Origin of the sequence: Aliiroseovarius sp. M344 (genome assembly GCF_025140835.1) — a bacterium.
Classification (GTDB): Bacteria; Pseudomonadota; Alphaproteobacteria; order Rhodobacterales; family Rhodobacteraceae; genus Aliiroseovarius.
Genome location: NZ_CP081153.1, coordinates 1,138,750 through 1,596,590 on the forward strand (window position 1 = coordinate 1,138,750; position 457,841 = coordinate 1,596,590).

Below are 457,841 nucleotides of genomic sequence, written 5' to 3' on the forward strand. Positions count from 1 at the left end.
AACCGCTCAGCATTTGCTTTGCCGACAGCGCTGTTGGCAAGTTGCAGGGCGCGAGGTCGGTCAAATTCGCGACCAGCCGAGAAAATCTCAACCAATGCTGCATAGGTTGCCAACCCGCCAAGATGTTGCAGCCTAAGGGCATCGCCCGCAGACCCAGCCGCCAGTTCGCCCAGCCGAAGTGTTTCCTCGGCTGTCGGCGTTTCATCGAGGCCTGCCAAGACCTGCGCCAGTTCGGCTGGTGCCAAGGGGCCAAGACGCAATTCACGGCAACGGGACCGGATCGTTGGCAAAAGGCGTGAGGGCTGGTGGCTAATTAGCAAAAGCACCGCACCAACTGGCGGTTCTTCGAGTAGTTTTAACAGCGCGTTGGCCGCTGAGACGTTCATTTCATCTGCCACATCGACGATCACAACACGCCGCCCGCCGCCGGCCGAGGACAGCGCGAAGAAGTGCTTCAGTTTGCGCACTTCATCCACGGTGATATCGCTTTTCAGGCGTTTGTTCTTCTCGTCCCACGGGCGACGCAGCAGAAACAGTCCGGGTTCTGACAAGGCGTGAATGCGGCGCGCGACAGGGTGGTCAGCGGGGATATCCAGGGTCGTTGGGGCAGGGGCTGCAAACATCCCGCCATCATCGGCAGGGGTGGCCAGCAAAAATCGCGCGATGCGCCAAGCGAGCGTGGCTTTGCCCACACCGCGTGGTCCGGTGATAAGCCAGCCATGATGCAACCGGTCCGAGGTGTAGGCGTCCAAAAAAGCAGCGTCTGCGGCGCCCTGACCAATCAGTTGGATTGCCTCGCGCGGGTGCGGTGCGCCGTCGATGCGGTCGGGTTCCGGTGTGGCCTCGTGGTCCGTGCTCATGGGGTCGGCTCTGATTTGGACAGAGCGCCGAGCGCAATTTGCAGGACGTCCGCAGCGACGGTCTCGACATCGCGCGTGCCGTCGATCACTCGGAACCGGCCAGGATACTGCTGGGCTAGGTCCAGAAATCCCGCCCGCATCTTGTGCTGCAAATCAGCGCCGAAATCTTCGAACCGTTCTTCGGTGCCGCCGCGCCCTTTGGCGCGGGCCAGACCAAGATCCGGGTCCATGTCGATCAGAAAGGTCAGATCGGGTTCGCGTCCGATTACTAGGTCATGCAACTGGTCGACCATGGCACGCAGATCACCCGACCGGGTGCCCTGATACATGCGGGTGCTGTCGGCAAATCGGTCGGTAATGACATTCTTGCCCGCTGCCAACGCCGGGTCAATCAGACGTTCCAGATGATCGCGTCGTGCTGCTGTGAACAATAACAGTTCGGTCTGCGCCGACCAGCGGTCCGGATCGCCTTCCAACACCAATGACCGGATTTCCTCGGCACCTGGGCTGCCGCCTGGTTCGCGCGTTAACACGACCTCGTGTCCAAGGTCCTCAAGCGCGCGCGCCAAAAGCTTGGCCTGGGTCGATTTCCCCGAGCCATCAATGCCTTCAAAACTGATAAAAAGTCCGGCCATCCAAACGCGTCAGTTGCTGGTGGCTGCGGCGTCGGGCTGGACTGCGGCAGGCGGTGCGTCGTTGCCCATCACCAGCGCTAGCACCCGTTCGGCCGCCACCGTCAGGCGCTTCCCAAAGCCCGCATTGCCGACACCCTCTTCTGCAAACAAGGGGACGACTGTGTCGCTCAACCCATCGCGGCTGATGACCATTTGCGCCAGTTCCTGCCCCTGTGCAATCGGGGCAGCAATTGGGCCGTCCCAGTTGATGGTCGCTGAAATGCCTTCTCGTTGTGCAGCGGGGATCAGCAAATTCACGTCTTGCGCAGGCACAAGCCCAACCGTGTCGGCGGCACCCAGCCATACATCCGCCGCGGCAACGCGTTCGCCCGCCTTTACTGTTGTTTTCATAGTGAATTGGCGAAACGCCCAGTTGACGATCGCTTCGGCTTCTTCCGCGCGTTCTTTTTCCGAGGCCATACCGGAAATCACAAAAACAATCCTGCGGTCGCCTTGTCGGGCGGACCCGACAAGCCCGTAACCTGCTTCTTGAGTGTGGCCAGTTTTCAAGCCGTCGGCCCCGATACCAAGGTCCAGCAAGGGGTTGCGGTTAAACCGGTTGTCGGGCGCGCGACCTTTGTAATGGTATTCGGACTGGCCGAAGTAATGATAGTAGTCCGGAAACTCGACAATCATGTGGCGCGACAGGATAGCAAGATCTTTCATCGACATGCGCTGCATCGGATGCGGCCACCCTGATGAATTTCCGAAGCTTGAATTTTCCATGCCCAGATCGCGGGCACGCTCGGTCATCATGCGGGCAAATGCGTCTTCTGTGCCAGCCAACCCTTCGGCGACTGCAACACAGGCGTCATTGCCCGATTGCACGACGATGCCTTGAATCAGGTCTTCTACAGTCGGTCGGTCTGAGCGTTCCAGAAACATCGTCGAGCCGCCGATGGCGGCCGCGCGTTCAGACACACCAAAAGGCGTGCTCATCGTGACGCGCCCGTCTGCCAAAGCCTCAAACAGCAAATTGACCGTCATCAATTTCGACATCGACGCCGGAGGCAGCGGCACCTCGGCGTTCTTTTCCATCAGAACAGTGCCTGTGTTGATGTCCAGCACATAAGCCGAGCTTGCGCGTGTGTCAAATGCACGGGCAGGCAGGCTGGCGACAACCTGCACGGCAATCAGGATCGGGATGAACACAGTCAGACGGAAACGCATTGCGGGTCAGTGGCCTCTTTGATTAGCCCGAAGGGGCATTAGTTTGAAACGGCATAGGCATCGGTGAAGCCCAGTCCGCTCACTTTTTTCAACATCGCAGTTTGTTCAGCCTTCGTGGCGGCCGGGCCCACCACAACCCGCCAAAAGGATTTGCCGTTCGACGAGCCAGGTTTGACAGTCGCGGTCAGACCAGCCTGCTGCAATTCTTTCGAAACCCGATTTGCATTGTCTTCGACCGAGAATATCCCAACCTGAAGATACGGCTTGGACAATGCGCTGGCCTTGGAAGCTTGCGCGGCTTTTGGTGCGGCAGGTTTGGGCGGAGGTGCTGCTTTTGCCGACGCGGCTTCGGTTTTGGCCAGTGCAGCCGATGCCGCCGCGATCGGATCATCAAGCGATTTTTGCTCAATATCTGATGGTGCCTCTAAGTCCTCGGTCACCTCTTCGGGCGCTTCGGTTATTTCTTCTTTTCTTAAGGCCGTGACGCTTAGCTCGGCAGGCGCACCTGCCAACATGCCAAGTTCCTCTGCCGCATCGGACGAAACCTGGAACCTTGGGCCGGGCACTTCGCGTTCGCGACGGAACAGAGCGCCGACAACCGATTTTCCATTGGCTTGATTGCGAATTAAAACCCGCTCTGGGTCTTTTGCGTCCGGGTGTGCAACCCAAACACCGCCAAGGCTGGGACGACCGTCCCAAAGTCCTTTTTCCGCAACTTGGAATATCTCGGGTGCTTCCACGTCCCGCTCGCCGGTACGTGTGGTTTTGCCCTGCCGTGCGGATGCGGATTTCGCGTCTTTGTTGCCGTTTTTCAAAAACGCGGGAAGTTTGGTGTCGTCGCAACCCGAAAGAAACAGTGCGCCGCCTAACACCATGGCCACTTTCAGAGTGGTCTTGCTTGACATGTCTAGCCCCTAATTATCATGCGGGCCTAAGGCCCGGACTGCTCTATCGCCGGGTATTGGTCCCGATTAAGCGGCAGTCTAACGATACAAGTCGCGCGTGAAAAGGCTCTCGCGCAACGCGATCTTGCGGTGGGCAGAAACCAGCCCGCGAAAACCTGCTTTTAGAATCGCAAAAGCGTTGTTATCCCTGCACCTTGTCGGAGGAGTGGCAGAGTGGTTGAATGCACCGGTCTTGAAAACCGACGTAGGTGAAAGTCTACCGTGGGTTCGAATCCCACCTCCTCCGCCATTCACCACCAGAATTCCCTGAATGCCCAGTTTCCGTGATTATTCTCTTTATCTTCCCGCGGCTTGCGGTCTGTTGGGGCAAGCAGAGACCTTTCTCCTGATGCAATTGCTGCCAAATTTCCACTTTGTCTCTTTGGCCAAATTTCAGCGGACCAGTTTTCCCTGTTTTGTGGGAAAGAACAGGGAAAAAAAGTAAAAAGGGCACGTGAAGCGTTGTTCACGGTGACACATCTTACTGAATTTATTGGAGAGTTTTCTCAATTTCCCTGCTTTGATTTGCAGGGAAATTTTTTCGCCAAACAGGGAAATAACAGGGAAAGAGAAAGACGTTACAGGGAATGCGGACGGTCTCCAAGGAGAAACGCTTCCTGAGCGGGCCATTCTAGCGGAAGCGCCATGCGCACGAACATCCCAATGGTCCAGTTCTCAGGGTGCTTGCCAGAGGTAATGGCCAGCTGGATCTTGGGCGACAGACTAGCGAGGCAAATGCGCTTGCGAATGTAGTTTTGATCGTCGCCCGTGTTGGTTGCAATTTCTGCCAGCGATTTCCCACATGGACGTCATGATGATCAGGCAGACGCGTTGTCGCAGATGTTGAATTGGGACAGGACACGGAGCCGGTATACATTGGACTTTTTATGACAGGGTCTGCTTGCTGCAATGTCGAATGTCACTCCGTTTCGCTGAGCAGGCATTAGTAGCGCCCTTGGCTTAAAGTCGGTATTGAGCCCAAAGATACACTTGCTCTACAATCCACTAATGTTTGATTGGTGGCTGATAGCGGATGTTCGCTGAGCACTGCGTCGCAGTCTGCTGTGCGGACAAAACGGGCTTTCGCTGCAGTCGCTCCAATAGCCGCATTAGAGAAGGTGAGCGAACTCTAAATTACTTTGAGACAGTAGCATGGTATGTCGCCAAACTACAAATCATGTCGACGTGGACATCCAGCCATTCGTGATCAAGCGGTCGCCCTGCGACAAGCTTTCTGAAGTATGGGACGGCAATCGCCATTTCGGCCAACTGCTTGATTGGTGCACCGTCTCTGACTTCGCCACGCGCTTTGGCCGCTTCAAAAACCGCTTCAACGTCGCCGCTTCGATCTTTTATCCATTTGCTCATGAGACCCCGCGTTTGCTCCTCGGTTGCAGCAATAGCTATCACCTGAGGAGCGATCTTACCCCAAGGGGTATCATTCAGTGCAGTCATCAAATGTCCGATGATCCACATGAGGTCAGTTTTTAGCGGGCCATTTGTGCGCGGTTGGTTATTCGGTCCGGTCGCGGCACGCGCAAAGGCAGCATTGCGAAGGTCTTCCAGTTTGGGCCAATGCCGATACAGCGTGCTGCGCGATATCCCAGTTTCTCGGTTGATCGCACCATGGGTTACCGCCAGCACTCCCTTTTCTTGAAGCAACATCAATGCTGCATCCAATGCTTGTGATCGCGTTGCGTTTAATCTGGGGTCGAGAGCTTTATTCATAGGGATATGTCTAACGCTAAACACAGGCGAAGGGAACAGTTTGTAGTGCAGTAGTACAAAATGTTGCAAAGAGGTACATATTGTACTAGACATGCAAAATGAGCTTTGTGATCCAGTGACCGGTTACCAACAGGAACACGACGCAGCGCTTGGATTGGACAACTGGAGGAAATCAAAATGAAGCTTACAAACCTGCGAAGTTTTGCGGCAACAGCGGTAGTAGCGTTTGGCGTAACCGGCCCGCTTCAGGCTGACATGCCGCTCTCATATACGAATGAAATTGCCCCCGGCGTTTACAGCTTCGGCGGCGGCAACGGGTATCACTCAATGTTTCTCGTCACCGACGAAGGCGTCGTGGCCTTTGAAACAGTCAACTCGACCCATAGCGAAAAGATGATCGAAGCCATTAGTGGCGTGACCGATCAACCGATTGAATTCGCAATGCATAGCCACAACCATTGGGATCACGCCAGCGGCGGCGGTGTTTTTCAGGCTGCAGGTGCTGAGACAGTAGCGCACACACTGGCAGCTCAGTATCTGGCAGCCGTACCGGGGCAAGATACATCTGTCCCCGACATCGTTTGGGATGGGAACCGTCACGATATTGAAATCGGCGGTGTGACCGTTCAATTGCATTACCTGGGCCTGAACCATGGCCTTGGCATGACGGTTTTTGTCATCCCGGAAAAGCGGGTCGCCTACATCGCGGACTTGGTTACGCCCAATCGGGTTGGTTTTAACATCATGCCCGATTTCAACATCGGCGAATGGGAGCGCACTCTGGGTGAAATACTCGAGCTTGATTTTGATGTTGCCGTTTGTTCGCATACAGAGTTGTCGGCGGAAGAAGCCCCCAATGGTTGCACCAAAACGCATGTTGAAGAAGAGCGTCAGTTCATTGTTGACCTGAGGGGCGCGATCTTTGCCGAGTTCCAAAAGGGCACGCCAGCGAATGAAATCCCAACCAGGGTTGCGTTGCCGCAATACGCTGAATGGGTCGGATATGACGAGTGGCTGCCAATGAACGCATGGCGCGTCATGCTTGATATCTGGATGGGTCCATATCCTTGGGTTCCTGAGGGCTGATCGGCATCCTCTGACACGGCCTCTTCCAGCAAACAGGACTGGAGGAGGCTTGGTTTTCTTGAACTTGAACAAATTCATTGAGGTTAAAATATGCGATCTCTACCGACTTTATTGTGTTGCGGCCTGCTTTCGTCGTTGGCTGCGGCGCCAACGATGACACATGCTGAAAGCCTACCGATCCGGATAACGCCAGTACCACAAACAACGGATGGTGTTCCGCATGTACAAATCGGCGTTAAGGCGGTCGCAGAGCTTGCCCAAGCACTTATGGATCACGTGTCCAAGTTTCCAGGCGTTAATCTTGGTCCAACGCGTGTTTCGATGCCGGGAGGCGTTGGGTTTCAGCTAGAAGATGATGTGCTTCTCGCACGTCCAGATGTCATTGTGGGCGGTCAAGAATTTGCCCACTTACACACAGATGGCAGTCTGCATGCCTCGCTGAGCCCTGACGTGGCCCTTGCCGCAATTGACGCTGGCTGGGCTGTTGCACATCCTTGGGCCAAGCAGCGAGAAGGATGGGATGGGTTCGTGATGGTTTTCACACCGACCACATTTGCGGAACTTGAAGTCGTCACCCAACTGGTTGAAAGTTCCTACGGCTTCGTAACAGGGCACGGTCTGCCAGAGTAGTAACCATCACTTCAAACTAAATTGTATTGGCTGGAGCGCGATCACAGCCTGCTAAATCAAAGCACCAAAAAGGACAAAGACATGACCCAATCCGTTCCGATTATCGCTGCCAAACATCCCGCCAAAGTCGATCTGGAAAAGGGCAAGGATTACTATTGGTGTCGGTGTGGATTGTCAAAAAGCCAACCGTTTTGCGATGGGTCGCATGCAGGCACCGACGTGACGCCACATAAGTTTACCGCTGATAGCACAGGCAGCGCAGCGCTATGTCAGTGCAAAGCGACAGCAAACGGTCCATTCTGCGATGGCACGCACGCCAGCCTTGGTGATCTGAAAGCAGGTGATCCGTCACCGAAACCGAAGTCTGACCTTCCGACCGCGACCCCCACGCCAGAAGAACCAACCGTCGCTCGCATCCATGCCTTGGCCAAAGACGGGCTGGCCAAGTTGGGCCACCATGGTGAAATGGGTGCAATGGGTGTGCCCCGCAAAGACTTGCCACATTGGGACGATATTCAGATTCTGCCTGCGCAAATGGCGCGCAAACCATTGTTGGATGACGTGCCAGTCGCGACATCCGTTACGATTGGGCCCCGCGCCGCCAAACCGTTGCAACTGGACATTCCACTATTCGTTTCGGACATGAGCTATGGCGCATTGTCCGAAGAGGCGAAGACGGCGTTGTCACGCGGTGCGCAGATGGCAGGAACCGGAATTTGCTCTGGTGAGGGCGGCATGCTGCCGGAGGAACAGGCTGAAAACTCACGTTACTTCTACGAATTGGCATCCGCGCGATTTGGCTGGGATCTTGATTTGGTCGCACGCGTGCAAGCCTTTCACTTCAAAGGCGGCCAAGGGGCAAAAACCGGCACGGGTGGGCATCTGCCTGGTGATAAAGTGCAAGGGAAGATCGCAGAGGTACGTGGCTTGGAGCCTGGGCAATCCGCGATATCCCCGTCAACGTTCCCTGACCTTGAAACACCAGCAGACTTCAAACGTATCGCTGATAAAGTCCGTGAGCGGTCTGGCGGTATCCCAATCGGGTTCAAACTCTCGGCGAACCATATCGAGGACGACATCGATTTCGCTCTGGAAGCCAGTTCTGACTACATCATTTTGGATGGTCGTGGCGGCGGAACGGGTGCTGCACCGTTGATTTTCCGCGATCATATCTCAGTGCCAACGATCCCTGCTTTGGCCCGTGCCCGTGCCCATCTCGATGCAAAGACGGGTCGTGAAGTGACATTGGTCATCACAGGTGGCCTGCGTGTGGCTGAGGATTTCGCCAAAGCCATGGCCTTGGGTGCGGACGCCGTCGCGGTTTCAAATTCTGCCATGCAAGCTGTCGGGTGTATCGCGGCGCGTATGTGTAATTCCAACAACTGCCCTGTTGGCGTCGCAACCCAAAAGCCCGAACTGCGCGCGCGACTGGATGTGCAGGTCGGCGCACAAAAGCTCGCCCGCTATTTCGGCGCATCTGTCGAACTGATGCAGGTCTTGGCGCGGGCGTGCGGACACAACAGCCTGTCAGACTTTGCCCATCGTGACATCACAACATGGAAAAGAGAGGTGGCCGATCTTAGCGGTGTGCGCTTTGGTGGTATCAAGCGTTAGGCACAGGCCATCATGCGAGGCGACGTGCCTGAATGTTGCTTCGCTACAACCACCAGAGTGCTAAAGCCGCCATTTGAGCACGTTGCAGCATTCGACCCTTTGGGCCGAAGGCAACATGCTCATTACAAATTGATACTAGCCTGCAACCAACGTCCTTTGCGCATTCGTTTCTTTACATGTGCTCGATGTTCCTGAGGTGATCGAACTTGCTTCCTTTTGTGGCGTGTTGTGTTGCAAAACCAGCAAGCTGCAACAATGTTTTCCGGCGTGTCCACCCCACCATCTGAGCGCGGGACAAGATGTTCCGCCGTACATTGCAGCGTTTTGGGTTTTTCATTCGTCCAAAGGTCTGGCCACCCTACCTTTTCTGCTTCATGTTCCCACATCGGCAGATCGCAATAATAGCAACGTCCACCTTGAGCTAGCATCTTGGCGCGGCGAATCTTGGATGTTTTTTTCATCACACATAGGTCTCCATTCATCTTCAAAAGAAGCGAATGCGCGATGCCCAAAAAAAGACATTCCCCGGATGGAAGCTTATGCTCGCGCGAGACCCGATTTTCGTGGCAACGCAGTCCGGCCCAATCGGCCTTTGGCCCGAAGGGAACGAAGTATATCGTATTAGAAAGCTAAGATAATAACGCTTAGACGTCAATGTCTGATTCGATGAATCTACATGAAACCACCCCGAAGTTCTGCAATGTCCGCAAAGGGCCGGGTCCGCACAGGTGCCTGCCGGGCAAGAAATACAGATGCTACACTGAATCCGATTTCAGGAATGAGCCAAAGGGGGCCACGCAAAAATGGACCTGACGGAAGTTAGTTTGTCAGGAACCTAATGCATGCGATCTTCATTGTCGGCTAACTATTTCTACATTTGGTTCACTGCTCAGCACACAGTCATTGCTTGTTCATATGAAGTGCAGCACCATTCATGAAAGTTTATGCATTTAGGGAATGGGCTAATGGACTGGAGCGCTCTTGCACAAGCTTGGATCGATCATGAGGAGCCTATTGAGAGGGCTCATAGCCCCATCAAGGATGAATTGCTCAAACGCGCCGCGTTGCAACCAGGAGAGAAGGTTCTCGACCTCGGGTGCGGCTCCGGTGCGCTGACGCTCGACGCAGCTGCGCGTGTTGGTCCACAGGGGAGCGTGATCGCATTGGACATCGCTGACAATTTTGTAGCTCGGGTCGAACATCGCGCAAGAAACGTGCCACACATATCGCCAGTCCAGGGTGATGCGCAGGATTTCAGTTTTTCTGACGTTAAGTGCGACGCCGTGATCTCATTATTCGGGACCATGTTTTTTTCAGATCCGCAGGTGGCTTTTACCAATATCGGAAACTCTCTCTACGAAGGCGGTCGCATAGCCTTCGTGACGTGGGCCGGTCCGCAGCACAATCCTTGGTTCTCGGTGCCTGGCAAGGCCTTGGCAGACGCACTTCCAGAGATGCCAAAGCCTGATCCATCGGCTCCTGGCCCAATGGCATTTGCCAATGTGGAAATGGTGACTGACTTGCTTTCCAAAACGGGCTTTGCAGATGTGGCCGCGGAAGAGATCGATACCCACCTCACGCCGATCGGTGCCGCCGCTGACATTACAGCCATGATGCTTGCCATAGGTCCCTTTCGCGGAGCCGTCTCCCAATTTGCCAAGCTCGGTGAAGAGGGATCCGCGATGGATAGCATCGCGAAAGGGATGACTGAAGGTTACGGGGCGTTCGCGGGTGAGCAAGATGTCAGGGTGCCTGCCCGTGTGATTTTCTACACAGCCACCCGCTAGCGGCGCGGGAACTGCATCGTCTGCGAGACGATCATTCCGGGGAGTCGCGTCGAACACCGGTTCCGAGATCCAAATGCGTCTTATTTCTGACCGTAGGGTCTGACGCGGATCGCTATTTCGCGACAGCAGAACCGAAGCACACTGGTCAATCTCAGAAAGCCACAATCAAATCTGTAGCCCGAAGAATACTACTGCGAGGGGCAGAGGGGAGACGGCGAGCGCCACGGTCGCAAGGGTCGCCAGAGGCGAGAAGATCCCGCTTAGCCCGGCCAGAAGCATGATGCCGCCACCGCCACCAATCACGGAGTTGCCTGGTGTGTTTACCGCGAGCGCTAGGGCGAAATAGCGGTAGCGCAACGCAAGGCTGAGCGCGCGTTTGGACTGACCGTCTAGCAGCATTTCAAGCCTTTCGTCCTGCGACAGCGGGGCGGCCCGAGAGACCAGTGCAGCCGCGCGGCGCATCCTCAGAATCGAGAGAAGACGCTCGAGTGCACTAATGGGCAGGAAACGACCGACCGCGAATGCCAGCATCATCGAGGCAACGGTGCAGACATAGATCAGCGGCGCGATGGACGCTCCGAAAGTGGCGAGCATCGCCAACCCGATCTCGGCACCCGGCACGAAGGGCAGAGCTAGAAGACCGATATAGGCCACTGCGCCGAGCATGAGGGCACGGTGCACTTGCTGCTCGTTGTCCGGTCTAATCTGCAGGTTCAATGCATCACGGATGAGGTGCGCGCCCCAGGTGGCAATCACAAGGATAGCAACGAGAACCACGACCCGGAGGGCGATGGTGCCATAAGACGCTCCGGCTGGTTTCAAGATGTGTACCTCAGCCCTCGGCTTTCGCGCCATTGGTGGGCACCGCTTCCCCGGTGGCCGTCATGACGATCTGGTTGGTCCAGTACCAACGCCGGGTTGTCCACGTCAGGTCGAGAGCAATGTCGTTGCCCTCGACCTGTCCGTAGAAGACCACCGTGTGCGGTGCGTCCGGGCAGACCGCGGTCGTGGTGAAATGGACCACGCCGTCGATCTCCTTGGTCTGATAGTCGGACCAGCCAAAATTGCAGTATTCCTGACAGTCGGCAGACTGGAATGTGCCGTTGCGGAAGGCCAAAAGGCCATCGAATACCGCGCCGCTGTTTGCGTCCCGACCGAGGATTTCGAAGGACCGGTTGTCAAGCGCGCCGCTCGCGGTCCACGGGCCTTGGGGCACCTCGAGGTCGGGTATGTCCTCATTCATGACCGACATCGTTATCGCTCCTGTGCCGAGCGTGGCGAGGGCGATGGCGGCGACTTGAACGATCTGCGGCATTGTGATTTCAGCCAATTAAATACGAGTAATGGTCAATTACTTAATGGGGACACTACCGCGCGAAGGCCCCAAAAACAAAAGGAAAGTGCGATACCCCATTTTGAAGCACGAACATTGTCGCTGAACGAGGGTCCACTTGGTCCGCGGTGCGTCGGCTTGACGTTTTCCAAATTTTTCGCTCGCTTCGAATGTCGGCAATGCAGGCTGCGACTGCAGCATCGGAGCTTGGTAGTGAATGTCTCTTATGGGCCGTTCGTAGCGTAGCGGTTAGTCAATTTCTTTTGTTACCCAATCGCTTTGAGCCGTAAACATACGGGCGGGCACAAGCAATACAGAGCTCTGTTGGATCCTAGTCTGGATCGCCTTTGCTAGAAGGCGAGGACCGGTGAGCAGTGTCCCTTTGGCGTCTAGGACCGGGTTGTGATCTGGAATGCTGTATTCGCCGCCACGCTCAACATTTTCGACACTTGCCGTCTGCCAATTGAACATTGCGAATAATATTCGTTTTTGCTCTAATAACGAAACGAACTGGAGGCGAAAGGAAAAGCGTTGAAATCTGGTCGAAAAGCAGTGGTCCGCCAAACGGCGATATTGAAGCATCTTCAAGCGAAGGGGCGTGCGCTGGTCGACGATCTGGCAGAGTTGTTCGAGGCCACACCTCAAACCATCCGCAAGGATCTCAATGCATTGGCTGAGGTCAATCAGATTGCTCGTTTCCACGGAGGCGCTGCATTGGTTGGCGGGACTGAGTATGCTGGTTTTGCGGTCCGGCAAGATGTCGCCCGGGAAGAGAAAGAACATATTGGTCGCGCAACAGCCGCTTTGATACCGAACGATTCTTCGCTCATCATCAATGCTGGGACAACCACAGCAGCCGTTGCAAGAAACCTGTCGCATCATGTAGGAATAAAAGCCGTCACCGATTCAGTCACTTTAGCCAGTGAAATAAGGGACTTTGCGGGCGTAGAGGTGATGGTTCCAGCCGGTGTCGTACGAAAATCGGACGGCGCTATTCTGGGTGAGGCTGCTGTGGACTTCATCCGCCAGTTCAGGGTCGATACGGCGGTGATTGGTGCCGCAGCGATTGCTGAAGACGGCTCGCTTCTCGACTATGATCTGCGTGAAGCCTCGTTGGTCAGGGCGATCATTGAAAATGCGCGCAATGTCATTCTGACCGCAGATGGAACTAAGTTTGGGCGCGCAGCACCGGTCTGTATCGGGAAATTGGAGCAGATCGATACACTTGTGATCGACAAATCCTGCCCACAGGCATTGGCCGAGATGTGTGTAGCGAAAAGCGTGCGATTAGTTTTGGCGGGTTAGGTTCGCAGGCTTGACACATAGGTTCGATATGCCGAGGATATGAAAATAACGAAAGTAAATACGCGCTATATGTGATTCAAATGGTGAAACCACCAAAGGGGGGGCAGTGCTGACGCTACTGCGACTGATTGCTGGGGTGAATACGCTGGTCCTTCGTATAGGACGCCAGATGGCCTGGGTGGCTTTGGCGTTGATGGTTGTCGTGATCCTTACGCAGGTTGTCTTTCGGTATGTATTGAATAATGCCCTTGCTTGGCCGGACGAAGCTGCCCGATTTCTTATGTTATGGATGGCTGGGCTGGTCGCGCCCTCTGCGATGCGATGGAACGGGTTCGTTGCCATTGACATGCTGCCGACTGCACTGCCACGCAAACTGGGTTTGGGTTTGACCCTAACCTTACTGGTTTTATCTCTGATTGTATTAGTTATCGCTATTGGCCATGGCTACAGTCATGCCTTCGGGTTTGGTGGGAAGTTTGACAGCTCATCTTTGAAGCTTCCGTTAGAGTGGCTGGGGCTTGAATCCGTTAAGGTTAAACTTCGCTATATGTATATGTCGCTATTTGCGTGCATCGTGCTGCTGATCTCGGTCACGATCGAGATGATACTGCGCACACTGGTGTCATTGATAGATCCAGACGCTGAACTGCCAAGCGATGACGCGCTTCCGTTTTCGATGGAGGCCGAGTGATGCTGGCCCTGTTTCTGCCGCTCTTTCTGATTTTCCTTATGATCGGGCTTCCGGTCTTTTTCGCTTTGCTGCTATCGCCAGGGTTGTTGCTATTCCTCAATGGGCAGGAGCGTGATGTCGCATTACTTTACCGTAATGTTTACAACGGGATGGATAGTTTCCCGCTAATGGCTCTTCCATTCTTTGTTTTGGCAGGTGAACTGATGAACAGGGGCGGGATCACAACACGACTTGTTGAGTTCAGCCAAGCGTTGATGGGCCATTTCCGCGGTGGGCTAGCGCATGTGAATATCCTTAGCTCAATCCTGTTTGCGGGGCTTTCCGGATCCGCCGTGGCCGACACGTCGGCACTTGGATCTACGTTGATCCCGGCAATGGAGCGCAACGGATATTCTCGCAAGTTTGCCGCTGCGGTGACAGCCGCGAGTTCGGTCATTGGCCCGATTATTCCACCGTCAGGCATAATGATCATCTATGCATATGTTATGGGCGAAAGCGTCGCGGCGCTTTTCTTAGCCGGTATCGTGCCGGGCATCTTGGTTGGCGTCGGCCTGATGGTTGTCGTACGATTGATGGCTGATCGATATGACCTTCCAAAGGCAGAACGAATTGTCACCCCAAACCAAACAATTTCACCCTTAGAAGGTAAGGTAAGCTTCGTTCTTTTGCGGATCAACTTTGCGGGCGTTCTGCTGGCTCTTTATTCCGGCGTTGCAGCGTTATTGCGCCTTAACGGCGTTGAGATCGGTGTCAATGGGTGGCTTGTCTTCTTGGTGTTCTTACCAATCGCGCATTTCCTTCTGTTGAGGTTGCGCAAAAAGGTTTCGCCCGACTTCCGCGTTATTTGCAAGAAAGCGGTTGCGCCTCTGCAAACCCCGATCATCATTTTGGGCGGTATACTTGTTGGAGTGTTCACCCCGACCGAGGCGAGTGCGGTGGCAGTCGCTTATGCATTGATAGTTGCCTTTTTCATCCTGCGCTCGATGAGCGTGTCAGATTTACCGGGCATTCTGATGCGAGCGGCGTTGTCGAGCTCGACCGTGTTGCTTCTTGTTGGCGCGGCGGTGGCCTTCAAAACGGTCGTCAGCTTGTCACACGCGCCAGAGACCATGGCGGGCTTCATTCTTGGATTGTCTGACAATCCGCTAATCCTTCTATTCTTGATCAACCTGCTTCTTTTCGTGGTAGGAATGTTTCTGGACGCTGGTCCGGCAATCATCATCCTTGGACCAATTCTGGGACCGATTTTCGTCGATTTGGGGGTCCACCCAGTTCACTTTGCCATCATCATGAGCGTCAACCTGACAGTGGGTCTGGCGACGCCACCGATGGGGCTGGTGTTGTTTGTTGCAAGTTCTGTTTCCGGCGAGAAAGTCGAAGCTATTTCGCGCGCCATTTTACCCTTTCTACTGGTCGAGGTTATCGTGATTTTCTTGATCACTTATGTCCCGGCAATCTGCATGACGATCCCGCGTTTGACGGGTTTTGTCCAATAAAACCAACGATATAACCATTCCAACGAGGAGGAACTTATGTTCAAATCAACTTTAAAGGCGCTGTCTGCCGCAGCTGTGTTGGCTGCCAGCGCCGTGGCGGTTCAAGCTGCTGACTATACCATTCGCGCGACTGCGAATTCCAACGAAAACGACGAAGACTATGATGGTCTTGTCGTGTTCAAAAACTTTGTCGAGAGCGCTTCAAACGGGGCGATTGAAGTCGAGCTGTTCATTGGGACGCAGCTTTGTTCAAAAGGTGCCGAGTGTCTGCAGGGTGTGGCCGATGGCTCCATCGATGTTTACATTTCGACATCGGGCGGTGCATCGGGTATTTTCCCATATGTACAGGTACTTGATTTGCCTTACTTGATGGCCAACGACCGCGTAGCTGAGGCTGTATTGTCCGGCGACTTCACGCGCACGATGCGCTCTATGGCATTAGCGGATTCAGGCGATGCAATTCGACTGATGACCATCGGTAACACTGGCGGCTGGCGCAACTTTGCCAACACAAAACGTCGCGTGCGGGCTCCTGCAGACATGGAAGGTTTGAAGATCCGCACCGTGGTCGCCGATCTGCCGCAGGAGCTTGTCAAGGCCCTTGGTGCATCGCCGACGCCGATCCCATGGCCTGAGCTGTTCACCAGCTTCCAAACGGGTGTTGTAGAGGGTTCCAAAAATGGCATCACCGACATCATGGGTATGAAGTTCCCGGATGCGGGTCTGCAATACGTCACGCTAGACGGTCACGCTTATATGGGTGCGCTGTGGTGGATGAATAACGCCAAATTCATGGGCATGCCGGAAGACATGCGTCGCGTCGTTGTGGACGGTTTCGCTGCCCTTCAGCAGGCGACTTTTGCCTCACCTAAACGCAAATCGATCCAGGCATACGAAGATTTCGTTGCCGGTGGTGGAGACCTCTATGTTCCTAGCCCAGCCGAGAAAGCCGCGTTCAAAGAAGCAGCGGCTCCGGTTTATGACTGGTTCAAGGGTAACATCAAAGGTGGTGAAGAGATCTTTACCGCGCTGACCGATGCTGTTGCCGCAGCAGAAGCAGATATCGACGCCGGTATGGCGCAGGACATCAACTGATCCTGAAGACAACCAACCTTGGGGCTGCGTGTTCTCCCGCGTGGCCCCCAGGACTTAGCGAAACGGGTAAAGCCAGACCCGGTAGTCATCCACCAGAATATGGGCTTTTTCGATTTGTTCGGACGTCATCTTCTTCACCACTTCCTCAACGGAAATGGCCGCATCGGGGTCGCCCCCGATCGTCGAAAGGGTGTACCACATGTAGGCCCTGACAAGGTCCGGTGCGGGCATGCCGCGACCGACCTCGTAATACCAACCAATTCCAGATTGTGCGCCAGCATGCCCCTTCATAGAGGCACGAAGATACCATTCAAACGCTCGCACGTCGTCACGCTCGACACCCAACCCAAGCGCATACATAACGCCTATCAATTCTTCCGCTTCGGCATTGCCGGATCGCGCGGCGGGCAACAGTTCGGTCATCGCGGCAGAGTAGTCTTTGGCATCCATCAGATCGCGAGCCGTTTCAATCTCGGCCAAAACGGGCGTGGCCAGAAGGCACAGGACAAGGCAGGGGGCAAAGCAAAGGCGTTTCATGTTTTCTCCGTCTTGGCGGCGCTCGCGGGCGCACCCGCGTATGGGACATCGCTTCCACAGCCCTTGCAAGAGGCTGATTTCATCTCGTTCGATCAGACGCAGGCGGCGTTAGGGCAACTTCTGTTTTATGATCCTATCCTGTCGGGCAATCGCAACATTGCCTGTGCAACGTGCCATCATCCCAAACACGGAAGCTCGGACGGGTTGAGCCTTGGTATTGGCGAAGGGGGCGAGGGGCTAGGTCCGATGCGTCATCCGGGGCAGGGGGCTAGCCGCATCATCAAACGTATCCCACGCAATGCGCCCGGTTTGTGGAACCTTGGCGCACGCGAGGTCGATGTTATGTTTCACGACGGTCGCCTGTCGGTCTCAGATATCTACAACACCGGGTTTGACAGTCCAGCGCAGGAATGGCTGCCCGATGGACTGAACTCGATCCTTGCGGCGCAAGCCTTGTTTCCAATGACGTCGCAATTCGAGATGGCCGGTGATCCGAAGGAAAACCAAGTTGCAGGCGCGGCCTATAATCGGATCGACGCGGTATGGCCGATCATTGCAAAAAGAGTGCGGACAATCCCGGATTATGCGGATCGGTTCAGTGAGGCTTTCGTTGACGTGTCGGGTCCGCTGGATGTCTCGATCACCCATATTGCCAATGCACTCGCTGCTTATCAAGCCACGGAATTTCGCAGTGATGACAGCCCGTTTGACGCCTTTCTTAAAGGCGATAGCGCGGCGATGACGGCAGACCAGCTGGCAGGGCTAGAGCTTTTTTACGGCAAAGCCGGGTGCAGCACCTGCCATTCCGGCCCGCTTCTGACCGACCACGAATTTCATGCGCTGATGCTGCCGCATTTCGGACCGGGCAAGACACGGCAATGGGATCCGATCGTGCGTGATGTTGGACGGATGGGGGCCTCGGACCGGTTAGAGGATGCCTATCGGTTCCGCACACCATCGTTGCGAAATGTCGCCCTGACCGCGCCATACGGGCACAACGGGGCATATCCGACGCTGGAAGGGATAGTGCGCCATCATCTGAATCCGCAAGCAGAGTTTTCTAAGTGGAAACCGGAACTTGCGGCACTCCCGAAAGCGCCGTGGCTCGCTGCAACTGACTTCTTGCCGTTCCAGGATAAGCGTGAACGGGCGCGTCTCGCTTCGCAGGTTGATGTGACTTCATTGGAAATGAGTGACGATGAAATCACCGAACTTGTCGCGTTTTTAAAAGCCCTGACGGGCACGGCTTCCAGTCGGGGGCGCCTAGGAACTCCGGTTAGCGTGCCCAGCGGATTGGAGGTGCCCCAATGACCCGCATTCTCTGTGTAGGTGCCGCCGTTGTGGATTTCGTCTTCCATCTGGATGAGCTGCCCGACCGGGCTGAGAAGTATGGCACGGATCGTGCCGTCGTGGTCGGCGGCGGTTGTGCTGCCAATGCCGCAGTTGCGGTGACGCGTCTGGGTGGCGACGCCATCTTGGGTGCGCGACTGGGTACAGACAGCGTTGGCGACATGGTGCTTGCAGAGCTTCGTGATGAAGGCGTGGACGTTGACAACGTGACCCGTACCAAAGGCGCGCGCAGTTCGTTTTCGTCGGTCTTGATTGATATGAATGGCGAGCGCCTAATTGTTAATTTTCGGGGTGAAGGGTTGGTCCTCAAGACTGCGTGGTTCGCGGGTATTGGCGAACTTGGTGCAGTCTTAACGGACACGCGCCGCGTTGATGCAGCCCGCGATGCACTGTCGCTTGCGAAGACACGGGGTATCCCGGGTGTTCTTGATGGTGAAGCACCAATTGATCCAACCCTGCTTGATGTTGCCAGCCATGCGGCTTTGTCGATGCAAGGACTTCGTGACCTACATCCGGATCTGACCACCGAGGAGGCGCTAAAACAAATCGCGTCAGATCACGGGTGCTGGGTCTGTGCCACAGATGGCGCAAACGATGTTTGGTTCACTGATGGTCAAAGGATCGAGCATGTTCCAGCATACCAGATAGAGCCGGTGGATACACTTGGGGCAGGCGACGTTTGGCACGGCGCATTCGCGCTGTCGCTTGCACAACAAGCACCGGAACGGGCAGCCATCGAATACGCAAATGCCGCAGCCGCGGTCAAATGCTTGAAACATGGGGGCCGGGCCGGAGCGCCCACACGCACCCAAATTGACGATTTTCTGAAGGAGAGACGTGATGACAACGCTTAGCCCGGGCAAGCTCTGGGGACTGCGCCGTATGGCCGATGAAAACGGTATCTTCAAGATGACCGCAGTTGACCAACGTCCTCCGATCAAGGGTCCGATTGCGGCGCATCTTGGGGTGGATACCGCCCCGTGGGACCAAGTCGCGCGTTTCAAAGGGTTGCTGGTGGAAACGCTGCAGGCACAAAGCACCGCGATGCTGCTCGATCCGCACTATGCAATTCCCTATGCGGTCGACATGTTGTCACCCACCAAGGGCTTGATCGTGACGCTCGAGGACAGCCTGTTTGAAGAAACGCCCGAGGGTCGCTTTAGCTCAGACATTGACGACTGGTCGGTTGCCAAGATCAAACGCATGGGGGGCGACGCCGTTAAAGTTTTGGCGTGGTATCGTCCGGATGCGGGCGACGCGGTGAATGCAGCCCAGAAAGACTATGTGAAACGGATCGGAGAGGAATGCGCCAAGCACGACATCCCGTTTCTGTTCGAACTGCTGGTTTACCCTTTGGCCACTGATGCGCATCAGACCAAAGAATATATCGAGATGCAGGGTAAGAAGGCCGACGATGTTCTGGCCTCGGTCGAAGAATTTGCGAAGCCTGACTATGGCGTTGACGTGTTTAAGTTGGAAAGCCCGGTGAATGCGTCCGATGCTGATGGATCGTCAGGAGTTCAAGCCGTCTTTGATGAGATGGGGAGGCTCGCTGGCCGCCCATGGGTGATGCTGTCAGCGGGTGCAGGAAAACCTGAATTTGCACGCGTGCTGGAACATGCTTTCGCTGCAGGTGCCTCAGGCTTTTTGGCAGGACGCGCTATTTGGCTGGATGCGTTTTCGGCGTATCCGGATTGGGAACGCATCAAGATAGAGCTCGAGGGCGGGGCGGCGGACTACATGGGACAGATTAGCCGATTGGCAGATGCAAAAGCCGCAAACTGGGCGCAGCACTTCTGCTACGGGGAAGGTGGGGCACGCTTTACGCCGGCTGATGCCAGTTTCCGGCACAGCTACGCCGAAGCTTAAGGGACGCGCAGATGAAACTAGGCATACTTCCTTTGGGACGTCCAACATTTGACGTGCCCTTTGCCGAGGAAAAGCTGGCCGCGATGCTGGATGCGCTTGAAGCGACCGGTCACGAGATAATCGGCCCCCGCGAGCTACTATTTGACGAGGACGCAACACGTGCCGGCATCTCAGGCCTTCAGGCAGCCAATGTCGGTCAGGTTCTGATCTTGCAAGTAACCTTCACCGACGCGTCTATGACGGTCGCGATAGGGGCGGCGTTTGATCAGCCCTTGTCGATTTGGGCCGTACCGGAACCCCGGCTGGGGGGACGCCTGCGCCTAAACGCGTTTTGCGGACTGAACTTGGCTGCACATGCTTTGGGCCTGAGTGATCGCGCATTCGGTTGGCTCTATGCGGACCCGTCAGCTGATGTCGTAGCCGAACTGAGCGTGTTGCTGGCAGGAAAGCGACCAGCGGGCAAGCTCACGCCACGGGATCCACCAGAAGCAACCGAACAGGGGCACCGGATTGCTCAAGCAGTCCACGGTCGCCGGATCGCCCGCATTGGTGAACATCCCGTCGGATTTGACACCTGCGCCTATGATAAGGATGCCATGCACTTGCTTGCAGGCGTCGAAGTCGATGAACTGTCGCTGGACGATCTGTTCAGTAAAGCGCGTGCGGTTCCTGATCAGGTGGCTGAAAAGTTGCACAAAGAGGCTTCCGCCCAGCTTGACGGGATAGACGAGGTCGACCCAACCGAACTTGATCGTTCATTGCGCCTGAAAGCGGGGTTGGACGAGCTCAAAGGGCGGGGAGGATATGACGCTTTCGCCATCCGGTGCTGGCCCGAGACGTTCACCGAATATGGTGGCGCGGTGTGTGGCCCCGCGTCGATGTTGGGCGAAGCGCGGGTCCCTTGCGCCTGCGAGGCGGATGTCTATGGCGCGCTGACCCAGCTGATCTTGATGGAGGCTGCCAATGCCCCCGTCTTTTTGACTGATCTGGTGGATATGGACGCAAGCGACAACACGGGTGTGGTTTGGCATTGCGGGCAGGCCCCCTTGTCTATGCACGATCCAGAAATTGCCGTCGAGGCGACCATACACACCAACCGCAAACAGCCGCTGCTCTATCAGTTTCCCCTAAAACCCGGAGAGGTCACGCTGATGCGGATCAGTCAGGCACATGGCCGCGCCCATATGGTGCTGTCGCACGGTGAGATGCTGAGGCGCCCCATGGCGTTCACCGGCACCTCCGGTGTTTTACGGTTTGATCGACCTGCAGGTGAGGTGTTGAATGACATCATTGCAAGCGGGTTAGAACATCACATGGCGCTGGCCTATGGCGACCACCGAGCTGCGCTTCGGGGGGCGGCCGGGGCGCTGGGTTTGCCGCTATTGGAGTTTTGAGATGACAATCAGATACGGCCTGATCGGGTCAGGCATGATGGGGCAGGAGCACATCCGAAACCTCAACCTTTTAGATGGGTGCGAGGTAGCGGCCATTGCGGACCCTGATGAAGGAATGCGTAACTTGTCGGTCGAGACCGCAAACGGTGCCGCGCAGGGTTTTGCCAATTACAAGGATATGCTGTCGGCCGGGCTTTGTGATGCGGTGGTGGTGGTGTCACCCAACGATACCCACCACGCGATCATGATGGATATCCTGGATACAAATCTGCCGATCCTGTGCGAAAAACCTCTATGCACAACAGCTGACCATTGCCGCGAGGTTCTGTCCAAATCGCAAACCCGCACCGCCCCGGTATGGGTCGCGATGGAATACCGTTACATGCCGCCGGTCCAACGCCTGTTGGCCGAGGTCGCGTCAGGCACAGCAGGCACGCCGCGCATGATGTCGATCCGCGAACACCGTTTTCCGTTTTTGGAAAAGGTTGGTGATTGGAACCGATTTAACGCCCGTACGGGCGGCACTCTGGTCGAAAAATGCTGCCATTTCTGGGACTTGATGCGCGTCGTGCTTGAAAGCGATCCAGTGCGTGTCTATGCCTCTGCAGCAGCAGACGTGAACCATCAGGATGAACAATATGATGGCCACACGCCCGACATCATCGACAACGCCTTTGTCACCGTCGATTTCGCAAATGGCGCACGTGGGCTGCTGGACCTGTGCATGTTTGCAGAAGGGTCGTATTGGCAAGAAGTGATCTCGGTCACCGGGGCCAAAGCACGCGTGGATGCCAAAGTGCCGGGTCCTGCGCGGTTTAGCGTGGACGGAAAGGAACGCGCCTCTGAGATCGAGATTAGCCACCGAGACAGCAAAGAGATCATCCGCGAAGAGGTTGAAGTCGACGAGACAGTTCTGGCCGCAGGGGATCACCACGGCTCAACCTTCTTCCAGCACAAGCGTTTTCGCGATCTGGTGGTGTCGGGGATTGGTAAGCCTGAGGTGTCGCTTGAGGATGGGCTTTGGTCTGTTCGCGTGGGTGAAGCTGCCGAGAAAAGCGCCAGAACGGGACAGGCGGTGACCCTATGATTGAGGAATTCGGCACACTTCCAACCGGTGAAACTGTCCATCGGCTGCGCCTTGAGGGCGGTGGACTGACGGGGCACATCTTAACATATGGCGCAATTCTGCAAGACCTTCGCTTAGAGGGCCACGACGCGCCGCTGGTGCTTGGGTTCCCCGAATTTGCGCCTTACCTGACCCATTCTCCTTATTTTGGGGCCATTGCAGGCCGCTGCGCCAACCGCATCCGCGATGGGCATCTGGAACTGGATGGGCAGACCTTCCAACTTGATCGCAACTTTATCGGTAAGCACAGCTTGCACGGTGGTGCGGTCAGCATGGGTAAGCAGCTTTGGGCGGTTGTGGACTACGGATCGGATCATGCAACGCTTGAGATCACGCTGCCCGATGGGCACATGGGTTATCCCGGCAATCTAACTGTAAAGGTCCATTTCACATTGCTTGAGGGCGGTGTGCTGGACATTCGGATGGAGGCGGAATCCGACGCGCCCACGCTCTGTAATCTGGCACATCATTCCTATTTCAAGCTGGATGATAGCGAGACGATTTCAGACCATCTGTTCAAGGTGAACGCAGATCGCTACTTACCTGTGAATGATGAGCTTATCCCGACTGGAGAGGAGCGGTCTGTCGCGGAAACACCTTTTGATTACAGTGCCTTGTCGCCGGTCTCTCAAGCGTCACCGGTGGATCACAACTTTTGCCTATCGCGCCAACGAACCGGGCTACGCTCTGTGGCGTGGTTGGTCAGTCCACTGTCAAACCTGACGATGGAGTGCCGGACCACCGAACCGGGGCTTCAAATCTATGACGGGGGCAAGATCAACATTGACCTGCCGGGCTTAAACGGACGTGAGATGATAGCGCATGCGGGCCTTGCAATGGAGCCGCAAATCTGGCCCGACGCCAACCACCACAGCGTGTTCCCCCAAGCCCTTCTGAGGCCGGGTGAAACCTACCGTCAACACACGCAATTTGCATTTTCGAAGGAATGAACATGAGCAACTTCAATGGCTTGATGGTGGAAGCTAATCTGATTGGTGGCCGGTGGGTCGGATCGGATGCAGGTGGCACAATTAACGTGATCAACCCCGCGACCGGCGAGGTTATCGGCACAGTCCCCAATGGTGGAACGGATGAAACCAATCGCGCAATCGCAGCGGCGAATGCGGCCTTTCCGGACTGGTCCAAATCGAACCTGATGACACGTGTCACGTTGCTGCACAGCCTGCATGACGCCCTGATGGACAATCAAGAGGACCTCGCCCAGCTTCTGACTGCAGAACAAGGCAAACCCATTTTCGAAGCGCGCGGCGAAATTGCCATCGGGGCGGCCTATATCCGTTGGTTTGCCGAAGAAATTCGCCGTGCAAAAGGCGAGATTGTACCAGCCCCAACCGCAGATCGCAGGCTTCTTGTAACGCACCACCCCGTGGGCGTGGTGGCCGCGATCACCCCATGGAACTTCCCGTCGTCAATGCTGGCACGCAAGCTTGGACCTGCGCTCGCAGCGGGCTGTACAGTTGTTGCAAAGCCAGCAACTGCCACGCCGTATTCCGGACTTGTCTGGGGAAAACTGTGCGAGGATGTGGGTTTCCCAGCGGGTGTGGTAAACATCGTCACGGGGTCTGCCCGTCAGGTCGGCGGCGCCATCATGGACAGCCCGGATGTGCGCAAGGTGACCTTCACAGGCTCCACCGAGGTGGGAAAAACGCTGATCCGCCAGTCTGCGGATACCGTCAAGAAAGTCTCGATGGAACTTGGTGGCAACGCACCCTTCATTGTCTTTGACGATGCGGATGTCGATGCCGCCATCGAGGGCGCAATGATCGCGAAGTTTCGCAATATGGGGCAGACCTGCGTTTGCACCAACCGTTTTTACGTGCAGGCAGGTATCCACGACGCTTTCGTTGCGAAATTGAAAGAGGCGGTTGCCGCTTTGGTGGTCGGAAACGGGGCCGAGGATGGAGTCCAGCAAGGCCCGCTGATCGACGATGGCGCGGTGACGAAGGTCGAAGAATTGATCTCGGACGCCAAATCCAAGGGCGGCAACGTTGTTCAGGGCGGCAAACGCCATGGCAATGGCGGCACGTTCTTTGAACCCACAATCATCACCGGCGCGACGGATGATATGCAATTTGCCACGGACGAGATATTTGGCCCCCTTGCCGCTGTGTTCAAGTTTGACGATGAAGCCGAAGCGATAGAGGCCGCGAATGCAACCGAATATGGTTTGGCTGCCTATGCCTATACACGTGACCTTGGCCGCACATTCCGTCTGAATGATGGTCTGGACTATGGTCTGATCGGCATCAATTCCGGGCTGATCACCACCGTCGAAGCGCCGTTCGGTGGGTTGAAGGAAAGTGGCATGGGTAAGGAAGGTGGCAGCCAGGGCTTGGACGACTATCTTGAAACGAAATACATGTGTGTCGCTGGGCTTAGCAGCTAAAGCGCACCAATAGGGGACAGCGCCATGTCTGACTTCTCACAACCCTCTGAGGCCACTCTTGATAAGCTGAAAAAGGTTGTCGGAGAAGGAGACTGGCGCCCGAGTTCAGAGGCCGCGCGCTACTTCGAAGACCCGCGCGGTCGGTTTACAGGACAGGCTTGCCTGATCGTAATGCCAGAAACAACAGAAGAGGTGTCCCGGATTGTCAGGATCTGCAATGAGGAGCGGCTGGGTCTAATCCCTTACGGCGGTGGTACAGGTGTTGTCGCGGGGCAATTGTCGCCCGATAGCGGCAATGCCATCATCCTGTCGCTTGAACGCATGAACCGAATTCGTCAAGTCATGCCCGAGGATTTCGCCTTGGTGGCCGAGGCCGGGTGTATCCTTGAGAATATCCATGCCGCCGCAAGTGAGCATGGGTTGGTTTATCCTCTCAGTATGGCATCGAAAGGCAGTTGTACCGTTGGGGGCAATCTGGCGACCAATGCCGGCGGTATTCAGGTGCTGCGCCACGGAAACGCGCGCGATCTGTGCCTTGGCGTTGAAGCGGTGCTTCCCTCGGGCGACGTGATCAGCGAGCTTCGTCCCCTGCGCAAGAACAACACTGGATACGATTTACGCCACTTGCTTGCGGGAAGCGAGGGCACACTTGGCATCATCACAGCGGCTACGCTTGTATTAAAACCCCAAGACCCAGAAACCGTCACAGCACTTTGTGCCTCACCCTCGTTGAATGGGGCGCTTCGACTGTTTCAGCAACTGCGTAAAGATCTGGGTGAAAGCTTGTCTGGGATTGAGTTGCTGAGCAATTTTGGAATTGACCTCGTCACCCAACATTTCCCCAACCTGAAAAACCCGATTGGTCAGGTTTGTGACTGGTATCTTCTGGTCGAGGTTGGCGGTCAGGCTGGCCTGACGGACCGGGTGCAAGCTTCGTTGGCAAGTTGTATGGAAAAAGGGTTATTACCCGATGCGGTCGTTGCCAGCTCTGAAGCGCAAAGAGCCGGATTGTGGGACTTGAGGGAGAACACGCCCGAAGCCAACCGAATGACAGGCGCAATCTGTAACAGCGATACCTCTGTGCCGCTTAGCCTGATTGACCGTTTCATCACGAAAACACATGAGGCAGTTATGGGCCTAAATCCGGGTTTGCGCATCAACAGTTACGGCCATGTCGGTGACGGCAATATTCACCACAATGTTTTCCCTCCAGAAGGCGTTGAGAAGGCCGATTTCGTCGCGGCAAACCCCGCGATAATAGAGTTGATCCGTGAAACGATTAATGAAGTGACCGAAGACTGCGGTGGGTCGATCAGCGCCGAGCACGGGATTGGGCGGCTGAAGATCAATGACCTCAATCGATATAGCGGCCGCGCGAAACTGGACGCGATCAGGACTATCAAGGATGCACTGGACCCAAACAACATCATGAATCCTGGTGCACTTGTCAGCTGACAAATGGTTCAGGGGCGCGGCTTCGACTTCAGTCACGAAACGGTGCGGTAATAGTGAAACCGTTTTGGCCGATGTTCGCCGCTGATTTCCGGAAAAACCGAGTCAACCGGATGCGTTCTTACTCAAACTGGCAGTGGCACCTGGATGAGGTGTTTGTGAAGGTTTAAGGAGAAACGCACTGCCTGTGGCGAGCTTTGGATCACGAGGTCGAATTGCTGGATAACTATGTCACCAAGCGTCGAGATCGCAGTGCAGCGTTGAAATTCCTCACAAAATCCATGAAGCGGCACGACCAACCGCCGCTCTCGCCGAGTGGCGCTGGTTTTGTTCCATCTAAGTTCCGGCATTTCGCACAACTGAGACTGGTTCGAATTCGTCTGACAGCACCGCCACCCACATCCTTGAGATATACTGGCTCGCGTCATTCTTCAGCTTGGCGGCAAGCAGACCGGTCCTCACAGATTTCGGAATCGCAACGTGGACTGAAGGCAGGCTAGGCCGAGCCTCTCACATCGCCTCCAACGTATGAACCAAACCATTGCGGATGTGCTCTTCCAGAAGGCGTTTCGCCTTTTCGGCATCTCTTGCCAGTGCCGCATCGAACATCGCCTTGTGTTCAACTGAGACCTCTTCGCCGCGAAAAGTCAGCACCAGCATCTGGTTGCGAAAGAATTTGTCAAAAAGTGTAGAGTGAAGCGCATTGCGCGCCGCTCACACTGTTCTGTTGTTGTGAGGTAACGGCAAAAGGGTCTGCTTAAGCATGACGCGTCGATCCCTGTCCATATGCGGGCCCGGACTGCGCTGGTGTGTGTGAATTTGTACCTCTTACCGGTCGCCCAAATTGATAAGCCTAGGGTCCGTCATCGGACTTTGGTCTATGTTTTGATATAGCGTCTGGTGTTAAACCGAAGTCATGAAAAGGATTGCTGACGCTTACCTATGGCGCGATCTAACACTGCCGGGCCAGTTTCTATTGGCAGGTGCTGTCGTGATGATTGGCGCAATGATTCTTGTCGGAAACTGGATATCACAACGGATCGAAGATGCGGTTGTTCAAAACTCAGCATCGTCCGCCGCCCTTTTTATGGAGAGCTTTGTATCGCCGTTGAGCCAGGAACTGGCCGAAACCGATACGCTGTCTGCACCGGCACGTCAGGCCCTGGCCGAGATGTTTGACGGGACGACGCTTGGCGAACGCGTGGTATCTTACAAAATTTGGCTTAAGGGCGGACGGGTTGTGCATGCGTCAGACCCGACGCTTATTGGTCGAGAATTTGAGCCATCGGATGAACTGAAGCGCGCATGGGCAGGCGAAGTCGCATCCTCCTTCGAGGACCTCAATGATCTGGAGAATGAAGCCGAAGCCGCGCTGGGCGTCGCGCTGCTGGAAGTTTACAGCCCAATTCGACAGGTCTGGACCGGCGAGGTGATTGCCGTGGCCGAATTCTATGAGACCGCAGCGCAACTGGATGCTGATCTCGAAAACGCACGCCAAACCAGTTGGCTGATTGTCGGCGGCGTGTTTTTGACCAGCGGCTTGCTGCTTTTCTGGATTGTGCAGGCCGGAGGGCGAACCATACGACATCAGCGACAGGCTTTGTCAGAACAGCTGGCCAAGACAGAACACATTTCCGCGCAGAACGCCAATTTGCGCCAAAGAGCGGTCGCCGCGTCTTCAAGGGCCACAGCCCAGACCGAGCAAGCCATTCGGCGCATAGGGTCCGATCTGCATGACGGGCCGGCGCAATACCTGTCACTCGCGTCTTTAAGGTTGGATGGGGCACTTGGTGCGAAAAAAGCCCAATCAAAAGACGCAGAACGGGTCCGCGAAGCGCTGGACAAGGCGCTTGATGAGCTGCGGATAATCTCTAGGGGCCTTGCATTGCCCGACCTCGATCAACTGGGTATCGCTGCCCTGATGGACCGCGCGATGCAGGACCATCATCGGCAAACCGGTTTGGAAATCACGGTCGATCGGACCTTTGAAACCGAACCTCCGCTGAATTATGCTCAGAAACTTTGTGTGTTCCGTTTTCTGCAGGAAACGCTCTCGAATGCCAGCCGTCACGCTGATGTTGCCAAGGTGCAGGTAATTGCAAATGCCGACCGTCATGCTTTCACGATTTCCGTCGCTGACAAGGGGCGAGGATTTGAGACCGCGCAGCCCCGCGAAGTTCGCCCGGACGGTGGGCAAGGCCTGTTTGGGCTCGCGGATCGGGCCGAAAGCATTGGTGGAAGCCTTGCTGTCACCTCAACTGTCGGCGAAGGCACGACGCTTTCCCTGACACTTCCATTTGAAGAGATTGGATCATGACCATTCGTATTATTCTGGCAGATGACCACCCCATTTTCCGTGACGGGCTTGTGCACAGTATTGAGGAGACGGGCGCGTTTACCGTCATGGGTGTTGGTGGGTCTGCCGATGACGCGGTCAATTTGGCCGAGCAACATCGCCCGGATATCGCGCTTCTGGATCTGTCGATGCCGGGCAGCGGTATCACAGCCGCTAGTCGGATATCGCAAGCTGGCACCGCCAAGGCTGTTGCGATGCTGACCGTGTCCGAAGACGGAGAGGACGTTACCGCCGCGATGCAGGCAGGGGCGACCGGTTACGTGCTGAAAGGTGTGTCTGCGGCAGAATTGCGAGACATTTTGACCAGGATCGCCGCCGGTGAAGCACATGTGTCTCCGGGGCTGGCGGCCCAAATGCTGCGCATCATGCAATCTGAAAAAACGGTAGAGCGACAACCCATTGATGATCTGACCAAGCGCGAGGAAGAGATATTGAAAGGGGTGGCAGCGGGCAAAAGCAACAAGGAAATCGGGCGTGACCTGAACATTCAGGAAAAAACGGTCAAACACTATATGACCATTGTCCTAAGCAAACTACAGGCCCGCAACCGTGTCGAAGCGGCGCTGATCGCGCAAAAGGCATGGGGAAAGAAGTAGTTACTGGGTCACGGCTGCGCGCATGCGCTCAAGGTCTTTGGCTGTTGCAGCTCGGCGCGTGACCGTTCTGCCCTCGGGGTCTACCAAGATATAACGTCCGTTCAAAATCCGTTCGTCCCAGCCATTTGAATAGCGCAGGTGCAAGTTGGCGATCACGCCGCTAGGTGATCGTTCTAGGCCGCCGCTTGCTGTGCCTTTAGACCGACTTGATTCCTCGTCGTCTCTGTCCCTGTCGCGATCATCATCTCGATCATCGTCATCATCATCGCGGTCGTCGTCCCGACCATCTCTCCTGCCGCTTCTGTCATCATCTCGGTCACTTCCCGAGCCACTGTGATCGTCGTCGTCATCGTCGTCATCTCCGCCTCGACCGCGACCCTTGTCGGCAAGCGCGTAGTCAGCACCCAGCACCAACTTTCCGTCCAATGTCTTTTTGACAGTGAACGGCATAGGCATAAAAAAGAGGGCCAAACATATGATCTTGAGAAACCTGGACATGGTGCTCCTGCAGCGTGTTTCGCCTGAACCCGTGCGTGGTCACGCACCCAATAGGATTACCCAAGGGTGCGTGATTTCGCATCAGACTATGGTCTGATATTTGCGTGAGTGGTGGCCGGAGTGGTTCAATTCAGACCCGGCATTCCGGATGTTCCGCAACATCGCCCGGATCATCACAACCCGACCCGCCGGGGATACGGGGGCGATCCCGGCCGCTCGATCCATCATCGTCGCGATCACGATCACGCCCACGGTCATCATGATGATCATCATCGTGATCATGGTCACGATCATGGTCACGATCGCGGTCCCGGTCGCCGCCTCTGCCCCGGCCGCGACCTCGACGGGCGACCTCATAAGTGCCGTCGCCTTCTGTGACCACCGGAGCGGTCTCTGTCGACTGAAAGATCAGTTCGGACAAGATGCCGGGTGATGCAATCGTCGTACTGGGCGCGATTAGGCCTGCTGCCGTACAAAAAGCGCCTGCAATAAGGTGAAGTGGTTTCATCGTCTTTCTCCTGATGTGTTCAATTGACACCCTCAGGTTTTCAGGTGTGGGCTGATCGCGATATCGACAAAAGGCCCTGCCTTTTCTGGCAAAGGTCGGGTGTTGTTTTGGACCTAGGTCTGAAACCAAGCCACCCGGGCGCGCAAGGCGCGTGAACGAACTAAATAGCCCGCGGCGAAACCAAACCGTATCGCCCATCAAAGCGACCACAGTGCCATGATGTGCTTGAATTCGAAACCTCAGAGCAAAAGTGGCATCATCAGGCTCGCCATGCTGAGGACGAGGAAAAAGCCTGCCATGTCGGTGATCGTGGTCAGAAGCGGTCCACTGGCCGCCGCCGGGTCTTGGTTCAACTTCTTCAGCAGAAGTGGCACAACGCCGCCGATTGAAACCGCGATCATGGTGTTAATGGCAAGCGCTGTGCCGATCACGACACCCAGCCACGGGTTGCCTTTCCAGATCCAGCAGACAATGCCAATCAGCACGCCCAAGGCTAAGCCGTTGATAACGCCAACTGAAATCTCTTTGACCCAAACCCGAAACGCGTCTTTGGGCTGCACGATGCCCAAAGACAGCTCACGCATGGTGACCCCGACGGCCTGATTGCCGGAACAGCCCGACATGTCCGATACCATCGGCAGGAACACCGCAATGGCGATGACAGCAGCCAGTGTTTCCTCATAGGCCGAAATGACGCTGGCGGCGATGATGTTGAGAACGATGTTGGCCGATAGCCAAGCGAGACGTCTGCGAGACCGCAACCAAAGCGGCATCGCGCGCACTTCGTCTCCAACAACACCCTGACGTTTCAAGCTTTCCGACTCGGACCGTTCCAGCGCGGCGGCATCGACCGCACTGCGTGAAACGACGCCGACCAGCGATCCATCTTCTTCGACAACCGGCAGGCCAAGGAAGTTGTGTTCGTCGAACAAATCCTGAAGTTCGTCCAGCGTCGTCGCGACACCGACAGTGAGCGGTGCCACCATGATCGAATTCAGTTTCTCGCTGCGCTTTGCGGTCAACAACCCGCGCAGGGAAACCACGCCAACCGGATGGTTGTCCGCATCGACCACATAGGGGTGTTGGCCTCTGTACCGTTCGAAATCGTCGTCATCGCTGACCATGCCGCGCAGAACGGACCCGACTGTTGCTGTGTCGGGGAATGAAAATGCCTCGGCGACCATCAGGCCACCGGCGGTTTCGTCATCATATTCCGCCAGACGTCGAACATCATCGGCGTCCTCGGGGTCGAATTTTGCAAGGATGGCCTCGGCGCCAGCCAGTTCAATACCGCCAATCAGGTCGGCTTGAAGGTCTGACGAAAGTTCATCCAGAATCTCGGCCGCGCGCCCCGCTTCCATACGCTCAACAAGGTCGGTGGCCGCTTCGTAGGGAGCTTCTTCAACCAGTTCCGCAGCAACCTCGACCGGCAGAATTCGGAGCAGTTGATCGCGATCATCTGCATCCAGTGCCAGCAATTGTCGAAGCGCGGCACTCCGTGGCAGAGGATCGAGCAGGTCGATCAGCGTCTGCTCATCGCCCGCGTCCAGCGCTGCCTTTACCTGTTCTCGCACGGTTTTCAGATCGCCGACATCCTCGTGAATGTCGTCTGACGTTTCGATAGGATCTTTCTGGTCAGTCATGCTGCTAATCCATTGAGATAGTAAGGAAATATTACGTCTTGCTGTCCTTCACCAACGTGTTTCGACGGGGTGGTTGCCAACCCTTCGCAAATGGTTCGGGCGTATGTAAGTCAGTCTTTGGTTTTGGTGCGGCACGAACCAAAACGCATTGCGATTGTGCCAGCGCTTTCTTTTGTTAACAGGACGAAGCGCCGGCCCAACAAAAAAACGCGCCATCCCGTGAATAGGATGGCGCGGGTGGTCTAAGCGAGGCTTACTCAGCCGCGAGTTTTTGTTCTGCAGCGATTGCATCCGCAAGGGCTGCTTCGAAAATGGCCAGGCCTTCTTCGATCAGGGCATCTGAGGCCGTGAGCGGCACCATGATACGGACGGCGTTGCCATGCATACCGCAACCCAACAGGATCAGGCCGCGCTTGAAGGCGTGGGCGATGACGGATTTGGTGAATGCAGCATCCGGTGCCGAGGTTTCGAAGTCGGTCACGAACTCAACCGCCAGCATCGCGCCGATGCCGCGAATGTCCCACATCCGATAGGGCGCGACCCGCGACCCCATATCCGCAAACCGTGTCCGCATGTGGTCGCCCAAGGCGGTCGAGCGGGCCAGAAGGCCTTCGCTTTCGATCGCCTCAATGGCGGCAAGGGCTGCTGCGCAAGCCACTGGGTTGCCGCCATATGTGCCACCCAGCCCACCCGGGGCCAGCGCGTCCATCACATCGGCGCGACCAATGACACCGGCAATGGGGTAACCACCGGCCATGGATTTTGCGACGGTGATCAGATCTGGCACCACACCGGAGTGCTCGATCGCAAACCAGGTGCCTGTGCGGCCGAAACCGGCCTGAATTTCGTCGGAAATCAACAAGATGCCGTGCTTGTCGCAAATCGCGCGCAGGGCCTGCCACATTTCGGTGGGAACCGGAATATATCCGCCTTCGCCCAGAACTGGCTCCAGAATGATTGCCGCCACACGGTCTGGATCGGCATCCGTCAGGAACAGTGTTTCCAGCGCATTCAGGGCGTCCTGAACGGTCACGCCATTACGGGCATCCGGGAACGGCGCTCGGAAAATATCTGACGGGAAGGGGCCAACATCTTTTTTGTAAGGTGATACTTTACCGGTCAGGCCCAAGGTCAACAATGTGCGGCCATGATAGCCACCAGAGAATGCGATGACACCGGGGCGGCCAGTATGCGCGCGTGCGATTTTGACTGCATTTTCGACGGCTTCAGCACCGGTTGTCACCAGAAGCGACTTTTTCGCGAAATCGCCGGGTGCAAGCGCGTTCAGCTTTTCAGCAAGGGCCACATAGGGTTCGTATGGCACGACCTGAAACGAGGTGTGCGTATAAAGGTCTTCCTGCGCCTTTGCTGCGGCAACGACCTTGGCATGCCGGTGCCCGGTGTTCAAAACCGCGATTCCGCCAGCGAAATCAATGAAGCGATTGCCTTCGACATCCCAAAGCTCGGCGTTTTCGGCCCGAGCGGCGAATATGGGCGCGGCAGACGCGACCCCACGCGGCACAGCGGCTTCGCGGCGGGTCAGCAGGTCAGCATTGGTTTTTACCTGAGCCTTCGTGCTGGGTGCGGCTGCCGTCTTGGCAGATGCCTTTTTGCGTGTGCTGGTGTTTGTTTTTACCGACTTAGCGCGCGGCTTGTTGGGTGTGCGAGTGGTCATGATGCGCTCCATCACAAGTATGAGAATTGATTAATATTCTCATACATTGCTTAATAATGTTGTCAACAGATTCGGCGTTCCGGGCGGCTGGTAAGGGATTAACGCAATTATTTTGATTGACTGACTTCTTCGTGGATGGTTAATATTCTTATCAAGCGATGAGAGGGTGATGTGAAGTTGGATATGGATGTCGGCAGTAAATTGAAGGCCGCGCGAAAAGCAAAAGGGCTTTCGCAGCGCGACCTAGCAGGGCGAGCTGGACTGACAAATGGTGCCATTTCCTTGATTGAGCAGAACAAAAGCAGCCCCTCGGTTGCGTCGTTGAAGCGGCTTCTCGACGCGGTTTCCATGACGATGTCCGAGTTTTTTTCGGAGATTGAAGATGAAAAGGCACCGAAGTACTTTTTTGGTGCCAGCGAGTTTACCGAGCTATCGCCGCAGGATGTTGGGCTGGGGGATGGTGCAGAGCGGGTGTCTTTGCGGCAACTTGGAAATGCGTCGCAGCATTCGCTTCAGGTGCTTCATGAAACATATCCTCCCGGTGCGGACACGGGCCCGGATATGCTGGCCCATGAAAGTGAGGAGGCCGGGATCGTGGTGTCTGGCGTCATCGAGGTGACGGTCGAGGATCAGGTGAGGGTGCTCAATCCAGGCGATGGATACCTTTTTGACAGCCGCTTGCCGCACCGCTTTCGCAATATCGGTGACGCACCTTGCGTTGTCGTGAGCGCTTGTACGCCACCGTCGTTTTGACGCCGGTATCGCTGTCACGCTCAGCACAGCGGCGCTTGAGTTTGTTGCCAAATGCAAACGGCGTGTTAACGTTTGGGAGTGATCACGTCGGCCAAAAGCAAGAAGAACAGGGATTTACGAACCAATCGGGAAGGAAAACGTGATTAATGCCCACAAGGCCGCTTATTCAATTTCAGCTGGGCGATCTGCCCAAACCGCGACTACCCGTCCAATGGTAGAGTTGCGCACGGCAGCCATCGAACGGCCCTTTACGCGTGGCGTCACGCATGACCTTGCTGCCGAGATATTTCCATCCTATTTGCCAGAAGGTTTCGGCCAAGCTTCAAAGGAAAACCTGACGACCCACTTTCCAAAATTCGCGCAACCTGAAAGATCTAATCTGAAGCTCGGTGTCGCCCATCGCAGTCCAGCCAGAACGTTTTTGCGATTAGAATCTGCCACGGCACGGACTGGTCAAGTCGCCCAAGACGTTGCCGATCTGGATGAGCGCCAACAGGTTTGAATGGAGCAGGTTATTCCGGAATTGATGGTGCAATGACCGTGCACTGAAAATGATAACTGTCGGCAAGATTGTCGACTTAGGAGACAAGAAAAGAATGACACCTTTTGCGATCGCAGGCATCCAGATGCATGTCGCGGCCCTCAACTCCAACGTTGAGGCCATGCGGCACCGGATTGACGTTGTTATGGCCCGCTTTCCGTGGACACAGATGGTCCTGTTTTCCGAGCTGGCGCCGTACGGCCCGCTGGATCAGTTTGCACAACCCTTTCCCAACGACGTTCTGACACAGTTCCAGGAAGACGCACGCCGGTACGGGATCTGGCTCATTCCCGGATCCATGTTCGAGAAAAGACCCGACGGAAAGATCTACAACACGGCCGTGGTCATCAACCCTCAGGGCGAGATTGTGACCAAATACTCCAAGATGTTCCCATTCCGGCCTTACGAAGCCGGGATCTCAGCCGGCACAGATTTCTGCATCTTTGATGTGCCGGATGTGGGTCGATTTGGTCTTTCGATCTGTTATGACATCTGGTTCCCCGAAACCACGCGTCAGCTGACCAGCCAGGGGGTCGAAGTTCTTTTGAACCCGGTTTTGACCGGAACCACCGACCGTGATGCCGAACTGGCTATTGCGCGCGCCACGGCGGCCCAGTTCCAGTGTTATGTCTTTGCCGTGAACGGTTTGGCCGCGGGCGGGGTCGGCAAATCAATCGTTGTCGATCCGTCGGCGATGGTGCTGCACCAATCGGGCGGCCAAGAAGACATGTTCCCGATCGAAATCGACCTCGATGTCGTTCGTCGGCAGCGCGAAACAGGCCTGAAGGGTCTTGGTCAAGTCTTGAAAAGCTTCCGGGATCGCGAAGCCGATTTCCCGATCTACGACCGCACCAGCGGGGCGGATGCGTATTTGCAGACGCTTGGCCCTCTGGCAACGCCGGGGCAGGGCTCTCGGGCCGGTGTCGAGGTGACAGATCCGCGGACTGCGCTTGGGGCAAATAAGTTGGCCGCAGCTGCGGTACCAATGTTCAAAGGAAAAACCGGAACAGATTAATACAAAATGGACGCATGCACTAAATGCGCCGATGCCAGCAACAAAGGGATGGAAGAATGAATGTTAAATCCGCAGAGGAAAAGCTGCCATCAATCGGCGATTATTACAGTGCAACGCAATTGCGGGCGGACAGGTGGAGCGCGCTGCGCGAAACGACGGAGTCCCTTAGGATTCATGGGATAACAGGAAGCCGGGGCAAGTCGCTTCTGGCCACTGCCGAATCCCTGTTCGAGGCCTTGGCGCCGATCGAAGTCTATTGGGCCTTTCCCGGCGCGCACGCGTTCGAGCATCTGAACCGCTTGCTTGAACAGCGGAATATCGACGATCTGTCACATGCCATCCGACGTGTCTCGCGCGCGCTCACGTCGGGCGCGTACCGGCGCCGGAGCATCCCCATTATTGGCGATGAGATAGACAACGAAGATTACGAGGATGAAAGCGCGCTGGCCCCTGAAGACCGGGCGCTTGGTCGGCCGTATTTCGAAGTCTTGATCGTCGACAGCGTCAACGAGCACCAGGAACGGTTCCTTCGCAACAACCTGCATAGGGTCAGGCGGACCGAAGACCCGTTCATATATGAACCCGTCATCGTGCCCAGTCTTGAAGACGCGCTTATGGGCATTTTGTTCAACCACAATGTGCAAGCAGTAATCGTTCGCCCGGGCCTTGTGCTGAAATCCCGCAACGAATTGCCGATTTTGAAGCAGTTTCTAAGCCGCATTGGCGACGAAGAAGATGTCGACGCTTTGCAACCCAGCGACTATGGCCCGGAAGCCTGCCGCCTGATCGAAAAGGTACGGCCCGAGCTGGATGCGTATTTGATCACAGACCGGTCTGCTGAAGATATCGCTGGGAAGGACCTTGGGCGGTGCCGCCGGGTTTTTTATAATCAGGAAGACTTCCTTGAGCTGCACCTGAACATTCTGCGCGGTGTAGGTCGCCGCTATAAGACGCCGTTCTTCACGGCGCTCAAAGAGTATTCAAAGCAGCCGACGGGCGTCTTTCACGCCATGCCGATCAGCCGTGGCAAGTCGATCAGCCGGTCCCACTGGATCCAAGACATGGGTGCGTTTTACGGCCCCAATATCTTCCTTGCAGAAACCTCGGCGACGTCCGGTGGACTGGATAGCCTGCTGGAGCCGCGCGGCCCCATTAAGGAAGCGCAAGATATGGCAGCTCGGGCTTTTGGGTCGAAGCAGACATTCTTTGCAACCAACGGCACATCGACCTGTAATAAGATTGTCGTGCAATCTCTGGTCAGGCCGGGTGACATCGTGCTTGTCGACCGGGACTGCCACAAGTCGCACCATTATGGGATGGTTCTGGCCGGTGCGAATGTCGTCTATATGGACAGCTATCCGCTGCATGAATATTCGATGTACGGGGCGGTGCCGCTTCGGGAGATCAAACACACACTGCTTAAGCTCAAAGCCGCTGGCAAACTGGATCGGGTGCGCATGGTGTTGCTGACCAATTGCACCTTTGACGGCTTGGTCTACAACGTTCAACGGGTGATGGAAGAGTGCCTCGCCATCAAGAAGGACCTTGTTTTCCTTTGGGATGAGGCTTGGTTTGCATTTGCACATTTCACGCCGACATATCGACAGCGCACCGCGATGGGTGTTGCGAACCTGCTGCGCGAGTCTTTGCGGACGGAAGAGGCGTCTGCAGCTTATGAAGCGCAACAAAAAAAGCTGGAAAATGCGGACGAGGAAACGTGGTTGAACACCCGGCTTCTGCCCCCTCCGGACGCTCGGGTGCGGGCCTATGCGACACAATCGACCCACAAGACGCTGACATCTTTGCGCCAGGGGTCGATGATCCATGTCAACGATCAGGATTTCAAAGGCGAGGTCGAACAAGCCTTCCAAGAAGCCTATATGACGCACACGTCAACATCGCCGAATTATCAGATCATCGCGTCCCTTGATGTTGGACGGCGACAAGTCGAGCTTGAAGGCTTTGAATTCGTTCAGCGCCAGATCGAAAGTGCCATGGCAATCCGCAAGGCCGTCATGACGCACCCGACGCTGCAGAAGTATTTCAAAGTGTTGACCGTTGGCGACATGATCCCCAGCGAATTCCGTGACAGCGGGACCAACAGCTATTTCGACGCCCAGCAAGGCTGGACGGATATCTGGGAGGTCTGGGCAACAGACGAATTCGTTCTCGACCCGACACGTGTCACCCTTGCCATCGGTGGAACGGGTTGGGACGGCGATACGTTCAAGACCAAGATCTTGATGGATAAATATGGCATCCAGATCAACAAGACGTCGCGCAACACCGTTCTTTTCATGACCAATATCGGGACAACCCGGTCTTCAATCGCATACCTGATCGAGGTCCTCGTCGAAATTGCGAATGATCTGGATGATCTGCTTGACGATGCCTCGAAGATGGAAAAACGTTCTTTTGAGAACCGCGTTACCGCGCTTGTCGAACATGTCCCACCCCTGCCGGATTTCAGCCGGTTCCACGATGCGTTTCGTGACAGCACGGAAACACCGGAAGGTGACATAAGAACCGCCTATTTCCTGTCATATGACGAAGACAATTGTGATTACCTGACCTTGGGTGCTGAATTGGTAGAGAGATTGCGAAACGGCGAAGAGCTCGTATCAGCATCCTTCATCATTCCGTATCCACCAGGCTTTCCAATTCTGGTGCCAGGCCAGGTGATCAGCCCCGAGATCATAGAGTTCATGGGCGCGCTGGATGTCAGCGAAATCCATGGGTATCGCCACGATCTTGGGCTCAGGATTTTCACGCCTGATGCATTGAAAAAGCTGAAAAAGAAGAAATAGGGATAGAAAAGGATACCGAACATGCCAAAGAAGACACTGAAGAATATCTCTGAAATCCGTCGTTACTTTCATACGAACAAGGATCCCATTTACTTCGTTTCCGCGACCAACTTCAACCTGCTCGGACTTGATGAATGGGTGAAAAACTTCAAATATATTTGCTATATGGACTGTTTTGACGGACGCCATCCGAACGTGTTGTGCCCGTCCGAATTGCCGCATGACGAGTTCCAGTCCATCGAAGACATCAACAACTATCTGCTGCAGCACAAAGAGGTTGTTGATTACATCAAGTCGCGCGGTGGCAAGCCGAAATTTGTGTTTCTGATGTTTGACGAAACAACCGAGAAACTTGTGAAAGAACTGGGCGGCGAAGTTTGGTTCCCGAAAGCCAAGCTGCGCACGTCCATGGACAACAAGATAGCGACCGTGCGGATCGGTAATAAGGCGGGTGTGCCATCGGTCCCCAACACGCTAAGCGAAGTGAAAAGCTATGAGCATCTGCGCGAAGTGACTGAGAAAGCCGGCATCGGGCACGATCTGGTGCTGCAATCTGCTTTTGGCGACAGCGGCCACACGACCTTCTTTATCAAGTCCGAGGCGGATTTCCGGAAGCATGAACATGAAATTGTCGGCGAAGGCGAAATCAAGATCATGAAGCGGATCGATTGCCGGGGCTCGGCGATCGAGGCCTGTGCAACAAACGAAGGCACGATCGTCGGGCCACTTATGACGGAACTGGTCGGCTTCAAAGAACTGACGCCATATCGCGGGGGGTGGTGTGGCAACGAGATATTCTCGACCGCATTTCCGCCCAAAACCCGCCAGAAGGCGCGCGAGCTGACGTTCAAATTCGGCGAACAGTTGCGGAAAGAAGGGTACCGCGGATATTTCGAGCTCGATTTCCTGATCGAGAAGAAGTCGGGTGAAATCTGGCTGGGCGAGTTGAACCCTCGGATCACCGGGGCGTCGTCGATGACCAACCATGCGGCCTTCGCTCATGCAGACGCGCCGCTGTTCCTGTTCCACCTTCTGGAATTCTCCAAAAAGCCATTCCATCTGGGTGTCGAGGAGCTGAACGCGCGTTGGGCTGATCCAGACATGATCGACAGTTGGTCACAAATGGTCATCAAACACACTGATGACAGCGTCGATATCATCACAGACTCGCCTCAGTCCGGCATCTACAAGATGTTGCCGGATGGAAGCGTCGTCTTTGATCGCTTCGACTATCACCGCCGCGCCGTGGAAACCGAGGACGAAGCTTTCTTCCTGCGCATTCTAAGCCCGGGCGACTATCGCTATGAAGGTGCTGATCTTGGCATCCTTGTTACACGAGGTCGGTCGATGACGCAGGGGTTCCAGTTGACTGATAAATCCAAGAAATGGATCGACGGGATCAAGAATGCGTTCTCATCGCGGCCACTTCCGTCCGCACAGGCCTTGCAAGATCCGGCATTCAAGATCATGTAAGCCGGTATGAGCCTCGTTATTCGCGCCATATCCGAAGATCAGCCCGGGCCTGTTTGGTCCGGGCTCTTTGCAGAGTATTGGCCGGCCTATGCAAAATGGTGGGCCCGCGATGGACTGTCGGGCAGGCCGACATACCTGGAATGCAAACGCGCGATATCGAAGCATATGCCAGAGATTGCAGAGCTTTACGACCAGCTTTGCAAGCTGGTCGGTGGTGGCGATATGGAAGCGCGGTTTCTCAGCTTCTATTGCCCGCCGCGCTATCTGGCCGCGTGCAGCCAGGCTGTCTGGCCCGGCGATGCACCACTGCTTGTCCGCAACTACGATTACGACCCTGCTGCCTTTGATGCGATTGTCCTGAAGACAAACTGGAACGGTCGCGGGGTGATCGGCACCAGTGATGGCTTGTTCGGTTTGGTGGATGGCATCAACGATGCCGGTCTGGCCCTGTCTCTGACATTCGGGGGACGGCGCGAAGTCGGGGATGGGTTCGGCGTTCCGCTGATCCTGCGATATATCTTGCAAACCTGCACCACGGTGCGCGAAGCAGAAGCCGTTCTGAAGCGGATCCCAAGCCACATGAGCTATAACGTTACGGTCCTTGATGCCGAGCGGCGGTTTTTGACGGCCTATCTGGCGCCGGACCGCCCTGCCGTCATTACCCATTCGGCGGTCGCAACGAACCATCAGGAACGAGTGGAGTGGTCAAGCCATGCCCGGTTCACAGCAACCGTGGAGCGTGAGCGTTTTCTTTTGCAACGTCTGACCCTGCACCCAGAGACGCAGGAGCGGTTCATTGGTGCGTTCCTCAAGCCACCATTGTACTCGACGGCTTTCTCTTCCGGTTTTGGAACGCTTTATACAGCCGCCTACCGACCAGACGAAAAGTCATTGGAGCTGCGTTGGCCCGGTCGCAGTTGGAAGAAGAGCTTTTCGAAGTTTGAGATCGACCACATCAAATTGGTGCTTCCCACCAGTGCTGCCCCGAGCGATCTTGCGATCTGAATGGTGAGCGATGCGCCGTTTGGGCGCTGGTGACCTATCCTCTTCCAGACAATCGCCCGGCGAAACTGTAGCGCGAAAGATAAGCCTATGTTCCCCACACTCGCGCTTGAAGCCAAGCGACCCGACAGGGTGGAGATATTTAAGCGGGCTTTCCCGGGCGCGCGCGGATAGTTTTTCGTTTACAAACCGCTGATATTGCTGGCGGTGTTCTACAAGATTATCGCCGGGATCATCACGCTGAAGTTTCGCCGGATCGACGGTCGGCCCCGCCGCCAAGCAGCGGACGAGGCCGTGTTTGTCAATCAAGATCGGTCAAGTCTTTGTATTCACCGTAAGCAGCCGCATAGGCGCGGTAGCTGTCGATCACGCGTTTGAACATCTCGTTCTCTGCCGATTTCTCAGCATAAACTTCGTCCGCCGCCGCGCTGAGCGCGTCGATCACGCTGTCTGGAAACCGCTGGACGTTTACGCCCTTGGTGCGGAACTCCTCCAGCACTGCGCTTTGCGCGCCAGCGGCTGCTCCCAAGGCAAAAAGGTTGGCATCCGAACACGAGACTTCGATCGCAGTGCGTTGGCTGTCGGACAGCGCATCCCATTTGTCTTTGTTCATGTAGAACTCGATGAAGCCCGCCGGTTGATGCCAGCCGGGGAAGTAATAATTCTTGGCAACCTTGTCGAAGCCCAGCAACTTGTCGACCAGTGGAAAGCTCAGCTCGGTCGCATCGAGGCGGCCAGTTTCAAGAGATGTCGAGATTTCGCCGGTCGGCAATGACATCGCGTTTGCTCCAAGTTTGGCAAGAATATCGCCGCCAAGACCGCCGATCCGGATATTCAGACCCTGCAAATCCTCAGGCGCGGTGATTTCCTTGGTATACCAACCGCCCGCTTCGGACAGGATCACGCCGCAAGCCATCGGCACAAGGTTGTAAGGGGCGTAGATCTCGCGCCACAGTTCAAGGCCACCGCCATGATGCAGCCAGCTGACATAGGATAGGGGATCGCCACCGAACGGCACGGATCCGAACAGAGCCGCCGCTGGCTCTTTGCCGCTGGCATAGGCAGCGAAGGACCAGCCCGCATCGATTGCGCCGACGCTGACATTGTCAAAAATCTCGAACGGCGGCGACATCTCTCCTGCCAACAGATAGTTGAAATTGACCTCGCCGCCAGTCAGGGCAGAAACGTTCGCCACAAAGCGCTTTGCGGTTGGGTCAAGCACCGGTAATCCACCGAATGCGCTTTGCAGGTTGTAGTCCTCTGCGGTCACACTCGTCGCCGAAAGCGCTGCAACAGCAGCAAGCATTAATGTCGTTTTCATGAGGTTCCTTCCTTCTATGACGTTAGTCCGGTGATCAAACCGGGGAACAGGATCAGCAGCACGAGCACCAGAAGTTGCAAGGCAATGAAGGGCAGGACGCCCTTGTAAATCTGCGGTGTGGTCAGCGCGTCGCCAGCAGCACCGCGCAGGTAAAACAGCGAAAACCCAAATGGCGGGGTCAGGAAAGAGGTTTGCAGGTTCACGGCCACCAGAATTCCAAACCAGACCAGAAGTTCATCGCCCGACAATCCATTACCAAAGTCCAGCCCAGCCACGATGGGCGCAAAGATTGGCAGGAGGATAAGCGTTATTTCCAGCCAGTCCAGCACGAAGCCCAACAGGAAGATTGCCACCATCACCACCGCCAAGACCGTCAGCGGTTCGGTGCCAAAGGCCATGATGCCTGCTTCGACCAGATCGTCGCCGCCGATGCCTTTGAAGACGGCCGAAAAGCACGTGGCCCCGATCATCACGAAAAGCACAACACATGTTGTTGTAACCGTTCTCGTTGCAGCTTCTTTCAACATGGCGAAGCTGTATTTTCGATAGAGGAGCGTGATCAGCACAGCACCGAACGCGCCAAGGCCGCTGGCTTCGGTCGGGGTGGCAATGCCTGCAACGATGGAGCCAAGGACAGATATGACCAGCACCAGCAAGGGTCCAAGATCAAAGATCAGTTGCGGAACTGAAATACGGGTTTCATTTTTCAATGGGGGCAGGTTGCGGGCGCGCCAGATGATAAACGCACCATAGATCAACACCAGCAACAAACCGGGCCCGATCGCACCGGCAAACATGTCTGGTACCGGGGTTTGCAACTGATCCCCCAAGACGATCAGCATCACAGATGGTGGGATCAGAATTGCCAATGTACCGGACGCTGCAACCAAGCCAGCCGAGGTTGGTTTGTCGTATCCTGCCTCTTCAAGCCGGGGCAGGGCCAAGAGCGCAAGCAATACAACCGAGGCGCCGACGATGCCAGAAGACGCCGCAAGCAACACGCCAATCACAAGGACTGAGACACCCATGCCCGCAGCACTGCCCCCCAGTGCGCGTTGTGAGGCCCGAAGCGACCGCTCCGCCACGCCCGAAATTTCAAGGATCAAACCCATCAAGATGAACATCGGGACGGCTACGAGCAGCCAGTTGGACAACACGTTCGCGTAAATCCGGCTGATCAACAGATTGAAGAAAGCGACCGGCAGGTCAGAGATCAGAATGAAAATCGCGGCGGAGCCAGCCAACACCATTCCCACACGGTAGCCTGCAAATATTGCAGCCAAGGTCAGGCCCGCCATTGCCAGAGGCAAGATGCTGTCGCTCATCGGCTGGCCCTGATCAAGCGCAGCGTTTCGATCAAAACGGCGATGGCCAGCAGCCCCAAGCCAAAGGGTAAGATTGCTTTGATCAGCCAAAGATCATTCAAACCGCCGTTGCGCGACCCTTCTCCAGACGACCAAGCGCGCCGTGCGAAGTCCCACGCCGCTGGCAGGCCCAAAGCGAAAAAGGGCACGGCAAAGATCAGGTTTCCCAACAGGTCGATGCGAGCCTGTGCGCGGGCACAGCGGGTCTGATACAGGAAATCCACCCGCACATGCTTGTTCATCGCCCAGACCAACCCGGCGGGGACCAGCCCGACAATCACCAACAAGTGCCATTGCAAATCAAGCAGTGAATTGAGCGTGACTGCCTTGCCCAAAACAGGCAATGCGGCGTCAAATGTCATGATTGGATTTATGTCCAGCGCGCTGAACAGCACCTGCACAACAATCCCGCACATCATCGCGATCAGCGCAACGGCCAATAGGTTGCGCGTGGCAGTTTGCAGGCCCTTCAACATAGCGTCCCCAAATAGAGTGTCGCATCGAACGACATTATTTTATTTCGCGCAATCCTCGCATCGGCCGCCGACGAAGGGAAATGCAAGATGGGTCCCTGTGCCGGTCTTGGACAATCCGCGCGGGTGAAGTCTTCGATCGATCCGATTGCCGGAAGACAGTGGCCGCATAAACGGGTTAAAGGGAGGCCGCCTCGGCCAGCGTCAGCTCGCGCAGTCCGACTGTACCGATCAATGTGTCATCTTCAACCACAAGAGCAACATCAAGGTTCAAGCGCGACAACAGCCGGATCGCGTAACGCGCCTGCATGTTGCCCGACAGGTTGATTGAAGGCTTTTCCATAACCTCATAGACGCTGACCCTTGCCGGAGCGCGGTTCAAGGCGAAGACCTGTCGCGCGATCATGCTGATCGTCAACACGCCAAATTCGTCATCTGATGAACGTTTCTCGATCACCAGTGTATCATGGCCGGTGGCCTCAAAGACCTCCAGGGCTTCCGCCACGGTTGCTAACCCATTGATGATATGAGGGTCCTGCTGCACGGCGTCGCGGACACGGGTATCTTCCGACTGGCTCATAGCTCGTCCTTCTCTAACGAGGTTTTCAGCGCTTTGACCTGTGTTTCAAGGCCAATGGCGTCTTCGATGTCAATTTGGAACACAACGCCGCGCCCGGGTTCTTTCAGGAATTCGCCGGCGGCGCAGATGGTTTCCAGAATGTCTGCAGCGCGGTGTTCTTCTACCAGAAACAAGGCCATGTCGCGCTGACCTGCCACGGTCAGGCCAAGGAAAGTTTTCTTCTTTTCCAACCCTTCCCCACGGACGCTGGTGATCACAGTGGCCCCGGTCGCACCTGCGCTGCGTGCCGCATCAACAATCACGTCGGTAAAAGCATCCTGCGCCAGCGAGATAATCAGTTTGAACTTCATTCTGTGTCCTCCGTTTCTGGGTTTGGCACGTGCAACTTGTGTCGTCGAGCCTCATTCCACTGCACCAGCTGCGCATAGCCCATGACCGTGATCATCGGGAACAGGCTTGCCAGCGCGATAAGCCCGAACCCGTCCAACGCCGGACTGCGGCCCGGAACAGTCGAGGCAAGGCCAAGACCAAGCGCTGCCACCAACGGCACGGTGACCGTTGAAGTAGTGACCCCGCCGCTGTCATAGGCGAGAGGCACAATAGTTTTTGGTGCAAACATTGTCTGAACAATTACAATGGCATAGCCCGCGATCATATAGACGTAAAGCGGCGTGCCTGTGACGATCCTGTAGGTGCCGAATACAAGGCTCAGGGCGACGCCAACCGCAACGGCGATACGCAGCCCCCATTCCTTGACCGTTCCGCCCGAAACTTCGCGCGCTTTGATGGCGACAGCGATCAAAGACGGCTCGGCAATGGTCGTGGAAAACCCGATGGCAAAGGCGAAAAGATAGGTCCAGCCATGGGCAGTCCAGTCGGTTGGGTTGCCCACAAAGGCCGGGTCGGTTAGTTGGCGGGCCATCGCCTCGCCCAGCGGGAAAAGGGCTTCCTTCAGGCCAAACAGAAAAAGGCCAAGCCCCAACACCACATAGAGCCCGCCGATCAGAACGCTTTTCAGGTGCGGGACGCGTTTGCGCAGCACCACCGCCTGAAAGAAAACCAGCACCACAGCGATAGGCAGCACGTCTTTGATGGTGGCCGCAAAGGTTGTGACAAGGTCCTGTATCATTGCCATGACCCCACAATCCCAAAGCCAAGCACGAATACGATGGGCAACAGGCTGGCAAATGCCACAAGCCCGAAGCCATCGATCATCGGATTGCGCCCTTTGATGACACTGGCCAGTCCGACGCCCAAGGCGGTGGTCAGCGGCACAGTGACCGTCGACGTGGTGACGCCGCCGCTGTCATAAGCGATGCCGATAATTTCAGGCGGCGCAAATGAGGTCATGATAACGACTATGACATAGCCGCCAATGATCAGGTAATGGATCGGCCAACCCAGAAGAATACGCAGCACGCCAATGACAAGGGATGTGCCCACCGCCGCCGCCACTGTATAGCGCAACGCATTGGCATAGCTGACTTGTTCCGTGTCGCTGGCACCAACAGCGCCGATGTCGGACATCACGCGCGCAGCTTCGCGGCTGACGGCGATCAGGGCCGGCTCGGCGACTGTGGTTCCAAAACCCAGCGCAAAGGCGAAGGTCAGAAGCCAGAACAGGCTGCCCTTGTTGGCAAAGGCGTCTGCAAGCGATTCACCTAGCGGAAACAGCGCCAGTTCGAGGCCACGAATGAAGATCGCCAGCCCGGCCATCACAAAAAGAAGGCCAATCAGTTTCTGACCAACATCATCCATTGGCTGACGGAGGATCAGGAACTGGAACACAGCCACAACGCCGACAATCGGCGCCAGATCGCGCGCCGTCCCGAGCGTCAAATGCGCAAGTGATTTGATCTCATCTAGCAACGGTTACCTGCCAATTGGATGGATCAGACGGGCGCGCCCTTTCAGGCGGCGCCCCCCATCACCGTGTCATGCTCGGCTTAACAGTAGAAGCAAGCCCACCGTCTTACAATTCGGTTCTCGACCTTTTTGCGGACGCTTGGCGGCAGCGCGCTTGCCGGTGCTGCTTTATGCCTTTTGTGAGAAGGGATCTTTGGCGGTGTGCAGTCTGAGGTGCCGCATGAACGCGCGCGTGACGCCGGAAATCGGCCGGTCATCCGAGGTAACGAAATAACTGCGATATTCGATCTGCGACGCGAAGGGGCGAAAAACCACGTCGTCAGATCGGTATTGTACGATTGGAAACGGGTTCACGATGGTCAGGCCCAACCCCTCTTTCGCCAGGTCAACAGCGGCAAACGATGTCGAAGCCTCGGCCACAATACGTGGGATGCTGCGGCTGCTGTGTAGTACTTTTTCAAGCTGTGCGCGGCGGGCATGGCGGTGCGTTAACGCGATCAGCGCCTGGCCGTGAATGTCTTCGGGGTGAATGATCGCCCTGTCCGCCAACGGATGGTCAGGCGGCATGGCGCAAACTGCGCTTGAGGTGCGATAAGGGATCAGTTTCACACCGTTTCGCGACAATTCAACTCCGCTGACCCCCAGATCGTAACGCCGCTCAAGAATGCCCCGGATCACATCTTCGGACGGGGCGACCTCAAGACTGACATAGAAATGAGGGTTTGTTTTCAGGAAGCTGGCGATGTGGTGCACCAAAAACCGGTGGGCATATGTCGGCGGCGCGATGAGGCGCAAAGTTTCCTGTGCTACCTCTGGGGGCCCATCAATCCGGTCCAGCGCTTCGAACAGCGGATCCAGACGCCGGTTCATCTGCACGGCCTCGCCGGTTGGGCGCAACCGGCCCGCCTCGCGTTCAAACAGGATCCGTCCTGTGCGTGCTTCAAGGCTGGAAATCGAACGGCTGATCGCGGATTGCGACAGGCCCAGCCGAATTGCAGCTTTCGCCGTGGTGCCGCTTTCCATCAAGGCTCGCAGGGCCTGATATTCGGGCAGGCTGTGCCAGGATTTGGTCACCATAGGCGCGGGCTTTCTGCGTAATTGTAATTGCTACATGAGAAAATATCATGCTTTTTTCTGTAGTCTATGAGAATTCGTGGCATAAGCTGATCCGGTGTTGCCTTGGGGGAAACCACACTTGACCGACCAGACCACGCCATTGGTGTTCGACGGGCATAATGATGTCTTGTTGAAACTTTACCGCGCAGGTGGAAGATCCGCTGCAGGCACGTTCCTGACCGGTCGTGACGGTGCAATTGACGCCAAGCGCGCGCAAGCGGGCGGTTTTGGCGGCGGCTTCTTTGCGGTCTATATCCCGTCGCCTGTCGATCTTGACTTCAAAATGCGGGAGATGACGAAGCCAAGCTATGACTTGCCTTTGCCGGACCCTATCGATTGGGAGGACGCCTTTCCGGTCGCCATGGCGCAGATCGCGATCCTGTATGACCTTCAGGAACGCGGGGCATTGATCATATGTAAAACCGCCGCGCAGATCCGTGACACGTTGAGCGCCGGCAAGATGGCGGCGATCCTTCATATTGAAGGTGCGGAAGCCATAGATGCAGAGTTGAATACACTTGATGTTCTGTATCAGGCAGGTTTGAGGTCCATCGGCCCTGTCTGGAGCCGCTCGACGATCTTTGGCCATGGCGTTCCGTTTCGCTATCCCAGTGACCCGGATATCGGGGCGGGCCTGACCGATCACGGGCTGCGGCTTATCCGACGGTGCAACGATTTGGGAATAATGATAGACTTGTCGCACTTGAATGAGGCAGGCTTCTGGGATGTGGCGCGCCATTCGACCAAACCCTTGGTGGCAACCCATTCTAACGTTCATGCGATCTGCCCCCACAGCCGCAATCTGACAGACAAGCAATTGGCTGCGATCCGCGAAAGCGATGGCATGGTAGGCTTGAACTTCGCCGTCGCGTTCCTGCGGGATGACGGTCGCATGCTGGCGGATGTGCCACTGAGCCAGATGCTACGCCATATCGATCATCTGATCGAGCATCTGGGCGAGGATCGTGTCGGGTTGGGATCAGACTATGACGGGGCCATTGTGCCCCAGGACTTGACGTCCTGTGCCGGTCTTCCAAAGCTAAGACAAGCCATGGCGCAACACGGGTACAACGAGGCGTTGATCGCCAAGCTGTGCCACGAGAATTGGCTGCGAGTGCTCGAAAAAACATGGGGGCAATAACCCCGAAACGCTCGTAGCAATAACTGAAACCGAACAGGAGAGGTTCAAAACAATGAATGCTATCAACAGATTACTAACAAGCTCTGCGATTGGTCTGGCCGTCGGGCTGTCGTCTTTCGCAGCCTATGCGGAAACGCCTGCCAACATGCTGGTCATCGCAAATCGCATCGACGATGTGACCACACTGGACCCGGCAGAAAGTTTCGAGTTCGCGGGTTCTGACATCAGCCGCAATGTCTATAACCGTCTGGTTAACCTCGATCCGATGGATCTGGGCGCAGGTTACAAACCCGATCTGGCCGAAAGCTGGGAGGTCAGCGAAGACGGCATGACAATCACCTTCACGATGCGTGAAGGCGTCAAATTTCATTCCGGCAACCCAGTCCGTGCCGAAGATGCGGCCTTTTCGCTGCAACGCGCGGTGATTTTAAACAAGACGCCAGCGTTCATCCTGTCCCAGTTTGGCTTCACACCTGAAAATGCGACCGAAACCATCAGGGCGGACGGCAACAAGCTGATCATCACGACCGACAAACGCTATGCGACATCGTTCATCCTGAACTGTTTGACCGCGACCATCGGCGGGATAGTCGACAAAGAAACCGTCATGGCAAATGAGGCCGATGGTGACATGGGTAACACCTGGCTGAAAACCAATTCAGCTGGATCTGGCCCCTACGTTTTGGAAAGTTGGAAGCCGAACGATAGCGTCACGCTGTCTTCGAACCCTGACTATTATGGCGGCGCGCCGACGATGGAACGTGTGATTGTACGCCACGTTCTGGAAAGCGCCTCGCAGCGTCTTTTGCTGGAAGGTGGTGACATTGACATCGCGCGCAACCTGAACCCAGAAGACATCGCCGGGGCAATGAGTGCCGATGGGATCAAAATTGAGGACGAGCTGAAAGGCCGTCTGATGTATATGTCGCTGAACCAGAAGCATCCCGAACTGTCTAAGCCCGAAGTGCGGCAGGCGTTTAAGTATCTGATCGATTACGAAGGTATGAAAAACAGCTTCCTGAAAGGTCAGTATACGATCCACCAGAACTTCTTGCCGGCGACGTATCTGGGTGCGTCGGATGAGAACCCATTCATGTACAATATTGAGAAGGCAAAAGAGCTTTTGGCTGCCGCTGGTGTTGAAGGTCTTGAAGTCGAGATCGGTGTGCGCGAAGCGCAGGAGCGGATTGAAATTGGTCAGTCCTTCCAGAACGCAGCGGCGCAGGCTGGGATCAAGGTGAACATCACTGTGGGCACCGCAAAGCAAATCCTCGCGCGCTATCGTGCGCGCGAACTGGATGTGTATCTGGGCGCGTGGGGACCGGATTACCCCGATCCGCAGACAAATGCCGGGACCTTTGCCTATAACCCCGACAACAGTGATGAAGCGCAAGCCACCGGCCTTCTGGCCTGGCGGAATTCATGGGACACTGGTGGTTTGACTGCCAAGGTCGAAGCCGCCGTAACTGAAGGTGACCGCGACAAGCGGGTGCAGATGTATCAGGATATTCAGGCCGAGTTCCGCGAGATCTCGCCTTTTGTCGTGATGTTCCAGCAGATCGAGCAATCGGCGCTGCGTGACAATGTCATGAACTGGTCAACAGGTCAGGCCGTGACGTCGGCAGCATACTGGCAGGTCACCAAGTAAATGGCTTTGTCCGAAGACAATCGTGAGAGGCGCCCAACACGGGCGCCTCTTTCTGACGCGTTAGTGCCGGGGTTGATCACTGCCCTCAAAACCTTGGGGTCGATTGCAGTGACCTTGCTGGGGCTGCTGTTCATCACCTTCATTATTGGCCGTGTTATGCCCATTGATCCCGTGTTGGCGATCGTCGGCGAACGGGCGTCACAGTCGACTTATGACGCTGTGTACCAGCAACTTGGGCTGGATAAGCCGTTGCTCGTGCAATTTCTTTATTATCTTTGGGACGTGCTGCATCTGGATTTCGGCACTTCGCTTCTGAACGCGCGCCCGGTGTCCGAAGACATCGCCCGCGTGTTCCCCGCAACCATGGAGCTTGCCACGCTGGGCATCTTGTTTGGGGTCCTTCTGGGCGTGCCACTGGGTGTTCTGGCGGCCGTGCGCCAGGGGTCGTGGATCGACCAGATTGCCCGCGTTGTCGCGCTTGTCGGCTACTCAATGCCAATTTTCTGGCTGGGCCTGATGGGGCTTTTGGTCTTTTACGGTATTCTGGGATGGGTCGGCGGGCCGGGACGGGTTGGCATCTTCTATGTCGATGTCGTCCCCAGTGTCACCGGCATGATCCTGATAGACGCCGCGCTTGATGGCAATTGGGACGTCTTCAAAGACGCGTTTTCACACATCATCCTGCCCGCCTCACTGCTTGGCTATTACTCGCTGGCCTATATCAGCCGGATGACGCGGTCGTTCATGCTGGAACAGCTCAGCGCCGAATACGTCACGACAGCCCGTGTCAAAGGCATGTCGGAATGGGATGTGATCTGGAAACACGCCTTCAAGAATATCCGAGTGCAACTGATCACTGTCATCGCGCTCAGCTATGCCAACCTGCTGGAAGGCTCGGTCCTGACCGAGATCATCTTCTCGTGGCCCGGCATTGGCAGCTATATCACGACCGCGCTTCTGAGTGCCGATATGAACGCCGTTCTCGGTGGCACCGTTGTGGTCGGACTGATCTTCATCCTGCTCAATATTTTCTCTGACCTTCTCTACAAGGTCTTTGATCCACGCGCGAAATAGGGCGGGCCAAAAACAATGACAGACCAAACGCTTAAACAATGGCTCTTGACCGACACCCCGACATCGCGTCGCCACGCGAAAATATCGTCCTTTTATCAGGGCTGGTTGTCGTTTCGCAGCAATACAATGGCAATGATCGGCTTGGGAATTTTGGTGCTTTTGGTGGTTATCGCCTTTGCCGCGCCGTTGCTTGCGCCGCATGATCCGTTCGCGCAAGATCTTGGAAACCGGCTGGCGCCCTTAGGCGCCGACGGCCATATTTTTGGTACTGACAGTTTGGGCCGGGATATCCTGTCTCGGCTGATTTATGGCGCGCGCATCACGCTTTATATCGTTGCACTTGTTGCGCTGATCGCACCGGTCGCAGGTCTGCTTGTTGGAACGATATCGGGCTATGTCGGCGGTTGGACCGATACGGTTCTGATGCGTATCACCGATATTTTTCTGGCGTTCCCCCGGTTGGTGCTGGCACTGGCCTTTGTGGCCGCGCTGGGTGCAGGGATCGAAAATGCGGTGCTGGCCATCTCGCTGACTGCTTGGCCGCCCTATGCGCGGATTGCGCGGGCCGAGACGCTGACCATCCGGTCGTCGGACTATATCAGCGCGATCAAGCTGCAAGGGGCAGGGGCGCTTAGGATTATCACCAAACACATTTGGCCGCTCTGTATTTCGTCGCTGATCGTGCGGGTGACACTGGATATGGCAGGGATCATTCTGGCGGCTGCCGGGCTTGGCTTCCTTGGCCTTGGCGCACAGCCGCCTAGCCCGGAATGGGGTGCGATGATCTCGGAAGGGCGTCGGTTCATTTTGGATCACTGGTGGGTTGCCACCATGCCCGGATTGGCGATCTTCACGGTCTCGTTGGGGTTTAACCTTCTGGGTGACGGCCTGCGGGACGTCCTTGATCCAAAGGCAGGTGAATGATGAGTGCGCTTCTTGATGTTGAAAACCTTTGGGTAAAGTTTCCATCCCGCCACGGAGTATTTGATGCGGTGCGCGGTGTCTCGTTCACGCTGGGGCGCGAGCGGCTGGGGATCGTGGGCGAAAGTGGCTCGGGCAAGTCGATGACGGGCCGCGCCATCCTGCGCTTGATCCGGCCGCCAGGCATTGTCGAGGCCGATCACATCAACCTCGAAGGCGTAAATCTGCTGGATAAAACGGAAAAAGAGATGCGCGACGTGCGCGGACAGCGCATCAGCATGGTGATGCAGGACCCAAAATTCTCGCTGAACCCGGTGATGACCATCGGTGATCAGATTATCGAGGCCTATCGGCTGCACAATGCTGTGTCCAAATCGGCAGCTTACAACAAGTCGCTTGAAATGCTGGAAGCGGTTTCGATCCGCGATTCCGAACGGGTCATGCGCGCCTATCCGCATGAAATGTCGGGCGGGATGGGCCAGCGGATCATGATCGCCATGATGTTGATCCCCAACCCAGAGATCCTGATCGCGGATGAGCCGACCTCGGCGCTTGATGTGTCCGTGCAACGCCAAGTGCTCGATATCATGGATAAACTGGTGAAAGAACGCGGCATGGGCCTGATCTTCATCAGTCACGACCTGAATCTTGTGGCCGATTTCTGTGACCGGGTGCTGATCATGTATGCGGGCCGGATTGTTGAAGTGTGTGATGCCGACAAACTGCACGATGCCAAGCATCCTTACACGCGCGGCTTGCTGAACTCTCTGCCGCGTCTGGATGCGCCGCGCGATCGGCTGGAGGTGTTGAAGCGTGATCCTGCATGGTCAGAAGCCCCGAGTGTGAGTGGACGCGTATGAAAATGTTGGAAGTACGAGATCTTAACGTCTGGTTCGGCACCCATCGTGACCGTGTGGACGCCGTTAAACATGCCACTTTTGACGTCGCGCAGGGCGAAAGCTTCGGGCTTGTCGGGGAAAGCGGTTCTGGAAAATCCACCATATTGCGGGCGATAACCGGATTGGCGCCTGACTGGTCAGGCACCATGACGGTCGAGGGTATGCCGATCGGGCACAAGCGGCCCAAGGCGTTCTTCAAGACCGTGCAGATGGTGTTTCAAGACCCCTATGCGTCGCTTCACCCGCGCCATTCGGTGGATCAGGTGCTGGGCGAAACCCTGTTCCTGCATGGGTTCAAGGATATTGACGCGCGGGTTGTGAAACTGTTGGATGATGTGGGTCTGGGCCAGAAATTCCGATTTCGCTATCCGCACCAATTGTCAGGCGGCCAGCGGCAGCGGGTTGCCATAGCCCGTGCATTGGCACCCGAACCTGATTTGCTGCTTTTGGACGAGCCGACATCGGCACTTGATGTTTCGGTTCAGGCGGAAATTCTAAACCTGCTGGCAGACCTGCGCGCGGAGCACAAACTGACCTATCTCATGGTGTCGCATGATTTGTCAGTGGTCGGTCATATGTGTGAACGGTTGGCTGTGATGAAGGATGGCGAGATCGTAGAAATCCTGGGTGTGGATGCGCTCAGGCATATGGACGCAGAACATCCCTATTCACAGCATTTGCTGAAAGCCTCGGTCTAGCGCTCGGTCACCACTTAAGGCCTGTCTTGCTGGTCGAATGATCACAGTTTGGTCATTCCACATCCTGTTGTTGTGACCTATGTTCGCTCGATTTCCGGTTCGGTGCCCCTTGGTTTTGGGCTATTGTGCGCCGACCGACGTGGGGGACAGGGAAGAAATATGGTTTTTGAAGCGCTTGATCGGCAGACGCTGGACGTCATTGCGAGCAAAGGACGGCTGCGCAAATACAAAAAGAACGCCCAGATTTTCTGCCACGGTGAACCGGGGGCATCCTTGTTGATTTTGGAATCCGGAAAGGCCGAGGTCAGCATCACCACGGCCTTGGGGCAAAAGTCGATTCTGGGTCTCGTCGGAGCAGGGGATGTGATCGGTGATATAGCCTGTCTGGACGGTGGACCGCGCAGTGCGGATGTGGTCGCGGTAGAACCGGTGGAAGCCTTGGAAGTGCCCCGCCACGAAGTCCTGACCATTCTAAGGGAAGACGGCGACAGCGCGGTCCTTGTCATCATCGCCCTGTGCCAGAAAGCGCGCAATGCGTCCGAGATGTTCGAACTGAAAGCTTTGGCCAGTGGCCAGTCGCGGTTGGCAAGCTGCATCCTGCGCCTTTTGAATGACAGGACTGGTGACACCGATGGCAACCGGATCCGTGTCAGCCAAAGTTGGCTGGGGGCCTATGCCGGCCTGACCCGAGAGAACGTCAACCGCCAGCTGAAAAGTTGGGCCAAGGATGGAATCGCGCGGTTCGAGAAAGGCGCCGTGGTGGTCAACAATCTGAGCGCGCTGGAAGAAATCGTCATGAATGACGGCGACTAAAACGGAAACTCAAGCCACTGTTTCCTGATAGTTCAAATTTTTCGCTAATCTTTCATTTGGGTGTGACTTGCGTCACAGCTTTCGCTTCTTTCTGCTCCTATACATATAGGTGGAAGCGCTGAAGGCCCTAACACAAAAGGCTTTTTTAGCACGATAACTTAGCAAGGTATCGCTTGGGTGGCCGCACGGCGGCGTTGGAGCGACATTACGTCCCGGCGAAAGTCGGACATTTCTGGGGTGCTTCCGCCCGTCAGATGACGGATGGGTAGGGCTACATCAATTATGGTGGCCGTGAGTGGTGAAGGCGCTACGTCAGCTCCGGGTTGTCCGACCCGGAGGCGCCGACCATTTCAGCTTCGTGTATTTCCGCGGAGATGGCATCAACCTGAGATATCCATTCGCGCTCGCCTCGGGTGTCGATCAAATCTGCGGATTCATCAATCAGTGTTTTGGCTCTTTCCAGGTCGCCGCGTGTGGCTGCGGCCTTTGCCAAGACAGCCTTATAGAACGGTAAGTTTAGCTGCGCGCCGATCGCCGCGGCATGGCCAACATAGGTTTCGAACTCGGCATGTGCATCGTCCGCATCGCTGTCAAAGATGGTAAACAGCGACTGCCAAAGGCGTCCGACCAAGGACCAGAAATCTGCGCGTTGTTCATCCGCGATATCAATGCCTGCCTGTACTTCACTTTTTGCAAGCGCCATGTGCCCGCCTTCGAAAAAGGCTTGTGCACCAAAAATGTGGATCCACGGCAATTGGGTGGTTGCCCCAATCGCGTTCAGGTGGGTTTTTGCAGCTTCAATCGCAGCCAAAGCCCCGTCTTTGTCGCCGTCGCGGATCAGGATATGAGCGTCTGCGGACAGCACAGACGCCAAAGGATCTGCGCCAATTTCGACAAACAGCATGCCATGATCCTCGACCCGGTACATGACTTTCAATGCGTCGCTGCTGGTCTTGGCGTCAGAAAAGTTTCCGGCATAAAGTCGTTGCGCGGTTTTATTGACCAGCCAAAGGACGGACAGTTCACTTGAGCCGTCCTTGGCCAATTCCCGCATCTGATCAACCAGTTCGGCACTTGCATTTACATCGCCGCTGATGATCCGATGAGCAAACAGCCCATAAAGCGCGATCATCCTTTGCCGGTCCGATCCCTTTTCAGTACTGACCGCTGTTTCAAGGTCTTTGTAACTTTCCAGAACTGAAGGATGCGAAAACCCGAGGCGCTGAACCTTGGCGCTGGCGAGCAGGGACAGAATCGGCAGGTGTTCTTCTCGGGTCACAGGCTTGCCACGCGCCTGACTTTCCATGTCGAGCCGCGCGAGGTCCAGGTACTTGATCGCCGGGTCGAAATTAGCCCCCATCAGCATGTGGATGCCCGCCGCGACACAGGCCGCCGGGATCTGGTCATGGGCTTTTGCGGCAAGAAGGTGATCGGCCATCAACTCGGGATACTTCGCGCAAAACGCCGGCTCGTGCTCGCGCAACTGGGTTGCAAAAAGAAGGTGGAGTGCGCGGCGCCTTTTGGCTGGAAGCATTTCATATGCTGCGTCACGTAGAAGAATGTGATCGAAGGTCAAACCGTCACGATGCTGGTGCAAAACACCATTGATGGTCAGGACGCGCAATTCGTCCTCGATGGTGCTGCGATTTGGCAGCACATACTTCGCATGGTTGGGGTCAATCACGCGCCCAAGGACAGAAAGGCATTGGACAACCTCCTTTAAAGGTCCCAGCCCGTTGATGATTGCCTGAAACGTCGCCTCGATCGTGGGAGGGAGCGGAAGTTCGTCTGCATGGCTGCCCATTTGGCGCGCGCGTTCGGCCAAAGCTAAAAGAAACAACGGGTTTCCTTCTGCACCGGCGATGATGCTTTGCCGCCTGGCATCCGTCAGGTCCGGATAGGCGCTCAGCGCTTCGTTGGCGGCGACGTCCGACAGGGGCCGAAGATCGATTTGCTGAATCGCAGTTTCGTCCACCAACGTGGCGATTTGCGGCGTGGGGCGGCTTGTTATGATCAGCCGGTTGGTAAACTCCGGGTCATCGATAAGGGTCCGCAAAACAGCGGTGCTTTCTTCATCCGCCCAGTGGAAATCGTCAAATGCCAGCGCGGCTTGGTTCTGCTCTGCAAGCTTGCGCAATGCATCGGTCATCAACTCGATCCGGCGGGCCTTTTGTTGCTCAGGCGTCAGCGGCACTGGGGTAACGCCGCTCAGACCCAGCACACCCGCCATCAGATTGAGGCTTACAGCGTCCAGGTTCATATTCACGCGCAGCAGGGCGCTGCCCAGGTCTTCGGGGTGCGAAGCATGCGTCAGCGACAGCTCGCTGCATACAGCTTCCGCCACCGGAAACAGCGCAGATTGTCGAAGATTTGCCCGTGCATCCAGCCGAATAACCGGTGTGGGATCAAGACAGCGCTCCCACTCTGCCAACAGGGCCGACTTCCCAATCCCGGCAGGGCCGATCAGGGCAAAAGTCGTTGCCCCGTCGCCCAACATAGCGGCCAGATCCTGCTCGCGTTCAAGCAAGGTGCCGCCCTTGTCCAACTGTTCCAGAAAGGTGAACCCTGAGACACCGATGACGTCGACCGGAGTATCGATGCCCTTCAAAAGCACGTTGTCGCGCGAGGTGATGCTCAACTCGGCCAGCCTGGACAAGAACGACTGCGTTTCGCCCGAAATGACCACACCGCCAGTTGGCGCTTGTTCCTGCAAGCGCGCGGCGCGGTTTACATGCAATCCGGCCAGTTGGGGGTAGAGCGTGCCGCTTTGCCCCACGCGGCACATCACCTGACCACTATCGACACCAACCCGGACGTTCTGCCCTTGCAGCCGCTCCGGAGCGGATTTGGTGATCGACAGGCTGGCCGCGATAGCCGAAATGGCGGAATCTTCCCCGTCCTGCCCCAGTCCGAAACAGGAAAGAACACCGTCTCCATACCGCTGCAAAACTGTGCCGCGATAGGTCTCGACCACGTCGCTGACCAATGTGTGAAATGCGGCGATGGTGTCGTCATAATCCTCAAGATCGGACTTACTCGCATAAGCTGTCGAACCGACCAAGTCGACAAACTGGATTGTAAGAACCCGCACTTCTGGATTCTGCGCATCCACAACAACCTCGGCCCCGCAGTTCGCGCAGAATTTTGCGCCCTGCGGTAGGGGCTCGGAACACGCCAAGCAATTCATAACCTGCATCAGTACCTCAATCGTTACGCCGCACCCAGGAACGAGCCACTGCCGCGTGCCTGACGCGGCGGCTGTCCAGCGGGTTTGTCATGGACCATGAACACCAGATTCGAAATGCGCCAGGAAGCCCCATGCTGCGATAATCTTGCAAAGGCGCCACGTCCATCTGTGTGGTTGGGAAACCGGCCGCGTTGGGATCAATGACCGAGACTTCGCCCGTCACCGGCGCCACATAGGATCGGTCAAGTTGCAGGTCAAATGCGTTATAGAACATCCGGCCATTTTTGTTACGTGTGACAAACGTCATATCCAGCAGATTCGAAATGGCGCCATGCGCGGGATGCCCAGACAAAGCGACCGGATCGCGATGCTGCTGGGCGCGGAAGTCTATCGACATCCCAACTGGGTCGGACGCGGTGAAGTGAGTATTCCCAACTTCAATCTCGGCCTTGGATTTCGGCATCGCATAGAAAAACTTGCCGGCGAAAATGGCCGCGCTGTTGTTGACATAGAGCCGGCGCGGAAACAGGAGCGGCGCGGATTTTCCCGCGTCTGTATGGGTATAGGGAATGGCGAAGGTCGCCTCGCCATAGGGGCTCATTGCCAGAAAGCCGGGGACGAACGAACCACGCACATTGTGATAGCTGCAGAAGGACATACCAACCGGGTGATAGCCGGGCCGCGTCATTGGGCAATGGCCCAGATCGATGCCATCGGGCAGCATGGCCTGAACCTCTGCCCGCGGCAATTCATAGAAAAAGAATACGCCAGTCATCTCGCCACGCGCAAAGAACGGGGTCAGCGGCCAAGCGGTGCCTGAAATCGAGTTGGTCTGGAACATCGCCTTTTCAGGCATGGTGTTTTCGCGATTGATGTCGTCAGCCCCGACATTCAGAAGTTCGACCCCGGTGATGGCTGATGCGCAGGCGATCCCTGACATAGTTGCGCCTTCAACGCAGCCCGCGTTCAGACCACAACGCGTCCAGTCGCCCGCAAGAAAGAGGTTCGAAAACCCGCTCTCGGATGGGGCGAGACGGTGATAAACGCTGTTCGTGACTGACAGGACATAGCGTTCTGACCCATACATGTTGACCCGTGAATAGGTTGCAGCCTGCGGGCTTTCATAAAACAAACCCTTATCGAACTTGCCGCGCTTCTTGGCTTTCGGCCAAATCTCCGGCAGGTCTTTGTCCATCCACTTGGCGACGCTGGTGTCGAACTCGTCGAGCGTTTCGCCATCCGGCGCTGGGGCGCAGAAATACGAGATCGAGGCAGGTCCCGGTTCGGGCCATGCTTCATGAGGGATCAGATGAGACATGTCGGCCCATGTGTCTAACGGTTCGGCAAACCCAGTGATCACCGTACGCATCGGCGTGGGCGGGATCGCCTTGGCGTTGTTGTGGGCTTTCACCCGGTCGCCCCAACCCATTTCGTCGGCGGATTTCTTCAGCCAAAGCTGCGCGGCATGGGTGCCAACCGTCTTGACCCGATCCAGCATCAACCGCCAGCGATCAGAAGCCGCAGATAGCTCGCGCGTCATATAGGGCAAAGACCCCAGCGATGCGCCCAACAGCACGATGTCAAAATCCTCGCCACGACGCAGTTCAAATGGGTCGCCCTTGGGGGGCGATTTCTCGCATTCGAAATCGATGCCCTCTTTTTTCATCTTTGTGCCGTCAACCAACTGGTTCCAGAGCGGTTCGGATGGCCAACAGGGCAGTCCCCCGACATCGACCAACGGGTCATAGCTGCCGGACTTCACTTCGGCTTGGCGGACCATAGACAGCCGATCAACGCGGTTGCCGACCTCGTTCAGATGCAGGTCGCGGGCGGCGCAGAAAAACTCGAATTTCACGCCCAATGCTTTCAACACCTGATAGTAAGGGCCAAAAATAGTATCGCCCATGCCGGCCTGCATCTTATGGAAGATCGCAGTGGAATAGGTGAAAATCAGGCGCGACATGGCTCGGATCGCCGTGCCCGCACCTGTGTCACCTTGCCGGTCGGTATTGCCACCGGGAAAGCCGAAAACAAAGTCGTAACAGCCACGGATTGCCACCCATTCCAGTGCCAGATCGCTGGCACCATTCATGCGCAACCAATCAGAGAACTCCCACTGGTCAAGGACGTCATATCCGCTGGTAAATGTGTCAGAGCCGACAACACCACGCATATAGGCCAATCCGATATCGACCAGATATAGTCCGCGCCGCTTCGCGTCATCCTGAATGTTTTCGGGTGTTTGCATTGCGTGGACGGCGTCCTGCGCCGCGATGATGAACTCGAGCAGCAGATTGGTGTCGCGGGCGGTGTGTTTGGCAGGGTCTTTCGGCATACGCATCGCATGTTCGCGAATGCTTTGGTGGTGGGACAGGGCGTCCTTTGGTATCGAGAGGCCAAGTTTTGCGTGCGGGCCATCTTCAAGTTCGCCTTTCTCGATAAACTCGATAATGATCTGCAGGATGCGCAACATCATCTCAAAAGGGCCGGGGACCTTGGTCTCGGATCCGGGTTGTTTGTCGTTGCCCGGAAGGTCGATCACCCAGGGATGCCAGGGATTTCCATCAGGTTCGATCGTGGGCACGCGTTCGGCAAGAAACAGATGCGACAGCGGTTTGAACGCCTTGTCCATCGTGCCAAGCGGATCAGACTTCTTGCGCAAGCCAAGTTCGACCAGTTGTTCGTAACAACGGCGCATATTGCGAAAGGCGTTATCATAAAAACCGGCCCAGACATGCAGCCCGTGTTCTTCGATCCGCTCGCCGAATTCGTGATTACGTCCGCTGGCCCCTTTGCCACCGTTGCGCCATCCCATCTGGTAGACGGTGATGTCGTATTTTTTGTCCCAATCCGGCAATTGCGTGATGGCATAAACAGCCGTAATCGCACCCACGCCCCCGCCGATTACGGCGATCTTCTGTTTGGCCATCCCCATGTCCCCAAATTGTTAATTAAAAATATGCACTTAGGCCATATTCTTCCTGTCGCGTCGTTTCTCTTAAAAATTAACTTACCTTAACACTTGGTTAATTTCTACGTTAACCGCATTGCTGTGTGCGGGGTGCCGTCCTGGCGTGCCCCAACGTCCGACACCCACAACTGGTTAGTGTTTTGCAAACGGGGCAAGGTTCGGGCAAAATCTAGTAAAAGTTGCGATGAAAGCATTCTAATATCGCGGTGCGAGAAGTTCTGCGCCCGTCGATGACGCCGCCACCGAAATCTTTCGCCCGCCACAAAAGTTAATGGTTGATCGAAGCTGGCGACACTCATTGTATGGCAGTGTGACGTTATCAAAGGAAATTTGATGTCCAATTCAACGAAAGGTGTGGCTGGGCGCAAGCTGCCGTCGACCCGCCGGTCTTTGCCGATCGCGCTGATGCGCGCCCGTGAAAAGGTCATGGGCCCGGTGCGAGAAATGCTCGCGCATACCGGAATAACCGAACAACAATGGCGGATACTCCGTGTGCTGTCAGAATATGGTCCGCAGGATGCCACTCATCTTGGGGAACGGACCAGCCTGCTTTTGCCCAGTCTGACCCGGATCATCCAGTCGATGGTTGCGAATGGGTTGGTCACGCGCACGCAGGACGAGAATGATCGGCGACGCCAAACGCTCGCGATCACCACCGCCGGGCAACAGATCATTGATGACAATCTGGAAGAAGCAAGACGCATCGCCGAGACCTTTGTGCGCCATCTTGGGGAAGAGCAGTACGAGACACTTTTGGACGCGTTAGAAGCGCTTGAAAGCCTCTAGGGCGCGCACGAATGCGGGGCGGACGGGCTGCAAACGTCGTCAAACGACATCGGCAGCCTGATGACAGCAGGCGCGCCGTCAGCGCCAGTAGTTATTTCGGCAGGCGCGGCGCCGATTTTTCAAGATCCAGCTCAGCGTCTGAAAACACCCACGGCCCCCGAACTCCCGGCACACCTTCTGGCGCAATCTGCATCCCGCGATGTTGCAACTGCGGGTTGGCGAAGGTTTGCTCCATCGAGTTGATCGGGCCCGCTGGAACTGTTGCATCTTCAAGCGCGGTCAGGATGTCGGCCATTGTCCAGCTTGCCAGACTTGTCTCGATCTCGGGGGTGAGAGCGGCGCGGTTCGCCACCCGATCCTGATTTGAGCTAAAGCGCGCATCATCGGCCAGATCGTCGCGTCCGATCACCTTGCAGAACCGTTGGAATTGCCCGTCATTCCCAACCGCCAGAATAATATGGCCGTCGCTGACCGGGCACACCTGATAGGGCGCAATGTTTGGATGTTCATTGCCCATGCGCGCAGGGCTGTTCCCGGTTGCAAGAAAGTTCATTGCCTGATTGGCCATCATGGCGGTCGCACAATCCAACAAGCTCATGTCCACATGCTGCCCGCGTCCGGTGCGGTGGCGTTGTTCCACAGCCGCCAGAATGCCAATCGTGCCGTAAAGCCCGGTAACAATGTCGGTAATCGCGACGCCCACTTTCTGCGGCTGCCCGGCAGGATCGCCGGTAACAGACATGAGGCCCGACAATCCTTGAAGCAGGAAATCATATCCGGCCCGCTTGGCCCAAGGTCCATCCTGTCCAAACCCGGTGACCGAGCAATAGATCAGCTGGGGATTGATCGCGGACAAGCTGCTGTAATCAAGCCCGTATTTCGCCAACCCACCGACCTTGAAGTTCTCGATCAAGATGTCCGCATCCTTGATCAGATCCCGCACCATTTGTTGACCTTCAGGGGTGCGAAAATCCGCAGTGATGCAGTCCTTTCCGCGATTGGCGCAATAGTAATAAGCGGCCGTCCTGTCGCCGACACGTTCGATGAAGGGCGGACCCCATTTGCGGGTATCATCACCATCATGGCTTTCGACTTTGATCACTTCAGCGCCCAGATCGGCCAGTGACTGCCCGATCCAGGGCCCGGCCAGAATGCGGGCGAGTTCGACGACTTTCAGTCCTTCAAGCGGATGCATGGCGGCTCCTAAAGATATGGGGGGGTGCAGGCGGACACCACGCGGGCGGGGCGGTCCGATATGTTGCGAAAGCGATGAGGTTCGCGTGAATTGAAAAGATAAGCATCCCCAGTTTTAAGCACACGGGAGGCATCGCCCACGGTGACCTCAAGCTCGCCTTCGATGACGATGCCGCCTTCATTGGCTTCATGTTCGATCATGGTTTCACCGGTGTCGGCGCCGGGCTCATACAACTCCTGCAGAACCTGAAGCCCATGCGCTTTGGCATCGCCCACTTGCTTGATTGTGATCATCCGGCGGGCCGCTTCGTTGTCCTGATACAGGGCCGATGTCAGGTCGCGCAGCTCGACTGGGGTGAAGAAAACCTGATGAGTCGCGGGCGCTTCGGGTTCAAAAAACTCTGACATGGACATGTTCAATCCGCCCAAAATCTTGCGCAACGACGCAACGGACGGTGAGCTATGGTTGCGTTCGATCATCGAGATCTGGCCATGCGGTACATTCGCGGCTTCGGCCAATTGCCTCTGAGACAAGCCAAATTGCTGTCTCAGCGATTTCAAGCGCGTGCCAACATCGAACTCCTCCTGCATGTGCTCTCCCTTGCTTTGCCGTCGCTGAGTGGACAGCGGACTCATCCGCTTTTGCAAATACTGCGCAAAATTTTGATAGCATTGCTCAGAATTTTGCGCAATATGGGGCGGAATCAAAATTCAAGATGGGGGATCGCATGTCGAACACCGAGCAATTGAAGGCACGACGCACGGATGCTGTCGCCAATGGCGTGGCGACGCGCGGCATCTACGCCGCCCGCGCTGAAAACGCAGAGCTTTGGGACGTTGACGGCAAACGCTACATCGACTTTGCCGTGGGCATTGCGGTGAACAACACGGGTCACCGCCACCCCAAGGTGATGGCGGCGGTCGCCGCGCAGGCCGAGGCGTTCACCCATACCTGTTTCCACGTCGCCCCCTATGAAGGTTATGTCGCGTTGGCAGAGCGTCTGAACGCCGCCACGCCGGGTGATTTCGACAAGAAAACCATGCTGGTCACAACCGGCGCGGAAGCTGTGGAAAACGCAGTGAAAATGGCGCGCGCGCATACCGGGCGCTCGGGCGTGATCGCCTTCACTGGGGCGTTCCACGGGCGCACCCTGTTGGGGATGGCGCTGTGCGGGAAAGTGACACCCTATAAAAAGGCCTTTGGCGCAATGCCGCCCGAAGTCGTCCACGTTCCATTCCCGAATGCGTTTCACGGTGTCACGGTCGAGATGTCGCTGTCCGTGCTCGACAACATGTTCAGAAGCTCGATCGACCCCGAGCGTGTGGCCGCTATGATCATCGAACCAGTGCAGGGCGAGGGGGGCTTTAACATCGCGCCGCCAGAGTTCCTGCGCGCGCTTCGTAAGATTTGCGACCAATATGGCATCGTGATGATCGCAGACGAGGTTCAGGCTGGTATCGCACGGACAGGTAAGATGTTCGCGTTTGATCATGCAGGTGTGGCCGCTGATCTGGTGACCATGGCAAAGGGTTTGGCGGGGGGCTTCCCCCTGTCCGCTGTCACCGGCCGTAAAGAGATCGTAGATGCTGCGCCCGTTGGCGGTATCGGCGGCACTTATGCGGGCAACCCGCTGGCTATTGCTGCGTCGCATGCCGTGCTGGACGTGATCGAAGAGGAACAGCTGTGTGACCGTGCCACCGACATCGGCAATCAAATCATGGCGCGTCTGACGGATATCGCAAGCCGTCAGGGGATGGAGGCGATTGGCGACGTGCGCGGTCTGGGCGCGATGGTTGCCTTCGAACTGGTCACGGATCGCGAAACCAACGACCCGGATGCGCCCCTGACCATGGCCATCGTGGCCGAGGCCGAGGCGCGCGGGCTGATCCTTCTGGCATGCGGCACCCGTGCCAATGCTGTGCGGCTTCTGCCCCCGCTGACGGTGCCGATGGACCAGTTGGCCGAAGCCCTTGATATCCTTGAAGCCTCGATCGAGGCTGCCATTAACGCGAAAGGAGCCTGAGATATGGCCGAACTTGCCCCGCAATCCCGTCCCGAGCTGTCGAGCTTCAATTGGGAAGACCCGTTCCTGATGGAAATGCTGCTTGAAGAGGACGAGCGCATGATCCGCGACAGTGCATTCGCCTATGCGCAGGAAAAACTGCTGCCGCGTGTTACTGATGCGTTCGCCAAGGAAGAAACCGACCCAGAGATTTTCGCCGAGATGGGTGAAATGGGTCTGCTTGGCACCACCATCCCCGAGGAATACGGCGGGCTTGGCGCGGGTTATGTGGCTTATGGTCTGGTCGCGCGCGAAGTGGAGCGCGTCGATTCCGGTTACCGCTCGATGATGTCTGTGCAGTCGTCGCTGGTCATGTATCCGATCTATGCCTACGGGACGGATGAACAACGCAAGAAATATCTGCCCAAGCTGGCATCTGGTCAGTGGATTGGCTGTTTTGGTTTGACCGAACCCGATGCAGGGTCCGATCCCGGCAGCATGAAGACCACGGCCAAGAAGGTCGATGGTGGTTATGTTCTGAACGGCGCCAAGATGTGGATTTCAAACGCGCCGATTGCGGATGTGTTTGTTGTCTGGGCCAAGTCCGAGGCCCATGGTGGCAAGATCAAAGGCTTCGTGCTGGAAAAAGGCGCGAAAGGGCTGAGTGCCCCGAAGATCGAAGGCAAACTTTCCCTGCGCGCGTCGATCACCGGCGAGATTGTCATGGAAAATGTTGAAGTTTCGGAAGACGCGCTTTTGCCGAATGTAGAAGGGCTGAAGGGTCCGTTTGGCTGTCTGAACCGCGCGCGCTATGGCATCGCGTGGGGCGCGATGGGGGCGGCAGAGGCTTGCTGGCACGCGGCGCGTCAATATGGGCTGGACCGCAAGCAATTTGGCAAGCCATTGGCGCAGACGCAGTTGTTCCAGTTGAAACTGGCCAATATGCAGACCGAAATCACTTTAGGTTTGCACGCGGCATTGCGTGTCGGGCGTTTGATGGACGAGGCGAAGGCCGCGCCTGAAATGGTGTCACTGATCAAGCGCAACAATTGCGGAAAAGCGCTGGAAATTGCGCGTCACGCGCGCGACATGCATGGCGGCAACGGGATCAGTCAGGAATTCCACGTGATCCGGCACATGGTGAACCTTGAAACGGTGAATACCTATGAAGGCACGCATGACGTTCACGCGCTGATCCTTGGTCGTGCGCAGACCGGGCTACAGGCGTTTTTCTAAACAGAAAATGGGGCGCATTGCAGCGCCCCATTCCGCACAAGGTGCTTAGCCATCTGTGCCGCTGAGGCAGGCGAAGATTTCATCGGCCTGCGCGCGCAACAGCTGCACATACAGGTCGGGTCCGGGGGTCAGGTTCGATCCACTCGGGTCCAGCACGCCGACGCCAACTTCTGTTCCGTTCACAATATCACGCATCATGTCTTGCCCCTCGGCGGCCTCGGCGAAGGCGCAGTGAACGCGACCGCTTGTCAAAAGTTCGGTGATCTCTGCCAGTTGGGCGGCAGAGGGTGGGGCGCTGTCGCCTTCTCGGACCGCGCCCAAAGATGACAAGCCATAGTGGTCTGTAAAATAGGCAAAGGCGTCGTGAAAGACGATGAAGCCACGATCGCGCACAGGTTCGAGCTGATCTTTGATCGCAGCATCAACGATAGCCAGATCATCACGCGCGGCAGCAGCATTGTTCAGATAGGTTTGCGCGTTGTCGGGGTCAGCGGCCGCCAAAGTCTCTGCTATCGCCGACAGCCAAGCCGCTCCGTTTTCAGGTGACAACCAGGCATGGGGGTCGTGTGCGTGATCGTCGTTATCGTCGTTATCGTCGTTATCGTCGTTATCGTCGTGATCGTCGTGATCGTCGTGATCATGCTCTTGCGCTTCATGATGGTGATCGCTTTCGAGAAGATGTGTTCCGGCTGCGTCCAGCAAGGCAACGGATTGTGCGTTGCTGGTGCCATCCAGCGCGCGTTCCAACCAGGGCGTCAGCTCAGGCCCGACCCAAAATACCATGTCAGCCTGCGTCAGGGCGCGCATTTGCGAAGGCTTCATCTGGAAGGCATGCGGGTCCGCCCCTTGTGGGAGGAGAAGCTGAGGCGATGCAAGATCGCCCATGACCTCGGAGACCAGCGCATGTACTGGGGCAAAATCAGTGACGACGCGCGGCGCGTCTGCAGCGGCTGGGGACGCAGAAAGGAGGAGCGCGGACAGGAGAAAACGCATTATTTGTAGCCTTGAGTAGGGATGGGTTATGTTATACTATTCCGTTGTGTAATAATATCACATAAAGACGGTGTCAAACCCAAATGACCAAACGTGATCCATCATGTGCTTTTCACTCTCATGACCACGCGGCCTGTGCGCAGGATGTTCTGGCTCGCGCGGAGGCCCTTTGCGGTGAAAGCGGCGCGCGCCTGACGCCCGTGCGGCGGCGCGTTTTAGAGATTTTGTTGGAAGAGCATCGCGCGATGGGGGCCTATGACGTCTTGGAACGCTTGGCCGCTGAGGGGTTTGGCAGCCAACCCCCGGTTGCGTATCGCGCGTTGGAATTTCTTGTGGATCAAGGGTTTGCACATCGTATCCGGCGCTTGAATGCGTTTGCGGCCTGTACGGCGCCGGGCGATAGCCACGCGCCGGTGTTCTTCATCTGCAAGACATGCAAAGCCGTTGCCGAATCCTGCGCACAGTCGGTTCGCAATGAGGTCGACCGCGTTGCACATGACCTTGGCTTTGCGGTTGAGCGCACAAATATCGAAGCGCTTGGCCTGTGCCCCACTTGTGCGGACGAGGCCGCGACATGAGCTTGATCTCTGCCCATGATATCTCCGTTTCGCATGGCCGACGGCTGGTGCTGGAGCATGTGGATTTCGCCATAGAGCCTGGCGAGATTGTCACCATTGTTGGGCCGAACGGGTCCGGGAAGTCCACGCTTCTGCGTGCCTTGTTGGGCATCTTGCCGGTATCCGGCTCTGTCGCCAGAAAACCCGGTCTTGTGGTGGGCTACGTTCCGCAAAAGCTTGCCTTGGACGGCAGTTTGCCGATGCCAGTGGGCAGTTTCCTGAACCTGCCAACGCCCCACAGCGCCGTTGAGAAGTCAGAAGTGTTGCAGCGGGTTGGCTTGCCAGATGTCGAGCAGCGCCAGATATCGGAATTGTCTGGCGGGCAGTTGCAACGCGTTCTGTTGGCCCGCGCTCTTTTGGCAAAGCCCGATATCCTTGTGCTGGATGAGCCGACGCAAGGGCTGGACCAGATGGGTGAGGCCGCGTTTTACCAATTGATCGAATCTGTGCGAACCGAAGAAGGGCTGGCGGTCCTGATGGTCTCGCATGACCTGCATGTGGTGATGAGCGCATCTGACAGGGTGATCTGTCTGAACGGCCATGTCTGTTGCGAAGGCACACCGAATGTGGTGCGCGATGCGCCAGAATACCGTGCACTGTTCGGCCATGGCACACATGGCGCACTCGCCTTGTATCAGCATCAGCACGACCATGATCACACCGACTGCGGACATGATCATGCCGTCGAAAAGGACGCGGCGAATGCTGGATGACTTTCTGGTGCGTGCGGCACTTGCCGGGATCGGGTTGTCCTTGGCGACGGGTCCGCTTGGATCGTTCGTCGTTTGGCGGCGCATGGCCTATTTCGGCGATGCAACGGCACATGCCGCCATTCTAGGTGTAGCCCTTTCACTTCTTATGTCGCTGCCAATCTGGCTTGGGACACTGGTCGTCGCCCTATCCATGGCGTTGGCCGTAAGTTGGATGTCCACGCGGGGACAATCCACGGATACCGGGCTTGGCGTCCTATCCTATTCTGCTTTGTCGGCTGGTCTGGTTGCGATTTCGTTCGCGCCCGGCGTGCGGGTGGATCTGGCGGCTTTTCTGTTTGGAGATATTCTGGCTGTGACGCGGGCCGATTTGATGTTGGTCTGGGCCGGCGCACTTGCAATCGCGGCGCTGATCATCTGGCGTTGGTCAAAGCTGCTATTGTCGACGCTCAGCCCTGATCTTGCCGCGGCCTCGGGGATCAATCCCACACGTGAAGGGCTGGTGCTGACGATCGCATTGGCTGTGGTCGTCGCGGTGTCATTGAAAGTGGTTGGGGCCTTGTTGATTTCGGCCATGCTGATCATTCCCGCCGCCGCCGCGCGTCTGGTCGCGCAAAGCCCCGTGGTGATGGCCATGACCGCCGTGGGTATTGGGTGGCTGGCCAGTTTGTGGGGCCTTTGGGGGTCGCTTCGGTATGACACGCCAGCAGGACCATCGATTATTGTAGCCGCGTCGCTGATCTATCTGGCCATGACGGTTATTAATGCACGCCGCCGCGCTTAATCCCCTTCTTAAAGGAACATCCATGTCCGCCCTCGACCGCGCAATCAAGATCGCTCGTGCCAAAAAGGCCCGTGTGATCCTGCCTGAGATGGAAGATCCGCGCATTGCCTTGGCGGCCAAGACATTGGCGGCAGAGGGATTGGCCGAGCCTGTGGAATTGTCTGATCTGGGCGCGCATCACATTTCGGCTCTGGTCAAAACGCGCCCGATGCGGGAAAATCTTGCCGTGCGAATGTTAGAGCGTCCCTTAATGCGGGCGGCTGCGATGTTGGCGGTTGGAGAAGCCGACGTAATGGTTGCAGGAGCCGCCGCCCCATCGCGGCGGGTGATCGAAGCAGCTTCCATTGTAATCGGGTTGGAGGGAGAAATTGCGACACCGTCCAGCTTCTTTTTGATGGTCCTGCCAGACGGGCGTGAATTGATCTTTGCCGATTGCGCCGTCAACGTAGACCCGGACGCTGGCCAACTGGCAGAGATCGCACAGGTGTCCCAAAATACCGCTCGCAAACTGCTGGGCGAGGCAAAGGTGGCTTTGTTGTCTTACTCGACAGGTCAATCTGGTGCGGGGCCATCGGTCGATAAAGTGGCGCACGCTGCTGCTTTGTCCGGGTTTGCCGGCCCTTTGCAAGGGGACGCAGCCCTGAACGGCGATGTGGCGTTACAAAAGGGAAGCGATTGGCAGGGTGATGCAAACGTGCTGGTCTTCCCCAATCTGGATGCTGGGAATATTGCCTATAAACTGATGGTTGGCCTAGCAGGCGCGCGCGCCTATGGGCCAATACTGCAAGGCTTCAAGCGACCGGTTTGTGATCTGTCACGCGGCGCGACAGTTGATGATATTGTGGCCAGTACGGTGCTGGCCATTGCAGGTGACGGAATTAGCCAACTGGGTTAGTCGGCAGCGCTGGCCTGTGCCGCAGTGACGGCTATCATGTGCAGGATATCTTCGGCCGAGCACCCGCGAGACAAGTCATTGGCGGGCTTTGCAAGCCCCTGCAATACGGGCCCAATCGCTGTCGCGCCGCCCATACGCTGGGCAATCTTGTAGGCGATGTTGCCACTTTCGAGATTTGGGAAAATGAACACGTTGGCAGCGCCCTCAAGCGGGCTGCCTTCGGCCTTTTTCGCTGCGACTTCGGGCACAAATGCTGCATCGAACTGCAATTCGCCGTCGATCAACAAGTCGGGCGCGAGGTCTTTGGCGATTTGCGTCGCTTTGACAACCTTTGAGACAGATTGATGCGCTGCACTGCCGCGTGTTGAGAATGACAGCATCGCCACACGCGGCACTTCACCCGTCAGGGTTTCGAATGACGCGGCTGATGACAAGGCGATCTGCGCCATTTCCTCGGCGTTTGGATCGACAACCAAGCCGCTATCGGCGAAAATCATCGCGCCTTTGCGGGCGTGATGAACCTCGCAAAACAGCATCAGGAAAAAACTTGAGACGAGTTTGCTGCCGGATTTGGGGCCAATGACCTGAATTGCGGTGCGCACTATTTCTGCGGTGGTGGCGACGGCGCCGCCGACAGTGCCATCTGCGTGTCCGGCTTTCACCATCAGCGCAGCAAAAACATGCGGGTTGAGTACGGCAGTCGCTGCGTCCGCGCGCGTAATGCCTTTGTGTTTCCGCAGATCATAGTAAAGCGAGGTCAAGGCTTCCAGATGCGACGAGGTTTCGGGCGTATGTGCCTCGATCCCGTCGATCATCTCCAACCCGAGTGCTGTGAATGTTGCCTGTATTTCGTCTGCATCACCGACCAGACCAACCCGCGCGATGCCTTGCTTTGCGGCGTCGAAGGCGGCCTGTATGGCGCGGGGATCACTGCCTTCTGAAAGCATGATCTTATGGTGAGACCGCGCAGCGTTCTGCAGGAGTGTCTCCAGCGGCTTCATAGGGTCTCGCCTCTTTGTTGGATGCGGCAGCCGGTTGGGCTGTCTAACGATCGTCCCGGCCCGTGCTTTGGCAGAATTGGAAGGTGCCGGCGCATCGAAAAGCGGGACGGTTGTCTGGGCGCCTTGGCGACGCCCAGACCGTGATTTTATACTTTTTGTGGGCGCATGTCGTCTTTGCTGATCCCAGCGACAACAACAGGCTTTTTCATCGCGTCGCGACGGAAAGGGTCGCCAAGTTCTTGGTTGATCATCGCTTCGATCAGCGTGGTCGTTCCGGCTTTCTGGTCCTTGATTGCTTGGTCCAGAGCAGCTGTTAGCTCTTCCATCGTCCGGGCGACAACGCCTTTCAGGCCGCATGCATTCGCGATGCCAGCATAGCTGACCTGCGTGTCCAGTTCGGTGCCGACGAAGTTGTCATCATACCACAGGGTCGAATTGCGCTTCTCCGCACCCCATTGGTAGTTGCGGAATACGACCTGTGTGATCGCAGGCCATTCTTCACGACCAATGGCGGTCAGCTCAGTTACCGCGATGCCGAACGCGCCATCACCAGAGAAGCCGACAACCGGCGTGTCCGGGCAACCGATCTTGGCACCAACCACGGCCGGAAGGCCATAGCCACAAGGACCAAACAGACCCGGCGCCAAATACTTGCGACCAGCTTCAAAACTCGGATAAGCGTTGCCGATGGCACAGTTGTTGCCGATGTCAGACGAGATGATCGCATCTTTAGGCAGGGCGGCTTGAATGGCACGCCACGCCATGCGGGGGCTCATCCAATCAGGCTTGGCGCCACGCGCACGTTGGTTCCAGGTTGTGCCGGGATCATCTTCTTCGTGGTCCATTGACGACAATTGCTGGGCCCAGACCGATTTGGTTTTGGCGATGGTCGACTTGCGCTCTTCACGTCCGGCGTCACCGGCCGAGGCTGACAGCTTCTCAAGCAACGACGTCGCAACTTTCTTCGCGTCACCAACGATGCCAACGCTGACTTTCTTGGTCAGGCCAATGCGATCAGGGTTGATGTCGACCTGAATGATCTTGGCATCTTTGGGCCAGTAATCCAGCCCATAACCGGGCAGGGTCGAGAACGGGTTGAGACGTGTGCCCAAAGCCAGAACCACATCCGCTTGGCTGATAAGCTCCATGCCCGCTTTGTTGCCGTTGTACCCCAGAGGACCAGCGAACAAGGGGTGGCTGCCGGGGAAGGCGTCATTGTGCTGATAGCCAACGCAAACGGGTGCATCCAGACGCTCGGCCAGGTTCATCGATTCCTGAATTGCGCCGCCAAGAACAACACCTGCACCGTTCAGGATGACCGGGAATTTGGCGCTGGACAGAAGGTCCGCAGCCTCGGTCAATGCTTGTTCGCCACCTGAAGGACGTTCGAATTCGACGATTTCAGGCAGATCAATGTCGATGACTTGGGTCCAGAAATCGCGCGGCATGTTGATTTGAGCTGGCGCGCTGGCACGTTTTGCATTGATGATGACGCGGTTCAGAACCTCAGCCACGCGCGACGCATCACGGACTTCCTCTTGGTAGGCTACACAATCAGCGAACATGTTCATCTGTTCGATTTCTTGAAATCCGCCCTGACCAATGGTCTTGTTGGCGGCCTGCGGGGTTACAAGCAAAAGTGGCGTGTGGTTCCAGTAGGCGGTTTTGACGGCGGTCACGAAGTTCGCAATGCCGGGGCCGTTCTGGGCAATCATCATGCTCATTTTGCCGGTGGCGCGCGTGTAACCATCGGCCATCATGCCGCCTGAACCCTCGTGCGCGCAGTCCCAGAACTGGATGCCCGCAGCGGGGAAATTGTCGGAAATGGGCATGAAGGCAGAACCGATAATGCCAAAAGCATGCTCAATTCCATGCAATTGAAGCGTCTTTACAAAGGCTTCTTCCGTGGTCATTTTCATCAGGTGCGCTCCCTTAGTGATTACAGGCGTCCCCGGCATTTCAGTGCCCGGACGTGTCAATTGTTGAAGCTATTCTTAGGCAGGCGAGGGGGTGTTCTATAGGGCCAGATGCTTGGGCTATTTGACGCCAGAAATGGGTGCGGCGGCGATGGCCTCGGAAATCAACGATATCCCTTTGGGAATGCGCGATGCCGGAATTGAGCTGTAAGCGAGCCGATAAAAGTTCGTTGGCGGGGCATCGTCTCCGAAGAACGGCGCGCCGGGTTCGATCATCACGTCTTTCTCTTGCAAGACAGCTGCCAGCGTGCGTGTGTCGACCCCGGCTGGCGCGCGCATCCAAAACGCTGATCCGCCGAAAACGCCGCGACCGGCAATGGTCAGCCCGGTTTCCTCGATCGCCTTGTTCATCACATCGCGCCGTTCGTGATAGGCTGATCCGATCCGTCGAATAAGGGCATCATAGTGACCCAGCGACAGGAAATAGGCGACAGTGCGTTGGATCAGCCCGGGTGGGTGGCGCAACACGGCGGAACGCAAGGCGCGCGCTTCGCGGATGAAGGGTTCCGAGCCGACAAGGAAGCCAAGTCGCAACCCCGGAAACAGCGATTTCGAGAAGCTGCCGACATAGATAACGCGCCCCTCGCGATCCAGAGATTTAAGGGCGGGCGAGGGCGGCTTGAGAAAGGACATCTCGAAGTCATAGTCGTCCTCGACCACCACGGCCTCCAATTCTCGGGCACGTTTGAGCAACGCTTTGCGTCGATCAAGCGGCATCGTGGCTGTCGTCGGACTTTGATGACTTGGCGTGGAATAGATGACGTCGATTCCATCGGGTAACGCTGCGGGTTGCAGCCCGTCGCGATCCACCGGGATCTTCAACAGGTGGCATCGGCTTTGCATCAGAATATCGCGAAGCGAATAATAACACGGGTCCTCAATGGCCGCAGTGCGCCGCTGTGTCAGCAACACTTGCGCCGACAACCACAAGGCATTCTGGGCCCCCAGCGTGATCAGGATTTCTTCAGGGCGTGCTTGAATACCACGGCGCGGCAAGATGTGGCGCGCGATGAATTCGGTCAGTTGTGGATCATCCTGATCATAGTAATCCCGCATCATGGCCGGGTGATCTTTTTGACCCAAGGCCCGCAACGCACACAGGCGCCAAGCGTTGTGGTCGAATAAGGTCGGGTCAGCCTGTCCATAAATGAACGGATACTTCATCCGCCGCCATTCCAGCGGTTTTGTTGGGGTGCTGCCTCCGGTGAAACTGGTGCCAATGGCGCGATGCCAATCGACCGTGTCTTCGCCACGTTTGTGCAGTTTGAAAGTCGGGGGTTCCGGCGCATTTTCAGACACATAGAACCCACTGCGCCCCTTGGACATCAGATAGTCATTGGCCTGAAGCTCGGTATAAGCCAGCGTCACTGTTATCCGGCTGACGCCCAGATGGGCGGACAGGCGGCGGGTGGAGGGTAGTTTTTCGCCGCGCGGCAATCGACCGGACAAGATTGCCTCGGCGATCATCTGCTGTATCTGGGCCTGCAGGGTGCCTTGCGCGTCCTGATCCAGAAAAAAGGTTTCTACGGGTGCTGCCATGTCGACAACCCTAACGTGGACTTAGATCCAGCGCAATCTGGACTTACGGCTAGCCTTAGCGGTTGGACGATATCCACGCAGACATCAGGCCGGCGTCCCGAAAGCATTCATCGGGAATTGCGCGTCGCTTTGCCCGCGCAATGCGTTCGGCAAATGCCACCTGACGCGATGTGGCCCGGCTGTCGCGGGAGCGTGTGGCGGTTGATTTCAAGCGGGTCTGATGTTCACCAATCCAGCCTGACAGGGCTGCACGGTCGCTTATCTTGTCCGCCGGTATGCTGGCGCCCAAACGGGCGGCAATCTGACGGGCATAATCGACCTGTTTCGGAGTCGGCGGCAATGTGCGGGCAGCGTGCATGTTCGGTCCTCCTGTTCATGGTTTGATCAATGTTCAGCACATGAGAACAAATATAGAACAAAAAGTCGAAAAGTCTAGTGTTTGTGCATCCAGGCAGGTGCACATTGGTGTGAACTGGCCGTTATGCGCGTGGTTGAGCCAGCTTCCAGGACAGGTTCGCGCGCACCGCCGGCCATTCCGATGCGATAATCGAATAGACGGCGGTGTCACGTATGGTGTCCTGCGGGCCAAGGGAGTGGCTGCGCAGAACTCCGTCAAGCTTCGCGCCCAGCCGTTCGATTGCCCGGCGACTTTGCTGGTTCATGAAATGGGTGCGAAACTCAACCGCGATACAGCCCAGCGTCTCAAAGGCATGCGACAACAAAAGGCGCTTGGCCTCGGTGTTCAGTGGTCCGCGTTGGGTGGAAATCCGATACCAAGTTGAACCGATTTCGAGCCGTTTATTGGCCGCGTCAATGTTCATATATGTGGTCATGCCAACCGGGGTGCCATCCGGTAACAACACGGTTAAGGGCAGCATTGACCCTTCGGCCTGAAGCCCAAGACGGCGGTCAATTTCTGCCTCCATCGCGTCTGGTGCTGGGATAGCAGTATACCAAAGACGGTGCAGATCACCCTCTGCACAAGCGTCTTTCAGAGCAGGCGCGTGATCTGCATGAAGCGGGACAAGTCGGACGTGTTGACCGGTCAGGTTTATCGGCTCTGGCCACATGATACTTCCTTTGGTTCTGTCCAGTCTTGGGCGTCATACGGCCAAAAAAAACGGGCCGTTGCACCGGCCCGTTCTTATCGTCTTTATGCGGCTTGGGCGAGAGGTTTAGCCGAAAACCTTGGTCAGGGCCTTGTCCACTGCTTCGGTGATGCGATCAATGTCATCAGCCGTCGCGATAAGCGCAGGGCTGAAGCACAGCGTGTTGTTTTTGCCGGGAATTGACCGGTTGGTCGCGCCGATTATGACACCTTGCGCACCACAGTCTCCGACGACCGCGCCGACTTCTTTCTCGCTGACCGGCTCTTTGGTGTCGCGATTTTTGACCAGTTCAACGCCGAGGAACAGACCTTTGCCACGCACATCGCCGATCACGCTGTGTTTTTCCATCAGCGCTTCCAGATTGCTCATCATGCGCGCACCCATGGCTATGGTGTTTTCCAGCAGCCCTTCGTCTTCGATGATCCGCATGTTTTCAAGTGCGGCAGCCGGTCCGGCGGTGCAGCCGCCGAAGGTTGAGATATCGCGGAAATAGTTCATCGGATCAGTGCTGTCGTCTTTGAACATCTCAAAGACCTTCTCGGTCGTGACGCAGCAGGCGATCGCGGCGTAGCCTGAGGCCACACCTTTCGCCATGGTGACGAAATCCGGCTGGATGCCGTAATGTTGATATCCAAACCAGGTTCCGGTGCGGCCCAGCCCACAGACGACTTCGTCAATATGCAGCAGGATGTCGTATTTCTTGCAGATTTCCTGAACGCGATCCCAGTAACCTTCCGGCGCTTCGATCACACCACCACCTGCGGTGATTGGCTCAAGGCACAGGGCGCCGACCGTGTCGGCTCCTTCGCGCAAAATGACCTCTTCGATCGCGTCAGCTGCCGCCCGGCCGAATTCGGCGCCGGACAAATGCCCAAGCCCAAGCTCTTCCTTGCGATATTCCATGCAGTGGGGAACGCGGATGAAGTCAGGTGCGAACGGGCCGTATTGCGCGTTGCGCTCATCCTGACCACCTGCCGACATCGTGGCCAGCGTCGAGCCATGATAGTCGCGTTCACGGTAGAGGATCTTGGTTTTCGTGCCGCCGTAACGCTTATGCGCAATCTGGCGGATCAGTTTGAAGGCTTTCTCGTTTGCCTCTGAGCCCGAGTTGGTCACATAGACGCGGCTCATGCCCGGCATTTTCGAAATCAGCTTTTCCGAGAACAGCGCGCCGGGGATCGACCCGGCCGAGCCTGCGAAGTAGTTCAGCTTGACCAGTTGGTCGCGCACTGCATCTGCGATGGTTTCGCGGCCATAGCCCACGTTAACCGTCCAGACACCGCCCGAGACCGCATCCAGAAATTCTTTGCCGTTCTGGTCCCATACGCGCATGCCTTTGCCTTCTACGATGATCCGCGGATCGCTCGTCTCGAATGGCTTATGCTGGGTCAGGTGATGCCAGACATGGGCCTTGTCAGCCTCGACCACATGCGAAATGTCGTTTTCTTTGAGTGCGCCGTCCATCGTTTCCTCCAACGCTGCGTGTTCCCAGAGCGCGAAGCCGGGGAACAAAGAATCTTTGATCAAAAATAGGATCGCATTTTTGAGCCTTGAAAATAGGGCCAGCGCGATCTTGTTTTATGTCCAGAATTGGCGATTTCGCGATCCTGTGCCGGATGATTGGACTGAATTCGTTGCAGGCTTGGCGCTTGTTAGGGGCAAGGGCTGGATTTTATTGCTGGATTTGCTTAACTCGCATCATGGCTGGACAGACTGATACAGTATTGAATGCGATCCTGATGGGGATTGACCGCGGCGAACTCAACCCCGGCGATCCGATCGACGAAAACGCGCTGATTGCCCGATATGGTGTGTCCCGCACGCCGCTGCGCGAGGCGTTGTTGCGGCTTGAGGCAATGGGCCTGATCATGCGCCAGCCACGCAAGGGGGCAGTTCTGTTCAAGCCCTCGCTCGAGGAATTCTTAGCGATACTTGAGGTTCATGCCCGGCTGGAGGGGCAGGCGGCTGGTTTGGCGGCACGACGCATGCCATCACAATTGGCAGGGCCTCTGAATGAGGTCGTCGCGGCCTGCGAAGCGCATGCGAAGAACAAGGGTGACGGCGACCTTGATGGGTACTATGCGCTTAATATCGAGTTCCACAAACTGGTGGGCGAGGCGTCCGGCAATCCGTTCCTTCTGGATATGATCAAGATGAATGCCCGCAAGTTGCTGGCGTATTATCGTGCGCGCTATGCCCATCCCGGCGCGATTGCGCAAAGTGCGCGTGAACACCGCGAGATTGCTGACCTGATACTGTCACATAAAGCGGACGAGGCCGAAGCCTTGATGGTCCGCCATGTTCACTTTGACCGGGTGACGGTAATGGATCTTCTGGCAGCGCTTGGATAAACCGCCCGTTACGTTGCACGCTCGTGTTCGAAAAACTGAATGATGCAGTCAGAGAACAGGCCATTATCCGCAGACAGGGGCAACGAGGCGCGGGCTTTTTCGATCACGTCAGCAGGTTTGCTGGTGGCCAGCTCCTCGATCAGGGCTGCGATGAAGTCGTGGGTCATTTCAGGGTGGTTTTGGGTGGTGAACACGTGGTCGCCGATCACAAATCCGCCGACAGGGCAGCCGTCATGGCGCAACACAATCTGGGCGTTTTGGGGCAGCTTGGTGACTTGTTCGATATGCGCGCCATATTGCCAGAACCGCCGCGCCTCCATCCAGGGTGGGCGGGCCGTCGCCTCGATCTCGACCGAGCCAAAGACCCAGCCGTCCGGGTTCTGTCCGATCTCACCACCAAGGGCAAGCGCGATGGCTTGATGCCCGAAGCAGGCGCCGAAGAGCGGCTTTTTTGACGCTTCAATGCGGGTGATAAGATCCAATAAGGGCGCGATCCACGGTGCATCATCGCGCACGGAGGCGGGGCTGCCGGTCACGATCCACCCGTCAAACGCCGACTCATCTTCCGGGAAATCACCGTCTTTCACAGAATACACCGTGAACTCCCAATCCGGGCGTTTCGGGCCAAGCAGATTGCTCCACTTCTTGCCATCCTTCGGATGTTGTTGGGCAAATTCGCTTTCATCCGTGTTGGTCATCAAGATCGCGATACGCATGATTTCCCCGCTTTACATATTTAACATGTTCTATAATATATTTTAAGACGCGCAACATACAACCGCATATCAGCCAAGGAGGCGCGCATGACGGTCTGGACCCCTAATGACGACGGATTTGCCGATCTGTCCAGCCACGACACTTTTGTGAACGGAGCGCCGCACAATACGTTTGCGCGCCTGAGACGGGACGAACCGGTCAGTTGGACGGATTGGGAGGGCGGCAAGGGCTTCTGGAATATCGTGCGCCACGCCGACATTACCGAGTTGAACCGGAATTATCAGGTGATGTCCTCGGCGCAAGGTATCCGAATGGAGGACCAGTCCTACGAGGAATACCTAGCGCGGCGCACCTTTCAGGAAACCGATCCGCCCGAACATATGAAAACCCGCGTCAAGGTAGGCAAGGCGTTTTCGCGCCCGGTCGTGGCAGGGTTCGAGCAACAAATCCGCGATCTGTGTCACCCCATTCTGGACGCCGCGCTTGAGAAGGGCACTTTTGATGCGACCAAGGTCATTGCGCGCCAGTTGCCGATGATGATGTTGGGCAGAATCCTCGGCACGCCGGATGAAGACCTGCCATGGCTGGTCGAAAAGGGTGATGCGCTGATTGCAAACACCGATCCGGATTTCACTGACCATGTCTTGGACAAGATGCAAACCGATGAATACCGCATGATGCCATTTAACAGCCCGGCCGGGGCCGAGCTGTTCGACTATGCCCGCGAACTTCTGGCAAGAAAGGAACGCGAAGGCGACACGGATGGCGTTCTGCATATGATTTTGCAACCTGACAAGGACGGCAACGTCATGCCAGAGCAAGAGTTTCGCAATTTCTTCTGCCTTCTGGTGGCGGCAGGCAATGACACCACGCGCTATTCGATCGCCGCCGGCATTCAGGCCATGTGCCACCAGCCGGAACTTCTGGGCCAGATGCAGGAAGGTGGCGACGTTTGGGGCACCGCGCCGGACGAAATCATCCGCTGGGCAACGCCGGCGCTGTATTTCCGACGCACCGCGACCTGTGACCACGAGATTCACGGCAAGACCATCCGCGAAGGCGACAAGGTGCTGTATTGGTGGATCTCGGCCAACCGGGATGAAAACGTATTTGATGATCCCAATCGCGTTGACCTTCACCGCAGTCCCAATCGGCACATGTCTTTTGGGCAGGGCGGCCCGCATGTGTGCCTAGGAATGCATTTGGCGCGTCTGGAAGTGCGGGTTTTGTTTGAAGAACTCGCAAAACGCGTCAAACTGGTCGAACCAGCAGGGGATCACAAATTCCTGCGGTCCAACTTTGTTGGTGGCATAAAAGAACTGCCTGTCACCATGCAGGCCAAATAGCCCCGTGAAATGCGGCGGTCCCGGCAGACGCCGGGTAGGGAGGTTAGATGAAAGATCGACTGCGCGCCCTTTGGTGCGATCACCTGAGCATTCTGCGTGGCAAATATCTGCCCAATCACAAGATCGAGGATGGCGAAACGCGCTTTTGTCGGTCGACCTTCGGGGTGCATTACGACAAAGACCTTCTGGATGCCCCCGGCGCTATGATGAAAGAGGGCTTACCCGATATGGAACTGCGTTGGCGCGAGGCCGACATCCGCGACAGTTGGGAAAGCTCTACTAAAATCGTGATTGGTGATCTTTACGATCAGAACGGCGCGCCGCTGGAGCTGTGCGGACGTCAGGCACTGAAACGCGCCATCGCTGCGTGGGACGCGCGGGGCCTGAAGCCGATGATCGGGATCGAGCTGGAATGCTATGCCCTGATGGCCAATGAGGTCGGGCGTCTTGTGCCCTATGATGCGCCCGGTGGCGTGGTCTATGGGACTGGCCCGTTCTCAGATCCGCTCAGGTTCACCGATGATCTGTGGGAGCGTGCGGACAATCTGGGCTTCAACGTCGATATGTTCACGGCCGAATATGACAGCCCGCAATTCGAGTTCACATTGACATTCGATGAAGCATTGAAGCAGCTCGACGACATCGTTCTGTTCCGCCAGATGGCGCGCGAGGTCGCCTTGGAACACGGGCTAGTCTTGACCTTCATGCCAAAACCGATTGCCGAGGCAGGCGGGTCTGGCATGCATATCAATTTCAGCTTTCAGGATGAACAGGGGCGCAACGCGCTGGAAAATGGTCCGGTGGGTGGACCTGAGAACATGAACGATTTGGCGCGGGGGTGTATCGCAGGCTTGATGCACCACCACAAAGGCCTGTCGGGCCTCGTTGCGCCGACCTCGAATTCCTATCAGCGCCTGCAACCCGGATCGCTGTCCGGCTACTGGCGAAACTGGGGCGGGGATCATCGCAACGTGACGACCCGGATATCGGGCGAAGGCGGGCCGAAGTCGCGGCTGGAACACCGGATGGCAGACGCCACGGCCAACCCTTACACGGCGGTCGCCGCTGTTCTGCAGGCGTCTCTTCTCGGAGTTGAGAACGGGTATGACCTAGGCCCGATGGAAGCCGGTGACGGGTTTGACAGCACAGATGCCCGTGAAGGAACCGCCGTCGATCTGAAGCGCGCGATGGATGATCTCGAAGCTGATCAGGTGCTGGGCGACAAGGTCGGCCGACTGCTGGTCGACAACCACATTTTCATGAAGCGTAAGGAAGTCATAAAAACCCGTGACCTTGAAGGGGACGGGCTTCGGGATTTCTACGTGCACTTCGTCTAACACACGGAAAGAACAAGGAGAGTTGAGATGAAAGTAACCTGGGTCTTGCCTGGGGGCGAGGAAGTTGTGGCTGACGTTAACGAAGGCGTCAACCTGATGGAAGCTGCCGTGGCCAACAATGTTTCAGGCATTCAGGGTGAATGCGGTGGGTCGCTGTCTTGCGCCACCTGCCATGTTCACGTCGACGCGGGCTGGCTTATTCGAACCGGCGAGATGGGAGATTTCGAAGAAGCCATGTTGGAGATGGCGGACGGCGAAGTGACCGCGGCGTCTCGGCTGTCCTGCCAGATTGACGCCTCAAATGATCTGGATGGGCTCAGGTTGATTGTGCCAGTGGCGCTCTGATTTTGCAGAAATGTGATACCCTCCAGCGATGTAATGGAGGATCACACTATGCAGCTTGGCGCATTTTCAATCAGTCTTGGGGTAAAAGACCTTGCCAAATCCCGCACTTTTTATGAGGCGCTTGGCTTCACCAAATACGCAGGCACCGAGGACCACAATTATCTAATTATGAAGAACGGTGACACGCTTGTCGGGCTGTTTCAGGGGATGTTTGATGGGACCATGCTGACCTTCAATCCCGGCTGGGATCAATCTGCTGGCAACGTCGACCCCTTTGAAGACGTGCGCGAGATCAAGGCGCGCCTGAAAGAGGCGGGGCTTGAGATCACGCAAGAGCAGGGGGGCGATGATGGACCAGCCAGTTTTGTCGTGATTGACCCGGACGGGACCCCTGTTTTGATCGATCAACATCGCTGAACGAAAAAGCCGCCCCACAGGGCGGCTTTTGACAAGGCGGCGCGACGGTCACACTGCCGCGAACCCTTTTTCCAAAGCGGTCAAAAGGGTTTGCACATCTTCGGATGTCATCACCAAAGGCGGCGACAGGATGATGTTGGGACCAGACACGCGGATCATCGCGCCGTTCTGATAAGTGGCCTCTTGGATGGTGTTGACCGTCTTTTTGTCGATGGGGTCTTTGGTTGAGGGATCCGAAACCAGCTCAAGCGCGCACATCAAACCGTGGCCGCCGCGAACATCCCCGACGATGTCATTTGACTCCCCTATTTTTTGGAGCCCAGCAAACAGCTCTGCCCCACGCGTAGCAGCGTTTTCGTTGACCTTCAGCCGCAGGGTTTCCTTCAAACAGGCAATGGCCGCCGCGGCGCCTACGGGATGGCCTGAATAGGTGTAGCCATGACCGATTGCGGCTTTGCCGGTCGTGTCCTTCTCGAACGTATCGACAAGATGGTCGGCGATCATCACCGCGCCAAACGGAAAATAGCCGTTGGTGATGGCTTTGGCGGTGCAGCTGAAATCAGGCTGGACGCCCCAATACCGGCTGCCGCTCCACCCGCCGGTGCGGCCGAATGCGGTGATCACCTCATCCGCGATCAGCAGGATACCGTGTTTCGAGCATATCTCGCGCACGCCAGGCATGAAGCTTTCATGGGGTGGGATAACGCCGCCCGCGCCCAGAATAGGCTCCATGATGAAGGCCGCGATTGTGCCAGCGCCCTGAAACGCGATTTCGTCCTCTAAAGCCTGCAGGCAAAGCTGTGACAGCTTTTCCGGGGCAGTCTCATTGAATGGATTGCGATAAGTGTAAGGCGCGGGGATGTGAAAACAACCCGGCAGAAGCGGTTCATACTGGGTGCGGAAATTGGCGTTTCCGTTGACCGACGCGCCACCCATATGGGTGCCGTGATACCCTTTTTTGAGGCTCAGAAACTTCGTGCGCCCCTGTTCGCCCCGGATTTTGTGATACTGCCGCGCCAGACGCAACGCGGTTTCAACGCTGTCCGATCCGCCCGAGGTGTAAAATGCTCGTGTTAACCCGTCGGGCGCGAAGAAGTCGCGCAGCATCTCGGACAGCTCAATCACCTTGTCATTCGAGGTGCCGCGAAAGGTCGAGTAATAAGGCAGCTGATTCAACTGCGCTGCGATCGCGTCTTTTACAGGTTGGCACGAGAAGCCGAGGTTCACGTTCCACAGCCCGCCGACGCCATCGACCACTTCGTGCCCGTCCACGTCGGTGATCCGGACCCCCTGCGCCCCAGTGACGATGGTCGGCGGATTGGCCAGACTATCTGCTGGGTGGGTCATCGGATGCCAGAGCGATCGCGCATTCTTTTCTTTCAGAAAGTTGGAATCTTTCATCTTAAGCCTCTATCTGCAGCGTCACCTGCTGTTCAAATGTTGGAAAAGTATCAGGCGGAAACCCACCTAAGATGCGTGTTGTTTGCCGGGCGCGGGCCATCAACTGGTTTTGGATCACTGCCTGAAGCGCCTCTGTCATGCGGGAAACCGGGGCGGCCACGGCCATTGCGCCGATGCAGGTCGAACGGGCGTCAAAAATCGGCGCAGCATGCGATATTACGTCCTCTTCAAACCCGCCGATTGATATTGCCATGCCAGCTTCGCGGATATTTGGCAGCAAGGCGCGGATCGAGTCCGGATCTGTCAGTGTTTGCGGCGTGCGCGCGACCAACGGTTGGGCCAGAACCTCGTCGATGAACGATTTGGGGGAATGGGCGAGAACCGCCAAGCCAGAGCCAGTCGAATGGAGTTCCAACACTTCGGCATCTTCCATCATCACCATGGTGCCATGACGCGAGGCATAGGCATAAGCGAGGTTCGAAAGGACGTCGCCATTCAACAGCGACATATGCGATGTTTCGCCGGTGGCATCACTGAGATCCGTTAGCTGGGTCATCGCCACATCGCGCATCGGAACGTTTTTTTCGCGCAACGCGGCGAGGCGCAGAAAGGCCGGGCCAAGGCGGTATTCGCGACCTGATCCCACTTGTTCAACGAATCCATGTGCTGCGAGTTCGCCCAGTAAACGATGAACTGTCGCCTTATTCATCGCAGACAAGCGCGCAAGATCGCTTAGCCCAACCTGTGGGGTCGCGCGACTGAAAAAATTCAGCAATGACAGGGCTTTGGATGTTGTTCCCATTCGTGGTTCCATCATCAGACCGGCAGAGGGCAATCGCCCGGCACGTAAAATTAGTTCGCATGTTCATTGTTTTGTTGACAGCAATGACCCCTGTCTGTCAATCTAATTTAAAACCGATGGTTCATATAATGAACCGATGCAATCGCGAACACGACGTAATAGGGAGATCGTCATGAATACCAAATCCATTCTTGTGGGGGCTGTAGCGCTGACAGCTTCGGTTCTTGCTGGCCCGGCGCTGGCGGAATACCCGGAAAAGCCCGTCAGCTTTATCGTTCCGTGGCCTCCGGGCGATCTGGAAGACGTGCTGACGCGCATGATTGCCGAAGACTTTCAGGCGGAATACGGCGTGTCGGCGGCCGTGGTGAACAAACCTGGTGGGGGCGGTGGTCCATTCCCCGGCGCGATCGACGTCGCAACGGCCCCGGCAGATGGCTACACGATCGGAAGCTTTGTGCCTGCCGTGTCGGTGATTGGGCATGAGATCGGCATTGACGAACTGACGCCGGCCAAGTTCGACCCGATCGGCATCTTCCTGACCTATCCTTTTGTCATCGCGACCAGCATGGATGCCCCCTACAGCTCGATGGAAGAACTTGCCGCCTATGCGCAAGAAAACGATGTTGCGCTGGGCCATTTCGGTGACGTTTTGACGCCCACGCAGGTTACGAAAGCCTATGCGATCAACGCAGGCTTTGGCTGGGGGTCGGATGCAGCGTTCGACGCGCTCGATTGCAACACGCTTGCATCAGGGGACGCGGATGTCATCAACACCACGTTGCAGTTGATCCTGCCCTGCCTTGATACCGTGAAGGTGCTGATGGCCGTGACGGATGAACGCATCAGCCTGATCCCGGATGTGCCCACCATTGGCGAACTGGACGAAAGCCTGAACATCGCGCTTTGGAACGGTCTGTTTGTAACCAAGGACACGCCCGCCGATGTGCGCGAGAAGATTGCTGCCGTCGCGCAGAAAACCGTGATGAGCGAACGCGCTCAGGCTGTTGCAAAGGAAACCGGCGCGCTGGTTTACTGGATGGATGCAGAGGCGTCCGCCGCACGTATCGCAACCGATCAGGAAACGGGTGGACGGATCGGCAAGATCCTCGAATAATTCTTTATGATCAGGGCCGGCATTGTCCGGCCCTGTTTTCTTGTCGGGGGCAGGCATGAGCGAAGAGATTTCCGAACATCCGGACAGGCCGCAACGGGGCCAAGTGCTGTTTGCGGCCTTGTTCCTGATCTGCGCGACGCTGTTGATCGCTTCGATAGGCAGTCAGACCAAATGGTTGCAGGGGAAAGACTTCTTTGCCCAGCCAAGGTTCTGGCCTGCAATTGGCGTTGGCGGCATGGTGATCTTCACGGCGCTGCATTTCTGGCATCTGCCGCGCAAACCGCGACGCCTGCCACGCTGGATGCGCGAGGCAGATTGGCTGCAATGGGCGGAAAGCCTGTTCTGGGCGGTCTTGGCCGTCGGCTTTTCCCTTTGGCTGGGTCCGGTGGCCGCAGCACCGATGGTGTTTTTGGTGGCGACCATCCGGGTGACGTGGCTTTACCAGCACTGGACCGACCGTCGCGAGGCAAAAGTCTGGGCGTCAGTGTTTGAATGGGCCGCGTGGTTTCTGGCCTATGTTTTTCTGGTTCCCTTTATCGGCTATCTGCCTGTGACACTGGCCTTCGCACCGATCTTGACTTGGCGGGTCGGCTATCGAGACAGGTTGATGCTTTGGACCGCGGTCATCTTCGCCTTCATCGTCGTTTTGGTCTTCAAAAGCTTCCTGCAGGTGAAAATTCCCGGCGCAGCGCTGTATGAGTACCTGCCGGGCGCGCTGCGTTCATTCTTCATCTTGCATTTCTGAGGGGCCCATGGACCTGATTTTTGAATTCCTTGCTCAGGTTCAGGCCAGCTCTTCTTATCTGGCGCGCTGGGATGTTGTGCTGGCGCTTTTGGTCGGGTCGGTTGGTGGCGTGATGATCGGGGCAATCCCCGGTGTCGGTCCCGCCGTGGCGATTGCGATCTTGCTGCCTGCAACCTTCTCAATGGATCCGATTGTTGGGCTGACCGTGCTGTTGGGCATCTATGGCAGCTCGATGTATGGCGGGTCGATCCCGGCAATCCTAATCAACACGCCCGGCACAGCGGTCAATGCGTTGACCACTTATGACGGCTTTCCGATGACCACACGAGGCGAGGCGCGGCGCGCTTTGTCGCTGGCTTACAGCTCGTCGTTTTTCGGCGGCATCTTTTCGGTGATGTGCCTGATCTTTTTCGCACCGGTGCTGGCCAAGGTCGCCCCGATGTTTGGCAGCCGAGAGATTTTTCTGGCAGCACTCCTTGGCATCATTCTGGTGGTGACGGCGCACCGCAAACATTCATTGATCGCGGCTGCGATGGCATGTTTTGGCATTTGGCTGAACACCATAGGACTGCATTCTGCCAGCTATTCAAAACGCTATACGTTCGACCAAAGCTGGCTGTCGGGCGGCGTCAACCTGATCGTAGTGGTGCTTGGGTTATTTGCCTTGTCGCAGGCCTTCACGCTGCTGCACGGAGACGACGAAAAGGTGCGCCTAACCAAACTGAAAGGCAGCTTCTTTCAAGGGTTTCGCGAGCTTGCCCGCCACCCGCGCATTGCTGGCGTGTCAGCGGGATTTGGCGTGATCATGGGGATGATACCTGGCGTGGGCGAGTTTACGGCGCAGTTCATGTCCTACACCTATGCGCAGAAATCCTCGAAACGGCCCGAAGATTTCGGGCATGGTTCGTCAGAAGGATTGATCGCTGCGGAAACCGCCAACAATGCTGTACCTGCCGCCGCGATGGTTCCATTGCTCGCGCTTGGCATTCCCGGCGAGGCGCTGACGGCGATGATGCTGTCGGTATTCTATGTCCATAACGTGATCCCCGGCCCGCAACTGTTCCAGAACGAGATGGATTTTGTGGTCGCGCTTTACCTGGCACTTCTGATCCTAAACGTTCTGGTGGTGATCTTCCTGCTCGTCGCGACCAACCAGTTAATCAAGGTTGTGAAAATCCCCAACCGGTTTCTTGGCGTTTGCATCCTGATCCTCAGCTTCGTCGGTGTCTACAGCCTTCGCAACTCGTTCACCGACTGCATTCTGGCGGCGGGCTTCGGCATCTTTGGGTTCATCATGAAGCGGATGCAGCTTCCCGTAGTTCCCATCGTGCTGGGCATGGTGCTGGGTGGCATCATGGAAGTGAAGCTGCGCAGCGCCATGGCGCGGGTGAAATCCCCGCTCGACTTCATTGATCGTCCGATCGCGGCGATCCTATTTGGAATGATCGTTCTGGTCCTGATCCTGCATTTCCGCCGGGTCTGGCTGGACTACAAAGCAAGAAAGACGGACGAATGGCAGATCAGTCACGCATCAACGAGCTTCGCAGCCATCCTGTCGCGCCGCAGAAACTATATATTGACGGAGCGTGGGAAGATGGTTCGGGGGAAACGCAAGATGTTCTCTCGCCGATCGACGGATCGACGCTGACGACACTTGTTCGTGCGTCTGCGCAGGATGTCGACCGCGCGGTGGCGGCTGCGCGCCGGGCCTTTGACGATGGACGGTGGAGCAGGGCAGCACCCGCACATCGCAAGAAAGTCCTGCACAAACTTGCGGATTTGATCGAGGAAAACGCGCTGGAGCTGGCAGTGCTGGGCGTGCGCGACAATGGCACCGAAATCGGTATGGCGTTGAAGGCAGAACCGGGGTCCGCCGCTGGCACTTTCCGCTATTACGCCGAAGCACTGGACAAGGTTTACGGCGAGATTGCCCCGACCGCAGGCAACGTTCTGGGCCTTGTCCACAAAGAGCCGGTGGGCGTTGTCGGTGCAATTGTTCCGTGGAACTTCCCGCTGATGATCGGAGCTTGGAAGCTCGCGCCCGCGCTGGCTGCGGGCAATTCGGTTGTTTTGAAACCAGCCGAAACGGCATCGCTGACCTTGTTGCGTCTTGCCCAACTGGCAAGTGAAGCCGGGTTGCCCGATGGTGTTTTGAACATCGTGACGGGCGCGGGCGCGGTGACGGGCGAGGCATTGGCCTTGTCGATGGATGTGGATGTCATGGTGTTTACCGGATCGGGCGGGGTCGGGCGCAGGCTTTTGGAGTACTCAGCACGCTCCAACCTGAAACGCTGCTATCTGGAACTGGGTGGCAAGTCCCCCAATGTGGTGTTTGCAGATGCGCCGGATTTAGATCTCGCGGCGAAGGTCTCGGCCGCTGGGATATTTCGCAATGCGGGGCAGGTCTGCGTTGCGGGGTCGCGTCTGTTGGTCGAAGAGGTTGTGCATGACGAGTTCGTCGAAGCGCTCTCGCGCTATGCGGCGGCCATGAAGGTCGGCAATCCGTTGGATCTGAGCACCGACATTGGGGCCGTGAACAACTTGCCCCAGCTTGAAGGCAATCTGGAGTTTGTTTCGCGCGCGATTGCAGAAGGGGCCGAGGTCGCGCTGGGCGGGTCGCGTATCATGGAGGACACCGGCGGATATTTCATGGAGCCAACCGTACTAAAAGGCGTGAAGCCGCAGGACAATGTGGCCCAGAACGAGGTGTTCGGACCGGTGCTGGCGGTGACACCCTTCACGTCAGATGCGGAGGCGGTGCAGATCGCCAATTCGACAAAATTCGGCTTGGCTGCAGGGGTTTGGACGTCGAACCTTAGCCGCGCACATAACATGGTGCGCGACATTCAGGCGGGTGTGGTGCATGTGAATACCTATGGCGGAGCTGACGGCACCGTGCCTTTGGGGGGGGTCAAGCAATCTGGCAATGGACACGACAAGTCGATGCATGCGTTTGACAAGTATTTCGACCTAAAGACAGCGTGGATGCAGCTATGAGCGACACAACAATACTGGTTGTCGGGACGTATGACACCAAAGATGACGAGTTGAATTACATCGCGGACGTGATCCGCGGGCAGGGTGGACGGGTTGCGACCATGGACATCTCGGTTCTGGGTGATCCCAGCGCGCCGTGCGACTATTCCAAGCATGACGTGGCCGAAGCTGGCGGGTCGTCCATCCAGGCCGCTATCGACAGCGGGGATGAGAACACCGCCATGCAGATCATGGCGCGGGCGTCGGCGGCCTTGGCGCTCGAACTCTATCGCGAAGGTGTGTTCGATGGCCTGATCGTGCTGGGCGGCACGATGGGCACTGATGCGGCGCTGGACCTGTGTCAGGCACTGCCGATCGGGGTGCCGAAATATGTGGTTTCGACCGTTAGCTTTTCGCCCCTCATCCCACCGGAACGCCTGCCAGCAGATGTGCAGATGATCCTGTGGGCCGGTGGGCTTTACGGTCTGAACTCGATCTGCAAAGCGTCGTTGTCGCAGGCTGCCGGGGCTGTGTTGGGTGCAGCCCGTGCCGTCCAGAAACCCACCTTTTCAAAACCCCTTATCGGGATGACCAGCTTTGGGAAAACCGTTTTAAGATATATGGTTAGCCTGAAACCAGCGTTGGAGGAACGCGGGTTTGAAGTTGCTGTGTTTCATGCCACCGGCATGGGCGGGCGAGCGTTTGAAAGCCTTGCGGGCGAGGGTGCCTTTGCCGCTGTTCTGGACTTCGCCCCGCAGGAACTTGGCAATCATATCATGGGCTCTACGATCTCGGCGGGCCCAGACCGGATGACCAATGCGGGGGCGTCCGGGACACCGCAGATGGTGTCCATCGGCTGCTATGATTTGGTGGATTTCATTGGTTGGCAGGACGTGCCGCCAAAACTTGCGGGGCAAGAGGTGCATGCCCATAACCGGCTCCTCTCGTCGGTGATGATGACACCGGAGCAGCGGCGCGAAATGGCGCGCGCGATGTGCAAGCAACTGTCCGGGGCCAAAGGGCCTGTTAACCTGATTTTACCGCTTGAAGGCGGGAATGAATGGGACCGTCCCGGAGGGCCGCTGCATGATGCCGACGGTTTGGCCGCCTTCATCGAAGAACTGCGTGCCCATTGTCCTGACAATGTGACGCTGATCGAGTTGGACAGCCATATCAACGACGATGGGTTTTCGAACCGCGTGCTCGCTGAGTTTGATTTGTGGCTGGCATCGGGCATTGTCGCGCCCTGAGGCAACTTGTTGCACCTGCAATGAATTGCGTTTTCCCCAAGCGCAGTGTTTACTGCCGGTGTTAAGGAGTGAACATGCCACACCTGTCTTTCGAATATAGCCGTGGGCTTGGTCAACAGGCGGATATGCCAACGCTTGCCCAGACCATGCGCGCCACGCTGGCCGCAACCGGGCATTGCCCGATCGGCGGCATCCGCGTCCGCGGGTTCGAGGCGGATGTTGATGCCATCGGCGACGGGGCAGGCGGGTATCACTTCCTCGACATGATCCTCAGGCTTGGGCAGGGTCGGGACGAGGCGACGCGCGACGCCATCGCCGACCAGCTTTATGCGGCAGTTGAGGCTGCCCTGCGCCCCCAGATGGGCGATACGCCTTTCATTCTCAGCCTAGAGGTTCAGGAAATCGAAACCCGTTTCAGCCGCAAAAGCTGGAGCACGATCCACGCGGCCCTCCGCGAAAAGGAACCGGAATGAGAAAACTTGAACGCGCCCTTCCAATCGCGCTGCTTCACGCGCGTGAAGCCACCCTGAAACCCTTTCGTCACGAGTTGGACCAGATCGACCTGACCGTTCAGCAATGGCGGGTCATTCGCGTGCTGGCCGAGGGCAAAGCCTGCTGCGCCACCGAATTGGCCGAACGCTGCGTGTTGATGCCCCCCAGCCTCAGCCGCATCCTGAAAAATCTGACGGAACGCAAGCTGATCGAACGTGTGGACGACAGCGATGGCCGCCGCCGCAAAGTGAAGATCGCCCCGGCGGGTTGTGCGAAATACACGCAGATGTCGGGCAAAGCGGCCACGATCTATGAAGATCTAGAAAACCGCTTCGGGGAGGAGAAGATGGAAACGCTACTGGACCTGCTGAACGAGCTTTATGCGGTCGCAGAAGCGTCCTGACGTTGCGGCCGTCTTGCACCCGGTCGGCGTGCGGCTTACCCATGGGAAAGACTATTCCTGAACGAGGTTCCCATGAGCGACACCCAGACCGCCCCAGAAGGCAACATCATCCTGCGCACGCTGGCCATGCCCAAAGATACCAACGTCGCGGGCGACATCTTTGGTGGTTGGGTTCTGTCACAGATGGACATCGCGGGCGGGGTGCTGGCCGCGGAATACGCAGGCGGGCGCGTGGCGACCGTGGCGGTGGATGCGATGAAATTCATCTCGCCCGTCAAAGTGGGCGACGTGCTGTGCCTGTATGGCGAGGTTACTCGGGTTGGCCGCACGTCCATGTCCATCACGCTTGAGGCATGGTCCGAACGCGATCGCGGTCGGTCAAAACACAAGGTCACCGAGGGTGTATTTGTGTTTGTGGCACTGGATGACGATGGCAACCCGGTGCCTGTGAAGCAGGACTAAGCCGAGCTGGCTGGGCCGTGATGGCGCCGGTCAATATGCAAGCCACCCAGCTTGTCGGTGGTTACAATATGAAGGTCGCCGTAATTGAGCGGCGGTTCGCCTCCCGCGCCCAACGCCTCCCAAATCTCGCGCAGGTTTCCCTTGTTGCCAACCCAAACCACGGTTTTGCCTGCGGATCGGGTGATCAACTGCGTGGCCATGCCATTGGCAGGCAGGCGGTCGATGGGCAGATTGCGGTTGGTGGCAAGCGGCTGCGCCGTATCAAGGTTACGCTGCACGCTGGGCGCATAGATCGCGTCGATTTCGACACCGTCCATCGCCCCGACCAAAGCGTCCGCCCGTGCGCGACCGGTGGCATTCAGGTCCGGCCCGGAGCGATCCCCATGCCGCAAGATAATCAGCGTGGTGCCGGGTGCCAGCTTCGCAACACCCGGACGCGCACATGCGGTTAGAATTCCAGCGCCCGTCAGCGCCAGAAAAATACGTCTTTTCATAGCCTTTTCCCCTCTTCTTAATGGGGAAAGCCTAATGGCGATAGGCGACGCGGGTCTAGTTGACTGAAAAGTCAGGTTATCGACCCGACGCGCGCGGGTCTGGTCAGGCGTGGCGGTGACCAAAGCCGGGATGTTTGATCCAATTCACGGCGGCGCGCAACCAGCGGCCAACGGCTTCAGCGCGCATTTGTTCGGCCTGACGGCGGATAGCTTCGATTTCGTCGTGTGTCGGGAAGGAGCGGTTCATGATCTTGCCTTTGGCGGTGTGTTTGTTTCACCCGCTAGGTAGGTGGGATCAACGCCGAGCGCATCGTGTGTTTTGGTATTGCCGGTATGCGGTGGGGGCATGGTGTGGTGGTGTTCACCTCGACCGTCAAAGCGGGCACCGCGCTGTTCCTTTATGTTGAGGTCATGCTGCTTGTCTTCAGTTCGATGCCTATCACGCCAGAGGCCTAGTCTACGCGGGTGTACGAAACACAAAGTAACCGAAGGGTTGTATGTGTTTTTTTCACTGGATGAGGATGAGATCCCGGTGGCGGTAGAGAATGGGTAGTACTTAGTCCAGTTGGCTCGCTTGCCATTCGGCATAGGTTTGGGTGGTTCCCTTGACCAGCCAATCAGTTCTACCGTTTCGCGCCGTGCCGAAAAGAAAAACCGATGCCCCGCTCGGGCTCGAAAAGGCTACGTCGTCAATCAGCCTAAAGCAGTTGTCTCCGATTTGTTCCGCTCTGCCTGAAGCTAGTACCTGTTTCCTTTTTTCGGCACTTGCGTTCTTGAATGATACTGATTCATTAAGGTCGCCTGTCGAACCAGCTTGCAAAACGAATTCGCCATCGATCTCAGATGCGACAGCATCGATCCCCTTTTTCTCATGCACTAGAACAAATACTGGTGAAGTTTTGGAGGTCCAAGTTTCGGTATCGCTTTTCTGAATTCCGGCCTTTCTAAAAAAATCTACGCCTATAACCGGTAGTACTAACTGAATCTCTTCCAAGAACGCTTCCATGTCTGAAATATCTGCCTCTGGTAAACGATCAAAGTCTGGGTCTGTTCGATTGGTTACCACACTTTTCTTTGCAGACTTGAGTAACGTGATAAGTCTTCCCTCAAGGTACTTCACATGTGCCTTCGTCAGGTTCATGTCTTTGTTCGTGATCGCAATAAATCGGTCCCAAAAGTCTTTTTCTTCGTCTTTCGAGTGTGAATAAAGCCGTTTGGAAATGTCGTCGCCTTCACCCACATAAACGTTGGGTAAACTGGAATCGATTGGTGAGCCAAATAGGATGTAGATTCCTGTTCGCCGTAGCTCTTCTCTTTTGAGAGCTACGTCTAGCTTTGTTCTGGGCGCAGCCAAAACATGCCCTGTCCAATTAATAATCTCGGCTGTTACCACTCCGGTTGGCGTGCCTTCGGCCAAAAATAGACGAACTGATCTTCCCAAAGCCATCCAGATCTCCGAATTTCACCCAAACATAAAGATAAGCCTATGCGCGAGCGCGGATTTGAAGTCAAATCCGGTGCCTCACGCCGAAGAAAACTGCCCCGAAATCGGGACCGCTCTCTTATCTCGTAAACTTCTTATGCTTCAAGCGCTTGGGCTCCAGCGCGTCCGGTCCCAGCCTGCGCTTCTTGTCCTCTTCGTAATCCTCGAAGTTGCCTTCGAACCACTCCACATGGGCGTCGCCTTCGAAGGCCAAGATGTGGGTACAGATACGGTCAAGGAAGAAGCGGTCGTGCGAGATGACGACGGCGCAGCCGGCGAAATCGACCAGAGCGTCTTCAAGGGCGCGGAGGGTTTCCACGTCCAAATCGTTGGTTGGTTCGTCAAGCAGCAGCACGTTGCCGCCCTCTTTGAGCAAGCGCGCCATGTGCACGCGGTTGCGCTCACCACCCGACAGCAGGTTCAGCTTTTTCTGCTGATCTCCGCCCTTGAAGTTGAAGGACGAGCAATAAGCCCTTGAATTAACTTGCGCGTCGCCCAGCTCGATCAGCTCGGCCCCACCGGAAATGGCTTCCCACACGGTTTCATTCGGGTTCAGGTCATCGCGCGACTGGTCGACGTAAGACAGTTTCACCGTATCGCCCAGCTCGATTGTGCCGTCGTCTGGTGTTTCCTGCCCGGTGAGCATCTTGAAAAGGGTCGATTTACCCGCGCCGTTGGGGCCGATCACGCCGACGATGCCGCCGGGGGGGATAGAGAATGACAGGTTTTCGATCAGAAGCTTGTCGCCCATGTGTTTTTTCAGGCCGTCGACCTCGATCACTTTGGACCCCAAACGCGGACCGTTCGGGATGACGATCTGGGCGCGGCCCACCTTGTCACGCTCTGACTGGCCAGCCATTTCGTTATAGGCGTTGATCCGGGCTTTGGACTTCGCCTGACGGGCTTTTGCGCCCTGACGCATCCATTCCAACTCGCGCTCCAGCGTTTTTTGCTTGGATTTATCCTCACGCGCTTCCTGCGACAGCCGTTTGGACTTCTGTTCCAGCCACGCGGAGTAGTTGCCCTCGTAAGGAATGCCCGACCCACGGTCGAGTTCCAGAATCCAGCCGGTGATGTCGTCAAGGAAGTAACGGTCGTGGGTGACGATCAGGATTGTGCCTTTATAGTCGATCAGATGCTGTTGCAGCCACGCGATGGTTTCCGCATCGAGGTGGTTGGTCGGTTCGTCCAAGAGCAACATGTCGGGCGCTTCCAGCAGCAGCTTGCACAGCGCCACGCGGCGTTTCTCACCACCCGACAGCTTGGTGACGTCGGCGTCATCTGGGGGGCAGCGCAGTGCCTCCATCGAGACATCAATCTGCGCGTCGAGGTCCCACAGGTTCTGGGCATCAATCTCGTCCTGCAGCTTGGCCATCTCCTCGGCGGTTTCGTCCGAGTAGTTCATGGCCAGTTCGTTATAACGCTCAAGGATCGCTTTTTTCTCGGCCACGCCCTGCATGACATTGCCGCGCACATCAAGGCTTTCGTCCAGCGTTGGTTCCTGCGGCAGATAGCCAACTTTGGCGCCTTCAGCCGCCCAAGCCTCGCCTTGGAAATCCTTGTCGATGCCCGCCATGATGCGCATCAGGGTCGATTTACCAGTGCCGTTCACGCCAACCACACCGATTTTTACGCCGGGCAGGAAGCTCAGCCGGATGTTCTCGAAGCATTTCTTGCCACCGGGGTAGGTCTTGGAAACACCGTCCATGTGGTAGACATATTGATAAGCGGCCATTTTGCGCGTCCTCGTGTTTGACTTCGGATTGTCTTAGCCAGACAAAGGAGGCAGGGCAATCCCGAAGGAGCACACATGACTTATCATCCGGTAGAAGATCGCTATGAAAAGATGGCTTATCGGCGCTGTGGGGCGTCGGGGCTGAAATTGCCCGCAATCAGCTTGGGGCTGTGGCACAATTTCGGGCATGACTTTCCACATGCGACCAAACAGGCGATATGCCGGGCTGCGTTTGACAACGGCATCACGCATTTCGATCTGGCAAACAACTATGGCCCGCCCCCGGGCAGCGCCGAGGAAGCGTTTGGCGAGATATTACAGACCGATTTTGCAGGTTTTCGCGACGAGTTGATCATCAGTTCCAAGGCGGGCTACGAGATGTGGCCGGGGCCGTATGGCGAATGGGGTAGCCGAAAATACCTGATTGCGTCTTGTGATCAGAGCCTCAAGCGGATGGGCGTGGATTATGTCGATATCTTTTACAGCCACCGGTTCGATCCAAATACGCCGCTTGAGGAAACCATGGGCGCCTTGGATCATATCGTGCGGTCGGGGCGGGCGCTCTATGCCGGGATTTCGAGCTATAACAGCCAGCGCACGCGCGAGGCTGTGGCGATCCTGAATGATCTGGGCACGCCCTGTCTGATCCATCAGCCCAGTTACAACATGCTGAACCGCTGGGTCGAGCGGGACGGGTTGAAGGACACGTTGGCGGAGCTCGGTGTCGGCTCGATTGCCTTTACACCGCTGGCGCAAGGGTTGCTGACGGGCAAGTATTTGAAGGGCATCCCGCAAGACAGCCGCGCCAGTCAAGGGAAGTCATTAGCGCCGGAATTGGTATCCGACAATGTGATCAAAAGTTTGCGCGCACTGGCAGATATAGCCGAGAGCCGCGGGCAGACATTGGCGCAAATGGCTATTGCATGGGTCTTGCGGGATGGCGGGATCACCACAGCGCTGATTGGCGCATCGCGTCCCGAGCAAGTGATTGATTGCGTCGGCGCGGTGGATCGGTTGAATTTCACCGATGAGGAAAGAGCGGCGATTGACGCCAGTATCAGCGAAGAGACCGCAAATCTGTGGGCCGCTTCCTCGGAGACGGATTAGGACTGGACAGGAGCAATCGCTGCGGGCACAGAAATCCAGATGCGCTATAACTTGCCATATGCTCGGTCAGGTCAGGTGATAGGTCTGTTGGGTGGGTCATTTGACCCGGCCCATCGCGGCCATGTTCACATCACCCGAGAGGCGCTTAAGCGGTTTGGGCTGGATAGGGTCTGGTGGCTGGTAACCCCCGGCAACCCCTTAAAAGCCAACGGTCCTGCGCCGATCGATCTGCGCGTGCAACATGCGCGTCAAATGATGCAACACCCGCGGGTCACGGTCACGGACATCGAGACAAAGACCGGCACGCGCTACACGGCTGAGACGTTGCAAGCCATTCAGGGGCTGTATCCAGGGGTGCAGTTCATTTGGCTGATGGGCGCAGATAACCTTGCCGATTTCCACCGCTGGGAGCGTTGGGAATGGATCATGGAAAACGTGCCGGTTGGCGTCATCGCGCGGCCCGGGGATCGGGTGGCGGCTCGAATGTCGCCTGCCGCAGAACGGTTTCAGCACGCAAAGATTCCGGGGCGTTCGGCGCGTCTTTTGGCGCGCGCGGTCGCGCCTGCTTGGTCGTTGATCAATGTTCCCATGGTGGATATTTCCTCGTCGCAAATACGAGCGCGCGGCGATTGGTAGCCCAGCGATTGGCCCAATGATTGTCTTGAACGACCGGCCGCGATCTCGACGATAAATCTGGTTGCCCTGACTTGGCGCGCAAGGTTTACTTGGCACATGGTTAAAGAGATTTCGAGGCGTGCAATACTTGGGGGGCTGGGCGCAAGTTTGGCCAGTCCGGCATTTGCAAATGCGCCAGAGCGCTCGGTCCGGCCCGCGCCTAAACTCCTTGATTTCAGCAAGCGATCGATCCCGACAGCAGATGCGCTGATTGCGGACGCCAATCTGGGCGGCAAGATTGGCTTTGTGGTGGCGGATGCCAAAACAGGTTTGATACTGGAGTCGCATAGCCCGGTGCTTCCGTTGCCACCTGCAAGCGTGGCAAAAGCAATAACCGCCGTCTATGGTATCTCGGCGCTTGGTCTAGAGCATAGTTTTGCAACCGAGATTATTGCAACCGGCCCGATCGAAGCCGGCGTTGTCCAAGGCGATTTGGTGCTGGTGGGTGGCGGAGATCCGACCCTTGATACGAATGCCCTGGCAGGACTTGCCAAAGCGCTGAAAGCCAAAGGCGTTTCCACTGTGAAGGGCGATTTTATCGTTTATGGCGGGCGGCTTCCCTATCAACGAATGATTGATGCGGGGCAACCGGATCATCTTGGCTATAACCCTGCGGTATCGGGACTGAACCTGAACTATAACCGGGTGCATTTTGAATGGAAGCGCGCAGGGCAAGGCTTCGATGTAGCGCTGGACGCCCGTTCAGATCAGTTCCGTCCGGCCGTCAAGATGGCCCAGATGCAAATTATCGATCGCAAGGGGCCGGTATACACCTATGACGACGCGATGGGTGTGGACAGCTGGACCGTTGCGCGGGGCGCGTTGGGCAAGGGCGGCTCACGCTGGCTTCCTGTCCGTCGTCCGGACCTGTATGCCGGGGAAGTCTTTCAGGTGCTTGCGCGTGGCGTAGGCATTCGACTGTCTGGCCCCGTGGTAAGCACGATCGCACCTAAGGGCACAGTTCTGGCCGCTCACCGATCGCGGGCCTTGTTGGATGTCGCACGGGGTATGTTGAAGTATTCGACCAACCTGACCGCAGAAGTCATAGGTTTGTCCGCCAGCACAGCCCGCGGCGAAACGCCATCCAGTCTGGAGGCATCAGGTGCAGCCATGAGCGACTGGATGAACACGGATCTGGGCGCACGGCGCGCTCAGTTTCGCGATCACAGCGGCCTAAGCGACCGATCACGTGTTTCGGCGCATGACATGGTGAAAGCTTTGGGTAGCGTTGGTCCCAATGGGTATCTGCGTGGATTGATGAAAGAGGTGCGGCCGCTTGATCGTAAAGGCCGGCCGATCAACGACGCCGCCTATTCGATCCGAGCCAAAACCGGCACGTTGAATTTTGTCAGTTCGCTGGCAGGGTATCTGACAGCACCTGATGGCACGCCGCTCACATTTGCCATTTTCACCGCCGATCTGGACCGCCGCGAGGCCATTCCAAAGGCAGATCGCGAACGGCCCAAAGGCGCAAAAGGGTGGAGCCGCCAGTCACGCTGGCTGCAACATCAGCTGTTGTCGCGCTGGGCATTGACCTACGGCACCTGAATGGCGTCGAGCACCTTTATTCAGGATGAGGGGCGGGGTGGGATATTCACAGCAACCTGCGATGCCGGTCGATCCGCACATTCCGTGTGCCAGCGCAAAACATTGGCATAGTTTTCCAGCGTCAGTGCATCAGCCGCCTTGTAGCCCGTGAACAGCGCGCGCACCCATGGCCAAATGGCGATATCGGCAATGGAATATTCGTCGCCCGCGACCACTGAGCGCCCATCAAGCCGTTGATCCAGAACCGACAACAAGCGCTTGGCCTCGGATTTGTATCGTTCCAGAGGGCGCGGGTCCGCGATCTCTTTCCCGGCATACGCATAAAAATACCCGAACTGGCCCAACATTGGTCCAAAGCCACCCATCTGCCACATCAGCCATTGAAGGACTTCGGCCCGTTTTGCAGGGTCAGTTGGCAGCAACATGCCCGACTTCTCAGCCAGATAGATCAGAATCGCTCCGCTTTCCCAGAGTGGTAAGGGCTTACCATCTGGCCCATTTGGATCGATAATCGCCGGAATTTTGTTGTTTGGATTTAGCGACAGAAACTCTGGCGTAAACTGATCTTCAGTCGAAAAACTCACCAGATGCGCTTCGTAAGGCAGCCCGGTTTCTTCCAGCATTGCGGACGCTTTGATGCCATTGGGTGTCGGCAGCGAATAAAGTTGGATGACACTGGCGTCTTTCGCCGGCCAGCGTTTCGTAATGTCGAACTGGTCGAGCATAATTGTCCTTTCGGGGAAGCCGTGCAGGGTCTGGGCGCCGCACGATAGCTGTTAGAGCGTCATATGGCGCGCGCGCGCACCACGTTCAATAGCAGCGGCGTGAAGGCGTTCGATATTCAGCTCGTAGCGTATTTCTTCCAGAATGCGAAGTTCCGGATCTTGCAATTCGCCATCTGCCGCCGCCACGTCACAGGCCAGCGCATAGGCTGTTTCCCACAATTGCTCTGGAAGGTTTTCGCGCACCAATCCAAACAAAGCGTCAAGGCCGTCTTCGACCCCAAACAGGTCAAAGACTGTTTGGGACACCGTTTTTATGCGGTCGGGATCGTATTTCGCAAAGACCGGCAGGTGGTTTACCATACTTTCGATCTTCACCAGTTCTGCAGACGTAATTTCTTCGTCAGAGGCCGAAACGGCGATCATGACAGCAATCAAGCTGTCCTCGGCGGTCATTGAGTGGGGAAGGTCTTGCACGTTGGATGCTCCTGTTTGTTGCGGTGCAGAATATTGACCCGGCGCAGACATCGCAATAGGGAGTGAGAAGAGCGACCAAGTGCGCGGCCGTAGATATCCGCGCCATACAAGGAAAAACCCAATGTCCGAGATGCGAGACGCCGCGATGAGTTCGAAAGCCTGGCCCTTTGAAGAGGCGCGCCGGGTTCTCAAACGCTATCAAAAGGCCCCGCCGAAAAAGGGCTTTGTACTGTTTGAAACCGGCTATGGCCCTTCGGGTCTGCCCCATATTGGCACTTTTGGCGAGGTTGCGCGCACGACGATGATCCAGCGCGCGTTTGAGTTGATTTCAGACATCCCGACCAAACTGATCTGCTTTTCCGACGATCTTGACGGCATGCGTAAGGTTCCGGGCAACGTCCCGAATGCCGAGAGCTTGCACGAGCATCTGCAAAAACCGCTTACGTCGGTGCCCGATCCTTTTGGCACCCATGACAGCTTTGGCGACCACAACAACGCCATGCTGCGCCGGTTCCTCGATACTTTTGGGTTTGAATACGACTTTTATTCAGCGACCGAGTTTTATGGCACAGGGCAGTTTGACGAGGTGCTGAAACGCGCTGTGGAAAAATATGACGCGATCATGGAGGTGATGTTGGCCAGCCTGCGCGATGAGCGTCGCCAGACCTATTCGATTTTCCTGCCGCTTCACCCCGAAACCGGGCGGGTTCTGTATGTGCCGATGAAAGAAGTGAACGCGGAAAACCACACCATCACCTTCGACGACGAAGATGGGCGCGAGTGGACGCTGCCAGTGACCGGTGGCAATGTGAAGCTGCAGTGGAAGCCTGATTTCGGCGCGCGCTGGGCCGCACTTGAGGTCGATTTCGAGATGTATGGCAAGGACCATTCCACCAACACGCCGATTTACGACAAGATCTGTCGGATCCTCGGCTGGCCAGCGCCTGAGCATTTCACCTATGAACTGTTTCTGGACGAGAATGGGCAAAAGATATCAAAGACCAGTGGAAATGGCGTGTCGATCGACGAATGGTTGACCTATGCCTCGACCGAAAGCCTAGCATATTTCATGTATCTCAAGCCGAAGACGGCCAAGCGGATGCATTTCGACGTGATCCCGAAAGCGATGGATGAGTATCATCAACAGTTGCGGGCCTATCCGACACAGGACTTGAAGACGCAGCTGAACAATCCGGTCTGGCACATCCACGGCGGCGACGTGCCGGAATCGAAAATGGTGGTGCCCTTCTCGATGCTGCTGAACCTGGCGTCTGTTGCGTCGGCTGATGACAAAGACCAATTGTGGGGCTTTATCAAACGCTATGCGCCAGATGCGTCGGCCGAAACCCATCCAGATCTGGACGCAGCGGCAGGTTATGCCGTGAAATACTTCCAAGACTTCGTGGCACCTGCGCGAACCTTCCGCGCACCGACAAATCAGGAACGTGCCGCAATGGAGGAATTGGCAGCCGCATTCCGCAATGGCGATACGGCGCTTGACGTGATTGCGCGTAAGAACGAACAGATGGGCAATGATGATCCGGCGCCCGAGGTGGATTATGCGTCGGAAGAGTTTCTTCAATCCATCGTCTTTGCTGTGGGAAAGTTGCATGGCTTTGAAAACCTGCGCGACTGGTTCAAAGCGCTTTACGAAGTGCTGTTGGGCGCAAGCCAAGGCCCGCGATTTGGCAGTTTCGCAGCGCTTTACGGTGTGAACGAAACCGCTGCCCTGATTGATCAGGGCTTGGCGGGCGACCTGATGAAATAGGGCGAAAGCCAAAACTGTCCAAAGATAACGGCGCACCATCGCGGTGCGCCGTTTTTTGTTGCGCGGCGCTGCCTGGCGTACGCCCCCGTTAATGCTCGTTAAACGCTTGTTGTTAGCTCTTTCGGTGTTTCCACCCCTCCGCACACAGCGTGACGGTGCGCGCGCAACTGTCGCGTGGCCTCAGGGGATTTGCATGTCTGGATCTGAAAGGGAAATCAATGAACAAGGCGCTTACCGATGGGGTGGTCTTCATGCCCCCCGAATTCGAAGATGGATTGGCGGTCTGGTCGAAAGAGGACGGGACACCGGGGTCGCAGACCTATGACGGTGCGGGAAACGCCGCTTTGGTGCCGGCGGATCAGGATTTTTCGGGCTGTCTGGAGCTGTTGAAGAACGAGACCACGCAGAAGCTGCGATACATGGGTCAGACGCCCTATGAGCAGGGGTGTTACTTGCGAGTTTCGGCGAAGGTTAAAGCGATCTCGGGCCCGCTGCCATCGGTGCGCGTGGCGACATGGCCGGCGCAAACCGGCGGTGGGCATGCGGTTGGCAACCTAGAGACCGGGCCGGTGACGGCGTTGACGGCCTATGGAGAGGTGGTAGAGGTGTCCGCCATAATCGGATCGGGCAGCCGAAACGGTGTCGACATGATCTGGGGCGCTGATGTGGCTTACGCCCATGTCGGGCTTGACCTGATCGGGTCAAATGGCGGCGTTGTTCGGATCGACGATCTGGTCGTCGAGGATGTGACCGGCGCCTATCTGCGCGACATGATGGATTGGGTCGATGTGCGCGATTTCGGCGCTGCGGGCGACGGTATCACCGATGACAAACCCGCGTTCGAAGCAGCCGACGCGGCGGCGAATGGGCGCACAGTCCTGGTGCCCGAAGGCAGCTACCTCATCGGATCGAACCTGACGTTGCACGCTGACATACGGTTTGAAGGCACGGTGACGATGGCCGACGATGTCTATCTGTCTTTGACCCGCAATTTCGATCTTCCGACCTATATTGATGGCTTTGGTGCCGAGGAGTTGGGCTTTCGCAAGGCATTTCAAGCGCTTTTGCATTATTCGGACCACGAGACTTTGGACATGTGCGGCCGGCGTATCGATGTGACCGCGCCGATCGACATGCAGGCTGCTTATGATGCGGCCGACACGTTTCTGATCCGCCGTGTGATCAAGAATGGGCAGTTTTATGTCATCGGTGGTTCGGCATGGGACAGCGAAACCGCGTCGTCGGCGGCGAAGTACAATCCGGCCAATCCATATAAACTGACCAATGTCGCCAATATCTCGGCAATCCAGGCTGGTTCCGTTGTTACAGGCGCTGGTGTGGGGCGCGAGGTCTATGTGAAAACAGTCAACGTTGGCGCGTCCGAGGTTGAGCTGAGCCAACCCTTGTGGGGTCCTGCCGCCAACCAGACCTATACGTTCACGCGGCACAAATATGTTCTGGACTTCGGGGGATTTGCGCAGGTCAACCGGATGAACCTGACCGAGGTCGAGTTTCAGTGCAACAGCCATGCGTCAGCCGTTCTGCTGCCACGCGACGGCGAGAATTTCGTGTTCCAGGACTGCTTCTTCATCAAGCCCAAGAACCGGGGTATCAGTTCGGTGGGGCGCGGGTGTCAGGATCTCCATCTGGATCGTTGTCAGTTCATTTCAGCCGAGCAGGGCTTGCCTGCCACATCGCGCCAGTCCGTCGCGTTTAATGTGAATGCCAATGACGCCAAGATCCGTGACAACAGGTTTCAGCGAATGGGCACCTCGATGGTGCTGCACGGGTCGGGTCACATCATACAGGGCAACCACTTGTTTCAGGGCGACGAGGTCACGGACGGCCCGCGTGTGGCGGGGATGGTGTTCACCTATGAGAACAACAAAACTGTGCTGAACGGCAACTACGTCGACAATTGTTTCATAGAGTGGAACAACGAACATGACGCCTTTCCGGATCATGGCGCGGAATACTCGTTTGGCGGCATGACAATTACCGGCAATATCTTCACGGCCAATGATGTGGCGTCTTGGTTCAAATGGATCCTGATCAAACCCTTTGGCACGGGTCACTATGTTTCGGGGTTACATGTGACCAATAACACGTTCCGCACGCTCGCTGGCGCGATCGACCGCGTGGAAGGGGTGTCGACCACCCATGCAGGTTTGGATTATTGGAGCATGAAAGACGTCACCTTTGAAAACAACGCATTCACTGGCGTGACCCAGAAAACGTTGTCTCCGGTGACGCTGGAGTTCAATCAAAACACAGTGGCCGCGACGTGGACGATGGATGGATCTGCCTATTTTCCGTTCGGTGGAAATGCTCGGACGGTTCCCAGCGTGACGATTGAAGGGGACTTGCGCGATGGGGCCAACAATCAAGTGTGGGACAACCCGCATGTGATGGTGAACCAGGGACCGACTTTCAAGCTGGCTCAGCTACGGTGGTCGCAGGCGGTTCGCGGCACAGCACATGTCACATTGCGCGTTGATCGCCCGGTCTAAGGCGCTAGTCATTATTAAAGAACTTGGCCCGCGATGTCGCGGGCCTTTTTCGGTGAGCAGACTGGATTTTCTTTGATTCGGATCAAAGCGCAGATCGGCCTTGGATGCTACGCAACTGCGAAACCCCATTTTAGGAGAAATGCGCATGACAGCGAAACAGGCCCGTACATCTGCAGCCCCGGCAAAACCCACCACTACCGCCGCCAAGGCACCTGCTGCCCAAAAGGTCGTATCGCCCAACGATTTGCCAGAGGGCGAAGGTGGTTTTCCGACAGTAACGGAAGACAAAATTCGTCAGACGTTTGAAAACGGCAAGTACCCTTATCGCGTCAAGCTGGGTCGTCGTGAATACGAAGCCACAAAGGCTCAGCTTCAGGCCGAGTTGTTGAAAGTGCAGCGCTGGGTCGGTGAGACCGGGCAGAAGTTTGTTTTGCTGTTTGAAGGTCGCGACGCCGCGGGTAAGGGCGGCACGATCAAAAGATTCATGGAGCACCTGAACCCCCGCGAAGCACGTGTTGTGGCGTTGAACAAGCCCACTGATGAAGAGCGTGGCCAATGGTTCTATCAGCGCTATATCTCGAACCTCCCAACTGCTGGCGAGATGGTTTTTTATGACCGCTCTTGGTACAACCGCGCGGGTGTTGAGCGGGTTATGGGATTTTGCAACGCGAATGAATATCTTGAATTCATGCGTCAAACTCCTGAATTTGAACGCATGCTGACGCGGTCGGGTATCCGGCTCTATAAATACTGGTTCTCTGTCACACGTACGGAACAGAAGCGCCGGTTTGACAGTCGCAAGGATGATCCATTGAAGCGGTGGAAGTTGAGCCCGGTTGATCTGGCGTCGCTGGCGAAATGGGACGACTACACGCAAGCGAAAGAGGCGATGTTCTTCTATACGCACACCGCGGACGCGCCTTGGACGATCATCAAATCGAACGACAAGAAGCGCGCGCGCCTTGAATGTATGCGACATTTCCTGTCAACGGTCGACTACCCGGATAAGGACCATGAACTGGTAGGAAGCCCTGACCCGCTGATCGTTGGTCATGCCAGCCAGGTGATCCACAAAGCAGATAACATCCTGAGCGCAAGTTTGCATCCAGAGCAACGTCGCGGCGCTTGATCGCTAAAAACCACAGCAAAGAAGGGGGCCAGTCAGGCTCCCTTTTTTTACGTTATTGCGCCGACGTCGCCGAACACGGAAAGCGGCTCTTGCCTTCGTCCGGCGGCCCTATAAGCTTGCCGGAAAACAAGAGCAGGTACAGTTTATGAACTATTCGCGACGTTTCATTTCTTTTGGTCTTGCCAGCCTAGCGCTGACAGCTTGCCAATCCGGCGCGGCAACGCAAATGGCATCGCGCCCCGCCGCAGGATCGGCCATGCGCGCAGCACCCAATGCGGCGTTTGACCAATGGGTCGTGGGGGCGAAAGCCCGTGCCACGGCGCGCGGGATCAGCGGGGCAACCGTGACACGCGCGTTTCGTGATGTGGGATACCTGCCCGGCGTGGTCGAACGTGACCGCAACCAAACTGAATTTGTTCGCTCGTTCGAGGATTATCTGGCCATCGCCGCGTCAGATGACCGGATTGCCAAGGGGCGGTCGATGCTGGGCAAACACGCGGGTCTGCTGTCCCAGCTAGAGCAGAAATACGGTGTCGAAAAAGAGGTTATCGTTGCCGTCTGGGGACTTGAGAGCCGATATGGTGAACGACGCGGCGATGTGCCCGTCATCTCGGCCCTGTCGACGCTGGCTTTTGACGGGCGGCGTGGCAAGTTTTTCGAAGGGCAGTTAATGGCCGCTCTCAAGATCCTTGAACGCGGCGATGTGTCACCAGAACGAATGACCGGCAGTTGGGCGGGCGCGATGGGACACACGCAGTTCATTCCCACATCATATCTGGCATATGCTGTGGATCACGGTGGCGATGGGCGGCGCGACATCTGGTCAGATGACCCCACCGATGCACTGGCGTCGACAGCGGCGTATCTCAGCCGGTCGGGCTGGAAGCGCGGCCAACGTTGGGGTGACGAGATCACCGGGCGGGCGCCGTCAGGACGGGGTCGGGTGGTGAAGCCGGCAGGTGATGGCGGCCCGGTGTTCGAGGTCTATCACAATTACGCCGTGCTAGGGCGCTACAACAACGCGCAGAAATACATCATCGGCGTGGGGCATTTGTCGGACCGTCTGGTCGGACGCCCGGCGCTTCGCGGTTCTTTCGGCCCGGATGAGAACGGGTTGACCTTGGCAGACCGCAAAGCGTTGCAACGCGGCCTGACCCGTGCCGGTTTTGACGTTGGCGAAGCCGATGGTGTGATCGGCAAGAAAACCCTGCAAGCCATCGAGGCCTTTCAACGCGCGCGTGGCTTTGCTGTCACTGGCCAACCCTCGATGACACTTCTTGGCCAGTTGCGTTAGCTAAGTTTCGGGCGCGGGCAGGTCGAACTCTGTGGCTTGCCCCGCCCAACCATCCGGCATAGGTCTGGGTGATGTTACAGACCCTCACCCTGTCCCAGCATATGCGCGCCGTCCTCGCTTTAGGTCTGCCACTTGTCGCCTCGCACCTCGCGCAGTTTGCGGTGCAAATCATTGATACCATTATGCTGGGTTGGTACGGGGTCGAGGAACTGGCCGCCGTTACATTGGCCGGAACCTTCTTTTTCATGTTCATGATCATGGGTTCGGGACCCGCCTGGGCCCTGATGCCTATGGTCGCCGAGGCCTCAGAAGCTGGCGATGATGTCAGGGTGCGTCGGTTGACCCGCATGTCGATGTGGTTTTCCGTCGGATTTGCGCTGGCTGTGTTGCCTTTGATGTGGATGTCCGCGCCGATCTTGCGCGCCATTGGCCAGGATCCCGACCTGAGCTTGTTGGCACAGGACTACCTGCGGATTGCGGGTGTTGGACTTGTTCCAGCGTTGGTGGTCATGGCGCTGAAAAGCTATCTTGCCGCGCTGGAACACACGCGGGTGGTGTTATGGGCCACCGTGTTGGCGGCGATGATGAATGGCGTCATCAACTATGCGCTGATCTTCGGCAATTGGGGGGCGCCCGAACTGGGTGTGAAGGGGGCGGCGATCGCGTCTGTGGTGATCCAGCTCGCGGCTGGTCTTGTCCTTGTGGTCTATGCCGCGCAACTGAATTCCAAGAACGGTCTGTTCCACCGGTTGTGGAAGCCGGATTGGGAAGCGCTGAGAAACCTTTTGAAGCTCGGTATTCCAATCGGTCTGACGACATTGGCCGAAGTGGGCATGTTTTCGGCCTCGACCGTTGTGGTCGGGCTGATCGGCACGTTGGAACTGGCCGCCCACGGGATTGCCCTGCAAATCACCGCTGCGTTTTTCATGGTGCATCTTGGTCTGTCCAATACAGCGACTGTGCGGGCCGGTCGTGCGCTGGGTCGAAAAGACGAACTTGGGCTGCGGCGCGGAGCACTGGCGGTCACGCTGGCGTCGCTTGTGTTCGGTGGGCTGACGGTGATCCTGTTCCTTGGAGCGCCTGAGCCGATGATCAAGCTGTTCCTGAACCCAAGCGAAGTGCGCCGCGATGAAATTGTAGCCCTTGGCGCACTGCTGCTGGTGGTCGCTGCTCTGTTCCAGCTGGCGGATGGGGCGCAAGCGATCGCCATGGGTCTTTTGCGCGGTGTGCAGGACACGCGCGTTCCGATGATCATCGCCTCGCTCAGCTATTGGGGCGTAGGGATGACGATGTCTTATGTTCTGGGGATCACAATGGGTTACGGGGCGCAGGGTGTTTGGGTCGGGCTACTTCTGGGCTTGCTCTGTGCTGGGATATTCATGTCTTGGCGGTTTTGGAAAAGTTCGTCACGGATCGGTGGTGCGCAGCGCGCCTAGCGCGGCAGATATCACCCCAAACGTTCCGCCTTCTTGCGCACGAGCACCGACCGCAAGTCATGCATCGCCAACAGCAAAGCGTCCGTCACTTCTTCCAAAGCCTCGGGGGTTGCGCGGGTTTGGGCCCAGTGTGCTGTCAAGTTCAGGTGATCCACGCTGCGCAAGATGTCGTCGATATCGCGCGCTTCAAGCGTGCCTTGCCGTTTCGCCATCCAGTCCGCAATGGCGGCCTGATCTGACTCTGTCAACTCATAGTCACCCTGCGGTTTGACTTCGCCGTTCTTGATATTGATTGCTGCGATTTGGTTCAGCTCCAGCGGGCGCTGGCGGTTTTCGGTGTTCACACGAAAGACGAAGGCGCCGTTTTCGCGCACGCGAAAATAATAGTCGGGCAGGGAGATGCTCATCTCAGATCCTTTGTCTTGGCCTGCATCATGCTTATCGAAGCTTGGCGCAGAAATCTTGAATGCGCGTGCAGGCTTCCTTGAGTGCCGTGTCCGATGTGGCATAGCTGACACGGAAGTTTGGCGACAAACCGAATGCCGCTCCAAAGACGACAGCCACGCCTTTTTCTTCCAGCAATGCTTTGGCAAACACTTCGTCATCGGTGATTTCGACACCAGCAGGGGTCGTCTTACCGATGCAGCCTTTGATCGAAGGATAGACATAGAACGCCCCGTCTGGCACCGGGCATTCCAGTCCCTCGGCGGTGTTCAGCATCTCGACCACCAAGTCGCGGCGGCGCACAAAGGCTGTGTTGTTTTCGGCGATGAAATCCTGTGGACCGTTCAAGGCTTCCACGGCGGCCCATTGGCTGATCGAACAGGGGTTCGACGTTGACTGCGACTGGATTTTGCGCATGGCCGAGATCAGGGCGACAGGACCGCCCGCATAACCGATCCGCCAGCCCGTCATCGCATAGGCCTTGGAGACGCCGTTACAGGTTAGCGTGCGATCATACAGGCCCGGCTCGACCTCGGCGGGGGTGCAGAATTCAAACCCGTCATAGGCAAGATGTTCATACATATCGTCGGTCATCACCCAGACCTGCGGGTGACGCATCAGCACATCGGTCAGTGCTTTCAGCTGGTCGCGGGTATATCCAGCGCCCGTCGGGTTGGAGGGCGAGTTGAAAATCAGCCATTTGGTCTTGGGTGTGATCGCGGCTTCAAGCTGTTCGGGAGTCATCCGAAACCCGGTTTCGATCGGGCATTCAACCACCACAGGTTCGCCGCCCGCCAGCAAGACCATATCAGGATAGCTGACCCAGTAAGGGGCAGGGATGATCACCTCGTCCCCGGGGTTCAGGGTCGCCATCAAGGCGTTGTACAAAATCTGTTTGCCACCTGTGCCGACCGAGATCTGGTTGGGTGCATAATCCAACCCGTTCTCGCGCTTGAACTTGTCGCAAATCGCCTGCTTCAATTCGGGCATCCCATCAGGCGCTGTGTATTTCGTCTTTCCCGCATCAATCGCAGCTTTCCCCGCGGCTTTGATATGCGCGGGCGTGTCGAAGTCAGGTTCACCAGCACCAAGGCCGATCACATCGCGTCCGGCTGCCTTCAACTCCGCCGCAAGCGTGGAAACGGCAATGGTGGGTGATGGTTTTACGCGATCAAGTGTCGCAGAAAGGAAAGACATGGCGGCCTCGGTTTGTAAGTTGGTCTTAGTTCTTCTAGGGTCAGCCGCGGCACCAATCAAGCGTCAACCCGCCGCTGGCCAACGTACTCGATCAGATAGGAAAAGCAGATGGACGACATATTGCAAGATGATGGCTGGTTCTCGGAAGAGACGGCGACATTCGGTGACCGGCTTGCAGGCGCACGCGAAGCTGAGGGATTGACCCAGACAGAGCTAGCCCGTCGCATCGGCGTGAAGATCAAAACCTTGCGTGGTTGGGAAGAAGACCTGAACGAACCGCGCGCCAACAAACTGCAGATGCTGTCCGGCCTGCTGAACGTGTCCCTGCGATGGTTACTGACGGGCGAAGGCGAAGGTATCAACGAACCCTCGCACGGCCCGGACGACTTGCCGGAAATGCGCGACCTGTTGCTTGAGATTCGTGATATCAAATCGCAAATGTCCCGCTCCGCGGACCAGCTGGGGCGGCTTGAAAAACGTCTGCGCAAACGCCTTGGGGGCGCTGTTACATGACAGGCATTCCGCTGGATCAGTTGAAGGAAACACCTGGTGCCCGCCCCGGCGAGACACGTGAGACGCGGATCAAACGCTTGGGCATGCGATCTATGCGCCGCGGTATCAAAGAGATGGACATCATCCTGAACCGCTATGCGACCGAGCAGCTGGACCAGATGGATGACGGCGAACTGGACCTGTACGAAGCCCTTCTGGGCGAAAATGATCAGGACCTTTATCAATGGGTGTCGGGACAGCAATCTGCGCCGCCGCACCTGTCCGATCTGGTCGCGCACATTGCCCGCCAAACCACGATCCGTTGACCGATCAGGTTTGTCGAAAATTTTCCGCAACTGCTGACTGCATTTAACTGAATGTTCTCTTTTTGGACCGAATAGTCACCTTGGTAACTAGGTCGGAGAGACGGATGAGCATGCATTCCCCTATTGGGCAGACAAGCAATCAGACATTTGTGTATCAGTATCTTGAAGCGTTGGCGTTGGTCGAACGGCTGCATCGACTGCTGCTGGATGTGATCAAGGACGAATTCGAACGGGTCGGCGTGTTGGAGGTGAACGCGGTTCAGGCGCTGCTGTTGTTCAATATCGGCGACAACGAAGTGACGGCGGGTGAATTGAAAACCCGCGGCTATTATCAGGGCTCGAACGTGTCCTATAACCTCAAGAAATTGGTGGATATGGGCTATATGCACCACCAGCGGTGCGAGATTGACCGCCGCAGCGTGCGGGTGCGCCTGACCGAAAAAGGTCGCGGCATTCGGGAAACAGTCGCTGGATTGTTCGAACGTCACGCAGATGGGCTACAATCTCGCGATGTGCTGTCATCGTCGGGGATCGAAGATATCAATAGCTCCCTGAAACGCGTTGAGCGATATTGGACCGATCAAATACGGTATATCTATTAAAGCGTTTCGAGAAAAACCTGACACACGGGTTTTTGGCGAAACGCTTTAGGGTCGAGATAACGTATTTGCGTCAGTCCAGACGCGCATCAGAGACGACGACACCCATCAACTCGCGCAAAAGCTTCCGGGCCATAGCGTCTTCGTAATTCTTGAAATCGTCTGCGCGTTCGACAAACCGCCCGATGCCGTGAATGACCAGTTCTTCATAATAAGCCACAAGGTCGGTATCTGCGTCACCCGTGCCGATCACCAGCCCGTTGATCGTGATGTCGTTAAACCCGGACAAAAACCGCACATCCTGCGGGCGCGGGCCGGAGTTCGCGGGGCCGTCGCCCGAAATATCCAGCGTCCGCGACCAGCAGTCGCGGTTTGCCAACAGGCGCTGGCCGAAAATCAACGCCGCCCCCAGTCCCGTCGACGGGTCGGCTTTGATCCGCCCCGTCGCGCGCAACCGGTTTGCGATCGAGGTGACCACGGCGCGATCTGTGATCTGGACCCAGTCTTGCAACACCCGTTGATGGCTGGGACCGCTCCATTCGTATATCGCAAGCTCAACCGGGCGATCAGGCAGCGCGAGCAGCGCGCGCATGACATCTGTTTGCTCCAACGCTGCCGCCAGACCATCAAGTTGCAGCCGATATTCGCCCTCGTCGACCGAGCCCGAGACATCCAGCCCCAAGGCCAAAGCCTGGCGGCATGTGTTGTCTGTCTGCGCAAGAAGGCAAGTGGACCAAAGACTGGCCACCACGCCCAACACCAAACATCCAACGCGCCGCAATTGCATCACCAGTGACCTGTGTTTTCCATGCTGACCCATGGTTCGGCCGGGGCCAGAGCCTCGCCCGCCTGCAACAGCTCGACCGAGATATTGTCAGGCGAACGCACGAAAGCCATTCGGCCATCGCGCGGCGGGCGATTGATCACCACGCCATTGTCCTGAAGATGCTGGCACATGTCATAGATATTCTCGACCTCATAGGCGAGATGCCCGAAATGGCGGCTGTCCGAGGGCAAGCCTTCGTCACCATCCCAGTTATGGGTCAGTTCCACCGGACAGTCCGGCTGGCCGGGCGGGGCCATGAAGATCACCGAAAACCGCCCCTGTTCTGAATCCCTCTGACGGGTTTTCTCAAGCCCCAGAAGCGCGTAAAACCGCATGCTGTCTTCAAGGTTTTTAACGCGCACCATCGTGTGCAGGTATCGGACTTTCATCGGCGATCTCTCCGTATGTCTGATGGATTTTGCCGTCAGCCTAGCAGGTCAGACGCCCAAGAAAAGCGCAAACGCCGCGTCCACGTCATCTAGGTGTTTTGCCAATGGCCTCGACTATATATAGTGGCCGGGCAACCATGAGACGAGAGATTCGACATGCCCCTGAGCCCCGAGCAAATCCGCGAAATTGAAGAACAACGCAGCGCGCCGCAATCCACCCTGCGGGCGGTCAGCCCGGGCATGGAAAAACACCTTTATACCGCCCATGAAGTGCTGGACCACGGGTTCGTGCGCGTCATCGACTATATGGGCGACGACGCCGCGATCTGTCAGGCCGCACGCGTCAGTTACGGCAAAGGCACAAAATCGGTGCAAAATGACGAAGGTCTTATCCGGTATCTGATGCGGCACTGGCACTCGACCCCGTTTGAGATGTGCGAAATCAAGCTGCATGTGAAGCTGCCCGTTTTCGTGGCCCGCCAGTGGATCCGCCACCGGACCGCGAATGTGAACGAATATTCGGCGCGCTATTCGATCCTCGACCGCGAGTTCTATATCCCTGCGCCCGAACATGTCGCTGCGCAATCGGTGGTGAACAATCAGGGCAGGGGCGCTGCGCTGGAAGGCGCGGAGGCCGCGAAGGTTCTGGAAATCCTGAAGGCCGACAGCAACCGCGCCTATGATCACTATGAACAGATGATCAGTGACGAGGGCCAATTGGGCCTCGCGCGCGAACTGGCGCGGATGAACCTGCCCGCCAACATCTATACCCAATGGTACTGGAAAGTAGACCTGCACAACCTGTTCCACTTCCTGCGCCTGCGCGCCGACCACCACGCCCAATACGAAATCCGCGTCTATGCCGACGCGATCTGCAACATCGTCGCCGACTGGGTCCCCGCCGCCTATGGCGCGTTCGAGGATTACCGTCTTGGCGGCGCCAACCTCTCCGGTCGCGCCATGGATTGCGTGCGCCGCATGCTGAAAGGCGAAGAGGTCACGCAGGAGAATTCCGGCATGTCGAAAGGTGAGTGGAGGGAGTTTGAGGCGGAGTTGAATGGGTGATCAAGCAGAAAGCAAGTTGTGCGTAGTTTGCGCTGATTCGATTCCATCTCAGGCAATAAAATGCACTAGGTGTCAAAGCTACCAAAATTGGCGAAGGCATTTGTCAGTCGGCAATAGTTCTTTGGCACTTTTAGTCGCTCTGCTGGCGGTCATTGGTCCTGCTACGGAAGGTTTGAAGGACTTACTTGAGTGGCGACGGGAGGTATTACAGAAAGAGGTCGAGCTAGCCATCGCCAACTTTACGCCTAACGAAGCCTCGGTTTTGGTTTCTAACAAAACCGATCGTTCGATTGTCGCTGGCGCATTCCAATGTGCGCTTAAGCTTCCCCTAGATGGAGAGTTTAGTCTTAGTACTTTTGTAGAATCTGGCTACTCCAAATTTGACTGGCCGAAAAGTCATCAGACGATCGATTTTCTGGTATCCTATTCATCGCCAAAGATTGAACTGATAGCGGCTAATAGCGAGGCATACGTAGAGTATGTTAGTGACTTTGTTTCGCCACCACTTAGGTTTTCTGGAAACCCAGAAGACGAAGCAATGAGCTATTGCTACTTGGAGGGAAAAAACAGTGCAAATAGCTTGGTGCCAAACGGGCTTCTACTTGAACCTTCTTACCTACTTTTTTTTGATGCATTAGAGTTGATTGAACGCGCTGACTTTCACGAAAGTCAGGCAGATGAAAAAGCGGATTGGATTTCTAAAATCGATAAGGCCAGAGGGAAATAGACCGTTTTCTTCGTTGAAAACTTGGTTGACTGGTTTTCTGACATGATCGCCCGTGCCACGCACGGGCAGCGCCCGACCCTCTCCGTCGTGCCGGAGGCACGCCTTCGGCGTGACAGGGCGCTTCGTACCCACCCAGGGTCAGGCGCTGCCCAACGCAATTTTTGCGCGCCCTAACCACTCCTCCAAACAAAAACCCCGCCGAGTTTTCACTCTGCGGGGCTTCTCATTTCCAGTGATCAAACCCGATCAGCTGACCAGTTCAAGGTCCACGGCGGATGAACGCCCGTCGCGGCCCTCTTGCAGGTCAAAGCGGACTTTTTGGTTGTCGGCAAGCCCTGTCAGGCCCGAGCGTTCGACCGCAGAGATGTGCACAAACACATCGTTGCCGCCACCATCGGGCGCGATGAAGCCGAAGCCTTTTGTGGTGTTGAACCATTTTACGGTGCCGGTTTGTTTGTCGGCCATGTCCGTCTCTCCTTACGTCATGTCCCTGCGGCGTGCAGGGTCTTCAAGTGCAGTCAGGTATCGTCCGACTGCTTGGAAAGAGGCGGTAGATAGGTCTGTCTTACAGGTTAAGATTTGGCCGTTATATAAGGAAATGCAAGAGATTCGTGAAAACGGGCGCGTTATTGACATCAATTTACGATCTTTCATCTTACCCCGGATCGGGTCATAACGGGCGCGGACTATCCGGTCGGATGGGCTGTCAGTTGGGGGATGAAATGCGCGTTTGGGGACTGAAAAACTGTGACACATGCCGCAAGGCCGTGAAGGCGCTAGAGGTGGCAGGCCTCGCGTTTGATTACGTCGATGTGCGGGCTGATGGGGTCGATCCGGGCGATCTGGCGCGGTTCCATGCGGCCTTTGGCGAGGCGCTGGTCAACAAACGCTCGACCACGTGGCGTGGGTTGTCCGAGGCGGATCGCGCTGGCGATCCTATTGATTTACTGTCGAAAAACCCAACCCTGATGAAGCGCCCGGTGATCGAAGACGGCACCAGGTTGACGTCGGGTTGGGACACAAAAACACGCGATAACTGGTTGGAGTGCGCGGACTAAGCGCCTATCTGTTCGGAAAGTAGGAGGTATCTGCATGCGCAACGCTGCATTGGTTTTAGGGATTATCGCCGGAATATGGGGCATGATCGTTGGGTTTTTCGGATATGGGTATACCGAAGTGATCGACCGGATTGGCGAATTGCCCGATCTGGCCGAACAGGTGGACCATCCGGGGCGTATCCGCGCCTTCGCTCTGGTCGCACCGGTTTTGGCGCTGGCCGGGGGCGCGATGGCACGCTCGGCGGCGCAGATCGGGGGCATTTTGCTGCTTTTATCCGCCGCGGGCATGTATTTCGCCTTCGGATATGGCGTGTTTACCATGTTTCCGATCGCGCTGGCTGGTCTGGGTGGATTGCTGGCGCTGTTCGCGGTCAAGCCCGACCCGCACTAGCGGGCACGCAGGCCCTAGCGGATTTTCAAGAGCCGGTCGATGGACAGCGGCCCCGCGCCTTTCAGCACCAAGGTCACCAGTACGACCATCCAGAACAGCCGCTGATCCAGGATCACGGCATCAGGGATGCGATCAAACCATGCGCCCAGCGTTTCGGGCTGTTCGATCCCGCCGTGGCCATAAAGGTCGGTCAGGCTTTGCACGATGACAAAGCCGATCATCCCCAGCGCGGCCAATCGTGTCAGCAACCCGATGGTGATTAGAAGCGGCAGGATGAACTCAGCCAAGGTGCCAGCGACGACCACGGCCCAGTGGAACATGCCCAGCTGGCCGACGTCATAAGATGCGGCCTCCATCGCCTTTGGGAAAATCTGTGCATAGGCGCCAAGGCTCGGCTGGAAAATGCCAAGCAGGCCGTCGCCGGTTTTGGTCAAGGCCGAAGCCCAGAAATATCCCAAAAGGGTTGCGGCAAAGGTGAAGCGGGCCAGTGTTGGCAGGGTGAACGGGGACATCCGCTCGGCCAAATTTACCAGCGGGTTGTACAAGTTAGCCAGGGCGCGCATGGCGGGTTCCTTCCAAAATTCTTAGTCTGGTTTGTCGATGCCGGTTATGGCTTGGGTCGAAATCATGACGCCCAAAGTGGTTGTCAGATCAAAGTCGGGGGCATCCGCAGTGGCCAGGCCAAGCGCGGTCCCAAAGCTGCGCCCTTTGATCAGCGAGCTGACGAAACGCGCGCCACCTTCCGGCAGACGCTCGGCGACAGGGTCGAACCCAACACGGCAAATCAGAATGTTCTCGCCGCCGCCTTTCGGTTGCGGGCCGTCTTTCATGTTGAAATCCCAAATGGCTTTCGCTGGCCATTTGGTCACCAAGACCTCGCAGGCTGGTGACATAATCAGCCGCGTTGCCATCAAGGCGCGGTGATCCAACTGGGTCAATTCATCAGGATTGATCGGCGTTCCATCGCCCGCGTGATAGGCGCGGCGCAGTGCCAGTTCCAGACGCGCCACATCGGGCAGGTATTTCAGATGAAGCGTGCCGGGGAAACTTTCCAAGAACCCCGGAAGGGCCGCGCCGTAATGCATCATCAACGGTGACGCAGGCGGATGGATGCGCAGGTAAACCTTTGCCATCTCGCGGAAAAAATCGTCACCCACGAGTTTTGCAAGAACCGGGAATCCCGTCAGCATCGCCTCTGACAGACCATGCGCCACATTGTTTCGATAGACAGAAAAGCGCTTGGTCGCTTGCTGCCCGTCGGGATTTGTCAGCCCCTCGGGCACGGCTTGCTGGGGATCAAGCAGGGCCTTGCGGAAATCAGTTTGCGTTACAGTCACGCCGCTTGCCCGGGAAAGAGTTTCGCTCTGGCTCATGCGGGCACCTTTGCGGCGATTGCCGGTTCCATGTGGCGTGTCGCGCGGGCGGCCTCGGCTTCTAAAATATCCCACTCCGGCACGTCATTGTCCCATTCAACAAGGGCAGGGCGTGCGCCTGCACGGGCGACTACGTGGTCAAACAAAGTCCAAACCGGTTCATCCACCGGTGTGCCGTGGCTGTCGATCAGAAGCTTGCGCCCCAACTCGTCCGCGTCCTCATCATGACCGGCAAGGTGAAATTCCTCAACTAATTCAAGTGGGTAGGCGTCGATATAGGCGCGCGGATCAAATTCGAGGTTCGTTGCAGAAACGAAGACGTTGTTCACGTCCAGCAACAATCCGCACCCCGTGCGCCGGGCAACTTCGCGTAGAAAATCCGGTTCGGACCACGTGCTTTCCGCGAAGGCCAGATAGGATGATGGGTTTTCAAGCAGCATCTTGCGCCCTAGATTTTCCTGCACCTCGTTGATATGCGCGGTGATCCGGGCAATCGTTTGTGTTGTGTATGGCAGCGGCAGAAGGTCGTTCAGAAACGCTCCGTCATGGGTCGACCACGCCAGGTGTTCGGAAAACTTCGCGGGGTTCAACCAATCGACAAGCTTGCGCAGCCGCGCCAGATGTTCGGGGTCCAGTCGGGTTTCGCCGCCAATCGACAGGCCAACACCGTGAACAGAAATCGGGAAACGTTCGGCAAGGTGGCGCAGTTGCGCCATCGGGCGCCCACCATCGCCCATGAAATTTTCGGCATGGATTTCGAGCCAGCGGACCGAGCCGGGATCGTCCATCAGGGCAGCGAAATGCTGGGGTTTGTAACCGACACCTGCGCCAATGGGCAGCGTATTGTCATGAGCAATATCAATCATCGAAAGCTCCATCAGAGTGTCGGATCAAAAGGTGTCTCTAGCATAAAAGGCACCCCTGTCGGGCGCGCAAAGGCTCTGGCCGGGCGGTCCGGCCAGAGCAATTTGTAACCGGACTTAGCTGGCAGGCAGGTTGGTTTCCAGCGCTTCCAGCGAACCTTTCAGCATCATGCCTTCAGCGTCGGTGACTTCCATGGTCTCGCACGAACCAGCGGGAACCAGCTTCCATGCGTTGCCTTGGTAATCGACGGTCGAGGTGCCGGCGCAAGTTGTGCCGGGTCCAGCAGCGCAATCATTCTGACCAGCCAGCGAAACACCAAAGCACTTTTCCTGCTCGCCATCAGCGAAAGCAGGGACAGCGCTTGCAGCGACAGCAGCAGAGACGGCACCAAGAACGGCTACGGTTTTCATGTTATTCGACATCGAGTTTCCTTTCGGGTTTTATTCGCACCGCTCTGAGGCGGTATGGAAAAGGTAATCGGTGTTGTGCTGATCGCTCCATTCACGAAAGCGTAATTCACGGCCCCGTTAGCACGTGTGAGTATTTGGGTCAGGGACATTTGCTTTGCCGATGTGCCATTTGACACCGTGAAAGCTTCTTTTTTAAAAGGGTTTTTAACCGTTACGCGGATTGCAGGCTGGAAATAAATGTTCCAACGCGCGAGAAATTGCCTTCGAAAATTTCAAAACAATCGCCAGATGCTTGGTTTTTGTTACAGGTTTCCGGGCTTTTCAGAGCGCGGGTCAGAGTGTTTGCACGCACTTGTAACATGAAATTAAACGAAAAACCCCCACACAAGGCGGGGGTTTCTGGGTCTGCAGCGGATTTAGATCAGGTCTGGCGGCGTGGATTCCTGAGCGAGCGTTGCGACAACCTCGTCCATCGTCAGCACTTTCGAATGCTTGTCGCCCAGACGACGCATCGAGACCGTGCCGTCTTCAACCTCTTTCATGCCGCAGGCCAGGATGACGGGCACTTTGCCAACCGAATGTTCGCGGACCTTATAGTTGATCTTCTCGTTTCGGATGTCGGCTTCGGCCCGAATGCCTTTCGCAACCAGTGCATCGACAACTTGGTGCACATAGTCATCAGCGTCGGACACGATGGACGCGACCACGACCTGACGCGGTGCGATCCAAAACGGAAGCTTGCCCGCGTGGCTTTCGATCAGAATGCCGATGAAACGTTCGAAGGAACCAAGCGTCGCACGGTGCAACATGACTGGGCGGTGTTTGGCGCCATCCTCGCCGACATAGTTTGCGTCCAGACGTTCAGGCAGCACGAAATCAACCTGGTGCGTGCCGCATTGCCAATCTCGGCCAATGGCGTCGGTCAGAACAAACTCAAGTTTGGGTCCATAGAACGCGCCTTCGCCGGGGTTCAGCTCTGGTTCGATTCCCGCGGCACGTGTTGCGGACAGAAGGGCCCTTTCGGCCTTGTCCCAAATCTCGTCCGAGCCAGCCCGCTTTTCGGGGCGGTCCGAGAACTTCACGCGGAACTCTGGAAACCCGAGGTCGCGATAGATGTTCGACAGAAACTCAATGTAGATCTTCGTTTCTTCCTCGATCTGGTCTTCGGTGCAGAAAATATGCGCGTCATCTTGCGTAAATCCGCGCACCCGCATGATCCCATGCAGCGCGCCCGAAGGTTCATAGCGGTTGCACGAGCCAAACTCGGCCATGCGCAGCGGCAGATCGCGATAGGATTTCAGGCCTTGGTTATAAACCTGCACGTGGCAGGGGCAGTTCATCGGTTTCAGTGCGTTGACGGATTTCTCGCGCGCGTGTTCTTCGTCCACTTCGACGATGAACATATGCTCTTGGTATTTTTCCCAATGGCCCGAGGCTTCCCACAATTTTCGGTCCACCACCTGCGGCGTGTTCACCTCAACATAGCCGCCGCGTTTTTGCTGGCGGCGCATGTAGTCCTGAAGCTCGGTGTAGATTGTCCAGCCGTTCGGATGCCAGAAAATCTGGCCGGGGGCCTCTTCTTGCATATGGAACAGGTCCATTTCGCGGCCCAGCTTGCGGTGGTCGCGCTTGGCAGCCTCTTCCAGCATATGCAGATGCTTTTTCAACCCTTCTTTGTTCTGGAAGGCGACACCATAGATGCGTTGAAGCATGGCGCGGTCTGAATCTCCGCGCCAATAGGCCCCGGCGATGCTCATCAGTTTGAACGAGTCGGCCGGTAACTGGCCGGTATGTTGTAGGTGCGGACCACGGCACAAATCTTGCCAATGGCCGTGCCAATACATGCGCAGTGGCTCATTGCCGGGAATGGCGTCGATCAGCTCGACCTTATAGGGCTCGTTATTGGCTTCATAGAACTTGACCGCGCGGTCGCGGTCCCAAATCTCTGTGGTGACCGGCTCGCGCTTGTTGATGATCTCTTTCATCTTCGCTTCGATCTGGCCGAGGTCTTCCGGTGTGAATGGTTGTTCGCGGTCGAAGTCGTAATACCAGCCGTTCTCGATCACTGGGCCGATGGTGACTTTCACGTCAGGCCAGATTTCCTGCACGGCGCGCGCCATCACATGGGCGAAGTCGTGGCGGATCAGTTCCAGCGCCTGCGCATCGTCCTTCATCGTGTGAAGCGAAATCGACGCATTGGCATTGATCGGCCACTGCATGTCCCAGTGGGCACCGTCTACAGTGGCGGAAATGGCTTTCTTGGCCAGCGAATTGGAAATGCTGGCCGCGACATCGGCAGGGGTCACACCTGCGTCGAAATCACGCGAATTGCCGTCAGGAAATGTAAGGGAAATCTGGCTCATGGCCTTCTCCTCGTCGTTTTGGCGCCCACGGAACGCCCGGTTGCGGGTTATGTGTGGCCGCGTTTTGAACCTTGTTCCGGCGGCTGTCAACGGCTTGCGGGCAAAGTTGGGGATTGCAGCGCGTTTCGCGCCCGGTATGGTTTGGCCGACACAGCAGACGGGAAAGACCATGTCCGACACACAATTTCTTGAGACCGCAAATGGCCGCCGCATCGCATATGTAAAAACCGAGGGGACCGGGCCGACCATCCTGTTTCTGTCCGGGCTGAAATCGGACATGGAGGGTACGAAGGCCGTTGCGCTTGAAGCCTGGGCAAAAGCCGAAGGCCGTGCGTTCCTGCGCTTTGACTATTCCGGTCACGGGCAAAGCTCAGGGCAGTTCACCGACGGCTCAATCGGCGACTGGCACGAAGACACTTTGGCAGTCGTCGACATGTTGATAGACGGCCCGGTGTTGGTGGTCGGCAGTTCGATGGGTGGATGGCAGTCACTGCTTCTTTCGCGCGCGCGTCCGGGGCGGGTGATCGGCCTCGTCACCATCGCGGCCGCGCCTGATTTTACCGAAGATGGCTATTGGGCCAGCTTTACGGATGACCAAAAAGCTGAGTTGGAGCGCGAAGGGAGCGTGTCGATCCCATCGGAATATGATGAAGACTACATCATCACCAAGCGCCTGATCGAAGACGGGCGCGACCATCTGGTGCTGCGCAGCCCGCTCACGCTCGATATGCCGGTGCGGTTCCTTCAGGGCACAGAAGATACTGCGGTCTCGACGGCGCAGGCGGTCAGGCTTCTTGAACATGTTGACGGCGATGACATCCGCCTGACCTTAGTGAAGGGTGCGGATCACAGGTTTTCGGACGAGGAATGCCTGCGCACCATTCAGAAAATGGTCAAAGTGGTGCTGGCGCGCGGTTGAATGCCATGATCCTGCGCCGCGGCGATACCGCTTGCGCAATTTTTCGCGGCGGGCCAAAGTCCTGCCCGAGGCAAGACAGACAAGACAGACAAGCGAGCGAATGATGCCAGATCCTGTGGTTTTAATCCCCGGAATGATGTGCGATGCGCGGGTCTTTGGCCCCCAGATCGACGACTTGTCGCGCGACCATATCGTTGTGGTTGCCCCACCTGTTGTTGGCGACACGATCCGCGACATGGCAGCCCATATGCTGGACAACCTCCCGCCGCGTTTCTCGCTGGCGGGGATTAGCATGGGCGGCATTGTCGCGATGGAGATCGCTCGCCGTGCACCCGAAAGGGTCATGCGATTGGCGCTCATTTCGACCTCACCATTGCCAGATACACCGGCGCAAGCTGCGTGGCGCGAACCGCAGATTGTACGGGCCAGTGCAGGGCGGTTGGACGAGGCCATGGCGGAATCATTGTCGCCAAACAATCTGGCCCCAGGTGCTGGTCGTGACACGGTCGCAGAGTTGGTGCTTAGCATGGCGCATGGTTTGGGCGGCGAGATGTTCGTGCGCCAATCGCGGGCCCTTCAGCGTCGCCCCGATGCACAACGCAGTTTGCAGCGATTGAAAGTGCCCACCATGGTCATGTGCGGTGCACATGATGGGCTGACCCCGCCAAAACGGCACGAGACGATGGCAGCCCTTATTCCGGGGGCAGAACTGGTGATCTTGCCCGAAGCGGGTCATCTGCCAACAGTCGAAGTGCCACAGCAGGTCAATATCGGCATGCGTGCCTGGCTTGAGATGCCGCTTGAGCTTCGGTAATTAAACGCATGTTTTAAAATAGAAAAGGCGCACCTAACGGTGCGCCTTTTTTCGTGCCGTTTGCGATCAGGACTACTTGCTGCCAGCCGCCACGACTTTCAGGTTCGAACCTTTTGCAGCCGCTTTCTTGGCCCGCTTCTTGGCGGCCTGGGCAGCGTGTCGCCCGGCGTTCTGATCAATGAAGTCCAGGACCAAGGGGCGAATGTTATTGCGCCAGCTTTTGCCCGCAAAGATGCCGTAGTGGCCGGCACCTTCCTCAACATGGCTGGCCTTTTTGTCGGCGGGCAAGCCGGTCAAAAGATCCAGTGCCGCGATACATTGGCCGGGGGCGGTGATGTCGTCTCGGGTCCCTTCAACCGTTTTTACAGCGACGTCGGTGATTGCGCCGATGTCGACCTTGTGGCCGTCAACGATGAATTCATTCTTCGCGATTTCACTGTTTTTGAAGACGCGTTCAACTGTCGTCAGGTAAAACTCGGCCGTCATATCCATAACCGCGAGGTATTCGTCATAGAACCGATTGTGCTTGTCGTGCTCGGACGCTTCGCCCTTTGCCACACGCATGATCTGGTCCGAGAACGCTTTCGAATGGCTTTCTGCGTTCATTGACATGAAGCCAGCCAGTTGCAGAAGGCCCGGATAAACCATCCGGCCTGCGCCTTTGTATTTAAACCCCACGCGCTGAATGGCGGTTTCTTCCAGCTGTCCCATGGTCACGCGACGACCAAAATCGGTCACGTCGGTGGTGGCCGCGTCCGGGTCAATTGGGCCGCCGATCAAGGTCAGCGTTTGGGGCTGTGCTTCTGGGTCGAGCTCGGCCAGATAGGCCGTCGCCGCCAATGTCAAAGGTGCCGGTTGGCAGACCGCGACGACGTTGATGTCGGGGCCAAGATGGCGCATGAAATCAACAAGATAGAGGGTGTAGTCCTCAATGTCGAATTTGCCTTCGCTTACCGGGATATCGCGCGCGTTGTGCCAGTCTGTGATGTAGACTTCGGCTTCGGGCAAAAGACTTGCCACAGTGGAATGCAAAAGCGTTGCGTAATGGCCGGACATGGGCGCCACCAGAAGGATGCGGCGCTTCTTCTCAGGACGCCCCACAACCTTAAACTGGATCAGATCGCCGAAGGGCCGTTCGACCAGCTTCTCGATCTGGACCACATGGTCGCGGCCATCTTCACCAACCACACTGACGATGCCCCAGTCAGGTTTCATCACCATGCGGTGGAAACTGCGTTCTGTAACTTCGCCCCAAGCCGCCATTATCTGGAAAAAGGGGTTCGGCACCAGGGCGGTTGCCGGGTACGAGCCCATGGCGGCTGCGGTTGCGCCAAGCCACTGATTCGTGTTGCGGATCGTTTCCATAAGGTCGTAGGTGGCCATATAACGCATTTTAATTAGCCTTTGATTTTTGCACGCTGCATTCGCATAGTTGCTATCATATGCAGACTTTACGATGCTGCACCTGCAGAAACCATAGGGGGGAAATTGTTTCATGACAACTGACCAAGTTAACAAAGGCCAGGAACTGAGTGAACTTAGCGACAATCTTTCCCGAATAGAGGCATTGTCCAAACGCCTTGCTAATATCATGGCGCATCGCAAGCCTGTTCGTCCAAATCTGCAGGGGCCGGGACAGGAATTCTATACCAAAACGGCTGGTACAATCTGGGCGGACATGATGGCGAATCCGTCAAAGTTGTTCGAACACCAAGTCGCTTTTTGGGGCAAAACGCTTGAGCACGCGATTGAAGCGCAAGCCGCGCTGGCCAGCGGTGAATTCAAAGCGCCCGAGGACACCGGGCCGAAAGATCGCCGCTTCTCGAACCCGCTTTGGGATTCCCACCCCTATTATAACTACCTCAAGCAGCAATATCAGATCACCTCGCAGACGATGGAAGAGGCGTTGAAAAGCGTCGATGGTCTGGACTCCGATGATACAAAACGCTTGGAGTTCTTCACTCACCAAATCATAGACATGATGAGCCCGACCAACTTTCTTGCCACCAATCCGGACGCGATGGAACTTGCGGTCGAGACAAATGGCCAGTCGCTCGTAAAGGGATTAGAGAACCTCATCGCGGATCTCGAGGCGAATGACGGCGAGCTTCTGGTGAAGCTGGTCGATGAAAGCGCGTTTGAGGTTGGCAAGAACATCGCCACCACGCCCGGGCAGGTGGTGTATCGCAACCGGATGATGGAATTGATCCAGTATGCGCCGACCACTGAAAAGGTCCATGCCACGCCGTTGATCATCTTCCCGCCTTGGATCAACAAGTTCTACATCATGGACCTGAAGGAGCAAAACAGCCTGATCAAATGGATCGTCGATCAGGGATATACGCTGTTTGTGGTCAGCTGGGTGAACCCGGATGCCTCCTATGCGGATGTCGGGATGGGCGACTATATTGAAGAGGGCTATTTGGCCGCGATACGCGAGGTGAAAGCGATCACCGGACAAAAGAAAGTCAACGCTATTGGCTACTGCATCGCGGGAACGACGCTGTCGCTCACGCTGTCGCTGATGAAGAAGCGCGGCGATAAATCCGTTAACTCCGCGACATTTTTCACCACCCTGACCGACTTTTCCGATCAGGGCGAAGTCGGCGTCTTTCTTGACGACGATTTTGTCGGCGGGATTGAAGAAGAGGTGAATGAACGGGGGTATCTGGACAGTTTCTTCATGTCGCGGACGTTCTCATACCTGCGGCCCAATGACCTGATCTATGGCCCGGCCATCAACAGTTACATGCTGGGCAAGACGCCCCCCGCTTTCGACCTTCTGTATTGGAACGGCGACAGCACCAACCTGCCAGCCAAGATGACGGTCGAGTATTTACGTGGGCTTTGTCAGGGCAACCGCTTTGCCCAAGGTGATTTTGAGCTGCTGGACGAGCACTTGTCGATCGCGGATGTTGATGTTCCGCTGTGTGCGATCGCCTGTGAAACCGACCATATCGCCGCGTGGAAGTCGTCTTACGACGGGATGCGCCAGATGGGGTCAAAGGATAAGACCTTTATCGTGTCTCAGAGTGGCCACATCGCCGGGATCATCAATCCCCCGTCAAAGAAGAAATATGGCCACTACACCAACGATGACTGGCCGGCCGCGTCGGATGACTGGATGGAAGGCGCGACCTTTAACGAAGGGTCTTGGTGGGGGCGGTGGGAAGCCTGGCTCAGCAAGCGATCCGGCAAGCAAATCGACGCGAGAGACATCGGTGATTCGTCGCAAAAACCTTTGGCGCCAGCGCCGGGAACATACGTTGTGGCAAAACCAAATACCTGATTTTCAACAACTTAAAAGTGTCACATGCTGCAGTGCAGAAAAAACTTGATTTTCTGCACTGCAGCATACATATTGTCGTCATAACAACTTGAGGCGCCGAACTCCTCCCCGGTGCCTAACCACGGAGAAACGACAATGACTAAGACACAAGACTTCACCAAAATGTTCCAAGAGATGCTGGGCAACTTCCCGGTTGACATGTCGGTCGCACAAGACGCTTTCAAAAACCAAGCTGCTCTGGGCGAAAAACTGTCGAAAGTTGCTCTGCAAGCTGCAGACAAATCGGCTGAAATCTCGACCAAATGGACCAAAGAAACTCTGGCCAAAATGGGCGACGTTTCTGCTGCCAAAGAAGAAGCTGCTGACTATGGCAAAGCCATGTCTGACTTCGCTTCGGCACAAGCTGAGCTGGCTGCTGAAAACATGGCCGCTTTCGCTGAAGTTGCGAAAAAAGTTCAAGCTGAAACCGTTGAGCTGATGATGGCTGCTGGCAAAGAGCTGGGCGACGACGCACAAGCTGCTGTCAAAAAAGCCACCGACGAAGTTCAGAAAGCTGCCAAAAAAGCGACAGCTAAATAAGAGGATTTCGCCGGATATCAACCTCCCGTCCGGCCAATTCGGAAAGGGCGAGCTTCAAGCTCGCCCTTTTTTTATGGGCACGCGCTGCTGCCCCTTACGTAAACTTTGGTCAAAAAGCTTGCCTTTGATAGTGGCGCTGTTAGGCTTTTGCAGTGCAGCAACACCAAACTGCTGCGGGGAGGTATCATGGCTCAGAAACAAGAACCGCTGCTGATCAAACGCTATGCGAGTCGGCGCTTATATAACACCGAGACGTCCGATTACGTGACGCTCGACGATATCGCAGGGTTCATCCGCGACGGTCGCGAGGTTCAGATCATCGACCTGAAATCTGGTGACGATCTTACCCGGCAATATCTGCTTCAAATCGTTGCTGAACACGAAAGCCGTGGTGAAAGTGTTCTGCCGGTTGATGTATTGACGGATCTGGTGCGGTCCTACACCACGCAGGCGCAAAGTATTGTGCCGCAGTTTTTGGCTGCCAGTTTCGAAATGCTGCGCAGTGGGCAGTCGAAAATGATGGAAAATCTGGGAACCATGGGCAATCCAATGGCGAAGATGCCTGGATTTGAAGCGATGCAAGCCCAGCAGGAGGCTTTCATGAAAGCCATGATGGGCAGTTTTTCCGGCTCGACGTCGTCATCTGATGACGACGATGACGGGTCTGAAAAAACCGAAGGCGGGTCCAATGAGGAATTGGATGCCATCAAGAAACAACTGGCTGAACTGCAAAAGAAACTTTCGGGTCTCGGCTGACACATAAACACCGCTGGAAAGCAGAAGGGACGCGGATAACACGCGTCCCTTTTTCATTTTAGACCGGCGCGTTGCGTCGGCTTAGTAAGTGCGGATCAGACCGACCAACTTGCCCTGAATACTGACCTGACCTTCTGGCAAAAGGCGGGTTTCATAAGCTGCGTTGGCCGCTTCAAGCGCGATCATGCCGTCCGTTTTGCGGAACCGTTTCAGCGTCGCCTCATACCCGTCAACTTGCGCCACGACGATATCGCCGTTTTGCGCCTGGTTGGTCTCGCGAATAACCACAACGTCGCCATTGTTGATCCCGGCGTCGATCATTGAATCGCCCTTGACCTCAAGCGCATAATGCCGCCCGCCGGTGGCCAGCATGGTTTCCGGCACCGAGACGTGCTGCGCCCCGTCAGTAATGGCCTCGATCGGTTCACCCGCTGCGATGCGGCCCATCAAAGGCAGATCACTGATGCCCAGACCTTCCAAAGGAATGGCGGTTGGTGGCGTGCGATCAGGGCGGTTGCCATCAATGACCCGAGGTTCAAACCCTGCGCGTCCGGCGTTTTCCAGCGGCTCTGGCAGTTTTACGATTTCAATGGCGCGGGCGCGATGGGCAAGGCGGCGAATGAAGCCACGTTCTTCCAGTGCGGTGATCAAACGATGAATCCCGGACTTGGATCGCAGATCAAGCGCTTCCTTCATTTCATCAAAAGACGGCGGCACGCCATCGCGTTGAATCCGTTTGTGAATAAATTCCAAAAGTTCCAACTGCTTGCGTGTTAACATGCTCTCGCACCTCCGTCTTTCCTTTATCCAAGTGAACCCATCGAAAGGCCGATTTGGACCGCCCTCGTTGCGGGGCGTTCAAGAAATGTTCTATCCCTGTTCCCTTTTTGTGTCAAGCATGCACGGTAGGGGTGAGAGGTGTGTGTTGCAGTCGCTTCAAATGGGAAGGTAGTCCAGCCTGTCTCCGACTTCCCGCGCCGGGTCTGAGGGCGGCCGGATCGCCAATGCGTTGGCCTGCGCCAGCACGCTCAGCAAGGCGCTGTCCTGACTGTTGAATATGGTGATCTCGTCGCCATCAACGCGCGCGCGCATGTAGTGTTCGCGCGGCCCGTTCTGTGCCACTGCTGCGGTCAGTGCGGCGGTTTTGCGCGGGGCAGGTGCCGCGCCCAAGCCCAGCATGGCGCGCAGGGCGGGTACCAGAAAGACATGCCCGCAGACCATGGATGAGACGGGATTGCCCGGCAGGCCAATCATCACAGTATCGCCAATACGTCCTGCCATCAAAGGTTTTCCGGGGCGCATCAAGACCTTATAGAAGCTTTGGTCCATACCCATGTCGGTGGCCACATCGCCGACCAGATCATGGTCACCCACCGACGCGCCGCCGATTGTCACGATCAGATCAGCGTCCGCGGCCAGTTCGAACGCAGTGCGCAGGCTGGCCGCATTGTCGCGCGCAATGGGCAATATGCGGGCATGGCCGCCATTGGTCTCGATCAGCGCCTTCAGGCCAAAGGAATTGGACGCGATGATCTGATCCGGGCCGGGAACCTCGCCCGGCATGACCAGCTCGTCGCCGGTGGCCAGAAGCGCCACGATGGGTTTGCAGGCCACGCACAAGCTGGGGACGTTCATCGCTGCCGCCAAGGCCAGATCGGCGGGCGACAACACACGCGGGGCAGGGAGCGTATCGCCGGGGGCAAAGTCGGCACCGGCGGGTCGCACGTGAGGACCTGCATCGAGTTTGCGCGCCAAAGTGATCAGGTCGCCTTTGCGGTCAACATCTTCCTGAATGATAACGCGATCCGCGCCGTCCGGCATTGGAGCGCCGGTGAAAATCCGCACGCATTCGCCGGGGCCAATACGGCCATCATATCCATGACCTGCCGCGCTTTCGCCAATGACACGGAACATCGCTTCGGGGTCTGCCTCGACACCATTCAGCGCATAGCCGTCCATCGCGGACGCGGCGAAAGGCGGTTGCAGGCGTGTCGCGGTGACAGGTGCGGCAAGGACACGGTTAACGGCGTCGGCCAGCGGCACGTCTTCGGTGCCCAGCGGCGCAACGAGCTTAAAGATCGCGTCCAGTGCCTCGGTCACCGTGATCATCAGCTTGCCTCAGCATCTCGCGCATAAGTGCCGGATTTCCCGCCTTCTTTGCGCAACAGGCGGATGTCTGTGATCTCCATGCCTTTTTCGGCCGCCTTAAGCATGTCATAGACCGTCAGACAGGCAACAGACACAGCGGTCAGCGCCTCCATCTCGACCCCGGTTTGGCCGCCGGTCTTGACGGTCGCGGTGATGCGGACGCCGGACAAATCAGGTTTGGGTTCGAGCTCCAAGGCGACTTTGGTGATCGGCAGGGGGTGGCATAGCGGGATCAGGTCAGCGGTGCGTTTCGCGCCCATAATCCCGGCCAGGCGCGCAACACCCAAAACGTCGCCTTTCTTGGCCGAACCAGAGGTCACAAGCGCCAGAGTTTCAGCCGTCATCTTGACGAAGCCTTCGGCCAGCGCGATGCGATCCGTCACGGCTTTGTCCGAGACATCGACCATATGGGCTTGCCCGTCCGCATCGAAATGGGTGAGGGGGGATTTGTCGCTCATGCGGGCACCGGATTGGCCAGAATGGCGCGGGTTGCGGCCTCGACATCGTCCTGACGCATCAGGCTTTCGCCGATCAGAAAGCTGCGCGCGCCATGTTCTGCCATATCAGCCAGATCTTTGGGTGTGAAAAGACCGCTTTCGCACACCAGATGACGACCAGCAGGGGCGAGTTTCGACAGGCGGCGGGTGGTATCGAGTGTGGTCTCAAATGTTTTCAGATTGCGGTTGTTGACACCCAGAAGTGGCGACTTCAACGCAACCGCGCGTTCCAGCTCGGCTTCATCATGCACCTCGATCAGAACGTCCATGCCCCATGAAAAGGCAGCGTCTTCAAGCTCTTGCGCCTGAGCATCTTCCACGGACGCCATGATGATCAGGATGCAGTCAGCCCCCAACGCGCGCGCCTCGGCCACCTGATAGGTGTCATACATGAAGTCCTTGCGCAGAGCGGGCAGGCTGACCGCTGCACGGGCGGCAACGAGGAACTCATCCGCACCCTGAAAGGATGGGGTGTCTGTCAGAACCGACAGGCAGGTCGCGCCGCCAGCCTCATAGGCTTTGGCGATGGCGGGCGGGTTGAAATCGGCCCGGATCAAACCTTTGGACGGGCTGGCCTTTTTGACCTCGGCAATCAGGCCATAACCTGTTTCGGCGGCGTTCATCAGCGATGTCGCGAAGCCGCGCGTCGGTGATGCGCCACGGGCGGCGGCCTCAACGTCAGCCAGAGGGCGGGCGGCTTTGCACGCGGCCACGTGGTCCAGTTTGTAGGCTTTGATTTTGTCTAAAACGGTGCTCATGGGCTTGGTCTATGCCTTCATGGTCGGGGTAGCAAGGCGAAGCCGCCGTGCCAAATGTCAGGCGCTCGACGTCAGGGCGGCCAGCGCCTCGATCTTCGCTTTGGCCGCGCCGTTGTCGATGCTTTCAGCGGCCATTTCGACGCCGGTTTTCAGGTCACTGGCCTTATCGGCAACAACCAAGGCGGCGGCGGCGTTCAACAGCACCGCATCGCGGAACGCTGATGCCTCGCCTGCCAGCAGCGCACGAAATGCGATTGCATTTTCAGCAGGTTCGCCGCCCAGAATCGACGCCAGTTTGTGCACCGGCAATCCTGCGTCCTCTGGGTGGATCTCACGCGCGTGAATTTTGTTATTTTCAAGGGCGGCCACCGATGTGGGGCCAGTGATCGAAATCTCGTCCATCCCATCGGCTCCATGCACCAGCCACGCCTTTTCAGACCCAAGCGCCTGAAGGGTCTCGGCCATCGGGAAGATCAGGTCGGCGGCGAACGCGCCGGTCAGTTGCCGTTTCACGCCTGCCGGGTTGGTCAGCGGGCCAAGGATGTTGAAGATGGTCTTGCAGCCCATTTCCTGTCGCACCGGCATGACATGTTTCATAGCCGGATGGTGCATCGGGGCCATCATGAAGCCGATGCCAACCTCGTTGATGGCGCGTTCAGCCACATCAGCGCCGACCATGACATTTACGCCCATTTCGGTCAGCGCATCCGCAGCACCCGATTTTGATGACAGATTGCGGTTGCCGTGCTTGGCCACGGTTACGCCCGCGCCAGCCACAACAAATGCAGTGGCGGTCGAGATGTTTAGCGTGCCCATCCCGTCGCCACCAGTGCCAACGATGTCCATCGCACCTTCGGGGGCAGAGACTTTGGCGCATTTTGCGCGCATAACAGCCGCCGCCGCGGAATACTCCGCAACGCTTTCCCCGCGCGCCCGCATGGCGGCCAGCAATGCACCGATCTGGGCAGGGGTCGCGCGCCCTTCGAACAGTTCTTCGAACGCGGCTTCAGCCTGTGCGCGTGACAACGGCCCTTCGGTGGCCGCATAGATCAGGGGTTTCATCGCGTCGGTCATGCCGGCACCTTTGTTCTTTTCAAGAAATTTTCAAGCATAGCATGGCCGTGTTCGGATCGGATGCTTTCGGGATGGAATTGCACGCCTTCGACCTCAAGCTCTTTGTGACGCAGGCCCATGATCAAGCCATTGTCCAGTTCGGCGGTGATTTCCAGACAATCTGGCAGGGTGTCCCGATCAACCACAAGCGAGTGATAGCGCGTTGCCAGCAACGGCGAGGGCAATCCCTCGAACACACCTTTCCCCTCATGCCGGATTTCACCCATCTTTCCATGTACGATCTCAGGGGCGCGGACGACGTGGCCGCCAAACGCCTCGCCAATGGCTTGGTGACCAAGACAAACGCCAAAAAGCGGCACTTTTGCTTCTGCCGCGGCTGCGGTCAGGGCAAGACAAATGCCAGCCTGCGCCGGATCACAAGGGCCGGGCGACAAGACGATTCCATCCGCCCCCATGCCCATTGCCTGTTGAACATCCAGCGCATCGTTACGTTTGACCACCACCTCAGCCCCAAGTTCGCCAAAATAGTGGACGAGGTTGTAGGTAAAGCTGTCATAGTTATCGATCAGCAGGATCATCTTGCGGCCTTTCGCCAAAGTTGTACCAGCAGGGGTTACGTCCTGCGTTTGTCGGGCTATACATGATCTACGCAAGCGCCAAGGGTCAAGTGCGGTGCGCGTGAAGTTGAGGTTTCGAGGAGAGAAAGCCATGGCAAAAGGCTTCCTGTCAGGTGTTTTGGCCGGGACTGTCGTTTCAGTCCTTGGTCTTGGTGTTGTGTCGTTGCAGCTTTCCCCGGTGGATCCGGGTCGTTTTGATCCACCGCCTGTTGACCAAGATCAGGCCCCTGTTGATGATGCAGCGCAAGCAACTGCAGATGCGCCGGCCGTGAGTGACACGCCACCTGATGCGATCAGTGCGCCAGATGCGCCGACTGATGTGGACACCGCCGAGGTCGTGCCCGAGGTCGAAGTGCAAGTGCCTGATGTTCCAGCGTCGCCATCTGAACCGGCAGCGCCTGACAATGTTGCTCAGGCCGAAACTGACGCTCCACCGGCAACGCCCGTTGCAGAGCCTGCTGATACCCAACCAGAAACGGTTCAGCCTGAAGTGGCTCAGCCTGAGTCCGCCGTCACAGACGATGTAACTGACGGCACGGACGAGGGCGCAGCCGCCGATTTGCCGCAATCCATCCCCGATCTGGCCAATACACCGCAAATCAAAAGCGATCCGGTCGCCCCAATTGGAGACATCGCTGAGGGTGTCACGACCAACCGTTTGCCGACGATCGACGGTCCGTCTGAGGGCGGTGACGCTGCGGCCTCAGATCCGGGTCCGATTTTGGCCGGCTTGCCGACGCTGGCAATCGATCAGAATGCGAGCCCGTTCACCAACCCTGAAGGACGTCCGTTGATGTCAATTGTGCTGGTTGACCAAGGGGCCGCGCGCCAAGCGCTTGGCGACCTTAAGAACCTGCCTTTTCCGATCAGCTTCGTTGTTGATGCGAACGCCGCCGACGCGGCCCAAGCTGTCGCCTATTATCGCGGCGCCGGGGCCGAAGTGATCGTCGCCCCTGTTTTGCCTGCCGAGGCGACCCCAACCGACGCCGAAGTGAACTTTCAGGTGCAGGCACCGTTGTTGGATCAAGCCGTTGCCGTTTTCATGGGTGAAAACAGCGGCTTCCAAGGTGACAGCCAGCTTGCCGCTCAGATATCGGAAATCCTGGTCGCCAGCGGCCATGGGCTGGTCTCGGCCCCGCAGGGTCTGAATACCGGCCATAAAACAGCGCTGAAAACCGGCGTCGCCTCTGGCCTTGTGTTCCGCGAGCTGGATGCAGATGGACAGGACGGCAAAGTCATCCGCCGCTTTCTGGACAACGCAGCCTTCAAGGCCGGTCAGGAAAATGGCGTGATCATGATGGGGCAGGCGCGGGTTGAAACCGTGCAGGCGTTGATCGAATGGAGCCTTGGAAATCGGGTGAAATCTGTGGCGATGGCCCCCATCTCGGCACTGCTGCTGGACGGCTGATCAGGATGAATTGGCGCGGTTAACGCCGCAGGTGACGTTGCTATCGTCCTGTCATACTTGCCTTAAGCTCGACGATTGACTTCCCCAATCGGAATGGGGCGGCAAAGCTGACCAGACAAAGCGCAAGAATTTGAAGCACCAGAATACTGGAATGCGATTGCAAGTATTCCCATTCGTCTTTCAGTTTGCCGACGTGTTCAATTAACTCATCATAGCTTTGCGCGATGACAAGGTAGTCAGCAGCTATGGACGGCTCAGAAATCTGGGTTTTCTCTACGGCCTCTTTGGTCTCGGAGTCGAGCGCTGTGAAGACCAGAAATCGTTCAATATCAAAGGATTCAAGACGTTCCACCATCTGACGCATGTCGCCATCCCCCTCTGTTTTCTCGGCATTGTGACTGCCAAACAGGAAGCTGAGATTTGCCAGAGGTGCCACCTCGTCAGTGACGGCAATAAATAGAGGCAGGTCAGTGTTTGCGGCGGTTGACGCAGAAAGAAACTCAACTTTTTCGCACAAAACCGCGGTACTGGTGGTGTTGGCCGTTTCGCAAAACCTCAGCCGAAACCGCGCCGCATCGCGATCAAATGCAGCTGTCGCGCTGTAAGCGAGGTCGATCTGCCGGTCCAGACGTGAACTGTCGGCGGTATAAAACCCTGCTACGATGGCGACCAACGCGCCAACACCCCCCAGCAACACCCAGACCAGATCGGCAAATTTCCAAGCGCTGTGGCCAGCAGGTTTGCGAAATAGAAAAGCAGTTCCTATCGCGCCGACGACAAAAAGAGAAAGCAGAAGTTCCAGTTGGTTGCTGACAGTAAACATCATGTGCAGAGTTTACGGCCAGTTGCCGCGCTTGCAACGCAGTTGGCACGAAACTTTCGAAAACACTGATGAACCCGCGAGGTTTTGATGAGCTTGATTGAAGGCGTAATCGGCCCGGTGTCTGTCATGGGTAACTCCTGCGGGTCAGACGATCAGAGATGACGTTTGAGCAAAATCATGCTATGCAGACGCCGTAAGTCTGCACAATGGGGCAGGTATCTTCGGCACGAAACTTCCAATCATAGAAGGAAGATCAGATGTCGTTTTATATGTTCAAAGGTCAATATAGTACGGATTCCCTGCGGTCTCTTGTCGAGAAACCGCAAGATCGCGAAGCCGCCGCCGGGAAGATGATCTCGGCGTTGGGTGGTAAGTTGCATCATTTGTTTTTTTGCTTTGGCGAAGATGATGTCATGGCGTTGATTGAAGCACCAAGTGACGAGGTCATGGCCGCCTGCGCGCTGGTTGTCGGTGCGTCCGGAACGATGGCTGGTGGATCGACCACCAAGCTCATGACCAGCAAAGAGGCCATGTCCGCGATGAAAAAGGCGCAGGAAGGCCAAAAATCCTATCAGGCCGTGGCAAGCTAATCCGATTGCCCGACACACAATGACTAAAGGCCGGAGCGTCGCCCCGGCCTTTACCATAACCTGCCGATGGGCACCTTATTTCAAGATCGACCGCCCGGCATATTCCGCCGTCACACCCAGCATTTCCTCGATGCGGATCAGCTGGTTGTATTTCGCCAACCGGTCTGACCGCGCCAGTGAGCCGGTTTTGATCTGGCCGCAATTGGTGGCGACAGCCAGGTCGGCGATGGTCGCGTCCTCGGTTTCGCCCGAGCGGTGCGACATCACATTGGTCATGCGTGCGCGATGGGCCATGTCGACGGCTTTCAGAGTTTCCGACAAGGTGCCGATCTGGTTGACCTTCACCAGCATCGAGTTGGCAGCCCCCTTGGCAATGCCCTCGGCCAGGCGTTCGGGGTTGGTGACGAACAGATCGTCGCCGACAAGCTGGATTTTGTCGCCCAGCAGCGCGGTCAAAGCGACCCAGCCGTCCCAGTCATCTTCCGACATACCATCTTCGATCGAGATGATCGGATAGTCATCGCAGAGCGCTTTCAGGTATTGTGCATTCTCTTCACTGGTCAGCGATTTGCCTTCGCCCGAAAAGACGTATTTGCCGCCTTTGTAATACTCGGTCGCAGCGCAATCGAGGGCCAGATAGATATCTTCGCCGGGTTTGTAGCCAGCTTTCTTGATCGAGCTCATGATGAAATCGAGCGCGTCGCGGGTGGACCCGATATTGGGGGCAAAGCCACCTTCGTCACCGATACCCGTGGACAGGCCCGCGGCGGACAGTTCTTTTTTTAGCGTGTGGAAGACTTCCGACCCCATGCGCACGGCTTCGCGGATATTTGCCGCAGCGACCGGCATGATCATGAATTCCTGAATGTCGATCGGGTTGTCGGCGTGTTCGCCACCATTGATGATGTTCATCATCGGCACAGGCAAGACGCGGGCCGAGGCCCCGCCAACATAGCGAAAGAGCGGCAGGGCAGAGGCATCAGCGGCCGCTTTGGCCACGGCCAGCGATACGCCCAGAATGGCGTTGGCCCCCAGACGGGCTTTGTTCGGCGTGCCGTCCAGCTCACACATCGCGGCGTCGATGGCTTCCTGCTCGGTGGCGTCAAAGCCGACCAGCGCATCTGCGATCTCGCCGTTCACCGCCTCGACCGCTTCCAGAACGCCTTTGCCCATATAACGCGACTTGTCACCATCACGTTTTTCAACCGCCTCATGTGCACCCGTTGACGCACCCGACGGGACGGCGGCGCGGCCCAGCGTGCCATCGTCCAGAATGACGTCCACCTCAACGGTGGGGTTGCCGCGACTGTCCAGAATCTCGCGGGCGAAAATATCAACGATGGTGCTCATGTTAGCGCTCCCAATAAGAAGAAAACTTCAGTTGAGGCTCTTTAGCCTGTTGAAGGCGTCACGACAACAGGATTGGAAATTATTCGCGTGCGCGCGCCCTCTGTTCGCGCAGGAATGTATAGATGCCAGTGCCAATCACGATGCTTGCCCCAAGATAGGTCAAATTGTCCGGGTCTTCCCCAAACACGAGGATACCCAGAATGATCGAGAAGATGAGCCGCGAATATCGGAACGGCATAATGATCGACGTTTCGGCCACGCGCAGGGCAATGACGATGGCATAATAGCCCGAGACGCCGAAAATCGTCGCACCCAACATCAACAGCCACCCCGTTTGGTCAGGAACGACGAAGGACCCGCTGACGGGGATGAGCATTGCGCCTGCGGGCGCGCAGACAAGAAACGCATAAAACGCTACGCTGGCTGACGGGATCGTCGGGTCAAGCTGGCGGGTCAGAAGGTCGCGCAACGCGATGCCAAACACCGCGGCGATGGGAAGAAGGGCAGCCATCTGGAAACCGTCCGCGCCGGGGCGAATAATCAAAAGCACCCCAATAAAGCCAATGCCGATGGCGCTCCATCGACGCCAGCCGACCTGTTCACCCAGAAAAAGCGCAGCACCTGCGGTGGTTGCCAGTGGCATAGCCTGAAACACCGCCAGCACCGTCGACAGCGGGACGAGGGACAGGGCGGTCACAAAGAACATCGCCGACACGGCTTCGGAGGCATTGCGCCATAGCATAGCCCGCGATCGCATGTCGCGGTGTACCAGCGGGGCAAGCGTGCCACGCTGCACAAAGGTGATGATCGCAAAGGCCACCGCACCGCCAACCCCCAGAAGAAACAGGGTTTGCGATGTGGGCATTTCCTGTGTCATCGACTTGATGAAAACGTCTTCCAACGCGAACGCAGCCATCGCGAAGATGATCAAAAGAATTCCACGGATGTTCTGCATGGCGCGACACTTCACAGGTTCAGGAAAGCAACCCGGCGACAAGACCCGGTTTTCGAAAGCAAGGCAAGTCGACATCAGTGATGAACAAGATCACCTGAAACGATGGGTGAGGGTCAGGTCTTGTCTTTCCTGCGCACGCCGTAAAGTTCCAGCCGGTGGCCCTTCAGCTCATAGCCCAGCTTCGCGGCGATCTTTTCTTGCAGGGCTTCTATCTCGGGGTCCAGAAACTCGATCACCTGCCCAGAGGTCAGGTCGATCAGGTGGTCGTGATGGTCGCGATCCGCGCTTTCATAGCGTGCGCGTCCATCGCCAAACTCGTTTTTGACAAGGATGCCCGCTTCCTCAAACAACTTCACTGTGCGATAGACCGTGGCCAGCGAAATGCGATTGTCTAAACCAGCCGCGCGCGCATGCAGTTCTTCGACATCGGGATGGTCGCGATGCGCTTTTTCTAGAATCCGGGCGATCACTCGGCGCTGCTCGGTCATGCGCAGGCCCAGATCCTCGCAACGTTTCAATATGGATGGCTCGGACATGTTGCCCCCGATACTCGATCTGCTTGCCCCCTTATGCCGCGAAATCTCCCGCGGGGAAATGGTCTGTCGAAATTGAAGTTCAATTGGTGTGACACCACGCGGTGTGATCGGCCTTGATTCGGCGAAACAGCGACAGTTGGCGCGGTTGCTTGGGGTCTGACAGCCTGGGCCCGCGGGACAAATAGGCCTGTTGCGCCGCGTTTGCGGCCAGCTGCGATGCCCGCTCTTGCCAATCAGGCGAAGAACATCCGATATTGGGGGCGCGCGCGGGCCACCCTGCCGCAGTCGGGGATATTGAAATTAATTGACGTCTACTCAAAGCAAAAGGGCCCGGTCCGAGGATCAGAAGGTTGAACGGCACGACGCGATTCTGTCAGCGGCGCGTGACCTGATTGGCGAATTGGGGTTTGATGGTGTGACGATGAGCGCATTGGCTCAGCGCGCCGGGCTCGCCAAAGGCACGTTGTATCTTTACGTGCGATCCAAGGAAGAACTGTTCCTGTTGCTGTTTGTTGACGCATTGGAAGACCTTGTCTCGCAATTCGAAAACGAACCGGGGTTAAGCACCGACCCGGCGGAATTGGCGACCTATCTGACGGCGCTGGCGCAAAACACGCCGCGGTTTCTGCCGTTGTTTGCCCGGCTGGTCGCGGTGATCGAAGCGAATGTGGCGGATGAGCCTCTGTTTTCAGCCAAGCGGAGCATGTTGTCGAAAATTGAGCGCTTCACAATTCATATGGCAAAACACCTGCAACTTGGTGCCGAGCGGGCCGAAGTGTTGGCGCGCACGTTGATGAACGTTTTGCAGGGCACCGCCCAATTCGACATAACAGCAGACCGCGATCCGGAAGGATTGCCGGACGATATGCGCGAGGCATTTGCCATGAATGCGTTCGCGTTGAATTTTCAACCCGCCGCCGAGCTGATCCTTTTTGCTGCAAAAGCAAAGCCCGACTGACTCAGTTAATGAGCAACTCAAGTCGACGCGGTTTTATCAGATATGCTGGTCTGCAAGGTCGGTTGCCGCACCGCGACGCATCACATCAATTCCGGTTCGCGGCCCAAACGTGACGCCAAAGGTGCCACGGTCAAGCCCTGCACGATGATCGAGAAGACCACGATAATATAGGTCGCAGTCAGGATCAGCGCCTTCCATTCATTGTCCGGCAGGCTCAGTGCCAGCGCAACAGATATCCCGCCTTTCAATCCGCCCCATGTCATGATTGGGATCACGCCGCGTGAAAAACTGCGGAAGGGTTTCAGGATGATGACAGGCACGGCCACGGCGGTCAGACGGGCGAACAACGCCAGGATGATGGACAGAATGCCAGCGGTCACGGCATCGGCAGTGAAAGCAACGGCAAAAACCTCGAACCCGATCATCAGGAACAGAACGGCGTTCAGGATTTCGTCGATCAGCTTCCAAAACGCGTCGACATAGCCGCGTGTCTCTTCGCTCATGCCGTGTTTGGTGCCCACATCGCCAATCAAAAGGCCCGCGCAGACGGCCATGATCGGCCCCGAGACTTGCAGGGCAACCGCCAGTTCATAGCCCCCAAAGGCCAGCCCCAGTGTCAGCAGCACTTCCAGGGAATAGTCGTCAATGCGGCGCATCACCCGGAAGGTGAGCCATCCCAACACGACGCCCAAAAGGGCACCGCCCAAGGCCTCTTGAAAGAACAAGGTGAAGGCGGCTTTGGCGCTTGGGTCGGTGGCATGCTCGCCGTGGCCTGACGGAAACGCCAACCCGACCAGAACCAGAAAAACCACATAGCCAACGCCGTCGTTGAACAGGCTTTCACCCGCAATCTTTGTTTCAAGGGTTTTTTGCAGGTTGGCCTCGCGCAGCACACCCAGCACGGCCACAGGGTCCGTAGGGGAAATGAGCGATCCGAAGACCAACGCGATCAGCAACGGCGCACCTGTCAGCCAGCTGAACCCAACCCCGACTACAAGCGTGGACAGGGCAATGCCCATGGTCGCCATCAGGAAGACAACGACCCACTGCGCGCGCAGATCCCCGATCTTCACATGCAGCGCACCGGCAAACAGCAGCAATCCAAGCATGCCCTCAAGCAACGTGTCGGAAAAGTCGAGGCTGGCAACCAGCAATCGCACCTGATGGGAGACATCCATCGCCGGAATAACGAAGTCCAGCGCCATCAGCGACAAAGATGCCATCAATGATACCAGCAAGATTCCAATCGTCGAAGGGAGCTTTAGGAACAGATAGTTTATCGCGCCAAAGGCGCCGGCCAAAACAATCAGAAGTGACGTGATTTGTAGGATGGTCATGCTGCGCCCTGATTGTGCTTTTGCGGCCCTTCTAGCACGCTGCCCGAGCATGGCAAACAACCATGGCAACTGCCTGCAGGGGACGCGCGGGCTGCTAGCCGGTCACGTGCACTTTCGCCCATACCGGTAAGTGATCTGACGCCACTTTGGCCAGCGGCGACTGGTCCACCCCCGCGTCGCGCAGCTCGATACCTTGGCTCAGCGCGATCCGGTCCAGCGCGGCAACTGGACGTGACGCGTGAAAAGATCGACCGGGCGAGATAATGTCGAAATGGTGCTCCAACGGCTCGAACCCGCGTTTTGGCGACCATTCGTTGAAATCCCCTAAAATCGCGGTGGGCAGAGGCGATATGGCGAGCTTTTGTGCCAGTTGCCGCATTTGTTGATGCCGATAAGGGCGCAGCAATCCAAGATGGGTGCCCACAAGCTTTAGCCGCCCGTCAATTTCAACCGCGACCGCGCCGCGGGGTTCCAACCCCGGCAATTCCAATTGCTCGGCGGCATGGAAGGTGAGCCCCTTACGCACAAGGATTGCGTTGCCATGGCTGCCAAGCGACACGCCGCTGCTGTCAAAGGGCACCACAACAAAATCGGTTTCGTCAGACAGAAGTCGCCGGGGCAGGGCGGTTGGGCGCGGTCCAAGCCGGCGATCCGCCTCTTGCAATACGACGACATCCGCATCGAGATGATTGATCACGTCCAGAATGCGGTGCGGGTCGCGGCGGCGATCAAGCCCGATGGCCTTGCGCATGTTATATGTGACTAGCTTCAGGTCCATGGCTACCGTCTTAATGTAGTCAGGATGCGGGCTTTGGAAAAGGGGGCGGTTGATGAAAGCCTATTCCAGATAGGCTTTTCCGCCAATGCCGATCTGCCCCCAAACCGGATACCGTTCGCCGTGTGGGTCATATTGCGGGTCTGCTTCCCATAGCGTCAGAATCTGGTCGGAAAACAAAACCTCGTTGGGATTGAAGGCCGGAGCAGGGGAGGCTTCATTTCCAGCCAATATCTGAAATACCTCGTCCGCAGGACGCGTCAGAATATCCTGTCCTTGGTATCGCAGCTCAACGCCCCGATGCGGCGCAAGGCCGATAAACGTGGCGCGGTGATTGCCGTCGAACTCCACCTGCAGGCAGTTTTCAATGAAATAAAGGCTGCCACCTGCGCTGCTTGCCGGAGGCTCGACACTCAGATTGCGCAAGTGCTCTGCGGTATCCTGAACCGCCGAAGGCACATGACCCAGCGCTTTCATCACTGCCATCACGTTGTCTCGTTTTGCGCCAAGTTGGATCGGCACCATCCCCGTGTGGGGGATCAGGTCAAAGACCATCGGTTTTCGCGGCTTGGAAAACGGCCAGATCATTAGGTGCCGCAAAAGGTTCTAAGTACACGCTCTTCCGCTTTCGGGGGTGTTGCCAGGTCGAGGTATTTGGGCGCCGGGTTGAACGGATCTTTCAGCGCATCAACAAGCCGGTGGAATGCCGCATAGTCGCCTTCTATCCCTGCCTGAATAGCCTCTTCGACCCGGTGGTTGCGCGCGATCAAAACGGGGTTGGCGGCCCGCATGGTGTCCTTGGGATCACCCGGTTCGCGTGACAGCCGGGTTTTCCAATCGGGCGCCCAGCTGTCCCAAGCACCGTCATCTGTAATGTGTTCGCTGGCGTCCCCTTCCGTCAGGGCCGTGAAAGTGGCGGTGAAATCGGCTTGCGAACTGGCCATGCGCGCCAATAGCCCGGTGATCAGCGCCTCGTCGCCCTCTTCTTGCGTGGTCAGGCCAAGTTTGGCGCGGAACAGCTGCAACCATTTCGGGCTGAATTGGGTGGCGAAGCCTTCCAGCACACGCGTCGCTTCGTCCGCCGCATGCTCCGGGTCTCCATCCATCAGGGGCAACAGCGATGTCGCCAATTGGGCAAGGTTCCAGACCGCCATGTTGGGTTGTTCCTGAAAGGCATAACGCCCTTGCTGGTCAATCGAGGAAAAAACCATCCGCGGATGATAGGCATCCATGAACGCGCAGGGACCATAATCAATGGTTTCGCCTGACACCGCCATATTGTCGGTGTTCATCACCCCGTGGATGAAGCCCACACTCATCCATTTCGCAACAAGGCGCGCCTGTGCGGCGACAACTTCGGCCAGGAAAGACAGGGGACCGTCCGCGGCAGGGTAATGGCGCGCGATGCAGTGATCCAGCAACAGACGCAGGCCCGCGCCATCTCCACGGGCTGCGAAATACTGGAACGTTCCGACGCGGATGTGGCTTGCGGCAACGCGGGTCAGGACCGCGCCCGGGTAACGCCGTTCGCGCTGCACGCCTTCGCCGGTCAGGGCAGCCCCCAACGCGCGCGTGGTCGGGATGCCAAGGGCGTGCATTGCTTCGGAGACGATGTATTCGCGCATGACCGGACCCAGCCATGCCCGCCCGTCGCCATTGCGACTGAACGGCGTGATCCCGGAGCCTTTGAGCTGAATATCGCGGCGTCCGAAACCGCCGGTAACTTCACCCAGCAAGATCGCCCGCCCATCACCCAGCCGCGGCACCCAGCCGCCAAACTGATGGCCCGCATAAGCCTGAGCCAACGGATCTGTGCCGGGCAACAGACTGTTACCCGTCAACACCTCGGCCGACAGATCAACGGGATCGAAACCCAGTTCGCGCGCGAGCGTTTCGTTGACGCGCAACATCTGGGGGGTAGCGACGGGTGTCGGGTTCAGCTTTGCATAAAACCTGTCTGGCAGGCGGGCATAGGAGTTATCGAAGTGTTCGCGCATTGCCTGAACCATAGCAGTTATTTCCAATCGCTACATCACCCGTGTCATCAGGTGAAAGCGGTTGCGGGACTGAAACCCGATCCGTTCATAAAGCAGACGCGCGCGATCGTTGTCTGCGTCGACTTCCAGATGCATGGCGTTGATACCTTGTTCAGCCAACGCGCGGACAAGCGACGCAAGCGCCTCGCTGCCCATTCCGCGCCCGCGCACCCGTTCGCGCACATAAATTTCGTCCAGAAAGGCTTCAAGACCGCCAAACTTGATCGACCAGCCGAAGCTGACGGCGATATAGCCAACCGGGGCCACGCGCGGTCCGATCATCCAGATCGCCCCATGCGGCGAGCCGTCCAGCAAAGGTTGCAATGCACCGCGCCGCGTGTCGTCATCCTGCTCAATCCCGTTCTGGGCGTGAAACCCTGCGACAAGAGGCAAAATGCGATCAAGGTCTTCCGAGGTGGCCAGACGCAGGCTGCTCATAGGCGGGCAATCCTTGTGGTCAAAAGATCAAAAAAGGCATCGCTGTCCAGATCGCCAATAAACAGCGCATTCGTCGGGCGGTCCGTGACGCCCCACCAGTCGGCAACGGTCATGCCCATGGTCAGCTCTGATTGGGTCTCGATCTGAACATTCACGTGGCGACCGCGAAACAGGTCGGGTTGGATTAGATAGGCAATCACCGTCGGATCGTGCAACGGCGCGCCGTCTGATCCGTATTTTTCGATGTCGAAGCGTTCGAAGAAATCGGTCATCTCGGCCACAGCGTGACCGACGTCGCCGGGCAGAGCGCGAAAAGTGTCGTTGCGCGCCTTGGTCACCAATGCCTTATGCGTAACATCCAACGGCATAACGACAAGGGAAACACCTGATCTGAACACAATATCAGCGGCTTGAGGATCAACATAGATGTTAAACTCGGCGGCGGGGGTCACATTCCCGACCTCGAAATACGCGCCGCCCATTAGGACGATTTCCTGCACCCGGTCGATAATATCGGGCGCACGCTCGAAGGCGGTGGCGATGTTGGTCAGGGGGCCAAGCGGGCACAGCGTCACCGTGCCGGGCGCTTCAGATCGGAGTGTGTCGATGATGAAATCAACCGCGTGCTGTTCCTGCAGCGGCATCGTTGGATCTGGCAGCACCGGGCCGTTCAAGCCCGTTTTGCCATGCACATATTCCGCCGTGACCAAATCGCGGCGCAACGGGCGGTCGCACCCTGCAAACACCTTGATCTCGCGCTTTCCAGCCAGTTCGCAAACGATCCGAGCATTCTTTGCGGTCAGTTCCAGCGGCACGTTTCCGGCAACGGTAGTGATGCCAAGAACCTCGATTTCATCCGGGCTCGCCAATGCCAGAAGAATGGCAACGGCATCATCCTGTCCGGGGTCAGTATCAATAATGATTTTGCTTTTCATGACAAATACTTAAGATGCCAATTTCACCCAGATCGGAACGTGATCCGAGGGCTTTTCACGCCCGCGTACCTCTTTATCGATCTGGCAATCGGTCAACAGGTCGGCGCATTCTGGTGACAACAGGAAATGGTCAATGCGAATGCCGTCATTGCGCTGCCATGCGCCGCGCTGGAAGTCCCAGAACGTATACTGCTCGGGGCCAGCATTGCGGGCGCGGAAGGCTTCGGTCAGGCCAAGGTTCAGAATTTTGCGCCAGGCCTCGCGGCTTTCGGGGCGATACAGCGCGTCTTCCACCCAATCCTGCGGCCGGGCGGCGTCTTCGGGTTGGGGAATGATGTTGTAATCACCCGCCATCAAAAAGGGCATTTCTTCGGCCAACAGCACTTTAGCGCGGTCGCGCAGACGATCCATCCACGCCAGTTTGTAATCGTATTTCGGCCCCGGCACCGGGTTGCCGTTGGGCAGGTAAAGCCCGCAGATGCGCACGGGGTGATCGCCGACCACGGTCGCCTCGATATACCGGGCCTGTTCGTCGGCGTCGTCACCGGGTAGGCCACGGGTCACATCCTCAAGCGGTAGCTTTGATAAAAGCGCCACCCCGTTGAAGCTTTTCTGGCCGTGCGTCTCGACGTTATACCCTTTGTCTTCAAAGACTTCGCGGGGGAAGTACTCGTCGATTGACTTGATTTCCTGCAAGATCGCCACATCGGGCTGGGACTCGTCCAGCCAGTCCATCAGCGCGGGCAAACGCGCCTTGATGCCATTGATATTGTAACTGGCGATTTTCATGAGACCCCTCCGGTGTTTGGCGGTCAATGTGGGCGCAAACGGACGGGGGTGCAAGCAAAGGCGGTCAGGCTTCGGCGATATGCCGCCCGGCGGCGTGTCCACTGGACCAAGCCCATTGGAAGTTGTATCCGCCAAGCCAGCCTGTCACGTCGACGCATTCACCTATGAAATAGAGGCCCGGCACGGTTTTCGACATCATCGATTTGCTGTCGATCCCATCGGTGGCGATGCCGCCCAATGTGACTTCGGCAGTGCGGTAACCTTCTGATCCCGACGGGGTCAGCGTCCAATCGGACAGTCGGTCAGTCAAGGCGCGCAAAGCGGTGTCGGACTGATCTGCCAGACGTGCTGTAAAATCGAACTGATCCGCCCAATCCTTTGTCAGAAACTCCACCAGACGTGCAGGCAGATAGCGCGCCAGCTCAGTCGAGATTTGCCGTCGCCCTTCGCTTTGCCGCTGGTCGCGCAGTGCTGTGAACAGGTCCTGTCCCGCGGTCAGGTCCACGTGGATAGCCTCTCCCTCGCGCCAGAAGGACGAGATTTGCAGGATCGCAGGGCCGGACAGCCCGCGATGGGTGAACAGCATCGCCTCGTCGAAACTGGCGCGGTCCGTCCACACGCGAACGGGCAAGGAGACACCAGCAAGGGCCGCAAAGCGCCCTTCGGGAAATGTCAGGGGCACAAGGGCGGGGCGCGGCTCTATGACCTCATGCCCGAATTGTTCGGCGATATCATAGGCAAAGCCGGTCGCGCCCATTTTGGGGATCGATTTGCCGCCCGTGGCAAGGACAAGGTTGCGACAGGTCAGATCACCGGCCGAGGACTTTAGCGTGAACACGCCATCTTGGTGGTCGATCGCGTCGACCGTTGTGGACAGCCAAATCTCAGCGTCCGCATCCTTCAATTTCGCCAAAAGCAGATTGATAATCTGCGTGGCTTTGCCGTCGCAGAAGAGCTGCCCCAGCGTTTTTTCATGCCATGCGATCCCGGCTTGGTCGATCAGGTCGATGAAATCCCATTGGGTGAAGCGGGCCAGCGCGGATTTGTGGAAATGCGAATTGTGGCCGGCGAAGTTTCCCGGTTCGGTATGCATGTTGGTGAAATTGCAGCGTCCGCCGCCGGAGATGCGGATCTTCTCGCCGGGTTTTACGGCGTGATCGATCACCAATGTGGGTTTGCCGCCCGCTGCCGCAAACGGGGCGCAAAACAAGCCCGCAGCGCCTGCGCCAATGATGATGGTGTCCCAATCGGTTTTCATGGGCTGCACCTAGCCAATTCAGCGGGCAAGCGGAAGGGGATTACATCGAGAAAGATGTGCCGCAGCCGCAGGACGCCGTGGCATTCGGGTTGTTGACGATAAACCGCGCGCCGATCAGTTCCTCGGTGAAATCAATCGTCGCGTTGGTCAGAAAGGGCAGGGACACCTCATCCACCACAACCTGTTCGCCAGCGCCTTTTAGGATCAGATCACCTTCGGCAGGATCGTCCAGCAAGATGTCATATTGAAAGCCCGAACAGCCGCCGCCTTCGACAGCCACGCGCAAGGCTTTGCCCTGGGCGCCCGCGCCGATCTCGGCCAGCCGCGCGAAGGCGCGTTCGGTGACGGTTGGGGGCAGGGTCAGGTCCATTGGAAATCCGTTTCAAGTTCGCGTCAAACAGAATATAGGGGGGACATGCGGGCGCGACAAGACGCCCGGACGGCGCGTGTTGGACGGGACATCCCTGCGCGCCTGCAGTGACAGGCGGAAGGGGGCTTGATGCTCGCCATTTATGCAACGCATCCTGATCAAAGCCGGGGGCGGCTTCATGACGAAGGCGAAAGCGCTTTTCGCGAACCGTTTCAGCGCGACCGGGACCGTATCATCCACAGCTCGGCTTTTCGCAGGTTGAAGCACAAGACACAGGTTTTTGTGGAGCATGAGGGGGATTATTTCAGGACCCGGCTGACCCACTCGATCGAAGTGGCGCAGGTGGCCCGCACCATTGCAGGCGCCTTGGGGTTGAACAGTCACCTGACCGAAGCCGTCGCGCTGGCCCATGATCTGGGGCATACGCCCTTTGGGCATACGGGCGAAGACGCGCTGAACGCGATGATGGTCCCGTTTGGCGGCTTTGATCACAACGCGCAAGCCTTGAAAATTGTCACCTCTCTGGAACGTCATTATGCCGAATGGGATGGGTTGAACCTGACTTGGGAAACCCTTGAAGGGATTGCGAAACATAACGGCCCGGTGGTGGGTGAACTGCCTTATGCGCTGGCCGACTACAATGCGCGCCATGATCTTGAGCTGCACACCCACGCAGGTGCCGAGGCACAGGCCGCCGCCCTGGCTGATGATATCGCTTACAACAATCACGACCTTCATGATGGGTTGCGCGCAGGGTTGTTCACTTTGGACGAGATTGCAGCTCTGCCCATTATCGGACCTGCCGTCGCAGAAGTGGACGCGACCTATCCCGATTTGGACGCGGGTCGTCGTCAACACGAAGCCCTGCGCCGCGTGTTCGGCGTGATGGTCGAGGACGTGCTGACAACGTCGCAGGCGCTTATAGCCGAGGCCGATCCGCGATCTGTCGAGGATGTCCGCGCGTTGGATCACGCGGTTATTCAGTTTTCGCCCGGCCTGTGGGCTGATCTGAAAGTAATCCGCGCCTTCCTGTTCACCCGTATGTACCGTGCGCCCAGTGTGGTCGCGATGCGTGAGCGGGTGACCCATGTTGTCGAAGAATTATTTGCTCATTTTCAGGCAGTGCCGTCAGACCTTCCCGCCGAATGGCGGGCCGAGATCGAAGCGGCGAACAGTGACACGCGGCTGGCGCGGCTGGTCGCTGACTATATCGCCGGGATGACGGATCGTTTTGCCTTGCAAGAGCACACCCGGTTGGGGTTGGGCGGTTAGGGGGCGCTGCCCCCTCGGGACTGTGTCCCTCACCCCCGGGATATTTTCTGCCAGCAGAAGCAGGGGCGGGCGCCTTCTGGCACCGCGTCGCTTGACCTTTGGGGCGGGGCTGCTAGGAGTGCGGCTGAGAAAAAAGGACCCAGACAATGAACCTGTTTGCCGATATCCGCAGCCTTGTGATCGACGCGCTCAATGCGATGACCTCTGACGGTGTGCTGCCCGAGGGGCTGAGCCTTGACAACGTGACGGTGGAGCCGCCGCGCGATCCGGGGCATGGCGACATGGCAACGAATGCCGCGATGGTATTGGCGAAGCCTGCAAAAATGAAGCCGCGCGACATTGCGGATGCGCTTGCGGCTAAGCTGGTTGCCGATGATCGGATTGACATCGCAGAGGTGGCTGGACCGGGGTTTTTGAACCTGCGGCTGGCGGCTGGCGTCTGGACCGGATTGGTTCAGGGCATTCTGGACGACGATCGCTATGGTCGGTCTGCCATGGGGGCCGGTCAGAAAGTAAACGTTGAATATGTGTCCGCCAACCCAACGGGGCCGCTTCATGTGGGTCACACACGCGGCGCGGTCTTTGGCGACGCTTTGGCGAGCTTGCTGGAATATGCCGGTCACGCCGTGACGCGCGAATATTATATCAACGATGGCGGCGCGCAGGTCGATGTGTTGGCGCGCTCGGTTTACCTTCGGTATCTGGAAGCGCACGGCAAGCAGGTTGCGTTCGAAGACGGCACGTATCCCGGCGATTATCTGGTGCCGGTGGGGCAGGCTTTGAAGGACAAGGTCGGCGACGCCTATGTTGACAAGGGCGAGCAGTTCTGGCTTGCCGACATTCGTGAATTTGCCACTGAAAAGATGCTTGATCTGATCCGCGAAGACCTTGCGATGCTGGGCGTGAAGATGGATGTCTTCTTTTCGGAAAAATCGTTGTATGGCACGGGCCGGATCGAGGGCGCGTTGAAAGCGTTGCAAGACCGTGGCCTGATCTATGAGGGTGTGCTGGAACCACCCAAAGGCAAGACGCCCGAAGATTGGGAGCCGCGCGAGCAGACGCTGTTCAGGTCAACAGAGCATGGCGATGACGTGGATCGCCCGGTCAAGAAATCGGATGGCAACTGGACCTATTTTGCACCAGATATCGCCTATCATTATGACAAGGTCGAACGGGGCTTTGATGCGCTGATTGATATTTTCGGCGCCGACCACGGTGGTTATGTGAAGCGGATGAAGGCGGCTGTATCGGCGCTGTCTGATGGGCGTGTGCCGCTGGACGTCAAGCTGACCCAACTTGTGAAGCTCTATAAGAACGGTGAGCCGTTCAAAATGTCCAAACGTTCGGGCAATTTCGTGACGCTGCGCGATGTGGTCGAGCAGGTGGGGTCCGACGTGACCCGGTTCGTGATGCTGACGCGCAAGAACGACGCGCCGCTCGATTTTGATTTCGACAAAGTGCTGGAGCAGAGCCGGGACAACCCGGTTTTTTATGTGCAATACGCCCATGCGCGGGTGCGCTCGGTGCTGCGAAAGGCCGAGGCGCAGGGCATAACGCTGACAAACACGCCCAAGATTGAGGATGAAGCCGAAGTGGCTGTTGCCAAGAAGCTGGCTGAATGGCCGCGTCTGGTTGAGATTGCCGCACGCACCCACGAACCGCACCGGATTGCGTTCTATCTGTACGAGCTGGCGTCCGATTTCCATGCCCTGTGGAACCGGGGCAATGACAGGCCTGAACTGCGCTTCCTGCAGGATGGCAATAATGACTCATCGGCGGCGAAAATCGCCCTCCCGCGTGCGGTAGCCGTTGTCATTTCGTCAGGGTTGGGTATTTTGGGCGTTACTCCTGCCGAGGAAATGCGCTGATCACAAGTGCTGCTTGGCCCGGAGAGAGGTTGACGCAGTAACCGGAACGGGACGCAAAAAGAGCCGCCAACGGCCCACGCGTTCGCATCCGGAGGTGAGGCAGAATGGCAGAAGCAAACTGGGGTCCCGGGACCCGGCAGGCGACGTATCAAAATCAGTATGATCAGGGCTATGACCCTGCACATCGGACCGAGCCGCCGCTGATGGCCACCGCGCCGCAACAGTCGGCGCAATATCTGCATCCGGCACATGGTGGACCGCAACCGCGTTTTGCGGCCAACGGTCACGATCCGCATGCGGGTTATGCCGCGCCGATGGCTGAAATGACCGACGAAGATCCTGCTTTGGCTTCTGGCCCGGCCGCGCCCGGTGGACTGGGCTCGGCATTGAATTATTTTGGAGCGGCCCTTTCGGTCGCGTTGATTGTCGGGTTAGGCGTTTGGGGCTACAAGCTGGCTGTGCGCGACGTAACTGGCATTCCCGTGGTGCGCGCCCTGGAAGGTCCGATGCGTGTGCAGCCCGAAAACCCTGGCGGCCAAACCGCAGATCACCAAGGCTTTGCAGTGAATGATGTGCAATCCGAAGGGCAGGCCGCTGCCCCCGCGGATCGATTGGTTCTGGCCCCCGCCCCGGATGAATTGGCGGACGAGGATATGACAACTGAGGTTTCAGCGCGTGCAGACACCGCACCGGGAGCTGCCTTGCCGTTACACGAGGCGTCGGCGATGGTGCCTGCACCCGAGCCGCTGCCGGTTGATCCAGTGGCCGCCGCGCTTGCCATTGCCGAGCAAATCGCCGCAGACGCCCAACAACTGTCCGGCGAGGCGTTGGACGAAACCGTTGTCGCCTCTGTCGCGCAACCACCTGCACCAGAGGCAGCATCAGATGCCAATGCTGTGAAAATCATACCCGCATCGGTGCCCGGCGTGCGCAAGTCGCCGCGCCCGTCAGGTCGCCCGGCCGATCTTGATACCCGCGTCGCAGCCGCGCCCGCGGCCACCAATACGATCGCGACAGTCACAGACGTCGCACCAGACAAGATCGCAGTTGGCACTCGGCTGGTTCAGCTTGGCGCATTCGATAGCGCCGATGTCGCCCGTGCCGAGTGGGACAAGCTGTTTGTTCGGTTCGAAGATTATCTTGCCGGGAAGTCGCGGGTCATTCAGCAGGCCAAATCAGGTGGCAAGACGTTCTATCGCCTGCGCGTTATGGGATTTGACGACCTTGCCGACGCGCGTCGGTTCTGCTCGGTCCTGATGGCGTCGAAAGCCGCCTGCATCCCGGTTGTGACGCGTTAGCATGCAACGGCAGGGTGCGTATATCTTCGGTTGCGAAGGGCTACGGCTCACCCCAGCTGAACGCGCTTTTTATGAACGCGCCCAACCGTGGGGCTTCATCTTATTTGCACGCAATGTGGAAAGCCCTGATCAGATCCGAGCGCTGACCGCTGAGTTGCGCGGGGCGGTCGGGCGTGATGTTCCGGTGTTTATAGATCAAGAAGGCGGGCGTGTGGCGCGCATGACCGGACCGCACTGGCGCGAATGGTTGCCCGCATTGGATCAGGTGATGCTGAACAAACGCGAGGCACAGCGCACCCTTTACCTTCGCTATCGATTGATTGCCGACGAATTGCTGGCGGTTGGGATCGACGGAAATTGCGCACCGGTTGCCGATATTGCCAATGCTGACACGCATCCGATCCTGCGCAATCGCTGCTATGGTGAAGATGTTGTGCGCGTGGCGGAACGGGCCGGTATGGTCGCCCAAGCGTTGCTAGAGGGCGGCGTCTTGCCCGTGGTCAAGCATATCCCTGGTCAGGGTCGGGCAAATCTGGACAGCCATGAAGAACTGCCACGCGTCAAGACCAAGACCAAGGAACTGGGCCGCACTGATTTTATGGCGTTCGAACCTTTGGCCGGGCTGCCTATCGGGATGACCGCCCATATCGTTTACGAAGATATCGACGCCGAACATCCTGCCACTCAAAGCCCCAAGGTGATCCAGCTGATCCGTGATCGGATCGGGTTTGGTGGCCTGTTGATGACCGATGATCTGTCGATGCAGGCGCTGTCGGGGCCGTTGTCATTACGCGCGCGCCGGTCGTTGCAGGCCGGTTGTGATATTGTTCTGCATTGCAATGGCGTGTTGGAACAAATGGAAGAGGTTGCCGATGCGACCGGACCGTTGGACGGCCTGGCTTTAGAACGGGCTGATGCAGCGCTTGAATGGCGTAGCCCCCCCGATCCCATTGACATTTCCGCGCTTGACGCCGAGTTTCAGAGCCTGATGACGGGTCAGGGATCTGAACGAGCGGCGGATGAACGAGACTGAGGAGTTTGAAAGCGACGCGATGTCGGTCTCGGAGCGCTTGGCGGCCGAGGCTCTGATCGTTGATGTCGAGGGGTTTGAAGGCCCTCTTGACCTGTTGCTGACCCTCAGTCGCACTCAGAAAGTCGACTTGCGCAAAGTCTCGGTGCTGGAACTGGCCGAGCAGTATCTGGGCTTCGTAGAAAAAGCGCGGCATCTGCGTATTGAACTGGCGGCCGACTATCTGGTGATGGCGGCTTGGTTGGCGTTTCTGAAATCCCGCCTGCTGTTGCCGCCCGACCCCTCCGAAGAGGGGCCGTCTGGTGAAGAACTGGCCGCGCATCTTGCGTTTCAACTGGAACGTTTGCAGGGGATGCGCGATGTGGCGGCAAAGCTGATGGCGCGCGACCAACTGGGCCGTGATTTCTTTGCCCGCGGCATTCCCGAAGATGTAACCCGTGTGCGGCGCGTGACCTATACCGCGACGCTTCTGGACCTGATGCAAGGCTATGCGCGTATCCGCACCAAGGACGAATTTCGCCCCTTTGTCATGGACCGTGATGCGGTCATGACGTTGGAGCAGGCGCTAGAGCGGATGCGGGGCCTGATTGGTTATGCCGGGGATTGGACAGACCTGACCTCGTACCTGCCGGACGGCTGGCAAACCGACCCCGCGCGCCGCCGTTCAGCCACAGCCGCCAACTTTGCCGCGTCGCTGGAACTTGCCAAACGCGGCGCGATAGAGCTTAGACAGGGGGAGGTTTTCACCCCCATTCAAATCCGCAGGAAGACACATGACGGATGATGTAACGCGTGACGAAGTGACCCCCGAAGATGGTGGAAGCGCCCCCAATGACAGCCTGTTTGAGGCCCCGCCGATAGGCGAACAGGAACGCATGGTGGAAGCCATCTTGTTTGCTTCGGCCGAGCCCGTGACTGTGAAAGAGCTGGAAGCTCGAATGCCACATGGATCAGATGCCGCCGAAGCTCTGGTGTACCTTCGCAAACGATACGAAGGGCGTGGCGTTGGGGTCGTGAAGGTGGGCGACGCCTGGGCAATCCGTACGGCGCCGGACCTTGGGTACCTGATGCAGAAAGAAACGGTCGAGACGCGCAAACTGTCGCGTGCCGCCATCGAAACGTTGGCGATCATCGCCTATCACCAGCCGGTCACCCGCGCCGAGATCGAAGAAATCCGCGGTGTCTCGGTCAGTCGTGGGACGATTGATCAGCTGATCGAGATGGAGTGGATCCGGTTTGGCCGTCGTCGCATGACACCCGGTCGCCCGGTGACTTTTGTCGTTACGCAGATTTTCATGGATCATTTCGGCCTGGAAAGCGCACGCGATCTGCCGGGGCTAAAAGAATTGCGCTCTGCCGGGCTTCTTGAAAGCCGCCCGCCGCCCGGTGCAATGCCCGGCCCGGATACGGAAGAAGAAGATGAAAGCCAAGAAGGGCAGTCAGAGTTGTTCGAGGATTGATCCGCATTCTTTGGCGCGTTTTTACAAAGCGCCGTGAAATTGCCCGAGTTTGCTGTTAATATCTGCGAAAAGGGCAGGAGAGCAACATGAACATCAATCAAATCATCAATATGGTCATTCGGCAGGTAACCCGCCGATTGGTCAATAAAGGTGTGGATGTCGGCATCGACATGGCATCGCGGCGCGGCAAATCCAAGGACGATATGACCGACGACGAACGCAGCCGCGCCCAGTCACAAGCCCGACAAGGCAAAGATATGGTGAAACGTGCAAAGCAAGCGCGGCGGGTTACGCGCAAGCTGTTCTAAAATCCCATAAAACGAAAGCAGCCGATTGTTGGGTTCGCTACGCACAGGCCGTCAGTCGCGGTTTTGTGCTGTCCGGCGTCCCCGGATCACTGCCCCAATTGTCTAGTCACTGCCAGGTGCCCAACGCGCATATGTGGAGTTATCGCGCTGAGCCCCAAGGGGCTATCCTTCAGTTGTCTTTGACTTGCGATATGTGCGGTGCGCCCAGACAAGGCAACTGATATAGGCAAAGGTCAGCAACGCGAGCGTCGCCCAGAGATAGGTCAACAGCGCCGCGGCCAAAATCGCGGTTCCCAAAAGGAAGTATTTGGCGTTGGCGCGATGGATGGTCATGTCCTTGAACGAATATGTCGGCATACGGCTGATCATCAGCAACCCGATCAGACAGGTGTAAAATGCAATGAATATCGGCGGGGTCGCCGGCAGGTCGGTCACCGCGAAAGAGATGACCATCGGCAACATCACCAGAATTGCGCCTGCAGGCGAGGGGACCCCGACAAAGAAATCAGAAGACGGCTTGTCGGTTTGCAAACGGCTGCTGACATTGAAGCGCGCAAGGCGCAAAACGCAGCAAATTGCATAAAACAATACGGCAATCCAACCTGCGCGTGACACTTCGTTCAGCGCCCAACTGTGTAAAATCAGGACCGGCGCGACCCCAAAGTTCAAAAAATCGGCCAGTGAATCAAGCTCGGCACCCACAGCGGTGGACCGGTTCATCAACCGCGCCAATCGGCCATCCAAACCATCAAGGATACTGGCTGCCAGAACGAGTTGAACAGCCATTTCGAAGTTGCCCTCATACCCAAATCGGACCGCGGTCAATCCGGCGCAAATCGCGGCCACGGTCAGCAGATTTGGCAGCAGATAAATCAGACGAATTTCGGTTTGTTTTGCTGGTTCTAACGGTTTGTTCATCGTCAATCCGCCAAGCCATCGCGCGCCGGCTCAGTTGCGACAAGATCGGCAAGGACGGTTTCGCCCGCGACCATGGTTTGCCCCAGATTGACCATCGGTTCCACACCATCGGGCAGATAGACATCCAACCGCGAGCCAAAGCGGATCAGGCCAAACCGTTGCCCAGTGCGCACCGTGTCGCCTTTGGCCGAGAAACACACGATCCGCCGCGCGACCAATCCGGCAATTTGCACGACGGCCAGCTGTCGGCCATCGGCCATGTTGATGCACAGGCTGTTGCGTTCGTTATCGGAACTGGCTTTGTCCAGAGAGGCATTGAAAAATTTACCGGGCCGATAGGCAATCGCCGCGATCTCTCCGGCGATCGGCGCACGGTTCACATGGCAGTTAAAGACGCTCATGAACACGCTGACGCGGGTCAGGGCCATATCGGACATGCCAAGTTCGGCAGGTGGGACGGCTTTTTCAATAAGCGAAACGATACCATCCGCGGGACTGACGATCAGGCCCTCACGGGTCGGGGTGACACGCACAGGATCTCGGAAAAAGTAATAACACCAAATCGTTAGACCAACCCCAATCCAGCCCAAAACAGTCCAAAGGAAGAAAAGTATGACCGTGATGGCGGCAAAAATGCCAACAAATTTGCGCCCCTCTGGATGCATTGGCTTCAGGAATGTGTCGCGCATTTTCATAGGGGGTCGCACTCTCGTTTGGAATAGACGCTACCTAGCCCGTTTGGCGCATTTCCCGCAAGAAAATTGACGTAGGCTGCGCTGAAACCGGAAGGAACAGTGGCTAACGGGTGAAAAAACGAAGGGGCGCGCAATATCAATGGGCCATCGCACGGACCACGCATGCCGCGCAGTGCCGTTTCATGTGCCGTGTCATTTGAAATGCTTGGACAGTTTCAGCCCTTGCCCCTGATAATTCGACTTGATGTCTTCGCCATAAAGCACCTCGGGCACTTCGCTCATGCGTTCATAGACCAACCGTCCGACGACTTGGCCATGCTCCAACACGAAAGGTGCTTCGTGACAGCGGACCTCCAAGACACCGCGCGAGCCGGAGCCACCGGCCGCGTCAAAGCCAAACCCGGGGTCGAAAAATCCGGCATAGTGCACACGGAATTCACCGACCATTGCAAGGTAAGGGGCCATTTCGGCGGCGCATTCGGGCGGGATCGCGATCGCCTCGCGACTGACAAGGATATAGAATGCGCCGGGGTCAAGGATGATCCGCCCATCTGTGGTGCGCACCTCTTCCCAGTACTCCGCAGGGGTGTAATGGGCGAGCTTTGACAGGTCGACAACGCCCGTGTGCCGTTTGGCACGATAGCCAACCAGATCACCCTTGGCGGGCTTCAGGTCGACCGAAAAACCCAACCCGTCCGAGATCACGGGATCGCCCGATACGATAGGGGAGCGCGCGTGAACGTCGCGCAATTCGTCATCCGTCAGGATGGTTTTGCCCTGCCGGAAAATAATCTGGTTCAAAAGCTGGCCGGGCTGGGCCACGACCGAAAAGCTTTGCGGGCAAAGCTCGGCGTAAAGCGGCCCGTCATAACCTTCGGGCACGCGGTCAAATTCGATCCCATGGTCGGTGATCACCCGGGTCATCAGATCGACGCGCCCGATCGAGCTTTTGGCGCTGGCGGCGGCCGTCATTCCCTTGGGCAAACGCAGGTTTTCCATCAACGGGACGACATAAACGCAGCCTTTTTCCAGAACTGCGCCCCCTGTCAGGGACACCTCATGCATGGTCAGTTCGTCCAGCCGCTGGGCCACGGTCGAGGACTTTCCAGGCAGAAACGAGGCGCGCACGCGATAGGCGGTGTCGCCCAGGCGTAAATCCAGAGATGCGGGCTGAATCTGTTCGTTCAGGATCGGGGACGAAGCAGAGATGCCACCATCCGTGACCATCTGCCGAATTTGCCGGTCAGCCAATACGCCGGTTTTCATCTGCATCCCCCCTTGGATCCGTCCCTCGGATACAAAAACACCCGCCCGATGATCGGGCGGGCGGTTTTGAAATTGGTCGGGCTAGCAGGACTCGAACCTGCGACCTTCCGTCCCCCAGACGGACGCGCTACCAGGCTGCGCCATAGCCCGACTGGAGACCTTACATAGTGATTTTCGCAGGTAGGGCAAGCGGGAAACGGCAGGAAATTCATCATTCCGCTTTCGTGCGCAGCAAGCCCGGGCATCCGCGCGCTTAAGAGGTTTGTCCGGGCTGGCTGCCCATCTGTGTGCCGAGTGACTCCAGCCGGTCGGCAAGCGCCTGCAGCGCAGCGATATGCGCGTCGGTGCCGGAATTGCGGGCGTGTCGCAACGCGATTGACAGCGGTGCGGCCGCGCGCCCGTCGTCGTCGCTGGGGTCGGCGGGAATATGCGAGATGTCAGCCAATGGCGCGGGCGCTGGCGTCGCATCGGGTGTCTGGTCAGGCGTCTGGTCTGGTTTGGCCTCTACGGACTCGGCGTCGCCCTGCATCCCGGGCAGTTCGGGGGCGGTGGGCGGTGGTGTGTCGGCCATACCTTCGGGCGATGTGGTCTCCGCCGCAGTTGCCACACGCTCAGACCCGAAAGACGGTTGCGTGGGGGGGGCATCCGGGGTGGTTGTTTCCTCGTGCACAGCCGCGTCTGGGGTTGCTTCAACCTCAACCTCGCCCTCAGCCTTTGGTTCAGGCGCAACTTCCGGTGCCGCCTCATCCTCCACCGTCTGCGCGTCTTGGATCGCAGCGCTTTCCGCGTCGGCTTGTGCGTCATCTTGCGCGGATTTGCTCGCCAAGGGCACAACGTTTGATGGCGTTATATCGCGCATCTCATCGCTGTCGAGCGGGGGGGACATGCCCGCCACATGTTTCACGCCTTCTTCGCGCAACAGCTTTTGCACGCCTCGAATGGTCATGCCGTCTTCGTGCAGAAGCTTCCTGATGCCGCCCAGAAGCTCCATATCATTCGGACGATAATACCGCCGCCCTCCAGCGCGTTTGACAGGTTTAACCTGACTGAAACGGCTTTCCCAGAACCGGAGCACATGGGTCGGCACGCCCAGCCATTCTGCCACCTCGCTGATGGTGCGGAAGGCGTCGGGAGACTTCTTATCCATGTCCAGACCTGTTTGTTCTGCTTCTTGTCATTTGATGGGACGCATGCGCCCAGTGTGGGTCACGCCAAAGGGTCAGCGCTTGTTTCCGTCGTCGACCCGGTCTTTCATAAGGTGCGAGGGTCGGAATGTCAGAACCCGGCGGGGCGGGATCGGCGCTTCTTCGCCTGTTTTCGGGTTTCGACCTACGCGGGCAGCTTTGTCGCGTATTGAAAATGTTCCGAATGACGAAATTTTCACGCTTTCACCATCCACCAGTGCATCGGAAATGTGACCCAATACGGTTTCAACCAACTGCGCGCTTTCGTTGCGTGACAGGCCGACCTCACGGAATACGGCCTCGCTTAGGTCCATCCGGGTCAAAGTCTTTTCACTCATGTCGTCCCCCTGATTATTTTCAAGAAGAATGGGTGGTTTAAATTTACGAGTCAATATCAACGGCTTGGGAAAAGCCGTTCGCGCATGGGTTTAAGCGATTTACCAGCGGATTACGACCGCGCCCCAAGCCAATCCGCCACCAATTGCCTCGGTGACAACAAGGTCACCTTTCTTGATCTTGCCTTCAGCACAGCCAACAGAAAGCGCCAACGGGATCGATGCAGCCGAGGTATTGCCGTGATCTTGTACTGTGACGATGACGCGATCCATCGGCACACCCAGTTTTTTGGCTGTGCCCTGAATGATGCGGATGTTGGCTTGGTGGGGGACAATCCAGTCCAGATCATCGTCCGTCAGGCCGACCCTCTGCAAGGCAGTCTCGGCAGTCTCGGTCAACTTGCCAACCGCTTGCCGGAACAGGGGGTTGCCCTGCATCCGCAGATGACCCGAGGTCTGTGTCGTCGATACGCCGCCGTCCACATACAGCATCTCGCGCATGCGTCCGTCTGAATTCAGATCCGCCGACAGGATGCCGCGATCGCCAGTGTCTCCGCGACCTTCCTGCGCCTCAAGCACCAAAGCGCCTGCGCCGTCACCAAACAGCACGCAGGTGGATCGGTCGGTCATGTCAAGAATGCGGGAAAACGTCTCGGCACCGATCACCAGAACGCGGTCGACCTGTCCGGAAAGAATCAGCGCGTTGGCGTTGGTCAGCGCGAAAACAAAGCCCGCACAGACCGCCTGGACGTCAAATCCAAAGCCGCGTGTCATACCCAGTTCATTTTGAACCATCGTGGCAACCGACGGGAAGGTCAGATCGGGGGTCGAGGTTGCAACAACGATCGCGTCGATATCATCAACCTTAAGTCCTGCATTTGCCAGCGCGGCGCGTGCCGCTTCGGCGGCCATTTGTGACGTGGTTTCATCTTCGGCAGCAAAATGGCGGCGCTCAATACCCGATCGCGTGCGAATCCACTCGTCCGTGGTGTCCACAATGTCTTCGAAATACGAGTTCGGGACAACATGCGCGGGCAAATAGTGCCCGACGCCCTTGACCACGGCGCGTCTTGTCATTCTTGCTGCTCACCTTGCCGGCTTTCCGTTGCGACATCTTGGCGTGATGCGTCGGCGGATGCAACCCGTGCAGCGAGCTTCTGATTAAAGCCACCTTTGGCCAGTTGAAACGCCAGCCTGACAGCGGCAGAAATACCTGTCGCATCGGCCGAGCCGTGGCTTTTGACAACGGTTCCGTTCAGCCCGAGAAACACGCCACCATTGTTGCGGCGGGGGTCCACACGGTGGCTGAGCCGCCGCAGCGGTCCCATCGCAAGCAGGGCTGCGAATTTCGACAGGATCGTTGCGCCGAACACTTCGCGCAGCAGGCCCGAGATCAAATTGGCGGTGCCTTCGCCGGTTTTCAGCGCAACATTGCCGGTAAATCCGTCGGTAACGATGACATCCACGCGGTCTGACGGCAGGTCAACGCCCTCAATAAAGCCGACAAAATCAATTTGCGCACCTTCGGCAGCATTGGCGATCAGCTCATGCGCAGCTTTTAATTCGTTGCGGCCTTTGTGTTCTTCTGTGCCGACATTCAGCAAGCCCACGCGCGGGCGGGTGATGCCCAGCCCATTGCGGGCATAAGAGGCGCCCATCATCGCATATTGCATCAGGTCTTCTTCGTCGGCCCGAATATCGGCACCGACATCGAGCATCACATTGAAACCGGCTGGGTTGCGCGATGGCCACAAGCAGGCAATTGCGGGGCGGTTGACGCCGGGCAATTTGCGCAGGCGCACCATCGACAACAGCATGAGAGCGCCGGTGTTGCCACAACTGACAACCACTTCGGCCTCGCCATCACGCACGGCGTCAATGGCCGACCACATCGAGGTCTTCTGGCCATTGCGCATCACCTGGCTGGGTTTGTCATCCATGGTGACGATTTCGTCCGCATGACGAATCTCGCACACTTCGGCCAAACCCTTGGTGCGGGCGACAAGTTTCTCAAGCTCTGGCTTGTTGCCATGCAGAATGAACCCGATCTCGGGGTTCTTATCTGCAGACAGCGCAAGACCGGCAACAACGGCTGCCGGTCCAAGATCTCCGCCCATGGCGTCGACCGATACGATTGTGCGTTTGGGGGCGTCCATTGTCATTCTTCATCCCATGCTCGGGGATTTTCTGACACGACCGCCCGCGTCGGGCAAGAGGCTTACGCCGCGTCTTCGTCGTCGAAATCGACTTCGTCGGCAATTGCAACGACTTCACGGTCGTCATAATGGCCGCACGAGGGGCAAACGTGGTGGGGGCGCTTCAGCTCGCCGCAGTTCGAACATTCGTTCGGGTTCGCGGCAACCAGGGCGTCATGCGCGCGGCGGTTGTTGCGGCGCGACTTCGATACTTTGTTCTGTTGGACAGCCATCGTCTCAACCTTTGGATTTCGGGGGCCAGATAGCCCGGTGTATTTCTGGGGCGATATCGCCCGGTGTTCTCAAGTCATTCCTGAGTCTCGGCGCCTCATACGCGGTTTGCGGTGCGCTGTCCAACCCATCTTGTGGAAGAAGGCGGGAAAATACTGTGATTCTTATTTCGTGCAAGGGGTGAAATGCGCTGATTTCAGATGAAAGTGCCGGTTTCCCTCGCAAATGCACGGGCATTGGAGGGCAGCCACGCGCACTCAGCTCTTTTTGCCGCCATCTGAAAGCTTGTCGCGCAAATCGGAAAGTCCCGCGAATGGCTTTGCATCATCGTCGGTCATTGGTTTGGTGCCGGGTTCAGCAAACACGTTTGTTTGCATGTCTGCCCCTTCGGCCCGCGGATACAAAGGCAGCGACAAAGCCAGCGCTTCGATCATCACTTGCCCCAAATCAATCACATCGGCCAGTGGCTCGACACTGTCATCCTCAGGCATCTCGACCTCGTCGTCGTCATTTGGTTCAGACAAGTGCTTCAGCCAGCGGCGGTCGATCTTGTCGTCGATCCGCGTCGTTACAGGGTCCAGCGTGACCACACATTCCTGGATAACGGTCGCTCCCAGATTGGCAGTCATCTGCCAATCATGCTTGCCCAACGGGCTCATCTCCCCGGAAAACCGCAACTTGCGCAGACCTAAAATGCCCAGATCCCGGGCGATAGAGTCGCAAACAGTTTGGCTGGGCACCAGTTCAAACGGCGTTGCCCGGCCCGTTGCCAGATCAGCGGGGCGAATGGGATGTGTGAAGGGCAGGGCGTCGCCTGAAGATGTTGCGTCGGTCATTTTGCGTCTCCGCTCTTTGTCTGATCTTGCGTAGCGAACCGAACAATCTCGGCCTTGTGCGAACATAGCCGGTGATCGTTTCTTGAACCATGCGCGATCCTAGGCTAAGCCGATACCCAAGACAGAGTGGCGAACGCAAGGGGGGCGGTATGTCTTATCTGCGCCAGACAGGCAAGATTATGGGTAAAATGATTGGCGCGGTGCTGCTTGTGGCACTGGTCGCGTCCTGTTCCGCCACCTATCGCAATCACGGTTACATGCCGCCTAAAGAAGATATCGACCTGATCGAGGTCGGCAAAGACACGCGCGAAACCGTTGCAAGTTCCATTGGCAAGCCGGGCACGTCTGGCCTGTTGGCGGGCAGCGGCTATTACTACGTTCGGTCGCGGTTCAAGCACTATCTGTATAACGCCCCGCAAGAGATCGACCGCGAAGTCATGGCCATAACATTCAATGACAAAGGTGTGGTCGAGAACATCGAACGCTTTGGTCTTCAAGACGGTCGTATCGTTGTGCTTGAGCGCCGCGTAACCGACAGCAATATTCAGGGCGTTGGATTCCTGAAGCAGCTGTTTGGTTCGTTCGGACGAATTGATGTGGCCGAGCAATTCCGCGGCAACTAAAAGGTTACCCGCAAAAATCGGAACAGCGCGGGGCCGCAGGGTCGCCGCGCTTTTTCTTTTTTGCCGGACCTCATATTTCTGTCACACCTTGTCGGCACGGTGTCCGAGGCGCATATGTTGCGATAAGCCGTGAAGCATCAGGGACGGAGGTCCGCTATGCCAACCTTCATAAAGGGCCGATACGAGGCTCGATTTGGCGAAAGCCAGGATGACATCAAAGCCGCACAAACCTTGCGACACCGGTGTTTTCGCGGCGGTGATGGGCTGGACGAGGATCACTACGATGCTGCCTGCCGTCATATCCTGATCGAGGATCGCGAGACGGGCGCATTGGTAGGGTGCTTTCGGCTGATGCCTTTGGAAAACGGCTCGCGCATCGGTGACAGCTATTCGGCCCAGTATTATGAACTGTCCGCACTTCGAACGTACAATGCCCCGATGATCGAGATGGGGCGGTTTTGCATCGCGCCCGATGCTCAGGATGGTGCCGATATCCTGCGTGTCGCTTGGGGCGCGATGACTCGCTATGTGGACCGTGAAGGGGTCGGAATGCTGTTTGGCTGTTCGTCCTTTCAAGGGACCGATGCGGCGCAGTATTTCGACGCTTTCGCAATGCTGCGGGACCGCCATCTTGCGCCAAAACGCTGGTTGCCGCGGGTCAAAGCTCCCAAAGTGTTTCGTTTTGCCCAACGGCTGCGGCGAAAGCCAGACGCCAAACAGGCCTTGCGCGCGATGCCGCCGCTGTTGCGCACCTATCTTTTGATGGGGGGCTGGGTGTCCGACCACGCGGTGGTGGATCATGATCTGAACACCTTGCATGTGTTCACGGGGCTTGAGATCAGCGCGGTTCCACAGACCCGCGCACGGCTGTTGCGGGCGTTCACCGGGTAAGGCTGAGGTTGACCTTGCAAGTGTGATTGCCTAACTCGGCGCTATGGCTCGTATACCCCTTCTTCAGATGTCCGATATCTCGCTGACCTTTGGCGGCGATCCCGTCTTTGACTGCCTCGATCTGGTGGTGCAGCCCAATGATCGCGTGGCGCTCGTGGGGCGCAACGGGTCGGGCAAATCAACCCTGATGAAGGTCATGGCTGGCTTGGTTGAACCTGATCATGGCACACGCGTTTTATCCCCCGGTGTCTCGGTCGGATATATGGAACAACATCCTGATTTGTCGCGGTTTACCACTTTGGGCGACTTTGCGGTTTCAGGACTGGAGCCGGGCCAGGATTATCTGGTCGAGCGGGTGGCAGAAGGCCTGAAATTCAAGCTCGACGCCCCGGTGAGTACGGCCTCGGGAGGCGAGCGTCGCCGGGCGGCTCTGGCCAAGTTGCTGGCCGAAGCACCTGATCTGATGTTGCTGGACGAGCCGACCAACCATTTGGACATTCATGCCATTGAGTGGCTGGAGGCTGAACTGTCGCAAACCCGCGCGGGTTTTGTGCTGATCAGCCACGACCGCGCGTTCCTGCGCGCCCTGACACGCGCCACGCTGTGGGTGGATCGCGGACAGGTGCGGCGGCAGGAAAAAGGGTTTGAGCATTTCGAAGCCTGGCGTGACAAGGTTTGGGATGAAGAAGACACAAGCCGTCACAAACTGAACCGCAAGATCAAGGCGGAAGCCCGTTGGGCGGTTGAAGGCATCAGCGCACGGCGCAAACGCAATCAGGGCCGGGTGCGCGCACTGGGCGATCTGAGGGCCGAGCGGGCCGCGCAGATCAACCGACAGGGTGCTGCGGAAATGGCACTGGAAGCCGGACCCAAATCGGGCCGCAAGGTGATCGAGGCGCGCGGCATCTCGAAATCCTATGATGACCGGGTGATCCTGAACGATTTTGACCTGCGGGTCATGCGCGGCGAAACCATCGCACTGGTTGGCCCCAACGGGGCAGGCAAGACAACGCTTTTGAAGATGCTCATCGGGCAGGAAACGCCCGACACCGGCAGCGTGCAACACGGCACCGGGCTTGAGGTTGCCGTGTTTGACCAGAACCGGACGGGTCTGGTCGAGGATGACAGCCTTTGGGAAAACCTTGTTGGCGATCCCGAAATGCGCGTGTCCGGCAAGGCCGATCAGGTGATGGTGCGTGGCGCTCCGAAACATGTTGTCGGCTATCTGAAAGAGTTCCTGTTTTCTGACGCACAAGCCCGCGCGCCCGTGCGGTCTTTGTCGGGCGGGGAAAAGGCGCGTTTGATTCTGGCCAAGATCATGGCGCGGCAGTCAAACCTTCTGGTGATGGATGAACCGACCAACGATCTGGACGTGGAAACGCTGGACCTGCTGCAAGAGCTGATCACAGCTTATGATGGCACGGTTCTTGTGGTCAGCCATGACCGGGATTTCCTTGATCGCGTGGCCGAACGCACCATCGCAATGGAAGGTGACGGGCGCGCGACGATCTATCCGGGTGGCTGGTCTGACTATCAGGCGCAGCGTGAAAATCACAACGATGATATTGAGAAAAAGAAAGAAAAAACAAAGCCTAAAGGTGCAAAGGTAAAACAAGATGTGAAGGTCGGTTCCGATGGCCTGTCCTTCACGGAGCGCCATCGGCTTGAGGCGCTGCCGGCGGAAATGGACCGCCTGACCGCCGAGATTGCCAAGCTGGAAGAGTTTCTGATGGACCCGGACCTGTTCACCAAAGAGCCGGTGAAATTCAAGAAAGCAACCGAAGGTCTGACCCAGCGGCAGCAAGGCTTGGCCGCTGCTGAAGAGGAATGGCTTTTGTTGGAAGAAAAGGCGGAAGCCGCGCAGGGTTAACGCGGGGCCAGTGGCCCCGCTGCCTGGCATTTACTTTGGAAGGTGGATGTTGAATCGCGCCCGGATCGCCGCGTCGACTTCGGGGTTGAACCGGGCACCGGAGCGTTGCGCCAGTATCCCCTCTTTGCGGGCTGTCGCGGCTGCAATCAGGTCGGGCTTACCGACTTCAGCCCATTCTTTCGGGGACGTCCTGTCGCCAAGGGTTGGATAGACAAAATCCGTCTGCATCCGGCTCAGCGTCTGATCCTCGCCCAGGTAATGGCCCGGTCCCTTAAGGCAGACCGATTTCATCATTTCGATGCTGACCGCATCTTCCGTTATTTCGATCCCGCGCACGCAACGCAACGCCTGCCCAACGATATCATCACCAAGGATCAGGCTTTCATGGCAGAACCCCAGAAGCGACGCGTGCATGCCAGCAGCTTCATAGACCATGTTCAGACCCGACAGACCGGCCAGCACGTTGGAACACATCTGCTCCCACCCGGCCTGCATGTCCGGCAGTTTCGAATCCGAGAACCCGGCCGCCGCCCCGCCGGGCAGGCCATAAAACTGATGCATCTGGGCACAACCTGCCGTCATCAGCGCTTGTTCCCCGGACCCACCAGACATGGCGCCTGATCTTAGATCGACCAAGAAGGGCCAGGTGCCGAAGATGGCCGGGTGCCCCGGCGCAATTGCATTGACATAGACAACGCCCGCCAAGCATTCGGCGACGGCCTGAACGATTGCGCCCGCCAGCGTGGGCGGCGCCGTGGCCGTGGCCATCCCGGCTGACAAAAGCAACACCGGCATTCCAGCCGCGATCGCTTTCTCCATCACCTGACAGCTTTCCGTGGCGAATTTCATGGGCGGCACGACAAAACAGTTGGAGTTGGACACAAAGGGGCGCGCGCGCCACGCGTCTTCACCACCTGCGATCATGTGCAGCAATTCAATCCCGTCTTCGACAAAATCAGGCTCTGAAAACGAGACACCGATGTGTTTCTTTGTCCCCGCGGTGCAGGCATAGATCGAATTCAGGTCCATCTCGCGGTTGTCAGGGATGTCACGGCAGACCATGGGCCGTTGAAGGAAGTGAATGTTGTCCAGCTGGTCGACGATGCGCGCGGCGTCATGCAGATCCTGAACGGTGCTTTCACGGTATTCCCGACCATGGGGGTCAACCATGTGAACAGCCGCGCCTGCGGTGCCGTAATGCACGCGCCTGCCGCTGAGGGTCATGTCGTGCTTTGGGTCGCGCCCGCACAGGGTGATGCTCTTGGCCGCCTTCGCCAGCATGTCTTCAACCAGCGCCCGCGGGAAACGCAAGCGCCCGTCGTCGCCTAAAACTGCGCCCGCACGGGTCATGATGTCGATGCCCGATGGTGGGGCATCTGCCAGACCGATCTGTTCCAAAGCGTCCAGCGCGGCGTGGTGAATGCGATTGATGCCGTCAGGGGTCAGCGGTTTGAATGTGCCTCCCTCCATCCCCGCGCGAACGGGGCGAACATCCTGGGCAAGCGGGGCTGCGCGAAGAGCTTGGCGGGCGGCGCGTCCGCCAGAGCGGCGGGCAGATGGTGTCGTCATTTGTGGGGTACCTGAGATTGTTGTGAAGCGTCGGCGAGGTCGTAATAACCTATCAGGGCCGCCCGCGCGCCGCGCGTCCGCGTTCCGCACCGATGGTGCGCACAACAATTGAAACGAGCCAGTCTAACCGATCCATTTCTGTCCTCCTGTTGCCCAAACCTAGTGGGTCAGGAAACGACAGGTCTGTCCTGTTCGCGTCATCCAGCAAGGTTTATTTCGACCTCAAGTGCCCACCACCATCACAACTGCAGCGTAATGGGCTGCCGCGCCCAGCAGGACATGAACGTGCCAGATTGCCCGGTTGAAAGGCAGATGCTCGCCCAGATGGAAAAAAATCCCCAAGGTGAACAGCAATCCGCCGCCGACCAGCAACACCAGAACAATCGGACTGAATGATGCCACCAGCGGGCCAACCATCAGAACCGCCATCCAACCCTGCATTAAGGTCAGCATCAGGCCAAACCGTTCAAACCGACCGAAGAAAAACAGCTTCATGGCAATGCCGACAATGGCCAGCGTCCAAGCTGCCGCAACCAGCGCGTAGCCATTTGTGCCACCAATTCCGATCAGCGCAATCGGTGTATAGGTCCCTGCGATCATCAGATAGATTGCCGCATGGTCGAACTTGCGCAAAGCCTGGCGCGCAGATCGGTGCAGTGTCATGTTGTAGGCTGCAGACAGTGTGAAGCTTGCGACCAACCCGGCCCCATAGGCCAACATTGGCGGCAAATGGCCCAACGGCGCGTCACCCATTGCCCAGTAGATCAGGGCGACAGACCCGCAAATGGCGGCAATCACGCCTAAGCCGTGCACGACGCCATCGGCGACGTACTCGTGATATGTAAAGTCCTTCCCGAACTCCATTGGATTCCCCTTTCGCCTATCAAATAGATAAGAACCAAAGCGGGTGCCGGCATGCCGTTATGCGGTAAATTTAATGTCCGCCGCACAGGGCACGACCCACATCCAGTTTATACATTTACACGGAAATGTAAAGATTTCCTGATCTTATAGATCGCGTGCGAGGTCTTGGAGCACTTGGGGGATCATCATCACATCTTCGCGGGTACAGGCAAACTGCCCGACCGAAACGCGGATTACGAACTGACCATCGTGACTGGTTTGGGTCAGATAAATGCGTCCATCGCGGTTCACCCGATCCAATAGCTGCGCGGTTGTCGCGTTGTCTTTGAAGCGGAAGGTGAACAGCGACAGGATCGGGTCCGTGGTGATTTCAAAACCGGGCAAAGCGGCAATGGCTTTGGCCGCATCAGATGCCCAGCTAACATGGTTCCGGATGCGGGTCCGAAGCCCGGTCAGACCCTCAGATCGCAACAGGAACCACAGTTTCAACGCCCGGAAGCGGCGACCGAGGGGCAGGGTCCATTCATTGTAATTCACCACCTCGTCTGCGCCTTGTGTCTTAAGGTATTCCGGACGCAGCCCCATGGCCCCAATTTGCGCAGCAGGGTCGCGCAGGAACTGGACCGCGCAGTCGAACTGAGCCCCCAACCACTTGTGCGGATTGAAGATAATGCTGTCGGCCTTCTCGACCCCAGCCCAGAGTGTGCGGAACTCTTCGCAGATCATGGCGGACCCGGCCCAGGCAGCGTCGACATGAACGGTTAGGCCGTGGCGATGCGCCACGTCGATACACGCGCCAATGTCATCGCAGGCCCCAATAGAGGTGCCACCGACGCACAGAACAACGCCCGCAGGTTTCAATCCGGCCTCAAGGTCGGCCCGGATCATCGCGTCCAGTGCCTCAGGGTCCATTGACCACGTCGGGTGGTTGGGAATGGTGGGAACCTTGACGAGATTGTCCTGCCCAATCCCCGACACGCGCACCGCCTTATCGACGCTGGAATGGGTCTGTGCGCTGGCATAAATGCGCAGCGTCGGTGCGCCGGATAACCCCTTGGTGATGCCTTCGTGACCCAAGGCCAATTCGCGCATTGTGGTAACGGCGGAAAAGGTCGCGGTGGTTGCGCTGTCGTGGATCGTGCCGGTGAAGTCACCCGGCAAACCCATCGCATCACGCAGCCAGCGAATGACAAGATCTTCCATTTCATTCGCGGCAGGGGCGGTTTGCCACAGCATCGCCTGCGCCGAAATTGCGTTGGCCAATTGTTCGGCCAGCATTGAGGCCGGTGCGGCATTTGCCGGAAAATAGGCAAAGAAGCGTGGGTGTTGCCAGTGGGTCATGGCGTCCGGCACCAGCCGGGTGAAATCGTCAAAGATCGCTTCGATCGGTTCCGGGGCCTCGGGCACAGGCGCTTCGATCCTGGCTAGAAACTCACCCGGGGCGATGTTGGGACGCACAGGGCGGTCGCGCAGCCCGGCGTGATAGTCGCGCGCCCAGTCCGCCGCTCGTTTTTGCCAATCTGCAAGCTCTGAATAATCCAACAAACACTCCGGCGTTATTTAGTTAACTTGTTAACAGAAATACGCATCGCGTCAAGTCGATGGTCGATCAGGCGCTCTCAAGTGCCGCGATAATCGGCGAGAAATCAGACGCTTTCAAACTTGCCCCGCCAACCAAAGCACCATCAACATTTGAGACGGCAAAAATCTCTGTCGCGTTCGAGGGTTTGACCGAGCCGCCGTAAAGAATGCGAGTCGAGCGACCAACCCCTACGCCAAATCGGCGTTCCAGCCGTGCGCGGATGAAATCATGCACATCGCCAATCTGGTCCAGTGTCGGAACCTTGCCGGTGCCAATCGCCCAAATCGGTTCATACGCGACGACAAGATTTTCGCCGGTCACAACATCCGGGATTGACCCGGCCATCTGGCCGCCGATGATATCGAGCGTGTTGTTGGCTTCGCGCTCAGTAAGGCTTTCGCCAACGCAAACGACAACTTTCAGCCCGGCGGCAAGCGCCGCAACCACTTTACTGCGCACATCCGCGTCGCTTTCTTCGTGATCTTCGCGCCGTTCGGAATGGCCCAGGATCACGTGGCTGGCACCAGCATCCAGCAGCATCTGAGCAGAGATATCACCCGTATGCGCCCCGGTTTCGTTTTGGTGGCAGTCCTGACCGCCAATGGCGATCTGATCAGGTACGGCCTGTGCCGCCCGCGCGATCAGGGTGGCTGGCGGGCAAATCAGGATGTCGCAACCCGGCGTCGGGTGCGCTTTGGCCAGCGCGTCCAGCTCTGCCAGATTTGCGCTGGTTCCGTTCATCTTCCAATTGCCTGCTGCCAGTTTGCGCCGGGTCATCTCATCTCTCCCTTTTGGTTTGTATGTTGTCCGACGCGGAACGGGGGTCGTCAAGCCCCGGTAGGGCTTGCACCGCGAACATGGTGCGCTACAAGACCACCACTTTCGCCACGCAGAAGGATGTTCGTGATGATCCCAAGACTGGATGCCGCCAAGATTGCGGCCCGCGATCCGCAGACGATGGCGGCGTTGAAATACGGCGTGGAACAGGTCGGGTTCCTCACCATTCACAACACGATTATTCCGCACGACCAAATGGTACGGGTGTTGGAAAGTTACAGGGCCTTCTTTCATCTGCCCGAGGCCGACAAGCGCGAGGTTGATATGGCCCTGACGGGGGCCAACCGGGGCTGGGGTGCGCCGGGGTCCGAACAGGTCGATCCTGACGCCAACCCCGACTACAAACAGGTGTTTGATTGCGGGTTCGAATTAGATCGCGACGATCCGCTGCGAGGCCAGAACCTGTCGGTCTATGGGGACAACCTGTGGCCGGATATGCCGGGGTTTCGCAAAACGATCCAAGACTACTACGCGCAAGCGCTTTTGGTCGCGCTGGACCTGCTGCGCGGCATTGCAGCAGCGATCGGTAAGGATGAGCATTATTTCGACGACGCGTTCACCCGCCCGATGGCGCTTCTGCGCGGCAACTATTATCCACCCCGGCCTGATTGGGCAGGGGATAAGGATTTCGGGATTGCGCCGCATACGGATTACGGTTGCCTGACCCTTCTGGCATCAGATGGCGTGGCTGGGCTGGAGGTGCTGTCCGCAGACGGGTCATGGCTGCCCGTGAACGCCCCAGTCGGCGAATTTGCGATCAATTTCGGCGAGATGCTGGAAATGTGGACCGGGCAGGCGGTCAAGGCGACGATGCACCGGGTGGTCGGGTCAGGGGATGAACGGATCTCGGTCCCGATGTTCTTCAACCCAAACCACGACATCAACGTTGCTCCGGATGGCGCGGATAAGCCTATCCTTGCGGGCGATCACATGAAGAAGCGGTTTGACGAGACCTATCTGCACCTCAAGGCGGCGGCCGCGTCTTAAAGCGTTTCGAGAAAAACCTGCGATACCGGTTTTTGGCGAAACGCGAGAAACGCTGAAATGTTAAGCAGCGTTTCGACTGATCCCTGTCGCAGGTTCAATTCGAAACGCTTTAAGCTAACGCATCCAACGCGCGACGCGCCCAACCGCAGGCCAGATCCGGGTCGTCCAAAGCCGCGTAGGGCAGGGTCCAGTATCCCATGGTTTTGCCGTCCATGCCGAAGATGCGGCTGCCCTCGGCTGCCATAGCGTCAGCAAAAGCCCCTTTGGCTTTCAAGAAAATCTCGCCACTGCTGGACAGGATCGCAAACACCTGACCATTTGCATAGAAGGTCGCACCGCCCATCATCTTGCGATGGGTCAGCGGGCCAAGCCCCTCAAGCAGTTCTTTGACAAAGGCGATATCTGTGTCAGTGACGGACATCGAACCTAGGGCAGGTCTGCGCTGAGCTTTTCATCGAACTTTATCGATTCGCCACACCCGCAAGCTTCACTGACATTTGGGTTCCGAAATTTGAACCCCGCCTCGAGCAGCGAGATTTCATAGTCGATTTCTGTTCCGAACAAGAACATCTGCGCCATTGGCGCGATGATGACGCGGGCGTCACCTTGGTCGACCACCTCGTCATGGCTGTCGACCTCATCAACATAGTCCATGGTGTATTCCATGCCCGCACAGCCACCTTTTTTGACTCCAATGCGCAAGCCCATATGTCCACCGGACGCCATGAGTTTGGCGATCTGGGCCTCGGCGGCCGGTGTCATGGTGATCGGCGATCTGCCGGGAATGCCAAACATCAACGTCTCCTTTGTCCCAAGGCTAAGCCGTCATTTCGGTTCGCTCAAGGGCAGGGTGCATCTGCGGTTACATAAAGCCCAGTTCAAGACGGGCTTCGTCCGACATCATTTCCATGCCCCAGGGCGGATCCCAGGTCATTTCGACATTCACCTGTTTCACGCCTGCAACGGGTTCGATCGCTTCGACCAGCCAGCCGGGCATTTCACCTGCGACTGGGCAGCCGGGCGCTGTCAGCGTCATAATCAGATCAACTTCGTTTTCGTCGTTGATCTCGACCGTATAAACCAGCCCCAAGTCAAAGATATTGACCGGAATTTCCGGGTCATAGACCGTCCGGCAGGCTTCAACCACGCTGTCATACAGCGGGTGGTCAACGGTTGAGGGCTTGATCAGCGGTTCACCTTCAAGCTTGTCGGATGTGTTCATTGTCATTGTGCCATCGTCCTAATCCTGACTGATCATATAAGGATTGCAAAGGGCAAGGTCCAGAGCCAGACCTGAAGAAGAAACATGCTGCGGTGCAACAAAGTCGCTACGTTGGCTCACTGGTTTGCAGGTCGCCGTCTAGCCTATTGGATATGTTGCCTGTTTCTAGATATCGTCCAATGTTGGATGTTGCGGGTGCATTGTGTTGGAAATCACAACCCCATGATGCGCAATGGTCTATAATTCGCCATAAAATGGACGTGTTCGCCTTGAATTTTCCGCTTGAGACCCTCTTTTGCAAGAGCTGGGGCAGCACGAGGAGCCAGAACGGTGATTTCGACGAAAAATGGTGACACAAAAACTTTGACTTGCACCGAGCAGCTGGATCAGGCGGCCCGGATGGTGCAGGACGTTGCCTATGCACTGGCAAATCGCGTGGACAACACAACTTTGACCGAACTGATGCTGACCAGCCGCAAGCTGGAGCGCTTGTCGGAACGCGTGAACGCAGCCAATCTGGGCGCAGTCAAAATCAACCGCGACGACGATGGCTGACACCAACGCGCGCGCTGGTCAGGTCACAGAACGCTAGAAAACCCTTGGCATTCGGCGCAGCATGCGCCAAATCAGCCGGATGCAAGACCAAATCCCAACCCGCGTCACATTTTCCCTGAATGCCACAGACGGCAAGGCCCGTATGGGTGTCATCGACACACCGCGCGGCAAGATTCGCACGCCAGCTTTCATGCCCGTCGGGACCGCGGCCACCGTAAAGGCGATGATGCCGGAAAGCGTGGCAGCGACAGGCGCGGATATTCTGCTTGGCAACACCTACCACTTGATGTTGCGCCCAACAGCCGAGCGGATCGACCGCTTGGGCGGGCTGCATAAGTTCATGAACTGGGACAAACCGATCCTGACGGACAGCGGCGGGTTTCAAGTGATGAGCTTGGCCGATCTGCGCAAACTGACCGAGAAGGGCGTGACGTTCAAATCCCACATCGACGGCTCGAAGCACGAGTTGACGCCCGAGCGCTCGATGGAGATCCAGAAGCTGCTGGGGTCCGACATCGTGATGTGCTTCGACGAATGCCCCGCCTTGCCGGCGGATCGGGATCGGATCGCCGAAAGCATGCGCCTGTCGATGCGCTGGGCGGCGCGGTCGAAAGAGGCGTTTGGCGATCGCCCCGGACATGCGCTTTTTGGAATCATGCAGGGCGGACTGGAGCGCGATTTCCGGGAAGAAAGCGCCGAGGCGTTGAAGGACATCGGCTTTGATGGCTATGCGGTTGGCGGTTTGGCTGTGGGCGAAGGGCAGGCCGCGATGTTTGACTGTCTGGATTTCGCCCCTGATCTTCTTCCCGAAGACAAACCCCGCTATCTTATGGGGGTTGGTAAGCCGGATGACATCGTCGGCGCGGTCAAGCGCGGCATCGACATGATGGATTGCGTGCTGCCGTCGCGTTCTGGCCGCACCGGGCAAGTGTTCACACGTCACGGAGTTTTGAACATCAAGAACGCGCGTCATCAGGACGACCCGCGCCCGTTGGACGAAAACTGTGGCTGTCCGGCCTGCCGCAACTATTCGCGCGCTTATCTGCATCATGTGTTCCGCGCACAGGAAATGATCTCGGGCATGCTTCTGACATGGCATAATCTGCATTACTTTCAGGAAATCATGCAGGGCATGCGCGACGCGATTGCAGCGCAGAGATTCGCCGAATGGGAAACGGATTTCCACTCTGGCCGCGCGCAAGGCGATATTGAGCCGCTTTAAGTGTTTCGAAACACTGCCTATGCCAATTTCCCGTCGGCTTTCCCCTTGTCGTCCGCAGGCGGCGGAGGCAGAGTGTTGGGGCAAAGTGGGTTGACGTTGGGCGGTACCACCCCCATCTGAATAACCCGAACAGGAGGCGCCCCAGCTGCCGAAACACAGGGGCAGGGCGCTTTGCCAAGAATAAGGAAAACCTATGAGTGAGCAACTGAGCCAATCCTTCCCGGTCCTGCCGCTGCGTGACATTGTGGTCTTCCCCCACATGATCGTGCCGCTGTTTGTTGGACGCGAAAAAAGCGTCAGGGCTTTGGAAGAAGTGATGGCGGATGACAAGCAGATCCTTCTGTCCAGCCAAATTGACCCGTCGGTCGATGAGCCGGACGTGGAAGGTATCTATGATGTCGGCGTGCTGGCCAATGTGCTGCAACTGCTGAAACTGCCCGACGGCACTGTTAAAGTGCTGGTCGAGGGACAGGCGCGGGTGCGCATCACAGACTATGTCGATAACGCCGACTATTTCGAAGCCTTTGCCGAGGTAATCGAAGAACGGCCCGGCGACCCGAACGAGATCGAAGCGCTTCTGCGTTCGGTCAGCGAAGAGTTCGAGCGCTATTCCAAGATTAAGAAAAACATCCCCGAAGAAGCGCTGGCGGCGGTCGCGGAAACGCGCGCGCCTGACAAGCTGGCCGATCTTGTGGCGGGGCATCTGGGCGTCGAAGTCGACCAAAAACAAGAGCTGCTTGAAACCTTCACGGTCTCTGAGCGGCTTGAGAAGGTCTATGGCCTGATGCAGGGCGAAATGTCGGTCCTGCGGGTTGAGAAAAAGATCAAAACCCGCGTCAAAAGCCAGATGGAGCGCACCCAGCGCGAATATTATCTGAATGAGCAGATGAAGGCCATTCAGAAGGAACTTGGCGACGGCGAAGAAGGCCAGAACGAGCTGACCGAGCTGGAAGAAAAGATCGAAGAAACCAAGCTGTCCAAGGAAGCGCGCGAAAAGGCGGATGCCGAGCTGAAGAAGCTCAAGAACATGTCGCCCATGTCGGCAGAAGCCACGGTTGTGCGCAACTATCTGGATTGGATGCTGGGTCTGCCATGGGGCAAGAAAAGCCGGGTGAAGAAAGACCTGAACAACGCTCAGAAAGTGCTGGATGCGGATCACTATGGCCTTGAGAAGGTCAAGGAGCGCATTGTCGAATATCTGGCTGTTCAGCAGCGCTCGAAAAAGCTGAAGGGCCCGATCATGTGCCTTGTTGGCCCTCCCGGCGTGGGTAAAACTTCGCTTGGGAAATCGGTTGCCATGGCCACGGGGCGCGAATTTATCCGCATCTCGTTGGGAGGCGTGCGTGACGAAAGCGAAATCCGCGGTCACCGCCGGACTTATATCGGTTCGATGCCCGGTAAGATCATTCAGGCGCTGAAAAAGGCGAAAACCACGAACCCGCTTATTTTGTTGGATGAGATCGACAAGATGGGGCAGGACTTCCGTGGTGATCCCGCATCCGCGATGCTGGAAGTGCTTGATCCGGAACAGAACTCGACCTTTGTCGATCACTATCTTGAGGTCGAATATGACCTGTCAGATGTGATGTTCCTGACCACTGCGAACTCCTACAACATGCCGGGACCGCTTTTGGACCGGATGGAGATCATCACGCTGGCCGGCTACACCGAAGATGAAAAGCGTGAAATCGCGTCGCGTCACCTGCTTCCGGAAGTGGTCAAGGATCACGGGCTGAAGAAGGATGAGTTTTCGGTCAGTGTAACCGCGCTGACGGATATGATCCGTTACTACACTCGCGAAGCCGGTGTGCGGAACCTGAAGCGCGAGCTTGCAAAACTGGCCCGCAAAGCGGTGACCAAACTGGTTAAGAAAGAGGTCGAGGCCGTCGAAGTCACGCCTGAATTGCTGGAAGACTATCTTGGTGTGCGCAAGCATCGCTTTGGATTGGCCGAACAGGAAGACCAGGTGGGCGTCGTGACAGGTTTGGCCTGGACCAGCGTGGGCGGTGATCTGCTGTCCATCGAAGCGCTGCGCCTGCCGGGCAAGGGCCGGATGAAAACCACAGGGAAACTGGGCGATGTGATGAAGGAATCAATCGACGCCGCCAATTCCTATGTGCGGTCGATTGCGCCCGAAATCGGCGTTAAGCCGCCCCAGTTCGAAAAGTCAGACATCCACGTGCATGTGCCCGAAGGCGCGACGCCCAAGGATGGCCCCTCGGCGGGTCTGGCGATGGTTACCTCTATCGTGTCTGTCCTGACCGGCATTCCCGTGAAGAAAGACATCGCCATGACCGGAGAAGTCACCCTTCGCGGCAACGCGCTGGCGATTGGCGGTTTGAAAGAAAAACTGCTGGCCGCGTTGCGTGGTGGTGTCAAAACCGTCCTGATCCCGGCAGAGAACGAAAAAGACCTGCGTGAGATTCCAGACAATGTGAAAGAAGGGCTGACGATCATCCCGGTAAGCCATGTGTCCGAAGTCCTGAAACACGCTTTGGTTCGTGAACCGGTTGCCGTGGAATGGGATGAAGCGGCGGAAGAAGCTGCGGCTGCTGCCTTGGCGAAAAAGCCAGCCAGCGTGCCGCCAATCGCGCACTGATCGCCAGTGCCTTCATTTGGGAAGGAGCGGGGAAAGGCTCGCTCCTTTCCCCTATTCAGACCGCGATAATGCGGATCTGTTCATGGAGCCAGCCCAAACTGGCACCACAATCAAACAGAGAGGCAATCCATGGCAGTCAGAGCAAAATCAACATCAAAAGCAAAACCGAGCGCAGCGACGAAAGCCAAGCAGAGTGCTTCGAAGGCACCTAATATGACGGCTTCCGTAAAGCAAACATCGGAAAAGACGATCACTTTTGCAGAGCCGGTCGTAAAAAAGAAAGAGATGTTAGCCCGCGTTGCTGCGCGTGCTGAAATGCGCCCCAATCAGGCAAAAGCGGTTTTTGACGCTGTGTTGGAAGAATTGGGAGCGGCCTTGGAACGTGGTGAAAAACTTCGCCTGCCACCGCTTGGCAACGTCAAAGTCAATCGCCAGAAAGAACTTCCAGACGCCAAAATTGTGATCTGCAAGATCCGTCGCAACAAGGCTGTCGACAAGGAAGACGCCCCTCTTGCGTCGCATACCGACTGACGCTAAAAACTGGCCCGTTGGGTGATTAGCTCAGTGGTAGAGCGCTTCGTTCACATCGAAGATGTCAGGAGTTCAAATCTCTTATCACCCACCACTTCGCATTGGCTGGGCCATCCATCGGGCGCTTTTGGGCGTCCGTTTTCGCATCAGCTTCTACCCCTGTCCGGTCGAAAATTTATGCGGAGACATCCCGAAAGCCTCACGAAACCGTTTCGAGAAATACGCAGCAGAGTCAAAGCCACACGCGACGGCGACATCGACCACAGGCAGATTGGTCTCTGCCAGCAGGATACGCGCGCGCTGAAGGCGAAGGTTTTGTAAATATTTCTTCGGCGTTGTGTTCAGGTAGTGGCGAAACAGTCGTTCCATCTGCCGCCGCGAAATCCCAAGCTCGTCGGTGATGACGTCCAGATTGATATGGTCGTCCAAATGCGCTTCGAAATGATTGATGATGCGCACCAGTTTGTCATTACGCACCCCGATAGACGCGGATGTGGAGCTTTGCTGGCGGTCTGTTTCCGACCGTTGAACGGTGTGCAGGCACATGTTCAGAACGGCCTGCGCCAGCACCGGACCGTGGGTGTCATAGATCAGCTTGAAGAACAGGTCGGTCGCCGCCGAGCCACCACCGCAGGTCAGGACGCGGTTGTCCATCGTATACAACTGCTCGACCGGGTTGAGGCCGGGGAAATGCTCGCGAAACGGCGCGATGTTTTCCCAATGCAACGTGAATTTGTGGCCGGCCAAAATGCCCGCGCGCGCCAAAGTATAGGTGCCAGTGCACAAAGCCCCAACCGTGCGGCCCAAACGCCATTGTTTGCGGGTCCAGTCTGCGACTTTCGCGCTGGTGGATAATTCGGGTTGGACGCCGGAACATATGAAAATTCGGCTGTCGGCTGGCGTATCCCCCAACGCGCTATCGATCCCGATCTCGATCCCGTTCGAGCACCTTACATTGCCCCCATCTTCGGACATGGTGGTCCAGGAATACAGGCTTTTCCCGGTCAACTGATTGGCGATCCGCAAAGGCTCGATGGCCGACGTGAAGGCAAGCATCGACAGGTTTGGAAGCAGCACGAAAACAATTGGTTCGGGGTTGGCTGGTGCGTCGATCGCGACGTGGGCCACACCTTTGGGAACTACAGACGCCGACATATTCGGGTTCCTCGCTCTTGGAGATGAGGCACCATACGTAACGTAAGGCAAAGTGCAACCGTTAGGCCTGATCGCATCCGGCGCGTCGCCTCTTTGCGGCCGTTTCACCAGCACGCGAGAGGCCAAGTCGACATTTTTTCATGCTTTGAGAAAACCCCTCTTGCAATCCCCGGTTTGACAAGGCTATTAGCTGGCCCAGCGGGTGATTAGCTCAGTTGGTAGAGCGCTTCGTTTACACCGAAGATGTCGGGAGTTCGAGTCTCTCATCACCCACCATTCCCTTTGAGTATGTTGGCGCTTTGCCTGTGGACCAGAGTGCCATAGCACCGTCATACCAACGCAAAGGGTCCACATGCCAACCCAATATCCAGAAATGTTCGTTATTCGCCACGGTCAGACGGAATGGAACCTAGCCGGTCGCCACCAAGGGCGACTGGATTCGCCGTTGACCCAAAAGGGGCGGCAACAGGCGCGCGTCATGGGGCAGATGTTGCAGCGCGAGATTGGCGGACGCACTGATGTTGCAGCCTACAGCTCGCCGCAAGGCCGGGCTTTGCAGACTGCGGAACTGTCGCTCGCTGCATTGTCATGGTCGGTCACACAAGACGAGCGGTTGTGCGAGGTGTCTTTTGGCGCGTGGCAAGGTTTGACCCATGATGAGATTGCAGCAGGCTGGCCCAAGCAGGCTGCGTTTGGCGAACAGAATCCGCAGGAATGGCACTATATGTCGCCCGGCGGTGAGACTTTGGCCGACCTTCAGGACCGCGCAGATCGTTTTTTGAAAGACCTTGCCGACCCGGCGGTGGTTTTTACACATGGGGTGCTTTCACGGGTGCTTCGGGCGCGCTGGTTGGGTCTGAATGAACACGAAATGCTGGAGCTGCCAGGCGGCCAGGGGATCATTTTCCACCTTGCGCGTGGGCACGGGCATCGGGTGATCGAAAAATAATCTGGAAAAACAGCATTGCCCGCTTGACGCGCTACAGCCTGCGGCCTAGAACGCCCGAACTAGCCGCAAGGCTGGCAGTGAGCGGTTGTAGCTCAGTTGGTTAGAGTACCGGCCTGTCACGCCGGGGGTCGCGGGTTCGAGCCCCGTCAACCGCGCCACCACTGCCCGAAAGACACCCCGCCATTGGCGGGGTTTTTTCGTTTTATGTCTTGCTGAATCTGCCTGAAACTACTGCACCCGGGATCGCGAGTTTTCCCCATTGACGCCTAATCACACCCAATGTATTCACCCCGCCACGCGCGGTTGTAGCTCAGTTGGTTAGAGTACCGGCCTGTCACGCCGGGGGTCGCGGGTTCGAGCCCCGTCAACCGCGCCACTTCACCACATTCCGGGCGACAGAAATGGCGGCTAGCCTTCCATTATTGATCGCAAGGGATGAGGTAGGATCATGTCGATCATTGATGACATACCATTGCTGACAATACTGATTTTCTGCGCGACAATTGGGCTTGCGCCATTCGCGCCACCACATGTGTGGGAAAAGCTTGTCATGTTGTTTGGCGGGAACTTGGTGCGTCCCATCGATATGTTTGACCTGCTGATGCACGGCACCCCTTGGCTGGTGCTGGGCGTGAAGCTCGTCAGGATGCGAAAGGGCGATCAGCCCGGGAAAAAGGGCTGACTGCAGGTTTTGGTGCCGACGTCACGGCGCATTCCGGGATGTCTGTTTCAGGACAGTTCAGACAGAATACGGGCCCAGCTTCGGATGCCTTTGTGGAAGCTTTCCAGATCGTATTTTTCGTTCGGGCTGTGGATGTTGTCGTCATCCTTACCAAATCCGATCAGCATCGCGTCGACGCCCAGAATATCTTTGAAATATACAGCAATCGGGATCGAACCACCGCAGCCTGCGAAGGCCGCCGGAATGCCCCATTCATCGGACAGCGCTTTTCGGGCCTGTTCGAACATGGGGTTGTCGGTTGAAACCTGCGCTGCCGGGGAACCCTTTTCGGTGCGGTACTCGACCGAGAAACCTTCCGGCAGACGGTCTTCCAGATAGCTGCGGAAGGTTTTGCGGATCGCGTCCGGGTCTTGCTTGCCAACCAGCCGGAAGCTGACCTTGGCCGAGGCTTTGCTGGGCAACACGGTTTTGAACCCATCGCCGGTATAGCCCCCCCAGATGCCGTTCACATCGCAGGTTGGGCGCGACCACAGCATTTCGATTGGCATTCGGTCTTGTTCGCCCGCGGGCTGTTTCAATCCCACATCACCCAGGAAAGCGGCGTGATCAAACCCAAGGCCCTGCCACTGGGCGCGCATCTCGTCTGACAATTCCTCGACCCCATCATAAAAGCCGGGCAGGGTGATCCGCCCGGAGTCGTCGTGCAGGTCAGCCAGGGCACGGGTCAGCACCCGGATCGGGTTCATCGCAACGCCCCCATACATGCCCGAATGCAAGTCACGATCAGGGCCGGTGATGGTGAAGTCTTCACAGGTCATTCCGCGAAGTTGGGTGATGATGGCCGGGGTCTTTGATTCGAACAGTCCAGTGTCGCAGATCAGGGCGATGTCTGTGGTCAGCTCGTCTTTGTTCTCTTCCATGAACGGGATCAGGGACGGAGAACCCGATTCTTCCTCGCCTTCGAAAAACAGCGAAATACGTGCGGGCAGGCTGCCATGGACTGCAATCCACGCCCGGCAGGCTTCGACAAATGTCATCAGCTGACCTTTATCGTCGGATGAGCCACGACCGCGAATGACTTTGCCGGCCGGGGTGTTTTCCAAGGCGGGCTCGAAGGGCGGGGTGTCCCACAGGTCCAGCGGATCGACCGGCTGCACGTCATAGTGCCCGTAAAACATAAGATGCGGTGTATCCGAAGGTCCAGCCGCGTGCGCCACGACCATCGGGTGGCCGGGTGTCAGGCGTTTATCTGCCTGAAATCCAATGGTTTTCAGATCATCTACCAACCAATCTGCGGCCTTTTGGCAGTCCTCAGCAAAAGCAGGATCGGTCGAGATGGACGGGATACGCAACAACTCCAACAGGCGGTCAATGGCATCAGGAAGGTCCGCATCAATACGGTCTAGAACGGGGTCGAGCGACATGGCTATGCTCCAATCTCATGCGTTTTCGAAGCGGACCCTACCAGCCTCTTTGCCGCTGTCCACCCAGAGTATGGAAGGGCGTAGTGTCGCGGAAAATCTAAAAAGGGTTCCGTTTGCGATGGATCAATGTAAAACCCGACTGCAATCCGTTAACACGGCAAGCAACGACATGCGGGGGAAACATATCCAATTTTTGAATATGTTTGCGAGGTGATACCCTGTATGTTGAGCGAACGAACAGGATCAGACCGGCCAGGAGGGAACCTTGGATTATACTCACGAGCTCGACGTGGCGCTGCAGCGCCTGCACGACGAAGGACGTTATCGCACGTTCATTGAGATTGAGCGCTGTCAGGGCCAGTTCCCCCACGCCACATGGAAAAAACCTGATGGTTCAGAAGCGCCGGTGACGGTCTGGTGCGGCAATGACTATCTGGGCATGGGACAGCACCCTGCGGTGCGCGAGGCCATGCACGAAGCGATCGAAGCGACCGGGGCGGGGTCTGGTGGCACGCGCAACATCTCGGGCACCACGGTTTACCACAAACGTCTTGAAGCCGAGATCGCCGACCTGCACCGGAAAGAAGATGCGCTGATCTTCACGTCAGCCTACATCGCCAATGACGCGACCCTTTCCACTTTGCCAAAATTGTTCCCCGGCCTGATTATTTATTCAGACGAGTTGAACCATGCCTCGATGATCGAAGGTGTGCGCCGCAATGGCGGGGCAAAACGCATCTTCCGTCACAATGACATCGCCCACCTGCGTGAATTGCTAGAGGCCGACGATCCCGCCGCGCCTAAGTTGATCGCCTTTGAAAGCGTCTATTCCATGGATGGCGATTTCGGGCCGATCGAGGCGATCTGCGACTTGGCAGATGAATTTGGCGCGCTGACCTATATCGACGAAGTGCACGCCGTTGGCATGTATGGCCCACGCGGGGCAGGCGTTACCGAGCGTGACAATCTTGCGCACCGCATCGACATCATCAATGGCACGCTCGCTAAGGCATATGGCGTGATGGGCGGGTATATCGCAGCGTCCGCAAAAATGTGTGACGCGATCAGGTCTTACGCACCGGGCTTCATCTTTACAACATCGCTGCCGCCGGCTGTCGCTGCTGGCGCGGCGGCATCGGTCAAGCATCTGAAAAGTGATCAAAGTCTGCGCGATGCCCACCAGACCCAAGCCAAGATTCTCAAGACCCGCTTGAAGGCACTTGGCCTGCCGATCATCGACCACGATTCGCACATCGTTCCGGTCATTGTCGGCGACCCGGTCCACACCAAGCAATTGTCAGATATGTTGTTGGAAAGGTTTGGTATTTACGTCCAACCGATCAACTATCCGACTGTTCCACGCGGCACCGAACGGCTTCGGTTCACACCGTCACCGGTGCACGGTCCGAAAGAGATGGACGCACTCATCAATGCACTGGATCAACTGTGGTCCCATTGTGAGCTAAATCGCGCCGAACTGTCTGCTTAACCTCAATCACTGACTGCACATTTTGTAAGAATGTGTTACCGTCCCCATAGGGAAGGCGGCGAAGACGAATCGTTGGCTTCATTTGGGACACTTGAGGCACTAGGAGCAGCTGGATGATCGGGCGTTGGAACACGTCTCGGGTCGAGGAAGAAGAAAAGCAGACAGGCTTTGATTCCTTTGATCTCCGACTGGGCGATGTCATGCGTGGCGAACGTGCTACGCTTGGAAAATCGCTTTTGGACGTCCAGCGCGAGCTGAAAATCAAAGCCACCTATATTGCTGCAATCGAAAACGCGGATGTGTCCGCGTTCGAAACGCAAGGGTTCGTTGCGGGTTATGTACGGTCCTATGCGCGTTATCTGGGGATGGACCCGGAATGGGCCTATAAAACGTTCTGCGCAGAAAGCGGGTTCACAACGGCGCATGGTCTCGCCGCAGGCGCGTCCACATTCTCTGAAAAGCCACCGAAGTCCACCAAACGATCCGATCAAAAAGGCGATCCGCTCGCCAATCCGAACGCAAGCTGGGTGCCACAAACCGAAAGTGTTTTTGCGGGCATTGAACCTGGCGCTGTTGGATCGGTAGCGGTTCTGGCGGCCTTGATCGGTTTGCTGGGATTTGGCAGCTGGTCGGTGCTGCAGGAAATTCAGCGTGTCGATTTTGCGCCCATTGAGCAAACACCTGGTGTGCTGGCTGAATTGCCAGATGTCGGGGCGGGACCGTCCGCCATAGGCGACGTCAATGAACCAGAAGTGTTGGCACAAGCAGGTGCCGGCCTTACTCAGCCACCTTCGGCGGAAGCGCTGGATCGGCTTTATCGGCCACAAGCGTTGGACGTACCAGTGCTGACGCATCGCGATGCGCCGATATCGACCTTGGATCCATCCAGCGTTGGCGTTCTGGCCGGCGTGAGCACACCCGATCTGGGCACAGCCCCCGGTTTTCTGGGGCCTGACTCGATCACGTCTCGTGATACGCAGCGCTTCGCCGCAAAGCTGACCACGCCGACGGCCGATGGACTAGTTGATGACACACCTGCCGGTGTTCGGGTCCTCGGGGCAGACGCCGCTGAGGTTGCCGTCTTTGCTGTGCGCCCATCTTGGGTGCGCATTCAATCGGCTGACGGCACGGTCATCTTTGAGAAGATATTGGACGCAGGCGAACATTACATTCTGCCTAAAACCGAACTGGCACCCGTCATGCGCTCCGGCAATGCCGGATCGATCTACTTCGCGGTTAATGGCACTGCCTATGGCCCGTCGGGTGACGGTCCGTCGGTGGTGAAAAACGTGGCCTTGTCACAAGAAGCGTTGCTTGAAACCTTTGCGCTTGCCGATCTGGCCGATGATGCGGATCTGGCCACCTATGTGGCAGAGCTGAACTTGGCGCAATAACCACGTTATTCACAAAAAACTCAGGTTAATCGGCGCGCCGTTGCGCTTGTGGCCGTTGCTTGCGCGCGCTATCTCTTGACCCGAACAAATGGCAAAGAGTGATCCCATGTCCCACAATCCGATCCGTCCATGGCGCGACATCCAGCGCCGCAAGTCACGGCAAGTGATGGTGGGTAATGTGCCGGTCGGGGGCGATGCCCCGATTGCCGTGCAAACCATGACCAACACCGATAGCTCGGACGTGAAAGCCACCTTGGCGCAAGTCCTAGCGGCGGCCGAGGCTGGCGCGGACATCGTGCGGATTTCCTGCCCCGATGTAGGGTCAACGGCGGCATTGAAAGAGATCACGGCCGAAAGCCCGGTCCCCATCGTGGCCGATATCCATTTCCACTACAAACGTGCGATTGAAGCCGCCGAAGCGGGCGCGGCCTGTCTGCGCATCAATCCGGGCAATATCGGAGACGAGGGGCGCGTGCGCGAAGTGATCAGGGCCGCCAAGGACCACGGTTGCTCGATCCGCATTGGTGTGAACGCCGGGTCGTTGGAGCGCCACCTTCTTGAGAAATACGGCGAGCCTTGCCCGGAGGCGATGGTGGAAAGTGGTCTCGACCATATCCGCATCCTTGAGGACAATGACTTTCGCGACTACAAGATCAGCGTGAAAGCATCTGATGTGTTTCTGTCCGCAGCAGCCTATCACGGCATAGCCGAGGCGACAGATGCCCCGATCCATCTTGGTATCACGGAAGCGGGCGGATTTGTATCGGGCACCATCAAAAGTGCCGTTGGGCTGGGCAGCCTTCTGTGGGCCGGGATTGGTGACACGATCCGTGTAAGCTTGTCTGCCGATCCGGTCGAAGAGGTTAAAGTCGGATTTGAAATCCTGAAAAGCTTGGGGCTGCGCCACCGGGGCGTGAACATCATCTCTTGCCCCTCCTGCGCGCGGCAAGGTTTTGATGTGATCCAAACTGTGGCCACGTTGGAAGAACGCCTGGCGCATATCCACACCCCAATGAGCCTGTCGATCATCGGTTGTGTGGTAAACGGACCGGGCGAGGCTCTGATGACAGATGTCGGGTTCACTGGCGGCGGAGCGGGATCGGGGATGGTTTACGTCGCAGGGAAACAGGATCACAAGCTCGATAATGAAAAAATGGTTGATCACATCGTCGGGCTGGTCGAAAAGCGCGCGGCTGAGATTGAGGCCCAGACAGACGAAGCCGCCGAATAGGGGCTTTGCCCCTCGAGCCTGCGGCTCTTCACCCCAGGATACTTCAAGCCAGAAGATGCGACCACTGGTCAATTGAGCGGGATGCGACACGGGGAGCCGCAGATATTGAAATGCCCGCATCCAAATTGGGCTTGGGGACGCCAGATCGCATTGTATCGACAACCGGGACAGACGGGTGCTCCTTCAGGTTTCTACTGGCCAAAAATATCCTGGGGTGAGCACCATCGGTGCGAGGGGCAACGCCCCTTTGTTAGTTCCATGTCAAGGCCGGACTTTTAGAGCGTTTCGAATGATCCCTGTCTCAGGTTTAATTCGAACCGCTTTAGTTGGGGGCAACCGACTTAATCGGGAACCGCTGCCCGTCTGCGGTAATCACCACAAGGCGGGTGTTATCCATTACATAGAGATCGCAGCGTGAAACGCCCGTAACATAAGTCACGCAAGCGGTGCTGTCCGCTCCGATGGTGTACTCTCCCAACCACGTTCCGCCGCCGCCATATGTATAGGTGTACCCTCCATCCTCTCCGAATGCAGAGGTGCCGCCGTCATGGAAGGTGAGTATGTTCCCGGAGAGGATATCCGATAGCTCTAGGGCGCTCAAGCGGGCATCAGAGGGTCGGGTTTTCCAATTGTCCGCCTGCACTGGAAATCCATAGATCAGGGCAATAAGGCAGGATGCATAAAAAGTGGGATGGGGCATGAGGCCTCCTTCTCCCGTAGATTAGCGTTTTTGTCAGTCTCGGTGTCTCACGTTGCGGTGATCATGTTTCGTCTTGTGCAAGCCGTGCTTTGCGTCCACCGCGCCGTTTGTTCAATAGCCCTTTGCGGTCAGGCAAGTCGCGCATGACCGCGCGTCTGGCCGCGGGAGACAGGCGCGACCAAATGCCGATTTCTTCGATCGAACGATAGCATCCTGTGCAAATCCGCGCCTCGGGGTGAACGACACAGATGTTAACGCAGGGGCTTTCCACCTCGTCACGTTTCCAGATGTCGTCGATCATTGCAGGTGCCTCATTCGATCCAACACACCTTGCAGGATATAACCGGCTGCGACATGGTCGATCACCTCTGCACGACGCTTTCGGGACGTATCCGCCTCGAGCAGGGCGCGTTCGGCGGCGACAGTAGACAGACGCTCGTCCCAAAAGGTGATCGGAACATCCGTCAGTTTTTCCAGGTTTCGGGCAAAGGCGCGTGTGGATTGGCAGCGCGGTCCTTCTGATCCGTCCATATTGCGCGGCAAACCCAGAACGATCCCGCCAATTTGTCGGTCTTCAATGATTTCCAGTAAACGTGCTGCATCGGTGGTAAATTTTTTCCGTTTGATCGTTTCCAATGGGGTCGAGACCTGCCGCAGGCTGTCTGACACGGCGACGCCGATGGTTTTCGTACCCAGATCCAACCCAGTCAGTGCTGACATGGGAGGCAGGGCCGGGGCGAACGTCTCGACCGTTTCAAAGATCACTGGGCGACACCGGCTTGTTTAGCGGCCGCGCGCACTTTGGCCAGCGCCTCTGGGCGGGCTGCAAACAAAGTCTGTGCTTCGCCCCAGATGGCGGCGGCGCGCTCGGTATTGCCGACAACGCCAAGCACACTGATGAGGCGGGCCCATTCGTCTGGCGTGCCGCCTTCGGTGGCCAAGCGGTCTGACAGCTGCTCGATCATCCCTTGGATCATGGCTCTGCGGTCCTCTTCGCTCATGTCCTGAGCCGCGTCGACGTCTTCCGCGCTGGGTCCGGACAGGCCGGGCATTACCGGTGCCACTGGGCGGGTTGGTGCATCCGGTGGGGTGTAATCGACGCCCGCGTGGGCCGCGAGGCTGCCGATTTGCGAGCGCACCGAGGTCCACCAGATGGCCGTGTCGGGACCTTCCTCAAGCAAGCCGCGCCACAGGCGGAACCCCATATCGGGGCGTCCGTTCTGGGCAAACATCAAGCCGGTATAATAGCGCGCCAATTGGTGGCGCGGGTCGCGCTCGAGCGCGTTCTTCAGCATGGTCTCGGCTTCGTGAGAGATGAACCCGCCCGCCGCGTTGACCAGTAAGTCAGCTTGCCGAACATAATCATCCGCCGTAGCAGATTGTCCTTTTATCTCAAGTAGATGTCCCATTGCCGTGCGGGCAGCCACCATGTTGCCGATGGCAGCTTCATGCTGCGCGAGCAGGTCCAGACCGCGCGGGTCATCAGGGTTTTTTGCCACCGCGTCGCGCAGACCCTGGATCAGTTCAAGATAGTCAGCGGGGGCTTCAACCGGCGGCCCGGGCCAGGGTGGCATATCGGCCTCGGCTGCGGTTTGGCTGGGTCGGCTGTCGCGCATCTCCTGGCTCATCGCGATCCGCTTTTCACGGCCCAGATCCTGATAGCCAGGTGACCCCATCAGCCAGTAAAGCCCGATAGCGCCACATGCGATGGTCGCTGCGGATACTGCCATAACCAGACGGCTGACCCCTTCAGGCGCATCTTCCGGCGTAGCCTTGGCCTGTGCGGCTTTGTCGGCTTCAAGCAACCGCCGCGAAATCTCGATCCGGGCGCGGTCGGCGTCTTGCGGTGAGACAGTGCCACGCGCCAGATCACGATCCAGTTCGCTGAGCTGGTCACGATAGACTTTCATGTCCGAGCTTAGCTTGGAAACTTCGTCCACAGGCGCAGAGATGTCGCGCGGGCGCAGCATCTTCCGCGCCAACACCAAAATGGTGGCGAGTGTGGTTGCCCCGATGATCAGCCAGAAAGCCATGTTCCCTCCGCATGCTTACGTTCCCCTCCATGTAATGCGCAAAGCGGGTGGACAAAACCCTTAATGGTCAAGTGGAACGATCACGATGTCGCAGGGGGCCGCAAATTTTCGGCCATGTCGTCTTTTTCATTCCATATGACGCTGGATCGCCGTCGGCAAACGTCGCTTGGGTATAAAACCGACACAAACCGAAAGCCCAACAGGGGAATCGCATGCGACGTTATTCTGCATTTGCCATTGCGCGCGAGGCTGCGCGCTATCACCAGGGGTGGGAGCGCGCCTGGGCTTCGCCAAAACCGAAGAAGAAATACGATGTTGTCATCGTGGGCGCTGGTGGCCACGGATTGGCCACGGCATTCTATCTGGGCAAGAATTTCGGGATCACCAATGTGGCGATCATCGAAAAGGGCTGGCTGGGCGGCGGCAATACGGGCCGTAACACGACTATTATCCGGTCGAACTATCTGCAGGACCCCTCGGCGGCGATCTATGAAAAGGCACGCTCGCTTTACGAGACGATGAGCCAGGATCTGAACTACAACGTCATGTTCAGCCCCCGCGGCGTGATGATGTTGGCTCAGACCGAACACGAGGTGCGCGGCTATGAGCGCACGGCCCATGCCAATGCGCTGCAAGGTGTGAAGACCGAGTTCATCAGCCCGCAGCGGGTCAAAGAACTGGTGCCGATCATGAACATCAACGGCCCGCGCTATCCTGTTCTGGGCGCGCTGTGGCAAGCGCGTGGCGGCACGGCGCGTCACGACGCGGTTGCGTGGGGTTATGCGCGTGCCTGTTCTGACATGGGCATGGACATCATCCAGAAATGCGAAGTCACCGGCGTGCGCCAAGAGGGCGGCAACGTCACCGGCGTCGACACCACCCACGGTCAGATCGACTGCGACAAACTGGCGATGGTTGTTGCGGGCAACGCGGGCCATCTGGCCGATATGGCGGGCTTCCGTCTGCCGATGGAAAGCGTCGCGCTGCAAGCGCTGGTCTCCGAGCCGATCAAGCCCTGCATCGACGTGGTGGTCATGGCCAACACCGTGCACGGCTATATGTCTCAGTCCGATAAGGGCGAACTTGTGATTGGTGGCGGCACCGACGGGTTCAACAACTACACCCAGCGCGGATCGTTCCACCACGTGGAAGAGACCGTGCGCGCACTGGTCGAGACCTTCCCGATCATCTCGCGCCTGAAAATGCTGCGCCAATGGGGCGGTATCGTGGACGTGACCGGGGACCGCTCGCCCATCATCGGCAAAACGCCACTGGGCAACTGCTTTATCAACTGTGGCTGGGGCACAGGCGGCTTCAAATCGATCCCCGGATCGGGCTGGGCCATGGCCGAGACCGTTGCAAAAGGCGAGCCGGGGTCTCTGGCCGCCGAATTCGGCCTGAACCGCTTCACCGAAGGACGCTTTATCGATGAAAGCGTGGCTGCGGGGGTGGCTCACTGATGAGGAAGTTGAAAGACCTAGGACTTCACTTGCTGGTTGCCCTTCCCGTTGGTGCGTATGGGATTTCCACAACCTTCTTATTGAAGTATGGGACGCCCCAATCATTCCAACGCTTTGGGACAGTCGTGATCGTTGTGGGAATTGTGCTTCTAGGGCTAAGCGCGAGGTCTATTGTTAAAGAAATCAGTGGCCGTTCGGGTGGCGATAAAAAGACACAAGTCCCTACCCGATATTTGGAATTTCACGCCAGAGAACTCGCAGGTAGTGAAATATTCTTGGTGGCTTTGGGCACCCTACAGAGTGGCTACGGCGATATCGTTTTTTGTTGGATTAACAATGGAGCTGCAACATGCTGATCCTTGAATGCCCCTATTGCGGCGTGATGGCCGATGAAACGGACCTGCATGGTGGCGGCGAGGCGCATCTGAAGCGTTTTGGCCCCGGGTCGTCCGATAACGAATTCGAGACTTATCTGTTCCACCGCGCGAACCCGAAAGGCGTTCACTTTGAACGCTGGCGGCACGTGTCAGGTTGCGGCAAGTGGTTCCACGCGGCGCGCAACACCATGACGCTCGAGGTTTACGGGACGTATCCCGCCCAGACCTATGAGCCGCCGAAAGAGCTGGTCGCCAAGATCAAGAAGAAACATCCCGAATGGGAGGGCTATAAATGAGCACGCGTCTGGCAAATGGCGGTCGACTGATCGACCGTTCGAAACCGAAAAACTTCACCTTCAACGGCAAACGTATGAAGGGGTATGAGGGCGACACGCTGGCAGCCGCCCTTCTGGGCGAAAACCAGATGCTGATGGGCCGGTCGTTCAAATACCACCGCCCGCGTGGCGTTGTTGCGTCAGGCGCGGAAGAACCCAATGCCTTGGTTAATCTGGGGCAGGGCGGGCGTTTTGAACCCAACCAACGCGTCACCACGACCGAGCTGTTTGATGGGCTCTATGCGACCTCGCAAAACCACTGGCCGAGCCTTGAGTTCGACGTGGGCGTTGTGAACAACTACGCCGCGCGTTTCCTGCCGGCGGGCTTCTATTACAAGACGTTCATGGCCCCTGCGGCCGCGTGGAAGCACGTGTTTGAACCGATCATCCGTAAATCCGCAGGTCTGGGCCAAGTGCCGACCGAAGCGGATGTGGATCGGTACGAGCATTACTATCACCACACAGACGTTATGGTTGTCGGCGGCGGTGTTGCCGGACTGGCTGCCGCTTTGGCCGCCGGTCGGTCCGGTGCGAAAACGCTGGTGATGGAGCAGACTCACCATTGGGGCGGACGTGCCCCTGTGGATGGTGGCGAGATTGACGGGCAGAGCGTTGACGACTGGATCGCGGCGACTTTGGCCGAACTGGAAGGCATGGACAACGTCACCCTGCGCACCCGCATGATGGGATCGGGCGTTTATGACCACGGCTATGCGCTGGGGTATGAACGTGTGGCCGATCACACGCCGGGCGACGATCGGCCGCGTCACCGTCTGTGGCGCATCCGTGCGGCGCAAATCGTCACGGCCACAGGTGCAATTGAACGTCCGTTGTCCTTTGCAGGCAACGATATTCCCGGCGTCATGCTGGCCTCGGCTGTGCGCGATTTTGCGGTGAACTGGGGCGTGTCCATTGGCGACCGCACCGTTGTTGTGACCAACAATGACGACGCCTATCGCACCGCGCTGGCGCTGAAGGAAGCGGGGCTTGAAGTGCCCGTTATCCTTGATGCGCGTCCAGAAGTAACTGGCCCCTTGGCTGAAGCCGCCCGCGCCGCTGGTATCCGGGTCGAACCGGGCCGTGCGATCGCCAAGGTGAACGGCAGCAAGCGCGTCACCGGCGTCTCGATCTGCCTGCAAGCAGGCGAGGGCGCGGCACTGGAAGAAATCCCATGCGACGTGGTTGCCATGTCTGGCGGCTGGTCCCCGGTCGTGCACCTGTGGTCGCATTGCGGTGGCAAACTGATCTGGGACGAGGCGCAAGCGCATTTCCGTCCCGATCCTGATCGTGCGCCCACCGGCCATGACGGTCAGCCCTTCGTGGTCACCGCAGGCTCGGCTTCGGGTCCGATGGACTTGGCGGGCGTCTTGGCAGATGCATATGACGCAGGTAAAGCGGCGGCGAAAGCCGCTGGCGGCAAGGCCATTCGTAAAGCGGGCCCGAAAGCTGGCGCGGAACAGGCGCAGCCGATGGCCCCTGTCTGGATCATGCCGCAGGGTGCAGGTCACCAGAAGCGCATGAAAATGTGGCTGGATTATCAGAATGACGTCAAGGTCTCGGACGTGCAACTTGCTGCGCGCGAGGGGTATGAGAGCGTCGAACATACCAAGCGTTATACCACATTGGGCATGGCGACCGATCAGGGTAAATTGTCCAATATCAACGGTTTGGCTGTTCTTTCTGATGCGTTGGGTCAAGAAATTCCGATGACCGGAACCACCACCTTCCGCCCGCCATACACACCCATCAGCTTCGGTGCGATTGCAGGCGAAGCGCGTCACGAAATCTTCCAGCCGATCCGTCGCACTCCGATGCACGACTGGCACGAAGAGGCTGGCGCCTATATGGAACCGGTCGGCCACTGGCGTCGCCCCTATTGCTATGCCAAGCCGGGCGAGACCAACGAGCAAGCCGTGCACCGCGAGGTTCTGAACACCCGTGAACGTCTGGGCTTGCTGGACGCCTCGACGCTGGGCAAGCTGATCGTGAAGGGGCCGGACGCAGGCAAGTTCCTCGACATGATGTACACCAACATGATGTCGAACCTGGCACCCGGAAAATGCCGCTATGGCCTGATGTGTTCGGAAAACGGGTTCCTGTCAGACGATGGCGTTGTGGCGCGCATCGATGAGGACACGTGGCTGTGTCACACCACCTCGGGCGGTGCAGATCGCATCCACGCGTGGATGGAAGAATGGCTGCAAACCGAATGGTGGGACTGGAAAGTCTATGTTGCCAATGTGACCGAGCAACTGGCTCAGGTCGCCGTGGTTGGTCCGAACGCACGCAAAGTGCTGGAAAAGCTCGGCGGCATGGATGTGTCCAAAGAAACGCTGCCCTTCATGCAGTGGAAAGACGGCACGATCGGCGGGTTTGACGCGCGGGTCTATCGCATCTCGTTCTCGGGCGAGCTGTCGTACGAGATCGCCGTGCCCGCCAGCCAAGGCCGCGCCTTCTGGGATGCGCTTCTGGAGGCCGGAGAAGAGTTCGGCGTCATGCCTTATGGCACCGAGTGTCTGCACATCATGCGGGCCGAGAAAGGCTTTATCATGATCGGGGACGAAACCGACGGCACCGTGATCCCGCAGGATCTTGGGCTGAACTGGGCGATCTCGAAGAAGAAAGAGGATTTCCTTGGCAAACGCGCGCAAGAACGCAGCCACATGACCGATCCGAACCGGTGGAAACTGGTCGGTCTGGAAACGCTCGATGGCTCGGTTCTGCCGGACGGTGCCTATGCGATTGGCGAAGGCGAGAATGTGCATGGTCATAAGAACATGATCGGGCGCGTCACCTCGACCTATTATTCGCCAACGCTGAAGAAAGGCATCGCGATGGGGCTTGTCCTGCATGGGCCAGACCGCATGGGCGAGGTGGTGGATTTTCCCACGGTGGATGGTTCGAACACAGTGATCAAGGCGCGGATCTGTGATCCGGTCTTCTATGACAAGGACGGGGAGAAGCAGAATGTCTGATGCTGTATCCGCACTGCAGGGCGCGTCATTTGACGGCTATTGCAAGGTCGAAGAGGCCGGATTGATCGGCATGATCACCCTGCGCGGTGATTTGTCGTCGGCGGGCGTCGCCAAAGCGGTGAAAGCCGCAACCGGTGCTGCGATGCCGGGGCGAGGCGAGATTGCTGTGGGCAAGAAAGGCCGTGCTGGCTGGATGTCGCCCGATGAGCTGTTGCTGATCGTCGATCACGCCGACGCCGCGAACGTGGTTGAGGCCGCGACCAAAGCGCTTGCGAAGGAACACGCGCTGGTCGTCAATGTCTCTGACGCGCGGGCTGTGTACCGTGTGGCGGGTGCTGCCTGTCGCGAAGTGATCGCCAAGCTGACGCCAGCCGATACCTCGGTCATGCAATCCGGCATGCTGCGTCGCACGCGGATCGCGCAAATCCCCGCGGCCTTCTATCTGGAAGACGACGAGACAGCAGTTCTGGTATGTTTCCGGTCTGTCTCGCAGTATGCGTTTGATCTGTTGAAAGACGCAGCCAAACACGGATCTGAAGTCGGTATGGGGTGACCTCTAGTCCGGTTGCAATGCCGGATTTTGTTTGCAACCTTTAGTTGAAAGTCGCTATTGTCAGTGCATGAAGTCATGTCTGGCAGCCCTCACCCTATGTTGTCTATCAACGTTTGCGCAGGCGGAAATCTATAACTGCGATATCAAACCCAATGGGACCGGCGATTGGCTGCCAACCCGGCTGTTGATCGAACACGAGGCCGGGGGCCAATCGGCGGATGTCTGGGATCCGCTGATTAAGTATTTTGTCGGTGCTCCGATGCAGGCCCGCGTTGCCGTTGAAAACCCCAAACGGGTCACCATCACGTGGGAGATCACCCGCCTGACCAATGCTCAAGGCGAGGGGCGGCAATACACGCCGGCACTGGCCTTTCGCGCGACCATCCTGAAGCCGTCCTTAAAACTCGTAATTCGTTCAATGCCGCGGGGATATCCCAACAGCTATCTGGGGCAGGGTGGTTGCCGGATAGAATGAGTTGGTTTGCCGCAGCTATACCTGAGGGGGTTGTGGTTCAAAACAGCACCGCGCTATCACCAACTCACTGAAATTACGTTTAAGTATCTGTCGGTTGCGACCTGTGTGGTTGTTGCGAGTTTTGCCGCTCTGGCCCTTGCGCGCGTATATGACTGCGAGGTTGTCAATGCCGGGCCCAACGAGAGCTGGGCCATCCCGCCGCCTATCGTAGTTGTGGAAGAAGAAGGCGACGTCGCCGTGATCGATGGTCTGATTCAAGAGGTGAATGGCAAACCGATAGCGGGCAAGATCGCTGTGGACAACGCCAAGCGGACGACCTTCTCATGGACTTTGGATAAGGTCAGAGTGGGGGTGACAGAATCAAACTCCGAGCGGAATGCGAAATTTGTCTATCGCCTGACCTATTTCAAAAAGGCGGCAAGGCGATCGCCACCATGAAGCCACTCCGGTTCACAAATACTTTCCGCGCCGAGGGCAAGTGTAGCGCAAAATAACTGGCGGGGCACATGTGGATTTCCGCCTTGCCCCTTGACCTTCCCCCGCCTGCTGCCCCATCTAATGGTCAACGGAAACACGCATGAACAGGGGGCCCAAAATGGCTTTTGAACTTCCCGATCTTCCTTACGCCCACGACGCGTTGGCTGCGGCTGGCATGTCTGCCGAGACGCTGGAATACCACCATGACCTGCACCACAAGGCTTACGTCGACAATGGCAACAAGCTGATTGCCGGGACCGAGTGGGAAAATAAGTCGCTGGAAGACATCATCACCGGCACCTATGACAAGTCGGCCGTCGCCCAGAACGGAATTTTCAACAACATTAGCCAGCTTTGGAACCACAACCAGTTTTGGGAGATGATGGGCCCGGGCAAGACCGCCATGCCAGGTGAGCTGGAAAAAGCGATCAAAGACAGCTTTGGCTCGGTTGACGAGTTCAAATCGCAGTTTGCCGCTGCTGGCGCCGGTCAGTTCGGCTCGGGCTGGGCTTGGTTGGTCAAGGACACCGATGGTGGGCTGAAGGTCACCAAGACTGAGAACGGTGTGAACCCGGTATGTTTTGGTCAAACGGCGCTGCTGGGGTGTGATGTGTGGGAACACAGCTACTACATCGACTTCCGCAACAAGCGTCCCGCTTATCTGGACAATTTCCTGAACAACCTCGTGAACTGGGAAAACGTGGCCTCGCGCCTGTGATCAAACGCGGGGTGCAAGCGGCGTAGCCCGTTACACCCGCCATCACGAAACATCATGGCGGTCACCCCTTGGGTGGCCGCTTTTTCTGTGCGATGACAAGGCGATGTGAAGCAGGAGCACGCGGATGAACGAGAGCACAAAAGGCGTCATGGCAATTATTGCCGCCTGCGTCGCCTGGGGCTTGTCGCCGCTGTTTTACAAACTGCTGGAACATGTTCCGCCGCTAGAGCTTCTGAGCCACCGAACCCTTTGGTCGCTGACACTGTTCGGGCTGTTTTTAGGGGCACAAGGTCGGCTTGGGGAAGTGGCACAGCTTTTGCGTGGCCGGTCGGTGTTTCTTGTGGCCATGGCCGCCATCATGATTTCGACCAACTGGGGCGGTTTCATTTTGTCGGTCCAAATCGGCATGGTGGTGGAAAGCAGCCTTGGATATTTTATCTTCCCGCTGGTGATGGTCATCCTTGGACGGTTGTTTTTCAACGAGACCATTACACGCGGCAAGGGGATCGCCCTGATCCTCGCCACTCTGGCCGTCCTCACGTTGACCTTCGGGCTGGGTGTCGCGCCATGGCTGTCGCTTCTCTTGGGCGGTACATTTGGGATTTACGGGGTTGTAAAGAAAGTGCTTTCCACCGGCCCGATTGTGTCCGTCACCGCCGAGGTGTTGTTGCTGGCGCCTTTGGCGGTCGTTTGGCTGATGGGAACCCATATTGCTGGGTGGGAGGGCATTCTGGGGCGCAATGGCGCTGTCTTTGGCCAGCACTTGTGGGACAGCGTTCTGTTGGTCACCTCCGGGCTGATTACCGCCGTGCCGCTTGTGCTATTCAGCTATGCGTCACGCCGTTTGGCGTTGTCGACGGTTGGTCTTATCCAGTACCTGAACCCAAGCCTGCAATTCACCTGCGCGGTTGCGTTTCTGGGGGAAGCGATCACGCCCTGGCACCTGATCGCGTTCCCGATGATCTGGCTGGCGCTGGCGATCTATTCGGCGGATGCGATCCGCCGGGACAGAGCGTCGCGCAGGGCCGTGATCGCCTGATCCACATCCGTCACGACGGTCACGAACTGGCGCAGGGTGTCTTCGGCAAACCCTTGATCAATCACGTGGTCCAGCAGCCCGATCAGCGGGTCCCAGAATCCCCCGGCGTTCAACAGCAGGATTGGCTTGTCATGCAGGCCCAATTGGCGCCATGTCAGAACCTCGAAGAACTCGTCCAGTGATCCAGCGCCGCCGGGCAGCACAACCACCGCATCCGAGTTCATGAACATCACCTTTTTGCGCTCGTGCATGTTTTCAGTCACGATGAAGGTGGTCAGATCGCGTTTGCCAACCTCCCATTTCAACAGGTGCTCAGGAATGACGCCAAAGGTGGCCGCGCCCGCGGCCTGTGCGGCCGCGGCCACTGTGCCCATTAGCCCGACATCACCGGCGCCATAGACCAACCGCCAGTCGTTTGCGGCCAACGCCGTGCCAAGTGCGGTCGCGGCCTCGCGATACGCCGGGTCCGACCCGAAACGCGAGCCGCAGTAAACGCAAACCGATGCGGTATGATGTGTCATGTTTGTCCCCACTCTTCAGCCGTCTGAATGATCTTTTGACCGGTGTTAGCGGGATTGCTAGAGTTCAACAAGCAGGCGCGGCGCAAAGATCGGCCGACAGGGGGCACATATGACGACAGACACAGGCAGCTCCAGCGGGGCGAAAGGGCTCTGGGTTGCGGCAGGTTCGGTACTTGCCGTCGGGATTGGTGTGGCGTGGTTTCTTTGGTCACAGAACCAGACGCCCACCGCGCAAGAGCCCGTGGCAGTGTCGCCCACACCCCTAAAGACCGAAACGCCAGAACAGCAAGCGGCGGTGCCCCCGGCAGCGGAGCAAACTCCGGCCGCGCTGGCAGAAACGCCGGCACCGGATGAGAATACCTCTGGCTTCGATGTGGTGCGAGTTGATCCCGATGGCAGCGCGGTTGTTGCAGGCCATGCAAAGCCGGGCAGCACAATTCAACTGACGCTCGACGGCGCGCCGCTTGAGGATGTGACGGTGGGCAGCGACGGCAATTTTGTGGCCCTGCTGGATCTTCCGGTGGAAGCGCCCGGCGCGCTTGGTTTCGCCGCACTGGATGACAGTGGACAGGTGATCGAAAACAGTGAAAGCCCACAAACGGTTTTGATCGCGCCGATGGCAGCCAAGCCGCCCATTGCGCCCGCCACCGAAGACGCAACGCCCGCGCCAGAGGCGGACGTTGCGACAACCACTCCCGACGCGGATATTCAGGTGGCCGCCGCGCCGCAGGTTTTGCTGGCAGACGAACAGGGCATCGCCGTTTTGCAGGATGGGACGGGTCGTCCAGCGGTGGACAACATCGTCCTTGATGCCATCACATATGACGAAACTGGCGAGGTTGCGTTGTCTGGCCGTGGTCAAAGCGGTGCTGACTTGAGGGTCTATCTGGACAATGCGCCGATTGAGGTCGGCGAAGTGTCGGAAAGCGGGCAATGGCGCGTTCCGCTGCCCGAAGTGCAAAGTGGCGTATATACGTTGCGGGTGGATGAACTGGCCGAGGACGGCTCGGTCACATCGCGCACCGAAACACCTTTCAAACGCGAGGAACCCGAACAACTGGCCGCCGTGGTAAATACCCAATCGGAAAGCCCAAAGCAGCGGGTCGAAGCTGTGACGGTACAGCCGGGATCGACCTTGTGGGCAATTGCGCGCGAACATTTGGGCGAAGGCCCGCTTTACGTCCGTGTCTTTGCCGCCAATCGCGAACAAATCCGCAATCCGGACCTGATCTACCCTGGACAGGTTTTCGCGATCCCGGATGCGGAATAAGGCCGTGCGCTTTCACTTTGACGTCTGAGAACCAAGTATCTGGACGGGGGGAAGGCGCTTATTGCGCGGCCGTCGCGCTTTCGCCGGCGCAGGCACAGATATCCGGGTCACGGGCACAGCAGTCATTCAGCAAATACGCGATCACGCCGCCAAGGGCGGCACGGTTGGCCGTATAGATCACATGGCGAGAGGCTTTGCGTGACGACAGCAGCCCCGCTGTTTCTAACTGAGACAGGTGGAAGGACAGGCCAGATGCAGACACGTCAAGGGCCGCGGCGATCGCGCCTGCCGCCAACCCGTCATCTCCGGCCGACACCAGCAAACGCACGATTTCCAATCGTGTGTCATGTGCCATCGCGGACAGGGATTTGAGGACTCGACTCTGCTCCATATTTCAAATATCGGTGAAATATTGAAATAACACAAGCCCCAGAGAACCCCGTCTGCGCGTTCCATCAATGGGCCACCAGCTAAGGTTTCGAATGGCGCCGTCCCGTATTACCTCCTCCGAAGGTCCGAAGAATGGCTGGCGCACGATCAAACGCGTCGCGCCCTATCTGTGGCCAGAAGACCAGCCATGGGTAAAGCGGCGCGTGGTCATTGCGCTTGTGATGCTTCTGGCCTCTAAGGTCGTTTCTGTCCTGACGCCATTTCTTTACAAAGGTGCGGTCGATGTGCTGAGCGGCGAGGCCACCGGCGAAGCCTGGGCGCTTGCCATTGGAGCGGTTGGCCTGACGCTTGCTTATGGCATAGCGCGGATCATGACCAACGGGTTCCAACAATTGCGCGATGCCGTTTTCGCGCGGGTGGGTCAACGCGCGCTGCGTCAACTGGCGCTTGAGACGTTTACCCACATTCACCGCCTGTCCATGCGCTATCATATCACGCGCAAAACCGGTGGCCTGTCGCGGATCATCGAACGCGGCGTGAAGGGGGTCGAATTCCTTCTGCGCTTCATGCTGTTTTCGATGGGGCCCTTGGTGCTTGAGCTTCTGATGATTTCGGCCATCCTCTTTTTCGTTTTTGATGTTTGGTATCTGGCGGTCGTGGTGGGCACGATCGGCCTTTATGTCTGGTTCACCTTCAAAGTGACCGAATGGCGCGTGCGCATCCGCAAGGAAATGAATGATCAGGATACCGATGCCAACCAGAAAGCCATCGACAGCCTGCTGAATTTTGAGACTGTCAAATATTTCGGTGCCGAAACCCGCGAAGCCGCGCGATACGATGTGGCTATGGCGGGGTATGAACAGGCCGCCCTTAAAACCTCGTATTCCTTGGCCTTCCTGAACTTTGGGCAGGCGCTGCTGATTACGCTTGGTCTTGTCGGCGTCATGGTGCTGGCTGCCATTGGCGTGCAGGCGGGCGACTTGACCGTTGGCGATTTTGTCATGGTTAATGCCTACATGATCCAGATCACCATGCCGTTGAATTTCCTTGGCACCGTTTATCGTGAAATCCGCCAGTCGCTGGTCGATATGGGAGAGATGTTTGACCTGCTTGAACAACCCGCCGAGGTGACGGACAGGACCGGCGCGCCTGACATCAACGTCACAGGCGGCGCGTTGCAGTTCACAGACCTGCAGTTCGGATATGACGCCGAACGGCCAATCTTGAAAGGCGTGTCGATTGATGTGCCTGCGGGCAAGACAGTTGCCATTGTCGGCCCGTCCGGGTCGGGCAAGTCCACCATTGGGCGGCTTCTGTTCCGGTTTTATGATGTGAGCGGCGGCAGCCTGAAGATCGATGGACAAGATGTGCGCGACGTGACGCAGGACAGCCTGCACGGCGTTATCGGCGTTGTGCCGCAGGATACGGTGCTGTTCAACGACAGTGTCTATTATAACATCGCCTATGGTCGCCCCGAGGCCAGCCGGGACGAGGTCGAGGGCGCTGCAAAAGCCGCCAAGATCCATGATTTCATCAAAAGCCTTCCCGAAGGCTATCAGACACAAGTGGGCGAACGCGGTCTGAAATTGTCAGGCGGTGAAAAACAACGTGTCGGCATCGCGCGCACGCTTTTGAAAAATCCACCTATCTTGTTGCTGGACGAAGCGACCTCAGCTTTGGACACCCAGACCGAACGCGACATTCAGGAAAGCCTGCGTGAAATGGGGCAGGGGCGTACGGTGATCACCATCGCGCACCGCCTCTCGACCATCGTGGATGCGGACGAGATCATCGTTCTGGAAGCGGGCGAAGTCGTCGAGCGTGGCAGCCATGACGCGCTGTTGGATAAAGGCGGGCGTTATGCCGCCATGTGGGCGCGCCAAGCCAGCGAAGAAGACGCCACTGACATCGCCGCTGCCTGAGCAACAGAGCCAGTTTGCAGATCACTCTGCGGCCCGAAGCGGTGGTTTGCCGCGGCCTTTTGAGGGCTTTGCCTCAGCCTCAGCCTCACCTTCGGAAACCGGCGTGGCGTCATCCTGACCAACCATGTCGCTCTGGCCTGTGTCTGGCGCGCCGTCCAGATCGCTTTCTGTGACCCACAACACCTCGTGGATTGGCTGCTTGCGCGCGGCCTTTTCAAGCGCCACATCACGCGCCGTCTGACCAGACCGCTGGGCCAAGGCCCGCAACCCGTTGGCCGAGCGATAGGCACCCGCTGACAGCCACACTCGCAACGCCAACATAGACGGCGTGAAGATCAACGTCAGTACGGTCGCGATCCCCAGCCCAAAGACCACGGCGGTTGCCAGTTGCTTCCACCAAAGGGCCGTTGGCGCGTCGATCGAATAGCCGCCGTTGAAGAAATCCAGCGACAGCCCGAACATCATAGGTGCCAGACCTGCCATGGTGGTGATCGTGGTCAGCAGCACCGGACGAATGCGGGCTTCAGCGGTGCGGGTGATCGCTTCGATCTTCGGCATATAGCGCGAATAGTCCTGATAGGTGTCGATCAGAACGATGTTGTTGTTCACCACGATCCCCGCCAGCGCGACGATCCCTGTGCCGGTCATGATGATCGAGAATGGCTGCTGCATCACCATCATCCCAACCAAAACGCCGGTTGTGGACAGAACCACTGCCAGCAGCACCAGAACCGAGTTGTACAGGCTGTTGAACTGCGCCAGCAGGATGATGAACATCAACCCAAGTGCGCCAATGAAGGCCTGCCCAAGGAACGCTTGGCTTTCGGCTTGATCTTCCTGATCACCGGTCCATTCATAGGTCACTCCTGCGGGCAAATCGGTGCTTTCAATCCAGGCGGTCAGGCTCGCGATCCGGTCGCCGGGGGTGACTGGTGTGCGGGTCAGATCCGCGCCATTTTCGGTTGCCATGATCCGGTCGGCCTCATCCACATTGAAAAATTGTTCCGCGCCGTCGGAATCCGTCAAACGAACAAGTCCATCCTGCACACCTGCCTTCACATCGAAATATCGACTTTGATCCACGCGGTCGATTTGCGCAAGGCTGGGCACTGGCTTGCGGGTGACGAAGTTGGACAGGGGGACAAGCCCAGTCGTGGTGCGCAGCTTCAGACCATCCAGCGTCGACAATACGCGGTCTTTCTTCGGCAACCGCACCCGAATTTCGATTTCCTCGTCCGAGCTGTCGACCCGCATCGTATCGAGCAGGATGCCGTTGGTGACAAGTTGCACCATGCCTCCCACTGTGGCGACGTCCGTACCATACCGCCCAGCTTCCTCGACATCGACCTTGAGCTGCCAGTCGATACCGGGCAGCGGCATCGTGTCTTCAATGGCGGTCAGCCCGGGGGTTGCATTGAACTGGGCGATGGCGGCGCTGGTGACCTGCTCCAGCACATCCCAATCGTCCCCTTTTATGCGCAGGTGCACCGGCTTAGCCGACGCCGGGCCACGGTTCAGGTTCAATACCTCTGTTTTGATGCCGGGCAGGGTGGTCAGGCGTTCCTCTAGTGCGGCCATGACCGCATCCCCATCGAATTCAGGATCAATCTCGGTCGTCGTGAAGGGGATCAGGCCAAATAGGGGGGCGTCCTTCTCGATCGAGGGGCGATCTGACCATGCCACAAGCTCGATCTGCAACTGCCCGATACTGTCGCGCGGCCCCATCGCCCCGCCGGTGTTCTGGTTCAACCCGCCCGCGCCGGCGAACGCAAACACACTTTCAATGCCCTTGGTTGACAGCGCAATCTCTTCGGCTTGCCGGACCATTTCGTCCTTTTCCTGAAGGCTCAGGTTGCCACGGGCGCGCACATAGACGATGGCCTGTTCGGGTTCGCTATCGGCAAAGAACTCGACCCCCAGATTGTTTCGGCCATACAGCATGAAGGTCGAGACCACAAAGCCGATGACCAGCGCGATGGAGACAATTGGCATGATCGGATTGCCCGAAATAAAGTGGATCAGGTGACCAAACCATGTCCGGCGATAGCCGCCTTTCACCCTCTTTGCTTCCCGATGCCAGCTGAGCGACCCAAGCGTGGTGGACGTCGCGAATGCCCCTATCAGGAACATCACTGCGCCGGGTAGGATGGCCATGGCCCCTTCAAAGGGTGGCTTTCCACCGAACAGGTAGCCGGGGTTGAGAAGCTGAAACGCCGAAAGGAAAAGAACATAAGCCGAAGGCAGGACCAGCATGATCCGCACCCAAACGGGCAATCCGCGCAGCGCGCCTGACAAAAAGCCGATGGTGCGGCTGATCCGGCCCGACACACCGCCGACAACCGGCAGATAAACCAGCGCCACCAGAAGCGACGCTGACAGCACATAGATCAGCGTTTTGGGCAGCCACCCCATGAACTGGCCCGGGATGCCCGGCCAGAACAGCATGGGCAGGAAGGCGCAGAGCGTCGTGGCGGTTGAGCTGACAATGGGCCAGAACATCCGTTTCGCGGCGGCGGTATAAGCCGCCATTGGACCCACACCTTGGCTGATCTTCTTGTCTGCGTATTCCACAACCACAATGGCCCCGTCGACCAGCATCCCGACCGCAAGGATCAGACCAAACATTACGATGTTCGAAATCGTGACGCCAAGCGCGCCGAACAGCGCGAAGGTCAGAAGGAAGGATGTCGGGATCGCAAAGCCCACCAGCAATGCGGGCCGGGTGCCAAGCGCGCCCAGCACGACAATCATCACCAGCGCAATGGCCGTAATGACCGAACCTTCAAGCTGGCGCACCATGCTGTCGACAACATAACTTTGGTCGTTCGACGTGCCGATTTTCACCGCCTGCCTAAGTTCAGCAGGCCATTCGTCGCGCGTTTGATCGACCAGATCGCGCACCTCAGCGGCGGTATCGATCAAGTTGAACCCTTTGCGCTTCACCACCTGCAACGCCACGGTCGTATCGCCGTTGAAGCGGGCCGTGCCTTCACGATCTTCAAAGGTCAGCCGGATTGTCGCCAAATCGCCCAGCGTCACGACGCTGTCATCGTTTACCTTCACCGGAAGGTCATACACATCCTGCACCTCGTCGAAGGACGAGGGGATCTTGACAGCTGTCGACCCCGTGGCGGTTTTGATGTCGCCTGCGGCAATCAACTGGTTGTTGTTCTGCACCACCCGGATCAGCTCGCCTGCGGTCACGTTATAGGCTTCAAGCTTCAGCGGGTCGATTTCGACCTCGAGCATTTCATCGCGATACCCGGCCAACGAGGCTTCCAGAACTGCATCAAGTGCTTCCAGCTTGTCTTGAAGTTCGCGCGCCAGCCGTACCAATGTGCGTTCGGGGACGTTGCCGGTTAGGTTCACAATGATGATCGGAAATTCCGAAAAGTTGATCTCGTTGACAGAATAGCTGTCGAACCCTGTCGGGAAGCTTCCTTCGGCCGAATTCATGGCGTCACGGACATCCGCCATGACGTTGGTCTTGTCCCAGCCAAACTCAAATTCCAGTGCGACCCCGGCATAGCCTTCGGCAGCCGTGCCCGACATGGTTTTCAGACCATCAATGTCTGCCAGCTCTGTTTCCATCGGGCGCAAGAGCAGCTGTTCTGCGTCTGCTGCAGAAATGCCGGGGAACGGCACAGACACGAACAACGCCGGGATTTCAATATCCGGCTCACCTTCCTTGGGCAGGCTGACATAGGCGATCGCACCGGCCAGGACCGACAGGATCACGAAGGCTATGACCATCCGGGCCCGATCAGCGGCCCAGTCGACGATACCGATCATATGCCGGGCTCCTGATAGGTGGGTTCGACCGCAACGCCGTCGGTGACATAATGATGGCCGATGACAATCACGTCGGCTGTGTCGGCAAGTCCGGTGACCCATACGCCATCTACGCTGTCGCGGACCATTGAAACGGGTGCGAAGCCAGTCAACTTGTCCTTGGTTACGATCCGCACGCCCAGACGACCATTGTCATCCAGCGTCAGGGCGCTTTGGGGCAGCAGGTGGGCGGGCAAGCCGTTGCCGGTGATGACCACCTCGGCAGTCTGACCCGCACGCACGACCGGGGCGCCTTGGTCTTGTGTGACCTCAACATCGACGCGGAAGGTCCGGGTTACAGGATCGGCGGTGTCGGCCACAAAGGTCACAACGCCAGTCAGCGCGCCGCCGGACGCAAGGCGCACATTGGCGGCCAATCCGGTTCTGAGTTGATCGACCTGAAGTTCAGACACATTTCCGACAACCCGCGCGGGGTCATATTGCACCAGCGTCGCACAGACAGCGCCCGGCTGGAGAAGCGTGCCAATATCCGCGCTGTCCGTCTCCAGCGTGCCGGGGAAGGGTGCGCGGATATCCAAGCGCTCAATCTCACGCTCTGCAGCGGCGACGGCGGCTTCTGCGGACTGGATCATGGCGCCAGAGCTGGCCGCACCGGATTGGGCGGCGATAAACCCGGCCCGGGCTGTTTCAACAGACGCTTTGGTGTTTGCCACGCGTGTATCCGAGGCAAAGCCGCCCGCCGACAGCTTGGTCGCTGCTGTCAGGTTGAATGTTGCCTCGTCCAGACGGGCCTGCGCTTCGATCACGCGCGCCTCTGCTTCGGGTGCGCGCGCTTTTGCCTCTGCCAGTCGGGCCGTGGCTTCGGCTAAGCTGGCTTCGCGCGTGCCAGCGTCCAGACGACACAAGACATCGCCTGCCTCGACAGGGCTGCCTTTCGCGATCTTGGTGGATATGACCTGACCAGTGGTTTCCGCACGCAGCTCGACGCGCCGGTTGGCCTCGGTCCGGCCCCTCAGCAGGACGGGCATCTCGATCTCGCGGGCCACACTGCGCAGGGCCACCACAGACACGCCCTTGGACGGTGCCTCTTCGGTGTCATCAAACGCCTGTGTTTGCACGGCGGCTGGGGCCTCGGGGCTACCGGCTGCTGTTTCCAGCGTGTCGCGCTGAAACACCAGCATGAACAGGCCTGCTACCACAAGGATCGCGGTGATTATTGGGAAGAGGCGCATAAGATTTCCTGCCAGTGTTAATCAATGTGCCGAAAGATAGGCCGAGTTCCCCCTGCGAACAAGTGTGGCTTCCCTGACCTGTGCAACCGGAAGGGCAGTGCCGCCTGTGCAGGCCAACCTGCGAGGGCGCCAGACACAGCAGTCCAGCTGTGGCCGATGCACCCCCTTGGCAACCGGGCGTCGTTGGGGCAAAAGGAGGGAAGATTTTGACCCGGAGGCATTGCCGTGAGCGAGACCGATACTTTCATCGATGAAGTGAGCGAAGAGGTTCGTCGCGACAAGCTGTACGCATTGATGCGAAAATACGGCTGGATCGCCGTTTTGCTGGTCGTCCTGATGGTGGGTGGTGCGGCCTATAACGAATGGCGCAAAGCCAGCGACAGATCCGCCGCGCAGTCCCTTGGTGACGCCATTCTGGCCGCCGAAGAACAAGCGGACCCGGCGGAACGTGCAGCGGCCCTTTCCGCGATCGACGCGACCGGAGATGCCGCGGCAGTGGTCGCGATGCTGTCAGCAGCCGACGGTGAGGCGGGCGTAGACGCCCTGCGCGCCTTGGCCGATGATGCCAACGCCGATCCCCTGTATCGTGATTTGGCGCAACTGAAACTTGTGTCAAATACCGGGTCGGGTCTGGACACCGCCGCGCGGCGCGCGCGGCTTGAGCCACTGGCCATTCCCGGCGCGCCATTTCGTGTTTTGGCGGAAGAACAATTGGCGCTTGTCGAGGTCGACGAGGGGCAGCCAGACGCCGCCATCACGCGCCTGAAAGCTCTTTTGGTGGATGATGAGGCCTCTGGGGCCTTGCGTCGACGCGCGTCTCAGTTGATTGTGGCGCTGGGTGGGTCGTTAGAGACATCCTGACCACCTACACTGGACACCGGTCCGGTTTGAAAAGACATTTTATGTATCCCGGGGGGCATCTCGTGAAGTTGAAACAAAGCGCCGGAATTTTGGTCTCGTTGAGCCTATTGGCGGCATGTTCCCAACCGGAATACATTTTGCCAGGTGATCGCGAAGATTTGCGCAGCCTGAACCCGCAAACTTTGAGCGCAGGTGAACTGTCTGACGCCGCCGCTGCGGTCGAAGGGGCCGGACGCCAGGATGGCGCGCGCCCAATCTCGCTGCCTGCGACGGTCAATCATGCAAGCTGGACCCATCTGGGTGGCAGCTTGACCCATCAGGTTCGCCATCCCGCCCTGTCACCGGCACCAAAACTGCGCTTTGCAGCGTCGATCGGGCAGGGCAATGACCGCAAACACCGCATCACCGCCGAACCGGTTGTGGCCGGTGGTCGGATCTTTACTTTGGACAGCCGCGCACAAGTTGTAGCCACGTCGACCGCAGGCGCAACCCTTTGGGCGCGCGATCTGACCCCGCCGTCTGACCGTTCAGACGACGCTTCGGGGGGCGGATTGGCCTATGCGGATGGCACGGTCTATGTGACCTCTGGCTTCGGTCTGGTCAGCGCACTTGACGCCGCGACCGGCAAGGTCAAATGGCAGCAAAAAATGGATGCGTCCGGTTCTGGCGCACCGGCAGTGTCGGGCGGGCTGGTTTACGTCGTCAGCCGGGACAACAGCGCGTGGGCCATTGAAACCGGCACCGGCCGCGTCAAATGGCGGCTGTCCGGCACCCCAAGCCAGGATGGCGTTGTGGGCGTGTCGTCGCCTGCTGTGACCGACCGCCTGGTGCTTTTGCCCTTCGCGTCGGGCGAGATCGTCGCCGCTTTGAAAAAAGGTGGCGCGCGGACCTGGTCCAACCTGATCGCAGGTGAACGCGCGGGTCGCGGCTATTCGATCGTGACAGACATCACTGGCGAGCCGGTGGTGAAAGATGGAGTGATCTATTCCGGCAATCCGGCGGGACGCACCGTGGCGCTCAACCTGTCTGGAGAACGTCTGTGGACGGCCAAAGAAGGCGCCGTTAGCCCGGTCTGGGTGACCGGTGGATCGGTGTTCCTTGTGTCAGACGAAGCACAGCTTGTGCGCTTGGACGCCAAGACCGGCGAACGCATCTGGGGCGTGCCGCTTCCCTATTATACCAAGGCGAAAACCCGCAAACGCAAGGCGATCTATGCCAATCTTGGGCCGGTTCTGGCGGGCGGACGGCTATGGGTCGCGTCCTCGGACGGGGTGATGCGTGGCTTCAACCCCGTCGATGGTACGCTGGTTGGTCAGGTGGCCATTCCCGGCGGGGCAGCAACACGACCTGTGGTCGTGAACGGCACCGCTTATCTGGTCTCGCGCGACGGCAAACTTCTGGCTTTGCGCTGACCAATAAAACCGTGTATGCGGGGCGCTTCATGTGACCCGGAGTCGGAAATGAGTTTCACCCTCGCTATCGTAGGGCGCCCGAATGTGGGCAAATCCACCCTGTTCAACCGTTTGGTTGGAAAACGCCTTGCGCTGGTTGATGACCAGCCCGGCGTGACCCGTGACCTGCGCGAAGGCGAGGCGCGGCTGGGCGATTTGCGCTTCACAGTGATCGACAGTGCTGGGCTTGAAGAAGCCACCGACCAAAGCTTGCAGGGGCGGATGCGTCGCCTGACAGAACGCGCCGTCGAGATGGCGGATGCCTGCCTGTTCTTGGTCGACGCCCGTGTCGGCATCCTGCCGTCAGATGAAGTGTTCGCCGACATCCTGCGCCGCAAAAACGCGCATGTGATCCTTGCGGCCAACAAATCCGAAGGCAAAGCGGGCGAAGCTGGATATCTGGAGGCTTTCTCGCTTGGGCTGGGCGAACCGATCCGTCTTTCTGGCGAACATGGCGAAGGCATGGGCGAATTGATGGATGTTCTGCGCCCGATCTCGGAAGAATTTGAGGAACGCGCCGCGGCCATAGCGCCCGAAACGGATGTGGATTTTGACGAGGAGGCCGATGATGGCCCGCGCGTCCCGACCGAAGACAGACCGCTGCAAGTGGCGGTGATTGGCCGCCCCAACGCGGGTAAGTCCACGCTGATCAACAAACTGCTTGGGGAAGAGCGGCTGCTGACGGGCCCCGAGGCCGGGATCACCCGCGACGCCATTTCAGTACGCTTTGACTGGGGCGGCGTGCCCACGCGAATATTTGACACCGCTGGCATGCGCAAACGCGCTAAGGTTCAGGAAAAGCTTGAGAAACTGTCGGTGTCTGATGGCGTTCGAGCCGTGAAATTCGCCGAAGTTGTGGTGGTTTTGCTTGATGCGGAAATTCCGTTTGAACAGCAAGACCTGCGCATCGCCGACTTGGCAGAGCGCGAAGGGCGCGCTGTTGTCATTGCGGTCAACAAATGGGACGCCGAGTCTGAGAAGCAATCCAAGTTGAAAGAGCTGAAAGAAGCCTTTGAGCGCCTTCTGCCACAACTTCGCGGTGCGCCCTTGATCACCATCTCGGCCAAGACGGGCAAGGGTCTGGATCGACTTCAAGCAGCCGTGATGCGCGCTCACGACGTTTGGAACCGCCGGGTGAAAACCGCCCAGCTGAACGGATGGCTGGCGGAAATGATTTCAGCGCACCCGCCCCCCGCACCGGGCGGCCGCCGGATCAAGCTGCGCTATATGACACAGGTGAAAACGCGCCCGCCCGGGTTCGTGGTGATGTGCTCGCATCCTGATAAACTGCCTGAAAGCTACAGCCGTTATCTGGTCAATGGGTTGCGCGAGGATTTCGACATGCCCGGCACACCGATCCGGCTGACCATGCGGGGGCAAGGAGATAAGAACCCTTACAAGAACCGAAAGAAGTCGACGCCGTCGCGTCTGCGTAAACATTTGGGCAAAGGGCGGGCTGACGAATAACGCGCGCTATACCTTTGAAAATGTTAATCTAACATGCACCCCGTTGATCACCCTGATCTGCGGGGTGTTTCTTTTCTTAAGCGTTTCGGATGAAACCTGAGACAGGGATCATTCGAAACACCGCTCAGCATTTCGGCGTTTCGCCAAAATCCGGTGATCTAGGCATTCTCTAAACGCGTTAGGCGGAGAAATTTGCCAAACGGGTCATTTCGCTGTCATGATAGAAGCCTAGCCTATTTCCAAAACTGTCAGATCCGGAGGTTTCCATGTCTCTTACCCTTTCCCGTCGTGGCTTTTTAGCCGGCACAGCTGGGTTAATCGCCCTGCATCCCTATTCGTTGATGGCGTCGTCCAATCAGGCGCATTTGCGAATCATGGAAACCACGGACTTGCATGTCCACGTCTTCCCCTATGACTACTATTCCGATCGGGAAACCGACACGGTCGGGCTTGCCCGCACCGCGTCTTTGATCGGAGATATTCGGGCCGAGGCGACAAATTCGCTGCTGCTGGACAATGGCGATTTTCTGCAAGGCAACCCAATGGGCGACTACATCGCCTATGAGCGCGGCATGAAAGAGGGTGACATGCACCCCGTGATCGCGGCGATGAATACGCTTGGCTTTGATGCGTCGACGCTGGGCAATCACGAGTTTAACTATGGCCTTGATTTTCTGATGAAATCTGTCGCAGGTGCGGGTTTCCCGGTGGTCTGCGCAAACGTCGCCAAGACGCTTGGCGCCACCCCGCGTGAGGACGAAACCCTATTGCCGCCATATGTGATCGTGGATCGCGAAGTGACCAATGGCGGCGGCACGGTGCAGCCAATCCGTATCGGCTTTATTGGCTTTGTTCCGCCACAAATCATGAACTGGGATCGTCGTCATCTGGAAGGCAATGTGATGGCCCGCGATATTATCGAGACCGCGCGCGCCTATATCCCACAGATGCGGGAAGAAGGTGCCGATCTGATCATCGCGCTGTCTCATTCCGGGATCGGGGCGGCCGAGCATACCGACGGGATGGAAAACGCCTCTGTTCCGCTGGCGGCTGTCGAAGGGATTGATGCCATTCTGACCGGCCACTCGCATTTGGTGTTTCCGTCTTCGACATATGCTGATTTTGCCGGAGCAGATGTCGAAGCTGGCACACTGATGGGCATCCCGGCAGTCATGGGCGGCTTTTGGGGGTCGCATATGGGCCTGATCGACCTGATGCTGGAACATGATGGTGGTGCATGGCGTGTCGTCTCGCACACTTCAGAGGCGCGGCCGATTTACAAAAGGAACGAAGATCGTTCGATCACGGCCTTGGTGGAAAGTGATGCGGCTGTGCTGGCATCGGTACAGAAAGAGCACGACGAAACGCTGGAATATGTACGTCGCGCCGTCGGTAAGACGGATGCGCCGCTGCATTCCTATTTCGCGCTGGTCGCGGATGATCCATCGGTGCAAATCGTATCAAATGCTCAAACCTGGTACATCGAACAAATGATGAAAGGGACCGAGCATGAAGGGCTGGCGGTCTTGTCCGCTGCTGCGCCGTTTAAAGCCGGTGGTCGGGGCGGGCCGGAATACTATACCGATGTTGAAGTTGGCGACGTCGCGATCAAGAATGTGGCCGACCTTTACCTGTATCCCAACACGGTTCGGGCCGTTCGTATCAACGGGGCGACGCTGCGGGAATGGCTTGAACGTTCGGCGACAATCTTCAACCAGATCGAACCAGGGGCCAAGGATGCCGTCCTGCTGAACCCTGAAATGCCAAGCTACAATTTCGATGTGATTGACGGTGTGACCTATCAAATCGACCTAAGCCAGCCGGCGCGTTACAATAAAGATGGCGAGGTGATCGCACCGGATGCGCACCGCATTGCAAACCTCAGCTTCAATGGGCAACCTATTGATGAAGATCAGGAATTCATCGTCGCTACCAACAATTATCGTGCCGGTGGCGGTGGGCATTTCCCCGGTGCGGGCGGTGACACGACGATCTTCGAAGGTCCGGATACAAACCGCGATGTCATCGTGCGTTATATCGTTGAAAAAGGCACGGTCAGCCCGAAGGCTGATGCAAACTGGACCTTCGCGCCGATGGCGGACACGACCGTTCTGTTCGAAACCGGTCCGGCTGCAGCAAAACATGCAGCCTCGGTTCCGGGTGTGACGATCGAAGAGGCCGGTATGTCAGACACAGGCTTTGCGCTGTTTCGCATCGCGCTTTGACGCTGGCTGCAGGGTCTAACTAAAAGGGGGCGACCATTGGTTGCCCCCTTTCTGCGTGCTGTATGTCGGCTTAGTTCAGATAGGGCATCGGATCGACCGGCTCTGTCCCTTTGAACACAAGGAACTGGATTGCGTTATATTGGTTCTTTGAGGCGGACGCGATCTGTTGGCCGCGTTGTACCTTCTGACCTTTCTTGACCTTGATACCATCGATGAAGCTGTAGGCGCTTTGGGTGCCGTTGCCGTGGTCAATGACCACGATCTCTTCCCCCTCGACATCTTTGGACACCAGTCGGACCGTGCCGCTGGCCGCGGCTTTGACAGGATCGCCGGGTTTGGCAGAGACAAGGATATAACCAGCTTTCTCGGCATCAAACAGGCTGGTGACTTTCCCGGCCACTGGCAGGGCCATGCGCGCCGTGCTTGCGGGCGTGCGGGTTTCTTCCAACTTGGGTGATGCCGGGGCGGACACTTTGGTTGGCACTGTTTCATCCTTGGGCAATGGTTTGGCGGAGGACGGCGGCGTCGGGGCCGCCGAACCCTGTCCAGGTTGACTGATACGCGTTGTCGTAACGGGTGCGTCAACCTTCACAGGGATCATCAGATGTTGACCTTCGCGCACCGTCAGGCTTGAGCCCAGCCCGTTCCAGTCAGCCAAAGACCGGACCGAAACGCCATAGCTGCGCGCAATGGAATAGGCGGTTTCGCCGCGTTTAACGCGGTGCCGGGTGGGTTGTTCGCCGGATGTAACGGGCGCGGTGCCTGTCGTCGTTGTGCCAGACCGGTCAATCGCGTCGCCCGCCAAGGTTGCGATGTCGATATTGTCCGAAGGCTGGATCACCCCGGAGGCCGGTTCGGCCACTCTGCGGGGCAGCGCCAGGACTTCGCCTTCGCGCAACCGGGCGTCAACCGAGACGCCGTTATAGCGACCAAGCTCGGCCGGTGCCATCCCAATGCGACCGGCAACCTGTGCAACCGTGTCACCGCGCTTGGCGACGGCCACCTGATAGCTGGGATACGAGATTACGCCGCGCGCATCTGCTTTTGGTCGCGCCGCTGTCGTGGCACCTTGTGCCGCCGCGGTTGTCGACAGGCCACCATCGGCGAAACGGCGCATGTCGAAATCGAAGGGTTTGTCGCAGGCCGTTAACCCCACCAGAACCCCAAACAGGGCGGCAGAGTGCATAAGACGCCGCCGCACAGGGCGGGGCGCACGCATTTCGGTCGTGCTTTGGAATGGCATAGCTCTCATCCTCAATCCATTGGCCTGTTTGCAGGCTCTGGTTGCGACCCTTGCTGGGCCTTTTTACTGCTATGTGGGGCTTGGCCCCACGGTTCCGGCTCCCCGGTTTGTCTTTCTCGCGTCAGTCCTGCCCAAGCCCTTCCAAAAGGGGCACGAAACGCACCGGCAGAAGCTCATCATACTCAAAGCCATCTTCGCTGCGCGTCACCTTTATCAGGCTCTGGACGGCATCGGACTGGCCCACCGGCACGATCATGATACCGCCAATGGCAAGCTGCGCCAAGAGGGGACCGGGCGGGTCCTCGGCAGCAGCGGTCACAATGATGCGGTCAAACGGCGCTTGGTCGGGTAATCCGCGCGATCCGTCGCCGGTGATCGCGGTGATATTGTGCAAATCCAGTGCCTCGAAGATCTCGCGGGCTTCACGCACCAGTTTCTGGTGGCGGTCGACGGTGTACACACGGCGCGCAAGGCGCGACAGGATCGCCGCCTGATAGCCGGACCCGGTTCCCACTTCGAGCACTTTGTCGCGTGGATTGATCTGTGCGGCCTGCGTCATCAGGCCCACCACGGAGGGCTGCGAGATCGTCTGCCCGCAGGAAATCGGCAGCGGCATATCTTCATAGGCGCGTTCGGCAAACAGGCCGCGCACGAAGGGCCCACGATCGATTTCTTCCATGGCGGACAGGACGCGCGGGTTTGTCACCCCCTTAGAGCGGAGGGCAAACAGGAACTGCATTTTGCGTTCCGCGTCCTGCACCCTAGCGTCGCTCATCCAAACAGCGCCCCCAAAGTATCCAGATGATCATGCGCCGTAAGGTCCGCGCGCATCGGTGTCACGGACACATACCCATCAAGGTTCAGCGTCAAATCCATGCCCGGTGAAGATGGGTTGGCCTGCGGGCCACCTTTGATCCACAGAAATTTGCGGCCCGAGGGGCTGTTCTGCGCTTCAATTCCGAAAAAGGCATCATGGCGCCAGCCTTGCGGAGCGGCCCTGACACCTTTCACCAGGTCCGCTGCGACCGGCGGGAAATTCACGTTGTAAAACAGCCGGTAATCAGCGCCGTGTTCCCATGGCGCATCTGCCAGCAACCGGCGCACAATCTCGCCACCACCTGCTGCCGCTGCATCGAATACATTGTCCAGCCCCATTGTCCCTTTGCCCATGTATTGCGACAGCGCAATGGCTGGCAGGCCCTGCAAAGCCGCCTCCATCGCGGCGCCGAGGGTGCCGGAGTACAGAGCGTTTTCGGCCGAGTTGTTGCCCCGGTTGACGCCCGAGATCACAAGATCGGGACGGTCCGGCATCACGTCATAGATCGCAGCAATGACGCAATCGGCGGGACTGCCTTCGGCGGCAAATCGGCGCGGGGCGTGTTCGGCAATCATGAACGGGTGGGTGTAAGAAATGCAATGGCCGACGCCGGACTGTTCGAACGCGGGCGCAACGGTCCAGATTTCGGCCTTTTCGCCCGCAAGCTCCATCGCGACTTCCTGCGCGATGGCTTCCGCCACCTTCAAACCCGGCGCGTTTATCCCGTCGTCATTGGTGATGAGAATACGCATGGTCTGGCCCTTCTGCCCGGCTGTCCACCCGTTGTTTCGGGCAGTGATGGTTTCTCAATAGGACAGCTTGGCGCGCGCGGCAAGCGCAGCGCGATCTTTGTGGCAAGGCATGCGGGCGTAATGCGCTCAAGCAAGCCCTGCGTCTGACAGGATGCGTCGGGCCTCGTCGTCGACCGGAGCCAGTTTGCTGCGGTCTTCACCGGGGAAGAACCGTGCCCGCATCGAGGTTGCGAGCGGCTTCGGTTCGGCAATGATGACGCGCGGCCCCAGTTTGGTGTTCTCCGCGGCCCAACTGCGCACCAAGGCCATTTGGGCGGCTTTCGTCGCGCCGTAACCTGCGAAAAACTTCTCGCCCGCGTGGTCGTCGGCAAAAAACAATGCGGTGCTGTCGTCGGTCATCAGTGCGTTGACCATGAAGATCAGGTTGCGCGTGGCTTCCACGTTTGTCTTTAGCGCCTGACCCCAGCCCTTATCGTCCAAATCTGGCGTCGGCATTAGGGCAGGGCCATAGATAGCTGTATGCGCCCAGACGTCGACCGGCCCCCAGCGATCATGGATCGACCGACACAGATGCGCCATCGCATCCTTGTTGGTGATGTCCATCGGTGCCAAGGTCGCTGCGCCGCCAGCGGCTTTGATCTTGTCGTCCAGTTCTTCAAGCGCGCCTGTGGTGCGGGCCACGGCCACAACGTGATGCGTTTTGGACAGTTCAAGCGCGAGGGCCGCACCTAAGCCGCGCGATGCGCCTGTGACCAATGCGATTTTCTGGGTATCCGTCATGACGGCGTCATCTCATCCATGTTTTCGAGGTGCAAGGCAAAACTTACCGTAACTAACGACGTTACTCTGCCGCTTGCAGCTTGAACCCGCTTTCAACTTTGTCAGAAGGCGTGACCGGATATTCGCCCGAGAAACAGGCGTCGCAATATTGCGGGCAGTCCTTGTTGCGGCCAGATGCCTCGCCGACCGCACGATAAAGACCATCCAGAGAAATGAATTTCAGACTGTCGACATTCAGGTGCTCGCGCATCTCTTCTTCGGTCATGGTCGCAGCCAGCAGCTTCTCGCGCTCGGGCGTGTCCACGCCGTAAAAGCAGGGCCAGGCGGTCGGGGGGCTGGCGATGCGGAAATGAACCTCGGCTGCACCTGCGTCCAGCATCATGTCCTTGATTTTCCGGGTGGTGGTCCCGCGCACCACGCTGTCATCGACCAGAACCACGCGTTTGCCCCTGATAAGGGCGCGGTTCACGTTGAGCTTCAGGCGAACACCCATGTTGCGGATCTGCTCGGTCGGCTCGATGAAGGTGCGGCCCATATATTGGTTGCGGATGATCCCCATCGCATAGGGAATGCCGCTTTCCTGACTGTATCCGATTGCGGCGGGCGTCCCGCTGTCCGGCACCGGGCAGACGATATCGGCATCCACCGGGGTTTCGCGGGCCAGCTCGACCCCGATCTGACGGCGGGTTTCATAGACTGAACGCCCGCCATAGCTGGAATCCGGGCGGGAAAAATAAACATGTTCGAAGATGCAAAACTTTGAGGGTTTAGGACGGAACGGGAAGCTGCTTTCAACGCCTGCTTCGCTGATCACGACCATCTCACCCGGCGCAATTTCACGGATAAATTCGGCGCCAATGATGTCGAGCGCGCAGGTTTCCGATGACAGGGCCCAGCCATCCCCCAACCGCCCCAAGACCAGCGGGCGCACGCCGTGCGGATCGCGCACGCCGATCAATTTGGTGCGGGTCATGGCAACCACTGAAAACGCGCCTTCGACACGGCGCAGCGCGTCTTCCATCCGTTCCGGGATGCTGCGCTGAAGCGACCGGGCCATCAGGTGGATGATGCATTCACTGTCGGAGGAGCTTTGAAAGATCGACCCGCGTTCAATCAGCTCGCGGCGCAGCGCGTTTGCATTGGTGATATTGCCATTATGCGCAATCGCCGCTCCGCCCATCGAAAACTCACCAAAGAAAGGCTGCACATCGCGGATGACGGCCCCTTTGGATCCGGCGGTGGAATAGCGCACGTGACCAATCGCAATTGGTCCGGGCAGGGTCTTCATCAGGCTGGCTTTGGTAAAGTTGTCGCGCACATAGCCAAAACGACGCGCCGAGTTGAAGCCTTGGGTGCTGTCATGACAGACGATACCGCCCGCTTCCTGACCGCGGTGCTGCAGGGCGTGCAGACCAAGGGCGACAAAATTCGCGGCATCCACCATGCCAACGACGCCAAAAACACCGCATTCCTCTTTCAACTTGTCATCATCAAAGGGATGCGCAGGTGGCATAGAGGGCGTGTCGTTGGGCGAGGTGTCGGACATGGCAGCGAGCTCCGATTCCGTGACGTTGGCCCCGTCTTAATGGACCCATTGCACTATGTCACCAAACTATCACAAAGCGGGGTGGGATTTCTGCTGAGAGGCCGGGTACGCGCGCCCAAAAACAAGAAACGCGCCCCGAAAGGCGCGTGTTCTAAAGTGTGATGGTTGTTGCGCGGTATTACGTGCCGGTAGTGCAGGCGCCCACCAGCTCTTCGTATTTACCAACGATCCAACCGGGGGCGTCCTCGGGGATCTGCTCGTTGATTTTGTCTTGCGTGCGGGCAAAGATCTTGGCGGTGCGGCTGTCATCTACCATGGCAATCGTGTCCGTGGTGACGATGCGGTCATAGATCACCAGCGCGATGGCCACCAAAAGTAGGCCGCGCGCCACGCCGAAGATAAAGCCAAGCGCCTGATCCAGCCCACCAAGGGCTGAGCGTTGCACAGCGGACGAAAAGAGCGGAGTGAAGATTGAGACGATCACCAGAGCCAGTGCGAAAACCCCTGCGAAAGCCGCGATCATCGACAGTTCACAACTGTCAGCGATGAAGTCTTTCAGAACCGGGATTTCCTTGACCAGCGGCAGTGCGCGGGGCGCAAAAATATAGGCCAGAATGGCCGCAGCGATCCACCCGAGGATGGACATGCCTTCGCGCACGAACCCACGCGAATAGGCCAGAATGGCCGAAATCAGGATGACCGCCGCAACGATCCCGTCAATCAAGGTAAAGCCTTCCATGTCGTCTCACTTCGGCTCAAGCTTTGCTTGCGACCGTCCCTGTCTGTGGGGCTAACCCGCCCCGAAAATCTCACCAACGAACCCAGTCAGGTCCGCCATTTTCTGTATCTTCAAACCCGAACCCGAGCCTGTTTTGCTGCGCGTGGGCGCAATTGCGGCTGTAAAACCAAGTTTTTGCGCTTCTTTCAACCGGTTTTCGGTCTGTCCCACGGGGCGCAACGCCCCTGATAGACTGATTTCACCAAAAACCACAGTCTCTTTCGGGATTGCGGCGTCCTCGCGTGCGGAAAGTAGCGCCGCCGCCACAGCAAGGTCGGCAGCCGGTTCGGTGATTTTCATGCCACCAGCGACGTTTAGATAGACATCCAGCCCTGCGAAGGGGATGCCGCACCGGGCTTCCAGAACCGCCAATATCATTGCCAATCGGCCGCTGTCCCAGCCCAAAACCGACCGGCGTGGCTGGCTGAGGGAAGAGGGCGCGACAAGCGCCTGAAATTCGACCAGCACAGGTCGCGTGCCTTCAATCCCAGCAAAAACCACCGAACCGGGGGCAGGGTCTTCACGGTCGGACAGAAACAGGGCGGACGGATTTAGCACTTCGGCCAGCCCCTTTCCGGTCATTTCAAACACGCCGATTTCATCTGCCGGTCCAAAACGGTTTTTCACGGCGCGCAGGATGCGAAACTGGTGGCCGCGCTCGCCTTCGAAATACAGCACCGTGTCGACCATGTGTTCGACAACACGTGGGCCAGCGATTTGCCCTTCCTTTGTGACGTGACCGACCAGCACAACCGAAATGCCGCGTTTCTTGGCAAAGGTGGTCAATTCGTGTGCGGCGGTGCGGACCTGGCTGACCGACCCAGGCGCGCTGTCCACATGGTCGGCCCACATGGTCTGGATCGAGTCTATGATGGCCAGCGCCGGGCGTTCGGTGTCCAGCGTCGTCATGATGTCGCGCAGGTTGGTCTCGGCGGCCAGTTTTACCGGCGCATTGGTCAGGCCAAGACGTTGGGCGCGCATCCGGACTTGCGCCGAGGCTTCTTCGCCCGAGACATAAATCGTGGGCAGACCGGCCTTGGCGAATTTTGCCGCCGCTTGCAAAAGCAGGGTGGACTTGCCGATACCGGGATCACCGCCCACCAGAATGGCCGATCCGGGCACAAGCCCGCCGCCCAAAACCCGGTCAAGCTCGCCCATGCCGCATTCGGTGCGCGGTGGCGGGGCTTCTTCCGTGGACAGGTCGGTCAAGACCACTGGCGATCCGCGCTTGCCGCCCAAAGATTTTGAGGCAGGACCGGCACTTAGCGGTGTGTCTTCAACAATGGAATTCCATTCCCCGCAGGCCTCGCAGCGCCCCGACCACTTGGACGAGGACGCGCCGCACGCGTTGCAAGTAAAGATTTTCTGAGCTTTTGCCATGGGGCGTTTCTGCCTGAGCACTTGCGGGCATGCAAGACCTGTTGGGCGTGCCGTGTTATGCCCGCTGACGTTTCGTTGTGGCAAAGCTGAGCGCGATAGACGCCAGCACGCAGGCGGTGAATAAATACAGGCCCCACCCGGTCTCGATCTTCGCCAGATCGATGCCTTTTACCAACACGATGTAAAGCGCGATCAGGAAGATATCGGCCATCGCCAATTTGCCAAGGACGTTGAACACCGGCAGCATCTTGCGGCGCATCATGCCGAACTGAATCAATGCCAGCCCGAGCACCTTCATGATCGGGGCAAAGACCGCGAAGAATGTGACGATCAGTGCGAGGACCACATCCGTGTCCCAGAGCGCTTGCAGGCCAGAGATCACGCTGACTTCCTTCAGGCCAAAGAGCGGCAGGTTGATCCCCGCGCGCATGAGCGGCGCGAACCACGCGATGGGGAAGGCGATCAGGAGGGCGAGGTTGAGGTATTTGAGCATGTTGTCAAACTGGTTTCTTTTAATAGCTCGAAGTTAGCAGGTTGCGAAACTGCCTATTCATGGACTTAGCATGGTCATTGCGAAAAATATCAAAGACAAGATCATGGCAGAAAACCCAATGACACCGCTGGCCAGTGGAAGATTGAGTGCCCACCTGTACCAAATGTTTTGACGGGTGGGCCAGCAAATCATCATTACTACGATCCAAGCTAGGTAGCTGATTGAAGCGAGTGCCAATATCCCGAAGCCGAATGACTTAATCAAGGGCTCACCTATCATAAAGATGATTGCCAATAGAGCGACAACAATGGCTGAGCGTTTCCAGTCTTTTTGCAAAAGGAGGCACAATACATAAACGCTAGTTAGACAGTAGGTAACTAGCGCCCCAATCAACGCTACCCAAAGCAGGAAGTACGCTGGACCAATCAATGTCTCACCGCACCGCCTCAATTGGCCCCTCAGCGCTGCCCGAGATAAATTGCGCAACATAAGGATCGCCGGACGCGTCCATTTCGCTGACCGGGCCGGTCCACTGGATCTTCCCGTCATGCAGCATCGCCACCTTGTCGGCGATCACGCGGACCGAGGACATGTCGTGGGTGATGGTCATGGCGGTGGCGCCCATTTCGACGACGATCTCGCGGATCAGGTCGTTGATGACGCCGGACATGATGGGGTCAAGCCCGGTGGTGGGCTCGTCAAAGAAGATGATCTCGGGCTCGGCAGCAATCGCACGGGCAAGGCCCACACGTTTTTGCATGCCGCCGGACAGTTCGGCGGGGAACAGGTCGGCCACATCCGGGGTCAGGCCGACGCGGCGCAGTTTCTCAACGGCGATCTCGCGTGCTTCGTCCCATGGGCGGGCTAGTGAGCCGCGCAATAGGCGGAAGGCGACGTTCTGCCAGACAGGCAGGCTGTCAAACAGCGCGCCGCCCTGAAACAGCATCCCGAAACGGGCCAGAAACGCGTCGCGTTCGGCCTTTAGGGTGTCTTCGCCATCCAGTGTGATTGTGCCGCTGTCTTGTGTCATCAGGCCAAGGACGCATTTCAGTAGCACGGATTTTCCAGTGCCCGAGCCTCCGATCACCACCATGCTTTCGCCACGCGGAATGGTAAGGTTCACACCTGCCAAAACTTGCTTTGGGCCGAAGCCTTTATGAACGTTTTTTAACTCAATCATGATGTAAAGAAGAAGCTGGTGAGAAGGAAGTTGGCGGCAAGGATCAGGATCGCGGCGGCCTCGACCGAGGTCTTGGTGGCCCGACCCACACCCTGCGCGCCGCGACCGGAATTCATGCCGTGATAGCAGCCCATGACGGCGGCAATGAACCCGAAAACCGCGCCTTTCACAAGGGAGGACACGATGTCAGCGGTTTCAAGGAAGTTCCACGTGTTGTTGATATAGGCCCCCGGGGCGAACCCAAGCTGCTTGGTGCCGACGATATAGCCGCCCATGATGCCGATGATATCACCGATGCCCACAAGGGCGGGCACGACAAGAATTGCGGCCAGCACACGCGGCGCGGTCAGGTATTTCATCGGGTGCGTGGACAGGGTGACAAGCGCGTCGATCTGCTCGGTCACTTTCATGGTGGCGATTTCGGCGGCGATCGAAGATGTCACGCGGGCGGCGATCATCAGGCCGACCAGCACTGGCCCAAGCTCGCGGACCATGCCGATGGCGACGATCTGTGGCACCACGGCCTCGGCCGAAAAACGTTGCCCACCAGAGTAGATTTGCAACGCCAAGGCCGCGCCTGTGAAAATCGCGGTCAGGCCGACCACTGGCAGGCTGAAATACCCGATATTTAGCAACGCATTCAGAAATTCGCGGGGATAGTAGGGGGGGCGCAGGATATGGCTGAGGGATTGACCCGCAAACATCGCCACGCGCCCGACCATGGCCAGAAAGCCAAGCGTCACATGACCAATGGCGGCCAAAGGGTAAGTTAGCGGCTTCATCCGCGACCTCGCGCATAATAGCGCGCATACCGCGCACCAAGTTGTGTCAGAACTTCATAGCCGATTGTACCCGCCGCGTCAGCCAGATCATCCGGGCTTTGGTGCTTGCCCACCAGGGTCAGCGTTTTTGGCGTTTCGTCCAGGTGGCTGATATCAACGGTGATCAGATCCATCGACACACGACCCAAGATCGGGCAGGGCGTATCCATGTGAAACAGAACCGCATGGTTCGACAGGGAACGGGATATCCCGTCTGCATAGCCACCGCTTACCGTGGCCACGCGGGCCGGGTGCTCGGCGATCCACGAATTGGAATACCCGACGCTTTCCCCGGCAGCCAGATCGCGAATTTGTATGACGGGCACATCCAGCGATACGACCGGTTCGGCCTTGTCGAACGGCAAGCCGCCGTACAGCCCGATTCCGGGGCGGGTCAGATCAAAATGATAGTCTGGCCCCATCAAGATGCCCCCGGTGGCGGCAAGGCTACGCGGAACGTCCACGCCTTCGGTCATCTCGTGGAAGGTTTCAAGCTGTTGGCGGTTCATCAGATGGGTCGGTTCGTCCGAACAGGCCAGATGGCTCATGATTAGGCGCGGGTTTTGCGCCAGCACCAGATCGCGCAAAGCGGCCCATTCGTTTGGCTCCATGCCCAACCGGTTCATCCCAGTGTCCAGCTGCACCCCAAATGGATGGCCGGGCAGCGCTTCAAAATGCAGGGTCAGCTGTTCGACCGAATTGAGCATCGGCACAAGACCCAGATCGTGGATCATGTCAGTGTCGCCAGACATATGCCCGGCAAAAACGCTGATCTCTGGCCCGGGGCCAAGCGCTTCGCGCAAAGCCGCACCTTCTTCGGCCACGGCGACAAAGAAGCGTCGCGCCCCGGCGGCGGCCAGTGCGCGGCCAACTTTGCCCACACCAAGCCCATAGGCGTCGGCTTTGACCACGGCGGCGGTTTGCACGTCCTGGTCGGATTTGGCGTCCAGCGCCCGCCAGTTGGCGGCCACGGCGTCCAGATCAATGGTAAGTCTGCCTGTACTCATAAGGGGGGTTTTTGACCTGCGGGTGGCTTAGGTCAAGGCAAAAATCTGCTCTGGTCGGACCCCGCGCGGTTTTCCCCACGCCCTGTGGTTCAGAAACGCGCGGTTGTTCGGCTAATCGGCGAGGACAGTCACGACCTCGCTTGAGCCTTCCAGCGTGCGGTGAACGGGACAGCGGTCGGCGATCTCTAGCAGGCGGTCCTTTTGATCTGCGTCCAACGTGCCCTCCAGATGGATTTCGCGGCGGAACAGGTCGACCCGGTCGCGGGTGCCGGTTTCGGCATCTTGCGCGTGAACTTTGTCGTGGCTGACATCAACCCGCACATGGTCAAGCGGCCAACCCTTGCGTCGCGCATACATGCGGATCGTCATCGATGTGCAGGCCGCAAGTCCAGCCGCGAGAAACCCGTAAGGCGACATGCCTTTGTTGGTGCCGCCATAGGCCAGGGGTTCGTCCGCAAACGTGTGGTGGTTTGGTCCGGATTGTATGTCTTGCAAGAAGCCGCGGGGGTCCGCTTCGGCGGCACGCACGATGCCTTCCGGCGCTCCGGGCGGTGGCGCAGGTGGGGCCAGTTCGACGTATTTGGCAGCCCAAGCGGCAATAACCTCCGCGACATATTCCGCATCACTGGGTCGCGAGATAAGGTGATCGGCGTCATCCAGTGTGACAAAGCTTTTCGGGTGTTTCGCGGCCATGAAAATGCGCGCGGCATTGTCAATCGAGACGATTTCGTCCCGAGGGGCATGTAACACAAGGATCGCGGGCTTCAATGCGCCTAACACTGTGTCCAGCTCGCTGGCTTCGACGTCTTTGATGAAATCGTCACTAACCCGAAAGGGGCGTCCGCCCAGACTGATTTCGGCGCTGCCTTCGGCGCGAATACGTGGCACCGCGTCGCTGAAATTGGCGACCACATGGGCGGGATCTGCGGGTGCGCCTATGGTCACAACGGCTTTGGTGCCGGGCAGCAGGCTGGCCGCTTTGATGACTGCCGCGCCGCCCAACGAGTGGCCAATCAGCAGGCTGGGGGCCATGCCCCGGTCCGCCAAAGCTTGGGCTGCCAATGTTAGGTCGTCGACATTGGATGAAAAATGAGTGTTCTCGAACTCTCCCTCCGAATGACCCAGACCGGTAAAGTCAAACCTCAGGACGGCGATACCAAGTCCGGCCAGCCGCGCTGCGATCCGGCGCGCGGCGACAATGTCTTTTCCGCAGGTGAAACAATGCGCAAACAGGGCTGTCGCCAGATGTGGTCCGTCTGGCAGATCAAGCCGTGCGGCCAAAGCATGGCCTGCATGACCCGTAAAACTGAATTTCTCGGTTTTCATCGACATCTCCCAACGGCGCGTGCTTGCACATTGGTCATCCTGCGCTTAGCTCACAAGATCGGCGGAGGGTTGCTCACGCAAGGGTGATTGAATGTTCCTTTTTTCGGCAATGCGGGTAACAAGAGCGCATGATCAAACGTAGTCTAAAAAAACTGTTGCTGCTGGCACTTACCTTGTTGGCCGCTGGTTATTTGGGGAAGTACCATCCGGCAGGTGACAGCCTTGGCGTGTTCCGTCCACAGATTGCATTGGTGATCGTGATATTGGCTGTCCTGCTTTGGATTGCCTCGGCGCGCCGGTGGGCGCTGTTGGGGTTGGTCGCTGCCGCAGTGTCACTGGGTCCAATTTATTGGATGAGCGGTGCGGTAAGCGCGTCAGGTGGTGCAGAGTTTAGCCTCTATCAAAAAAACATGCGGTTTCGGGTCGAGGATCCCGGATTGCTGGCCGCCGATATACTGGCGCGTCGCCCGGACTTTCTGACGTTGCAAGAGGTTAGCGGCGCGAACATGGCCGTTTTCGATCAGTTGGATGAGATATACAAAGCGCGCCAGTTTTGCCCCTTCGCGACGATCGGTGGCGTGGCGGTTGCGTCGCGCTGGCCGATGGTGGCGGGGTCGGGGTTCTGTGCCGAAGCCGACGGTCTGGCGGCGATGAAGGTAGTGACCGCTAAGGGACCAGTCTGGGTCGTGTCTATCCACTTGCACTGGCCTTGGCCGAAAAGCCAACCGGCCCATATTGCCCGCCTTTTGCCTATTCTGGCCGAACTTGCGCAGGATGAACCGTTTGCACCGTTGGCCATTGGTGGCGATTTTAATATGGTTCCCTGGAGCCATGCGATGGACCGCGTCGCAGACACCAGCATGACAGAACGAATTGGCCCGCCGCATGTCACGCTGACCAAAGCGCAGGGATGGATGCGCGTGCCAATCGACCATGTGCTGGTCAGCGGGGGAGATGGCAGCGTGCAGCGTGTCTCGCGCCTAGGGTCTGACCATTTCGGCCTTTTTGCCCGGTTTGCCTTGCCGTTTGAAAAATAGGCCCGTTGGCCCTTGCCAACCCCTGCGCCACCACGGAAATATCGCAGATATTCATGACGGAGCCTGCTGTGGTCGAAATCTGCCAAAAAGTACTGCCCATCCGCCCTTGGGAAGATGACCGCCTAAGTCGTTTGCCCGGGCTCGTACCGATGGCACCGGGCGAATGGCTGGTGCAAGACGATGCTTACGGGGCGCAGATGGCGCACCGGATTGCCCTGATCCGCGACAAAGAAGCGGTGGTTCATCGGTTGAGTGATGCCGCCCGGCCTGCGGCGGGCGAATTGTTGGATATGGTACTGTTCGAGCTTGCGACAATTGACGGGTTCGACGTCACACAGCAAACCGTAACCTGCCCGGATAGGCGCATTGTTCAGATTGACCGGGAAGCACCGTTATTGACTTGTGGCGCTTTGGTGCAGGAAGACCTTGTGTTGATGGAAAAGCACGGCGACGAACACGTGCTGACTGGCGGTATCCTTTGCTTCCCGGCAAGCTGGTCGCTTGACCAGAAATTCATGAAGCCGCTGATCCGTATTCACAAGCCTGTCGATGATTACACGCCGGATATCGCACTGCGGGTGCAGCGGCTGTTTGACGGCATACAGGTTGAGCGTCCCATTTGGCGGGCAAACTGTTTGACTTATGATGACCCGGAATTGCACCAACCGCGAACCGAGGAAAACCGACGCCAGACTGACCCACAAAAAGCTCAATGGATCAGGGTCGAGCGTCAGGGAATGCGACGTCTTCCAAAGACCAAGGCGGTGGTGTTTTCAATCCACACCTATGTCGTGCGAAAAGACACGACTGATTCTGTTAGCTAATTCCGTTAGCTTGTTTGGCGCGACTGTGGCGACAATCCGGCGAGAAAACGGTCGTGGATCGCTGTTCGGTTGAATTAATTCAAAAATTGCTATCTTTGGGTGCGAAAAACAAAAATTTGAACGTTTTTTTTACATAACGCTTTGAAAGATAGGCGCAGGTGGCTATCGCTTGGGCAGACTTTAAACGTTGACCAACAGAGTTTTTGGGAGCTGCGGCAACAGCGGCGTCTTCATAAGTAGCTTAGTATGAAAGGTTGAGAAAATGATGAGAATCGGACTGATAGTACTGGCCTCAGCCGTCGTGCTGTCTGGCTGTGTAAGATCCAGCTATGAAAGCACACCTGTCGAGGTGAATACCCCGAAGGGTAAAGTCACCTGCCAGCTTTATACGCCAGAGCGGGTTCAGTGGGATGAAGCGATCGCCAAACCGGACACTATGTCGAAGCAGGAAGCCGACAATATCTGCATTGAGCAGGGCGCCAAGCAATTGGAAACCTACCGTTCGTTAGGCGGACGCAGTTGATAATTCAGCAGCTGAACGGCTGGTAAAAGCTGCTTCTGCTGAAGGTTTGATAGATTGAAATGGATAAGGGCGCCGATGTCGGCGCCCTTTTGTTTTTGTCGTCAGCTAACAGCTTTGACCTTAGCAGCTGTAATACATCTGGTATTCAATCGGGTGAGGTGTGTGCTCATAGGCGTAGACCTCTTCCCATTTCAGATCCAGGTAACCTTCGATCTGATCCTTGGTGAACACGTCACCGGCCAGCAGGAAGTCGTGATCGGCCGCAAGGCTGTCCAGTGCTTCGCGCAGCGATGCACAGACCGTTTCGATGCCTTCCAGCTCTTCAGCCGGCAGATCATAGAGGTTCTTGTCCTGAGCGGGGCCCGGGTCGATCTTGTTCTTGATGCCGTCAAGGCCAGCCATCAGAAGGGCTGCAAAACACAGATAAGGGTTTGCCGCAGGATCGGGGAAGCGGGCTTCGACGCGTTTTGCTTTCGGGCTTTCGGTCCACGGAATACGGACACATCCCGACCGGTTGCGGGCCGAATAGGCGCGCAGAACAGGGGCTTCAAAACCCGGGATCAGACGCTTGTAGCTGTTGGTCGACGGGTTGGTGAAAGCGTTCAGCGTCTTGGCGTGCTTCAGGATGCCGCCAATGAACCAGATCGCCTCCTGGCTGAGATCGGCATACTTGTCGCCAGCAAACAGCGGCTTGCCGTCTTTCCAGATCGACATGTTCACGTGCATCCCGGTGCCGTTGTCGCCGGCAATCGGCTTGGGCATGAAGGTCGCGGTCTTGCCATAGGCATGCGCCACGTTGTGGATGACGTACTTGTATTTCTGCAACTCGTCGGCCTGTTTGGTCAGGCTGTCGAAGATCAGGCCAAGCTCATGCTGGCACGATGCCACCTCGTGGTGATGCTTGTCGGTCTTCATGCCAAGCTGTTTCATCGTGGTCAGCATTTCCGACCGCAGGTCTTGCGCGTCGTCAATCGGGTTCACAGGGAAGTAACCACCTTTGACGCCCGGACGGTGCCCGGTGTTGCCCATTTCGTATTCGGTGTCCGAGTTCCACGCCGCGTCAACCGCGTCCACTTCGAACGACACTTTGTTCATGGTGTTTGAAAAGCGCACGTCGTCAAACAGGAAGAACTCAGCTTCCGGGCCCATGTAAGCCACATCACCGATGCCAGATGCTTTCAGGTAAGCTTCGGCTTTTTCGGCTGTGCCACGTGGGTCGCGGCCATACTTCTCGCCGGTGTCGGGCTCAACGACTGAGCAATGCACGCAGAGCGTTTTTTCCGCGTAGAACGGGTCGATATAGGTCGTGGTCGTGTCGGGCATGAGTTTCATGTCCGAGTTTTCAATCGACTTCCAGCCTTCGATCGACGAGCCGTCGAACATAAAGCCTTCTTCCAGGAAATCTTCGTCGACAAGGTCGCAATCCACAGTGACGTGCTGCAGCTTGCCGCGCACGTCGGTGAAGCGGATGTCGACATAGGCGATGTCGTCTTCCTTGATTTGTTTGAGTACGTCTTTAACGCTCATGTCAATTATCCTCTGGTTCGTATCTTATCGAGATTGGGTCAGATCGCGTCCAAACCGGTTTCACCGGTACGAATGCGGATGGCTTGTTCGACGGGGCTGACGAAAATCTTGCCGTCGCCGATTTTGTCTGTTTTGGCGGCTTCAACGATCGCCTCAATGGCTTCGTCCACCTGATCAGCAGGCAGAACCACTTCGATCTTCACTTTGGGCAGGAAGTCGACGACATATTCGGCGCCCCGGTAAAGCTCGGTATGGCCTTTTTGACGGCCAAAACCTTTGACTTCGATCACCGACAGGCCTTGCACCCCGATGTCCTGAAGGGCTTCTTTGACTTCATCCAGCTTGAACGGCTTGATGATGGCTTCGATCTTTTTCATCTGCATCCCTCATGTGGTTGCTCGCGTTGCGACCCAAAGACCACTTTCCACTGGGCGCGACAATTGGATAGGCTGACGCAGGGCGGTCTATTTTGACTGATTTCCGGCTGGCTGCACAAAAAATAGGCAGTTGGTTCAAGAATTGAGCAGATGGCGAAAGGAGACCCATGACGGAACTGCTGACAGCGACCCAAATGAGGGCGATCGAGCAAGCGGCCATCGACTCAGGTGAGGTCACCGGGCTTGAACTGATGGAGCGCGCGGGCAGGGGCGTGGTCGAGGCGATATTCGAGGAATGGCCAGAGCTCGCGAAGACTTCTCATAAGGCGGTGGTGCTGTGCGGACCGGGGAACAACGGCGGCGACGGGTTTGTGGCAGCACGGAGGCTTTTGGACAAAGGTTGGGGTGTCGAAGTGTTTCTTTTTGGCGACCCGGAAAAATTGCCGCCTGATGCTCGGACAAATTACGACGTCTGGTGCTCGATGGGGGCAGTAAAGAAATTAGAAGTCGACGCGGTTGCTTCCGGGCCGCGGCCAACGTTGCTGATCGATGCGATGTTCGGGACGGGACTCACACGTGCGATACCTCTCGATTGCGCGCTTGCATTTCACGCGATTGAAAAAAAAGATGTTGGCGATAGGCATCCCTGGCTGGTGCCTTACCATCGGGTTGCGATAGACACCCCTTCTGGGCTGGATACTGATAGCGGTAAGTTTCTTTTACCTGAGTTCAGCGGGGACCCAGAAGACGAAGAGAACTGGGAGAGTCAGTGGGAGTGGTGGCAGAATGACGCGTCAAAGCGGCTTCTTCTACCTGATCTGACAATTGCGTTTCATCGACGCAAGCTTGGGCATGTTCTGTCGGATGTCAGTCGAAAAGTGGTGGTATGTGACATCGGATTGGGCAAAGAGGATCGCCATCCGGCGCACTTGCTCTGGCCGCATTCGAATGACGTGGCACGCTTGCTAGATTTCGACGTTCCAAAGGGTCGATCCAAGCGTGCATGGCCCGGAAACGATCTTGATAAGCGGAGGGGTGCGCAAAGCCACAAATATGCCCACGGCCATGCCCTCATCCTCTCTGGACAATCGGGCAAAGGCGGCGCGGCGCGGCTCGCAGCGCGCGGGGCGCTTCGGATCGGGGCTGGGCTTGTCACCGTCGCCCCAACACCCGGCGCGCTTCAGGAAAACGCGGCGCGGTTGGATGCAATTATGCTGTCGCCTGTTGGGGACGCGCAGACGTTGAAGGCGGTGCTCGCGGATGAGCGGCTCAATGCGCTGTGCCTTGGCCCCGGATTGGGCGTGGATCGTGCGCGGGACTTGGTGCCGGTGGTTTTGGCCGCAAAACGCTCGACGGTGCTGGATGCGGATGCCCTGACGGCATTCAAGGACGATCCGTCTGCACTGTTCGACATGCTGCACGAAAACTGCGTGCTCACCCCACATGCGGGCGAGTTCGCGCGGCTGTTCCCTGACATTGCCGAGAAGCTGAACGCGCCAGCGACCAAAGGCCCGGCGTACTCCAAAGTGAACGCGACACGAGAAGCCGCTTCGCGGGCGGGCTGTGTGGTCTTGTTCAAAGGCCCGGACACGGTGATCGCAGCGCCGGATGGGGCGTGTTCCATCAACTCCGCCGCCTATGAACGGTCCGCCCCGTGGCTGGCCACCGCCGGATCGGGCGACGTTCTGGCGGGCTTTATCACAGGACTGCTCGCCCGAGGCTTCGCGCCGATGCAGGCGGCGGAAACCGGGGCGTGGTTACATGTGGAATGCGCGTTGGAGTTCGGACCGGGTTTGATCGCAGAAGACTTACCCGAGATGTTGCCGCAGGTGTTTCGGAAGCTGTCGGTCTAGTACGCTGTCTGGCGCGCAGGTGTGGCCAACACCTCCAACCCGCCCACGCAGACAAGCGCAGGCGCATCAAAATGCAACTGGAACAGGGGCAGCTCGGTGTCCATATCCATACGGCGCACCAGTTCACCGTCAGCTATGTCAGACACAGGAACGAGGGCGCGGTCGCGTGAAAACATCGCCCGCGCGAGCCACCCGCGCAGCATAAGGTGCTGCAGACCTGACAAGACAACCGGCCCTGTCTTAGTGCGCGCGCGCCCCTCGGCCAGCGCGTTCGGTGATATACGGCACAGCGACCGGGCAGGCGCGATGTGGCAACTGACGGAGGTTAGGCGCGCGCGTACCCCGTCGGAGGTCAGGATGCGGTCGCCTGGGCGAAGGGCCTCAATCGCACGTTCGCCGTGCAATGTGCGCACCAATGCGCCGGGGCCAATACCAGCGGTCGGAGTTGCGCTGCGCACAAATCCAGCCACCGCGCCCCCGGTATGGGAGATAGGTGTCATAATCGTCCTGCCTTCGTCTGTGGCCCGGTTTGTGGGCTCTGCTCGTTGCGCGTAGGCTAGCAAGTTGGCGCGCGAAATCACTCGTTTTCTGCCGGGTGAGGGCATCTGACGGCGGATCGCCAAAAACACTGTGACCAATTCGTCGCGCATTGCCGCCTATCAAAGGCAAAAGCGGGCGTTTTTCCTCTCGCATCCCGCCCATACTGGTGCTAGAAGGGCGCGAATTTGGGCGGCCCCTCCGATTTGGCGCGGGCTGCCCACGGTTTTTGCGGGTGTGGCGGAATTGGTAGACGCACCAGATTTAGGTTCTGGCGCCGCGAGGCGTGGGGGTTCGACTCCCTTCACCCGCACCAGAAATGGAAAAGGACAAGATGATGCAGGTCACCGAGACCCTGAACGAAGGTCTGAAACGCGGCTATAAGATTGTGGTTCCGGCCACTGATCTGGACGCTAAAGTCAACGAAAAGCTGGTCGAGGCGCAGCCCGAAGTCGAAATGAAAGGCTTTCGCAAAGGCAAAGTGCCGATGGCGCTGCTGAAAAAGCAGTTTGGTCAGCGTCTGATGGGCGAAGCCATGCAAGAAGCTGTCGATGGCGCTATGAGCAAGCATTTCGAGGACAGCGGTGATCGCCCGGCGATGCAGCCTGACGTGAAGATGACCAATGAAGATTGGAAAGAAGGCGACGACGTGGAAATCGAGATGAGCTATGAAGCTCTGCCCGAGATCCCCGAGGTCGACCTGAAAAAAGTGAAGCTTGAGAAGCTGGTTGTAAAAGCCGGTGACAAGGACATCGAAGACGCGCTGGGCAATCTTGCTGAAACCGCGCAGGACTTCAAAGACCGCAAAAAAGGTTCGAAGGCGAAAGATGGCGATCAGGTTGTGATCGACTTCCTTGGCAAAGTTGACGGCGAAGCTTTTGACGGTGGCGCTGCTGAAGATTACCCGCTGGTTCTGGGCTCTGGCTCATTCATTCCGGGCTTTGAAGAACAGTTGGTTGGCGCAAAAGCCGGCGACGACGTCGAAGTGAAGGTCTCGTTCCCTGCCGAGTATGGCGCTGAAAACCTGGCCGGCAAAGACGCTGTCTTTGAGTGCAAGGTCAAAGAGATCAAAGAACCGGTTGCCGCCGAGATCAATGACGAGTTGGCCAAGAAATTCGGAGCCGACGATCTTGCAGCGCTGAAAGTGCAGATCAGTGAACGTCTGGAAGCCGAATTCTCGGGTGCGGCGCGTGCAGTGATGAAGCGTAGCCTGCTGGACGAGCTGGACAAACTGGTTAGTTTCGATTTGCCGCCGTCGCTTTTGGACGCCGAAGCCAAGCAGATCGCCCACCAGCTGTGGCACGAAGAAAACCCGGACGTGCAAGGCCACGACCATCCGGAAGTCGAGCCGACGGACGAGCATACCAAATTGGCCGGCCGCCGTGTGCGTTTGGGTCTTTTGCTGGCTGAACTGGGTCAGAAAGCCGAGATTGAAGTATCTGACGCTGAAATGACTCAAGCGGTTATGAACCAAGCGCGCCAATACCCGGGCCAAGAGAAGCAGTTCTTTGAATTTGTTCAACAAAACCCGCAGATGCGTCAGCAGATTCAAGCTCCGTTGTTTGAAGACAAAGTCATCGACTATGTTTTCGAGCTGGCCAAAGTGTCGGAAAAAGAAGTGTCCAAAGACGACCTGCAAAAGGCCGTTGAGGCGCTCGAAGACGAATAAGACCGGCTTTGCCGATTACCAAAAAGGCCGCCTGATTGGGCGGCCTTTTTTATTTGTGCTGGGTCATCAGCCCGGTCGCAGGCCGGTTTCGACCAGTAGCCCAAGGCGTTTGGCTTCGTAATAATAGCCCCGCGCATACCATTTCATCGCACCCTCAATGTTGCCACCCGAAACCAGATAGGCGCCGCGCAAATACTTACCTGCGTATTTCAGGTTCACATCAGGGTTAAGAAGTTCTTTTGTCGGGCCGCGATGACCCATGGTTTGGGCAGTCTGTGGCAATATCTGTAAAAGACCCCAATAGGGACCATTGCGGGCCCAAGGCCGATGGGTACTTTCTCGCACCGCTTGTCGGTGCACAAGTTCGCGAGGGATCTGGTGGTGATCGGCCCATTTGTTGATGAGCGCGCGCAGTTCGGGCGTTTCGTTTGGATAAAGTGGTGGGTCAAAACGAGCCTGGATCGAAGCGTCTGCGGTTGCCTTTCGATTGGGGTCACCACGGCCAGCGCAGGCCGTAAGGGCGATTGATGGAATGGCAATAAGAACGGTGCGTCGGGGGAGTTGTTTCATGGAGCGCACTATAATTTCGCAATACGCGGTCGGGTAGTGGGTAATATCGCTGTCGGCGGTCGCGCGCTGACCAGGGCTTCTGTGGACCGAAGTCTGCTATTCGATCTTTGTTTAGCTTCACAGTATGCCAGTACGGTTTGTCATAACCAAGGGTCAGCCACAGGACTGAGTTGTGTAAGATCAACGCAGGCATCCTGTGCAGTCGCTAGCATTCCTCTTAGGGATAAGGTTGTCTTCCAATCTGCTTGTTGCGTGGACAAAAATCGAACGGAGGTGGAAATGCTGAGATCAGGCACAATCGTTTGTCTTTGCGTGGTAACATTTCTGGCAACCGGGGCTTTGGCGCAAGAAAGCTTTGTGAAGCGGTTCGCAGATGAACATGCCCCGGCTGTGATCGCGCATCGCAGTGCGATGATTGGCGGACATCCCGAAAACACCTTGGCTTGGATTGAACATGCGATAAATCGGGGCATTGACGTGATACACATCAACCCACAGCGCACCGCTGATGATCATTATATCCTGATGCACGACCATACTCTGAACCGCATGACGGACGTCGAACAGGTGTTCCCAGATGGTCCGCCCGATGGACCATCACGGGCACAGCGAGGCGGGCGTGACTTTGTTGGCGACTATTCACTAAAGCACATCCAGGAGTTAAGAATTGCGGGCGGTGAGGATGGTGGCCGTCATCCTGTGCCCAGTCTCGAAGAGGCGCTCGACTTCATCGATGGCCGGATTCTGGTCATACTTGGCCTGAAATCCTATGAGGTTGAAAGCCTTGCGGTCGTTCTGAATGGCCAGAACAAAGAAAACCTCATGCTTTTTGAACTCTACTACCCAGACACAAACCAGAGCAAGCTGCGCGACCTTTCGGCCGCTACAGGTGTAGGTGTCGCGGTCGCACCGTTTCGATCGAATGATTACCTTGCAGAACTCGAGGGGATTTTCGAACAGCTTGGCCCGGCGCTAGATCATATTGGGTTGATAGCAGCGGTCTTACGCGAAACCTGAGAGCGAGAATGAGCGAGTTGAACCTTCTCGCCGTCTATAGTGGGTGGGATGGCCCAGAGGATTACGCTTTGTTGGAGAAAGGCGACCCAAATCCTTGGCAGGCAGTGCTTGACCAAGGGTATTCAGTTGTTACCGGCCAACCTGAGCTCCTTTTGGAAGTTCTGGGGCGTCAAAAGCAATGATCGGCGCTGTTTCGTCAGCACAGATTATCACCCTAAACGAAAAAAGCCGCCCCAGCAGGAGCGGCCTTTGGTGTTCTTTATAAGTGGACTTAGTCCTCTTCCGAAGCGTCCTCTGCGGGGGCTTCTTCTTCGACGGCTTCGGCCAGATCGTCGTCTTCCGACGCAGCGGCACCGATGTCGTCAAACAGTTCGGCAATCTCGAACTCTGCTTCAGCTTCTGCTTCCGCGGCCAGTTCCTGGATCGATTTGCCCGACGCTTGCAGTTCGGCTTCTTCTGCCGAACGGGCGACGTTCAATTCGATTTCAACATCGACTTCGGGGTGCAGGATCACGTGAACAGTGTGCAGACCCAAATACTTGATCGGGGCTTTCAGAGCGACCTGCTTCTTGTCGACGGTGAAACCACCTTCGGTGGCAACGTCTGCTGCGTCACGGGGCGTAACCGAGCCATAAAGCGCACCAGCATCCGATGCGGACCGAATCACGATGAACTGTTGTCCGTCGAGTTTCGCGGCCAGGGCTTCGGCTTCTTTTTTGGTTTCCAGATTGTTCGCTTCAAGCTGCGCTTTCTGGGCTTCAAAGGATGCGATGTTGGCTTGCGACGCGCTGAGCGCTTTGCCTTGGGGCAGAAGGAAGTTACGGGCAAAGCCCGGCTTGACGTCAACGACGTCACCCATCTGACCAAGTTTGGCCACACGTTCCAAAAGGATAACTTGCATAATCAGATCTCCTTACTTCACGGCGTAGGGAAGCAGGGCGAGGAAGCGGGCGCGTTTGATGGCGCGCGACAGTTCGCGTTGCTTCTTGGCCGACACAGCGGTGATCCGCGAGGGGACAATCTTGCCACGCTCAGAGATGTAACGCTGCAGAAGGCGCGTGTCTTTGTAGTCGATCTTCGGCGCGTTGTCGCCCGAGAACGGACATACTTTGCGACGGCGGAAAAATGGTTTAGCTGCCATGGTTTAGGTCCTCTCCAGCTTAGCGGTCACGGGGACGGCGGTCGCCGCGCTCGTCACGCTTTTGCATTTGGATCGACGGGCCTTCGGCGTGTTCGTCAACCTTGATCGTCAGAATGCGCATGACGTCGTCATGCAGGCGCATCAGGCGCTCCATTTCCTGAACAGCCGGTGCAGGTGCATCGGTTTTCAGGAACGCATAGTGACCCTTGCGGTTCTTGTTGATCTTGTAGGCCATCGTTTTGACACCCCAGTACTCGCTGTCAACGACTTTACCGCCGTTGTCACCCAGTACAGTGCCAAAATGTTCGATGAGGTTCTCAGCTTGCGTGTTGGACAAGTCCTGACGCGAGATGAAGACATGCTCATACATCGGCATGTGAACTCCAGTTCTATTTTCAAGCGCGCTTCAAAGGATGGGTATTCATGCCTTTCCGCCACCCATCCACGAGAGGCCACGCGGTTCAAAAACACACGGAAAGGACGGTGCCTTATACACGGTTGGTCCAGTGTTGCAAGGCGGATGTGGCCGTCCCAGCCCGCTAGGTTGCCAATTGCGAATGCCCGCGAATTACCAGACCTGCGCCGCAATGCCGTCACAGTTGCATGTGATCCATACATAAAGGGTGATTGCTGCATTATCAGCCACCTTGGACGCGTTGAAAGAATGCGTAAGACAATGAAGGGGGGCGAACGAATGCAAATCAATGAGCCAAAGATCAGCTTTCAACAGTTGATGAGCATGACCCATCTGACTCCGAAAGTATTCAAGGCCCAGTTCGGGTATCGCTTGACGGCAGAAGGGTCAGCACCGGGACTGATGCGGATCACCCATGCAGTGGGCCGTTTCGTCGGCTTGGTCTTGCTGCTTCTTATCGCAGGCGTTTGGTCTTTTTCGGCCAGTGCGTTTTCCGACCCGTTGATTATGGCCATGAAGATTGGTCTGACCGGGCTTCTGTTTGTTGTTGGCTGGCTGCTGTTCTGGTACGGGCGCGACGCACGTCAGGTCGAAGCTCAGGTTGACATTGATAAGCGGGAAATGCGCATAGGATACATAGATGGCTGGAACCGGTTCCGCCAGGAAACGCGTATCCCTTTTGGTGAAATCGGCTCGTTCATGATCCTGCGCGGCAGTGATGATGACGCTGAAGCAGGACTTTACGCGCGGATTGGCAGCGGCATGGACGCATTCGAGATCATTTCAGGTGACGTGGAAGCGCTCGAGCCAATCCAGTTGCAACTGGCTAAGGATCTCAGCGGGGCCCGGCGGACCGTGAAGCCCAACAAGCCTTGGCCAACATTGGCAGAAGGCAAGGCCATTTCGTTGACGCAGGTGACAGCCCCCTAAACCGCTGTAATACAGCATGAGGTTTCAAGACTGGCGCGCAATTGGTATTGCAGCGCCAGTTTTCATTTCTGGCAAAGCGGATTGCACCAATCGCGCCTGCGCGCTATGCCCGTTGGGAAAGCTTTGCAGCAAAAGGAGAGCCCATGAGCCGCGCATTTGTTTTTCCCGGGCAGGGCGCCCAGAGTATTGGAATGGGCAAGGCCCTTGCGGATGCCTATCCATCGGCAAAAGCGGTTTTTGACGAAGTGGATGATGCGCTTGGTGAAAAGCTGTCGGCCCTTATTTGGGAAGGCGCGCAGGAAGAATTGACGCTGACACAGAATGCCCAGCCAGCGCTGATGGCAACGTCGTTGGCCGCAATGCGCGCGCTTGAGGCAGAAGGCGTTTCGATCAACGCGGCATCCTATGTCGCGGGCCACTCGTTGGGCGAGTATTCGGCTTTGGCTGCGGCTGGCACCTTCACAATTGCAGACACGGCCCGCCTGTTGCGCGTGCGCGGTAAAGCGATGCAAGAGGCTGTTCCGGTTGGCGTTGGTGCGATGGCCGCGCTGCTTGGATTGGATTTTGAAACCGCAGCGGAAGTGGCGCTGGAAGCGGCCCATGATCAGGTCTGCCAAGCTGCCAATGACAATGACCCGTCGCAAGTGGTTGTTTCTGGACATAAAGAGGCGGTTGAGCGCGCCGTCGAGATCGCAAAAGCCAAAGGTGCCCGCCGTGCTGTGCTGTTGCCGGTCAGCGCACCTTTTCATTGCGCATTGATGGAGCCTGCCGCCGAAGCAATGGCCGAAGCGTTGTCACATATCGAGATGAAGGAACCAGCGGTTCCATTGGTGGCAAACGTGCGCGCCGCAAGCATTACCGACACCACAGTGATCCGGTCGCTCTTGGTTGAGCAGGTTACTGGCTCTGTCCGTTGGCGCGAGAGCGTGACGTGGATGGCGGGCAAAGGTGTCACAGAAATTTGGGAAATTGGTGCGGGCAAGGCATTGTCTGGAATGATCCGGCGCATCGCCAAAGATGTCGAGACGCGTGCGGTCGGTACGCCCGAAGATGTCTTGGCGGCCCTAGAGGCGTTCAACGCAGTATGAATGTGTGGTGGCCGTGCATGACCGCGGCTCCTGCTCAACTTGAAAAAGGATGCTCAGATGTTTGATCTGAATGGTAAAAATGCACTCGTGACAGGTGCTTCGGGTGGGATCGGTGGCGAGATCGCCAAAGCCTTGCATAAGGCGGGTGCGACGGTTGCGTTATCGGGCACACGTGTTGAACCACTTGAAGCATTGGCGGCAGAGCTTGGCGAACGCGCCCATGTGCTTCCGTGCAACCTGTCAGACGGCGAAGCGGTTGACGCCTTGCCAAAGCAGGCCGTTGAGGCGATGGGATCGGTCGATATTCTGGTGAATAACGCCGGCATCACCCGCGATCAGATTTTCATGCGCATGTCGGATGAGGAATGGGACAGCGTGATCAACGTCAACCTGACCTCGACCATGCGGTTGTGCCGTGGTGTGATGCGCCCGATGATGAAGGCGCGCTGGGGTAGGATCATCAATATCAGCTCGATCGTGGGCGCGACCGGCAACCCGGGTCAGGTGAATTATGCGGCCTCGAAGGCGGGCATGGTGGGGCTGACCAAATCAATCGCATATGAGGTCGCAAGCCGCGGCATTACGGCGAATTGCGTAGCACCGGGGTTCATTGCGACCGCGATGACAGATAAGCTGACCGATGATCAGAAAGAAAAGATCAACGCCCAAATACCTGCCGCGCGTATGGGCACACCGGAAGAGATCGCGGCAGCAGTCCTTTACCTTGCGTCTTCGGAGGCAGGTTACACCACGGGAGCGACGATCCACGTGAATGGCGGTATGGCAATGTTGTGAGCGGTCAGGGCGGCCGGGCAACGTCCGGCCACCTTGCCTATTGAAGGTCTAAAGCGTTTGCCTATCTATTACGATGTGCTATAGGCGGCGCATGTTTTTCTCCAACATACCTTTCGGGGTGGGGGAAGTCGGCGTGATACGCCGTAAACAGAGCGGCCCATCCCGGGTCTATCGAAAAAGGCCATGTGCCTGAAAAAACGTGAGGATTTATCATGAGCGACGTCGCAGATCGCGTGAAAAAAATCGTTGTTGAGCACTTGGGTGTTGAAGAGGAAAAGGTTGCGGAATCGGCCTCTTTCATCGACGACCTTGGCGCTGACAGCCTGGACACAGTCGAGCTGGTTATGGCTTTCGAAGAAGAGTTCGGTATCGAGATTCCGGATGACGCTGCTGAAACCATTCAGACATTCGGCGACGCCGTGAAATTCATCACGAAAGCCGTCTAAGCTTTCAGGATCATCTAGTTCTTGAAACGGCCTGCCATTCGGCGGGCCGTTTCTTTTTGTATCGGTTTCGGCACCAACGCCGCTTTCAGCGCGCATTGAGCCGATTTTAGAAACGCTTTTTGGGGTGTGCTACTATTTCACTAGACCACCATTGGTTTGGCGAAGGAAGCGATCCATGATTATCTATCCGACCCTTGAATTACAGAGCGGGCGTTGCGTCACGCTGCGTCGGGGGCGTCTTGAAGAGCCTTCGATCTGGCATGTCGACCCGATTGAGACGGCACTGAGCTTCGTCGAGGCCGGTGCGGAATGGATTCACATCACCGATTTCGATGCGGTTGACGGCAAGGGTGATAATACCGCGCTGATCGAGGACATCATTAAACAGGCGGGGTGTTCTGTGCAGGTTGCGGGCGGTATCCGCACCCGCGACACGGTTGAAAACTGGATCGAGAAAGGGGTTGGGCGCGTGGTATTGGGAACCATTGCAGCGCGCGACCCTGATATGGTGAAGGGTCTTACCAACCGCTTTCCCGACCAGATCGTTCTGGCTGCGGACATCTGGCAAGGCCAGTTGATGACGGATGGATGGCGCAACCCCGTGGCGATCACGCCCGAGGACTTTTTAGCCTCCTATGCGGATGTTCCTTTGGCCGCTGTGTTGATCACCGATATCGATAGCGACATTGATCAACCAGACGCTCAGCTGGGGCTTCTGAGTAAACTGGCAGGCGCGACCCGCCATCAGGTCATCGCATCAGGAACAGTGCATGAACTGGACGACGTTGCGCGGCTGAAATATGTCCCCAATATTGCTGGCACATTGATCGGACGCGCGCTTTTCTCGAAAACCGTGGATCTGGGTGAAGCACTTGCGGTGGCGCGACCGAACCCAGAGGCCAGGGCAGAGTTCATCTGATCTTTTGCGAAAACAAAATGTTGGCCGGTGACGCGTGGGTTTTGCGTCGGTGTCACCGGCTGGCGTCTTAGTTCCTCGGCTCAGAAGTCATCTCATCGGCAGCTTTTGCCTGACGGACCGAACGCCTCTTGCCCCTCAACCCCCCGCCGCGCTATCAAGCGTGGGATGAAAGACTTCCTGAGAAAGGGCAGCATAATGCGTCGAGTGGTCGTTACAGGTCTGGGCATGGTTTCTCCTCTTGCGTGTGGAGTTGAAGAAACCTGGAAACGTATTCTTGACGGACAGTCGGGCGCAGGTCCGATTACTAAGTTCGATGCGTCGCGCGTCACCACAAAATATGCCTGTGAGGTACCTTTGGGTGATGGCACGGATGGCACTTTCAATCCCGATGATTGGATGGAGCCAAAAGAGCGTCGCAAAGTGGACGACTTCATCCTTTACGGACTGGCGGCATCTGAAATGGCCGTCAAGGATGCCGGCTGGTTGCCGGAAGACGAAGAAAGCCGCCAGCGCACAGGCGTGATGATTGGGTCGGGTATCGGCGGATTGGCGACGATCGCTGAGACCTCGATCACCTTGCACGAGCGCGGGCCGCGCCGCGTATCGCCGTTCTTCATTCCCGGATCACTCATCAATCTGATTTCTGGCCAAGTTTCGATCAAGTTCGGCTTTAAGGGCCCCAACCACTCGGTGGTTACCGCATGTTCGACCGGCGCACATGCGATTGGCGACGCGTCTCGTCTGATCCAGACGGGCGACGCCGATGTGATGATTGCAGGCGGGGCCGAGGCTGCGATTTGCGAGTTGGGCATTGCCGGGTTCAACGCCTGTAAAGCGCTGTCCACCAAAGGGGAAGACAACCCCAAGGGCGCGAGCCGCCCCTATGATGCGGACCGTGATGGGTTCGTCATGGGCGAAGGCGCTGGCATAGTCGTCTTGGAAGAATACGAGCACGCCAAGGCGCGCGGTGCAAAGATTTATGCTGAAGTGTTGGGCTATGGCCTTTCCGGCGATGCCTACCACATTACAGCCCCGTCCGAGGATGGCGACGGTGGGTTCCGCGCGATGAAGGCCGCCCTTGCCAAAGCGGGTCTGGAACCGTCTGCGATTGACTATATTAATGCGCACGGCACCTCGACCATGGCAGACACTATCGAGCTGGGCGCTGTTGAGCGTCTGCTGGGTGATGCCGCAGATAAGGCGACGATGAGTTCGACCAAAAGCTCGATCGGTCACCTGCTGGGAGCCGCGGGCGCGGTCGAAGCGATCTTCTGCATTCTGGCCCTGCGCGACCAGATCGCTCCGCCGACGATTAATCTGGACAATCCCGCGATCAAGTCGCGTTTGAGCCTTGCCGCCAACAAAGCAGAAAAGCGCGAGATCAATACGGTTCTGTCCAACAGCTTCGGCTTCGGCGGCACCAATGCGAGCCTGATCATGGGCAAGGTCGCTGACTGATGTGGCGCAACATTGCCTCGAACGCACTGAGTTTGTTTGTCGTCATCATGATCGTCGCGATTGGCGTGATTGCTTGGGGCAAGAAACAGTATTCTAATCCGGGTCCGCTGGCTGAGGCTATCTGCCTGAGGGTTGAGAAGGGCTCTAATTTCTCTCGGGTGGCCAACAAGCTGACCGAACAGGGCGCGATTTCGAATGCCACGATCTTCCGATTGGGTGTGGAGTATTCTGAAAAGAAATCGGCGTTGAAAGCTGGGTCGTTTTTGGTCGAAGAAGGCGCGTCGATGGAAGAGATCGTCGATGTGGTCACCCGTGGTGGTGCATCGACCTGTGGCACAGAAGTTGTTTATCGGATCGGTGTGTTGAATGCCGAAGTTCAGGTGCGAGAATTAGATCCGGCCACGCAAGAATATGAAATCACTGCAGAATTCAAGCCCGCCGAATTGGAAGGCGCCGCACCTGAAACCTATACGAAGGTGCGTAACGAAAGCGATACACGCTATCGCATTGCCTTGGCAGAGGGCGTCACAAGCTGGCAGATCGTGGACAGCCTGAGCCGAGCAGATTTCCTTGCCGGTGATGTTAGTGAAGTGCCCGCCGAGGGGACGTTGGCCCCCGACAGCTATGAAGTCAAAGTGGGCGCGGATCGCGCGACACTGTTAGCAAACATGCAAGCGGCGCAATCGGAAATCCTTGCGCAAGCTTGGGAGGCTCGTGCAGCGGATTTGCCTTATGACAGCCCTGAACTGGCGCTGATCATGGCGTCAATTGTGGAAAAAGAAACTGGCGTGGCTGAAGAGCGGCGTCAGGTGGCCAGCGTGTTCGTGAACCGCCTGAACCAAGGGATGCGTTTGCAAACGGACCCGACGGTGATTTATGGCATCACCAAGGGGCAAGGCGCATTGGGTCGTGGATTGCGGCAAAGCGAGTTGCGGTCCGAGACTCCTTACAACACCTATGTGATTGACGGCATGCCGCCCACTCCGATTGCCAACCCCGGCAGGGCCGCCATCGAAGCCGCAATGAACCCGGACACGACGGATTTCATTTTCTTTGTGGCTGACGGCACTGGTGGACATGCGTTTGCGAAGACGCTGGATGAGCATAACCGCAATGTCGCCAAATGGCGCGAGATTGAGGCGGAGCGCGCGAACCAGTGATTTGGTAAATAAATCATGCCGTTGCCGCACGCTGTTGCGGCAGGTCAATTTGACAGAGCGCACGGTCGCCCGTAGGTTCTGACATACGCTAGAAGACATGAATGTAACGGCCTTGGGCACCTGCCCGGGGCCGTTTTTTCATGTCGCTCGTGCGGAGAAGAGCATGAGAGGCAGACACAATAATGACAATGATCACGCCCTTGGGGAAGGACGCGGCTTCGGAAGAATACCTGAAGATCGCGGACGCGTTTTTTCTGCGCGTTTTGAAAGAGCTGGACCGACAGTTGAGCGCGGCGGAACTGGCCGATTGCGAGACCACACCGGGATTGGCGAAAGCCGTGACCGAGGTGCGCCGTGCCATGCAAACTGTATTTGAGGAAAGGAAACGTCTTGAACAAAGTGATAGCAACGCCTTTGGCGGGGCCGGAGCAGGTGCACTCGACCTTGCTCAGGCCCGAGATGAAATCGGGCGCCGACTGGCTTGCCTGCGTGACGCAAGAGGAGCGGGAGACGTTTCTGAACAACCTGAGTGATGGCGCGCTGATAGCCTTGCCATTCCTGTTTGAGTTCTGGGCGCTGGATCACCAGCTGCCACCCGATGGGGATTGGCGCACTTGGGTCATCATGGGAGGGCGTGGCGCGGGGAAAACCCGCGCCGGGTCCGAATGGGTGCGCGCCGAGGTTGAAGGGGCAGGTCCCCTTGACCCCGGTCGATCAAAGCGGGTCGCTTTGGTGGGTGAAACGATCGATCAGGTGCGCGAGGTGATGATTTTTGGCGAAAGCGGAATTCTGGCCTGTTCGCCGCCCGATCGTCGTCCTGAGTGGCAGTCAGGGCGGCGACGCCTTGTCTGGCCCAATGGCGCCGTGGCGCAGGTGTTTTCGGCTTATGAACCAGAAAGCCTGCGTGGCCCGCAATTCGATGCGGCTTGGGTGGACGAGTTAGCGAAATGGAAAAAGGCCGAAGAAACCTGGGATATGCTTCAGTTTGGCCTGCGCCTTGGCAACCATCCCCGGCAATGCGTCACCACCACGCCGCGCAATGTCGGGGTTCTGAAAGCGATCCTGAAAAACCCCTCGACCGTCACGACGCAAGCCCCGACAGAGGCCAACCGCGCCTATCTTGCGAAAAGTTTCCTTGAAGAAGTGCGTTCGCGCTATGCCGACACGCGTCTGGGGCGGCAGGAGTTGGACGGTGTGCTGTTGGAGGACACCGAGGGTGCGCTTTGGACCATGGCTGGTTTGGACAATGCGCGCGCCACCGGCGATTTGCCGGTCTTTGATCGCGTGGTGGTCGCGGTGGATCCGCCTGTCACGGGTCACAAGGGCTCGGACGAATGTGGGATTATTGTCGCTGGCGTGATGGCGCAGGGCACGCCCGGCGATTGGCGTGCAGTGGTGCTGGAGGATGCCAGCGTCTCGGCCGCCAGCCCCTCGGAATGGGCGACGGCCGCGTTAGACGCCATGCGCCGCCACGATGCGGACCGATTGGTGGCTGAGGTCAACCAAGGCGGCGATCTGGTGGAATCGGTGATCCGCCAGATTGATCCAACAGTTCCCTTTCGCGCCGTACGCGCGACGCGGGGCAAATCGGCGCGGGCCGAACCCGTTGCCGCGCTTTATGAGCAGGGACGTGTCACTCATGCGGGTGGCATGCCAACGCTGGAAGATCAGATGTGTCGCATGACCATTCATGGTTTTGAGGGAAAGGGCAGCCCGGATCGCGTTGATGCGTTGGTTTGGGCCTTGCATGAGTTGATCATCGCGCCCGCTGCGACGTGGCGCAGACCGCAGGTGCGTACGCTTGGTTAAAGAGTTTTTTAACCTCGAATGGCAGAGTGCAAAACATCGAAAGGCGGGGTCCTGAGCCTTCTTCGTTCACGGACCCCGACCTGACCATCACTGAGACGAAAGTTTCAACGACCGGCGCTGTGACACGCAGTTTGCCGGGCGGGAAAGATTTGCCGGGGATCATACCCCAACAAGACAGAACGCGAGGAGCACCAGCCCATGGTATTCGACTTTCTCAAGAGGAGCGACGCTGCGCAAATGGCGACGCAGCCGACCGAGACCAAAGCGTCTGCAACAGGTCCGGTTATTGCCTATGGTGGTGCCGGTCGCGTGGCGTGGAGCCCGCGTGACGTGGTCAGCCTGACCAAGACGGGATTTGCCGCCAACCCGGTCGGGTTTCGGTCAGTGAAGCTGATCGCCGAGGCCGCCGCCGCACTTCCTTTGGTGCTGCAGGATGATGCACAGCGGTTTGACACACATCCGCTTCTTGAGCTGCTGGCGCGCCCCAACGCGGCGCAAGGCCGGGCCGAACTGTTCGAAGCCTTCTTCGGCCAGCTTCTATTGACCGGGAACGGGTATCTTGAAGCGGTGTCCACGGAAGATGGCTCTGTGACAGAACTGCATGTGCTGCGCTCGGATCGGATGAATCTTGTGCCGGGGGCGGATGGCTGGCCGGTGGCCTATGACTACACGGTCGGCGCGCGCAAGCATCGTTTTCATGTGGGTGAGGGCACGTCCCCAATCTGCCATGTTAAAGCGTTTCACCCGCAAGACGATCACTATGGGCTGTCCCCTTTACAGGCCGCCGCAACGGCGATTGACGTGCACAATGCGGCAAGCCGCTGGTCGAAAGCGCTGCTGGACAACGCGGCGCGACCGTCAGGGGCGATTGTTTATAAGGGCGCAGACGGGCAGGCGCAGCTGAGCGCGGACCAGTATGACCGCCTGTTGTCCGAGATGGAAAGCCATCACGTGGGCGCGCGCAACGCTGGTCGCCCCATGTTGTTGGAAGGCGGATTGGACTGGAAGCCAATGGGGTTCAGCCCCTCGGACATGGAGTTCCAGAAAACCAAAGAGGCCGCCGCACGCGAAATTGCACAGGCGTTCGGGGTGCCACCGATGCTGATCGGCATTCCAGGCGATGCGACCTATGCGAACTATCAGGAAGCCAGCCGGGCGTTCTATCGCCTGACCGTGGTGCCGCTGGTGTCGCGCGTGGCGGCCAGTGTTGGCCATTGGTTGGCAGGGTTTACGGGCGAAGATGTGATCTTGAAGCCTGACCTTGATCAGGTGCCGGCGCTGTCTGCCGAACGCGACCAGCAATGGCGCCGTGTGGCCGAGGCGAGTTTCCTGTCCGACGCTGAAAAACGCAACCTTCTGGGTCTGCCGCCGCTGGCCTCTGACGATGTTTAACAATCGAGGAAAAGCCATGAGTGATTTTCAGCCTGATCTTGGGCTTGAGCATAAATTCGTAAAGCTGGGCGAGACGTCCAATGTGGACGAGGGCATCCTGATCGAGGGCTATGCCAGCTTCTTTGACCAGTGTGACACGGGTGGCGACATCGTGGCACCGGGGGCCTATGGCAAATCCCTGCGCGCGCTGAAGAAGGCAGATCGCGGTGTGAAGATGCTGTGGCAACATGATCCGGCGCAGCCCATTGGTGTCTGGGATGAGGTCCGTGAAGACGCCCGTGGTCTTTATGTCAAAGGACGCATTCTGACGGATGTCGCCAAGGGACGCGAGGCCGCAGCCTTGATCGAGGCGGGCGCAATTGACGGGCTGTCGATCGGCTATCGCACCAAGCGCGCCACCAAGAACGACAAGGGCCAACGGCTTTTGACCGAGTTGGAGCTTTGGGAGGTGTCGCTTGTCACTTTCCCGATGCTGCCAACGGCGCGGGTGGGGGCAAAGGGCGATACGTCCACCGTCCATGACACCGCTTTGCGTGAACTGGCCGCGTCATTGAACGACGCGCGCCGCATGCTGGCCCGTTCATCCTGAGCCAGCGATCTGACCCCCTGAAAAGGACCCAATGATGAGCAAGAACGAGACGAAAGCTCAGGGCCAGTCGGCCGCGCCCACTGGCACGGTTTCTGGCCTGACTCCGGCTGCCGAGGTGAAGACCGCGCTGGCTGGTTTCATGAGCGACATTACCGAATTTCACGACACCATTTCGACCAAACTTCAACAACAGGAAGAGCGACTGACCATGCTGGATCGCAAATCTCACATCACATCCCAGTCCACCGCGGCACGTCCGCATCTTGCCGCTGCTGCCGATCTGGAAGCACCGCATCAGAAAGCGTTCGAGGCCTATCTGCGGTCCGGCGACGATGATGCGCTGCGCGGTCTGGAGCTGGAAGGCAAAGCCATGTCGACAGCGGTTGCTGGCGACGGTGGCTATCTGGTCGATCCGCAGACCGCAGCGACCATTCAAAGCGTATTGAAATCAACCGCTTCGCTGCGTGCTGTTTCAAACGTGGTCAATGTGGATGCAACGTCTTATGACGTGCTGGTCGACCATTCGGATGTTGGTTCGGGTTGGGCCACGGAAACCGGTTCGACCGCCGAAACTAGCACCCCGGCGATCGAACGCATTACCATTCCATTGCACGAGCTGTCGGCACTTCCGAAAGCATCGCAACGCTTGCTGGATGACAGTGCGTTTGAAATCGAAACCTGGCTGGCAGCCCGCATTGCCGACAAGTTTGCCCGTGCCGAAGCGGCGTCGTTTATCTCTGGTGACGGGATTGACAAGCCGACGGGTATCCTGACCCACGCGACTGTGGACAATGACAGCTGGACCTGGGGCAATCTTGGATACATCGCAACCGGGACATCGGGCGATTTCGACGCTTCGAACCCGGCGGATGCAATCATTGATCTGGTCTATGCGCTGGACGCTGAATACCGGGCCGGCGCGAGCTTTGTCATGAACTCGAAAACCGCAGGCTCGGTGCGCAAGATGAAGGACATGGATGGCCGCTTCCTGTGGTCGGACGGTCTGGCGGCTGGTGAACCGGCACGCTTGTTGGGCTATCCAGTTTTGATTGCCGAAGACATGCCAGACATCGGCACCGACGCGACGGCGATTGCTTTTGGTGATTTCGGCTCTGGCTATACCATCGCCGAACGTCCCGACACGCGTATCCTGCGCGACCCGTTCTCGGCCAAGCCGCATGTGCTGTTCTATGCCACCAAGCGCGTTGGCGGCGATATCAGCGATTTCGCAGCGATCAAGCTTCTGAAGTTCTCGGTCGCCTAAGCCTCTGAACCCGAGACCTGCACCGTGCTTTTGCACAGGTGCGGGACCGGGCGCGCGCCGGCCTCACCTCCCGTGTTGTCTAGCTGCTCCCCCTCCGTCCGAGCAATACGGATGGCGCGCGCCCACCTCATCCCCCATGACGCGAGGGGCCCGAATTTCGGAGATGTTCCATGATGTTAGTCGAGCAGACCACTGTGCCGGGCACGGCCATACCGGTCGCCCAATTCAAGGACCACCTGCGGCTGGGCACTGGGTTTGCCGATGACGGTGTGCAGGATCCGGTGCTGGAGACCTATCTCAGGGCCGCCATGGCCGCGATTGAAGCCCGCACCGGCAAGATCCTGTTGTCCCGCAGTTTTACCTGGACGCTGACCGCGTGGCGCGATTTGGCCACACAGGCTTTACCCGTAGCGCCGGTCAGCCAGATCAGCAGCCTGTCCATCACGGATCGATTGGGCGGGACCGAGTTGATTGCCGCCAGCCGCTATGTGCTGGAGCCTGACACGCACCGACCGCGGCTGGTTTCGACAGGTATTTGTTTGCCAGCGATCCCAGTCGGTGGGCGGGTGATCATCGGGTTCGAGGCTGGATTTGGTCCGGACTGGGCTGATATGCCAGCCGACCTTGCGCAGGCGGTGATGCTGCTTGCTGCGAGTTTCTATGAAAACCGGGCTGACGCTGGATCTGATCGAATGGGACAGGCCCAGCTGCCATCGGCAGTCGCGGCATTGATCCAGCGCTATCGCACGGTCCGCCTGTTTGGTGGTGGAGGTATCGTATGAAACTTCCAAACCTAAACCGCAAACTGATCCTTGAAGAGCCAGTACGCTCGCCAGACGGGGCCGGTGGGTTTTCCCAAACCTGGCAGGCGTTGGGACAGGTCTGGGCTGAAATCAAGCCGGGCACGGGTCGCGAACGTGCGGCAGGGTTCGCGACGGTTTCAACCATCTCTTTCCGTATCACCGTACGTGCGGCGCCTGAAGCAGCGCCATCGCGCCCCCAACCCGATCACCGGTTTCGCGCGGGCAGCCGCATTTTTCGCATCCTTGCGGTCACGGAAGCCGATGCGGGTGCGCAATACCTGACCTGTTTTGCCCAAGAAGAGGTGTCGGCATGAGTTACGGCGTATCTGCCGCCCTTCAACAGGCGGTTTACCAACACCTCACGGCGGACACGGCGTTGTCGACCCTGGTGACTGGTGCGATTTACGATGCGGTGCCTGCGGGGATCATCACGGGCACATATGTGAGCCTTGGCCCCGAGGATGTGCGCGAAAGGTCAGACATGACCGGCCACGGTGCGGTACATGAAATCACCGTCAGCGTGGTCACGGATGCCGCTGGTTTCCAGGCCGCAAAGGGCGTGGCCGCAGCCGTCAGCGATGCGCTGGTCGATGCCGCGCTTGTTCTGGCCCGCGGCACGCTTGTTTACATGAATTTCCACCGCGCGCGGGCGCGGCGGGTCGAGGACGCCGATGTGCGCCGGATCGACCTGTTTTTCCGCGCGCGCGTTCAAGACGACTAACCCTTAATTACGGAGTGATCCCATGGCTGCGCAAAACGGCAAGGACCTTTTGATCAAGCTCGACATGACCGACACCGGTGTGTTCGAAACCATTGCGGGCCTTCGGGCCACGCGCCTGAGCTTCAACGCGGAAAGTGTTGACGTCACCAGTCTGGAAAGTACTGGAGGTTGGCGCGAACTTCTGGGTGGCGCGGGTGTGAAATCCGCTGCGATTTCAGGGTCGGGCGTGTTCAAGGACGCGACGACTGATGAACGCGCTCGTCAGATTTTCTTCGACAATGAAGTGCCGAATTTTCAGGTGATCGTGCCAGGTTTCGGCGTGGTTGAAGGACCGTTCATGATCACGTCGATCGAATATGCCGGGTCGCATAACGGCGAAGCGACATATGAGCTGTCGATGGCATCGGCAGGCGTGCTCAGCTTCACGGCGCTTTGATCATGGCGAACCCATGGACAGGCGAGGTGGCCTTGGTGATTGATGGCACGCCGCGCGTCATGAAGTTGACGCTTGGAGCGCTGGCCGAGTTGGAAAACCAACTTGGCGAGGACACGATCATCGGGCTGGTCGAACGGTTTGAGAGCGGCGCGTTTTCAAGCCGGGATGTCCTGGCTTTGATCGTCGCAGGGCTGCGCGGCGGCGGGTGGCAAGGCGGCGCGCAGGATCTTCTGGCCGCCGAGATTGAGGGCGGTCCGGTCCGGGCAGCCCAAGCCGCCGGCCAACTGCTGAGCCGCGCCTTCGCCCAACCCGTCAGTGCCGAGGTGAACGGGTGAGCAACCGTTCCGGTTTTGATTGGCCCGGCCTCATGCGCCTTGGGCTTGGTCGGTTGGGACTGCGCCCGGAGCAGTTCTGGGCGCTGACGCCGATCGAACTGATCGTATTGGCGGGTCTTGATGACCAACCCGCACCGTGTTTGCGGGCACGACTGGAAGAACTGGCCCAAGCGTTCCCGGACGCAGACACGGGCCCCTGTGTAGGAGAGATATGATGGCTGGGTTGGACAGTATTGACAGCTTTGATGAGCAGATCGACGCGTTGGAAACCGCGCTTGGTGGCGCACAGGCAATGACAGCCGGGTTTGTGTTTGAGCTGAAGGGGATGCATTCCACGGTTTCCGATCTGAGTGCCGATGTGAACACTTTGTCATCGGGCATTTCGTCCGGATTGCGCAAGGCATTTGACGGGTTGGTATTTGACGGCATGAAATTGTCGGATGCGCTCAAGGGAGTGGCACAGTCGATGTCGCAGGCAGCTTACAACGCGGCGATCAAACCGGTTACGGGCCATTTCGGTAACATCTTGGGACAGGCAGTGGGCGCCGTCACCAATGCGTTTTTACCTTTCGAGAATGGCGGGGCCTTCGCGCAAGGACGCGTGGTGCCCTTTGCAAAAGGCGGCGTGGTGTCCAGTGCGACAACCTTCCCGATGCGCGGTGCCACCGGGCTGATGGGAGAGGCCGGGCCGGAAGCGATCATGCCGCTTGCGCGGGGCGCGGACGGGCGACTTGGCGTTCAGGCAGGGGGCGGTGGCCGACCGGTCAATGTCACGATGAACATCTCTACCCCCGATGTTGAGGGGTTCAGGCGGTCGCAAAGCCAGATCGCGGCCCAGATGTCGCGCGCGCTGTCGCGCGGTCAGCGCCACCGCTAGATCACGATTTCCACGCACCAAGGAGGGGTTCGCCCATGTCATTTCACGAGGTCCGGTTTCCGGCAAATCTGAGTTTTGGGTCCGTTGGCGGACCCGAGCGGCGCACTGAAGTGGTCACACTGGCCAACGGGTTCGAAGAACGCAACACACCTTGGGAGCATTCGCGCCGCCGCTATGATGCGGGTATCGGTATGCGCTCGCTTGACGATGTGGAAACGCTGATTTCGTTTTTTGAGGCGCGGCGTGGTCAACTTGTCGGATTTCGCTGGAAAGATTGGTCGGATTACAAAAGCAGTTTGCCGTCCATGCCCCCAGAATACACCGACCAAATCATCGCGTGGGGTGATGGTGACACGATCGAGTTCCCGCTGATCAAAACCTATCGGTCTGGTACGGAAACCTATGCGCGCCCCATTCAGAAACCGGTCGAGGGCACGGTCAAGCTGGGCCTTAAGGGCGATCCGCTGAGCGAGGGCACGCATTTCGAGGTGGATTACGCAACGGGTCGCGTCACGTTCATGACGGCACCTGAAACCGGTGCAGAAGTGACAGCCGGGTATGAATTCGATGTGCCCGTACGCTTTGACACTGACCGTATTCACACGTCGGTCGCCTCGTTTCAGGCGGGCGATGCGCCCAATGTGCCAGTGGTGGAGGTGCGGGTCTGATGGCGTTGTCACCTGAACTGGAGGCCCATCTGGGCAAGGGTGTGACCACGGTCGCACGGTGTTGGAAAGTCATCCGCCGCGACGGTGTCGTGCATGGGTTCACCGATCACGACCTTGATTTGCTGATCGATGGCGTAACATTTCGCGCAGACACCGGCATGACGGCGCACGCACTTAGTCAGACCACCGGCTTGTCGGTCGACAATACGGAAGCGTTGGGTGTGCTCAATGATGCGTCGATCACCGAAAGGGATATTCGCGCTGGTCGATATGACGGGGCCGAAGTGGAAGCCTGGCTGGTGAACTGGACCGACACCGGCCAGCGGTATTTGCGGTTTCACGGCGTCGTCGGTGAGCTGGCCCGAGAGGCCGGTGGGTTCCGCGCAGAGTTGAACGGGCTGTCCGAGATGTTGAACCAACCGCAGGGCCGGGCGTATCAAATGCCTTGTTCTGCGGTGCTTGGCGATGCGGCCTGCCGGTTTGATCTGAGCCAATCTGGTTACCAACTTGATCTTCCGATAGGTGAGAACAAGGACGAAACGACCTTTCATTTTGCAGACATGGCGCTCTATCCCAATCGCTGGTTCGAACGGGGCGTGTTTACCGTGCTATCCGGTGAGGCCAAGGGTCTGTCGGGTTTGATCAAAAATGATCGCAAAGGCATAGATGGCGCGCGGGTGGTCGAGCTGTGGGAGTCGATACGAGAGCGTATGGAGTCGGGCGATATGGTCCGTCTGCAGGCAGGTTGCGACAAGCTGCCAAGAACGTGCCGCGTCAAATTCAACAATTTCCTGAACTATCGCGGGTTTCCGGATGTGCCGGGCGAGGATTGGTTGATGTCTTATCCTGTAGGGCAGGGGAAAAACGATGGTGGCGATGCGCGCGAGGTGACTGATTTTCCTGATTGGTCACTTCTGGGTGGTGATGACGAAAATCCGTTCTCGCCCATGTCGGGCAGCTGAGATGTTTGACTTGAAAAAAGAGGTCGTCGCCGAGGCAAGAACGTGGTGTGGCACGCCTTATGTTCATCAGGCATCGTGTAAGGGCAGTGGGTGTGATTGCCTGGGGTTGATCCGCGGTGTTTGGCGGGGTGTGTTGGGCGCTGAGCCGGCACCGGTCCCGGCTTATACGGCGGATTGGTCCGAAGCGGCGCGACTTGAAGTGTTATGGGACGCGGCGCGCGCGCATATGGTCGAACGTCCAGCAGACGCGGCGCAACCCGGCGATGTGCTTCTTTTTCGGATGCAAGGCGGCGCGATTGCCAAGCATTTGGGCATCCTGACACGCGCTGGCGACGCACCAGCTTTTATCCACGCCTATACCGGCCACGGCGTCGTCGAGAACTCACTTTCGACCCCATGGGCCCGCCGCATCGTGGCGTGTTTTGCATTTCCTGAAAGGACAAGTTGATGGCTACGATCCTATTATCCGCAGTTGGCGCAGCCGCCGGTGCCTCGATTGGCGGCGGCATTCTTGGATTGTCGTCGGTGGTGATTGGCAAGGCTATTGGGGCCACCGTCGGCCAGGTGATCGACAGTCGCATTCTGGGTGAAGGGTCGGAGCCGGTTGAGACCGGCAAAGTAGACCGCTTACGCCTGACCGGTGCGTCTGAAGGGTCGACAATCCCCATGGTCTATGGCCGCGCGCGTTTGGGCGGGCAGGTTATTTGGGCGACCCGTTTCAAGGAATCTGTGACAACGACTGGTGGCGGAGGCGGTGGCAAAGGCACGCCATCCCCGCCTGAGCCGGAAGTGACGACCTATAGTTACTCGATCAGCGTCGCGATTGCCCTATGCGAAGGTGAAATCACGCGCGTAGGCCGGATTTGGGCGGATGGCAACGAAGTCTCGCCGACCGATCTGAACATGCGCGTCTATACCGGCACTGAAAGCCAACTTCCTGATCCAAAGATCGAAGCCGTCAAAGGAGCAGGTCAAGCGCCGGCCCATCGTGGGATCGCTTATGTGGTGATTGAAGACTTACCCTTGGCACAGTTTGGCAACCGTGTTCCGCAGTTCAGTTTTGAGGTTTTTCGCCCCGAACAGCGCCACCAACCCAAAGAGGTCGCGCGCGGCACACGCGCTGTCGCGTTGATCCCGGGCACCGGAGAGTACTCGCTGGCTACGTCACCGGTGTTTTACAAAAGTGGACCCGGCGCGGTCGAAGGGTCCAATATGAACAGCCCGTCTGGTCTGACCGACTTCAAAACGTCCTACCGTATGCTGCGGCAGGAAATGCCCAATTGCCGAAACACCGCCCTGGTCGTTTCGTGGTTTGGCGATGATCTGCGCTGTGGAAATTGCCGGATTCGCCCACGGGTAGAACAGCACGAAGTTGATGGCGACAGTATGCCGTGGAGCGTCTCGGGCCTGAGCCGGGGACAAGCAGGGTTAGTGCCAAAGGATGACAAAGATCGCCCGATCTATGGGGGGACGCCATCAGACCGCGCGGTGATGGAAGCAATTTCACTAGCATCTGGAAGCGGCCGCAATGCAACCTTTTACCCGTTTGTTTTGATGGAGCAGATGGAAGGTAATACGCTGCCTGATCCTTGGACAGGCAATCTGGGTCAGGCTGTATTGCCATGGCGCGGGCGGATAACAACGTCCTATGCCCCCGGTCATGTCGCGTCGCCTGATGGGACTGCTGGAGCAACCGCGCAAGTGGCCGCGTTTTTTGGCACAGCACAGCCCGGCGATTTCACCGTAACCGGGGATGGGGTCAGTTACTCCGGACCCGCAGGCTTTACTTATCGCCGTTTTATCTTGCACTACGCGCATCTTTGCGCGGCTGCGGGGGGTGTGGATGCGTTCCTGATCGGGTCTGAACTGCGCGCGCTGACGCAGATCAGGGGGCCGGGAAACAGTTTCCCTGTCGTCGATCAGCTGATCACGCTGGCAAATGACGTGCGCTCGATCCTTGGGGCGGGGACCAAGATATCTTATGCCGCTGATTGGTCGGAATATTTCGGCTATCATCCACAGGATGGATCTGGCGATATGTTCTATCACCTCGACCCACTGTGGAGCCATCCGCAGATCGACTTCATCGGCATTGATAACTACATGCCGCTGTCTGATTGGCGCGATGGGTTTGAGCACGCTGATGCGCATCACGGTTCGATCTATGACCTTGCCTATCTTCAGTCGAATATCGAAGGCGGCGAGGGGTATGATTGGTATTACAAAACTGCCGATGCGCGCACGTTGCAAATTCGCACCCCTATCACGGATGGGGCGCATGACGAACCTTGGGTCTACCGGTACAAAGACCTGCGCAACTGGTGGGATCGGTCGCACCATAACCGCGTTGGGGGCGTGCGTGATACCGACCCGACGGCGTGGCTGCCCGGCTCAAAACCGTTCTGGTTTACCGAACTTGGCTGCGCAGCCATCGACAAGGGTACGAACCAGCCCAATAAGTTTCTGGACCCGAAAAGCTCGGAAAGTTCACTGCCACGCTACTCGAATGGCCGTCGCGATGACCTGATGCAGGCACAGTATTTGCGTGCGATCTATGACTATTGGGCGATGCCACAGCACAACCCGACACATAGTGCGACCGGCGTGAAAATGCTTGATATGACGCGTGCTCATGTCTGGGCATGGGACGCGCGCCCATTCCCTCAGTTTCCCAACCGCAAAGGGCTATGGAGCGACGGGGCGAATTACGACCGGGGGCATTGGCTAAACGGGCGCGTTTCGGCGCGATCGCTGGCCTCGGTCGTGGCGGAAATCTGCGATCGGTCGGGGGTCACGCGGTACGATGTCTCGAAGCTTTATGGCTTGGTGCGTGGTTATATCGTTGATCAGATCGGGGGCGCCCGTGCAGCGTTGCAGCCTTTGATGCTGGCCTATGGCTTTGAGGTGACGGAGCGCGAAGGCGTGTTGATTTTCAAGACCCGCACCGGTCGCTCAGACCATGTGCTTGATCCCAGAAAGATGGCCCTGTCGGCTGAGCGTGACACGTCGCTGGAACGGGTGCGTGATCCCGAAGCCGAGATCGCAGGCCGTGTACGCCTGACCTATGTCGAAGGCGAAGGTGACTATGATGTGCGCTCGGTCGAAGCGACATTTCCGGATGAGACCAGCCGGTCCGTCGCCGCGTCAGAGATCCCGTTGATCATGACCCGGGTTGAGGCACGCGCGATTGTCGAACGCTGGTTGTCCGAGGCTCGCGTGGCGCGCGACAAGGCGACATTCTCGCTGCCGCCTTCGGAGCTTGCGAAAGGGGCCGGCGACGTTATTGAACTGACCACCGATGCGGGGACGGAACAATTCCGAATTGATCACGTGGAACATACCGGTGTGCAGACCCTGCGCGCCGTGCGGGTCGAGCCCGGATTGTTCCAACCTTCTGACAGCGTTGAACCCGCGCCAGCGGTTAAACCCTATATCCCACCCGCGCCTGTCTTTCCGCTGTTTTTGGATCTGCCGCTGCTGACAGGGGACGAGGTGGCACACCAGCCGCGCATTGCGGTGGCCGCAAAGCCGTGGCCAGGGCGCGTGGCCCTATATAGCGCGGTGACGGATAATGGCTATGCGATCAATCGGATGATCACTGACCCGTCGATCATAGGAGTGACGCAGACAGCTCTTGATCATGCGCCCGCAGGGACGATCGACCGTGGTCCGGCGCTGCGGGTGAAGTTGACTGATGGCACGCTGTTTGCAGCGTCGATCGACGATATGTTGAACGGCGCGAATGTGGCCGCGATTGGTGACGGTAGCCCGGACAATTGGGAAGTGTTCCAGTTTGCCGGGGCCGAATTGGTTGGCGACCGGACATATGACCTGACTTTGCGATTGCGCGGGCAGGCGGGGACCGACGCGGTGGCACCGGCGACATGGCCAGAGGGCAGCTATTTCGTGTTGCTAGGCGGGCATCAGGCTCAGGTCAGGCTGGCGTCATCGGCGCGCGGGTTGAACCGACATTACCGAATTGGCCCGGCCCGAAAACCGTTGTCTGATCCGTCCTTTTTGCATCAGGTGCATGCGTTCAAAGGAATTGGCCTGCGTCCCTACGCGCCGGTTCACCTGTCGGTGCGCGATACGGCTGGTGCACATACGATCAGCTGGATTCGCCGCACCCGGATAGATGGCGACAGTTGGGGCGACGGCGACGTGCCTTTGGGCGAGGGGTCTGAACGCTACCGGGTGCGCATCATCGACGGGGGGTCGGTCAAGCGTCAGCTTGAGGTAACGCACACGGCCTGGACATATGATGCGACCATGCGCAGCGCTGACATTGTCAGCGGCGGTTACACCGTCGAAGTGGCGCAAATCTCGGACCGGTTTGGTCCTGGGCCTTTTGCCCGGCTTGATGTGGCGCTGTAACCTGTGCGCCCCGTTTTGCCAGGCGATGTCGCCGCGGCCGGTTGTGCCCTTCTGGCACTTCCGGCCGGCAAGCGGCCCGGCGCGATGCTGGAGATGCTACACCGCGCAGAAGCCGCCGACAGATATCGGCTGGTTATCGGCCGGGCGCATCCGACTTGGGGCAATGGAAGCCTTGGGTCGGTTGCGTTGTGCCTGCCGCGCGCTGCTGAACCATTCCTCAATGACCCTGATTATGTTGATTGCATGTTGACGGTGTTTGCAGCGCTGAAGGCAAGAAATGACCGACGTGCGGCGGCTAGCCAGAGGCGCAGCTGACGCATTTTGTGGCGCAGGGATCAAGATCAAGCCGACCCAGTGGAATGTCTTCGCCGCAATCTTCGCAAAAGCCGAACTCGCTAACGTCCATCCGCGCAAACGCGGCATGGATGCGGGTGCGTTGGGCCGCGCGTCGGGCGCCGGTGGCCTTCGCCATGGCTTGGTTTTGCAACGCATCCATGCGACTGAGCCGTCCAACAGCCTGTTGATCCAACACGACGGTCTTTTGCGCGGATGCCCCGCGGGCATCGCTTCGGTCCAGCGCGTTAAGCGCTTCGGTCAATTGTGCGCGATATGTCGCGATTTGGGATTCATTCATGTCTGTTATCCGTGCTACCACGGGTTTGAATTTTGAACTCTGACCCTATCTGGTGTAGGGAATGGCTTCAACATGAGGGATGACCATGGCTGAGAAGCGCGCAATTGTAACCGAAATCGAACCTGTCTGGGACCGGATTACCCACGAAGCCCGCCAGGCCGTCGCGGACGAGCCATTGTTGGGCGGCCTGATCCATGCCTGTGTGTTGCATCACCGGACCTTGGAAAAAGCGCTGTCTTACCGATTTGCCGCCAAGCTCAGCTCGAACGAGATGAGCATGGTGCTGCTGCGCGAAATCGCCGACGAGGCCTATGCGGATTGCCCGGATCTGTCCGACGCAGCGCGCGCCGATATCACCGCAGTTCTTGATCGTGACCCGGCCTGCCACCGTATGTTGCAGCCGGTGCTCTATTTCAAAGGTTTTCAGGCGATGCAGGCCTATCGGCTTGGCCACTACCTGTGGAAGCAGGGGCGCAAAGATTTGTCCTATTTCATCCAGATGCGGTGTTCCGAAGTCTATGGCATCGACATTCACCCCGGCGCGCGGATCGGGCGGGGCATCATGATTGACCACGCTCATTCGATCGTTATCGGTGAAACGGCTGTGGTTGGTGACAACGTATCGATGCTGCATTCCGTGACGCTTGGCGGCACCGGCAAGGAAGACGAAGATCGCCACCCGAAGATCGCCGACGGCGTGCTGATTGGCGCGGGCGCAAAGGTGCTTGGCAACATCAAGGTTGGCACCTGTTCGCGCATTGCGGCGGGCTCTGTCGTGTTGGAAGACGTGCCAAGCCACAAGACCGTCGCGGGCGTTCCGGCGCGGATCGTTGGCGAGGCAGGGTGCGATTGCCCCTCGATCAACATGGATCAGCGGCTGATCCAATAGCACTCGGCGGAAATCCGCAAACTTGCGATAAATCAATGTTTTGATCTGGCGACTTCATCTATACGGAGCTGTGGACAATGATCGGAGATCCGAGATGAAACAGATTTGGCTTGCGACAGTGGTTGGCTTTTCAGCCCTTTTTCTGGTCGCCGTTGCCGGGTAACCGACACGCAAAAGCAGGGTGACTCACCCGCGAATAGAGGAAGGGCGACGCGATAGCGCCGCCCTTTTGTTTTGTCTGACAGGCCGCTTATTGTGAAAGCTGGTCAAAGGCTTGTAGGGCCCGCGCGCCGTACATATAGCCCGGGCCACCGCCCATCATGATGGCAACCGACACGGTTTCCGCGATTTCATCGCGGGTTGCGCCTGCTTTGATCGCGGCACGGACATGAAACCCGATGCAGTCATTGCATTGCTTGGCAATTCCGATCGCGATGCATTGCAACTCTTTGTCTTTTGTCGACAGCGCGCCGTTACCCATAGCGGCGCGGTGCATACCGACGAACCCCTTTGCCGCGTCTGGCTGAATGGCACGAAAGCTGTCCGTGTTGGCCGACGTGTCGTCGAGTAGTGTTTTGAAATCCATCTGCTTCTCCAGTTGTCCAGGTGTTGGAAAAGCACATGGCTCAAGGCGAATTGATCCGCCTTGAGCCATGTCAATAGATTTGGGGTTTCGAATGTGACGTTACGCCAGCATCGTCATCGGATTTTCGAGGTTTTCAACAATCGCCTTCAGCAGGTTCGCACCTATGGCGCCATCGATCACCCGGTGATCAACCGACATGGTGACGCTCATCACTGTGGCGGTTGTCAATTCTCCGTCCGCGCCGACCACCGGCTTCTTCACACCGCTGCCCACCGCCAGAATGCCCGCGTGGGGCGGGTTCACGATGGCGTCGAAATTGTCGATACCGAACATCCCAAGGTTCGAGATCGCGAAGCTGCCGCCTTGGTATTCATGCGGCGCAAGTTTGCGGTCGCGTGCACGTGACGCCAGATCTTTCATCTGAGTCGACAAGCTGGACAGCGACTTCTGCTCGGCATCCTGCAACACGGGCGTGAACAGGCCACCTTCGATGGCCACGGCCACAGCCACGTCAGAGGCCTTCATCTGCAATACGCGATCTCCGGCCCAGACCGCGTTGGCTTCCGGCACTTGTTGAAGTGCAATGGCGACAGCTTTGATGATGAAGTCATTGACCGACAGCTTTATGCCGCGCGATTCCAGCTGCTTGTTCAGCTGACCGCGGAACGCAAGCAGTGCATCCAGCTTGATGTCACGACGCAGATAGAAATGCGGGATGGTCTGCTTGGCTTCCGACAGGCGCGCGGCAATGGTTTTGCGCATCCCGTCCAGTTTAACCTCTTCGAACGTGCGACCTTCATACATCGCAGCCACGGCGCCGGCCGATACGGTCGGGGCAGGGGCGGCTGCGGTTGCGGCAGGCGCGCTTGCCGCGGCGGGTGCGGCTTTCGGCGCGGCGGTCGCGCCTTCGACGTCCGCCTTGATGATCCGTCCTTTGGGGCCAGAGCCTTGGATCTGGGTCAGGTCCAACCCTTTGTCCGCCGCGATACGACGAGCCAGCGGGGACGCAAAAATACGCGTCCCATCAGAGGCTTGCGGGGCAGCGGCGGCAGGGGTGGGTGCTGCGGCCTCAGCTGCAGCAGGCGCGGTTTCCGCTTTTGCAGCCGCCGGGGCGGCGGGCGCACTTGCGGCAACGTCGCCGACCTCTTCGCCTTCTTCGACAAGGATTGCGATGGCGGTGTTCACCTTCACGCCTTCAGTGCCCTCGGCGACAAGGATTTTACCGATGATGCCTTCATCAACGGCTTCAAACTCCATCGTCGCTTTGTCGGTTTCGATCTCGGCCAGAAGGTCGCCAGATGCGACCTCGTCACCTTCTTTGACCAGCCATTTCGCCAGCGTGCCTTCTTCCATCGTGGGCGACAGGGCGGGCATTAGTATTTCGGTAGCCATGTCAGGTCTCCTTAGCGATAGGTTACGGCTTTGGCGGCATCGATGACCTCTTTTGTGGTCACGAGTGCAAGCTTTTCAAGGTTGGCGGCATAGGGCATGGGCACGTCCTTACCCGTCAGGGTGATCACCGGCGCGTCGAGGTAATCGAACGCCTCCTGCATCAAAACGGATGAAATGTGACCGCCGATTGAGGCAACCGGCCAGCCTTCTTCCACCGTGATGCAGCGATTGGTTTTCATCACGGACTGGATCACGGTCGGCGTATCCATCGGGCGCAGGGTCCGCAGGTCAATGACCTCGGCTGATATCCCGTCTTCAGCCAGCGCATCAGCGGCTTCCAACGCGTATTTCATGCCGATGCCGAAGCTGACGATGGTCAGATCAGTCCCTTCGCGCCAGATGCGCGCCTTGCCAAACGGAACGGTGTAGTCGTCCATGACGGGCACATCGAAGCTTTGGCCATACAGCAATTCGTTTTCCAGGAACACGACCGGGTTCTGGTCACGGATGGCTGATTTCAACAACCCTTTGGCGTCAGAGGCCGAGTAGGGCATTGCCACATGCAGACCCGGAATTTGCGCGTACCACGCGGCGTAATCCTGAGAGTGCTGTGCGCCCACACGGGCCGCGGCACCGTTGGCACCGCGGAACACAATCGGGCAGGACATCTGCCCGCCCGACATATAGCGCGTCTTGGCAGCGGTGTTTATGATGTGGTCAATCGCCTGCATGGCGAAGTTGAAGGTCATAAACTCGACAATCGGCTTTAAACCACCCATCGCGGCACCAGTGGCAAGACCGGTGAAACCGTGCTCGGTTATCGGCGTGTCGATTACGCGTTTGGCACCAAATTCGTCCAGCAAGCCTTGGCTGATCTTATAGGCGCCTTGGTATTCCGCGACCTCCTCGCCCATCAGGAACACGGTGCCGTCGGCGCGCATTTCCTCGGCCATCGCGTCACGAAGCGCTTCACGCACAGTGGTTGCGCGCATTTCGGTGCCGGCTGGAATGTCAGGTTCCGCGACAACAACAGGCGTGATCGGCTGTGCGGCGACTTTTTCAACAGCAGGCGCGGCAGCAACTTCGGGCGCTGCCGAGGCAGCCTGTGCCGGAGCAGGAGCCGCGATATCATCCGCACTTTCACCGTCCTCGATCAGCACAGCGATCGGTGTATTCACCTTGACGCCTTCGGTGCCTTCTTCGACGAGGATCTTACCGATGATCCCTTCGTCCACCGCCTCGAATTCCATCGTCGCCTTGTCGGTTTCAATTTCGGCAAGGATGTCACCAGATGAGACGGTGTCACCTTCTTTTACGAGCCATTTTGCCAGTGTTCCCTCTTCCATGGTGGGGGACAGGGCGGGCATCAATACTTCAGTAGCCATTCTTTCTTCTCCTCTGTCCGGGATTAGGCGTAAATATCGGTCCACAGCTCTTCGAGCGCGGGTTCCGGGCTGTTTTTCGCGAATTCAGCAGCCTCGTTGACGATGCTTTTGATTTCCTTGTCGATGGCCTTCAATTCATCCTCGGAGGCATGTTTGCCCTGCAGCAGAAGCTCGCGCACATGCTCGATCGCGTCGCGTTCCTCGCGTACTTTCTGCACTTCTTCGCGGGTCCGGTACTTGGCCGGGTCCGACATCGAGTGACCGCGATACCGGTATGTTTTCATTTCCAGAATATAGGGGCCATTGCCTGATCGGCAGTGTTCCGTGGCGCGCAGCCCGGCTTCTTTCACCGCCAGAACGTCCATGCCATCGACCGCTTCGCCGGGAATGCCAAAGGCTTCGCCGCGGGTATAAATGTCAGGGGTCGAACTGGCGCGCTGCAACGACGTGCCCATCGCATATTGGTTATTCTCGACGACATAGATCACCGGCAATTGCCACAGCGAGGCCATGTTGAAGCTTTCATAAACCTGACCTTGGTTGGCTGCGCCGTCACCGAAATAGGCGAAGGTCACGCCGCCATTTTCCAGATACTTGTCCGCAAATGCCAAACCGGTGCCGATCGGCACCTGCGCACCAACGATCCCATGACCGCCATAGAAGTGCTTTTCGGTCGAAAACATGTGCATCGAGCCGCCCTTGCCGCGCGAATAACCATCTTCGCGCCCGGTCAACTCGGCCATGACACCTTTTGGGTCCATCCCACAAGCAAGCATGTGGCCGTGATCGCGGTAAGAGGTCAGGCGTTTGTCGCCCTCTTGTGCAGCAGCCTCAAGCCCCACAACGACGGCCTCTTGACCGATGTATAGGTGGCAAAACCCGCCGATCAAACCCATGCCATATAACTGGCCTGATTTTTCCTCGAATCGACGGATAAGCAGCATCTCGCGATAGTGGGCAAGAAGCTCTTCTTTTGATGTGTTTGATTTAGCTGGCTTTTTCTGGGCGCTTTTGCGGGCTGCCATACAGCGTCCTCCTCCTGGCGTCAGTATGTTTTGGGCGGTAGTTTAGTGTTAAACTACCTTATACAGAAACCAGACCTTCAGGTCGACAAAAACTTGACGTAGGGAGACCATGGCGGGGTTGCGCCCTGTGCATGGTTTCGGATGACAGAAAAATGCTGCGCAATGATCAGCGCAATACCACCTCGTCGCCGCGGACCATCCCCAGAACCGAGCGGGCTTGCTCATCCAGTAGATCCATATCCAGATATTCATCGGACAGGCGGTGAGTTTTGTTCGAGAGGGCGGCAATCTCGGCCGAGAGCACGTCACGCTCTTTCATAAGCGCACGTGTCTCAGCCTCGATTTGAACGCGACGGAACAATCCATAGTCGCCCTGTACACTGGCAAAGGTGAAATATAGGCCAAGGCCCACGATCACGACAAAGTAGATCGCTCCACCAAATCCAGCTTGTGTACGAGGTGCGCCCATAGGCTTCCTATCTGTATGTACTGCCTCTTGCCCACCTCTTTTCGGGTGGTGCAAGGGAACTATGACACAGGTGATTCGCCTTGTGAATCCCAAATCGAATCGCTGGAGAAAAAAAGCGATCTGGCGCTTCGACCAGCTGAGATACGGCAAGACCATCTGCAGCGTCGCCGTTATAGATCGTATGACCGTACGCGTCATTAGGCGGATCGGATCATAAACAGGATGGCTGCCGCCGGGTCGGGCGTCACGCAGTATTGTGGCGACAGCACCGGACAGCAGGATTGAGCCAGATGGGAAAGTGCACCAGTTGTCGCCGAATCTGCGCCAGAACTCCAGCCCCGAGACGGACGCTCCCGCAGCGAGGGCCGCGGGCGTTGGTCTTTCTGTTCGCAGTCTTAGCCCGCGATCGAAGCTTGGTAAATGCTGTCAATCGTGTCCGAGATGGTCGCGTTGAACTCTGCATCCGTTTGCTGGGCCGACAGGCCTTCGGTCAGGGCGCGCGAGAAGCTTGCGATCATGCCTGTGTTTTTCGACAGACGCGCGTTCGCCTCTGCGCGGGAATACCCACCTGACAGGGCCACGACAGAGGCCACACGCGGGTGATCAACCAAGGCTTTATAGTGGTTGGGCGTCTCCGGCAGGGTCAGCTTCAACATGACGGTCTGGTCGTCCGACAGCGTATCAAGTTGTGCTTTCAATTCAGCAAGAAGAAGGTCTTCCGCTGCCGCTTTGTCTGCGATCGAGATATTCACTTCGGGTTCTAGGATCGGCACCAGGCCATGGCCGATGATCTGTTTACCCACGGCAATTTGCTGGGCCACGATGTCCTTGATGCCCTCTGCGTTGGCCGCGTTAATAACGGACCGCATTTTGGTGCCAAACACACCGGCTTTCACCGCACGTGTACATAACGCATCCAGATCGGGCATCGGTTTCATCAACTGAACACCGTTTTCCTCATCGGTCAGGCCTTTGTCGACCTTCAGAAAGGGCACCACGCCACGTTCGTCCCACATGTAAGTTGCGGTGGGTTTGCCGCCGATTTCGCGGTCCATGGTCATCTCAAACAGGATTGCGCCGACCACTTTGTCGCCAGTGAACGCCGGAGCCTGCGCGATACGCGACCGCATGGCATGGATCAGGTCATACATTTCAGCATCGCCGGAATAGCTGTCTTCTTCCACGCCATAAAGACGCAATGCCTTTGGGGTCGACCCGCCCGATTGGTCGAGGGCTGCAATGAAGCCTTGGCCGGCTTTAATCTGATCCATCTGTGCTTGGTTTGGCATATCGGTCCCGTTCAATCTGGCTGAATTTCCCCCGTTCTAGGCGAGTGGACCGAACCATGCAATTGTGCTGGCGCTAACGTAGCGCAGAAGACTGGGCCCGCGCCGGGGAAGGGCGCGCTTTTCCAATGCGTGTTGCGACTGCCGGGGTGACAGGGGTCACTTCGTCAAGATCAACTTGCCTGCCCGCGTGATTGTCAGCGTATAGACCATGTCGTTCAGCACGATCTGTGCCTTCTTTCCGAAACGGGTCAGCGTCAAAGCGTCATGTTTGGGCGGCGCAGGTTGGTCGGCCACGTCAAATGCTGTTGTCGGCAAAGGGGCGGTCATATCTGGCGTCCTTCAAGGCAAGCGTTGATCCACGCGACCAGAGATCTCAGGTCGTGCAGGATGGGAAAGGGCGATGGAATGTCTGTTCGGGCCAGCACTGGTCCGTCACGTAAAGGTGTCATGTCGCGCTCCTGTCGGGGTGGGCCGTTCGGCTCTCAGGTCTCCGGCTGGCCGCGCGAGCGACTGGCTGATATTTATAACTTACTAAAATACTCAGATTATAGTCAAGTCAGAAATCCGCACAAAAAAGCCCTGCGAGCCTTCGGCTTGCAGGGTTGATTTTGTGCAACAATGTCAGCGTTTTATTCTGAAAGTGCTGCCACGCCAGGAAGCTCTTTTCCCTCCATCCATTCAAGGAAAGCGCCACCGGCGGTCGAGATATAGGTGAAGTCCTTGGCCGCATCAGCTTTGTTCAGCGCGGCAACTGTATCCCCGCCACCTGCCACCGAAACAAGCGATCCCGCCGCCGACAATTGTGCGGCCTTTTGCGCGGCGGCGTTCGTTGCGGCATCAAACGGTTCGATCTCAAACGCGCCCAGCGGACCGTTCCAGATCAGCGTCTTGGCCTGTTCAAACACCTCCGCAATACGCGCAACCGTCGCCGGACCGGCGTCAAGGATCATGGCGTCTGAAGGGCAGGCATTGACTGCGACAACCTCGTTTTCCGCACCGGCGGCGAATTCGCGGGCGACGACCACGTCTGACGGAAGAACAATCTGGCAGCCTTTGTCTTCGGCTTTTTCCAGAATGGCGCGCGCCGTGTCTGCCATGTCGTGTTCGGCCAGTGATTTCCCCACATCAATGCCTTGCGCGGCAAGGAACGTATTGGCCATTCCGCCACCGATCACCAGCGCGTTCACCCGGCCAACCAGATTGCCCAGAAGATCAAGTTTGGTGGACACCTTGGCGCCGCCAACCACTGCAACCAGTGGGCGTTCAGGCGCGCCAAGCGCGGCTTCCAGTGCGGACAATTCGGCTTGCATCAAACGCCCGGCACAGGACGGCAAAAGCCGGGCCAACGCTTCGGTTGAGGCATGCGCCCTGTGGGCCGCCGAAAACGCATCGTTGCAATACACATTGCCCAAGGCCGCCAAAGAGGCCGCAAAGCTGCCGTCATTTTTCGTTTCACCTTCGTGGAATCGGGTGTTTTCCAGAAGCAGCACGTCGCCGCTTTGCAAAGCCGCCACTGCTTTCTTGGCCGGACCGCCGATGCAATCCTCAGCAAATTTCACCGGGCTTCCCAGTGCTACCTCCAGCGCAGGGCGCACAACTGACAATGACATGTCCGGTACACGCTGACCTTTGGGGCGTCCGAAATGAGCCAGCAGAACCGGCTTGCCGCCCGCCGCCAGGATGTCGCGAATTGTCGGCAATATCCGCTGGATTCGTGTGTCATCTGTGACCTGTCCGTTCTCGACCGGCACGTTGATATCCACGCGCGTCAGCACAACTTTGCCGTCCAGTTCCATGTCGTCGAGTGTTTTCCAGGTCATCGGTCTCTCCCTCAAGGCTGCTGCAGTTGCACAACATATCCGGGCTGGGGTCAACGGGGTTGGTCGGCAAAATGCGCCAAGCACCTCTTTCATCTTGTCTCGCAGGGGCATAGGTTGGCCCGCAAATGTGAACCAAAAACAAGAACCAGAAGGAGGCCCAGATGGCCGATTACAAAGACCCCGAAAACACCATTCTGATGGAGCTGAAAGGCGGCACAGTGGTGATCGAACTTCTATCCGATGTGGCTCCCAAGCACAGCGAGCGCATGAAAGAATTGGCGCGGGCAGGCGAATATGATGGGGTTGTCTTTCACCGGGTGATCGACGGTTTCATGGCGCAAACCGGTGACGTGGCCAATGGCAAAGACCCGATGACCCTGCGCCATGCGGGCACGGGTGGTTCATCCCTGCCAAACCTGCCTGCGGAGTTCTCAAAGTTGCCCCATGATCGTGGCACGCTGGGCGCGGCCCGGTCGCAAGACCCCAACTCGGCCAACAGCCAGTTTTTCATCAACTTCAAAGACAACAATTTCCTGAACGGCCAATACACGGTTTATGGTCGGGTGACTTCAGGGATGGAACATGTGGATGCGATCACACGTGGCGAGCCGCCAGCGGAACCCGACGTGATGATTTCGGTCAAGGTGGCCGCAGATGTCTGACGGATATGGCAAACGCGACAAGCGGACCTTCTGGATAGCGTTTCTGGCTGGGGTCGCCATTGTCGTGGGCTATGCGGTGTATGCGCTCTGGCCATCCTCGCCGCCCGAAGTGGATACGGCGGCGCTTGGTGATGCACCAAAAGTTGAACTGACCATCGCGGGCGAGGCCGAGGGCAAGGTTGTCATCACTCTGCGCCCCGATCTGGCCCCAAAGCATGTCGAACGTATTGTCCAACTTGCCAATGACGGCACCTATGACAATGTGATCTTTCACCGAGTGATCGAAGGTTTCATGGCCCAAACTGGCGATGTCGCGTTTGGCAAGGCCGACGGCAATGGCGGGCGTGCGGGGATGGGTGGGTCTAGCTATCCTGACCTGCCAGCGGAGTTTTCGGATGAACCCTTCGTGGCTGGCACGGTCGGGATGGCCCGGTCGCAAAGCCCCAATTCAGCGAACAGCCAGTTCTTCATCATGTTCGCCCCTAGTTCCAACCTGGACGGTCAATACACTGTTGTCGGCCATGTGACAGACGGCTTTGATGTGGTGCAGGCGATCAAACGCGGCGACGGCCCCAACGGGGCGGTGACTAGCGCTCCAGACGTGATGATCTCAATGCGCGTCGTCGAATAGGCCCCGCGCACAATCGCTCAAACCCCCGTGAGGGGGGCTATGGGGCTTCTTCTTTCTCTGTCAGGGTAATTCCAGACAGATATAAAGGAGAGGCCCCATGCGTATCATCCTGACGATGCTCGCCATCACGATAGGGCTATGGGCGCATGAGGCGCGGGCCGAGCCGCGCGACTGGGCATCAGAATTTCCCAAAACCGACTTCACGCGAACCAATGTCGATAACTGGTCCGAAATCCTGTCTGGTGGCCCCGGCCGTGACGGCATTCCCGCAATTAGCGATCCGAAATTCGTCAAGGTTGGCAACGAAACCAAACTGGCCGCGCGCGAGCCGGTGATCACCCTTGAACTGAAGGGTGCCCAACCGCGCGCCTATCCGCTGCGCTATCTCACCTGGCACGAGATCGTAAATGACCGCGTCGGCGGGATGCCTGTGGCTGTCACCTTCTGCCCGCTGTGCAACTCCGGCATGGTGTTTGACCGCAGGGTGGGCGGCAAGACACTCACGTTCGGGGTGACCGGGAAACTCAGAAACTCCGACATGGTAATGTATGACGTTGAAACAGAAAGCTGGTGGCAGCAGGCGATCGGCGAAGGAATTGTCGGAAAACACAACGGCAAGCAGTTGAAACAATTGCCAGCATGGATGGAAAGCTGGGCAGAGTTTGCCCGCCGCAACCCCGACGGGCTTGTCATGGCCCAACCAAAGGCGCGCCGACCCTATGGTCAAAACCCCTATGCGGGGTATGACAGCCGCAACCGCCCATACCCGTTTTTTACCGGCGAACAACCCCCTCACGGCGTTCCCGCATTGGCCCGCGTCGTGCGCGTTGGCGCGCGCGCGTGGCCGGTCTCCCGACTGTCAAAAGAAGGCGAAATTCGCGAATCCGGTCTGGTGATCAGTTGGTCCGCCGGGCAGGCCTCCGCGCTGGACACCGCCCGGATCGCAAAGGGTCGCGACGTGGGCACAATCCGTGTGCGCGATGCCAATGGGCGCGATGTGCCCCACGACGTGCTCTTCGCCTTTGCCTTCCATGCCTTCTGGCCAAAAGGCACCTGGATGATGGGCGGATAAAGCCGCACTACGCCCCAACCCTCGAAGTGGTGATGCCGAAAGAGCCACCGCTTCTTCTGGCCTTAAATATCCTGGGGTGAAGGCCGCAGGCCGAGGGGCAAAGCCCCTATTTGCGCCCCGAAAGCGTTTCAAGAGAAACCTGAATAACAGGTTTTGGCGAAACGCGCGAAACGCTGAAATGTTGAACTGCGTTTCGAATGAACCCTGTCTCAGGTTTCATTCGAAACGCTTTAATTGCCGCCTCGCGTGAACATCGCCGCATCCTCGGCGGCCCGTCGGATCGCCTTCGACTTGTTCACCGTTTCCTCATATTCGGCCTCAGGATCGCTGTCATAAACAACACCACCGCCTGCCTGAATATAAAGCTTCTCGTCCTTCACCACAGCGGTGCGCAGGGCGATACACATATCCATATCGCCGCCCGCACTGAAGTACCCAACGCCGCCGCCATAAACGCCGCGTTTTTCAGGCTCCAGCTCGTCGATGATCTCCATCGCGCGCACTTTTGGTGCGCCAGAGACCGTGCCCGCTGGCATGCCGGCGAAGAACGCAGACAAGGCGTCGTGGTCTTCGCTCAACTCGCCCACCACGTTCGAGACGATATGCATCACATGGCTGTAGCGTTCGATGATGAACTCTTCAGTTGGACGAACAGTGCCAATTTTGGCAACCCGGCCCACGTCGTTGCGCCCCAGATCCAGCAACATCAGATGCTCGGCCAATTCCTTCTGGTCAGCCAGAAGGTCTGCTTCCAATGCCTTGTCTTCTTCCGGCGTTTTGCCGCGCGGGCGGGTGCCGGCGATCGGGCGGATCGTGACCTCTCGGTCAAAGACCCGCACTAGGATTTCCGGCGAGGCACCCACGACCTGAAAGCCGCCAAAGTTGAAATAAAACATGAAGGGCGACGGATTGGTCCGCCGCAGGCTGCGATAGAGCGCAAACGGGGGCAGGGGGAAGTTCTGTGTCCAGCGTTGGCTGGGCACAACCTGGAAAATGTCGCCCGCTCGAATGTAGTCTTTGGCCGCCTCGACGGCTGCCAGATAATCCGGCTTGTTGAAGTTTGAGACCAGCGGGCCAAGCGCGCGCGCTTCACCCAGATCCCGCGTCTCGCCCGGTATTGCCCGGTCCAGGTCGCGCAGCGCGTCCATCACCCGTTCGGCAGCCTGTGCATAAGCTGCTTTGGCCGTCAGACCAGAGCCCACAAAAGCAGGTGACACAAGCGTCACCTCTCCCTTGACCCCATCCAGAACCGCAACCACGGAGGGTCGCATCATCATCGCATCGGGAAGGCCCAAAGGATCGGGGTTCACATCCGGCAGGTGTTCGACCAACCGGATCATGTCATAGCCAAGATAGCCAAACAGTCCCGCAGACGCGGCGGGCAGGTCTGCGGGCAGCTCGATCTGGCTTTCAGCCAGAACCGCGCGAAAACTGTCCAACGGGTTGCCGTCCATCACCTCGAACGCATCGGCGTCAAATCGGGCCTTTCTGTTGATGCGGGCTTGGTCGCCGCGACATTCCCAGATCAGATCGGGCTTCATGCCAACGATGGAATAGCGGCCACGGACCTCGCCCCCGGTCACACTTTCCAGCATGAAACTGTCGCGCCGGGCTTCGGTCAGTTTCAGCATCAGGCTCACCGGGGTGTCCAGATCGGCGGCCAGGCGGGTAAAGATCACCTGGTTCTTTCCGGCATTCCAACCGGCCTCGAAATCCTCGAACGAGGGTGTCAGAGCCATTGGGTATCCTTTCCGGTCGCGTGGCTGCAGGTCACTGAAGCTGGGCGTTTACTGCATTGATGACGGCGCGGTTCAACTCGATGCCGGCGCGGTTCTGTACGGCGCGGGCAAAGGCATTTTCGACATCCAACGCGATTTCCTGGGCGGTGCCGGTTGCGAAATTCGCCTTTAGTGTTTTGGCGTCGTCGCTGTCCTGTTCGGCAGGTTGAATGGCATCCAGCCGGACCAGAACAACATTGTCGCTACTTTCCAGAACGCGCCAGCTTCCCGGCTCCATCCCGAAGACCTCGCGCATGAAGTTGGGCGGGGTGCCTTCCACAAAAGCTTCCCGGGTTTGGTCTTGCTCGATCACTTCGGTCAGTCCCAGGGACGACAGGCTTTCGCCGTTCTCAAGTTGCGGGATCAGCGCGCGCGCCTCTTCGGCCAGAAGGTCGAGCCGCTTCTCGGCGTCCCAACCGGCCCGAACCGCGTCGGCCACTTCTGCTTGTTCTTGCAAACGCGGCGCTTGCAACTCGTCCAGACGGAGCGCAAAGACGCCGCCATCCTCTAGCAGGGTGATTTCCGGAAAATCGTCTGTCGTGACAACTTCTGCAACCTCGCGGAACGCGTCATAAGCCGCAATGCCTTCGCTGTCCCCAGCGGTCCAGTTCAAGGTTCCAAGCTGCATGTTATGGCTTTTTGCGACCTCTTCGATCGTCGCACCACCGGCCATTTGGTCGTCAAGTTCGGCCACCATATCGCTGATCAGACGCCGCGCAGCATCGGCGGCCAGTTCGCCGTGCAATTCCTCACGCGCGTCGTCAAAGCTGGTGTCACGGGCGGCAAGGATCGCATTCATACGAAACAGTGCCGGTCCAAGGTCGCTGTCATGCGGCCCCGTCACACCGGGTTCTTCCAGATCAAAAACGGCGTCACCCGCTGCCCCCAACTCGTCTCTGGGCAAGTCGCCAAGGTCTATATCAGACAGCTGCAGGTTCCGGTCTGCGACCAGTTCTTCGAAGGTCTTTTCGCCCGCTGCAATAGCATCTGCGGCCGCCTGCGCGTCATCCGCCGTATTAAACACCAGTCGCTCGACCATCCGGCGTTCCGGCACAAGGTATTCCGAGGCGCGTTCGTCATACAGCGCGCGAATTTGCTCGTCACTGATGGTGATCGTTGGGATCACATCCTCGGGGTTCAGCCACGCATAGCTGATCACCTTGATCTCAGGCAGGGTGAAATCCTGTGGATGGGCCTCGTAATATGTGGTCAGTGCGTCGTCAGTGGGGGCAGGGACCGGTGTGCTCAATCGGTCAACGCTCATCGTGGCCCAAGTGAAATCACGTGTTTCACGGGCGTATCCGAAAAGCGTATCGACATAGCTGGGTTGGGTTGACACCCCATTGGCGACCGCTGCTTGCAGAATTTGGCGGCTCACCTCGTCTCGCAGGCTCTTTTCAAACTCCGACGCGGTCAGCCCGGATTGTTCCAACGCAAATGTATAGCCGTCGCGATCAAACTTGCCATCAACCCCTTTGAAAGCAGGAATATCGACAATGCGCTTGCGCAATTCTTCATCCCCAACCGAAATGCCCAGCCGCGCGGTTTCATCCTCCAGCGCTGCCGTGGCGATCACACGGGCCAAGACCTGCTGATCCAGCCCAATACCGCGCGCCATTTCCATCGTCAGACGCTGCCCGGTTTCGGCCTGAAACGCATTCATTTCCGATTGCAACTCGCGCAGATACCGATTGGCGTCCACTTCGGTTTCGCCCACGGTCGCAACAGACCGCACAGAGCCGCCGAAATTGGTCGAGCCAAAGCCCACGAGCCCCACCATCACCAGACCCATCAGGATCCAGCCAAAGGTGCGGGATGTCTTGCCGGTTGCCATACGCGTGTTCCTTTTACCACCTGTTTGCAAAGGTTTTAGGTGAGCCAGCCGGGAATGCCAATATCTGTTGATACGTCACGGTCAGGGGCGGAACCCGGCCAGCCGTTTCTGAACCTCGGCAATGCCGGTTTCATCTATATTTGCAAAGGCCACGCGCATCTGCGTCGCACCAGCCGCGTCACCTGAAGGTGTGAACATCGTTCCGGGCAATGCCAGGATCGCGCTTTGGTCGACCAGTGCCCGCGCCAGCGCATCGGACGGCATGTCGAACGGATGCTGAAGATAAGCAAAATAAGCCCCGCATCCCATCAGCTGCCACCCCTGATCAGTCAGCGGCGCAAACCCCGCTCGCATTGCAGCAGCGCGCGCCAAAATCTTCTCGCGCTCGACCCCCAACCAATTGTCCAGATTGCGCAACCCCCACAAGGCCGCGTACTGGCCAAGCTGCGCCGGACAAATGGTAACCGTGTCCAGAAACTTCTCGACCTCGGCCAACCGCTGGGGCGACGTGGCGATCGCCCCGACGCGATGTCCGGTCAGCCGGTAGGATTTCGAGAAGCTGTAAAGATGGATCACCGTGTCGTGCCAGTCGGGATCGACAAACACCTCATGCGGCGCACCGGGCCGCGAATGAAAATCACGATAGGTTTCGTCAATGATCAAGGCGATGCCCCGGCGGCGGGCAAGATCGCGGAAAGCGGCGACGACCGACGGCGCATACTCGACACCGGTCGGGTTGTTGGGTGAGACCAGCACAATCGCCCGGGTGCGCGAAGTGATCATGGCGTCAGCCGCGTCCGCGTCCGGCACCAGATCAGGTCCGGTCGACAACGCCACCGCGTTGATCCCGCCCATGTCCAGCCACATTTTATGATTGAAATACCAAGGCGTCGGCAGAATGACCTCATCGCCCGGCGCGGCAAGGGTGGCAATCGCAGCGCAAAACGCCTGATTGCAGCCCGAGGTGATCGCAATGTTCTCAGCCCCAACAGCCCCGCCATAATGGCGCGTCATGTTGAAAGCCAACTCAGACCTCAGCGCTGGCAATCCCAGAACGGGTCCATAAAGATGCACCTCGGACTGGCGCAGAACAGCGTCGGCCATCGCCTGCCGCATCTCGTCTGGCGGCGGATCGACCGGTGCGGCCTGACTGACATTGATCAAAGGGCGGTCGGCTTCAAACACCGTGCCCTCGACCCATCGCCGCGCCTCCATAACAGGGGGTGGGAGCGTGGCAATGAGATTGGGGTTGAAAGGCGTCATAGAAACCTCGTCATATCATTCGAGGCCACGGTAACCGCCGTCTGCAAAAACAGCAATTCTCCTCACACATCCCTGTTTTCTTCTGGCGAAAAATATCCCGGGGTAGGGCCATATCTTGGATATGGTCCAAAGGGGCAGCGCCCCTCAGGCTCACGAAGTGAGCCACAAGGCCCGTTCAGATCAGCCTTCCAGCACCACCAAGGCGTGACGCTTCTTGCCGGCCGACAATTTCATCGGCTGCCCCAGTTCATCGGCAACGATCATGCGCCCCGCATCTGTCAGAGCTTCGTCATTCACCTTGGCCCCATTTTCGGTGATCAGGCGCTTGGCGTCCTTTCCGGACTTCGCCAAGCCGGATTTGACGAACAACTGCACGATCGAGATGCCTTCCCCTAGATCACCAGCAGTCAGCGTCAGGGTCGGAAGGTCGTCACCGGCCCCGCCTTTTTCAAACACTTCGCGTGCGGTTGCTTCGGCAGCGCGGGCCGCGTCTGCACCGTGCAGCAAGGTGGTGACCTCGTTGGCCAGAATGATCTTGGCCTCGTTGATTTCAGCGCCATCCAGCGCGCCCAGGCGGTCGCACTCCTCGACCGGCAATTCGGTGAAGATTTTCAGAAACTTACCAGTGTCCGCATCCGTGGTGTTGCGCCAGAACTGCCAGAACTCATAGGGCGACAGCATCTCGGCATTCAGCCAGATTGCGCCGCCTTGGCTTTTGCCCATCTTGCGTCCGTCTGACGTGGTCAGAAGCGGCGTGGTCAGGCCAAATATTTCGTTATCGAGCACACGACGGGTCAGGTCGATCCCGTTGATAATGTTGCCCCACTGGTCTGATCCGCCCATCTGTAGCAAACAGTCATAGCGACGGTTTAGCTCCAGGAAATCATAGGCTTGCAGGATCATGTAATTGAATTCAAGAAAGCTCAGGCTTTGTTCACGATCCAGCCGTGACTTCACGCTTTCAAAGGACAACATCCGGTTGACCGAAAAATGCCGCCCGATATCGCGCAGGAAGTCGAGGTAATTCAGTTCATCCAGCCATTCGGCGTTGTTCAGCATGATCGCGTCTGTTTCGCCATCACCATAACGCAGGAATTTCGCAAATACCTGCTGCATCGCCGCGATGTTGGCGTCGATCTGGTCTGGTCCCAACAAGGGCCGCTCGTCCGACCGGAAGGATGGGTCCCCAACTTTGGTCGTGCCGCCGCCCATCAGAGTGATCGGTTTGTGTCCGCATTTCTGCAACCACCGCAGCACCATGATGTTCATCAAATGCCCGACATGCAGCGACTGCGCTGTCGCATCATACCCGATATAGGCCGGCACCACCCCCGCAATCAGTGCGTCATCCAATGACTGATAATCGGTGCAATCGGCCAGAAAGCCGCGCTCGATCATCACACGCATGAAGTCAGATTTTGGGTGGTAGGTCATGTTCTTTTGGTCCATCCTGAGTATTGAACCCTCCGTATAAACGTGGGGCGGGCAAAGGAAAAGAGCGTGTTGAAAACCTTCGACAAGGCGGCGCTAAGCACCCGTTTGGGGCAGGGTCCGGTCTGGGCGCTGGGGTGCATGTCCGGCACCTCGATGGACGGGGTGGATGCGGCGCTGATTGAGACGGATGGCGACCGTATCGTCTCGTTTGGACCCGCTGCGTTCGAAGCGTTCACAGACGATCAGCGCCGGGTTTTAGCGCGGGCTTTGGGCAAATGGCCCGATGCGCCCGAGGTCGCGCCAGCGGCCCGCATTGTCGAAGCTGTTCATCTGGCGGTGATAAACCGACTGATGCAGGATGATCCAATGCCTGTGTTGTTGGGGTTTCACGGCCAGACTTTCGCGCATGATCCGCGCGGGCTGGGCACCCATCAAGCCGGGGATGGGCAGGCGCTGGCGCAAACGCTTGACCTGCCGGTGGTCTGGGATTTCCGCACTGCTGACGTCAAGTTGGGCGGCGAGGGCGCACCACTGGCCCCGTTCTTTCACCACGCCTGCGCGCGCTACATCAAAGCCGACGCGCCGCTTGTGTTCCTGAACCTGGGCGGCGTGGGAAATGTGACTTGGGTTGATCCGTCGCAATCAGCACCGGAGGCCCCCGGCGCGTGCCTTGCCTTTGATACCGGCCCGGCAAATGCGCCTCTGGATGACCTGATGCAGAACCGGCATGCAAAATCACGCGACGAGGGCGGCTTGCTGGCGATGTCTGGCACGGCTGACAACGCCATCGTCGATGCGTTTCTGAGCCATTCCTATTTCCAACGTATGCCACCCAAGTCACTGGACAGAAATGACTTTCCGGATTTACCTGCTCTGGTGGCTGATCTGCCCGACGCCGATGCGCTGCGCACCCTTGCCGCCTGCGCGGCCGCTGCCGTGGCGCGTGGGATGGAACATTGCCCGACAGCACCAACGCGTGTTCTGGTCACAGGGGGCGGGCGTCACAACGCTGCCCTTATGGCCGAACTTCGTGCGCGGGTGCCGATGGACGTGGACAACATCGACAGCACCGGCCTGAACGGCGACATGTTAGAGGCGCAGGCTTTTGGCTATCTTGCGGTGCGCGTCGCACGGGGTCTGACCACGTCGTCGCCAACGACAACAGGCGTTGCCGCTGCGGTCGGTGGCGGTGTGATATCAACGGGTTTTGGCGGCTAGCCGGTCAGATGCGTTCGACCGTCGCTTTGTCTGCATAGAACGCGATGTGATCTTTCAGCGCTGAAAGCTCTTCGATCGGTGCGTCATAGATCCAACCCGCATCCTCAATCAGGGTCGATTTGGTCTGAATGGAATAATGGCGTGCCTCGCCGCGATACGGGCAGGTTGTGACCGTCGCGCTTTTGTCCAGGAATGCCATCGCCACATCCCCTTTTGGAAAATAAATCACGGGGGGATTGTCGCCTTCGACCACCGACAGCGCATTAAAGCTTTCGCCCAAAACAGCGCCGCCAGCGCGAATGGACCATTTTCCGTCCGCGGGGCGGATCTTGATGTGATCGCTCATGGTATGTCCTCGTGTCGGTGAATCTCGCGGGACCTTAACAGACCTGCGGTGAAATGCGTGCGCTAAATTGGCGCACAACTTGTGGTCAGCCAGTTCGACGCAGCGTCACTGAGGCGTGACGCCAATTTCTCGACGCAGGTGGCGTGATAGGCGTTGAGCCACGCACGCTCCTCGCCGGACAACATTTCCGGAACGACAAGGCTGGTGTCGACGGGCACGAAGGTCAGGGTCTCAAACGACAGCATTTCGCGATCCGCGTCGCCGCCAGCTGGGCAGGTGGCGGTTTCGACGGCGACGAGGTTTTCCAGCCGAATGCCGAACGCGCCTTCGCGGTAATAACCGGGTTCGTTTGACAGGATCATGCCGGGAAGAAGGGCAATATCCGAAAGGTGATTTATGCGCGCGGAGCCTTCATGCACGGACAGGTACGCACCGACCCCATGCCCGGTGCCATGGTTGAAATCCTGATGCGCCGCAAACAGCGGATAGCGCGCAATGGGATCCAGATCGCGACCTGTTCGTCCTTGCGGAAAATACACCCGAGACAGTGCGATCATGCCCTGCAACACACGGGTAAAGCAGCGTTTTTCTTCGTCTCCGACCTCGCCGACGCGCAGCGTGCGCGTGATGTCGGTGGTGCCATCGCGGTACTGCCCACCGCTGTCCAAAACAACAAGATCACCGGGGCTTAGCGTGCGGTTGGTGTCCTTGGTGACGCGGTAATGCATGATTGCGCCGTTTGGCCCGGCACCGGCAATCGTCTCAAACGAAATATCAAGCAATGCGTTTGACGCGCGGCGTTTCTCCTCAAGGGCGACGACCAGATCAATCTCGGTCAGCGCGCTCTTATCCGCTGCCTCATACCAGGTCAGGAACTCAACCATGGCGGCGGCGTCGCGCAGGTGCGCTTCGCGGGCGCCTTTCAGCTCGGTCGGGTTTTTCTGAGCTTTTGGCAGGACGGCCGGGTCGTCGGCCCAGTCAATCTGCACCCCCGCTTCAGACAGGATGTGCGACACGGCAAGCGGCGCAGTGGCCTTGTCCAGCCGAACCGGGCCATCGAGAGTTTTCAAATGCGCGGCAAAATTTTTGACGGGATGCAACACGACATCTGTGTCGAATGCCGTCTCGACAACGCGTCCCTCTGTGGTGAAAAACGCGACCGAGGCGTCTTCATTCAGCACAGCAAACCCTTGCACCACAGGGATCCGTGGCAGGTCGTCGCCACGAATGTTCAACATCCACGCGATGCTGTCGGACAAGGTGATGACGCAGGACTTTTGCCCGTCCGCCAACAGGCCATCGGCCAGTTCTGATCGCTTGGCCGCGCTGGACATTCCTGCAAATTCAATAGGTTGTTCGATGATCTTGCCATTTGGTGCCGAGGGACGATCCGTCCAGATATGATCCACGAGGTTATCTGTGGGGATCAACGTGACTTTTGTGCCCTCAAGCGCTTTCTCGATGGTTTCGATCTCGCCTTTGGTGTGCAGCCAGGGGTCAAACCCGACCTTCGCGGCCTGTCCTTTCAGCGTGTCCTTAAGCCAGGGGCCGGGCAGAGTGTCGGGCCAGTGAACCGGGGTGAATGCCGTCATATCAGCCTGCGCGCGCACTTGAGTGCGATAGCGACCGTCGATGAAAATGCCGGCATCGTTTTTCAAGGCGATGCAAAACCCCGCGGACCCGGTAAATCCCGTCAGCCATGCCAAGCGGGCGTCGCAATCGGCGACATATTCGCCTTGATGAGCATCCGCACGCGGCACGATGAACCCGTCCAGACCTTTCATGGCCATCGCACGGCGCAGGCGTTCCAACCGAACGGGGCCGCGCGACGGGTCAGCGGTGCTGTCAAAAGTCTGGAACATCGGCGGTCTCCGGATACTGGATTGGCAACGCGCGGCCATGTACGGCCTAACGGGCGAGTTGCGCCGCACCATGCCGTGAATTGTCGCCGGTGAAAAGGGGTTCAGATGACCTTCTTGATACCCAAAAGACGGGCGCGGGCGCGCGGGTCGGAATCAAACAGTGAGGCAAGCTGTTCGGTCATCGCACCTGCCAACTGTTCGACATCTGTAATGGTCACAGCGCGGTCGTAATAGCGGGTCACATCATGACCGATGCCGATGGCCAGAAGCTCCACCTGCTTGCGCTTTTCGACCATCTCGATCACGTCGCGCAGGTGTTTTTCCAAGTAATTCGCAGGGTTAACGGACAAAGTTGAATCGTCCACCGGCGCCCCATCCGAGATCACCATCAAAATCTTGCGCTGTTCAGACCGCGCCACGATCCGGCGATGCGCCCATTCCAGCGCCTCGCCGTCGATGTTTTCTTTCAGCAGCCCTTCTTTCATCATCAGACCCAGATTGTCCCGGGTGCGGCGCATCGGGGCATCGGCTTTTTTGTAAATGATGTGGCGCAGGTCATTCAGGCGGCCCGGCTGCTGTGGGCGACCGTCAGCCAGCCATTTCTCACGGGCAAATCCGCCTTTCCACGCGCGGGTGGTGAAGCCCAAAACCTCGACCTTCACCTGACAGCGTTCAAGTGTGCGCGCCAGAACGTCGGCACAAATCGCGGCGATGGAAATCGGGCGGCCGCGCATGGAGCCTGAATTGTCCAGCAGAAGCGTTACGACCGTGTCGCGAAACTCGGTGTCTTTTTCCTGCTTGAAGGACAACGGCGTTGTCGGGTTTGCGACCACGCGCGCCAAACGACCCGCGTCCAGAATGCCTTCTTCAAGGTCAAACAGCCAAGACCGGTTTTGCTGGGCCTGCAAGCGGCGCTGCAACTTGTTGGCCAGACGGCTGACCGCGCCCTTCAGTGGTTCCAGCTGTTGATCCAGATAGGCGCGCAGGCGTTCAAGTTCGGCAGGTTCCGCAAGGTCTTCTGCCATAACCTCTTCGTCATGGTCGCCGTGATAGACCAGATAATCAGGATCGGCTTCGGATGCCGGCGGGGGCGAGGGCTGCTCGAGTGGCGCATCCGCCTCGGGCATCTCTGCCTCGTCGCTCATATCCTCGTCGGCCATGTCGTCCAGCGTCACCTGCGCCTCGGACGGGTCCATCTGTTCGTCTTGCGCGCGATCGGGATCGGCCTCGGCCTCTTCATCATCCGGCGACTGTTCGTTTTGCTGATCATCGTCAGCCTGATCGTCTTCGGGCTCGGCGTCTTCGGGATTGTCGTCGTCTTCGCCATCAGGGTCATCGCCCAGTTGGTCCCCATAACCAAGGTCTTCGATGATCTGACGTGCGAAGCGGGCGAATTCCTTCTGGTCGCCCAGCTTGTCGCCCAGTTTGTCCAGATGGTCACCGGCCTGACCTTCGATGAAGTCACGCCACAGGTTCATCACATTGCCCGCCGCCGGGGGCAGGGCGCGGCCTGTCGCCAGATGGCGCATCAGATACCCGGCTGCCGCAGCCAAGGGCGCATCGGCTGCTGCGGTGATTTGGTCGAAGCCCGCGCGCATTGCGTCCGTTTCGATTTTGGCGTCGATATTGCCAGCGGTGCCGGGCATGTCGCGTGCGCCCATCGCCTCGCACCGGGCGGTTTCCATCGCCTCATAAATCTCGCGCGCCATATTGCCAGCAGGCGCGTATTTCGCATGCGTCGCCTCGTTATGATAGCGGAGCTTCATCGCATAGGCATCCGCCGTGCCGCGCGCCAAAAGAACCTCGTCTTTGGTCATGCGCCGCGTAACCTGAGGCAGCCGCATCGCGTCCTTCGTCACACCCGATGGGTCCACCGAAAAGCTGACCGACAGTTCCGGTTCGTTGGCAAGCGTCTTGGTCGCTTCAGCCAGCGCTTTCTTGAACGGATCAGCAGGGTTGTCGGATGGTTTATTCATTTGGCTCTGCCTGTCGAATACGCAAGATCGCGCAACGAATAGAAACTGCGCTTAGGGCTGCAGAGACCCGCGGGGTGGCGCAAAAGCGCCGCCCCATGGGGGCGGGTCGGCGCTGCCCGGTCCCGCGACCGGACGGTGCACAACGATATCAGACCACCTGAGATCACCCCAAGCTCATGCTCACCGCGCTCTCCGGCAGTTCCTCGTCAAAGCAACGCTGATAGAACTCGGCGACGATCTGACGCTCCAGCTCGTCACATTTGTTCAGGAAGGACAGGCGGAAGGCATAACCGACCGAGCGGAAGATATGCGCGTTCTGCGCCCAGTTGATCACGGTGCGCGGGCTCATCACGGTGGACAGATCGCCGTTCATAAACGCGGTGCGGGTCAGGTCGGCGACGGTGACCATCTGGGCCACGGTTTTGCGGCCCTTCTCGGTGTTCAGAAGCGGGTTCTTCGCCAGCACGATGTTGGTCTCTGCGTCATGTGACAGATAGTTCAGCGTGGCGACCAGCGACCAGCGGTCCATCTGCGCCTGGTTGATCTGTTGCACACCGTGGTAAAGCCCGGTCGTGTCGCCCAGACCGACAGTGTTGGCGGTGGCAAACAGGCGGAAGGACGGGTGCGGGGTGATGACTTCGTTCTGGTCCAGCAGGGTCAGCTTGCCGTCATGTTCCAACACACGCTGGATGACGAACATAACATCGGGGCGGCCCGCATCGTATTCGTCGAACACAATCGCGGTCGGGTTGCGCAGCGCCCACGGCAGGATGCCTTCCTGAAACTCGGTCACCTGCATGCCGTCTTTCAGCTTGATCGCGTCCTTACCGATCAGGTCGATCCGGCTGATATGGCTGTCAAGGTTCACACGCACAGCGGGCCAGTTCAGACGGGCGGCGACCTGTTCGATATGGGTCGATTTCCCCGTGCCGTGATAGCCTTGGATCATCACGCGGCGATTGTGCGAAAAGCCTGCAAGGATCGCCAGTGTGGTGTCGGGATCAAACTTATAGGTAGTGTCGATCTCGGGCACGCGATCCATGCGGTCGGCAAAGCCTTTGACATGCATATCGCTGTCGATGCCGAAAACCTCGCGGACCGAAATCTCTTCGGTGGGTTTCGCGTTCATGTCATGTGTGCCGTCAGCCATCTGCGTAGTTCCTTCTGCCTCGCGCGTCGCAACCCGGCTTTGATGCCTGATCAACGGGACGGGTTCAAGGGGAAGGTCGCCAGATTTGTGACGCAGGGACAGGGTGGCCCTATTGGTTGTTCAACGGTGGCTACACCGGCGTTTGTGACTTGAAGACGCTCCAAAGAAAAAAGGCGGCTCGCAGGCCGCACTTCTTTCAGAATACCTGCAAAAAACCGACGTCACTTAAAGCTCCGGCTTTCCTTGATCTGATCCCACGCCCAGCGAACTTCCTGAAGCTGTTCTTCCTGCGACCGGTCACCGCCGTTCATGTCAGGGTGCAGCACCTTGATCAGTTTCTTATAGGCCTTTCGGATCTCGGCCTTGGTCCAGTGGTCCTTGGCTTCCAGAATGTCGACCGCGCGTCGTTCGGTGGGCGGCAGTTTCCGGGTCCCGGTGATGGATTTGCCGGGGTTGCGCGTGGCGTTTTCGCCCAGCACCTGATGCGGGTCATCGACGCCCAGACGTGCCCAGGCGCGCTGTTCGTCCTTGGTGCCAAAGGGCTTCGTCTCACGCTCCCACACCCGGTCTTTGTCGAACTGTTCGTGCACCTCTTCTTCAGAGGCCCCGTCAAAAAAGTTCCACTTCAGATTATATTCGCGCACATGGTCTTTGCAAAACCACTTGAACTCATCCAGATGATCGGGGGATCGCGGCGCGCGATACTGGCCCTGTTCCTGACAGCCATCATGTTCACAAACTCGTTTCGAGGTTTCGAACGCGCCAGACATCCCGCGCTTGCCACGCGGGTTCTTTTTTTTGGCCGCAGAGACCGACATGTCAAAACCAAATGGATCGTTGTTGGACATCTAAATACTCTTTTCGACTCGGACCCGAGAGTTTACTGCTTTTTCACCGGGATAGAAGAGGGAAAGGGCAGGAAATGAACAGGGCAGACCGGATATCTGGCGCGTTGCAGGCGGCTTTTTCCCCGCAACATCTTGAAGTCATTGATGAAAGTGAAGCACATCGAGGCCATGCAGGTTATCAGGACGGCGGGCAAAGCCACTTCCGCGTGGTGATCCGCGCGCGCGCGTTTGGCGATATGTCGCGCGTTGCCCGCCACCGCGCGATCCACAAAGCCCTTGGCAGCGAACTGGTTGGCGAGATTCACGCACTGGCGCTGGACGTAGCTGGCTGAGGGGGCGGCCTAGCTGTCTTGGCGGTTGATGGCGGGGGCGTTCTGGCTGACCGTGTTGGCCTCGTCGGCTGATGGCAACGAGGGCGCTTTGTGCGTATCCGCAACATCGACCGGTGTCGCCATTACCGAAGAGCGATATGGCGTCTCTTTCGGTGTGTCCACCTCCACAGCCTCTACCGCGTCATCGCGGTCCAAGGCGCGGCGAAACACCAGAATATTCTGATAGACCGTCGTGCGCCCGGTGAAGCCAGAGCGTTCTTCGCAAGGCAGCGTGTCGGCGCGCAGATATTCCCACCCATCAGCGGCCATCTCATTCAGCAGCTCGGTCATGGCATGTGCAAACCGGTCTTCATTGGTTTTGATACCGCGGGCTTTCTTGCCCTTGCGCGGCGCGGCGATCGCTTCGTATTCGAACTGCGTCATGGTGTGGTTCCTTAACTTGGCTGGCGCACCCTAAACGATCCGTGCGTGAGCTACCAAAGGGGATTGAACGGCTTGCGGAAATCCGCCTGAGGGCAGGGTATGCCGCCCTCAGAAAGCAGAGATTAAAGGCCGAGTTTTTGGGTCACGATCTCGTTCACCGCTTTCGGGTTGGCCTTGCCACCTGTGGCTTTCATCACCTGACCCACGAAAAAGCCCACCAGTTTCGGGTTCTCTTTGGCCTTTTCGACCTGCGCGGGGTTGGCGGCGATCACTTCGTCCACGGCGGCTTCGATCGCGCCCGTGTCGGTGACCTGCTTCATGCCGCGGTCTTCCACGATCTTGGCGGGGTCGCCGCCTTCGGTATAGACAATCTCGAACAGATCCTTCGCGATCTTGCCCGAAATGTCCCCGTTGGTGATCAACGCGATGATACCGCCCAGTTGCGCCGGGCTGACCGGGCTTTCGGTGATCGTGTGATCCTCTTTCTTCAGACGTCCAAACAGCTCGTTGATGACCCAGTTGGCTGCCAGCTTACCGTCGCGACCTTCCGCCACCGCCTCAAAGAATGCAGCACTCTCCGCATCCGCGGTCAGGACGCCTGCATCATATTCGGACAGGCTGAAATCATTGACGAAACGCGCTTTCTTTTCGTCCGGCAGTTCGGGCAGGGTCTTGGCGATGTCGTCCACCCAGCCCTGTTCGATCTCAAGCGGCAGCAGGTCGGGGCAGGGGAAATAGCGATAATCATGCGCTTCTTCCTTGGACCGCATCGACCGGGTTTCGTTCTTGTCGGCGTCGTACAGGCGGGTTTCCTGCGTGATCTTGCCGCCGTCCTCCAGTATGGCGATCTGGCGGCGCGCCTCGTAATCAATCGCGGCCTGAATGAATCGCATCGAGTTCATGTTCTTGATCTCGCATCGCGTACCAAGATGGCCGAAATCCTGCGTTTCCATGTATTTCTCATACTGACCCGGACGACAGACCGAGACGTTGACGTCTGCCCGCATACTGCCGTTCTGCATGTTGCCATCGCAGGTGCCCAGATAGCGCAGGATCTGGCGCAATTTGGTGACATAGGCGGCGGCCTCTTCCGGGCCGCGAATGTCCGGGCGGCTGACAATCTCCATCAGCGCCACACCGGTGCGGTTCAGGTCCACGAAGGACATGTTCGGGTCCATGTCATGCACGGATTTACCAGCGTCCTGCTCAAGGTGGATGCGTTCGATGCGCACCTTGCGTGCGATCCCCGGCGCCATGTCGACGATCACTTCGCCTTCACCCACAATGGGGTGGTACAGTTGGCTGATCTGATAGCCCTGCGGCAGGTCAGGATAGAAGTAGTTCTTGCGGTCAAAAGCCGAAAACAGGTTGATCTCGGCCTTGAGGCCCAGACCGGTGCGCACCGCTTGTTCGACACAGAATTCATTGATCACGGGCAACATGCCAGGCATGGCAGCATCCACAAATGCGACGTTCGAGTTGGGTTCCGCCCCAAACTTGGTCGATGCCCCGGAAAAGAGTTTGGAATTGGAGCTGACCTGCGCGTGGATTTCCATCCCGACAACCAGTTCCCAATCGTCCTTGGCCCCGGCAATGGTTTTAACGGCAGGGGCTTCATAGGCGAGATGATCCAGCATGTGCTCTTTTCCCGTGTTTCGTGATCTTTTGGCCTTCTAGGGCAGGCGTAGGCGCGGGGCAAGAGGCAGCACGTGTGTCGAGTGTGCAGAGCGGTGCCCAGAGCGCGGCAACCCGGTTTTCGCCCAAAGATTGCGCTGCAACGCAGCAAATCGGTCAATTTCTAACGAGAGTAGAAATTCTGAGCGCATACCGGCCCTGCAAATAAGGCATATCAGCAAGACTCTGCCCATTGCTGCGGCGCCGCATCGGCGAGGTTGCTTAATGCAACCACGCCTTTTACGACCCCGCGGTGAATTAAGTGGAACGCAACCGGACCTGAGCGAGGGACGATGAAACGACTAATTTTAGGCCTGATGGCGGCGATGATGATTGCCCCTGCTGCGCAGGCCAACGACATTTTCGGTACGCGCGGGGTGCGCACGCCGGTGTTGACGATGAAATGGGATGCAAAGCCGCAAGCGTCGGCTTGGACTGATGCAACCATGAAGGCGCTGGAAACCCACGGGGCGGCTTTGTCGAAAACTGTGCCCGCCGATATCAAGGCGTGGTGCCCCGGTTATGAAAAGCAAAGCGCCGAGGGGCGCAACGCATTCTGGGCCGGGCTTCTGTCCACCTTGTCCTTTTATGAAAGCACGTGGCGCCCGACCGCTGTTGGCGGTGGCGGCAAGTGGTATGGGCTAGTGCAGATCCTTCCGGCAACCGCACGCGGATATGGCTGCGAAGCTCGGTCGGGATCGGACCTGAAGCAAGGTGAACTGAACCTGAGCTGCGCTGTGCGCATCATGTCGGTGACCGTGCCGCGTGATAACGTTGTGTCAAAAGGCATGCGCGGTGTCGCCGCTGACTGGGGTCCGTTCCATTCCAAAAAGAAGCGGGAATCAATGCGGGCGTGGATCAAGGATCAAAACTACTGCGCTGTAAGCTGAACGAGATTGGCAAAACACATGAAAAAAGGGCGGGCCTTTCGGACCCGCCCTTTTTTGTGCCGATGGTATACTCAACCGTTTAAGATGCGCCCCACCATTTCCTGACTGTCGCGGCTCAACCCCTCGGTTGCCAGAATGCGCGTCAGCGCGGATTTCATCATGTCCTGACGATCCGCATCGTAATGCCGCCACGTCTCGAAGCCCGAAGTCATGCGCGCGGCGATCTGGTGATTCACGGGGTCCAGCTTGATCAGCCAGTCCGCAGCGAGCGCATAGGCCTTGCCCGACGCATGGTGGAACCCCGCATGGTTCATTCCCAGCGCGCCAAACAGGGCGCGGAAGCGATTGGGGTTTTTCCAGTGGAACGCAGGGTCTTTGGTCAGCGCTTCGGTTACAGCCGCAGCTTGATCCGGCGTTGCATGATACACTTGCAGCGAAAACCATTTGTCCATGACCAGTTCGTCATGATCAAACTGGCTGCGGAATTCTGCTAGGGCGGCGTCGCCTTTCTGGACCTGCAGCAGGTATCCCAACGCCCCAAGCCGCAAGGTCATATTGTCGGCCCGATCATAAAGGACTTTTGCTGCAGCGCCGCCATCCAACCTGTTCAGAAGGTTCAACAAACCAAGTCCAAGGGCGCGTTTTCCGGCCTGCTCGGAATTGGGCGCAAAGGGTTCGGATACCTCCATTTCCGCCATCATCCGGGGCAACATATCCTGCAGATGTTCTGCCATCGCTTGCCACAGCGTTTGCTGCGCGTTGTATATTTTCTGCGGGTCTGGCGTCACGCCGGCATCAAACAGCGTCTGCGCCAGATCATCCTGACTTGGCAGCCCAAGCGTCAGCGCGCGGAAGGCCGGATCAAGACTGTCGTCGCGCAGCATGATCGCAATCGCATCCAGATAGGCCTCCAAAGACGCGTCTTCGTCGGTGGAAAGCGCGATAAGCACCTCTTTGGCCAAGGTGCGCCCGGCTTCCCACTTGTTGAACGGGTCGGTGTCATGCGCCAGCAGAAAGGCGCGCTCGGTCGGCGAGCTGTCACGCTGCAGGATCACCGGGGCCGAGAAATGGCGCAGGATCGAGGGTGTCGGCTTGGCGCCCAGACCTTCGAAAACGAAGCTTTGTTTGGCCTCGGTCATCTCCAGAACTTGGGTGCTCACAACCTCGTCTCCGTTCGGTCCGATCAGGCCAACGGCAATCGGAATGTGTTGAGGCAGTTTTTCGTCCTGACCCGGTGTGGGCGGTGTTTCCTGTTCAAAATGAAGTGTATAGGTGTCGTTGTTAAAGTCCTCAGATACCATCAGACGCGGTGTTCCAGCCTGTTTGTACCAGCGCCGAAACTGTGTCAGATCGCGGCCGGTGCTGTCTTCGAACACGCGCACCCAATCTTCGATCGTGGCGGCGTCCCCATCATGGCGCGTGAAATAGAGATCAAGTGCTTTGTAATAGGCTTCTTCGCCGACCAGCGTTTTCATCATGCCAATCAGCTCTGCGCCCTTTTCATAAATGGTCGCGGTGTAGAAATTGTTGATCTCAACGAAGCTGTCGGGCTGCACCTGATGCGCCAGCGGGCCATTATCCTCGCGGAACTGGCGGCCGCGCAGGGCAGAGACATCGTTGATCCGGCACACAGCCTTTGACCGCAAATCACCTGAGAATTGCTGGTCGCGGAAGACTGTCAGCCCTTCCTTAAGACTCAGTTGGAACCAATCCCGGCAGGTGATCCGGTTGCCGGTCCAGTTGTGGAAATACTCATGCGCAATGATCGCTTCGATACGCTCAAAATTGGCGTCGGTTGAGGTTTCGGAACTGGCCAACACAGCGGAGGTGTTGAAGATGTTCAGACCCTTGTTTTCCATCGCGCCCATGTTGAAATCTGACACGGCGACGATCTGAAAAATATCAAGGTCATATTCGCGCCCATATACTTCCTCGTCCCATTTCATCGAGGCTTTCAGCGCCTCCATGCCGAAGGCGGTCTTGCCCTCGTCGCCGGGGCGCACCCACAGCTTCAAATCGACGTCTTTGCCCGACATGGTGGTGAAGCTGTCGTCACGCGCCACCAATTCACCGGCCACCAAGGCGAACAGATAGGCAGGTTTGGGCCAGGGATCGTGCCATTCGGCCCAACCGTCGCCGGAGCCGGTCGGGTTGCCGTTGGACAACAGCACCGGCAAACCACCTTCGATCCGTACCCGGAATGGGGCCATCACGTCAGGGCGATCAGGGTAATAGGTGATACGGCGAAAGCCCTCGGCCTCGCACTGGGTGCAATACATGCCGTTCGACATGTAAAGACCTTCAAGTGCAGTGTTGGTTTCCGGGCTAATCTCGACCTCCGCTTCCCACGTGAACGCCATGTCGGGTACCGCAGCGGTCAGCCCACCTTCGACAAGGTCCGGGGTGACTTCAGTGCCATCGATCGAGGCACGGATGAGCGTAAGATGTTCTCCGTGCAGGAAAAAATCACGCGAAGCGGCATCGGGATTCGGCACGAACCGGATCGTAGACTTAACCCGCGTCGCGACCGGATCCAGACGGAAGGTCAACGACACCTCTTCGATCAGCCAGTTGGGGGGGGCGTAGTCGGCAAGAAAGATTGGTTGGGGGGCTGTACCGGTCATCTGATGTCCTTTTGGCGCGGGTGCAAGTTGGCACGTTAGACCCGCGCGACCCGGTCTTCAAGCGGTGCGTCCAACCCGCCTGATTATTCGGTTTTCCCTAATAGTTTGCTACGGAAATTTGGGTTGTGATTTGCTGCCGCATGCGAAACTCTGGCCCAAATATCAGTTGAGCAGGTCAAAGGAATTGGGATGAGTGATTATATCGAGCGCAAAGGTCTGTCCGTTCACCGTGAATTGGGCAGGTTTCTGGAAACCCGTGCTTTGGCCAAGACCGCGTTGAAATACGATGCGTTCTGGAAGGGGTTTGCTGCGATCATTCACGACCTTGGACCGAAAAACCGCGCGCTTTTGGAAAAGCGAGACGCCATGCAACGTCAGGTGGACAACTGGCACACGGCACGGGCAGGCCAACCCCATGATGCCGACGCCTACCGTGCTTTTCTGCAAGACATCGGATATCTGGTGCAAGAAGGTCCAAATTTTCAGATCGAGACCATGAATGTTGACCCCGAGATCGCAGAGGTGCCGGGGCCGCAACTGGTTGTCCCGATCATGAACGCACGTTTTGCGCTGAATGCCGCCAATGCGCGCTGGGGCAGCCTGTATGATGCCCTATATGGGACCGATGCCTTGGGGGATCTGCCCACCGGCAAGGGCTATGACCCAGAGCGTGGCGGCCGGGTGATTGACCGCGCCAAGACCTTCCTGGATGCAGCGCTACCGCTGGCGGATGGGTCGTGGCTGGACGCCCGCAAAGATGGCTCGCGCAAGTTTCCTGCCTTGGATGACCCGTCACAGTTCCTTGGCGCGCACGGGTTCAGGTATTTATTTGAAAACAATGGCTTGAAGATCATTCTTGAATTCGACGATGCAACGGAAATCGGATCAACTGATCCGCTGGGCCTGTCGGATGTTAGGCTTGAAAGTGCGATGTCCGCGATTATGGACTGCGAGGATTCTGTCGCGGCGGTGGATGCCGAAGACAAGGTGTTGGCCTATTCAAACTGGCTTGGTTTGATGGATGGGTCGCTGACCGAAGAGGTGTCGAAAGGCGGCAAAACCTTCACGCGCAAACTGAATGATGATCTGATCTTTGACGGACCGGACGGAAAGGTGCGGCTTAAGGGACGCGCGCTGATGCTGGTGCGCAATGTCGGCCACCTGATGACCAATCCTGCCATTCTGGACCGGGACGGCCTTGAGGTGCCCGAGGGCATCATGGATGCGGTGGTCACAACCCTGATCGGGATGCACGACCTGATGCGCGATGGTGGCAACTCTGTCACAGGCTCGATCTATGTGGTGAAGCCAAAGATGCACGGCCCGGAGGAAGTCGCCTTTGCGGACGAAATATTCACCCGAGTTGAGGTCTTGCTTGGCTTGCCGCAATACACCGTCAAGCTGGGGATCATGGACGAAGAGCGCCGCACCAGCGTGAACCTGAAAGAATGCATTCGCGCCGCCAAACACCGGGTTGCGTTCATCAACACGGGCTTCCTTGATCGCACGGGCGACGAAATCCACACCTCGATGGCGGCGGGACCTATGGTTCGTAAGGGCGACATGAAGAACGCGGCCTGGATTGCGTCCTACGAGGATCGCAACGTGGATATCGGGCTGGCCTGCGGGCTGCGCGGCAAGGCTCAGATCGGCAAAGGCATGTGGGCGATGCCGGACCGGATGGCCGACATGCTGGACCAGAAGATCGGGCATCCCATGTCGGGTGCCAATTGCGCCTGGGTGCCAAGCCCGACCGCTGCGACCTTGCACGCCACCCATTACCACCGCGTCGATGTCTTGGCGCGACAGGACGAGATTGCTGCCCAAGGCCCACGCGGCACGCTGGATGATCTCTTGACCATTCCGGTGGCCCAAGGTGTCAATTGGTCGGATGCCGAAATCCGCGACGAGGTCGAAAACAACGCGCAAGGGATCCTTGGTTATGTGGTCCGTTGGGTGGACGCGGGCGTTGGCTGTTCCAAAGTGCCGGACATTCACGATGTCGGGCTGATGGAAGACCGCGCGACGTGCCGGATTTCCAGTCAGGCTCTGGCCAATTGGTTGCATCATGGCGTGGTGTCCGAGGCCGAGGTGATGGACGCGATGCGGGCCATGGCGGTGAAAGTGGACGCACAGAACGCGGGTGATCCAACCTATGAACCAATGGCGCCGAGTTTCGACGGCGAGGCCTTCAAAGCGGCGTGCGACCTCGTTTTCAAGGGACGCGCGCAGCCTTCGGGCTATACTGAACCCCTGCTTCATGTGCATCGATTGGCCAAAAAGGCACAGAATGTGAGCTAAGCAAACCGAAGAGGTGACAGGACATGAACAAGATATCACTGGACGCTGCGCGTCTGATGATCCGCGAAACGCTGAGCCACGCGGCAAAGGCAAAAATGAAGCCCCTGTCAGTCGCGGTAGTTGATGCGGGCGGGCATCTGATCGCCTTTGAACGGTCCGATGGTGCACCAGCCGGGCGGTTCGATCTGGCGCGCGGCAAGGCCTATGGGTCGGTCATGCTGGGCATGGGCGGCACAGCACAGCGCGACCGCGCGGAAGCGCAGGCCTATTTCATCGGTGCGGCCAACGCGGCCTATGGCGGTAAACTGGTCCCAGTTCCCGGCGGTTTTATCGTCCGCAACGCCGCGGGCGATGTGGTGGGTGGTGTCGGCGTGACGGGCGACACGTCCGAAAACGACATGGCGGCTGGCGAGGCTGGTATTCTTGCGGCAGGTCTTGTACCCGAAGGCTAAGCCGCCATACTGTCCGTTGTGCAGGTGGCAGAGTTCATTTATCCTCCTGCAATCGAACGCATTTCCGGAGCAGGCATGACACGCCCCATCATCGGCATCATTGGCAATTCCTACTTGGTCAATGACCAATACCCGACCCATGCGGGCGGCACGATGAATTCCGAGGCGATCGCGCATGTTGCCGGCTGTATGCCGTTGATCGTGCCGTCTGATCCTCGGTTTGTAACGGTCGAGGAATTGCTGGAAACCTGCGATGGTTTTCTGTTTACCGGCGGCCGCCCGAATGTGCATCCGGCTGAGTATGGCGAGGACGAAACCGAGGCGCATGGCGAGTTTGACCGCTGCCGCGATGCCATTGCCTTGCCCCTGATCCGGGCCTGCGTTGATCGTGGGCAGCCTTTCTTTGGTATTTGTCGCGGCTTTCAGGAAGTGAACGTCGCCATGGGCGGCACGCTGTATCCGGAAATCCGCGACCTTCCGGGACGGATGAACCACCGGATGCCGCCCGATGGCACGCTGGAAGAAAAATTCGCCATTCGGCACGATGTGCATCTGGACGAAGGTGGGGTGTTCCACCAGCTTCTGGGCGCGACCTGTGTGCGGACCAACACGCTGCACGGGCAGGGGATCAAGACCGCGGGGTCCCGTATTGTGATCGAAGGTCATGCGGATGACGGAACGCCAGAGGCAATCGTAATCCGCGACGCGCCGGGCTTCACCTTGTCGGTGCAGTGGCACCCTGAATACAACGCGACCCAGGATCCGGTATCGCGGGTTCTGTTCTCGGCCTTCGGCGATGCCGTACGTGATTGGGTGGCCAACAAAGTGCATCGGGGCAGTCCGCAATCGTCAGTGGCCTGATTGGTGGCCTGATTTGCGGACAGTGGTGACCAGCGCAGTCAAGTGTTGACCTTCCTCCGACTGGAACGCCCAACTTGCGTGCAGCGAAGGAGACAATATGATTCGATCCAACCGCAAAAAATTCTATGCAGGTATCGCGATTGTCGTGCTTGCGATGGCGGGGTTAAGCCTGTCGCGCCTGTCGCGGTCTGGCGACGGGGAGGCTGCTGCACCTGTTGACGGGGCGATGCCTTCGGAAACCGTTGTCAGCGACCAACTGGTGCCTGTCATTTTGCCCCAGCTGGATGCGACCCAGGAAATCGGACAGAGGGTCTTCCTTGCAAAATGCGCCGCCTGTCATGGCGACACGGCGGGTGGGCGGAACGGGGCAGGGCCGCCGCTGATCCATAAAATCTATGAACCCTCGCATCACGCTGACCTGACCTTTTTTCGGGCAGCCGAACTTGGTGTCAGGGCGCATCATTGGAAATTCGGTGATATGGCCCCGGTCGAGGGCATTACACGCGCCGAGGTCGCCGATGTCGTGGCCTTCATCCGCGCGGTGCAGCGCGAAAATGGGATCAACTGATCGCCAACGAAAACGGACGCCGAAAACGGCATCCGTCAATTGGGTTTTCTTGTGGCTGGTGTCAGGCGACGCGCGGTAAAGCGCGCGCCTCATAGGCGCGCAGAACCATGCGCGCCGTGTCCCCATACTGGCGCGGGTCTGACCGCAATTCGGGAAACAGGGCGAACAATTCTTCCCGCGCTGCCGCGTCGATGGCACCCAGACCTTCGTGGCCCGGATGGAAGCTTTCAGACGCCGCGCCGTTGGCGAAGACAATTTCGTGTTGGTCAAACAGGATATGGAAATAGGTCACCTGATCCATCGGTTTGATCACCACTCCCTTACCGTCAACCAGATGCTTGGCTGGCACCATAACCTCGCGCTCAGCAAAGAGCAGGGTGGCTTCGTGGCCAGCATAGACCATGCGGTGCTGGGGCGACACGAGCAGCGGCTTGGTATTGTCAAAGCGGCCCTGCGCAATTTGAATCGGCGCAAGTTTGCCGTGCCCGGAAACGGTTTTCTCACCCATCCAACGGATCGGCTGCAGGCCGTTGTCGCGTGTCACAACCATATCGCCCGGACGCAGGTCCTGGATCGGACGTTCGCCGCGATCCGTCAGGATCATAGTGTCTGTGGTGAAGCAAATGATGACACTTTCGATGTTTGTGAACGTCAAAATGGTGCCGTCCGACAGGGTCGCGGTCCCGTTCTCGGAATTGCCGGGATCAAAGACCACATCGTTCCAGTCATCGACAAGATGGTTCAGATACAGCGTGTCCGTGTCGCCATCGTCAGCATCTTCACCGCCATCAATGGTGATCGTCGGGCCAGAACCATCAAGAGCCGTGTCGAAATCCAGATCAAACGTGTCAGAGCCGAAGCCGCCAGACGCCGTGTCACCAGCCGCAACATTCAGTGTATCGGTGCCTTCGCCGCCATCCAGCGTATCGACGCCAAGGCCGCCGGTTAGCGTGTCATTGCCTCCCTGACCATAGATGACATCATCGCCATCGCCACCATCGATGGTGTCATTGCCACCCACGGACGGATCGGGGATCGTTTCAAAATGCACATCCGAGACCCAGATCGCCTGTGTGCCAGACTGAAGGTTGCCATAAACAATCTCAATCTCGCTGACCGGCCCCGAGATTTCGACCAGAACTGATCCGTCAAGTTGGTTCTGGCTGTTAGCTGCCGTGCTGGCGGTGACTGTGTTGCCGGACACGGTGTCGCCGCCGCCCGGTGTCAAGGTGACGGTCACCGGATTGCCGGCGGCGTCAATCGCGTTCACCGTAATGATATCGGTGTGGTTACCAGCCCCCCAGTCCACATCGTTGATCCGGAACGAGACATTTTGAACATCATCCAGCGAATTGCTGCCTGCCGCAGCTGCGAAATCAATTGTCGTCGTCGACGTCGTTCCATCGCCGCTACCATAAAGGTACAGGCTCGAGTTGTTGTCAAAATCCTCGCCAACTGCGACATAGGTCGTATCGCTTGTCTCGACCCGATAGACAGGCGCATTGGTCCCATCACTGCTAAAGCTGACGGATACGTCCATTTCGCCGGTGTTTTGGGTGAAACCCGCGCTTAGATTGGTACCGTCGCCGCCTTGCGCGCTCCAGTCCAGAACTTCAGTTGTGTCAACCGGCGGTTTGTCGTCGCCATAGATGACATCATCACCTGCGCCGCCATCAATCGTGTCATTGCCTTCGCCACCTTCGATTGTGTCATTTGCCGCACCGGACGCGATTGTGTCGTTGCCCGCGTAGCCGAAAATCACATCGTCATTGCCGCCTACGCCGGTGCCATCGCCACCATCGACCACATCGCCGTCTTCATCGGTGAAGCTGCCATCAATGACGTCGTCACCCGACGTACCGGTCAGAACCCCATCATCTGTTGCATAGGCGGGTGCAGACACCACCGAAGATGATGAAATCGTGGATACGGGGCCGTAATCGGGTACGAAATAGACGTTCCCGTCCGATGCTTCGTAATACACGCCGGGTTCGGTGGTGTTTGTATATGTGGTGCCATTATAGGTCCCAGACCAAACCCATTCACCCGCACCAATAGTCGAAGTGGTCGTGAAGGTTACCAGTGGGCCGCCGATGCTGTCGCCTGCATCCAGCGAATAGTCGCCAAGTTGAACCAGATAACCCTGGGGCATTTAAATACTCATACATTCATTAACACTATTGGAAGGTCCACCTTCCGATAGTTCCATTACTTAAACGTCAACCGGGCAAAGAAAAGACAAAATATAGAAAAAAGCGCCATAATTCAGGATTTTGAAATTCGGCACCTCACTATTTTGGGGGAGGGACGCGTCAAACTGGTCTCGGGTGCTGCATTGTCCACCGATCGTAGAAAATGACCGTTTACTGATAGGTCGATCAAAGGTGCGCAGCAAAGCTGATTCGCTTCGCGTGTCAGCGCCTATCACAGGACCGGGTCGCCATTAACGTAGCCAGCCGTGTCAGCCCTTCCCGGATCTCATCGGTCGACCGCGCATAAGAAAACCGCAGTGTCTGATGCCCGCGCACCGGGTCGAAATCCAGTCCGGGGGTCACCGCGACGCCTGCCTTGTCCAGGATTTCAGCGGCAAGCGCACGGCTGTCATCGGTAAGGCCACTGACATCGGCATAGATATAAAACGCGCCATCTGGAGGCGCGATTTTGTCAAAACCGATCTTCGGCAGCTCGTCGATCATAAGTTGGCGGTTGGTGGCATAGGTGGCAAGGTTCGCGTCCAACTCATCGCGCGCATCAAGCGCGGCGAGGGCGGCAATCTGGCTGGCATGCGAGGGGCAGATGAACATGTTCTGGGCCAGCCGTTCGATCAGTCGCACGTGATCTTCCGGCACGATCATCCAGCCCACGCGCCAACCGGTCATCGAAAAATATTTCGAGAAACTGTTGATCACATAAATGTCGTCCGACACCTCAAGCGCGGACACGGCCCGGCCTTCGTATTGCAGGCCGTGATAGATCTCGTCGGCAATGAAGCTGGTGCCCTGATCGTGGCAGGTGCCGATAAGGCCTTCCAGCGCAGCATGATCCAACATGGTGCCCGACGGGTTGGCGGGCGAGGCGGTGATCAGCCCCGCCAGATCCCCTGGGATCTCGGACGGGACGGGTTGCAGGCGATTTTCCGCTTTGGTCGGAATGCCGACAGGGGTGAGGTTCAGGGCCTTCAGAATTTGTCGATAAGACGGGTAACCGGGCTCACCCAACCCCACTTTGTCGCCCGCATCAAACAGCGCCGTGAACGCCAGAATAAAGGCACCAGAACTGCCCGGCGTGACCACCACACGTGCGGGGTCAAGATCTATATTATACCAATCTTTATAAAGCTTTGCGATGCCTTCCCGAAGTGCCGGAAGGCCAAGGGAAACCGTATAGCCCAACGCGTCATCTGCCATGGCGTGAACCAATGCGTCGCGCGCCGTCTTTGGCGCAGGGGTTGAAGGTTGTCCCACCTCCATATGGATGATGTGTCGCCCGGACGCTTCGGCCGCGCGGGCCGCTTCCATCACATCCATAACGATAAAGGGATCAACAACACCACGGCTTGAAGTTTTCATCGGGACCTCACTATGCTTCGCGCGAATTGGGTGCACTTGCTGAACGACGGAGTCAATGGGTCGGCCCTGCGGCTTTTGTCGCATCGTTGTTTAACGGTCGGCGGTTGGCAGGACGGCAAGGATGGCCTAAACGCGAGCTGATCGCGAGAATGTGCAGTTACGCGGCCCGCGCAGCTGCTAGATTATTCGCGCGCCAACGCGGCGCGTACAAACAAGAACGGACGAACGACATGAAATTAACACGGACCTTGGCCCTGACGACAGCTTTATCTCTTGCGGCAGCGATGCCGGGGCAGGCGCTGGATCTGTCCAGCATGACAGATGACGAGCGCAATGCGTTCCGTGACGAGGTCCGCGCCTATCTAATGGACAATCCCGAGGTGCTGATGGAGGCGATCGGGGTTCTGGAGCAACGCCAAGCAGAGGCGCAGGACGCGTTGGACAATGATCTGGTCAAGGTCAACGCGGACGCGCTGTTCGACGATGGTTTTTCCCACGTCTCGGGCAATCCGGATGGAGATATCACGATTGTTGAGTTCGTGGATTATCAATGTGGCTATTGCCGGAAGTCATATGACGTTCTGCAGGAGCTTTTGGAGAAAGACACCGGCGTGCGCCTGATCCTGAAAGAATTCCCAATTCTCAGCGAAGCCAGCATGTTGTCGGCGCGGTTTGCGATCTCGGGTCAGAAGCTGTTCGGCGAAGAGGCTTATGGAAAACTGCATGACGCGCTGATCACGGTGCGGGGCAACGTCACGACCGAAAGCCTGATAAAGTTGGGTGATGATCTTGGGCTGGATGGTAAAGCGATTGCTGACGGGATGAACGCCCCGGAAGTTGACGCCATTCTGGCTGAGAACCGAGCGCTGGGGCAGCGTTTGCAAATCACCGGCACGCCGGCCTTCGTGATGCACGATACGATGGCGCGTGGCTATATGCCGCTTGAGCAGATGGAAGACATCATCGCCGCCAAACGAACCGACGGCTGAGTTCCTGTCATTCTTGGCTGACCTTCTGGTCAGGGCTTGATAAGCTCTGGCCAGAACAAAGGCACGGGCAAGGTCACATCACTATGACAACACGGATGAAACGCGGGGCAGGGTCAATCTTGCTGGCGATGGGCCTGACACTGGGGCAATCAGCCTTTTTGGCCTCGGCGGCCTTGGCGCAAGACAGCGCGGCCCCTGTGACCTCTTTGTTTCCAAAGCACAAACCTGACCGCGAGGTGGCGCAGGCCCCCACGGTCACCGATGCGCCCACACCGCCCGCCGTAACCCCCGTACCCGATGCAAGCCCGCAAACCCTCACGGGATTGGCTCGGCTGAGCGATGCCGGTGTGACGATCAAGGATCGTTGGCGCGGGTCGGCGGTCGACATTTCGATGACCCGCACGGTGCCGTGGCGCGTTTTCACGCTGGACGATCCACAGCGGGTGGTGGTCGATTTCTCGGAACTGGATTGGGCAGGACTGGACCTGCCGGGCGTATTGAAGGCCTCGGACCGGTTCACAGATATCCGGGCAGGGCTGTTCCGGCCGGGGTGGACCCGACTGGTGCTGACCCTTGCCAGTCCGATGGTCGTGGAAAAAGCCTGGATGACAAGCGGCGCAGCCGATGATGGCACCGCTGTGATGCATTTGGAGCTCGCACAGGCTTCGACCGAGGACTTCACCGCGACGACGGGCGTACCCGACAGCGCTGTGTTCGCTCAAACTGCCCCGCGTCCCATGCCGTCGCCCAAGACCCGCCAGACAGGGTTTGGCGATCTGGTTGTCGTGCTGGACCCGGGCCACGGCGGCATTGATCCGGGGGCCGAGCGGGAAGGCGTGGTGGAAGCTGACCTGATGTTGACCTTCGCGCTCAGCTTGAAGGAGACCTTGTTGCGGGCAGGCGGCTTCAAAGTGGTCCTGACCCGCGAAAGTGACGTATTCGTACCGCTGGAAGAGCGTGTCACCATCGCAAGACGTGCCGGGGCCGATGTGTTTCTGTCGCTGCATGCTGACGCTTTGGCGCAAGGGCGGGCGACGGGGGCCACCGTCTATACATTGTCAGAAGAGGCCACGGACGCGGCCTCGCAAAGTCTGGCCGAACGCCATGATCGCGAGGATATTCTGGCCGGTGTCGACCTGACGCGCCAGTCAGATGAAGTCGCATTGGTGCTGATGGATCTGGCGCGTACCGAAACCACACCACGTTCTGAGACGCTGGCCGACGCGCTTGTCGAAGGGATATATTCCGCGACCGGATCGACCTATAAGTCACCGCGCATGAAGGCTGGTTTTTCTGTATTGAAAGCGCCGGACATCCCGTCCGCCTTGATCGAGCTTGGCTTCCTGTCCTCGCCGCGCGACCGCAAGCTCTTGCAGGATGAAAACTGGCGGAAACAAGCGGCCGAGGGTATTCGGGATGCGTTGCAATATTGGTCGCTGCAGGATGCGGCAAAAGCCGAGCAGCTTCGAAAATAAAGGTTTAAAAACAGATGGATAAGCCGCCCACTTCACGTTAAACGCACAGCGGGCGGCGCTGTCTTACAACCCTTTGGCGCGGTAACTCGACGCAACCCGATCGATAGCAACAATGTATCCCGCCATACGCAGGTCATCCACGTCATCACGCTCATGCCAAACAGTGCGCATGTCCTGATAGGCTTTGCGCATTGTGTCATCCAGACCTGACCGTACAAGCTCCAGCTCATCCGCACCGCGCAGGTATTTTTCTTTAAACTGCGGTGTCATGGACCAAGCGTCGCCCAAATAACGGTCAAGGCGTTCCAGCTCGTCGACCACCAACTGGTGACGGGCCTCTTCCTGACGGCGTTGCATGCGGCCAAAACGGATATGGCTCAAGTTCTTGACCCATTCGAAGTAACTGACGGTCACACCGCCGGCGTTGGCATAAAGGTCAGGGATGATCACCGTCCCTTTTTTGCGCAAGATCTCGTCCGCGCCTGATGTCAGCGGGCCGTTTGCAGCTTCAATAATCAGCGGCGCTTTAACGCGGTCTGCATTGGTCAGATTGATCACGCCTTCAAGCGCAGCCGGGATCAGAATGTCGCATTCGTTTTCCAGCACGCTGGCGCCGTCTTCGACATAGGTCGCATCGGCAAACCCTTTTACGCCACCGTGTTGGCCGATCCACTGATGCACAGCTTCAACATCCAATCCGGTATCGCTGGTCAACGCGCCATCACGTTCAATGATCCCGGTGATGATCGCGCCGTCCTCTTCGGACAGGAACTTGGCTGCATGATAGCCCACATTGCCCAGACCCTGAACAATGACGCGCTTTCCGTCGAGCTTGCCGGACAGGTTCGCTTTGGCAATGTCTTCCGGGTGGCGGAAGAACTCCTGCAGCGCGTATTGCACGCCGCGTCCGGTGGCCTCGACCCGACCGGCGATGCCGCCAGCATGCGGGGGTTTGCCGGTCACACAGGCTCGCGCGTTGATATCGGTCGTGTTCATCCGGGCGTATTGGTCAGCAATCCATGCCATCTCGCGTTCGCCGGTGCCCATATCGGGGGCAGGGACGTTTTGCGATGGGTTGATCAGATCGCGTTTGGCCAGCTCATAGGCGAAGCGGCGGGTGATCAGTTCCAGTTCGTGTTCTTCATAGTCTCGGGGCTCGATGCACAACCCGCCTTTCGAGCCACCAAAGGGTGTTTCCACAAGGGCACATTTGAACGTCATCAGGGCTGCCAGAGCTTCGACCTCGTCCTGGTTCACAGCCGAGGCATAGCGGATACCGCCTTTGACCGGCTCCATATGTTCGGAGTGAACGGAACGATACCCGGTAAATGTGTGAATTTCGCCCCGCAATCGCACGCCGAAACGCACGGTGTAAGTTGAATTGCACACACGAATTTTCTGCTTCAAACCGGTTGGAATGTCCATCAGTGCGACCGCGCGATCGAACATCAGGTTTACGGAATCGCGGAAGCTCGGCTCATTAATATTAGCCATTTGTTACCCCTGTTTTTTTCTGCGCCGCCGCAGAATCGTTTGCCCGCGACGGTTCTAAGGGCAGGTTAGGCTGTATTGCGACCAAAGCCACCCCCCCGGAGATTTGGCCGCTATTGATGTTCGCATGGGCTCAAAGGGCGTTGTCTGAAGCTTCTGTTAACCTTTCGTGCACAATGACGGGGTCAAACTGCGAAAAACTCGCATTTGCACGGAAAATGCCTTAGTTTCGCCACAGCCTTCTATAATCTACGAGAAGGTTAAGAAAGTGTTTGTATTTGTGATTTGTTACCGTGCGGGGGCATGGGAAGGGAGATCGACATGGCGCGTTGTGATGACCGCTTTGGGGCGTTGAAGGCCAAACTGACCAAGTTGGGCCGCGCCGAACGTTTTGACAGGTTTGCGAAAGAAGAGGATGGCGCGATGTTTATCCTCGCCCTATTCCTGTTCGCGACTTTGCTTATTTTCTCTGGCCTTTCCATCGATTTGATGCGGTACGAGCTGCAGCGAACCCGCTTGCAATCGACCTTAGATCGCGCATTGCTTGCTGCGGCGCACCCCGATCAGGAAAATGATCGAAAGGGCGTTGTGCTTGATTATTTTAACCGCGCCGGGTTGAGCAATATCGTCGACGCAGACGATATCACTGTCATTGTGGGCCCCGATGGCACCATCGTGAGCGCGGACGCCACCATGAAAATTGGCACGCCCTTCCTGAGCTGGTCCGGTGTCGATTACTTGGGTGCGCCTGCATCTGGGGGTGCAGCGAAAATCAACCAGCTGACCGAGGTGTCGCTGGTCGTCGACGTTTCAGGGTCTATGGGGAGTAACTCCACCACCGGACAAACAAAGATTTATGAGCTGCGCAAAGCCGCGCTGGAATTCTCGAATCTTCTTCTGTGCAACCCGAATGATCCGACCACATCCACCAACTGTACGATTGACAAAAGAAAGACATCGCTGACACTGGTGCCTTATTCCACTCAGGTGAATGTCGGTCAGACTATTCTCAGCAAATTTGACCGCCAAGATGCGCAAACCGATGCTTATTGCGTTACCTTCCGCGACGAAGACTTTCAGACAGTTCGCGTAAAACCGCATCCGGACATGATACTTGAGCCAGAAAAGCTCATCCGTCAGGCTGCGAAGTTTTATCGTTATGGCGGCAGCTATCGCTCGACCAATTCGGACGCCTATCTGTCTTGCCATACCGACAGCTGGCGCGAAGTTGTTGCGTTCCAACACTCGCCGACAGTCATGAAAACCAAGATCAACAGCCTGGGGGCTGAAGGTGATACCGCGATCGACATTGGCATGAAGTGGGGTGCGGCGTTGCTGCACCACGAAACTCAACCTGTGATCACGGATCTGATCAGTGATGGCGACGTGCACGCAGATTTTGCGAAACGCCCATATGACCCTGGGAAAATCGCCTCTTCGAAGTTCCTGGTGCTTATGACCGATGGGCAGAACACCAATCACCACTATTTGTATGATGGATACCGGACTGGGCCTTCGCCGTTTTGGCTGAATACATTTAATGGTCGAGATATCGTCTCGATCCGCCGAAACGTGACCGTCATGGAAGATGGTGTGGAAGTAACGGAGCCACGTTATCTATGGTACTACCCGTCTTGGAACCAGTATAATCCTTCTATCACCTCCGATCCAGAAAACTGGCATGAAGAGCCGTATGGTTTCGAAGGGAAAGCAGATTGCTTTAGCACCCGTTGTACGCCGTTTGTAGCGCCAGCGGATAGCTATACAAGCAACTTGAACTGGGAAACGTTCTGGAAGCTGAAATACACGTGGGGATTTGTCGAAAGGTTCGATTGGTTGCTTCCAACGGATCCTGGCATGGAAGACGCGCCCGGTGTCAAAATTTCAAATTCCAACGACTCTGACGGTGACGGTATCAGGGACATCGACCAACGCCTGCTGGATCAATGCACTGCGGCTAAAAATGCCGGCATAACGATCTACACGATTGAGATGGAAACGCCGAATACTGCCACGGATGCGATGCAATCCTGTGCGTCTATCAAGGACAATAAAAGACTGCATTACAAGGTCTCTGGTCTGGATATTGGGTCTGTGTTCAAGAAGATCGCAGCAGACATCAACAAACTGCGGCTTACCCACTGATCTGCACAAGCATGTTCGCAGCAAGGGCTAGTACGCTCGCGGCAGCCAACAAAAGACGGTAAAAGGTAAAACGGAACGTAACGAATGAAACAGGTAATGCGGAAATATATGCGCTTCCTACGTGCGACCGACGGCAGCTCAACCATTGAGTTTGTGATCTGGTTTCCCCTGTTCATGACGCTGTTCTTGACGTCCTTTGAGCTCACGTTCTACGGCATGCGTTCGGTCATGTTGGAACGCGCCGTCGAAATGAACGTGCGTGGGATGCGGCTTGGGACGAGACGACCAGACAATCTGCAAGAGCTGAAAGAGAACATCTGTAATGATACGATGCTTTTTTCCGATTGTGAAAGGGAGCTTACCGTTGATGTCAGATTGATAAACACTCTGTCTTGGGACTTGCCCAATGGCCCACTTCCTTGCGTGGATCGTGGCGACGACTACAAGCAACCGGACGACGTTGTTTATGGGCCGGGCGGCGGCGGGGATCTGTTGCTTATTCGGGCTTGCATCGTGTCAAATCCATTTTTTGCTTCGACGCCATTTGTTATGGGACTGCCTCGTGACGATTCAGGTGGTGTGGCCCTTGTTGCTGTCTCAACCTATGTTAACGAACCGTAAGGAAGGTGTGAGGATGTCCGTATGTTTAATCACACGAACCTCGTTGGCTAAGCCTCCCATTCGGGTGCTGACGCAAAAGCTTCGTTCGTTTGCGCGCGTTGAAACCGGGACTGTAACCGTTGAAAGCGTGATTATTCTTCCTGTATTATTTTTTGCCGTGATGGCCCTCTTTACGTATTTCGACGCCTACCGGAAGCAAAGCCTTGCCTTGAAGGCTAACTATGCTGTCGCTGACTTCTTGTCGCGAAACTATAGATATGATCAGCAGACGCTTGAAGGGCTGGATGAGCTCTTTGAATACATGTCTAAGACCGGTGAAAGCAGTTGGGTGCGTGTTACGGCAGTCGAATGCCCAGCAACGAATACACTGGCGCAGTGTAATGATGAGGTTCCACGGAAGCTGGAATTTAAAGACGATAATGACAGAAATTCCAACGCAAGCGCCAACAGCGGGATATCGGGTCATACAGAAGAGACCATGCGGCAATTTCTTGGCCCGGTTATTCCAAAAATGTACGTTGGCGAAAGCCTTTTTGTGGTAGAAACCGTTGCGAAATATAAGCCGATGTTTCCGGGTCGTTGGACTGGGATTTATTCACGTGACTTTGAACATGTCGTGGTCACCGGTTCGCGAGAATATGACGATCTTTGCTATGATGAACCAGTGGACAGTTGCCCGACACCTGTCACAGATTAAACCTGTGCTGGTCCGTTGTGGGGCGTGGCAACCTGATCCAGATCGGCATGTGATCCGTAAAATCATGGGCAAAGCGCGCGTAGTCGGGTGAACCGTCAGGGAGCTTTCCGGGACCGGCGTCGACGAAAAGCTGCGTGAAATCAAACATCCCATAGTCAAACGCATCGGGGCCAAGCGTGCCAGCCAGATCGTTGTGCCGTCCGCGCGGCAGGCGGGTGTCATCGGCCAGCCACGCGATGTGGTCATAGGTTTGCGTGCGCCGCGCGTTGGTGTTGAAGTTGCCATCAAGGAAGGGGAAGTTCACCTTGGCGTCCAATCTGCGCTTGGCGTTGATCCCGGTGACATAGTTCTCGATCCCGATCCGACGATCATCGTTTGAACCATCAAAATCCAGATTCAAATCCCCCATGATCATGATGATCTTTTTGCGTTTGCTAACGGTTTTGCGGCTGTCATGTAACAACCATTCCAGCAGCGCGAAGAACTCCTGCTCGCGTTCGTTTTTCTTGCCAGAGACGAGGTGGGCGTTGACCGCATAGATCTGGTATTGCCCATCCGGGCCGTCAATCAGGAACTCGACCAGATAGGGGCTGCGGATGAACTGCACAAATTTGGAAAACTGCGCGCCCATCAGGCGTGTGCTGTTCTGCACCCAGGCCATCAACTGCTCCATATAGCCGGGGTCGTCCTCACCCGGCACGCTGGTATCGAACGACGCTTTCAGCGCTTCGTTCATGTTGGCGGCGATTGCTGTGCGGTCATAAGACAGGTCCGAGGCCAGATGACCCAACCGGACGCGGTCGTGGCGATACAGGAAGGCAAAGCGTTCAGACATCCCCTTATAGCCGGGGCTGCGACCGGTCACGTCGCTGTAGATCACGCCATAAGCACCGTTCAGCGCGGTGACCAAGGCCTCCAGCGCGCCGGTATCGTCTTGTTGCTCTTGTATAGACAACAGGTCCGCCTGTGCCGCGACCCGTTCGATCATCCGTGTCGCACCGGGGCTTTTCTTTGGTCCGTCGCGATCTGCCACCGCACCAAATTTGCGAATGTTCCATGACATCAGGATGACCGACTTATCGCGCCGCGCAGGCAGGCCATAGGCTTGCGGGTCTTGTGCCAAAGCGGCATTCAGATGTGCCTCGATCTGTTGCCATTCGGGGTCGGTGAAATGTTGGGCCATTGGTGCCTTAATCCGTAATTGAATTCCGCAAGTATAACACGAATGGGCCCTGCGTGCTTCCCCACATGAGAATTGTGCAAATTTGCGCATTGCTTGTTAGGCCGCGCGCAATTGCAGTGCCGTCCGGTCGCCCCTAGATTACAGGTAACGCCACATGACCTTCTGAAAGGGGGATCACATGTCCATTCGTCCCGTTTTATCTTCCGCGCATGCCCAACCCACGATGGAGGGCGCAGGCGTTCACCTGCACCGCGCCTTTGGCTTCCACGAGCCAGAGGCCTATGACCCATTCTTGCTGTTTGACGATTTTCGCAATGACGACCCGCGTTTGTCGGAAAAGGGGTTTCCCTGGCATCCGCACCGAGGGATCGAGACCATCACCTATGTGCTGGCCGGCGAAGTTGAACATGAAGACAGCCTTGGCAACACCGGGCGTCTTGGGGCAGGCGACATTCAATGGATGACGGCCGGGTCGGGGATCATGCATCAGGAAATGCCGCTGGCAAATGCCAAAGGCCAGATGCATGGGTTCCAGCTGTGGGCCAACCTGCCGCGCGATCTGAAGATGACGGCCCCGAATTATCAGGACGTACCAGCGGTCGAAATCCCGGTGATCGAAGAAGACGATGGCACCAAGGTGCGTGTGGTCGTGGGGGATTTCTGGGGTCGATCCGGTCCGGTGGATGGCATCGCGGCCGACCCGCTTTATCTGGATATCAGCGTCCCGGCAGGCGTGACCAAAACCTTCCCGGTTGATACACGCCGTCAGGCATTTGCCTATGTGTTCGAAGGGGCTGGAGCCTTTGCCGACGCGGCCGCGCCGCAGGGCGTGCTTTTGGAGAAAGAGGTGATGGGGCAGGAGGTCAACATCCGCGACCTGTCCGGCAACCGCACGGTTGTGCGTTTCGGAGCAGGCGACGATGTGCGCGTGCAGGCGGGGCCTGAGGGCGTGCGGTTTCTATTGGTCGCAGGGGCACCAATCCGCGAACCCGTGGCATGGCACGGTCCCATCGTGATGAACACGAAAGACGAACTGCGTCAGGCAATGGCGGATTTGCGCAACGGCACGTTCATTCAGCCTGCGCATTAAGGCCGATCAGGTGACAGCGGCCCGTGTGTGATACGCGGGTCGGTCCCACAAGCGGTGCGCCATGATGTCGGTCAGGGTCTCAACCGCCCTGTCGACATCGCCCTCGTCAATGTAAAGCGGGGTAAAGCCGAAGCGCATAATGTCCGGGGCACGGAAATCACCGATGACACCGCGTGCGATCAAAGCCTGCATGGCGGCATACCCATGTTCAAAGTGAAAGCTGACCTGAGAGCCGCGCGCCCATGCGTCGCGCGGGCTGGCAAGACGCAGGTCGGGGCAGGCGGCTTCAACCCCGGCGATGAACTGCTCGCATAATGCAACGGACCGGGCGCGCAGCGCTTCCATGTCGACCTGATCCCAGATGTCCAATGCGGCCTCCAGCGCCGCCATTTGCAGCACAGGTGGCGTGCCGACGCGCATCCGGTCGACGCCATCGCCGGGACGATAGTCAAGATCAAACGCAAAGGGCGCATCGTGGCCCAGCCAACCGGACAGGGCCGGGCGAACGTGCTCTGACAGGCGGGGCGCGACATAAATAAAGGCGGGCGCGCCGGGGCCGCCATTCAGATACTTATAGGTGCAGCCGACTGCGAAATCTGCGTCTGCCCCCGAGACATCCACCGCAAAAGCGCCCGCTGAATGGGCCAGATCCCAGACCACCAGCGCGCCGACCTTGTGGGCTGCACGGATCAGTGCGGCCATGTCATGGCGTCGCCCGGTGCGGTAATCCACCTCGGTCAGTAAAAGCACGGCAAGATCATCATGGATCGCCTCGATGCGCGCGGCGACATCTTCGGGGGCGGGGGTCTCGATCCGATGCCCCTGACCAAGCGACCGAGCCAGCCCATCGGCCATGTAAAGGTCGGTGGGAAAGTTGCCATTGTCTGACAGGATGACCTTGCGGCCCGGCCGCAGTTCCAACGCAGAGGCAAGCGCCTGATAGACCTTGATTGACAATGTGTCGCCAAGGACAGTGCTGCCCGGCGCGGCGCCAATCAGCCGCCCGATCCGGTCGCCCAACCCGCGGGGCTGCGCCATCCAGCCCGCCTTGTTCCACCCGGTGATCAACATCTCGCCCCATTCGTCCTGCACACAGGCCGCCACGCGGTCTTTTGCGGCAGTGGGCAGGGGGCCAAGCGAATTGCCGTCCAAATAGATCATGCCCTCTGGCAGGGAAAACAGTCTCTTTGTTTCGCTGAAGTCGGTCATCTGTTCCGCCTGATCTGGTTCAGGGGAAGAGTATGGATTTGATCGGCAGGGGCAAGGACCATGTTGGCGCAAACCGCGTTGCACATCCCTATCGAATTGTTACAACGCACCAACGCTGCCCAATTGCCGAACGGAGACCACCATGTCACAGCTCATGCGCTGGCTAGACCTGCCGCCAATGTGGCTTGTGTCGATGATTGCCGCCGCGTTCGGTCTGGATTGGCTGGTTCCCGGACTTGGGTTTGGGTGGGATTGGACCAGTTTGGTGGGCACGGCGCTGATCTGGCTGGGTTTCGGCTCGATGGGTTTGGCGGTTTGGGAGTTTCTGCGGGCGCGCACCTCAGTCATCCCGCGCAAAGTTCCAACAGCGTTTTTGTCGCGCGGCATATACCGACTGACCCGCAACCCGATCTATCTGGGGGACGCGATGGTGTTGGCTGGGCTTGTGCTGAGGTGGGACGTTCTGCCCGCACTGGTTCTGGTGCCGCTGTTTTCTGCGATCATCACCAAACGGTTCATTCTGGGCGAGGAAGCCGTGCTTTTGGAAAAGTTCGGACCGGCATTTCGCGACTGGGCATCGCGGGTCAGGCGCTGGATATAAGCGGCCCTGCTGCAAAGCAGCATTGCCCTGTGATTGGGAGTCGAGTATTGAAACAATATTGTCGCAATACACTCCGTAACGATAGCATCTTGCGCGCAGGCCGCGTATAGGAAGCTGATGAAACCGCCGGGGCCGAGGGATACCCCCTCGTTCGGCACACGACGGGAGAAGGAAGAGACTGTGAAGATCGGTGTACCCAAAGAAGTAATCAACGGCGAGAACCGGGTTGCTATGACCCCGGAAAGCGCTCAGATGCTGCAAAAGCTGGGCTATGACTGCGTGATCGAGACCAAGGCCGGTGCGGCTGCGGGCTTCTCGGACGCAGCATATAAAGAGGCAGGCGTCGAAATCGTCAAGACCGCCGCCGCGCTTTGGAAAGCAGCAGACATCATCGCCAAAGTTCGCGAGCCCAATGCGGCGGAGTTGAAGCGTTTGTCTGCGGACAAAACTCTGATCAGCTTTTTCAATCCGGGCGGGAACGAAGACGGTCTGGCGAAGGCCAAAGCCTCTGGTGCGAACGTCATCGCCATGGAAATGGTGCCACGCATCAGCCGCGCGCAGAAGATGGATGCGCTGTCGTCGATGGCCAACATCGCGGGCTACCGCGCTGTCATCGAAGCAGGCAACAATTTCGGTCGGTTCTTCACCGGTCAGGTCACGGCCGCTGGTAAAGTTCCGCCTGCCAAGGTTCTGGTCGTCGGAGCAGGTGTGGCAGGTCTGGCCGCGATTGGCACATCGACCTCGCTGGGTGCGATCACACTGGCGTTCGACGTGCGACCGGAAGTGGCCGAGCAGGTTGAATCGATGGGCGCGGAATTCGTCTATCTGGATTTCGAGGAAGAACAACAGGATGGCGCCGCCACTGGCGGGTATGCTGCCGTGTCCAGCCCCGAGTTCCGCGAAGCCCAGCTTGCCAAGTTCCGTGAGCTGGCGCCAGAGGTGGACATCGTGATCACCACCGCGCTGATCCCGAACCGCGAAGCGCCCGAGCTGTGGACCGAAGACATGGTGAAAGCCATGAAACCCGGTTCGGTCATCGTGGACCTTGCGGCAGAGAAGGGCGGCAACTGTAAGCTGACCGTCGCGGATGAGAAGATCGTCACGGATAATGGCGTGACCATCATCGGCTATACCGACTTCCCGTCGCGAATGGCCTCGCAAGCCTCGTCGCTTTATTCCAACAACATCCGTCACATGATGACTGACCTGACGCCCGAGAAGGACGGCAAGGTCAACCACAACATGGAAGATGATGTGATCCGCGGCGCGACAGTGACGCACCAAGGCGAGATTACCTTCCCGCCGCCGCCTCCGAAAATTCAGGCCATTGCGGCCAAGCCGAAAGCAGTGGTGCCGGAGCTGACCCCGGAAGAAAAACGCGCCGCCGAGGTGGCCGCGTTCAAAGCGCAAACCAAGCAACAATTCACCCTTCTGGGTGTCGGTGGCGCGCTGATGCTGCTGCTGGGACTTTATGCGCCGGCCAGCTTCATGCAGCACTTCATCGTCTTTGTGCTGGCCGTGTTTGTGGGCTTCCAGGTGATCTGGAATGTCTCGCATTCGCTGCACACGCCTTTGATGGCTGTGACCAACGCCATTTCGTCGATCATCATTCTGGGCGCACTGATGCAGATCGGATCGGGGTCTTTCCTCGTCATTCTGCTGGCAGCCTTGTCGATCTTTATGGCCGGGATCAACATCTTCGGTGGCTTCCTCGTGACACGGCGCATGCTCGCCATGTTCCAGAAATCTTAAGGGGGTAGGGATCATGGAATTTGGTTTCACCACAGCCGCATATGTTGTTGCGGCAATTCTTTTCATCCTCTCCCTTGGCGGTCTGTCTGGGCAGGAAAGCGCGAAACGCGCGGTGTGGTACGGTATTGTCGGCATGGCGCTGGCGGTGGCGGCCACGCTGGTCGGCCCCGGTTCAGGGCTGTGGCTTTTGTCGCTGCTTCTGATCGCCGGTGGCGGTCTGATCGGGACCTATGTCGCGCAAAAGGTTCAGATGACCGAGATGCCGCAGCTTGTCGCTGCGATGCATTCGCTGGTCGGTCTGGCGGCCGTGTTCGTGGGCTACAACGCCCATATCGAACTGGGCAACGTCCTGTCGATGAGCGAAGAAGCCCGTCATGGGCTTGAGGGCTTTGCCGGCCTTCTGGCGCATAAATCTCCGGTCGAGCAGAACATCCTGCGCGTCGAACTCTTTTTGGGTGTCTTCATCGGTGCCGTGACCTTTACGGGCTCGGTGATTGCTTATGGGAAGCTTGCAGGCAAAGTGACGTCAGCGGCAGAAAAGCTGCCCGGTGGGCATATGCTGAATGCCGGTGCCGCGATCCTCTCGCTGGTCTGCCTGATCTGGTACTTCAACACCGGTGGGTTCCTGCCGCTGTTTATCATGACACTGGCCGCTTTCTTTATCGGCTATCATCTGATCATGGGTATTGGCGGTGCGGACATGCCCGTCGTTGTGTCGATGCTGAACAGCTATTCTGGCTGGGCTGCGGCCGCCATTGGCTTCTCGCTGGGCAACGACCTTTTGATCGTTGTCGGCGCGCTGGTTGGTTCGTCGGGTGCGATCCTGTCCTACATCATGTGTAAGGCGATGAACCGGTCGTTCATCAGCGTGATCCTGGGCGGCTTTGGAGGCTCCTCTGGGCCTGCCATGGAAATCGAAGGCGAGCAGATCGCCATCGACGCCGATGGTGTGGCGGCTGCTTTGGAAGACGCCGACAGCGTGGTGATCATCCCCGGTTACGGTATGGCTGTGGCGCAAGCCCAGCAGAACGTGGCCGAGCTGACCCGTCGTTTGCGCGCCAAAGGCAAAAACGTCCGCTTCGCGATCCACCCGGTCGCTGGTCGTCTGCCCGGTCACATGAACGTGCTGCTGGCGGAAGCCAAAGTGCCATACGACATCGTGCTTGAGATGGACGAGATCAACGACGACTTCCCGTCGACGGATGTCGCCATCGTCATCGGCTCAAACGACATCGTAAACCCGGCGGCCCAAGAAGACCCCAACAGCCCCATCGCCGGCATGCCGGTTTTGGAATGCTGGAAGGCCAAGCAGGTCTTCGTGTCGAAACGCGGTCAGGGCACCGGCTATTCGGGCATCGAGAACCCGCTGTTCTTTAAAGAGAACACGCGCATGTTCTATGGTGACGCCAAACAGTCGCTGGACACATTGCTGACGCTGATCAACTAAGCGCAGCACGTAACAAGACAAACGCCCCCGCTAGCCCGGGGGCGTTTTTCGTTTCGGCAACGCTCCAGCTTTCGCCAGCTGCAAAAACACGCTAAGCGGGACAGATGAACCCATCACGCGGTATCCTTCTAAAACTAGGCTCAGTGGCATTCTTCATGTCGCTTCAGGCTATGGTAAAGGCTGCGGCAGAGCATGTGCCGCCGGGCGAGATTGTGTTCTTCCGATCCTTTTTCGCGCTGCCAGTCATCCTAAGCTGGCTGGCCTATGAGGGGCGGCTGCACTCGGCCCTTCGCACGACACAGACCTTTGGACATATCAGTCGCGGGTTGGTTGGAGTTCTGGCGATGGGGCTGAGCTTCTCAGCACTGAAATACCTGCCCCTGCCGGATGTCACCGCGATTTTCTATGCCTCGCCCATCATCACGGTGATCTTGGCGGCGATCTTCTTGGGCGAGCAAGTGCGCATGATCCGGGTTGGCGCGGTTCTTGCGGGTCTTTTGGGCGTCCTCATCATTATGTGGCCGCAGTTACAGGGCACCAACGGCGAGGGCGACAGTTTGCGGGCCTTGGGGGCAACGCTTGCTTTCGTTGCGGCCTGCTTTGTGGCCGTCGCCAAAATCCTCGTGCGAAAGCTTGTTGGCATCGATCCGCCCTCTACGGTGGTGATCTACGCATCGCTGACGGCCATCTGTGTGTCTTTCCTGACGATCCCGTTTGGATGGGTTTGGCCCACCGGATGGGAATTCACCTTGCTCTTGTGCGCAGGGCTTGCCGGGGGGGTAGGCCAGTTGATGCTGACCACGGCCTACACGCACGCCGAAGCCTCAACCATCGCGCCCTTTGATTACGCGTCGATGATCTTCGCGCTGACCTTTGGCTATGCCTTCTTTGGCGACCTGCCGACAGTCCAGACGTTGGCCGGGGCGGGGATTGTCGTCATGGCTGGAATGGTGATCATCTGGCGCGAAAGCCAGCTTGGACGTGACCGATCGAAGTCCCGCGCCGTCAGCCCGCCCGGCAGCTGATTGCGCATCGGGACCGAGTGCGGCTCGAATTCTCTGGAAAAGTGCGAAAAACCCAGCTATTCTTCGCGCAACGACCCGCAATAGACGGGCGAATGAGGATCAGCGGTGGCCAAAACCCGAAAACGGGGTCTGTCGTTGGTAAATGCGAGCGGTAAAGACAAGTGGCAGGCAACTTTCCATGACTGAGATGGTATATGGCGCGGTTCCCGCGCGTGATGGCGATCCTATTCTTCCCCGCTGGTGGCGCACGATCGACAAGTGGTCGGTGTCCTGCATCCTGATCCTGTTCGGGATCGGTATTCTGCTGGGTCTGGCCGCGTCCCCCCCCTTGGCCGAACGCAACGGGCTGCCCCATTTCCATTATGTTGAACGTCAACTTATCTTTGGGCTGGTGGCGTTGATCACCCTGTTTGCCACCACGATGATGAGCCCCCAGATGGTGCGCCGCCTTGGTGTGCTGGGGTTCCTTGTGGCCTTTGTTGCATTGATGTTTCTGCCCGTTCTGGGCACCGATTTCGGCAAAGGTGCGGTGCGTTGGTATTCGCTTGGCTTTGCCTCGATCCAGCCGTCCGAGTTTCTGAAACCCGGCTTCGTGGTTGTCGCTGCGTGGCTGATGGCCGCAAGCCAAGAGATTAACGGCCCGCCGGGGCGCTCGATGTCGCTGGTGCTTGTGCTGGTGATCGTCGGGTTTCTGGCGCTGCAGCCGGATTTCGGTCAAGCGGCTTTGGTGCTGTTTGGCTGGGGCGTGATGTATTTCCTCGCCGGTGCGCCGATCCTGTTTCTGGCTGCCGCCGCCGGGGTGGTCGTGCTGGGTGGCATGTTTGCCTATAACAACTCAGAACATTTTGCCCGGCGCATTGACGGTTTTCTGAACCCTGACGTGGACCCCACTACACAGCTTGGCTATGCCACCAACGCCATTCGCGAAGGCGGCTTTTTTGGCGTGGGTGTCGGCGAGGGGCAGGTGAAATGGTCGCTGCCGGATGCGCATACTGATTTCATCATTGCGGTGGCCGCCGAAGAATACGGTCTGATCCTTGTTCTGATCATCATCGCCCTTTACGCCACCATCGTTGTGCGCAGTTTCCTGCGCCTGATCCGCGAGCGCGACACGTTCACGCGACTGGCAGGCTCGGGATTGGCGGCAATGTTTGGCGTGCAGGCTCTGATCAATATGGGTGTTGCGGTGCGGCTGTTGCCGGCCAAGGGCATGACATTGCCCTTCGTCAGCTATGGTGGGTCCTCCCTAATCGCGGGCGGGATTGCACTTGGCATGCTTCTGGCATTTACCCGCACCCGGCCGCAGGGCCGCATGCAGGACGTATTCGCAAACAGGCAAGGACGATGACCCAGCAACGCCCTCTTCTTGTCATCGCAGCCGGAGGCACTGGCGGGCACATGTTCCCCGCCCAAGCGCTGGCCGAAGCGATGTTGGACAAAGGGTGGCGGGTGAAACTGTCAACAGATGCGCGCGGCGCGCGATATACAAGCGGCTTCCCCCAAGAGGTTGAGATCGAGGAAGTGTCCTCGGCGACCTTTGCGCGTGGCGGGATCTTTGCCAAGGCGATGGTGCCCGCGCGCATTGGCGCAGGCATCATTGGGGCAATCCTGAAAATGCGTCGTGACAAGCCCAAGGCGGTGGTTGGTTTCGGAGGCTACCCGACCATTCCCGCGCTGGCTGCGGCCAAAGTGTTGAACCTGCCGCGGATGATCCATGAACAGAACGGCGTGCTGGGTCGGGTGAACAAGATTTTTTCGACCCGCGTGAATGCCGTGGCCTGCGGCACGTGGCCGACCACGCTGCCGGACGGGGCGAGCGGCATCTATACCGGCAATCCGGTCCGGGCCGAGGTGCTGGCCCGCGATACTTCGGGCTATATCGCGCCGGGCGACTATCCCATGTCGATCCTTGTGATCGGTGGCTCGCAGGGCGCGCGCGCCTTGTCGGACACTGTGCCCCCCGCGATTGCCGCATTACCCACCGAACTTTTGCAACATATTTCGGTCAGTCATCAGGCACGCGATGAGGATATGGAGCGCGTCAGCGCGTACTACGCCGAACATGGCATCCAGGCCGATGTGCAACCCTTTTTCAATGACATCCCGCGCCGCATGTCCGAGACCCAACTTGTGATCAGCAGGGCGGGGGCGTCGTCCGTGGCCGATATTTCAGTGATCGGGCGCCCATCAATCCTTGTGCCTTATCCCTATGCGACGGATGACCATCAAACGGCAAATGCACGTGGTTTGGTCGAAGCGGGTGCGGCGATCCTGATCCCGGAAAGCCGGCTGGATGTGGATACGTTGGCTGAGCAGATCAGAACGGTTCTGGACAATCCCGAAGGGGCGATGCAAATGTCGCGCGCCGCGCAAGGCCACGCCCGGCCAGACGCGACCGATGCGTTGGTGGACCTGGTCGAGCAATTGACGGGAACCGCTCCAACTGCATGACCCGGCGTGAAACGAGGCCCGTGTGCCCTGACGAGTGAAAGGTATCCAGATGAACGCAGCAGCGACCAAACTTCCCACCGAAATGGGGATGATCCATTTTGTGGGGATCGGCGGCATAGGGATGTCTGGTATCGCCGAGGTTCTGCTGAACCATGGGTATCGCGTGCAGGGATCGGACTTGAAGACCTCGAAAATCACCGATCGTCTGGCCGATCTGGGCGCTGAGATATTCGTCGGCCAACGGGCCGAGAATCTTGAGAACGCCGAAGTTGTTGTGATCTCATCGGCCATTAAGCCGGGCAATCCGGAACTGGATGCGGCCCGTGCGCGTGGTCTGCCAGTAGTGCGCCGCGCCGAAATGCTGGCCGAGTTGATGCGCCTGAAATCCAACATCGCCGTCGCAGGTACCCACGGCAAAACCACGACAACGACGATGGTGGCCGAGCTTTTGGTCAAGGGCGGCATTGATCCGACCGTGATCAATGGCGGGGTCATTCACGCCTATGGCTCGAACGCACGGATGGGGCAGGGTGAATGGATGGTGGTCGAAGCTGATGAAAGCGACGGCACCTTTAACCGGTTGCCTGCCACCATCGCCATCGTCACCAATATCGATCCTGAGCATATGGAGCATTGGGGCGATTTCGACACGCTGCGTCAGGGCTTTCTCGATTTCGTTTCGAACATTCCGTTCTATGGGTTGGCGATCTGCTGTACGGATCACCCCGAGGTGCAGGCGCTGGTCGGAAAGGTGACCGACCGCCGTGTTGTGACCTATGGTTTCAACGCCCAAGCCGACGTGCGCGCCGTGAACCTGACCTATAAGGTAGGTGTGGCACATTTTGACATTGAATTGCACAATGAAGGCACCCGTATTGAAGGCTGCACACTGCCCATGCCGGGGGATCACAACGTCTCGAACGCACTGTCTGCGGTCGCAGTGTCCCGCCATCTGGGCATGAAGCGTGAAGAAATTCGTGCAGCCCTTGCGAGTTTCGGCGGTGTGAACCGACGTTTCACCCGCGTGGGCGAGGTAAATGGTGTCACCATCATCGACGATTATGGCCACCACCCGGTGGAAATCGCCGCAGTTCTGAAAGCCGCACGGCAAGCGACCGAAGGGCGCGTGATCGCCGTTCACCAACCCCACCGCTATACGCGCCTGCATGGTCTGTTCGAAGATTTCTGCGCCTGTTTTAACGAAGCAGATGTTGTCGGCATTGCGGATGTTTATGCGGCAGGTGAAGACCCGATCGAAGGCGCAAGCCGCGATGATCTGGTCGCAGGTCTTGTCCGCCATGGCCACCGCCACGCGGTCGCTATCCCAGACGAGGACGCGCTGACAGCGCTTGTTAAGAAGCATACCAAGCCCGGTGATATGGTAGTTTGCTTGGGCGCTGGCACGATTTCGACTTGGGCCAACAATCTGACAAAACGGCTGAGTTGAGGTCAATCGTCGAGACTGGCGGCACAACCTGTGTCTTGGCCTTAAACCGGACCAAACAGGTGTTGGATCGCGCTTGACCGCGAAGAGGTGTGTGAATGGAACCAGCCCCGCTAAAACGCAATCTCGGCCTTGGCCTTCTGACCATGTACGGCGTAGGCGTCATGGTGGGTGCGGGCATTTATGTGTTGGTAGGTGCGGTCGCCGCAGAGGCCGGCATTTGGGCGCCACTGGCCTTTGTTCTGGCCGGGGTCATCGCAGCGCCGTCAGCCTTGTCCTATGCCGAACTCAGCTCGCGCATTCCCGAAGCCTCAGGTGAAGCGGCTTATGTCGAAAAGGGCTTGAACAGCCACCTGCTGGCCGTACTGATCGGCTTGGCGATCGTTGTGGCAGGCACTGTGTCGGCGGCTGCCGTTCTGCGGGGGGGCGTCGGATACCTGACCGCGTTGGTGGATATTCCCACCACGTGGGCCATCATCGGCCTTGGCATGGCGTTGACCGTGGTCGCCGTCATCGGCGTTTTGGAAAGTCTGGCGCTTGTGGCGATATTCACAGTGATCGAGATTTTGGGTCTGGCGGCGGTGATCTGGGCGGGGTTTACGGCCCCGCCGGTCGCCGAATTCGCAGACCTGCCGTCGATCTATTGGCCCGGCGTCGCGGGGGCGGCTGCGTTGGCGTTCTTCGCCTTTATCGGCTTTGAAGACATGGTGAACATGGCAGAAGAGGCCCGCGATCCGACCCGGGTGGTGCCGCGCGCCATCCTGATCGCGCTGGTCGTTACAACAGTTCTTTATGCGCTGGTGTCGCTGGCCGCGATCCGGGCGGTGCCCGTGGACGCGCTTGCAGGCTCTGACCGTCCATTGGTTTTGGTCTGGGAGGCGGCTTTTCTTATGTCTCCGGCCGCGTTGGGCGCAATTGCTGTGGTTGCGGCGCTGAACGGTGTGCTGGCGCAAATCGTTATGGCCGCGCGGGTTTTGTTCGGCCTTGGCCGCCGCGAAAAACTGTTGTCGATCTTTTATCGCACCCATTCCCGCTTTGGAACGCCGGTTCTGGCAACGGTGCTGTTGGGGATAGCTGTGGTCGCGGCCGCACTCACGCTGCCAGTCTCTGATCTGGCGCAAGTGACGTCGACCGTACTTCTGATCGTCTTTGCAGTGGTCAACATTGCGCTGATCGCGCTGAAACGAAAAGACCCCAAAGCGCCGTTTCGCACAGCCAATTGGGTGCCGTGGCTGGGCCTGTTCGCGGCGCTTCTGGCACTTGCCGCGTCTTTCCTGACCGGCGCGATGCATTGAGCTCGCCGCTGATCGCCGCCGCCCTTTGGGTGATTGCCGCCAGCGTCGTGGCGTTTCTGCCCATGCGGCGGCAGTTTGCGCCCGGCTTGGTTTTGCTGGGCTTAGCGCCTGTCCTGATCGTCTGGATCGGAATGGTTCACGGATGGCTGTGGGCCTTGATCGGCTTGGGGGGCTTCATCTCGATGTTTCGCCGCCCACTTTGGTATCTGGCACGCAAAGCGGTGGGGCGGGTATGACAACGTCCCTGATCCTTGCGTGTTTCTGGGCGGTGATCGCGCAGGTCATCGCGTTGTTCCCGTCGCGCAACCACCACTGGCCGGCCGCATACGTCTTGATTGCCGTCGGCATTCCGTTATTGGGTTACGTTGTTTACCAAAACGGTCCACTGGTCGGTGGGTTGGTCATGGTTGCGGCGATGTCCATACTGCGCTGGCCTGTCATCTATCTGATCCGTTGGCTACGCAAGACACGAGGCTGACGTGACCCATCCAAGCAAGATCGAAACCCGTGGCGCGCTGACGTCTGACAAAGACCTGGCTGGCCTGACCTGGCTGCGCGTTGGTGGCCCGGCCGACTGGTTCTTCATGCCCGCAGACGAGGACGATCTGGCGCAGTTTCTATCCGCGCTTGACGCGGACATGCCGGTCTTTCCGATGGGGGTGGGGTCGAACCTGATCGTGCGCGATGGCGGCATCCGCGGCGTGGTGATCCGTTTGGGGCGGGGCTTTAACGGGATTGATGTTGATGGCAATCGCGTGACGGCGGGCGTCGCTGCACTTGATGCCCATGTGGCGCGCAAAGCGGCCGAGGCAGGCGTTGATCTGACCTTCCTGCGCACCATCCCCGGCGCGATTGGTGGCGCGGTCAGGATGAATGCCGGGTGCTACGGATCATATGTGGCCGATGTATTTGTCGAAGCGCAAGCGATCACCCGGGCAGGGGAACGTGTCACCCTGACTGCTGATGATCTGCACTTTCAATACCGCCAGACCGATCTGCCCGACGGATGGATCATCACCAGCGCCACGTTCGAAGCGCCTTCGGGCGATCCGGCAGAGCTTTCCGCCCGCATGGACGCTCAACTGGCCAAGCGCGACGAGACACAGCCCACCAAAGATCGCACCGCCGGATCCACATTCCGCAACCCGGCAGGCTACAGCTCGACCGGGCGGGCCGATGATCGCCATGATCTGAAAGCGTGGAAGGTGATCGAGGATGCAGGTATGCGCGGGGCCACACTTGGGGGTGCGCAGATGAACCCGATGCACGCAAATTTTCTGACAAATACCGGTGGGGCGACCGCTGCCGACCTTGAAGGTTTGGGCGAAGAAGTCAGAAAAAAGGTTTACGAACACAGTGGCATAGACTTACAATGGGAAATCATGCGTGTGGGTGAACCGGCAGACAAATAAGCCGGCGGACGCGCGCAGATACCGGGGTCGGGCAGGCCCTTCTGAACCAGAAAAGAAAATGCTGGTCAAAGGGGCAAATCGCCCTTGAAAACAAGGGGCATAAAGCCCCGTTATCAAAGGGGCGGTACAGCCTCCGATAAAGAAAACGTCGCGCGCAAAGTGCGGCTGAACGCCGGAAACGGCTGGGCAGTTGGTCGCGTCATGCGGCCAAGGACGAGGCAAAGAGCAGGCATGTCAGGCAAGACAGTCTCGAAAGTTGTGGTTCTTCTGGGCGGTCCGTCGGCCGAACGGGAGGTCTCGCTGAGCTCCGGGCGCGAATGTGCCGCGGCGCTGAAAGGCGTGGGCTATGACGTGGTCGAGATTGACGCAGGCCCCGATCTTTCCGAGCGCCTGCGCGCAGAAGCCCCCGATGTTGTGTTCAATGCGCTGCATGGCCGCTGGGGCGAAGATGGCTGCGTGCAAGGCTTGCTTGAGTGGCTGCAAATCCCTTATACACATTCCGGTGTGTTGGCCTCGGCGCTTGCCATGGACAAGGAGCGTACGAAAGAGGTGTTTCGCACGGTCGGCCTTCCAGTCGTTGACAGTGTGCTGGCATCGGCTGACGAGGTGCGCGCCTGTCACGTGATGGATCCGCCCTATGTGGTGAAGCCCTATAACGAGGGCAGTTCGGTCGGCATCTATATTGTGCAGGACGGGGCGAACACGCCGCCCCAACTGGCACCAACCATGCCCAAGACGGTGATGGTTGAAACCTATGCGCCGGGGCGCGAGATGACGACCTCGGTCATGGGGGATCGCGCGCTTGGCGTCACGGATATCCTGACCGATGGCTGGTATGACTATAACGCGAAATATGCCGAAGGCGGATCGCGTCACGTCTTTCCCGCAGATATCCCCGCCGACATTGAAGCCGCCTGTCTGGATTATGCCCTACGCGCCCATAAGGTGTTGGGCTGTCGTGGTGTCAGCCGCACAGATTTCCGCTGGGACGAGGCCCGCGGGCTGGAAGGGTTGATCATTCTTGAAACCAACACGCAGCCGGGCATGACCCCGACATCGCTTGCGCCGGAACAGGCGCTGCACAACGGCATGTCGTTCGGTGAGTTTTGCGCTTGGATGGTGGAGGACGCATCATGCGATCGCTGAAACCCACCCAAAACCCCGCACAACATACCGGTGAATACCGGTCGGTTGCGGTATCACGGTCCTCTAAATCCAAGCTTGGGTCTTCGGGTCCTGGTGCCACGCGTCGCGATCCAGCGCCTTCACGCCTGGCCTATAAAGTTCATCGCCTTTGGCTGACGCCTTTCTTCCGCGCCTTTCTTCGGATAGGCCTGCCAGTCTTTCTCGTGCTGTTGGCGGTGGGTTGGTATTTTTCCAACCCCACGAACCGTTTTGCGATTGGCGAGAAGATCGCCCAAGTTCAGAGATCAGTACAGGAACGCCCCGAGTTCATGGTGAAACTGATGGCGGTTGAAGGCGCGTCTGTGGTTGTTGACGAAGCCGTGCGGCAGATGCTGCCAATCGACTTCCCAATTTCCAGTTTCGATCTGGATCTGGAACTGATGCGTCAGGAAATCACCACACTGGATGTCGTGGAAAAAGCCGAGCTGCGGATCCGGCCCGGCGGCGTTCTTGAAGTTGCCATCACCGAGCGCGAGCCGGTTATTGTCTGGCGCCACGATGGCATTCTCGACTTGTTGGACCGTACTGGTCACCGCGTTGCCAGCTTGCTGGCCCGTAACGGACGCTCTGATCTGCCGCTGATCGCAGGGGCAGGGGCGAATAAGTCGGTGCGCGAAGCGCTTGAGCTGATCAATACTGCCCGCCCCCTTGGCCACCAGTTGCGCGGACTAGTGCGCGTGGGTGAACGTCGTTGGGACGTGGTTTTGGCCACCAAGCAGCGCATTCTTTTGCCAGCGCAGGACCCTGTGGCCGCCCTTGAGCAGGTGATTGCGCTGGATCAGGCGCAAGAGGTGATGGCCCGTGACCTGACCGTAGTTGATATGAGAAACCCTTTGCGTCCAACGCTTCGACTGGCTGAACCCGCCGTCGACGAGCTGCGCCGCATCCGGGCAATTGAGTTTGGAGAAGACCCGCAATGACCGATATTTACAGCCAGCAGCGCGCCATGCGCTCGATGCGCGAAGCCGCCATGCAGCGAGGCGTCATTGCCGTTCTGGACATCGGCAGCGCAAAGATCGCCTGCCTGATCCTGCGCTTTGACGGTCCGGAGCAGTTTCGTGAAAGCGATGGGGTGGGTAGCCTGGCAGGTCAAAGCGCGTTTCGCGTGATCGGCGCTGCAACCACGCGGTCGCGCGGCGTGCGCTTCGGTGAAATTGATGCAATGCAGGAAACCGAGCGCGCCATCCGCACCGCCGTACAGGCGGCGCAGAAAATGGCCAATATTCGTGTCGATCATGTGATCGCATGTTTCTCGGGGGCAAACCCGCGCAGCTATGGCTTGGATGGCGTGGTCGAACTGAATAACGCTGCGGTCACCGAACAAGACGTGGCGCGCGTTCTTGCCTCTTGCGATATGCCCGAGATCGGCGAAGGGCGCGAGGTATTGCACGCGCAACCCGTGAATTTCGCACTGGATCACCGGTCAGGTCTGGGCGACCCGCGCGGGCAGATCGGCAACCGGTTGTCCGTCGATATGCATGTGATGACGGTGGACAGCGCAGTCATTCAGAACTTGCTGTACTGCATCAAACGCTGCGATCTTGAACTGGCGGGTCTCGCCAGTTCGGCCTATGTGTCCGGCATTTCGGCATTGGTGGAAGATGAACAAGAACTTGGCGCGGCCTGTGTTGATTTAGGCGGTGGATCAACTGGTCTGTCCATCTTTATGAAAAAGCACATGATTTATTCGGACAGCGTACGGCTAGGCGGGGATCATGTGACGTCGGACATCTCGAAGGGTTTGCAGGTGCCACTGTCGACGGCGGAACGGATCAAGACTTTCTATGGCGGCGTGGTCGCCACCGGGATGGATGACCGCGAGATGATCGAGATTGGCGGCGACACCGGCGATTGGGAACATGACCGGCGCACCGTGAGCCGGGCCGAGCTGATTGGCATCATGCGACCGCGAGTGGAAGAGATATTGGAAGAGGTGCGCAGCTGTCTGGACGCCTCGGGTTTTGAGCATCTGCCCAGTCAACAAATCGTGTTGACAGGTGGTGGCAGCCAGATACCCGGTCTGGACGGGCTCGCGCCGAAAATTCTGGGGCAACAGGTCCGCATCGGGCGTCCTCTGCGCGTTCAGGGACTACCGCAGGCGGCGACCGGAGCAGGGTTTGCGTCCTCTGTCGGGCTGTGTCTTTTCGCGGCGCACCCTCAGGACGAGTGGTGGGATTTTGACATTCCCGCCGAAAGCTACCCCGCACGCAGCCTGCGACGCGCCTTTAAGTGGTTCAAAGACAATTGGTGATCGCGCTACCCAAACCCCAATATACGGTGCGCTCGGCGAAATCCTGCTGAATATCTGCGCGTTGCCTCAATATTTTGCGGTTTTTCACGCCATTAGTGCGTGACGAAAGACCGTTTTTTAGGGTAACATGGGTGTAACGAGGCAGTAACCGGCGATTCAGTCGGAATTAATAGACAGCATTTGTCGACATCGGGGAACATCGGTGCGGCGCGGACATAGACAGGCGGACATATCATGACTTTGAACCTTACCATGCCCGGTCAGGAAGAGTTGAAACCTCGTATCACGGTATTTGGCGTGGGCGGTGCCGGTGGCAACGCGGTCAACAACATGATCGAGAAGGAACTCGAGGGCGTAGAATTCGTTGTAGCAAACACCGACGCGCAAGCATTGCAGCAGTCGCGATCGAAAGACCGCATTCAGATGGGTGTGAAGGTGACCGAGGGTCTGGGCGCTGGTGCGCGCGCATCGGTCGGCGCAGCCGCAGCTGAAGAGTCGATCGAACAGATCGTTGATCACCTTGCTGGCGCGCATATGTGCTTCATCACCGCCGGTATGGGCGGCGGCACCGGAACGGGCGCAGCCCCGATCATCGCGCAAGCTGCGCGTGAACTTGGTGTGCTGACCGTTGGCGTCGTGACCAAACCCTTCCAGTTCGAGGGCGCAAAACGTATGCGTCAGGCGGAAGAGGGCGTCGAAGCTCTGCAAAAGATGGTCGATACGCTGATCATCATTCCGAACCAGAACCTGTTCCGTCTGGCCAATGAGAAAACCACGTTCACCGAAGCATTCTCGATGGCGGATGACGTTCTTTATCAAGGCGTTAAGGGTGTAACGGACCTGATGGTTCGCCCCGGCCTTATCAACCTCGACTTTGCGGATGTCCGTGCCGTGATGGACGAGATGGGCAAAGCCATGATGGGAACCGGCGAGGCCGAAGGCGAAGATCGTGCCGTTCAGGCCGCCGAGAAAGCCATCGCCAACCCGCTTCTGGACGAAATCAGCCTGCGTGGCGCGAAGGGTGTGTTGATCAACATCACCGGCGGCTACGACCTGACGCTGTTCGAACTGGACGAAGCGGCCAACCGCATCCGCGAAGAGGTGGATCCGGACGCCAACATCATCGTTGGGTCGACGCTGGACACCGACATGGAAGGCGCAATGCGCGTGTCTGTTGTCGCGACCGGCATCGACGCCATGGACGTGAACACCGAAATGCCGATACCGCGTCGCAGTATGGCAAGCACGCTGCAAACACCGTTGGATGTTGAGCAGAAGATGGAAGCTCAAGCCCCTGATGCGGTTGCGGCCGCGGCAGCCATTGAAAACTCGCCAGCACCAGATGCTGGCAGGGCAGAGGTTGCCGCGAGCGAACCAACACTGTTTGGCGAAATGGAAAGCGAAGAAGACGACGCCCCGAAAGCTCCGTCCGAGAACGTATTCCAGGCCGATCAGGCCGGGGGCGATGTGCCTCCGCCGGCTTACCAGCCCCGTGAAAACGACGCGGCAACTTCCGCACCGGAGAGCCGCGATGCACCTGCCAGAAACTATGGCGATGAGCAGGATGTCGCGACATTTGTAGCCCCGCGGGCACCGGCACCGGGTACCCCGTCACCGGAAGCTCTGGCGCGTTTGCAGGCAGCGGTTCACAACCAGCCCCGCGCGCAAGGTGCACCTGCGGCGCAAGCTCCGTCACATGGGACCGCATCTGCGGCTCACGGTGGGTCAGCGCATGACAAGCCGCGGTTCGGGATCAATTCGCTGATCAACCGGATGACCGGGTCGGGCGTCGCTGGTGCAGAAGAACAAGCGCGCAGCCAACCTCCGGTCCAGTCGCATCAGCCGTCCCAGCCACAGGCACCGGCAGCGGACCCAGAGCAGGACAAGGTGGAAATTCCTGCCTTCCTGCGGCGCCAAGCCAACTAAACCATACAAACTTTTGGCGCGCGCGAGGTCTGCCTTGCGCGCGCCAATTGTTACGGCGCCGCCGCAGCATGAAACAATCAGCGGTGACATGCCGCCGCAGCCTTCACGAGCGTTTTGAGATCGGCCTGCCAAGTGGCGGGCCGTTTTCTTTTGTTACCAAAGTGTTGTGGGGCAAAGCTCGACCCGTCGGCGACCTCTTGCCGGGTCCAGATTTGATGTTACAGAGCGTTACAGAGGTTTGAATTGTTATTCCTCCGGGCAGGATTTACCTCTGACTTACCAAGCCCTACATGCTTGGTGCGCGTCAGACCTGCCGCCGCTTAAATAGGGAAAAGAACCTTTTTTGTGCACAGGGACTGTCGGGGGTGTTCGGATCAACCGGCGCCCAAGCGGCCCAAAGGCGTTTGCGGACTGTGCCACTCCACACAGGAACCCGAACGTCAGCGGCGACTGGCGCGGCAAAATTGATGGATTCATCGAGACCTCGTGTGACGAGGGGGGAATGAACCCGACTGAGGTAAAAAAGAGGCGACACGTGCAAACCACAGTTGCAAACACTGTATCCTTTACCGGCACCGGGCTCCATTCCGGGCGACCGGCGCGTATGCGTGTCCAACCTGCTTCGGCAGAATTTGGCATTTGGTTCAAACGCGTTGACGTCCTTGACCGCGACAATATGGTCCCGGCCCATTGGGCATCGGGCGTTCCGACGCCATTGTGCACATTGATCCGCAATGGTGCGGGTGTCGAAGTCAAAACCATCGAACATATCATGGCCGCGCTGGCTGGCTGCGGCATCCATAACGCGTTGGTCGAGCTTGACGGGCCTGAAGTGCCGATCATGGATGGCAGTGCCGCCCGTTTTGTCGATGGGCTGGTGAAGACGGGCGTGCGCGAGCTGGCAGCACCTGTGCGGGTGATCGAAGTTCTGAAAACGATCGAATACCGCGAGAACGATGGCGAACATGAGGTCTGGGCCAGGTTGGAGCCATCGGACGGGTTTGAAATCGATTTCCACATCTCGTTCCCGGACGCGGCCATTGGCACGCAGAATATGCGCCTGGATATGTCGAACGGAAATTTTGTCCGCGAGCTCAGCGACTGCCGCACCTTCTGCCGCCGCGCGGATGTTGATGCGATGCACGACGCCGGGCTGGCGCTTGGCGGCACGTATGACAATGCCGTTGTGGTTGATGGCGATGCGGTGCTGTCTCCGGGTGGCTTGCGCCGGGTGGACGAGGCTGTGCGCCACAAGATGCTGGACGCGCTGGGTGACCTTGCCTTGGCTGGTGCACCTTTGAAAGCGCGCTATGTTGGCCACCGTTCCGGGCATGCCATGACCAACAAGTTGCTTCGGACTCTGTTTGATACACCTGATGCGTGGCGGATGGTTGAATGTGACGCAGCCACGGCACGCCGGTTGCCGGGTGTTGGTGTGCGTCGGTCCGACCTGCCGATGACAGCCTGATTGCGGGCGGAACACATTGATTTCAAAGCCAATGCCACGTCCTTGCGCCGTGGCATTTTGCATATTTCATCCGTGATCGGGTGCGGTAATATGGGCCAAGTGACCTGAAGCTGTGAAAATTGCCGAGCAAACCATTTTGCCTCGAAAATTTCTGTGCTAGGACAGGCAGGAACAGTTCGGACCTTTGGGTCGAATAATAAAATTTTGGGGTGGCACCGGTGATGATCCGCGTGAATTTTGGCAAAGCTAAAGCGTTTCACAAAGAACCTGCATTTCAGCTTTTTGCGAAACGCAGCGCGACATCAGAGCGTTGTGCACGTTTCACCTTGAACGCCTGCGGCAAGATCAAAGCAAGACGCTTTATCGGCGTCGCGCTGGTGTCTGGCATGGTTCTGTCCTCTTGCGGTGGCGGCTCTGGCAGTCTTGGGTTCGGCAGTCTTGGCGGAAGCTCGGGCGGCGGCGGTGGATCAGGCGGCGGCCTGTTCGGCGGCTTTACAAAACCGGTCGAGAAAAAGCCCATTGATCAATGGACTGCGGAAGAGATTTTCAAGCGCGGCGAATATGATCTGGAACGCGGTGATCCCTCGGAAGCGGCGAAATGGTTCGGCGAGGTTGAACGCCTTTATCCTTATTCCGAATGGGCCAAACGCGGTCTGATCATGCAGGCGTTTTCGTTCCACAAGGACCGCGACTATGAACAGTCTCGTGCCAGTGCCCAGCGGTATATCGACTTCTATCCTGCGTCTGAGGATGCAGCCTATGCGCAATATCTTCTCGCGCTGAGCTATTATGACCAGATCGACGAAATCGGCCGTGACCAAGGTCTGACCTATCAGGCGTTGCAGTCGCTGCGCACCGTGATCGAACGCTATCCCGATACCGAATATGCAAAGTCGGCGATCTTGAAATTTGACCTGGCCTTTGACCACCTTGCGGCAAAGGAAATGGAAATCGGGCGTTACTATCTGAAGCGCAAGCATTACTCGTCCGCCATTAATCGCTTCCGTGTGGTGGTTGAGCAGTTCCAGACGACAACCCATGTGGCCGAGGCGCTGCACCGTCTTGTGGAAAGCTATCTGTCGCTTGGGCTGGTCAATGAAGCCCAGACGGCTGGCGCAATTCTGGGTCATAACTTCCAATCGACCGTATGGTATGAAAGCAGCTATCGTCTGCTGACCAAAGCCGGTTTGAAACCCGAAGCAAAAGGCAACAACTGGCTGAACGGGGTGTACCGCCAGTTGATCAAAGGCGAATGGCTCTGATCCCTCACTGGGGCAGGGCTGTGCACGACCGAGGGCGCTATGCTGCGTGGTCTTGATATCCGCGACCTTCTGATCATTGACCGGCTGGAACTTGAGTTTCAGCCGGGATTGAACGTGCTGACTGGCGAAACCGGGGCGGGCAAATCCATTTTGCTGGACAGTCTGGGGTTTGTGCTGGGGTGGCGCGGGCGGGCCGATCTTGTGCGGGCTGGCGCCGAGCAAGGCGAAGTGACCGCGATCTTTGATCTGCCGGTTGCCCATCCGGCCCGGGCCGTTCTGGACGACGCCGGATTGCCAGTTGAGGACGAGTTGGTGTTGCGCCGGGTGAATCGCGCCGATGGTCGCAAAACCGCATGGGTCAACGACCGCCGCGCATCCGGAGACGTGCTGCGCGCGCTGTCGGACACGTTGGTCGAGCTGCACGGCCAGCAAGACGACCGGGGGCTTCTGAACCCCCGCGTGCACCGGCAGTTGCTGGACGAATTCGGCGGGTTGTCGAAGCAACTCGACACAACCCGGATTGCATGGCGGGATCTGAGCAAAGCGCAGCGGGCCCTGGATCAAGCCCGCGCAGATCTGCAAGCTGCACAGGCTGAAGAAGAGTTTTTGCGCCACGCCGTCGGTGAATTGGATGCACTTTCCCCCGAGCCGGGCGAGGATGCAGAGCTCGACAGTCGGCGTCGTTTGATGCAGGCGGCTGAGCGGATCGGCGAAGACATTACAAAAGCCTATCAAGCGCTGAGCGACGGTGAAGGGGCCGAGGCACGAACCGGCGATGCGCTGCGCTGGTTGGAAGACGTGGCCGATCAGGCAGGCGAAGCGCTCGATCCGCCGATCTCGGCGCTTGGCCGTGCGCTGGCTGAACTTGGCGACGCCGTGCAGGGGGTCGAGGCGGCGTTGGACGCTCTGTCCTTCAACCCGCATGAACTTGAGGTCGTCGAAGAGCGGTTGTTTGCGATCCGTGCGATGGCCCGCAAACATCAGGTGGCCCCGGATGACTTGGGTGACTTTGCAGACGGCCTGCGGGCGCGCCTTGTTGCACTGGACGCGGGCGTCGGTGCCATCGGCGGACTGGAACAGGATGTCAGTCAGGCGCAGGTCCATTATGATGCGGCTGCCACCGCACTAAGCGGTGCCCGCTCCGTGGCCGCAGCGGAACTGGACAAGGCGATGTCGGGCGAGCTTGCGCCTTTGAAAATGGAACGCGCCATTTTCACCACTGCTTTATCGGTGGCCGAAGCCGGGCCAGAGGGTCGTGATCAGGTCACGTTCACCGTTGCCACCAATCCCGGCGCGCCGTCTGGTCCGCTGAACAAGATCGCATCGGGGGGCGAGCTCAGCCGGTTTCTTCTGGCCTTGAAAGTTTGCCTGACCCGCGAAGCCGACGGGCTGACCATGATCTTTGACGAGATTGATCGCGGCGTCGGCGGCGCAACAGCCGATGCTGTGGGGCGCCGCCTGTCGGCCTTGTCGGCTGGCGGGCAGGTGTTGGTCGTGACCCACAGCCCACAAGTCGCCGCTTTGGGCGATCATCACTGGCAGGTTCAGAAATCGGTCTCGGATGGCATGACGCGGTCCACGGTTGAACCGCTCAGCGCATCGGCCCGCGTGGACGAGGTCGCGCGTATGATCTCAGGCGACACCATCACCGAAGCGGGGCGGGCGGCTGCGAAAGAATTGCTGGGCGGGTGATCTGCTTCACGGCTGCGGCACCAGCTTGCCGGGGTTCAGGATGCCGGTTGGGTCTAACGCCGATTTGATATCGCCCATCACCGACCACGCGGCGCCATGTTCTGTTTCCATTAAGTCCAGCTTGCCCATACCTATCCCGTGCTCTCCGGTGATGGTGCCGCCCATGGCAATGGCACGGTCGCTCATCCGGGTGGCCAGCGCTTTGGCCGTGGCTTTCTCCGCCTCGTTGCCGTCCTCGATCAACAGGATCGCATGGAAATTTCCGTCGCCGACATGACCAAGGATTGGTCCCAGCAGGCCAGAGGCGATGATATCTAACTGCGTTTCCTCGACCGCCTGTGCCAGCTTTGATATTGGTACGCAGATATCTGTCACCACAGCTCGTGCGCCCGGGCGCAGCGACAGGACAGCATAGTAGGCATGGTGGCGGATTTTCCAAAGCGCGTTGCGATCCTCAGTGCGGGTCGCGTGTTGGTAGCCGGTCGCGCCGAAGTCCTTCACAATCTTGCCAAAGCCCTCGCTCGCTTCGGCAACGGCGGCGGGGCTGCCGTGAAATTCGACCAGAAGATGCGGGCATTCGGGCATATCAGTGCCGGCATAGCCGTTGAAGGCGCGCGCGGTGTCGGCGTCGACGAACTCGATCCGCGCCATCGGAATGCCCATCTGGATCACTTGCTGAACGGCGCCCACAGCCGCTGCCATGTCCGCGAAGGCGCAGATGCCTGCGTTGATCTGCTCGGGGATACCATGCAGGCGCAGGGTCAGTTCAGTGATGATGCCCAACGTCCCCTCGGATCCCAGAAACAGCGCGGTCATATCATAGCCCGACGCAGATTTCGCGGCGCGCGAGCCAGTTTTGATGATCCGTCCGTCGGCCAGCACAACCGTCAGTCCCAACACATTGTCGCGCATTGAGCCATAACGCACCGTTGTCGTGCCAGATGCGCGCGTCGCCGCCATCCCCCCGATCGAGGCATTGGCCCCGGGATCGACCGGAAAGAACACCCCAAGCGTGCGCAATTCGTGGTTCAGGTCTTCGCGGGTCAGGCCGGGTTGGACAACCGCGATCATGTCGCCGGGATCGGCGCTGATGACGGCGTTCATGCGCGACATGTTCAGGCAGACACCGCCCGAAGGCGCGCTTGTGTGACCCTCAAGCGATGTGCCCGCGCCGAATGGGATGACCGGAACGTTAGCGCCGTGGCACAGTTGCAGAATGCGGCTGACCTCGTTCGTGGTCTCAGGCCAGACCACCGCATCAGGGGGCGCCGGGGCGAAATGGCTTTCGGAACCGCCATGGTGCAACAGATCGGACTTGGAGCGGCTGAGCCGATCGCCTAGCATGGACGAAAGCTCGGTTAACACGGTGTCGATGGTCATCCCATCCTCCCCAGCAAAGCCGGCACAACTTATGGTAAATGCGTGATCTTGGGAAGGGCTGCGCGGGCGGGGGACCATGCCTAATCGGCTAAAATTGTTCTTAGATCGCGCTTGGCGGGATTTGACCGAACGGGCCTCTACCGGTTGGCATATTCTGATCGAAAAAGGACCAAGCCAACTTCAGTTCTGGTTGATTGCTTTGGTGATTGGCATCGCATCCGGTTTCGCCGCGTTGGGATTTCGAAAAGGGATCGAAACCCTTCAGGCGACGATCTATGGCACCGATGATTTGGCCCATTTGCACAGCTTTGCCGGCACCTTGCCATGGTATTGGGTGCTGCTTATCCCAGCGTTCGGCGGGTTGGTGGTCGGGATCATTCTGAATTGGTTTACCCATGATGGCCGCGTGCGGGCTGTCGCCGATGTGATCGAGGGCGCCGCCTTGTGGGACGGACGCGTCGAAAAGCGGGCCGGGCTGGGCTCGGCTCTGGCGTCGATGATCACGCTGTCGACAGGCGGGTCGTCGGGCCGCGAAGGTCCGGTTGTTCATCTGGCTGCCGTCATTTCAACTTGGGTGTCGGCCCGGATCAATGCCAACGGCGTGACCGGGCGCGATCTGCTGGGCTGCGCGGTGGCCGCGGCTGTGTCCGCCAGCTTTAACGCGCCGATTGCGGGCGCACTCTTTGCCTTGGAGGTCGTGCTGCGCCATTTCGCCGTGCACGCCTTTGCTCCGATTGCGATCGCGTCGGTCGCGGGAACCGTCATCAACCGGATCGAATATGGCGACGTGACTGAGTTCATTCTGCCCGCCGAAGGGGCACTGGATTTCTATGTCGAACTGCCTGCCTTTCTGCTCCTTGGTCTTGTCTGTGGCGTGGTTGCGGTCGTGCTGATGCGCTCGATCTTCTGGGCCGAGGATGTGGGCGATGCGGCGCAAAAAGCACTGCGGTTGCCCAAGGTGCTGCGACCGGCATTGGCCGGGTTGATGCTGGGCATGATCGCCATTTGGTATCCGCATATCATCGGCGTCGGGTATGAAACGACCTCGGTCGCGCTGACCGGGGGGCTGGATCTGCAACTGGCGATCACTTTCGTCATCGTCAAGGTTGCCGCTGTGGCGATCACCATGGCGGGGCGTATGGGTGGCGGTGTCTTTTCACCGGCTTTGATGGTTGGCGCGCTGAGCGGGTTGGCCTTCGGGATCGTGGCAACTGCGATTTTCCCCGACGTGTCTGGTTCGCAAACGCTCTATGCCCTTGCTGGCATGGGCGCGGTCGCCGCGGCTGTGCTGGGCGCGCCGATTTCGACCACCCTGATCGTGTTTGAATTGACCGGGGACTGGCAGATCGGGATCGCCGTGATGGCTGCAGTGTCCTTGTCCACCGCACTGGCCAGCCGTTGGGTCGACAGAAGCTTTTTCCTAACCCAATTGGAACGGCGCGGCATTCACCTTGCCGCTGGCCCTCAGGCCTATCTTTTATCGACTGTGCGTGTGGCATCGATCATGCGCGATCAGAAACATGACCGCGCTGCCGGGGAAGAGCTGTGCTGGGAGTTGATCGAACAAGGGATTTATGTTGACGGAAACGCCACGCTGGAAACTGTCATGCCGATGTTCGAGACTTCGAGCGCTCGGTTTATTCCTGTCGTCACACTGGGGGGAGAGGGCGATCCGCCCGAGCTGTGGGGCGCTGTGTTTCAGGTGGATGCGCTAAAGGCGTTCAACCGAGCCTTGGCCGAAACCGCCAAGGAAGAGCACAGTTAACGGTGGCTGTTAGGTCAGGAGGAGGAGAGCGCACGGCTAAGCGCGCAGAATTCTTCGATCCCGATTTCCTCGGCGCGCGATGTGGGTTGGATACCAACAGATAACAGCACGTCTTGAATATCCGGGTGCAGCCCCTTCAGGGACGCACGTAGCATTTTTCGTCGCTGCCCAAATGCTTTCGCCACAAGGGATTGCAGCTTGTCCGCATCCGCCTCGAAGCGGGGCGCAGGCAGGGCGTCGAAATGCACGACGGCAGAATGGATCTTGGGCGGCGGGGTAAAGGCCTCGGGCGGCAGTTCCATCACCACACGGGGCGTGGTGCGCCATTGGGACAGCACAGCAAGGCGACCATATTTCTTTGATCCGGGTTGGGCCACGATCCGTTCGGCGACCTCTTTCTGAAACATCAGCGTCAGGCTGTCCCAGACCGGCGGCCAGCTGGGCGGCGTGAGCCACCGCACCAAAAGCTCGGTTCCGACATTATAGGGCAAGTTCGCCACGATGCGGATGGGCGGGGTCAAATGGTCCAGCGGGTCAAGGGTCAGCGCATCGGCATTGATGATCTGCAACCGGTCGGGATAGACCGCCTGAATTTCGGCCAGCGGGGCCATGGCGCGGCTGTCCTTTTCGACCGCCAACACCTTGCGAGCGCCTTCGACCAGCAACCCGCGGGTCAGGCCGCCGGGGCCGGGGCCGATTTCCAGCACGTCGGAGTTTTCCAGATCGCCCGCCAACCGTGCGATCTTGGCGGTCAGGTTCAGATCGAGCAGGAAGTTCTGGCCAAGCGATTTCTTGGCAATCAAGCCGTGGGTCGCAATGACCTCGCGCAGGGGGGGCAGGCCGTCGATCTGGCTCATGTCTGGCGCTCCTGACGGGCGCGACCCATCTGGTGGGCCATGCGCAGTGCGGCGATCAGCGAGCTTGGGTCAGCTTTGTCCGTGCCCGCAATGTCGAAGGCGGTGCCGTGGTCAGGCGATGTGCGCACAAAAGGCAAACCAAGCGTGACATTGACCCCGCCAGCAAAGTCGATTGTCTTGATCGGGATCAGAGCTTGATCATGATACATGCAGATGGCCGCGTCGTAATTGGCGCGGGCTGCGGCGTGAAACATGGTGTCGGCCGATAATGGCCCGGTCAGGTCAAACCCGCCAGCGCGCAGGTCGTCCAGCAACGGCGCAATCATCTCGATCTCTTCGCGGCCCATCGCGCCGCCTTCGCCTGCATGGGGGTTCAGGCCAGCCACCGCAATGCGCGGAGAGGGAAGGCCGAAATCTTTGATCAGGGCGGCATGTGTGGTGTGAATGACTTGCCTCAGCAGCGCTGGCGTCAGCTTGGCCGGCACCTCGGACAGGGCGATATGGATCGTGGCGGGCACCACGCGCAGCCCCTCGCAGGCCAGCATCATCACCACGTCCGCGCCACCGGCTAGGTGGGCAAGAAATTCAGTATGGCCGGGGAAGGGAAAGTCCGCCCCATCTTTCAGCGCTTTCTTGTGGATCGGGTTGGTGCAAACGGCCAGTGCCTCGCCGGTTTGGGCAAGCGCAACGGCGCGTTCGATCACCCCAATCACGTGCTGAGCGTGCGTTGGTTGAGGCTGGCCAGGATTGCGCGGGCTGTCGAAGGGATGCGGCAGGATCGGCAATGACGTTGCAGTGATCGCATCGCCAGGCGTGTCGATTTCAGTATACGCGGTGCCGGACGGCAGGTGAGTGGGATCGCCGATCACAAAAAACGGGACCTGACCCTTCAAGGCCTCAAAAGCAGGTCCTGCGATATCAGGGCCTATACCGGCGGGCTCGCCCATGGTCAGCGCCACCGGCGACACAACGCCCCTGGGCAACGCGTGAGGGGTCATTGGCCGGTGTAATCTTCGATATAGGCGGCGGCCTTCAACTCGTCCAGATAGGCATTGGCAAAGCTTTGAAGGCGTTGGTTCTGCAGCTGTAGTTTGATGTCCTCGCGGCTGATTTCTTCTGGCAGATCGCGGGTGCGCGAACACAGCATCAGGAAGACAAGGTTCTGACCAGAGGCTGACGTCAGTCCGGTCGAAACCTCGCCCTCGTCCAGTTTGGCCAGTTCCAGCGCGTAATTGGAAGGCACCTGCGCCATCGGCAAAGCTTCACGCTGCAATTGTGAGGGCGGCAGGTCTTTGACAATGCCGTAAAGGTCATCGCATCTGTCCGCCTTGGCGCGGATCTTAGCGGCCTCGGTCAAAGTCTTTTCGCTGCGGCCACCCGGCAGCAGCAACGTCGCATAGTCGACCGTCACACTGGCTGGTGCGGGTGCGTCGGTTTCTTCAATGGCGCGCAATTGGAACACGGCAACGCCGTTCTTGACGGGGATCGGATCACTGACGTGGCCGGGGGCCAGTGGCAGGATCTGCGCGGCCACCGCTGGGGGCAGGTTCGACAGGTCGATCCACTCCAACCGGCCCGAGCGTCCGCGCGACGGTGCCACCGAATACTGCCGCGCAGCCGATGCGAATGCGGGCAGGGTGGTGATCTGGCTGAGTTCGGATGCGCGCGCATTTGAAATTTGCATCTGCGCCGGGGTCTGTGCAGGCAGGATGATCTCTGACAGCAGAACGCGAACACCTGCACCAGGGCGGGTCAATGCAAGCTGGCGATCAACCTCGTCATCTGTCACCTGAACGCGACCGGCCCAACGGGCGCGCACAACAGCCCGCCATGCAATCCCGCCCGAAACGAAATCGCGGAACGTTTCAGGGGCGATGCCAGCTTGCGCAATGATCTTGTTAAAGGATTCGACATCCAGGTTGAACCGGCCAGTGAATTCTTCCATCCCCGCCAGCAATTCTTCTGCGGTGGGTTCGACATCGACAAGCTCGGCGGCCTGCCGTTGCAACGCCTCGTTGGTCAGTTGCTCTATCGCCAGCTCATTCAGATTGCCCGGCGCTTTCAGGATGGTCAGAAAGGCGATGCGCTGGGACAGCTCATAGGCGGTGATCACGCGATCATTGATTTTCTTTACCGGGGCGAAAAGGTCCTGTGCTGTCGCCTTGGTTGCCCCCAAAGACGTAATGATCAGCAAGCCAGCCACCAGCGCCACGGCGATACGCGGTGTCCAACGGAGTTTCGGCAACAAACTTGTGCGGATGTTGATCATGCGGTTCGCCATATTCTGTCCGATCTGCTCTTCGTCATCTCAATCTTCTGTTCCGGTCCGGTCATTAACAAGGTTAACCGCCGCATTTATGTGCTGTTCTGCCGCGCGCGCCGCCAAATCCTGTCAGCTCGACCTTAAAGCCGAAATCCGTTGTTGGCGTCACATTAGTCGAGGAAGTGAAACGACGCGAGAGGGAAACATCCATAAAAACGCATTCATTTTGATATCGCAGGCCCAACCCGGCGCGCGTGGCCTGTTGGGCTTCAAGGTCAAAACTGCCATCAGCCGACACGCGCCAGAAATCGCTGATCTGGTACGCGCCGTCCAACCGCAACTCGTGCGTCGGGTCCGGGCGGTTTTCCACAATGTCTTCGATGACCCAAATATGCGCGGCGCTGATCTCGAAATCTTCGGCCAGATAAGCGGCGCGGGTTTCGGCCTTGGTGATCCCAAAATCGTCGTCCAGCAGCGCGCGGCCCTGAAGCGCAAACCGACCGCCCACATTCACATGCGCGCCCAACAGCCAATCTGATCGGTCGCCAGCCAGACCGGAGGCGTCGGTAAACTGGTCAAACCCGCCTTCACGAAACACCCGACCGGCGGCCAGCGTGAACGCCCAGCCAGACGGCGAGTGGCGGGTCCAACTTAGACCAACAGCCGCGCGGGCGCCGTCTTCGCGCCTGTCTTGTCCGGGAAAGCGGTTCAGGTCAAACAGGTTGGCTTCATCAAATTCCACGAAAACGCTGTCTTCATTGGGGACATTAGCGCCGACCTGTTCGGACCATGCGATATGCGCGACGGGCTCCAGTATATCGACCGCGCCCGAGGCGGCGACCCGCGACATCGGCCAGCGAAGCGTGACACCGGCAGACGGGGCGGCAAAGCTCTGTTCCGAGTCAAACCGGCTGTCTTGTTCAATCCAATAGACATTGGCATCAACGCCAGCTTCGGCCTCAAGCACCAATCCGGCTGGGCCGATCCAGTTGCGGAGCCAGCTGAGCCCAGCACCCAATCGGGCAACATCCCGGCCAAGGATATCCGCTGTGCTTTCACGGAAATGGGCCTGCCAAGACAAGTTTGCGCGGACTTCGCCACCCGTCCAGCGTGGGAAAAAGCGGCGCTCATAGATCGTGTCAATCTGTGCGAAGGGCAATTGATCGAAGATCGGCAACTCGGATTCGCGCAACGTGTCATAGCGCGTCAGGCCGCCAAACACGAACTCATCTCGGCGCGCGCGCATCACGTTGATTGAATTTCGCAGCCTGTCCTGATCGGAATACCCATAGTCGAGCAGATAGGCGGGGTCTGAGGCCTCTTGCAGCTCGAAGCTGAGCGTGTAGTCGCGGGGCAGGGCAAATTCACCCTCACCAAAGACATAATACCGTGTTTGATCTGGTAGGACGCTGTCCCGACTGACGGCGCCGGTAAACATGATGTCACCCGCGCGAAAGGCGTGGCGGTATTGAAACTCCAGCGTTGTCGTCTTGGCGGCCAAGAAGGGCGACAGGGTGATATCAGCGTGATCGCCCAACCGCAGAAAAAAGGGCGCGACAACGCCGATGCCCAATGTCGAACTGGTGCGGATTCTCGGTGGCAGGAACCCGGTCGCCCGTTTCAGCGTCGGGTCAGGCAGACGCAACCGCGGCAGATAGAAGATCGGCACATCCGCAACCCGAAGCTGGGCACCATGAAAATACAGCTGACGCGCCTTTTCGTCATGCACAACGCGGTCGGCCCGGATTTGCCAGAGCGGGACCGGGTTGGTTTTACACACATGACAGGACGAGGCGGCCACGCGCGTCATCTGGGTATAACGATCGTTCACCCGGTTGATCTGAGCGGCTGCGATTTGCAGCTGTTCGTCCAGCACCAGACGCGCACTTTTCAAAAGCCCATTGCGTAAATCTGACGACAGCTCAGCGGCCTCAGCGATCAGAACGGTGCCGTCGTCGCGGGTGATTGTGATCGGCCCTTCAATGCTCAGCTTGTCGGTGGCCTTATCATACACAACCCGCGTCGCAGACAGGCGCGTTCCCTGATACAAAACCACCACGTTGCCTTGGGCGATCAGCATGCCATTGCCTTCGACGCGGACCTGATCCGCGATCAGACTGGCTTGCCCCGCTATGGCGGGGGCCGCAGGCAGCATGGCGGCGCCAGTGGCGACCGCAAGACCCAACCACGCGGTGCAAAAACCGGTGCGAAGTTTGCGCAGAAGGCTCATCATCCGTCCTCCAGATGCAATAAAAGCCCCATAGGCAACAGGATCGCAGCAATGGGCGGCGCCCAAGCCGCGAGTATGATGGGAATCTGACCGTTCTCACCCAAGATTTGCGCGAAATTGCGAATGAAATATGCGCCGAAGCCCATGACCAGCGCCATCAGAACCATGATACCAGTGCGCCCAAACCGCGTGTGTCGCATGGTAAAGCCCGCCCCAATCAGGACCATGGCCACCATGAAAACCGGCAATGCCAGCTCCATCTGGAACCAAACCCTGTGCGCGCGGGCCGAAAAACCCGCAGCTTCCAGTTGGCCAATAAAGCTGGGCATATCCCAGATCGAGATCGAGCTTGGTTTGCCAAAACTATCGCGGATCCGATCCTGCGTCAGGTTCGATGAAACTAGGTATTCGTTGTATGCCTCGGCTTCCAGTTCGGGGTTGTCGGCATTTTCCAGATCCCAGACCTTTGCGGTGGTCAATGACCACTGGCCGGGTTCAAGCTTGGCGGTTTCCGCCTCGATCCGCAGGATGGGCAGACCGTCGGGCGCAAACGAGAAGAAAGTAACGCCCGACAGGCTTGTGCCTTCTAGATCTGATCGCGTGGCGCGGATCACGGTCTGGCCATCCTCGTTGCCCTGCCGAAGCCAGACCCCTTCTGTGGAAATGGATAAAACAGAATCTGACGTGCCTTTGTATTGTGCCGAGATGCGTTCGTATTTTTTCGATGTGGCGGCAGCAATCGGGTTACCAATGGCCACGGCGATCACGCCAAACAAGAACACTGCGATGGCAGGCGATACGAGGGTGTTCAAGGCGGACCGTCCGGCGGCGCGCGTCACCACCATTTCGGAACTGCGCGCTAGGCTGAGGAACATCCAAAGCGTCGCCAGTATGACAATCAGCGGCAGAATGCGGTACATCCAGACCGGTGCGTTCAAAAGGGTAAGGCCCAGAATATTGCGAAATCCAACCGCGGCGGAATCGAACCGGCGCATACTTTCCACCATATCCAGCAGCACAAAGAGCATGGCCAGAACCACCAACATGGTCAGGAAGGCAAACATGAAGCGCCGCGCTATATAGAGGTGAAGCTTCATGCGGTGTCTCCGGCGGGCAGGCGGTTCATTTCGCGCAAGGTCCGGCGGCGCAACCGCATGTCGCGGGGCGAAGGCCTGCCGGACATGATCAGCACAAAGATATTGAAAATCGCGCCCACAAGCGTTGCCACATAGACAAGCCATAGCTGGCCGTCAGCACGCCGCGCCATATCAAGCATCGTGTTGTCCAGTGTTTGCAGCAGGGCAACTGCGCCAAGGGCCATGACCACTTGTCGCCACAGTCCAAACCGGCTGAAGCCGGCAACGATCAGCATGGAAAACCCGGTCATAGCCGTCACGATGGAATACAGCGCCTGAGCATTGCGAAAATGGCCTTCTGCCCGCAGGGCGGCGCGGGTTTCGCCTGTCTCAGTCAGCGTCGCCGCAGGCGGGTTCAGCAGCTCGGGCGTGTAAATCTGGGTCACCGTGCGATCACCCCCAATTGGCCCTGTCAAAAGTGCCGAGATGTCATAGGTGAAATTCTTGAACCCTGTCGTCGATAACCGCTGTGTTTTACTGTTCAAAACCTGAGCCAACCCATCGAACATGATCAACCGTGGACCTACATCGGTCCGCAGGATCAACGCTTTTTTCGCGGTATAGGTAAACTTCTGCGCCGGATTGCGTTCGTCAGACAGAAAAATGTCTTTCAGTTCGCCTGATACGCTGATTTCGCGGATGTAAAGCGTGACGCCCTCGACAGGATGGACGAAACTGCCTTCGGTCAGAAAGCGCGCGGTGATGTTCTCAGCAACTTCGGCTTGCCGCTCAGCAAAGCGAAGCTGGCTCATCGGCACCAGGACATGGGTCAGAACCAACATGAAAAGCGCGGTGAACACGCCGAAGACCAGAACAGGCCGGGCAAGGCGGAACGGGCCATATCCGGCAGCCTGCGCGACGACCAGTTCGCTTTCCGAGTTCAGCCGGTTTGTCACCGAGACCGCCGCTGCGAACGAAGCAATCGGAATGATGAAAACAATCACCCCCGGCACAATCATCGCCGAGAATTCCAAAAACACCATTGCGGTCTGTCCGCTGGCAATCAACTGATCGAACAGCTGAACCGCCCGGTTCACCCAGAAGAGCAAAACCAGCACCAGCCCGTAAAAGCCAAACAGCAAAATAAGCTGCGACAGCATATAGCGGTCGAATCTGGCCACGATACCCCCGGTTAACCCCAACATGTTGTGTTTCATTTTCTAGCCGATCCCACCGCCGGGGAAAACTGCTATCTGGCCTTTCGTGACGGGGCTGGCTAGGAATGGCAAAAGATTGCCTGAAAGGAATGTCATATGACGACCCCGATCCAGCCCGTTTTCAGCGAAGTAAACCTTGATCCCATTGGGGAACATGAGGGCCGCGTGGCGGTTGTTTTGTCCGAGCCGGGCAAACTGCACCCGGCCGCGCGCCGGGTCAATAAGCTGACCCGTGGCGCGCTGTTGCGCTTTATAGAAAGCCCTGCGTTTGAAAAGATGAAAGAGGGTGACGCGCATGATCTGGCCTTCCCGACGGGTATGAAGGCCGAAGCCGTGCAAGTTGTTCGACTGTCGCCGCGCGCGGACCTGAACCTTGCACGCAAGGCTGGCGGTGCCATTGGTAAGTCACTGGCAGGAAAGGATGTTCTGGTTCTGGCGGGCCCCGTGAAACACGCGGATGATCTGGCGCTTGGGGCGGTTTTGCGAGCCTATGCGTTCAACGATCATAAATCTGACAAGGACGGCACCGCTGAAGGCGGCAGCCTGATGCTTATGGTGTCGCGGGTCGATCAATTTGACGGCGCAGCCGAACGGATCGCCGCGCAAAGCGATGGGGTTTTCTTCACCCGTGATCTGGTGAACGAACCGGCCAACGTGCTGACCACCACTGAATTTGCCGATCGACTGGTCGACCTCAAAAAACTGGGCGTGAAAGTGAAGGTGCTGGAGGAAGCAGCGCTTGAGAAACTTGGTATGCGCGCGCTTTTGGCCGTGGGACAGGGCTCCGAAGCCCCGTCGAAAGTGGTCGTCATGGAATGGATGGGCGGCGAAAAGGACATCGCGCCGCTTGCGCTGGTGGGCAAGGGCGTTGTGTTTGATACCGGCGGTATCAGCATCAAGCCAGCCGCTGGTATGGAAGACATGACCATGGATATGGGCGGTGCGGGCACCGTCGCGGGTGTCATGAAGACGCTGGCAACCCGCAAAGCCAAGGCCAATGTGGTTGGTCTGGTGGGGCTGGTTGAAAACATGCCCGACGGGCGGGCACAACGCCCCGGCGATATCGTGACATCGATGAAAGGCGACACGATTGAGGTGATCAATACCGACGCGGAAGGGCGGCTCGTTCTGTGCGACGTGATGTGGTATGCACAGGAAGAATTTAAGCCCGCTGGCATGATCGACCTTGCCACCTTAACCGGCGCGATTGTCATTGGGTTGGGGCATGAGAACACCGGCGTCTTCTCAAACGATGATACGCTGTGTGACGGTCTTTTGGACGCCGCAAAAGCCGAAGGCGAAGGTGCATGGCGGATGCCGATGGGGCCGGGTTATGACCAACTGATCAAATCGCACAAAGCGGACATGAAGAATGTCGGTGGTCGTGCGGCGGGCTCGATCACCGCGGCGCAGTTCCTTGGCCGGTTTGTCAAGGAAGGCCAGCCGTGGATCCACCTTGATATCGCAGGCACCGCGCAGGTTGACCAGGACGGGCCATTGGCCCCCAAAGGCGCGACCGGCTGGGGGGTTTTGGCGCTGAACCGTCTTGTGCAGGATATGTTCGAGGCCTGATCACATGTCAGACCCCGCAGCAGAAACCCCAAGTGGGCAGGGCGCGTCACAGGAAAAGACCGGCGAGGTTTTTTTCTATCACATGACGCGCAGCCCGCTTGAGGCCACATTGCCGACCTTGCTGCAAAAATCGCTGGAAGCGGGTTGGAAAATCTGCGTCCGGGGAACGGATGAAAAGCGGATCGACTGGTTGGACGAACGCTTATGGACGACGTCTGACGACGGGTTCTTGCCACATGGTCGGGACGGTGGGCCGCATGACGACGATCAACCGGTGCTGTTGACCACCAAGACCGCGATCTCCAATCAGGCAGACGCGCTGATTTCGGTCGATGGGGCTGCTGTTGCCGCTGTTGAAATGACGCGCCTCACGCGCGTCAGCATCCTTTTCGACGGCAATGACCCCGACGCTGTTGCGCATGCGCGCACCCAGTGGAAAGATGTGGTTGCCGCGGGCTGCACAGCGAAATACTGGAGCCAGGAAAGCGGCCGGTGGGAGATGAAGGCAAGCGCGTAACGCATTGCTTTCAAAAATCTAAAATCGCCTAATTGCCGCGCGTCAGTATCAACCTGTCGCGTTCGATTTCGATCTTTTCAAACCGTTGAAGATAGTCGTTGCCCAGCAGCGACCCCGGCATCTCGCCGTCATTTACCCAGACCTCGACGCCAAAATCCTCGATCCCCAACAACTCAACCCGCGCGATACGGGCAGGTGCCGTGCGTACCGGGCCATTGGCGCTCATCGCGCGACCGAAGAACCGAAGCGCCTCCATCTGTACGCCTGCGCGCAGGGCGTCGTCTTTGGTCAGAACAATCTGGCTCGCACCGGTGTCGACCACGAAGTCGATCGGCTGTCCGTTCATCAGAAGGGTTGCGTAAAAGTGCCCGTCATGCGCCCGGGGCAGCTCGATCTGACCGGTTTCTTGCACCACGCTTTGCCGGGGCGTGATGTCGTTTCGAATATCCTGCCACAACCCGACACCGGCCAGTGCACCAATGAAAATCAGCCCCCAGATCAGGGCATGACGGAAGGTCTGACCAATGTTTTTCCGATTTTCGGCAATGAAATAGCCGCCAATCGCCACCAAAAGCAGGGTTAGATAAATCGCACGTGCATAGTCGTCGCCGGTCATACTGGTCTCCGAAACCCATATCCATAGATATAGGAAGCGGCGCGCCCAATGTCATCGGGTCAATGCGCCGCGTGCGGACCGTCAGCCGCCCATCAGGCCAAAATCGCGTAAACCTTCCAGCACAAACTGCACAGCCAAAGCGGCCAGCAACATACCCAGCAGACGGGTCACCACCTTGATGCCGGTTTCGCGTAGCAGACGTTCCAACAACGAGGCTGCGTTGAACAGGATAAAGGCGATCAGAAGCACCAACGCCATGACGGTCAGGGCAAGCCCGACGCCCGCCAGGCCTTCGCCCTGACCCGACAACAGGATCACAGTCGCGATCGAGCCGGGACCGGCGATCAGCGGCATCGCCAGCGGGAACACCGATGGGTCTTCGTGGTTGTCGCCACCTTCTTCGGATTGGTCCTTGCGTCGCTGGGTACGCCGTTCAAACAGCATATCAAGCGCTGTCAAAAGAAGCAGGATACCACCCGCAATGCGGAACGCGGGCATCGAGATGCCCAGAAAGTTCAGCACCCCTTCGCCCAGAAACGCAAACAGCGTCAGGATCAGTGCTGCAATGGCGCAGGCGCGTAGCGCAATCGCGCGCCGATGAGGCACAGTCATCCCTTGGGTCAAAGCCATGAATAAGGGCGAGATGCCAATCGGATCCATCACCACAAACAGGGTGACAAAAGCTGGTACGAACAGATCAATATCCATCATCAAGCCTCTGCTTTTTCTAATTTTTCCTGCGCGCGCAGCCAGATTTCCTCAGCCCGGTCGAGCGCTTCGTGAACCTCGGCGTGTTTCTTTTGCCAGACCACAACTTCGTCTTTCCGCTCGGGCTCGTAGAGCTCCGGATCGCCCAGTTTGGCGTCCAGCTTGTCGCGCATTTCTTCTAGTTTGGTGACGCGCGCCTCAGCTTTGCGCAGTTCAGCGCGCAAGGTCAGGATGGTGTCGCGGTCTGCGCGCTTTGCTTTTGGCTTCGGAGCTTTTGCCTTCGCGGGCTTTTTGCTGTCATCCGGGGTCAGAAGCATCTTGCGATAGGTTTGCAGGTCTTCCTCGTAGGGATCGACATGCCCGTTTTTCACCAACCAAAGGCGGTCCGCCACCATCGACAGCAAATGCATGTCATGGCTGACCAATATCACCGCACCGCTATAGGTGGTCAGTGCCTCGACCAAAGCTTCGCGGCTTTCGATGTCCAAGTGGTTGGTCGGTTCATCGAGGATCAACAAATGCGGGGCGGGCAGGGTTGCCAAGAGCAGCGACAGGCGCGCTTTTTGGCCGCCAGACAGCCGTCCAACCTCGGTGTCAGCTTGATCTGGGCCCAGGCCAAAACTCGCCAAACGTGCGCGCAGCTTTGCCTGCCCTTCAGCGGCGCGTTCGCGCATCAAATGTTGCAGGGGCGTTTCATCGATATAGAGTTCGTCCACCTGATGCTGTGCAAAGAAACCAATGCGCAGTTTACTCGAGGACACCATGTTGCCCTCCATCAGGTCCAATCGACCAGACAGCAGTTTGGATAGCGTGGATTTTCCTTCGCCGTTTCGTCCAAGCAACGCGATGCGGTCGTCTTGATCAATGCGCAAGTTCAGATTGCGCAGAACAATGGTTTCACCGTAACCCACAGCCGCCATTTCTGTGGCGATGATGGGTGGCGGAAGCTCTTCAGGCTTGGGGAATGTGAACACGGTGCGCGCCACATCTTCTGGCGCGCGAATGGTTTCCATTTTCTCCAGCGCCTTCACACGTGACTGGGCTTGTTTGGCCTTGGAAGCTTTAGCTTTAAAACGGTTTACAAAGGCTTGTAAATGCTCGCGTTTGGCGTCTTGCTTCTTGGCCGCCGATGCCTGAAGGGCACGTTGCTGTGCCCGCTGTTTGGCGAACATATCATAGGTGCCCGTGTAGTAGATCAGCCCCTTGTCTTCGAGGTGTAAGATGCCACCGACCGAGCGGTTCAGCAGCTCGCGGTCGTGCGAGACGATCAGCACCGTGTGGGGATATTTGACCAGATAGGCCTCAAGCCACAGCGCGCCTTCCAAATCCAGATAGTTGGTCGGCTCGTCCAGCAACAACAGGTCAGGCTCGGAAAACAACACCGCCGCCAAAGCCACACGCATGCGCCACCCGCCCGAAAACGCCGAACAGGGCATTTGTTGTTCGTTGTTGGTAAAGCCAAGCCCCTTCAGGATCGAAGCCGCCCGCGCTTCGGCCGACCAGGCGTCAATATCTGACAGGCGTGTCTGGACCTCGGCGATGCGGGTTGGATCGGTGGCCGTTTCGGCTTCCGCCATCAAAGCTTCGCGTTCTGTGTCCGCGCGCAAAACCGTGTCGATCAACGAGACCTCGTTGCCGGGCACCTCTTGGCTGACGCCGCCAATTTTCCAGCCTTTAGGCAGTGAAACGGTACCTGTGTCCAACACCATCTCGCAGCGAATGATCTTGAACAGCGTCGTCTTGCCAGAGCCGTTGCGCCCCACCAGACCCACTTTGTGGCCTGTCGGAATGGTCACCGAGGCGTTTTCAACCAAAGTGCGACCAGAGATGGAGTAGGTGATGTCTGAAATACGTAACATGCGAGGCGCATATCAGAGCCTTTACAGTGGCGCTAGACGCAACACGCCCGGCGCCACTGTTCTTTTTAGTTTAAAAGCGCGGCGATGCCATCTGCCTCAAACGAACCAAAGCCAACCATGGGGCTGTCACCATCATACGAAAAGACAAAGACGTGGACCTGTTCGTGAAGAATGGACGCCCGGCAGAACGTGTTCTCTTGCGCCAGTGAGTCTGGGCAGTTGTCCAGATCGATATGCGGAACTGCCGCTTCAAACTGCTCATATGACAGGTGCGCAGGTGTTTGGCCGGCACTGGCAGCCACGGGAAGCAATGGGCCAGCAGCGACAAGGGCGATTGCGATTTGACGGGTGAGGGGCATAGGAATTCTCCGTTTGTATGAGTATGCACATAATACCTACTAAAAGAGTCAGATATAGCACAACCCTTAATCTGATAAAAAAAGTCAGATAACAAAAGTCGATTCCAAACCAGGATTTAGCATCGTGCGCCAGCAGACCGCGCTGCCTTGCGCAGATATGACCACCCGGCATCAATCGCCACTTTCCAAAACCATGATCCCATGTTACGGGGGCGGCAAATCACAGCAGTGCCGGGGCAGGGGCTTCGGCGCGTAAACGTAAAAGGGACCGACATGGCCATTCAACGCACGTTCTCGATCATCAAACCCGATGCCACCAAACGCAACCTGACCGGCAAAATCGCTGCGAAGTTCGAAGAAGCTGGTCTGCGCATCGTGGCCTCCAAGCGCATCCAACTGACTTTAGCGCAAGCCCAGCAGTTCTACGGTGTCCACGCCGAGCGCCCCTTCTTTGGCGAACTGTGCGAATTCATGATTTCTGAGCCAATTGTTGTTCAGGTTCTGGAAGGCGAAGACGCCATTGCCAAAAACCGCGAAGTGATGGGCGCGACCAACCCGGCCGACGCCGCCGAAGGCACCATCCGTAAAGAGTTCGCGCTTTCGATCGGCGAAAACTCGGTCCACGGTTCAGACGCACCAGAGACCGCCGCAGAAGAAATCGCATTCTTCTTCTCGGGTCTTGAACTGGTCGGCTAAGCTGATCTGACAGACTAACGAAAGGCCGTTTGAGGGAACTCGGGCGGCCTTTTTTCATGTCCTAGCCGTTTCTTCTGGCTGAAAACATCCCGGGGAAGTGCGTCTCCCGGTACGGGAGACGGGCTGGGGCAGCGCCCCAAATTTTCAAGATGTAAGCACGCGAACCTTTTGCCTGGTCATCGCCGCACCCCAATCTCATCCAAGATCGCTTCTATCTTGTCTTTTGGGGGTGTGTTTGCACTGGCCTCGGCCTTGATCGCATCAAAACGCGCGCGCAGTTCGGACTTCTCTTTGCCTTTACAGTCATTCCACGGGCGCCCCTGTAGCCCCATAACCATAGCATAATATCCAATGAAATGTGGACGAGAGCCCACGGCCAGCAGGCGGCGATAGGCGTCATCCGCGCCCAGGTCCCGCAACTCATCCGCCGAGTGGATGCCAGCTCGTGCGAAGGATATATCCGACGCAGGCCCAAGATTGCGTATGGACGAAACAGGATCAGTCATGATCCAAGGCTAAACGTGTTGTCCGCAGGTGAAAACCCGTCAGATACTGGCCCAGTCCTTGAACACCACGGCGGGCGTCTCCGGTTCCTCGGTCTTCGTTCTGTCAGTTTTCGGCGGTATTTGTTGTCGAAGATAACGAACGACACGTTTCGGTGCTTTTATCTGTATATTCTTTGTTTTTTCAATCATTTCCCCACTCCAGTTGTTGCGGTTTGCGCCTTAATATGACGCACCATTTTCCCCACCAGAGACCTTTCGGTATGAACATGTTAACATATTATGAACGCGCGCTGGCGAACTAAAATTTCACAATTGTGTTGCAGAGTGAAATATTGTGGCGCTGCAGCCACAAATGCGCCGCGTTCAGATATCGCTTGCTGCAGGTTGCCAAGTATACAAAACGGCGCAAAAACCCAATCGCAGGAGTCAGAATACGGCGGCGAGGGAGCCAACCAGCAGAAGGAACTGTCCGCCCTTGGAAAGAAATGTCCGGCAGCGGCGAACCGTGTCAGATCTGGCAAGGGCTGGAGGACGGATCATCTGTCAGATTGTGGCCTGACTCCCAACTGCGAAAACCGTTGATGAATGGCGGGTTCCAAGGGCACTTTGAAAATTCGAAATTTATCAACACATCGAACCAGTTGGACAGCATAAATACGCGTAATCTATAGTGAAGCGCATCGTCTTCCTTTACCTCATGCTGAATTCTCGGGCGAGCAGTTCGTCACGCCGTTTGAGCGACCCTCGCGGGTTGAATACGTGCCAAACTGGTTGCGCGAGCGGAATCTGACCAACATCGTCACGCCAGATAAGGTCGATATGAGGACTGTCGAGGCCCTGCTGGATCCCGTAACCTGACATTCTAGCAGACAGCTCGTGGGGACTGGAAAGCGACGGATATGGCAGGTGAGATTTGCATCAATATAAAGGCGTTCAAACTCGGGTTGAATGCCTCAACACGGTCCAATGGCTCATCAAGCAACTCGCCTGGCGAAACCGAACCCGCGGCAACCTGCTGCGCAAGAAAGGTTGCGTCGTCTTGATAATCAAATCCCCTTGGTGAGGTCGTTCCTGGGTCACTGTTCGTTTGCAATTGAGTTACCACAAGGACAGACGACGGAGATTTCAAACCATCAGGATAATCTGAATTCACCAAAGCGCAATATCGGCTAACATGGTGCAAAGTGGCTTGGAATTCGCAAATTGTACTCAGCGATGGCTGCGAAATCGGGTTATGGGTTTTCCCGCCCTGTTCCGGCGCGAGAGCAATTGCCTAGGCCCCCGAGCAACTTTCCCGCTGCGCGGACCAACGACCGGGCAAACGGCACGAATTTTGGGTTTCTACTTAGCCGAACGGTGGGTTCAAACTTCAACGATACGAACAAATAGGTGGCGCATTCGGTTGCGAACAAATTTCAAATAAGCCCTTGGAGAATCAAAAAGCCCTCAAGCTATTGAGCTTAAGGGCTTATTATTGGCTCCGGCGGTAGGCGTGCCGGATAAAGTTCTAGGCAGTCTATCCCTTTGGAAAACCTCAAGAAACCAGAAGGGCGGCCTTGCATGTATCCCCGAAGGTGCCCCGAATGTATCCCCAATTGCGGCAGTTGGGCAAGCCACTTTTGGTTGGCCGAACCCAGTGTCGTTTGGGGTGTCATTCATTACAACAGGCACGAATGTCGGCCATGCGCAACGATTGCGACCATTGCAATGTTCGAGGAACGGCCCGAAGCTGCCATTGACCATCGCTTAGCGATGCCGCGCTGCAGCGCGTCGAACCTGCCATTCTTTGCCAGCGCGAAATCGACACTCATCAAATCACGGCACTGCGGCCCTGCAACGCGGAATAGCTGACATAGGCTTCTGCTGAAACACAGTTTGCTGCATGGTTCAGGTTGAGAAGCATAAGTGAACAACCTACAGTAAAGCTGGAAAGGTAGGCTGCGTGGACTCGTATTTAGATATAGCACACAAAGTACTTCGAGCGTCGCGCCGACCAATGTCGGCGAAGGGTATCCTTAACGCGGCCTATCGTGCGCAAATTGTACCTAAACACCTTCGCGGGAAAACCCAGCATAAGACCCTCCAAGCTCGTTTGAGTGAAGATATTCTTCATCATCGGTCCTCATCGTTGTTTTTTAGGACTGAGCCGGGTTTGTTTTTTCTTTGCGAATTGATCTCCGACCCCAACATACCTGAAAAGTTCAAAGAGATATTTCCGGCACGAAGACGGACGCGTGACTTGCAGAATGGGAATGCTCTTGGGATAAACCGAGACTTTCTGAAAAGGTGGCGTGAAGGTTCGGATAGCTGCGACTTGGTAGAAATGCTCGCCGATGCGGAACGGAATGAAGCCGTTCGCTACCTGCCGCAATCAGGGGACTCCGATTATGCTACTCTTTGGACTTTCTCGCTCGTAAGGCGAAAAAACGAAGTACTTTCTTACAGAATAGGAAGATACCGGGATGACCGAGAGGCCTTCGCAAACAAAAGGACCATTGGCTTCCCGGGAGCCGTCACAATTAGTGACAGGTCACTTTTCTCGCAGGAAGACTATGGGGCGACCGAGAACGCTTTAAGAGTTTTACTGCTAGATCTGGATTTGTCGTCACAGTCATTTATTGATGAAAACCTAACGAAGCCGTCGCCTATTTTTACATTCGAGGCCGAGGGAGATGATGGTGTCACTGTTCTTCTTGTCGTACTTGAATGGACATGCCCAGATTGGTTTGAACCGACGACACGGAAGTTGTCTTTGAACGACCCATCCTGGCTGAGCCTATCAGTCCCCCCAAATAACATTGAAGATTTTGAGCCATGGAGTAAGACAACCTTGCGTAGAATTTTATCGTGTGAACTGACGGAAGAGTGAGCAGCAAAAACGTCCCTCCTGAAAAAGCGGCTTTCATTCGGTACGAGTTAGAAAACGGCGACGACCGGAGAAAGAAAGTAGCGCTTCAAGAGATCGCTCGGACATACCGAAGCGGAGGTCGCTTTGCGCCCGATATTCGAAACGGCCTCGAAATTACGATCAATGGCCTTCTAAGCGCACAACAAGACCCCAAGGTGACGCGTTGGTGTCTCAACTGCATCGCGCAGATGGGAACTCGAACAGGTTCGGTGCAATCTGTGGAACGGCTGCTTCGGCAGCAGGTAGGCGACCCCGAGATCATTGCCGCAGCGGTGGCAGCGGTTGCGAAGCTCTACGGTGGTCAACTCGACGAGTGCGATTCTCTGGGGACCGTTCAACCGGAAATTAAGACTCTTGCTGCACTACAAATTGCCCCGCCGTCCAAACTCGACCTTGATGGATTTAAGATCGCCATTGATGTAGCCGACGACGAGGTTTTGAAGCTTGCACTGATCACTGTGGGCTTGAACAAAGCCTACGAGAATATGTTCCATCCCAAGCACTCCAATGCGGAGTTGGTGAAAGCTCTAGGACAGCACGATAACAGGATCGTTAAGCAGTACTCTGTCTGGTCAGTTATAGAAAACGTCCGGCTAGGCATCAGCGACTTGGGGATTCCCTTCGCCAATCTCGAGAATGAGCCTTCGAACGTGCAGGCCAAGATGCTGCAACTTGGAGCGGAGAAGATCGCTGACCTCAAGGAACGCCAAGAAGTCATACGGAAGGGTTCCTATCTGCCGACGGTTGAGGCGCGGGAAGGCCTCGCAAAGGGCTTGCAGTCGGTTTACTACGACGGCTTAGAGGGTGTGACGCTGGACTGGTACGACATTGAAGGAAGCTTTCGCGTCCGTGAATTACTTGCCGAGCATTTCGCCCGATATGGCTCCGACTGCGTGCCGTATGGCGACAAGGCGCTTGAACTATTCGAAGCGGACCAAACGCTGAAAAAGCGCCTGTATATCGGGGCCGAGGGCACGTCTCTTTTTGGAAAGCTGAAGAAAAACGACCTTCGGGAGGGTACACTTGATATGTTCGGTGGCGACCTCGATCCTTTGACTGCCCGACTAATGGAGGAACAAAAATTGACCATCGTGAACGTTCTTATGATGTGCGCATCACCGAAAGACGCAGGTGATCCGCTACGCTTGGATGAAGAGGCCCGCGACCTCAAAGAACAGATCAGACTTGTCGATAAGCCTAAGCAAGACATTATTGTGACGACCGCTTGGGCGGTCAGGACCGATCAAGTGCAAATGGAAGTCATGAACAACGCACCGGACATCCTACATTTCAGCGGCCATGGAGCCACTGGGTTTCTTTGTTTTGAAGACAGGAACGGTAACGTCGCAGCCGTATCAGCGGCTGCAGTCGAAGGCCTGATTAAGCTCAGCGACAGTATTGAGTGCCTCATATTGAACGCCTGCTTCTCGGAGAGCATCGCAACGCAAGTAAAAGATCACCTAAAAGCAGTGATTGGCTGTTCAGTAAAGATTGGCGACGCCGCCGCCATTGCATTCACGAGAGCCTTCTATCGCGCGTTGCGACATGGCCACCCCTATCGCCGTGCTTTCGATTTTGCGTTGAACGAGTTGCAGCTAAATGGAATGGAGAATGAAGCGAAAAAGTATATGTTCGTCGTTGGCAACGCTTAACGAGTGATTGGTATGGGTTACGCCAACAACAGCCTCTTGAAGTTGGTCATTTCAACACAAGCCAGAAAGGCCGCTCTGGTTGTTTGGGAAAACTGCATTCGCACCCGCAGAGAATGTCCGGTTTCCGCCCGACGTGCTGATCAAGCATGACCGCTTCGGGCTACCTTCGGAAATTCTCTGTGACCTGCATGGAAGCCCGCTCTGGCTCTAGCCGTCACTTGTTAAATACACTCATATGCCCGCGTTGCCTTGCAGCGGCTTTCCAGTGCCTCTTGCGAATACCCTCCGGTTCCAGATGAGTGTATTTGCCACCAGAGAACTTAGGCCAGTCGAGAGCCAAGCCGATCTTCACCATCTCCGCGCTTAAATCCCGACCGTCCGATAGATAACACGTCGCAACAACTCGATCATAAGAGATGTCTGGCTCAATTTCTGCGGTGATAACTTGACCCTTGCAAAGTTGAACCAGTTCCCATTTGGCTTTCTTGCCCCACGGGTGTTCCAGTTCGGGCGCGTCAATACCGGCCAGTCGCAATCTCACTTTGCCGATCTGGATTGTGTCTCCGTCGATGACATAGCACTTGCCCGTGAGTGTAGTCTCGTAAGCTGGACTTGGGGCTGCGGTTGGTTTTTCAACAGGCTGCAGTGGAACGACATTTCTATTGGTGCGTCGACTTGCAGCGCGAGGGGAAATGTAACCATCAGTCGCTCGCGGTGACGGTGCACTTGCTCGTCCCCGACTTGAACGGTTTCGAAAAAGAACGCGAATGATCAGTCTAAGCAATGTGATATTCTCAAGATTGCGGTATCGAAATCCTAATCACCTTAACGGAGAGCGAAAATAACTAAAGCGCGATCTGTAATTCTGCTAATTCGGCAGCAATACGTCGACTATGGCGAACACTGAAAAAGACGAGAGATTGGTTGGCTGGAGCCGAAAACGCAAATGCTCACATGTATGTGCGCCCAACTTCAAACAGCACCGACGCCTGCTCAATCATCTCCGGCCCCTTATCGCGCGCGCCAAACCTGCTGACCGGATGATGCCGATGCCGCACCTCGGTCCACAAATCCAGAACGTCATCACTTCCAGACAGCCACGCTTCACGCTCCTGAATGTTGAGGATAGCAGGCATACGATGATGGATGCTTTCAATATCAGCATTGGGCGCGCGGGTCATCTTTGTGCAGGTAAACAGATCGTTCCAAGGGGACGTCAACCCAGCCGCCCAGAGCGTCGCTTCGTTTCCGCCGGACAAGATTACATGGGTCTGTTTCTGACCTTTTTTACCTGCCCGCTCAGTATAACCACACCGCCAAGGAGATTGGTGAAAACTGATCAACAGATACTCCATCAGGGGCATTCATGTGAAATGTATGGATAACCATTGCCGCGACTTGTCTCTAAACAAGTCCGGTCAACTCCTTTCGACGATGCACGCACGATAGAAACGCAACTGCGTCAAAAAAATTTCGGTGTGTCACAGGAGACTTAGTCCCCCGCGAATCCAACTAACACAGGCGGTTAGGACAGTTCATGTCACCACTACGTCACCAACCCATAACGACATATAAAAGATTGGATTTTCAGGGGCTTGACGGAATCTTTTGGCCTTCATAGGCGGGGTGCACTGCGACCAAGCCCAGAAAGGAATCTTGCTTGACCATCCACCTCCAGACCGATGCCACCCAACTCGCGACAGCCAATCAGTTGACCTTACGCCAGACTGTAGGCTCGCCCTCGCGGTTAACTCCAAGCACCGCGAAGTGCAGCGCCTAGGGCGCACCGCTAAGGAAATCGCTGCGGAGATCGGTGAGGCACTGATCAAGGTGAAACAGAAGTTGGCCCATGGGGAGTTTGGACCTTGGTGTGATGCTAACCTGACCTTCTCCAAGCACACCCGCGCTCGTTACATCAAGGTGGCTGAAATCAAAAGTATCACGCATGCTACTTTCCGACGGGCCGAAAGCATCAACGAGGTGCTGGACTACAAGTCCAAACCTGAACCCCCGAAGCAAACCCGAGCGGCTACCCTCGACGATCTCCGAAAGGTGGAGAAGCTACGGGCTGTCCTCGACGACCCCGCGACACCCGACGGCATTCGGTCCAACGCGAAGGCGCAACTGGACAAGATCGAACGGGAAGTGGGTGCCGTTGAGCCGCAACCGAAAGCCAAGCCCAGCCCAAAACAACCTACCGGACAGTCCCCTCGACATGCTGTGCGCCTAAGGGCGTGTGCAGTCCTCGATAGGGTCGCACCTAACCTAGTTGGAAACCCACGCTCGATGATCATCAGCGCACTTATGATTGCCTATGGTGATACCCCTGAGAAAATCGAAGAACTCCTCGAAGCCCTGAAAGGAACAAAATGAACACCATATTGATGAAGTTCATAGATGGGGGCGGTTTTATTTTCGCCGCAAAAATCTGACACTCAGAGATATATAGAGCGGCCCGCAAAATCCCCCCGTGGGGCACCCCTAACACAATGTTTGCTCCATTTGCGGGAAAACTCCAATAGTGTATAAAAATCAATTGGATGACTGTTGTATCTCCACCGCAGATGTATTGTCCGGACGAGGCACCATGCCCGCGTTCACATCATCGAAAGGAACACCTTATGATCATCCTAGACATCCGCCTCGGTCGCTTCTCTGTCCTCGTTCAGCGTGAACCCGATTGGCGCAACCCGACGGTGTTTCGAGAAAAGCCGGGGGAGATTACCGTTGATATACCTTATACTCGCATCTTTCTCACAAACTACCGCCGCTGTGCACGGGTGTAACAGCCACAACCAACGTTGACATTTGCAACGGTCCGATGGTATTCCCCTAGTGAACCATTCAGCAGGGGCTTTTCTATGAAGCAGTATGTCGTTTATCGAAGAGTTAGTACCGAGGAACAGGGTAGGTCTGGTTTGGGTCTGGATGCGCAACGTCGTGACATCGCAATTTTTTTGGAGAACTTCTCAGAGGCGCCCTACGAGGTGATAGGCGAGTTTGAGGACCACCTAAGCGGAAAGCACGATGACAGACCACAACTATCAAAGGCCTTGGAACTGGTACGCAGCACAGGGGCTGAGTTACTTGTAGCGAAACTGGACCGTCTAAGCCGTAAGGTCTCCTTCATCGCCACCCTAATGGATGACACTAAGGTGAAGCTTAAAGTCGCCTCCATGCCCCAAGCAGACAAGTTCCAGCTTCACATATACGCGGCTCTGGCAGAGCAGGAGAGAGAGTTCATCTCTGCGCGTACTAAAGCAGCGCTTGCTGAGGCCAAAGCTAGAGGCGTCAAGCTGGGTGGCCTACGGGACAAGACGATGAAGCGGAACGATGCCGTTCAAGCCAACGCGAAGGCGCGAGCAGAGAAGGTTGCCAAGACCATACTACCTCTCAGGGCTGGAGGAGCGTCCCTGAGGGCCATTGCTGATGCATTGAACTCATCTGGGGTTCTGACGGCCCGAGGCGGCAAGTGGCAGCCCTCGCAGGTCTCACGCGTCTTAGATCGTCTCGAAGCTGCCTCCTAAGTTGCTCTTATACCTCAGAATGCCTGAACACGGCTGAGGGCGTGTTTGATCTGTCAGGAATTGCGGCGTTTTAAGAGGCTCCTTTAATCACCAAGTGTTTGCGCGCTCCACATGATTTCAGCGGCGTGCATTATGAGGCAATCCACCCAAGTTAAACCGTTGATCTTTCCTGCCTCTGGTGGAACATTCAACTTTGAGCAGCAAAGAGTGTGACATGTACGAAAACGCCTTCAACAGCATCGAAAAAGCCCTTCGCGCAGAAGAGGGGATTGCCAACGAGCTGGACTATGTTGAACAGACATCATGGGTTTTGTTCCTGAAGTATCTTCACGACCTTGAAGGCGAACGGCGGGACCGTGCCGAACTGGATGGCGACGACTACACGCCGATCATCGACGGTCAGTATCGTTGGGACCAGTGGGCAGCCCCAAAGGTGAATGGCGAGTTTGACCACAATACTGCGCGTATCGGCGACGACCTTGTGGCTTTTGTGGATGGTGAGCTTTTCCCATACCTTGCCTCGTTCCGGCAATCGGCAACCAGCGCCAGCACCATCGAATACAAGATCGGAGAAGTCTTTACCGAACTGCGCAACAAGTTTCGGTCAGGCTATATCCTCAGGGACGTGCTGGGAACCATTGACGGGCTGGCCTTCAACACCCAAGACCAGCGCCACGAACTGTCACAGCTTTATGAAACCCGCATCCGGCGTATGGGCAATGCAGGGCGCAACGGGGGTGAATACTATACCCCGCGTCCGCTTATCCGGGCCATGATCAAGGTCACAGACCCACAGATAGGCGAAACGATCTATGATGGTGCTGTCGGCTCGGCAGGCTTCCTGTGCGAAGCGTTTGAATACATGCGCGGCGATAATCTGTCGGCATCCGATTGGCAGACCCTGCAAACCAAAACCCTCTATGGACAGGAAAAGAAGGGCCTCGCCTATATCATCGGCATCATGAACATGGTCCTGCACGGGATCGAAACGCCGAACCTAGTCCATTCCAATTCCCTTAATGAAAACGTGATGGATATTCAGGAAAAGGACCGTCACGATATCATACTTGCGAACCCTCCGTTTGGGGGTGGTGAACGGAAAGAGGTGCAACAGAACTTCCCCATCCGCACGGGTGAAACCGCATACCTGTTCCTGCAACACTTCATCCGCAAACTTCGGGCGGGTGGGCGCGGGGCGGTGGTGATCAAAAACACCTTCCTGTCCAACACCGACAATGCCAGCGTGGCCTTGCGTAAAGAGCTTTTGGAAAACTGCAACCTGAATACCATCCTTGATTGCCCGCAAGGGACGTTTCAGGGGGCAGGGGTCAAGACTGTGGTGCTGTTCTTTGAAAAGGGCGCACCCACGCGGGACATCTGGGTCTATCAACTGGACCCCGGCAGGTCGCTGGGCAAAACCAACCCGCTGAATGATGCTGATCTGGCAGAGTTCGTGGAATTGCAGGCGACCAAAGCCGACAGCCCGAAAAGCTGGACCATCAACAAAGGTGATCTGGACGAGGATACCTTTGACCTATCCGTCAAGAACCCCAATACACCAGAAGAGGCCCCATTGCGGACCCCGGAAGAGATCATTGCCGATATGCTGACGCGGGATGCTGAGACAGCGAAAATCCTCGAAGATATTCGGGGGATGCTGTGAAGGATACCGCAGTTTTCGGCTGGCCATCGAGACCACTTGGCGATCTAGTCGATGTGCTAGACCGTATGAGAAAACCAATTACCAAGAAGGACAGGAAGGCTGGCCAATACCCATACTATGGAGCAACTGGCGTTCTTGATCACGTCGATGGATACATCTTCGATGAACCACTGGTTCTGATTGGCGAAGATGGCGCGAAGTGGGAAGCGGGTGCAAACTCAGCCTTCGCCATTGAGGGCAAGACGTGGGTCAACAACCACGCTCATGTGATCCGCCCGCATAGAGATCAGGTTCTGGATGACTGGTTGATCTACTATTTGAACGGTGCGGACCTCATGCCGTTCATATCAGGGATGACCGTTCCTAAGCTCAATCAAGGTCGTCTCCGAGAAATCCCCATCCCCCTCCCGCCACTCGAAGAACAAAAGCGAATTGTTGCGGTTCTGGACGAGGCCTTCGAGGGCCTGACCCGCGCCCGCGCCCACGCCGAAGCCAACCTCCAAAACGCGCGGGAGTTGTTCGAGAGCATCAAGGCAGATGAACTTGCATACTCAGGGTCGGACCGAGAGGAGGTCATTCTTTCAGAGGTTGCGGATATCACGTCTGGTCTCATTGATCCCCGCGAGGACGCATTTGCCGACATGCTCCACCTTGGCGCAGGGAACATGATCACGGGAACAGACGAACTCATCGACGTAAAGACAGCCCGCGAGGAAAAGTTGAAGTCCGGGAAATATCTCTTTGACGAAACGACCATCCTTTATAGCAAGATCAGGCCCTACCTGAGAAAGGTTGCCAGACCCGACTTCCAAGGGCTTTGCAGCGCAGACGTTTACCCTTTGACGCCGAAACCTGACAGGTTGGACAGGGATTTTCTGTTCCATCTGCTCCTAGGGCATGATTTCACAGAGTACGCGATCAGTGGCTCAGATCGAGCGGGTATGCCAAAAGTAAACCGGAACCATATGTTCGCATATCGTTTCGAACTTCCGCCCGTAGAGGCACAGAGGCGCATCGTCAAAGTAATCGATGAAGCACATAATTCGTGCAGCGCTCTGGTCAAACTGGCCAACAAAAAGCTCCAAGACCTCGACGACCTCCGCCAATCCCTTTTGCAAAAAGCCTTCGCGGGCGAATTGACATGACAGTTTTTAGAATGCGCATCTTATCGGAAAACCGGCTCCGACTTTTCGGGATGCGCTTGAGCGAGTTATCCTGATGAGCTTTCACGACGAAACCGAAGCCGAAACCCGCACCAACCGAATACTGCCCGCGCTACAGGCGGCGGGGTGGGGTGTTGTGGCGGGGTCTCGTCTGCGCGAAGAGCTCATCTGCCCAGGGCGCATTCAATCTGGTGGAACGCGGGGTAAATCGCTGAAATGCGATTATGTGCTGGAATATCGCGGTCACAAGCTGGCGGTGTTGGAAGCAAAGCGGGCAGGGGTTTCCTATCGTGATGGTATTGGGCAGGCCAAGGACTACGCCCAGCGCCTTAAATCTCGTTTTGCCTATTCCTCCAACGGTCTGGGTTGGTATGCCATCGACATGGACAGCGGGGCGGAAGGTGAAATGTCCCTGCCTTTCCCGACGCCCGAGGAGCTGTGGCAGCGGACCTTCGGGGTTGAAAATGAATGGCGCAACAGGTTCGGGGCCGTGCCGTTTGAAACCGATGGCGGCAAATGGGAACCGAGATATTATCAGCACAACGCCATCACAGCGGCGCTTGAGGCGATTGCACAGGGTGAAGACCGCATTCTTCTGACATTGGCGACAGGAACCGGAAAGACCTCTATCGCGTTTCAGATTGCGTGGAAGCTGTTTGAAGCAAAGTGGAGCCTTGAACGTGAACCCGTTCGCCGCCCCCGCATTCTGTTTTTGGCTGACCGCAACATTCTGGCCGACCAAGCCTATAACGCCTTTTCGGCTTTCCCGCCTGATGCCATCACCCGGATTGACCCCGACACCATCCGCAAGAAGGGCGGCGCACCCAAGAACGCCAGCATCTTCTTCACGATTTTTCAGACTTTCATGACGGGTGAAGAAGAACCGGTTTTCCATGACTACCCCCAAGACTTCTTTGACTTCATCATCGTGGATGAATGTCACAGGGGCGGGGCGAAGGATGAAAGCCGTTGGCGGGGTATTTTAGACTATTTCGCACCAGCCGTTCAATTGGGTCTGACAGCCACGCCGCAAAGGAAGCACAACGCCGACACCTACGCCTATTTCGGTGACCCTGTTTACACTTATGCCCTGCGGGACGGGATCGAAGACGGCTTTCTGTCCCCCTTCAAGGTTCGCCAGATGGCAAGCACCATCGACGCCTATGTCTGGAACCCAGATGATGAGGTGGTGCAAGGTGATGTTGAAATCGGGGACAGCTTCACGGAAAGTGACTTCAATACGAAGATCGTTATTCAAGAACGTGAACGAAGCCGTATACAAGAGTTCTTAGGGGAAGTTGACCAGCGGCAGAAGGCGTTGATCTTCTGTGCCTCGCAAGAACATGCTGCATTGGTTCGTGATCTGATCAATCAAGAAAAGACCAGCACTGACCCCGCTTACTGCCACCGTGTTACGGCGGATGATGGGGCGATAGGCGAAGCCCACCTCAGGGCCTTTCAGGACAACGACAAGACGATCCCAACGGTCCTGACGACCTCGCGCAAGCTGTCCACGGGGGTGGATGCAAGAAATGTCCGACACATCGTCCTGATGCGCCCCATATCATCTATGATCGAGTTCAAGCAAATCATCGGGCGGGGAACGCGAACCTATGACGGGAAAGACTACTTCACCATCTGGGACTTCGTGAAAGCGCATGAGAACTTCAACGACCCAGATTGGGATGGGGAGCCGATGGCACCTGAACCACCGCAGGGACGTGTTGGACCTGAACCGGGTACTGAAGAGCCAGAACCGGGCACCGAAGGACCGGAACCGGGTGGAGAAGACGAGCCACCACGCCAGAAGATCGTCGTAAAGCTGTCGGACGGAACCGTGAGGTCTATTCAGTACCTCAAAACGACGACCTATTGGAGTGCAGACGGAAGACCCATTTCTGCATCAGAATTTATGGAGCGTTTGTTTGGTGACTTGTCTGATCTGATTAAGGACGAAGACCAGTTGCGCCTAATCTGGAGCGACCCAGATAACCGAGAGCATTTTCTTACTCAGTTGTCGGACAACGGGTATGATACCGACCGATTGGATGACATCCGTAAGCTTGTTGATGCCCCACAAAGCGACCTATTCGACGTTCTCAGCTACATCCTGTTCACAAACCCACCGAAGTCACGTCAGGATAGGGCAGAGGGGGTCAGGAGGTCAGGTCTAGACACCTTTGCACCAGAAATGCAGCAACTCCTTCTGAGCATCCTTCAAGCCTATGAGGACGTGGGCTTATCAGAATTGGCGACCAAGAAACTGGGTCAGTTCCTAACAGCCAAGTATGGCAGTGTGGGCGAAGGGAAAGCCAAGTTGGGCGAACTGAGTTCGATCAAAGCCGCTTATGTGGCAATGCAAGCGGGTTTGTATGCACGTTAGTTTTGTTGCCCGGAATGCAGAAGACTAAACAGCACTTCGTGGTCTCTCGGAATTATTTGAACTAACCCGCGTTTGCTTGTGAAAAAGCAGATTACTGAGCCTGTAAATTAAGTACTACGGCTGGGTTGGGCTTCGATGTGAGGCACTGGTATCGCACTTTGTCTCGTTAAACCATACGTTCGGGCATTAGTAGGCTATCGGTCTACCACATATCACTGCAGAAAAGCGCAACCTAAGGCCTTGGCATGCCGATTAACCCCCATACAAGATAGAAGGAACCCTTAGCGGTCACACCCGGCGGAGTATCATCGTTCACCGCCGGTGCTGGCCAAGCTGTGACGGGTTTCTTCCATCTCGACGGTGACGTTGACTTCACAGTTCCCCCCTTGATGCCCGCCTCGGTGAACCTTCGGGTTGCCGAGGTGCGATATTTTTTTTGGCGCATGCCTTCGAAGGGGTGCTGCCAATGCTTTTCGCGGTTTGTCACAGACAGTCCGATTATCCCCCTTCGCACATGTAAAGACCCGATGCCGATTGTCGCTGCGAGGACCAAGGCCCCCAACACCCACTAAGGACACCTCCAATGACAGCCGTTATTCACCCGCCCGGTTCGCCGGAAGCGGTTTCTTTGCCATGCCCGCATTGTGGCACAGAGTTTCACCCGAAAAGGACGAACCAGATGTATTGCAACCGCCAATGCGCCAAGACCGCAACGCGCAACACCAACCGTGGCCCCCGCAAATCCAAAGAAAGCTCCGACGCCAAGCGCGTTCAAGAAGTTCGTCAAGGCCGCTGCAAGGGCCTTTCACACGCCTTCTATGAGACACCACCAGTTTACCGTTCCGAGTTTGTAGAGCGGCTCATTGGGGAAGCCCGTGGAGTGGCAGAGCTTCGCCGTCTTGTTACGACACGACAGCTTCTCAAGTGCTGGGATCGCGATGATGGAACGGGGCGACTTCACATTGCACATGTCCTCGATCACTATTGCCAAGAAGTTTACCGGCAGAGGTCATATGAAGTCTTGAACCCGGCGAATAACCTGCCCAGCGCGATCAAGCTGGTCTTTCCGGCTGAATACTACGGACCCGATGCGCCCTCGCTTTACGAAGACGGCCGATTGAAGCGGCGGCCTTCCCCTTGGCGCAAACCCAAACGCGCGGCATCCCATTAATCGTCCCTCCACCACTATAAAGGGGAACCTCTAGGGGAACCTTGGGGTGCTACGGCTTCGCCTTCGCGTACAAGAAGCCGAGCTTTAACATATACCTTAACACAAACCTTAACGGTGAACCCTCAGCTTATCCCAGCTAAGCTGGCTGACTCTGAGATCGCACCCTTAGAGATGAAGATTCATTGCCGCTGGTCGCGGCGAAGACCAAGGCCTAAATCAACTTAGCGGTCATGCTTAGGCATCATCAACTCCTTGGGTCTCCAAGGACAAAGTCCCCATGTAAACGCTGCCCTGAACGCCGCCTTGATGGTGACCCTGAACTATTCAGGTGACCATCAGGTCAACCTTCACATGCATCTTAAGTGAGGATGTCCGTCTTCGACGGCAACGACATCCAACCTTTGCAGCACCCCATCATCACCGAAACGACCAACTTAAGGTGCCCCTGCCGGACCTACCGGCGGGGGTCTTTTACATTCCCAAGAAGGAAAAACGAAGTGACAGACACAATCCGCATCGACCTAGACTCAGTCCGGGTCTACCGCAACAAGAGTGAATATCGGACCAAGCCCCGAGCAAAATCTTCTCTTGGCCATGAGATCACTGGCGATGGGCCACTTGCATCTAAGCTGGCTGCTATTCTCCGTGAGGAAAACCCTGAGTTTAATGGCCTGTTGGAGGTCTACCGAGGTGACACCCCCTGCTTCATCCCAATGCCCCTTAAAACGGCCTTTCTCAAAGGACCGCAACCGAAGCAACTTCGGAAGAAAACCCAATGACTAAGACCTACACCCGTCCCACCAAAACCAAGGCAACCGCCGTGGGTGAGCGCAACCGCGCCCGTTGGACCCGCCACCTTCGTAGGAAACTCAGTTTGCTGGTCTCAACCCCCGAGGTCATGGCCGCAGATGAAACGTTCACCGTGGACGCAATCCATCGGCTGATGAAGCCGCCGGGCCGCGTGGGCAGGGATGACCGCCCGCGCTGGGTAACGACCCGTCTGCGCATTGACCAAATGGCGGTGCTTGAAATGCTCCAAGCGCGGCACCTCAAGGCCACCGGGAAGGAAATCTCGCGGGCCGAAGTTCTGGCTGCCCTCATGGCCGAGGGTCTCGAACGTATTCTGAATCACTCAAACTTCGGCGGCACGAACGCCTGACGTCGGAACCCCAAGCTACACTGAAAAGGAAACAAAATGACGACTAGCGAAATCACAATTCACACTGACGGTTCTTGCATCGGCAATCCCGGAAAGGGCGGTTGCGCAGCTATTGTTCGGAGATATGAAGATGAAATCGAAATCAAGAAACGGCGCGTTGCAAACAGCGCGGCGGAAACGACCAACAACCGTATGGAAATGGAAGCCGCATTGAACGGCCTGAAACAAATCAAACGAGATGAGAAGGCGAGGATTACCGTCTATTCCGATAGCCAGTATCTCATAAACGGCATGACCAAATGGCTGCCTTCATGGCAACAAAGAGGGTGGCGCGGCGCAAGCGGAAAAAGCGTCAAGAACTGCGACCTGTGGCAAGCCCTTATGACCGTTTGCGAGGGATTGGATGTCCGCTGGGTATGGGTGCGCGGCCATGACGGAGACGAGCGCAACGAGGAGGCGGACCGATTAGCTTCTGCGATGGCACGCGATGCGTCGACCCTATAGGCGGAACAAAATGTCTGCCATGAGGCATGACGGTAGTAGTCGAATAGCGTCTACATTACAGATTGAGCCGGAAACCTAGTGCCCGGACATCAGGACCGCACGAGATAAGTGGGGGGTCAGATGACCTCCCACGCTCCTTCAGGGGCCAACGCCAAGGCAGCCTCAAGGGCTGCTGTTGTGCCCCGCAGGCGGTCATCTAAGCCCCCGTAATAGCGGTTACCTACGGATGCTTCGGCGTGCCCCAGAAGGCGGTTTTCGTCGCGTTCAGACGCGCCACTCTGGCCCAACCAAGACTTCACGTTATGTCGCAACGAATAGACGACATGGCGTGGGTTCTTGGTCTCCTTGCGCAAGTGCCCCATAAGAGCGCCTGAAACAGCATCTGGGCCACCTTCTCGGGCATATCTGGGGAATAGGGCGGGGATATTCTGCCGACTTTCACGAACAGCCTCAAGGGCTTCCTTAGCGGCTTCCAGACCATCACCCACGAGCGGGATGGGTCGCACCGAAGTCTTTGTCTTTAACTGGCGTTCATCATTCCACCTGACCCATAGGTGAGGGGTTGCATGATCAATAACCACATCCTCGATTAGTAGCCCCGTTATCTCCGCCCCGCGACAACCCGTGGCTTGGAGAAGACGCCAGATCAATCGAAGTTCAGGCACCCGGACACGCATCATAACGCGCCGACGGACAGCGCAAAGGAGTTCATCGGGCAGGGGGTCACGCTCCTCCCATTCGCTCTGAACCGATTTGACAACAGAAGCAGGCAGTGAAAGCTTCTCGAATGGGTTGAACGCCTGACCCCGAAGGTCAAATTCAGTAATGCCGACGGTGATCATTGCCTTGATGCTATTGATCTCACGAGCGACGGAGGCAGGTGAAAGCGTTCCGTTGCCGCTGTTCTTGGGTGCAGTCAGTAGATCGTCCCGCACCTTTCGGGCGTGTTCCCGCGAGAGTGAAGACAGGGGGATGCTATTGAGCGGCCCCAGCGAGGCTTCTAACCGACGCTTGATCTTGTTGAATGTGTTCCGTGCCGATTTGCTGGGGTTTTCCCCAAGGCGTTCCTTTTCATAGACCCTAGCGGCATCCGCCAAGGTGACCGGGGGCGGGGCTGCGTCAGGCTGGGTTACCGCACGGTAAAGTAAGGGGTCGCCGTTAGCCCGCTCAATTTCAGCAGCAGCGACCTCGCGCCGCGCTTGGTCACCACCGTCCCCCAAATGATCGACATCATCCACGCCTCTGATCGACCTGACCAAAGCTTCCGCCTCGTCACGCATTTCTTCCCACTTTTCCCGTTCGGTTCGGGGATCGTCTATGCCAGACCAAGCCTTTTGCTTGTAACGCGCTATGCCGCTATCGCCCAAGGCTTCCGGCACACCGTCACGTGCGTCCGAGACCAATCGCGTGAATGCAGCTTCCAGTGCAGCATGTTCCGCGACAAGATCGGCACCCTCTTTTTGAACCCGAAGGCGGCAACGAAAAAACGGCTGCTTCGATGATGGGTAAAGATGTTTGATGTCGGTGGGGATTCGTCGGCTGTAGACGAACTTCCCCTTATTGGTGACTACGTTTGATAGTTTCATCAACAGTGCCATGATTGGATGTATCCCCGATGTATCCCGTAATGTAGCCCTCGGGGACAGCGCAAGCCCTTATTATCAAGGCTTTCAATGGGATAGCTCAAAGAAATTGGCTCCGGCGGTAGGGATCGAACCTACGACCAATTGATTAACAGTCAAGCGACGATATTTATTCACTTGGTGTAGGTTGGTGCGGTTCATCAGTAAAAACAGCGGTTTGCGCCCATTTTGCAACGACAATCAATCGGTTGACAGTGCGCCGGAATGCGACTTAGTGATGTTGTGCGTTGCAAAACGTTGCAAAAACGGAGCATTACGGATGACTGCCGCACTTGATTTCACAAAGCCCGCCCGACTGCGCAAAGCCGCACCCGGCATGTATCGCCACGACGGGGATCGTTTCCCCGGCCTCTATCTCAACGTCGGGAAGACCAAGAACACTTGGTACATCAAGCGCCGCGTCGATGGGAAAACGAAGTCGATCAAGGTAGGAGCGTTCCCGGCTATGGATGCGGTCACCGCGTTTAAACAGGGGGACACCAAGACGAGCGTTGCCAAGAGCAATATCGTAACCGTTCGCGATGGTTGGGAGTTCTGGTGCGATACGTCGCAGGCGCAAGGCGGTATGTCCGACGATCACCGCAACCGAATGTCCCGACAGCTTGAAATGCACGCGAGGGGGATCATGGACCGCAATGTGGCCGACGTAACCTCCGCAGACGTTCAGGGTGTCCTCAACGACCTGATGGCCGAGGGCAAGAAGGCAACAGCGAGGGCGGTGCGCATCGGTATCGGCAATGCTTTCAACTTCGCACCTGTCGTAAATCCAGTTGGGCAGAAAAAGACGCGCGTCGCCAAAAGCGATGAAACAGAGGCGCAATGGACGGCGGCGGCACACGCCCACGATCTCGACGCAGACGATTGGTCGGTGATCTGGGAGGCAATAATGGCGCGACGTGAGAAGAACGTCATTGTCGGCACGGCGGTCGCCGTCATGTTCCTTACGGGCATCCGGTCGGAGAACGTTTGCTCGCTCTCGTGGGATCAGGTCGATTTGCAGAACAAGACGATCCACCTGACCAAAATGAAGAACAAGCTTGCCCGCACGTTGCCCGTAATGGATACGGTTATCGACTTGCTCAAGGCGATCCGTGAGACAGACAGCGAATGGGTGTTCCCTGCGTCGTCGGCCACGGGATACATCACAGACCCCAAAGGCACGTTCGCCACGATCAACGACGAGAGCGTCCGCGTGTTCCTGCCTCATGATGGGCGGCGTCATTTCATGCAGGCGTCTGCCGAGGCGTTCTTGCCCGACTATGTCGCCCACTTCCTGCGCGGCGACAAGAAGGCGGGCGAGGGCAGCGACATGTTGATGAAATACCTCAAGCGCATGGGTAACCGTCGTGCCGTCGAAGACATTGAGAAGGTCTACTTTGAACGGATTAAGGTAGAACCTGCTTTCTAAATTGTTTGTTAACCGCAACTGCACTAAGATGCCCGAGCACCTACGCCCGTCGTGAGACGCGCGCCACTCTGGCAGTGCACAGCATACCCAAGTACGCGGCGACGTGATGCGGCTTGGTTCTATGAAGCTCGTTGCGTCGCATATCAACAGAGAGCGTCTGTCTTGGTAAAGGACTGACGAAAGGATCTGTTGATGGATTCCTCCGCACTATTGCGCACGCTCGAAAAGCGCATTGAACATCTCGAGCAAAGAACCGAACTCCCAAAACTCATGACACCGAAACAGGTGTGCGACTTCGTTGGAGTTTCGGAATCGAAATTCTACGAATGGAAACGTGACGGCGACGTGCCGCCTGCGATCTACTGGAGCGAGCGCACAGTGCGCTATGACCGCGACGATGTGATTGCTTGGGCAGAGTCGCACAAAGTAGGAGGGGCAGTATGAACCTGCCCCTCACTGATTGCGTATCGGGTATGGAAAGCGTTGTGCGCTATAACTGATTTATAGGCGGCGACGCATCGACACGCGACCAGTGAAGCAGGTCCATCCTGATAATGGTATGGATCAAGAATTCAAAAATCTATTCGCAGGGAACCAAGAACGGTTCCTGACATATGACCCCAAAACCCTCAAACCGCGCGACGACGGCAAGATGGTTCCTGACTATCGCACAGTAAATCGTGGCGTTTCCGATCAAGATTGGGTGCGGCATATCCAAGGCGAAAAGCCTCTCGGCTTATCACCCTTGAATGATGGCATGGTAAAGTGGGGCGCAATCGACGTTGATATCTACCCGATCCTCGAAAACGAGGACGACGTGGAAGCCCTTATGAAGGCTTGGCGCGATCCTTGTCTGGTTGCGCGTTCAAAGTCTGGGGGTGTTCATATCATCGCGTTTGTCGATGACTGGGTGCCCGCAGAACGTATGCGTGCCTATCTCATAGCCAAAAGAGACGCTGTGCTCGACCCCGAAGTGATCAAACACGCGGGCGAGGTGTTTCCGAAGCAAAGCGAAGGCAGCGGATCGCAAATGAACCTGCCCGCGTTCGGCAATGAGCGACAGGTGATCGCTTGGCGTTCAGCCACGGTGATTGCCTACGTGACCGATGACAATCCGGTTCAGTGGGATCAAGTTGAGGTTGATTGCAATGTCTCGGAAGGCACCATGGCCGATACATTGCTGGCCGCGCTGGCACCGAAGCCAAACGCTCGAAAGAAGCGCACAACCGAGCGCAAGAAATCAGCGGGCGGTTTCAAGCATCCTGAACAGTCAGAAGGTCGTCGTGACTATCTGTTCAAATGCGCAGCTTCTGCCCGATCACGCGGCGCGGACAAAGAGCAATTGGAAGAGATCATCACCATGGTCAACGACTCATTTGTCGACCCAGACCATGAATACGGCGCGAAAGGGCCGATCACTGACAATCGGCGTTTAGACCAAGTTATCCAAGAGGTGATGAAATTCGAACAAGGCACACCCACTGATCTGTCTTACGACGTGGTCGAACGGATGAACCAAGAGTGGGCAATGATGATGGTCGATGGGCGGGTGGAATTTCTCCATCAGCCATCGGGAGTTTGCTACCCGTTGCGTGACTTTACATTGCGGACAAAGCCAATGACCTGCATGGCGAACGGGAAGACAGCGCAAATGTCGGACCTTTGGCTTCGCGATCCTGATCGACTGGAATATGACGGCATCGTTATCGAGTCGCCTGAATACGACGGACCTGGTTGGAACGTCTTTCAGGGGTGGCGTGTCGAACCCAAAGCAGGCGACGCGTCGTTGTGGGTCGATTATGTCGAACGCATCCTCTGCGGTGGTGACAAGGCGCTCGCTCATTGGGTCATGTCGTTCGTTGCTGACGGTGTTCAGCGACCTTGGTCGTTACATCCCGGCACAGCCCTCGCGCTACGTGGGGCACAAGGCGGCGGCAAGTCGTTCCTTGGGGCTATGTTGGCGCGCATCCTACGCGATGAGCAAGTGCAGGAAGTGGCTGACTCTGATCGCCTGTTTGAAAGGTTCAATCGCGGCATGTTCGGATCGACCTTTGTTCTGGCGGAGGAGTCCGTGTTCGCGGGATCACCAAAACAGGCAAACACCCTCAAGGCATTCATCTCGTCGCCGCGTTGGACATACGAACAAAAGTTCCTCGCCGGGTTCATGGGCAAAAACGTCCACCGCATGATCGCCACGACCAATGATCAGCAGGCAGTTCATATCGACGACGACGATAGGCGCTGGACGGTGATTGAGGTCGCCAACATGTTCGACAATCCAGACAGCAGCGAGGCCCGTGAATACTGGCGGAAATACTACGAGTTGGACCCATGCGTGGTGCTTCGATATCTCTTGGAATATGAAGTGGATTGCGAATTTATTGGCCGACCAATCATCACGGAAGCGAAACAGGCAGACAAAATCATGTCTGATCCTGTGCTTGAAGTGCTGCACGAGATTGCGGAAAGCGGGATCGTGTTTGACGACTTAGACGGCAATGGGCGGTTGGCAACGTCCACTTTGCATCGAGAAGCACGTCAGCGCGGCGCGTCACCTTATGACAAACCACGCGTCCTTGGTGAACGGGCCAAGAAAATCCTTGGGTGGAAAGGCACTTGTCGCAACGCAATGCACATCAAAGAATATCAGCGCACGGTCGATGGTGATGGTGTTCCGACGATGCACCCGATTTTGGAGAACGGCGGTCATGCACGCGGTATTGATCTTAAGTCATTGTCGGATTTCAGGGCGGCGGTATCGCGCCGGACAGGTGTTGACTACGGCAACGGTGGTGGCTGGGGGCGTTTCAAAACACCTTCGGTCGATTTCCGCGTTGGTGATCCTGAGGATGTTGAGAAAGCATATTCGGAACGTCAGCAGGCGATCCATGGCGAGGATACGCCTTTCTGATATTCCAACATTTCGATGATCGGAGGCGGGCGGTGTCGAAGGGCATCGCCCGTTTTCGTTGCAGCGGTGTCGATGGTGTCGGAATTGTCGATTGTCGGTAGGAAAAAACGTTTGGTCGTGTTGCGTGTGTTTTTGTGTGCGAAATGCGTAGCAAGCAAACATAAGTGGTAAAATATATCGACATAAACGACAGTATCGACATCTTTGCTGTTGGATCAATGTGTTAGCTCGGTGTCGATGTGGAAACGTGCGACATTGATCGACAGAGACCGACAATAGGGCGATTTAGAAAGTGACCTCCTCCCGCTTTCTCCGCGTGCTTGTTGCGAGCAAGTTGCAACTACGGGGTTGAACAAGGCCAATTGATCATCAATGAATTGTCGTGTGCGATAGATTGGCTTGCTGATCAAACGGTTGGAGAAATTGGATCGCGAATTTGCAACGCGCTTTGCAACAGTTGTCGGATCCTATGCGAAATGCACATCACAACACGTGAGATAATAACGGAGGTGGCAAAAAAATGGGCGGCGGACTTACCTCATTCATAAATCGGGTACGAACACCCCATTTCGAATATGACCTCGCGTCTGCCTTTGTGTCTCGATGAATTGGTGCTTTCTCGGATCAAAGACGTGTGTGTCGCGGTAAGCCTGGCTGAGATCGCCGCCTTTTCCCCACAGGGCGTAGAGCACAAGGTTATCAGAAATCTCGGTCTCCAACCAAACAGCCGCGACGTTACCTGCGTATCTTCTGCGTCCTCCCTCGTGGATAAACAGTAGATGGGTGTCCACCCCACTATTCCCCATGCTTGTAGCCATTTTGGCAGCTTCAAGAACCTTTGTAATCTTCCTTGGGTCATATGAGTCGCCATACTCAACCGGATAGTATGAGTAGCGGGTCATCTTTACTACTTTCTCAACGTCATCGTTTTCAAACAAGAAGTCGGAGCCTTCTTCCTGAAGAAAGTACCTGACGACTTCATCTGTCTCACGGACTTCCATGCCTAATTCAATATCGGTGATAGAAGATTGCTCATCCTTCACGGGAGGGAAGAAATGCTTATAGCCATACTTGTCCTTTAAATAGTCGAAGAAATCCGAAGAGCCTGCGCCAGACAATAAGCCTGCGACGTATCCAGCTGTACCAACCGCACCGCGAGATGCCTTTTTAACGCCTTTCTCAATAGTCGGGGCGTGGTAGGTGCAGTATTTTGATCCGGGCATCGCCGGTTTCTTACAAGCTTGGCCCCGCCGATTGAGCGCATGGCATCTGTTAGCAGGCGCTATCTTTGTATTTGTTTTTGATGGTTTGTCTTCATTCGGCATCGCTTAATCCAATACTGAGACTTTGCAGTGGAAATGTTACGAACTGATTGTCAATTTGTCACCTTGGATTGCGCTACTGTGTTCATCCATGATTACGTGAACACCTTATTCTCCCACCCCTCCACCTCATTCCCCAGACCAACACCCCAACAGCGGGTGATACGCATTTCGTGCTGGGTCTGCGCGCATCGGGAATGACCTAGCATCGGCTCCCCTATCTGCCGTGATGAACTCGGTGCGCGCCACATTACAAAGGACATGACAATGACCATCACCGCGACGATTGACGAGCACGAAGCCGTCACGCTCACCTACAACCGTATGAACACCACGTCGAACCTCGGCGTGCCCGATGCGGCTGATTTTGCCGACGATCTCAAATCAACGTTCAACCCCGATCAGGACAACATCTATCGCGACAGCTACAACGTCTTGGTGCAGCCCGAAGGCGTGACCGTCGAAGTGCACCCCCATTCCTTCCCGATCCCATGGCAGCACATTGTCTCCGTGGTCGAACAACTCAAAGCCTGATGTTCGAGAGCCGCCAACAATCGCCTGAGGCGGCATTGGTCACGGCGATCCTCATGCAAGCCTACCGTGACCTGTTCTTGACCGCCACATCCGGCCACGAGACCTTCACAACGCAGTCGGAGCAGAATCAGGCAATCGCATTCCTGACGGATCAGACAGGCCCACATGCCCGCCACCGTGCCTTCCTGTGCAGCCTGATCGGATGGGACGGCAATGTGCTCGGCGAGCGCGTTCGCCGTATGATGGAGGGTGCCGACTTCCCGCCGACGGACAAAACACCCGCTGCCCTAAAACGCCACGCGAAAGCCGTCAAAGACATTCGGACGCGTTGGCAACACCTTAAATACCCCCATGCTCTACCTGCTTCTTCGGTGTAACCAACTCCCACCATTTCATAAATTCATGTCATGCGCGGCGCGCCATGTCCTTACCAAGCAATTGCAGGCGTGGCTCCCCAGCCGCGTCTGCTTTGGTTTTGAAAGGACAAAGAAATGGCAACCGACACCGACGCCGCTATTCAGGCGCTCATCCAACAGGTGCAATCGCTGACCACCGAGATTTCTGGAATCAAGAAGCACAACGAACGCTTGCTTGACGAGAAGAAAGACATGAAACGCGCGCTTGCGGCTGACCCCGACGCAAAGGCGAAAATGGCAGCGGCTGGCTTCGAACAGATCAATGGCGATTGGTATCCGAAAGGAACGCAGCCGACGCACCGCCTCACGCGCGAAGAAGCGCGCGACCCGCAGAAGTATCGCGCCGCGAAAGAGGCAGCAGCGAAAGCGGGCACCCAATTGCAAATCGTCGATCCGACGGAACCCGACGACATGCACCGCCGCGCAAGCCGCTCTGAAATCGACGCCTCGCTGAAAACCACCTTGATCCGCGACGACGACCAAAAGGTCGCCTACATGCGCCGCGATGCGATGGCATCAGACGCGCGTCAATACCGCCAGCTTCGCGCTGATGGCATGACCGTGCAGCAGTGGAGCAACGCCGACGATCTGCCTCAGCATATGCAAACGAAACTCGCGCTCATGGAGAAATCCAATGACGCCTGAGGATCGAGCAACCATCGAATGGGCATATCGCGTCGTCCTTGGGTTCTCGGCGGAAGACGAAGTGATTGTACTGCGTGACCTGACAGTCGTAACGCAGCACGATCACGCACCCTTAAACCCGTCAGGCAGCAGTCAGGACGCCCTGATTGTCGCGCTCGCGCAGACTATGAAACTCCGCATCCGAGGATTGCAGTTTGGCGAGTTGCGCCGCGATCTCGTCGCGGCTGGTATGCGGGAACAGGTGGCAGATCGCGTTCATGATCATTTGGTGGATATCTCCGTTGAAGAATGGAACCGCTTGAAGCAGCGGATTGCTTGGTATCGCGACGATACGTGCCTGCCCATCACCGCCTCAACCACGCCTTTGGGAGACACCTGATATGGCTGGGAACAAAGGCAGCGGTCGGCCAAACACGATCAACACGCACCCCGAGAAAAAGACGATCATCAAGCAGATCGTGCTTGGGGAACACGGCCTGCCGGGCGGTATGCCGAAAGCACAGGTCGCGAAGCGTCTTGGGATGCACGCGGATTCTGTTTCGCGCTATCGCAAGGAACACATCACGGAAGAAATGGTGCGTTCGATCTTGGCGGGCGCGCGGACGGCACCCGTGGACGAGGCGACGCAGGTTCTCAACGACGAACGCATGGACGTTGCCCGAACCTATGACAGCCTCGCGCGGCGCGTCGAAAAGCTGATCACGAAAGCCGAAGAAGCAGGCGACGACGGGTTCGCCTTGGCCGCGATGGACGGCTTGCGGAAAGTCCTCCGAGACATTGCTACCATGCATGGTCGCATGAGTACCAACCTGACAGTGACCCAATCCCTCGCGGAATCGCCCGAATGGGTGACGATGAAAAGCATCCTCCGCGCGGTATGCGACGAGGTTCCCGAGGCTCAACCCGTCCTTCTCAAGCAGATGCGCCATCACGTTCTCAGCGTCACAAAAGAGGATTCGGTGCTATGAAGTCGCCCCATTCAGAATTCCTCGGCTGGGATCACTACGCTCGCGATCATGCAAGGCGTTTGGAAGCAGCCAACGCGGCAGGGCATCCCGAATGGGTTGAATTGCCCGCGTCCCGCCGCGAGGCAAAGGGAGAAGGCAAATATTTCACGGGCAAGCCGTGCAAGAACGGGCATATCTCCCCACGATATTCGATGGGCTGTTGCTGCGCCTGTCAGATGGGGCGTTAAGAATGCCATTTGATGCCCTACATGACTGGTGCGTCGGCCTCGAACGTTACCTTGATCCCGTCGCACGCCTGAGCCACTGGATTGGCCACGCGCCTGATCCTTGGCAGGTCGAGGCGTTCACCACGCAGGCGTCCGAGATCGCTTTGCGCGTGGGCCGTCAGGCGGGCAAAACCTCGGTGTTGGCCGCGCGTGCCGTCGAGGAATTGCACGTTCCTGACAGCCTGACCATCTGCGTCGCGCCCGCCGAACGGCAAGCGAAGATCATCGCTCGCGAGATTGGGCAGCAGCTCCGCCGCACGGATTTGGTCATCACACGTTCGACCTTGACCGAACTCGAAATGTCGAACGGAGCGCGCGTCGTCGCGCTGCCGTCCACGTCCGACACCATTCGCGGTTATCCGTCGGTGTCGTTGCTGATCATCGACGAGTGTGCATTTCTCCAAGGTGAGAACGGCGGCGAAGACCTGATCTCGTCCGTTTTGCCCATGTTGGCGAGCAAACAAAGTCAGGTCTATTTCAGCAGCACACCCGCAGGCAAAAACAACTACTTCGCGCGGCTGTTCCTCGACGCCAAACCCGGCGACGGCATCCACCGAATTGTCGTGCGCGGCACGGACATTCCGAGGCTTGCCGAAAAGGTCGGGCGGATGCGCCGCACGCTCTCCGCGACGAAGTTCCGCCAAGAAATAGAGGTGGAAATGATCAGCGATGGCCACGCCTATTTCGACCTTTCCATCATCGAACAAGCGACAAGCACAACGGAGGTTGCGATGTGTCCGAAACTCTGAACTACGAACCCGAATTGAACCTCGTCTATCTGCCTGACGGCGAGGTGGTGAACGAGACCAACCAAGACCCCGCAATCCCGCGCATCTCGGGCTACCAACGCTATTGGGTTTCTGCTGACCTCGGGCAGGCGAACGACTTCTCGGCGGTTGTCGTGATCAAGGACCAAGCGTTGCCCATCGTGGACGACGGCAAGATCATCGTCGGCCCGCGCGAGCGCACCGTGGTCTACGCTGACCGCTTCCGTGGCGTGTCCTATGTCGATGTGGTGGATCACCTCGTTCGCCTGCGCAACGCACCGCCATTCGGCGGGAAGTCAGAACTCGCAATCGACGGCACATCAATTGGACGTGTCGTGAGCGACATGCTTTGGGATCAAGGCGTCGATCACAAGGCGGTGCAGATGACGGGCGGGCAGGATTGGTCGAAGAAGGGAGCGCGGTATTGTAACGCAGGCAAGACCTTTATGATCGAAAACCTCGCCGTGCTGTTCGCCTCTGGCGATCTGAAATTCGCGCCTGACTTGCCGCTGCGCGACGAGATCGAGGCCGACTTGGCTTCCTTCGCGACGACGACAACGGCGGCGGGCAACCAGATCATCAGCCAGAGTCGCAGCACGGGTGGCCACGGCGACTTGGGCATTGCGTTGATCCTCGGCGGGTTCGCCTCGCAATACTTGCAAGCAGGCCTCGCCGTGCAGCAGACCCTTCGCGGCTGGTGGTGAACGCGTCTCTCGTCGTGCTCGCCAAACCCGCTTGGGTCGATGTTCCTTGAGATCGACGAGAGACCGAGGATTTCCCCGGTGCTTACGGGTATCTCCGTCATTTGGGCATCGACATATCTGCCAGCACGTCTAACCGTCTTCACGGCTTCTTCCGGGGCTGAGCAATCACAATTTGAGTAAGCATTGTCGCGTCGAAGCCCATTAAGTCCTCACCCTCATGGCTGATGCCTAGCTCCCTTGGCGTTTGTGTGCTTTCTGCCCCTTCCGATACCACTCAATAACGGTATCGACTTGGACGTTGGGATCATTACCCATGTATTCCTCGATGTACCGGACGGCTCCGGCCTTCCGCCCGTCGACCAGAGGTCCACCGGGACCGTCTGGATCGAGCCATGCGTTTATGATGGCAAAGACGGACTTAGGGTGATGCTTGGGCCATTGTTCACCCACCAACCCAAGTGCTGCGTGGGCGGAGGCAGGTGACAAGCTACCCAGAGGTCCAAGGTCTCCGAGAACCTTGCCAGCTACGCCTCGCAAGTAAGCCGACACCCAAGTCGGTAACGGCTGTGCTGGGTCGTGCCACTCAAGATACTCCCAAGCCCGAAAAGCTTGCTCCCGCGAGTAACGCCTGCCGCTTGGTGCACCGGTGCTATCATCGCTGTCCATGGGCCTTTCAGGCTGGAAATCTCCGAGTTCCTTCTCGAACGCGATACGCTCTTGGGGCGTCAACTCGTTCGGCTCAATCCCCTCAAGGGGCGTCAGCTTGTTAGGTTCGCGCCCCTGCTGTCCCATATCCCAGACCTCGCTGTGTATGCCAATTAATCACCACGGCCAGCATCCAAACGGAACGTGGCTACCAATTGGCTTTAAATGAAAGGAGCCATTCCCATGACTACCCATATTGACGAAAAAACCCTCGCATCCATTCCGCACGTGAGCAAGACGCAACTCGCTACGGCACTCGCGATCTTGAACACAGAAGTCGATGAGTGCGAAGTGACTTTTGAGGCTGGCAGTGTTGTCGTGCGAGGGGTGTGCTTGAATCCGCAAATCGATGAAGATCGCGCAGTGCTTGCGATTCTTATGGCTGACAAAGAGTTTGGTTTCTCCGTTACGACTGTTGAGAACTTGGCAAAAGAACTGCGAGCTTTGGAGAAGGTTTGGTTCAAAGCGGGGGTTGAACTCAAGCTGGGGGCGGCATGAAAACTCAGATGACAGATGAGTTCGCGCTCAAAGAAATTGAAGCTGCAAGGACTGTTTTGCAACAGCACTACGACGCTGGTTTCTTGCTGGGTTTCTGGCATGAACAGTATGACGGCTTCCAATATCGGTATGCCGAAGGCGAATACGCTCGGCGCGCCGAGATCGAAGCGGAGGACGCGGCATGAGTCCAAACGTTCGCGAACGGCTGCGCATCATCAGCCGAGGCCTCGACCGCAACAGCTATGTTCGTTTCAAGCATTGCGGACGGACCTACATCTTCATGGAAGGTCGATGGTGGACATCGCCCAAAATTTGAAAACTACAAAACGGGCGGCCATCGAGCCGCCCGTTTTTCTTCGCCGCAAGACGCACCGATACGCGCTCATATACCCCCGAAAAAACGCGCGCTGACGGGCGTCTCAGTGTTTTGGGCATCGTCATGCCCGCGAATTCGAACCCTGCCTTAGACGCGCGCTGCGGGGCGGTGCGTCTGGCCGTGTACGGTCTTGCGCCCAGAGGACGGAGCCACGACCAACTCGACAACCACGATGCCTAGGGCGACGCCATGCGGGTAAAAGTAGGCAGGCAGGAGCAGCGCAGTCGTCATTGGTTGATAAATGTATGTTTCATGAGTGCCGGTCGGGCGACCAGATCAACCGGGGGTGCGGGACGCTGTGGTTTCATCTCATGCCTAGGTTTGCTAAGTTGTCTAAACAGAGCAACAACACTTAGTGCTTAACTGCCTGTTGAGGCTGAGAATAAGAAGAACGGAATCGCTTGATGAACCAACTATCCATCTTTGATCAGGAGCAATTCGCAGCAACGGCTGAGGACTTCATCGGAGACCTGACAGGATTTGATCAGTTTGGGAAGAAAACAGCGGCAGAGACTGTTGACGGTATCCCATACTTGATCAATGAGTTTTGGACGGCTGGTCAACGTCAGGCACATTCCATCCACGAGGTTTCTTACCGTGCCTGCTTTAAGGCGCAGTTGCCGGAGTTTTTTGTCCAGCGGCTGACCAAGCCCGGTGACGTAGTGTTCGACCCATTCATGGGGCGAGGGACTACGCCTGTGCAAGCCGCATTGATGGGGCGGCAGGCATATGGAAACGACATTAATCCGTTGTCAGTCTTGCTAACGCGGCCGCGCTTGCGCCCGATCAGTTTGCAACAGGTCGCCTCGGCACTTGATACAGTCGATTGGTCGAGGGGGGAGGTTGAGCGCGAAGACCTGCTGGCATTCTATCACCGCGAAACACTCCAAAAACTGGAAGCGTTGCGGCTCTGGCTGGCTGAACATGCGCCTCTCGGTAGTGATGACATTGACCCCGTTGCAGATTGGATTCGGATGGTTGCAATCAACCGGCTTTCGGGTCACTCGCCGGGGTTCTTTTCGGGCCGTTCGATGCCACCAAACCAAGCTGTGTCGATCAAAGCGCAATTGAAGATTAACGATAAACTGGGGGTCTCGCCGCCGGTGCGCGATGTGGTGGCCGTAATCCTCAAGAAGTCTAAGACGCTACTTAAAAGCGGTTGTGCGCCTAGCCAGGTTCAGTCGCGGCTGCACACGGGGGCAGCATGGGACACACCGGGCATCGCTGACAGTTCAGTTGATCTTACGGTCACCTCGCCGCCGTTCCTCGATATTGTGCAGTATGCAGCGGACAATTGGCTTCGATGCTGGTTTGCAGGCATCGACCCGGAAACGGTCGCTATTGACATGCACCGCACAGAGGAAGCGTGGACAGATATGGTGCATCGCGTGCTTACCGAGCAAGCTCGAATCTTGCGGCCCGGTGGTTTTGTCGCGTTTGAGGTCGGAGAGGTGCGCAATGGCAAGGTTCTGCTCGAACGGCTCGTCTGGAAGGCCGCTGAGGGTCTGCCATTCAACCGACTAGGCGTGATGGTGAACGATCAGACATTTACCAAGACTGCCAACTGCTGGGGTGTTGCAAACGGTGCGAAGGGCACAAATACGAACAGGATAGTGCTCTTGCAACGGTTGTAGACTCGACTCTTCTCCCGGTAAGCTGCTTTGCTCTGTGATAAAAAGAATCACGGAGAAACATTTGCCTTACATAGATATTGAAATTACCGCCGAGATGCTCGGTGCGGCGGCGGGGGCTGTTGACGCGGTCAAGGTCAACCGAACGGTGGCCTCACCCTACGACACGTTGGCTGGGCTGATCGGTGAACTAGCTTTCGCGCAGTGGTTCATTGGGGACTGGCGGCTTCACAACTTTTTAGACACGAAAGGTAAGGCAGACTTCCTTGATCGCATTGAGGTAAAGACCAGCGCCTTTCCTTTCCGAGACACCCTCAACCTTCTGGTTCGTGAGGACTATGCCGCCAAGCGCAAGCCGGAGGCTTATGTTCAGACAATAATCGATATCCCAAACCGCGATGCATCAAAATTGGAACCCGGGCTAGTATGCCGTATCGCAGGTTGGACCACGTCCGCTGCTGTTGATGCCGCGCCGCTCCGCGACTTTGGCGCAAAGGGTGGTGGTCGGGGCGGATACCGCTGCCATCATATCCAGATAAGGAATCTGAGTCCGATGCAAACCTTCCCGATTGCAAGGGAGGCCTGACATGGAAAAGAGATTCACGATGGCTTGGGATGAGGAAGAGCTTGCCCGCGCGTTCCGGGTGACGCCCAAGGATGTTCGCGAATACCTCACCGACGGGCGGCGCGTATCCTTCATCATCGAGCGGCGGCTAATGTGGGAAAATCCCGGCTGGCAACTCGCACCCTCGGAGGGCGCAGGTTACGACCTGCTCGCCCCGGACGGAGCGAAATGGGAAGTGCGCTCGATCACTAGGCAGGGCGTTTACTTCAACCCAAGCAACCAAGTTGGTTCAGGTCGGGCTTTCAATGAGGAAGGGTTTCAGGCCAAACTCGGTGATATTAAAGGTTTCATTCTCTCCGACATTGTGGGTTTCCCGGTCGTTGATGTGTTCGTTGTTCCTGTCGAGAACGTGCTTCGGTGGCATGTTGGAAATGCGTTGGGAGCGAACGCAAAGGTCTCACGCAAGAAGTTCCTCGATATTTTGGCACGTGACATCCGATTCTAGCTTACGAGGGCTTCACCAAGCGTCGGGTGGATCAAGACCGAGAACAAAGCCGTGTTCTTCTGCCCGACCTTCGACATGATGAAGGATCGACGCTCTGGGGTTACGTGATCGACCATGACCAGAAACACAGGCGTGGCAATGCCTTGCCGAAAGTCGATGCCTGCGCCCGCGTTGCAAAATCGTTGCAAAAACGAAAAAGGCGATCCCGGAGGATCGCCATTTTTGCTTTACAACCAAGTGGTTGATTGGCTCCGGCGGTAGGGATCGAACCTACGACCAATTGATTAACAGTCAACTGCTCTACCGCTGAGCTACGCCGGAACACGTGGGGCGATATAGCAAGAGCGATTCATAGCCGCAAGTACAATTCCTGTTTTTTTCACCCGACCCGTCGAAATTCTGCGTGGGCCTCGAGCTTAGGGTTTGCGGCGACAATTTCGCGGACCGACAGGTCAATCAGATGGGCAAAGACATTGCGTTCTGCGGCAGGGATCAATGCCGCAGGGGTGTCCGTGTATATCTTGCGGGTCAATGCCGTGACGGTGGTGGGTTTGCCTTCGGCAAGAGCTGCCAAAATCTCCGCCTCGCGCGACTGGCGATGCGCGATCAACCATGCCATGCGCGCGGCCGGATCGGTGATCCGTGCGCCGTGTGCCGGGTAATAGACCTTGTCTTGTCGGGCGGCGAGTTTGGCGCAGGAGGCCATGAAAGCGGTCAGATCACCATCGGGGGGTGAGACCAGAGAGCTGGCCCAGCCCATGACATGATCACCCGTGAAAACAACGTCTTGCGCAGCAAAGCTGAGATGGTTGGCGAAGTGGCCGGGGGTCCAGATGGCTTCAAATTCGCACCTGCCGGCCTGAAACACTTCGCCATCAGCCACGCAAATGTCGGGCGTGAACCCGGTGTCCACACCTTCGCCGCCAGACGTCAGCCCGCGCGCGACAAGGTCCTGCATCACCGCGCTGCGTCCGGCAAAGGCGTCGCCGAAGGCGATCACTGGCGCGCCTGTCGCCTCGGACAGGGGCTTGGCCAAGGGCGAGTGGTCAAGATGGGCATGAGTAACAAGGATCTGTGTCACACGTTCGCCGCGCGCCAACCCCGACAGGATGGCCTCCATGTGACCCCGATCAGCCGGGCCGGGGTCGATCACGGCCACGTCGCCTTCGCCCAGAACGAAGGTGTTCGTGCCCCAATATGTCATCGGCGACGGGTTGGGCGCGATGATCCGGCGCAGGCCGGGTTCCAGTGCTGCCATGACACCTACGAGCGGGCGCTCCATCGCATTGGTGTTGTCTGCCATTGCGGCCTCCGTTCCTTCGAATCCCCAGCGACAGTAACCCTGCGTGGTCGCTGCTTGGCAAGCGGGGCGCTGCGTCATAGGGTTTGGCCATGGTTCAACTGCCCAAAAACCGCTTTCTTGATTTCGCATGGCTGAAACAGTTCATGCCACGTGGTTTGTATGGACGGGCGGCGATGATTTTGATCGTGCCGATCGTGACGTTGCAACTGGTCGTGTCGGTGGTGTTCATTCAAAGGCATTTCAACCGGATCACGGTTCAAATGACATCCGCGGTCGTTTTGGAGCTGGACTACCTGCTGACCGAGGTCAACGGGGCCGCCACCCCAGACGCTGCCCTGCAAAGCGTCGCGCAGGTGATTGGTCCGCTGGCGATGTCGGTCGAGCTTCCCGGCGCACCTGTGGATACGACGATCCGCTTGACCGACCTGACCGGCAAGTGGGTGGAGCGAACGCTGCGGGCAGGCCTGCCGAACCTAACCGGGGTCAATCTGACCTCGTCGCGTCACGGTGTGATCGTCGGTGTCATTTCCAATCATGGCCCCATGCGGGTTGGGTTTTCGCGGGACCGGGTGTCGGCGTCCAACCCTCACCAGCTTTTGGTCCTGATGGTGGCGACCGGTATCCTGATGACGCTGATCGCCTATCTCTTTCTGCGCAACCAGTTGCGTCCGATCCGCCAATTGGCCAAGGCGGCCGAGGCGTTCGGTAAGGGGCAGGTAGTACCTTATAAGTTGGCCGGAGCGACCGAGGTTCGGTCGGCGGGTAAGGCGTTTCTGGACATGCGCTCGCGCATTGAACGCCAGATCGAGCAACGCACTTTGATGCTGTCGGGAGTCAGCCACGATTTGCGCACACCGTTGACCCGGTTGCGGCTTGGGCTGGCCATGATCGATGATGACAGTCGTGACGAGCTGGAACGGGATGTCGCGGACATGGAACGGCTGGTGGACCGGTTCCTGAGCTTTGCGCGCTCGGATGCGTTGGAAGACCAACCTGAGCCTGTGAACCTTGCCGATTTGACCCGCCATCTGGCAGAGAACGCCGCGCGGGCCGGGCAGAATGTGGCTTTGGGAGAGGTCTCGAACCCGGGCGAACGCCCGTTGCGCCGCGCCGCGTTGGAACGTGCGTTGGAAAACTTGCTGGGAAATGCCACCCGCTATGGCACACATGCGCGTCTGTCGTTGGTCACCGGGCGCGGCGATCTACGTTTCGTGGTCGAGGATGATGGGCCCGGGATCCCCCCAGAGGCACGTGAGGAGGCGTTGAAACCTTTCGCGCGGCTCGACAAGGCCCGCAATCAGGACAAAGGGTCGGGTGTCGGATTGGGCCTTGCGATTGCCAATGACATCGCGCGCGGTCACGGGGGGCATCTTCGGTTGGGCGACAGCGCCGATTTGGGTGGGTTGAAGGTCGAGTTCGTGTTGCCCACTTAGCCGCCTTCAGATGTCGCAAACAGGCTCGACAAGCACCGGTTTGCCCGACCAACTGCAACAAAGACCAAAACATGGAGTGAAACATGGCCCAAGCGCACCCCAAATCAGTTCCAAATATCGAGCATTGGCAAGAGCGCGTGGATATGGCGGCTGCGTTTCGCTGGACCGAACGCCTGAACATGCACGAAGGTGTGGCAAATCATTTCAGTCTGGCCGTGAACTACACGGGCACGCAGTTTTTGATGAACCCCAACCAGATGCATTTTGCGCGCATCCGTGCCTCTGACCTTCTGCTTCTGGACGCTGAAGACCCAACAACGATGGCGCGCCCGGACGCGCCCGACCCAACCGCTTGGGGGTTGCATGGATCAATCCACCGGCTGTGCCCACATGCCCGCTGTGTGATGCATGTGCATTCGATCCACGCAACCGTGCTGGCATCCTTGGCAGACAGCAGCCTACCGCCGATCGACCAGAACTGCGCGACGTTCTACAACCGCTATGTGATTGATGATGGGTATGGCGGGCTCGCCTTTGAAAATGAAGGCGCGCGTTGCGCGGCCATGCTCACCGACCCCAAAGTCAAAGTGATGATCATGGGCAACCACGGCGTGCTTGTGATCGGGGACAGCGTCGCTGACACGTTCAACCGGCTGTATTACTTCGAACGTGCCGCCGAGACCTATATCCGCGCCTTGCAAACTGGCCAGCCGTTGCGCGTTCTGCCCGACGATGTGGCCGAGAAAACGGCGCGAGAACTGGAAGACTACCCCGAACAAAGCGAGCGCCATCTGAGCGAGCTCAAGGCCATTTTGGATGACGAGGGAAATAACTACACAGGGTGAGAGTGGGCTTATCAGCTGTCCAATCAGACAAAGCAAACCAATGAAGTGCTTGAGTTGTGAGGGATGACGGCTTTGCGGGACAAAGCTACTGTTGGTTCTTAGTGTCTGCTCGTCCACTTTCCACGCATTGCTGCCTTTTGCAATTGCCGTTGCTCTGCCGCGAGATTGGACTGACTCGGGGCTCTGCTTTCGATGTAGTGACCTTTAGCAGAAGAAGGCCGCCCCCTTGAACACGCAAATAGTTATTGAGTAGCCTTGCGGCTGTTTTCATTTGTTTTGGCTCGGCGGCCATGCAAATCGATACTGCTAGACAATAGACGAAGGAGGTTTCACTCTGGGCGCAAGCAGTCTTACCTGAGTATGGTCCCCAATAGTTAGACCCGAGGCAAACCTTGAGCTCTGAAAAAACCGAAGAGATCGTTACACCGACGAGCCGTGCAACTGGTGCAAATTCACTGGTTCCCGTCCCGAAGTCACCGCAGGAAAAGGCATCAAGAAAGGCCCGCCACTGGGGTGCCCTTGGCGCTGTTCTGGCAGGGGTGCTCTTGGTTTTCGCTTGGGGCGCGCTGAATGGTACAGGGCGAGCCCCTCAAGTGGCCGTTACCTATATCGTCGCGGGGCCAGTTGAGCGTGTTTTGGCGGTCAGGGGGCGTACAGCAGCTGATATTCAATCCGACATCAGATCCTCGGTTTCGGCCCGTGTTAATGCGGTAGAAGTCAACGAAGGCGATGATGTCATTTCAGGTGACAAGCTTGTTCTTCTGGATGCGTCACAGCAAAACAGCCGGACCCGACAAGCCATGGCTGCATTGGATGCGGCGCTTTTGCGCCAGCAAAGGGCGCAGACCGATCTGGATCGACTGATTAGCCTGGGCGGGACCGTCAGTGCAGTTGCTGTCGCAAATGCACAAAGCGATCTGGCCTTGGCTGCCGCCACCGTCATTCAAATGCAAGCGGCACTCGAACAGGTGCAGCTGTCGCTTCCTGACTATTCGATAACATCGCCAATCACGGGAGTTGTCCTGAACCGTTCTGTCGAGGTCGGTGATCTGGTCAACCCGTCCGACATCCTGATGCATGTCGCGGACACGCGTGATCTGCATGTCGAAGTTCAAATCGATGAGCTTTACGCAGCACGGGTTCGGGCAGGTCAACGCGTATGGCTGCAGTTGACCGGTCGGACCGAGGTCGAACCGGGCGTGGTGTCGTTCGTTGCCGCAGAGGTCGACGCGTTGACTGGGAGCTTACGGGTCAAACTGGCGTTTGACGAAACCCCGCAGGCCCAAATCGGGCTTAACACTGTTGCAAACATTCTGATCGACTCCGTTGATAGGGCTGTAACTGTTCCGCGACGCGCCTTCGTGGCGACCAAAACCGGCACAGCGGTATTTGTGCTGCGGGACGGGCACGCCGTACTGACCCCGATCACCTTTGTTAATTGGCCATCGAGAGAGGTGGCGGTGATATCAGGACTCGCAGACGGTGACATCGTTGTCCTTGCGCCGGACGGTGTCGAAGATGGCCAAGCCCTCGCAGTGCTTAACGACGCTGAAACGGGCGATTAGGGACATGCGCTACGCCATCAAGATCGCCCTACGGCATTTGACGTCAAACCCATCGCAAACAGGTTTGTTGGTGCTTGGCGTGGCTGTTGCGGTTTTCATCTTCACCTTCATGAGCGCCCTGATCGGGGGACTTGCAGACTTAATGGTGAACCAGACATTGGGTGGCATGGCCCATGTCACGATCGCCGCTGATGATCGCGATCTACCTCAACTTGAGACTGGAAGCGGAGCGACCATTTTGATGGCGCGGCAAAGTTCGACAGTCGCCAACACCGGCATTCAAGACGCGATTCCATTTCAACAGGTCATTGATCAAATTCATGGCGTCACTATGACCTCGGCTCAGATCACTGGTGGCGGCGTCCTGATCCGTGGCGAACGTGTGCGGCAGGTCGGTGTCGTCGGTCTGGAACCAGATCGAATCTCGGCGATTATTCCGTTTGACCAATACCTTCAGCAGGGTGATCTGGCGCTGAGTGGGGACAGTGTCTTAATCGGTTCAACACTTGCCGAAGAGATGAACCTGACACTGGGTGGCACGGTGGCCTTGCGCACGGACATCGGCACGACGGTGACTTTGGTGGTTTCGGGAGTGTTCGGATCAGGCGTGGGCCAGCTGGATTCGGCCGCGGCCTACCTTGATATTCGTACCGCGCGGAGCCTATTTGATATGCCCAACGGCGTCTCTCGGATCGAACTTAAACTCGACAATCTCTATGACGCACCGGACGTTGCCAACCGGATCGAGGCAACGACCGGGCTCGCAGCTGAGCCGTGGACAGCCACCGCCGAACAACTCTATCAAGGGCTCAAGGCGCAATCAGACACGGGTTTGATTTTGAAAGGATTTGCCCTTGTCACGATTGTTATCGGGGTTGCCTCGTCGCTGATGCTGTCAACCTACCGAAGGCGACCCGAGATCGGGATCATGCGGGCTATGGGCTCCAGCCAGCGCTTCATATTGCTTGTCTTTGTGTCGCAGGGCGTTCTCATCGGGTTATTGGGCGGCATCGTAGGCGCCATGTTTGGCCTTGCGATCCTGACCCCGCTTACACCCGCCGGTGACGTACAGCCGGGCCAGTTGCCAATCGACGTTGCGCAAGCCTCGATAGGTCTTGCGATTGTATTGACCTTGATCGGCGCCACTCTGGCGGCAATCCTTCCCGCCCGCTCTGCCTCTCGAATTGATCCGGTCGAGGCGATTGGCCAGTGAGCAATCGCATTCCTGACCCACTTTTGGAGCTGATCGACCTGACCAAAACATATGGCACAGGGGAAACGGCTACACGGGTCCTAAAGGGGCTGAATCTTTCCGTCCCGCACGGCGGGATGATTGCCCTGCTGGGCGTCTCGGGTTCTGGCAAAAGCACACTGCTGAATATCCTTGGGACGCTCCTGCGTCCGACGTCAGGGGAATTTAGGATGTTGGAGCAGGATTTGTTCGCAGCCGACGACGCTACGCTCACTGAATTTCGCAACCGCCATATTGGATTCGTCTTCCAGTTCCACAATTTGTTGCCCGATTTCACCGCACTCGAGAATGTTATCTTTCCGTCTGCAGTGCGCGATGGCATCGAAACTCAACAGGCGCGTCAGCGCGGTGCCGAGCTTTTGGACCTCGTCGGATTGAGCGACCGAAAGGATTTCCGCGCGACGAAACTTTCGGGTGGACAGAAACAGCGCGTTGCCGTCGCGCGCGCCCTGATGAATCAACCTGATTTGATCCTTGCAGACGAACCGACCGGAAACCTCGATAGCAAATCCGCACAACAGGTCATGTCACTGATCAAAGAGATAAACCAACGACAGCAGACCACATTCATCATTTCGACGCACGACGAAGGCATTGCCAATCAATGTGAGAGCCGGATCGAGATAAAGGACGGGCAGATTTAGGGACCACCCCGTATGCGACTACCCGTTGGCAAGAATTCAAGCCGAGACTTGGACCTTGAAAGTCTGGGTCCGCCCAAAGCAGCCTTCTGTTCAGATCGCAGCATTGGTCAAATTGGGCTTAAACCGGGCATCCTCTGCATAATACACACCATGCTCGCGCGGACAAATGCTCTCTGAATCGTACCTATGGAAGAATAAATGCAAAACAGCGGAAATAATGGTAGGCCCGGAGGGATTTGAACCCCCAACCAAAGCGTTATGAGCGCTCTGCTCTAACCGTTGAGCTACAGGCCCACTGTAATTCCCGGTGGCGCCCTTGCTATCAAACTCTTGCGCGACGTCAAGCGAGGCGTGGACTCTTTGCCCCCCTTAAGTTATCGCAGGCGCAACTTTTATGCAGGTCAATCGGGGGACCAGATGAGCGACGCATCCAAGGGCATCACCTATGCCGACGCAGGCGTGGATATTGACGCAGGAAATGCACTGGTCGAACGGATCAAACCCGCCGCCAAACGCACCAACCGTCCAGGCGTGATGGCGGGTCTTGGCGGCTTCGGTGCGCTGTTTGACCTGAAAGGCGCAGGTTTCACCGATCCGGTTCTTGTGTCTGCCACCGATGGGGTTGGCACCAAGCTGCGCATCGCGATTGACACGGGCAACGTAGACACGATCGGCATTGATCTGGTGGCGATGTGCGTGAACGACCTTGTGTGTCAGGGCGCGGAGCCTCTGTTCTTCCTTGATTACTTCGCCACAGGCCGGCTGGAGACAGACAAGGCGGCGCGGATCATCGAAGGCATCGCCAAAGGATGTGAGCTGTCCGGCTGTGCGCTGATTGGCGGCGAAACCGCTGAAATGCCAGGCATGTATGAAGATGGTGACTTCGATCTGGCCGGTTTCTCGGTCGGCGCGATGGAGCGTGGGGAAGACTTGCCAAAGGGCGTTAAAGAAGGCGACGTGCTGCTCGGTCTGGCCTCGGACGGTGTGCATTCGAACGGCTATTCGCTGGTGCGCAAGCTGGTCGAGGTCTCGGGCCTCGGCTGGGACGCAGATTGCCCTTGGGACACCGACATCACCCTTGGCGAAGCGCTTCTGGCCCCAACACGTCTTTATGTGCGTCAGGCTCTGGACGCGGTGCGGGCAGGGGGCGTTCATGCGCTGGCCCACATCACCGGCGGTGGTCTGACCGAGAATTTGCCGCGTGTGCTGCCGGAAGGCTTGGGCGCGCTGGTTGATCTGGACGCATGGGATCTGCCGCCCGTGTTCAAATGGCTTGCGGCCACTGGCGGGATGGATCAGGCCGAGTTGCTCAAGACCTTCAACTCGGGCCAGGGCATGGTGCTGGTTGTGGACGCCAAAGAAGCCGCCAAATTAACGCGTCTTCTGACCGACACAGGCGAGCGCGTCACCCAACTGGGCACAATCAAAAGCGGCGCGGGCGTCAGCTACCTCGGATCGCTTCTGTGATCGACACGGGCGGGGCGCATCAGCGGGTCGCCATCCTGATTTCAGGCGGCGGCTCGAACATGGTGACACTGGTCAATTCGATGACCGGCGATCACCCGGCGCGACCCTGCCTTGTGCTTTCGAATGTGCCAGATGCTGGCGGTCTTGAAAAAGCGCGTGCGCTTGGCATTCCGACGGCGGTTGTTGACCACCGCGATTTCAAAGGTGATCGCGCGGGGTTCGAGGCTGCTTTGAACAACACTCTGAACGCCGCCAATCCCGACATCATCTGTCTGGCCGGCTTCATGCGTATTCTGACCGAAGGTTTCATCGGCACATGGGCGGGACGCTGTCTGAACATCCACCCCTCACTTTTGCCCAAATACAAGGGTCTACAAACCCACCAACGCGCCATCGACGCAGGCGACGCGGAAGGGGGTTGTTCGGTGCATGAGGTGACGGCGGAACTGGATGGCGGCCCGATCCTTGGTCAGGCGCGTGTGCCGATCAAGCCGGATGATACGGCGGCTACACTGGCCGCGCGCGTATTGGTTCAGGAACACCTGCTGTATCCCGCGGTTCTTCGACGTTTCGCCAGCGGTGATCGCACGCCGGTCATCCTGCCCTGATGCGCGGGTCGGCGCGAGGCTTCCCTTTTATGCGGTTTCACCGTAAACCCGTCAAAATGCCTGTAGGCACATGGTAACGAGCAGAAAGACCCTGCATGATCACGATCACAACGACCGAAGCGCTGGCTGAGTTTTGCACCCGCGCGGCAGCCCATCCTTACGTCACGGTCGATACCGAGTTTCTGCGCGAACGCACCTATTATTCCAAACTCTGTCTTGTGCAGTTGGCCGTGCCCGGTGACGCAGACGAAGACGCTGTGCTGGTTGATCCACTGGTTGATGGCCTGTCGCTGGACCCGCTTTACGACCTGTTTCGCGATGAAAACGTGGTCAAAGTGTTCCACGCCGCCCGGCAGGATCTTGAGATATTTTTCGTCGAAGCGGACGTGTTCCCGAAACCGTTGTTTGATACGCAAGTGGCCGCGATGGTCTGCGGATTTGGCGATCAGGCGGGCTATGAAACGCTGGTGCGCAAGATCGCCAAGGCCCAGATGGACAAGTCCAGCCGCTTTACCGACTGGTCGCGTCGCCCGTTGACCGATGCCCAGAAGACCTATGCCATTGGCGATGTGACGCATCTGCGTCAAATCTATGAGTATCTGGCCGCAGAGCTTAAGAAATCCGGCCGCGGCGCTTGGGTCGAGGAGGAACTGGCGATCCTGACCGATCCTGCGACCTATACCATTCACCCCGAAGACGCGTGGATGCGTTTGAAAACGCGGACAAATTCCGCCCGGTTTCTGGGTATCGCAAAGGAACTTGCACGGTTTCGCGAAGGTTATGCGCAATCGCGCAACATTCCACGCAACCGGGTGATGAAAGACGATGCGTTGATGGAGCTTGCATCAACCAAGCCGCGCAACATGCAAGATCTGGGGCGATCGCGCCTTTTGCTGCGCGAAGCGCGCAAAGGCGACATCGCTGAGGGAATTCTGCACGCGGTCACCGCCGGGCTTGAAATGGCGCAAGAGGATTTGCCGCGCGCCGCCGACAAGTCCCGCGACAAATTGCAGGTCAACCCGGCCTTGGCAGACCTTCTGCGCGTGCTTCTGAAAGCCCGGTGCGAACAAGAGAAGGTGGCCCAAAAGCTGATTGCCTCGTCTGCCGACCTGGATGCGTTGGCGGCTGGAAAACGTGATGTACAAGCCCTGCGCGGCTGGCGTGCGGATGTGTTCGGACGCGATGCGCTGCGCCTGTGTGAAGGCAAGCTTGCATTGGCTGCAAAAGGTCAGCGGGTTGAGGTGTTTGAGGTTTAACTCATCCCTCAACGCCTTGATTTAAAACCTTAACGGCTGGATGACCGGCTGTTGCGCTCACCCACAACGCGGATCGACCTTACACCCTGCAGTTTGGTATTCGATACAAACTGCCCGACCAGCACTTCGCGTTGTTGCGGACGACCCGTGTCAGTCCGAAAGGGCGGCTCGCTGATGCGGAACATATAGGTCAGGACACCATCGACCGGGCGCTCGAAATTCTCGGGCACAAGCTCGGCATCCCAATAGCCAAGGCGCGGCGGTAAACCTTTGGCACGGATGATCGCACCTCCGGTGCTGCGCAGAACCTGCAATTCGACCACCTGCGTGACCAGCCCGCGATATTCCTGATCCTCAAGAAATCCACCTTCGGGGATCAAGGCGACTTGTTTTACGCCATCTGACCGAAACCAGTTGAATGGGTTCAGGTTCGCTGAGCCACCGCAGGCGCTCAGCCCCAAAACAAGACCGATCAACAGGGTAGGCAGGGCAAAACGGCGCAGGGTCATGGTCGCTCCTCTTCTTCTGACCAAAGGGTTAGCCCATGTGCGCGGTTTTGAAAAGAGAACACTGCGTCCTTTGCGGGGTCTGGACCTTTGGCGTCGTTCGCCCTAACTGAATGACGATGGAAAAGAAGGATGAGGCAATATGGCCAGTGCAGCTTTCGAAGAGATAGTCGAAGATTTCGAGTTTCTGGACGATTGGGAAGATCGCTATGCCACGGTCATCGATATGGGAAAGTCGTTGCCGCCCATGGAGGATGCGCTGAAAGTCCCCGCCACCAAGGTCGAGGGATGTGCCAGCCAGGTCTGGCTGCACCCGGAAATTGACGGGTCCACTTTTCGGTTTCATGGCGACAGTGATGCGATGATCGTCAAAGGCCTGATTGCTGTGCTGGCGGCGCTTTACAACGGGTTGCCGCTGTCTGACGTCGCGAAGGTTGACGCCCCAACCGAGCTGGCCCGCCTTGGTCTGAATGAACATCTGTCATCACAGCGGTCCAACGGGGTGCGCGCGATGGTCGAACGTATCCGCAAACACGCAGCCGACGCGGCCTGATCACCCCAGCGGTTGCAGGGCTGTGGCCAGATCGCCAAAACCGGTGAATTTGCGTTCGTATTTAAGGCCAATCCGATCGGCCGCGGCCTCGGCCATGCGATCCAGATCAGGATTGTCCGTCTGCGCCAGATAGATCAGGCGTGTGTAATGCCCGAAATACATGTCCCGCAATTCGGGGTGTTGATCCAGTCCCAAAGGCTTGATCACAAAGCTTTCAAACCCCCGTGCCAGAAAATCGGTCAGATAGAACACGTCGATTTCATCTTCAGCGCGCGCGGCGAACGCGGCATTGCCTTCAAAGAAGCTGTAGCAATGCGGCCCCTGGATCATTTCGATGCCCATCTCTTCGCACAAGGCGGTCAGGTGACCACCCGTGCCACAATCGGCGTAGGCCAGGAATATGCGGCCGAAGTCACCTTGGTTCTTTTCAATCGCCGCCCGCGCGGCATCAGGGATGCGTTCCGGGTGATTGTGCAGGATGGCGGGCAAGCAGGTCAGGCTCATATGGTCCCAACCGTTTAGCCGGATCAACTCAAGGATCTCGTTTGCCAATGCACCGCAAGCCAGGATCAGCACCTTGGCGGACTTAGCGGTCGGTGCCAGCCCCTTTTGCGTCAGTTCGGCATCTGTCGGCTTCATTGTTCGTTCCTCCCGCTCAAGGCTCGGATCGCGATCGAGGCCAACATCACCAATGGAAGCAGCGCCATAGCCACCTGACCATCGAGTTTACCCGAGTTGACCGCTAGCCCGGCGACAAGCACGGTCAGCCCGCCGCACACAATCACCAACGTGATCAGAAAGAAGAAACGTGTTTTGCTCATGGCTTCAATCTGGGGGCGCGGTGATCAAAAGAAAAGGCCCCGCCACGGGGGCAGGGCCTTGAAACTTCGGTGTCAGACCGATCAGCCTGCCGCAAGCTGGTTGTGTTTGCGGGCCATATAATCTTTTGCCGTCTCAACCGCCACGGCCGCGTCACGGCAATAGCTGTCTGCGCCAATCGCTTTGCCGAACTCTTCGTTCAGCGGCGCGCCACCGACCAGAATAGTATAATCGTCGCGGATGCCCTTTTCGACCAGCGTGTCGATCACAACTTTCATATAGGGCATCGTGGTCGTCAGCAAAGCGGACATGCCCAGAATATCTGGTTGCTCGGTTTCCAGAGCTTCAAGGTATTTCTCTACGGAATTGTTGATGCCCAGATCGACCACTTCGAAGCCTGCGCCCTCCATCATCATCGACACGAGGTTTTTGCCGATATCGTGGATGTCGCCCTTCACGGTGCCGATCACCATCTTACCCATACGCGGTGCACCGGTCGCGATCAGCAGCGGCTTGAGAATGGCCATGCCAGCCTTCATGGCATTCGCAGCCAACAGAACTTCCGGCACAAAAAGGATGCCATCGCGGAAGTCGTGACCAACGATGGTCATGCCTGCAACCAGCCCTTCTGTCAGAACTTTGTAAGGCTCCCATCCGCGTTCCAGCAGGATGTTTACGCCTTCTTTGATTTCTTCAGCGAGGCCATCGTACAGATCGTCATGCATCTGCAGGACAAGTTCGTCATCTGCCAGTTCGCTCAGGATGATATCGTCTTCTTGATCGGACATGTCTGCCGTTCCCTAGCTCGAAGTTACTACGTTCAAACTCCACATGCGACGATTTCGCACGTTTGGTCTGGACCGATTACGACACTGATTGCGCTGTGACCGACCAAATGGCAAATGAATAATTCGCAGTGGAATGGTGAATTTGCTTCATAAGTTCTTGGTTTGTTCCTATGCTGGGATATGGTTTCCGATCTGGACAAGAAAATCAGGGCCGAAGTTCGGCGCGGGCGCGGGGCCGTCACCAATTCGGTGGGCCGGTTTGAGCCGTATGAGAGGATCGAGATTGATGACGGATGGCATCAGGACGACCCACGCGCCGTTCGCACTCAAGTTGCCATTGAAAACCCTCGCAGCGTGATCACACGTAACACATCGCCCGATATCGCCTTCGACCGGTCTATCAATCCTTATCGCGGCTGCGAGCATGGCTGCATCTATTGTTTTGCCCGGCCGACCCATGCCTTTCTGGGATATTCTGCCGGGTTGGATTTTGAAACCCGCCTGATTGCCCGTCCCAATGCGCCAAAGCGGTTGGCGCAGGAATTGTCCCACCCCGGCTATGAGGTGGCCCCGATTGCGATCGGAACCAACACCGATCCTTATCAGCCCATCGAAGTGCGGTATCGCGTAATGCGTGGTGTGCTGGAGGTGCTGTCGCGGTTTCGCCATCCCGTCACCATCGTCACCAAGGGCACGTTGATCGAGCGCGACATCGATCTGTTGGGTGAAATGGCACAGGCAGGGTTGGTCAGGGTTGGGATTACGATCACCACGCTGGATGCCACGATGTCGCGCCGAATGGAGCCACGTGTGCCAAGCCCCAAGCGGCAACTGCAAATCATAGAACGATTGGCCGCAGAGGGGATTCCGGTGCGTGTCATGGTGGCGCCGGTGGTACCAGGACTGACCGATCACGAGCTTGAGGCGATCCTGAGCGCTGCGAAGGGTGCGGGGGCGATGGCGGCAAGCTACATTTTGCTCAGGCTGCCGGGTGAGGTGGCGGAGTTGTTTCAGGACTGGCTTAACGAACATGTGCCTGACCGGGCCGCCCGTGTGATGGGTCGGATGCGCGAGATGCGGCGGGGTGAGGATTACGACGCGCAGTTTGGGGAACGGATGGTCGGGCAGGGTGAATTTGCCACCCTTTTGCGCCACCGATTCGACATTGCCCGCAGGCGCCTTGATCTGGCACGTGAGTTGCCAGAGCTTCACCGTGACCTCTTTGCCGTGCCGCCCAAACCGGGCGACCAGCTGTCACTGTTCTGACCTTGGTCGGCCTCCAAAAAAAACGAGGGCCAAGCCAGCCCTCGTTTCAAGATCCCTTCTTATGACGGATCAACTGCGCCGCTTGCGCGCCCGTCGTTCGGGTTTTTGCCCGGCATCGTCACCCGTACCGTCCGAGGCGGACGAGAACCCGCCAAGCGCGCTGGCAATTTGATCCAGCGTGGGGCGGCTGTCGCCACGCGGTCGGGTTTCCAGCGCCTCGCGCATGGCGCGCAGATGTTCAGGCGTAGTGCCACAGCAGCCCCCGATGATCGTCGCGCCACAATCACGGGCCAATACGGCGTATTCGGCCATCAGGCTCGGCGTTCCGTCATAGTGGATGTGGCCGTCCACATATTTCGGGATGCCGGCGTTACCTTTTGCGATGACCGGTCGTTCGCTGCCCTGTGCCGCAAAACCCAGAACAGTGCGCAAAAGATCGGACGCGCCGACACCGCAATTCGCGCCAAACGCCAGTGGCGGCTTTGGCAAAGTTTCGACCAGTTTTGCCAGATCGGCCGAGGTCAGGCCCATCATCGTGCGGCCAGCGGTGTCAAAGCTCATCGTGCCGCACCACGGCATGTCAGCCAAGGCCGCCGCTTGGGCCGCCGCCTTGTATTCCTCGGGTGCCGAAATTGTTTCGACCCACAGCACGTCCGCGCCACCTTCTTTCAGGCCTTCGGCCTGTTCGTGGAACATCTCGACCGCGTTATCGAAGGTCAGATTGCCAAGCGGCACCATGATGTCGCCGGTTGGGCCGATGGATCCGGCCACCACGACTTTGCGGCCCGACGCATCGGCGATCTCGCGACCCAGTTCTGCCGCCGCCCGGTTCAGTTCGCGCACGCGACCTTGTGCATCATGCAGTTTCAGCCGCGATGCATTGCCGCCAAACGAGTTGGTCAGGAAGATATCAGATCCTGCATCCACCGCGCCCTTGTACAGCGCACGAATATTGTCGGGTTTGTCGACGTTCCACAATTCAGGGGCATCGCCCGAGGTCAGGCCCATGTTGAACAGGGTGGTTCCGGTGGCGCCGTCGGCCATCAGCCAATCGCGTTCGGTCATGAGTTGGGTCAGCGCGTCGGTCATCTGGTGTCCCCACAATAAGAGATAGGAGTTTTGCTGCTACCTGCCACGGATCGCGCGCGGGCGCAAACCCAATGCGCAGAAATCGGGGTGCTGGCCTGAACATTTTCGAAGCATGCTTTTGGGGTCGGACCTGATTGATGAGGGCTGTCAGATCGTGGTGCTCTGGTGAATTTCCCGGACTGTATCCAACGCACCAATCGTCAGAGACGCAGATCCGGGTGCTGCTGCATACAGCGTTTCCCAATTGGGCGCGAAGGCGGATTTGAATTGCCGCAAGCCATGTGCACCGCAGTCCTCATCAATTGCCAGCCGGGCTTTGCGAAACGCCCAAGGCTCATGGCGCTGTTCGCCAAGCGGCACCGCCGCCAGCGAAAACCTGCAAATACCTTGTGCCTTTGCGGCGGCAATGGCCATTGTGACCAAGGCGTACATGGTGCCACCGGGCGCGCGTTTATCCACGCGCATCAGGTCAACCGCATGCTCATTCTGATTGGCGTGCAATGTTAGAAAACCGACCAACCGCCCATGGTAATAGGCCACAAAAACTTGCGAAAACGGCAGGGTCGCCGGCGCCCACACCCCCATGGAAAAGCCGCGTTCGCCGCCATGCGCCTTGGACCACATCGCAGCCAGCCGGTCCATTTCGGCCAGCGGCATGTCCGCGCCTTCCTCCTGAATGACAACGCCAACACTGTCGGCCTGTCGAAGCTTGCGCCGAAGCTGGCGCTTGTCGGACCCATCCAGCGTGAAACTCTGTGGGTTCAGCCATGCCTCGCGTGCGATGGGCAACACGCGCCACCCCAGACGGCGCGCGGCGCAGGCGGTCCGTGCGCCTATCTTATACAGGAACGGCGCACGAAAACGACGACGCGCCAAGGCTTTGATCCGCTCCAATTCAGAGGTCAGCGGGATCGCGGGATCAAGGGGGTCCGACAGCATGATCAGGCTTTGTCCGCAGGCCGCCCCCATCGCAACAGGGGTGCCGTCCTCGTCCTGGATCAGCGACACCCGACCATGACGAAGCAAACCACTTTCAGCGCGCGGGGCCGTCCGTAGGGCTTGCGCCAAACGGATGGGAACTTGCGGTGCGCGCGTTTTGGCCAGTCGCAGGGTGGGGTGCGGCTGGCCCACATTTTTCGGAGATTGCGGGCCGCGGATTGTCAGGATCGCGGCCAAAGTGGCCGGTAGCGCGTAATAAATGGCGCGAAACGCCAGAATGGCGGCAAGAAGGGGTTCATTCTCAATCTGGGGTAAAGCTGCCAATAGAGTGACTTCGAACCCACCCATGCCGCCGGGAGTGTTTGAAATTAGACCCACCCCGAGGGCGAGCATATAGGCCGTTACCAACGCCAGCACCGAGACGTCGCTGCCTGCAGGCAACAGCACCCAAAGCGCCGTGCCTGCGGCCGCCATGTCCAGCAAAGCCAGCACGAAAAACGCAAAGGCGGCGCGCAAAGGTGGCAGGTAGATTCGTGACAAAAACTTCGGGCGCCAGACCGACGCCATTGCCAGCGCTCCCGCCGCGATCACAACAATCCACGCAACCTTCGTGGTCCAGCTGGCCAAAGGTTGCGCCACAGGGGCAACAATCACGACGAGCGAGGTAACAACCGCCCATGCCGACAGGAAAGACGCCGAAACGATCGCAGAGATCCGCGCAGCCTGCGCCAAGCTGACATCCGGCAGCATGCGCCAACGAACGAAGGCCGACGAGATGACACCCATCCCAACCGTCTGGGAAATGGCAATCGCCGCGATCCCCGCGCGTTCGGCTTGTGAGTCCGTGACCGATGTGCCCAGCAAACGGTGCACCAACCCATCATAACGGCCTAAGGCCCAGAACGAGATAGCGGTGAACGCAGTCGCAGCCAGCCATTGCCATGGCGCTACGGTTTTCAGAGACGCCTGAATGTAGGCGACATCAAGTTGCGCAATCTTGTCCCACATCACCGCAATCAGCCCAAAAACAAGGGCGAGTGGCAGTAATTGGCGCAGCGCGGCTTTGCGCAGATCCAGACCGCTGGCCGCCGTCCAGGTGCGCATCTGTGATATGTCGCGACTCAATCGCGGCGCAGGTTCGATTTGGTTGTTCGCTGCGTCGAATATCTTTTGCATAATTGCGCCCCCATTTCCCGCCTTCAACATCAAGCAAAGGAAAGAAGACCGCGTTAACAGCTCGACTTTTAATGACTTTGTGGAGGAGCGCTTCGCGCAGGCTGGTCAAGGCGGCAAAAAGGGCGCGACCTCGAAAGGTGCGCCCAAAATGCGTTTGCGACTAGAAAGCGGCGTCGGGGTTCAGGCTTCTTTGACCAATTCGGCCTTGGCAATGGCCAACAACTCGGCGCGTTTTGCGCGAACTTCGTCAGCGCTGACGGTGTTCAAATCACCCGTGACCTTGCGCACCACGTCCTCGTGCCCGGCCTCTTCGAAATCTGATTTAATCACTTCACGGGCATAAGCAGTGGCGTCATCGCCGGTTTTGCCCATTTTCTCGGCCGCCCAAAGGCCCAGTTTCTTGTTGGCACGGGCTTCTGCCTTGAAGATCATCTCTTCATCATGGGCAAATTTGGCCTCAAAAGCGCTTTCGCGATCATCAAAGGTGGTCATGGCGTTCCCTTGTTCATGGTCTGGAGCCATCGGCGGACCGAATGGCGCTGTTCGATACAGATATGCCAATGGCGGGCGGCTATCGCAACCCCGCTAGCGCTCTCAAATCCGGGAAATCGTAACAGATTGGCGATATTCTTGCCCAGCGTCAGGCTTTCACGTATAGGGCGGGCATCGGCGGGAGTCGCGCGGACAGGGGGTCCGCCCAACGGCTTCGACCCGCATCGACCGATGGAGGTCTCATGGCACGGCGCAAGAAACTCTATGAAGGCAAAGCAAAGATCCTTTACGAAGGGACCGAGCCGGGTACGATCGTTCAATATTTCAAAGATGACGCGACTGCATTTAACGCCGAAAAACGTGATGTGATTGATGGCAAGGGTGTTCTGAACAATCGCCTGTCAGAGTTTTTCATGAAGGGTCTGACCCAGCTTGGTATCCCCAATCATTTCATCAAACGTCTGAATATGCGCGAACAGCTGATCCGTGCTGTCGAGATTGTGCCGCTGGAAGTGATCGTGCGCAATGTGGCCGCAGGCTCGATGGCCAAGCGGTTGGGCATGGAAGAAGGCACACCATTGCCGCGCCCGATTGTCGAATTTTCGTATAAAGATGACAGCCTTGGCGACCCGTTGGTGCCCGAAGAATACATCGCCGCTTTTGGCTGGGCCAGCCAGCAGGAAATGGACGAGATCGTTTCGATGGCGCTGCGGGTCAATGACTACCTGTCCGGCGTCATGTATGGCGTTGGGATCAAGCTGATCGACTTCAAAATCGAAATGGGCCGCGTTTACGAAGGTGAGTTTCCCCGGTTGATCGTGGCTGATGAGATCAGCCCTGACAGCTGCCGTTTGTGGGACATGGAAACTGGCCAGAAACTCGACAAAGACGTGTTCCGCCGCGATCTTGGAAATCTGGCCGACGCCTATACAGAAGTGGCGCGCCGGTTGGGCGTTTTGCCGACCAACGTAACCCACACTCCGACCAAACCGACCCTGATCAACTGAGGAATTGCCCCGATGAAAGTACGTGTTGATGTGATGCTGAAAACCGGCGTTCTGGACCCGCAGGGCGAGGCTGTGCGCCACGCGCTTGGCAATCTGGGTTTTGCCGGTGTCGACAAGGTTCGGCAAGGCAAGGTGATTGAACTGGAACTGGCCGACGGGACGTCCGAAGACGACGTCAAGAAGATGTGCGAAAAACTGCTGGCGAACACAGTGATTGAAAACTACGTGATCGAGGTTCTGTGATGAAGGCGGGCGTTATCGTTTTTCCGGGCTCGAACTGCGACCGAGATTTGGCGGTCGCATTCGAGCGGGCGGGTGCGCAGGTCCAGATGATCTGGCACAAAGAGACCGAGCTTCCGTCCGATCTGGACATCGTGGGTGTGCCCGGTGGGTTTTCCTTTGGTGACTATTTGCGCTGTGGGGCGATTGCTGCCCAATCGCCAATTACCAAATCCCTGATCCGACACACGGAACGCGGCGGCTATGCCATCGGTATCTGCAACGGGTTTCAGGTGCTGACCGAAACGGGCATTCTGCCCGGCGCTCTGATGCGCAATACGAACCTTAAGTTCGTATGTAAACCTGTTGGTTTAAAAGTAGAAAATACCGACAATGCTTTCTTGTCAGGTTATGAGCTGGGGCAACATATCATTGTGCCGGTTGCGCATCATGACGGCAACTATATCGCCACAGACGAGAAGCTCGCACAGCTCAAGGCCGAAGGGCGTGTGGCATTTACTTATCTGGACAATCCAAATGGCTCGACTGGCGATATAGCAGGGGTGATTTCCAAGAACCGCCGTGTGCTTGGCATGATGCCGCACCCCGAACGGTGCGTTGATGAGCACCATGGCGGTACGGATGGCGTGGCAATGTTTCGCTCGTTGGTGGACAGCGTCGTCGCGGCGTGATTGCGAAGCAGGCCCTTCGGGCCTATCTTTAGCAGATGGCCGATCTCACGAAACGACCCATCAAGCCGCCGCGCCCGGGCGTTAGCCTGCGGGCGCGCCTCGTCCTTGTGGCGCTGATTTCGCTTGCCGTTTCCGTTGTTTTCTTCTCGAACCGCTGGCTGACCGAGCGTTATACCGAAACCACCCGAAATCGCGCCGAACTTCGCGTGACACTGTATTCTGGAAACCTTCTGAGCGAACTACAGCGAAATTCCGTCGTGCCACTTTTGCTGTCGCGCGATCCGGCGCTGATCAACGCATTGAATTCAGCGGACTATTCCCAAAGTACCCAACGCCTGATTTCCTATCGCGACGAGATCGAAGCGGCTTCGCTTATGCTGCTGGATGGGGACGGGCGCGCGGTCGCTGCGACCACCCGCGAGATACTTGGGTCGCAACATCGCACGAACCCCTATTTCGTAGATGCCCTGCGCAGTTCCGAGACCGTTTTTACCACCGTTCAGACCGAAGTCGGTTCCTATGAATTCTCCTATTCTCGCAAGATCGAGGACAGTGACGGTGTGATCGGCGTGATCGTCGTTAATGTCGACCTTCGCAAGTTCGAAGCCAGCTGGTCTGGCATTTCTGACGCGGTGCTTGTCACCAACAGCGAAGGCAACGTGATCCTTGCGACCGAACCCAGATGGCGCGGCAAGCCCGAGGGCGAGGCGCTGGCCACTGTGTCTGCCACCGACGCCATTCGGCGCAGTGTGCGCGATGCCGCGGATTGGTCGGGTTTGCCGTCAGAGGTCTTGTTTTTGGGTGAATCGGTGATGCGCCACGAAAGCCGCGTTCCGTTTCAGGGCTGGCGCATCGCGTCTTTCACGTCCTACGCGTCGGTACGTGAAAAGGTGAATGCGGTGCTCGCGCTGGAAATCATGGCGTTTGCGATGCTGTTGTCGTTTCTGTTTTACATGATCAGCCGTCGCGCCCAATGGCGATCAGTTTTGTTTGCGCAGGAATCAGCGGATCTGCGGCAGTTGAATGTGGCTCTCCAGCGCGAAATTGCCGAACGCAAACGTGCCGAAGAAAACCTGCAAGTGGCCGAACAAACCCTGGCACAAAGCTCTAAACTGGCCGCTTTGGGCGAAATGTCGGCCGCTGTCAGTCATGAGTTGAATCAACCTTTGGCAGCAATGAAGACCTATTTGGCGGGTGCGAAGCTTTTGTTGCAACGCAAACGCCCGGACGAGGCCATGTCGAGCTTTCAACGCATTGACGATCTGATCGAACGGATGGGTGCCATCACGCGGCAGCTGAAAAGCTATGCCCGCAAGGGGGGCGACGCGTTTGAGCCGATGGACGTGCGCCAAAGTGTCTCGGTGGCACTGTCAATGATGGAACCTCAGCTGAAAAGCCGCGAAGTACGAATAACGCGCAATATTCCGCGCGAACCTGTTATGGTGATGGGTGATCGCTTGCGTCTGGAGCAAGTGTTGATCAATCTGCTGCGAAACGCGCTGGATGCGACAAAAACCGTTGATTTGCCGCAGGTTGATATCATCGTTAGTCGCGGTGACTATGTGCTGATCACCGTGCGCGACAATGGAAACGGGGTTGAAGATCTGGATAACTTGTTCGAGCCCTTTTACACCACCAAAGCGCCGGGGGACGGCGTGGGACTCGGGTTGGCAATTTCTTCCGGTATTGTCACCGATCTTGGTGGTCGCCTGACGGCCCGAAACGGTCAGGATGGCGGGGCCGTGTTCGAGGTCGAACTGCCGGTTCTGGATGAAAAAGAATTGAACGTTGAAGCCGCCGAATAACGGCAACAACGCTGAAAATGACTCAGGAGGCTGCCATGGCGCAGGCAATGAAGATCGCGATCGTCGACGACGAACAGGATATGAGGCAATCCATCTCGCAATGGTTGTCGCTGTCTGGGTTTGAGACGGAGACATACCCGTCCGCCGAAGACGCGTTGAAGGTGATCGGACAGGATTATCCCGGGGTCATTATATCCGACATCAAGATGCCGGGCATTGACGGCATGGGGTTCCTGAAAAAGCTGATGAGCCTTGATAGCTCGCTTCCGGTGATCATGATCACAGGCCACGGTGACGTGCCCATGGCTGTCGAAGCCATGCGGGTCGGGGCCTATGATTTTCTTGAAAAGCCGTTCAATCCGGACCAACTGACCAATCTGGCCAAAAAGGCGACCCATAAACGGCGCCTTGCGATGGATGCACGTGCGTTGCGCCGCGAGCTGTCGGACGGCACGACGATTATGAAAAAGCTGATCGGGGCCTCTCCGGTGATGTCGCGCCTGCGTGAAGATATTCTGGATATCGGCCAGTCTGACGGGCATGTGCTGATCGAAGGTGAAACCGGCACCGGTAAAACACTTGTTGCCCACGCCATGCACGCGGTCGGGGCGAAGGCGGGCAAGAAATTCGTTGTCGCCACCTGCGCGGGGCAGGACGAAACTGACCTGACCCGTCGCCTGTTTGGCCCGATGGAAGACGGTGGCGCGCAGCCATTGGTCGAAGAGGCTCGCGGCGGCACCTTGGTTCTGGAAGACATTGAAGCGTTGCCTATGGGTCTTCAGGCCCGTCTTCTGACATGGATGAATGATCAGGGCAGTCCGGCAGAGACCCGCGTCGTGGCGATCTGTAACCTGCAAGAGCAGGGCAAGACCTGTGAAGACTGCCTGCGCCCCGATTTGTTCTATCGCCTTGCGGCGATGAAAATAACGCTGCCGCCGCTGCGCCAGCGTGGCGAAGATATCCTGATGCTGTTCACAGGCTTTGCCGACCAGTTTGCGGATGAGTATGGCTGTGCGGCCCCCACGGTCAGCGCACAGGAAGCCGCCCAGCTTCTTCAAGCGCCTTGGCCGGGGAACATCCGTCAGCTGATCAACATCGCCGAACGCGCCGTGCTGCAGTCACGCCGTGGCACCGGAACAATCTCGTCGCTTCTGATGTCAGACCATGACGAGGTGCAACCGGTCATGACGACCGAAGGCAAGCCCCTGAAAGAATACGTTGAAGCGTTTGAGCGGATGCTGATCGACAACACCATGCGCCGCCACAAAGGCTCGATCGTCGGGGTGATGGACGAACTCTGTTTGCCGCGCCGAACGCTGAACGAGAAGATGGCGAAATACGGCCTGCAACGGTCGGACTATCTGCATTAAGGAAATCGGCGTGGCAGATTAATCTCTGCCGGCCAGTCCTTTTGCTTGATTGCCATGCGGGGGTTGCTTATCCCCAGGTTATTCACATGTTAAGCAATTGGAGTCGTCATGAAGGCACCGGAAAACAAACTCAAACGTGCTTTGGCGGCAAACCAGATGCAGATTGGCCTGTGGGTGAATCTCGCCAGTTCTTCAGCGACAGAGCTTATCGGCGGTACAGGCTATGATTGGGCGCTGATCGACGGAGAGCACGCGCCTTTTGATCCGACGCTAATTCAAACTCAATTGCGGGTGCTTGGGCAGTTCGACATTTCGCCTATTGTGCGCGTGCCCATTGGCGAAGACTGGGTGATCAAACAGGTGATGGATTTGGGCGCGCAGTCCATTCTGGTGCCAATGGTGAATACAGGTGAACAGGCAGCCGAGCTGGTGGCCGCGACGCGCTATGCCCCTGAAGGACGTCGCGGCATGGGGGCAGGGGTCGCCCGTGCCGCCAGATTTGGACAAATCGATAGCTACCTGACGAACGCGAATGACGAGGTCTGCCTGATCGCACAGGCTGAAACGCGTCTTGCTGTTGAAAACATTGACGATATCGCGGGAACCGATGGGGTCGATTGTGTGTTCATCGGACCAGCCGACCTGTCGGCTGACATGGGTCACCGTGGCAACCCTGGCCACGCGGATGTGAAAGCAGCCATCGAACACACGGTTGGCCGCATCCGTGCGGCAGGCAAAGCCGCCGGCTTCCTGCATTACGATCATGCCGATTTCGGCTATTACGCGAAGCTGGGTGTGACCTTCCTTGGGGTTGGGTCAGAGGCATCATTGCTGCGGGTTGCCCTTGCAGAGAACCTTCGCGCTGCACGGGCCGCAACGTCTGGGTAGGCGCCCATTTTTGCGACCCAATCGACGGTAACGTCGCGACCTGCGGCAATCGAAGCGGGTGGTGGGGGTTTTTTTGCGGACCCACTCGGGTTAAATGGGCGCTGAGTCGTTCAAGGATTGCCCCATGGCCAAAGCCCCGTATTTTCCACCGCCGCCGCCCATCCCGCCCAAAACGCGGATGTTCCAGCGGATGCCACCGGCTGTGTTTACAACCATTTTGGGGGTGTTCGGGTTGGGTTTGGCGTGGCGACGAGCCGCTGATACCTTGTTTGCCCCGTCGGCCATCGGAGAGCTTATTCTGGGCGCCGTAACGCTGCTTTATCTATTTAGTATAGCTGCTTACGTGATGAAGTTTATTCAACGCAACGGCGTTGTTACCGAAGACTTGCGCGTCCTGCCAGGGCGTGCAGGACTTGCCGCGATGGTGCTGTCGGGCTATTTGCTGGCCGCTACGATCGAACCGTTTTCGCTGGTGCTGGCCGGCGCCGTCCTTTTGCTGGCATTCGTTGTGCATGTGATGCTGGCCATGCGTGTCATTTACCTTCTGTTCACCGGCCCTATCGAAGCGCGCATTGTGACGCCTGTCTGGCATTTGCTATTTGCCGGTTTCGTTCTGATCCCCCTGACCGCTGTGCCTCTTGGATGGAATGGGTTTGCGAGCGCAACCTTCTGGGGTGGGTTTTTTGCTGCGGCTGTCGTCTGGGGTGCGAGTGCGGCGCAATTCCTGCGCACGCGCATTCCCGCCCCGTTGCGCCCGCTCTTGGCCATTCATTTGGCCCCGGCAAGCGTGTTGGGCACCGGCGCCTATTTGTTGGGCGAGACGCAAATGGCCATGGTCTTCAGCGTTATGTCCATCGTTATTCTGGGCATCCTGATCGGGCGTATTCGGTGGCTGATCAAAGCCGGGTTCAGCCCGCTTTGGGGGGCTTTCACTTTTCCACTCGCGGCCTTTTCAACGCTGATGCAAATGGCGGCCGTGGTCACGGGAAGCGATGTCTTGCGGATTGTCGCCGGGCTTAGTCTTGTGGCCGCGACACTGATCATTCTGCCGATTGCCTACAAGATCGTGCAAATGTGGACCAAGGGCGAGCTGGCGGTGAAAACCAACGCCGCGATTGCCTAGGCGTCCGGATCGAAGGGTGCCAGCGTGGCCTGCGCCTTCTTGGTCAGGCTTGCCCGCACCAGCGCATAGGACCTGTGAATGCGATGGGTCAATTCGTCCTGATCCGCGTCAAACGGCAGGTTGACCCACGAGCGATGGAAATAGGGCGCTTTGACCCCCACGCCGGCCTCGATCAACATGGAAGCGGTCTCGATATCCGGTGTTTTCACCGACACGCCGGGCGTCTTGGCGCCGATCGCGGCGAAGATTTTGTCGCCGACTTTCCACACGTCGTGACCGGGTCCAAAGGGTTCAGACCACTCTGCACCCGGAAGGGCGCCACAAAGCTTGTTCACTCTTTCTCGTGTCATGAGGGCACGATAACCCGCTTGGCAGGCACGGGGAAGGGTGCTAGCTTGGCGCCCATGAAACGGATGAGCATCATCATTATCTGCTGCATTACCCACTGACATCGTCAGGCGGGCCGTTCTTCTATTCCATACATGTCAGGAACTTGGTAAGCCCGCACGGGATAATTCTGTGGGACTACGTGTGCGCAGACTTGCGAGGACAGAATGGAAGTTAAAATCCAGCTTCACGATACAATGCAACGGAAGAAACGGCCATTTAAGCCGATCGACCAGAAAAACGTCCGCATGTATGTCTGCGGGCCGACGGTCTATGACCGCGCGCATCTGGGCAACGCCCGACCCGTGGTGGTGTTTGATGTGCTCTATCGCCTGCTGCGCCATGTTTATGACGCGGATCACGTGACCTATGTGCGCAACTTCACCGACGTGGATGACAAGATCAACGCGACCGCCCTGCAGCGCAAAGAGGCAGGGGCCGAGGGCACGTTGGAAGAGCTGGTGCACGAGCGTTCGGACGAGACCATCGGCTGGTATCTGCACGATATGGGCGCGCTTGGTGCGCTTGAGCCTGACCAGATGCCCCGCGCGACCGAGTTCATAGGGCCGATGGTTGCGATGATCGAGGATCTGATCGCCAAAGGCCACGCCTATGAGGCCGAGGGCCATGTGCTGTTCGCGGTCGAAAGCTATAAAAACTATGGCGCGCTGTCAGGCCGGTCTGTCGATGACATGATCGCCGGCGCGCGGGTCGAGGTCGCGCCTTATAAGCGCAACCCGATGGATTTCGTACTATGGAAACCCTCCACCGATGATCTGCCCGGCTGGGACAGCCCATGGGGACGTGGACGTCCGGGCTGGCATATCGAGTGTTCCGCGATGAGCTTTGATCTGCTGGGGGCGTCGTTTGATATCCATGGCGGCGGCAATGACCTGCAGTTCCCGCACCATGAAAACGAGATCGCCCAGTCGAAATGCGCCCATCCGGATGCAGGGTTCGCGAACTACTGGATGCACAACGAGATGTTGCAGGTCGAGGGCAAGAAGATGTCCAAGTCCTTGGGCAATTTCTTCACCGTGCATGATTTGTTGGAGCAAGGCGTTCCGGGCGAGGTGATCCGGTTCGTGTTTCTTGGCACGCACTACCGCAAGCCGATGGATTGGACCGAGAAGAAGCGGGCGGAGGCGGAAGAGCTATTACTTAAATGGCGTCGCATGACGGAGTTTGTTTTGCCGACAAATGTGTCCCGTAAGGTTGAAGTAGCATTGTTTGATGACCTTAATACTTCAGCAGCAATCGAGGAATTGAAGAATTTAGCTGAGCGCAAAGATGCGGGTTCCCTGAAAGCATCCGCAAATTTAATGGGATTGCTACTGGATGAACAAGGAGCGTGGGCTTGGAAGCGTCGACCAATTGGTGACTTTGAAAACGTTCCAGAATGGCATCCTTCGAGGGAATGGATGGTTGAAGTTATGAAGCCAATTTCGCAATGGCTAACTCGGATTAACACTCCTCTCTTTGATGTCCCCAAAGTCAACGTTCCGAAATTCAATTTTGATGTAAAAATTCCTAAACTCTCGCTAGTAACAAATTTGGGTAAGACGAGGGTGCCAAAAATTGCTCCGATTTCAATTCGACCGAATGCGTTCGGAAATCTTAGTAAGATAGGAGAAGGATTTAAGCGCGCTGCGGAGTATTATCGGCGGCTCAAAGCTGATTACCCCGAAGAAATGGGAACTATGAGTGGCGAGGTTCCTTTTTCTGCGCTTACTGTTGAAAATCTTAACGCAATTAAGAACGCGAAAGTAGTTGAGAAACTATCGGAGCGCACCGAAGCGAAGAAACTACAACGCTGGGAAGATGCGGACCGAATTAGGTCGGAATTGGAAAGCTGTGGTGTAGTGCTGGTTGACTTACCGGGTGGAACGAAATGGGAGTTAAGCGAAAGCTTCACGCCCAAGGATTTGGAGGCGTTGATATGACTGAACGCCTCTACCTCTACGACACCACGCTGCGTGACGGGCAACAAACCCAGGGCGTGCAGTTCTCGCTAGCGGAAAAACAACAGATCGCCGAGGCGCTCGACGCGCTCGGCGTAGACTACATCGAAGGCGGCTGGCCCGGGGCCAACCCGACAGACAGCGACTTTTTCGCCGCCGCACCCAAGACCCGCGCGACCTTTACCGCGTTTGGGATGACCAAACGGGCAGGGCGCTCGGCTGAAAATGACGATGTGCTGGCGGGCGTGATGAACGCCGGCACGCCAGCGGTGTGTCTGGTCGGCAAAAGCCATGATTTCCACGTCACCACGGCGCTGGGGATCGAACTGGACGAGAATGTTGAAAACATCCGCGCCTCGGTCGCGCATCTGGTCGCGCAGGGGCGCGAGGCGCTTTACGACGCGGAGCATTTCTTTGATGGGTACAAGGCCAATCCTGCCTACGCGCTGGAGTGCCTGAAGGCCGCTTTTGACGCGGGCGCACGCTGGATCGTCTTATGTGACACCAATGGCGGCACGTTGCCCCTCGAAGTGCACGAGATCACCAAAGCCGTGATCGCAGCAGGCATTCCCGGCGACCATCTGGGCATCCATACCCATGACGACACGGGCAACGCGGTGGCCTGTTCTCTGGCCGCCGTCGATGCTGGCGCACGGCAGGTGCAGGGCACATTGAACGGGCTGGGCGAACGCTGCGGCAACGCCAACCTGACCACGTTGATCCCGGTGCTTTTGTTGAAAGAGCCCTATGCCAGCCAGTTTGAAACCGGCGTCAAACGGAACGCGCTTCAGGGCTTGACGCGGATGTCACGCAAATTGGACGACATCCTCAACCGGGTACCAAACAAGGCCTCGCCCTTCGTGGGGTCGTCGGCCTTCGCACATAAGGCCGGGCTGCACGCCAGCGCGATCCTGAAAGACCCGACCACCTATGAACACATCCCGCCCGAAACCGTGGGCAATGCGCGCATCGTGCCGATGTCCAATCAGGCCGGTCAATCGAACCTGCGGGCTCGTCTGGCCGATGCCGGGATCAAGGTGGCTAAAGACGATCCACGTCTGGGGCAGATCCTTGACCGGGTGAAAGAGCGCGAAGATCAGGGTTATGCCTATGACAGCGCGCAGGCCTCGTTCGAGTTGATCGCGCGTGACGTGCTGGGGCAGTTGCCACGATTTTTCGAGGTGAAGCGCTATAAGGTCACGATCGAGCGGCGCAAGAACAAGCGCAACCAAACCGTCAGCCTGTCCGAGGCGATCGTTGTGGTCAAAATTGGCGACGAGAAAAAGCTGTCAGTTTCCGAGAGCATGGACGAAAGCGGCACCGATCGTGGTCCGGTGAACGCGTTGGCCAAGGCGCTGGCAAAGGACCTTGGTCCCTATCAGGATATCATCGACGATCTGCATCTGGTTGATTTCAAGGTGCGTATCACCCAAGGCGGGACCGAGGCGCAGACACGTGTCATTATCGACAGCGAAGATCGCGACGGCCACCGCTGGTCGACCGTTGGGGTCAGCCCCAACATCGTTGATGCGTCATTCGAGGCATTGCTGGATGCGATCACGTGGAAGCTTCTGCGCGACGGGGCGAAGCCTGCATGAGCGACGCCGCCCCCCGCGACCCCATTGCTGCCTGCGCCGAGATGGTCCAGAAAACCGACCCGGATCGTTTTCTGGCCACCATGACGGGGGCCGTGGAAGAACGAAAACGGCTTTTCCCGCTTTATGCGTTTAATCTGGAAATCGCCCGTGCGCCCTACATGTCGCAGGAACCGATGGTTGCGATGATCCGCCTGCAGTTCTGGCGCGACGTGATTGAAGCCGCGGTTGAAGGACGCGAGGCACCGAAACATGATGTCGCGACGCCTCTGTCACAACTGGTAATCTGGGGTGACATGCGTGCGGCCCCCTTGCTGCGCATGGTGGAGGCGCGCGAGGGTGACGTTCAAGGTGAACCGCGCCGCGACACGAGTCAGATCCGCACCTATCTGCGCGAAACCTCCGGCGCTTTGATGCTGGCCGCTGGACAAGCCGTTGGGATCACCGAGTTTGAAGGCGTTCACGAGATAGATCAGGCGCTGGAAGGGGTGGGCGAGGCTTTGGGGATTGCCAATTGGCTGATGTCTCAACCCGCGCTGAAGGCGGCAGGGCGGGGGCATATCCTGCCAGATGCGGACACAATCCAAGCGTTGTCCGAAACGGGGCTGCAAACAATCGCGCAGGCCCGCGACGTGCTGGGTAAAGACGGGAATGCCGCGCTGCGCAGTGCATGGCGCACCGAAGCGATCCTGCGCCAGGGTCTGAAATCCCCGGATGATGTTGTGAATGGCGCATTGGGACAATCTGAATTCGCCCGCCGTGGCAAGCTGCTTTGGCTCAGCGCAACCAGTCGCTGGTAACGATCAGGCACGTTTCGCCCCGCACAAGGCCCGCGTGAAACGCACCACAACGCTTGCCAAGAATCACATCCGCGCGTCAGGTGTATCTGAGACAACATGCAGATAGATTCCAAGGATCAGCGGTATGAACGCACCAACCCTCTATTTCACGCGGGACGAATATCAGGACCGTCTGGCCAAGACCCGACGCGAGATGGCGAAGCGGGGGCTTGATCTTCTGATCGTGACCGACCCGTCGAACATGAACTGGCTGACCGGTTATGATGGGTGGTCGTTCTATGTGCACCAATGCGTGATTGTCACGATGGACGGCGCCCCGATCTGGTTCGGCCGCGGGCAGGACGCCGCAGGCGCGCTGCGCACCTGCTATATGGCGCCGGATAACATCATGGGCTATCCCGACCACTATGTTCAGTCGACTGAACGCCACCCGATGGATTACCTGTCAGCCCAATTGACTGACCGCTGCCTTGGATCAGGGCGCATTGGCGTCGAGATGGACAATTACTGGTTTACCGCCGCCGCTTTTGCGGCGCTGCAAACCCATTTGCGCAATGCTCAGTTCTCTGATGCCACCGCGTTAGTCAACTGGCAGCGCGCCGTGAAATCCGAGGCCGAGATCGGCTATATGCGCCAAGCTGGGCAGATCGTCGGAAAAATGCACGAGCGGATTTTTGAGAAGGTCGAACCGGGCTTGCGCAAATGCGATCTGGTGGCCGAGATCTATGACGCTGGGCTTCGCTATGACGATACGCTGGGGTATGGCGGCGATTATCCGGCCATTGTGCCGCTGCTGCCCTCGGGCCCGGATGCCGCCGCCCCACATCTGACATGGGACGACCACCCGATGAAATCCGGGATGGGCACGTTTTTCGAGATCGCCGGGGTTGTGCATCGCTATCACTGTCCGCTGTCGCGCACGGTGTTTCTGGGCAAGCCCACGCAGACCTTTCTGGACGCTGAAAAGGCTGTTCTGGAAGGAATGGAAGCGGGGCTTGAGAAAGCGCGCGTGGGCAATACTTGTGAAGACATCGCGCTGGCCTTCTTTGGAGTGTTGAAGAAATACGGGATCGAGAAGGACAACCGCACCGGCTATCCCATCGGCCTGTCTTACCCGCCCGATTGGGGCGAGCGCACCATGTCTTTGCGTCCTGGCGACACGACTGAACTGCAAGAAAACATGACCTTCCATTTCATGACCGGCCTGTGGATGGAGGATTGGGGCTTTGAAATCACCGAAAGCATACGCATTGGTACGGACGGCCCGGACTGCCTGTCCAACGTGCCACGCAAAATGTTTGTGAAGGACTGAGCCATGATCAATAATCCAATCACGGCCACCATTCCGCTGGATCAGGATGGCGTGCATCACGGCTTTCTCAGGTTACCCTATAGCCGCGATGACAGCGCGTGGGGGTCGATCATGGTTCCAATCACCGTCATCCAGAATGGCACAGGACCCACGGCGCTGTTGACCGGGGCCAATCATGGGGATGAATACGAGGGGCCGATCGCGCTGCAGGAACTGACCGTGACCCTGACGGCTGAAGATGTCCGGGGCCGGATCATCATCGTGCCCGCGTTCAACTATCCAGCCTTCCGGGCAGGCACCCGAACCTCGCCCATCGACAAAGGTAACATGAACCGGTCTTTCCCCGGCCGCCCGGATGGCACACCGACCGAAAAAATCGCGGATTATTTCCAACGCGTTTTGTTGCCGATGGCCGACATCGCGGTCGATTTCCATTCAGGCGGCAAAACGCTGGACTTCGTCCCCTTTGCGGCCGTGCATATTCTGGAAGACAAGGTGTTGGAGGCCGATTGCGTGCGCGCCATGAAGGCGTTCAACGCGCCTTACTCGGTACAAATGCGCGAGATCGACAATGTCGGGATGTATGACACCGCCGTCGAAGACTTGGGCAAGGTTCTGGTCACCACCGAATTGGGGGGCGGGGGCACGTCGACATATCGCAGCAACGCGATTGCCAAGAAGGGCGTGCGCAACGTCTTGATAGAGTTCGGAATCCTGCTGGGTGACCTGCAGGTCGACCAGACCAAGACCCTGTCCATGCCCGACGATGACTGCTTCCTGTTCAGTGATGGAGATGGGCTGTACGAGGCGATGGTTGATCTGGGCGATCCGGTCAAAAAGGGCGACGTTGTGGCCCGACGCTGGCCGCTGGACCGAACCGGTCAGCTGCCGGTGGATTACCACGCGCGCCGCGATGGCCTGCTGATCAGTCGACATTTTCCGGGTCTGATCAAGGCAGGCGACTGCGTGGCGGTGATCGGTGTTGCAGACGCCTAACAGGGCTGGATTTCAAATCTGTCCTGCGTTATCCAAAACAGATCCCACGCAATAAAGGCATTGCGCGCTGCTGCTGGGGCTGAGCGGAGCTTTCCCGCCCGACCCGACGCCGCAAAACGCCACGGGTCCTTGCGTAAAAGCTCCCCTCGACTGTAAACCCGGCGGCGCGCCCGCCTGAACGATTGAGGTGAGCCATGCTTCACAATGACCAACTTAACGAGTGGGATCGCGAGAACTTTTTTCATCCCTCAACCCATCTGGCCCAGCACGCCCGCGGCGAAAGCCTGACGCGCGTGATCCGAACCGCATCGGGCGTCTATATAGAGGACCGCGATGGCAACAAGCTGCTGGACGCCTTCGCCGGGCTTTATTGTGTCAATGTCGGCTATGGACGGTCCGAGATCGCCGACGCGATTGCCGCACAGGCGCACGAGCTGGCCTATTATCACTCCTATGTTGGGCATGGCACCGAAGCGTCGATCACCCTGTCCAAGATGATTTTGGATCGCGCACCTGCGAATATGTCCAAGGTCTATTTTGGATTGGGTGGGTCCGACGCGAATGAAACCAATGTCAAACTGATCTGGTATTACAACAACATCCTCGGGCGGCCCGAGAAAAAGAAGATCATCTCGCGCTGGCGCGGTTATCACGGATCGGGGCTTGTGACCGGGTCGCTGACAGGGCTTGAGCTGTTTCACAAGAAATTCGACCTGCCACTGGCTCAGGTGATCCACACCAAGGCACCCTATTACTTCCGCCGAGACGATCTGGCCCAAAGCGAGGCCGCGTTCGTCGCCCATTGCGTGGCCGAACTTGAAGCGTTGATCGAACGGGAAGGGGCCGACACGATTGCGGGCTTCATCGGCGAGCCGGTTCTGGGCACCGGTGGCATCGTCCCGCCGCCCGAAGGATATTGGGCGGCCATTCAGGCGGTTCTCAAAAGGCACGACATCCTCTTGATCGCAGACGAGGTGGTGACAGGCTTCGGACGGCTGGGCACCATGTTTGGGTCGGATCACTATGGGATGGAGCCGGACATCATCACCATCGCAAAGGGGCTGACATCAGCCTATGCGCCCCTTTCGGGGTCCATCGTGTCCGAGAAGGTCTGGAAGGTGCTGGAGCAAGGCACCGATGAGAACGGCCCCATCGGCCATGGCTGGACCTATTCTGCCCATCCGATCGGGGCGGCGGCGGGTGTCGCCAACCTGAAACTGATCGACGACCTTGATCTGATCGCGAATGCTGGCGCCGTCGGCGCGTATCTTCGGAACGCCATGAAAGATGCACTGTCAAATCATGCCCATGTTGGCGATATCCGGGGCGAAGGGATGCTGTGCGCGGTTGAGTTTGTGAGGGACAAGGACAGCCGCGCATTCTTTGATGCGGCAGACAAGATCGGCCCGCAAATCTCGGCCAAACTGCTTGACCAAAGCAAGGTAATCGCCCGCGCCATGCCGCAAGGCGACATCCTTGGGTTTGCGCCGCCGTTCTGCTTGACCCGTGACGAAGCCGACATTGTGGTTGCGGCCACCTTGCGCGCGGTTGAAAGCGTATTGAGCTAAGGCGCGTTGGTGCGGCCATATACAACGGCCGAGATGGGGATGAGGAACAGACCGATTGTTTGCCCCGTCTCGCTGCGCGCGCTTTGTCATTTACGCGACTATGACAGCATGTCGCGATCCGCTGCAGAATGTGGATAGTGTTTTATCTATGCGACTAGGTGCCTTAAGGAATCAGGGTGACTGGTGTTGGTCAGTTCATTTGTTCTTGATGGCGAGCGCGAAATCCGTCAACACCGGTCAATGTTCACATAAGGACAGCTCTGGATGACGCGAAAACCAGCCCCCCGGCAATCCCGGCCACAACAGATCATCGGGTGGCGCGAACACATCGCGTTGCCGCAGTTTGGCATCCTTGACCTGCCCGCCAAGGTGGACACGGGCGCCCGAACCTCGGCCCTGCATGCGGTGGACCAAAGCGTGTTTGAACGCGACGGCGCCCAATGGGTGGAATTCATGATCCCGCTGAAGAACCGCCGCACGACGCGGCGCATCTGCGCACCATTGTTGGAGGAGCGCAACATCAAGAACACCGGCGGCGTGCCCGAGCGTCGCCTTGTCGTGCGCACCACTTTGGTGATCGGCAAGCGGCACTGGCTGATCGACGTTTCACTGGCAAATCGTGAAAAAATGGAGTTTGATCTAATTCTTGGGCGCAGTGCGATCCGAACGCATAAAATGCTGGTTGATCCGCGTCGCTCATATCTCGCCGGTCACCCCATAGCAGACGCCCAAGCACAGCCGCTTCAACCGTTGCCGACCTTGGATATTCAATCAGGAGAAGAAGAATGAAAATTGCAATGCTCGCCAGGAATGCTGGTCTTTATTCTCACCAGCGCCTGAAAGAAGCAGCAGAGCAACGCGGACACGAATTGGATATCATCGACACGCTTCGGTGTTACATGAACATCGCTTCACGGCGTCCCGAGGTCTATTACAACGGTGTAAAACTGCGCCATTATGATGCGGTCATCCCGCGGATTGGGGCATCCGTGACCTTTTATGGCTCAGCTGTTCTGCGGCAGTTTGAAATGATGGGCGTCTATCCTCTGAACGAATCCGTGGCGATCGGCCGGTCGCGGGACAAGCTGCGCTCGATGCAACTTTTGGCGCGTGACGGCATCGGCTTGCCCGTGACAACTTTCGCCCATGATCCGAAGCAAACAGACGAGGTTCTGAAACTTGCTGGCGGCGCGCCACTTGTGGTGAAATTGCTGGAGGGCACACAGGGTATCGGTGTTGTTCTGGCCGACACCAATCGGTCAGCAAAGTCGGTAATCGAAGCCTTTCGCGGTGCAAAAGTGAACATCTTGGTCCAAGAGTTTATCAAAGAAGCGGGCGGGACAGATATTCGTGCGCTCGTGGTTGGTGGCCGCGTGATTGCGGCCATGAAGCGGACCGGGGCGGCTGATGATTTCCGATCAAATTTGCATCGTGGCGGAAGCGCTGAAGCGATCAAAATCTCGCCTGAAGAACGCTCGACCGCTGTGCGTGCGGCAAAGTCGATGGGGCTGAATGTCTGTGGCGTCGACATGTTGCGTGCAAATCATGGCGCCGTGGTGATGGAGGTGAACTCGACCCCCGGACTGGAAGGGGTCGAAAAAGCCACGGGCATCGACGTGGCCGGTAAGATCATCGAGTTTCTTGAGAAAAACGCCAAACGCGGATCAACACGGACAAAGGGCAAGGGCTAGTGGTATCCCGCAAACCGTTTCTGCTGGGCGGGCACGAGGTGAAGCCCGGCAGCCGCCAGACAGTTGACCTGCCGATCAGCGTGCTGTCGGATCACACGCCGGTCACGATGTCCGCCCATGTCATTCACGGCCGCAGACCGGGGCCGACAGTGTTCGTCAGTGCCGGCATTCATGGCGATGAAGTGATCGGTGTCGAGATCGTGCGTCGACTGTTAAACGTGACCGGCCTGCGTTCTCTTCGGGGCACGTTGATCTGTGTTCCGATCGTTAACGCTTATGGGTTTCTGAACCATTCCAGATACTTGCCAGACAGACGGGATCTGAACAGAAGCTTCCCCGGTTCTGAAACCGGGTCGCTGGCCTCGCGATTGGCCGGTATCTTCCTGAAGGAAATCGTATCGCGCAGCGATCTTGGGATTGACCTGCATTCGGCTGCCGCTCACCGCACCAACTTGCCACAGATCCGTATTTCACCGGACAACCCGGACACCCGCAGACTTGCCCGCTTGTTCGGTGCGCCCGTCGTGCTGGAATCGCCGCTTCGCGATGGCTCGCTCAGATCTGAGGCGAAGGCGAAGGGGGTCGATGTGTTGCTCTATGAAGCCGGCGAAGCGCTACGGTTCGATGAGTTTTCCGTTCGTGCCGGTGTGATGGGCATTCTTCGTGTGCTGTATGACAAAGAGATGATCGGACGGCGTGGTGTTTCACAGTCCAAAGCCCACCCCGTTTTCTGCACATCAAGCCGCTGGATTCGCGCGTCGCAAGGCGGTTTGCTGAGAGCGTATAAATCCGAAGGCGACACCGTCAGCGAAGGCGACATACTGGCGGTTGTCTCGGACCCCTTTGGCGAGGTCGAAGCCGACATTGTCGCCACTTTGCCGGGGATCATCGTCGGCCGTGCGGTGATGCCAATCGTCAATGAAGGCGACGCCTTGTTTCATGTGGCGCGCGTCAGCAACGCCGATGATGCAGACCATAAGATGAATGCGATTTCGACGCAGCTTGAGGATGATCCATTATTTGACGAAGACGAGATTATCTAAGTAAAATAGAAGTATAGCGCGACGTCCCATGCCGTGCCGGTTCACAAATTGGAAATGACCACCACTGGGGCGTATGTCGGGACCGACCTGACCTTCGCCGAACTGGACATTGCCCATGAGCGACCATGAAACCCCTGTGACAGAAGTGCCGGAAGAAGACGGGCTTGTCTTCGCAATTTCGCTTTTGGGCGATGGCACGGGCGAATTGGTGGATTGGAAAGCCGTGGAAAGCTGGTCCCAAGATGACCTGCCAATCTGGATACATCTTGATCGGTCCAGCGCGCGGGCGCAGGCATGGTTGCGCGACGAAAGCGGCGTGTCGTCAGCGACAGTTGAAGCATTGCTGGCGGAAGAAACGCGTCCCCGCGTCTTTCACGGTCGCACCGGACTGACCACTGTCTTGCGTGGCATCAATCATAACCCCGGTCAGCAATCCGAGGGCATGATTGCGGTTCGTATCTGGTCCGAGGGGCATCGTATCATCACCTTGCGTGACGAACGTCTGCAAAGCTCGCGCGACCTGCTGGCCGCGCTTGTGGATCATGGCACCGGACCAAAGACGATCACGGAAACATATGTGCGGTTGATTGCCCGGATAAACGAACGCATCGGACCGACCATCGATGCCATTGAGGACCAGATTGACGAGATTGAAAGCGATCTGACCATCAGCGACGCAAAAGAGACCCGAGACTCGATCTCTGATCTGCGTCAGAAAACAGTCCTTATCCGCCGTTATCTAGCCCCTCAACGTGCTGCATTAAGCGAGCTGCTCGCTGACCCGCCAGCCTGGGCCAGCGACGTTTGGCGTCCGGGGCTGCGCGAAGCAACAGACCGCGTCATTGGGTATGTTGAGGAGTTGGATCAAGTCAAAGAACGCGCGCTTGTGATGAAGGATGATATTGCCAACGAACTGGCTGAAAAAGCCAACCGCACACTTTATGTGCTGGCCGTGGTGTCGGCGATCTTCCTGCCGCTTTCATTCCTAACGGGCGTATTGGGTATCAATGTCGGCGGCATGCCAGGGGTCAACAGTGACAACGCCTTCTGGATTTTCTGCGGATTGGTTTCGCTGCTTTTGGTTGTCGAGATTGCGATTTTCAAATTTCTCAAATGGATTTGAGATTGCCGTCTGACCCTATGAACCAAGCTGTGCGGCGGTTTTGGCCAGATTGGTAATACCAGCCCAATCGCCGGATTTGACCAGATCACCGGGGGCAACCCACGATCCACCCACACACAATGTGTTGGGCAAGGACAGGTAATCCATTGCGTTCTTCAAGCTGACACCACCGGTCGGGCAAAAGCGAATTTGGGGCAGGGGCGAGGCGAGCGATTTCAAGAACGGCGCGCCTCCTGCGGCTTCGGCCGGAAAGAATTTCTGCACAGTGTAGCCACGCTCCAGCAAGCGCATCGCCTCGCTGGCCGAGCTTGCGCCGGGCAAAAGCGGCAGATCATTGGCTTCGCAGGCGTCCAGCAGCCTGTCGGTGGCACCGGGCGACACACCGAATGTCGCGCCCGCATTCTTGGCAGCTTCCACATCGGCCGCGGTCAGCAATGTGCCAGCCCCAACAGCCCCGCCATCAATGCGGGCCATTTCGGCGATGACTTCAAGGGCCACCGGCGTGCGCAACGTGACTTCGAGCGCGGGCAAGCCGCCAGCGACCAAAGCTGCGGCCAAAGGGGCCGCGTGAGCTACGTCGTCGACGACCAAAACCGGCACCACTGGGGCCAACCGGCAGATTTTTTCAGCGGCGATACTTGCCTCTTGCGGGGTCATCGATGTCTCCTTCAGGAAATGGAAGATGCGCCTTCGGTCGCCGAGCTGGCGACACGACGGAAGGTTTCAAACAGCTCACGTCCCATGCCGTCTGTGTTGGCGCTCAGGTCAACTTGGATAGCCGGGCGATCAACTGCGCCTTCGGTCAGGACCTCCAATTTGCCTTTGTCTGCATCAAGACGGATCAAGTCGCCGTCGCGGATACGCGCGATCGGCCCACCTGCTGCGGCTTCGGGGGCGACATGGATGGCGGCGGGCACTTTGCCAGATGCTCCGGACATACGCCCATCGGTGACAAGCGCCACGCGCAAACCGCGCTGCTGCAACACAGATAGGGTTGGCGTCAGGCCATGCAGTTCCGGCATTCCATTGGCGCGCGGCCCTTGGAAACGGACCACAATGATCACGTCTTCCGTCAACTCTCCCGCTTTGAACGCCGCTTTGACGCTGTCCTGATCATGGAACACGCGGGCAGGGGCTTCGATAATGTGGCGATCTTCGTCCACAGCCGAGACTTTGATTACGCCTTGACCCAGATTGCCGGACAATTGGACAAGACCGCCGGTCTTTTGGAACGGGTTTGACGCAGGCCGCACGATTTTCTCGTTCAGGCTTTCGCGCGGGCCGGGTTCCCAGACCACACGGTCGCCAACCAGTTTGGGATCCTGTGTATAAGCCGTCAGATCGCCCATGATGGTCTTTGCATCGGGGTGCAGCAAGCCAGCGTCCAGCAACTCGCCGATCATATAGCCAAGACCGCCTGCTGCGTGGAAATGGTTCACATCGGCCAGCCCGTTTGGATAAACCCGCGCCATCAACGGCACAATGGCCGAGATCTCGGCAAAATCCTCGAGCGTCAGGATGATCCCTGCGGCGCGTGCCATGGCGGGCAGGTGCAGGACAAGGTTGGTTGACCCACCTGTAGCCATCAATCCAACCAGCCCGTTTACAAAGGCTTTCTCGTCCAGAACATGACCCGCAGGGGTAAACCCGGCGTTGCCGGTTTTGGTGATAGCCAGTGCGCGGCGCGTGCCCTCGGCAGTCAGCGCATCCCGCATGTCAGTGTGCGGCGGAACGAACGAGGATCCGGGCAGGTGCAGCCCCATAAACTCCATCAGCATCTGATTGGTGTTGGCCGTGCCATAGAAGGTGCAGGTGCCGGGGCCGTGATAGGCGGCCATCTCGGCGGCCATCAGCTCTTTGCGACCAACCTCGCCGGTGGCGAATTTTGTCCGTACCTTGGCTTTTTCGTCATTTGGCAAGCCCGAGGTCATGGGACCCGCGGGCAGAAACACCGTCGGGATGTGACCAAAGCTGGCCGCTGCTATCACCAGACCGGGCACGATCTTGTCGCAGACCCCCAGAAACAGAGCCGCATCAAACGTGTTATGGCTCAGCGCGACGGACGAGGCCAAAGCGATCACGTCACGTGAAAACAGGCTGAGCTCCATACCGGTTTCCCCTTGCGTGACGCCGTCACACATCGCGGGGACGCCACCAGCGACCTGAGCCGTCGCACCTTCTTCACGCGCGATCCGTTTGATCAGATCGGGATAGGTGGCAAAGGGCGCATGGGCCGACAGCATGTCATTATAGGCCGTCACGATGCCTATATTTGGCGCGCGGCCTTCTGCCAGGCGATCTTGATCCTGACCTGCACCCGCGTAAGCATGGGCCTGACCCGAGCAGCTCAGATGCGCCCGGCGCGGGCCGTCTTCCGCAGCGCGCGTAATTTTGTCCAGATACGTTTGCCGCGTGTCCTTGGATCGCGCGACGATCCGTTCGGTTACCTTCAGAAGATCGCTGTTCAGGGTCATGGCTGCGTTCCTGTTCGTCATTCTGGCAGCGTGGCACAGATGGTTGGGGTTCAGCTGGCTTTTATCAGGTTATGATAGCGCTAACAACAATAATCATAAGTGAATTGAACGCAGCCCGGGCTTTCAGGCTTCCAAACCATAAAAACACAAGCTAGGCAGGGCGAATTGCAGCCAACCGAAAGACTGAACCATGGCGGATGCCAATGACAGCGCAGAACGCGTCACGATCCGATTGAAACCGAAAGCAAATGCGCGGGCCATTAGGCACGGCGCGCCATGGGTTTTTGACAATGAACTGGTAACCGATCGGCGCACGAAAAATATCGGTGCTGGCGTGATAGCGCGGCTGGAAGATGCCGCCCGTGATCCATTGGGTACTGTTGCGGTCAACACCAACTCACGGATCATTGCGCGGATGCTTGATCGCGATCCCGAGGCGACGATTGACCAAGACTGGTTCGTTGCGCGCCTGCAGGCAGCGCTTACCCATCGCGAAACCCAGTTCGATGCGCCGTTTTATCGACTTGTTCATGCCGAAGCGGACGGGTTGCCCGGCGTTATCATCGACCGGTTTGGCGATATCGCCGTGGTGCAGCCCAATGCAGCGTGGGCCGAGGTTTTGCTGGAGGCTCTGACCGGGGCGCTTGCGCAGGTGACCGGCGTGACGACAATCCTGAAAAATGCCGCGGGCCGCGCACGCGGCCTTGAAGGGCTCAACGATCAGAACGCGGTATTGTTGGGTCACGCGCCGGATGGGCCGGTCGCAGTGCCGATGAACGGCGCCACATACATGGCTGACCTGACAGGCGGGCAGAAAACCGGATTGTTCTTTGACCAGCGGCCGAACCACGCCTTTGCGGCTGGACTTTCAAAGGGCGCACGGGTGCTGGATGTCTTCTCGCATGTGGGGGGGTTCTCACTGGCGGCCCTCGCGGCTGGCGCATCAGATGCGGTCGCAGTCGACGGATCCGCACCAGCTTTGGCGCTGGCCGAAGAAGGCGCGCGCCAGATGGGTGCCCAAGACCGGTTCGCCACGGCGCAAGGCGATGCTTTCGAAATGCTGACCGCTCTGGCAGAGGAGAACCAGCAGTTCGATTTGGTCATCTGCGACCCCCCGGCCTTTGCCCCCTCGAAGAAATCGCTTGAACCCGGGCTGCGCGCTTATGAGCGGATCGCCCGGCTTGCCGCCCCGCTGGTGGCCCCCGGTGGATACCTAGGCCTTTGCTCCTGCTCTCATGCGGCAACAATCGACAAGTTTCGCACGGCATCCATTCGGGGCATCGGGCGGGCAGGGCGCAATTGCCAATTGATCCACACCGGATTTGCGGGCGCGGATCATCCGATGCACCCGCAACTTGCGGAAAGTGGCTATCTCAAAGCGCTGTTTTTCCGAATGCTGCCATGAAGGTGCTGATCGACGCTTGTGTCCTCTATCCGACCGTGATGCGTGAAATGGTGTTGGGGGCGGCAGAGGAAGGTCTGTTCACGCCGCTTTGGTCGCCGCGCATTCTGGAAGAATGGGCCCGCGCCGCAGCCAAGCTGGGCCCCGATCAGGAAACTGTGTCGCGCGCCGAAATCGCCGTGCTGCAAGACCGCTGGCCCAAAGCGAGTATTACTCCGCATGACGGTGATCTGCGCAGGCTCTGGTTGCCCGATGAAAATGACATCCACGTCCTGGCCGCCGCAATTGCCGGTGGGGCCGATATTTTGCTGACGATGAACAACGCCGATTTCCCACGCCACACGCTGACAGAAGAAGGCGTGCAACGCGCAAGCCCGGACCTGTTCTTGCGTGGGTTTATGGACGGAAACTCCGACGCGATCCTTCGGGTTGCCAACAAGGTGTTGGGGCAAGCGCGTGACTTGTCTGGCGAAGACTGGACGATCCGCCGCCTGATGAAAAAAGCCCGGTTGCCCAGACTCGGAAAAGCGCTCGAAACTCAAATCTGAAGCTGGTTTCTTCTGGCTAGAAAAATCCTGGGGTGAATGCGCGCAGCGCAGAGGGGCAACGCCCCTAATGCACCCATTTGGCTTCGTTTTTCTCGATTGCCGCAATGCGTTCGACGGTTTTCGGATGGCTCATCATCCATGCGGGCATCACACCGGCCCGGTTTTTCGTCAACGCATCGAGTTTTCCGAACAAGGTTTTCTGTGGCTCTGACCCGATGCCGGACTTGATCAACAGAGCGGTCGCATAAGCATCGGCTTCATATTCATCACCGCGGCTCAATCCAGCCGCAAGGAGGCGGGTCAACATGCGTGCGACATAGACACCCGCACCGGGCAGAAACCGCGATATCATCATCGACAGAACGGTGCGCAGGGCGTTTTGACCGGCAAAGTCGATCATCCGTTTGCGCGCGTGCCCCAGTGCCACATGTCCAAGTTCATGCGCGATCACACTGGCCATTTCTTCGGCACTGACACGGCCCTGTTGGTATTCTTTGAAGAACCCGCGCGTGATGAATATCCGACCGTCCGGCGCGGCCAGCCCGTTCACCGGATCGATTTCGTAAATGTGGACCGGAATCTCGGCGATATCCAACGATGCGGCCATCCGGTCGGTCAGGGCTTTGAGCTTGGGATCCGCCAACCGTGTGGATTGGCTATCCAGCTCGCGATGCGTGCGCCAGACCGAAAAATGATAGAGCAGCAGGCCATAGGCGACGGGCAGCAGGATAGGCAAAAGCTTCAACATGCGACCTATATGGGGATATTCCGGCGCGCGCGAAAGGGGTTATACGTCACTCAACACGCGCGTTTGCGCCGTTCTGTCGCGTTTGCGCCCTCAAAACGGCCCGGATCCAGGCAAACATCCCGGCCGCGACCACCGCCGCCACGAGGAACCCGGCCAGGTTGCCCAGCAGGGACGCAAGGCTTTCGATCCGCGCGGCGAAACCATAGCCAAGACCCACATAGAGCGTGACCCATATGGTTTCGCCCAGTATGTCCCATATTGTGAACCGAAGCCAGTTCAGTCCGGTGGCTCCGGCAGCAAAATTAACCCATGGCCCAAGCGGCGCAACCGCCCATGTGGACAGAAAAACACCCTTGCCGCCGTGGCGATCGGTGAAGCCTTGCGCGCGTGTCAGCACGGCTTTTCGCGCGGGGCTGCGGGCAAGTCGGTCCAGCATGTCCCGGCCGCCGTACCGGCCAAGTGAATATCCGGTCTGATCGCCGATCACGGCCCCTGCAAATGCCGCCGACACCACATTGGTCAGCGCCAGATCGCCCGCCGCCGCGAACGCCCCGCCGGCCAGCATCATCAGCGATGTGGGGATCGGTACGGCCAGACAGGACAGGAAGGCCGAGGCGAACACCACCCAAGGTCCATACGTCGACAGAAGTGCAAAGACGGCGTCGGTCATTGGCCCGATCCCGCCGTGTTTGCGCCGCCGTTCCCGTCCACCCCCTGCGTGGCGCGGAAGCCCTCAATCGCCTCTGTGATCTGCAGGATCAGGACGTCGACCGGGATGCCGCGGTCCTGTGCCAGATGTTCCAAATTGCGAAAGCCTTCGGCGCGTTCCGGGTCGCCCAATACGTCTATGACAACCTCGCGCGGGATGCGCCAGGAATGCACGACATAGCGGGGCGTCATCCAAGCCGCGACCGGCTGATCGCGGTGCGCCGGATCATTCCAATAGACCCAACTGGACACAGTGCGCGTGCCAAAAAACACCCCGGCGGCCAGCGCAATCGCCAAAATTACAGTGGCCACGGGTGCCGCGCGCCAGATGCGTTTTATGAATGAGAACATTGCGGTTTCCTTGCCCATTTCTTTTTAACGTCGGGGCGAAGGTTTTCCGTCGCTACCGGCCCAAATCTTTCATGCCCCGCTCAATGCCTTCAAGCGTCATTGGCACCATACGGCCCTCGAATATCTGGCCGATCATCTGAACGGATTGGGTGTATTTCCAGTGATGCTCGGGCAGGGGATTGATCCACAGGTTATCCGGCCATTGTTCCCGCGCACGTTCCAACCAGACCTGTCCGGCCTCGTCGTTCCAATGCTCGTTGGCGCCGCCGCGATAGGCAACCTCATAGGGGCTCATCGAGGCATCGCCGACAAAGATGCATTTGTAGTCCGCGCCATAGGTGCGCAGCACGTCCCATGTGGGGGTCTGATCGTTCCAACGGCGCGCATTGTCGCGCCACACGCCTTCGTAAAGGCAGTTGTGGAAATAGTAGTATTCCAGATGCTTGAACTCGCTGCGGGCGGCGGAAAACAACTCTTCCACCACCTTGATATGCGGGTCCATTGATCCGCCAACATCCAGAAATAGAAGGACTTTCACGGCGTTGTGCCGCTCGGGGCGGGTTTTTACATCCAGATAACCATGTTCGGCTGTGGCGCGGATCGTGCCGTCAAGGTCAAGTTCTTCATGGGCGCCGTTGCGCGCCCAGTTGCGCAGGCGCTTCAGTGCGACTTTGATGTTGCGGGTGCCAAGCTCGACCCCGTCGTCGAGGTTCTTGAACTCGCGTTTGTCCCAAACTTTGACCGCGCGCTGGTGGCGGGACTTGTCCTGCCCGATGCGCACGCCTTCTGGATTATAGCCATAGGCGCCGAACGGCGATGTGCCCGCCGTGCCGATCCACTTGTTGCCACCCTGATGGCGACCTTCCTGTTCCTTCAGGCGCTCTTTCAGCGTCTCCATCAGCTTGTCAAAGCCACCAAGGGCTTCGATCTCGGCCTTTTCTTCAGCGGTCAGGAATTTCTCGGCCATCTTGTCCAGCCATTCCTGCGGAATGTCCACGGCCTCCAGCATGGCTTCTGAAGAGATTGCTTCAAGCCCTTCAAATGTAATGGAAAAGGCGCGGTCAAACTTATCGAGGTTTCGTTCGTCCTTCACCATCGCGGTGCGGGCGAGATAGTAAAACCCCTCGATGTCATAGGTGACCAGACCGGCCTTCATGGCCTCAAGAAACGAAAGAAATTCGCGCAAGGACACAGGGACTTTGTTGGCACGGAGGTTTTCAAAGAATGGCAGAAACATAAAGTCGGGCCTAGCGGCTGATGATGATCGAGAAGAACAGCGCAATCAGTGCAAACCCAAGCGCATGTACGGTCGCATATTGCGCGATGTCCAGCCGGTTACCGCCACGTTTGCGGGCGCGCAAGACGCCAACCAATGCTCCGAAAATAAGCGCTGCGATGACCACCATATCTGCTTCTACCCTTCAAAAAGGGCACGCAAAGAAGGCCCCGATCTGTCTAACCCGGCGAAATGGCCGCGATTTCGCCGAGCCGCGCGCCAACTTGTTCGTTTGAGCCGAAGCCATAACGCGCCCAGCCCAGACTGTCGAGCCTGACAAGCTGGGCTTCCGATGTCCGGCCTGCAAGGTCCAGCGCCTCGGCCTTGATCATCATTAACGTTGCCAGTAGGGCGGCGTTTTCGGCCCGCATGACCGGGGGAATATGTGCGTTAACGATTGAAATCGCGTCCCCGGCGTGACCTGCGGACAACGCATAGGCGGCCAGTTGCACACCCATATGCGCCGCATGCACGGCTGTTTCCGGATTGGCGCGATAGATCGCTTCGGCCTCGCGGAAGGCTGCGAACGCGCCTTTGCTGTCCTGGCGCATGTTCAGGCGGCCATAGGCGAACAGGCTGAAAGCCAGACGGGTATCCTGCCAACCCTGGCTGCGCGCAACGGACACGGCCTCGGCTGCGGCTTGCCTGCGCCGCGTTTTGGACTGGCCACCGCCCAGCGCGGTTTCAATCGCAGTTTTCCAACGATCGGGCGAGCGTCCGCTCAGACGCGGCGCGCCCGACCCGCCAGCCGGGTTCAGGCGGGCAAGTAAGGCAGGCAATCGGGCGGCAACGTCGCCACGGCTCATCCCGGACGCCAATTCGGGCGCGTAATAAGCGCGCAGGATCAGCATATCGAACCCTGTCAGCACTGTGTGGAAATTGTCGTCATTGAACACACTATCATGCAGGCGATACAGGTCATTCACCGGGCCCAGGGCCTGCGCAACTTCTTCGTGCAGGCAGTCGCGCAATTCTTGCGGGCTGACATCGCCGGGCAGGAAAACCGCCATCTTGGTACGGCTGCGCATGCGTGCCCAATCCAGCTGCGGGGTGCCGCGTGCCGCCTTGTATTCTTGCCAGCTTGACACGTTGGGCGAGACGAAACAGGCGGCGTGGGGCACAAGGCGCTGCAATTGGCGTTTAGAGATCACTTCCAGCGTGATCGACGCGGGTTCAGAGCCGGAAACCTGCCGGATATTGATCCCGGCTTCGATCCGAAGTCGCGCCATCAAACGAGACAGGTCGGCTGCCATATAGGATGGCGCGTTGCCGGTGACACGCAAGGTCACGGGGCCTTCAAAACGGGTCAGAACGGGCAGGGGACGACCGCTTTCCAATAGGAATGACAGGTCCAGAAAATCGCCGGCAATCACGCTGTTGGATCGTGCGGGGCGTGTGATTTGCGTGCTGGCAAAGCTCTTCATCGGCGGCAGGGTGGTGGGCAGTCCAACGCGGCGCGCAGTGACTTCACCGCCATCTGAGGTCCGGTCCGTCGTCGCGCGCGACCCACCCGGCACGGCGCAGCCGATAAAGGTCAGGCACCCCAAGGCAAGGACGGCTGCTTTTGCTGTTCTGCGCGTCATCACGACCTCCCATACCGGATGAACGGCGTTTTGACGCCAATCCGGTCATAGAGTTTGCGGGCGGTGTGGTTGAAATCCTGCGTCAGCCAATAGACCGACGGTGTGCCGTTCTGATCTGCTGCGTCATAGACCGCCTCGATCAGCGCGCGTCCGACCCCGGTGCCGCGCACAGATGGGTCGGCGTAAAGGTCCTGCAGGTAACAGACATTTTCTATTTTCCACGCATGGCGATGGAACAGGAAATGCACCAGCCCGACAGGCTGATCTTCCACGCAGGCCACCAGGCCGTGGAACTCGTTCGGATCCTCTGACAACAGCCGGGCGAAGGTGGTTTCATAGACCTTCGCGTCAACTTCAGTCTCATAATAGCGCAGATAGCCTTCCCACAGGCGATTCCACGCAGATCTATCAGACGGCATCAGTGGCCGAACGGTAATGTGAGCATTGTTTCCCATAACAACACACGCACACCCGTTTTTGTGCCCCCCCAGGCAAGGTGTCGACTGTAGGGGGTGGCGCGGTGATCACCAAGGGAAACGGTGCGTTTGTTGGGTTGCAGGGTAAAATACCACCAAGGAAAACAATATCTTGTGTGGTGAAATTCACATACCACTAGGGTGCTTGTCTGGATTGCGCCAAAAGCGGCGAATCGGGTGTTACAGGCCGATGACGTCGTAATCCGGTGATCCGGACCATGTGATTTCCCATTTCGCGCCGGGCCGGACGTTTTGCACGGCCGCCGGGTCGAAGGCGACCAGACAAGTGCCCGACGGGTGTCGCACTGACGGATAGACCAAGCCCCGATGCCCCTCGGCCCGCAATTTATCGGCCAGCGCCTGACCGCGCGGGTAGCCCTGAGCGGGCTCCGGGTGTAGCGACGGGTGGTCAGGCTGGCCGGTCAGATCAGGGAAGTCGCCGATAAAATCCGCCAACAGCTCGACATAGCGCACTTTCGTGTCAAAGACGCCGATAAAAGTCAGTTCGCGGGTGTAGTGATAGCCAACCTCGGCGACTGATGTCATGGCGCTCCAACTACAATACCACGCGCCGCGGTGTTCATCGTTAAACCGGTTGCCACCCGTGCGGCGATAGGTGAAGGCGGCGTTGACATGGGTCATGCCATACAGGCGCAGATCCGCCTCGCGTCGCGCCCATGCCAATTCGCGTCGGTCGATTCCCGGATCACGGCCACGTTCAGCGGTCTGACGGTCGGATGTCATCGCCTCAACTTCGGCCAACAGCGCCATTTCATCGTCACCATCCACCAGCCCGCGCAAGGCGGGCGGCTTGTGATAGGTGGCCGGGATCAGGCGGACAAGGGCTCGGTCGCTGACGGATCGCAGGGGCAGGGCCTCGGTCACATGCCCCCCCGCAACGCATCAACATAGCTGCGCACGCGCAGGAATTGCGGCAAGCCGTCCTCGATCATCGTGTCGATCGGGCGGGTGCCGTCAAAAAGCGGGCCGGTATTGGCAAGCGTGATCCAGCTGTCGGCAATCGCGTCGTCGAAATACAGATGCAGCGACTTGTAGATCCCGACCAGCGCGGACAGACGCAGCATCTGGTCGCGGGTCAGATCGCCCTTGAAGCCGGGGTTGCGGGCACGTTTCCACGTCGACGTGGACATATCTGCCAGCGCGGCGGCATCTTCCAAACGCAACTCCCAAGCTTGCGCGATCCGGCCATAAGCTTTCAGCGCAACAGCAGCATGGTCCGAGGTCGGACGCGCCGGGGGCGGGGTCAGTGGTTGCGGGGCGGCGTGCATCTTGCATCTCCTGTCATGTTGATCAGAAGATAAGGTCATATGGACCCAAAGTCAAGATCAGATGGGCTTACTGGCGGCCGCTACGACCGCCACCCCGCGCCAAAAAGGCCAGACGCTCAAACAGATGCACATCCTGCTCATTCTTCAGCAGCGCCCCGTGCAGGGTTGGCAAGGCAGAAGCCCCGTCGCGTTTTAGCGTTTCGGGATCAATGTCTTCGGCCAAGAGCAGTTTTAACCAATCCAGCACCTCAGAGGTCGACGGCTTTTTCTTCAACCCCGGCTGTTCGCGAATTTCGTAAAACTGGGTCAAGGCCTCGGTCAGCAGGCGTGGTTTGATGCCGGGGTGGTGCACCTCGACAATTTTCGCCAGCGTATCGGCATCCGGAAAGCGGATATAATGGAAGAAACAGCGACGCAGGAACGCATCTGGCAGTTCTTTTTCATTGTTCGAGGTGATGATGATGATCGGGCGGTTCTTGGCACGGATGGTTTCGCCAGTCTCGTAGACGTGAAACTCCATCTTATCAAGCTCTTGCAGCAGATCGTTCGGGAACTCGATATCGGCCTTGTCGATCTCGTCAATCAGCAGAACGACGCGCTCATCGGCGTCGAATGCCTCCCACAACTTGCCGCGTTTGATGTAGTTTCTCACATCATGCACGCGCTCCTCGCCCAACTGGCTGTCGCGCAGGCGGCTGACGGCATCATACTCATACAAACCCTGTTGCGCCTTGGTCGTCGACTTGATGTTCCATTCGATCATCCGCGCGCCCAGCGCGCCCGCCACCTGCAACGCAAGTTCGGTTTTTCCGGTGCCGGGTTCGCCTTTGACCAAAAGGGGGCGTTGCAGTGTGACAGCCGCGTTCACGGCAACTTTCAGATCGTCCGTTGCCACATAGCTTTCGGTGCCTTCAAAGCGTTTTGTCATCCTGTTACCCCGTCTTTGGTCGAAAACTCATTCAGGGGCGAGGTAAAGGCGTGTGTCGCGTTTGGCAAGTGCGCGCGACAGGCGGGGCACAAACCAAATGGGGTGAATAAAGCCCAGCTTGGTGGGGGTTTTGCGGGCAGTGGCAGGTCCGACGCGCGTTCAGGTCATAACCGGGTTGCGGGTTTTCGTTCCGGATCAGGTGTTTACCCGCCAAACACGAATTCCTTACAAAGTTGACCCCATTGCCTAGTGACAACAGGCAAAAGCGGGTGTAAACGAGCGCCATAAGAAGCCGGACTTCTGAGGGGCAACAGCGTTGCTAGGTAGTTTAGGTCTGGTAAGTGAGGGAGTTGGTATGAAAGCAGAGACTTTTCTGCCCGACGATTACAGTCCTGCCGAAGACGAACCGTTTATGAATGAACGTCAGACGGAATATTTCCGTCGGAAGCTTCTGGCCTGGAAAGAAGAATTGCTTGATGAAAGCCGTCACACGCTTGAAGGCTTGCAAGACAACACACGTAACATTCCAGACATCGCAGATCGCGCGTCAGAGGAAACCGATCGGGCGCTTGAATTGCGCACACGGGATCGTTCACGCAAGCTGGTCGGTAAGATTGAGCAGGCATTGCGTCGTATCGACGAAGGCGAATATGGCTATTGCTCGGAAACTGGCGAGCCGATTTCTCTCAAGCGTCTTGATGCGCGCCCAATTGCGACACTGAGCCTAGAGGCACAGGAACGTCACGAGCGGCGCGAAAAGGTCCACCGCGACGACTAAGGTGCGGTTTGGCACAGAATTCGCAGATGGGCGCACATGTCGCGTGGCATAGGACCCAAAAGCATGGCAGAAGGCGCTGGATGTCCGGCGCCTTTTTTGTTTGTTCTGGAGGGCTGCCGGACATAGGTTTTGAGAAACGACCACCAAAGGAGCCGCCCGATGATCGCAGGTCAGGATTTTACCATCCTTGGGGCGGGAATAGGTGGGCTGACGGTGGCGGTGGCGCTGGCGCAGCGCGGCGCAAAAGTCACTGTTTTGGAACAGGCCCCTGCGATCACCGAAGTGGGGGCGGGGCTGCAGATCAGCCCAAATGGGGTGCGGGTTCTGGACGCGTTGGGGCTGGGCGAGCAAGCCCGCGCGCAGGCCATGCGCGGCAACGGCGTTTGGTTGCGCGATGGGATCTCGGGCCACGAGGTCATTGATTTCAGTTTCGACAAAGTGGCGCCCGATGCGACCTTCCTGTTGTTTCATCGCGCAGATCTGATTGACCTGTTGGCGACAGCGGCGCGCGCGGCGGGTGTTGAGATCCGGTGTGGGGTCGCGGTCGAAGCGGTGAGCAAAAGCCAGACAACGGCGAAGGTCAAAATCGCAGGCGAAGCCACCCAAGAGATGGGTTTTGTTATTGGTGCCGATGGCCTGCACTCTGTCATGAATGCCGCACTGAACGGTGCCCGCGCGCCCTTTTTCACTGGACAGGTCGCATGGCGGTCGACGGTGCCCGCAACCGGACGTGAGCCAGCCGAAGCGACGGTGTTCATGGGTCCCGGCCGGCACATGGTGACTTATCCTCTGCGGGGCGGCTCGTTGGTTAATCTGGTTGCGGTCGAAGAACGCGACGTTTGGGCAGATGAAGGATGGAACCACACCGACGATCCTGACAATCTGCGCCGGGCGTTTGCCGGTTTTTGTGATGACGCACAGGCGCTGCTTGAACGTGTGGATACCGTCCATTTGTGGGGCTTGTTCCGACATCCGGTGGCGCTGAACTGGCATTATGGCCATTGCGCCTTGTTGGGGGACGCGGCGCACCCCACCTTGCCGTTCATGGCGCAAGGCGCCGTTATGGCGATCGAGGATGCGTGGGTTCTGGCTAGTTGTCTGGATCGTCGCGGGTTCGACAAAGGCCCTGCGCGCTATCAGCAATTGCGTCGCGCGCGCTGTGAACGGATTGTGGCAACTGCAGGTAAGAATGCGCGCAATTACCATTATGCCAACCCACTTGCGCGCCGCTTAGGTCACGGGGCATTGCGGCTGGCCGGACGGCTGGTCCCCCAGCAGGTTTTCAATCGGTTTCGCTGGATTTATGACGAGGATGTTACCCGGCTTTAGTCCTGCTTAGGGCTTCAACAGGGCATCGACCTCACTGCCCGGCATTCCGGTGCCGAGCATGGAAAAATCTCCGTGCGCAAACATAGCCTGAGCTGCGTCATGAATCACCCGATGTGTCACCCGCGCCAGCGCTGATCCCAGAGAGATACGGGCCACGCCCGCCTGTGCCAGATCGGCGCGACTGACCTGTGACAATGGCCCTGCGGCCAGCGCGTTGACCGGTAAGGTTGTGGCGGCACAGACCCGCGCCTGATCGGCCAGCGTGCCGGGCAGGGGAATATAAACACAATCTGCCCCCGCAGCTTCGTAGCCTGCAATGCGCGCCAGCGCTTCTTCAAGATCGCATTCCCCGTTCATCACACCGTCTGCCCGCGCTACAAGGACAAAGTCGCCGGGCAAGGCGCGGGCGGCCGCCACCGCAGCCCTGATCCGTTCGACCGCATATTCGCGCTCATAAGGTGTCGCAGACGGCAAGGCCGTATCCTCGATCGATATCCCCGCAAGCCCTGCCTCGTATGACAGGCGCACGGTTTCGGCGCAGGTGTCAGGGTCATCACCAAAGCCGTTTTCAAAATCGCCGGACACCGGCACATTCACGGCAGCGACAAGATCTTGGGCATGCGCCAGCGCCTCGTCACGGGTGACATGTCCCATATCTGGACGCCCAAGGGTAAACGCATGGGCTGCAGACGACGTCCCGATGGCCTGCGCCCCAAGCCCTGCCAGCATTTTTGCGCTGCCGATATCCCAGGCATTGGCCAGAATGAACGGGTTGCCTTTCTGGTGTAGGGCGCGAAAAGCGGCTCCTTTGTTCTGGTCGGTCATGCGACGCCATCCTCTTTGTCGTTCTTGATGCTCCAGCAAGCTTTCCGCGCCGCGTGTGGTTTGTCAAACACAGCGCGGCTGCGCGGCGGTAACGTGTTTTTTCCGGCAAAGCGCAGAAATGTCCCCCCAAGCCCTTTCCAAATGGCACACTCCATGAGATAGGGACGTGTCAAACGAACACTCCCGAGGAGAAAGCCCATGGAGATTCGCGAGGCGCTCACTTTCGACGACGTCCTTCTGGTTCCGGCCGCAAGCCACGTGTTGCCATCGACGGCAAACACGACCACCTTTGTGACGCGGTCAATTGCCCTGAACATCCCGCTTCTCAGCTCTGCGATGGACACCGTGACCGAAGCGCGCATGGCCATTGCCATGGCGCAGGCTGGTGGCATGGGGGTCATTCACAAGAACCTCGATATTGAAGAACAGGCCGAACAGGTGCGGCGCGTGAAGCGGTTTGAAAGCGGGATTGTCTACAACCCGATCACCCTGACGCCGGATCAGACACTGGCGGATGCCAAACTGCTTCAGGACCGGTATCGGGTCACTGGCTTTCCCGTCGTTGATGAACAGGGCAGGGTCGTTGGGATCGTGACCAACCGTGACATGCGGTTTGCTTCGGATGACAACACGCCGGTGAAGGCGATGATGACTTCGAACAACTTGGCCATGCTGCAAGAACCTGCGGAGCTGGAAGAGGCGAAAAGCCTGATGAAAGCCCGGCGGATCGAAAAGCTTCTTGTCACCAATGGGGAAGGCAAGCTGACCGGTCTTTTGACCCTGAAAGACACCGAACAGGCCGTTTTGAACCCCACCGCCTGCAAGGATGATCTGGGGCGGCTGCGGGTTGCTGCGGCCAGTTCTGTCGGCGACAGTGGCTTTGCGCGGTCCGAAGCGTTGATTGATGCAGGCGTGGACATCGTTGTGGTCGATACAGCTCATGGCCATTCGCAAGGCGTGATCGACGCGGTGAAGCGTGTGAAAGAACTGTCGAATTCAGTGCAGGTGATCGCTGGCAACGTGGCGACGGGTGACGCCACACGCGCTTTGATTGATGCGGGCGCGGATGCCGTGAAGGTCGGCATTGGTCCGGGGTCGATCTGCACCACGCGCATGGTGGCCGGGGTCGGTGTGCCACAGCTGACTGCGATTGGCGATTGCGCTGCCGCTGCGGGCGATGTGCCGGTGATTGCCGATGGCGGCATCAAGTTCTCAGGCGATTTTGCCAAAGCGATCGCCGCAGGTGCCAGCTGCGCGATGGTCGGCTCGATGATTGCGGGCACTGATGAGAGCCCCGGCGAGGTGATCTTGTATCAGGGCCGAAGCTTCAAGGCCTACCGCGGCATGGGCTCGCTCGGCGCGATGGCACGGGGGTCGGCGGATCGGTATTTCCAGAAGGATGCGGCGTCGGACAAACTGGTGCCCGAAGGCATCGAGGGCCAGGTGCCCTATAAGGGCAGCGCTGGCGCAGTGATCCACCAGCTGGTGGGCGGTCTGCGCGCGGCGATGGGATATACGGGCTGTGCGACAGTCGCCGAGATGCGCCAGAACTGCAAGTTTGTGAAGATCACTGGCGCTGGTTTGAAGGAAAGCCACGTGCATGATGTGCAGATCACCCGTGAAAGTCCGAACTATCGTATTGGGTAGATTAATCATGGCATTGTGGTGCGTTCTTGAAGTCGATAGGTCCGGGATATGACACCCGGCGCCCGCGTTGCTGCTGCGATTGAGATTCTTGATACCTATCTGGCTGGAACCCCGGCAGAACAAGCGTTAACCGGTTGGGCGCGCGGCCACCGCTTTGCGGGCTCCAAAGACCGGGCCGCCATTCGGGATCATGTGTTCGATGCCCTCAGACGGCGCAGGTCCGCTGCCGCATTGGGTGGGGGGAACACCGGGCGCGCGATCATGATCGGGCTATTGCGTGGGCAGGGCATTGACCCTGATACGCTGTTGACGGGCGACGGACATGCACCAAGCATATTGACCGACGATGAACGCCAAGTCAGTGCAAAACCAACGCGGGCAGAGCGGCTTGATTGTCCGGACTGGCTGTTGCCACTTTTTGATCAAAGCCTTGGTGAAGATGCCGAGCGTGAACTGGAGGCGCTGCGTCATCGTGCGCCCGTTTTCCTGCGGGTCAATATCGCGCGGATAACTGTTGCAGACGCCCTGATCGCTTTGGCGGCCGAAGGGATCGTAACTCAACCGCACCCGCTGGCGTCCACCGCATTAGAGGTCATCGAAAATCCACGTAAAATCAATGGATCACAGGCCTATCTTCATGGAATTGTCGAGCTTCAGGATGCGGCTTCACAGGCAGTGGTCGAAGCGTTGGAAATCGCGCCGGGTATGCGGGTGTTGGATTATTGTGCCGGTGGTGGAGGAAAGTCGCTGGCGATGGCGGCGTTGGGGGCCAAGGTCGTTGCCCATGACATCGCGCCTGCGCGCATGAAAGACCTTCCTGCCCGTGCCGAACGGGCTGGGTGTCATATCCAGATCGCACATCCCGACAGGTTGGCCGACTTTGGCCAGTTTGATCTGGTCTTTGCGGACGCGCCCTGTTCCGGCAGCGGATCTTGGAGACGCGCGCCGCAAGGAAAGTGGCTGTTAACACCAGAGCGGTTCGAAGAGCTTCTAGCGGTGCAAAAAGAGGTTTTGTCGCAATTGCCTGCTTTGTGCGCGCCAAACGGTGCCATTTCCTATGCAACCTGTTCTGTTTTGAAGTCCGAAAATCGTGCTCAAGTTGATGAATTCTTGGCGAAAAATCCTGAGTTTAGCTGTGGCAATGAACACAGTTTCTCGACCCTTGATGGGGGGGATGGCTTCTATCTTGCGCGACTAAAAAGAATGTAAGGCTTGGCAAAAACAATCTAAGGTTGTTAACCTTGACCCCATTAATCGGCGCTTAACCCTCAGGTTGCAATAACAGGGGGCCGATTCTTTATAAGGGGATCCCTGTGTCGCAAGCTGAAATGTTGCCCAACCCATTAACCGAAATTGCTGTGCGAATGTCGCGGCGGGTCGGGTACCTGCTGGCTCTGGCCGCGCTTTTTGTCGGCTCGGCATGGTTTGTTGGATTTCCTGTGCCGGGGCTGATCCTTTTGCTGATCGGTCTGACATTCCTGTGCCTTGCGCTGACGGTGTGCGCCATTACCGCGTTGCACCAACGTCAGCAGAAAGCATTGTTTCAAACAGTTCGGCGGTTTGTGGACAAGGATGCGGCGGCCTCTTTTGCGACCGATGCGGACGGGATGATCCGGTATCAGAACGCTGCTGCCATTTCGGATTTTGGCGAGCAGGTGGGCGGGACGCTGGCCGGCGCGGTCAAAGACATGTTTGCAGCCCCCGCCTCGGTGCTCTTTCGGTTGCAAAACAAAGCCATGGCAAAAGGGGCTGCGCGCGAAGATGTTGTTTTGCGGCGTGGGCACGTCCGGTTGTCGGTTCACGCGGTCGGCGACGGCGGGTTTCTTTGGCGACTGGAAGATTTCGGTGAACGCGGACAGGGTGGTCGCACCGGGGAACATATCAGCCTTCCCATGATGACCGTGTCGAAATCCGGCACCATCCTGTTCATGAATGAATCCGCACGACGCCTTCTGGGTGGGCGCGAGACCACGTTGGACCGCGTCTTTACAGAGCTGCCGGTGCAGGCGGGCGCTGTGGTGCAAGTCTCAGCCAAAGACGGACCCGTGCCGGCATTTATCTGCGATCTGGAAATCAGTGCAGGACGACGTGAGATTTACCTCCTGCCGCCACCCTCAGGCCCGGTTATCACCAGCGAGGAATGGGCTTTCATTGATCGGCTTCCGGTGCCACTGATCAAATTGGACACGACAGGCGCCATTTCCATGGCCAACCGGCGCGCAAGGGCTCTGTTGGGCGATGAAAAAGCGATTGGCTCCCAATTGGCAGATCAGGTTGAGGGGTTGGGCCGCCCTGTTTCTGAATGGCTGCGCGAGGCGCATGCGGGCCGGCATCTGGGTCGCGCTGAGGTCGTGCGCGCGGTCAAGCCGGAAGAGGACGTGTTTTTACAGATATCACTGGGTCAGGTGGCTGATGAAACGGGACAGGCGCTGGTGGCTGTTTTGCAGGACGCGACCGAGTTGAAAACGCTCGAAGCCCAATTCGTGCAAAGCCAAAAAATGGAAGCGATTGGCCAGTTAGCGGGCGGTGTTGCGCATGATTTCAATAACTTACTGACTGCGATATCCGGCCATTGTGATCTGTTATTGCTGGGGCGCGACGAAAAAGACCCCGAATATTCTGACTTATCTCAGATTCACCAGAATTCAAACCGGGCTGCTGCCCTTGTGCGCCAGTTGCTGGCGTTCTCGCGCAAACAAACCCTCTGTCCAGAGAAACTGGTGCTGACAGACTCCCTTTCTGACCTGACGCACCTTCTGAACCGGCTGGTGGGAGAGAAGGTTTCGTTGGATCTGGATCATGATCGCGACCTGATGCCTATCCGCGCGGATCGCCGTCAACTGGATCAGGTCATCATGAACCTTGTGGTCAACGCGCGCGATGCGATGCAGGAGGGCGGCTTGATCCGGGTTGAGACGCGAAATGTTAGTGTTGAACAGGCCCTGCATCGCGACCGCGCGACCGTGCCCGCCGGGGAATATGTTGCGATCCGGGTCATCGATCAGGGTACAGGCATTCCCGCCGACAAGATTGCCAAGATTTTTGAACCATTTTTCACAACCAAAGGCGCGGGAAAAGGCACCGGGCTTGGGTTGTCGATGGCGTATGGCATCGTCAAGCAAATGGGGGGATTCATTTTTGTAGATTCAATCCCCGGCACTGGATCAACCTTCACCTTGTATTTCCCAGCGTGTCAGGATGGCGATGCCGCTTCGTCTGAAATAAACGGCGTTGACGGGTCTTTGGCCGGTGCCCTTTGTGACAAAGGAGGAGTCGCTCCGGAACTGATGGCTGAGACCGGGCAGGCAATATCCCCCGCCAGCAGTCAGACCAACGGCCAGATTGCGGATCAAATACAGGCGACCCTGAACAGTTTGAAAGCGGACGACCAATTGGTGTTGAACGGCACATCAGTGGCCGTAACCGGATCCTCCGCATCACCACGGAATGGTGGTGGCAAAGAACCGCAAACCATCAAAAACAATTTGGCGAGTCATGTCACACCCTTAGAAGAGCTGCCGAAGCCGACACATGATCCCGATGACAATGATGACGGAATAGTCTTGCTGGTCGAAGATGAGGCCCCTGTTCGCGCGTTTGCGTCACGCGCCCTGAGGATGCGTGGCTTTACTGTGTTAGAGGCCGAGAACGCAGAGGAGGCCTTGAAAACATTGGAGGATACGTCGCTGTCCGTCGATGTGTTCGTAACCGACGTTATCATGCCGGGAATGGACGGCCCAACCTGGGTGGCCAAAGCTCTGGAGGACCGGCCCGGCGTCAAGGTTGTGTTCGTGTCTGGATATGCCGAGGATTCGGTTTCGGAACACCAAGCCCGCATTCCCAATTCGGTGTTCTTACCCAAGCCGTTTTCATTGACTGACCTGACGGCGACGGTGCAACGACAATTGCATTGATCACGCGTAATAGCCCATGTTTTCAAAGCGGCAGCACCAGAAAAAGGAGCCGTTAACAATTCAGTTACCATTCTTCCGCAATATGGTTTTTGAAAACATGACTTGAAATGTTCCTATTTTGTGCTCATAACGGTTTTGAGAACAAGAGCAGAACATGAGCATGATTGCCGCCCGTTCGCGGGTGTGAAATAAGGGATCATAAGAAATGGCAACGGCGGATATCTTCGACATGAAACGTGACGGTGACAAACAAAAGGCGCTCGACAGCGCATTGGCGCAAATCGAACGACAGTTTGGTAAAGGGTCGATCATGAAACTCGGAGCCGACAATCCGGTTGCCGAGATTGCCTCGACCTCGACCGGGTCACTGGGTCTGGACATCGCCCTTGGGATTGGCGGCCTGCCGAAGGGTCGTATTGTAGAGATTTATGGACCCGAAAGCTCAGGTAAGACGACTTTGACACTGCATTGCGTTGCGGAAGAACAAAAGAAGGGCGGCGTGTGCGCGTTTGTTGACGCCGAACACGCGCTGGATCCGCAATATGCAAAGAAACTTGGCGTTGATCTGGATGAACTTTTGATAAGCCAACCAGATACTGGTGAACAAGCGTTGGAGATCGTGGACACATTGGTGCGTTCGGGCGCGGTTAATATGGTCGTGGTCGACTCGGTCGCGGCACTGACCCCGCGGTCGGAGCTAGAAGGCGACATGGGCGATAGCAGCGTTGGCGTCCAAGCCCGCTTGATGAGCCAAGCCATGCGAAAACTGACCGGATCAATCTCCCGTTCAAAATGTACCGTGGTCTTCATCAACCAGATCCGCATGAAAATCGGCGTCATGTTTGGCAGCCCGGAAACCACGTCGGGCGGCAATGCGCTCAAATTCTACAGCTCGGTGCGTCTGGATATCCGCCGTATTGGTGCGATCAAGGACCGCGACGAGGTGGTTGGCAATGCCACGCGCGTGAAGGTCGTAAAGAACAAGGTCGCCCCACCGTTCAAACAGGTTGAGTTTGACATCATGTATGGCGAAGGAATTTCGAAAATGGGCGAGCTTCTCGATCTGGGCGTTAAGGCTGGTGTGGTCGAGAAATCGGGCGCCTGGTTCAGCTATGGTGACGAACGTATCGGGCAAGGGCGTGAGAACGCAAAAACCTATCTGCGTGAAAACAACCGCACCGCGCTTGAGATCGAAGACAAGATCCGTGCCGCCCACGGATTGGATTTCGACATGCCAGAGAGTGAAAAGGTTGTGGATAAAGATGTCGATGATGACGGGTTGCTCGAGGCCTGATCCCATCCACACAACACGACGAAGGCCGGGCATTCCCCGGCCTTTTCTTTTTGCGTGAGCAGCCTGTGGACAGGGCGCGCTGGCAAAGGTAAACGGATGTGAACGCCCTTTCAGAGACTAGATAACATGGCCAGCCTAAACGATATTCGATCCACCTTCCTGCAGTATTTCAAGGATAACGGGCACACGGTCGTGGACAGCTCGCCACTGGTGCCGCGCAACGATCCGACATTGATGTTTGTCAATTCCGGCATGGTGCAGTTCAAAAACCTGTTCACCGGGATCGAGACGCGTGATTATACCCGTGCCACCACGGCGCAGAAATGTGTCCGGGCAGGTGGCAAGCATAACGATCTGGACAATGTGGGCTATACGGCCCGCCACCATACGTTTTTCGAAATGCTTGGGAATTTCAGTTTCGGCGATTATTTCAAAGACGACGCGATCCCGTTTGCCTGGAACCTGATCACTAAGGAATTCGGCGTTGATCCAAAGCGCCTGCTGACCACGATCTATCACACCGATGACGAGGCATTTGAGATCTGGAAAAAGGTTGGCGTGCCCGAAGACCGGATCATCCGCATCGATACGGCGGACAATTTCTGGCAAATGGGGCCAACCGGCCCCTGCGGGCCGTGTACGGAGATTTTCTACGACCACGGCGACCATATCTGGGGCGGTCCTCCGGGGTCGGCTGAGGAGGATGGAGACCGGTTCATCGAGATTTGGAATGTGGTGTTCATGCAGAACGAGCAGTTCGATGACGGCTCGATGAAGGCGCTGGACATGCAGTCGATTGACACCGGCATGGGGCTGGAGCGCATCGGTGCGTTGCTGCAGGGAAGCCACGACAATTATGACACCGACCTGTTCAAAGCGCTGATTGAAGCATCGGCCCATGCGACCAATGTCGACCCTTATGGCGATCAAAACGTGCATCACCGCGTGATCGCGGACCATTTGCGTTCGACCTCTTTCCTGATGGCGGATGGTGTGATGCCGTCCAATGAGGGACGTGGCTATGTGCTGCGCCGGATCATGCGCCGCGCGATGCGCCATGCCCACCTATTGGGCGCGCAAGACCCGGTCATGCACCGCTTGGTGCCCGAGCTTGTCGCCCAGATGGGGCAGGCTTATCCCGAATTGGGCCGCGCACAATCGATGATTGAAGAGACACTGCTGAACGAAGAAACCCGCTTCAAGAAAACGCTCGACCGTGGCCTGAAGCTGTTGGATGACGAACTGTCGGAACTGCCTGAAGGCACCGAACTGCCCGGTGAAACCGCGTTCAAACTCTATGATACCTATGGGTTCCCGCTGGATCTGACACAGGATGCGCTGCGCGAAAAAGGGCGCGGCGTGGACACCGCCGGGTTCGACACGGCGATGGAAGAGCAAAAGACCCGCGCGCGCGCCGCCTGGTCAGGATCGGGTGAGGCGGCGGATGCCACCATCTGGTTTGATCTCGCAGAACAGCACGGCGTCACCGAATTTCTTGGCTATGACACGGAACATGCCGAAGGGCAGGTTTTGGCGATCGTTGCGGGCGGGGCCTTGGCAGACAGTGCCAAAGCGGGAGAAGAGGTTCAGATCGTTGTGAACCAGACACCTTTCTATGCCGAGGCTGGCGGGCAGGTGGGCGACACTGGACTGATCCGGACCGATACCGGCTCCGCGCACATCACCGAGACCAAAAAGGTTGCAGATGTGTTTATTCACTTCGCAACTGTCGACGAGGGCAAGATTGCCAAGGGGCAGGGTGCTGAACTGGCCGTTGATCACCTGCGCCGCACTGCCATCCGTGCCAACCATTCGGCGACGCATTTGCTGCATGAAGCGCTGCGCAACGAGCTGGGCGACCACGTCGCGCAGCGCGGGTCCCTGAACGCGCCCGACCGTTTGCGGTTCGATTTCAGCCATAACAAAGCCGTGTCGCCGCAAGAGCTTGGCAATATCGCCCGCGAGGTGAACACATATGTCCGGCAGAACACGACGGTCGAGACCCGGATCATGACGCCTGATGATGCGCGCGACATGGGTGCTCAGGCGCTGTTTGGCGAAAAGTATGGCGACGAAGTGCGTGTCGTTTCCATGGGTCATGCGGCGACAGGAAAAGGGACGGATGGGGCGACCTACTCGATCGAACTTTGTGGTGGCACGCATGTGAAGCAAACCGGCGATATCGGCGTGTGTGTCATCCTGTCCGAAGGGGCCAGCTCGGCAGGTGTGCGCCGCATTGAGGCGCTGACGGGTAAGGCTGCAGTTGCACATATCGAAGACGAAGCCGCGCGCGCGACCCAGTTGCAGGGCATGTTGAAGGCCAAGCCGGAAGAGGTCGTCGACCGGGTGAAATCGATGCTGGACGAACGCAAGGTCTTGAACAACGAGATTTCAAACCTCAAACGCGAGCTTGCCAAAGCGGCGGGCACCGGGGCCGAAGCTAAAGAGATCAATGGAATGAAGTTCCTTGCGATGACCATTTCTGGCGTGGCAGGCAAAGACTTGCAGACGCTTGTGAATGAACAGAAAGACAGCCTTGGATCTGGTGCGGTTCTTATCATCTCGGACAATGACGGCAAGGTGGCCGTTGCCGCTGGTGTTTCGGCAGATTTGACTGCCCGTATTTCTGCGGTTGACCTTGTAAAGGCCGCGGTTCCCGAACTGGGTGGCAAGGGTGGCGGCGGTCGTCCTGAACTGGCGCAGGGCGGGGGGCAGGATTTTTCCGGCGCCGAAGCCGCGATCGCAGCTGCCGAAGCGACCATCGCAAACTGACAGCCGCCATTGCAAATCTTGAAAGGCCGCGTATCGTCTGCTGACTAACGCGGCCTTTTTCATTCAGGAGATACACCATGCCCGCCCTTTGGATTGCCCATGTGACCGTTACGGATGAAGAAGCCTATGGCAAATACGCTGCCCTTGCGGGACCAGCGATTGCCAAGCATGGCGGCCATTTCATCGCGCGCGCCGGGCGTTATGTGCAGCTTGAAGGCAAGGACCGCCCGCGCAATGTGGTCGCGAAGTTCCCCAGCGTGGAAGCGGCGGAAGGGTGCTATAACTCACCTGAATACCAGGAAGCCCTCAGTCACGCGCGAGGCGCGTCTGAGCGTGAGTTGCTTGTGGTCGAAACGACCGAGTAACCAGTCCTAAATGTAAAAAGCCCCGGCATTGCGCCGGGGCTTTTTAGTTTTATGGTCAGTCACTTACTGATCAGATGACCGCGCCTGGCGTTTGCGCTCATGCGGGTCCAGGAAGCGTTTGCGCAGGCGGATGTTGTTCGGTGTCACCTCGACCAGTTCATCATTGTCGATATAGGCGATGGCCTCTTCCAACGACATGGTGATCGGGGTGGTCAATCGAACGGCTTCATCGGTGCCCGAAGCCCGTACGTTGGTCAGCTTCTTGCCTTTCAACGGGTTCACTTCAAGATCGTTCTCGCGCGAATGCTCGCCGATGATCATGCCCTGATACACGTCTTCCTGTGCGCCGATAAACATGCGGCCGCGATCTTCGAGGTTCCACAGCGCATAGGCCACGGATACTCCGTTTTCCATCGAGATCAGAACACCTGCGCGACGGCCCGGGATGTTGCCTTTATGCGGCGCCCAGTCGTGGAAGACACGGTTCAGGACACCGGTGCCGCGCGTATCCGTCAGAAACTCGCCGTGATAGCCGATCAGGCCGCGCGACGGTACATGGGCGATGATCCGGGTTTTGCCCGCACCTGCAGGCTTCATCTCGGTCATTTCGCCTTTGCGCGTACCGGTAATTTTTTCAATCACGGCGCCGGAATACTCGTCATCCACATCGATGGTGACTTCTTCGATTGGCTCGACCGTCTGGCCATCGACCTCGCGCATGATCACCTGTGGGCGCGAGATTGACAGTTCGAACCCTTCGCGACGCATGTTTTCGATCAACACGCCCATCTGCAATTCGCCACGGCCCGAGACTTCGAACGCTTCACCGCCCGGCGTGTCCGCAATTTTGATTGCAACGTTGCTTTCGGCCTCTTTCATCAGGCGTTCGCGAATGACCCGCGACTGCACCTTCTTGCCGTCACGGCCCGCCAAGGGGCTGTCATTGATCCCGAAGGTCACGGTGATGGTGGGCGGGTCGATGGGCTGAGCGTCCAGCGGCGTGTCGACGGCCAGGGCGCAGATCGTGTCTGCCACCGTGGCTTTCGACATGCCCGCAAGCGAGACGATGTCGCCTGCGACAGCTTCTTCGATATCTTGTTGGGACAGGCCGCGGAAGGCTTGGATGCGGGTGACGCGGAACTGTTCGATCTTCTGGCCGATGCGCGACAGGGCTTGCACAGTGGCACCCACTTTAAGCCGTCCGGTTTCAACACGACCGGTGAGCAGACGACCGACAAACGGGTCCGCGCCCAGCGTGGTGGCCAGCATCGAAAAATCTTCGTTCTGATGCGCAATCTGCTTTGGCTTCGGCACGTGGTTCACGATCAGGTTGAACAGCGCGTGCAGGTCCTTGCGGGGGCCATCCAGTTCAGCATCCGCCCAGCCATTGCGGCCCGAAGCATACATATGCGGGAAGTCCAACTGGTCATCATCAGCGCCAAGGTTGGCAAACAGGTCGAAACATTCGTCCAGTGCGCGGTCGGGCTCGGCGTCGGGCTTGTCCACCTTGTTCAAGACAACGATCGGACGCAGCCCCAAAGCCAAGGCTTTCGAGGTCACGAATTTGGTCTGTGGCATTGGCCCTTCTGCTGCATCGACAAGCAAGACAACGCCATCAACCATCGACAGGATCCGCTCAACCTCGCCACCGAAATCTGCGTGGCCGGGGGTATCAACGATGTTGATCCGAGTGCCTTTATATTCCACCGAGGTGGGCTTGGCGAAAATCGTGATACCGCGTTCACGTTCCAGATCGTTGGAATCCATGGCGCGTTCAGCCACAGCCTGGTTTTCCCGGAACGCGCCGGATTGTTTCAAAAGCTCGTCAACAAGAGTTGTCTTGCCGTGGTCAACGTGTGCGATGATCGCGATATTGCGCAGGTCCATAGGGCCACCTTAAGGGGAGAACGTGTTTAACGTGTTAGAAGTTAGGGGGGCGCATAGCCCGGTTGCGGGGCGAAAGCCACCCCCAAATGCCCTTGGACTGGGAAATCGACTGAATTGCGCCGGTGTTCAGTGTTGGGTGGCTGTGGAAAACAGGTGGATCACCAATATCCCGCCAAGGATCATGGCAAGGCCAAGGATTGCCGGCCAGTCCAGCCGTTGCCCGAACATGATGAACCCGATTACAGCAATCAAGACTATCCCCAGCCCCGACCAGATCGCATAAGCGATGCCCACCGGCATGAACTTCAACGCCCAGCCAAGCAGAAAAAAGCTGATCCCATAAGCGACAATAACCGTCAGCGATGGGCCAAGACGTGTGAACTGTTGGCTGGCTTGCAAAGCGGTGGTGCCGACGGTTTCGGCAATCACTGCCAAGATCAGGACGAGATATGGCATCTTATCACCCGCGTTAGTTACCTAAGGCTGACCCGAGTGCTCAGAACGGTCAAGCATTTAAAGCGGAAGTTGCGTTGTTTCCTTGATCTCTTCCATGACGAAGCTGGCGGACACGTCACTCAGCTCGACCTGTGAAATCAGCCGCTGATACAAACGGTCGTAATCCGCCATATCAGCCACACGGGCATGGATCAGGTAATCCAGATCGCCTGTCATTCGATAAGCGCCGAGGATCTCGGGCATGAGCCGGGTTGCCGTGGCAAACTTCCCTAGCCAATCGGCGACATGATGCGAGGTGCGGATTTGGATAAATACCGACAACCCAAGCCCCAGTTTTTCTGCATCAAGCAGCGCGACGCGCTTTTTAATGACGCCCCGATCTTCCAGCGCCCGGATACGTCGCCAGCAGGCATTGCGCGACAAGTTGACCAACGCGCCAATCTCTTCAAGGCTCTGATCAGCATTGCGTTGCAGTTCGCTCAGGATTTTCCGATCTAATGTGTCAATTACCACCATGGTGCACATATATCGTAAAAAAATCCCAAAGAATATCCCCTGAGTGATAAGTTTGGGAAGAAATTTGAAGTGAACTGCGGTTCTATTAGGAAACGCGACAGGAGATGAACATGATCAGCAAAGTCTTTTTTGAACACCCGCAATCAGTTGACGAAACCTATTTGGAACATGCCCGATTTGCCGCGGGTTTTTCATTCTGGCTGTTTGTGGCCGCAGGGGCCGCGTTGGTTCACGCCCTGATCCCCGCCGCCTGCGAGAAAACCGCAAGCCGCATCACAGCGCGCCTTTACGCCAAGACCCATAATCGCGGACAATAGGGTCGCTTATGTGCCGTTGGGCCGCTTATCTTGGTGCGCCGATCTTTGTTGAAGAGGTCGTCGTTCACCCAGCGCATTCCCTAATTCACCAAAGTCAGGGCGCCGAAGAGGCAAAGACCGCGATCAACGCTGATGGGTTCGGGTTGGCTTGGTATGATCACCTGCCAAAACCGGGGCTGTACCGTGATGTTTTGCCAGCCTGGTCTGATCCAAACTTGCGCGCGATTGCCGAGCAGGTGCGATCAAGGCTTTTCCTGGCGCATGTCAGGGCATCGACAGGGTCCGCCACAAGCCGCAACAACTGCCATCCGTTTACCCATGGGTGCTGGAGTTTCATGCACAATGGTCAAGTTGGTGGGTTCGAGCGGTTTCGCAAACATGCCGATATGCTTATTCCTGATTCGCATTATTCGGTGCGGCGCGGGGCGACCGACAGCGAAGTTCTGTTTCTTCTGATGCACGCTGAGATCGAGCGAGGGACCGAGCCTGTCGCCGCGCTGGCCCATGCCACCGGTGCTCTCGTCGATCTGTCCCGTGTCCATGGGGCCGCGCCGCATCTTCGGCTGTCAGCCGCGTTCAGCAACGGTAAAACACTCTGGGCCGCGCGCTATGCCACTGACAAGCATGCGCCCTCGGTCTATTATCGCTGGTCGGAAAGTCGTCAGGGATGGGCGGTGGTGTCTGAACCGCTGGAGCAAACCGAAGGCGACTGGACCGAGCTTGCACCCGGCCATGTCGCGCAATTTCATGGGGCCGAGGTTGAACTTCAACTTTTCGCGCCAACGGTGTGATAGCGCCGATTAGGCGTTTTGGTCCCAGTCGGGTTTGCGCTTTTCAATGAAGGCCTGAATACCTTCTTCGGTGTCACGCAGCATCATGTTTTCGACCATGGCTGCCCCCGCGAAAGCATAGGCGTCTTCAAGGGGCATGTCGGCCTGATCATAGAACCCCGCTTTGCCGATCTTGACCGCCGCACCAAGTTTCGATGCCACGGTTCGTGCCAGCTCATCGGTTGTCGCGCGAAGGTCTTCATGTGGCACAACGCGGTTGACCAAACCGATGTCGCGGGCGCGGGAGGCGTCGATGAATTCGCCGGTGGTCAGCATCTCGAACGCGATTTTGCGGGGCACGTTGCGGGTCAGCGCCACCATAGGGGTCGAGCAGAACAGCCCGATATTCACGCCGTTTACGCCAAATCGTGTGCCTTCCGCGGCAACCGCCATGTCGCAGGTCGCGAGCAGCTGGCAACCAGCGGCAGTTGCGATCCCGTGGGCTTCGGCAATCACCGGTTGGGGCAGGCGGGGGATCATGCACATCACCTCGGCGCAGCGATCAAACAGGTCTTTGAAATAGGCAGCCCCACCAGCCGCAGCCTGACGGCCGGCGGTCATTTCTTTCAGGTCGTGACCCGCGCAGAACACCTTGCCCGCGCCCGCGATCACGATGGCACGGATCGAGCTGTCCTGAGCCAACGCCGAGAACTCGGCCTTCAAGGCGGCCAGCATCGCGTCCGACAGCGCGTTCAGCGCGCCGGGGTTGTTCAGGGTCAAGCGCGCAACTGACGCAGCGTCCTCGCGGATCAATAGTGGGTCTGCCATCTTGTCCTCCAATGGGTTTCCGGCACACGATAGGCGGGAAATTCACGGGGGGAAACCATGCAGTTGAAAATGTCGCGCGATGAACTTCAAAGCTTCATGGAGGCTGAGTTTCCACAGGTCGCCCCGGATTTCGAGATTGCGGATGTCGCACCGCTCCAGGTTACCGTGCGCACCCGAATTGGCGACAAGCATCTGCGGCCGGGCGGCACAGTCTCGGGCCCGACGATGTTTGCGCTTGCGGATGTGTCAATCTATCTGGCAATCCTTGCTATGATCGGGCCAAAGGCGCTGGCTGTCACCACCAACTGCTCGATCGATTTTATGCGTAAACCCGCCGCAAACACCGATCTCGTTGCCCATGCGCGCCTGCACAAGCTGGGCCGTGTGCTGGCGGTGGGTGATGTGCTGATCCACTCCGAGGGAAATGACGCGCCCGTCGCCCGCGCCAGTTTGACCTATTCCATCCCGCCAGAACGGGATTAAGGTCAATTGGCAGGGGCGTACCTAACCCAGAACCCATGACACGAGGGGCAGATGTCCGACCAAATGACCGACACGCCAGATCCGATCACACCGCCGGCCGAAACCAGTCGACTGGCCCATTTTCCGGTGACCTTCTTTGCCATTGTGATGGGGCTTATGGGGCTGTCCCTTGCGCTGCATGCCGGCGCTCCGGCTTATGAGTGGCTCTTACATGCGTCATCGCTTGTCTTGCTGATCGGCGCGGCGGTGTTGTTGGTGGTTTCTGCGTTCTATGTGGCGAAGGCGCTGCGCTACCCTGCGATGGTGGTCGAGGAATGGCATCACCCGGTGAAGCTTGCGTTTTTTCCAACATTCACCGTGTCGTTGCTGTTGTTAGCGACGGCGATCCATACCTATAGCGCTCCACTTGCCGAATGGATTTGGCTGGTCGGCGTCGTGGGGCAGGGTGTTCTGACCGTTGCTGTTATTACAGGCTGGATCAGCCACCGCAGTTTTCAAGTGGGTCACCTGACCCCTGCATGGTTCATCCCCGCCGTGGGCAACGTCATCGTGCCCATTCTTGGCGCTCGGCTTGGGTATATCGAGACGTCGTGGTTGTTGTTTTCCGGCGGCATCATCTTCTGGATTGTCCTGCTGACATTGGTGATGAATCGCCTGATCTTTCATGACCCGATCGTCGCGCGTCTGTTTCCAACAATGGTGATCCTGATCGCCCCGCCTGCAGTCGCGTTTCTGGCCTATGTCAGCATGACAGGAGAAATTGATGGTTTCGCCCGCATTTTGTTGAATGCCGGTTATATCTTTGCCGTGCTGGTGGTTGCGCAGGTGCCAAAGCTGGCCAAGCTGCCCTTTGCACTCAGCTGGTGGGCGTTGAGCTTTCCGCCTGCCGCCTTGTCCATCGCCTCCTTCCGCTTCTCACAGCTTGATGGGTCGCGCGGCCATCAAACCATTGGCGTGTTGATCCTGATTTTGCTGGTCGTGGTGGTTGCCGGATTGGTTTTCCGCACCGGTCAGGCGATTGCGCGGGGCGAAATCTGCCAGCCGGAATAGGGTAGTTGGCGGCGGATATAGGTGATACATCGGATGGGGTAAAATAATACCATAATTTTAACCCATTGATAAGACGGGATATTTAGCGTTTTTCTGTGCTTGACGGCAGAGCAAAAACCTCTAAAACCAGCCCATCCGAAACCCAATCAGGGCTGAATTGATGAAAACCTTCTCTGCAAAGCCTGCAGATATCGATAAAAAGTGGATCCTGATCGACGCCGAAGGCGTTGTTCTGGGCCGTCTTGCGTCGATCATCGCAGTGCGTCTTCGTGGCAAACACAAAGCCACTTTCACACCGCATATGGACATGGGTGACAATGTCATCGTGATCAATGCGGACAAAGTACAAATGACCGGCAAGAAGCGCACTGACAAAGTGCACTACTGGCACACCGGTTACCCGGGCGGCATCAAGTCGCGCACCGCAGGTCAGATCCTTGAGGGTGACCACCCCGAGCGTCTGCTGACCAAAGCCGTACAGCGTATGCTGCCGGGCGGTCCGCTGAGCCGTCAGCAGATGACCAATCTGCGCGTCTATCCTGGCGCCGAGCACCCCCACGAGGCGCAAAGCCCCGAAGTGCTGGACGTCAAATCCATGAACTCCAAGAACACACGTGAGGGCTGATCATGGCTGAAGAGATCAAAACACTCGAAGACCTGAACGAGGTTGCTGAAGGCACCGAAGCTGTGGTCGAGATTTCAGCACCCCGCGAGCCCGTCCGTGACGAGCTGGGTCGCTCCTATGCTACCGGCAAACGTAAGGACGCGGTCGCCCGTGTCTGGATCAAACCGGGGTCCGGCAAGGTTACCGTGAACGGCAAAGAAATGGGCGTCTATTTTGCACGTCCCGTTCTGCAGCTGATCGTCCGCCAGCCCGAGCAAATCGCCGGCGTTGAAGGCGAGTTTGACGTGGTTGCCACCGTCAAAGGCGGCGGCCTGTCCGGTCAAGCTGGTGCTGTGAAGCACGGGATTTCGAAAGCTCTGCAGCTTTACGAACCCAGCTTGCGTGGTGCCCTGAAAGCCGCTGGCTTCCTGACCCGCGACAGCCGCGTCGTGGAACGTAAGAAATACGGTAAAGCCAAAGCCCGTAAGAGCTTCCAGTTCTCGAAGCGTTAATCCGCAGGCTTGCAGTCTTAAAATTGAAACAAGCGCTTACCGTTGTGAGCGCTTGTTTTTTTTATGCATAGGGCGTCACGTCTTTGGATTCAATTGGAACTGGGAACGTTGTTGGACCTGCTCCCACGTACTCTCATTTACCAACAACGATTTTTTCCGCGATTTGCCGCATCTGGCGACACAATCATAGGTAAATTTTGGGTAGAAAAAAGTTCTCTGTTTGATAGTTTGCGTGCTGTTAACATTTAGTTGAGTTGAACTGAGAACTCAGTCGCGTTTTTGAATTTTGATGTTATGTGCAAGGCGAATTGACCACACCCGCCAAGGTTTCAAGGTTTTCTTGTCGTTGTTGGTGTGAAGCGGAAGGCGCTGAGTAAAATTGTAAAGGTGGTTTTAGATGACTTATGGGTCTCTGTTTACGTTGTCAGGTTATTTGGCAAACGGGTACTGGATTCAGACGGGGTTTGCCCCAACCAAATGGAATTTGTCACCTTATGGCCAAGATATTAAGTTTGGGTCGCTTTCTTATTCTTTGGGTGCAAGCTGGTTCGACTCGAACGGAATATCAGAAGGTCGAAAAGAGCTTGTGCATGATGCGTTTAAGTATCTTTCAAATGCGACCGGGATCGAATTCACCGAGTCCTCCTCGTTCTACAATGCTGATATAGCTTTTGGTGACAAATACGCCGGGGCCTATAGCGGATCAGTGGACGACAACGGCAATGGCTTCATTGACTACGCATATGTCAACATTGCGAACTCATGGGCAAGTGGGTCTGTCAAACCTAACGATTATGCTTTTCAAACCATCTTACATGAGATTGGTCATGCTCTTGGCCTAGGGCACCAGAGCAACTACGACGGTTCAGCCTATTTTCCGCGAGATGCCGATTTCGCGAATGATAGCTGGCAAAACAGTATCATGTCCTATTTCTCACAAACGGAAAACCGGAACATCAACGCGGACTTTGCTTACCTACAGACATACATGGCAGCAGATTTGCTGGCGCTTGATCGCATGTATGGGCCCCAATCCTTCGGTGGGCCTGGTGGCAAGACTTTCGGGACGTCCAGCGCCTTCACCGACGATACCACCTATGGCTTCAACACGACCATTGCAGCGCATGTTGATCCGGTGCTCAGCAGAATGTGGCAGTACAGCGATACAAATGCCTATACCATTGCCGATGGCGGAGGTCGCGATACGCTCGATTTTTCCGGTTGGAGCGCCAACCAGGTTATCGATCTTACCATTTCTTCTGCCGCTAGAGGGAAACCGACCCTATCAGATATAGGCGGATTGAAAGGCAACCTGGCTCTTGCCGTGGGCACAGTGATCGAAAACGCAGTTGGCGGATTCGGCAATGACAAGATCATCGGCAACCAGGCATTCAATAGACTGAGAGGCGGTGATGGAAACGACCTGATTTACAGTAAATCCGGTTCAGATTTGGTGTATGGCGAAGATGGCAATGATAAGCTTTATGCCGCTTCCGGCGACGACCTGTATGATGGTGGCGTTGGTTCGGATTGGATCATGTTTACAGGCGTCAGCCGGGTCTATGTGGATTTGGATCACGTCGGTTCGCAAAACACAGGATACGGTTCCGACACCCTAGTGGGCATCGAGCACGTTTACGGCGGCCAGGCGAGTGACAGGATTTTCGGATCGAGCGAGAACAACGTCATCTTAGGCAACAATGGTCACGACTTACTCTCTGGTGACGCTGGCAAGGACCAGCTTTTCGGCGGTAATCATAATGATATGCTTGTCGGGGGCGATGACAATGACAGGCTTTTTGGCCAGAATCACCATGACAAGCTTTTTGGTGGGGCCGGTGGGGATAACATACAGGGCGGGCACGGCGCTGATATTCTTGATGGGGGCGAAGGCCGAGATTACCTTTACGCGGGTGTAGACATTCACAAGGATGTGTTTGTTTTTCGAGACATCAACGAGAGCGCCGTGGGTGCAGGTCGCGATCGTGTGTTTCAGTTTGACAGCGGCGAAGATGATTTTCATTTCCGCCAGATCGACGCGAACACAAACGTAGACGGCAACCAAAACTTCTCATTCTCTTTGAACGGTGCCCGAGCACACTCGGTCTGGGTTCTGGACACTGGTAATGTTTCCTACGTCAGGGCGGACGTCGATGGCGACGCTGTTGCGGATTTCGATATTGAGGTCGCCGGCGTAGACGCACTGCATTGGTATGATTTCATTATTTGAGGATGACATTCTAGAACCGGCTTTCACATCTGTTATGTGATTGGTTACTAAGCAAATGGCGGCTTCGACCCCGCGCCATGAAAACCCAGGCTCTTTTCGTGTTGCGAGCGTTGGGGTGATGGCCTATATCCCGGCCTGACCACGTGTCACTGGCACCCGTAGCTCAGCTGGATAGAGCGCTGCCCTCCGAAGGCAGAGGCCAGAGGTTCGAATCCTCTCGGGTGCGCCATTTTCAACATTGACAAAGACTTTGGTCGCGGCCCGATCAGGCCCGATATCGCGCAACGAAATTCCTCAGAATCTGCGCGGGCGCGTGCACGTTTGCAGCATGGACCATCTCAACCAAAGCATCGGCTTCTTCGGGCGGAAAATAGCCGTGGTGTTTGTAGATCCCGATCCGGGTCTCAAAATTTCCGGCGTCGGCCTCGGGATGGAACTGTGTCGCATACACGTTTTTCCCATATCGGATCATTTGGAATGGACACCGCTCTGACATGACAAGATGGGCGCAGCCCTTTGGCAAGGTTTGCATCGCTTCTTTGTGGCCAACAAAGGCTTCAAATTTATCCGGTATGCCAGTTAGCAGCGGGTCAGTTGCGCCATCTTCGGTCAGGCGACAATCAGTTGCGCTGACGGGCTCTCCGTATTTTTCTTTGGATACCGCGCCGGGGTCAAGGTGGTGGCCCAGAATGCCAATCCCGTAGCAACAACCAAGAAAGGGCATGTCGCGCTTGGTGATATCCGGCATGAGGGCAAGGCAATCGGCTTCTATCTTGGCCTCGATCGGCGATTTCTTCCCGGGCGCGTCCGAAACACAGCCGGGACCTCCACCAACGATCACACCGGCATAGTCTTCCAGCGACAGCTCAGCCGGGATGTCTTCCTGATCCAGCCGGATACGGTGAACCTCGTTATGTGCCAATCCACCTTTCGACAGGAAAGCTTGGAACTCATCGTCGGATGCATCCGTTTCAGGGCGGAGTTGCAGGATCAGGAAGGGTTTCATCGCCACCTCGTTGCTTGTCGCGCGACGATGCCAAACGGCAAAGGTCGGGTCAATCACATGCAACGAGGATCGGGTGGGATGCGGCAATTTGGTCCGTATCCTGGCGTTCCTTATCCGTGTACACATTAGGCATTATGAATGTTTTCCTCCGCGGCGCGAACCGGAGACGAGGAGAGGCATGACCATGCGACATTACCTGACGATCACACTTGCCTTTATTTGGGCTGTCGGGGCCGGACACCATGTTCTGGCCGAGGGTCAGAATGCCAAGCCGACCCCGCCACCTGCGCCGCCTCCCATTCCAACAACAGCGACGGTGGATCATTCAAAACTTGAGGTTTTGCAGAAAGCCTTTTCGACGGGCCCCGAGGTTACGCAGGCCTGCTTGACCTGTCACAACGCGGCAGATGATCAGATCATGCATGCCATCCATTTCACGTGGGATTACCAGAGTGACAGCGGCCAGACACTGGGAAAGTCAAAAGTAATCAATGCTTTCTGTGGCAACGTGGCCGGGAATGAAGCGCGCTGTACATCTTGCCACGCAGGGTATGGCTGGGATGACATGTCGGTCACGCCCGCAGAAGCCGGCGTCGCGCCCGACTGTTTGGTCTGCCACGACCGGTCCGGGCAATACACCAAAACAGCCACGGGCGCGGGGCATCCACCGCTGGATCCCGTAAAGCCTGGCACAAAAACAATCACCGGATCGCTTGCGTGGCCTGTCGATTTGACCAAGGCTGCTCAATCGGTGGGTATGCCGGGACGCGACAATTGCGGCAATTGCCACTTTTACGGCGGCGGCGGGGACAACGTGAAACACGGTGACCTGAGCTCGGCGCTTTATGCGCCGCCGAAAGAGGTCGATGTGCATATGTCGCCGGATGGTCTGAACTTCACCTGTTCAACCTGCCATGTGGAGGACAAGCACAGTTGGGCCGGGTCGCGCTATGACACTGTTGCGAAAGACGTGGTCGGCACGGGGAAGCCGGGCGCTGTCCGCACTGCCGCGACCTGTGAAAGCTGCCACGATAACGATCCGCACCCGTTGAATATTAAAGGTGTGAAATTGAACGACCACACCGACAAAGTGGCGTGCCAGTCGTGTCACATCCCCGCATTTGCGCGCGGCGGTGTGGCGACCAAGACCTATTGGGACTGGTCCACGGCGGGCAAGATGGGCCCCGATGGCAAGCCAATGCACGAAGCAAACTTTGTACAGTCCGATGGCCAAGAGCTTCATACCTATCTGTCCACCAAGGGCGATTTTAAATGGGGCGAGGATGTCGTTCCACATTACGCTTGGTTCAACGGCCATGTTGAATATGCGACCGGGGAAGAGATCGATCCGACCACCATTGTCGAGGTAAACCGGATCAATGGTATTGCCGGCGGCGCGGACAGCCGAATCTGGCCCTTCAAGCGGATGGAGGGGCGGCAGGCTTATGACACAGACAGCAACAAGCTGGCTTATTCGCATGTCTGGGGGCCGACCACAGATACGGCATTCTGGACCAATTTTGACTGGCCGAAAGCGATCGAGGCCGGAATGAAGGCGGCCGGACAGGACTATTCGGGCAATTTCAGTTTTGTTGATACGCAGATGTATTGGCCGATCACGCATATGGTGGCACCGGCGCGGGACGCGCTTGATTGCGCCGCGTGCCATGCTGAAAACGGGCGGATGGATGGCATTACTGCGGTCTATATGCCCGGCACCAACCCGCGCTCACCCGTCGGCTTGCTGGGCATGGCGTTGGTGGCGCTGACCATTCTTGGCGTCGGACTTCACATCATCCTGCGCATCGCTGGTGGACGTAGAGGGGGATCCGATCATGGCTAGACGTATCGTCAAGGTTTACCCGAGGTTTGAGCGCCTTTGGCACTGGACTCAGATGCTGATGATTATGGTTTTGCTGTTCACGGGGTTTGGGTTGAACGGGCTGCATTCGCTGCTGCCATTCGGACCGGCGGTGATGCTCCATACCATTGCCGCGCTGATCCTGTTGGCGGTTTGGATTTTTGCTACGTTTTGGCTGTTTACCACCGGAACCTGGCGACAGTTCGTGCCGCATTTGGAAGGGCTTTTCAAGATGGCGCGTTTCTATGCTTATGGTGTGTTCAAGGGGGAAGAACCTCCGTATCGCAAGGTGTTCTGGCGCAAGCACAACCCACTTCAAGCCTTAACTTATTTCGGGCTGAAGATGGTGGTGTTTCCGGCAATCTGGGGCTCGGGGCTGCTATATCTGACCTACAATTTCTGGGCTGCCGACGAGGGGTCAACTTTTGCGCTTTATGTCATCGCCAATGTGCATCTGCTGGCGGCCTATGTCATCGCAGCCTTCGTTGTGACCCATGTCTACCTTCTGACGGTGGGTCATGGTTTCCGCGAACATGTGCGCCCCATGGTGACCGGCTATGACTGTGTCGATCTGACACCAGAGCAGGAAGCCTATCTGGAAACCAATGAGCCGGGTCGCTTGATGCCCAAATAGAGCGGATATCTAAAGATTCTTGAAAGCAGCGTGTGCGAAGGGATCTTTGCGCACGCTTTTTCTTAGCTGTGATGGCTGGACCGATGCATCGATCGGGTTACCGAAGGGGGTAGGGGCGCTTTAGATGACTGACATGCCGACAAAGAAAAAGGCCCGTCCAGAAGGGGGCCTTTGTCATCTTCTCAGATACGGTGCGTAACGCAGTGTTACCGGCCCCAGTTTCGAACCACGCCGCAATCCATATGCACAAAGTTCGATCCAGAATACTTGCCAACGCCGCCGCCTTGGCACGCAACAGCGGCTTTGAAGATCTGGTTGACCGACCGTGATTTCAGTCGCAGGTCAGCTGCCTGACCCTTCATGTGCAGAGAATTCTTCGCGACGCCGCGCGAGCGTGACCGCAACATTGCGTTGGTTTTCGGCGACCGATACCCCGACAACATCATATAGGGTTCACGTGCATCCATCAGCCCGTGAGCGGCTGCCATGATATCAACTGTGCGCGTGTCAATTTTGATCGACTGGTCCACGCGCCAGTCGCGCATGAAGTGGTTAATCTCTTTCAAGGCATCTTTGATGTATTTGCCTTCGATCCAATAAATCATATTGATCGTTTCGCCGGTGCGACCGGAATACATGGCGAGCCTGCGGACATCGCCCCCGCCGCGCAGGAAGCCCGCGGCATTTGCATACATCGGCGCGGCTGATACAGCAGTGGCGGCAAAAGCACCCAGCAACCCACGGCGTGTCAATACGGATTTCGATCCGACGGAAGTGTCGTTAGTCATGTCTCAGCGTGTCCCATCGCTTGCCTGTTTTGAGCACCTGATTTGGATCGTTGTCCTATCAAGGTAACAAGTTTTTTAGCCTCTTCCCCAGGCATGCGGAACTTATGGCACAACTCGAATCGCGGGCCAAGCAAAGATTTCAGTTGCTTAACGTGTTCAAGTGAAATCGGCAAAAATTTGCTGAAATAGCTCAAAAAGTGGTTAACCGTGGCCCAAACACGCCAAAGCATGGGCTGGAGGGCACGCCGTATCGGAACTCGCACGTTTAGCGGCTTTGTGAATGGACTTGTTAGGGCCAGTTGTGGAATATCAGGCATTATCAGCAGGTTTTTACTATTGGGCAAAATATGAATACGCACGCGCTGCCACGACGTCGTACCTCAGTTTTTTCGGCGGTTTTTGCCGTTTTGACGGGGATTTTCTTCCTAACAACAACGGCCTTGCCGGTCCAGGCGCAAACCAGAGTTTCCGCCTTTGCGCAGGCCGTTGCAGAAGCGGCCGCACGCGACACAGAGATCGCTGAGTTTTACCGGGCAAATGGCTATCAGCCAATTTGGACTGGAACCGAACTGACTGACATCGCGCGCCGCAGCGCTTTGTTAAAAGCGGTGGCAACCGCCGACAATCACGGTTTACCTGATTACGATACCGAAGGGCTGATGGCTCAGTTGAAGAGCGTGACCAGCTTGCGCGATTTGGGCCGCGTTGAAGTCGCGATGTCGAAGCTTTTCTTGTCTTACGCCCACGACGTCCACAGCGGTATCGTGACGCCGTCGCGAGTGGACAGTGGTATCGTGCGTGAGGCTCCACGCCAAAGCGGTGCCGACTTGCTGGCAAATTTCGTCAAATCCAATCCCAGTGGGTTCCTGAAAGCGCTGCCGCCGACATCCCCGGAATACGCGCGCTTGATGAAGGAAAAGCTGCGGCTAGAAAGCCTGTTGGCAAAGGGCGGATGGGGCGCTCCGGTGTCGGCCAATTCGCTGAAGCCAGGACAGGCTGGACCAGCTGTGGTGGCTTTGCGTAACCGTTTGATTCGCATGGGCTATCTTAACCGCTCGGCCAGCCAATCTTATGACGCATCGATCCAGAAGGCTGTGCAACAGTTCCAGCAAGACCACGGCCTGGTTTCTGATGGTGTTGCCGGGGCGGGCACGATTGCAGAGATCAATACGCCATTGGAAAAGCGCCTTGCCTCTATCCTAGTCGCGATGGAGCGGGAACGCTGGACGAATATCGAGCGCGGCAAACGGCATGTCTGGGTGAACCTCACAGACTTTACCGCCAAGATCGTTGACGGCGGTCGGGTCACGTTTGCCACCCGGTCGGTGATCGGCAAAAACCAACCTGATCGTCGCAGCCCAGAATTTTCTGACGTTATGGAGTTTATGGTGGTCAACCCGACCTGGAATGTGCCGCGGTCAATCGCGACAAAAGAGTATCTTCCGATGCTCAAGCGCAATCCAAATGCGGTTAGTCACCTGAAACTAATCGACAGCCGGGGGCGTGTGGTCAACCGGTCCGCAGTGAACTTTAACGCGTTCTCTGCCAAATCCTTCCCGTTCGCGATCAAGCAGCCGCCCTCCAGCCGCAACGCTTTGGGGTTGGTGAAGTTCATGTTCCCAAACAAATACAATATTTATCTGCACGACACGCCGTCAAAAAGTCTGTTTGGCCGTGATGTTCGGGCGTTCAGCCACGGCTGTATTCGTCTGAGCGATCCGTTCGACTTTGCCTATGCGATCCTGGCGAAGCAATCGTCCGACCCGAAAGGCACATTTCATAAAGTGCTGAACACTGGCCGCGAGACGCGGATCCAACTGGAAGAGCATATTCCAGTCCATATCGTGTATCGCACTGCGGTCGCCCCAGCGAAGGGACGGATGAACTATCGTCGCGACGTTTATGGCCGTGATGCCAAGGTTTGGGATGCCCTGCAAAACGCCGGGGTGGCGCTTGGCGGCGTAGGGGGGTAAATCCTTTGTCAGTGGTGTGGGCATTGCGCCCTGCACCGGGACAAGGAGGTCCGATGCAATTCACTCTTTCGCAAATTGCCGCCTCGCTCGGTACAAAGGTGCTGGGCAATGGGGATATCGTCCTGATCGGTGCTGCCGAGCCGTCCGATGCCGGCCCAGATCAACTTGCGCTCGCGATGGACCCAAAATATGCCGATGGAATCGCCAAGGGTCGGGCCCGCGCCGCGTTGTTGTGGGATGGGGCCGATTGGCAAGCGCTGGGGCTGGAAGGCGCGATCTGTTTGAACCGGGGAAAGGCGGCGATGCCGCTTCTGACACATGCGCTTGACCCGGGCTTGGGTATCGCCAAGGGCATTCACCCCACCGCTGTCGTGGCCGAAACCGCCAAGATTGGTGCTGGCGCCTGTATCGGACCTTTGGCTGTTGTCGGTGCCAATGTCACAATCGGGACCGGCGCACAAATCGCGCCCCATGCCTCAATCGGTTATGGCACCATGATCGGCGATGATCTTGTGCTGCATCCGGGCGCGCGCATCGCACATTTGTGCACCATTGGAGATCGCTATATCGGCCAGTCCAACTCTGTCGTTGGTGGTGACGGTTTTTCATACGTAACGTTGGATCAAGAAAGCGCTGTCGAAAGCCTGCGCGGCGGGATGGCGGACGGTGACAAAGCAGTTCAGGTGGTCGGCAGCCACCATTGGGCGCGCGTGCATTCACTGGGCGGGGTCGAGATCGGCGATGATGTCGAACTTGGCGCAAGCTCGACCATTGACCGTGGCACGATCCGCGCCACGCGCATCGGTCGCGGCACAAAGATCGATTGTCAGGTGCAGGTGGGTCACAATGCAGATGTTGGCGAAGATGTCATGATGTGCGGGAATGTCGGCGTATCGGGCTCTGCGCGGATCGGCAACCGTGTCGTTCTGGGCGGCAAAGTTGGGGTCAGTGACAATATTTTCATCGGCGATGATGTAATCGCCGGCGGCGGCACTAATATCTATACCAACGTGCCCGCTGGGCGCGCGGTTTTGGGAAGCCCGGCCGTGAAGATCGAAACCGAGATGGCGATCCGGCGCGAATTGCGTCGTCTTCCGCGGTTGGCCGAGACTCTGCGCGAGCTTCAAAAAACTGTTTCAAAACTGGTGGACAAGGACTAGAAAAACGCGCAACGCGAAAGGGAACTCTATGTCGGACAGCATCAAAGATCGCGTAATTGCCATCCTCGCGGAGCAGGCCATGATTGAGCCCGGTGACATTTCGATGGATCAGTCGCTGGAGGATCTTGGCATCGACAGCCTTGGCCTTGTCGAAAGTATTTTCGCGATCGAAGAAGCTTTTGATGTGTCGGTGCCTTTCAATGCCAATGACCCGAACGAAGGCGACTTCGACATCTCGTCGGTCGATGCGATCATTCAGGCAGTCTCAGGGCTGGTTGCCACGCAGGCAGCCTGAAGGAGACACATCACATGCGACGCGTTGTTATCACCGGACAAGGCACGATCAACGCGCTTGGCCGGAACGTGGCCGAAACGCTTGATGCCATGCGCAACGGCCGCTGTGGGATCGGCGATCTTGAATTTCAGGACGTGGAACGCCTGTCCATCCGCATTGGGGCGCAGATCAAAGGCTACGAGCCGGAAGACAGTTTCAACCGCCAGCAAATCGCACTGTATGACCGATTTACGCAATTCACATTGTTGGCCGCCCGCGAAGCGATCACCCAATCCGGGTTGAGCTTTTCGGGCGAACTTGCAACCCGCTCAGGCGTC

At 57.5% G+C, this 457,841-nt stretch carries 441 protein-coding genes, 10 tRNA genes and 3 pseudogenes (2 of these 454 only partly in view); 262 read left to right on the plus strand and 192 right to left on the minus strand.

Annotation, left to right across the window (positions count from 1 at the left end):
* The 4 genes in view from K3556_RS05530 to K3556_RS05545 are tightly spaced (at most 38 nt apart) and all read right to left on the minus strand, a layout consistent with a single transcriptional unit that may run on beyond the window.
* On the minus strand, window positions 1-860 hold the 5' portion of the coding sequence (locus K3556_RS05530; RefSeq protein ID WP_260518730.1) for a DNA polymerase III subunit delta'. Its footprint begins 271 nt before the window's first position; the window shows 860 of its 1,131 coding nt (coding positions 1-860); it begins with the start codon at window positions 858-860; its stop codon lies off the left edge, out of view.
* The gene (gene tmk, locus K3556_RS05535; RefSeq protein WP_260518731.1) at window positions 857-1,495 is read right to left on the minus strand and encodes a dTMP kinase; all 639 of its coding nucleotides are present in this window, start codon (window positions 1,493-1,495) and stop codon (window positions 857-859) included. Before tmk ends, K3556_RS05530 begins: the two co-directional genes overlap by 4 nt.
* A 9-nt stretch (window positions 1,496-1,504) precedes the next feature.
* Window positions 1,505-2,704, minus strand: a complete 1,200-nt coding sequence (locus K3556_RS05540) for a D-alanyl-D-alanine carboxypeptidase family protein (RefSeq protein ID WP_260518732.1) — start codon at window positions 2,702-2,704, stop codon at window positions 1,505-1,507.
* Between the two features lie 38 nt (window positions 2,705-2,742).
* Window positions 2,743-3,609, minus strand: a complete 867-nt coding sequence (locus K3556_RS05545; protein WP_260518733.1) for an SPOR domain-containing protein — start codon at window positions 3,607-3,609, stop codon at window positions 2,743-2,745.
* 199 nt (window positions 3,610-3,808) lie between these two features.
* On the opposite strand from K3556_RS05545, the gene K3556_RS05550 reads away from it, so the two are divergent.
* Window positions 3,809-3,898 (plus strand) — tRNA-Ser (locus tag K3556_RS05550).
* A gap of 884 nt (window positions 3,899-4,782) precedes the next feature.
* Here K3556_RS05550 and K3556_RS05555 read toward each other — a convergent pair.
* Window positions 4,783-5,445, minus strand: a complete 663-nt coding sequence (locus K3556_RS05555) for a TetR/AcrR family transcriptional regulator (protein WP_260518734.1) — start codon at window positions 5,443-5,445, stop codon at window positions 4,783-4,785.
* Window positions 5,446-5,553: 108 nt separating this feature from the next.
* Between K3556_RS05555 and K3556_RS05560 the strand changes: the two genes are divergently transcribed.
* The 3 genes from K3556_RS05560 (at window position 5,554) to K3556_RS05570 (ending at window position 8,706) form a co-directional block, all read left to right on the plus strand.
* Entirely contained in the window at window positions 5,554-6,462 is a 909-nt protein-coding gene (locus tag K3556_RS05560) for an MBL fold metallo-hydrolase (RefSeq protein ID WP_260518735.1), read from the plus strand.
* A gap of 153 nt (window positions 6,463-6,615) precedes the next feature.
* Window positions 6,616-7,092, plus strand: coding sequence for a luciferase family protein (locus K3556_RS05565; RefSeq protein WP_260518736.1), 477 nt, complete (start codon window positions 6,616-6,618; stop codon window positions 7,090-7,092).
* A gap of 81 nt (window positions 7,093-7,173) precedes the next feature.
* A complete protein-coding gene (locus K3556_RS05570; protein ID WP_260518737.1) occupies window positions 7,174-8,706 on the plus strand; it encodes a glutamate synthase-related protein in 1,533 nt (510 codons plus the stop codon).
* A gap of 122 nt (window positions 8,707-8,828) precedes the next feature.
* Here the strand turns inward: K3556_RS05570 and K3556_RS05575 are convergent, their stop codons facing one another.
* Window positions 8,829-9,167, minus strand: a complete 339-nt coding sequence (locus K3556_RS05575) for an HNH endonuclease (RefSeq protein ID WP_260518738.1) — start codon at window positions 9,165-9,167, stop codon at window positions 8,829-8,831.
* A 504-nt stretch (window positions 9,168-9,671) separates the two neighbouring features.
* On the opposite strand from K3556_RS05575, the gene K3556_RS05580 reads away from it, so the two are divergent.
* The gene (locus K3556_RS05580; protein ID WP_260518739.1) at window positions 9,672-10,493 is read left to right on the plus strand and encodes a class I SAM-dependent methyltransferase; all 822 of its coding nucleotides are present in this window, start codon (window positions 9,672-9,674) and stop codon (window positions 10,491-10,493) included.
* A 165-nt stretch (window positions 10,494-10,658) separates the two neighbouring features.
* On the opposite strand, the gene K3556_RS05585 is transcribed toward K3556_RS05580, so the two are convergent.
* Together K3556_RS05585 and K3556_RS05590 are read right to left on the minus strand one after the other, a co-directional pair.
* Window positions 10,659-11,174, minus strand: coding sequence for a hypothetical protein (locus K3556_RS05585; RefSeq protein WP_260518740.1), 516 nt, complete (start codon window positions 11,172-11,174; stop codon window positions 10,659-10,661).
* A gap of 151 nt (window positions 11,175-11,325) precedes the next feature.
* Window positions 11,326-11,808 (minus strand): hypothetical protein, encoded by a 483-nt coding sequence (locus K3556_RS05590; protein WP_260518741.1) that lies wholly within the window; start codon window positions 11,806-11,808, stop codon window positions 11,326-11,328.
* A gap of 570 nt (window positions 11,809-12,378) precedes the next feature.
* On the opposite strand from K3556_RS05590, the gene K3556_RS05595 reads away from it, so the two are divergent.
* From K3556_RS05595 to dctP, 4 genes are all read left to right on the plus strand, one after another.
* Window positions 12,379-13,131 carry a DeoR/GlpR family DNA-binding transcription regulator gene (locus K3556_RS05595; RefSeq protein WP_260519177.1) on the plus strand — a complete coding sequence of 251 codons (753 nt, stop codon included), beginning with the start codon at window positions 12,379-12,381 and terminating at the stop codon, window positions 13,129-13,131.
* A 106-nt stretch (window positions 13,132-13,237) separates the two neighbouring features.
* On the plus strand, window positions 13,238-13,822 hold the full coding sequence (locus K3556_RS05600; RefSeq protein ID WP_260518742.1) for a TRAP transporter small permease: 585 nt from the start codon (window positions 13,238-13,240) through the stop codon (window positions 13,820-13,822).
* A complete protein-coding gene (locus K3556_RS05605) occupies window positions 13,822-15,318 on the plus strand; it encodes a TRAP transporter large permease (protein WP_260518743.1) in 1,497 nt (498 codons plus the stop codon). The genes K3556_RS05600 and K3556_RS05605 overlap by 1 nt, the downstream gene beginning before the upstream one ends.
* A gap of 36 nt (window positions 15,319-15,354) precedes the next feature.
* The gene (dctP, locus tag K3556_RS05610; RefSeq protein WP_260518744.1) at window positions 15,355-16,413 is read left to right on the plus strand and encodes a TRAP transporter substrate-binding protein DctP; all 1,059 of its coding nucleotides are present in this window, start codon (window positions 15,355-15,357) and stop codon (window positions 16,411-16,413) included.
* Window positions 16,414-16,467: 54 nt separating this feature from the next.
* On the opposite strand, the gene K3556_RS05615 is transcribed toward dctP, so the two are convergent.
* Window positions 16,468-16,950, minus strand: a complete 483-nt coding sequence (locus K3556_RS05615; RefSeq protein WP_260518745.1) for a tetratricopeptide repeat protein — start codon at window positions 16,948-16,950, stop codon at window positions 16,468-16,470.
* A 63-nt stretch (window positions 16,951-17,013) separates the two neighbouring features.
* Between K3556_RS05615 and K3556_RS05620 the strand changes: the two genes are divergently transcribed.
* The 9 genes and pseudogenes from K3556_RS05620 to K3556_RS05660 form a co-directional block, all read left to right on the plus strand.
* The gene (locus K3556_RS05620; protein ID WP_260518746.1) at window positions 17,014-18,261 is read left to right on the plus strand and encodes a cytochrome-c peroxidase; all 1,248 of its coding nucleotides are present in this window, start codon (window positions 17,014-17,016) and stop codon (window positions 18,259-18,261) included.
* Entirely contained in the window at window positions 18,258-19,154 is an 897-nt protein-coding gene (locus tag K3556_RS05625) for a PfkB family carbohydrate kinase (RefSeq protein ID WP_260518747.1), read from the plus strand. Before K3556_RS05620 ends, K3556_RS05625 begins: the two co-directional genes overlap by 4 nt.
* The gene (locus K3556_RS05630) at window positions 19,141-20,169 is read left to right on the plus strand and encodes a tagatose 1,6-diphosphate aldolase (RefSeq protein ID WP_260518748.1); all 1,029 of its coding nucleotides are present in this window, start codon (window positions 19,141-19,143) and stop codon (window positions 20,167-20,169) included. The genes K3556_RS05625 and K3556_RS05630 overlap by 14 nt, the downstream gene beginning before the upstream one ends.
* Window positions 20,170-20,180: 11 nt before the next feature.
* Window positions 20,181-21,563 (plus strand): L-fucose/L-arabinose isomerase family protein, encoded by a 1,383-nt coding sequence (locus K3556_RS05635; RefSeq protein ID WP_260518749.1) that lies wholly within the window; start codon window positions 20,181-20,183, stop codon window positions 21,561-21,563.
* A 1-nt stretch (window position 21,564) separates the two neighbouring features.
* On the plus strand, window positions 21,565-22,650 hold the full coding sequence (locus K3556_RS05640) for a Gfo/Idh/MocA family protein (protein WP_260518750.1): 1,086 nt from the start codon (window positions 21,565-21,567) through the stop codon (window positions 22,648-22,650).
* Window positions 22,647-23,639: an aldose epimerase family protein gene (locus tag K3556_RS05645; RefSeq protein WP_260518751.1), complete on the plus strand. Its 993-nt coding sequence runs from the start codon at window positions 22,647-22,649 to the stop codon at window positions 23,637-23,639. Before K3556_RS05640 ends, K3556_RS05645 begins: the two co-directional genes overlap by 4 nt.
* Window positions 23,640-23,641: 2 nt before the next feature.
* A complete protein-coding gene (locus K3556_RS05650; protein ID WP_312847283.1) occupies window positions 23,642-25,096 on the plus strand; it encodes an NAD-dependent succinate-semialdehyde dehydrogenase in 1,455 nt (484 codons plus the stop codon).
* Between the two features lie 24 nt (window positions 25,097-25,120).
* Window positions 25,121-26,551 carry an FAD-binding oxidoreductase gene (locus K3556_RS05655; protein ID WP_260518752.1) on the plus strand — a complete coding sequence of 477 codons (1,431 nt, stop codon included), beginning with the start codon at window positions 25,121-25,123 and terminating at the stop codon, window positions 26,549-26,551.
* 15 nt (window positions 26,552-26,566) lie between these two features.
* A pseudogene (locus tag K3556_RS05660) lies at window positions 26,567-26,850 on the plus strand (DDE-type integrase/transposase/recombinase); the annotation flags it as partial.
* A gap of 208 nt (window positions 26,851-27,058) precedes the next feature.
* On the opposite strand, the gene K3556_RS05665 reads toward K3556_RS05660, so the two are convergent.
* On the minus strand, window positions 27,059-27,208 hold the full coding sequence (locus tag K3556_RS05665) for an FCD domain-containing protein (RefSeq protein WP_260518753.1): 150 nt from the start codon (window positions 27,206-27,208) through the stop codon (window positions 27,059-27,061).
* Window positions 27,209-27,464: 256 nt separating this feature from the next.
* Between K3556_RS05665 and K3556_RS05670 the strand changes: the two genes are divergently transcribed.
* Entirely contained in the window at window positions 27,465-28,865 is a 1,401-nt protein-coding gene (locus K3556_RS05670; RefSeq protein ID WP_260518754.1) for an ATP-binding protein, read from the plus strand.
* Window positions 28,862-29,500, plus strand: coding sequence for a response regulator (locus K3556_RS05675; protein ID WP_260518755.1), 639 nt, complete (start codon window positions 28,862-28,864; stop codon window positions 29,498-29,500). The genes K3556_RS05670 and K3556_RS05675 overlap by 4 nt, the downstream gene beginning before the upstream one ends.
* Here the strand turns inward: K3556_RS05675 and K3556_RS05680 are convergent, their stop codons facing one another.
* The 4 genes from K3556_RS05680 to gabT (K3556_RS05695) all read right to left on the minus strand — a co-directional run bounded on the left by K3556_RS05680 (window position 29,501) and on the right by gabT (K3556_RS05695) (window position 33,824).
* Window positions 29,501-29,950 carry a hypothetical protein gene (locus K3556_RS05680; protein WP_260518756.1) on the minus strand — a complete coding sequence of 150 codons (450 nt, stop codon included), beginning with the start codon at window positions 29,948-29,950 and terminating at the stop codon, window positions 29,501-29,503. It abuts the gene before it with no gap.
* A gap of 129 nt (window positions 29,951-30,079) precedes the next feature.
* Window positions 30,080-30,355, minus strand: a complete 276-nt coding sequence (locus K3556_RS05685) for a hypothetical protein (RefSeq protein ID WP_260518757.1) — start codon at window positions 30,353-30,355, stop codon at window positions 30,080-30,082.
* Window positions 30,356-30,745: 390 nt separating this feature from the next.
* Window positions 30,746-32,149, minus strand: a complete 1,404-nt coding sequence (gene mgtE, locus K3556_RS05690) for a magnesium transporter (protein ID WP_260518758.1) — start codon at window positions 32,147-32,149, stop codon at window positions 30,746-30,748.
* Window positions 32,150-32,402: 253 nt separating this feature from the next.
* On the minus strand, window positions 32,403-33,824 hold the full coding sequence (gene gabT / locus K3556_RS05695) for a 4-aminobutyrate--2-oxoglutarate transaminase (protein ID WP_260518759.1): 1,422 nt from the start codon (window positions 33,822-33,824) through the stop codon (window positions 32,403-32,405).
* A gap of 183 nt (window positions 33,825-34,007) precedes the next feature.
* Here gabT (K3556_RS05695) and K3556_RS16445 point away from each other — a divergent pair.
* The 6 genes and pseudogenes from K3556_RS16445 to K3556_RS05720 form a co-directional block, all read left to right on the plus strand.
* Window positions 34,008-34,136: pseudogene (locus tag K3556_RS16445) on the plus strand (helix-turn-helix domain-containing protein); the annotation flags it as partial.
* Window positions 34,137-34,172: 36 nt separating this feature from the next.
* Window positions 34,173-34,577, plus strand: coding sequence for a cupin domain-containing protein (locus K3556_RS05700; protein WP_312847290.1), 405 nt, complete (start codon window positions 34,173-34,175; stop codon window positions 34,575-34,577).
* Window positions 34,578-35,173: 596 nt separating this feature from the next.
* A complete protein-coding gene (locus K3556_RS05705) occupies window positions 35,174-36,133 on the plus strand; it encodes a carbon-nitrogen hydrolase family protein (protein ID WP_260518760.1) in 960 nt (319 codons plus the stop codon).
* Between the two features lie 56 nt (window positions 36,134-36,189).
* A complete protein-coding gene (locus tag K3556_RS05710; protein WP_260518761.1) occupies window positions 36,190-38,940 on the plus strand; it encodes an aminotransferase class I/II-fold pyridoxal phosphate-dependent enzyme in 2,751 nt (916 codons plus the stop codon).
* Window positions 38,941-38,961: 21 nt separating this feature from the next.
* A complete protein-coding gene (locus K3556_RS05715; RefSeq protein WP_260518762.1) occupies window positions 38,962-40,413 on the plus strand; it encodes a biotin carboxylase in 1,452 nt (483 codons plus the stop codon).
* Window positions 40,414-40,419: 6 nt separating this feature from the next.
* Window positions 40,420-41,418, plus strand: coding sequence for a C45 family autoproteolytic acyltransferase/hydolase (locus tag K3556_RS05720; RefSeq protein WP_260518763.1), 999 nt, complete (start codon window positions 40,420-40,422; stop codon window positions 41,416-41,418).
* Between the two features lie 298 nt (window positions 41,419-41,716).
* On the opposite strand, the gene K3556_RS05725 is transcribed toward K3556_RS05720, so the two are convergent.
* The 8 genes from K3556_RS05725 to K3556_RS05760 all read right to left on the minus strand — a co-directional run bounded on the left by K3556_RS05725 (window position 41,717) and on the right by K3556_RS05760 (window position 48,096).
* Window positions 41,717-42,736 carry a TRAP transporter substrate-binding protein gene (locus K3556_RS05725; protein ID WP_260518764.1) on the minus strand — a complete coding sequence of 340 codons (1,020 nt, stop codon included), beginning with the start codon at window positions 42,734-42,736 and terminating at the stop codon, window positions 41,717-41,719.
* Between the two features lie 14 nt (window positions 42,737-42,750).
* The gene (locus K3556_RS05730) at window positions 42,751-44,061 is read right to left on the minus strand and encodes a TRAP transporter large permease subunit (RefSeq protein WP_260518765.1); all 1,311 of its coding nucleotides are present in this window, start codon (window positions 44,059-44,061) and stop codon (window positions 42,751-42,753) included.
* Window positions 44,058-44,576 carry a TRAP transporter small permease subunit gene (locus K3556_RS05735; protein ID WP_260518766.1) on the minus strand — a complete coding sequence of 173 codons (519 nt, stop codon included), beginning with the start codon at window positions 44,574-44,576 and terminating at the stop codon, window positions 44,058-44,060. The genes K3556_RS05730 and K3556_RS05735 overlap by 4 nt, the downstream gene beginning before the upstream one ends.
* 175 nt (window positions 44,577-44,751) lie before the next feature.
* A complete protein-coding gene (locus tag K3556_RS05740; RefSeq protein ID WP_260518767.1) occupies window positions 44,752-45,153 on the minus strand; it encodes a CBS domain-containing protein in 402 nt (133 codons plus the stop codon).
* Entirely contained in the window at window positions 45,150-45,503 is a 354-nt protein-coding gene (locus K3556_RS05745; RefSeq protein ID WP_260518768.1) for a P-II family nitrogen regulator, read from the minus strand. Before K3556_RS05745 ends, K3556_RS05740 begins: the two co-directional genes overlap by 4 nt.
* Window positions 45,500-46,282 carry a DUF1538 domain-containing protein gene (locus K3556_RS05750; protein ID WP_260518769.1) on the minus strand — a complete coding sequence of 261 codons (783 nt, stop codon included), beginning with the start codon at window positions 46,280-46,282 and terminating at the stop codon, window positions 45,500-45,502. The genes K3556_RS05745 and K3556_RS05750 overlap by 4 nt, the downstream gene beginning before the upstream one ends.
* Window positions 46,279-47,022, minus strand: a complete 744-nt coding sequence (locus K3556_RS05755) for a DUF1538 domain-containing protein (RefSeq protein ID WP_260518770.1) — start codon at window positions 47,020-47,022, stop codon at window positions 46,279-46,281. Before K3556_RS05755 ends, K3556_RS05750 begins: the two co-directional genes overlap by 4 nt.
* Window positions 47,023-47,187: 165 nt before the next feature.
* Window positions 47,188-48,096 (minus strand): LysR family transcriptional regulator, encoded by a 909-nt coding sequence (locus tag K3556_RS05760; protein ID WP_260518771.1) that lies wholly within the window; start codon window positions 48,094-48,096, stop codon window positions 47,188-47,190.
* A gap of 118 nt (window positions 48,097-48,214) precedes the next feature.
* On the opposite strand from K3556_RS05760, the gene K3556_RS05765 reads away from it, so the two are divergent.
* The 7 genes from K3556_RS05765 to K3556_RS05795 all read left to right on the plus strand — a co-directional run bounded on the left by K3556_RS05765 (window position 48,215) and on the right by K3556_RS05795 (window position 55,329).
* Window positions 48,215-49,276, plus strand: a complete 1,062-nt coding sequence (locus K3556_RS05765; RefSeq protein ID WP_260518772.1) for a dipeptidase — start codon at window positions 48,215-48,217, stop codon at window positions 49,274-49,276.
* 52 nt (window positions 49,277-49,328) lie between these two features.
* Entirely contained in the window at window positions 49,329-50,924 is a 1,596-nt protein-coding gene (locus K3556_RS05770) for an ABC transporter substrate-binding protein (protein WP_260518773.1), read from the plus strand.
* A complete protein-coding gene (locus K3556_RS05775) occupies window positions 50,925-51,998 on the plus strand; it encodes an ABC transporter permease (RefSeq protein WP_260518774.1) in 1,074 nt (357 codons plus the stop codon).
* A gap of 15 nt (window positions 51,999-52,013) precedes the next feature.
* Window positions 52,014-52,922 carry an ABC transporter permease gene (locus K3556_RS05780; RefSeq protein WP_260518775.1) on the plus strand — a complete coding sequence of 303 codons (909 nt, stop codon included), beginning with the start codon at window positions 52,014-52,016 and terminating at the stop codon, window positions 52,920-52,922.
* Window positions 52,922-53,779 (plus strand): ABC transporter ATP-binding protein, encoded by an 858-nt coding sequence (locus tag K3556_RS05785; protein ID WP_260518776.1) that lies wholly within the window; start codon window positions 52,922-52,924, stop codon window positions 53,777-53,779. The genes K3556_RS05780 and K3556_RS05785 overlap by 1 nt, the downstream gene beginning before the upstream one ends.
* Entirely contained in the window at window positions 53,776-54,516 is a 741-nt protein-coding gene (locus K3556_RS05790; RefSeq protein ID WP_260518777.1) for an ABC transporter ATP-binding protein, read from the plus strand. The genes K3556_RS05785 and K3556_RS05790 overlap by 4 nt, the downstream gene beginning before the upstream one ends.
* A 159-nt stretch (window positions 54,517-54,675) precedes the next feature.
* Window positions 54,676-55,329, plus strand: a complete 654-nt coding sequence (locus K3556_RS05795; protein WP_260518778.1) for a Crp/Fnr family transcriptional regulator — start codon at window positions 54,676-54,678, stop codon at window positions 55,327-55,329.
* Between the two features lie 307 nt (window positions 55,330-55,636).
* Here K3556_RS05795 and K3556_RS05800 read toward each other — a convergent pair whose 3' ends face one another.
* Both K3556_RS05800 and K3556_RS05805 read right to left on the minus strand, forming a co-directional pair.
* The gene (locus tag K3556_RS05800; protein ID WP_260518779.1) at window positions 55,637-58,525 is read right to left on the minus strand and encodes an adenylate/guanylate cyclase domain-containing protein; all 2,889 of its coding nucleotides are present in this window, start codon (window positions 58,523-58,525) and stop codon (window positions 55,637-55,639) included.
* Between the two features lie 7 nt (window positions 58,526-58,532).
* Window positions 58,533-61,445, minus strand: coding sequence for an acetoacetate decarboxylase family protein (locus K3556_RS05805; protein WP_260518780.1), 2,913 nt, complete (start codon window positions 61,443-61,445; stop codon window positions 58,533-58,535).
* A 375-nt stretch (window positions 61,446-61,820) separates the two neighbouring features.
* Here K3556_RS05805 and hpaR (K3556_RS05810) point away from each other — a divergent pair, with 375 nt between their 5' ends.
* Window positions 61,821-62,273, plus strand: a complete 453-nt coding sequence (gene hpaR / locus K3556_RS05810; RefSeq protein WP_260518781.1) for a homoprotocatechuate degradation operon regulator HpaR — start codon at window positions 61,821-61,823, stop codon at window positions 62,271-62,273.
* A gap of 91 nt (window positions 62,274-62,364) precedes the next feature.
* Here hpaR (K3556_RS05810) and K3556_RS05815 read toward each other — a convergent pair whose 3' ends face one another.
* Together K3556_RS05815 and K3556_RS05820 are read right to left on the minus strand one after the other, a co-directional pair.
* A complete protein-coding gene (locus tag K3556_RS05815; protein WP_260518782.1) occupies window positions 62,365-63,468 on the minus strand; it encodes a CaiB/BaiF CoA-transferase family protein in 1,104 nt (367 codons plus the stop codon).
* A gap of 8 nt (window positions 63,469-63,476) precedes the next feature.
* On the minus strand, window positions 63,477-64,058 hold the full coding sequence (locus tag K3556_RS05820) for a cupin domain-containing protein (protein ID WP_260518783.1): 582 nt from the start codon (window positions 64,056-64,058) through the stop codon (window positions 63,477-63,479).
* Between the two features lie 137 nt (window positions 64,059-64,195).
* On the opposite strand from K3556_RS05820, the gene gabT (K3556_RS05825) reads away from it, so the two are divergent.
* A complete protein-coding gene (gene gabT / locus K3556_RS05825) occupies window positions 64,196-65,491 on the plus strand; it encodes a 4-aminobutyrate--2-oxoglutarate transaminase (RefSeq protein ID WP_260518784.1) in 1,296 nt (431 codons plus the stop codon).
* 3 nt (window positions 65,492-65,494) lie between these two features.
* A complete protein-coding gene (locus K3556_RS05830; RefSeq protein ID WP_260518785.1) occupies window positions 65,495-66,706 on the plus strand; it encodes an acyl-CoA dehydrogenase in 1,212 nt (403 codons plus the stop codon).
* 45 nt (window positions 66,707-66,751) lie between these two features.
* Here the strand turns inward: K3556_RS05830 and K3556_RS05835 are convergent, their stop codons facing one another.
* A complete protein-coding gene (locus K3556_RS05835; RefSeq protein ID WP_260518786.1) occupies window positions 66,752-67,591 on the minus strand; it encodes a zinc ABC transporter substrate-binding protein in 840 nt (279 codons plus the stop codon).
* A gap of 191 nt (window positions 67,592-67,782) precedes the next feature.
* Here K3556_RS05835 and K3556_RS05840 point away from each other — a divergent pair, with 191 nt between their 5' ends.
* From K3556_RS05840 to K3556_RS05855, 4 genes are read left to right on the plus strand one after another with little or no spacing between them, the layout of a single operon-like run.
* Window positions 67,783-68,277, plus strand: a complete 495-nt coding sequence (locus K3556_RS05840) for a transcriptional repressor (RefSeq protein WP_260518787.1) — start codon at window positions 67,783-67,785, stop codon at window positions 68,275-68,277.
* A complete protein-coding gene (locus K3556_RS05845) occupies window positions 68,274-69,029 on the plus strand; it encodes a metal ABC transporter ATP-binding protein (protein ID WP_260518788.1) in 756 nt (251 codons plus the stop codon). Before K3556_RS05840 ends, K3556_RS05845 begins: the two co-directional genes overlap by 4 nt.
* Window positions 69,019-69,810: a metal ABC transporter permease gene (locus K3556_RS05850; protein WP_260519180.1), complete on the plus strand. Its 792-nt coding sequence runs from the start codon at window positions 69,019-69,021 to the stop codon at window positions 69,808-69,810. Before K3556_RS05845 ends, K3556_RS05850 begins: the two co-directional genes overlap by 11 nt.
* A 22-nt stretch (window positions 69,811-69,832) precedes the next feature.
* On the plus strand, window positions 69,833-70,705 hold the full coding sequence (locus K3556_RS05855) for a phosphate acyltransferase (protein WP_260518789.1): 873 nt from the start codon (window positions 69,833-69,835) through the stop codon (window positions 70,703-70,705).
* On the opposite strand, the gene pta is transcribed toward K3556_RS05855, so the two are convergent.
* The 6 genes from pta to K3556_RS05885 form a co-directional block, all read right to left on the minus strand.
* A complete protein-coding gene (gene pta, locus K3556_RS05860) occupies window positions 70,702-71,706 on the minus strand; it encodes a phosphate acetyltransferase (protein WP_260518790.1) in 1,005 nt (334 codons plus the stop codon). The two genes, K3556_RS05855 and pta, sit on opposite strands and share 4 nt — an antisense overlap.
* 146 nt (window positions 71,707-71,852) lie before the next feature.
* Window positions 71,853-73,625, minus strand: a complete 1,773-nt coding sequence (gene xsc, locus K3556_RS05865) for a sulfoacetaldehyde acetyltransferase (protein ID WP_260518791.1) — start codon at window positions 73,623-73,625, stop codon at window positions 71,853-71,855.
* A 117-nt stretch (window positions 73,626-73,742) separates the two neighbouring features.
* Window positions 73,743-75,221, minus strand: a complete 1,479-nt coding sequence (locus K3556_RS05870; RefSeq protein ID WP_260518792.1) for a PLP-dependent aminotransferase family protein — start codon at window positions 75,219-75,221, stop codon at window positions 73,743-73,745.
* A 55-nt stretch (window positions 75,222-75,276) separates the two neighbouring features.
* Entirely contained in the window at window positions 75,277-75,579 is a 303-nt protein-coding gene (locus tag K3556_RS05875; RefSeq protein ID WP_260518793.1) for a hypothetical protein, read from the minus strand.
* A 121-nt stretch (window positions 75,580-75,700) separates the two neighbouring features.
* On the minus strand, window positions 75,701-76,291 hold the full coding sequence (locus tag K3556_RS05880; protein WP_260518794.1) for a GNAT family N-acetyltransferase: 591 nt from the start codon (window positions 76,289-76,291) through the stop codon (window positions 75,701-75,703).
* 105 nt (window positions 76,292-76,396) lie between these two features.
* Window positions 76,397-77,794, minus strand: coding sequence for an aspartate aminotransferase family protein (locus K3556_RS05885; RefSeq protein WP_260519181.1), 1,398 nt, complete (start codon window positions 77,792-77,794; stop codon window positions 76,397-76,399).
* 236 nt (window positions 77,795-78,030) lie between these two features.
* Between K3556_RS05885 and K3556_RS05890 the strand changes: the two genes are divergently transcribed.
* Window positions 78,031-78,681: a GntR family transcriptional regulator gene (locus tag K3556_RS05890; RefSeq protein ID WP_260518795.1), complete on the plus strand. Its 651-nt coding sequence runs from the start codon at window positions 78,031-78,033 to the stop codon at window positions 78,679-78,681.
* Between the two features lie 8 nt (window positions 78,682-78,689).
* Here K3556_RS05890 and K3556_RS05895 read toward each other — a convergent pair whose 3' ends face one another.
* The gene (locus tag K3556_RS05895) at window positions 78,690-79,397 is read right to left on the minus strand and encodes a type 1 glutamine amidotransferase (protein WP_260518796.1); all 708 of its coding nucleotides are present in this window, start codon (window positions 79,395-79,397) and stop codon (window positions 78,690-78,692) included.
* Window positions 79,398-79,484: 87 nt separating this feature from the next.
* On the opposite strand from K3556_RS05895, the gene K3556_RS05900 reads away from it, so the two are divergent.
* Genes K3556_RS05900 through K3556_RS05915 form a run of 4 tightly spaced genes read left to right on the plus strand, consistent with a single transcriptional unit; the run spans window position 79,485 to window position 82,843 of the window.
* Window positions 79,485-80,744: a cytochrome P450 gene (locus K3556_RS05900; RefSeq protein WP_260518797.1), complete on the plus strand. Its 1,260-nt coding sequence runs from the start codon at window positions 79,485-79,487 to the stop codon at window positions 80,742-80,744.
* A gap of 47 nt (window positions 80,745-80,791) precedes the next feature.
* On the plus strand, window positions 80,792-82,081 hold the full coding sequence (locus K3556_RS05905) for a glutamine synthetase family protein (RefSeq protein ID WP_260518798.1): 1,290 nt from the start codon (window positions 80,792-80,794) through the stop codon (window positions 82,079-82,081).
* Window positions 82,082-82,108: 27 nt separating this feature from the next.
* Window positions 82,109-82,426 carry a 2Fe-2S iron-sulfur cluster-binding protein gene (locus K3556_RS05910; protein WP_260518799.1) on the plus strand — a complete coding sequence of 106 codons (318 nt, stop codon included), beginning with the start codon at window positions 82,109-82,111 and terminating at the stop codon, window positions 82,424-82,426.
* 33 nt (window positions 82,427-82,459) lie between these two features.
* Window positions 82,460-82,843, plus strand: a complete 384-nt coding sequence (locus K3556_RS05915; protein WP_260518800.1) for a VOC family protein — start codon at window positions 82,460-82,462, stop codon at window positions 82,841-82,843.
* Window positions 82,844-82,891: 48 nt separating this feature from the next.
* Here the strand turns inward: K3556_RS05915 and K3556_RS05920 are convergent, their stop codons facing one another.
* Together K3556_RS05920 and K3556_RS05925 are read right to left on the minus strand one after the other, a co-directional pair.
* Window positions 82,892-84,244, minus strand: a complete 1,353-nt coding sequence (locus K3556_RS05920) for an aspartate aminotransferase family protein (protein ID WP_260518801.1) — start codon at window positions 84,242-84,244, stop codon at window positions 82,892-82,894.
* Between the two features lies 1 nt (window position 84,245).
* Window positions 84,246-85,046: an IclR family transcriptional regulator gene (locus K3556_RS05925; RefSeq protein WP_260518802.1), complete on the minus strand. Its 801-nt coding sequence runs from the start codon at window positions 85,044-85,046 to the stop codon at window positions 84,246-84,248.
* Between the two features lie 172 nt (window positions 85,047-85,218).
* On the opposite strand from K3556_RS05925, the gene K3556_RS05930 reads away from it, so the two are divergent.
* The 8 genes from K3556_RS05930 to K3556_RS05965 all read left to right on the plus strand — a co-directional run bounded on the left by K3556_RS05930 (window position 85,219) and on the right by K3556_RS05965 (window position 92,488).
* Window positions 85,219-86,160, plus strand: a complete 942-nt coding sequence (locus K3556_RS05930; RefSeq protein ID WP_260518803.1) for a tripartite tricarboxylate transporter substrate-binding protein — start codon at window positions 85,219-85,221, stop codon at window positions 86,158-86,160.
* A 55-nt stretch (window positions 86,161-86,215) separates the two neighbouring features.
* Window positions 86,216-86,905, plus strand: coding sequence for a tripartite tricarboxylate transporter TctB family protein (locus K3556_RS05935; protein ID WP_260518804.1), 690 nt, complete (start codon window positions 86,216-86,218; stop codon window positions 86,903-86,905).
* A 7-nt stretch (window positions 86,906-86,912) separates the two neighbouring features.
* The gene (locus K3556_RS05940; protein ID WP_260518805.1) at window positions 86,913-88,553 is read left to right on the plus strand and encodes a tripartite tricarboxylate transporter permease; all 1,641 of its coding nucleotides are present in this window, start codon (window positions 86,913-86,915) and stop codon (window positions 88,551-88,553) included.
* Window positions 88,481-89,902, plus strand: coding sequence for an aldehyde dehydrogenase (locus tag K3556_RS05945; protein WP_260519182.1), 1,422 nt, complete (start codon window positions 88,481-88,483; stop codon window positions 89,900-89,902). Before K3556_RS05940 ends, K3556_RS05945 begins: the two co-directional genes overlap by 73 nt.
* A complete protein-coding gene (locus K3556_RS05950; RefSeq protein WP_260518806.1) occupies window positions 89,899-91,131 on the plus strand; it encodes a Tm-1-like ATP-binding domain-containing protein in 1,233 nt (410 codons plus the stop codon). Before K3556_RS05945 ends, K3556_RS05950 begins: the two co-directional genes overlap by 4 nt.
* A 74-nt stretch (window positions 91,132-91,205) precedes the next feature.
* A complete protein-coding gene (locus K3556_RS05955; protein WP_260518807.1) occupies window positions 91,206-91,604 on the plus strand; it encodes a 5-carboxymethyl-2-hydroxymuconate Delta-isomerase in 399 nt (132 codons plus the stop codon).
* A complete protein-coding gene (gene hpaR, locus K3556_RS05960) occupies window positions 91,601-92,026 on the plus strand; it encodes a homoprotocatechuate degradation operon regulator HpaR (RefSeq protein ID WP_260518808.1) in 426 nt (141 codons plus the stop codon). Before K3556_RS05955 ends, hpaR (K3556_RS05960) begins: the two co-directional genes overlap by 4 nt.
* 72 nt (window positions 92,027-92,098) lie before the next feature.
* Window positions 92,099-92,488 (plus strand): acyl-CoA thioesterase, encoded by a 390-nt coding sequence (locus K3556_RS05965; protein WP_260518809.1) that lies wholly within the window; start codon window positions 92,099-92,101, stop codon window positions 92,486-92,488.
* On the opposite strand, the gene K3556_RS05970 is transcribed toward K3556_RS05965, so the two are convergent.
* Both K3556_RS05970 and K3556_RS05975 read right to left on the minus strand, forming a co-directional pair.
* Entirely contained in the window at window positions 92,485-92,982 is a 498-nt protein-coding gene (locus K3556_RS05970) for a histidine phosphatase family protein (protein WP_260518810.1), read from the minus strand. The genes K3556_RS05965 and K3556_RS05970 overlap by 4 nt on opposite strands.
* Window positions 92,983-93,085: 103 nt before the next feature.
* Window positions 93,086-93,229: an RSP_7527 family protein gene (locus K3556_RS05975; protein ID WP_260518811.1), complete on the minus strand. Its 144-nt coding sequence runs from the start codon at window positions 93,227-93,229 to the stop codon at window positions 93,086-93,088.
* 65 nt (window positions 93,230-93,294) lie between these two features.
* Here K3556_RS05975 and K3556_RS05980 point away from each other — a divergent pair, with 65 nt between their 5' ends.
* Complete coding sequence (locus K3556_RS05980; protein ID WP_260518812.1) at window positions 93,295-93,438, plus strand: hypothetical protein; 144 nt, start codon at window positions 93,295-93,297, stop codon at window positions 93,436-93,438.
* Window positions 93,439-93,538: 100 nt separating this feature from the next.
* On the opposite strand, the gene K3556_RS05985 is transcribed toward K3556_RS05980, so the two are convergent.
* Together K3556_RS05985 and ettA are read right to left on the minus strand one after the other, a co-directional pair.
* Window positions 93,539-94,429 carry a GIY-YIG nuclease family protein gene (locus tag K3556_RS05985; protein ID WP_260518813.1) on the minus strand — a complete coding sequence of 297 codons (891 nt, stop codon included), beginning with the start codon at window positions 94,427-94,429 and terminating at the stop codon, window positions 93,539-93,541.
* Window positions 94,430-94,544: 115 nt separating this feature from the next.
* Complete coding sequence (ettA, locus tag K3556_RS05990) at window positions 94,545-96,200, minus strand: energy-dependent translational throttle protein EttA (protein ID WP_260518814.1); 1,656 nt, start codon at window positions 96,198-96,200, stop codon at window positions 94,545-94,547.
* Between the two features lie 75 nt (window positions 96,201-96,275).
* Here ettA and mgrA point away from each other — a divergent pair, with 75 nt between their 5' ends.
* The 3 genes from mgrA to dacB all read left to right on the plus strand — a co-directional run bounded on the left by mgrA (window position 96,276) and on the right by dacB (window position 99,530).
* Window positions 96,276-97,307, plus strand: a complete 1,032-nt coding sequence (gene mgrA, locus K3556_RS05995; RefSeq protein WP_260518815.1) for an L-glyceraldehyde 3-phosphate reductase — start codon at window positions 96,276-96,278, stop codon at window positions 97,305-97,307.
* A 39-nt stretch (window positions 97,308-97,346) separates the two neighbouring features.
* Window positions 97,347-97,943, plus strand: a complete 597-nt coding sequence (locus tag K3556_RS06000; RefSeq protein WP_260518816.1) for a nicotinate-nucleotide adenylyltransferase — start codon at window positions 97,347-97,349, stop codon at window positions 97,941-97,943.
* Window positions 97,944-98,039: 96 nt separating this feature from the next.
* The gene (gene dacB / locus K3556_RS06005; protein WP_260518817.1) at window positions 98,040-99,530 is read left to right on the plus strand and encodes a D-alanyl-D-alanine carboxypeptidase/D-alanyl-D-alanine-endopeptidase; all 1,491 of its coding nucleotides are present in this window, start codon (window positions 98,040-98,042) and stop codon (window positions 99,528-99,530) included.
* A gap of 20 nt (window positions 99,531-99,550) precedes the next feature.
* Here dacB and K3556_RS06010 read toward each other — a convergent pair whose 3' ends face one another.
* Window positions 99,551-100,255: a glutathione S-transferase N-terminal domain-containing protein gene (locus tag K3556_RS06010; RefSeq protein ID WP_260518818.1), complete on the minus strand. Its 705-nt coding sequence runs from the start codon at window positions 100,253-100,255 to the stop codon at window positions 99,551-99,553.
* 51 nt (window positions 100,256-100,306) lie between these two features.
* Complete coding sequence (locus K3556_RS06015; protein WP_409557773.1) at window positions 100,307-100,708, minus strand: tellurite resistance TerB family protein; 402 nt, start codon at window positions 100,706-100,708, stop codon at window positions 100,307-100,309.
* 142 nt (window positions 100,709-100,850) lie between these two features.
* Here K3556_RS06015 and K3556_RS06020 point away from each other — a divergent pair, with 142 nt between their 5' ends.
* The 5 genes from K3556_RS06020 to K3556_RS06040 all read left to right on the plus strand — a co-directional run bounded on the left by K3556_RS06020 (window position 100,851) and on the right by K3556_RS06040 (window position 108,866).
* The gene (locus tag K3556_RS06020; RefSeq protein ID WP_260518820.1) at window positions 100,851-102,497 is read left to right on the plus strand and encodes a lysine--tRNA ligase; all 1,647 of its coding nucleotides are present in this window, start codon (window positions 100,851-100,853) and stop codon (window positions 102,495-102,497) included.
* Window positions 102,498-102,715: 218 nt separating this feature from the next.
* Window positions 102,716-105,007 (plus strand): glycosyl hydrolase family 28-related protein, encoded by a 2,292-nt coding sequence (locus tag K3556_RS06025; RefSeq protein ID WP_260518821.1) that lies wholly within the window; start codon window positions 102,716-102,718, stop codon window positions 105,005-105,007.
* 145 nt (window positions 105,008-105,152) lie between these two features.
* Complete coding sequence (gene ppk2, locus K3556_RS06030) at window positions 105,153-106,136, plus strand: polyphosphate kinase 2 (RefSeq protein ID WP_260518822.1); 984 nt, start codon at window positions 105,153-105,155, stop codon at window positions 106,134-106,136.
* A 145-nt stretch (window positions 106,137-106,281) separates the two neighbouring features.
* The gene (locus K3556_RS06035; RefSeq protein ID WP_260518823.1) at window positions 106,282-107,430 is read left to right on the plus strand and encodes a lytic murein transglycosylase; all 1,149 of its coding nucleotides are present in this window, start codon (window positions 106,282-106,284) and stop codon (window positions 107,428-107,430) included.
* 71 nt (window positions 107,431-107,501) lie between these two features.
* Complete coding sequence (locus K3556_RS06040; RefSeq protein WP_260518824.1) at window positions 107,502-108,866, plus strand: MATE family efflux transporter; 1,365 nt, start codon at window positions 107,502-107,504, stop codon at window positions 108,864-108,866.
* Window positions 108,867-108,877: 11 nt separating this feature from the next.
* On the opposite strand, the gene K3556_RS06045 is transcribed toward K3556_RS06040, so the two are convergent.
* Window positions 108,878-109,273, minus strand: coding sequence for a hypothetical protein (locus tag K3556_RS06045; RefSeq protein WP_260518825.1), 396 nt, complete (start codon window positions 109,271-109,273; stop codon window positions 108,878-108,880).
* A gap of 31 nt (window positions 109,274-109,304) precedes the next feature.
* The gene (locus K3556_RS06050; protein WP_260518826.1) at window positions 109,305-110,507 is read right to left on the minus strand and encodes a pyridoxal phosphate-dependent aminotransferase; all 1,203 of its coding nucleotides are present in this window, start codon (window positions 110,505-110,507) and stop codon (window positions 109,305-109,307) included.
* Between the two features lie 108 nt (window positions 110,508-110,615).
* Here K3556_RS06050 and K3556_RS06055 point away from each other — a divergent pair, with 108 nt between their 5' ends.
* The 3 genes from K3556_RS06055 (at window position 110,616) to K3556_RS06065 (ending at window position 111,927) form a co-directional block, all read left to right on the plus strand.
* Window positions 110,616-111,020 (plus strand): multiprotein-bridging factor 1 family protein, encoded by a 405-nt coding sequence (locus K3556_RS06055; protein WP_260518827.1) that lies wholly within the window; start codon window positions 110,616-110,618, stop codon window positions 111,018-111,020.
* Window positions 111,017-111,325, plus strand: a complete 309-nt coding sequence (locus tag K3556_RS06060; protein WP_260518828.1) for a succinate dehydrogenase assembly factor 2 — start codon at window positions 111,017-111,019, stop codon at window positions 111,323-111,325. The genes K3556_RS06055 and K3556_RS06060 overlap by 4 nt, the downstream gene beginning before the upstream one ends.
* Before the next feature lie 104 nt (window positions 111,326-111,429).
* Complete coding sequence (locus K3556_RS06065) at window positions 111,430-111,927, plus strand: MarR family winged helix-turn-helix transcriptional regulator (RefSeq protein ID WP_260518829.1); 498 nt, start codon at window positions 111,430-111,432, stop codon at window positions 111,925-111,927.
* Between the two features lie 70 nt (window positions 111,928-111,997).
* Here the strand turns inward: K3556_RS06065 and K3556_RS06070 are convergent, their stop codons facing one another.
* Both K3556_RS06070 and K3556_RS06075 read right to left on the minus strand, forming a co-directional pair.
* Window positions 111,998-112,744 carry a DUF1194 domain-containing protein gene (locus K3556_RS06070; protein WP_260518830.1) on the minus strand — a complete coding sequence of 249 codons (747 nt, stop codon included), beginning with the start codon at window positions 112,742-112,744 and terminating at the stop codon, window positions 111,998-112,000.
* Window positions 112,711-113,139: a VOC family protein gene (locus K3556_RS06075; protein WP_260518831.1), complete on the minus strand. Its 429-nt coding sequence runs from the start codon at window positions 113,137-113,139 to the stop codon at window positions 112,711-112,713. The genes K3556_RS06070 and K3556_RS06075 overlap by 34 nt, the downstream gene beginning before the upstream one ends.
* 156 nt (window positions 113,140-113,295) lie before the next feature.
* On the opposite strand from K3556_RS06075, the gene thyX reads away from it, so the two are divergent.
* Window positions 113,296-114,204, plus strand: coding sequence for an FAD-dependent thymidylate synthase (thyX, locus tag K3556_RS06080; protein ID WP_260518832.1), 909 nt, complete (start codon window positions 113,296-113,298; stop codon window positions 114,202-114,204).
* Window positions 114,197-114,931, plus strand: coding sequence for a hypothetical protein (locus K3556_RS06085; RefSeq protein WP_260518833.1), 735 nt, complete (start codon window positions 114,197-114,199; stop codon window positions 114,929-114,931). The genes thyX and K3556_RS06085 overlap by 8 nt, the downstream gene beginning before the upstream one ends.
* 246 nt (window positions 114,932-115,177) lie before the next feature.
* Here the strand turns inward: K3556_RS06085 and K3556_RS06090 are convergent, their stop codons facing one another.
* Window positions 115,178-115,396 (minus strand): cold-shock protein, encoded by a 219-nt coding sequence (locus K3556_RS06090; protein ID WP_260518834.1) that lies wholly within the window; start codon window positions 115,394-115,396, stop codon window positions 115,178-115,180.
* Window positions 115,397-115,560: 164 nt separating this feature from the next.
* Between K3556_RS06090 and K3556_RS06095 the strand changes: the two genes are divergently transcribed.
* Entirely contained in the window at window positions 115,561-115,989 is a 429-nt protein-coding gene (locus tag K3556_RS06095) for an arsenate reductase family protein (RefSeq protein ID WP_312847284.1), read from the plus strand.
* 34 nt (window positions 115,990-116,023) lie between these two features.
* Entirely contained in the window at window positions 116,024-116,380 is a 357-nt protein-coding gene (locus tag K3556_RS06100) for a hypothetical protein (RefSeq protein WP_260518835.1), read from the plus strand.
* Between the two features lie 14 nt (window positions 116,381-116,394).
* On the opposite strand, the gene K3556_RS06105 is transcribed toward K3556_RS06100, so the two are convergent.
* The 5 genes from K3556_RS06105 to thrS form a co-directional block, all read right to left on the minus strand.
* Window positions 116,395-116,943 (minus strand): DoxX family protein, encoded by a 549-nt coding sequence (locus K3556_RS06105; RefSeq protein ID WP_260518836.1) that lies wholly within the window; start codon window positions 116,941-116,943, stop codon window positions 116,395-116,397.
* A gap of 21 nt (window positions 116,944-116,964) precedes the next feature.
* A complete protein-coding gene (locus K3556_RS06110; protein WP_260518837.1) occupies window positions 116,965-117,753 on the minus strand; it encodes a DNA-binding domain-containing protein in 789 nt (262 codons plus the stop codon).
* Window positions 117,750-118,619: a DUF692 domain-containing protein gene (locus tag K3556_RS06115; RefSeq protein WP_260518838.1), complete on the minus strand. Its 870-nt coding sequence runs from the start codon at window positions 118,617-118,619 to the stop codon at window positions 117,750-117,752. Before K3556_RS06115 ends, K3556_RS06110 begins: the two co-directional genes overlap by 4 nt.
* A 114-nt stretch (window positions 118,620-118,733) precedes the next feature.
* Window positions 118,734-119,039, minus strand: coding sequence for a DUF2282 domain-containing protein (locus tag K3556_RS06120; RefSeq protein ID WP_260518839.1), 306 nt, complete (start codon window positions 119,037-119,039; stop codon window positions 118,734-118,736).
* A 404-nt stretch (window positions 119,040-119,443) separates the two neighbouring features.
* Window positions 119,444-121,390: a threonine--tRNA ligase gene (gene thrS, locus K3556_RS06125; protein ID WP_260518840.1), complete on the minus strand. Its 1,947-nt coding sequence runs from the start codon at window positions 121,388-121,390 to the stop codon at window positions 119,444-119,446.
* Window positions 121,391-121,559: 169 nt separating this feature from the next.
* Here thrS and K3556_RS06130 point away from each other — a divergent pair, with 169 nt between their 5' ends.
* Both K3556_RS06130 and K3556_RS06135 read left to right on the plus strand, forming a co-directional pair.
* Window positions 121,560-122,309 carry an alpha/beta fold hydrolase gene (locus tag K3556_RS06130; RefSeq protein WP_260518841.1) on the plus strand — a complete coding sequence of 250 codons (750 nt, stop codon included), beginning with the start codon at window positions 121,560-121,562 and terminating at the stop codon, window positions 122,307-122,309.
* A 103-nt stretch (window positions 122,310-122,412) separates the two neighbouring features.
* The gene (locus K3556_RS06135) at window positions 122,413-123,123 is read left to right on the plus strand and encodes an alpha/beta fold hydrolase (RefSeq protein WP_260518842.1); all 711 of its coding nucleotides are present in this window, start codon (window positions 122,413-122,415) and stop codon (window positions 123,121-123,123) included.
* 72 nt (window positions 123,124-123,195) lie between these two features.
* Here K3556_RS06135 and phaZ read toward each other — a convergent pair whose 3' ends face one another.
* Window positions 123,196-124,515 (minus strand): polyhydroxyalkanoate depolymerase, encoded by a 1,320-nt coding sequence (gene phaZ, locus K3556_RS06140; RefSeq protein ID WP_260518843.1) that lies wholly within the window; start codon window positions 124,513-124,515, stop codon window positions 123,196-123,198.
* Window positions 124,516-124,618: 103 nt separating this feature from the next.
* On the opposite strand from phaZ, the gene K3556_RS06145 reads away from it, so the two are divergent.
* The 3 genes from K3556_RS06145 (at window position 124,619) to phaR (ending at window position 127,747) form a co-directional block, all read left to right on the plus strand.
* Window positions 124,619-126,412: an alpha/beta hydrolase gene (locus tag K3556_RS06145; protein ID WP_260518844.1), complete on the plus strand. Its 1,794-nt coding sequence runs from the start codon at window positions 124,619-124,621 to the stop codon at window positions 126,410-126,412.
* Window positions 126,413-126,547: 135 nt separating this feature from the next.
* The gene (locus K3556_RS06150) at window positions 126,548-126,991 is read left to right on the plus strand and encodes a Phasin (RefSeq protein ID WP_260518845.1); all 444 of its coding nucleotides are present in this window, start codon (window positions 126,548-126,550) and stop codon (window positions 126,989-126,991) included.
* Between the two features lie 186 nt (window positions 126,992-127,177).
* Window positions 127,178-127,747, plus strand: a complete 570-nt coding sequence (phaR, locus tag K3556_RS06155) for a polyhydroxyalkanoate synthesis repressor PhaR (protein ID WP_260518846.1) — start codon at window positions 127,178-127,180, stop codon at window positions 127,745-127,747.
* Between the two features lie 81 nt (window positions 127,748-127,828).
* On the opposite strand, the gene lexA is transcribed toward phaR, so the two are convergent.
* The 6 genes from lexA to K3556_RS06185 all read right to left on the minus strand — a co-directional run bounded on the left by lexA (window position 127,829) and on the right by K3556_RS06185 (window position 132,802).
* On the minus strand, window positions 127,829-128,527 hold the full coding sequence (lexA, locus tag K3556_RS06160) for a transcriptional repressor LexA (RefSeq protein ID WP_260518847.1): 699 nt from the start codon (window positions 128,525-128,527) through the stop codon (window positions 127,829-127,831).
* A gap of 156 nt (window positions 128,528-128,683) precedes the next feature.
* Window positions 128,684-129,856 (minus strand): gephyrin-like molybdotransferase Glp, encoded by a 1,173-nt coding sequence (gene glp, locus K3556_RS06165; RefSeq protein WP_260518848.1) that lies wholly within the window; start codon window positions 129,854-129,856, stop codon window positions 128,684-128,686.
* Window positions 129,856-130,353 carry a cyclic pyranopterin monophosphate synthase MoaC gene (gene moaC / locus K3556_RS06170; RefSeq protein ID WP_260518849.1) on the minus strand — a complete coding sequence of 166 codons (498 nt, stop codon included), beginning with the start codon at window positions 130,351-130,353 and terminating at the stop codon, window positions 129,856-129,858. Before moaC ends, glp begins: the two co-directional genes overlap by 1 nt.
* Complete coding sequence (trpC, locus tag K3556_RS06175; protein WP_260518850.1) at window positions 130,350-131,150, minus strand: indole-3-glycerol phosphate synthase TrpC; 801 nt, start codon at window positions 131,148-131,150, stop codon at window positions 130,350-130,352. Before trpC ends, moaC begins: the two co-directional genes overlap by 4 nt.
* 57 nt (window positions 131,151-131,207) lie before the next feature.
* Window positions 131,208-132,224, minus strand: coding sequence for an anthranilate phosphoribosyltransferase (gene trpD, locus K3556_RS06180; RefSeq protein ID WP_260518851.1), 1,017 nt, complete (start codon window positions 132,222-132,224; stop codon window positions 131,208-131,210).
* Window positions 132,221-132,802, minus strand: a complete 582-nt coding sequence (locus K3556_RS06185) for an anthranilate synthase component II (RefSeq protein ID WP_260519184.1) — start codon at window positions 132,800-132,802, stop codon at window positions 132,221-132,223. The genes trpD and K3556_RS06185 overlap by 4 nt, the downstream gene beginning before the upstream one ends.
* Window positions 132,803-132,932: 130 nt before the next feature.
* Between K3556_RS06185 and K3556_RS06190 the strand changes: the two genes are divergently transcribed.
* Window positions 132,933-134,249 (plus strand): divergent polysaccharide deacetylase family protein, encoded by a 1,317-nt coding sequence (locus K3556_RS06190; RefSeq protein ID WP_260518852.1) that lies wholly within the window; start codon window positions 132,933-132,935, stop codon window positions 134,247-134,249.
* 40 nt (window positions 134,250-134,289) lie between these two features.
* On the opposite strand, the gene K3556_RS06195 is transcribed toward K3556_RS06190, so the two are convergent.
* On the minus strand, window positions 134,290-135,075 hold the full coding sequence (locus K3556_RS06195) for a hypothetical protein (RefSeq protein WP_260518853.1): 786 nt from the start codon (window positions 135,073-135,075) through the stop codon (window positions 134,290-134,292).
* A gap of 254 nt (window positions 135,076-135,329) precedes the next feature.
* On the opposite strand from K3556_RS06195, the gene K3556_RS06200 reads away from it, so the two are divergent.
* Window positions 135,330-135,662 carry a GYD domain-containing protein gene (locus K3556_RS06200; RefSeq protein WP_260518854.1) on the plus strand — a complete coding sequence of 111 codons (333 nt, stop codon included), beginning with the start codon at window positions 135,330-135,332 and terminating at the stop codon, window positions 135,660-135,662.
* Between the two features lie 75 nt (window positions 135,663-135,737).
* On the opposite strand, the gene eno is transcribed toward K3556_RS06200, so the two are convergent.
* From eno to K3556_RS06215, 3 genes are all read right to left on the minus strand, one after another.
* On the minus strand, window positions 135,738-137,012 hold the full coding sequence (gene eno / locus K3556_RS06205; RefSeq protein WP_260518855.1) for a phosphopyruvate hydratase: 1,275 nt from the start codon (window positions 137,010-137,012) through the stop codon (window positions 135,738-135,740).
* A 79-nt stretch (window positions 137,013-137,091) separates the two neighbouring features.
* Window positions 137,092-137,967, minus strand: a complete 876-nt coding sequence (locus K3556_RS06210; protein WP_260518856.1) for a DMT family transporter — start codon at window positions 137,965-137,967, stop codon at window positions 137,092-137,094.
* Window positions 137,968-138,080: 113 nt separating this feature from the next.
* Window positions 138,081-138,503 (minus strand): Fur family transcriptional regulator, encoded by a 423-nt coding sequence (locus tag K3556_RS06215; protein WP_260518857.1) that lies wholly within the window; start codon window positions 138,501-138,503, stop codon window positions 138,081-138,083.
* 304 nt (window positions 138,504-138,807) lie between these two features.
* Here K3556_RS06215 and K3556_RS06220 point away from each other — a divergent pair, with 304 nt between their 5' ends.
* A complete protein-coding gene (locus tag K3556_RS06220; RefSeq protein ID WP_260518858.1) occupies window positions 138,808-139,461 on the plus strand; it encodes a TetR/AcrR family transcriptional regulator in 654 nt (217 codons plus the stop codon).
* An 80-nt stretch (window positions 139,462-139,541) separates the two neighbouring features.
* Here K3556_RS06220 and K3556_RS06225 read toward each other — a convergent pair whose 3' ends face one another.
* The 9 genes from K3556_RS06225 to K3556_RS06265 form a co-directional block, all read right to left on the minus strand.
* Window positions 139,542-140,798 (minus strand): cation:proton antiporter, encoded by a 1,257-nt coding sequence (locus tag K3556_RS06225; RefSeq protein WP_260518859.1) that lies wholly within the window; start codon window positions 140,796-140,798, stop codon window positions 139,542-139,544.
* A gap of 94 nt (window positions 140,799-140,892) precedes the next feature.
* Window positions 140,893-141,576, minus strand: a complete 684-nt coding sequence (locus K3556_RS06230) for an endonuclease/exonuclease/phosphatase family protein (RefSeq protein ID WP_260518860.1) — start codon at window positions 141,574-141,576, stop codon at window positions 140,893-140,895.
* A 60-nt stretch (window positions 141,577-141,636) separates the two neighbouring features.
* Window positions 141,637-142,161: a hypothetical protein gene (locus K3556_RS06235; protein ID WP_260518861.1), complete on the minus strand. Its 525-nt coding sequence runs from the start codon at window positions 142,159-142,161 to the stop codon at window positions 141,637-141,639.
* Entirely contained in the window at window positions 142,161-143,582 is a 1,422-nt protein-coding gene (locus K3556_RS06240) for a protein adenylyltransferase SelO (RefSeq protein ID WP_260518862.1), read from the minus strand. Before K3556_RS06240 ends, K3556_RS06235 begins: the two co-directional genes overlap by 1 nt.
* An 18-nt stretch (window positions 143,583-143,600) precedes the next feature.
* Window positions 143,601-144,047: a GNAT family N-acetyltransferase gene (locus tag K3556_RS06245; protein WP_260518863.1), complete on the minus strand. Its 447-nt coding sequence runs from the start codon at window positions 144,045-144,047 to the stop codon at window positions 143,601-143,603.
* Window positions 144,044-144,982: a nucleoside hydrolase gene (locus tag K3556_RS06250; protein WP_260518864.1), complete on the minus strand. Its 939-nt coding sequence runs from the start codon at window positions 144,980-144,982 to the stop codon at window positions 144,044-144,046. The genes K3556_RS06245 and K3556_RS06250 overlap by 4 nt, the downstream gene beginning before the upstream one ends.
* A 9-nt stretch (window positions 144,983-144,991) precedes the next feature.
* On the minus strand, window positions 144,992-145,771 hold the full coding sequence (xth, locus tag K3556_RS06255; RefSeq protein WP_260518865.1) for an exodeoxyribonuclease III: 780 nt from the start codon (window positions 145,769-145,771) through the stop codon (window positions 144,992-144,994).
* A gap of 64 nt (window positions 145,772-145,835) precedes the next feature.
* On the minus strand, window positions 145,836-147,029 hold the full coding sequence (locus tag K3556_RS06260) for an NAD(P)/FAD-dependent oxidoreductase (protein ID WP_260518866.1): 1,194 nt from the start codon (window positions 147,027-147,029) through the stop codon (window positions 145,836-145,838).
* A 40-nt stretch (window positions 147,030-147,069) separates the two neighbouring features.
* The gene (locus K3556_RS06265; protein WP_260519185.1) at window positions 147,070-147,393 is read right to left on the minus strand and encodes a HesB/IscA family protein; all 324 of its coding nucleotides are present in this window, start codon (window positions 147,391-147,393) and stop codon (window positions 147,070-147,072) included.
* A gap of 135 nt (window positions 147,394-147,528) precedes the next feature.
* Between K3556_RS06265 and K3556_RS06270 the strand changes: the two genes are divergently transcribed.
* The 7 genes from K3556_RS06270 to K3556_RS06300 all read left to right on the plus strand — a co-directional run bounded on the left by K3556_RS06270 (window position 147,529) and on the right by K3556_RS06300 (window position 154,635).
* Window positions 147,529-148,671 carry a deoxyguanosinetriphosphate triphosphohydrolase gene (locus tag K3556_RS06270; RefSeq protein ID WP_260518867.1) on the plus strand — a complete coding sequence of 381 codons (1,143 nt, stop codon included), beginning with the start codon at window positions 147,529-147,531 and terminating at the stop codon, window positions 148,669-148,671.
* Window positions 148,672-148,817: 146 nt separating this feature from the next.
* The gene (gene argS / locus K3556_RS06275) at window positions 148,818-150,539 is read left to right on the plus strand and encodes an arginine--tRNA ligase (protein ID WP_260518868.1); all 1,722 of its coding nucleotides are present in this window, start codon (window positions 148,818-148,820) and stop codon (window positions 150,537-150,539) included.
* Window positions 150,540-150,643: 104 nt separating this feature from the next.
* The gene (locus K3556_RS06280) at window positions 150,644-151,837 is read left to right on the plus strand and encodes an SPOR domain-containing protein (protein WP_260518869.1); all 1,194 of its coding nucleotides are present in this window, start codon (window positions 150,644-150,646) and stop codon (window positions 151,835-151,837) included.
* Between the two features lies 1 nt (window position 151,838).
* Complete coding sequence (locus K3556_RS06285) at window positions 151,839-152,870, plus strand: glycoside hydrolase family 3 N-terminal domain-containing protein (RefSeq protein WP_260518870.1); 1,032 nt, start codon at window positions 151,839-151,841, stop codon at window positions 152,868-152,870.
* A complete protein-coding gene (locus tag K3556_RS06290; RefSeq protein ID WP_260518871.1) occupies window positions 152,857-153,651 on the plus strand; it encodes a segregation and condensation protein A in 795 nt (264 codons plus the stop codon). Before K3556_RS06285 ends, K3556_RS06290 begins: the two co-directional genes overlap by 14 nt.
* The gene (gene scpB / locus K3556_RS06295; RefSeq protein WP_260518872.1) at window positions 153,641-154,327 is read left to right on the plus strand and encodes an SMC-Scp complex subunit ScpB; all 687 of its coding nucleotides are present in this window, start codon (window positions 153,641-153,643) and stop codon (window positions 154,325-154,327) included. The genes K3556_RS06290 and scpB overlap by 11 nt, the downstream gene beginning before the upstream one ends.
* An 86-nt stretch (window positions 154,328-154,413) precedes the next feature.
* Entirely contained in the window at window positions 154,414-154,635 is a 222-nt protein-coding gene (locus K3556_RS06300; RefSeq protein WP_260518873.1) for a hypothetical protein, read from the plus strand.
* Window positions 154,636-154,797: 162 nt separating this feature from the next.
* Here K3556_RS06300 and pssA read toward each other — a convergent pair whose 3' ends face one another.
* The 10 genes from pssA to K3556_RS06350 all read right to left on the minus strand — a co-directional run bounded on the left by pssA (window position 154,798) and on the right by K3556_RS06350 (window position 162,295).
* Complete coding sequence (gene pssA / locus K3556_RS06305; protein ID WP_260518874.1) at window positions 154,798-155,553, minus strand: CDP-diacylglycerol--serine O-phosphatidyltransferase; 756 nt, start codon at window positions 155,551-155,553, stop codon at window positions 154,798-154,800.
* 2 nt (window positions 155,554-155,555) lie between these two features.
* Complete coding sequence (locus K3556_RS06310; RefSeq protein WP_260518875.1) at window positions 155,556-156,248, minus strand: phosphatidylserine decarboxylase; 693 nt, start codon at window positions 156,246-156,248, stop codon at window positions 155,556-155,558.
* Between the two features lie 192 nt (window positions 156,249-156,440).
* Entirely contained in the window at window positions 156,441-157,514 is a 1,074-nt protein-coding gene (locus K3556_RS06315) for a 2'-deoxycytidine 5'-triphosphate deaminase (protein WP_260518876.1), read from the minus strand.
* 73 nt (window positions 157,515-157,587) lie between these two features.
* Window positions 157,588-157,664: transfer RNA gene (locus tag K3556_RS06320), tRNA-Pro, on the minus strand.
* A gap of 103 nt (window positions 157,665-157,767) precedes the next feature.
* Window positions 157,768-158,661 carry a MerR family transcriptional regulator gene (locus K3556_RS06325; protein WP_260518877.1) on the minus strand — a complete coding sequence of 298 codons (894 nt, stop codon included), beginning with the start codon at window positions 158,659-158,661 and terminating at the stop codon, window positions 157,768-157,770.
* Between the two features lie 72 nt (window positions 158,662-158,733).
* On the minus strand, window positions 158,734-159,036 hold the full coding sequence (ihfA, locus tag K3556_RS06330) for an integration host factor subunit alpha (RefSeq protein ID WP_260518878.1): 303 nt from the start codon (window positions 159,034-159,036) through the stop codon (window positions 158,734-158,736).
* 99 nt (window positions 159,037-159,135) lie between these two features.
* A complete protein-coding gene (locus K3556_RS06335; protein ID WP_260518879.1) occupies window positions 159,136-160,110 on the minus strand; it encodes a beta-ketoacyl-ACP synthase III in 975 nt (324 codons plus the stop codon).
* Entirely contained in the window at window positions 160,107-161,195 is a 1,089-nt protein-coding gene (gene plsX / locus K3556_RS06340) for a phosphate acyltransferase PlsX (RefSeq protein WP_260518880.1), read from the minus strand. The genes K3556_RS06335 and plsX overlap by 4 nt, the downstream gene beginning before the upstream one ends.
* A gap of 56 nt (window positions 161,196-161,251) precedes the next feature.
* Window positions 161,252-161,461: a 50S ribosomal protein L32 gene (rpmF, locus tag K3556_RS06345; RefSeq protein WP_191284736.1), complete on the minus strand. Its 210-nt coding sequence runs from the start codon at window positions 161,459-161,461 to the stop codon at window positions 161,252-161,254.
* A gap of 255 nt (window positions 161,462-161,716) precedes the next feature.
* Window positions 161,717-162,295, minus strand: a complete 579-nt coding sequence (locus K3556_RS06350) for a YceD family protein (protein WP_260518881.1) — start codon at window positions 162,293-162,295, stop codon at window positions 161,717-161,719.
* A gap of 149 nt (window positions 162,296-162,444) precedes the next feature.
* Here K3556_RS06350 and K3556_RS06355 point away from each other — a divergent pair, with 149 nt between their 5' ends.
* From K3556_RS06355 to K3556_RS06365, 3 genes are all read left to right on the plus strand, one after another.
* Window positions 162,445-162,918 (plus strand): outer membrane protein assembly factor BamE, encoded by a 474-nt coding sequence (locus tag K3556_RS06355; RefSeq protein ID WP_260518882.1) that lies wholly within the window; start codon window positions 162,445-162,447, stop codon window positions 162,916-162,918.
* A gap of 156 nt (window positions 162,919-163,074) precedes the next feature.
* On the plus strand, window positions 163,075-163,809 hold the full coding sequence (locus K3556_RS06360; RefSeq protein ID WP_260518883.1) for a GNAT family N-acetyltransferase: 735 nt from the start codon (window positions 163,075-163,077) through the stop codon (window positions 163,807-163,809).
* A 43-nt stretch (window positions 163,810-163,852) separates the two neighbouring features.
* A complete protein-coding gene (locus tag K3556_RS06365) occupies window positions 163,853-165,679 on the plus strand; it encodes an ABC-F family ATP-binding cassette domain-containing protein (protein ID WP_260518884.1) in 1,827 nt (608 codons plus the stop codon).
* Window positions 165,680-165,709: 30 nt separating this feature from the next.
* Here the strand turns inward: K3556_RS06365 and K3556_RS06370 are convergent, their stop codons facing one another.
* From K3556_RS06370 to tpiA, 4 genes are all read right to left on the minus strand, one after another.
* Window positions 165,710-167,248 carry a trimethylamine methyltransferase family protein gene (locus tag K3556_RS06370; RefSeq protein WP_260518885.1) on the minus strand — a complete coding sequence of 513 codons (1,539 nt, stop codon included), beginning with the start codon at window positions 167,246-167,248 and terminating at the stop codon, window positions 165,710-165,712.
* 222 nt (window positions 167,249-167,470) lie between these two features.
* On the minus strand, window positions 167,471-168,112 hold the full coding sequence (gene trhA, locus K3556_RS06375; RefSeq protein WP_260518886.1) for a PAQR family membrane homeostasis protein TrhA: 642 nt from the start codon (window positions 168,110-168,112) through the stop codon (window positions 167,471-167,473).
* A 144-nt stretch (window positions 168,113-168,256) separates the two neighbouring features.
* Window positions 168,257-169,654: a pyridoxal phosphate-dependent decarboxylase family protein gene (locus K3556_RS06380; protein ID WP_260518887.1), complete on the minus strand. Its 1,398-nt coding sequence runs from the start codon at window positions 169,652-169,654 to the stop codon at window positions 168,257-168,259.
* A 67-nt stretch (window positions 169,655-169,721) separates the two neighbouring features.
* Window positions 169,722-170,471, minus strand: a complete 750-nt coding sequence (tpiA, locus tag K3556_RS06385; RefSeq protein WP_260518888.1) for a triose-phosphate isomerase — start codon at window positions 170,469-170,471, stop codon at window positions 169,722-169,724.
* 129 nt (window positions 170,472-170,600) lie between these two features.
* Here tpiA and K3556_RS06390 point away from each other — a divergent pair, with 129 nt between their 5' ends.
* Complete coding sequence (locus tag K3556_RS06390) at window positions 170,601-171,518, plus strand: isopenicillin N synthase family oxygenase (RefSeq protein WP_260518889.1); 918 nt, start codon at window positions 170,601-170,603, stop codon at window positions 171,516-171,518.
* A 109-nt stretch (window positions 171,519-171,627) separates the two neighbouring features.
* On the opposite strand, the gene K3556_RS06395 is transcribed toward K3556_RS06390, so the two are convergent.
* The 3 genes from K3556_RS06395 to K3556_RS06405 form a co-directional block, all read right to left on the minus strand.
* Window positions 171,628-171,939, minus strand: coding sequence for a TfoX/Sxy family protein (locus tag K3556_RS06395; protein ID WP_260518890.1), 312 nt, complete (start codon window positions 171,937-171,939; stop codon window positions 171,628-171,630).
* Window positions 171,940-171,944: 5 nt separating this feature from the next.
* Entirely contained in the window at window positions 171,945-172,313 is a 369-nt protein-coding gene (locus K3556_RS06400) for a HesB/IscA family protein (RefSeq protein WP_260518891.1), read from the minus strand.
* Between the two features lie 67 nt (window positions 172,314-172,380).
* A complete protein-coding gene (locus K3556_RS06405) occupies window positions 172,381-172,746 on the minus strand; it encodes an SUF system Fe-S cluster assembly protein (protein ID WP_260518892.1) in 366 nt (121 codons plus the stop codon).
* A gap of 324 nt (window positions 172,747-173,070) precedes the next feature.
* Between K3556_RS06405 and K3556_RS06410 the strand changes: the two genes are divergently transcribed.
* The 5 genes from K3556_RS06410 (at window position 173,071) to K3556_RS06430 (ending at window position 177,741) form a co-directional block, all read left to right on the plus strand.
* On the plus strand, window positions 173,071-173,295 hold the full coding sequence (locus K3556_RS06410) for a hypothetical protein (protein WP_260518893.1): 225 nt from the start codon (window positions 173,071-173,073) through the stop codon (window positions 173,293-173,295).
* Between the two features lie 79 nt (window positions 173,296-173,374).
* Window positions 173,375-174,517, plus strand: coding sequence for a tRNA guanosine(34) transglycosylase Tgt (gene tgt / locus K3556_RS06415; RefSeq protein ID WP_260518894.1), 1,143 nt, complete (start codon window positions 173,375-173,377; stop codon window positions 174,515-174,517).
* 193 nt (window positions 174,518-174,710) lie between these two features.
* Window positions 174,711-177,116 (plus strand): endopeptidase La, encoded by a 2,406-nt coding sequence (lon, locus tag K3556_RS06420; protein ID WP_260518895.1) that lies wholly within the window; start codon window positions 174,711-174,713, stop codon window positions 177,114-177,116.
* Window positions 177,117-177,329: 213 nt separating this feature from the next.
* The gene (locus K3556_RS06425; RefSeq protein ID WP_260518896.1) at window positions 177,330-177,647 is read left to right on the plus strand and encodes an HU family DNA-binding protein; all 318 of its coding nucleotides are present in this window, start codon (window positions 177,330-177,332) and stop codon (window positions 177,645-177,647) included.
* A 19-nt stretch (window positions 177,648-177,666) separates the two neighbouring features.
* A tRNA-Val gene (locus K3556_RS06430) sits at window positions 177,667-177,741 on the plus strand.
* 59 nt (window positions 177,742-177,800) lie between these two features.
* On the opposite strand, the gene K3556_RS06435 is transcribed toward K3556_RS06430, so the two are convergent.
* Complete coding sequence (locus K3556_RS06435) at window positions 177,801-178,802, minus strand: GlxA family transcriptional regulator (RefSeq protein ID WP_260518897.1); 1,002 nt, start codon at window positions 178,800-178,802, stop codon at window positions 177,801-177,803.
* A 200-nt stretch (window positions 178,803-179,002) separates the two neighbouring features.
* Here K3556_RS06435 and K3556_RS06440 point away from each other — a divergent pair.
* The 5 genes from K3556_RS06440 to K3556_RS06460 all read left to right on the plus strand — a co-directional run bounded on the left by K3556_RS06440 (window position 179,003) and on the right by K3556_RS06460 (window position 180,433).
* Window positions 179,003-179,078, plus strand: a tRNA-Val gene (locus K3556_RS06440).
* A 76-nt stretch (window positions 179,079-179,154) separates the two neighbouring features.
* Window positions 179,155-179,751 (plus strand): histidine phosphatase family protein, encoded by a 597-nt coding sequence (locus K3556_RS06445; RefSeq protein ID WP_260518898.1) that lies wholly within the window; start codon window positions 179,155-179,157, stop codon window positions 179,749-179,751.
* An 81-nt stretch (window positions 179,752-179,832) separates the two neighbouring features.
* Window positions 179,833-179,909, plus strand: a tRNA-Asp gene (locus tag K3556_RS06450).
* A 141-nt stretch (window positions 179,910-180,050) separates the two neighbouring features.
* A tRNA-Asp gene (locus K3556_RS06455) sits at window positions 180,051-180,127 on the plus strand.
* A gap of 72 nt (window positions 180,128-180,199) precedes the next feature.
* Complete coding sequence (locus K3556_RS06460) at window positions 180,200-180,433, plus strand: RND transporter (protein ID WP_260518899.1); 234 nt, start codon at window positions 180,200-180,202, stop codon at window positions 180,431-180,433.
* 47 nt (window positions 180,434-180,480) lie between these two features.
* Here K3556_RS06460 and K3556_RS06465 read toward each other — a convergent pair whose 3' ends face one another.
* Window positions 180,481-181,857, minus strand: coding sequence for a M20/M25/M40 family metallo-hydrolase (locus K3556_RS06465; protein ID WP_260518900.1), 1,377 nt, complete (start codon window positions 181,855-181,857; stop codon window positions 180,481-180,483).
* Window positions 181,858-182,122: 265 nt separating this feature from the next.
* On the opposite strand from K3556_RS06465, the gene hemA reads away from it, so the two are divergent.
* The 3 genes from hemA (at window position 182,123) to ispG (ending at window position 185,971) form a co-directional block, all read left to right on the plus strand.
* The gene (gene hemA, locus K3556_RS06470) at window positions 182,123-183,346 is read left to right on the plus strand and encodes a 5-aminolevulinate synthase (RefSeq protein ID WP_260518901.1); all 1,224 of its coding nucleotides are present in this window, start codon (window positions 182,123-182,125) and stop codon (window positions 183,344-183,346) included.
* Between the two features lie 113 nt (window positions 183,347-183,459).
* A complete protein-coding gene (locus K3556_RS06475) occupies window positions 183,460-184,740 on the plus strand; it encodes a helix-turn-helix domain-containing protein (RefSeq protein ID WP_260518902.1) in 1,281 nt (426 codons plus the stop codon).
* A gap of 106 nt (window positions 184,741-184,846) precedes the next feature.
* Window positions 184,847-185,971, plus strand: a complete 1,125-nt coding sequence (gene ispG / locus K3556_RS06480; RefSeq protein WP_260519186.1) for a flavodoxin-dependent (E)-4-hydroxy-3-methylbut-2-enyl-diphosphate synthase — start codon at window positions 184,847-184,849, stop codon at window positions 185,969-185,971.
* Window positions 185,972-186,293: 322 nt separating this feature from the next.
* Here the strand turns inward: ispG and K3556_RS06485 are convergent, their stop codons facing one another.
* The 4 genes from K3556_RS06485 to ccmI form a co-directional block, all read right to left on the minus strand.
* Window positions 186,294-186,671, minus strand: a complete 378-nt coding sequence (locus K3556_RS06485; protein WP_260518903.1) for a hypothetical protein — start codon at window positions 186,669-186,671, stop codon at window positions 186,294-186,296.
* 61 nt (window positions 186,672-186,732) lie between these two features.
* Window positions 186,733-186,972: a DUF1289 domain-containing protein gene (locus K3556_RS06490; protein ID WP_260518904.1), complete on the minus strand. Its 240-nt coding sequence runs from the start codon at window positions 186,970-186,972 to the stop codon at window positions 186,733-186,735.
* On the minus strand, window positions 186,969-187,391 hold the full coding sequence (gene ruvX, locus K3556_RS06495; protein ID WP_409557767.1) for a Holliday junction resolvase RuvX: 423 nt from the start codon (window positions 187,389-187,391) through the stop codon (window positions 186,969-186,971). The genes K3556_RS06490 and ruvX overlap by 4 nt, the downstream gene beginning before the upstream one ends.
* A gap of 41 nt (window positions 187,392-187,432) precedes the next feature.
* Window positions 187,433-188,704 carry a c-type cytochrome biogenesis protein CcmI gene (gene ccmI / locus K3556_RS06500; RefSeq protein ID WP_260518906.1) on the minus strand — a complete coding sequence of 424 codons (1,272 nt, stop codon included), beginning with the start codon at window positions 188,702-188,704 and terminating at the stop codon, window positions 187,433-187,435.
* Window positions 188,705-188,916: 212 nt separating this feature from the next.
* Here ccmI and K3556_RS06505 point away from each other — a divergent pair, with 212 nt between their 5' ends.
* The 8 genes from K3556_RS06505 to rarD all read left to right on the plus strand — a co-directional run bounded on the left by K3556_RS06505 (window position 188,917) and on the right by rarD (window position 197,113).
* Window positions 188,917-190,164 carry a sarcosine oxidase subunit beta family protein gene (locus K3556_RS06505; RefSeq protein WP_260518907.1) on the plus strand — a complete coding sequence of 416 codons (1,248 nt, stop codon included), beginning with the start codon at window positions 188,917-188,919 and terminating at the stop codon, window positions 190,162-190,164.
* Window positions 190,165-190,513: 349 nt separating this feature from the next.
* Window positions 190,514-190,837 carry a sarcosine oxidase subunit delta gene (locus tag K3556_RS06510; RefSeq protein ID WP_260518908.1) on the plus strand — a complete coding sequence of 108 codons (324 nt, stop codon included), beginning with the start codon at window positions 190,514-190,516 and terminating at the stop codon, window positions 190,835-190,837.
* Window positions 190,834-193,851 carry a sarcosine oxidase subunit alpha family protein gene (locus K3556_RS06515; protein ID WP_260518909.1) on the plus strand — a complete coding sequence of 1,006 codons (3,018 nt, stop codon included), beginning with the start codon at window positions 190,834-190,836 and terminating at the stop codon, window positions 193,849-193,851. The genes K3556_RS06510 and K3556_RS06515 overlap by 4 nt, the downstream gene beginning before the upstream one ends.
* Window positions 193,844-194,404 carry a sarcosine oxidase subunit gamma gene (locus K3556_RS06520; protein ID WP_260518910.1) on the plus strand — a complete coding sequence of 187 codons (561 nt, stop codon included), beginning with the start codon at window positions 193,844-193,846 and terminating at the stop codon, window positions 194,402-194,404. Before K3556_RS06515 ends, K3556_RS06520 begins: the two co-directional genes overlap by 8 nt.
* Window positions 194,405-194,471: 67 nt before the next feature.
* On the plus strand, window positions 194,472-194,879 hold the full coding sequence (locus K3556_RS06525; RefSeq protein ID WP_260518911.1) for a hypothetical protein: 408 nt from the start codon (window positions 194,472-194,474) through the stop codon (window positions 194,877-194,879).
* Window positions 194,880-194,885: 6 nt separating this feature from the next.
* Window positions 194,886-195,317 carry a hypothetical protein gene (locus K3556_RS06530; RefSeq protein ID WP_260518912.1) on the plus strand — a complete coding sequence of 144 codons (432 nt, stop codon included), beginning with the start codon at window positions 194,886-194,888 and terminating at the stop codon, window positions 195,315-195,317.
* Window positions 195,318-195,474: 157 nt separating this feature from the next.
* Complete coding sequence (locus K3556_RS06535) at window positions 195,475-196,074, plus strand: superoxide dismutase (RefSeq protein ID WP_260518913.1); 600 nt, start codon at window positions 195,475-195,477, stop codon at window positions 196,072-196,074.
* Between the two features lie 124 nt (window positions 196,075-196,198).
* Window positions 196,199-197,113: an EamA family transporter RarD gene (gene rarD, locus K3556_RS06540; protein WP_260518914.1), complete on the plus strand. Its 915-nt coding sequence runs from the start codon at window positions 196,199-196,201 to the stop codon at window positions 197,111-197,113.
* Here the strand turns inward: rarD and K3556_RS06545 are convergent.
* Window positions 197,056-197,634 carry a TIGR00730 family Rossman fold protein gene (locus K3556_RS06545; RefSeq protein WP_260518915.1) on the minus strand — a complete coding sequence of 193 codons (579 nt, stop codon included), beginning with the start codon at window positions 197,632-197,634 and terminating at the stop codon, window positions 197,056-197,058. The two genes, rarD and K3556_RS06545, sit on opposite strands and share 58 nt — an antisense overlap.
* A gap of 109 nt (window positions 197,635-197,743) precedes the next feature.
* On the opposite strand from K3556_RS06545, the gene K3556_RS06550 reads away from it, so the two are divergent.
* A complete protein-coding gene (locus K3556_RS06550) occupies window positions 197,744-198,904 on the plus strand; it encodes a LysM peptidoglycan-binding domain-containing protein (protein WP_260518916.1) in 1,161 nt (386 codons plus the stop codon).
* Window positions 198,905-198,962: 58 nt separating this feature from the next.
* On the opposite strand, the gene K3556_RS06555 is transcribed toward K3556_RS06550, so the two are convergent.
* Window positions 198,963-199,295 carry a helix-turn-helix transcriptional regulator gene (locus K3556_RS06555; protein ID WP_260518917.1) on the minus strand — a complete coding sequence of 111 codons (333 nt, stop codon included), beginning with the start codon at window positions 199,293-199,295 and terminating at the stop codon, window positions 198,963-198,965.
* Between the two features lie 91 nt (window positions 199,296-199,386).
* On the opposite strand from K3556_RS06555, the gene K3556_RS06560 reads away from it, so the two are divergent.
* Window positions 199,387-201,216 carry an ABC transporter ATP-binding protein/permease gene (locus K3556_RS06560; protein ID WP_260518918.1) on the plus strand — a complete coding sequence of 610 codons (1,830 nt, stop codon included), beginning with the start codon at window positions 199,387-199,389 and terminating at the stop codon, window positions 201,214-201,216.
* Window positions 201,217-201,237: 21 nt separating this feature from the next.
* Here the strand turns inward: K3556_RS06560 and K3556_RS06565 are convergent, their stop codons facing one another.
* Together K3556_RS06565 and K3556_RS06570 are read right to left on the minus strand one after the other, a co-directional pair.
* The gene (locus K3556_RS06565; protein WP_260518919.1) at window positions 201,238-205,008 is read right to left on the minus strand and encodes an efflux RND transporter permease subunit; all 3,771 of its coding nucleotides are present in this window, start codon (window positions 205,006-205,008) and stop codon (window positions 201,238-201,240) included.
* Complete coding sequence (locus tag K3556_RS06570; RefSeq protein ID WP_260518920.1) at window positions 205,005-206,240, minus strand: efflux RND transporter periplasmic adaptor subunit; 1,236 nt, start codon at window positions 206,238-206,240, stop codon at window positions 205,005-205,007. Before K3556_RS06570 ends, K3556_RS06565 begins: the two co-directional genes overlap by 4 nt.
* A 225-nt stretch (window positions 206,241-206,465) precedes the next feature.
* Here K3556_RS06570 and K3556_RS06575 point away from each other — a divergent pair, with 225 nt between their 5' ends.
* From K3556_RS06575 to K3556_RS06590, 4 genes are all read left to right on the plus strand, one after another.
* Window positions 206,466-207,101 (plus strand): hypothetical protein, encoded by a 636-nt coding sequence (locus tag K3556_RS06575; protein WP_260518921.1) that lies wholly within the window; start codon window positions 206,466-206,468, stop codon window positions 207,099-207,101.
* Window positions 207,102-207,169: 68 nt separating this feature from the next.
* On the plus strand, window positions 207,170-208,513 hold the full coding sequence (locus tag K3556_RS06580) for a PQQ-like beta-propeller repeat protein (protein ID WP_260519187.1): 1,344 nt from the start codon (window positions 207,170-207,172) through the stop codon (window positions 208,511-208,513).
* A 48-nt stretch (window positions 208,514-208,561) separates the two neighbouring features.
* On the plus strand, window positions 208,562-210,019 hold the full coding sequence (gene der, locus K3556_RS06585; protein ID WP_260518922.1) for a ribosome biogenesis GTPase Der: 1,458 nt from the start codon (window positions 208,562-208,564) through the stop codon (window positions 210,017-210,019).
* Window positions 210,020-210,285: 266 nt separating this feature from the next.
* Window positions 210,286-212,244 (plus strand): bifunctional 2',3'-cyclic-nucleotide 2'-phosphodiesterase/3'-nucleotidase, encoded by a 1,959-nt coding sequence (locus tag K3556_RS06590; protein WP_260518923.1) that lies wholly within the window; start codon window positions 210,286-210,288, stop codon window positions 212,242-212,244.
* 70 nt (window positions 212,245-212,314) lie between these two features.
* Here the strand turns inward: K3556_RS06590 and K3556_RS06595 are convergent, their stop codons facing one another.
* The 12 genes from K3556_RS06595 to K3556_RS06650 form a co-directional block, all read right to left on the minus strand.
* Window positions 212,315-213,487: a LysM peptidoglycan-binding domain-containing protein gene (locus K3556_RS06595; RefSeq protein ID WP_260518924.1), complete on the minus strand. Its 1,173-nt coding sequence runs from the start codon at window positions 213,485-213,487 to the stop codon at window positions 212,315-212,317.
* A gap of 121 nt (window positions 213,488-213,608) precedes the next feature.
* On the minus strand, window positions 213,609-214,262 hold the full coding sequence (locus tag K3556_RS06600) for a protein-L-isoaspartate(D-aspartate) O-methyltransferase (RefSeq protein ID WP_260518925.1): 654 nt from the start codon (window positions 214,260-214,262) through the stop codon (window positions 213,609-213,611).
* Window positions 214,259-215,056, minus strand: a complete 798-nt coding sequence (surE, locus tag K3556_RS06605; RefSeq protein ID WP_260518926.1) for a 5'/3'-nucleotidase SurE — start codon at window positions 215,054-215,056, stop codon at window positions 214,259-214,261. Before surE ends, K3556_RS06600 begins: the two co-directional genes overlap by 4 nt.
* A 126-nt stretch (window positions 215,057-215,182) precedes the next feature.
* Entirely contained in the window at window positions 215,183-215,836 is a 654-nt protein-coding gene (locus K3556_RS06610) for an SDR family oxidoreductase (RefSeq protein ID WP_260518927.1), read from the minus strand.
* A gap of 61 nt (window positions 215,837-215,897) precedes the next feature.
* Entirely contained in the window at window positions 215,898-217,349 is a 1,452-nt protein-coding gene (gene purF, locus K3556_RS06615; RefSeq protein WP_260519188.1) for an amidophosphoribosyltransferase, read from the minus strand.
* Between the two features lie 211 nt (window positions 217,350-217,560).
* Window positions 217,561-218,121, minus strand: coding sequence for a CvpA family protein (locus tag K3556_RS06620; protein ID WP_260518928.1), 561 nt, complete (start codon window positions 218,119-218,121; stop codon window positions 217,561-217,563).
* 51 nt (window positions 218,122-218,172) lie between these two features.
* Window positions 218,173-219,540 (minus strand): DNA repair protein RadA, encoded by a 1,368-nt coding sequence (radA, locus tag K3556_RS06625; RefSeq protein WP_260518929.1) that lies wholly within the window; start codon window positions 219,538-219,540, stop codon window positions 218,173-218,175.
* Window positions 219,541-219,595: 55 nt separating this feature from the next.
* Complete coding sequence (locus K3556_RS06630) at window positions 219,596-220,033, minus strand: paraquat-inducible protein A (RefSeq protein ID WP_260518930.1); 438 nt, start codon at window positions 220,031-220,033, stop codon at window positions 219,596-219,598.
* 433 nt (window positions 220,034-220,466) lie between these two features.
* Window positions 220,467-221,213: an ABC transporter ATP-binding protein gene (locus K3556_RS06635; protein WP_260518931.1), complete on the minus strand. Its 747-nt coding sequence runs from the start codon at window positions 221,211-221,213 to the stop codon at window positions 220,467-220,469.
* The gene (locus K3556_RS06640) at window positions 221,210-221,995 is read right to left on the minus strand and encodes an MlaE family ABC transporter permease (protein WP_260518932.1); all 786 of its coding nucleotides are present in this window, start codon (window positions 221,993-221,995) and stop codon (window positions 221,210-221,212) included. Before K3556_RS06640 ends, K3556_RS06635 begins: the two co-directional genes overlap by 4 nt.
* Entirely contained in the window at window positions 221,992-223,041 is a 1,050-nt protein-coding gene (alr, locus tag K3556_RS06645; protein WP_260518933.1) for an alanine racemase, read from the minus strand. The genes K3556_RS06640 and alr overlap by 4 nt, the downstream gene beginning before the upstream one ends.
* Window positions 223,042-223,152: 111 nt before the next feature.
* Window positions 223,153-224,367 (minus strand): bifunctional alpha/beta hydrolase/OsmC family protein, encoded by a 1,215-nt coding sequence (locus K3556_RS06650; protein ID WP_260518934.1) that lies wholly within the window; start codon window positions 224,365-224,367, stop codon window positions 223,153-223,155.
* Window positions 224,368-224,495: 128 nt separating this feature from the next.
* Between K3556_RS06650 and K3556_RS06655 the strand changes: the two genes are divergently transcribed.
* The 3 genes from K3556_RS06655 to K3556_RS06665 all read left to right on the plus strand — a co-directional run bounded on the left by K3556_RS06655 (window position 224,496) and on the right by K3556_RS06665 (window position 226,751).
* Entirely contained in the window at window positions 224,496-225,404 is a 909-nt protein-coding gene (locus K3556_RS06655) for an endonuclease/exonuclease/phosphatase family protein (RefSeq protein WP_260518935.1), read from the plus strand.
* Window positions 225,405-225,457: 53 nt separating this feature from the next.
* Window positions 225,458-226,228 carry a heme-dependent oxidative N-demethylase family protein gene (locus K3556_RS06660; protein ID WP_260518936.1) on the plus strand — a complete coding sequence of 257 codons (771 nt, stop codon included), beginning with the start codon at window positions 225,458-225,460 and terminating at the stop codon, window positions 226,226-226,228.
* A gap of 265 nt (window positions 226,229-226,493) precedes the next feature.
* Entirely contained in the window at window positions 226,494-226,751 is a 258-nt protein-coding gene (locus tag K3556_RS06665) for a hypothetical protein (protein WP_260518937.1), read from the plus strand.
* Between the two features lie 120 nt (window positions 226,752-226,871).
* Here K3556_RS06665 and glnA read toward each other — a convergent pair whose 3' ends face one another.
* Together glnA and K3556_RS06675 are read right to left on the minus strand one after the other, a co-directional pair.
* Window positions 226,872-228,278, minus strand: a complete 1,407-nt coding sequence (glnA, locus tag K3556_RS06670) for a type I glutamate--ammonia ligase (protein ID WP_260518938.1) — start codon at window positions 228,276-228,278, stop codon at window positions 226,872-226,874.
* Between the two features lie 38 nt (window positions 228,279-228,316).
* Complete coding sequence (locus tag K3556_RS06675) at window positions 228,317-228,655, minus strand: P-II family nitrogen regulator (RefSeq protein WP_260518939.1); 339 nt, start codon at window positions 228,653-228,655, stop codon at window positions 228,317-228,319.
* Between the two features lie 167 nt (window positions 228,656-228,822).
* Between K3556_RS06675 and K3556_RS06680 the strand changes: the two genes are divergently transcribed.
* The gene (locus K3556_RS06680; RefSeq protein ID WP_260518940.1) at window positions 228,823-230,508 is read left to right on the plus strand and encodes an NAD(P)H-hydrate dehydratase; all 1,686 of its coding nucleotides are present in this window, start codon (window positions 228,823-228,825) and stop codon (window positions 230,506-230,508) included.
* Here the strand turns inward: K3556_RS06680 and K3556_RS06685 are convergent.
* The gene (locus K3556_RS06685; RefSeq protein WP_260518941.1) at window positions 230,505-231,008 is read right to left on the minus strand and encodes a Hint domain-containing protein; all 504 of its coding nucleotides are present in this window, start codon (window positions 231,006-231,008) and stop codon (window positions 230,505-230,507) included. The genes K3556_RS06680 and K3556_RS06685 overlap by 4 nt on opposite strands.
* 268 nt (window positions 231,009-231,276) lie before the next feature.
* Here K3556_RS06685 and K3556_RS06690 point away from each other — a divergent pair.
* Window positions 231,277-231,361, plus strand: a tRNA-Leu gene (locus K3556_RS06690).
* Between the two features lie 21 nt (window positions 231,362-231,382).
* Window positions 231,383-232,714 (plus strand): trigger factor, encoded by a 1,332-nt coding sequence (gene tig / locus K3556_RS06695; RefSeq protein ID WP_260519189.1) that lies wholly within the window; start codon window positions 231,383-231,385, stop codon window positions 232,712-232,714.
* Between the two features lie 66 nt (window positions 232,715-232,780).
* On the opposite strand, the gene K3556_RS06700 is transcribed toward tig, so the two are convergent.
* Window positions 232,781-233,284: a lytic transglycosylase domain-containing protein gene (locus K3556_RS06700; RefSeq protein WP_260518942.1), complete on the minus strand. Its 504-nt coding sequence runs from the start codon at window positions 233,282-233,284 to the stop codon at window positions 232,781-232,783.
* Between the two features lie 279 nt (window positions 233,285-233,563).
* Between K3556_RS06700 and K3556_RS06705 the strand changes: the two genes are divergently transcribed.
* Window positions 233,564-234,301 carry a glycerophosphodiester phosphodiesterase family protein gene (locus tag K3556_RS06705; RefSeq protein ID WP_260518943.1) on the plus strand — a complete coding sequence of 246 codons (738 nt, stop codon included), beginning with the start codon at window positions 233,564-233,566 and terminating at the stop codon, window positions 234,299-234,301.
* 8 nt (window positions 234,302-234,309) lie between these two features.
* The gene (locus tag K3556_RS06710) at window positions 234,310-234,483 is read left to right on the plus strand and encodes a hypothetical protein (protein ID WP_260518944.1); all 174 of its coding nucleotides are present in this window, start codon (window positions 234,310-234,312) and stop codon (window positions 234,481-234,483) included.
* Window positions 234,484-234,572: 89 nt separating this feature from the next.
* Here K3556_RS06710 and rplI read toward each other — a convergent pair whose 3' ends face one another.
* From rplI to rpsF, 3 genes are read right to left on the minus strand one after another with little or no spacing between them, the layout of a single operon-like run.
* The gene (gene rplI / locus K3556_RS06715; protein ID WP_260518945.1) at window positions 234,573-235,202 is read right to left on the minus strand and encodes a 50S ribosomal protein L9; all 630 of its coding nucleotides are present in this window, start codon (window positions 235,200-235,202) and stop codon (window positions 234,573-234,575) included.
* A 12-nt stretch (window positions 235,203-235,214) separates the two neighbouring features.
* Complete coding sequence (rpsR, locus tag K3556_RS06720) at window positions 235,215-235,442, minus strand: 30S ribosomal protein S18 (RefSeq protein WP_068246410.1); 228 nt, start codon at window positions 235,440-235,442, stop codon at window positions 235,215-235,217.
* A 19-nt stretch (window positions 235,443-235,461) separates the two neighbouring features.
* Window positions 235,462-235,818, minus strand: a complete 357-nt coding sequence (rpsF, locus tag K3556_RS06725) for a 30S ribosomal protein S6 (RefSeq protein ID WP_260518946.1) — start codon at window positions 235,816-235,818, stop codon at window positions 235,462-235,464.
* A 288-nt stretch (window positions 235,819-236,106) separates the two neighbouring features.
* On the opposite strand from rpsF, the gene K3556_RS06730 reads away from it, so the two are divergent.
* The 24 genes from K3556_RS06730 (at window position 236,107) to K3556_RS06845 (ending at window position 257,198) form a co-directional block, all read left to right on the plus strand.
* Window positions 236,107-236,787 (plus strand): hypothetical protein, encoded by a 681-nt coding sequence (locus K3556_RS06730; RefSeq protein ID WP_260518947.1) that lies wholly within the window; start codon window positions 236,107-236,109, stop codon window positions 236,785-236,787.
* A gap of 143 nt (window positions 236,788-236,930) precedes the next feature.
* Window positions 236,931-237,875 (plus strand): ACP S-malonyltransferase, encoded by a 945-nt coding sequence (gene fabD, locus K3556_RS06735; RefSeq protein ID WP_260518948.1) that lies wholly within the window; start codon window positions 236,931-236,933, stop codon window positions 237,873-237,875.
* 57 nt (window positions 237,876-237,932) lie between these two features.
* Window positions 237,933-238,670: a 3-oxoacyl-[acyl-carrier-protein] reductase gene (gene fabG / locus K3556_RS06740; RefSeq protein WP_260518949.1), complete on the plus strand. Its 738-nt coding sequence runs from the start codon at window positions 237,933-237,935 to the stop codon at window positions 238,668-238,670.
* Between the two features lie 212 nt (window positions 238,671-238,882).
* Window positions 238,883-239,116 carry an acyl carrier protein gene (locus K3556_RS06745; RefSeq protein ID WP_260518950.1) on the plus strand — a complete coding sequence of 78 codons (234 nt, stop codon included), beginning with the start codon at window positions 238,883-238,885 and terminating at the stop codon, window positions 239,114-239,116.
* A gap of 175 nt (window positions 239,117-239,291) precedes the next feature.
* Window positions 239,292-240,035, plus strand: coding sequence for a 1-(5-phosphoribosyl)-5-[(5-phosphoribosylamino)methylideneamino] imidazole-4-carboxamide isomerase (locus K3556_RS06750; protein ID WP_260518951.1), 744 nt, complete (start codon window positions 239,292-239,294; stop codon window positions 240,033-240,035).
* Window positions 240,036-240,230: 195 nt separating this feature from the next.
* Window positions 240,231-241,493 carry a beta-ketoacyl-ACP synthase II gene (fabF, locus tag K3556_RS06755; RefSeq protein ID WP_260518952.1) on the plus strand — a complete coding sequence of 421 codons (1,263 nt, stop codon included), beginning with the start codon at window positions 240,231-240,233 and terminating at the stop codon, window positions 241,491-241,493.
* Window positions 241,493-242,653 (plus strand): endolytic transglycosylase MltG, encoded by a 1,161-nt coding sequence (gene mltG, locus K3556_RS06760; RefSeq protein WP_260518953.1) that lies wholly within the window; start codon window positions 241,493-241,495, stop codon window positions 242,651-242,653. Before fabF ends, mltG begins: the two co-directional genes overlap by 1 nt.
* A gap of 182 nt (window positions 242,654-242,835) precedes the next feature.
* A complete protein-coding gene (locus K3556_RS06765; RefSeq protein ID WP_260518954.1) occupies window positions 242,836-243,186 on the plus strand; it encodes a hypothetical protein in 351 nt (116 codons plus the stop codon).
* Window positions 243,113-244,462: a DNA-packaging protein gene (locus K3556_RS06770; RefSeq protein ID WP_260518955.1), complete on the plus strand. Its 1,350-nt coding sequence runs from the start codon at window positions 243,113-243,115 to the stop codon at window positions 244,460-244,462. The genes K3556_RS06765 and K3556_RS06770 overlap by 74 nt, the downstream gene beginning before the upstream one ends.
* 198 nt (window positions 244,463-244,660) lie before the next feature.
* Window positions 244,661-245,854 (plus strand): phage portal protein, encoded by a 1,194-nt coding sequence (locus K3556_RS06775; protein WP_260518956.1) that lies wholly within the window; start codon window positions 244,661-244,663, stop codon window positions 245,852-245,854.
* A 16-nt stretch (window positions 245,855-245,870) separates the two neighbouring features.
* Complete coding sequence (locus K3556_RS06780) at window positions 245,871-246,443, plus strand: HK97 family phage prohead protease (RefSeq protein ID WP_260518957.1); 573 nt, start codon at window positions 245,871-245,873, stop codon at window positions 246,441-246,443.
* 34 nt (window positions 246,444-246,477) lie between these two features.
* Entirely contained in the window at window positions 246,478-247,707 is a 1,230-nt protein-coding gene (locus tag K3556_RS06785; protein WP_409557768.1) for a phage major capsid protein, read from the plus strand.
* A 170-nt stretch (window positions 247,708-247,877) separates the two neighbouring features.
* Complete coding sequence (locus K3556_RS06790; protein WP_260518958.1) at window positions 247,878-248,489, plus strand: head-tail connector protein; 612 nt, start codon at window positions 247,878-247,880, stop codon at window positions 248,487-248,489.
* Window positions 248,486-248,824: a head-tail adaptor protein gene (locus tag K3556_RS06795; RefSeq protein ID WP_260518959.1), complete on the plus strand. Its 339-nt coding sequence runs from the start codon at window positions 248,486-248,488 to the stop codon at window positions 248,822-248,824. The genes K3556_RS06790 and K3556_RS06795 overlap by 4 nt, the downstream gene beginning before the upstream one ends.
* Window positions 248,821-249,231 (plus strand): DUF3168 domain-containing protein, encoded by a 411-nt coding sequence (locus K3556_RS06800; protein WP_260518960.1) that lies wholly within the window; start codon window positions 248,821-248,823, stop codon window positions 249,229-249,231. The genes K3556_RS06795 and K3556_RS06800 overlap by 4 nt, the downstream gene beginning before the upstream one ends.
* 22 nt (window positions 249,232-249,253) lie before the next feature.
* Complete coding sequence (locus K3556_RS06805) at window positions 249,254-249,667, plus strand: phage major tail protein, TP901-1 family (RefSeq protein WP_260518961.1); 414 nt, start codon at window positions 249,254-249,256, stop codon at window positions 249,665-249,667.
* A 2-nt stretch (window positions 249,668-249,669) separates the two neighbouring features.
* A complete protein-coding gene (locus K3556_RS06810; RefSeq protein WP_260518962.1) occupies window positions 249,670-250,002 on the plus strand; it encodes a gene transfer agent family protein in 333 nt (110 codons plus the stop codon).
* A gap of 32 nt (window positions 250,003-250,034) precedes the next feature.
* Window positions 250,035-250,217, plus strand: coding sequence for a phage tail assembly chaperone (locus tag K3556_RS06815; RefSeq protein WP_260519191.1), 183 nt, complete (start codon window positions 250,035-250,037; stop codon window positions 250,215-250,217).
* Complete coding sequence (locus tag K3556_RS06820) at window positions 250,217-250,879, plus strand: phage tail tape measure protein (protein ID WP_260518963.1); 663 nt, start codon at window positions 250,217-250,219, stop codon at window positions 250,877-250,879. The genes K3556_RS06815 and K3556_RS06820 overlap by 1 nt, the downstream gene beginning before the upstream one ends.
* 35 nt (window positions 250,880-250,914) lie before the next feature.
* Window positions 250,915-251,547, plus strand: coding sequence for a DUF2460 domain-containing protein (locus K3556_RS06825; protein WP_260518964.1), 633 nt, complete (start codon window positions 250,915-250,917; stop codon window positions 251,545-251,547).
* Window positions 251,547-252,509 (plus strand): DUF2163 domain-containing protein, encoded by a 963-nt coding sequence (locus K3556_RS06830; protein WP_260518965.1) that lies wholly within the window; start codon window positions 251,547-251,549, stop codon window positions 252,507-252,509. Before K3556_RS06825 ends, K3556_RS06830 begins: the two co-directional genes overlap by 1 nt.
* 1 nt (window position 252,510) lies before the next feature.
* Entirely contained in the window at window positions 252,511-252,957 is a 447-nt protein-coding gene (locus K3556_RS06835; protein WP_260518966.1) for an NlpC/P60 family protein, read from the plus strand.
* A complete protein-coding gene (locus K3556_RS06840; protein WP_260518967.1) occupies window positions 252,957-256,883 on the plus strand; it encodes a glycoside hydrolase TIM-barrel-like domain-containing protein in 3,927 nt (1,308 codons plus the stop codon). The genes K3556_RS06835 and K3556_RS06840 overlap by 1 nt, the downstream gene beginning before the upstream one ends.
* Before the next feature lie 3 nt (window positions 256,884-256,886).
* Window positions 256,887-257,198: a hypothetical protein gene (locus K3556_RS06845; RefSeq protein WP_260518968.1), complete on the plus strand. Its 312-nt coding sequence runs from the start codon at window positions 256,887-256,889 to the stop codon at window positions 257,196-257,198.
* Here K3556_RS06845 and K3556_RS06850 read toward each other — a convergent pair.
* Window positions 257,179-257,517, minus strand: a complete 339-nt coding sequence (locus tag K3556_RS06850; protein WP_260518969.1) for a TraR/DksA family transcriptional regulator — start codon at window positions 257,515-257,517, stop codon at window positions 257,179-257,181. The two genes, K3556_RS06845 and K3556_RS06850, sit on opposite strands and share 20 nt — an antisense overlap.
* Before the next feature lie 85 nt (window positions 257,518-257,602).
* On the opposite strand from K3556_RS06850, the gene cysE reads away from it, so the two are divergent.
* Window positions 257,603-258,406 (plus strand): serine O-acetyltransferase, encoded by an 804-nt coding sequence (gene cysE, locus K3556_RS06855; RefSeq protein ID WP_260518970.1) that lies wholly within the window; start codon window positions 257,603-257,605, stop codon window positions 258,404-258,406.
* A 250-nt stretch (window positions 258,407-258,656) separates the two neighbouring features.
* On the opposite strand, the gene K3556_RS06860 is transcribed toward cysE, so the two are convergent.
* The 9 genes from K3556_RS06860 to K3556_RS06900 form a co-directional block, all read right to left on the minus strand.
* Window positions 258,657-258,992, minus strand: a complete 336-nt coding sequence (locus K3556_RS06860) for a carboxymuconolactone decarboxylase family protein (RefSeq protein ID WP_260518971.1) — start codon at window positions 258,990-258,992, stop codon at window positions 258,657-258,659.
* Between the two features lie 99 nt (window positions 258,993-259,091).
* A complete protein-coding gene (locus tag K3556_RS06865) occupies window positions 259,092-260,384 on the minus strand; it encodes a pyruvate dehydrogenase complex dihydrolipoamide acetyltransferase (protein WP_260518972.1) in 1,293 nt (430 codons plus the stop codon).
* Window positions 260,385-260,395: 11 nt separating this feature from the next.
* Complete coding sequence (locus K3556_RS06870; protein WP_260518973.1) at window positions 260,396-261,769, minus strand: pyruvate dehydrogenase complex E1 component subunit beta; 1,374 nt, start codon at window positions 261,767-261,769, stop codon at window positions 260,396-260,398.
* A gap of 23 nt (window positions 261,770-261,792) precedes the next feature.
* Window positions 261,793-262,794 (minus strand): pyruvate dehydrogenase (acetyl-transferring) E1 component subunit alpha, encoded by a 1,002-nt coding sequence (gene pdhA, locus K3556_RS06875; protein ID WP_260518974.1) that lies wholly within the window; start codon window positions 262,792-262,794, stop codon window positions 261,793-261,795.
* A 166-nt stretch (window positions 262,795-262,960) separates the two neighbouring features.
* On the minus strand, window positions 262,961-263,263 hold the full coding sequence (locus tag K3556_RS06880; protein WP_260518975.1) for an FtsB family cell division protein: 303 nt from the start codon (window positions 263,261-263,263) through the stop codon (window positions 262,961-262,963).
* A gap of 395 nt (window positions 263,264-263,658) precedes the next feature.
* Window positions 263,659-264,534: a fructose bisphosphate aldolase gene (locus tag K3556_RS06885; RefSeq protein ID WP_260518976.1), complete on the minus strand. Its 876-nt coding sequence runs from the start codon at window positions 264,532-264,534 to the stop codon at window positions 263,659-263,661.
* Window positions 264,535-264,708: 174 nt separating this feature from the next.
* Complete coding sequence (gene hemP / locus K3556_RS06890; RefSeq protein WP_260518977.1) at window positions 264,709-264,879, minus strand: hemin uptake protein HemP; 171 nt, start codon at window positions 264,877-264,879, stop codon at window positions 264,709-264,711.
* A complete protein-coding gene (locus K3556_RS06895; RefSeq protein WP_260518978.1) occupies window positions 264,876-265,001 on the minus strand; it encodes a hypothetical protein in 126 nt (41 codons plus the stop codon). The genes hemP and K3556_RS06895 overlap by 4 nt, the downstream gene beginning before the upstream one ends.
* Before the next feature lie 180 nt (window positions 265,002-265,181).
* The gene (locus K3556_RS06900; RefSeq protein WP_260518979.1) at window positions 265,182-266,372 is read right to left on the minus strand and encodes a phosphoglycerate kinase; all 1,191 of its coding nucleotides are present in this window, start codon (window positions 266,370-266,372) and stop codon (window positions 265,182-265,184) included.
* Window positions 266,373-266,533: 161 nt separating this feature from the next.
* Between K3556_RS06900 and K3556_RS06905 the strand changes: the two genes are divergently transcribed.
* The 3 genes from K3556_RS06905 to K3556_RS06915 all read left to right on the plus strand — a co-directional run bounded on the left by K3556_RS06905 (window position 266,534) and on the right by K3556_RS06915 (window position 268,737).
* A complete protein-coding gene (locus K3556_RS06905; protein WP_260518980.1) occupies window positions 266,534-267,034 on the plus strand; it encodes a peptidylprolyl isomerase in 501 nt (166 codons plus the stop codon).
* A complete protein-coding gene (locus K3556_RS06910; protein WP_260518981.1) occupies window positions 267,027-267,665 on the plus strand; it encodes a peptidylprolyl isomerase in 639 nt (212 codons plus the stop codon). The genes K3556_RS06905 and K3556_RS06910 overlap by 8 nt, the downstream gene beginning before the upstream one ends.
* Before the next feature lie 97 nt (window positions 267,666-267,762).
* On the plus strand, window positions 267,763-268,737 hold the full coding sequence (locus tag K3556_RS06915) for a DUF3179 domain-containing protein (protein ID WP_260518982.1): 975 nt from the start codon (window positions 267,763-267,765) through the stop codon (window positions 268,735-268,737).
* A gap of 230 nt (window positions 268,738-268,967) precedes the next feature.
* Here the strand turns inward: K3556_RS06915 and trpE are convergent, their stop codons facing one another.
* From trpE to tyrS, 4 genes are all read right to left on the minus strand, one after another.
* Complete coding sequence (trpE, locus tag K3556_RS06920) at window positions 268,968-270,476, minus strand: anthranilate synthase component I (RefSeq protein ID WP_260518983.1); 1,509 nt, start codon at window positions 270,474-270,476, stop codon at window positions 268,968-268,970.
* Window positions 270,477-270,507: 31 nt separating this feature from the next.
* Complete coding sequence (locus K3556_RS06925; protein WP_260518984.1) at window positions 270,508-272,349, minus strand: SurA N-terminal domain-containing protein; 1,842 nt, start codon at window positions 272,347-272,349, stop codon at window positions 270,508-270,510.
* Between the two features lie 81 nt (window positions 272,350-272,430).
* A complete protein-coding gene (locus tag K3556_RS06930) occupies window positions 272,431-273,612 on the minus strand; it encodes an aminotransferase (protein WP_260518985.1) in 1,182 nt (393 codons plus the stop codon).
* 180 nt (window positions 273,613-273,792) lie between these two features.
* Window positions 273,793-275,046, minus strand: coding sequence for a tyrosine--tRNA ligase (gene tyrS / locus K3556_RS06935; protein ID WP_260518986.1), 1,254 nt, complete (start codon window positions 275,044-275,046; stop codon window positions 273,793-273,795).
* Between the two features lie 138 nt (window positions 275,047-275,184).
* Here tyrS and K3556_RS06940 point away from each other — a divergent pair, with 138 nt between their 5' ends.
* Window positions 275,185-276,264 (plus strand): anhydro-N-acetylmuramic acid kinase, encoded by a 1,080-nt coding sequence (locus K3556_RS06940; RefSeq protein WP_260519192.1) that lies wholly within the window; start codon window positions 275,185-275,187, stop codon window positions 276,262-276,264.
* A 4-nt stretch (window positions 276,265-276,268) separates the two neighbouring features.
* Here the strand turns inward: K3556_RS06940 and K3556_RS06945 are convergent, their stop codons facing one another.
* The 5 genes from K3556_RS06945 to K3556_RS06965 all read right to left on the minus strand — a co-directional run bounded on the left by K3556_RS06945 (window position 276,269) and on the right by K3556_RS06965 (window position 282,446).
* Window positions 276,269-276,610, minus strand: a complete 342-nt coding sequence (locus tag K3556_RS06945) for a DUF427 domain-containing protein (RefSeq protein WP_260518987.1) — start codon at window positions 276,608-276,610, stop codon at window positions 276,269-276,271.
* 62 nt (window positions 276,611-276,672) lie between these two features.
* The gene (locus tag K3556_RS06950; protein ID WP_260518988.1) at window positions 276,673-278,472 is read right to left on the minus strand and encodes an aminopeptidase P family protein; all 1,800 of its coding nucleotides are present in this window, start codon (window positions 278,470-278,472) and stop codon (window positions 276,673-276,675) included.
* Window positions 278,473-278,573: 101 nt separating this feature from the next.
* Window positions 278,574-280,448 carry a cobaltochelatase subunit CobT gene (gene cobT, locus K3556_RS06955; protein ID WP_260518989.1) on the minus strand — a complete coding sequence of 625 codons (1,875 nt, stop codon included), beginning with the start codon at window positions 280,446-280,448 and terminating at the stop codon, window positions 278,574-278,576.
* Between the two features lie 163 nt (window positions 280,449-280,611).
* Window positions 280,612-281,598 carry a cobaltochelatase subunit CobS gene (gene cobS, locus K3556_RS06960; RefSeq protein ID WP_260518990.1) on the minus strand — a complete coding sequence of 329 codons (987 nt, stop codon included), beginning with the start codon at window positions 281,596-281,598 and terminating at the stop codon, window positions 280,612-280,614.
* Window positions 281,599-281,819: 221 nt separating this feature from the next.
* On the minus strand, window positions 281,820-282,446 hold the full coding sequence (locus tag K3556_RS06965; RefSeq protein WP_260518991.1) for a J domain-containing protein: 627 nt from the start codon (window positions 282,444-282,446) through the stop codon (window positions 281,820-281,822).
* Window positions 282,447-282,520: 74 nt separating this feature from the next.
* On the opposite strand from K3556_RS06965, the gene K3556_RS06970 reads away from it, so the two are divergent.
* Window positions 282,521-282,778 carry a BolA family protein gene (locus K3556_RS06970; protein WP_260518992.1) on the plus strand — a complete coding sequence of 86 codons (258 nt, stop codon included), beginning with the start codon at window positions 282,521-282,523 and terminating at the stop codon, window positions 282,776-282,778.
* Window positions 282,779-282,787: 9 nt separating this feature from the next.
* Here K3556_RS06970 and K3556_RS06975 read toward each other — a convergent pair whose 3' ends face one another.
* Together K3556_RS06975 and gatB are read right to left on the minus strand one after the other, a co-directional pair.
* Complete coding sequence (locus K3556_RS06975; protein ID WP_260518993.1) at window positions 282,788-283,201, minus strand: DUF4177 domain-containing protein; 414 nt, start codon at window positions 283,199-283,201, stop codon at window positions 282,788-282,790.
* A gap of 122 nt (window positions 283,202-283,323) precedes the next feature.
* Complete coding sequence (gatB, locus tag K3556_RS06980) at window positions 283,324-284,838, minus strand: Asp-tRNA(Asn)/Glu-tRNA(Gln) amidotransferase subunit GatB (RefSeq protein WP_260518994.1); 1,515 nt, start codon at window positions 284,836-284,838, stop codon at window positions 283,324-283,326.
* 330 nt (window positions 284,839-285,168) lie between these two features.
* Here gatB and K3556_RS06985 point away from each other — a divergent pair, with 330 nt between their 5' ends.
* A complete protein-coding gene (locus tag K3556_RS06985) occupies window positions 285,169-285,765 on the plus strand; it encodes a transglycosylase SLT domain-containing protein (RefSeq protein WP_260518995.1) in 597 nt (198 codons plus the stop codon).
* Between the two features lie 71 nt (window positions 285,766-285,836).
* Here the strand turns inward: K3556_RS06985 and pepN are convergent, their stop codons facing one another.
* Complete coding sequence (gene pepN / locus K3556_RS06990) at window positions 285,837-288,389, minus strand: aminopeptidase N (RefSeq protein ID WP_260518996.1); 2,553 nt, start codon at window positions 288,387-288,389, stop codon at window positions 285,837-285,839.
* A 189-nt stretch (window positions 288,390-288,578) separates the two neighbouring features.
* On the opposite strand from pepN, the gene K3556_RS06995 reads away from it, so the two are divergent.
* From K3556_RS06995 to K3556_RS07010, 4 genes are all read left to right on the plus strand, one after another.
* On the plus strand, window positions 288,579-290,690 hold the full coding sequence (locus tag K3556_RS06995) for a malate synthase G (protein ID WP_260518997.1): 2,112 nt from the start codon (window positions 288,579-288,581) through the stop codon (window positions 290,688-290,690).
* A 23-nt stretch (window positions 290,691-290,713) separates the two neighbouring features.
* On the plus strand, window positions 290,714-291,142 hold the full coding sequence (locus K3556_RS07000; protein ID WP_260518998.1) for a GlcG/HbpS family heme-binding protein: 429 nt from the start codon (window positions 290,714-290,716) through the stop codon (window positions 291,140-291,142).
* Window positions 291,143-291,217: 75 nt separating this feature from the next.
* Window positions 291,218-292,003 (plus strand): gamma-glutamyl-gamma-aminobutyrate hydrolase family protein, encoded by a 786-nt coding sequence (locus K3556_RS07005; protein WP_260518999.1) that lies wholly within the window; start codon window positions 291,218-291,220, stop codon window positions 292,001-292,003.
* 97 nt (window positions 292,004-292,100) lie between these two features.
* Window positions 292,101-292,571 (plus strand): c-type cytochrome, encoded by a 471-nt coding sequence (locus K3556_RS07010; protein WP_260519000.1) that lies wholly within the window; start codon window positions 292,101-292,103, stop codon window positions 292,569-292,571.
* Window positions 292,572-292,632: 61 nt separating this feature from the next.
* On the opposite strand, the gene K3556_RS07015 is transcribed toward K3556_RS07010, so the two are convergent.
* The gene (locus K3556_RS07015) at window positions 292,633-294,723 is read right to left on the minus strand and encodes a Hint domain-containing protein (RefSeq protein ID WP_260519001.1); all 2,091 of its coding nucleotides are present in this window, start codon (window positions 294,721-294,723) and stop codon (window positions 292,633-292,635) included.
* A 262-nt stretch (window positions 294,724-294,985) separates the two neighbouring features.
* On the minus strand, window positions 294,986-296,140 hold the full coding sequence (locus K3556_RS07020; RefSeq protein WP_260519002.1) for a pyridoxal phosphate-dependent aminotransferase: 1,155 nt from the start codon (window positions 296,138-296,140) through the stop codon (window positions 294,986-294,988).
* A 230-nt stretch (window positions 296,141-296,370) separates the two neighbouring features.
* Here K3556_RS07020 and K3556_RS07025 point away from each other — a divergent pair, with 230 nt between their 5' ends.
* On the plus strand, window positions 296,371-297,129 hold the full coding sequence (locus K3556_RS07025) for a DsbA family protein (RefSeq protein ID WP_260519003.1): 759 nt from the start codon (window positions 296,371-296,373) through the stop codon (window positions 297,127-297,129).
* An 83-nt stretch (window positions 297,130-297,212) separates the two neighbouring features.
* Window positions 297,213-298,604: an N-acetylmuramoyl-L-alanine amidase gene (locus K3556_RS07030; RefSeq protein ID WP_260519004.1), complete on the plus strand. Its 1,392-nt coding sequence runs from the start codon at window positions 297,213-297,215 to the stop codon at window positions 298,602-298,604.
* A gap of 63 nt (window positions 298,605-298,667) precedes the next feature.
* Here K3556_RS07030 and K3556_RS07035 read toward each other — a convergent pair whose 3' ends face one another.
* The gene (locus tag K3556_RS07035) at window positions 298,668-300,098 is read right to left on the minus strand and encodes a Glu/Leu/Phe/Val family dehydrogenase (RefSeq protein WP_260519005.1); all 1,431 of its coding nucleotides are present in this window, start codon (window positions 300,096-300,098) and stop codon (window positions 298,668-298,670) included.
* Window positions 300,099-300,446: 348 nt separating this feature from the next.
* Between K3556_RS07035 and K3556_RS07040 the strand changes: the two genes are divergently transcribed.
* The 3 genes from K3556_RS07040 to K3556_RS07050 all read left to right on the plus strand — a co-directional run bounded on the left by K3556_RS07040 (window position 300,447) and on the right by K3556_RS07050 (window position 303,558).
* Window positions 300,447-302,240 carry a TadE/TadG family type IV pilus assembly protein gene (locus tag K3556_RS07040; RefSeq protein WP_260519006.1) on the plus strand — a complete coding sequence of 598 codons (1,794 nt, stop codon included), beginning with the start codon at window positions 300,447-300,449 and terminating at the stop codon, window positions 302,238-302,240.
* Between the two features lie 84 nt (window positions 302,241-302,324).
* On the plus strand, window positions 302,325-302,861 hold the full coding sequence (locus K3556_RS07045) for a TadE/TadG family type IV pilus assembly protein (RefSeq protein WP_260519007.1): 537 nt from the start codon (window positions 302,325-302,327) through the stop codon (window positions 302,859-302,861).
* 64 nt (window positions 302,862-302,925) lie between these two features.
* Window positions 302,926-303,558, plus strand: coding sequence for a TadE/TadG family type IV pilus assembly protein (locus tag K3556_RS07050; protein WP_260519008.1), 633 nt, complete (start codon window positions 302,926-302,928; stop codon window positions 303,556-303,558).
* Here K3556_RS07050 and K3556_RS07055 read toward each other — a convergent pair.
* Window positions 303,548-304,741: a hypothetical protein gene (locus K3556_RS07055; RefSeq protein WP_260519009.1), complete on the minus strand. Its 1,194-nt coding sequence runs from the start codon at window positions 304,739-304,741 to the stop codon at window positions 303,548-303,550. The two genes, K3556_RS07050 and K3556_RS07055, sit on opposite strands and share 11 nt — an antisense overlap.
* A gap of 178 nt (window positions 304,742-304,919) precedes the next feature.
* Here K3556_RS07055 and K3556_RS07060 point away from each other — a divergent pair, with 178 nt between their 5' ends.
* On the plus strand, window positions 304,920-305,831 hold the full coding sequence (locus tag K3556_RS07060; protein WP_260519010.1) for a pirin family protein: 912 nt from the start codon (window positions 304,920-304,922) through the stop codon (window positions 305,829-305,831).
* Between the two features lie 6 nt (window positions 305,832-305,837).
* On the opposite strand, the gene kynU is transcribed toward K3556_RS07060, so the two are convergent.
* Entirely contained in the window at window positions 305,838-307,040 is a 1,203-nt protein-coding gene (kynU, locus tag K3556_RS07065) for a kynureninase (RefSeq protein ID WP_260519011.1), read from the minus strand.
* A gap of 142 nt (window positions 307,041-307,182) precedes the next feature.
* Here kynU and K3556_RS07070 point away from each other — a divergent pair, with 142 nt between their 5' ends.
* The 18 genes from K3556_RS07070 (at window position 307,183) to recN (ending at window position 328,251) form a co-directional block, all read left to right on the plus strand.
* Window positions 307,183-307,641: a methyltransferase family protein gene (locus tag K3556_RS07070; RefSeq protein ID WP_260519012.1), complete on the plus strand. Its 459-nt coding sequence runs from the start codon at window positions 307,183-307,185 to the stop codon at window positions 307,639-307,641.
* Window positions 307,642-307,821: 180 nt separating this feature from the next.
* Window positions 307,822-309,393, plus strand: coding sequence for a Re/Si-specific NAD(P)(+) transhydrogenase subunit alpha (locus K3556_RS07075; RefSeq protein WP_260519013.1), 1,572 nt, complete (start codon window positions 307,822-307,824; stop codon window positions 309,391-309,393).
* Window positions 309,394-309,406: 13 nt separating this feature from the next.
* A complete protein-coding gene (locus tag K3556_RS07080; RefSeq protein ID WP_260519014.1) occupies window positions 309,407-310,840 on the plus strand; it encodes an NAD(P)(+) transhydrogenase (Re/Si-specific) subunit beta in 1,434 nt (477 codons plus the stop codon).
* Window positions 310,841-310,944: 104 nt separating this feature from the next.
* The gene (locus tag K3556_RS07085; RefSeq protein ID WP_260519015.1) at window positions 310,945-311,865 is read left to right on the plus strand and encodes a DMT family transporter; all 921 of its coding nucleotides are present in this window, start codon (window positions 310,945-310,947) and stop codon (window positions 311,863-311,865) included.
* Window positions 311,866-312,043: 178 nt separating this feature from the next.
* Complete coding sequence (gene ftsW, locus K3556_RS07090; protein ID WP_260519016.1) at window positions 312,044-313,213, plus strand: putative lipid II flippase FtsW; 1,170 nt, start codon at window positions 312,044-312,046, stop codon at window positions 313,211-313,213.
* Window positions 313,210-314,316 carry an undecaprenyldiphospho-muramoylpentapeptide beta-N-acetylglucosaminyltransferase gene (murG, locus tag K3556_RS07095; protein ID WP_260519017.1) on the plus strand — a complete coding sequence of 369 codons (1,107 nt, stop codon included), beginning with the start codon at window positions 313,210-313,212 and terminating at the stop codon, window positions 314,314-314,316. Before ftsW ends, murG begins: the two co-directional genes overlap by 4 nt.
* A gap of 49 nt (window positions 314,317-314,365) precedes the next feature.
* Window positions 314,366-315,763 (plus strand): UDP-N-acetylmuramate--L-alanine ligase, encoded by a 1,398-nt coding sequence (murC, locus tag K3556_RS07100; protein WP_260519018.1) that lies wholly within the window; start codon window positions 314,366-314,368, stop codon window positions 315,761-315,763.
* 95 nt (window positions 315,764-315,858) lie between these two features.
* Complete coding sequence (locus K3556_RS07105) at window positions 315,859-317,055, plus strand: APC family permease (protein ID WP_260519019.1); 1,197 nt, start codon at window positions 315,859-315,861, stop codon at window positions 317,053-317,055.
* Entirely contained in the window at window positions 317,052-317,291 is a 240-nt protein-coding gene (locus K3556_RS07110) for a DUF2484 family protein (RefSeq protein WP_260519020.1), read from the plus strand. The genes K3556_RS07105 and K3556_RS07110 overlap by 4 nt, the downstream gene beginning before the upstream one ends.
* Window positions 317,288-317,533, plus strand: a complete 246-nt coding sequence (locus tag K3556_RS07115; RefSeq protein WP_260519021.1) for a DUF2484 family protein — start codon at window positions 317,288-317,290, stop codon at window positions 317,531-317,533. The genes K3556_RS07110 and K3556_RS07115 overlap by 4 nt, the downstream gene beginning before the upstream one ends.
* Before the next feature lies 1 nt (window position 317,534).
* Entirely contained in the window at window positions 317,535-318,467 is a 933-nt protein-coding gene (murB, locus tag K3556_RS07120; protein ID WP_260519022.1) for a UDP-N-acetylmuramate dehydrogenase, read from the plus strand.
* Between the two features lie 231 nt (window positions 318,468-318,698).
* The gene (locus K3556_RS07125) at window positions 318,699-319,613 is read left to right on the plus strand and encodes a D-alanine--D-alanine ligase (RefSeq protein WP_260519023.1); all 915 of its coding nucleotides are present in this window, start codon (window positions 318,699-318,701) and stop codon (window positions 319,611-319,613) included.
* Entirely contained in the window at window positions 319,601-320,572 is a 972-nt protein-coding gene (locus K3556_RS07130; protein WP_260519024.1) for a cell division protein FtsQ/DivIB, read from the plus strand. Before K3556_RS07125 ends, K3556_RS07130 begins: the two co-directional genes overlap by 13 nt.
* Window positions 320,569-321,903, plus strand: a complete 1,335-nt coding sequence (gene ftsA / locus K3556_RS07135; RefSeq protein ID WP_260519025.1) for a cell division protein FtsA — start codon at window positions 320,569-320,571, stop codon at window positions 321,901-321,903. Before K3556_RS07130 ends, ftsA begins: the two co-directional genes overlap by 4 nt.
* Before the next feature lie 234 nt (window positions 321,904-322,137).
* Complete coding sequence (gene ftsZ, locus K3556_RS07140; RefSeq protein ID WP_260519026.1) at window positions 322,138-323,829, plus strand: cell division protein FtsZ; 1,692 nt, start codon at window positions 322,138-322,140, stop codon at window positions 323,827-323,829.
* Window positions 323,830-324,364: 535 nt separating this feature from the next.
* Window positions 324,365-325,297 carry a UDP-3-O-acyl-N-acetylglucosamine deacetylase gene (gene lpxC / locus K3556_RS07145; protein ID WP_260519027.1) on the plus strand — a complete coding sequence of 311 codons (933 nt, stop codon included), beginning with the start codon at window positions 324,365-324,367 and terminating at the stop codon, window positions 325,295-325,297.
* 386 nt (window positions 325,298-325,683) lie between these two features.
* Entirely contained in the window at window positions 325,684-326,559 is an 876-nt protein-coding gene (locus K3556_RS07150) for an outer membrane protein assembly factor BamD (protein WP_260519193.1), read from the plus strand.
* A 39-nt stretch (window positions 326,560-326,598) separates the two neighbouring features.
* Window positions 326,599-328,251 carry a DNA repair protein RecN gene (gene recN, locus K3556_RS07155; protein WP_260519028.1) on the plus strand — a complete coding sequence of 551 codons (1,653 nt, stop codon included), beginning with the start codon at window positions 326,599-326,601 and terminating at the stop codon, window positions 328,249-328,251.
* Between the two features lie 6 nt (window positions 328,252-328,257).
* Here the strand turns inward: recN and K3556_RS07160 are convergent, their stop codons facing one another.
* Window positions 328,258-329,631, minus strand: coding sequence for an FAD-binding oxidoreductase (locus tag K3556_RS07160; RefSeq protein ID WP_260519029.1), 1,374 nt, complete (start codon window positions 329,629-329,631; stop codon window positions 328,258-328,260).
* A gap of 76 nt (window positions 329,632-329,707) precedes the next feature.
* Between K3556_RS07160 and K3556_RS07165 the strand changes: the two genes are divergently transcribed.
* Entirely contained in the window at window positions 329,708-331,396 is a 1,689-nt protein-coding gene (locus tag K3556_RS07165) for a chloride channel protein (protein ID WP_260519030.1), read from the plus strand.
* A 14-nt stretch (window positions 331,397-331,410) separates the two neighbouring features.
* Here K3556_RS07165 and rsmA read toward each other — a convergent pair whose 3' ends face one another.
* The 6 genes from rsmA to lptF form a co-directional block, all read right to left on the minus strand.
* Window positions 331,411-332,253, minus strand: coding sequence for a 16S rRNA (adenine(1518)-N(6)/adenine(1519)-N(6))-dimethyltransferase RsmA (rsmA, locus tag K3556_RS07170; protein WP_260519031.1), 843 nt, complete (start codon window positions 332,251-332,253; stop codon window positions 331,411-331,413).
* Window positions 332,250-333,251 carry a 4-hydroxythreonine-4-phosphate dehydrogenase PdxA gene (pdxA, locus tag K3556_RS07175; RefSeq protein WP_260519032.1) on the minus strand — a complete coding sequence of 334 codons (1,002 nt, stop codon included), beginning with the start codon at window positions 333,249-333,251 and terminating at the stop codon, window positions 332,250-332,252. The genes rsmA and pdxA overlap by 4 nt, the downstream gene beginning before the upstream one ends.
* Window positions 333,248-334,534, minus strand: coding sequence for a peptidylprolyl isomerase (locus K3556_RS07180; protein WP_260519033.1), 1,287 nt, complete (start codon window positions 334,532-334,534; stop codon window positions 333,248-333,250). Before K3556_RS07180 ends, pdxA begins: the two co-directional genes overlap by 4 nt.
* A gap of 61 nt (window positions 334,535-334,595) precedes the next feature.
* Window positions 334,596-336,746, minus strand: a complete 2,151-nt coding sequence (locus K3556_RS07185) for an LPS-assembly protein LptD (protein WP_260519034.1) — start codon at window positions 336,744-336,746, stop codon at window positions 334,596-334,598.
* Window positions 336,746-337,843 (minus strand): LPS export ABC transporter permease LptG, encoded by a 1,098-nt coding sequence (lptG, locus tag K3556_RS07190; RefSeq protein WP_260519035.1) that lies wholly within the window; start codon window positions 337,841-337,843, stop codon window positions 336,746-336,748. Before lptG ends, K3556_RS07185 begins: the two co-directional genes overlap by 1 nt.
* Window positions 337,840-339,003, minus strand: coding sequence for an LPS export ABC transporter permease LptF (lptF, locus tag K3556_RS07195; RefSeq protein ID WP_260519036.1), 1,164 nt, complete (start codon window positions 339,001-339,003; stop codon window positions 337,840-337,842). Before lptF ends, lptG begins: the two co-directional genes overlap by 4 nt.
* 132 nt (window positions 339,004-339,135) lie before the next feature.
* Between lptF and K3556_RS07200 the strand changes: the two genes are divergently transcribed.
* Complete coding sequence (locus K3556_RS07200) at window positions 339,136-340,611, plus strand: leucyl aminopeptidase (RefSeq protein WP_260519037.1); 1,476 nt, start codon at window positions 339,136-339,138, stop codon at window positions 340,609-340,611.
* A gap of 4 nt (window positions 340,612-340,615) precedes the next feature.
* The gene (locus tag K3556_RS07205; RefSeq protein ID WP_409557769.1) at window positions 340,616-341,128 is read left to right on the plus strand and encodes a DNA polymerase III subunit chi; all 513 of its coding nucleotides are present in this window, start codon (window positions 340,616-340,618) and stop codon (window positions 341,126-341,128) included.
* 28 nt (window positions 341,129-341,156) lie between these two features.
* Here the strand turns inward: K3556_RS07205 and K3556_RS07210 are convergent, their stop codons facing one another.
* The 4 genes from K3556_RS07210 to K3556_RS07225 all read right to left on the minus strand — a co-directional run bounded on the left by K3556_RS07210 (window position 341,157) and on the right by K3556_RS07225 (window position 344,670).
* Entirely contained in the window at window positions 341,157-341,744 is a 588-nt protein-coding gene (locus K3556_RS07210) for a TIGR02281 family clan AA aspartic protease (RefSeq protein ID WP_260519038.1), read from the minus strand.
* A gap of 81 nt (window positions 341,745-341,825) precedes the next feature.
* On the minus strand, window positions 341,826-342,452 hold the full coding sequence (locus K3556_RS07215) for a MarC family protein (protein WP_260519195.1): 627 nt from the start codon (window positions 342,450-342,452) through the stop codon (window positions 341,826-341,828).
* Between the two features lie 2 nt (window positions 342,453-342,454).
* Entirely contained in the window at window positions 342,455-344,311 is a 1,857-nt protein-coding gene (locus K3556_RS07220; protein WP_260519039.1) for an ABC-F family ATP-binding cassette domain-containing protein, read from the minus strand.
* Between the two features lie 65 nt (window positions 344,312-344,376).
* Window positions 344,377-344,670 carry a hypothetical protein gene (locus K3556_RS07225; RefSeq protein ID WP_260519040.1) on the minus strand — a complete coding sequence of 98 codons (294 nt, stop codon included), beginning with the start codon at window positions 344,668-344,670 and terminating at the stop codon, window positions 344,377-344,379.
* A 273-nt stretch (window positions 344,671-344,943) separates the two neighbouring features.
* Here K3556_RS07225 and ndk point away from each other — a divergent pair, with 273 nt between their 5' ends.
* Window positions 344,944-345,366, plus strand: a complete 423-nt coding sequence (gene ndk / locus K3556_RS07230; RefSeq protein WP_260519041.1) for a nucleoside-diphosphate kinase — start codon at window positions 344,944-344,946, stop codon at window positions 345,364-345,366.
* A gap of 176 nt (window positions 345,367-345,542) precedes the next feature.
* Here the strand turns inward: ndk and K3556_RS07235 are convergent, their stop codons facing one another.
* Window positions 345,543-345,872, minus strand: coding sequence for a TfoX/Sxy family protein (locus K3556_RS07235; protein WP_260519042.1), 330 nt, complete (start codon window positions 345,870-345,872; stop codon window positions 345,543-345,545).
* A gap of 1,942 nt (window positions 345,873-347,814) precedes the next feature.
* Here K3556_RS07235 and K3556_RS07240 point away from each other — a divergent pair.
* Together K3556_RS07240 and K3556_RS07245 are read left to right on the plus strand one after the other, a co-directional pair.
* Complete coding sequence (locus K3556_RS07240; protein WP_260519043.1) at window positions 347,815-348,741, plus strand: winged helix-turn-helix domain-containing protein; 927 nt, start codon at window positions 347,815-347,817, stop codon at window positions 348,739-348,741.
* Window positions 348,738-350,432 (plus strand): CHAT domain-containing protein, encoded by a 1,695-nt coding sequence (locus tag K3556_RS07245; protein WP_260519044.1) that lies wholly within the window; start codon window positions 348,738-348,740, stop codon window positions 350,430-350,432. The genes K3556_RS07240 and K3556_RS07245 overlap by 4 nt, the downstream gene beginning before the upstream one ends.
* A gap of 214 nt (window positions 350,433-350,646) precedes the next feature.
* On the opposite strand, the gene K3556_RS07250 is transcribed toward K3556_RS07245, so the two are convergent.
* The gene (locus tag K3556_RS07250) at window positions 350,647-350,967 is read right to left on the minus strand and encodes a thermonuclease family protein (RefSeq protein ID WP_260519045.1); all 321 of its coding nucleotides are present in this window, start codon (window positions 350,965-350,967) and stop codon (window positions 350,647-350,649) included.
* Between the two features lie 415 nt (window positions 350,968-351,382).
* Complete coding sequence (locus K3556_RS07255) at window positions 351,383-351,787, minus strand: SOS response-associated peptidase (protein WP_260519046.1); 405 nt, start codon at window positions 351,785-351,787, stop codon at window positions 351,383-351,385.
* Window positions 351,788-352,088: 301 nt separating this feature from the next.
* Between K3556_RS07255 and K3556_RS07260 the strand changes: the two genes are divergently transcribed.
* The 8 genes from K3556_RS07260 to rnhA all read left to right on the plus strand — a co-directional run bounded on the left by K3556_RS07260 (window position 352,089) and on the right by rnhA (window position 362,002).
* Window positions 352,089-352,805, plus strand: a complete 717-nt coding sequence (locus K3556_RS07260; RefSeq protein ID WP_260519047.1) for a DUF3102 domain-containing protein — start codon at window positions 352,089-352,091, stop codon at window positions 352,803-352,805.
* A 488-nt stretch (window positions 352,806-353,293) separates the two neighbouring features.
* Window positions 353,294-353,959 (plus strand): recombinase family protein, encoded by a 666-nt coding sequence (locus K3556_RS07265; RefSeq protein ID WP_260519048.1) that lies wholly within the window; start codon window positions 353,294-353,296, stop codon window positions 353,957-353,959.
* A gap of 214 nt (window positions 353,960-354,173) precedes the next feature.
* Window positions 354,174-355,622: a type I restriction-modification system subunit M gene (locus tag K3556_RS07270; protein WP_260519049.1), complete on the plus strand. Its 1,449-nt coding sequence runs from the start codon at window positions 354,174-354,176 to the stop codon at window positions 355,620-355,622.
* Window positions 355,619-356,767 (plus strand): restriction endonuclease subunit S, encoded by a 1,149-nt coding sequence (locus K3556_RS07275; protein ID WP_260519050.1) that lies wholly within the window; start codon window positions 355,619-355,621, stop codon window positions 356,765-356,767. The genes K3556_RS07270 and K3556_RS07275 overlap by 4 nt, the downstream gene beginning before the upstream one ends.
* A 73-nt stretch (window positions 356,768-356,840) precedes the next feature.
* Entirely contained in the window at window positions 356,841-359,168 is a 2,328-nt protein-coding gene (gene hsdR / locus K3556_RS07280; RefSeq protein WP_260519051.1) for an EcoAI/FtnUII family type I restriction enzme subunit R, read from the plus strand.
* 583 nt (window positions 359,169-359,751) lie between these two features.
* The gene (locus K3556_RS07285; RefSeq protein ID WP_260519052.1) at window positions 359,752-360,339 is read left to right on the plus strand and encodes a hypothetical protein; all 588 of its coding nucleotides are present in this window, start codon (window positions 359,752-359,754) and stop codon (window positions 360,337-360,339) included.
* A 775-nt stretch (window positions 360,340-361,114) separates the two neighbouring features.
* Window positions 361,115-361,498, plus strand: a complete 384-nt coding sequence (locus K3556_RS07290; protein WP_260519053.1) for a hypothetical protein — start codon at window positions 361,115-361,117, stop codon at window positions 361,496-361,498.
* A gap of 36 nt (window positions 361,499-361,534) precedes the next feature.
* Window positions 361,535-362,002, plus strand: coding sequence for a ribonuclease HI (gene rnhA, locus K3556_RS07295; protein ID WP_260519054.1), 468 nt, complete (start codon window positions 361,535-361,537; stop codon window positions 362,000-362,002).
* Between the two features lie 116 nt (window positions 362,003-362,118).
* On the opposite strand, the gene K3556_RS07300 is transcribed toward rnhA, so the two are convergent.
* Window positions 362,119-363,600 (minus strand): tyrosine-type recombinase/integrase, encoded by a 1,482-nt coding sequence (locus K3556_RS07300; RefSeq protein WP_260519055.1) that lies wholly within the window; start codon window positions 363,598-363,600, stop codon window positions 362,119-362,121.
* 304 nt (window positions 363,601-363,904) lie between these two features.
* Here K3556_RS07300 and K3556_RS07305 point away from each other — a divergent pair, with 304 nt between their 5' ends.
* The 3 genes from K3556_RS07305 to K3556_RS07315 all read left to right on the plus strand — a co-directional run bounded on the left by K3556_RS07305 (window position 363,905) and on the right by K3556_RS07315 (window position 367,964).
* The gene (locus K3556_RS07305; protein ID WP_260519056.1) at window positions 363,905-365,053 is read left to right on the plus strand and encodes a tyrosine-type recombinase/integrase; all 1,149 of its coding nucleotides are present in this window, start codon (window positions 363,905-363,907) and stop codon (window positions 365,051-365,053) included.
* 192 nt (window positions 365,054-365,245) lie between these two features.
* A complete protein-coding gene (locus K3556_RS07310; RefSeq protein ID WP_260519057.1) occupies window positions 365,246-365,497 on the plus strand; it encodes an AlpA family transcriptional regulator in 252 nt (83 codons plus the stop codon).
* Between the two features lie 115 nt (window positions 365,498-365,612).
* Entirely contained in the window at window positions 365,613-367,964 is a 2,352-nt protein-coding gene (locus tag K3556_RS07315) for a DUF5906 domain-containing protein (protein WP_260519058.1), read from the plus strand.
* A gap of 542 nt (window positions 367,965-368,506) precedes the next feature.
* Here the strand turns inward: K3556_RS07315 and K3556_RS07320 are convergent.
* On the minus strand, window positions 368,507-369,289 hold the full coding sequence (locus tag K3556_RS07320; RefSeq protein WP_260519059.1) for a hypothetical protein: 783 nt from the start codon (window positions 369,287-369,289) through the stop codon (window positions 368,507-368,509).
* Between the two features lie 264 nt (window positions 369,290-369,553).
* Between K3556_RS07320 and K3556_RS07325 the strand changes: the two genes are divergently transcribed.
* From K3556_RS07325 to K3556_RS07380, 12 genes are all read left to right on the plus strand, one after another.
* Complete coding sequence (locus tag K3556_RS07325) at window positions 369,554-369,820, plus strand: hypothetical protein (protein ID WP_260519060.1); 267 nt, start codon at window positions 369,554-369,556, stop codon at window positions 369,818-369,820.
* Window positions 369,820-370,197 (plus strand): hypothetical protein, encoded by a 378-nt coding sequence (locus K3556_RS07330; RefSeq protein WP_260519061.1) that lies wholly within the window; start codon window positions 369,820-369,822, stop codon window positions 370,195-370,197. Before K3556_RS07325 ends, K3556_RS07330 begins: the two co-directional genes overlap by 1 nt.
* A gap of 114 nt (window positions 370,198-370,311) precedes the next feature.
* Window positions 370,312-370,881: a hypothetical protein gene (locus K3556_RS07335; protein ID WP_260519062.1), complete on the plus strand. Its 570-nt coding sequence runs from the start codon at window positions 370,312-370,314 to the stop codon at window positions 370,879-370,881.
* Window positions 370,871-371,260, plus strand: a complete 390-nt coding sequence (locus tag K3556_RS07340; protein WP_260519063.1) for a hypothetical protein — start codon at window positions 370,871-370,873, stop codon at window positions 371,258-371,260. The genes K3556_RS07335 and K3556_RS07340 overlap by 11 nt, the downstream gene beginning before the upstream one ends.
* Window position 371,261: 1 nt before the next feature.
* On the plus strand, window positions 371,262-371,849 hold the full coding sequence (locus K3556_RS07345) for a hypothetical protein (protein WP_260519064.1): 588 nt from the start codon (window positions 371,262-371,264) through the stop codon (window positions 371,847-371,849).
* A gap of 229 nt (window positions 371,850-372,078) precedes the next feature.
* Entirely contained in the window at window positions 372,079-372,864 is a 786-nt protein-coding gene (locus tag K3556_RS07350; RefSeq protein ID WP_260519065.1) for a terminase large subunit domain-containing protein, read from the plus strand.
* Complete coding sequence (locus K3556_RS07355) at window positions 372,849-373,586, plus strand: hypothetical protein (RefSeq protein WP_260519066.1); 738 nt, start codon at window positions 372,849-372,851, stop codon at window positions 373,584-373,586. Before K3556_RS07350 ends, K3556_RS07355 begins: the two co-directional genes overlap by 16 nt.
* 888 nt (window positions 373,587-374,474) lie before the next feature.
* A complete protein-coding gene (locus K3556_RS07360; protein ID WP_260519067.1) occupies window positions 374,475-374,789 on the plus strand; it encodes a hypothetical protein in 315 nt (104 codons plus the stop codon).
* Between the two features lie 8 nt (window positions 374,790-374,797).
* Window positions 374,798-374,974, plus strand: a complete 177-nt coding sequence (locus K3556_RS07365; RefSeq protein WP_260519068.1) for a hypothetical protein — start codon at window positions 374,798-374,800, stop codon at window positions 374,972-374,974.
* A 595-nt stretch (window positions 374,975-375,569) separates the two neighbouring features.
* Entirely contained in the window at window positions 375,570-376,799 is a 1,230-nt protein-coding gene (locus K3556_RS07370; protein ID WP_260519069.1) for a site-specific DNA-methyltransferase, read from the plus strand.
* A gap of 61 nt (window positions 376,800-376,860) precedes the next feature.
* Window positions 376,861-377,382: a hypothetical protein gene (locus K3556_RS07375; protein WP_260519070.1), complete on the plus strand. Its 522-nt coding sequence runs from the start codon at window positions 376,861-376,863 to the stop codon at window positions 377,380-377,382.
* 1 nt (window position 377,383) lies between these two features.
* A complete protein-coding gene (locus K3556_RS07380; protein ID WP_260519071.1) occupies window positions 377,384-377,866 on the plus strand; it encodes a hypothetical protein in 483 nt (160 codons plus the stop codon).
* Here the strand turns inward: K3556_RS07380 and K3556_RS07385 are convergent.
* From K3556_RS07385 to K3556_RS07395, 3 genes are all read right to left on the minus strand, one after another.
* Complete coding sequence (locus K3556_RS07385) at window positions 377,863-378,054, minus strand: very short patch repair endonuclease (RefSeq protein WP_260519072.1); 192 nt, start codon at window positions 378,052-378,054, stop codon at window positions 377,863-377,865. The genes K3556_RS07380 and K3556_RS07385 overlap by 4 nt on opposite strands.
* 58 nt (window positions 378,055-378,112) lie before the next feature.
* Window positions 378,113-378,187, minus strand: a tRNA-Asn gene (locus K3556_RS07390).
* A gap of 58 nt (window positions 378,188-378,245) precedes the next feature.
* A complete protein-coding gene (locus K3556_RS07395; RefSeq protein ID WP_260519073.1) occupies window positions 378,246-379,169 on the minus strand; it encodes an MBL fold metallo-hydrolase in 924 nt (307 codons plus the stop codon).
* A gap of 89 nt (window positions 379,170-379,258) precedes the next feature.
* Between K3556_RS07395 and K3556_RS07400 the strand changes: the two genes are divergently transcribed.
* The 5 genes from K3556_RS07400 (at window position 379,259) to K3556_RS07420 (ending at window position 384,908) form a co-directional block, all read left to right on the plus strand.
* Entirely contained in the window at window positions 379,259-380,602 is a 1,344-nt protein-coding gene (locus tag K3556_RS07400; protein ID WP_260519074.1) for an ATP-binding protein, read from the plus strand.
* Between the two features lie 83 nt (window positions 380,603-380,685).
* Entirely contained in the window at window positions 380,686-381,447 is a 762-nt protein-coding gene (locus tag K3556_RS07405) for a class II aldolase and adducin N-terminal domain-containing protein (protein ID WP_260519075.1), read from the plus strand.
* Between the two features lie 392 nt (window positions 381,448-381,839).
* Window positions 381,840-383,012 carry an efflux RND transporter periplasmic adaptor subunit gene (locus K3556_RS07410; RefSeq protein ID WP_260519076.1) on the plus strand — a complete coding sequence of 391 codons (1,173 nt, stop codon included), beginning with the start codon at window positions 381,840-381,842 and terminating at the stop codon, window positions 383,010-383,012.
* 4 nt (window positions 383,013-383,016) lie between these two features.
* Window positions 383,017-384,225, plus strand: coding sequence for an ABC transporter permease (locus tag K3556_RS07415; RefSeq protein WP_260519077.1), 1,209 nt, complete (start codon window positions 383,017-383,019; stop codon window positions 384,223-384,225).
* 23 nt (window positions 384,226-384,248) lie between these two features.
* Window positions 384,249-384,908: an ABC transporter ATP-binding protein gene (locus K3556_RS07420; protein ID WP_260519078.1), complete on the plus strand. Its 660-nt coding sequence runs from the start codon at window positions 384,249-384,251 to the stop codon at window positions 384,906-384,908.
* A gap of 218 nt (window positions 384,909-385,126) precedes the next feature.
* Here the strand turns inward: K3556_RS07420 and K3556_RS07425 are convergent.
* Window positions 385,127-385,202 (minus strand) — tRNA-Ile (locus K3556_RS07425).
* 123 nt (window positions 385,203-385,325) lie between these two features.
* Here K3556_RS07425 and purM point away from each other — a divergent pair.
* The 3 genes from purM (at window position 385,326) to rnd (ending at window position 388,239) form a co-directional block, all read left to right on the plus strand.
* Window positions 385,326-386,375: a phosphoribosylformylglycinamidine cyclo-ligase gene (gene purM / locus K3556_RS07430; RefSeq protein ID WP_260519079.1), complete on the plus strand. Its 1,050-nt coding sequence runs from the start codon at window positions 385,326-385,328 to the stop codon at window positions 386,373-386,375.
* Window positions 386,376-386,434: 59 nt separating this feature from the next.
* On the plus strand, window positions 386,435-386,983 hold the full coding sequence (purN, locus tag K3556_RS07435) for a phosphoribosylglycinamide formyltransferase (RefSeq protein WP_260519196.1): 549 nt from the start codon (window positions 386,435-386,437) through the stop codon (window positions 386,981-386,983).
* A gap of 95 nt (window positions 386,984-387,078) precedes the next feature.
* A complete protein-coding gene (gene rnd / locus K3556_RS07440) occupies window positions 387,079-388,239 on the plus strand; it encodes a ribonuclease D (RefSeq protein WP_260519080.1) in 1,161 nt (386 codons plus the stop codon).
* A 29-nt stretch (window positions 388,240-388,268) separates the two neighbouring features.
* Here the strand turns inward: rnd and K3556_RS07445 are convergent, their stop codons facing one another.
* The gene (locus K3556_RS07445; RefSeq protein ID WP_260519081.1) at window positions 388,269-388,748 is read right to left on the minus strand and encodes a hypothetical protein; all 480 of its coding nucleotides are present in this window, start codon (window positions 388,746-388,748) and stop codon (window positions 388,269-388,271) included.
* 139 nt (window positions 388,749-388,887) lie between these two features.
* On the opposite strand from K3556_RS07445, the gene K3556_RS07450 reads away from it, so the two are divergent.
* Window positions 388,888-389,298 carry a SufE family protein gene (locus K3556_RS07450; protein WP_260519082.1) on the plus strand — a complete coding sequence of 137 codons (411 nt, stop codon included), beginning with the start codon at window positions 388,888-388,890 and terminating at the stop codon, window positions 389,296-389,298.
* Here the strand turns inward: K3556_RS07450 and K3556_RS07455 are convergent, their stop codons facing one another.
* From K3556_RS07455 to K3556_RS07465, 3 genes are all read right to left on the minus strand, one after another.
* Window positions 389,299-389,937 (minus strand): DUF1638 domain-containing protein, encoded by a 639-nt coding sequence (locus tag K3556_RS07455; RefSeq protein ID WP_260519083.1) that lies wholly within the window; start codon window positions 389,935-389,937, stop codon window positions 389,299-389,301.
* A complete protein-coding gene (locus tag K3556_RS07460) occupies window positions 389,934-390,119 on the minus strand; it encodes a hypothetical protein (RefSeq protein ID WP_260519084.1) in 186 nt (61 codons plus the stop codon). Before K3556_RS07460 ends, K3556_RS07455 begins: the two co-directional genes overlap by 4 nt.
* An 81-nt stretch (window positions 390,120-390,200) precedes the next feature.
* On the minus strand, window positions 390,201-390,905 hold the full coding sequence (locus K3556_RS07465; protein WP_260519085.1) for a corrinoid protein: 705 nt from the start codon (window positions 390,903-390,905) through the stop codon (window positions 390,201-390,203).
* A 180-nt stretch (window positions 390,906-391,085) separates the two neighbouring features.
* Here K3556_RS07465 and K3556_RS07470 point away from each other — a divergent pair, with 180 nt between their 5' ends.
* Window positions 391,086-392,171: a PA0069 family radical SAM protein gene (locus K3556_RS07470; RefSeq protein ID WP_260519086.1), complete on the plus strand. Its 1,086-nt coding sequence runs from the start codon at window positions 391,086-391,088 to the stop codon at window positions 392,169-392,171.
* Between the two features lie 69 nt (window positions 392,172-392,240).
* On the opposite strand, the gene bmt is transcribed toward K3556_RS07470, so the two are convergent.
* The 3 genes from bmt to K3556_RS07485 all read right to left on the minus strand — a co-directional run bounded on the left by bmt (window position 392,241) and on the right by K3556_RS07485 (window position 395,867).
* Window positions 392,241-393,260 (minus strand): betaine--homocysteine S-methyltransferase, encoded by a 1,020-nt coding sequence (bmt, locus tag K3556_RS07475; RefSeq protein WP_260519087.1) that lies wholly within the window; start codon window positions 393,258-393,260, stop codon window positions 392,241-392,243.
* Between the two features lie 147 nt (window positions 393,261-393,407).
* The gene (locus K3556_RS07480; protein WP_260519088.1) at window positions 393,408-395,375 is read right to left on the minus strand and encodes a phosphatidylglycerol lysyltransferase domain-containing protein; all 1,968 of its coding nucleotides are present in this window, start codon (window positions 395,373-395,375) and stop codon (window positions 393,408-393,410) included.
* A 180-nt stretch (window positions 395,376-395,555) separates the two neighbouring features.
* Window positions 395,556-395,867 (minus strand): DUF1476 domain-containing protein, encoded by a 312-nt coding sequence (locus K3556_RS07485; protein ID WP_260519089.1) that lies wholly within the window; start codon window positions 395,865-395,867, stop codon window positions 395,556-395,558.
* Between the two features lie 242 nt (window positions 395,868-396,109).
* Here K3556_RS07485 and purC point away from each other — a divergent pair, with 242 nt between their 5' ends.
* From purC to K3556_RS07520, 7 genes are all read left to right on the plus strand, one after another.
* On the plus strand, window positions 396,110-396,874 hold the full coding sequence (purC, locus tag K3556_RS07490; protein WP_260519090.1) for a phosphoribosylaminoimidazolesuccinocarboxamide synthase: 765 nt from the start codon (window positions 396,110-396,112) through the stop codon (window positions 396,872-396,874).
* 12 nt (window positions 396,875-396,886) lie between these two features.
* Window positions 396,887-397,117 carry a phosphoribosylformylglycinamidine synthase subunit PurS gene (gene purS / locus K3556_RS07495; RefSeq protein WP_260519091.1) on the plus strand — a complete coding sequence of 77 codons (231 nt, stop codon included), beginning with the start codon at window positions 396,887-396,889 and terminating at the stop codon, window positions 397,115-397,117.
* Window positions 397,117-397,785, plus strand: coding sequence for a phosphoribosylformylglycinamidine synthase subunit PurQ (purQ, locus tag K3556_RS07500; RefSeq protein WP_260519092.1), 669 nt, complete (start codon window positions 397,117-397,119; stop codon window positions 397,783-397,785). The genes purS and purQ overlap by 1 nt, the downstream gene beginning before the upstream one ends.
* A gap of 35 nt (window positions 397,786-397,820) precedes the next feature.
* A complete protein-coding gene (locus tag K3556_RS07505) occupies window positions 397,821-399,590 on the plus strand; it encodes an ATP-binding protein (protein WP_260519093.1) in 1,770 nt (589 codons plus the stop codon).
* Window positions 399,591-399,625: 35 nt separating this feature from the next.
* Entirely contained in the window at window positions 399,626-400,960 is a 1,335-nt protein-coding gene (locus K3556_RS07510; RefSeq protein ID WP_260519094.1) for a sigma-54-dependent transcriptional regulator, read from the plus strand.
* Window positions 400,961-401,068: 108 nt separating this feature from the next.
* Window positions 401,069-401,848, plus strand: a complete 780-nt coding sequence (locus K3556_RS07515) for an HpcH/HpaI aldolase family protein (RefSeq protein WP_260519095.1) — start codon at window positions 401,069-401,071, stop codon at window positions 401,846-401,848.
* A 124-nt stretch (window positions 401,849-401,972) separates the two neighbouring features.
* Window positions 401,973-402,971: a tellurium resistance protein gene (locus K3556_RS07520; protein WP_260519096.1), complete on the plus strand. Its 999-nt coding sequence runs from the start codon at window positions 401,973-401,975 to the stop codon at window positions 402,969-402,971.
* Here K3556_RS07520 and K3556_RS07525 read toward each other — a convergent pair.
* The gene (locus tag K3556_RS07525; RefSeq protein ID WP_260519097.1) at window positions 402,968-403,321 is read right to left on the minus strand and encodes an MmcQ/YjbR family DNA-binding protein; all 354 of its coding nucleotides are present in this window, start codon (window positions 403,319-403,321) and stop codon (window positions 402,968-402,970) included. The genes K3556_RS07520 and K3556_RS07525 overlap by 4 nt on opposite strands.
* Before the next feature lie 204 nt (window positions 403,322-403,525).
* Here K3556_RS07525 and cysS point away from each other — a divergent pair.
* The 10 genes and pseudogenes from cysS to K3556_RS07575 all read left to right on the plus strand — a co-directional run.
* Window positions 403,526-404,716, plus strand: a pseudogene (gene cysS, locus K3556_RS07530) (cysteine--tRNA ligase); the annotation flags it as partial.
* 581 nt (window positions 404,717-405,297) lie between these two features.
* Window positions 405,298-406,917, plus strand: coding sequence for a citramalate synthase (cimA, locus tag K3556_RS07535; RefSeq protein WP_260519098.1), 1,620 nt, complete (start codon window positions 405,298-405,300; stop codon window positions 406,915-406,917).
* Window positions 406,914-407,714: a squalene/phytoene synthase family protein gene (locus tag K3556_RS07540; RefSeq protein ID WP_260519099.1), complete on the plus strand. Its 801-nt coding sequence runs from the start codon at window positions 406,914-406,916 to the stop codon at window positions 407,712-407,714. The genes cimA and K3556_RS07540 overlap by 4 nt, the downstream gene beginning before the upstream one ends.
* A 124-nt stretch (window positions 407,715-407,838) precedes the next feature.
* Window positions 407,839-409,026 (plus strand): ectoine hydrolase DoeA, encoded by a 1,188-nt coding sequence (doeA, locus tag K3556_RS07545; RefSeq protein WP_260519100.1) that lies wholly within the window; start codon window positions 407,839-407,841, stop codon window positions 409,024-409,026.
* A gap of 3 nt (window positions 409,027-409,029) precedes the next feature.
* Window positions 409,030-410,022 carry a N(2)-acetyl-L-2,4-diaminobutanoate deacetylase DoeB gene (gene doeB, locus K3556_RS07550; RefSeq protein WP_260519101.1) on the plus strand — a complete coding sequence of 331 codons (993 nt, stop codon included), beginning with the start codon at window positions 409,030-409,032 and terminating at the stop codon, window positions 410,020-410,022.
* 194 nt (window positions 410,023-410,216) lie between these two features.
* On the plus strand, window positions 410,217-411,590 hold the full coding sequence (locus K3556_RS07555; protein WP_260519102.1) for an aspartate aminotransferase family protein: 1,374 nt from the start codon (window positions 410,217-410,219) through the stop codon (window positions 411,588-411,590).
* A gap of 264 nt (window positions 411,591-411,854) precedes the next feature.
* A complete protein-coding gene (locus tag K3556_RS07560; protein WP_260519103.1) occupies window positions 411,855-412,379 on the plus strand; it encodes an ATP-dependent zinc protease in 525 nt (174 codons plus the stop codon).
* The gene (gene rimK / locus K3556_RS07565; protein ID WP_260519104.1) at window positions 412,376-413,281 is read left to right on the plus strand and encodes a 30S ribosomal protein S6--L-glutamate ligase; all 906 of its coding nucleotides are present in this window, start codon (window positions 412,376-412,378) and stop codon (window positions 413,279-413,281) included. Before K3556_RS07560 ends, rimK begins: the two co-directional genes overlap by 4 nt.
* Complete coding sequence (locus K3556_RS07570; RefSeq protein WP_260519105.1) at window positions 413,281-414,324, plus strand: succinylglutamate desuccinylase/aspartoacylase family protein; 1,044 nt, start codon at window positions 413,281-413,283, stop codon at window positions 414,322-414,324. The genes rimK and K3556_RS07570 overlap by 1 nt, the downstream gene beginning before the upstream one ends.
* Before the next feature lie 115 nt (window positions 414,325-414,439).
* Window positions 414,440-415,447, plus strand: coding sequence for a zinc transporter ZntB (locus K3556_RS07575; protein WP_260519106.1), 1,008 nt, complete (start codon window positions 414,440-414,442; stop codon window positions 415,445-415,447).
* Between the two features lie 15 nt (window positions 415,448-415,462).
* Here K3556_RS07575 and eda read toward each other — a convergent pair whose 3' ends face one another.
* Window positions 415,463-416,104, minus strand: a complete 642-nt coding sequence (gene eda, locus K3556_RS07580; RefSeq protein WP_260519107.1) for a bifunctional 4-hydroxy-2-oxoglutarate aldolase/2-dehydro-3-deoxy-phosphogluconate aldolase — start codon at window positions 416,102-416,104, stop codon at window positions 415,463-415,465.
* 11 nt (window positions 416,105-416,115) lie between these two features.
* On the minus strand, window positions 416,116-417,921 hold the full coding sequence (gene edd, locus K3556_RS07585) for a phosphogluconate dehydratase (RefSeq protein WP_260519108.1): 1,806 nt from the start codon (window positions 417,919-417,921) through the stop codon (window positions 416,116-416,118).
* A 190-nt stretch (window positions 417,922-418,111) separates the two neighbouring features.
* Here edd and K3556_RS07590 point away from each other — a divergent pair, with 190 nt between their 5' ends.
* On the plus strand, window positions 418,112-419,326 hold the full coding sequence (locus K3556_RS07590) for an RSP_2647 family RNA methyltransferase (protein ID WP_260519109.1): 1,215 nt from the start codon (window positions 418,112-418,114) through the stop codon (window positions 419,324-419,326).
* On the plus strand, window positions 419,323-419,871 hold the full coding sequence (locus K3556_RS07595; protein ID WP_260519110.1) for an RSP_2648 family PIN domain-containing protein: 549 nt from the start codon (window positions 419,323-419,325) through the stop codon (window positions 419,869-419,871). Before K3556_RS07590 ends, K3556_RS07595 begins: the two co-directional genes overlap by 4 nt.
* Window positions 419,872-419,935: 64 nt before the next feature.
* Here the strand turns inward: K3556_RS07595 and K3556_RS07600 are convergent, their stop codons facing one another.
* From K3556_RS07600 to K3556_RS07645, 10 genes are all read right to left on the minus strand, one after another.
* Window positions 419,936-420,619 (minus strand): M48 family metallopeptidase, encoded by a 684-nt coding sequence (locus tag K3556_RS07600; protein ID WP_260519111.1) that lies wholly within the window; start codon window positions 420,617-420,619, stop codon window positions 419,936-419,938.
* Between the two features lie 46 nt (window positions 420,620-420,665).
* Window positions 420,666-421,289 carry a DedA family protein gene (locus K3556_RS07605; RefSeq protein WP_260519112.1) on the minus strand — a complete coding sequence of 208 codons (624 nt, stop codon included), beginning with the start codon at window positions 421,287-421,289 and terminating at the stop codon, window positions 420,666-420,668.
* Window positions 421,286-421,678 carry a hypothetical protein gene (locus K3556_RS07610; RefSeq protein WP_260519113.1) on the minus strand — a complete coding sequence of 131 codons (393 nt, stop codon included), beginning with the start codon at window positions 421,676-421,678 and terminating at the stop codon, window positions 421,286-421,288. Before K3556_RS07610 ends, K3556_RS07605 begins: the two co-directional genes overlap by 4 nt.
* 52 nt (window positions 421,679-421,730) lie before the next feature.
* The gene (locus K3556_RS07615) at window positions 421,731-422,915 is read right to left on the minus strand and encodes a vWA domain-containing protein (protein WP_260519114.1); all 1,185 of its coding nucleotides are present in this window, start codon (window positions 422,913-422,915) and stop codon (window positions 421,731-421,733) included.
* A gap of 10 nt (window positions 422,916-422,925) precedes the next feature.
* A complete protein-coding gene (locus K3556_RS07620; RefSeq protein WP_260519115.1) occupies window positions 422,926-423,084 on the minus strand; it encodes a hypothetical protein in 159 nt (52 codons plus the stop codon).
* A 49-nt stretch (window positions 423,085-423,133) separates the two neighbouring features.
* Window positions 423,134-424,537 carry a DUF2927 domain-containing protein gene (locus K3556_RS07625; RefSeq protein WP_260519116.1) on the minus strand — a complete coding sequence of 468 codons (1,404 nt, stop codon included), beginning with the start codon at window positions 424,535-424,537 and terminating at the stop codon, window positions 423,134-423,136.
* Window positions 424,537-424,956, minus strand: coding sequence for a GNAT family N-acetyltransferase (locus tag K3556_RS07630; RefSeq protein ID WP_260519117.1), 420 nt, complete (start codon window positions 424,954-424,956; stop codon window positions 424,537-424,539). The genes K3556_RS07625 and K3556_RS07630 overlap by 1 nt, the downstream gene beginning before the upstream one ends.
* Before the next feature lie 237 nt (window positions 424,957-425,193).
* Complete coding sequence (locus tag K3556_RS07635) at window positions 425,194-425,898, minus strand: RES family NAD+ phosphorylase (RefSeq protein ID WP_260519118.1); 705 nt, start codon at window positions 425,896-425,898, stop codon at window positions 425,194-425,196.
* Complete coding sequence (locus K3556_RS07640; protein WP_260519119.1) at window positions 425,895-426,302, minus strand: MbcA/ParS/Xre antitoxin family protein; 408 nt, start codon at window positions 426,300-426,302, stop codon at window positions 425,895-425,897. The genes K3556_RS07635 and K3556_RS07640 overlap by 4 nt, the downstream gene beginning before the upstream one ends.
* 67 nt (window positions 426,303-426,369) lie before the next feature.
* On the minus strand, window positions 426,370-427,230 hold the full coding sequence (locus K3556_RS07645; protein ID WP_260519120.1) for an AAA family ATPase: 861 nt from the start codon (window positions 427,228-427,230) through the stop codon (window positions 426,370-426,372).
* Between the two features lie 355 nt (window positions 427,231-427,585).
* Between K3556_RS07645 and dksA the strand changes: the two genes are divergently transcribed.
* Entirely contained in the window at window positions 427,586-428,008 is a 423-nt protein-coding gene (dksA, locus tag K3556_RS07650; RefSeq protein ID WP_260519121.1) for an RNA polymerase-binding protein DksA, read from the plus strand.
* A 159-nt stretch (window positions 428,009-428,167) separates the two neighbouring features.
* Window positions 428,168-429,337: an FAD-dependent monooxygenase gene (locus K3556_RS07655; protein WP_260519122.1), complete on the plus strand. Its 1,170-nt coding sequence runs from the start codon at window positions 428,168-428,170 to the stop codon at window positions 429,335-429,337.
* 6 nt (window positions 429,338-429,343) lie between these two features.
* On the opposite strand, the gene K3556_RS07660 is transcribed toward K3556_RS07655, so the two are convergent.
* Window positions 429,344-430,162, minus strand: a complete 819-nt coding sequence (locus tag K3556_RS07660; protein ID WP_260519123.1) for an oxaloacetate decarboxylase — start codon at window positions 430,160-430,162, stop codon at window positions 429,344-429,346.
* A 198-nt stretch (window positions 430,163-430,360) separates the two neighbouring features.
* On the opposite strand from K3556_RS07660, the gene guaB reads away from it, so the two are divergent.
* The 6 genes from guaB (at window position 430,361) to K3556_RS07690 (ending at window position 440,154) form a co-directional block, all read left to right on the plus strand.
* Window positions 430,361-431,809, plus strand: a complete 1,449-nt coding sequence (gene guaB, locus K3556_RS07665) for an IMP dehydrogenase (RefSeq protein WP_260519124.1) — start codon at window positions 430,361-430,363, stop codon at window positions 431,807-431,809.
* A 48-nt stretch (window positions 431,810-431,857) separates the two neighbouring features.
* The gene (locus tag K3556_RS07670) at window positions 431,858-433,018 is read left to right on the plus strand and encodes an RsmB/NOP family class I SAM-dependent RNA methyltransferase (RefSeq protein ID WP_260519125.1); all 1,161 of its coding nucleotides are present in this window, start codon (window positions 431,858-431,860) and stop codon (window positions 433,016-433,018) included.
* A 104-nt stretch (window positions 433,019-433,122) separates the two neighbouring features.
* Complete coding sequence (locus K3556_RS07675; protein WP_260519126.1) at window positions 433,123-435,723, plus strand: ATP-binding protein; 2,601 nt, start codon at window positions 433,123-433,125, stop codon at window positions 435,721-435,723.
* 205 nt (window positions 435,724-435,928) lie between these two features.
* Window positions 435,929-437,017 (plus strand): recombinase RecA, encoded by a 1,089-nt coding sequence (gene recA, locus K3556_RS07680; RefSeq protein WP_312847289.1) that lies wholly within the window; start codon window positions 435,929-435,931, stop codon window positions 437,015-437,017.
* A 126-nt stretch (window positions 437,018-437,143) separates the two neighbouring features.
* The gene (gene alaS, locus K3556_RS07685; RefSeq protein ID WP_260519127.1) at window positions 437,144-439,789 is read left to right on the plus strand and encodes an alanine--tRNA ligase; all 2,646 of its coding nucleotides are present in this window, start codon (window positions 437,144-437,146) and stop codon (window positions 439,787-439,789) included.
* Between the two features lie 77 nt (window positions 439,790-439,866).
* Complete coding sequence (locus tag K3556_RS07690) at window positions 439,867-440,154, plus strand: DUF1330 domain-containing protein (RefSeq protein WP_260519128.1); 288 nt, start codon at window positions 439,867-439,869, stop codon at window positions 440,152-440,154.
* 63 nt (window positions 440,155-440,217) lie between these two features.
* On the opposite strand, the gene typA is transcribed toward K3556_RS07690, so the two are convergent.
* The 3 genes from typA to K3556_RS07705 form a co-directional block, all read right to left on the minus strand.
* The gene (gene typA, locus K3556_RS07695) at window positions 440,218-442,041 is read right to left on the minus strand and encodes a translational GTPase TypA (protein ID WP_260519129.1); all 1,824 of its coding nucleotides are present in this window, start codon (window positions 442,039-442,041) and stop codon (window positions 440,218-440,220) included.
* 126 nt (window positions 442,042-442,167) lie between these two features.
* Entirely contained in the window at window positions 442,168-442,497 is a 330-nt protein-coding gene (locus K3556_RS07700; RefSeq protein WP_260519130.1) for a multidrug efflux SMR transporter, read from the minus strand.
* Between the two features lie 57 nt (window positions 442,498-442,554).
* Entirely contained in the window at window positions 442,555-443,013 is a 459-nt protein-coding gene (locus K3556_RS07705; protein ID WP_260519131.1) for an Lrp/AsnC family transcriptional regulator, read from the minus strand.
* A gap of 110 nt (window positions 443,014-443,123) precedes the next feature.
* On the opposite strand from K3556_RS07705, the gene K3556_RS07710 reads away from it, so the two are divergent.
* Window positions 443,124-443,330: a DUF6356 family protein gene (locus K3556_RS07710; RefSeq protein WP_260519132.1), complete on the plus strand. Its 207-nt coding sequence runs from the start codon at window positions 443,124-443,126 to the stop codon at window positions 443,328-443,330.
* A gap of 8 nt (window positions 443,331-443,338) precedes the next feature.
* Window positions 443,339-444,121 (plus strand): class II glutamine amidotransferase, encoded by a 783-nt coding sequence (locus K3556_RS07715; protein WP_260519133.1) that lies wholly within the window; start codon window positions 443,339-443,341, stop codon window positions 444,119-444,121.
* Between the two features lie 9 nt (window positions 444,122-444,130).
* Here the strand turns inward: K3556_RS07715 and K3556_RS07720 are convergent, their stop codons facing one another.
* Window positions 444,131-444,928, minus strand: coding sequence for an enoyl-CoA hydratase (locus K3556_RS07720; RefSeq protein ID WP_260519134.1), 798 nt, complete (start codon window positions 444,926-444,928; stop codon window positions 444,131-444,133).
* 57 nt (window positions 444,929-444,985) lie between these two features.
* Between K3556_RS07720 and K3556_RS07725 the strand changes: the two genes are divergently transcribed.
* From K3556_RS07725 to K3556_RS07750, 6 genes are all read left to right on the plus strand, one after another.
* Window positions 444,986-445,411, plus strand: a complete 426-nt coding sequence (locus tag K3556_RS07725; protein WP_260519135.1) for a PaaI family thioesterase — start codon at window positions 444,986-444,988, stop codon at window positions 445,409-445,411.
* Window positions 445,412-445,462: 51 nt separating this feature from the next.
* The gene (locus K3556_RS07730; protein ID WP_260519136.1) at window positions 445,463-446,461 is read left to right on the plus strand and encodes an SLAC1 anion channel family protein; all 999 of its coding nucleotides are present in this window, start codon (window positions 445,463-445,465) and stop codon (window positions 446,459-446,461) included.
* Window positions 446,462-446,621: 160 nt separating this feature from the next.
* Window positions 446,622-447,086, plus strand: a complete 465-nt coding sequence (gene rplM, locus K3556_RS07735) for a 50S ribosomal protein L13 (RefSeq protein WP_260519137.1) — start codon at window positions 446,622-446,624, stop codon at window positions 447,084-447,086.
* 2 nt (window positions 447,087-447,088) lie between these two features.
* Window positions 447,089-447,577, plus strand: a complete 489-nt coding sequence (gene rpsI, locus K3556_RS07740) for a 30S ribosomal protein S9 (RefSeq protein ID WP_260519138.1) — start codon at window positions 447,089-447,091, stop codon at window positions 447,575-447,577.
* A 397-nt stretch (window positions 447,578-447,974) separates the two neighbouring features.
* Window positions 447,975-449,807 (plus strand): M10 family metallopeptidase, encoded by a 1,833-nt coding sequence (locus K3556_RS07745; RefSeq protein ID WP_260519139.1) that lies wholly within the window; start codon window positions 447,975-447,977, stop codon window positions 449,805-449,807.
* A 152-nt stretch (window positions 449,808-449,959) separates the two neighbouring features.
* Window positions 449,960-450,036, plus strand: a tRNA-Arg gene (locus K3556_RS07750).
* Window positions 450,037-450,072: 36 nt separating this feature from the next.
* On the opposite strand, the gene K3556_RS07755 is transcribed toward K3556_RS07750, so the two are convergent.
* A complete protein-coding gene (locus K3556_RS07755; RefSeq protein WP_260519198.1) occupies window positions 450,073-450,813 on the minus strand; it encodes a glutamine amidotransferase in 741 nt (246 codons plus the stop codon).
* 184 nt (window positions 450,814-450,997) lie between these two features.
* Between K3556_RS07755 and K3556_RS07760 the strand changes: the two genes are divergently transcribed.
* Both K3556_RS07760 and K3556_RS07765 read left to right on the plus strand, forming a co-directional pair.
* A complete protein-coding gene (locus K3556_RS07760; RefSeq protein ID WP_260519140.1) occupies window positions 450,998-452,656 on the plus strand; it encodes a tetrathionate reductase family octaheme c-type cytochrome in 1,659 nt (552 codons plus the stop codon).
* Complete coding sequence (locus K3556_RS07765; protein ID WP_260519141.1) at window positions 452,649-453,308, plus strand: cytochrome b/b6 domain-containing protein; 660 nt, start codon at window positions 452,649-452,651, stop codon at window positions 453,306-453,308. The genes K3556_RS07760 and K3556_RS07765 overlap by 8 nt, the downstream gene beginning before the upstream one ends.
* A gap of 206 nt (window positions 453,309-453,514) precedes the next feature.
* On the opposite strand, the gene K3556_RS07770 is transcribed toward K3556_RS07765, so the two are convergent.
* Entirely contained in the window at window positions 453,515-454,096 is a 582-nt protein-coding gene (locus tag K3556_RS07770; protein WP_260519142.1) for a YcbK family protein, read from the minus strand.
* A 347-nt stretch (window positions 454,097-454,443) separates the two neighbouring features.
* On the opposite strand from K3556_RS07770, the gene K3556_RS07775 reads away from it, so the two are divergent.
* The 4 genes in view from K3556_RS07775 to K3556_RS07790 are tightly spaced (at most 53 nt apart) and all read left to right on the plus strand, a layout consistent with a single transcriptional unit that may run on beyond the window.
* On the plus strand, window positions 454,444-456,069 hold the full coding sequence (locus K3556_RS07775) for a murein L,D-transpeptidase (protein ID WP_260519143.1): 1,626 nt from the start codon (window positions 454,444-454,446) through the stop codon (window positions 456,067-456,069).
* Between the two features lie 53 nt (window positions 456,070-456,122).
* Entirely contained in the window at window positions 456,123-457,229 is a 1,107-nt protein-coding gene (locus K3556_RS07780) for a UDP-3-O-(3-hydroxymyristoyl)glucosamine N-acyltransferase (protein ID WP_260519144.1), read from the plus strand.
* A 28-nt stretch (window positions 457,230-457,257) separates the two neighbouring features.
* Window positions 457,258-457,524: an acyl carrier protein gene (locus tag K3556_RS07785; RefSeq protein WP_260519145.1), complete on the plus strand. Its 267-nt coding sequence runs from the start codon at window positions 457,258-457,260 to the stop codon at window positions 457,522-457,524.
* A 14-nt stretch (window positions 457,525-457,538) separates the two neighbouring features.
* Window positions 457,539-457,841 carry the beginning of a beta-ketoacyl-[acyl-carrier-protein] synthase family protein gene (locus K3556_RS07790; protein WP_260519146.1) on the plus strand. It continues 906 nt past the right edge of the window, so 303 of the gene's 1,209 nt are visible here — the first part of the coding sequence; it begins with the start codon at window positions 457,539-457,541; the stop codon falls past the right edge of the window.

Coding starts and splice junctions, on each gene's coding strand:
- trpC (WP_260518850.1), bottom strand. CDS start 131,150: ATGAGCACCGTTTTAGACAAAATCAAAGCCTACAAACTGGACCACGTG.
- K3556_RS07180 (WP_260519033.1), bottom strand. CDS start 334,534: ATGGCGAACCGCATGATCAACATCCGCACAAGTTTGTTGCCGAAACTC.
- K3556_RS05700 (WP_312847290.1), top strand. CDS start 34,173: ATGACGATGTCCGAGTTTTTTTCGGAGATTGAAGATGAAAAGGCACCG.
- pssA (WP_260518874.1), bottom strand. CDS start 155,553: ATGAACAAACCGTTAGAACCAGCAAAACAAACCGAAATTCGTCTGATT.
- K3556_RS06310 (WP_260518875.1), bottom strand. CDS start 156,248: ATGAAAATGCGCGACACATTCCTGAAGCCAATGCATCCAGAGGGGCGC.
- K3556_RS06775 (WP_260518956.1), top strand. CDS start 244,661: ATGGTATTCGACTTTCTCAAGAGGAGCGACGCTGCGCAAATGGCGACG.
- K3556_RS06635 (WP_260518931.1), bottom strand. CDS start 221,213: ATGATTGAGTTAAAAAACGTTCATAAAGGCTTCGGCCCAAAGCAAGTT.
- K3556_RS06730 (WP_260518947.1), top strand. CDS start 236,107: ATGCGTAAGACAATGAAGGGGGGCGAACGAATGCAAATCAATGAGCCA.
- cobT (WP_260518989.1), bottom strand. CDS start 280,448: ATGAATAAACCATCCGACAACCCTGCTGATCCGTTCAAGAAAGCGCTG.
- rplM (WP_260519137.1), top strand. CDS start 446,622: ATGAAAACCTTCTCTGCAAAGCCTGCAGATATCGATAAAAAGTGGATC.
- K3556_RS06545 (WP_260518915.1), bottom strand. CDS start 197,634: ATGACACATCATACCGCATCGGTTTGCGTTTACTGCGGCTCGCGTTTC.
- K3556_RS07080 (WP_260519014.1), top strand. CDS start 309,407: ATGGAATTTGGTTTCACCACAGCCGCATATGTTGTTGCGGCAATTCTT.
- K3556_RS06535 (WP_260518913.1), top strand. CDS start 195,475: ATGGCTTTTGAACTTCCCGATCTTCCTTACGCCCACGACGCGTTGGCT.
- K3556_RS07360 (WP_260519067.1), top strand. CDS start 374,475: ATGACTACCCATATTGACGAAAAAACCCTCGCATCCATTCCGCACGTG.
- K3556_RS05655 (WP_260518752.1), top strand. CDS start 25,121: ATGTCTGACTTCTCACAACCCTCTGAGGCCACTCTTGATAAGCTGAAA.
- K3556_RS06485 (WP_260518903.1), bottom strand. CDS start 186,671: ATGCCCCATCCCACTTTTTATGCATCCTGCCTTATTGCCCTGATCTAT.
- K3556_RS06780 (WP_260518957.1), top strand. CDS start 245,871: ATGAGTGATTTTCAGCCTGATCTTGGGCTTGAGCATAAATTCGTAAAG.
- K3556_RS06335 (WP_260518879.1), bottom strand. CDS start 160,110: ATGACAAGACGCGCCGTGGTCAAGGGCGTCGGGCACTATTTGCCCGCG.
- ftsW (WP_260519016.1), top strand. CDS start 312,044: ATGACTGAGATGGTATATGGCGCGGTTCCCGCGCGTGATGGCGATCCT.
- eno (WP_260518855.1), bottom strand. CDS start 137,012: ATGAGCACCATCGTTGATATTTTCGCCCGCGAGATTCTGGACAGTCGC.
- pdhA (WP_260518974.1), bottom strand. CDS start 262,794: ATGGCAGCCCGCAAAAGCGCCCAGAAAAAGCCAGCTAAATCAAACACA.
- K3556_RS06020 (WP_260518820.1), top strand. CDS start 100,851: ATGTCCGAGATGCGAGACGCCGCGATGAGTTCGAAAGCCTGGCCCTTT.
- K3556_RS06820 (WP_260518963.1), top strand. CDS start 250,217: ATGGCTGGGTTGGACAGTATTGACAGCTTTGATGAGCAGATCGACGCG.
- K3556_RS06050 (WP_260518826.1), bottom strand. CDS start 110,507: ATGTCTTTCCTTTCTGCGACACTTGATCGCGTAAAACCATCACCCACC.
- K3556_RS06675 (WP_260518939.1), bottom strand. CDS start 228,655: ATGAAAAAGATCGAAGCCATCATCAAGCCGTTCAAGCTGGATGAAGTC.
- K3556_RS06290 (WP_260518871.1), top strand. CDS start 152,857: ATGAACGAGACTGAGGAGTTTGAAAGCGACGCGATGTCGGTCTCGGAG.
- mltG (WP_260518953.1), top strand. CDS start 241,493: ATGTGGCGCAACATTGCCTCGAACGCACTGAGTTTGTTTGTCGTCATC.
- K3556_RS07590 (WP_260519109.1), top strand. CDS start 418,112: ATGGCGGATGCCAATGACAGCGCAGAACGCGTCACGATCCGATTGAAA.
- K3556_RS05875 (WP_260518793.1), bottom strand. CDS start 75,579: ATGCACGCTGCCCGCACATTGCCGCCGACTCCGAAACAGGTCGATTAT.
- K3556_RS06870 (WP_260518973.1), bottom strand. CDS start 261,769: ATGGCTACTGAAGTATTGATGCCCGCCCTGTCCCCCACCATGGAAGAG.
- K3556_RS05975 (WP_260518811.1), bottom strand. CDS start 93,229: ATGAACCGCTCCTTCCCGACACACGACGAAATCGAAGCTATCCGCCGT.
- K3556_RS06285 (WP_260518870.1), top strand. CDS start 151,839: ATGCAACGGCAGGGTGCGTATATCTTCGGTTGCGAAGGGCTACGGCTC.
- K3556_RS05940 (WP_260518805.1), top strand. CDS start 86,913: ATGGACCTGATTTTTGAATTCCTTGCTCAGGTTCAGGCCAGCTCTTCT.
- K3556_RS06085 (WP_260518833.1), top strand. CDS start 114,197: ATGGGTGATCAAGCAGAAAGCAAGTTGTGCGTAGTTTGCGCTGATTCG.
- K3556_RS05820 (WP_260518783.1), bottom strand. CDS start 64,058: ATGCAGGAGGAGTTCGATGTTGGCACGCGCTTGAAATCGCTGAGACAG.
- K3556_RS06235 (WP_260518861.1), bottom strand. CDS start 142,161: ATGATCTGGCCGTTTTCCAAGCCGCGAAAACCGATGGTCTTTGACCTG.
- K3556_RS06910 (WP_260518981.1), top strand. CDS start 267,027: ATGTCTGACGGATATGGCAAACGCGACAAGCGGACCTTCTGGATAGCG.
- K3556_RS05635 (WP_260518749.1), top strand. CDS start 20,181: ATGAAACTAGGCATACTTCCTTTGGGACGTCCAACATTTGACGTGCCC.
- K3556_RS06600 (WP_260518925.1), bottom strand. CDS start 214,262: ATGAGCGACGCTAGGGTGCAGGACGCGGAACGCAAAATGCAGTTCCTG.
- K3556_RS07720 (WP_260519134.1), bottom strand. CDS start 444,928: ATGGCAGACCCACTATTGATCCGCGAGGACGCTGCGTCAGTTGCGCGC.
- typA (WP_260519129.1), bottom strand. CDS start 442,041: ATGGACCTGCGCAATATCGCGATCATCGCACACGTTGACCACGGCAAG.
- K3556_RS05740 (WP_260518767.1), bottom strand. CDS start 45,153: ATGAGCCAGTCGGAAGATACCCGTGTCCGCGACGCCGTGCAGCAGGAC.
- K3556_RS06195 (WP_260518853.1), bottom strand. CDS start 135,075: ATGATGTTTACTGTCAGCAACCAACTGGAACTTCTGCTTTCTCTTTTT.
- K3556_RS07055 (WP_260519009.1), bottom strand. CDS start 304,741: ATGGCCCAACATTTCACCGACCCCGAATGGCAACAGATCGAGGCACAT.
- ftsA (WP_260519025.1), top strand. CDS start 320,569: ATGACCGATATTTACAGCCAGCAGCGCGCCATGCGCTCGATGCGCGAA.
- xsc (WP_260518791.1), bottom strand. CDS start 73,625: ATGAAAATGACCACGGAAGAAGCCTTTGTAAAGACGCTTCAATTGCAT.
- radA (WP_260518929.1), bottom strand. CDS start 219,540: ATGGCAAAAGCTCAGAAAATCTTTACTTGCAACGCGTGCGGCGCGTCC.
- K3556_RS07020 (WP_260519002.1), bottom strand. CDS start 296,140: ATGAAAACTTCAAGCCGTGGTGTTGTTGATCCCTTTATCGTTATGGAT.
- tyrS (WP_260518986.1), bottom strand. CDS start 275,046: ATGACCTACCACCCAAAATCTGACTTCATGCGTGTGATGATCGAGCGC.
- K3556_RS06250 (WP_260518864.1), bottom strand. CDS start 144,982: ATGAAAAGCAAAATCATTATTGATACTGACCCCGGACAGGATGATGCC.
- K3556_RS05720 (WP_260518763.1), top strand. CDS start 40,420: ATGAGCCTCGTTATTCGCGCCATATCCGAAGATCAGCCCGGGCCTGTT.
- K3556_RS05965 (WP_260518809.1), top strand. CDS start 92,099: ATGAGCGACACCCAGACCGCCCCAGAAGGCAACATCATCCTGCGCACG.
- K3556_RS05715 (WP_260518762.1), top strand. CDS start 38,962: ATGCCAAAGAAGACACTGAAGAATATCTCTGAAATCCGTCGTTACTTT.
- K3556_RS06905 (WP_260518980.1), top strand. CDS start 266,534: ATGGCCGATTACAAAGACCCCGAAAACACCATTCTGATGGAGCTGAAA.
- K3556_RS05650 (WP_312847283.1), top strand. CDS start 23,642: ATGAGCAACTTCAATGGCTTGATGGTGGAAGCTAATCTGATTGGTGGC.
- K3556_RS07705 (WP_260519131.1), bottom strand. CDS start 443,013: ATGGTGGTAATTGACACATTAGATCGGAAAATCCTGAGCGAACTGCAA.
- K3556_RS06655 (WP_260518935.1), top strand. CDS start 224,496: ATGATCAAACGTAGTCTAAAAAAACTGTTGCTGCTGGCACTTACCTTG.
- K3556_RS05685 (WP_260518757.1), bottom strand. CDS start 30,355: ATGAGGTCGCCCGTCGAGGTCGCGGCCGGGGCAGAGGCGGCGACCGGG.
- K3556_RS06225 (WP_260518859.1), bottom strand. CDS start 140,798: ATGACCATCCTACAAATCACGTCACTTCTGATTGTTTTGGCCGGCGCC.
- fabG (WP_260518949.1), top strand. CDS start 237,933: ATGTTTGATCTGAATGGTAAAAATGCACTCGTGACAGGTGCTTCGGGT.
- cobS (WP_260518990.1), bottom strand. CDS start 281,598: ATGGCTGACGGCACACATGACATGAACGCGAAACCCACCGAAGAGATT.
- K3556_RS05900 (WP_260518797.1), top strand. CDS start 79,485: ATGACGGTCTGGACCCCTAATGACGACGGATTTGCCGATCTGTCCAGC.
- K3556_RS07465 (WP_260519085.1), bottom strand. CDS start 390,905: ATGTCCGATCAAGAAGACGATATCATCCTGAGCGAACTGGCAGATGAC.
- K3556_RS06230 (WP_260518860.1), bottom strand. CDS start 141,576: ATGGACCTGAAGCTAGTCACATATAACATGCGCAAGGCCATCGGGCTT.
- purQ (WP_260519092.1), top strand. CDS start 397,117: ATGAAGGCGGGCGTTATCGTTTTTCCGGGCTCGAACTGCGACCGAGAT.
- K3556_RS05970 (WP_260518810.1), bottom strand. CDS start 92,982: ATGAAAAGACGTATTTTTCTGGCGCTGACGGGCGCTGGAATTCTAACC.
- K3556_RS05880 (WP_260518794.1), bottom strand. CDS start 76,291: ATGTGGCCAGAGCCGATAAACCTGACCGGTCAACACGTCCGACTTGTC.
- scpB (WP_260518872.1), top strand. CDS start 153,641: ATGACGGATGATGTAACGCGTGACGAAGTGACCCCCGAAGATGGTGGA.
- K3556_RS07035 (WP_260519005.1), bottom strand. CDS start 300,098: ATGGCTAATATTAATGAGCCGAGCTTCCGCGATTCCGTAAACCTGATG.
- K3556_RS07000 (WP_260518998.1), top strand. CDS start 290,714: ATGAACAAGATATCACTGGACGCTGCGCGTCTGATGATCCGCGAAACG.
- K3556_RS07125 (WP_260519023.1), top strand. CDS start 318,699: ATGTCAGGCAAGACAGTCTCGAAAGTTGTGGTTCTTCTGGGCGGTCCG.
- K3556_RS06395 (WP_260518890.1), bottom strand. CDS start 171,939: ATGTCCGTCACTGACACAGATATCGCCTTTGTCAAAGAACTGCTTGAG.
- argS (WP_260518868.1), top strand. CDS start 148,818: ATGAACCTGTTTGCCGATATCCGCAGCCTTGTGATCGACGCGCTCAAT.
- K3556_RS07005 (WP_260518999.1), top strand. CDS start 291,218: ATGACACGCCCCATCATCGGCATCATTGGCAATTCCTACTTGGTCAAT.
- plsX (WP_260518880.1), bottom strand. CDS start 161,195: ATGACAATGGACGCCCCCAAACGCACAATCGTATCGGTCGACGCCATG.
- K3556_RS07700 (WP_260519130.1), bottom strand. CDS start 442,497: ATGCCATATCTCGTCCTGATCTTGGCAGTGATTGCCGAAACCGTCGGC.
- K3556_RS05805 (WP_260518780.1), bottom strand. CDS start 61,445: ATGGCCAAACAGAAGATCGCCGTAATCGGCGGGGGCGTGGGTGCGATT.
- K3556_RS06360 (WP_260518883.1), top strand. CDS start 163,075: ATGCCAACCTTCATAAAGGGCCGATACGAGGCTCGATTTGGCGAAAGC.
- K3556_RS06830 (WP_260518965.1), top strand. CDS start 251,547: ATGGCGTTGTCACCTGAACTGGAGGCCCATCTGGGCAAGGGTGTGACC.
- K3556_RS05870 (WP_260518792.1), bottom strand. CDS start 75,221: ATGGCAGCACCCGTAGAAACCTTTTTTCTGGATCAGGACGCGCAAGGC.
- K3556_RS07085 (WP_260519015.1), top strand. CDS start 310,945: ATGAACCCATCACGCGGTATCCTTCTAAAACTAGGCTCAGTGGCATTC.
- K3556_RS06815 (WP_260519191.1), top strand. CDS start 250,035: ATGCGCCTTGGGCTTGGTCGGTTGGGACTGCGCCCGGAGCAGTTCTGG.
- K3556_RS05675 (WP_260518755.1), top strand. CDS start 28,862: ATGACCATTCGTATTATTCTGGCAGATGACCACCCCATTTTCCGTGAC.
- trpD (WP_260518851.1), bottom strand. CDS start 132,224: ATGACCGACGCGATGAAACCCCTGATCTATGCGGCCACCGAAGGGCCG.
- trhA (WP_260518886.1), bottom strand. CDS start 168,112: ATGGAGTTCGGGAAGGACTTTACATATCACGAGTACGTCGCCGATGGC.
- K3556_RS05910 (WP_260518799.1), top strand. CDS start 82,109: ATGAAAGTAACCTGGGTCTTGCCTGGGGGCGAGGAAGTTGTGGCTGAC.
- K3556_RS07200 (WP_260519037.1), top strand. CDS start 339,136: ATGACGACCCCGATCCAGCCCGTTTTCAGCGAAGTAAACCTTGATCCC.
- K3556_RS07030 (WP_260519004.1), top strand. CDS start 297,213: ATGACAACACGGATGAAACGCGGGGCAGGGTCAATCTTGCTGGCGATG.
- K3556_RS06000 (WP_260518816.1), top strand. CDS start 97,347: ATGCGCTATAACTTGCCATATGCTCGGTCAGGTCAGGTGATAGGTCTG.
- K3556_RS07620 (WP_260519115.1), bottom strand. CDS start 423,084: ATGGTGGTCATCGCAGCGCTTATTTTCGGAGCATTGGTTGGCGTCTTG.
- K3556_RS07640 (WP_260519119.1), bottom strand. CDS start 426,302: ATGCACGCCGCCCCGCAACCACTGACCCCGCCCCCGGCGCGTCCGACC.
- rpmF (WP_191284736.1), bottom strand. CDS start 161,461: ATGGCTGTCCAACAGAACAAAGTATCGAAGTCGCGCCGCAACAACCGC.
- phaZ (WP_260518843.1), bottom strand. CDS start 124,515: ATGCGTTATATGGCCACCTACGACCTTATGGAAACGATCCGCAACACG.
- K3556_RS06445 (WP_260518898.1), top strand. CDS start 179,155: ATGCCAACCCAATATCCAGAAATGTTCGTTATTCGCCACGGTCAGACG.
- K3556_RS06810 (WP_260518962.1), top strand. CDS start 249,670: ATGGCGAACCCATGGACAGGCGAGGTGGCCTTGGTGATTGATGGCACG.
- K3556_RS05935 (WP_260518804.1), top strand. CDS start 86,216: ATGAGCGAAGAGATTTCCGAACATCCGGACAGGCCGCAACGGGGCCAA.
- K3556_RS06880 (WP_260518975.1), bottom strand. CDS start 263,263: ATGGGCGCACCTCGTACACAAGCTGGATTTGGTGGAGCGATCTACTTT.
- cimA (WP_260519098.1), top strand. CDS start 405,298: ATGACTGAACGCCTCTACCTCTACGACACCACGCTGCGTGACGGGCAA.
- K3556_RS06190 (WP_260518852.1), top strand. CDS start 132,933: ATGGCAAAAGGCTTCCTGTCAGGTGTTTTGGCCGGGACTGTCGTTTCA.
- K3556_RS06525 (WP_260518911.1), top strand. CDS start 194,472: ATGAAGTCATGTCTGGCAGCCCTCACCCTATGTTGTCTATCAACGTTT.
- K3556_RS06025 (WP_260518821.1), top strand. CDS start 102,716: ATGAACAAGGCGCTTACCGATGGGGTGGTCTTCATGCCCCCCGAATTC.
- K3556_RS06805 (WP_260518961.1), top strand. CDS start 249,254: ATGGCTGCGCAAAACGGCAAGGACCTTTTGATCAAGCTCGACATGACC.
- K3556_RS06590 (WP_260518923.1), top strand. CDS start 210,286: ATGTCTCTTACCCTTTCCCGTCGTGGCTTTTTAGCCGGCACAGCTGGG.
- K3556_RS07785 (WP_260519145.1), top strand. CDS start 457,258: ATGTCGGACAGCATCAAAGATCGCGTAATTGCCATCCTCGCGGAGCAG.
- murC (WP_260519018.1), top strand. CDS start 314,366: ATGAACGCAGCAGCGACCAAACTTCCCACCGAAATGGGGATGATCCAT.
- thrS (WP_260518840.1), bottom strand. CDS start 121,390: ATGAGCCAGATTTCCCTTACATTTCCTGACGGCAATTCGCGTGATTTC.
- K3556_RS07210 (WP_260519038.1), bottom strand. CDS start 341,744: ATGACCGGCGACGACTATGCACGTGCGATTTATCTAACCCTGCTTTTG.
- K3556_RS06045 (WP_260518825.1), bottom strand. CDS start 109,273: ATGAGCATCTCCCTGCCCGACTATTATTTTCGCGTGCGCGAAAACGGC.
- surE (WP_260518926.1), bottom strand. CDS start 215,056: ATGCGTATTCTCATCACCAATGACGACGGGATAAACGCGCCGGGTTTG.
- K3556_RS06040 (WP_260518824.1), top strand. CDS start 107,502: ATGTTACAGACCCTCACCCTGTCCCAGCATATGCGCGCCGTCCTCGCT.
- gabT (WP_260518784.1), top strand. CDS start 64,196: ATGTCGAACACCGAGCAATTGAAGGCACGACGCACGGATGCTGTCGCC.
- K3556_RS07770 (WP_260519142.1), bottom strand. CDS start 454,096: ATGACTAACGACACTTCCGTCGGATCGAAATCCGTATTGACACGCCGT.
- moaC (WP_260518849.1), bottom strand. CDS start 130,353: ATGAGCGACAAATCCCCCCTCACCCATTTCGATGCGGACGGGCAAGCC.
- K3556_RS05855 (WP_260518789.1), top strand. CDS start 69,833: ATGTCCGCCCTCGACCGCGCAATCAAGATCGCTCGTGCCAAAAAGGCC.
- glp (WP_260518848.1), bottom strand. CDS start 129,856: ATGATCACGGTGACCGAGGCACTGGACGCGATCTTTAAGCTCGTTGCG.
- rimK (WP_260519104.1), top strand. CDS start 412,376: ATGAAAATTGCAATGCTCGCCAGGAATGCTGGTCTTTATTCTCACCAG.
- K3556_RS07205 (WP_409557769.1), top strand. CDS start 340,616: ATGTCAGACCCCGCAGCAGAAACCCCAAGTGGGCAGGGCGCGTCACAG.
- K3556_RS07595 (WP_260519110.1), top strand. CDS start 419,323: ATGAAGGTGCTGATCGACGCTTGTGTCCTCTATCCGACCGTGATGCGT.
- K3556_RS07270 (WP_260519049.1), top strand. CDS start 354,174: ATGTACGAAAACGCCTTCAACAGCATCGAAAAAGCCCTTCGCGCAGAA.
- K3556_RS06390 (WP_260518889.1), top strand. CDS start 170,601: ATGATCCCAAGACTGGATGCCGCCAAGATTGCGGCCCGCGATCCGCAG.
- K3556_RS07460 (WP_260519084.1), bottom strand. CDS start 390,119: ATGAGCAAAACACGTTTCTTCTTTCTGATCACGTTGGTGATTGTGTGC.
- K3556_RS05750 (WP_260518769.1), bottom strand. CDS start 46,282: ATGATACAGGACCTTGTCACAACCTTTGCGGCCACCATCAAAGACGTG.
- K3556_RS06185 (WP_260519184.1), bottom strand. CDS start 132,802: ATGATCCTGCTGATCGATAACTATGACAGCTTTACCTACAACCTCGTC.
- K3556_RS05705 (WP_260518760.1), top strand. CDS start 35,174: ATGACACCTTTTGCGATCGCAGGCATCCAGATGCATGTCGCGGCCCTC.
- K3556_RS06365 (WP_260518884.1), top strand. CDS start 163,853: ATGGCTCGTATACCCCTTCTTCAGATGTCCGATATCTCGCTGACCTTT.
- K3556_RS06520 (WP_260518910.1), top strand. CDS start 193,844: ATGTCTGATGCTGTATCCGCACTGCAGGGCGCGTCATTTGACGGCTAT.
- K3556_RS05570 (WP_260518737.1), top strand. CDS start 7,174: ATGACCCAATCCGTTCCGATTATCGCTGCCAAACATCCCGCCAAAGTC.
- K3556_RS06325 (WP_260518877.1), bottom strand. CDS start 158,661: ATGGATAAGAAGTCTCCCGACGCCTTCCGCACCATCAGCGAGGTGGCA.
- K3556_RS07645 (WP_260519120.1), bottom strand. CDS start 427,230: ATGACAAAACGCTTTGAAGGCACCGAAAGCTATGTGGCAACGGACGAT.
- K3556_RS07755 (WP_260519198.1), bottom strand. CDS start 450,813: ATGAAACCCTTCCTGATCCTGCAACTCCGCCCTGAAACGGATGCATCC.
- K3556_RS06405 (WP_260518892.1), bottom strand. CDS start 172,746: ATGACAATGAACACATCCGACAAGCTTGAAGGTGAACCGCTGATCAAG.
- K3556_RS05950 (WP_260518806.1), top strand. CDS start 89,899: ATGAGCGACACAACAATACTGGTTGTCGGGACGTATGACACCAAAGAT.
- pepN (WP_260518996.1), bottom strand. CDS start 288,389: ATGACCGGTACAGCCCCCCAACCAATCTTTCTTGCCGACTACGCCCCC.
- K3556_RS07450 (WP_260519082.1), top strand. CDS start 388,888: ATGGCCAGTGCAGCTTTCGAAGAGATAGTCGAAGATTTCGAGTTTCTG.
- K3556_RS07220 (WP_260519039.1), bottom strand. CDS start 344,311: ATGTTACGTATTTCAGACATCACCTACTCCATCTCTGGTCGCACTTTG.
- K3556_RS07655 (WP_260519122.1), top strand. CDS start 428,168: ATGATCGCAGGTCAGGATTTTACCATCCTTGGGGCGGGAATAGGTGGG.
- K3556_RS07745 (WP_260519139.1), top strand. CDS start 447,975: ATGACTTATGGGTCTCTGTTTACGTTGTCAGGTTATTTGGCAAACGGG.
- K3556_RS05845 (WP_260518788.1), top strand. CDS start 68,274: ATGAGCTTGATCTCTGCCCATGATATCTCCGTTTCGCATGGCCGACGG.
- K3556_RS07780 (WP_260519144.1), top strand. CDS start 456,123: ATGCAATTCACTCTTTCGCAAATTGCCGCCTCGCTCGGTACAAAGGTG.
- hpaR (WP_260518781.1), top strand. CDS start 61,821: ATGTCCAATTCAACGAAAGGTGTGGCTGGGCGCAAGCTGCCGTCGACC.
- tpiA (WP_260518888.1), bottom strand. CDS start 170,471: ATGACCCGGCGCAAACTGGCAGCAGGCAATTGGAAGATGAACGGAACC.
- K3556_RS06200 (WP_260518854.1), top strand. CDS start 135,330: ATGTCGTTTTATATGTTCAAAGGTCAATATAGTACGGATTCCCTGCGG.
- K3556_RS06950 (WP_260518988.1), bottom strand. CDS start 278,472: ATGTTCCAGACTTTTGACAGCACCGCTGACCCGTCGCGCGGCCCCGTT.
- K3556_RS05605 (WP_260518743.1), top strand. CDS start 13,822: ATGCTGGCCCTGTTTCTGCCGCTCTTTCTGATTTTCCTTATGATCGGG.
- K3556_RS07560 (WP_260519103.1), top strand. CDS start 411,855: ATGACGCGAAAACCAGCCCCCCGGCAATCCCGGCCACAACAGATCATC.
- K3556_RS06315 (WP_260518876.1), bottom strand. CDS start 157,514: ATGAAAACCGGCGTATTGGCTGACCGGCAAATTCGGCAGATGGTCACG.
- K3556_RS07325 (WP_260519060.1), top strand. CDS start 369,554: ATGACCATCACCGCGACGATTGACGAGCACGAAGCCGTCACGCTCACC.
- K3556_RS07105 (WP_260519019.1), top strand. CDS start 315,859: ATGGAACCAGCCCCGCTAAAACGCAATCTCGGCCTTGGCCTTCTGACC.
- K3556_RS07575 (WP_260519106.1), top strand. CDS start 414,440: ATGAGCGACCATGAAACCCCTGTGACAGAAGTGCCGGAAGAAGACGGG.
- K3556_RS05630 (WP_260518748.1), top strand. CDS start 19,141: ATGACAACGCTTAGCCCGGGCAAGCTCTGGGGACTGCGCCGTATGGCC.
- K3556_RS06150 (WP_260518845.1), top strand. CDS start 126,548: ATGACTAAGACACAAGACTTCACCAAAATGTTCCAAGAGATGCTGGGC.
- K3556_RS06770 (WP_260518955.1), top strand. CDS start 243,113: ATGAAATCGGGCGCCGACTGGCTTGCCTGCGTGACGCAAGAGGAGCGG.
- mgtE (WP_260518758.1), bottom strand. CDS start 32,149: ATGACTGACCAGAAAGATCCTATCGAAACGTCAGACGACATTCACGAG.
- K3556_RS06750 (WP_260518951.1), top strand. CDS start 239,292: ATGATTATCTATCCGACCCTTGAATTACAGAGCGGGCGTTGCGTCACG.
- K3556_RS07255 (WP_260519046.1), bottom strand. CDS start 351,787: ATGGAGTATCTGTTGATCAGTTTTCACCAATCTCCTTGGCGGTGTGGT.
- K3556_RS07660 (WP_260519123.1), bottom strand. CDS start 430,162: ATGACCGACCAGAACAAAGGAGCCGCTTTTCGCGCCCTACACCAGAAA.
- K3556_RS05920 (WP_260518801.1), bottom strand. CDS start 84,244: ATGAAAGATTCCAACTTTCTGAAAGAAAAGAATGCGCGATCGCTCTGG.
- K3556_RS06105 (WP_260518836.1), bottom strand. CDS start 116,943: ATGCGCGCCCTGGCTAACTTGTACAACCCGCTGGTAAATTTGGCCGAG.
- K3556_RS06115 (WP_260518838.1), bottom strand. CDS start 118,619: ATGATTGATATTGCTCATGACAATACGCTGCCCATTGGCGCAGGTGTC.
- rarD (WP_260518914.1), top strand. CDS start 196,199: ATGAACGAGAGCACAAAAGGCGTCATGGCAATTATTGCCGCCTGCGTC.
- K3556_RS06210 (WP_260518856.1), bottom strand. CDS start 137,967: ATGCAGAACATCCGTGGAATTCTTTTGATCATCTTCGCGATGGCTGCG.
- K3556_RS06700 (WP_260518942.1), bottom strand. CDS start 233,284: ATGAAACAACTCCCCCGACGCACCGTTCTTATTGCCATTCCATCAATC.
- K3556_RS07115 (WP_260519021.1), top strand. CDS start 317,288: ATGACAACGTCCCTGATCCTTGCGTGTTTCTGGGCGGTGATCGCGCAG.
- K3556_RS06975 (WP_260518993.1), bottom strand. CDS start 283,201: ATGACGCAGTTCGAATACGAAGCGATCGCCGCGCCGCGCAAGGGCAAG.
- K3556_RS07505 (WP_260519093.1), top strand. CDS start 397,821: ATGGCCGATCTCACGAAACGACCCATCAAGCCGCCGCGCCCGGGCGTT.
- K3556_RS05790 (WP_260518777.1), top strand. CDS start 53,776: ATGAAAATGTTGGAAGTACGAGATCTTAACGTCTGGTTCGGCACCCAT.
- K3556_RS07185 (WP_260519034.1), bottom strand. CDS start 336,746: ATGAGCCTTCTGCGCAAACTTCGCACCGGTTTTTGCACCGCGTGGTTG.
- K3556_RS07710 (WP_260519132.1), top strand. CDS start 443,124: ATGATCAGCAAAGTCTTTTTTGAACACCCGCAATCAGTTGACGAAACC.
- K3556_RS06135 (WP_260518842.1), top strand. CDS start 122,413: ATGCCAGATCCTGTGGTTTTAATCCCCGGAATGATGTGCGATGCGCGG.
- K3556_RS05770 (WP_260518773.1), top strand. CDS start 49,329: ATGAATGCTATCAACAGATTACTAACAAGCTCTGCGATTGGTCTGGCC.
- K3556_RS05625 (WP_260518747.1), top strand. CDS start 18,258: ATGACCCGCATTCTCTGTGTAGGTGCCGCCGTTGTGGATTTCGTCTTC.
- rsmA (WP_260519031.1), bottom strand. CDS start 332,253: ATGAGCCAGATCGACGGCCTGCCCCCCCTGCGCGAGGTCATTGCGACC.
- K3556_RS06570 (WP_260518920.1), bottom strand. CDS start 206,240: ATGCGCCTCTTCCCAATAATCACCGCGATCCTTGTGGTAGCAGGCCTG.
- K3556_RS07025 (WP_260519003.1), top strand. CDS start 296,371: ATGAAATTAACACGGACCTTGGCCCTGACGACAGCTTTATCTCTTGCG.
- K3556_RS06860 (WP_260518971.1), bottom strand. CDS start 258,992: ATGGATTTCAAAACACTACTCGACGACACGTCGGCCAACACGGACAGC.
- K3556_RS07715 (WP_260519133.1), top strand. CDS start 443,339: ATGTGCCGTTGGGCCGCTTATCTTGGTGCGCCGATCTTTGTTGAAGAG.
- K3556_RS07520 (WP_260519096.1), top strand. CDS start 401,973: ATGGCCAAAGCCCCGTATTTTCCACCGCCGCCGCCCATCCCGCCCAAA.
- K3556_RS06765 (WP_260518954.1), top strand. CDS start 242,836: ATGACAATGATCACGCCCTTGGGGAAGGACGCGGCTTCGGAAGAATAC.
- K3556_RS05905 (WP_260518798.1), top strand. CDS start 80,792: ATGAAAGATCGACTGCGCGCCCTTTGGTGCGATCACCTGAGCATTCTG.
- K3556_RS05545 (WP_260518733.1), bottom strand. CDS start 3,609: ATGTCAAGCAAGACCACTCTGAAAGTGGCCATGGTGTTAGGCGGCGCA.
- K3556_RS07725 (WP_260519135.1), top strand. CDS start 444,986: ATGCAGTTGAAAATGTCGCGCGATGAACTTCAAAGCTTCATGGAGGCT.
- K3556_RS06620 (WP_260518928.1), bottom strand. CDS start 218,121: ATGGAAGGCTTTACCTTGATTGACGGGATCGTTGCGGCGGTCATCCTG.
- K3556_RS06075 (WP_260518831.1), bottom strand. CDS start 113,139: ATGAAAGTCCGATACCTGCACACGATGGTGCGCGTTAAAAACCTTGAA.
- K3556_RS05815 (WP_260518782.1), bottom strand. CDS start 63,468: ATGCATCCGCTTGAAGGACTGAAAGTCGTCGAACTCGCCCGCATTCTG.
- ruvX (WP_409557767.1), bottom strand. CDS start 187,391: ATGTCAGCACTGACTGGGTTGGATCTGGGTACGAAAACCATCGGCGTC.
- pta (WP_260518790.1), bottom strand. CDS start 71,706: ATGAAGCCGCTGGAGACACTCCTGCAGAACGCTGCGCGGTCTCACCAT.
- K3556_RS06650 (WP_260518934.1), bottom strand. CDS start 224,367: ATGAAAACCGAGAAATTCAGTTTTACGGGTCATGCAGGCCATGCTTTG.
- K3556_RS06835 (WP_260518966.1), top strand. CDS start 252,511: ATGTTTGACTTGAAAAAAGAGGTCGTCGCCGAGGCAAGAACGTGGTGT.
- K3556_RS06515 (WP_260518909.1), top strand. CDS start 190,834: ATGAGCACGCGTCTGGCAAATGGCGGTCGACTGATCGACCGTTCGAAA.
- K3556_RS06630 (WP_260518930.1), bottom strand. CDS start 220,033: ATGCTCAAATACCTCAACCTCGCCCTCCTGATCGCCTTCCCCATCGCG.
- K3556_RS05800 (WP_260518779.1), bottom strand. CDS start 58,525: ATGCAGGTTATGAATTGCTTGGCGTGTTCCGAGCCCCTACCGCAGGGC.
- K3556_RS05850 (WP_260519180.1), top strand. CDS start 69,019: ATGCTGGATGACTTTCTGGTGCGTGCGGCACTTGCCGGGATCGGGTTG.
- K3556_RS06925 (WP_260518984.1), bottom strand. CDS start 272,349: ATGGCAACCGGCAAGACATCCCGCACCTTTGGCTGGATCCTGATGGGT.
- ettA (WP_260518814.1), bottom strand. CDS start 96,200: ATGGCCGCTTATCAATATGTCTACCACATGGACGGTGTTTCCAAGACC.
- K3556_RS06800 (WP_260518960.1), top strand. CDS start 248,821: ATGAGTTACGGCGTATCTGCCGCCCTTCAACAGGCGGTTTACCAACAC.
- xth (WP_260518865.1), bottom strand. CDS start 145,771: ATGAAAATCGCCAGTTACAATATCAATGGCATCAAGGCGCGTTTGCCC.
- K3556_RS05915 (WP_260518800.1), top strand. CDS start 82,460: ATGGAGGATCACACTATGCAGCTTGGCGCATTTTCAATCAGTCTTGGG.
- K3556_RS07350 (WP_260519065.1), top strand. CDS start 372,079: ATGCCATTTGATGCCCTACATGACTGGTGCGTCGGCCTCGAACGTTAC.
- K3556_RS07690 (WP_260519128.1), top strand. CDS start 439,867: ATGCCCGCCCTTTGGATTGCCCATGTGACCGTTACGGATGAAGAAGCC.
- K3556_RS06110 (WP_260518837.1), bottom strand. CDS start 117,753: ATGAGCCAGAGCGAAACTCTTTCCCGGGCAAGCGGCGTGACTGTAACG.
- K3556_RS07235 (WP_260519042.1), bottom strand. CDS start 345,872: ATGACTGATCCTGTTTCGTCCATACGCAATCTTGGGCCTGCGTCGGAT.
- K3556_RS07480 (WP_260519088.1), bottom strand. CDS start 395,375: ATGCAAAAGATATTCGACGCAGCGAACAACCAAATCGAACCTGCGCCG.
- K3556_RS06850 (WP_260518969.1), bottom strand. CDS start 257,517: ATGAATGAATCCCAAATCGCGACATATCGCGCACAATTGACCGAAGCG.
- K3556_RS06270 (WP_260518867.1), top strand. CDS start 147,529: ATGCTCGCCATTTATGCAACGCATCCTGATCAAAGCCGGGGGCGGCTT.
- purF (WP_260519188.1), bottom strand. CDS start 217,349: ATGCCACCTGCGCATCCCTTTGATGATGACAAGTTGAAAGAGGAATGC.
- K3556_RS06930 (WP_260518985.1), bottom strand. CDS start 273,612: ATGACGCCTTTCAACCCCAATCTCATTGCCACGCTCCCACCCCCTGTT.
- ndk (WP_260519041.1), top strand. CDS start 344,944: ATGGCCATTCAACGCACGTTCTCGATCATCAAACCCGATGCCACCAAA.
- der (WP_260518922.1), top strand. CDS start 208,562: ATGAGTTTCACCCTCGCTATCGTAGGGCGCCCGAATGTGGGCAAATCC.
- K3556_RS06300 (WP_260518873.1), top strand. CDS start 154,414: ATGAACATCAATCAAATCATCAATATGGTCATTCGGCAGGTAACCCGC.
- K3556_RS06240 (WP_260518862.1), bottom strand. CDS start 143,582: ATGGTTCAGGCAATGCGCGAACACTTCGATAACTCCTATGCCCGCCTG.
- K3556_RS07405 (WP_260519075.1), top strand. CDS start 380,686: ATGGCCCAAGCGCACCCCAAATCAGTTCCAAATATCGAGCATTGGCAA.
- K3556_RS07415 (WP_260519077.1), top strand. CDS start 383,017: ATGCGCTACGCCATCAAGATCGCCCTACGGCATTTGACGTCAAACCCA.
- K3556_RS07320 (WP_260519059.1), bottom strand. CDS start 369,289: ATGCCGAATGAAGACAAACCATCAAAAACAAATACAAAGATAGCGCCT.
- K3556_RS05665 (WP_260518753.1), bottom strand. CDS start 27,208: ATGCTGGTGCTGACTTTTCGCGGCGAAGAGGTCTCAGTTGAACACAAG.
- K3556_RS06560 (WP_260518918.1), top strand. CDS start 199,387: ATGGCGCCGTCCCGTATTACCTCCTCCGAAGGTCCGAAGAATGGCTGG.
- rpsR (WP_068246410.1), bottom strand. CDS start 235,442: ATGGCAGCTAAACCATTTTTCCGCCGTCGCAAAGTATGTCCGTTCTCG.
- K3556_RS05885 (WP_260519181.1), bottom strand. CDS start 77,794: ATGGACGGCGCACTCAAAGAAAACGACATTTCGCATGTGGTCGAGGCT.
- gatB (WP_260518994.1), bottom strand. CDS start 284,838: ATGCTGGATCATCTCGCCTATGAAGCCCCTGCCGTTAAAACCATTGCC.
- purM (WP_260519079.1), top strand. CDS start 385,326: ATGAGCGACGCATCCAAGGGCATCACCTATGCCGACGCAGGCGTGGAT.
- K3556_RS05985 (WP_260518813.1), bottom strand. CDS start 94,429: ATGGCTTTGGGAAGATCAGTTCGTCTATTTTTGGCCGAAGGCACGCCA.
- K3556_RS07625 (WP_260519116.1), bottom strand. CDS start 424,537: ATGACGCGCAGAACAGCAAAAGCAGCCGTCCTTGCCTTGGGGTGCCTG.
- K3556_RS05925 (WP_260518802.1), bottom strand. CDS start 85,046: ATGGGAACAACATCCAAAGCCCTGTCATTGCTGAATTTTTTCAGTCGC.
- ftsZ (WP_260519026.1), top strand. CDS start 322,138: ATGACTTTGAACCTTACCATGCCCGGTCAGGAAGAGTTGAAACCTCGT.
- K3556_RS07445 (WP_260519081.1), bottom strand. CDS start 388,748: ATGACCCTGCGCCGTTTTGCCCTGCCTACCCTGTTGATCGGTCTTGTT.
- K3556_RS05645 (WP_260518751.1), top strand. CDS start 22,647: ATGATTGAGGAATTCGGCACACTTCCAACCGGTGAAACTGTCCATCGG.
- K3556_RS06970 (WP_260518992.1), top strand. CDS start 282,521: ATGAACAGGGCAGACCGGATATCTGGCGCGTTGCAGGCGGCTTTTTCC.
- K3556_RS07060 (WP_260519010.1), top strand. CDS start 304,920: ATGTCCATTCGTCCCGTTTTATCTTCCGCGCATGCCCAACCCACGATG.
- K3556_RS06145 (WP_260518844.1), top strand. CDS start 124,619: ATGACAACTGACCAAGTTAACAAAGGCCAGGAACTGAGTGAACTTAGC.
- alaS (WP_260519127.1), top strand. CDS start 437,144: ATGGCCAGCCTAAACGATATTCGATCCACCTTCCTGCAGTATTTCAAG.
- K3556_RS07335 (WP_260519062.1), top strand. CDS start 370,312: ATGGCAACCGACACCGACGCCGCTATTCAGGCGCTCATCCAACAGGTG.
- ispG (WP_260519186.1), top strand. CDS start 184,847: ATGTCCCACAATCCGATCCGTCCATGGCGCGACATCCAGCGCCGCAAG.
- K3556_RS07045 (WP_260519007.1), top strand. CDS start 302,325: ATGAAACAGGTAATGCGGAAATATATGCGCTTCCTACGTGCGACCGAC.
- fabF (WP_260518952.1), top strand. CDS start 240,231: ATGCGTCGAGTGGTCGTTACAGGTCTGGGCATGGTTTCTCCTCTTGCG.
- rpsF (WP_260518946.1), bottom strand. CDS start 235,818: ATGCCGATGTATGAGCATGTCTTCATCTCGCGTCAGGACTTGTCCAAC.
- K3556_RS07455 (WP_260519083.1), bottom strand. CDS start 389,937: ATGAAGCCGACAGATGCCGAACTGACGCAAAAGGGGCTGGCACCGACC.
- K3556_RS05795 (WP_260518778.1), top strand. CDS start 54,676: ATGGTTTTTGAAGCGCTTGATCGGCAGACGCTGGACGTCATTGCGAGC.
- K3556_RS05895 (WP_260518796.1), bottom strand. CDS start 79,397: ATGCGTATCGCGATCTTGATGACCAACACGGATGAAAGCGAATTTGCC.
- K3556_RS06245 (WP_260518863.1), bottom strand. CDS start 144,047: ATGAGCAGCCTGCGTCTGGCCACCTCGGAAGACCTTGATCGCATTTTG.
- K3556_RS06065 (WP_260518829.1), top strand. CDS start 111,430: ATGAGCATGCATTCCCCTATTGGGCAGACAAGCAATCAGACATTTGTG.
- K3556_RS07605 (WP_260519112.1), bottom strand. CDS start 421,289: ATGACCGACGCCGTCTTTGCACTTCTGTCGACGTATGGACCTTGGGTG.
- K3556_RS07315 (WP_260519058.1), top strand. CDS start 365,613: ATGGATCAAGAATTCAAAAATCTATTCGCAGGGAACCAAGAACGGTTC.
- K3556_RS07305 (WP_260519056.1), top strand. CDS start 363,905: ATGACTGCCGCACTTGATTTCACAAAGCCCGCCCGACTGCGCAAAGCC.
- K3556_RS05540 (WP_260518732.1), bottom strand. CDS start 2,704: ATGCGTTTCCGTCTGACTGTGTTCATCCCGATCCTGATTGCCGTGCAG.
- K3556_RS05930 (WP_260518803.1), top strand. CDS start 85,219: ATGAATACCAAATCCATTCTTGTGGGGGCTGTAGCGCTGACAGCTTCG.
- K3556_RS05710 (WP_260518761.1), top strand. CDS start 36,190: ATGAATGTTAAATCCGCAGAGGAAAAGCTGCCATCAATCGGCGATTAT.
- K3556_RS06465 (WP_260518900.1), bottom strand. CDS start 181,857: ATGTCGCTCGACCCCGTTCTAGACCGTATTGATGCGGACCTTCCTGAT.
- K3556_RS06680 (WP_260518940.1), top strand. CDS start 228,823: ATGACGGAACTGCTGACAGCGACCCAAATGAGGGCGATCGAGCAAGCG.
- purN (WP_260519196.1), top strand. CDS start 386,435: ATGGTGACACTGGTCAATTCGATGACCGGCGATCACCCGGCGCGACCC.
- K3556_RS06260 (WP_260518866.1), bottom strand. CDS start 147,029: ATGAAAACCGATTGGGACACCATCATCATTGGCGCAGGCGCTGCGGGC.
- K3556_RS07300 (WP_260519055.1), bottom strand. CDS start 363,600: ATGGCACTGTTGATGAAACTATCAAACGTAGTCACCAATAAGGGGAAG.
- K3556_RS07515 (WP_260519095.1), top strand. CDS start 401,069: ATGAAGGCACCGGAAAACAAACTCAAACGTGCTTTGGCGGCAAACCAG.
- K3556_RS05640 (WP_260518750.1), top strand. CDS start 21,565: ATGACAATCAGATACGGCCTGATCGGGTCAGGCATGATGGGGCAGGAG.
- K3556_RS07615 (WP_260519114.1), bottom strand. CDS start 422,915: ATGTTTCTGCCATTCTTTGAAAACCTCCGTGCCAACAAAGTCCCTGTG.
- K3556_RS07225 (WP_260519040.1), bottom strand. CDS start 344,670: ATGCCCCTCACCCGTCAAATCGCAATCGCCCTTGTCGCTGCTGGCCCA.
- K3556_RS05890 (WP_260518795.1), top strand. CDS start 78,031: ATGGCTGGACAGACTGATACAGTATTGAATGCGATCCTGATGGGGATT.
- K3556_RS07555 (WP_260519102.1), top strand. CDS start 410,217: ATGCTTCACAATGACCAACTTAACGAGTGGGATCGCGAGAACTTTTTT.
- bmt (WP_260519087.1), bottom strand. CDS start 393,260: ATGACCGACGCGCTGACCCAACTCATGACCGAACGCGATTGGCTGATG.
- lexA (WP_260518847.1), bottom strand. CDS start 128,527: ATGTTAACACGCAAGCAGTTGGAACTTTTGGAATTTATTCACAAACGG.
- K3556_RS06945 (WP_260518987.1), bottom strand. CDS start 276,610: ATGAGCGATCACATCAAGATCCGCCCCGCGGACGGAAAATGGTCCATT.
- K3556_RS07775 (WP_260519143.1), top strand. CDS start 454,444: ATGAATACGCACGCGCTGCCACGACGTCGTACCTCAGTTTTTTCGGCG.
- K3556_RS06550 (WP_260518916.1), top strand. CDS start 197,744: ATGACGACAGACACAGGCAGCTCCAGCGGGGCGAAAGGGCTCTGGGTT.
- K3556_RS06685 (WP_260518941.1), bottom strand. CDS start 231,008: ATGACACCTATCTCCCATACCGGGGGCGCGGTGGCTGGATTTGTGCGC.
- gabT (WP_260518759.1), bottom strand. CDS start 33,824: ATGACCACTCGCACACCCAACAAGCCGCGCGCTAAGTCGGTAAAAACA.
- K3556_RS07380 (WP_260519071.1), top strand. CDS start 377,384: ATGGAAAAGAGATTCACGATGGCTTGGGATGAGGAAGAGCTTGCCCGC.
- K3556_RS07395 (WP_260519073.1), bottom strand. CDS start 379,169: ATGGCAGACAACACCAATGCGATGGAGCGCCCGCTCGTAGGTGTCATG.
- K3556_RS06895 (WP_260518978.1), bottom strand. CDS start 265,001: ATGACACCTTTACGTGACGGACCAGTGCTGGCCCGAACAGACATTCCA.
- ihfA (WP_260518878.1), bottom strand. CDS start 159,036: ATGAGTGAAAAGACTTTGACCCGGATGGACCTAAGCGAGGCCGTATTC.
- K3556_RS05830 (WP_260518785.1), top strand. CDS start 65,495: ATGGCCGAACTTGCCCCGCAATCCCGTCCCGAGCTGTCGAGCTTCAAT.
- pdxA (WP_260519032.1), bottom strand. CDS start 333,251: ATGACCCCTCACGCGTTGCCCAGGGGCGTTGTGTCGCCGGTGGCGCTG.
- purS (WP_260519091.1), top strand. CDS start 396,887: ATGAAAGTACGTGTTGATGTGATGCTGAAAACCGGCGTTCTGGACCCG.
- K3556_RS07610 (WP_260519113.1), bottom strand. CDS start 421,678: ATGTTCTCATTCATAAAACGCATCTGGCGCGCGGCACCCGTGGCCACT.
- K3556_RS07670 (WP_260519125.1), top strand. CDS start 431,858: ATGACACCCGGCGCCCGCGTTGCTGCTGCGATTGAGATTCTTGATACC.
- hsdR (WP_260519051.1), top strand. CDS start 356,841: ATGAGCTTTCACGACGAAACCGAAGCCGAAACCCGCACCAACCGAATA.
- K3556_RS06565 (WP_260518919.1), bottom strand. CDS start 205,008: ATGATCGGTATCGTCGACTGGGCCGCTGATCGGGCCCGGATGGTCATA.
- K3556_RS05955 (WP_260518807.1), top strand. CDS start 91,206: ATGCCACACCTGTCTTTCGAATATAGCCGTGGGCTTGGTCAACAGGCG.
- K3556_RS06640 (WP_260518932.1), bottom strand. CDS start 221,995: ATGAAGCCGCTAACTTACCCTTTGGCCGCCATTGGTCATGTGACGCTT.
- K3556_RS06425 (WP_260518896.1), top strand. CDS start 177,330: ATGACGGCTTCCGTAAAGCAAACATCGGAAAAGACGATCACTTTTGCA.
- fabD (WP_260518948.1), top strand. CDS start 236,931: ATGAGCCGCGCATTTGTTTTTCCCGGGCAGGGCGCCCAGAGTATTGGA.
- K3556_RS07285 (WP_260519052.1), top strand. CDS start 359,752: ATGACAGCCGTTATTCACCCGCCCGGTTCGCCGGAAGCGGTTTCTTTG.
- K3556_RS06595 (WP_260518924.1), bottom strand. CDS start 213,487: ATGCCATTCCAAAGCACGACCGAAATGCGTGCGCCCCGCCCTGTGCGG.
- K3556_RS07265 (WP_260519048.1), top strand. CDS start 353,294: ATGAAGCAGTATGTCGTTTATCGAAGAGTTAGTACCGAGGAACAGGGT.
- trpE (WP_260518983.1), bottom strand. CDS start 270,476: ATGGCTCTGACACCCTCGTTCGAGGATTTCGAGGCCGGTTGGAATGCC.
- K3556_RS05840 (WP_260518787.1), top strand. CDS start 67,783: ATGACCAAACGTGATCCATCATGTGCTTTTCACTCTCATGACCACGCG.
- tig (WP_260519189.1), top strand. CDS start 231,383: ATGCAGGTCACCGAGACCCTGAACGAAGGTCTGAAACGCGGCTATAAG.
- K3556_RS07160 (WP_260519029.1), bottom strand. CDS start 329,631: ATGACCATCGACACCGTGTTAACCGAGCTTTCGTCCATGCTAGGCGAT.
- K3556_RS07470 (WP_260519086.1), top strand. CDS start 391,086: ATGGTTTCCGATCTGGACAAGAAAATCAGGGCCGAAGTTCGGCGCGGG.
- recA (WP_312847289.1), top strand. CDS start 435,929: ATGGCAACGGCGGATATCTTCGACATGAAACGTGACGGTGACAAACAA.
- K3556_RS06490 (WP_260518904.1), bottom strand. CDS start 186,972: ATGATCGACGACATCTGGAAACGTGACGAGGTGGAAAGCCCCTGCGTT.
- K3556_RS07165 (WP_260519030.1), top strand. CDS start 329,708: ATGCCTAATCGGCTAAAATTGTTCTTAGATCGCGCTTGGCGGGATTTG.
- K3556_RS06120 (WP_260518839.1), bottom strand. CDS start 119,039: ATGTCGAATAACATGAAAACCGTAGCCGTTCTTGGTGCCGTCTCTGCT.
- rpsI (WP_260519138.1), top strand. CDS start 447,089: ATGGCTGAAGAGATCAAAACACTCGAAGACCTGAACGAGGTTGCTGAA.
- rnd (WP_260519080.1), top strand. CDS start 387,079: ATGATCACGATCACAACGACCGAAGCGCTGGCTGAGTTTTGCACCCGC.
- doeA (WP_260519100.1), top strand. CDS start 407,839: ATGAACGCACCAACCCTCTATTTCACGCGGGACGAATATCAGGACCGT.
- K3556_RS06940 (WP_260519192.1), top strand. CDS start 275,185: ATGTCCGGCACCTCGATGGACGGGGTGGATGCGGCGCTGATTGAGACG.
- tmk (WP_260518731.1), bottom strand. CDS start 1,495: ATGGCCGGACTTTTTATCAGTTTTGAAGGCATTGATGGCTCGGGGAAA.
- K3556_RS06705 (WP_260518943.1), top strand. CDS start 233,564: ATGCTGAGATCAGGCACAATCGTTTGTCTTTGCGTGGTAACATTTCTG.
- doeB (WP_260519101.1), top strand. CDS start 409,030: ATGATCAATAATCCAATCACGGCCACCATTCCGCTGGATCAGGATGGC.
- K3556_RS07525 (WP_260519097.1), bottom strand. CDS start 403,321: ATGACACGAGAAAGAGTGAACAAGCTTTGTGGCGCCCTTCCGGGTGCA.
- K3556_RS06055 (WP_260518827.1), top strand. CDS start 110,616: ATGGACGACATATTGCAAGATGATGGCTGGTTCTCGGAAGAGACGGCG.
- K3556_RS05590 (WP_260518741.1), bottom strand. CDS start 11,808: ATGCCGCAGATCGTTCAAGTCGCCGCCATCGCCCTCGCCACGCTCGGC.
- K3556_RS05745 (WP_260518768.1), bottom strand. CDS start 45,503: ATGAAGTTCAAACTGATTATCTCGCTGGCGCAGGATGCTTTTACCGAC.
- K3556_RS07010 (WP_260519000.1), top strand. CDS start 292,101: ATGATTCGATCCAACCGCAAAAAATTCTATGCAGGTATCGCGATTGTC.
- K3556_RS06795 (WP_260518959.1), top strand. CDS start 248,486: ATGAAACTTCCAAACCTAAACCGCAAACTGATCCTTGAAGAGCCAGTA.
- K3556_RS07630 (WP_260519117.1), bottom strand. CDS start 424,956: ATGCCGTCTGATAGATCTGCGTGGAATCGCCTGTGGGAAGGCTATCTG.
- murG (WP_260519017.1), top strand. CDS start 313,210: ATGACCCAGCAACGCCCTCTTCTTGTCATCGCAGCCGGAGGCACTGGC.
- K3556_RS05725 (WP_260518764.1), bottom strand. CDS start 42,736: ATGAAAACGACATTAATGCTTGCTGCTGTTGCAGCGCTTTCGGCGACG.
- K3556_RS05560 (WP_260518735.1), top strand. CDS start 5,554: ATGAAGCTTACAAACCTGCGAAGTTTTGCGGCAACAGCGGTAGTAGCG.
- K3556_RS06985 (WP_260518995.1), top strand. CDS start 285,169: ATGAAACGACTAATTTTAGGCCTGATGGCGGCGATGATGATTGCCCCT.
- K3556_RS07400 (WP_260519074.1), top strand. CDS start 379,259: ATGGTTCAACTGCCCAAAAACCGCTTTCTTGATTTCGCATGGCTGAAA.
- dksA (WP_260519121.1), top strand. CDS start 427,586: ATGAAAGCAGAGACTTTTCTGCCCGACGATTACAGTCCTGCCGAAGAC.
- K3556_RS06370 (WP_260518885.1), bottom strand. CDS start 167,248: ATGACGACACCATCTGCCCGCCGCTCTGGCGGACGCGCCGCCCGCCAA.
- K3556_RS06555 (WP_260518917.1), bottom strand. CDS start 199,295: ATGGAGCAGAGTCGAGTCCTCAAATCCCTGTCCGCGATGGCACATGAC.
- lon (WP_260518895.1), top strand. CDS start 174,711: ATGAGTGAGCAACTGAGCCAATCCTTCCCGGTCCTGCCGCTGCGTGAC.
- lptG (WP_260519035.1), bottom strand. CDS start 337,843: ATGAAGCTTCACCTCTATATAGCGCGGCGCTTCATGTTTGCCTTCCTG.
- K3556_RS07510 (WP_260519094.1), top strand. CDS start 399,626: ATGGCGCAGGCAATGAAGATCGCGATCGTCGACGACGAACAGGATATG.
- K3556_RS07365 (WP_260519068.1), top strand. CDS start 374,798: ATGACAGATGAGTTCGCGCTCAAAGAAATTGAAGCTGCAAGGACTGTT.
- ccmI (WP_260518906.1), bottom strand. CDS start 188,704: ATGGCTTTCTGGCTGATCATCGGGGCAACCACACTCGCCACCATTTTG.
- K3556_RS05735 (WP_260518766.1), bottom strand. CDS start 44,576: ATGTTGAAGGGCCTGCAAACTGCCACGCGCAACCTATTGGCCGTTGCG.
- K3556_RS07150 (WP_260519193.1), top strand. CDS start 325,684: ATGGTTCTGTCCTCTTGCGGTGGCGGCTCTGGCAGTCTTGGGTTCGGC.
- K3556_RS06840 (WP_260518967.1), top strand. CDS start 252,957: ATGGCTACGATCCTATTATCCGCAGTTGGCGCAGCCGCCGGTGCCTCG.
- K3556_RS06510 (WP_260518908.1), top strand. CDS start 190,514: ATGCTGATCCTTGAATGCCCCTATTGCGGCGTGATGGCCGATGAAACG.
- K3556_RS07730 (WP_260519136.1), top strand. CDS start 445,463: ATGTCCGACCAAATGACCGACACGCCAGATCCGATCACACCGCCGGCC.
- K3556_RS06350 (WP_260518881.1), bottom strand. CDS start 162,295: ATGACCGACGCAACATCTTCAGGCGACGCCCTGCCCTTCACACATCCC.
- K3556_RS07130 (WP_260519024.1), top strand. CDS start 319,601: ATGCGATCGCTGAAACCCACCCAAAACCCCGCACAACATACCGGTGAA.
- rplI (WP_260518945.1), bottom strand. CDS start 235,202: ATGCAAGTTATCCTTTTGGAACGTGTGGCCAAACTTGGTCAGATGGGT.
- K3556_RS05615 (WP_260518745.1), bottom strand. CDS start 16,950: ATGAAACGCCTTTGCTTTGCCCCCTGCCTTGTCCTGTGCCTTCTGGCC.
- K3556_RS06400 (WP_260518891.1), bottom strand. CDS start 172,313: ATGTTTGGCATTCCCGGCAGATCGCCGATCACCATGACACCGGCCGCC.
- purC (WP_260519090.1), top strand. CDS start 396,110: ATGGCACGGCGCAAGAAACTCTATGAAGGCAAAGCAAAGATCCTTTAC.
- K3556_RS06885 (WP_260518976.1), bottom strand. CDS start 264,534: ATGGATCAGATTAAAGCCGGCCAAGGCTTCATTGCAGCCCTCGACCAA.
- K3556_RS05680 (WP_260518756.1), bottom strand. CDS start 29,950: ATGCCGTTCACTGTCAAAAAGACATTGGACGGAAAGTTGGTGCTGGGT.
- K3556_RS06070 (WP_260518830.1), bottom strand. CDS start 112,744: ATGGGTCAGCATGGAAAACACAGGTCACTGGTGATGCAATTGCGGCGC.
- K3556_RS07485 (WP_260519089.1), bottom strand. CDS start 395,867: ATGACCACCTTTGATGATCGCGAAAGCGCTTTTGAGGCCAAATTTGCC.
- K3556_RS06825 (WP_260518964.1), top strand. CDS start 250,915: ATGTCATTTCACGAGGTCCGGTTTCCGGCAAATCTGAGTTTTGGGTCC.
- K3556_RS07345 (WP_260519064.1), top strand. CDS start 371,262: ATGGCTGGGAACAAAGGCAGCGGTCGGCCAAACACGATCAACACGCAC.
- hemP (WP_260518977.1), bottom strand. CDS start 264,879: ATGACCGCCCCTTTGCCGACAACAGCATTTGACGTGGCCGACCAACCT.
- K3556_RS07340 (WP_260519063.1), top strand. CDS start 370,871: ATGACGCCTGAGGATCGAGCAACCATCGAATGGGCATATCGCGTCGTC.
- K3556_RS06035 (WP_260518823.1), top strand. CDS start 106,282: ATGAACTATTCGCGACGTTTCATTTCTTTTGGTCTTGCCAGCCTAGCG.
- mgrA (WP_260518815.1), top strand. CDS start 96,276: ATGACTTATCATCCGGTAGAAGATCGCTATGAAAAGATGGCTTATCGG.
- K3556_RS06130 (WP_260518841.1), top strand. CDS start 121,560: ATGTCCGACACACAATTTCTTGAGACCGCAAATGGCCGCCGCATCGCA.
- K3556_RS07760 (WP_260519140.1), top strand. CDS start 450,998: ATGCGACATTACCTGACGATCACACTTGCCTTTATTTGGGCTGTCGGG.
- K3556_RS06060 (WP_260518828.1), top strand. CDS start 111,017: ATGACAGGCATTCCGCTGGATCAGTTGAAGGAAACACCTGGTGCCCGC.
- K3556_RS06745 (WP_260518950.1), top strand. CDS start 238,883: ATGAGCGACGTCGCAGATCGCGTGAAAAAAATCGTTGTTGAGCACTTG.
- K3556_RS07540 (WP_260519099.1), top strand. CDS start 406,914: ATGAGCGACGCCGCCCCCCGCGACCCCATTGCTGCCTGCGCCGAGATG.
- K3556_RS05580 (WP_260518739.1), top strand. CDS start 9,672: ATGGACTGGAGCGCTCTTGCACAAGCTTGGATCGATCATGAGGAGCCT.
- K3556_RS06090 (WP_260518834.1), bottom strand. CDS start 115,396: ATGGCCGACAAACAAACCGGCACCGTAAAATGGTTCAACACCACAAAA.
- K3556_RS07070 (WP_260519012.1), top strand. CDS start 307,183: ATGTCACAGCTCATGCGCTGGCTAGACCTGCCGCCAATGTGGCTTGTG.
- dacB (WP_260518817.1), top strand. CDS start 98,040: ATGGTTAAAGAGATTTCGAGGCGTGCAATACTTGGGGGGCTGGGCGCA.
- K3556_RS06475 (WP_260518902.1), top strand. CDS start 183,460: ATGATCGGGCGTTGGAACACGTCTCGGGTCGAGGAAGAAGAAAAGCAG.
- K3556_RS06610 (WP_260518927.1), bottom strand. CDS start 215,836: ATGACGGATACCCAGAAAATCGCATTGGTCACAGGCGCATCGCGCGGC.
- K3556_RS05730 (WP_260518765.1), bottom strand. CDS start 44,061: ATGAGCGACAGCATCTTGCCTCTGGCAATGGCGGGCCTGACCTTGGCT.
- recN (WP_260519028.1), top strand. CDS start 326,599: ATGCTGCGTGGTCTTGATATCCGCGACCTTCTGATCATTGACCGGCTG.
- rnhA (WP_260519054.1), top strand. CDS start 361,535: ATGACGACTAGCGAAATCACAATTCACACTGACGGTTCTTGCATCGGC.
- ppk2 (WP_260518822.1), top strand. CDS start 105,153: ATGACAGCGAAACAGGCCCGTACATCTGCAGCCCCGGCAAAACCCACC.
- K3556_RS06710 (WP_260518944.1), top strand. CDS start 234,310: ATGAGCGAGTTGAACCTTCTCGCCGTCTATAGTGGGTGGGATGGCCCA.
- phaR (WP_260518846.1), top strand. CDS start 127,178: ATGGCTCAGAAACAAGAACCGCTGCTGATCAAACGCTATGCGAGTCGG.
- guaB (WP_260519124.1), top strand. CDS start 430,361: ATGGAGATTCGCGAGGCGCTCACTTTCGACGACGTCCTTCTGGTTCCG.
- K3556_RS06915 (WP_260518982.1), top strand. CDS start 267,763: ATGCGTATCATCCTGACGATGCTCGCCATCACGATAGGGCTATGGGCG.
- tgt (WP_260518894.1), top strand. CDS start 173,375: ATGCAAGACCAAATCCCAACCCGCGTCACATTTTCCCTGAATGCCACA.
- K3556_RS07330 (WP_260519061.1), top strand. CDS start 369,820: ATGTTCGAGAGCCGCCAACAATCGCCTGAGGCGGCATTGGTCACGGCG.
- kynU (WP_260519011.1), bottom strand. CDS start 307,040: ATGACCGACTTCAGCGAAACAAAGAGACTGTTTTCCCTGCCAGAGGGC.
- dctP (WP_260518744.1), top strand. CDS start 15,355: ATGTTCAAATCAACTTTAAAGGCGCTGTCTGCCGCAGCTGTGTTGGCT.
- K3556_RS06435 (WP_260518897.1), bottom strand. CDS start 178,802: ATGTCGGCGTCTGTAGTTCCCAAAGGTGTGGCCCACGTCGCGATCGAC.
- K3556_RS05835 (WP_260518786.1), bottom strand. CDS start 67,591: ATGGGCGATCTTGCATCGCCTCAGCTTCTCCTCCCACAAGGGGCGGAC.
- K3556_RS07215 (WP_260519195.1), bottom strand. CDS start 342,452: ATGGATATTGATCTGTTCGTACCAGCTTTTGTCACCCTGTTTGTGGTG.
- K3556_RS07600 (WP_260519111.1), bottom strand. CDS start 420,619: ATGTTGAAGCTTTTGCCTATCCTGCTGCCCGTCGCCTATGGCCTGCTG.
- K3556_RS06010 (WP_260518818.1), bottom strand. CDS start 100,255: ATGCTCGACCAGTTCGACATTACGAAACGCTGGCCGGCGAAAGACGCC.
- K3556_RS06865 (WP_260518972.1), bottom strand. CDS start 260,384: ATGGCTACCGAAATACTAATGCCCGCCCTGTCGCCCACGATGGAAGAA.
- K3556_RS05780 (WP_260518775.1), top strand. CDS start 52,014: ATGACAGACCAAACGCTTAAACAATGGCTCTTGACCGACACCCCGACA.
- cysE (WP_260518970.1), top strand. CDS start 257,603: ATGGCTGAGAAGCGCGCAATTGTAACCGAAATCGAACCTGTCTGGGAC.
- hpaR (WP_260518808.1), top strand. CDS start 91,601: ATGAGAAAACTTGAACGCGCCCTTCCAATCGCGCTGCTTCACGCGCGT.
- K3556_RS07370 (WP_260519069.1), top strand. CDS start 375,570: ATGAACCAACTATCCATCTTTGATCAGGAGCAATTCGCAGCAACGGCT.
- K3556_RS06015 (WP_409557773.1), bottom strand. CDS start 100,708: ATGACCGCCGAGGACAGCTTGATTGCTGTCATGATCGCCGTTTCGGCC.
- K3556_RS05575 (WP_260518738.1), bottom strand. CDS start 9,167: ATGAAAAAAACATCCAAGATTCGCCGCGCCAAGATGCTAGCTCAAGGT.
- K3556_RS06900 (WP_260518979.1), bottom strand. CDS start 266,372: ATGACCTGGAAAACACTCGACGACATGGAACTGGACGGCAAAGTTGTG.
- K3556_RS05760 (WP_260518771.1), bottom strand. CDS start 48,096: ATGGTGACCAAATCCTGGCACAGCCTGCCCGAATATCAGGCCCTGCGA.
- edd (WP_260519108.1), bottom strand. CDS start 417,921: ATGACCCTGAACAGCGATCTTCTGAAGGTAACCGAACGGATCGTCGCG.
- K3556_RS05670 (WP_260518754.1), top strand. CDS start 27,465: ATGAAAAGGATTGCTGACGCTTACCTATGGCGCGATCTAACACTGCCG.
- K3556_RS06355 (WP_260518882.1), top strand. CDS start 162,445: ATGTCTTATCTGCGCCAGACAGGCAAGATTATGGGTAAAATGATTGGC.
- thyX (WP_260518832.1), top strand. CDS start 113,296: ATGCCCCTGAGCCCCGAGCAAATCCGCGAAATTGAAGAACAACGCAGC.
- K3556_RS05775 (WP_260518774.1), top strand. CDS start 50,925: ATGGCTTTGTCCGAAGACAATCGTGAGAGGCGCCCAACACGGGCGCCT.
- K3556_RS06460 (WP_260518899.1), top strand. CDS start 180,200: ATGTCGATCATTGATGACATACCATTGCTGACAATACTGATTTTCTGC.
- K3556_RS07290 (WP_260519053.1), top strand. CDS start 361,115: ATGACTAAGACCTACACCCGTCCCACCAAAACCAAGGCAACCGCCGTG.
- K3556_RS06660 (WP_260518936.1), top strand. CDS start 225,458: ATGACGGAGCCTGCTGTGGTCGAAATCTGCCAAAAAGTACTGCCCATC.
- K3556_RS06280 (WP_260518869.1), top strand. CDS start 150,644: ATGGCAGAAGCAAACTGGGGTCCCGGGACCCGGCAGGCGACGTATCAA.
- K3556_RS05565 (WP_260518736.1), top strand. CDS start 6,616: ATGACACATGCTGAAAGCCTACCGATCCGGATAACGCCAGTACCACAA.
- K3556_RS07310 (WP_260519057.1), top strand. CDS start 365,246: ATGGATTCCTCCGCACTATTGCGCACGCTCGAAAAGCGCATTGAACAT.
- K3556_RS06505 (WP_260518907.1), top strand. CDS start 188,917: ATGCGACGTTATTCTGCATTTGCCATTGCGCGCGAGGCTGCGCGCTAT.
- K3556_RS06665 (WP_260518937.1), top strand. CDS start 226,494: ATGAGAATCGGACTGATAGTACTGGCCTCAGCCGTCGTGCTGTCTGGC.
- alr (WP_260518933.1), bottom strand. CDS start 223,041: ATGAGTACAGGCAGACTTACCATTGATCTGGACGCCGTGGCCGCCAAC.
- K3556_RS06785 (WP_409557768.1), top strand. CDS start 246,478: ATGAGCAAGAACGAGACGAAAGCTCAGGGCCAGTCGGCCGCGCCCACT.
- K3556_RS06215 (WP_260518857.1), bottom strand. CDS start 138,503: ATGTCCGAGCCATCCATATTGAAACGTTGCGAGGATCTGGGCCTGCGC.
- K3556_RS07015 (WP_260519001.1), bottom strand. CDS start 294,723: ATGCCCCAGGGTTATCTGGTTCAACTTGGCGACTATTCGCTGGATGCA.
- glnA (WP_260518938.1), bottom strand. CDS start 228,278: ATGAGCGTTAAAGACGTACTCAAACAAATCAAGGAAGACGACATCGCC.
- K3556_RS07765 (WP_260519141.1), top strand. CDS start 452,649: ATGGCTAGACGTATCGTCAAGGTTTACCCGAGGTTTGAGCGCCTTTGG.
- K3556_RS06790 (WP_260518958.1), top strand. CDS start 247,878: ATGATGTTAGTCGAGCAGACCACTGTGCCGGGCACGGCCATACCGGTC.
- K3556_RS05785 (WP_260518776.1), top strand. CDS start 52,922: ATGAGTGCGCTTCTTGATGTTGAAAACCTTTGGGTAAAGTTTCCATCC.
- K3556_RS06100 (WP_260518835.1), top strand. CDS start 116,024: ATGCGCAACGCTGCATTGGTTTTAGGGATTATCGCCGGAATATGGGGC.
- K3556_RS06965 (WP_260518991.1), bottom strand. CDS start 282,446: ATGTCCAACAACGATCCATTTGGTTTTGACATGTCGGTCTCTGCGGCC.
- K3556_RS06995 (WP_260518997.1), top strand. CDS start 288,579: ATGAGTGATTATATCGAGCGCAAAGGTCTGTCCGTTCACCGTGAATTG.
- eda (WP_260519107.1), bottom strand. CDS start 416,104: ATGACCCCGCAAGAGGCAAGTATCGCCGCTGAAAAAATCTGCCGGTTG.